The sequence below is a fragment of the Pantoea sp. LS15 genome, assembly GCF_012241585.1.
Lineage (GTDB): Bacteria > Pseudomonadota > Gammaproteobacteria > Enterobacterales > Enterobacteriaceae > Enterobacter.
Window position 1 is genome coordinate 410,346 of the sequence record NZ_JAAVXA010000001.1, and the last position, 330,175, is coordinate 740,520.

The following is a 330,175-nucleotide window of genomic DNA, read 5'->3' on the forward strand; positions in this document are numbered from 1 at the left end:
TTATTGCCTTTGGGGCGGTGCTGCTGATTGACGCGTTCCTGAAAGAGAACGGTATTCAGGGCATTGAACCGCTCCATATTGGCCTGTGGGCCATCCCGACCGCGATTGCGGCATTGATCATTCACATGACCCGGCTGCTGCGTCTGGATGCCAGCATCCGTCGCGATGTGATGGCATGGCGTGCAGAGCAAGGTACGCAGGAGGCCGCGCAATGATGACGCTTATTACCATTAACCGCGTGTACTACCTGATTGGCTTTGTCGTGATGCTGCTGGTTGTGATGACCCTGCGCGATCGCGCCAATCCTAAACGCTTTACCACTGCGCTGTTCTGGTTTTTATTCGGCGGGATCTTCCTGTTTGGTGACCTGATGGTGCAGGAGCTCGGTAAATCGCTGGCGTACCGGATCATTGGCGGCAGTGTCATCGTTATCGCGTTGCTGGCGGGTTTTGGGCTGGTCGGGAAAGGGCACTACAAAATGGCCTCTGATGAAGAACGGGTCGCCTCGTCAAACCGGCTCAAAAACTGGCTGTTCCTGCCCGCGCTGATGATCCCGGTGGTGACGGTTCTCGGGACGTTATTCCTGAAAGGGGTTTCTGTGGGCGGAGTGTTCCTGCTCGATCAGAAACAACTCACCCTGGCGGCACTTTGCGTGGCCTGTGTCGCGGCGATCCTCACCGGCTGGTGGCTTACTAAAGGCACGCCGCTGCATGCGGTTCGTCAGTCCCGTCGTCTTGTTGATACCATCGGCTGGGCGGTGATCCTGCCGCAAATGCTGGCCATGCTCGGCGGGGTATTTGTGGCGGCAAACACAGGCGATTCGGTACAGAAAGTGGTCAGCCTTTTTGTGAACCCGGACAGCCGTTTCATGCTGGTGGTCATCTACTGCGTGGGTATGGCGCTGTTCACCATGATCATGGGTAACGCGTTTGCGGCCTTCCCGGTGCTGAGTGCCGGCATCGCCTTACCGTTCCTGATCAATGTGCATCACGGCAACCCGGCGCCGCTGCTGGCGATTGGCATGTACGCGGGCTATTGCGGCACGTTAATGACGCCGATGGCGGCGAATTTCAATATCGTTCCCGCCGCGCTGCTGGAGCTGAAAGACAAATATCAGGTGATCAAGATCCAGATCCCGACCGCGTTAACCCTGCTGGTGGTGAACGTGTTCTTAATGTATTTCCTCGTGTTTCGCTAAGGAGCTGTTATGGAATTAACGCAACATCAGGCTGACGCGTTTGCCCGCATGCCATTGACCTATTTGCGCCAGGAATATCCTAACCACATCATGCACCTGCTGAATGATGATGGAGATGTTCTGCCACCTCGCGAGCTACATCCGATATTCTACGGCTGTTTTGACTGGCACTCGGCGGTGCATGGCTACTGGTTGTTGCTGCGCTGTGTGCGTCTCTATCCAGCATTGCCGTGCAGAGAGGAGATTGTCGCGCTCATCGATGAGCACCTGACCGAAGAGAATGTGGCAAAGGAGTTGGCCTATTTCACCGCCCCATTCCGCGCGTCGTTTGAGCGGCCGTATGGTTACGGCTGGCTGCTGGCGCTGGCCCAGGAACTGAAACAGTCGTCGTTGCCTCAGGCCGCAGGCTGGTATCAGACACTCCAACCCTTTACGCTGGACATTCGCGACAGGCTGGTAGATTACCTGAATAAGCTCACCTATCCGATCCGTGTCGGGACGCACTACAACACGGCCTTTGCGCTCGCACTGGCACTCGATTACGCCCGGGGAGTGGAAGATAGTGCGCTTGCGCAGTCTATTCTGACGGCGGCGGAGCGGTTTTATCTTGCCGACACGCGTTATCCTGCTCACTACGAACCCGGTGGTGATGAGTATATTTCCGGCGCGTTGACCGAAGCGTTACTGATGAGCAAGGTGTCAGAGGACTTCCCGGCGTGGTTTGACGCGTTTCTGCCGGAGGTGGGGTCGATTGCGGCACTGATGAACCCGGCGGAAGTGAGTGACCGAACTGATCCGAAAATTGCTCATCTGGACGGATTAAACCTCAGCCGTGCCTGGTGTATGAAACACATTGCCAAAGCATTGCCGGCAAACCATCCGGCACAGCAGGCATTGCGTGATGCCGTGTCAAAACATCTTGCTGCTAGCGTAGAGCATGTGGTGGGTAGCCACTACAGCGGCGGACACTGGCTGGCGAGCTTTGCACTGCTCGCCCTGGAGTAAATGAAGGTGCAGCGCCGTCAGGCGCTGCACCAGCTTTAGGCTGCCGCCCGGACAGCAGGGCGAAGCCTGCTCAGGCTAAACAGGACTGAACCCGTCGAGGCAATCACGGCGATCCACAGCGCCAGATGGACTGTTTGCTCATCAAGCGTTTGATGTTCTGGTGCTGCGGCGACAGTCAGCAGAACGCCCACCACGGCAGCGCCGAGACACTGACCAAATGTCCTGACAATAGACAACACTCCGGATGCATAACTGGCATTTTCCCTCGTCACATTCGAGAGCATTTCCCGGTTATTGGGGCTCTGGAAGCAACCAAACCCCACACCGCAAACCAGGCTACGCAGGCAGATATTCCATGCGGAAGGGCTGGAAGGTAACGTCGCCAGCAGAACCAACCCGACGACAAAAATAATCAGTCCGATGGTCGAGATCTGCGGTGCTGAAAGTGTATCCGCCCAACGCCCGGCATGCGGGGCAATCAGCACGATACCGATTGGCCACGGTGTGAAAAGCAGGGCGGAGACGACCGGGCTGTAGCCATAGACGCTCTGAAACAGGAACGGCAGCGCGACAAACGTGATGCCCTGACTCACAAACGAAGCCAGAGAGGTCAACGCGGCAAGTGTAAAGCGGCTATTTTTGAACATGACGGGGGGCAGTAATGGCGCCCGGCTGCGGCGAATATGCCAGATAAAGGCGATGGCACTGACCATGGCGAGAAACGCCCAGTACATGGCTTCCTGATTAAAGCTTTCCCACACGTGCTGAAAACTGTTGGCCGTCATGATCATCGAACCTAACAGTGCGGCAGAGAGCACCGCCCCCATCGTATCAAAGGGGGCACTATCAACAGCCGCTTTGCGCGGTAAAGCCTTCCAGGCCAGCAGCAATGCAATGCTTCCTGGAATAATGTTAATGGCGAACAACCATTGCCAGCTCAGCGTGTCCAGTATCGTTCCGCCCAGCACGGGCGCAATCGCGGTGCTGGAGGCGATAAGCAGGGCGTGTAACCCCAGAATGCGGCCAAGCAGTCGACCGGGGAACACAGATCGCAGTATCGCCGGGGCTATACTGAGGGTGGCCGCACCGCCGATGCCTTGCAAAATACGCATTCCGATCAACATCTCGGGTGTTTTCGCCAGTGCGCAACCGAGGGAGGTGAGCGTAAAGGTCGTAAGCCCAGCCAGAAAAACCTGCCGATACCCAATGCGAGCCGCCAGCGCAGCGAAAATGGCGAGTGTCATTGCCGCCGACAACAAATAACCATTCGCAAACCAGACAGCGACATTCGCGGACACCTGCATGGCATTCGCCATGGAGGGCAGCGCTATGTTGATCATGGTGCCATCAAAGACGCCCATCAGCGTGGTGGTCATCACTGCGGCCATGACCCGGGCGCGTTCATCTCCCGGCAGCCCTTCATCGCCGGGTTGATTTGAAAATAGCATCATCATCGTAACTCCAGATAAGAATGTTGATGACGAAACTATAACCATGAGGTATACAGGGCGGAAGACGCAGCATTTGCAACTTATCATTGCATTAAACGCCTTATATGAGGAACCACCGTGTCCGATCCCGATTTTAATCTGCTCGTCGCACTCGACATCTTGCTGGCTGAAGCCAGTGTGGCGGGCGCGGCGCGACGTTTAAACCTGAGTACTTCCGCCATGAGCCGTACGTTGAGCAGACTTCGCGAGGTGACTGGCGATCCGATCCTGGTGCGAGCCGGACGTCATATGGTACTGACACCCTGGGCCGAAGCCACACGGGACCGTGCCAGAAGTGCCGTGCATGAGGCAAGGGCGGTGCTGCAGCCTTCAGCGGACACACTAAAGGTGGAAAATCTGGAGCGGCTGTTCACCATCAGAGCCAACGACGGTTTTGTGGTGGCGTTTGGGCCCTTGCTGATTGCCGCAGTGGCGGACGTCGCGCCTGACGTGTGTATCCGTTTCACCCCGAAACCGGAGAAAACATCGCGCTATCTTCGCGAGGGGCTGGTTGACCTGGAAATTGGCGTGCAGAGCAATATGGGGCCTGAAATCCGTCTGCAAAGGTTATTTCAGGATCGGTTTGTTGGCGTGGTGCGCAAGGGGCATCCGCTGGCGTCACTCCCGACAGTGGGCCTGAATGATTATGTCTCCTGGGGGCATGTGGTCGCCTCGCCCGACGGATCGTTACACGGTTTTGTCGATGAGGCGCTGGCGGAATTGGGGATGAAACGTAAAGTCGCCAGCGTGGTGCCGGGTTTTCCGACGGCGCTATCCGTCGCGCTGACGTCTGATCTGATCGCGATGGTGCCGGCGTTGTATTTGCTGAATCAACCGATGACCGGGCATGCGCACGTCTTTGAACTGCCTTTCAGGGCCCGAACTATCACGGTCTCACAGATGTGGCACCCGCGAATGGAAAGGGACCCCGGCCACCAGTGGCTCAGAGAGAAAGTTCGCGACGTGTGTCGGGCGGTGCGCTGACGACTTATACACCTTTTCGCGGTACGGAGAGAATGAAGCGAGTCGATACCGCATCTGATTCCACACGGACTTTACCGTGATGCGCAGTGACGATGGACTTGACGATGGCAAGTCCAATGCCGCTCCCTTCACTTTTACGTTGTCTGGATGGATCAACCCGATAAAAACGATCAAACAACCTTGGCAGATGTTCTTCCGGGATGGGTGTTCCGGGGTTTTCAATCACCAGTTCAAAATCGTTTTCCTGTTCTCTTATCGAAACGGTGATTGCTTTCCCTTCCGGGGTATAGCGCAGTGCATTAGAGATCAGATTACTAATTGCTCTTCTGAACATCTGCGGATCGCCTTCCGTCAGGCAGGGCGTGCCGTTGAATTTCAGCGTGACGTTGCGTTCTTCCGCCCACGCCTCAAAGAAATCGAACACTTTTACGACCTCTGCACTCAAGTCGAACATGACCCTGTCAGGAATGAGCTGGTTATTATCCGCCTGAGCGAGGAAAAGCATATCGCTGACCATTCTGGTCATCCGGTTGTATTCTTCAAGGCTTGAGTAGAGAACATCTTCCAGCTCCTTCTGCGACCGGTTCTGGCTCAACGCGATTTCGGTTTGCGTCACCAGATTCGTGATGGGCGTTCTGATTTCGTGCGCGATATCGGCAGAAAAGTTAGCCTGGCGGGTAAAGACATCTTCAATCTTTTCAATCATATGGTTGAATGAGATCACCAGCTGTTCCAGTTCGACAGGCACGCGGGACGGCTCCAGCCGCGCATCGAGATTTTCAGAGGTGATGTTTTTAATGGCGGTGCTGACGTTACGCAGTGGCAGGTGCCCCTGGCGAACCGCGATACGAACGATAAGAATAATCAGCAGGCTGATCACCGTGGCGATCGCGAACAGATTCTTTTTCAGCGCCTCAAGGTAGTGCAGATGGAAATTAATGGAGAGCCCGATCAGCATGACATAGCGCTGTGTTTTGCCCTGCAGTGTCGCCGTTCCTGAAGAGGCGATAATCCGGTACGTTTCCATTTTCATATCAGACCCGGCGTGCATTGACCCGGCGGGTTCCTCTACCGACCAGAGAAATACGTCCTGTGCGCGACGGTGCGTGCTAAAGTCTGCCGAGTTCATCGCCGGGCGTAATGCCGCCCCTCGTGCCGAGCTGAACAGCTCATTTCCCTGCGGGTCAAGAAGCAGGACGGCAACGTTGCGGTAACTGGCAATCGACTCTTTGATTTTACTGACTTTCTTCTGATCGGGTTCTGACGGGGACTGCAATATGCGCTGCATCGCGGTGCTGATTTGCTGCAGATCGCTGATATCCTGCTCGGCAAAATGTTTTTCAACAGAATGCAGCATAAACCAGGCAAAGGCGAAAAAGGCCAGTATCGTGGACAGGCTGATAAAAAAGGTCAGCCGCAGGGCAAGAGAAAAAGGGCGCCTGAGGGCCTTACTGCGCATCCGGGACCTCCAGCATATAGCCCACGCCGCGCACCGTCTGGATAAGTTTAGGCTCATAATCGCTATCTATTTTCGCCCGCAGCCGCTTCACCGCAACGTCAATCGCGTTTGTGTCGCTGTCAAAGTTCATGTCCCAAACCTGGGAGGCTATCAGAGAGCGCGGGAGCACTTCTCCCTGATGACGCATGAAAAATTCCAGCAAGCTGAACTCTTTGCTGGTCAACAGAATGCGGTTTCCGGCACGACTCACTTTTCTCGAAACGAGATCAACCGTCAGGTCCGCCACCTGAAACTGGCTTTCTGTGATCACCGTATTTCCGCGTCTTAGCAGTGTTCTCACCCGGGCGAGAAGCTCAGCAAAAGCAAATGGCTTAATCAGATAATCATCTGCCCCCAGCTCCAGCCCTTTAACCCGGTGTTCGATGGTGCCGAGGGCAGTCAGTAACAGTATCGGCATTCCTTTTCCGGCAGAGCGAAGCATGCGGACAATATCCCAGCCGTTCACATCGGGAAGCATGATATCCAGAATCAGTAGATCATATTCGGCGGTCATGGCGAGATGGTACCCATTCAGCCCATTATCAGCGTGGTCGACAATAAACCCTGCTTCAGTAAGCCCCTTGCTGAGGTATTCACCGGTTTTAATTTCATCTTCAACGATCAATATTTTCATCTTGCTCCCCTGACTGGCTGCTGATGACATTCTAGTGAGCCTGCGACCGTTAACAATGACTTACGGTAAAAATGACAACATTGTCATTATCCTGTCACCCGTCAAACAGGATGCGTTCAGTAGAGTAGCCCTAAAAATACTCTGGACTTCATTTGAACCGTTATGTTCCTGTTAAAACGACTTAGCATCAGTACAGTATTTATCCTCGCAGGCTGCGTTTCGCTGGCACCTGACTACCAGCGACCGGTAGCGCCTGTACCTCAGCAGTTTTCGCTTTCACGCAACAGCCTCACACCCGCAGTGATGGGATACCAGGACACTGGCTGGCGTCACTTTTTTACCGACCCTCAGGTCGCCGGGTTGATTAACGAAGCCCTGGATAACAATCGCGATTTAAAAATGGCCGCGCTGAAGGTTGAGGAGGCCCGGGCACAGTTCAATGTAACGGACGCAGATCGTTATCCTCAGTTGAATGGATCATCTGGTATCACTTACAGCGGTGGTCTGAAAGGTGACAAACCTGGCACACAACAGTATGACGCAGGTATTGCGCTTAGCTACGATCTCGATTTCTTCGGCAAACTCAGAAACATGAGTGAGGCTGACCGACTAAATTATTTCGCCAGCGAAGAGGCGCGTCGTGCCGTGCATATTTTGCTCGTCTCGAATGTGTCGCAGAGCTATTTCAACCAACAACTGGCGTATAAACAACTGCGTATTGCACGGGATACGCTGAAAAATTACCAGCAGTCCATGGCGTTCGTTGAGCAACAGCTTATGACCGGCAGCACGAACGTCCTGGCGCTTGAACAAGCCCGGGGGCAAATTGAAAGTACCCGGGCAGAAATTGCCAAAAGAGAAGGGGAACTGTCGCAGGCCAACAATGCCCTGCAACTGGTACTCGGAACCTATCGCGCGCTACCATCCGAAAAAGAGATGAATGCCAGCGATATCGCACCAGTAAAACTACCGCCGCATCTTTCATCAGAAATACTGCTGCAGCGCCCGGATATTATGGAAGCGGAGTATCAACTTAAAGCGGCTGATGCCAGTATCGGCGCGGCACGTGCGGCCTTTTTCCCGTCCATATCGTTAACCAGTGGTCTTTCGACAAGCAGTACGGAATTATCCAGTCTCTTTACGCCAGGGAGTGGAATGTGGAATTTTATCCCTAAAATTGAGATCCCCATTTTTAATGCGGGCAGGAATAAAGCCAATCTGAAACTGGCTGAAATTCGCCAGCAGCAATCTGTTGTTAATTATGAACAGAAAATTCAGTCCGCTTTCAAACAGGTTGCTGACTCGCTCGCGTTGCGAGACAGCATCAACCAGCAGCTTGATGCACAACAGCGTTATCTTAATTCTCTGCAAATAACGCTGCAGCGTGCGCGAGGGTTATATTCCAGTGGTGCGGTCAGTTATTTAAATGTGCTTGATGCGGAACGTTCGCTGTTCTCCACGCAACAAAACATCCTCGACCTTATCTATTCCCGGCAGGTTAATGAAATTAATCTGTTCACCGCGCTGGGTGGCGGTTGGGTTGAGTAAACATATTTAATTAAACAGGAAAATAAAAATGCGTAATTCTCTTAAAGTCGTTGTAATCGGTGCGATCTCTGTGATGTTCTCTGCCAGCCTTCAGGCTGAAGTTCATCAGCATGCGGAGATGAGTGTCGCCAGTGATGCCGCCGCAGAGCAAATCATCAACGCCACAGGGGTCGTGAAAGACATTGACCTCACGAATAAAAAAGTCACGATTTCTCACGAGGCTATACCTGCAATCGGTTGGCCTGCAATGACCATGCGTTTCACTTTTATCAATGCTGACGAGAGCATCAACGCCTTAAAACCAGGTAGTCACGTTGATTTTTCATTTGTTCAGCAGGGCAATATCTCTTTACTTAAGAGCATTAAATAGAGAGGAATGGCATGACCTCTTTCAAAATAAAATATGCCGCCATGATTATCAGCAGTCTCCTGGCGGGAGGACTGGTATCCGTGACGGCATGGCAGGTACTTCATTCATCTGAAAAAACAGAAAATAACACGACTGAAAGAAAGGTACTTTTCTGGTATGACCCGATGAAACCAGACGTTAAATTCGATAAACCCGGTAAATCACCGTTTATGGATATGGACCTGGTGCCGAAATATGCGGATGAAAATAACGAAAAAAGCAGTGCCGGTATACGTATTGATCCGACTCAGGTTCAGAATCTGGGGTTAAAAACACAAAAAGTCACCCGTGGAGCACTGAATTACTCCCAGACGATCCCGGCTAACGTCAGTTATAACGAATATCAATTCGTCATTGTTCAGGCACGCTCGGAAGGCTTTGTTGAGAAAGTGTACCCCCTGACAATTGGCGACCATGTGAAGAAAGGGACACCCCTTATTGATATCACCATACCGGACTGGGTAGAGGCCCAGAGTGAGTTTCTGCTGTTATCCGGTACCGGCGGTACCCCCACGCAAATAAAAGGGGTTCTGGAACGGCTTCGGCTAGCCGGTATGCCGGACGATGACATTCAGAGGTTACGTACAACCCGGACTATCCAGACCCGGTTTACCATAAAGGCACCGATTGACGGGGTGATCACGGCTTTTGACCTGCGTACCGGTATGAATATTTCTAAAGAGAAAGTGGTCGCGCAAATTCAGGGAATGGATCCGGTCTGGATCAGCGCAGCAGTGCCTGAATCCATCGCTTATCTGCTGAAAAATTCGTCGCAATTTGATATTTCCGTACCCGCTTATCCGGATAAATCGTTCCCGGTCGAAAAATGGAACCTTCTGCCCAGCGTGGATCAAACGACCCGCACATTGCAGGTGCGGTTGCAGGTATCAAATAAAGATGAGCTCCTGAAACCGGGTATGAATGCGTTTCTGACACTGAATACCCAAAGCCCGGAAATGCTGCTGATCCCATCCCAGGCCGTGATAGATACCGGCAAAGAACAGCGTGTGATTACCGTCGATGCAGATGGCCGTTTTGTGCCCAAAAAGATCCACGTTCTGCACGAATCTCAGCAACAGTCCGCTATTGATACTGGACTGAACGAAGGGGATTCGGTGGTGGTCAGTGGTCTGTTCCTGATTGACTCCGAGGCCAATATTACCGGTGCGCTGGAACGTATGCGCCGTGCTGAAAAAACTGACGACACACATTCAGGTCATTAAGGAGACGATGATGATTGAATGGATTATCCGGCGGTCAGTCGCCAACCGTTTCCTGGTGATGATGGGGGCGCTGTTCCTCAGCGTGTGGGGTACCTGGACCATCATCAATACCCCGGTCGACGCCTTGCCCGATCTGTCTGATGTTCAGGTGATTATTAAAACCAGTTATCCAGGGCAGGCCCCGCAGATTGTTGAAAATCAGGTCACGTATCCGCTTACAACTACCATGTTGTCGGTGCCTGGCGCAAAGACCGTACGTGGTTTTTCTCAGTTCGGTGATTCGTATGTGTATGTCATTTTTGAAGATGGCACCGATCTGTACTGGGCCCGATCTCGCGTTCTGGAATATCTTAATCAGGTTCAGGGCAAACTGCCTGCAGGGGTGAGTTCTGAAATCGGCCCTGATGCCACGGGCGTGGGCTGGATATTTGAATATGCGCTGGTTGACCACAGTGGAAAACACGATCTTTCAGAACTGCGCTCATTGCAGGACTGGTTCCTGAAATTTGAACTCAAAACCATTCCGAACGTGGCTGAAGTCGCGTCCGTGGGCGGTGTGGTTAAACAGTATCAGATCCAGATCAATCCGTTAAAACTGGCCCAGTACGGCGTCAGTCTGCCGGAAGTTAAGCAGGCGCTTGAATCGTCAAATCAGGAAGCAGGGGGATCATCTGTTGAAATCGCGGAGGCGGAGTATATGGTCCGCGCCAGTGGTTATCTCCAGACCATTGATGATTTCAATAACATTGTCCTGAAAACCGGTGTAAACGGGGTACCGGTTTATCTGCGTGACGTTGCCCGCGTACAAACAGGCCCGGAAATGCGGCGTGGGATAGCAGAGTTTAACGGTCAGGGAGAGGTCGCTGGTGGCGTCGTGATCCTGCGTTCAGGCAAAAATGCGCGCGACGTCATTACGGCGGTGAAAGATAAACTGGAAACGCTAAAGGCGAGTTTGCCCGAAGGGGTCGAGATCGTGACTACTTACGATCGCAGCCAGTTAATTGACCGGGCCATAGATAACCTGAGCTCTAAACTCCTCGAAGAATTTATTGTGGTCGCCATCGTCTGTGCGCTGTTTCTTTGGCATGTACGCTCTGCGCTGGTGGCGATTATCTCACTGCCGCTTGGCCTGTGTATTGCCTTTATTGTCATGCACTTCCAGGGGCTGAATGCCAATATTATGTCACTGGGAGGCATTGCCATTGCCGTTGGCGCGATGGTGGATGCGGCCATCGTGATGATTGAAAACGCACACAAACGGCTGGAGGAGTGGGATCATCAACATCCAGGGGAGCAGATTGACAACCCCACGCGCTGGAAGGTTATCACTAACGCCTCCGTCGAAGTGGGCCCTGCGCTGTTTATTAGTTTGCTGATCATCACCTTATCGTTCATCCCCATCTTTACCCTTGAAGGGCAGGAAGGGCGGCTGTTTGGTCCGCTGGCGTTTACAAAAACGTATTCCATGGCGGGTGCGGCCGCGTTGGCTATCATCGTTATTCCTATCCTGATGGGATTCTGGATACGCGGGAAGATCCCTGCTGAAACCAGTAATCCACTGAACCGGTTGTTGATTAAGGCCTATCATCCGCTATTGATTAGGGTGCTCCACTGGCCGAAAAACACTTTGCTGGTCGCGGCGTTATCCATCTTCACGGTTATCTGGCCACTGAGTCAGGTTGGTGGTGAGTTTCTGCCGAAGATCAATGAGGGCGACCTGCTGTACATGCCGTCAACCTTGCCTGGCGTTTCGCCGGCTGAAGCCGCCGCGATCCTGCAGACCACGGATAAATTAATCAAAACCGTGCCTGAAGTCGCCTCTGTTTTTGGCAAAACCGGGAAAGCCGAAACGGCAACAGATTCCGCACCGCTCGAAATGGTAGAAACCACGATTCAGTTGAAACCGGAAGACCAGTGGCGGCCCGGCATGACCATTGAGAAGATCATTGATGAACTGGACAAAACGGTACGTTTGCCGGGCCTGGCTAACCTCTGGGTACCCCCCATTCGTAACCGAATTGATATGCTCTCCACCGGGATCAAAAGCCCGATAGGTATCAAAGTGTCTGGTACGGTTCTGTCTGACATTGATGCAACGGCGCAGAACATTGAGGCGGTCGCCAAAACCGTGCCGGGAGTGGTTTCGGCTCTGGCAGAACGCCTGGAAGGGGGGCGCTACATTGATGTAGACATCAACCGGGAAAAGGCCGCTCGCTACGGTATGACCGTAGGTGATGTGCAGCTGTTTGTCTCCTCAGCCATCGGCGGGGCGACGGTGGGTGAAACAGTAGAAGGTGTCGCTCGCTATCCAATAAATATCCGCTATCCCCAGGACTACCGGAACAGTGCAAATGCGCTGAAACAGATGCCGATCCTGACGCCGATGAAGCAGCAGATCACGTTGGGTGATGTCGCGGAGGTTAATGTGGTTTCCGGCCCAACCATGCTGAAAACGGAAAATGCCCGGCCAGCCAGCTGGATTTACATCGATGCGCGGGGCAGGGATATGGTATCGGTGGTAAATGACATTAAGACGGCAATCAGTCAGAACGTGAAGCTGCGGCCAGGTACCAGCGTGTCATTCTCTGGACAGTTTGAACTGCTCGAGCACGCGAACAAGAAACTGAAGCTGATGGTACCGATGACAGTGATGATCATTTTCATTCTGTTGTATCTGGCATTCCGACGCGTTGATGAAGCCTTATTAATCCTGATGAGCCTGCCGTTTGCCCTGGTCGGGGGGATATGGTTCTTGTACTGGCAGGGCTTCCATATGTCTGTGGCTACCGGGACCGGATTTATCGCCCTGGCCGGGGTTGCCGCTGAGTTTGGTGTGGTCATGCTGATGTACCTGCGACATGCCATTGAAGCGCATCCGGAGTTATCTCATCGGGAAACATTTACCGCAGAGGGGCTCGATGAAGCGCTTTATCATGGTGCCGTGCTGCGTGTTCGACCGAAGGCGATGACCGTTGCGGTGATCATTGCAGGTTTACTGCCTATTCTCTGGGGAACCGGGGCGGGTTCAGAAGTGATGAGCCGGATAGCAGCGCCAATGATTGGGGGGATGATCACGGCTCCGCTGTTATCGCTGTTTATTATTCCTGCGGCGTATAAGTTAATCTGGCTGCGCAGGCATAAAAAACCATAAAACAATCCCGCCCTAGTGGCGGGATTTTTACGAGATGAACGTTTAGCGTGTCTGGCTGATAAGCTTGCGCCAGGCTCTGTTATGCAGAGTAAACAGCAGCATCTTGTAAAAGGCGGTGGAAAGAATAGAGCTGCCGCTAAGCAGTAACATCACAATGCTCACTAGCGCTGCAGTCAGACTGACGCCTGGAGAAGTGCTACCGCTCAGCGTGGCCAGTAGATAGATTACCGTTAGCACCAGGCTTATTACTGCCAGCGTAAGATGTAAACGCACAGCGCGCATGCTGCCTTTGCCAATCATAAACATGGTCACGCCGTTTATGCCGGCGAACAGCAGGGCGATCAGCACAACCCACACGAATACGCGTTCGGCTGGCTGGCCGAGTACGGCGAGTACGCCATACCCCAGCCACAGCTGAGGAATAGCGAAACTGACAATCACCCCGAGAGTACTGATCGCCGCCGGAATGCCCATGGTATGTAGTCCTGGGGATTTACCCATTTCTTCGGCCAGCTGCGTCTTGAGCTGCTGCAGTTGTGTCGTGGTGGCATTGCTCACGCTGGCGGCCACCTCCTTACAGTGTTGCAGGCGACGGGTTAAAACTTTAAGCATTTGGATAAATCACCTGTTTTTAGCAAGCCGATTGCGTGGTCAAGTTGCTTGTAGAGTTTGTGCTTCAAAACGTCTAACTCGTCATTTTCGCGAATTAGAGGTATTCCTTTTTATGGAGAACAATATCGGTAAATGATTGCGATGTTAACCCAATAACCTTCGTTTCTGCGGTTACAGAATGCATTTTAGGGTATTTGACAGGTGTCCAGAATGAGCAACAATAGGCGCATAACGGTAGCGTAAAAGGGGCACCATGCTTCATCACAGTCAGATCATGTCACTGGACGACATCTACCTTGAGGACATTCCTCACATTATTCACCCGGGCACGGCGGCAGTAGACCTCGCAGATACTGCACTGCCAAACCGTATCATCCAGGAGTGGAATTTACCGCAGGGCTACACCCGATTTGTCAGCCGCTATCAGCCTTTCCACTGGCAGTATCCGTGGATGGCGTACCGTGACACGCTTGACGACATCAAATCCGGCAAGCTCGTTCTTCTAAGAAAAGACATAATTGGCCATCCCATTTCGGGTGTGCTGACGGCATCCGGTGACCTTCGCAATGACCTGCCTCTGTTCCTTCAAACCCGGCTCAACCACCTCCAGTCTCGGCAGTTGAAACGCCCGGGATATCACGCTCGCCCGGTGGCGCCGGTGCAACATGCTCAGGCCGCAAAAACTATCAACAGCAAAACTGCAGGTCGGCTACTGGCTGCGGGCGGGATCTATCACGGCAATATCGCGGGATTCCGTCAGACCGCGCAGCAGCTCGGTGGCGATGCGCCAGCGGGCTACAATCAGGTTATGGATAATAAGGGGTTGATTATTGCTGGTACTTCTGTTGCTGCGGGTCTTGGCCTGGGCAGGCTGGGGGCGGCGAGTGAGCTTAACAATCTCCATGTTCTGGGAAAAGTCGAGGGGGAATACTCGATGATAAAGCCCGGACCATTGAGTGAGCGTTTTGCCGAAACATTCTCAAGTGGAGTTTACAAGGAAATAACATTGACCCAAGACACCACATTTTTTAGAGGTGGTCAAAGTGGCACTGATTTGGGCCGATTTTTCAGTTACGAACGACCTTTAGGGGTACTACAAACGCGTGTCGATAAGGCTGTATTACCAAAATGGCCTGACGGCTCGGAATCCGTGATCGATAGTTTTTTGAGATAAAAATTCCTGCAGGGTCGAAGGTTTATGTCGGCGAAGTTGGCTACCAGTCTGATATTTTCCCGGGAGGTACTGAGCAGGTAGTAATCCCAGCGCCTTGGAATATTCCAGGCGTGGAGACGGTTAATTTTGGGGGATTGAAATGAAATCAGATATTCATGTGTTACTTAATGAAATCATTGAATTACTAGTTTCATGTAATGAAAGTGTTTGGTCGAAGAAACTCATTTACTTTCGCGAGAATCTTGATTCTGACTATGATCAGGCCTTGTTAAGCATCAGGTCTATTTTCGCAGGGGCAGGTTCTTTTAACGACTTAATATTGCAAAACAATGGCAAAATGCTGCGAGCAGAAAACAATGCTCTTAATAAGCTACAGGATGAGCTATACAGATTAACAAAAGCGGAGATCTCAGCACGTAATATTTAGCGTTCTCAGATCTTTTTTACGCCGGTAACGTAGCATCCTGCCAGTTATTGATCTTAACGAAACCGGTACGCGCTCACACAATTACAGTACATCCGATAAACGAGCTCCCATTCGCGCATGAAGGCCGGTTGGCTGTCGTCAGTGGCGTAACCGCACGCAGCCAGTCAAGGGCAGGGAAGTCATCATCCAATTCCTGACGGGTTGATGACTAAGCGCTTCGCCTGCATTAACAACCTGCCGATAGAGGCATCGGACCGCCTGTTCCATTGGCTGCAGATCATCGAGGGCTGCCGGACCTTGGCTTATGAAGAAAAAAAACCGCAGGTGACTTTGCGGTTTTTATATTTCAATCCAAAAAAATGTCGACAAATCAAAATTTAAAATATTTCAGCAATTAAGTTTTAATTAATAAATAGATTAACAATTAATGATTGCTTAATTGTTAATTTAAAACAAGAGCTATTTTTTTGTCTAATTTTGAATGAGATGACATTTATTCTGATAATAATTAACCACTTGAGATTTTTCTCTGGTTAAATTGGTTGTGTTTGTTATTGATGCTTTGTTTTCGTCATTAAGTGGTGTATTTCACTATGTAATTCATGGTGTGGCAAAATGAAATTCCGTATTATTAAAGTCAGTTGCGGGAAGTGATTGCACCACCCATATTTAAGAACGTTCTGATTGCCAGTTATTGCACTGGGCAAAATATAAAATATATCATAAGCAGCTTCTGCCAGATTGAAGTTGGCGGGGGTTTTGTTGACAAATCCGTATGGAAATAAATGGATCCCAGAAACCATTTCAAAATAGATGGGGCGAACTCCGAAAAGCCAAATGAGTAGGATGACTAATATCGAGGCAATATCATGTCGAATCAAGAGACTATTGTTGGTGGCTGGACCGCTTACCATACGTTGACCGAAAAAGATTGGCAGGTATTTAAAGAAGCCATGGCGGGATTTGTTGGTGTAACGTATGAGCCGCAGGCCGTCTCAACGCAGTTAGTGGCCGGGACAAATTATCGCTTCAAGTGCCTTGCTTCAATTCCGCCTGCTTTGGTGGTGTGGGAGTCTATTGTTGAAATCTTCCAGCCTTTGCAGGGTGCACCACATATTGTCGGAATCACCAGAATCTGAATTTTCAATTAATACTGTGTCAATGCGTGATTTAGGAAAACATTCCAGATCTTGACGGTCTTTTCTTAAATAAGTGTTTTTATTAATTTTGTTTTAATCCACTTATCGAAGGAAATCGTGAATTTAAAGCACGATTTCCTTGGTTTGAAATGACCTGATTGCTCACGGACAATATGTTTTATATTTAAAGAGTCCACTCCGATCTTAGTAACAGAAGGGGTATTTAATAATGCTAAATCATATTCTACAGGCTGGCACCAATCCGTCGATTAACAGTAATAACATGAAAGCGAGCGCTGATGCCTCAACCACGGCTGCCGTGATTATTCAAAACTATGTCGGCACCATTTTAACACAGGCCGATCTCTCTCTACCGGATATATTACCCGATCTACCGGAACATCAGGCAAAGGCAAGAGACCATGCCACATCCTGGCGTGATGTCATACAGCCGCAAATGATCTCAACCAATACGGATATTGTAAGCTTCTCTAACAATTTTGATTCCTACTATGATCCTTTGGTTAAGCTGGCGGTAAAAATACAGCAAAACCCTTCGGACACAGCATCAATTAATACTTTTAAACTGGGTGTTCAGCAACTTCAGGCGCTGGTCGCTCAAAAACAAAACGCTACGCATACCGTGGTTAATTCAGTGGGCGGTTTCCAGACCACGCTTGCCGAAGATGCCCGCAATTTCGCCAGTGATTTTACTACGGCAGAAGCGGCATTAGCCGGTAAAGACGGACAAATTGCCGCTCTGGGAAAACAAATCGACGCTATTAATTCCGCCATGAGTAAGGACTTAACTATGATTGCAGCGGGTTCAACCGCCGCAGTGGTAGGAGGATTAATGATTGCCGTGGGGGCACTGGCGGAAATTGCGACCGCAGGTGTCAGTACCGCACTGATTGTCGGTGGATTGGTGGTCGTCGGGGCCGGTGCTGGTGTTGCCATTGCAGGGGGGGTTGACTATGCCAAGCAAACCAGTGCGCTCAGCACGGCCATTACGACCAAAACAAAACTACAACAACAGTATTCTGCCACCAAAAACGTGAATACGATTGTTCAGAACCTTTCGGGCCAGGCATCCGCTGCGGTTCAGGCCGCGGGTTCTTTACTGGCAGGTTGGCAGACGCTTGAACAGGACTTTATTGTCTTCCAGTCGGCGCTGACCAGTGCGACCCCAGATTTAGGCTATTTCCTGATCGCACAACTCAATGCGGCGAAAGCGGACTGGGATGATGTTGGCAATCATGCCCGTAAGCTATTGGATTATGGTTCTTTACCGGTCAGCAACGCATCGGTCACCAGCAGTGGGATCCTGTTGCCTAACCCAACGGCGACGTTTGCACGGCTGGCTGCTGCATAGCGTTCATCAATCATCAATCAGACCCGTGAGGGTCTGATTGTTTCAACAGACAAACCGGACGCATCGTTTCACGATGATGCCAATAAGTGACCCGTGTCTAAGGTTCAGAGTATGCCAGCATTGAAAGTCAGCTTTACTCAGGCATTAACGGCTCAACAAAATGTGCGTCAACAGATGATGCAGGTCGCACAACAATTAGAACAGCTTCCGCCCATTAACGATCCGCAGATCTCCGATCTGAATGAAAATATCTTTTCCGTCCGCAATCACGCGAATTATTATCTGTCTGACATTGTGGTCAAAATGGATTCGTTGTATTCCGAGGTTATCAAGTTTGGAGGTGAGCTGGATTCTACGGTTGCCAACATCCGTTCTGAATTAAATGGTCCTGACGGACAGGAATATCTCACAAAAGCTCAGGGGCAAATTAAGCAGTTACTCGCCGACAGCGCGCCGCTATCCGCCTCTCTGAATGATTTCAATCAGGTTATTATTTCCTTTAATAATGACATTACGACGGACTCAAGGAACTTGCTAGCCGATCAGCAAAGGGCGCAACAGTTATTAGCTGCCGATCAGGCAAGGTTAGAGGCTCTTAACGCTCAGCTGAATGCGCTGAATGCTGAGCTTGAAAGTAAAAAGAGGATGGAAATTATCATCGGTATTTTTACTCTTGGGATTGGCGCCGCGATTATGGAATTGACAGGCTATGTGCAAAGCACGGAGCGGGCAATTGCGCAGGCGCAACAGGAAACGGGAATGCTTTATCAGGAAATAGGACAACTTGGTGCCACCAGTGATGCACTGAACGCATTGACCAAAGGAACCGCTATTTTGTGTGGCCTGACACAATCTCTTCAATATGGTTGGCAAACCGTGACGGCCGAGCTCTCGGAGGTCACTCAACAACAGGTGACTGCGGATTTTCTTATAGTCTCCGTTAATGCCGTGCAGGCGAACTGGCAGGAAGTGATGCGCACCGTTGAGCAATTGCAGTAAGCCAAAACCAATTAACGACTTTGAGGTTTTCATTATGATCATGCAAGCCATTGCAGCTGCGAAAAATGATACTGAATCATCATCAACCAATGCCTTAATGACAGGTATTCAGGGCATCGGTGCTTCATCGATTGCTCAACAGACTTATGCGAGCACTGTATTATGTCAACCCAACATTCATTTAGATATTTTACCTGATCTTCCTGCACAGCAGGCTATTGCGCGCGATCAGGCGCAGGAATGGTTGTCCTCGATTAATCCGGCGGCTATCTCTTCTCTGGTGAATGTGCGTAATTTTTCGAATCAGGTGGGGGCTTATGTCGATGCACTTCTTCCGGCGGCACAAAAATATGACATGGGGGATAAAAGCCAGCTTCCTTATATCCAGCAGGGCATCCAGCAACTGCTTTCTCTTGCTCAGAAAAACGTCACTTCCACGGGAGTGTTTGTCGATAACGTCCAGGTTTATGTGAATGGGATCAACAGCAGTCAGAGCACATTTAAAGCGGCTAAAGAAACCGTGCAGACGCAAATTACCGGTGATAAAGGGGAAATATCGGCACTCCGGCAGAAGCTAAACGATCTGAATAAACAGATGGATGCAGATATTGTGCAGATTTCGGCGGGAGCGGTGAGCGACATTATAGGGATTGGCATGATTGTCATTGCGGCCACAACAATTATCGAAACCGGTGGGGCAACACAGACGCTTCTGGCTGCGGGTATTACCCTGGTCGCGGGCGGAACGCTGGCGATGACCATAAGTTCTGCCGATATCGTCAAAGCGCAAAAAGAGTACAGCACAACGTTGACCAATCTCGTCGGGCTTGAATTGGAGGTGGCTGTTTTTGACACGGTTTATAACCAGTTGACGGCCAGTGAAAGACTTTCTCAGTCTGCCATTGATGCCGCTAAGTTGCTGGTCAACGGATGGCAGACCGTTGCTGATAACTACCAGCAAACGCTGGCCGACCTGCAGCAGAGTTCAAAAGGGTATCTGGCACTGAGGCTGAGCGCGATGAAACGCCAGTGGCAACAGCTAGGCGAGCAGGCGGGAAGCGTGATGCAGTTAGGGCCGCTGCCTTTCAATACTGTTCCCGCAAATGAACTGAAGTCGAGTGCATGACAAGCGAAGATTAATATTTGGTTGCTGCTGCCCGGTAACCGCCGGGCAGACAGGTGTTTTAGTGAACGAAATCGGGTTTTAATTATTCAATGTTTAACAGGCTCCCGTGCCCGGGAGTGGTGTAAAATTATGCTTACCGAAGCTAGGAAAGGGTAAAAGCATGGATATTACAATCGCATTCAGCCAGCATTGATCATGCGGCGATGCGCTTCGGCCATGGCCTCATGTGGGCCGGACTGACCGTTATTCATGAATTCATGGGCAACCGCTGCTCTTTTATGCTCATCCATCGCTGCGAAAGACGTTGACGAGATGGTCATGGATACAGTGTTATTTCCCATCATCTTCTGATGACTTTCCACCATTTTCTGGTGCGCATCCGCCGATCCGTTCGTCATGGTTTCATGAGCAATAATGGCCTGTTCATGCTGGTCCATACCGGTCATACGAGGAACAGTACCCTGGATCCCGACAGGAGCCGCGGCAGACTGCATCTGGTGAGCAGGAGCTTGCGCATTGTTGACGCGCTCATGGATATTCACGGTTTCAGTGGCCCAAGCCGAAGAAATTAAACCAAAGCCCAGCAAAGATGCTAATCCGATATTTTTCATGATAACTCTCCATTTCTAAATTAAGGATGTCCGGGGAAGTACAATCGGTGTCTTCAGTTCCATCACTGAAACATTATTTCTCCGGGAGAGGGCAGGATATTCATTTCCTGGCGTACTCTGATGCCAGGTGTTGATGAGGCAATCCAGCCTTCCTGATAAGTTGCACTAATTTTATCGAATGGCTTCTGTTTGCTGCATGACAGGCTAATGACATCTTTGTCATTTAAATCTTCATTCACAGTGTTGGGGATCCTGAATCATTTTCTCCAGTCTGGGTATGGATAAAATAAAACGCGTCGAGCGTACATCCGAATAGATTCTCCCGAATGTCAGGGTTTACATCGATAATATAGCAGAGCGTTCAGAAGTCATTATCGAGAAAATCTACCGGAACATGACCAGCTTCAGCATACCGCAGCGAAGACTGACTGAACCGTTCTGCCTGAAGCAGCCAGATAACGGAAATGCAAGCTGTCGTTTTTACCCATTTTCATCCCATGCTTTGAAAGATGAGAGGCAGAACAAACACGAGACAGGCGCTGAGGGCGTAAATGAACTGGCTTGTTGGATCACGTTGAGTGACTAAATCCTTCAGAAAGGAAACATGTTGATTTGTGGAGAAGCAGCTATCTAAGATGAAGTTATTGGGTGCTGTTGTGTATTTAACTTATGTTGGGTGAGTATCAAGTTTATAAGATGAATACACTATATCTATTTGTTTTAAATAACTTTTCCCAATATGTAGATCGATTCACTTCAAAATAACTTCATGAACTAACAGAAAATCCGCTTCTTATGGACATTTCCGGATTAAGGTAAAATCGGATCACATTATTTCAGGAATCGGAAAAACAGAATTCGCGTTCGTAGCAGGCGTCGCAACTTGGGGAACGGCAAATAAGCTCGCCAGCGGAATGCAGGCAGCGCTGACGATAAAAAAACTTTTTCCAGCGCATATTTTCACTGTTCATTTCTACCAGCAGAGGAAAACAGTCGCTCATTAATTCGCGTAACTCCTGACGCGAACTTAACCCCAAATCCTGCCACAGATGATTAAACGCCAGCGAAACACTGGCGATAATGTTGTGCATCGGTGCCGCACCCGGCGCCATATATCCCGCCAGCCACTGCGCCAGTTGTTGCTGTTCGTCGCTGCGGGTGGCATTAAGCTCGCTCATCAGCTTTTGCCGCAGTAAACAATCGGCGGGCATCGGCTGCGTAGGGGGATCGAATTGTGCCTGCAGGGCGTCCCATTCGGCTGCCCGCAAGCCCATCATCAGCGGATAACAGCCTTCGCCGTGTGCATAGAGCCACAGCAAACGCCGCAGCCAGTCGTGAACAGGCATCATGCCACCCCCCGTGACGCAGGATCGGGCTGCGCATTTTTTCGCCACTGCTGCCACCAGCCGGTCAGCGCCTCGTTAACTGGCTGCCAGGCGTGATCGACACAGGGTTGAATGCCGCGCGCTTCCAGCTTTTGCCACGGCGCGTAGCCGATACGGGCGCAAAATACTGCTTTCACATCGGCCAGCAGATCGAGAACTGCGGCCATCCGCGCCTCGCTGTCCTGCGGTTCACAATTGTCGCTTCCCTGACAAAATTTCGGCGTAAAACGCTCGTTCACCAGCACCGCGCCCGCTGCCGACAGGCTGTAAATGCGAAAGCGATCGGCATGACCAAAGTGGCAATCAATCGCATCGCCGCGCGTCGAGGCGACCGCCACCAGGCAGGCATCTGGCTCTTCCGATTCGCCGCGCGTGGCAATGCTGGCATGCAACTGAGCCCGGCGGTAAAGCGTTGGCAACCACGGCTGCGGCGACTCGTCAACCGGCGTCAGGGCAAACTGCTGGCTGCGATCTTCACCGAGCATGCCAATCGCGTCAGCGCGGCACTGCTGGCAGTGCGTCATCTGCGGCATCACCTCGCCGCAACGCTCGCGCACTTGGGCTACCATCTGCGCATCCGGCTCCGGCTGGCCGTTCAGGCCGAACACCGTACCGTGCTCCGGGCGGGCGATCAGCGGCATAATATTGTGAATAAAGGCGCCGCTGGCGCGCAGTTCACGGCTGACCTCGCTGAGGACGCCATCGTTGATGCCGGGGATCAATACCGAGTTGATCTTCACCAGCACGCCTTTCGCCGTCAGGCGACGCACGCCTTCAAGCTGGCGGGCAATCAGAATCTCACCGGCTTCACGCCCGCTGTAGCGTTCACCGTCGAGCCACAGCCAGGCGTAAATTTGCGCCGCGATATCGGCATCCAGCGTATTGATCGTCACCGTGACATGGTCAACGCCAACATTCACCAGCCGCTCTACCGCATCCGGTAACATCAGCCCGTTGGTTGAGAGGCAAAGTTTCAGGTCGGGGAGCTGTTCGCGCACCATTTCCAGGGTGGTGAATGTGCGTTGAATATTGGCCAGCGGGTCGCCAGGCCCGGCGATACCAACCACGGACAATTGCGGGATCGCCGCAGCCACATGGCGCACTTTGGCTACTGCCTGTTCCGGCGTCAGCAGAGATGACGAGACGCCGGGGCGTGATTCATTACTGCAATCAAATTTGCGGTTGCAATAGTTACATTGCAGGTTACAGGCAGGCGCGACCGGCAGATGCATACGGGCATAGCGGTGATGACCGTTTTGCGAGTAGCAGGGGTGCGACGCCACCTTACCGGCAACGACATCAGATAAAGGTTCGCGCTGCCCGGTGTGACAGCGTGAACCGCCAGCGGCGGATAAGCAGGAAGTCATGGGCGTACCTTGGTTGTGTGGTCATAACCTCCTGCTGCAAAACCTGTACCGCTTATCTTTACTGTAACTTGCTGAAAATTAATGTTTTAAATTCACCGTGTCGTCATCTGTTTGTCGAGTTTGTGGCGTTTGGCTGACAATGTGCCGAATGTCACAAAAACCTGCGCTACATTCTCGGCATGGTAATATCCATCGTCTGAATACGATAGGCCACCTGGCGCGGGGTCATTCCCAGCAGGCGTGCGGCTTTTGCCTGTACCCAACCGGCTTTCTCCAGTGCTGCGATCAATCTTTGTCGCTCATCGAGGTTCTGATCGAGCCAGCTCTCTTCGCGCGGTGCGCTGGGCTGCGGCGGTTTTGGCAGATTTTCCCTGTGGTGAAACAAAATCACGTCGCGATCGATGAGTCCGCTTTCCGACATCACCGCCGATCGCTCAAGGCAGTTTTCCAGTTCACGCACGTTTCCAGGCCAGCTATAGCTCATCAACAACCGGATCGCGCCATCGCTGATGCGCAGCGTGCGGTTCTGGTTTTGCGCGATTTTGCGCACCAGAAAATGCGCCAGCTCGGCAATGTCCTCCTGGCGCTCGCGGAGCGGGGGCAGGGAGATCGGCATCACATTGAGGCGGTAGTAGAGATCTTCGCGAAAATTCCCCAGCCGCACTTCCTCTTCCAGATTGCGGTTGGTGGCGGCAATGATCCGTACATTCACCTGCAGCGTTTCGTCGCCGCCGACGCGTTCCATTTCGCCTTCCTGCAAGATACGCAGCAATTTCGCCTGAAACGAGGCGCTACTTTCGCCGATCTCATCAAGAAATAGCGTACCGCCGTCCGCCAGTTCGAAGCGACCTTTGCGCTGACGCACCGCACCGGTAAACGCTCCTTTTTCATGGCCGAAGAGTTCACTCTCCAGCAGCGTATCGGGCAGCGCCGCGCAGTTGAATTTGACGAACGGCGCAGCGGCGCGCGGTGAATTGTGGTGGATAGCATTGGCTATCAGTTCTTTACCGGTTCCGCTTTCGCCACGCACCAGCACGGTGGTGTCCCAGCGCGAGACCTGGCGAATAATTTCCAGCGTCTGGCGCATGGCCGCGCTTTTACCGACCATGTTTTCAAAGCCAAACGCTCGCGACGGCGCACACCCGCGCTGGCTGGCGATCTGCGCGGCAGCAGCACGGGGTGAAGGCGCGACGCTGGGCGGCGTCATCAGGCGGACAGTTTGCGCCACCAGATTGGCGACAGTTTCGAGAAAACGCGTGCAGGCGGGCAGGCGTTCCTCGTAGCGGGCCATTGGCTGGGCGGCCAGCACGCCGATAGGCTGTGAGTTTGGTCCCATCAGCGGCACGGCGATAAATGGCAGGCTGTAATCATACAAGCCAAGGCGATCGAGAAAACGCTGATCGTCGGAGACACAGGGCAGCACCAGCGATTGTCCCTGCGACAGCACCGTGCCTACCAGCCCTTCACCCGGACGATAGCGAATCTGCGAACTGCCGGGAATAAGCTGCTGATCGGCCTCTTGCAAGGCTTCAATGTTAAGGATCGCTTGCTGGCTGTCGTACAGACAGATCATCCCGTGCTGCATAAAAGCATCGTTGTGCAGCACACACAGCACTTCCTGTAGCGTCTGCCCGACCTCTGTCGCCCGGCTTAACACCACGCTGATACGCTGCATGGCGGTAAACTGCTGGGAGAGGTCAAAGCGCCAGACGGTTGTACCCGACTCGGTTCGCTGAGTCATAGTGAGCCTCCGGTCAGTGAATGAAATAACGGGAAACGCAGGGTCAGGCAGGTGCCTCCCTGAGGACGGGAGGTCAGTTCTATTGCGCCGCGATGGTGGGCGACCAGCGTCTGGATCAGCCGCAGTTCCATGCCTTTACCGGGCGCATTGAGTGCATCGGGAGAATGGGTATAGCGCACCTGAATCAGCGGCACATTGTCATTTAAATAGAACGACAGCCAGCCGCTCTCTTCGCGGGCGTAAAGCTGAGTCTGAACCGTGAAATCACGTAGCTCAGCGGCAATATCCAGCGTTCTGTCGAGCCACAGGCTCAGGCAGGCAAGCAGTTGTGTTCGCTGGCCAAAGCCCACCAGATCGGGGGATTCCAGCTCAATTTGCAGGTTTTCGCCCTGGTTATAGCGGGTGTGATACAGGGCGCGCAGATCGTCAAGGAACGGCTGGAGCGGCCAGACCGCCGGGCTTTCCAGCTCTAGCGACGGACGACAGCGTTGCAGCCGCGCCATCGCTTCTTCACCTTCACGCCAGGCGGCATCCAGCGCCAGATTGCTGTGATCGTCGCCATTTAAACGACGCGCGGCGGCCAGCATATTGATCGGGCAATTGAGTTGCACCAGCGCGGCGTCCAGCGATTCGCGGATCGCCGCCAGCAATTTACCGCTGGTTATCTGCTGCTTCAGACGATCAAGGCGCCCCTGTTCCTGTTGTTGCTGCTGCTGGGTATTGTCGGTGATCACCACCAGCGTGCGCGGCACGGCGCTATCAATAAAGTAGCGGCCCGCTTCTTCACTGACGCCCGGCAGTGCCCAGCAAGTGACGGACAACCAGCGCACGGTGCCGCGCAGCGCTACCGGCAGCACCAGGCCCTGCGCCAGCTCCGCCTTATGGGCGGAAAAATTAAGTTCGGTGAGCAGCTCTTTACCGCCGCAATCGGCGCAAAAGGTTTTGTAGGCGAGGTTATCCATCACCACCCGATCGCGTTCATCCACCACCACAACCGCCGCCGGAATGTTATTCAAGACGGCTTCGGTCAGCGTCATATGATTGCGCAGCCGTTGTTCCAGCGCGTAGCTGGTGCTGATGTCGCGCTGCATGGCCAGGTAATGTTCGAGTTTGCCGAACGCATTAAACAGTGGGGTGATGTCGATTTCCACCAGAAACAGGCTGCCGTCGCGGCGACGGTTGATCAGTTGTCCGCGCCACGGACGGTGTTGCAGCAGGGTGTGCCACATATCCTGGTAGATTTCACGCGGGGTCTGCTTACTGGCAAGCAGGCGCGGGTTTTGCTGCAACAACTCTTCCAGTTCATACCCCGACTGGCGGCAAAACGCGGGGTTGGCGTAGAGAATGTGGGCATCGGCATCGGTCAGTGAAATCGCGACGGGAGCCTGTTCAACCATGGTGAAAAACAACCCGGGATGCTGTTGTGAGAGCGCCCCGGCGATCTCGGCGGGCGCGGCGGCGTCCATCATCATATTCAGGGTCATCACAAACTCCTGTGGTCAACATGGGAATGTCGCAGTTATGACAATTTGTGCCACCTGTCGACTTTCGTCCGAACATAAACGGACGCCTATTAACCATGCAAAGGGTGCGCCTTTGACCCTTGTTACTCGCCGTAAGATTGATCCAGATCCCTGTTTGCCGCCGATTTTTACCCTTTTGCCCTCTGGCTGTGCGCGGCGCCGTATAAACGGGTGGATAAAAAAGCGCCGCTCTGGTGCAGGACTGACCAATACGGTGCAGTTATTGCACGGCAAAAAAACTGGCACAGCCTTCGCAATATCTCCGGTGATAACCGCCTGTTCAGGGCGGATTCACACTTTTTCTCACAGGAGCACGCGATGGCTAACATTGGAATTTTTTTCGGTACCGATACGGGCAAAACCCGCAAGATTGCCAAAATGATCCACCAAAAACTGGGTGCGGCGGCCGATGCGCCGGTGAATATCAACCGTACCGATCTCGACACCTTTCTCTCTTATCCGGTTCTGCTGCTGGGAACGCCGACGCTTGGCGACGGGCAACTGCCGGGGCTGGATGCGGGCTGTGAGGAAGCGTCATGGGGAGAGTTTGTCGCTCAGCTTGATAGCAACAGCCTGAGCGGTAAAACCGTGGCGCTGTTTGGCCTTGGCGACCAGGTAGGCTACCCGGATAACTTCGTCAGCGGCCTGCGCCCGCTGTATGAGGCGCTGAAAAACAGCGGCGCACAGATTGTCGGCCACTGGCCGAATGAAGGTTATGAATTCAATGCTTCATCGGCGCTGGAAGCGGATAAATTTGTCGGCTTAGTGATCGATCAGGACAATCAGTATGACCTGACCGACGAGCGCCTGGATGCCTGGCTGGAAACGCTTAAACCGATATTTTTGTAAGTGATATAGCCGGGTAACGCGCTTTACCCGGCAACATCACCGGTTCGCCAGGTAGATCTGATAAGCGTTAGCGCCATCCGGCAACGATAACGATGAACGGTGAGCGCCGGATGGCGGCTGCACCTTATCCGGCTTGCGCGGGTACTAACAGGGGACAGGCCGGATAAACATCATCACCATCCGGCATTGCTGTACTAAAGGTGAAATTAATCTGCCATCACGCTGCGGGTTAACGCTGCCAGCCACTGGCGTTGGTACTGCTGCTGGTTTTTACGAACCAAATAGCTTCGTGCTTTTTCCAGCGCTTCCGCCTGCGGCATCGGCGCAGCGTCACGGATCGCTTCGCACCATAACAGATGCCAGCCGAGGCGGGTTTCGATAGGCGCGCTGAGGCCATTTTCCGCCAGCGCAAACAGCGCGGCGTCGAGTTCGGGATAGAGCAACCCCTGGCTTATCCAGCCCAGACGTCCGCCTTCCAGCGCGCTGGGGCAGTGGGAGTAGCGCTGCGTCAGCCGGGCAAAGTGCTGGCGCGAGACGCTAATATCCTGATGAAAACGGTGGATCTGGCGCTGCACTGCGGCATCGTCGTTATCGACCGTCAGCAGCAGGTGAGATGTCAGCCGCTGCGGCGGGCGCATAAACTGCGCCTGATGTTGTTGATACCAGGCCAGCACTTGCAAGTCGTCCGGCAGCGGGGCGCGCCCGGCAATCTCGGCGAACTGCCACTCCATGCGGGCATGATGGCGGATCACCATCTGCCGCTCATCAGCAGAAAAATGCCCCTCATCCAGCCAGCTTGCCAGCGAGGTTGCGACACTCTGCAACACGCTATCCGGCAGGGGGTCACCGGCAGTAACCTCTACCACCGCCTGTTCCAGTTGGCACTGGCGGGCGAAAGCGTCGTCGAATGCGGTTTGCTGATCGGCAGGAATGTGTTCCGGTTCGCACTGCCAGCGCGTTACCGCCAGCCGCCGCCGGGCGAAGCGTTGCCACGGTGTCATGCGTCGGCCTCCAGCAGGATCATGGCGCTGGCGGGAACCTGGAACCAGCGCCCGGAAAACGTGACGGTGTAACTCTCTCCGCCTTCGCCCTGGTCTGTTCCTTCAATACGGCCATGCTCTCCGGCGGCGATCACCACTTCGCCATTTACCGACAGCGCGTGGCGGCAGGCAACCCGATCGCCATACTGAAACTGCCCGGCGTGCCACGGCACGGAAAGCGGCAGCAGCTCCTGCTCGCGGCAGCCAACCACCAAATCATCATCGAGAAAATGTACCTGATAGATAATCTGATCCATCAAAATCGTGCCCCATTCGCGGACAAAACCGGTACTGCCGCGACGAACCAACAGGTCGCCGCGCGCAAAGCCGCGCATGGTGCCGTCATTGCGAATGGCGCGGGTAACGCGCACCTCTTCGCCAAAATCGAATTTTTGTCTCATGAGGTACGCTCCGGAAGGTAGTGCCGATAGCTCTCCGTCAGCAACCGGCGCGCCAGCAGCCACGGGGCGCGGGGCGCCTCTTCAAGCATATTGCGTAGCGGTACGTTTTGCCGCAGCCGCTGGTGAAACTCCCGCAGCACCGGCAAACAGCAGTGGCGCAGCACCCGTGGGTCATACGGCACGCTAAAGAATTCAAAAAAGGACTCGGCGGTATCGAGCTCATCCACGCCGGGGATTTGATAAAACCACTCCATCGTCAGCCCCTCGCAAAGTGTGCAGATTCCCCGCACAGCGCATCGTAAAGTGCCACCAGCTCATCCTCTTTCGGCGTGCGTTTCCAGCGCTCGGCAAAGCGGCGGATCGCCGGCAGCAGCAGATCGATTTGCAGAGTATCGAGGTGATACCCCATGCGGGCGAAGACGCCATCCACCGCCTGGCGACCGGAGTGTTTGCCCAGCACGAGCCGGTATTCTCGCCCCATCAGCGCCGGATCAATCGCCTGATAGCTTTCGCGATCGCGCAGCAGCGCGGCGACATGAACGCCGGATTCATGGGTGAACACCTGCGCACCGACCAGCGGTTGCTGCGGGTCAATGGCCCGTTGTGTCGCGTCGGCCACGGTCTGGCACAGGGACGGCAGGCGCGTAAAATCAACGCCGCAATCCCGTTGCAGGCAGCGGCTCAGGCTCAGCGCAACGGTTTCCAGCGCGGCATTGCCTGCGCGTTCGCCCAGCCCGAGCACGGTTGTGTTGACGCTGGTGGCTCCGGCGCGAACCGCCGCCAGCGTATTGGCGGTCGCCAGCCCCAAATCGTTGTGCGCGTGCATTTCGATTTCGCCCGGCCAGTATTCGCCAAGCGCCTGAATGCGGGTGGTGGTGGTAAAGGGATCGAGCAGGCCGAGGGTGTCGGCGAAACGCAGCCGTTTAGCGCCCGCTTCGCGGGCGATATCGGCAATCTGGTTCAGCGTCTGATCGCTGGCGCGCGAGGCATCTTCACAGCCGACACAAACCTGCATGCCCAGCGTCCGCGCTTGTGCAATCAGCGCGCCCAGTTTATCGAGCAACTGCGTCAGCGGTTCGCGAAGCTTATACTGGCGCAGCTTATCTGAAGCGGGCAGGGAGATATCCACCCAATCCATCCCGAGATCCGCGCTCTGGCGGATCTCGTCGCGGTTCATCCGGCACCAGGACATCAGCGTTGCGGTGGGCAAATGCTGGCGCACCTGCAAAATGCGCTGGCGCTCTTCGTCACCCATCGCGGGCGTGCCGACTTCAAGCGCGGTAATGCCCGCCGCAAACAGCGCCTCGGCGATGGCGATTTTCTCGCTGGCGAGAAACGCGACGCCCGGGCTCTGTTCGCCGTCGCGCAGGGTGGTGTCGTTGATAAGCACATTCATGCTCGCCGCCTTAGCCGTATAACGGCGCAAATGCCGATTCCGCCGCCCCGGGTTTTCCCTCCTGCCAGTAGGGCGAGAGCATCCGCAGGCGGGCAATAATCGTTGGCAGGGTATCGATCACATAGTCGATCTCTTTTTCACGCGTGTAGCGCGACAGCGAGAAACGAATACTGCCGTGCGCGGCGGTGTAAGGAATGTTCATCGCCCGCATAACATGCGAAGGTTCCAGCGAACCGGAGGTACAGGCGCTGCCGCTCGACGCTGCAATGCCCGCCTGGTTCAGCAGCAATAAAATGGCTTCCCCTTCGATAAACTCAAACGCCAGATTGGTGGTGCCCGGTACGCGTGGCTGGTTGCCGCCCATCACCATCACGGAAGGCACCTGCGCGATAAGCCCTTCCTGCAGTCGATCGCGCAGTTGCGCCAGCGAGGAGGCACCCGGCAGATGGATCTGCGCCAGTTCGCAGGCTGTGCCCATGCCGACGATCCCGGCGATATTTTCCGTCCCTGCGCGGCGTCCGCGCTCCTGATGGCCGCCGCGCAGCAGCGGACGAAAACGCGTTCCGCGCCGCAGATAGAGGCAGCCGACACCTTTCGGCCCGTGCAGTTTGTGCGCCGAGCAGGAGAGCATATCGATCTGCGTGCGGCCAATATCCAGCGGAATTTTGCCGACCACCTGTACCGCATCGCAGTGGAACAGCGCGCCGTACTCCTGCGCCATGGCCGCCATTTCAATCACCGGAAACAGCACGCCGGTTTCATTGTTCGCCCACATCACGCTGACCACCGCCACCCGAGAACTGAGCGCCTGGTGGTACTGCTCCATATCCAGCGCGCCGTCGCTATTCACACCAATGCGGTGGATCAGGTAACCCTGGCGCTCCAGGTGTTCGCAAACGGCGAGCGTGGCCGGGTGCTCCACCGCGGAGGTGATGATTTCCCGGCGCTCCGGCATCAATTCCACGCAGGCATGCAGCGCGGTTGACGTGGCTTCGGTCGCGCAGGAGGTGAAAATAATCTCGCTGGCATGATCGGCGCCAAGCAGGGTGGCAACCTGCTGGTGCGCGCGCTCAAGAGCCACACGGGAAGGTGTGCCGAAATCATGAATCGAAGAGGGGTTGCCATAATGCTCGGTCAGAAAGGGCATCATCGCTTCCAGCACCATCGGATCGATTCGCGTAGTGGCGTTGTTATCCAGATAAACCTGTTTCATCTTCTTCCCCCTCTGTTAATACGCTGCGGCTTCAGCGGCCACGACTTCCATAAAACAGCCGGTGCGTTCCATCAGTTTTTGCTGTAACCAGGCGAGCGTCATGTCGGTCATCATGCAGCCGCTACAACTGCCGGAGAGGCTGACCGTGACTTTGTGATTTGCCACGCTGAGCAGCGCCATATCGCCGCCATCGGCCTGAATATGCGGGCGCAGTTCGGTGATGGCATCAACCACTTCCTGCCAGTGCGGATCTTTGCTTGTCGCAACCGGCGCGGCGACCTGCGGGTGCTGCGCAAGAATATCGGCCAGCGCCAGTTCGATTTTTTCATGGCACGAAGTACAGCCGCCGCCCGCTTTGGTGTAGTTGATCACCTCTTCCAGCGTGGTCAGCCCGTTATTCAGCACCGCGCGGCGAATCTGTCCTTCATCCACGCCAAAGCACTTACAAATCAGCGCGCCTTCTTCGTGGTCATCTTCCAGCGTTTCGCCACGGTAGTTGGCGATGGCAGCGCGTAGAGCTTCCTGGCCCATAACCGAGCAGTGCATTTTTTGCGGTGGTAAGCCGTCAAGATAATCGGCAATCTGTTGGTTAGTGACCTGTTCGGCCTGCGCCAGCGTGCGGCCGATAATCAGTTCCGTTAAGGCGGAAGAAGAGGCAATCGCGCTGCCGCAGCCAAAGGTCTGAAACCCGGCCTCAAGAATGGTTTCATCTTGCGGATCCACTCGCAGCATCAGCCGTAACGCATCGCCACAGCTTAACGATCCCACATCACCCACGGCGTTGGCGTTTTCCACCACCCGGGCGTTACGGGGATTAAAAAAATGATCTTTCACTTTCTCGGAGTAATTCCACATGCTTTTGGCTCCCAGTATGTATGACGGAACGCGCCGGAGCGCATTACACCGCGTCAATCAACAGCGGGTAATATCGTTGAAGCAAAAGCAGTACCAGAAGATGAAATCGTTATATTTCAATGAGATGATTTTGATGCCTGACATAAAACCGCGAACTATGTCGCAGTTTTATGTTGGCTTTGTCACAGAGCTGACACAGAAAAGGCATCAGCGCTCATCCTCTTCCTGCCACTCATCTTCCGCCAGCAGCCCGGCAAAGCGATCGGGATTGCGGCTGCGCGCGCTTCTTCGCTGCTCTTTGTCGTACCAGTAGTGTTGGATTTCCTGCAACAGCCCGACAATCGTCGTCTCTGCCGGAACGCGCACCGCGCGCACGCCAACCTGCAAAAGCTGGCGAAACACCGCCTCGCCGATCGCCACGCAGTAGAGCGTTACGCAATCCTCCAGCGCGTTAATCCGGCTGGTCAGTTTCTCCTGCTGATGGCCGGGCAGTACCGAGAAATCCACCACCCGCAGCAGGGTGACGTCATCCTCTTTGACGCCGTACACCACCAGCCGCGGTGTCGCGCCGAAATGCTGATCGACATGGTGGTAATCGGAACTGGCAAAGGCCACTCTCATCGACCATTCACTGTCGCAGATGGTGCTGAATTGTCGGCTAACATGTTGCATAGTCACCTCCCGAAGATGCGGGTTCGTAAAAACGCTGGCGCAGCGGCGAGTGATAGGCGGCAAGATGATGGTGGCGATCGCGCAGCGCATTCGCCAGCTCAAACAAGGTGTCGCGCATCCCGGCGTAACCCTGGCGCACGCGGCGAAATTCGCCCAGACGGTCAAACAGGGGGAAACCGGCGCGCACCAGCGGAATGTTGAACTGGCTGGCCAAATCAACGGCATGAGAATTGGACACCAGCAGCGATGCAGGCGTATCGCACAACAGATCCTGCATATCCTCCAGATCGCCGATGATCACTTTTTCAACCGGCAGATCCTGCAACCCTTTCTGGCTCACCGGTGCCACCACCGGGCCGGGAACCATGCCCATATCGCGGGCGAAATCGCACCAGGCGGCGAGCAGATCGCCCTCGGCGGCCAGCGCGACAGGCGCGCCCTGCAACCACATATGACAATCGATCATCGCATCCTGCAATTGCCCGCGCTGGCGCTCGATCCACGCTGGCACATCGCGCCCGGAGAGGCGCTTCAGTTGGTGAATAAACGTATCGCACTGGCTCATGGTCATCAGGTGCGGCAACGTGACGACCTCTGCATGGCTGCGCTGCGCCAGCAACTGTGCGGCGCGGGAGAGGGAAACGCCAATGGCGAAGGTGCCGAGGCTCTGTCCCATCTGTTCAATCAGCCGCAGGCTGCTGCCGCCCTGGGTAATCGGCGAGAAATCCCCGCTGGCGAGATGGCCATCCAGCGATTGGGAGAGATCCGGCACAATCACCGGTTGCAGGCCAAATGCCTCGACATAGCTGCGCAACAACTCGACGTCGCCCGGCGTCAGCAAATGGCTGAGCAGCAGGTTCACGCGGCGATTGCGCACGCCCGGCTGCGGTTTTTCCGGCACCCATTGTTCAACCATGCTCTCCAGCACCGCGCTGTAGCCGTTTTCCAGGCTACCGTAAAAATCCGGTGTGTTAACGGTCAGCAGCGCCACCCCTTTATGGCGCGGGAATTCATCGCGGAACTGGCGCACCACGCGCGAAATATCGCTGCCCTGCGCCTCGGAAAGGCCGGTGCTCAGCAGAACAATCGCTTTCGGGTTGTTGCGTGAGCACAGCACATTCAGCGCGGTAAAGATGTTCTCATCGGCACCCATAATGGTGGATGTCGGGTCCATTGCCGTCGATTGCAGCGGGATCGGATCATGAAAATGCTGGATAAAAAAGACCTTCGCGAAGGCGCTGCACCCCTGAGCGCCATGAACCAGCGGAATGCTCTGTTCAAAGCCCATGCTCGCCAGAATCGCGCCCAGCGGCTGGCCGCTTTTTACCGGGCTGACGGCCAGCGGCTTTTTACTACGGATAATTTCTGCCATTGCGGGCTCCTTATTGCCACGGTGCACGGGAGTGGGTTTGCGGCCAGACCGGGCTCTCCATGGTCAGGCAAAGCTGTTCGGCCAGCGTGACAATGCCCCGGTAGCCAGCAAAGGCGTGCTCGCGCTCCTGATTGATATCAAGGAACGGCAGCCGCGCTTTGTAGGCGGTGTACATATTGCGTCCCCCGGCGATCATCATGTCCGCCTGGTAGCGGTAAACCACGTCCAGCAGCGAGCGGGCGTTGCCTTCATCAAGCATCAGCGCGTCGGCACCCATCAGTTCACGGATACGCTGTTTATCCTCTTCGGTGGATTTGCGCGTGCCGGTCGCCACCACTTCCATGCCCAGATCCTGAAGCGCCGAGACCACCGACCAGGATTTCACGCCGCCGGTGTAGAGCAGCGCTTTGCGCCCGCGCAGGCGCTCGCGCAGCGGGGCCAGCGCCTGTTCTGTTTGCTGTTCTTCGCGGGCAATGAGCTGTTCGGTGCGCTGCATCAGATCGCGATCTCCGGTCAGCGCCGCCAGTTGGCGCAGGGCGTCAGAGGTGGCGCGTACGCCATAAAAACTGCCTTCAAACCACGGCGTGCCGTAGCGTTGCTCCAGCGAGCGGGCAACGTTGATCAGCGCTCTGGAGCAGACCAGCATATTGACCTGCGCCCGGTGCAGCGTCTGGATTTCACTGAAGCGCCCGTCGCCGGAGAGGCTGCCGAGCACGCGAATACCCAGTTCATCGAGCAGCGGCTGAATGTGCCAGAACTCCCCGGCAATATTGAATTCGCCAATCAGCCCGATATCGTGGCGGTGCGCTGGGGCAAAAGGGGTATCTTCCGGCCACGGCGCGGGTTCACGCCCGCCAATCACCTTTTTCACCATCACTTCACCGGCCAGCCGGTTACCGAGATTTTTGCTGCCGTAAAATCCGGCGACATCAACGGCAATCACCGGTACACCGGTGGCGGTTTCTGCCGCCTGGCAGACGGCTTCGATATCGTCGCCCTCCATCGCGGGAACGCAGGTGTTATAGATAAAGACGGCGGCCGGATGGTAGCGGTTGACGATATGGCGCACGGCATGGAACAGGCGGCGCTCGCCGCGCCCCATGATCACATCCTGTTCGCTCAGATCGGTGGTAAAACCCAGCCGGTTGATCGTCGGGCCGGAACTGAAGCTGCCACGGTTATCCCATGAGCTACCGGTACAACCAATGGGGCCGTGCACCAGGTGAGCAACATCGGAGAGTGGCAGCAGGGTGATCTGCGCACCGTCAAAGGCGCAGCCGCCCGCCGTTGCGCCGGGTTTTGGCGCGCTGCAGCCGGATTTCTGTTTATGGTTGTGCTCGCAGGCAGGTTCATCGAGCAAAGCCAGGATCTCGTTCCCCTTCATCATCACCTCATCATCTGGTTGGGTTGTAGCAGAAGGTGCAATTCGCGAGCCAGTAATGAGTGATTGATTTTTAAGAGAAAAAAAGTGTCGGTTTTGCAACAATGCAGACAATTGGCGCAATGTTCACGCAAAAAAATCCCCCGAAGGGGATGAATTCAGAACACCCGTTCTTCCAGCGGGTTGGCGCGCTCAAGGCGTTTTGCCAGCCACGGCGGCAACTGCCCGTTGAGGAGCGTTTTGATGGCGTCGCACTGCGAGGTGATGGTCTGGCCGGGGGCGACTTTCATCGGATGGATATTGTGGCGGATCAGGCGGGCAGCGGCGGGGCCGCCAATCGCTTCGCAGAACAGCAGATGGCAATCGCCGAGCAGTTGCGCGCGGCTCTCGTTAGGTTCTTTGTCCTGCGGGCTGGCGGCGTAACGGCGTAAGTCATACAGCCAGCCGCCCTGGTCATCAAAGGCATAAATAAAAAACAGCCGCCCCTGGCCGAAATGGCCGTTAATTGCCAACCCATCCTGCGAGCAGAAGGCGGCAATCAACTGCGGGCGACGCGCCGCGTGGTCGATCACGCGCAAATGGGCGGGCAGATCGCCTTTCAGGCACGCTTTCACCCGCGCCCAGCGCCCGGCGGACATTAATGCGTCCTCATGAGGAAAGCGCTGCTCCAGATGGCGTTGATCCAGCGAGGCCAGCAGCTCTGGCGTCAGCGCCTCATCGCAGTCGCCGGTCAGCCACGCCATGATTTGCGCGGGTTGCAGTTCCGGCAGCGCCTGGAACAGCGCCAGCATCCGCCAGAAAAGAGTATCGTTGTCGGACATTGCGCATCTCCTTATACCAGGGCGTCGCGGGTGGCGCGCAGGCTAATGGGAAATGAGGGTCGTCCGGGTTGCAGATTGACGTAATAGCGGCGACCGCCCTCAAGAGAAATCGCACCGCCCCAGCGTTCCGGGGTGTCGTGCTCAACGTCCAGAATTTTCGCTTCCAGATCCTGTTTGGCGATATAGCAGTAGAGATCCGCGCCGCGCTGGCGAATAGTAACGACCGGCATAGTGCCTCCCTGAGCCCCGCGCAAGGCGGGGCTGTGATGGTTAACGGATAAGATCGAAGCTGTAGTCGGTTTTGCCGAGCTTGATGGTCTCTCTGTCGACTTTCTCCAGCACCGCATTAACCAGCGTGGTGAGGATACTTATGGCCCCTTCGTAACCCCAGGTGGTCTGGCGGTGCAGATGGTGGCGATCGAACAGTGGGAACCCAAGGCGGATCAGCGGCACTTCAAACTGTTCACCCTTCGCCAGCGTATCGCGCTGGATAAACTTGGCGTAGGAGTTACCGATCATAAAGTCCGGCTGACGGGTAAACATCAGCGAGCGGAAATGCCACAGATCGCAGTTGATAAAGACTTCGCTCTCTTTCCCGTACGGCGAGGCTTCAAGCATTTTCTTCATCGCTTTCTGCCAGCGCTTGGTGCCGTTATGGCACAGAATCACCGTCGGTTCGCAGCCCAGTTCCAGCAGGAAGCGGGTCAGCCCCATGACAAAATCCGGGTCGCCGAACAGGCCAAATTTCTTGCCGTGCAGCCAGGTGTGGGAGTCGAGCATCATGTCCACCAGCCGACCGCGCTCCAGCGCTAAGCTATCCGGAATGGCTTTGCCGGTTAACTGGCTTACCGCCATCAGCAGTTCGTCGGTTCCGGCCAGTCCCATCGGGATTTGCACCTCGGTCGCGGGCTGGTTCCAGCTTTCCTGCACCACTTTTTTGGTTTTCACCAGTTGCCAGGGTTGCAGCAGCAGGGTGTCGATAGCGTCAGGCGCTTCGCGCATCTCCTGCTGGGTCGTACCGCCGGCATACATGTGATAATGCCCGTCAGCCGGGTTATCCAGCACTTCGGAGGGATCGGAAAGCAGGCTGCACGGCACTTCCATTTGCTCCATCATGCGTTTCAGCACGCGGAAATTGCCGAGATAGGTTTCAAATCCGCTGACCAGGTTGATACGCGGTAACTTGCCCGGTTGCCCGCTGTAATCGGCGGTAAAGGTACGGGCAAAGCCCTCGAACATATTGTCCCAGCCGGTGATATGGCTGCCGATAAAGCTTGGCGTGTGCGCGTAAGGCACCGGGATCGCCGCGTCGATAAAGCCGTCTTTTTTGGCGTTAGCAATAAACGCCTGCAGATCGTCGCCGATGACCTCCGCCATACAGGTGGTGGAGACGGCAATGATTTCCGGCTTGTAAAGAGCGCTGGCGTTCTGCAACCCTGTGTTCAGGTTGTTGTTGCCGCCGAATACTGCCGCATCTTCCGTCATCGAGTCGGAAACACAGGCAATCGGCTCTTTAAAGTGACGGTTAAAATAGGTGCGGAAATAGGCCACGCACCCCTGGGAGCCGTGAACATACGGCAGGGTATTGGCAAAGCCCAGCGAGCACAGTACCGCGCCCAGCGGCTGGCAGGCTTTGGCCGGATCGATGGTCAGCGCTTCGCGTTGAAAGTTAAGCGCTTCATACTCTGCGGTGGTGGTCCATTGAAAGACCTCCTGCACGCGCACCGGATCGTGGGCCTCTTCCAGTTGCCGTTTATCTTTAAACAGCATCTGGTACGCATCCTGTTCAAACAGCGGATGACAGTTTTGAATTTTCTCAGCACTTTGGCTCATGGTGTTCTCCTCCCGCGCCACAAATCGGTGAACAGACGGGATAGCAGGATTAAAATCAGGCGGATTTCAGCCACGGCGCAGTCAACTGGCCCCACGCGGGGTTATTGAGCGTCATATCCATATCGCGGGCGAAGATGGCAAAGCCGTCATAACCGTGATAGGGGCCGGAGTAATCCCAGGAGTGCATCTGGCGAAACGGCACGCCCATTTTCTGGAAGATGTACTTCTCTTTAATACCGGAGCCGATCAGATCCGGCTTCAGCGCTTTGACAAAGGCTTCCAGTTCATAACTGCTGGCATCGTCGAACAGCAAGGTGCCTTCTTTCAGATCCGGCAGGGTGCGGTCATAGTCATCGTTGTGGGCGAATTCATAACCCGCAGCGATAATTTCCATCCCCAGATCTTCATAAGCGCCAATCACATGGCGAGGACGTAAACCGCCCATATACAGCAGCACTTTGCGGCCTTCCAGACGCGGACGGTATTTGGCGATGATGGCGTCGTTCTGCGCCTGATATTTGGCGATCACCGCTTCAGCGTTGGCGCGAATGGTGTCATCAAACATATCGGCGATTTTGCGCAACGATTCGGCGACTTTGGTCGGACCGAAGAAGTTGTACTCCATCCACGGAATACCGTGTTTCTCCTCCATATGGCGGGAGATGTAGTTCATTGAGCGGTAGCAGTGCACAAGGTTGAGTTTGACGAACGGCGTGTTCTCCATCTCAACCAGCGTGCCGTCGCCGGACCACTGCGCCACCACGCGCAGGCCCATCTCTTCGAGCAAAATGCGCGACGCCCAGGCATCGCCGCCGATGTTGTAATCGCCGATGATCGCCACATCATAAGGACCGGCCTCAAACGGCTTGCCTTCGCGGTTATCCAGTACCCAGTCGCGGATCACGTCGTTAGCAATGTGGTGGCCGAGCGACTGGGAAACGCCGCGAAAGCCTTCGCAGCGCACCGGAATGACCGGTTTATTGATGGCTTTGCGGCTGGCGTTGGCAACGGCTTCAATGTCGTCACCAATCAGGCCGACCGGGCATTCGGACTGAATGGAGATCCCTTTAGTCAGCGGGAACAGCGTCTCCATCTCTTCAATCAGTTTGGTCAGCTTTTTATCGCCGCCGAACACGATATCGCGCTCCTGAAAATCGGAGGTGAAGTTGAGCGTACCGAAGCTATCAACACCGCTGACGCCGGTGTAGTAGTTACGCCGTCCGGCGCGGGAGTACTGACCGCAGCCGATCGGGCCGTGGGAGATATGGGCCATATCTTTGATCGGCCCGAATACCACCCCTTTAGAACCGGCGTAAGAGCAACCGCGCACGGTCATCACGCCGGGCTGCGACTTACGGTTGGAGATGATGCATTTCCCGACGCTTTCCATCTCCGGGTCGCTCACCATCATGTGCTTTCTGCGTTCTTTGCGCGTTTTTTCCGGAAAGATCTCCAGTACTTCCTGGATGATCTCCAGATTACGTTCGCCTGTTGCATTGCTCATAGTCGTCTTCCTGTTGGCGGGCGTGCATCAAACCGCGTTTTCTTCTGCGGCGGTTTTACCGATAATGCTGGCGTCTTCCACATCCATAATGCCGAATTCCATCAACAGCTCTTCGAGTTCGTCCATAGTGATCGGCGTTGGCACCACCATTTTGGTGTTGTTGACGATCTTGTTCGCCAGCGAGCGGTATTCGTTGGCCTGGTTGCACTTCGGATCGTACTCAATCACCGTCATACGGCGGATTTCAGCGCGCTGTACAATGTTGTCGCGCGGCACGAAGTGGATCATCTGGGTGCCGAGTTTTTCCGCCAGCGCCATGATCAGCTCATCTTCGCGGTCGGTCTGACGGGAGTTACAGATCAGCCCGCCAAGGCGTACTTTGCCGGATTTGGCGTATTTCACGATGCCTTTAGAGATGTTGTTGGCGGCGTACATCGCCATCATTTCGCCGGAGCAGACGATGTAGATCTCCTGCGCTTTGTTTTCGCGAATTGGCATGGCGAACCCCCCGCACACCACGTCGCCCAGCACGTCATAAAAGACGAAATCGAGGTCGGGAACATAAGCGCCTTCTTCTTCCAGGAAGTTGATGGCGGTAATGACTCCGCGACCGGCACAGCCAACGCCGGGTTCCGGGCCGCCGGATTCTGCGCAACGCACATCGCCGTAACCAATTTGCAGCACATCTTCCAGTTCCAGGTCTTCCACGGAGCCGACTTCAGCCGCCATCTCCATAATGGTGTTCTGCGCTTTCGCATGCAGGATCAGACGGGTGGAGTCCGCTTTCGGGTCGCAGCCGACGATCATTACTTTCTTGCCCATCTCCGCCAGCGCGGCGACCAGGTTTTGCGTGGTAGTGGATTTACCGATTCCACCTTTGCCGTAAATGGCGCATTGACGCATGGTCATGGTGTTTCTCCTGTTGGTTGTGTGAGTGGCAATTGCCTCACTCTGTTGTGCAGGGAACATACCAGCCGTGCCATTTTATTTAATTTATTGATTTTAAAAGCATTGATGTTTTCGCTGTCGCAAGGGGAGGGACAAAGAGTAAACAATCGCCTTACCAATTGTGCGAAACAGAACAATTCCGCACACCGTTTCTGTACGTCGGGGTACAACTCACGGCGTGCGACACTTTGTCGGCAGTTCAACAGGATGTCGCGTCCACTGTCTTGTTTCATGCAACCGTTTTGTTGCAGTTGCCTTTAATACATTGTTTATAAAGGGATAAATGAGCTGGCACAGGCTGTGCAACGGCGACAGGGAGATGACCTCTTACAGTCGAGGAATGAGCAATGTCCGGAAAGATGAAAACAATGGATGGCAACGCGGCAGCGGCATGGATTTCGTATGCCTTTACTGATGTCGCCGCGATTTACCCCATTACCCCCTCAACGCCGATGGCGGAAAACGTCGATCAGTGGGCGGCAGACGGCAAGAAAAACCTGTTTGGCCAGCCGGTGCGTTTAATGGAGATGCAGTCAGAAGCGGGCGCGGCCGGTGCCGTACACGGCGCGTTGCAGGCCGGGGCGCTGACCACCACCTATACCGCTTCGCAGGGGCTGCTGTTAATGATCCCCAATCTGTACAAAATCGCCGGTGAGCTGCTGCCCGGCGTGTTTCACGTCAGCGCCCGCGCGCTGGCAACCAACTCGCTGAATATTTTCGGCGATCATCAGGATGTGATGGCAGTTCGCCAGAGCGGCTGCGCGATGCTGGCCGAGAGCAACGTTCAGCAGGTGATGGATCTCTCGGCGGTGGCGCACCTTTCTGCCATTAAAGGCCGCGTACCTTTTATTAACTTCTTTGATGGTTTTCGTACTTCTCACGAGATCCAGAAAATTGAAGTGCTGGAGTATGACGATCTGGCACCGTTGCTGGATACCGACGCGCTGAACCGCTTTCGCCGTAACGCCCTGAATCCGGATCATCCGGTGATTCGCGGTACCGCGCAAAACCCCGATATCTATTTTCAGGAACGGGAAGCTGCCAACCGCTACTACGATGCGCTGCCGGAGATCGTCGAAAACTATATGGCGGAGATCTATCGCCTGACCGGCCGCGAATACCACCTGTTTGATTACTACGGCGCAGACGATGCGGAACAGATCATCGTGGCGATGGGATCGGTATGCGACACCATTTCCGAAGTGGTGGACGCGCTGATCGACAGCGGTGAAAAAGTGGGCCTGGTGACGGTGCATCTGTTCCGGCCGTTTTCGCTGTCGCACTTCTTCGCCAAAATCCCGAAAAGCGTCAAACGCATCGCGGTGCTCGATCGCACTAAAGAGCCGGGCGCGCAGGCGGAACCGCTGTGCCTGGATGTGAAAAACGCGTTTTATCACCAGCATGACGCGCCGCTGATTGTAGGCGGGCGCTATGCGCTGGGCGGTAAAGATGTGCTGCCGGGGCATATTGTCTCGGTGTTTGAGAACCTGAAAAAACCGCTGCCGAAAGATGGTTTTACGGTGGGGATTTTCGACGACGTCACCCACACGTCGCTGCCGGTGCCTTCTCATGAGGTCCACGTTTCCCGCGAGGGGATCACCGCCTGTAAATTCTGGGGGCTGGGTTCCGACGGTACGGTCAGCGCCAACAAGAGCGCCATCAAGATCATCGGTGATAAAACGCCGATGTACGCACAAGCCTACTTTGCCTACGATTCGAAAAAATCTGGCGGCATTACCGTTTCGCACCTGCGTTTTGGCGAACGGCCAATTACCTCGCCGTATCTGATCCACCGTGCGGATTTTATCGCCTGCTCGCAGCAATCCTACGTCGATAAGTACGATCTGCTGGAAGGGCTGAACGCTGGCGGCACCTTCCTGCTGAACTGCACCTGGTTTGGCGAAGAGCTGGAGGCGCGGCTGCCAAACAGTATGAAGCGTTATATCGCCCGCGAAGGGATCCGTTTCTATACCCTCAACGCGGTGGATATCGCCCGCAAGCTGGGGCTGGGCGGGCGCTTTAACATGCTAATGCAGGCGGCATTCTTCAAACTGGCGGGGATTATTGATCCGCAAGCGGCATCTGATTACCTGAAGCAGGCGGTCGAGAAATCCTACGGCAGTAAAGGGCAAAAAGTGGTGGATATGAACAATGCCGCCATTGATCTGGGGATGGAAGCCATCCAGGAAGTGATGGTGCCGGAACGCTGGGCGACGCTGGAAGATGACGCGGCGGAAGAGACGCGGATGATGCCGGATTTTATCCGCGACATTCTCGAACCGATGAACCGGCAGAACGGCGACAAACTGCCGGTCAGCGCCTTTGTCGGTATGGAGGACGGGACATTCCCGACGGGAACCGCAGCGTGGGAGAAACGCGGCATTGCTTTACAGGTGCCGGTGTGGAACCCCGAAGGCTGTACTCAGTGCAATCAGTGCGCCTTTATCTGCCCGCATGCCGCCGTTCGCCCGGCGCTGCTGAATCAGGAAGAGCGCGATGCGGCGCCGATAGCGTTGCTGAGTAAAGCGGCGCAGGGGGCGAAGGATTACGACTATCATCTGGCCATTTCGCCGCTCGATTGTTCCGGCTGCGGCAACTGTGTCGATATCTGCCCGGCGAAGGGCAAAGCTCTTTCCATGCAGCCGCTGGAGAGCCAGTTAGCGATGCAACCCGTGTGGGATTATGCGCTGGCGCTGTCGCCGAAAAGCAATCCGTTCAACAAAACCACGGTCAAAGGCAGCCAGTTTGAAACCCCGCTGCTGGAGTTTTCCGGTGCCTGCGCGGGCTGCGGCGAAACCCCGTATGCGCGGCTGGTGACGCAGTTGTTTGGCGATCGCATGATGATCGCCAACGCCACGGGATGTTCGTCGATTTGGGGGGCCAGCGCGCCGTCAATTCCGTGGACCACCAACCATAAAGGGCAAGGCCCGGCGTGGGCTAACTCGTTGTTTGAAGATAACGCCGAGTTTGGCCTCGGGATGATGCTCGGCGGACGCGCGGTGCGTGAACAACTCGCCAGTGATGCGATGGATGCACTGGTCGCGCCGCACAGCGAGGCGTTACAGCAGGCGTTACGCCAGTGGCTGGAGAACAAAGATCGCGGTGAAGGTACGCGCGAGCGCGGTGAGCAACTGAGTGCGCTACTGGCGCAGGAGAAGGGCGACGATCCACTGCTGAACCGCATGTACCAGAACCGCGACTATTTCGCTAAACGCTCGCAGTGGATTTTTGGCGGTGACGGTTGGGCGTATGACATTGGTTTTGGCGGCCTCGATCATGTGCTGGCCTCCGGCGAGGATGTGAATATCCTGGTGTTTGATACCGAGGTGTACTCCAACACTGGCGGTCAGTCGTCGAAATCGACGCCGGTTGCGGCAATTGCCAAGTTTGCCGCCGAAGGCAAACGGACGCGCAAAAAGGATCTCGGCATGATGGCGGTGAGCTATGGCAATGTGTATGTCGCGCAGGTGGCGATGGGCGCGGATAAAGCCCAGACGCTGCGGGCCATTGCCGAAGCGGAGGCGTGGCCTGGCCCGTCGCTGGTCATCGCTTATGCGGCCTGTATCAACCACGGTCTGAAGGCCGGTATGGGATGCAGTATGCGCGAAGCAAAACGCGCGGTGGATTCCGGTTACTGGCATCTGTGGCGTTATAACCCGCAACTGATGGCGAAGGGCAAAAATCCGTTTATTCTCGACTCCGACGAACCCGAAGAGAGCTTCCGCGACTTCCTGATGGGCGAAGTGCGTTACGCCTCGCTGGGCCGCACTGCGCCGGAACTGGCGGATCAACTCTTCGAGCAAACCGAACAGGACGCGAAGCAGCGTTTCGCGCAGTATCAGCGAATGGCGGGGGAGTAAACGGTAAATTTTATCCGGTAATGCTGCGTTTACCGGGTATTCGGACAACGGAGAGACGCCATGTGTATTCGCGCATGGCTTTTGATTCAGCAAAAGAGGGAATATTGAAGGATGATGGTATTGTCCAGCGTCATGTGTTCCGTGATCCTCGAGGGTGGACTGACCCCGCCCCGGTAGACGCTCCTGCCCTATAGTTTGAGCATAGGAGGAGCGTATGGGCACACCACGATTTACACCTGAATTTAAGGAAGAAGCCGTCCGCCAGATAACGGAGCGCGGTTATTTTGTTGCCGAAGTATCAGACCGTCTGGGCGTTTCTGCGCACAACCTCTACAAGTGGCTACGGGCTATCAAGCCTGATAACAGCGAACATCTTACCTCGCCTCAATACCAATAACTCGCCGTACAGTTATTTAGGAAAACCTGTCGAGTACCGACAAATTCAACATTTATTAGTCTGCGTGGAGATGGTGGAGACGGTGGCGTTGAGGCATATTTCCGCTCACCGGACGGTGCCGTATTCGGTGTTCAGGCAAAATACTTTTTCCAGCTGTGAGAGCATGAGAGATAACAATGTCACGGCCACATCGGTTACAGATCTTTGCGTCGCTCTGTCATTCACCACAGCCGAAATAACGAATCTTAAGCGGAGCGATAGCCTTACGCAGCCGCTTAAGGAACAGAGTTACATCACGACGATCCAGAGTGGGAAAGCCATACTCAGTCCAGGGGAGATGTTCATCCGCATAGGTCAACGTCAACCAGCAGTTGGTTTCATGCATCTGGGCTTCATGAGTACAGCGAACAGCCCATTCACGAGAATGAGCCAGACGGCAAGAAATGCACTGGCCACAGGGAAGGGTTAGACGCTCAAACGTCCGTTCTTCACGCAGTGAGCAGTGAAAGACAATGTTACCAGAATGTGTACGCCAGGCTTTGAGAGGGCTTGTACACGGCATGAGAATAACTCTCCTAAAAAGAGAGAGTTACGCAACATCACCTATTTAACATAATATACATTATGCGCACCAGCGTGGATGCATGGTAAATCTGTGCTTTTACCATCCTCATTGCCCTGGACATTGATACCTCCGAAAGCACCTTATCAATCGCCGATTATGATTTTCCGCCATCAGGTGGCGTCGCTGGCGCGCTATACCAGTTCTCTTTTGGCACAACCACACTGTTTTCCGGTTGCAGTACAAAGTTTGGAGACATGATTTGCACGTTAAATTCATTGAAGACATCCTGAATATTGCTGTGCAGTTCGTTTCGGGCATCTGCCAGTGACACATTCGGAATCAGCCGTACCTGTAATTCGTAGGCAATATACCAATCCATCAGGCTCAACTGTCGCACCAAGGGTGGCTGTGCAAGATCGATTCCTTTGGCACGCTTGGCCGCCAGCTCTAACATTGCATGCACCTGACGCCATGGCGTGTCGTAACCAATGGTGACACTGACCGTCAGGTTAACGCCACCGTTCGTGCTTTGCGCACTCAAATTGGTAATTTTACCGCTTACTACGACGGCGTTCGGCACGGTAACCACGTAGTTTTCACGGGTGATAATTTTGGTCGCAAGCATACCAATTTCACTTACCAACCCTTCATTATCTGCCACCCGAATCATGTCTCCTTTGCGAAGAGCACGTGAATAAATCAAAACCAGACCACTCATTGCGTGATTCATCACCCCGGCAGAACCCAGCGTGAGCATCAGGCCAAAGAAGACACTGATGCCTTTAAAAGCCAGTGAATTTGCCCCGGGTAAGAAAGGATAAGCTGCCGAAAGTGCAAAGAGCCACACCACGACTGAAATCAGCTTGCGGGTTGCACCAACCGTTTCAGGATGGATGCCTGGCAGTTGCAAACGCCCTGCTTCCACTTGGTTGAGCACCATCTTTAACAATTTAAGAATAAAGGCGGTTATAAGGAAAATGATCAGGACAATCAACAGGCCAGGTAACGCTGAGACAATCGACAGCGCGATATCGCGTACCACGCGTACGGACCACTCTCCCAGAGACTCTCCCCAGACGCGCGTCCAGGGGAACAGACTGAAGGTCCAACTCAGCCAGACATAGAGTGCGACAATTCCCAATAAAATCATCAACAACGCATACAGGCGCGTTTCGATAGCACCGATAAACCGCCGCCAGCGCTGAGGTATCCAGCTTCGATTCTCAAAAATACGCCGGCGGAAAACACGTTTGATCCAGCGCCAGGAACGGTACGCGCCATACCAGAACAGCACCAGTCCCAGCAGTCCCGCCACGGTTTTCACCGCCGATAACGCCAGCATGGTGCTGTTATATTGAACGCTCAAGGCTGAACGTTGTGCTTCCATACGCGCCAGTACGCGTTGCGCCGCCTGGTCAAGGGTGAGATCGTCTCCCTCGTCGAGATCACCTGTTGTCAGGAGCATCACCGGTTTGCTGTTCATCACGATGAGCCTACCCGGCTGGTTATAACGGGTTACTGAAACAATCTTTAGCGGTTCGCGAACATCGGCTTCAGTGAAATTTCGCAGCGTATTGCGGATGCGTAACACCCGTTCTTCTGGCGTGGTAAGACCGAACTTTGCCTGTAGCATGACGATCGGTTGATGGAAAATATAAACCGTGCGGGCACGCTCCTTTTCAGTGGGCTCCTGGCGAGGTTCCGCTGCATGCGAATTAACAACCACAGAGAAGAGAAATCCCGTTAAAAGCGCGAGCACAATCCTGTTCATATTCGCCACCGAAAACGCGAGAATTATCGTTATTTTTCAAAATGCCCAATCAAGGCTGATCGCTTTTTTAGCATAGACCAGCCTTTCACTTACGCAATGACAGACACCCCTTTTTCCGATAATGCACGGATCCAGTCCTCATCTGTATTGCCATCGACAACGATGGTATTCGCCAGAGACACATCGCCAATCACAAACGATGACGCGGTGTTTATTTTTTCCGGTGAGGCCAGGACAATCGTCTCGGCGGCTCTGCCGGAAAATGCACGTTTGATGCACGCTTCTTCAAAATCACCGGTCGTCAGTCCCGCGTCAGGGTGAATGCCGGTCACTCCCATAAAGAACAGGTCTGCGTGAATATTTTCGATACCTTCAATGGCACCCGCGCCGACAGCAACAATGGAGTGTTTATACAGGCGGCCACCAATCAGAATCACTTCAACAGCAGGATGAGTTACCAGCCCCAGAGCGATACTCGGGCTGTGCGTTACCACGGTGATGTGTAAGTCAGGAGGTAAAAACGTAATCAGTTCGGCGGTTGTTGTCCCGCCGTCAATGATCACCACCTGCCCCGAAGAAATGAGCTGTGCGCCTTTTTGGGCCACCTTTTTTTTCGCATCCATCTTAACGAATTGACGCTCTGCAAACGGAGCAATAGCGGAAGATGACGGTAGTGCGCCACCATGAACGCGTTGCAAACGCCCTTCTGCCGCCAGCTCACGTAGATCACGCCGTATAGTATCTTCAGAGACATCAAAGAAAATGCTGAGTGCTTTAGACTGAACCTGCCCTTCGGTTTCGAGCTTTTCAATAATCAATTGTTTTCGCTGACTGGTGAGCATTAGGATTCCTGGTGTTGCATGTTTAATCTTGAAGTTGCACGATAATGCTGGTTATGATGATTACTCTACGTAAGGAGGAACAATCGTGCAATCAAAACGTGCAGATGTACGCATTATTGACAGTGAAACGCTGTCAAATAACTGGTATGTCCTTAAAAAATATACCTTTGACCTTCAGCGCCGTGATGGCGAATGGCAGCGGCAAAACCGCGAAGTTTATGACCGGGGTAACGGCGCGACAATCCTGCTCTACAATCGCGAGAAAAAGACGGTGATCCTGACTCGCCAGTTCCGTTTTCCTGTATTTATCAACGGCCATGAGAACGATTTGATCGAAGCCGCTGCCGGGTTGCTCGATAATATGGATCCGGAGAGCCGCATTAAAGCAGAAGCGGAAGAAGAAACCGGGTTTAGCGTTTCATGCGTGCAGAAAATCTTTGAAGCGTATATGAGCCCGGGCTCCGTTACGGAAAAACTCTATTTTTATCTTGCCGAGTACCATCCGAAAGACAAAACCAGCTCAGGCGGCGGGATCAAGGCTGAGGGCGAAGATATCGATGTACTCGAAATGACACTGAAAGAAGCATTACAGGGCATTGAAACGGGTAAGATCGTCGACGGGAAAACCATCATGCTGCTTTACCATATTGCACTGAAAGGCATTTTGTAATTTGCGTAACTCATGACACCTGCCACTGTGCAGGTGTCTGCCTGTGCTATTCTTGCAAAAACATGCAAAACGGAGATCTGACGATGGCTGACTGGAACCCTTCTCTTTACCTGCAATATGGTGCAGAACGAACGCGTCCTGCCGCTGAACTGCTCGCCAGAATTCCACTGGAAGAGGTCACCTCCATCGTTGATCTGGGCTGCGGGCCAGGCAACAGTACTGCCCTGTTAAAGCAACGCTGGCCCTCAGCACATATCACTGGAGTTGATAACTCACCTGCGATGCTGGAAGAAGCACGTAAGGCGTTACCTGATTGCCATTTTGTTGAGGCCGATATTCGCCAGTATAAGCCAGGGCAGCCGCTGAGTTTGATTTACGCAAACGCATCGCTGCAATGGATCCCCGACCATTACGATCTCCTGCCTCACCTTGCCTCTCTGCTTAAGTTAAATGGTGTGCTGGCGATCCAGATGCCTGACAACTGGCTCGAGCCCACTCATGTGGCGATGCGTGAAGTGGCGCTGGAGCAAGATTATCCTGATCGTGGTCGTGAACCGTTACCCGGCGTACATGCCTATTTTGATATTTTGTCAGAGGCTGGTTGCGATGTAGATATCTGGCGGACAACGTATTTTCATAAAATGAGCTCACACCAGGCCATTATTGACTGGGTCAGCGCCACAGGTTTACGCCCGTGGCTGCAGGAGCTAAATGAGAGCGAGCAGAAGCGTTTTCTGAAACGCTATCATGAACTACTGGAAGAGCAGTATCCGCTCCAGGAAAACGGGCAGATACTGCTGGCTTTTCCACGGTTGTTTATCGTTGCGAAACGTCAGCCCTGAAGGGTTATGATCTGGCTTCTTTGAGCAGCTGTTGAATGACCTTCTCTTGCTGTTCATAGTTGCCTTCGCCAAAAGAGGTGTAGCGTAACTGCCCTTTCGCATCAAAATAGTAATGTGCAGGCCAGTACTGGTTGCCGAAAGCATTCCAGATTTGATAGTTGTTATCCGTCACAACCCGATAGGGCAATTGCCACTTATTCACTGCATTTTTTACCGAGGAAAGCGGTTTTTCCCAGGGATACTCTGGCGTATGAACCCCAATCACCACCAGACCCTGTGACTGGTATTTTGTCGCCCAGTCACGAACATGCGGGAGCGTATGCTGGCAGTTGATACAGTCCCATGTCCAGAAATCGATCAGCACTACCTTACCGCGCAGCGACTCAGACGTGACGCTGTCACCATTTATCCACCCTGTTCCACCGCTTAACGAAGGTAACTGACTGCTGGGCTCAGTCAGCACGACTGGCTGGAGCTTCACAGGTGTAGTTGCCGGTTTTGCCAGATTCAGCAACGACGTTTCCAGATAGTCGGCGACGCCGTTAGCGCCTTTTAATATGGACGTTACGCCTGTTGCATTCAAAACCACAGCCGCAAGCATCACGCCCCCCGCGGCCTGGCGTAATCTCTCCATCAGCGCCGACTTTGCTCTCAGTGGTGCCACCAGTTTGCGTCCGCCGACAATAAGCAACCCCAGCATCAGCGCGCATCCGCTGCCATAGGCGGCCAGCAGAGCCCCCGTCGCAATGGCCGAATGTCCTGCAATGTTAATGCTGAAAATGGCGCCCAGAATCGGTCCGGCACAAGGAGACCAGAGCAACCCGACGGCTAGTCCAGCCAGAAAAGCCGATGCTATACCGCGCGTTTGCCCGCTTCGCGTGTTCAGGACATTTCCCACACTGACGGCAGGCCGTGCAATGCGCTGGGCGAAGGACGGGAAGATTAAGCTCAGTGCGGCGATAGCCAGAATGACAAGTGCGACCCAGCGCCCGATGAGGGTTGCCTCTGCAATCCACTCGCTGGCGACAGTGACGGCCATCGCTACCAGGGTGAACATCACGATCATCCCCACAAAGAGCGCCAGAATATGTCGTCGTTGCCCCTGAAAACCGGCGAACAGGAGTGGAATAACCGGGAGCGTACATGGACTGAGCAGGCTTATCATCCCGCCCAGGAAAGCAATTATCAGAAACATAGTGACCTCACATGACAGATGCTGCGACGCTGCAGTGAGGCTATTTCATCGTATCGATGTGTTCAGGATATGTGTAAAACAGGGGATTTTGTCTGGCTCTGTATCTGTCCGCCGGGAGATACAAAGCCGTACAATTAGCGACGAGGCAGTGCAATGGATACGTCAAGTCCACCCTCTGCGCGGTTCACCAGCTTCAGCTTTCCTTCGAGTTGCGCGGTGAGCTGCGCGGCAATAGCCAGACCAAGCCCGGTTCCGCCAGTGTCACGGTTACGTGATGTTTCAACCCGATAAAACGGCTGCAACACGGCCGTGAGCTCGGCCTCGGGTATTCCCGGCCCTGTGTCCATAATGTGAATGACAAGCTCCTGGGCAGATGAATCATCAATAGCGATGACGGCACATTCGCCAAATTTCAGCGCGTTATCCAGCAAATTAGTCATCACCCGGCGAAGCGCCTGCGGGCGCGTAACTATTGGTAAACGAGACTCGCTTGCCTGAAACTGCACGTTTTTACCAATGTCCTGATAATCGCAGGCTATGCTATTAACCCACGCGTTCAGCTCCAGTTTCAGCGACGTCTCTTCCAGTGATTCTGATGACCGGGCATATGCAATGCCCTCCCGCACCAGACGCGACATGTTATCAAGGTCATTTAATAGCTTGCCGCGAAGCTCAGGTTGTTCTGCCATTTCGACACGCAGTTTCATGCGTGTTATTGGGGTCTGGAGATCGTGAGAAATGGAGGCGAGGATTTGCGCGCGGTCCTTTATATAGGACTGGATGCGAGCCTGCATTGCATTGAAGGCATGCGCTGCTCGTTGTACTTCAACCGGTCCCTTCTCTTTCATGGGGGCATTTGCCGAAGGATCCAGCGTATCTACCGCATGGGTAAATTGTGAAAAAGGCCGTATCACCTGTCGCACCGCGATCCAGGAGCAGGCAGCAAGGAGCAACAGTTGCAGGATGAGAACAACAGGTAACCAGCTTGCGACCGGCGGCATTCGGGGGATCAGGTCAATGGTCAGCGGCGAGCCATCGCGCAATGTGAGATGCGCCTGAATATGGGAAACAGACCCCGGAACAGCGGTAAAACTGAGCGGATAGTGGGCCGCGAGGGTCTCTTTTAACGTACGGATGGCATCCTGCGAACGCTTATCCGTCGGCGCGGCGCCAGACTCACCTGCACCGAGGATATAACGATAGTTACCCCGTTCAAGTCGCGGAAGCCAGGCCGCGCGTTCACTGGCGGGTAACCGGTCTAAAATGGCCACGCTGGTTGCAACATCGTATTCCAGATTACCGAGCATCACCGTGCGGGCACTGTGCATTCGTTCAATCATGACCAGCGTCAGACTCAGGGCGTTGGCCAGCAAGAGACCCGCAAGCACAATGATCAGCAGTCGGGCAAGCAGTGAGCGTGGCCAAAGTGTCATTCATTAACCTCTTTGATTATCACGGGCATGGTAAAAACGTAGCCTTCACTGCGCACGGTTTTAATATAGGCAGGCGTGCGGGCGTCTTCATTTAAACGCTGGCGAACCCGGCTTACGAGCAAATCAATTGAACGTTCAAACAGTTCGGCGTCTCGCCCTTGCGTCAGGTTGAGCAACTGATCCCGGGTAAGAACGCGTTGAGGGTGGTCGAGGAATACGCGCAGCAGGCGATACTCCGCCCCGCTGAGCGCCACGATCACCCCTTCCGGGTCAATTAAGTGGCGGGCGACGGTATCCAGTTGCCATTCGCCAAACATCACCAGTCGTCCTGCCTCGGTCACCTGTAAATTAGGCGGCATTGTGCGAAACCGCCGTAAAATTGCTTTAATACGTGCCAATAGCTCACGGGCGACAAACGGCTTCACAACGTAATCGTCCGCCCCCATTTCCAGTCCCAGGATCCTGTCAGTCTCTTCGCTGCGCGCCGTCAGCATCAGAATGGGCAGATCTTTGTGTTTGCCGCTGCGAAGCTGTCGACACAGAGTGAGACCATCATCACCGGGCATCATGACATCCAGCACCACCAGGTCGATATGCTGTTTATCCAGCACGGCACGCATCTCTTTACCGTTTGCCGCACCGGTCGCGCGATAACCGGACTTAATGAGATAGTCGACAACCAGTTCACGAATATCCCTGTCGTCATCGACGACAAGGATGTGATCAATATGCTCCACCGAACTCTCCTGAATGAGGGGTAACGTATTGAAAATAGCACATATCACAGCTTATCCGCGTCGATAACCGCCTTGACGAAATCCTGCGGATCTTCCTGAGGCGGGTTGTGTCCCACGGTTGCCCCGAAGGTACGGTGCTCATATTTACCGGTAAATTTACCTGCATAGGCCTGTGGTGCCGGGTGTGGCGCGCCGTTGTTTCCGCCTTCAATGGTAATGGTCGGGACGGTAATATTCGGCAAAGCAGCCAGTTTTTGCTCGTAGCTGTCGTATTTACGCTCCCCTTTTTCCAGGCCTAAACGCCAGCGATAGTTGCTGAGGGTTACTGCAACATGATCCGGGTTATCAAGGGATTTGGCGCTGGCGTTAAAGGCTGCATCGCTAAATTTCCAGTCAGGCGATGCCTGTGACCAGATTAAGCGCGCGAAGTCATGCGTGTTTTTGGCATAACCTTCAGCACCACGCTCGGTAGCGAAATAGAATTGATACCACCACTGCTGTTCGGCTTTTGGTGGCAACGGTTGTTTGCCAATCTGCTGGCTGCTGATGAGATATCCACTCACCGATACCAGTGATTTCACGCGCTCAGGCCAAAGTGCCGCGACGATATCCGCCGTGCGGGCACCCCAGTCGTATCCCGCGAACACCGCCTGTTTGATATTCAAAGCGTCCATCAGGTTTACGATGTCTTTCGCCATCGCCGAAGGCTGGCCATTGCGCGGCGTTTCTGCTGACAGGAAACGCGTGGTGCCGTAGCCGCGCAGAGAAGGCACAATCACCCGGTAGCCTTTTGCCGCCAGCGCGGGTGCTACTTCGGCGTAGCTGTGAATATCGTATGGCCAGCCGTGTAATAGAATGACCGGTTGACCATTTTTGGGGCCGATGTCGATATAACCGACATTCAGATCGCCGGCGTTAATTTGCTGTGGATGATCGAAAGCTGACGCGAAGTTTGTGCCGGTGACTTCGGCCTGACAGGACATCACAGTGCCAAGAGAAACGGTCAGAGCGAGGGTTGAGTAAGCGAGTTTGCTGAACATGTTGGTATCTCCGGTTGAGTACATTTCACGGGGATATAACAACACCTCAATGTATAGCGGATATGTGCGAAAGCGGGTTTATTGCAAGCCTGTGTATGTATCCGGTGCGCTGATACAGTGTGATACAAACACAGGCGTTACAGATTTACAGGGAGAGGCGATAGCGGACGTAATCGTCAGCTTCACCATATTTATCATAGAGTTTACGCGCCGGATTGTTCTCCCGGGTGACCCAGTATAGTTTTGACCACCCTTCCCGCTTGCCTTCCCCTATCAGGGCATCAATGAGCGCTTTTCCAGCTCCCGCCCCGCGCTCGGTGGCATCAACAAACAGATCTTCCAGGTAACAAATGGGCGCTGTCGACCAGGTTCCTTCGTGCAGAATGCACATCGCGAAACCGATGACCTTTTCGTTCTTCTCTACCACGCGGCAGAACATCTGTGAACGATCTGATAACGCCCTTTCCCATGTCGATGCTGTGACGGATTCCTCTAGGTAGCAGTCATAAAAATGGGTATAGCCATCCCATAGCGGACGCCATTGAGAATAATCATCTGCGCGTAAAGCTCTTACCGTGACAGCCATGTATTTCCTCACATTACCAGGATATTGCCATTATCAAAAACCGACTTCGCTTTCCGTAACGTCATATCACCTATTTAACGGCTTTTTAGCCGAATTTCACGTGCCAGCCTGGCAAGACGCTGAGTACGACAATAGAGCGTAAACAGCACAAAACCAATGCTATTCATCACTACCCGACAAAGTAACAGTGCGGAGAATGCGATGACCAGTGGCCAAAGACTTCCGTCATGGGAAAGCAGACGATATAGCGTCTGAACGAGGGTTAGTACCAGCATAACTATGAACAGCGTCATAAACCCCAGTAATCCCGACGTTGCCCCTCGTGCCAGAAGCGCGCTTATAACAATAAGCGCGCCTGTCATTATTAATGATGGTACGAAAAAGCTCAGTGCATGATTTAATGGAGATAACCCCTGCATAGTATGGAGAAAAGGCAAAAGGTTAAACGCAAACACCACTAAAAACAGAGGGAACAACGTGGCTACCGGGTAAGGATTTTGACGCGGCAACTCGCTAAGGGGACGAGAAAAATACTGTTCCATCTCGGGAGTGGAATAGTTCAATAAACGGGGATCACGACGTGCAATAGACTCCTCTATCTCTTTGCCATGCTGCAGAAGATCGAGGAAAACCCGTCCGGTTAAAAGAGACAAAAATCCCATCAAAATTTCGCCATTAAAGAAATGTTGCCCATTTTTGGTAGTGAATAACCCCAGCATGGCTCAGAAGAATATGATAGACATGAAAATACCAGAACCCAAACAAAAGCATAACGCTTAAATATGGAGATCCGCGGATGACGATACCGACGCTCACGACAGAACGCCTATTGCTAAAACCGTTGGTTGCCGAAGATGCCGTCCAGATACAGAAGCTTTATCCGCGCTGGGAGATCGTCCGCTATATGGTCTCTTCTGTACCCTGGCCCTACCCGGAAAACGGCGCGGAAAACTATGTCAACAATGTGGCGCTGCCGGATATGGCGAAAGGGATTGCCTGGTTCTGGAGCATCCGCCATCGCGATGTTCCCGATGAACTGATGGGCATTATCTGTCTGTACGATGTGGAAGATAACAACCGAGGATTCTGGTTGGCCCCGGAGTTTCAGGGCCAGGGATATATGCGCGAGGCCAGCATTGCTGCGACGGATTATTGGTTTAATTCACTGAACAAGTCGGTATTGCGTGCGCCAAAAGCCGCTGCAAATAGCCGCTCCCGACGTATTTCGGACAGTAGCGGCATGCGGCTTATCAGGACAGAAAAGAAAGCGTACGTCAGCGGAATGCTGGACTCAGAACTGTGGGAGATCACCCGCGACGAGTGGAACGCCCGTCAGGTCAGCTGATAATATTTATCCGGCATCAGCCTGTCAGGAATAGTCTCTTCATCATTCATCTGCAGTAGATCGCGTTCCATCATGTTGCAGATGGCGTCCAGCGGAAGGTCATTATTTTCTGTACCAAACGGGTCTTCCAGCTCTTCCGCCAGAGCATCCAGCGAGATGAAGGTGTAAGAGATCAGCGCAGAGACAAATGGCGTCATGTAATGCAGGTCCACAACCAGCGCGAACGGCAGCATGATGCAAAACAGATATACGGTACGGTGAAGAATTAACGTGTACGCAAACGGCACTGGTGTCGTCGCAATACGTTCACAGCCAGACAGGACGATGGACATGTCGTTCAGACGGTTATTCAGACTGTGGAAAAGGATGTCTGATAGTTGTCCGTTACGACGCCGCACTGCCAGCCACTCCCCCATGATCAGTAAAATACGGTTCGCCGGCGAGTTGGCTTCCATCACTTTTTTTAAATCATCTGCGGCAAGATAGCGAGACAACTGCCCGGCGTTCATTTCCCGACGCAGGGTCATGCGCAAACAGTTGGCGAAGGCAATCTGCAGGCGGACAAATTCACCCAAATGCTTATCGTCAGGCAAGGTATTTTTTACCTCGCGAAACAGAGAGCGGGCCGCTATCATCAGTTGCCCCCAAAGCAGGCGAGCTTCAACGTAGCGCGAATAACAGGCGTTGTTTCTGAAACCTAAGAAGATAGCGATCGCCACGCCGAGAATGCTAAATGGCGCAACCGTAAATTTGATGCCGAGGGAGGTATACCACGGTAGCATCACGATCACGGTGATAGATAACAGGAAGTTGAGTAACAGTCGGGTGTAGATCTTAGGCAGTACTGAACCATGCCAGACAAAAATCATTTGCAGCCAGTGCTGCTTAGGACGAACAATCATAGTGAGTTTCAGAAAAGAAAAGAGCGTGGTTATTAAACGTGATCCCCCTCACGGTTGCAAGCATGTTAATAGAACATTGAATTTTTACACCTGTTTAGCTTTAACCGCACGGTGCTGCATCTGAATTTAAAACAAGAAATATAGTATGTTGTAACTAAAACGGATCGTTATTAAACCCGGCCGAAGCCGGGTAACGTCATTAGCAAAGCGGTTTTACCGCTGAGCGCATTCCCTTCAGCAAAATGGCGTCCAGATCCAGTGTCACCTGGTCTACGAGGCCGCTAATCTGAGTGAGATCCTGTTCCCAGTGCTCACTTAGGCTCAGAACAGCCTGTACCAGGTCACGAGTGCCAATCTGCTTATCATGGTGCTGTTCCCACAGCTGCTGATAACGTACGAGCCAGTGAGCGTCATCCTGCACCGGATAGCGCTCCCCGTTACGCTCAGCACGGTAGAAAGCAATCAGTGCGGCTAAGGCAAATGTCAGGCGTGCAGGTAATTTACCTTTCGCTTTCTGCCCTGCCAGCAGTTGCGGCAGTATACGAGTGCGATATTTGGTCATACCGTTGAGCGCAATAGAGAGCAACTGATGCCTGATGTAAGGATTACGGAACCGGCCTGTAACTGCACTGGCGAAAGATTCCAGTTCTTCACGTGGCAGGTCCAGAACAGGAATAATTTCCTGATAAATCGCTTTTTCGACGAAGGCGCACACATCGGTATCATTCATCGCCTCACCTACTGTATCCAGCCCCGCAAGGAATGCCACCGGCACCAGCGCCGTGTGTGCACCGTTCAGAATCGCGACTTTGCGCTCTTTGTAAGGCTTGATGTCATCAACAATCAGCACATTTAGCGGGTATTTATCCAGGCAAAGCTCACGGGCAAGGGATGTCGGTCCCTGAATGACAAACAGATAGAAATGCTCGGCCGTATCCAGGAACCCATCGTGATAACCCAGTTTGGCTTCCAGCGTAGCCACTTCCTCACGCGGATAACCGGTCACAATACGGTCGACCAGCGTCGAACAGAAGCTGTTGGCTTCGTTCAGCCACCGGGTAAAGGCAGCAGGCAGCGCCCACTCTTGTGCGTAGCGCAACACCAGCTCACGCAACGCATCACCGTTGTAGTCAATCAATTCACAGGGAATGATTATCCAGCCTTTGTCTGGTGCACCGTTGAAGTGACTGAAGCGCTCAAACAGCAGTCGCGTCAGCTTCGCCGGGTAACTCACTGCGGGGGTATCTTCAAATCTGTCACCGGCGTGATAACTAATACCGGCTTCGGTGGTATTTGAGAAAACAAAGCGCATATCCGGGTTGTGAGCCAGTTTCAGGAACTCATCATACTGGCTATAGACACTGATCTCGCGGTTAACGGAGCGGATAAGACGGGCATCACTCACCGCCTCACCCTGCGCATTCAGGCCACGAATGATCGTGGTATACAGGCCATCCTGAGTACTGAGCGACGGTGGGAAGTCGCTTTGAATAGGACGAACGATAACCACACCAGCGTTAAGATCGGTATGTTCGTTTAACAAATCGAGTTGCCAGTCGACGAACGCACGCAGGAAATTGCCTTCACCAAACTGAATGATACGTTCAGGATATTGCGCACCGGGAAAATCACGACGGTTGAGAGTGTCCACTTTGGGTTCCTTTATAATTAGTCATACAGCCTGATAAGATTGGTACGATAACTTATCAAAACCTAACGACCAGAAACCCTGTTTTGATCAATCCCCGGTGCGGTTGTGCAAAATAATTATAAGAATTTGTAGAACACAGACGTGGCCGTCATGGCGCCGTCCGGCATCAGAGCATAGCGCGGGATCTCGCCGACCTTTTGCCAGCCAGCGCGCTGGTAAAACGTCTCGGCACCGCTGCCTGTAGAGGTATCGAGCACCAGCACGGAAATCCCCCAGGCTCTGGCCTGAACTTCAAGCGCTTCCATGAGCGCCATCGCGGCTCCTTTCCGGCGCGCTTTCTCATGAACGAGCAGCTTTGCCACATCCGCTCGATGAGGCTGGTTTTCCGGCTGTTCGGTAATCAGTTGTACCGTGCCGATGACACCGTCGAGCGGATCGATACTGGCAAATACCAGCCGTTCATTACGACCTACGCTCTCAGCAATACCGCCCCAGTAAGAACGGGCTTTCTCAAGACTAAAGGGCAACATAAAACTGACAGATGCACCGCCGTTGACGCAGTTTTCGAGGATCCCGGCCAGGGCATCAAGATGGGTGAGAATGTCTTCACGGGTGAGGATTTTGATTTGCAGTGAGGTATTCATTGTTTTTCCTTAGGTTGAATACTCTCACTGTGCATTTAACATCTTGTTAACGCAAACAAAACCAACATAGGCTTTTGTTATGTCACCTTACATCTGACGCTTTTGTTTCATGGCATACATCTTTTCATCAGCATCTTTCAACCACTGTTGCGGGTCATTGCGGTTATGGTCGAATTCACTTAATCCCCAGGAGAACTGGAGCGACCAGGGGTGTAATTTGCGGGCGTTATAGTTTTCGACCTGCTCGACGAGATACTGCATAGCGATCCAGGCCCCCTGCTCATCCGTATCCGCGAACAACACAGCGAACTCATCTCCACCAAAACGCACCAGCAGATCCGCTTCACGGAAAGAAGCGCGCATCAGTTGTCCCATCACTTTCAGCGCCTTATCCCCTTCTTCATGACCAAAACGATCGTTAATCTCTTTAAAACGATCCAAATCCAGCCAGCCAAGGGTTAACGGCTCAGCTCTGCGTCGGGCAATGGAAAGGGTGAAACGCATAAGTTGATTAAAGCCCCGGCGGTTAAACAGCCCGGTCAATTCATCCGTCGTCGAAGCACTGATCGCGGCAAATTCATCTTCTGCCAAAGCGCCAAGATCACCCAGTACGGCGAGGTCCGCCGCTGAAAACTCGCGGGGCACGTAATCAACCAGACATAGCGAGCCTACGCTTGCGCCATCACGCAAACGCAGCGGGAAGCCCGCGTAGAAACGAACACCAGGTTCACCGGCCACCAGCGGATTATCCGCAAAACGATCGTCCTGAAGCATATCCCCCACCACCAGCGGAGCTTCGGTCAGGATCGTATGGCCACAAAATGAGATGTTACGTGGCACGGTGCCGGGTGCCTGCCCATCGGCTGACTTAACGATCAGCGCATGTTCATCAATAAGGTTGACCATCGCCAGCGGCACCTGGAAGAAGCGTTTTGCCAGTCGTGTTAAGCGGTCAAACGATGGGGAACTGTCAATCTCAAGCAAGCCAGACTCACGCAGTGAGTTAAGACGTTCCGTTTCATTTTCAGGGATTGCAGGTGCTTTCATAATGTCTCCTGACGTAAAGCGTTACTCAAAGCGTAGCTTAAACAGGAACGTTGTCAGTGTTCGAACATCCTGTTAAGTCGCTTACTATTCACGTCAATGCCTTATGACGATTAACGCAGCTATGTTTCACTTCCGGAGGTCGCGGCTATTTGCTCATCCGACACCCGGGCGCTGGTACGATTTCGACCCGCTTTTTTGGAACGATAGAGATGATCGTCCGCTTCGGCCATCAGTTTGTTGAAGACCTCAGTCAACTGCCATGACTCAGCCTTGCCACTCCCCAGGCCAATACTGACCGTTAGATAGAGCGTTTGCTGACGCCATGTAAAAGGGTGACTGGCAACGGTGGAGCGGATACACTCAGCCAGTTCAAAACCATTCTGCGCGTCGCCAGAGTTTACCACCACAGCAAACTCTTCTCCGCCCATTCGCGCCACCATCCCATCTTCACCAACAACCTCCTGAACCTGCCGGGCAAACGACGCCAGCACGCGGTCCCCGCACTCATGGCCGTAGTTATCATTAATGCTTTTGAAGTAATCAATATCCAGCAGCATGACGGTCAGAAAACGTGAATGGCGATACGTCTCTTCACGCTTCAACGCCTCATAAAGCCCGGAACGCGAGTAAACCTGCGTTAGAAAGTCATAATCCGCCCTGAGTGAAACCTGGTGAATCAGGGAATTAATCGCCGCCATACTGACGGATACCATCACCGGGCAAATCGCCATCGTGGCGATACCCAGCCGGGCTGAAAACATCATTGGCGTTGTAAACGGCGTCGCCACGGCAATATTAATAATCGAGTTGGCGACCAGAATGATTTCAGTAGCGCCCGTGATAAACGTCAGCAGACAGGTCGCAGGCAATGAGTAGCGAACCGCACACCAGATAAGCGCAGGCAGAGGAAATGAGAGACTCCCCGCCCCGCCAATCACTACCGACGCGACCACCGAGACGATCAAGGCAATTACCGGCAAGAGCTGTTCAAGACGTAACCTGAGATCACGCAGGGGCATACGTAACGTGAGCATACAAGGCACAACAAGCACACCGGTTGAGAACTGCTCGCTAAACCAGTCGGCAAACAGCGGCCAGAAGGTGTGGCTATCAATCCCCACCGACCCCACCGCACCGAGTAGCGCACAAAGCAGCGCGGCAATCAGGCAATAGTTAAACAGACGTAACGCGTTGAGCGGATCGGGGGTTTTCTTCATTAACCGTCTGTCGCGCTGAACCAACACGGCGACAACAACGATAAAGATCATGTTAGACAGATTAATCACCACTGAGGCCATTCCCCAGTTGGTGGTCACTGTGTCGTACGTCAGCATAGCAACATATGACACCGCGTAATAATGCAGGCGATTCAGATAGATATAACGGGCAAAGATCCCTGCCATGACGCCATTCAGCGGCCAAAACAGCGACAAAGCCTCAATCAGCCGTAATTCCGCCCCGACAAAATAGAACAAGGAGGTGAGAATAAAGATCGCCAACGCATTTCGCAGCGGCGTATCGGGTTGGAACAGCCTGAAAGCGGTAAGAGCAGAACGCATTAAATATCATTCCATATGTTGCTTATGGCAATTACTGCGGTCGTCAGCATGATCGGGACTAACTTAGGATGCATCTATAACACAATTACAACGGGATCATAACTCGTCAAATTTAGGTGTTCATCTGGAGTACCAGCCAGTGGTGGATCACGCTGACGATATAATGCTGTTGCTGCGCCGTAAGCTGAACACCCTGCGGAATGTTATGCCATTTTGCCAGACAACCCCGACAACAGGTGGCCGTAGCATGTTGGGCAATAAACACCGGGTGACCACGCATCGGTGTCTGTTTGCCATCATTTACCGGCAAGGCCGGAGCAAGGCGCTTTTCGACAAAATCAGCGGCATGCTGATCGATGGTTTCGGCGCCTTTGTCCCAGCAGTACTGTCTTTCCTTATCGCCTAAGCGAAAGCGCGAGCGAAAAGTCGATCGCGCCAGGCGGGAAAAGAGAGGCTCCAGGTCAGACATCAGTATACGGAACGCCCAAGACGCTGGGTCAGTTGCTCCAGAACCGCCACACCAGCAAGGGAGTTCCCCGTTTCATCCAGTTCCGGGCTCCAGACGGCAATCGCCATTTCATGAGGCACAATCGCCACCACACCGCCGCCAACGCCTGATTTGGCCGGGAGACCGACGCGCCAGGCAAACTCACCAGCGTTTTGATACATCCCGCTGGTTGCCATCAGCGCATTAACCTGACGCGCCTGCAGAGGTGAAACCACCTCCTGGTTAAGATGCGGAGCGTGCCCCTGGTGTGCCAGGAACAGGAACGTTTGAGCCAGCTCAACGCAGCTCATTTTAAGGGCGCAGTAATGGAAGTAATTTTGCAGAACGGTCGCCACGTCATTATGGAAATTGCCGAAGGATTTCATCAACCAGGCGATAGCGGCATTGCGTGCGGAGTGTTCAAATTCCGAGCGCGCCACCACTGGATCGTAGGCGATATCGTCTACGCCTGAAAGCTGGCGAACAATCTCAAGCATCCGCTGACGCGGCGCGCTGAGGCGACTTTGCAACATGTCGCAAACCACCAGCGCCCCGGCGTTGATAAAGGGATTTCGCGGTTTACCCTGTTCGATTTCAAGCTGAAGCAGTGAGTTAAAAGGCTGGCCGGAAGGATCTTTACCCACACGCTGCCAGATTTCGTTTTCTTCATACTGGCGCATGGCTGCAACCAGACTCAACACTTTTGAAATGGACTGAATGGAAAAACGTTCAGTTGCATCACCTGCCTGGTATCGCTGTCCGTCTATGGTACAGATAGCGACACCCAACTTATTCCCGCTGACCGAGGCAAGGGCCGGAATATAGTCGGCAACCTTCCCCTTTCCAATTAACGGACGAACCTGCGCCAGAATCTCGTCCAACATCTCATTATGGATGACCGCAGCCACACTTTGCTCCTTGCCCTCAGGCTAAAACGGGCTGCGAGTATAACAGAGGCTTATGTATTGCGTCAGGCGCTAAGACGAAAACGCGAAACCGCCTGCAATAAAAGATCGGATTGCTTCTGCAGCCGCAGAGAAGCATCCGAGGCGTCAGAGACCAGTAAATCCGTCTGACGAGAGACCTGATTAAGCGCCTGAAGTTGGCTTGTCATCTGATGAATACTCTCTCCCTGACTGAGCGTGGCGGCTGAGATCTCATTCAGCAAACTACTTAAATTCCCCACCAGACCGGTGACCTGCTGCAAGTTCTCCTCCATCAGGTTAACGGCGCGGGAACCGTCTTCAATCCCCTGTAATGAGCGATTGATAAGTTCCTGGATAGTCTGCGTCGAGTGGCTACTCTTTCTGGCCAGCAGTCCGACTTCCCTGGCGACAACGGCAAACCCGCGCCCCTGGTTCCCGGCATGAGCAGCCTCGATGGCGGCATTCAGCGCCAGGATATTGGTCTGAAACGCCACGCTGTCGATCATCGCCACGATCCCGCGCATCTCTGAGGATCGGTCGACGATCGCCTGCATCGAGGCATTAACGGTAGACATCATCTGGTCTCCGCCAACTGCCGCCTGCCTCGCTTCATCAGCACGTGAGCTGGCGAGTCTGGCGTAACCGGAGTTCCCTTCTACATGCGTTTCCAGTACCGCAATATGTGCCGTCACGTCCTCAAGCTCTTTCGCCTGACGTGCTGACTGCTGATACAACTTCTGGTTACCCTGCGCCAGAGAACCTATGTTCTCTACCATAGAGGTGGTGGCATTGCTGACCTGAGACACCAGTTGCTGTAACCCCTGTTGCATGGTGGTAATACTGTCGCTGAGCTGCCCTATTTCCCGGTTAAAACGCGTAACACCCGGTGGGGTGCCGGAGAGATCCCCGGCAGCCAGTCGGTTGATGTGCGTAATCAACTGACGCAACGGCGTAATCACCCATCTGGACATGCCAAACCAGACGGCAACGGCAATGGCGAGTAACAGAACCGGAGCAAAAAGGAACAACGTTTGCAGACCAGAAAGCTGTGCCATCAACGTCTGGCGGCCCTGAATGGCCTGCTTCTCGCTGGCTTGCTGATAGCGTGCGTAGTTGTCGTTAAAGTCTGTCTGAAATGCCTGAGCCGGTACGGTAAAAAACGCATCAATAGTGTTAGTTTTGACCAGAGCTTCAGCCTGCTCTTTGATCGCGCCGTAGAAAAGCTGATAGCTGTTCACCAGAGCATCATCTTTCGGCGGGTTAAGCGCCAGCCAGGCCTTCCACGCCTGCTGAGAAACCGTCAGCGCCTTTTGCGCGTCATCCATAAGACTGTGCCAGCTTCCGTCGGAGCCGGTCTCTTTATCCTGCATAAACCAGACGCCGGACCGGTTAAGCAGATCGCTTGCCGCCAGCAGGGAGACACGGGCCAGATCCAGCTTGCTCTGCTGCTGATACGCCAGCAGATTTTGCTGCTCGTTGCGCTGAGCTTCATTCAGGGAGGCGTTAAGCAGGAATGACGAGGAGAGCTGCAGCGCGGAGAACAGGCCAATAATGCAAAAGATACCCGTCAGCAGGCCAAAGTGACGAGGGGTGAGACGCTGCGCAATACGGCGAAAAATTTGCGTTAGGTTCATAATTATCTTCATTAACAATGCGTTAGACGCGTGCGAGTCTACGAAATGAAAATGACAGAACCATTGCAGAGAAATGACAACGGCCCTCGCGATGAGGGCCGAATACATTACACGCGATCCTTCCACACCGTCTGCACGTTGCAGAACTCGTGCAGCCCAAAGTGGGAAAGCTCGCGGCCAAAGCCACTCTTCTTCACGCCACCAAAGGCCACGCGCGCGTCGCTGGCGCTATAGCCATTGATAAACACCCCGCCGCATTCCAGCTCGCGAGAGAATGTATCCGCAAGCGCTTCGTCGGCGGTAAATACGGTGGCGGAGAGTCCAAAGTCACTGTCATTTGCCAGTTGCAGGGCATGTTCCGCGTCTTTAGCCACAATGATAGCCGCGACCGGACCAAACAGTTCCTGGCGGAACGCCGTCATCGATGGGGTAACGTTCGACAACACGGTTGGTGCGTAATAGTTACCCTCTCCGCTGATTTTCTCTCCCCCCAGCAGCAGCGTTGCCCCTTCAGCCAGGGTGGCCTGCACCTGCTGATGCAGTTCATCGCGCAGGTCATAACGCGCCATCGGGCCAATATAGTTCTCTTCCCGATCCGGAGCACCCACCTTCAGCGCAGAAACCGCATCGACAAAACGTTGGGTAAAGGTATCCGCAATACCCTCTTCCACAATGAAGCGTTTTGCCGCCGCACACACCTGTCCAGTGTTCTGGTAGCGACCCGCTACCGCCGCCTTCACGGCAAGATCCAGGTCAGCATCGTTGAGAACGATGAATGGGTCAGAGCCCCCCAGTTCAAGAACGCATTTTTTCAGCGCCGCCCCTGCCTGCGCGCCAATCGCCGCACCGGCACGCACGCTGCCGGTTACAGTAATCGCAGCAATGCGATGATCGTTAATCACCTGGCTCACACCATCATTAGTGGCATTCACCCAACCCAAAACACCTTCAGGAAACCCTGCGTCTGCAAAAATCTGCGCAATAAGATCGGCTGAACCGAGGACGTTTGGCGCATGCTTAAGCAGATAGCTGTTCCCGGCCAGCAGGATCGGTACCGCGCCACGCAGCACCTGCCAGAGCGGGAAGTTCCACGGCATCACCGCCAGAACCGGTCCCATTGGTCGGTATTCAATCACCGCCTTCTGGTTTTCCACCAGCGTGGGCTCCGTACGGAGCATCGCCGGGCCGTGCTCAGCATACCAGTCGCACAGGCCGGCAGATTTTGCCACTTCCGCCCGCGCCTGCAGAATGGGTTTTCCCATTTCCCGGGAGATCATCTGCGCCATCTCTTCCGCACGGTTGCGCAGTGCTGCGCCGAGATCGCGTAGTTTCTGCGCACGGTGTGAAACGCTTTCGCGTCGCCACTGACGAAAACCCGCGTCAGACTGTGAAATCGCGCGGTCCACCTCCTCCTGGGTTGCCCACGGCCAGGCTGCGAGCGTTTCCCCTGTCGTCGGGTTCACAGAGAGGGCATGTGTTGCAGGTGAATAAGTCATGATGTTCTCCACGTTAAAACGGTTGATTAATTGTGGCCCACTCTGCTATTTCTTAAAAATGAATAATACTAACCACCTTATTCACGAATCGAGAATGCTATGGATTTAACCCAGCTTGAAATGTTTAACGCCGTCGCACAGACGGGCAGTATCACCCAGGCGGCGCAGAAGGTGCATCGTGTTCCATCCAATCTGACGACCCGCATTCGCCAGCTGGAAGCTGACCTTGGCGTTGAGTTGTTTATTCGTGAGAACCAGCGTTTGCGTTTATCCCCCGCCGGGCATAACTTCCTGCGCTACAGCAAGCAGATCCTGGCGCTCGTGGATGAAGCGCGCATGGTCGTCGCGGGAGATGAACCCCAGGGGTTATTTGCCCTCGGGGCGCTGGAAAGTACCGCTGCGGTACGCATCCCTGAGACGCTGGCGCAGTTTAATCAGCGCTACCCACGTATCCAGTTTGCCCTTTCTACCGGGCCATCCGGGACGATGATTGATGGCGTACTGGAGGGAACCTTAAGCGCCGCCTTTGTCGACGGGCCACTTTCGCACCCTGAACTGGAGGGAATGCCCGTCTACCGCGAAGAAATGATGCTGGTCACCCCCGCCGGGCATGCGGAGGTCAAACGTGCCACGCAGGTGAGCGGTAGCGACGTCTACGCTTTTCGCGCGAACTGCTCGTACCGCCGACACCTGGAAAGCTGGTTTCATGCGGACAGAGCCACGCCTGGCCGCATTCATGAGATGGAGTCCTATCACGGCATGCTCGCCTGTGTTATCGCGGGTGCGGGCATTGCGCTGATGCCCCGCTCTATGCTGGAGAGTATGCCGGGGCACCATCAGATTGAAGCCTGGCCGCTGGCAGAAAACTGGCGCTGGCTGACCACCTGGCTGGTCTGGCGACGCGGCGCAATGACACGCCAACTGGAGGCCTTTATAGCGCTGCTAAACGAACGTCCACAACCAGCGCCGCACTGTTAGCGTAAATAGATACGCCCTTTCAGATACAAGGTCGCCTGACCGCCAATCAGCACCCGGTCACCCTTCAGTTCGCAGCGCAGATCCCCGCCACGGTACGACACCTGGCGGGCATTCAGTGAGGTTTTGCCTAACTTCTCGCTCCAGTAGGGGATCAGCATACTGTGAGCCGACCCGGTGACCGGATCTTCCGGCACCCCTTCACCCGGGCAGAAGAAGCGACTGACGAAGTCGTACTCATCACCCGGCGCCGTCACGCAAACCATTTTATCCAGCGGGAGCATCGCCGCGATGTCCGGCGTTAACGCTTCCACCGCCTGTTGGCTCTCCAGCACCACTATGTAATCTCGACCGACGCGCACCTCTTTCGCCTCTGTGATGCCCAGCGCACTAAACAGCCCCGCAGGTGGGTTGTCGACCACCTCCGTTGACCACGCAGGGAAATTCAGCGTCAGCCAGTCACCACTGCGCTTGACCGTCAGGTCACCGACAAAGCGTGTGGTGAAGGTAATTTCGGTATGCGGATAATCAAGGTATTCGAAAATAACGTGTGATGCCGCCAGCGTGGCATGGCCGCACAGGTTAATTTCATCCAGCGTGGTAAACCAGCGCAACTCAAACCCGCCGTCGGTTCGCACAAAAAAAGCTGTCTCAGACTGGTTATGCTGCTGCGCCATTTTGAGCAACGTCTCGTCCGGCAACCACTCTTCCAGAGGACACACTGCTGCGGCATTACCGCCAAACGTTTTGTCACTAAAGGCATCCACCAGATAAAATTCAATTTCCTGCATTGTCTCTTCCTCTCTTGTTATGGGTATTCAGCGCAGAAAAACTGTGCCTTTCAAATAGAGTGCTGCCTGGCCGCTCATCAGCACACGTGAATCTTTGAGTTCGCAACGGATATCCCCGCCACGCGCGGAAACCTGACGAGCAAGCATCGTCGTTTTACGCAGTTTTTCACCCCAGTAAGGAATGAGCATCGTGTGCGCAGAGCCGGTAACCGGATCTTCCGGGACGGACACGCCCGGCGAGAAGAAGCGGCTGACAAAATCATATTCACCGTCTCCCCGTGCCGTTACCGTCACTTTATGTTCGCCTGGCGTCATCGCCGGGATGTCTGGCGCGAGCGCTTCAACCTGCTGGCGATTTTCCAGCACGATGAGCCACGCCCGGCCTTTACGGGCTTCAACGTAGTGGCTGATACCCAGGGCCGAGAGCATCTCCGGCGTGGGCGTCTCTTCATGCGTTGGGCATGCCGGGAAATCCAGTGTCATCCAGTCACCTTCACGGCTTACCGTCAGACGGCCAGAAGCCGTATCAAAGTGGATCCGCGAGTCGGGATAATTCAGCTCATTAAACAGAACGTATGCGGCGGCCAGGGTAGCGTGACCGCAGAGATTGACTTCCGTAAGGGTGGTAAACCAGCGTAACTCAATGCCTCCTTTACTGCAGACGAAAAAAGCCGTTTCCGACTGATTATGCTCCTGCGCCATTCTCAGCAAAGTCTCATCGGGTAACCATGCTTTCAGCGGGCAAACCGCTGCCGGATTGCCGCCAAAAGTTTTGTCACTGAAGGCATCAACCAGATAAAAATCAATCTCCTGCATTGTCTTACCGCCTGTTTTTATTGTGTTGTTCTTTTATATTCAATGAAAAAGACGTTCCCGGCTACCGCTTTTATAAGGTAAATATTGAGATCTACATCACATAATGATTGAGTTTTCATCATTTAACGTTTTAAGATCGACCTCTCTTCTTTTCAGCAACGAATCTCCGACATCTCTATGACAACGAACACAGTTTCCCGCAGAGTTGCGTGGCTACGGGTGGTCACGCTGGCTATTGCCGCATTTATTTTTAACACCACAGAATTTGTTCCGGTTGGGCTGTTGTCTGATATCGCGGAAAGTTTCCAGATGGAAACGGCGCAAGTGGGCATTATGTTGACCATCTACGCCTGGGTGGTGGCGCTGATGTCCTTGCCGTTTATGCTCATGACCAGTCAGATGGAGCGGCGTAAGCTGTTAATCGGCCTGTTTGTGTTGTTCATAGCCAGCCACGTTTTGTCGTTTATGGCGTGGAGTTTTACCGTGCTGGTCATTAGCCGCGTCGGCATTGCCTTTGCCCACGCGGTGTTCTGGTCAATTACTGCGTCTCTGGCTATACGGCTGGCGCCGGCCGGTAAACGTGCCCAGGCGCTAAGCCTGATTGCAACCGGCACAGCACTGGCGATGGTATTGGGTCTGCCTATTGGCCGCATCGTGGGGCAATATTTCGGCTGGCGTACTACCTTCTTCGCCATCGGCATGGGTGCACTGATTACTCTGGTTTGCCTGATCAAACTGCTGCCGGCGCTACCTAGCGAACATTCCGGCTCCCTGAAAAGCCTGCCGCTGCTGATGCGTCGCCCTGCGTTACTGAGTATCTACCTGCTTACCGTCATTGTGGTAACGGCGCATTACACGGCGTATAGCTACATTGAGCCGTTTGTACAGGTTGTGGCGGGCTTTAGCGCCAACTTTGCCACCGTTTTACTGTTGATCCTCGGTGGAGCGGGCATTATTGGCAGCATTCTGTTTGGTAAGTTGGGTAACCAGCATGCCTCCTCTCTGGTGAGTAGTGCTATTGGCCTGCTGCTGGCCTGCCTGCTGTTACTGATGCCCGCTGCGGGAAGTGAAAACCATCTGGCGATCCTCAGTCTGTTCTGGGGCGTGGCGATCATGATTATCGGTCTGGGCATGCAGGTGAAAGTTCTGGCCCTGGCACCGGATGCGACGGACGTCGCAATGTCACTCTTCTCGGGGATTTTTAATCTGGGGATTGGCGCGGGCGCGCTGGTGGGAAATCAAATCAGCCTGCATGTGTCGATGTCAGCGATCGGCTATCTGGGTGCCATTCCTGCGCTGGTAGCGCTGATCTGGTCGGTGCTCATCTTCCGTAAATGGCCGGTGGCGCTGGAAGAACAGCGGCAACACGGGTGACGTTTGTTTGTGCCGGGTAGGCGAAGCCGCCACCCGGCAATGAACTTAATGGTACGTTTTAATAATTTCCAGCACGCCGTTAATAATAAACTGCACGCCCATACAAACCAGTAAGAAGCCCATCAGACGGGAAATCGCCTCGATACCGCCCTTGCCTACCCAGCGCATAATCGCACCAGAGCTGCGCAAAGACGCCCACACGATGATGCCGATCAACGCAAAAATCAGCGGCGGAGCAACGGCGACAACCCAGTCAGGAAACGTCGAGCCATCACGTACCGTGGAGGCAGAACTGATGATCATCGCAATCGTCCCCGGCCCCGCCGTACTCGGCATGGCTAAGGGCACAAAGGCGATATTCGCACTCGGTTCGGTTTCCAGCTCCTCGGATTTACTGGTCGCTTCCGGTGACTCATGCGCTTTTTGCGCCGGGAACAGCATACGGAAACCGATAAAGGCTACAATCAGCCCCCCGGCGATACGCAGGCCAGGGATAGAAATCCCAAAGGTGTTCATCACCAGTTGTCCGGCGTAGTAAGCCACCATCATGATGGCGAATACATACACGGAGGCCATCATCGACTGATGATTGCGCTCGGCGCTGTTCATGTTCCCCGCCAGCCCGAGGAAGAGCGCAACCGTCGTTAATGGGTTAGCCAACGGCAGCAATACCACCAGCCCAAGACCAATTGCTTTCATCAAATCCAACATAGTGCGTCGTTGTCCTTATCCATATTTAACACAGCAATTATAGGGGGAAAGTGTGACGTTCATCCATCTGCTCAACGTAACGATTATTTTCCTCCGTGAACAATTACTCCTGGTTATCTATCTGATTTGAAAGACCTCAAAAAACGTGTATGAAACGTTTTAGCAATTCGTGGCATCGGTTAATTCATTCAGTTGACTTATACTTGCCTGAGCAATAATATCTGCCGTGACTAAACTACTTGCCAGGGCAACCATTGTGAAAAGCACCAGTGATCTCTTCAACGACATTATTCCACTGGGTCGTCTTATTCATATGGTCAATCAGAAAAAAGATCGCCTGCTCAATGACTATCTGTCACCGCTGGATATCACCGCAACACAGTTCAAAGTGCTGTGTTCCATTCGCTGCGAAGTGTGTATCACGCCGGTTGAGCTGAAAAAGGTGCTCTCTGTCGATCTGGGCGCATTAACCCGCATGCTGGATCGTCTCGTCTGCAAAGGATGGATAGAACGAAGCCCTAACCCGAATGACAAACGCGGCGTACTGGTCAAACTGACCGACGATGGCGCAGCGATGTGCGAACAATGTCATCAATTAGTAGGACAAAAATTACATCAGGAACTCACAAAAAACTTAACGGCAGATGAAGTGGCAACCCTTGAGCTTTTGCTTAAGAAAATACTGCCGTAAACAGAATAAGAGGTATGACGATGTCCAGACGCAATACTGACGCTATCACCATTCATAGCATTTTGGACTGGATCGAGGATAACCTGGAATCACCGCTCTCCCTTGAAAAAGTGTCCGAGCGTTCAGGTTACTCCAAATGGCACCTGCAACGGATGTTCAAAAAAGAGACCGGCCATTCATTAGGTCAATATATTCGCAGCCGCAAGCTGACAGAAATTGCCCAGAAACTGAAAGAAAGCAATGAGCCGATCCTTTATCTGGCGGAGCGTTACGGATTTGAATCGCAACAAACCCTGACGCGTACGTTCAAGAACTACTTTGACGTGCCACCTCATAAGTACCGAATTACCAGCGTGCCGGGGGAATCCCGATACCTGTATCCATTAAAACATTGTAGTTAATCATCGCCTTTAAAGACGTAACCGAGGAAATCATGAAAGCTATCGCCTCCGCCGCCCTCGCCTTGCTGGTGCTGTTCTCCAGCCAGACCTTCGCGGAGCAAACCCCTCGTGCAACGCAGCAAAATAATCCTGATACGATGATTTTGCCGTCAGCACATGGCCAGTCACCTTATGATTTCAACCACATGGGTGCTGGTAGCGACAAGTCCGACGAATTAGGCGTGCCTTATTATAATCAGCACAGCCTCTGATTCGTTTTGCCCCGCAGATGCGGGGCTTTTTTTATGCCTTTCCACTGACCCGCGTCGTCCGACGCACGCGCAAACCAAAGACATTAATATACAACCCGGCCATGATCAGCACAGCGCCAAGCAGTTGCAGCGCGCTCAGCGTTTCATTCAGCAAGAGTGCTGCACTGGCAAGCCCCACCACCGGAACCAGCAGCGACAGCGGTGCGACGCGCCAGGTTTCATACTTGCCGAGCAGTGAGCCCCAGATCCCATAGCCGATAATGGTGGCCACAAAAGCCAGGTAGAGTAGCGACAAAATCGTGGTGAGATCGATTTCAACCAGGCTGTTCAGCATCACATCCGGACCATCCAGAATAAACGACGCCGCCAGAAACGGGATTATCGGGATCAGTGCACTCCAGACCACCAGCGACATAACCGCCGGGCGCGCCTCATGCTGCATGATCAATTTGTTGAAGATATTCCCGCAGGCCCAGCTCAGCCCCGCCGCCAGTGTCAGCATAAAGCCGAGTAGCGCCACATCCTGACCATTCAGACTGGCTTCAATCAGTACCAGCACGCCAAACACCGCGAGCGTGATCCCCGCCAGCTGCTTGCCCTGCAGACGCTCACCAAACACAAATGCGCCGAGAATAATGGTAAAGAACGCCTGCGCCTGTAACACCAGCGAAGCAAGACCGGCCGGCATTCCAAACTTGATGGCACAGAAGAGAAACGCGAACTGGCCAAAGCTGATGGTCAGGCCATAGCCCAGCAGCAGTTTCAACGGGATTTTAGGACGGGCGACGAAAAAGAGCGCCGGGAACGCCACCAGCATGAAACGTAAACCGGCCAGCATCAGCGGCGGCATGTTGTGCAACCCCAGCTTGATGACTACAAAATTGAGACCCCATACTACGACCACCAGCAACGCCAGCAGCCCGTCTTTACGCGTCATACCCTGCCCCTGAAATATTAATTATTTGTTAACACTTCAAGGTAACAGAAAAAAGCGCGCTGCGAGAAGATCATTAATTCTGGCAGTAAGACTAAGCACTTACGGATAAATTAGGTGCTATACAAGCCCCTTATGTCGTGATACTCCTTTTAGGACACCACAAAAAAAGCATAAGCAATTGTCGGGCAGGAATATGAAACCATCTCTCAGGCGCTCAACCGCAGCGCTGCTGGCATCATCATTGTTGTTAACAATCGGTCGGGGGGCAACGCTGCCGTTTATGACCATTTATCTCACGCGCGTCTATAGCATGAGCGTCGAGAATATTGGTTATGCCCTGACGATTGCACTGACTATCGGCGTGGTGTTCAGCCTGGGATTTGGCATTCTCGCCGATAAGTTTGATAAAAAACGCTACATGCTGATCGCGATCGTGGCCTTTATCGCAGGATTTATCGCGATCCCGCTGGTCAATAACGTCACGCTGGTGGTGCTGTTCTTTGCGCTGATCAACTGCGCCTATTCCGTCTTTTCGACGGTGCTGAAGGCCTGGTTCTCCGATGTGCTCACTGCAAGTCAGAAAGCGCGTGTCTTCTCGCTGAACTACAGCTTTCTGAATATTGGCTGGACGATCGGGCCGCCCATTGGCACCCTGCTGGTGATGTACAGCCTGCAGTTGCCGTTCTGGCTGGCCGCCTTCTGTGCCGCACTGCCGCTCGGATTTATCCATTTCTTCGTGCAAAAAAGCGTCGCGCTGGATACCACCGAGGAGAAAATGCCCTGGCAGCCTTCAGTGTTGCTGAAAGACCGCGCCCTGTTCTGGTACACACTTTCCGGCCTGCTCGCCTCCTACGTTGGCGGATCGTTCGCCAGCTGTATTTCGCAATATGTTCTGGCCGCGCATGCAGACAGTGATTTCGCTGAAAAAGTGGTCGCCGTGGTATTGCCCGTGAACGCCGCCGTGGTGGTGACGCTGCAATATGCGCTGGGCCGCAAGATCTCTGCCAGCAATATTCGTCCGCTGATGACCCTAGCGACCCTGTTTTTTATTGTGGGACTCGGCGGCTTCATGCTCTCCGGAGAGAACCTGATTTACTGGGGTATCGCTGCAGCCATCTTTACGCTCGGCGAAATCATCTATGCGCCGGGTGAATACATGTTGATCGACAATATCGCTCCACCCGGGATGAAAGCGAGCTACTTCTCCGCGCAGGCGTTGGGGTGGCTGGGGGCAGCAGCAAACCCGATGATCACCGGTATTATCCTGACCAACCTGCCGCACTGGTCGTTATTTGTGATTATGATGGTCGCCATTGTCATTGCCTGGCTGATGATCTTGCGCGGGATGAGCGTGAAGGCGTGGTGCGAAACACCCAACGTAGCGTAGCTCATGTAGGCCGGGTAAGGCGTAGCCACTACCCGGCCCTAAAGCATTAATGGTGTAACATCTCCTCCACCACCTGCTCTTTGTACATTTCATTCGGATAATAGGTCGGCCAGTTATCCATCTCTTTCAGCAGCGCCTCGTGAGAGGTACTACCCATAAAAATATGGAAATGCGAAGACGCTTTCGGCGCGATGATATGGTCGCTGAACTGGACAAACTTCGGTGCCTGACTGTTGGCATCTTTGCATTCAAACAGATAGCGAACCCCTTTTTTGCCGGATGTGTAGGTCAGGATTTTGTAGCCGCTGTAATCATAATGACAGCTGCTGACTTCTTTACCTTTATGGAATTCCATGACGTTATTTTCGATGCCGATGGCATCCACATCCGTCGCGTAACCCGTGCGGTAGTAGGCTTTCACCTCGTCGAAGGACTTGCTTTGATCCTTCTGGGCTTTTTGTTTAAAAACCGGATCCAGCGCGCCATCAAGCAGGAAAGGATATACGGACTGCCAGGTACCGTCCCAGTCGGACAACTTTCTGTCCCTGACGTCTTTATCTTCAAAGACGCCGTTCGCTGCCTTCTGTTCCGCTTCAGTCATCTGGTGTCCATGCGAGTGGGCAAACAGCTGGCCGTTGACCAGCATCGCCGCCAGAGTCATTGCAAATTTGCCAATATGTGTAGCCAAAACAAAACCCTCACTCCGTTTTATAAGAGCGAGAATGTTATAATATAACATCTCAAATCGCAACCAGGCCGCGCACGCCCTCCTGCTCCATGTTTTTTCCCCGTCCACGCTGAATGATGGTGCCGCGCGACATCAGCAGATAGCTGTCTGCCAGCTCGGCGGCAAAATCATAAAACTGCTCGACCAGCAGGATCGCCATATCTCCCCGGTCTGCCAGAGTGCGGATCACCTGGCCTATCTCTTTTATGACTGAAGGCTGTATACCTTCTGTGGGTTCATCGAGGATCAACAATTGCGGGCGGCTTGCCAGCGCTCGACCAATCGCCAGCTGTTGCTGTTGTCCTCCGGAGAGATCGCCCCCACGTCGCTGTTTCATCTCTTTAAGCACCGGGAACAACTGCCAGATCTCTTCCGGGACCTGCTTTGCATCGCGGGCAGAAAACCGCGACAGGCCCAGCAGCAGATTCTCTTCAACAGTTAAGCGCGGGAAAATTTCGCGCCCCTGCGGGACATACGCCACGCCTGATTGCACCCGCTGGTGCGGCTTGCTATGGGTGATCTTTTTCCCCTGCCAGATGACTTCTCCGGTTTTCGCCGGGATGAGACCCATGAGGCACTTCAGCAGCGTGGTTTTCCCGACGCCGTTACGCCCCAGCAAACAGGTGACTTCGCCAGTGATGGCTTCAAAGCTCACACCACGCAGAATATGGCTGCCGCCATAATATTGATTCAGTTCGTTAACCTGTAACATCACCGCTCCTTAGCGTCCCAGATAGACTTCAATCACCTGCTCATTGGCCTGAACCTCGCGAAGCGATCCCTCCGCCAGCACGCGCCCCTGGTGCAGTACCGTCACGTGATCGGCAATGGTTTCCACAAAGCCCATATCGTGCTCCACCACCATCAGAGAATGCTTGCCCGCAAGCGTTTTGAACAACTCAGCGGTATATTCGGTTTCTGCATCGGTCATCCCGGCCGCCGGCTCATCCAGCAGCAACAGATGCGGATCCTGGACCAGCAGCATGCCGATCTCGAGGAACTGTTTTTGCCCGTGCGAAAGTAGCCCGGCCAGGCGGTCACGTTCACTACTCAGCCGCAGCAAAACCAGCATCTCATCAATGCGATCGCGTTGCTCACCGTTGAGTTTTGCCCGCAGGCTCGCCCAGACGGATTTATCGGTTTTCATGGCAATCTCAAGGTTTTCCCACACCGTCAGCGCTTCAAATACCGTCGGTTTCTGGAATTTGCGCCCAATCCCCTGGCGGGCAATGGCGGCGGGCTCAAGCAGAGTCAGGTCAATGGACTGGTCGTAAATCGCTTTACCGCTTTTCGGCCGTGTTTTGCCAGTGATCACATCCATCAGCGTGGTTTTACCGGCGCCGTTCGGCCCAATTACGCAGCGTAACTCGCCCACGCCGATGTTCAACGTGAGATCCGTCAATGCCTGAAATCCATCAAAGTTAACGTTGATCTTATCCAGTTGCAGCACCGGGTCAGTCTGCTCGCGGTAGCGATCACCAGGTAACTGACGGGTGAATAATCCTTCGGCTGGCTGCATTATTTCTCTCCCTTACGAAACAGACCGTAGACGCCACGTGGCAAAAACAGGGTGACAGCGATAAAAATCATCCCGAGAAACAGTTGCCAGTATTCCGGCATCGCGACCGTGAAAACACTCTTTGCCCCATTCACCAGCGCAGCGCCTATCACCGGGCCCACCAACGTGCCACGTCCGCCGAGCGCTACCCAGATAGCCGCTTCTATCGAGTTTGTCGGCGACATCTCTCCTGGGTTGATAATGCCCACCTGCGGAACGTAGAGTGCCCCTGCCAGGCCACACAGCACCGCAGAAAGTGTCCACACCAGCAGCTTGAACCCGCGAGGATCGTACCCGCAAAACGTCAGGCGGTTTTCGGCATCCCGTACAGCAGTCAAAATGCGGCCAAACTTGCTCTTCGCCAGCGCAAATCCGGTGCCCAACGCCAGGAGTAGTAACAACACGGTTGCCAGAAACAGCGCAATACGCGTGGTCGTTTCCGTCACCGAAAACCCCAGCAACGTGGTGAAACCGGTAAAGCCGTTATTACCGCCAAAACCGGTTTCGTTGCGAAAGAACAGCAACATGCCCGCATAGGTCAGCGCCTGGGTCATAATCGAGAAGTAGACCCCTTTGATCTTCGAGCGGAAGGCAAACCAGCCAAACACCAGTGCCAGCAAGCCTGGCACCATGACAATCAGTACCAGCGTCCAGGCAAAGTACTGGGTTCCCCACCAGAACCACGGCATTTCGGTCCAGGAGAGAAACGACATAAACGCAGGCAAACCGTCACCTGCGGCCTGACGCATCAGGTACATGCCCATCGCATAGCCACCCAGCGCGAAGAAAATGCCGTGTCCCAGGGACAACATCCCGGCATAGCCCCACACCAGATCCAGCGCCACCGCAACGATGGCATAGCAGAGGATCTTACCGGTCAGCGTCAGCATCCAGGTCGAAAGCGCCAGCGGATGCGTCGCAGGCAGCAAGGCAAAAAACGGTAATATCAGCAGACACGCCACCAGCAGGCTGCCGACAATCTGAATGGTTCGTGGCGCTTTACGCGCCAGCGTTAAGGTGAGTGGCTGGCTCATCAGTCAATAACCCTCCCTTTCAGTGCAAACAACCCCTGCGGTCGTTTCTGAATAAACAGAATGATCGCCACCAGAATGAGAATCTTGCCCAGTACTGCCCCCATCTGCGGCTCAAGGATTTTATTAAAGATCCCAAGACCAAAGGCTGCGGCCACGCTGCCTGCCAGTTGGCCTACGCCACCGAGAACGACCACGAGGAAAGAGTCGATGATATAGCCCTGACCCAGCTCAGGCCCAACGTTCCCAAGCTGAGATAACGCCACGCCGCCTAACCCGGCAATGCCTGAACCAAGCCCGAACGCCAGCATATCAACACGCCCCGTCGGCACCCCACAACAGGCGGCCATGCTGCGGTTTTGTGTCACCGCACGCACGTTAAGTCCCAGACGGGTTTTATTCAGAATCAGCCAGGTGAAGAACAGCACCAGTAGCACGAACCCCAGCACCACTATGCGGTTCCACGGCAACGTCAGGTTAGCAAAGACCTGCACGCCGCCAGACAACCATGCCGGGTTTGCCACCTCCAGGTTCTGAGCGCCAAACGTCATGCGCACCAGCTGGATAAGCATCAGGCTGATCCCCCATGTCGCCAGCAGCGTTTCCAGTGGACGTCCGTACAAATGACGGATCACGGTACGCTCCAGCACCATCCCGATACCCGCCGTCAGGCAGAACGCCACCGGCAACGCGATAACCGGGTAGAGCGCCAGCCACTGGGGAGCAAACCCGGCCATCGCCTGCTGCACCATCCACGTGGCATACGCACCCAGCATCAGCATCTCGCCGTGGGCCATGTTAATAACACCCAGCAGGCCGTAGGTGATGGCGAGCCCAAGCGCCGCCAGCAGCAATACCGACCCCAGAGAGAGTCCCATAAACGCCTGACCCAGCAGATCGCCCCACATCAGGCGATGCTGGATCTGGCTAAGACTCTCTTCTGCGGCCGCGCGAACCCCGGCGTCAGGCTCGGTCTGCATCTGCGTAAACGGTGTTAGCCTGGACTGCACATCCGGATCGTCGGACTGACCTAACAGCTCGACGGCCTTGCGGCGCACCTCTGCCTGCGGGCTTGCCAACTGAAGATTCGCCACCGCCAGCAGCAGCGCCTGACGCGCCACATCATCGGTTTCACTCTCAACCCGCGTTTGCAGGAAACCGAGCATTCCGGGCTGAGCATCCCGCTGAAGCTGGCGAGCCGCAGCGCGCCTTTCCGTGACACTGTCACTCACAAGCTGATGTGTTGCAATGGCTGTTGCGGCAAGCACCCGCAGCCGGTTGGTCAGACGCACGGCTTTGGTTGGCCCCTCTGCAGTTTTGGTTTCCCCCAGCGGAATGATGTCGCCATTACGTTGTACAAACGCGTGCTTTTGACTGTCGGTGTAGAGGTTTTCATCTTGCAGAGCCTGAAGCAGCGGTAACCTTGCTGCATCCGGCGTTGCAGCCCACTGCGTCAACAGGTCAGCCTGCTGGCTGCGACTGGCGGCAACAAAACGATCGGCATCCGATGCCTGCGCCATCCCTGGCAGCAGACCGGCAAGCCACACAATAGCGATGATCGTGCGCATGACGTTCATGGATTATCTCCCTGCGGTAATGGCTTAGTTGCTGGCGGTTTTCATCGGCTGATCGGGCTTTTTGTCATTCCCGGCAATGAACGGACTCCACGGCTGGGCACGTACCGGCTGTTCAGTCTGCCACACCACGTTAAACTGACCGTTCCCTTCAATTTCACCGATCATGACCGGCTTATGCAGATGATGGTTGGTGGTATCCATGGTGAGCGTAAAGCCTGAAGGGGCTTTGAATGACTGGCCTGCCATCGCCGCACGCACTTTATCCACATCGGTGGTACCGGCTTTTTCCACCGCCTGTGCCCACATATGGATACCAACGTAAGTGGCTTCCATCGGATCATTCGTGACCACGGTGTCGGCATTCGGTAGTTTGTGTGCTTTCGCATAGGCTTTGTAGTCTGCTACGAATGCCTGGTTGGTTGGGTTATCCACGGACTCAAAGTAGTTCCACGCGGCCAGGTTGCCGACCAGCGGTTTGGTGTCGATCCCGCGCAGCTCTTCTTCGCCTACGGAGAATGCCACTACCGGCACGTCGGTCGCTTTCAGGCCCTGGTTGGCCAGCTCTTTGTAGAACGGTACGTTGGAGTCGCCGTTGATGGTCGATACCACGGCGGTTTTACCCCCTGCGGAGAATTTCTTGATGTTGGCGACAATGGTCTGGTAGTCGCTGTGACCAAACGGAGTGTAAACCTCTTCGATATCCTTATCCTCAACCCCTTTCGAATGCAGGAAGGCACGCAGGATCTTGTTGGTCGTACGGGGGTAAACGTAATCGGTACCTAACAGGAAGAAGCGTTTTGCCCCACCGCCGTCTTCACTCATCAGGTATTCCACCGCCGGGATCGCCTGCTGGTTCGGCGCCGCGCCGGTATAGAAGACATTCGGTGACATCTCCTCGCCTTCATATTGCACCGGATAGAACAGCAGGCCGTTCAGTTCTTCAAACACCGGCAGGACTGATTTACGCGACACCGATGTCCAGCAACCGAACACGACCGCGACTTTATCCTGGCTTAACAGCTGACGAGCTTTCTCAGCAAACAGCGGCCAGTTTGACGCCGGGTCAACCACTACCGGTTCCAGCTTTTTACCCAGTACGCCCCCTTTGGCGTTAATCTCATCAATCGTCATCAGCGCGACATCTTTCAGAGGCGTCTCGGAGATAGCCATCGTGCCGGACAGAGAATGCATAATGCCCACTTTGATGGTATCGGCCGCTTGCACGCCAAAACTCATTCCCATAGCAACAACAGAAGCTGACAACGCGAAGGCTTTCAATAAGGTACGACGATGCATATTTTCACTCCTGAAAAAGAACGCTGTGCGAAGACGTCCGTTACGGCGTGGACGCGGAAAAAAATGTGCCAGCTAACCAGGAGCAAAAAGGATGCCAGAATGGAAAAAGCGCGATTGCAGGGAAAGTGAAAGCAGGATGTAAAGAGAACGTCTCAGAATGATACAGCGCTGCACTTTTATAATGCAGCGCCGGGGATGAAGGGTTTACCAGACTTCGCAGGCGATCTGCGTCACCAGACGTGTCTTTATCCCTTCGGCAAACGAGACTCTTCCACGAAATTCATCTTCATAGCGCGGCAGCGGTTTCGCTGCTGGCAAAGGCGAACTTTTCATCTTCCCAGCCGGTGATCCCCCCGAGCATAATTTTGACCGGTAGCCCGAGTCGTGCCAGCTTAAGCGCCGCTCTGTCCGCGCCGTTACAGTGCGGCCCGGCGCAGTAAACAACGAAAAGCGTGCCTTCAGGCCATTGCGCCATGCGCTCAGCGGTAATCTGGCTACGCGGCAGATGTAATGCACCTGGCACATGACGGCGCGCAAACTGCTCCGGACTCCCTACTACGTGCAGCAGCACAAAGTCTTGTTCCTGGTTGACGATGGCATGATGCACATCAGCACAGTCGGTTTCGACGCTCAGGCGGCGCAGAAAATGGGTGACAGCTTCCTGCGGTTCCGCAGCCGGAAATTCAGTAACATAACTCATGATACTTCCTCATCTTTGGCGTTTGTGTTAACACTACTCTATCCACAAATTCAGCCCGTGAATGCCCACGCGTATGCCAGAAAACAGCAAAAAGATGACAAACTTAAGACAGATAACTCGGCCGCTGGTTGTTGTGCTGGCGTATGACGGTCTGTGTACCTTTGAGTTTGGCGTGGCGGTGGAGATCTTTGGTCTGCCCCGCCCTGAACTGGGGGAAGAATGGTATCGTTTTGCGGTGGCGGGTATTGATAGCGGTGAACTTCGGGCAACCGGTGGGATCCGTATCATAACCGATGGCGATTTAAGCCTGCTTGAATCTGCCGATCTGATCGTGGTTCCTGGCTGGAGAGGCCTGGATTCACCTGTCCCGGACACTCTTTGCGAGGCATTACGCCAGGCCAGCGCGCGAGGCTGCCAGCTGCTGTCCATCTGTTCGGGGGTCTTTGTGCTGGCAGCGTCGGGGTTGCTGAATGGACGTAAAGCCACGACGCACTGGCGCTATCTTGACGCGCTTAAAGCCCGTTACCCTGACATCCAGGTGGTCGAGGATGTACTCTATCAGGATGAGGGAGATATTCTTACCTCCGCAGGCAGTGCGGCAGGAATTGATCTCTGCCTGCACGTTGTACGACGGGATTATGGAATGGAAACGGCCAATAGCGTTGCGCGTCGGCTGGTCATTCCCCCTCACCGGGACGGGTCTTTACCGCAGCAACTGAGTCGCCCGGTAGCGCAGCTACGGGAGAGTCAGCGACTGGGCCAGTTATTCGATTTCCTGCACAATCACCTCACCGTTTCTCACAGCGTTGACTCGCTGGCGCGTCGCGTTGGTATGAGCCAGCGCACCTTTCTGCGCCGCTTTGAGGCAGCGACAGGCACCACACCTGCGCGTTGGCTGCTCAATGAACGACTCTTGCGGGCGAAAGATTATCTGGAAAGCAGCCGTTTAAGCATCGACAGCATTGCTGAGCAAACCGGATTTGGTCAGGCCGCCACCCTGCGCCACCATTTCCGTCAGCAGTTCGCGCTTTCCCCTGCCCAGTATCGTAAACAGTTTGCCCGGCCCGCGCGCTGACGGCCCGTTTACAGGCAAAAAAAACCGCCATTATCTGGCGGTAAATGCTTGCATGGATAGATTTGTATTTTCATGTCTACGTCCCGACACTCCATGGTCGGGCGGCGGATCAATGACAACCTAGCATGTCTGAACTCAACAAAAGCTAAACAGAGCCATTAACCCGCTTTGGTATTGATTTGCAAATAACGCATCAGCCCCTGTTCAGCACTCTCTTTTGCATCATCGTTGATTGCTTCCAGATAGAATGGGCGCGATACACCATAAGGCGCTCTGTCGGCTGAGAAAACAGCAAACTGGAATGTTTTACCTTTCGACGGATTGGTACACCCTAATTCCCAATGTTGGTCATCAATTTTCTTGCTATTACACGCTACGCGTCCGTAATCACTGGTTAAATATGAACCGACCCGTGCTTCTGCTGACTGGATATAATCCGGCTCGCCACTCCAGTTAACATTCATACCTACAACAGCCCCAACGGCAACGACCAGTAGCGCTATTGACATGACTTTTTTCATTGAATCAGATCCATTCCTTTGTCAGAGAAATCTTATTATATAAGATTAGTCCTTAAATCACTGCCATATTTTGATACCAAATTTTAGGATATGACAAAAATAATTCGCATTTTAGGATAAATCCGCACCACTACCCGGAAATAAATCCTGTCGAGGACGATGACATATTCTTTGCGCTAATTTGAAAAAGCCAATAATAACCCTACGAAACTACGTGCATGCTGGCGGGGAATATTTCTCTAAGGGTAAGTCAATGCTAAAAAAGGGGTTAACGCTCGTCATGCTGGTCTGCGCCCTTTTCTCCGGCCAGCTGATGGCGGGACATAAAGGCCATGAATATTTGTGGGTGAAAAATGTCGAACATCAACTTCGTCATGAGGCAGACAGTGATGAATTACGCAGTGCAGCAGAAGAATCAGCGGAAGGTTTGCGCGAACACCACCTGTGGCAGAAATCGCGCAAACCGGATACACACTTTCGTTAATTACCCTTGCGTTTAGGCAGGGTTTTCATAAGTTCGTCCGGGCTTACTGAGGCTACGACACTGCCCGGCGCTGGCATTTTGAAGATATGGTTTTTCATCTTGCCAATTACATGCATTTCACAAGGGCGGCAGTCAAATTTGAGGGTCAACACCTCGTCACCATTCACCAGTTGCATAGGTGTGGCCTTCCAGCTCTTGATGTTCCCTTTAGCCTGTTTTGGACACAGGTTAAAGGCAAAACGGAGGCAGTGCTTGGTGATCATCACCGGCACATCCCCCTTCTCTTCATGCGCTTCATAGGCCGCGTCGATCAACTGTACGCCATGACGATGATAGAATTCACGTGCTTTATGGTTGTAGACGTTAGCCAGGAACGATAAATGCGTATCCGGGTAAACAGGTGCAGGGACGGCTTCGGCTTTACGGCTACCACGCGGGTAGTGAGCCAGACGAGCCGCATCGAGCATTTCCGCCGTCTCACGACGGAACTGGTTAAGCAGACTGTTCGGCACGAAGAGTGCGTCCGGCAGATTTACCTCAATGTTACGCGCGTAGTAAATTGTCTGCCCCAGCTTCGCCACACCCTCTTTCAGATTGTTTAGCGCTTTTTCCGCATTGTTGGCGACCTCAAACTGGCCATCAAGTGTATGCGTCACGCTGATGCCGTCTTCACAGGTCATGGTTAAAATCAGCTGCTCTTCCCAGCCGCCCAGTTCAATATCCACCGCGATGCGACGCTCGCTGGATGTTTTCAGCAGTGCCTGCTGCCAGTTATGATCCAGGTTACGGTTAAGTGCTGCGTTCGGTCGCGCTTTATAGAGATCGGCTGGCATTTCATTCGGCCACACGCGATAGCGATTTTCTCCGGTTTTTTCGACCGTATTGGCACGGAAACCGACCACTTCGCGTTTGATCATTACGTTCAGACCATCGCCGTTCGCCAGCGGCTCCGTCACTTCCACGTCCAGATGATCCTTCGCCACTTTCAGTACTTCACCTACCGGCAAGCCGATAAATTTCGGCGAGTCAAACGCACCGATGTCACCTTTACGGGCATTCACGAAATAGTCGGTACTGCCACGGTGGAAGGTTTTATCCGTCGACGGAATAAAGAAATGCTCGGTACGACCGGCTGACGCGCGTGCCAGGTCGCCACGATCTTCAATAATGGCATCCAGCATCTGACGATAGTGCGCGGTGATGTTCTTCACGTAGCTCATATCTTTATACCGCCCTTCAATCTTGAAGGACCGCACGCCTGCATCAATCAGCGCACCAAGGTTGGCGGTCTGATCGTTATCCTTCATGGAAAGCAGGTGTTTTTCAAACGCCACCACGCGCCCCTGATCGTCTTTCAGAGTGTATGGCAGGCGACACGCCTGAGAGCAATCGCCACGGTTAGCGCTACGCCCGGTCTGGGCATGAGAAATGTTGCACTGGCCGGAATAGGCCACGCACAACGCGCCGTGGATAAAGAATTCAATCGTCGCGTCTGTCGCCTGGTGGATATCACGGATCTGGTTCAGGTTCAGTTCACGCGCCAGAACGATCTGCGAAAAGCCGACGTCGGAGAGGAATTTTGCCTTCTCAACGGTGCGGATATCACACTGGGTACTGGCGTGCAGTTCAATTGGTGGGATATCCAGCTCAAGAACGCCCATATCCTGAACAATCAGGGCATCAACCCCGGTCTGGTAGAGATCGGTGATCAGACGTTGCGCAGGTTCCAGCTCATCATCATGAAGAATGGTGTTCAGGGTAACGAACACTTTCGCCCCGAAACGGTGGGCGAACGGTACCAGTTCAGCAATATCGCGCAGACTGTTGCTGGCGTTATGGCGGGCACCGAAGCCAGGACCGCCAATGTAGACGGCATCTGCACCGTGAAGGATCGCTTCACGGGCAATGGCGGCGTCGCGGGCCGGGCTTAAAAGTTCAAGATGATGGGATTGCAGGCGCATACTTCGTCGTTATCCGTTATGGTCAAAATGGCGGCTATTGTAGTCAGAAGTATGCGACAGCGAAACAGTTTTGCGTAGTGTTAGCGGGGATAGTGGATCAGGGAGTGAAAATGCACCGCCCGGTCGCTGCTGTTACGGTACGCGTGGGGTTTGTCCCCGGCAAAACGGATGCCTGAATCGGCAGGAATTGTCTGCCACTCCCCCTCCAGTTGCATCTCCAGCTCGCCGCTTACCACCACCACATGTTCAATCACCCCCGCTTCATGCGGTGTGGACTCGCTCAGCGCGCCGGGAGCCAGGGTAATGGAGAAATGATCAAACTTCAGCGTCTCATCCCACGGGAACAGCGGTTTTACCACCATGGCCTGCTGCTGCGGGTCAAAAACAGCCTGCTTGTCCGCCTCTGGGGTGATAAAGGTGGAAAACGGTACGTTCAGTCCTGTGGCGATTTTCCACAATGTCGATACCGTCGGGCTGGATTCATTGCGCTCGATTTGCCCGAGCATCGCTTTTGAAACCCCTGTCTCTTCTGCCAGCTTCGACAAACTCCAGCCGCGATCCTGGCGCAGTGTTTTCAGTGTGGTTGCAAGATGTTGTGTGATGTCCATGTTCCCTCCTGGTGATGATGAGCATACCACTTGTACGCTATAACGCACAGTGTTACCTTATCTCAGACGTTATAACGCACAACGGAGTTTTCATGCGCGCCTCTTCAACACACTTTGTTCCAGCCGTTCTGGCGGGTTTTGTCGCCGTCCTGGTCGGCTACGCCAGTTCTGCTGCCATCATCTGGCAGGCCGCAGCGGCAGCCGGCGCAAATGCGCAACAGATTGCGGGCTGGATGACGGCACTCGGGATCGGCATGGGAGTCAGCACGCTGCTGCTTTCCTGGTGGTATAAAGCACCAGTGCTTACCGCCTGGTCAACGCCCGGTGCGGCGCTGCTCGCGACCAGCCTGCACGGTGTCACGCTGGCTGAAACAATCGGCGTGTTCATCTTTGCCAATGCGCTCATTTTACTTTGCGGCATCACCGGGTTATTCGCCCGGCTGATGAAGCTGATCCCCCATTCGCTTGCTGCTGCCATGCTGGCAGGGGTGCTTTTACAGTTTGGTCTGCATGCGTTTGCCCATCTGGAGGGGCACTTTCTGCTGTGCGGCAGCATGATTGCCGCGTGGCTAATGGCAAAAGCGCTGGCACCCCGCTATGCCATTGTGGTTACGCTTCTGGCAGGCGGCATCGTGGCCTGGGCGGGTGGTGACGTTGTCACGGATAAATTCACCCTTTCCCTCGTTATGCCAGAGTTTATTGCACCCTCCTTCACCTTCACTAGCCTGGTGAGCGTGGGTATCCCTTTCTTCCTGGTGACCATGGCCTCTCAAAATGCCCCCGGATTCGCCACGATGAAGGCCTCTGGCTACCCACTGGCGGTTTCGCCGCTCATTATCTTTACGGGCGGGCTGGCACTGCTGTTCTCGCCCTTTGGCGTCTTTTCCATCTGTATCGCGGCGATTACCGCCGCCATTTGTCAGAGCCCGGATGCGCACCCGGATGCCGCTAAACGCTGGCTGGCAGCCATCGCGGCCGGGGGATTTTATCTGTTAGCCGGTATTTTCGGTGGTTCTATTACTGCAATCATGACGGCGCTACCGCTCAGTTGGATCCAGACGCTGGCAGGTCTGGCGTTACTGGGGGCCATCAGCGGGAGTCTGTATCAGGCACTGAATCACGAAGCGGAACGTGACGCGGCGATAGTCACATTTCTGATGACTGCGAGCGGTGTGACACTCCTGGGCATTGGTTCGGCATTCTGGGGATTGGTTCTGGGAGGAGTATGCTACGCCCTGTTATCACGCACTCGCCGCACGTAGTTGTGAAGGCGTCATTCCCGTCACGCTGCGAAAGCGGTTACTGAAGTGGCTGGCGGAGTTAAACCCACAGGCGAGCGCAATGTCCGTCAGCGGCGTCGCAGTATGTTGTACCAGCGCTTTCGCCTTTTCCATTCTGCGCTGCATCACATACTGATGTGGCGCCAGCCCCGTCGACTGACGAAACATGCGGGCAAAATGGTATTCGCTGAGGGCGGCCTGCGCCGCCAGTTCTGCCAGCGTCAGGGGCTGCCCCAGGTTTTCTTCGATAAAGGCCAGCACATTGCGCAGAACGAACGGGGATAACCCGCCCGTGACGACCGGCAGTTTCCACTGAACATTAGAGTAATTTTGCAGCAAATGGGTTAACAGCAGCGTAGAGGCCGTGCTCAGAATAAGCTGGTTGGCGTGCTGCTGCCAGTCGCAGCCGAGTAAAAACTGGCGGTACAACGTAGTTATCTTCGGATCACTGCCGAATATACGCTCGTCCAGGGTCAGCGAAAGTGGCCGCTTGTCCCAGATTTTTTCCCCCACGTCGCGCAGATGTTCATCGGTGCAGTAGAGATGCACAAACGACAGGTCATCCCGGATATCCCACGTTGATTCGCTCTCTTTGGGCATCAAACAGAAACGATCCGGACCGCCACCGTTTTTCCAGCCGCCCGGCGTTTTTTGATAACTTTCGTAACCGTCAGCCACGTACAGACTAAGGGTATGATGATTGCTTTTTACCGTTATCGTATCGTGCTTGTTGTACCACGCGGCCAGTTGAATACCCGAGTTCAGCGAGACGGTTTCCCGCAGGACCGCATTCTGTTGGCACAGCGTTTCAAAGGTATCGTAAGCGTGAGACATAACCGTTAGCGCGTTATTGATCAGATAATCAGTCTAAGAATTGTTGCCGCCCGTTGCCAGTCCCCATAAAAGAAAAAAGCGCAAGATTTTGCAAGTCTACCGCAAGCCGGTGCAAGCCCCTTGCGGCTCAGCACACCATACTGCCCACTTCCGTGGTTTGAGAAGAGAAAAAGTATGAACGCATTATTATACGGACTGGTGGTAATTATCTGGGGAACTACCTGGATTGCAATTTTCCTGCAGCAAGGTCCTGTGGCATCGCCCGTATCCATTTTCTGGCGTTTCGCGGTTGCCAGCCTCACGATGATGGTGGTGTTACTCGTCCTGCGTCGACTGCGCAAACTGGCGCTGCGGGATCATCTGTTTTGCTTACTTCAGGGATGCTGCGTTTTTTGCTTTAACTTCTGGTGTTTTTATACCGCGGCCTCGCACATCAACACCGGGCTGGAATCTGTGATTTTCTCAATGGCGGTGCTCTATAACGCCATCAACAGCTTTATTTTCTTCGGGCAACGTCCGCCTGCGCGCTTCTGGACCGCAGCGGCTCTGGGGCTAATTGGTATTATCACCCTCTTCTGGGACGACCTTCTGGCCAGCGGCTGGAGCGCGTCACTCCTGACAGGTATTGGTCTTTCCGCACTCGGTACCTACGGCTTCTCGCTGGGCAATATGATCAGCATGCGTCATCAACGCAAAGGCCTTGAAACCATGACCACCAACGCCTGGGCGATGCTGTATGGCACACTGGTGATGGGCTGCATTGCCCTCTTCAGAGGCGACAGTTTCACCCCGGAATGGACGGTGAGCTACATTGGCGCGCTGCTCTATCTGGCCCTGTTTGGTTCGGTGATTGCTTTCGGCGCTTACTTTACGCTGGTAGGACGTATCGGCCCAGGTAAAGCGGCCTACAGTACGCTGCTCTTCCCACTGGTCGCCCTCTCCATCTCAACGGTTTATGAAGGTTACGTGTGGCATATAAACGGTATCGTCGGGTTATTGCTGATTCTGGGGGGGAATATGGTGATGTTTACTAAACCCGAAACCTGGTTCAGGCGCTTACGAACAGCGTAAATAAATAAGGCCTGCGCAATGCAGGCCTTTCCTGGTTATTTCATGGTCTTTTTCACATCAAACATGGTGGCATCGGTCGCCATGTCATCAACAACCTGTTTCAGAGTTGCAAAGCCCATTGGGGTATTTTCGTTAGCCAGCTCTTTGCCTTCGCCTTTACGAACGACTTTAATGACAGGCTTGCCGGTTTTCGCATCAATCAACTCACCTTCAAAATACAGGTGGGTATCCATGGTACGGTGACCGCTCGCCATTTGCGTACCTGCAACAACCAGTGCCACTGGCACCACTTCATAGAACTGCAAACCTTCTTGCTTAGAGGTTACACCGGTAATCGCACCACGGAAGATCAGGCTACGCGGCCCTGGTTTGGTAACGATCGGTTTACGCTGACCAATCGAGGTTTTCATTTTGTTATTGGTATAGCTCAGCAACTCATCCAGTGTTCTTTGACCAATCTGCGTGGTTGGTTTTGGAGCCGGATAATAAGTAATCGGGTTCCAGACAATATTGTCATAATTGGCTTCGTTATATGACGGATCAACCCAACGTAAGGTCGGTTTACCCGTTGCAGAAGTTGTTTCCTTTAAACCAGAATAGTCTTTTAAAAAGCCTGAGTATTGATCGGGAGCAGCCACTTTTGATGAACAACCCGCCAAAGCCAACAGACCAGTAAGCACTGCAACTTTTAAAAAAGTTTGAGTACGCATGATGGTTTTCCATGTTATCTGCAAGTATGCATTTGAAGTTATAGCAAAAGACTGGGGTGAGTGTTGTGACAAAAAATGATGTCGGGAGCACAAATTGCAAAAAGACTGCCCGGATGTGCACCGGGCAGTGAAAAATTACTGATGTATATCCAGTTGCCAGAACAGATGTTTACCAAACGGGTCAATTTCATAACCCGTCACCTCTTTGCGCACCGGTTCGAAAATCGTTGAATGCGCAATCATCACCGCTGGCATCTGGTCATGCATCATCTGCTGAGCCTCTTTATATAGCGCCACACGTTTATCGTGATCGGTTATTGATTTTGCCTCCGCAATAATTTTATCAAACGGCTTATAGCACCACTTCGCCGAATTCGAACCGCCATTTGCAGACGTGCAGGTAAATAGCGGACCAAAGAAGTTGTCCGGATCGCCCGTTGCGGTCGTCCAGCCCATCAGCGCAGCCTGATGTTCACCACCCTTCACGCGCTTGAGGTATTCCCCCCATTCATAGGTGACAATGTGAGTTTGTACGCCCACTTTCGCCCAGTCGGCCTGAATCATTTCGGCCATACGTTTCGCATTCGGGTTGTACGGACGTTGCACCGGCATTGCCCACAAATCAATGTTCACCCCGTTAGCAAAACCCGCTTCCTTCAGCAGCGCTTTTGCCTTTTCTGGATCGTAATCGTAATCCTTAAGTTCACTGTCGGCGCTCCATACGCCTGGCGGCAGCAGGTTCTTCGCGGCAGTCCCCGTGCCATGGAACACCGCGTCAATAATGGCTGATTTGTTGATGGCGATGGCCAGCGCCTGGCGAACCTTAACGTTATCCAGCGGTGGCTTTTGCGTATTAAACGCCAGAAAACCTGTGTTCAGGCCTGCCTTGCTCATCAGGTTGATGTCTTTGTTCGCCTTCATACGCGGTAAATCGGCTGGGTTCGGGAACGGCATCACCTGACATTCGTTCTTTTCGATTTTGGCAAAACGTACTGAAGCATCCGGCGTGATGGTAAACACCAGCCGATCGAGCTTCGATTTACCCTGCCAGTAGTCTGCAAACGCAGTGAAGAGAATGCGGGAGTCCTTCTGATACTGTGTGAGTTTAAACGGCCCGGTGCCAATCGGCTCCATATCCACCTTTTCAGGAGTCCCCGCTTTCAGCATCGCGTCGGCATACTCCGCAGAGAGGATCGAGGCAAAATACCAGGCCAGATCGGCGACAAATGGCGCTTCCGGGTGTGCCAGCGTAAAGCGCACGGTGTGGTCATCGACTTTATCAATGGCGGTGATCAGGCTGCCAAACTCCAGATTTTCAAAATTGGAATAGCTGCCATTAGAGACGTTATGGTAAGGATGATTCACATCTTTCTGCCGCATAAACGAGAAGATCACGTCATCAGCGTTAAAGTCCCGGGTCGGCGTGAACAATTTATTACTCTGGAATTTCACCCCCTTACGCAGATGGAAGGTATAGACTTTACCGTCGTCGCTCACCTCCCAACGCTCTGCCAGGCTGGGTACCAGCTCCGTGGTGCCAGGTTTGAAATCGACCAGCCGGTTATAAACAGGTACGGCACTGGCATCCACGCTGGTACCCGACGTGTATAACTGAGGATTGAAGTTTTCCGGTGATCCTTCGGAACAATACACCAGCGTTTTTGCGGCGACCGTGGAACTGACGGTGAGTGCAGCAAGAGCCAGCGTTAAGATTGTGAGTTTGCTTTTCATCATTTATTCCTGTCTTTTTAATTCGACGGCTAATTAATTCTTTTGCCATCTCATAAATAACATTAAAGTGAAGTGGCAAACACCTGAAAAATAAATAAGGAATAAATCACTATGGGCTCGTCACTTTCCAGACAATTAACGCACCGCTTTTTTCGCTATCTCTCCATCACCAGCCAGAGCGATGCCAAAGTAAAAACGCTGCCCTCTACGCCAGGCCAGCACGACATGGCGCGAGAACTGGCACAAGAGCTGGCGCAACTGGGGTTAGACGACATTGTGATTGATGAATTCGCCACGGTGACCGCGGTGAAAAAAGGCAACGTCGCCGGTGCGCCGCGCATTGGTTTTATTACCCATATTGATACCGTCGACGTGGGTTTATCGCCCGATATTCATCCGCAGATATTAACATTTACAGGTGAAGACCTCTGTCTGAATAAAGACAAAGACATCTGGTTACGCGTAAAAGAGCATCCTGAAATTCTGGCCTATCCGGATGAGGAGATTATTTTCAGCGACGGAACCAGCGTATTAGGCGCAGATAATAAATCAGCCGTTACCGTCGTTATGACCGTGCTGGAAAACCTGACGGCAGAGCATCAGCATGGCGACATTGTGGTTGCATTTGTCCCGGATGAAGAAATTGGCCTGTACGGCGCGAAGGCGCTCGATCTGAAACGCTTCGACGTTGATTTTGCCTGGACAATTGATTGCTGCGAGCTGGGGGAAATTGTCTATGAAAACTTTAACGCCGCGGCAGCGGAGATCCGCTTTACTGGCGTGACGGCACATCCCATGTCCGCCAAAGGCGTACTGGTGAACCCCCTGCTGATGGCGACCGACTACATCAACCATTTTGATCGTCAGCAAACCCCAGAGTGTACCGAAGGTCGTGAGGGGTATATCTGGTTTAACGGCATTCAGGCGGGACAAAACGAGGCCGTCCTCAAAGCGAATATCCGTGATTTTGATAAAACGCGTTTTGCCGCCCGTAAGCAGCAGATTGCCGACGTCGCAGCGCTGATTGCTGCTCAGTATCCAACGGCAAGCGTCGACTATCGCATTGAAGACACCTACAGCAATATCAGCAATGCGATTGGCGAAGACAGGCGTGCTATCGACCTGATGTTTGAGGCGATGGAATCACTCGGCATCACGCCTAAACCGACGCCAATGCGCGGCGGTACAGACGGCGCGGCACTCTCAGCAAAAGGACTGCTCACGCCGAACTTCTTCACCGGGGCGCATAACTTCCACTCGAGGTTTGAATTTCTGCCGCTGTCGTCGTTCGAGGCCTCTTACCAGACTGCCCTGCAACTCTGTCTGCTGGCCGCCCGTTAAGCAGGTTTGCGTGCCAGCAGGGTGGCAAAGCGCAACTTAATGCGGTTACCGTTTTCATCGGTGCGGTGCAGTTCGCCAACGTCTTCGTTGTATTTGAGCAACTCCCAGCCTTCATAGTAGTTGCTCAGTTCACCCGTTCTAAACGCAAACGGGAAGCCGACGGTACACGGATAATCAGTCGTATCCATGGCGGCGACAATCAGGTTGTGGCCGCCTGGTGTAGTGCAGCGCTGCATATTAGCGATAAGACCCGGGATGGTTTTTGCATCCAGGAACATCAGCACGACAGTGGACAAAATAAAATCATATTCACCGTCGAAACTCAGGGTGTTGAGATCTTTTATCGCCGTGTGGAGGTTGTCGATCCCTTCTTCAGCCTTGATGCGCTCGATATTATCAATGCTCATCGGGTTTTTATCCCAGGCTGTCACCTCGTGGCCGTTAGCGGCAAGGTAGAGACTGTTACGGCCATTGCCACAGCCCAGATCCAGGGTTTTACCCAGCTTAACGATATTAGCGCTGAACAGCACTTCTGAGTGCGTGCGGGTTAAGCCATATTTCCCTGTGAAGTAATTCTCATCGACGGTCATTATTTTTCCTGATCCTGCATAAGTTGAAAGTGCATTTTGAATGCCATTTTAAGTCGTTTACCGTCTGCTTGCCAACCGTTCGAAAATCGAAAAATTTGCTACGTTTAGTTAAGACGCCTATCAGAGACATCAAGATGAACAAATATCGCCTTAGCGATGATACACGCCTCTGGCAATGGAAAAACGGCGAGACAACACACTCGACCACGTTGCGACAGATTATCGCCACGACTGATTTTAACGACGTGACGGTCGGTACAAAAGGCGGATGGATTGACGATGAACGCGCCCTCGCACAAGACGGTGACTGTTGGATCTACGACGAAAACAGCGTGGTCTTTGCCGGTGCGATCGTGTCTGGCAACGCGCGGCTTACCCTGCCTTGCATCATCAGCCATGAAGCGCATATCGGCGACAATTGCTGGCTGGACGAGGCTGAAGTCAGCCATGGGGCTCGAATAAGTGACAACGTCACCATCCAACACTCCTGCGTGCGGGGTGAGTGTCATATTTATGGGGAGGCTCGCGTGCTTCATAACAGCGTGGTCATTGCCGCCAAAGGCCTGACTCCGGACAATGAACAGATCCTGCAAATCTACGATAACGCGACAGTCAGCCAGTCACGCATTGTGCATCAGGCGCAAATCTACGGTGATGCGATGGTGCATTATGCCTTTGTTGAGCACCGAGCCGAAATATTCGACAACGCTATCCTTGAAGGCAACGATGTGAATAACGTCTGGGTATGCGACTGCGCAAAGGTCTATGGCAACGCCCGCGTGATTGCCGGTTTTGGCGAGGATGCTATTCCTACCGTGCGCTACAGTTCTCAGGTCGCGGAGGATGCGGTGGTAGAAGGAAACTGCATCATTAAACACCACGTCCTGATTGGGGGTCAGGCATGGCTGCGCGGCGGGCCGATCATGCTGGATGATAAAGTGGTGATTCAGGGACGGGCGAGGATCAGCGGCGATGTGCTGATTGAGCATCGGGTTGAAATCACCGACGATGCGGTGATTGAAGCGTTTGCCGGTGAGAATATTCATCTGCGCGGCGAAAAGGTGATTAATGGCAACCAGCGCATTACCCGCACGCCCCTGCTGGGCGCGCTATAGCGTATAAATCTTGCCGTAGATGTTCACATCATCGAAATGACCATTCAGGAATTCCGCTTCACGCAGGCAACCTTCCAGCGTAAAACCGTTGCGCAGGGCAACTTTGTTGCTGTGCTGATTCGCGACCCGACACTTAATCACAAAACGACGGATTTCACCGCGTTCAGCGTAGTAACGCATAAAAGCCTGCAATGACTGAGAGAGGATCCCCTGCCCCTGATGCGCTTCATCCAGCCAGTAGCCGATGTACCCGGCTTTGTTGGCCGGTTCAATCGTGTTAAACGACAGCACGCCGATCAGCCCATCATCCTTAAAGATCAAAAACATTTTGGCGTAGCCGCGCTGGTGCAGCATCTGGTTACTCTGCACGTTACGGCGGGTATCTTCTTCGCTGCCCACGTGCTGCGCCCAGTCAAAGGCGGTTTGCAGAAAGGCTCTGTTTTTGACGACGAGGCTGTGCAGTTCGGCGGCATAACGCTCTTCGACGGCGCGAAGTTCGACAGTGTCAGACACCGGGATAATTTCGGATTGTGCTGCGGTCATGACCCCTCACCCTAACCCTCTCCCTTGGGGAGAGGGAATCGATCGTTAACGCATTACCCTGTCATCAACGTACTGACGTTTGTCCGGTGCTGGCGGGAAATACTGATACAGCCAGGTTTCACTGATCGCGTCGCCCTGGCAGCGAAGGAACAAACGCATGTCCACCGGATCTGTCGAATCGGATGTTGGATACCAGTCAAACAGAATGCGATAGCCGTCAAACGGTTCAACGTAAAGGATCTCAACCTGCTTCGCTTCACCGCTGGAGAGTGTAATGACCGGCTCGATGCCTTTTGGCGCAGCCGCTTTCAGGTCGCCACCGACGAAGTCGATAGCGAAGCGACGGGCCCACACTTTCGGGTAATTTTCGCCTGGTGCCCAGCCTTCCGGGAAGCCACCCATCCCGGTGCGGGTCGCGAAGACCGTTGCCAGCGGAGAACGCACTGGCGGCATGGCGCTCCAGTAAAGGCGATATTTGAAGTCCAGCTCGTCGCCTGCTTTGACGGCTTTTTCCGGCTGCCAGAAGCAAACCACGTTATCAAGCGTTTCACCCGTGGTCGGGATCTCCATCAGACCAACTGCACCTTTGCCCCAGTCATTGCGCGGTTCAACCCACAGGCTTGGGCGTTTGTTATACCAGCCCATCACGTCCTGATAGTGCGAGAAATCACGATCAAGTTGCAGCAGGCCGAACCCTTTCGGGTTTTTGTCCATATACGCATTGAACTGCAGCTTCTGCGGGTTGTTCAGCGGACGACAGATCCACTCCCCATTACCACGCCACATAGCCAGACGGTCGGAGTCATGAATTTGCGGGTGAATGGTGTCACACATGCGGCGTTCGTTATTACCACAGCTGAACATGCTGGTCATCGGCGCGATGCCGAGTTGCTTAATATCCTTACGCGCATAGAGATGGTTTTCCACCTCCATGATCACCTGGCTCTTTTCGCAGTGGATCACGAATTTATAAGCGCCGGTGATGCTTGGGCTGTCCAGCAGCGTGTAGACGGTAAAAGTGGTATCGCCCGGCTTAACGGTTTCAAACCAGAAGGAGGTGAAATCCGGGAACTCTTCCGGCGTGTCGGTGAAGGTATCCACCGCCAGACCACGAGCGGAAAGACCGTACTGGTAGGTGTCATCAACCGCACGGAAATAGCTCGCACCGAGGAAAGAGACGATATCGCGACGCGCCAGTTCAGGGGCTTTAAACGCACGGAAGCCCGCAAAGCCGAGATCGCTTTGACCTTCAAGCTGTTTGGTATCCACACCCGTTTCACCGTAGCTGAACAGCTCCGGACGGAAGTGGATCTCGCGCGCCATAGAAGTAGACTGGTCAAGCGAGAACATCCGCACGCGGCGACGGAATCCCATTCCCATATGGAAGAACTGTACGTCCAGTTGACGCCCTTCAATGTTATTCCACAGCGACTGTTTTTCATCGTAGCGGATGGCGTTGTACGCCTGCGGCGTCATGGTTGCCAGCGTGTCCGGCAGCGGGCGCGGCGCACCACCCCATGGGGTTTTCGCCAGGTCATGCGCCATGGATTGCAGTACGGAGAAGTCAAAACGACGGCTCTGACCGTCAGCAATGTCAGAGTCAGCAGCGTATGCCGCTTTGGAAAACAGGGAAGCAAGGCCAGATGTGCCGCTCAGGGCTGCCACTGCCAGCGAGCCTTTTAGAAAACGTCTGCGATTCATGCCTGGAAAAACGTCCTTATGGTCGTGTGAATGTGTTTCGCGCTCGGCGAAATGACGGCAAGAAAGAACGCACAGCCTAAACAAAAATGGTTAAGAATCCAATTGTTGGCCGGTGATTATATGAACAAAGTGTGAAATATTTTCTGTCGACCAGAACGGCCCGAAAGTGGTGTAAAGAAAACCAGGAAAATGTGTATAAAAATGCCCCGGTGCGACATCAATCACCGGGGCCAATGAGGCGGTTATTTTACGCTGACATCGATACCCGGGAAGTACTTATCAGCGAGTTTAGCGATCGTGCCGTCGGCACGTACTTTATCAATCGCGGTATCAAGTTGCTTTTTGGTGGCCTCATCCCCTTTACGCAACCCAAAACCGATCCCACTGCCGAGGATAGTGTCGTCAGACACCGGTTTGCCGATGAAGCCAAACCCTTTCCCCTGCGGCTTGCTGAGGAAACCTGCCTGCCCGGCCGCGGACATAACCAGCGAGGCGTCGATACGACCATTCAGCAGATCGCCCCATGCCATATTCTGATCTTTATAAGACACCACGGTGACACCCTGCTTTTCCCAGTGCTCTTTCGCATAGGTTTCCTGAATGGAGCCTTGCAGCACACCGATGGTTTTACCCTTCAGCCCTTCGGGTGTAGCCTCTACCGCTGTACCGGCCTTGCCGACCAACTGAGACGGAATGCGGTAGATCGGTTGGGTAAAATCAATGCTCTTGCGGCGCTGTTCGGTGATATTCATCGCCGAGTTGATCGCGTCGAATTTCTTCGCCACCAGCCCCGGAATCAACGCATCAAACGACGTTTCGACCCACGTGCACTTCAGCGCTGCGGCTTTACAAATAGCATTCCCCAGTTCAACGTCAAACCCTTCCAGTTCGCCCGACGCATTGCGGCTCTCAAACGGCGGATATTCCGCTTCCAGACCGTAACGCAGCTCGGTAGCCGCGAAGGAAGAAAAGGTACACAGCAATCCCATGCCGACAACTAACGCGCGTAATTTCATCCAATACTCCTCAGCGTGGTTTAACCCGACACAGGGCCTGGGCACCTGCCCGTAACGTCGCCTCATCTTTCGCAAAAGAGAGACGAATCAATTTATTATCCGTGCCGTCCGCATAAAACGCCGACAGCGGAATGGTGGCAACGCCATACTCAACGATGAGTCGTTTCACCAGCTCGCTGTCACGCTCTTCGCTAAACTGGCTGTAGTCCGCCAGCATGAAGAACGATCCGGCACTCGGCAACAAGGTAAATGGCGAATCTTCAAGCAGGCTCCGCAACAGATCGCGCTTACGCTGGTAAAACGCTGACAGCGACAGCCAGGTTTGCGGATCAACCATATGCTCAGCAAATGCGTGCTGCATTGGCGTATCGGCAGAGAACATTAAAAATTGATGGACTTTACAAATCTCGTCCATCAGTACCGCCGGGGCAACACAGTACCCCACTCGCCACCCGGTGACGTGATAGGTTTTTCCGAAAGATGAGATAATCACGCTACGCTCCGCCAGCTGCGGGTGGGTGGCCATCCCGTGGTGCGGTTCCCCATCAAAAACGACGTGTTCGTACACTTCGTCAGACAAAATAATGATATCGGTATTGCGCGTCAGCGCCGCCAGCTGCTGCAGGTCATTGGCTGAGAAAACCTGACCGCTCGGGTTGTGCGGGGTATTGATGATAATCATACGTGTACGCGGGGTGATCGCGGCACGCACTTCATCCCAGTTGACGGCAAAATCCGGCACCGTGAGTTTGATGGCGACTGGGGTTGCCCCCTGCAGCCGGACAATCGGGGCGTAACTGTCAAATGACGGTTCAAAGTAAATCACTTCATCGCCCGGGTGCACCAGCCCGCTGATTGCCGAATAAAGTCCTTCGCTGGCGCTGGCAGTGACCAGTACTTCGCTACCTGGGTCATACTGCGTGCCGTAGAGGGTGGCAATTTTATCCGCGATACGCTCTTTTAGCGGCTGCAGACCGGTCATCGCCGCATACTGGTTATGTCCCGCCTCCATCGCGCGGGTGACACCCGCAATCAGCTTCGGGTCGCAGGAAAAATTCGGTGCGCCCTGAGAAAGGTTAATCGCGTTATGCTGCGCCGAAAGCTGGCCAATAACGGTAAAAATGGTGGTACCCACATCAGGCAATTTAGAGCGTGTTTGCACCGGCGTTCGTAAAGTCATCCTCTTTCCCTTCTCATGGACATTGCATAACTATTCAAACAACAAGTGAGTTGTCGGGACAATCGAATTGTTGTCATAATAGCCATGAGAAAAATGCATAGCTGAGGTGTTTATATGTCGCGCCGTTCGCTCCCGCTCAATGCCATCGACGCATTTTTAGTCACCGCGCGTCACCTGAATCTCACCCACGCCGCCGCGGAGCTTTGCCTGACCCAGGGAGCCGTGAGCCGCAAAATCGCTTCCCTTGAAGCGTGGTTTGGCTTTCCGCTATTTGAGCGTCATGCGCGTGGGCTGCGGCTGTCACCGCAGGGAAGCGCCCTGCTTCCTGAACTGCAATCTTCTTTTGAGCAATTGCTGACGGTGGCAGATCAAGCCCGTAGCCAGCAAACCGTCATCCGCTTAAAAGCCCCCACCTGTGCAATGCGCTGGCTGGTACCCCGCCTGCTGGAAGTGGAGCGTGAACAGCCAGACCTGCAAATTGCATTGACTACCACCACCGATCACAACGTTAATTTCAAAACCGAATCTTACGACGCGGCCATTGTGTTCGGCACACACATGAGTGCTGGCGACCTGTTGTTTGAAGAGGCGTTAACCCCGGTGCTTAGCCCCATGCGTGCGAGCGCCGCACTGGGAACGCTGACATTTCTTCACCCGACGAGGGATAAGACAGACTGGTCATTGTGGCTGGCAAAACAGGAAGGCCCGGGTTTTGTTATGCACAAAAATCAACACTTCGACACAATGGATCTGGCTATTACGGCCGCCATTCAGGGGCTGGGTGTCGCCATTGCCGACGAAACACTGGTGGAAGAAGATGTCCGCGCCGGAAGGCTAACGCGGCCCTATGAGACAAGTATAAAAACCGGCGCGAGCTACCGACTGGTGCTGCGCGAAACGCCTGACGAGGGAAATGGGCTGGCGGCGTTTCGCGCTTGTTTGCTTAGTCGAGGCTGACGTGATGCTTCATCACCCGCTTGAAGAGACTCATGCGGGCGCGCATAAAGCGGTTTTCAAGCCTGAAACCTGCATGTTTATTCACTCCAATGCGTAACATAACGTCCCGCCCTTTGCGGCATGCGGGCCAGTGAGTGGGCCCTGGCAGGGTGTCGCGACGACCGGCGTCACGCGCGAAACTTACCCAGTAATCGGCAACGTGGGCAGCAAACTGGAGATCGCGTGTATTGACATACTGACGCGACGGTTCCACCTGACCAAGGGTATCAAACACATAGGGAACCTCGTTGCCATGCCATGCACCGTTGATATAGGTGGCATGTTCCGCTTCCGCAACGTAATCAAACCAGTAACGCCAGCACAATCCGCCGATGCGCTGCTGAGCCTGCATCACCACATATCCCATTGTCGTGAACGCCATGTCGCGGCACACCTGTCTGCCCAGCTCTTCGTCCCCTTTAACGCCCGGATAGAGCAATTTAATCAGCCCCAACCCAAAACGACGTTCGCGGCGCAGTTTCTGGATTTGCCCGGCGAGATCGATGCCAAACACTGCCATCACGCTGGCTTCATCGCTGTTTGAACCAATCATCACCGGCACAGGATGTTGTCGGGCGGCAAAGAAGACATCGAGCATCGCTTCCGGCAGAACGCAATCCCCGACGATGGGCGCCGGGGCGATGTTCAGCGGTGCGGTTAACGGCCAGAATGCATCGGGCGGGATAGCTCGTAGCTCCTCAGCTGTCGCATTCTCCAGGCCAAAATGGGCGGCCAGCGCTTCCCCTTTCTGCAATGCCTGCTCGCGCGGCGTGTCAGGTAAGGTATAACCGCTTTGTACAATCGCTTTATGGAACAACCCTTCTGCCAACGGAGAGGCCAGCAGTGAAAGCACACTGCGTGCGCCAGCAGATTCGCCAAACAGGGTCACATTGTTGGCATCGCCGCCAAACGCGGCAATGTTTTCTCGCACCCATTCGAGCGCAGCAATCTGGTCCAGCAGGGCAAAATTATGCACGACGCGATCTTCTTCGCCCTCCAGTGCAGGATGGGCGAAAAAGCCAAGATGACCGAGGCGGTAATTGATCGTCACCACTACCACACCGCGCGTTGCCAGCGCTTTACCGTTATAAGGCGGCAGACCACCAGCACCAATGGTAAACCCGCCGCCGTGCAGCCAGACCATCACCGGAAGCGGCTCCACGCGGTCAACGGGAGACCAGACATTGAGATAAAGACAATCTTCAGAGAACTGGCCCGGATCGCCGCCCCCTAACTCCTGACAATACTCGCTGCTTTGCCAGCTTGAGGCCGAAAAGGCGGTGGCTTCGCGAAGTCCATCCCACGATTCAGGCGGTCGCGGGGAGCGCCAGCGCCACTCGCCCACGGGCGGTGCGGCGTAGGGAATACCGCACCAGACATGGACATTTTCATCGGTTAAACCAGCCAGTGCGCCGCAGCGCGTTTCAACCACAGGGGCGGAAGGATTTTGCATAACGACCTTATATTTTCCATCACACCCCAGCAGAGTAACGATTTCAGAGCAAACCGCAACGCTGTTTGCTACGTACTTCAGCCTCCTGATAAAGCGTAAACTCGTCAAACACCGGGCAGCCCAGCGCCGCTTCAAAGGCATCACGGCTGGCATTACCGTGGCTGCGCGCCTGGGTTTCGTTCCCGAGATTGGACTGGAATATCCCTGCGGCGCTGACCGGCAGGAAATCTTCGTAAGTAATTGGCTGAGCGACCACCCACCCGCGTTCAATCAGCGGCTGCGGATCGTCTCCGGGACGAAACGCGTGGCGATGCGCTTCCCCCGCAGGCGTCAGACGGTAGCGGAAATAGGCCAGCTCCTGACGACGCATTAGCATTTCGCTGTCCGGGAAAGCGTTAAAGATCTCCCGCAAATGCAGCTGGTGGGTCAGGTTATCTTTACCGGTACCGGCCTGTGCGAGCAAGCTATCGTACAGTTCACGACCTTTCGGGGTCAGGGCTACGCCGCGCTGTTCAATCTCACCAAAGCGCGCGGTGTGGGTGCCTTTATGTTCACCGGCAAACAGCACCGGTTCTTCCAGCGCCTTAAAGCTGGTCTGACGCAATAAGACGGGAACCTCTCGACGAGGCGGACCTTCAATCAGAATTTTAGGTTCGATACCGTACTTCGGCATCAGCTCCTGCACCCGGTCGATATCCAGCGTGCGCGGCGTAAGGTGATTAATATGGCACCCCGGGAAGCAGACCACATCGGCAATAAGCCGGTGCTCGTTGTGCAGCGCCAAATAGGTTTCCTGATCGACCGTCGCATGACGATGCCAACGGAAGGTTTCCAGCGCTTCCTGCACAAATTCGTGCGCCTGTGCGTCAGTTAAGTGCCCTTCCGACTCATGGAGATCGATCAGTTCCAGACAGCGCGGGGTGAAGATGTTCCGATGTGACAGGATCTCCGCAGCACGTTCACGTAGCGCAACGTTTTCAATCAGTTCAAGACGCAGCAGTGAGGTAAAGATACGAAACGGATTACGGCACAGCGCCGCATCGTCTACCGGACGAAACGCTGTTGAGTGGACCGGCACCCCCGCCTGAGAGAGATCGTAATAGCTGACCGGGTACATACCCATAATGGCAAACATACGACGCAGGGTTGAAAGTTCTTGTGCCGTGCCGACGCGGATCGCCCCGTGGCGCTCCACGTTCAGGCGCGCCAGTTCATCGGCATTAGCCAGTTGTTCATGTAATAGCGGGTTATTTTCCAGAACCGCCAGGTTTACGTCCGCGACCAGTTCGAGCAAAGTGCCGTATTGCGGAACTTCCTGCTGGTACATCGCCGACATAGCCTGCGAAAAGCGTTCCCGAATGTCATCAGCCGTGATGGTGTTCGCCATGATGTCATGCCTCCAGTGAATATTACCTGGAGTGTAGAGAAACCCGTTCCTTCCGGGGGGAAGAATTTCTGAATTGTGATCTTAAGACGACAGTGGTCAAACCGTGTGCTATCAGGCCCCTGAACAGCGCCGAACGGAACCGCCCTTTCAAACTGAACGCTTTTATCCAGGATTTTCCTTATAATTATTTAGGGTTCCGCTTTCTATCTATAAAGGAGTATTTTTTGGCTGTCTCCTGAATGCAAATTAACCAATTCGAGTACGCCATTATTTTTATCCTCTCCTTTCAAATTTTTAGCTCGAAGTTAGGATTAATCTGAATGGTTGTTTACAAGTCCTTCCTGTCTATCCATATTTCATTTTTAAGCGAAGCGCAAATTTACAAACATTTAAAAATAACGCAACCGCAAATAGCAAAACGCATTTGACGGATGACGCACAGCGACTAGAGTTATTACTCGAACGACGAGTGATACGGAATATTTTCGTATCGTACTGACATAACCAATATATGACTATGAGGTTTAATATGGCAGAGCATCGTGGTGGTTCCGGTAATTTCGCTGAAGACCGTGAAAAAGCATCAGAAGCGGGCCGTAAAGGTGGCCAGCATAGCGGTGGGAACTTTAAAAACGATCCGCAACGGGCATCTGAAGCGGGTAAGAAAGGGGGACAGAACAGTCACGGCGGAGGCCGTAAATCTGATAACTCCTGATCTTATTTAATACTCTTTTAATAAACCCAGAGAGCATGCTGCGGGCTGAAAAGCTCGCAGTAACCTATATTTATTTTACTGGAGCATAATTATTATGAATATGAAAAGTGTCGAGGATGTCTTTATTCATCTTCTGTCGGATACCTACAGCGCAGAAAAGCAGCTTACCCGAGCGTTAAGCAAACTTGCCCGCGCCGCCTCCAGCGAGAAGCTGAGCGCCGCTTTTGCCACACACCTGGAAGAGACGCAGGGTCAGATCGAACGTATCGACCAGATCGTCGAGCAGGAAGACGGTATCAAGCTTAAGCGCATGAAATGCGTGGCGATGGAAGGCTTAATTGAAGAAGCTAACGAAGTCATCGAAAGTACGGAAAAAAATGAAGTACGTGATGCCGCACTTATTGCCGCCGCGCAAAAAGTCGAACATTACGAAATAGCCAGCTACGGTACCCTTGCAACACTAGCTGAACAACTGGGCTATAAAAAAGCCGTTAAGCTTCTTGCCGAAACGCTGGAAGAAGAAAAAGAGACCGACCTTAAACTCACCGACCTGGCCGTAGGAAATATTAACCAAAAAGCGCAGAAATGACGCAATAATACAGGTTAAATAAAATGAGCATCAGTCCCAGGACAATTAAACGGTGCCATTTAGCGGCAGCCATAATATGGTTCATTCTCGCTATCCCTTCCATAATATGGTGGAAGAACAGCGTGCTATGGGTTATTATCATCAGTATTTACGCCAATATTGTCGGCCATTTATCTGGCTACAGTGCCGCGCGTGCCGATCAGGCTGCTGAAAATGAGACCAAATAAGCGAACCACTAATGAGGATACAATGATGAATCACGTAGAACACTACCATGACTGGCTACGCGATGCCCATGCGATGGAAAAGCAAGCCGAATCTATGCTGGAATCCATGGCCAGCCGTATCGATAATTATCCTGATATTCGCGCCAGAATTGAGCAGCATATTAATGAGACAAAACGGCAAATTACATTGCTGGAAGAAATCCTCGACCGTAATGATATTTCTCGTTCGGTTTTAAAAGACTCGATGAGCAAAATGGCGGCGCTGGGGCAGTCCATCGGCGGCATGTTCCCTTCTGATGAGATCGTTAAGGGCTCAATCAGCGGCTATGTTTTCGAACAGTTTGAAATAGCCTGCTATACCTCCCTGCTCGCGGCGGCGAAAAAAGCGGGCGACACTGCCTCGATACCTGCTATTGAGACGATCCTCGCCGAAGAGCGCGAAATGGCCGACTGGCTGATTCGTCATATCCCGCAAACGACGGAACAGTTCCTGCTGCGTTCTGACGCGTCAGGGGTCGAAGCGAAAAAATAGCCCGGCGATGCGCGTGCCCCCATCGTTTCAGAGGTACGGACCATGTTCGCACTTGATGCATTCCATTTAGCAAGAATTCAGTTTGCTTTTACCGTCTCGTTCCACATCCTTTTTCCCGCGATCACCATCGGCCTCGCCAGCTATCTGGTGGTGCTGGAGGGGATGTGGCTGCGGACCAAAAAAGACGTCTGGCGTTCGCTGTACCATTTCTGGCTCAAGATATTTGCCGTTAACTTCGGGATGGGTGTCGTTTCCGGTCTGGTCATGGCGTACCAGTTTGGCACCAACTGGAGCGGGTTCTCACAGTTCGCGGGCAGTATTACCGGCCCACTCCTGACCTATGAGGTGTTAACCGCCTTCTTCCTGGAAGCCGGTTTCCTTGGCGTCATGATGTTCGGCTGGAATAAGGTCGGCCCGGGCCTGCACTTCTTTTCTACCTGCATGGTGGCGCTCGGCACGCTGATGTCGACCTTCTGGATCCTCGCCTCCAACAGCTGGATGCATACGCCGCAGGGCTTCACTATTGAAAACGGACAAGTTATTCCGCAGGACTGGCTGGCCATCGTCTTTAATCCCTCTTTCCCTTACCGCCTGATTCATATGGCTATCGCCGCGTTTCTGAGCAGCGCGCTGTTTGTCGGCGCGTCGGGCGCATGGCACCTGCTGCGCGGTAACGATACCCCCGCCGTCCGCACCATGTTTTCCATGGCGATGTGGATGGCGCTGCTGGTCGCCCCCATCCAGGCAGTGGTGGGAGATATGCACGGTCTGAACACGCTTGAGCATCAGCCTGCAAAAATCGCCGCCATTGAGGGGCACTGGGAAAATTCGCCCGGCGAGGCCACACCTCTGCTGCTGTTTGGTCTGCCGGATATGGACGAGGAGCGCACCAAATACGGTCTGGAGATCCCCGCTCTCGGGAGTCTTATCCTGACGCACAGTCTGGATAAGCAGGTTCCTGCGTTGAAAGATTTCCCGAAAGAAGATCGGCCAAACTCGACCATCGTTTTCTGGTCGTTCCGCGTCATGGTCGGGATGGGGCTACTGATGATTACTCTCGGTCTGCTCAGCGTCTGGCTGCGCTATCGTCATCGACTTTATCACTCTCGCCCGTTCCACTGGTTTGCCCTCTGTATGGGGCCTGCCGGGCTGCTGGCGCTGCTCGCCGGCTGGGTGACCACCGAAGTGGGCCGCCAACCGTGGGTGGTCTATGGCTATCTGCGTACTATCGACGCGGTATCGCTGCACAGCACCTTGCAGATGAGCATCAGCCTGCTGGCGTTCTTCGTCGTCTACTCGTCGGTGTTTGGGGTGGGCTATGTTTACCTCATCCGGCTGATTAAGAAAGGACCCCAGCCTGTCGGTACGCTGACGTCAAACACCTCGGGCACTCCCGCCCGTCCGCTGTCTGCCGCTGAGTCTGCTCCTGAACAGGAGAGAAACTGATGGGCGTCGATATCTCAGTTATCTGGTTTGCCATCATCGTCTTTGCCACGCTGATGTACATCATCATGGATGGTTTTGATTTGGGTATCGGCCTGCTGTTTAACTTTGTGGGTGATGCGAAAGAGCGCGATGTAATGGTCAACAGCGTGGCACCGGTCTGGGATGGAAACGAGACCTGGCTGGTTCTCGGCGGCGCGGGGCTCTTCGGTGCATTTCCGCTGGCCTATGCGGTCATTATTGATGCGCTCACCATTCCCCTCACCGCGATGCTGATCGGCCTCATCTTTCGCGGCGTCGCCTTTGAGTTCCGCTTCAAGGCCACACCGTCGCACCGCAAATTCTGGGACTACTCCTTTGCCAGCGGCTCTCTGCTCGCTACCTTCAGTCAGGGAGTGGTGGTGGGCGCTGTGATTAACGGCTTCGACGTTGAGGGGCGGCGTTTTGTCGGCTCCGCGCTTGACTGGCTCACCCCCTTTAACCTCTTCTGCGGTATCGGTCTGGTCGTCGCCTACACGCTGCTGGGCACCACCTGGCTCATTATGAAAAGTGAGGGCGCGCTTCAGGCCCGCATGCGCGAACTGACCCGTCACGTTCTGCTGGCGCTAGTGGTGGTTATCGCGGTAGTGAGCGTCTGGACGCCGCTCGGCTGGCAGTACGTCGCCGACCGCTGGTTTACCTTACCCAACTTCTTCTGGTTCCTGCCGGTTCCTCTGCTGGTTGGGATCTTCAGCGTGCTGATCTGGCGCCTGACCCGCAACCCGGCCAGCCACGCGCGCCCATTCCTGCTGACGCTGGGGCTTATTTTCCTCGGGTTTAGCGGGCTGGGTATCAGCCTGTGGCCGAATATCATTCCGCCGCACATCACCCTGTGGGAAGCCGCGGCACCGCCTGCCAGCCAGTTGTTTATGCTGGTAGGAACTTTACTGATTATTCCGGTGATCCTGGTGTACACCGCCTGGAGCTACTACGTCTTTCGGGGCAAAGTTTCGGATACTGAAGGCTATCACTGAGGAACGCTATGACGGACTGGCATACACGAGCCATTATTTATCAGATTGATACTGCGTTATTTTATGATTTGAACGGCGATGGCTGCGGAGACATCGCCGGGATAGCGGCCAAGCTGCGTTATATTCGCCGCATGGGGGCGACGGTCATCTGGATCACCCCGTTTTATCTGACCCCTTTTCTCGATGAAGGCTACGACGTCAGCGACCACCTCCAGGTGGATCCCCGCTTCGGGAAACTGGCCGATATCATCGCCTTTATCGAACAGGCCCGTGAGTTGGGTATGCAGGTCATTATCGAGCTACTGATCCAGCACACGTCGGACACGCATACGTGGTTCCAGCAGGCGCGCCGTAACCCGGCGTCTCCCTATCGTGATTACTACCTCTGGTCGGATAACGACGACGACGATACGCCCCCCATGTTTCCCGGCGTGGAAAAGAGCATCTGGAGCTGGGACGACGAGGCGGGACAATATTACCGGCACATGTTTTATCGCCACGAGCCGGATCTGAACCTCACCTCGCCCGCGGTGCTTAAAGAGATTGAGAACATCATCCTCTTCTGGCTCAAGCTGGGCGTGTCGGGATTTCGCCTCGATGCCGCGTCCCACCTCACCACCCAGGCAGGAAACGGTGATGAAAAAAAGGGTCTGTGGATCCTGGAACATATGCGGCGTCTTATCGAAGAGCGCAATCCGGACGCGATCCTGCTGGGTGAAGTTGACGTAGACGTTGAGGCCTATAGAGACTACTTCGGCAATAACGACCGCCTGAATCTGGTGCTGAATTTCTGGCTCAACAAGTATTTCTACGTCAGCCTGGCCAGGAAAAGCGCCCGCCCGCTGCGCAATGCGGTGAAGAAGATGATTGTCCCGCCTGATGCCTGCTGTTTTGCCAACTGGCTGCGCAACCACGACGAGTTAGATCTGGAAGGTATCAGTCAGAAAGACAAACAGTTTGTCCTCGACACGTTCGCCCCTGACGAAGAGATGAACGTCTATCAGCGCGGGATCCGCCGCCGCCTGGCCCCGATGCTCAACGGCGATCAAAAGCGGCTGGCGTTCTGCCACGCGGTGCTGTTTTCCCTGCCGGGTGTCCCGGTGATGCGCTACGGCGACGAGATCGGCATGGGTGACGACCTGGAGCTGGAGGAGCGCTACGCTGTCCGCACCCCGATGCAGTGGGCAGGATCGCAAGGAGGCGGTTTCTCTTCAGCCGACCCTGAACAATTTATCGCGCCGATTATCGATCGCGGTCCTTACCGCTATCAGAAGATCAACGTCGCCGATTCGCTGCTTCACCGCAACTCGCTCCTGCACCGAATCATTGATATTGCCAATACCCGCTCGGAATTCCCCGAAATTGCCGTTGCGCCCTTTCGCCTTATCACAATTGATGATGACGCGGTGCTGGGGATCTATTACGAGACCGATGAACGCAGTATCCTGACCTTCGTTAACTTTAGCGACCAGCCGGTGCAGTTCACCGCAAAAGGGATCCGCAACACCACCTGGACCGCCTGTCTCGCAGACAAACGCTACGATGACGCGCTGATTTGCGGCAAAACCGTTCAGCTCAGTCTTGGTGGCTACGGCTATCGCTGGTTCTGGACGCACCGTAGCGCGCTGCGCTGATTACGGTTTCCGCCGAGTTATCAGACGCGTCACCACTATCCCTGCCACCGCGAGAGCGCCTAACGCCACTTTACCAGGCATACCAGAGGTAACGGACGCTGCACGGTGTTTCGCTTCATCTGTAAAGCGGCCATGAATGTTGTGCAGGTCGCTAAGCGGTTGATCAAGATAATCCCGACGCTCAGGTGCATTCAAATCGTCGGTCATCTGACCTTCCCAGGCTTTTTTCACCATCAGCCGGTCAAGAAAACCGGGGAAGAAAAATTGCCCGACGATCGACTGAATGGTGCTGCTGCCTACCCACAGCTCCCGTACCGGTTTTTGCGCCACCCTGAAGATGGCGCTGGCGGCTACCTCAGGTTCAAAAACCGGTGGTACCGGACGCATCGCCCAGGCGAACTTATTTCTCGCCCATTCGAACTGTGGGGTATTCAGCCCCGGCATCTGGACCATCGAAAGTTGAACCCGGCTGTTCTCGTGCATCAGCTCGGTACGTACCGCATCGGTGAACCCGCGGATTGCCGCTTTGGCACCGCAGTAAGCTGACTGTAGCGGAATGGAACGGTAAGCCAGCGCGGAGCCCACCTGAATAATCACGCCCCTGTCGCGCGGAACCATGAGCTCGAGAGCGGCACGGGTGCCGTTCACGTAACCGAGATAAGTCACGTCATTCACGCGACGGAACTCATCTGGCGTGAGGGTACGAAACGGTGCCAGGACGGCCGCCATGGCGTTGTTTACCCAGACATCAATCGCACCGAGGCGATACTCAATCTCGTTAGCGGCATCCTCTACCGCCCGGGAGTCGGCGACATCCGCCTGCACGACGTGCGCATTTATACCAAAATGCTGTAGTTCTTCCTGGGTAGATTGCAAGCTTGCTTCATCGCGGGCGATGAGCCCAACATCGTAACCCGCCCTGGCAAAGTGCAGCGCCGTGGCTTTTCCCACGCCCGCCGTCCCGCCGGTAATCACTATGACAGCCATAGAACCTCCACGTGAGTTTAACCGTTATTCCCGTCAGACAATGTCGTCACCAGCTCGGCCAGCGCGTAATGCACCGCTTTTTCCACCACATCCTGGCAGTCACCGGAGAAAAGCACGGTGCGGGTCTTCGTTTCGCCCCGTATGTTCCACGCAAAGCAGACTGTTCCCGCCGCCGTACCATCGTCGCCCCCCTCCGGGCCTGCGTATCCGCTGATGGCGATGCTGATATCAGCCTGGGCAATGTCGCGGATACTGGTGGCCATCTCGCTTACCGTCTGTTCGCTCACAGCAGTAAACCGCGCTAGCGTCTCAGGACACACGCGGAGGATCCGCGCTTTGGCTTCATCGCTGAACACAACCAGGCCGACATCATAAAATTCGGCCGTGTTCTCTTCTGCGCAGAGCGCCACCGAGAGTTTTCCCCCCGTGCAGGATTCTGCCGTGGTTAAGCGAAGCCCGAGATCGGTTAATTTACTCGCCAGCTTCTTCGTCAGTTCACCCACTGTATTATTACTGTCGTGAAAAAGATTGCTCATTTTGCCGCCTCTTATTTCCCGAAAGGAATGATTGAAATATGTCCATTGCGCTCAAGTATGGCATATTTAATGTCGCTTATTTTTGTAATTCCATTATTTTGACGTGCTGACACCAGAATATCATCACAAGATACATCGACTTTTTCCAGTTTATCGATTAACGGCACACCGTTCTCGACCAGAATCACAGGCGTACCATCCAGAATATTCTCCACCGGGGAAAAATACTTCTTCATTAGACCAAATATAATATCCACCACCACCAGCGTAGTAATGGTAATCATCGCACCGGTGACGGAAAAATCCTGCCCGAGAAGCGCCTGCTGTGTGGCTTCGCTAATTATCAAGAGCAGAATGAGATCAAAGCTGGTCATCTGCAGCAGTGCGCGCCGCCCGGCCACTTTAAATACCACTACGAGGAACAGGTAAATAGCCAGCGCGCGAAAGACCATATCCATATCAGCCTCCTAGGGGTAAATAAATTGCCAGATGTTAATCTCCGGCTCGCTGTTTACGCGGATGACAGTGTTCCATTTACCGGCTCTGGTAGGCGTCGTGAAGAATAGCACAGAGAAGCGGTCTGACTTTTTCAGGTTGTTATAGACAAAAAAAAGGGTCCTGCCGTGGCTGAACATGGTGTCCGGCTGCGGCCAGATGCTGCCGGGTTCATAAACATCACTGGTATCGCTGGTCATGCTGAGGACATACTTCCCCTCGGTTTGCACCGGAAACACGAGCTGCATCCGCGTCTCTGTCTCCCGTCGGCCAAAGCGTTCATAATTTATGGTCAGTGACTTAGCGGAATTCGTTTTGACCTTGTCGCTGACCATCCCGCTTGAAAACAGACCGGCAATGGCCGCGACAATAACTCCCAAAAGAACAATAAAACCAACCTGACGAAACGCGTATTCAAACGTCAGCAAGCGATAATTCTCATCTATCCCGGGTAACTTTTCATTTTCACGCTTCATGGTCATCGTCACCGTTTCGCTTATTAACCGATAATTTTGATTTCTAACGCGAATGTTTTTAGGACTTATCACATTTGCCACATAAAGGAATAGCAACAATACTTAATAAGTCAAGAAATCAAAATAAAGGACATCCGATGAAATTATCACGTATTTCTGCTTTTTTGATATTTCTGGCTCCAGTCGCCTGGGCAGATAATAACGGCGGATTACAAAAAGGCGAAGCCCCGCCGCCACCGCATTCGCTTGATAGTGGATATCGAGGAACCGATGACGCGCGTATTATGACAATCACTCAGGCAAAACAAATGCATGATGGTGCGACAATTTCATTGCGCGGTAATCTTATTGATGGTAGCGGCGATAAGTTTGTATTTCAGGATAAAACCGGAAAAATCGACGTTATTATTCCCCAGGCAGTCTTCGACGGCAGAACGGTAAAACCCGACCAGATGATCAGTATCAACGGTTCGCTTGATAAAAAGTCATCGCCTGCCGTCGTCCGTGTTGATCGTTTGCAGAAATAATTCAGCGAAGCGTTAACGCTGCAGTTATCCATCAAATCTCACCCCTTGGCTTAAGGAGTCAGCTATGAGTGATACAAAACAACGTACGAACGCTTATCCGCAGCCCCCGTTCCCGGAACAGCCGCAAACGCCACCGGGACTGGCATCCGAAATGCAACCCGTCCCCGACCACGGGGAGAAAAGCTATAAAGGTCATGGTCGACTGGCCGGCAAAAAAGCACTGATTACTGGCGGAGACTCCGGTATTGGTCGCGCGGTGGCTATCGCCTATGCTCGTGAAGGGGCCGATGTTGCCATCAATTACCTGCCGGAAGAGAAGAAAGATGCAGTGGACGTTATCGAGCTGATTAAAGCTGAAGGTCGCACTGCCGTCGCGCTTCCGGGCGATATCCGGGACGAAACCTTCTGCCAGAATCTGGTCGATGAGGCCGTCGCCCAACTCGGTGGGTTGGACATTCTGGTGAATAACGCCGGTCGCCAACAGTTCCGGAAGTCGCTAGAAGAACTGACCACCGAAGATTTTGACGCCACATTTAAAACGAATGTGTATGCGCCTTTCTGGATCACAAAAGCCGCTCTGCGTCACTTGAAATCCCCAGGCGTCATTATTAATACCTCCTCCGTGCAGGCGGTGAAGCCCAGCCCCGTTCTGCTGGATTATGCCCAGACGAAAGCCTGTCTGGCGGTATTTACCAAAGCATTAGCCAAACAGCTGGGTCCGAAAGGCATTCGCGTCAACGCGGTCGCCCCTGGCCCTTACTGGACAGTACTGCAATCCAGCGGCGGGCAGCCGATGGAAAAAGTGAAGGAGTTCGGTGGCGACACCCCGCTGGGACGTCCGGGTCAACCCGTCGAGATTGCGCCGTTGTATGTCACGCTGGCATCGGATGAATGTTCATTTACATCCGGTCAGGTGTGGTGTTCTGACGGTGGTGACGGAGTGATTTAAACCGTTTAACGACCCTCCTTCAGAATGCGCAATAAAAGAACAAGGACGTTCGCTTTTGGGCACCTGCCGAAAAACATGTTGTAACTCAAACAGATCAGATGTTAAAAATATTTTGCTATCAAGTTATCAAAATTAAACAACTTAACTTGTCACCCGCATCGCTCTGTTTTTAACATCGCCTATGGAAAAAAATGGTCTGTTCAGTCAGCGCATACGCTTGCGCCATTTGCATACATTTGTGGCCGTCGCTCAACAGGGAACGCTGGGGCGTGCGGCTGAAACTCTTAACCTGAGCCAGCCTGCTCTCTCGAAAACGCTGAATGAGCTGGAACAACTTACCGGTACCCGTCTTTTTGACCGTGGTCGTCTGGGGGCGCAACTAACCCTGGTGGGCGAGCAATTCCTCACGCACGCCGTAAAAGTACTTGATGCCCTTAACACCGCGGGCCAGTCCCTGAATCGTAAAGAAGAACACTCCAGTGAAGTTGTGCGAGTGGGAGCCCTGCCTACTGCTGCGCTGGGTATTCTGCCCCCGGTCATTGGTCAGTTCCACAAACAGCAAAGACATACCACGATTCAGGTTGCCACCATGAATAACACCATGTTGCTCGCGGGGTTGAAATCAGGTGAACTGGATCTTGGCATCGGTCGAATGTCCGATCCTGAACTGATGGGTGGTCTGAATTACGAACTGTTGTTTCTGGAATCACTGAAGCTGGTGGTGCGTCCTGACCACCCTTTGTTGCAGGATACCGTGACCTTAAGCCGCGTCATGGAGTGGCCTGTTGTGGTTTGCCCTAAAGGGACAGTCCCGCGAGACACTGCCGAGACACTGCTGAAAATGCAGGGATGTTCGCTGCCTTCCGGTTGTATCGAAACGCTTTCGGCCTCGCTTTCACGCCAGCTTACCCTGGATTATGACTACGTCTGGTTCGTTCCCTCCGGCGCGGTAAAAGATGATTTACGCCAGGGTACGCTTACCGCACTGCCGGTGACGTCACCTGGAGCAGGTGAACCCATCGGTATTTTGACCAGGGTGGATTCCCCACTTTCCACAGGCGCACAAACATTGCTGAGCGCTATTCGCAAATCTATGCCGGTCTAGAAACTTTTCCCCTCACTCTAACCCTCTCACCAAAGGGGGCGAGGGGCAGTCCTGTGCTCTAATCAATTAATGCGAAATTATTCATTAACAATTGCGTAAAACAATTTAACAGTTTTATCATATCGCTGAATTCACCAAATGGTTCGTAAATAATTTTATAAACCCAAATTCACTCGCATTAATCATTATCTACCCTGCAATTATTACCCAACTGGTACATACCCGGCACAGCGGGGGGATCTAAAGGAGACAGAAATGGCATTTGGCAGCGCGCCGCGCGGGATACCTCGTATTCTGCAGTGGCTACTTGCCGGACTGATGATGCTCATCGGTCTGGCCGTCGGCGGGTTGGGCTTTAAGCTCGCCACCGTAGGTGGAAGTTGGTACTTCCTGATAATGGGCGTGGTGATGGTGATTGCCGCGATCCTGATTTTTACCAGTCGCACCAGTGGGATAGTGCTTTATAGCATAGCGTTTATCGCCTCACTGTTCTGGGCAGTAAGCGATGCGGGCTGGGATTTCTGGCCGCTCTTCTCGCGCCTCTTCACGTTTGCCGTACTGGCCTTCCTTTGCGCCATCGTGTGGCCTTTTCTGCGTGCAGCAAACCATAATGCCCCAAACAAAGCGTCCGCTTTCGGTATCGCGATCGTGCTTGCTGTGGCTATGCTGGTCAGCCTGGGCTGGATGTTTAAACCGCAAACCCTCGTGGCGGCTAACGAGCCCGTTCCGGTTAAACCCGTCGCCCCCGGTGAGCAACAAAAGAACTGGGAGCACTGGGGCAACACCACGCACGGCGACCGTTTCGCCGCGCTGGACCAGATTAACAAGCAGAATGTCAGTGACCTGAAAGTTGCCTGGGTTGCACACACGGGTGATATCCCGCAGAGCAATGGATCTGGCGCGGAAGATCAAAACACGCCATTGCAGATCGGCGACACGCTGTATGTCTGTACACCATACAGTAAAGTGCTGGCACTGGATGTCGACTCCGGTAAAGAGAAGTGGCGCTATGATTCCAAAGCCACGGCACCTAACTGGCAGCGTTGCCGTGGTCTGGGCTATTTTGCGGATCGCGCTTCAGTGACAACGTCACAGATTGAGACACAGCCTGCCGCGTGCCCTCGCCGCCTGTTCCTGCCCACTACCGATGCCCGCCTGATTGCCATCAACGCGGATACCGGTAAGGTCTGTGAAGACTTTGGCGACCATGGCACCGTTGACCTGAGCGTCGGTATGGGCGAGATCAAGCCCGGATATTATCAGCAGACATCCACGCCGCTGGTTGCCGGGAATGTCGTTGTCGTCGGCGGTCGCGTCGCGGATAACTACTCCACTGGCGAACCACCGGGCGTGGTGCGCGCGTATGACGTTCACACCGGTAAACTGGCGTGGGCGTGGGATCCGGGTAACCCGAACCTGACCGGCCTGCCGCCGGAAGGCCAGACCTACACGCGCGGTACGCCGAACGTCTGGTCGGCGATGTCTTACGACGCCAAACTGAACCTCATCTACCTGCCAACCGGTAATGCTACCCCTGATTTCTGGGCAGGTGAACGTACCGCGCTGGATGATAAATACAGCTCATCTATCGTGGCGGTTGATGCAGCCACCGGTCAGGTCCGCTGGCATTTCCAGACCACCCACCACGACCTGTGGGACTTTGACCTGCCTTCCCAGCCGCTGCTGTACGACCTTCCTGACGGCAAAGGTGGAACCACGCCTGTGCTGGTGCAAACCAGTAAGCAGGGCATGATCTTTATGCTCAACCGCGAAACCGGTAAGCCAGTGGCGAAGGTTGAGGAACGTCCTGTCCCGGCGGGTAACGTCGAAGGTGAGCGCTACTCTCCAACCCAGCCGTATTCCGTTGGCATGCCGATGATTGGCAACCAGACGCTGACCGAGTCCGACATGTGGGGGGCGACGCCTGTCGACCTGCTGCTGTGCCGTATTCAGTTCAAAGAGATGCGTCATCAGGGCGTCTTCACGCCACCAGGTCTCGACCGTTCCCTGCAGTTCCCTGGCTCGCTCGGCGGGATGAACTGGGGCAGCGTCTCTGTTGACCCAAACAACAGCCTGATGTTCGTCAACGATATGCGCCTGGGGCTGGCAAACTACATGGTGCCGCGTGCAAACGTGGCGAAAAACGCCAGCGGCATCGAGATGGGTATTGTACCGATGGACGGCACGCAGTTCGGCGCGATGCGCGAACGCTTCCTGTCGCCGCTGGGCATTCCATGCCAGAAGCCGCCGTTCGGAACCATGTCAGCTGTTGACCTGAAAACGGGCAAGCTGGTGTGGCAGGTCCCTGTCGGCACAGTGGAAGATACCGGCCCGCTGGGCATTCGCATGCACATGCCAATCCCAATCGGTATGCCAACACTGGGCGCGTCACTCTCTACTCAGTCTGGCCTGCTGTTCTTTGCCGGTACTCAGGATTTCTACCTGCGCGCGTTTGATACCGCCACCGGGAAAGAGATCTGGAAAGACCGTCTCCCCGTGGGCAGCCAGTCCGGCCCGATGACTTACGTGTCACCGAAAACCGGTAAACAGTACATCATCATTAACGCCGGGGGTGCCCGTCAGTCACCGGATCGTGGTGATTATGTTATCGCGTATGCGTTACCGGATAAGAAATAACAGATGAAAAAAGGGACCGAAAGGTCCCTTTTGTTGTCTGGTGGCGCAACTCAGAATGTTTCCCAGTTATCCCCGGAAACCGTCGCCGCAGGGCGTAGCGGCGTACTCTTCGTCACTGAGGCTGGTGTGGCCACTCGGCCTGGCTTCACGCTACTCAAACGAAACGCGCCAACCGCTTCGGTCAGGCGCGCGCCCTGTTCTTCCAGAGATGCCGCGGCTGCGGAGGCTTCTTCCACCAGCGAGGCGTTCTGCTGGGTGACTTTATCCATCTCAGAAATCGCCTGACTCACCTGCACAATGCCACGACTCTGCTCATCAGACGCTGCGGCAATCTCCAGCATGATGTCAGTCACACGTTTAACCGCTTCCACGATTTCATTCATGGTGTTACCCGCGGCGACAACTTCACCGGAACCCTGGTCGATCAGCGAGACCGACTCGTTGATCAGGCTTTCAATCTCTTTTGCGGCATTCGCACTACGGCTTGCCAGGGTACGTACTTCGCTTGCTACCACAGCAAAACCGCGGCCCTGCTCACCTGCACGCGCCGCTTCTACCGCTGCGTTAAGCGCCAGGATATTGGTCTGGAAGGCAATGCTGTTAATCACTGCGGTAATCTCAGAGATTTTTTTCGAACTGCTGGAGATGTTACCCATGGTTTTGACCACACCGGAAACCATCTGGCCGCCACGGCTGGCTTTACCGGAGGCATCTTCCGCCAGCTTACTGGCATGGTGAGCATTATCCGCGTTCTGTTTCACCGTTGCGGTCAGTTGTTCCATACTTGCGGCGGTCTGCTCAATGGCAGCAGCCTGCTGTTCAGTGCGCGAAGAGAGATCGGTGTTACCGGCAGAAATTTCACTGGTTCCACGGTAAATCTCCTCCGCCCCCTGGCGTACGGTGCCCACGGTGTTTTCAAGCGAGTGCTGCATGGTTTGCAGATCGCGTGTCAGGCGGCCAATTTCGCTTCGTCCAGCCACATCGTCCGGCATTGTCAGGTCGCCTTTGGCGATATTCTCGATACGTTTCGCTGCACGCTGCAGCGGATGGATCACCGTGCGGCGCAGCACAGTAAAGGTCAATGCCGTCAGCACCAGTGCGAGCGCGAACGCGCCGATCATAAACATAAGCCCCAGTTGTGTGCGGCTGTGTGCCTGTGCCGTCAGGGCATTGGCACGGTCGGTACGGATCTTAATCGCTTTCAGCAGTACGGTATTGTAAGCATCATCCAACGGACGCGCAGTTTCGTTTTCGTGGTTGATAATCGCTTCGAACATGCCGTTTTTGGCAAATTTGACCATTGGTTGCAGGCCCGCGATATAGGCGTCATAGCGTGCTTTCAGGTCAGCATCCAGCGCTTCGTCCGCTGAGGTACGCACAGAACGATTCATATAGGCAGTGAAGCTATCTTGAGACTGCTTGATACGTGTTTCTGCCTCGCTGATGTTCTGCTTCATCGCATCCATCTCCGCGATACGACTGGCGGCACCGGCATGGATCATATTGATACGTGCGGTTCGCAGATGGTTTGAGCTGTTCGACAGCCCCATACGCACCTGAATTTCGGATGTGACATCCTGCTGATCGTGATCAGCCTGTAGCAGGAAATAACCCGCCAGACCTGAGCTCAAGGCAAAAAGCAGAATAATGCCACCGAGAATGGAGGAAAACAGCGGAACCAGCCTGATGTGATGCAAGAAGCTCAGCTTGCGCTGTGCCGGCATCGAAGTAGTGTTGTCCATGACCGTCGACTCTCTTGTAGGTAAGATGCGTAAAAACACGCTTGTTAAATAGTCATCGGCACGGCAGAGATTTAGATTACGGCTAAAAACGCCGCACTGGTCACACTTTAGAGAAGATTATTAAAGAAATGCCAGCGGTGAAAAACCGCTGGCAGAAGAGTTACTTGTCGCCGAAATGAATAACGGTACGGATGGATTTCCCTTCGTGCATCAGATCGAACGCGTCGTTGATCTGCTCCAGTGGTAAACGATGGGTGATGAACGGATCGAGCTGGATTTTTCCGGCCATAGCATCTTCAACCATACCCGGGAGCTGAGTACGCCCTTTCACGCCGCCAAACGCGGACCCGCGCCATACGCGACCTGTCACCAGCTGGAATGGACGTGTTTTGATCTCCTGACCCGCGCCAGCCACACCGATGATGACGCTTTCGCCCCACCCTTTATGACAACATTCGAGCGCAGAACGCATTACATTCACGTTGCCAATACATTCGAAGCTGAAATCAACACCACCGTCAGTGAGTTCTACGATAACGTCCTGGACCGGCTTATCGTAATCTAGCGGGTTAACGAAATCGGTCGCGCCCATTTCACCCGCCAGTTTGAATTTCGCCGGATTGGTGTCGACTGCGATGATACGACCAGCCTTCGCCTGAACCGCACCCTGAATCACCGCCAGACCAATGCCACCGAGACCGAATACGGCCACGGTGTCGCCTTCTTTAACTTTTGCTGTGTTATGCACCGCGCCAATACCGGTGGTCACGCCGCAGCCCAGCAGGCAGACTTTATCCAGAGGTGCCTGTGGGTTCACTTTCGCCAGTGAGATCTCCGCACAAACGGTGTATTCGCTGAAAGTACTGGTACCCATGTAGTGATAGACAGGCTCGCCGTTATAAGAGAAACGGGTGGTACCGTCTGGCATCAACCCTTTCCCCTGAGTGGCGCGAACCGCCTGGCAGAGGTTGGTCTTACCGGATTTACAGAACTTACACTCGCCGCATTCCGCAGTGTACAGCGGGATCACGTGATCACCTGGCTTCAGGCTGGTCACGCCCTCGCCCACTTCCACCACAATCCCGCCACCTTCATGGCCCAGTACCGCCGGGAAGACGCCTTCCGGATCGTCCCCCGATAACGTAAATGCATCGGTATGACACACACCGGTGTGAGTGATTTTGATCAGCACTTCGCCTTTCTTTGGCGGTGCCACATCAATTTCAACGATTTTGAGCGGCTGGCCGGGGCCAAATGCAACTGCAGCGCGAGATTTCATCATGTCTTCCCTTTATGTCAGGTATGTGGGTTTATTTTAGATAAGAGCGCAGCAAATGGCCGACTTCTGCCATGCGTACAGCTCGCTGATCCGGCGTGGTTTCCCCCGCCACCAGCTCATCTTTGAGGTGAATTTCGACCATTTCGCCCATCAGGCCATTGGCAGCTCCGCGCACGGCGGCAATTTGCTGCAGGATGGCCAGACAGGGATCGCCCGACTCCAGCGCACGTTCAAGGGCATCAACCTGCCCACGAATGCGACGGACGCGGGTAAGGATACGTTTTTTGTCTTCGGGTGAATGCGGCATACGCCCTCCTGATACTATAGGGGGGTATGGTATTTCACTTATCTGGAGTTGTAAACCTTCCTGTCCTGGCGCAAGCGATACGCCGAGACTGCAGAACATTCTCTCCACTTAAAAACAGGAAATTACCGATAATTTATCAATTCCGGGCATTACCACAATAATCTGCCTGATACCCCCTGCTTCATTTGTCGGAAAATACTTTACCTGCGAAGCAGTTGCCATCAGCAGATTGATTGCCGTCATCGGTGACGACAATCACATAAAATGGTTTGTCCAGATGAATATTTGTGGGCATCTTTTTTCTTTATATTGCGATGTAAATTATGGATTTTAAACTAAAAAAACATAAAGAGATGGGAAAATAAAAATTTTGCAGACCGTTTTAAGCCAGGATAAGTATAGTGATGGAGTATCTTTCTGGTTTTTTTTGTATTGACGGTGTGCTTACTGGAGCATACCATCAAAATAAAAAACTGGTGATATATGAAATATTCAGGCTGTGATGTGTTTATTCTTGGCAGGGATGCTTTTATAAGGAATGGGCTCTATCATTTATGTCTTGATTGCTGCTTCTCTGATATTTTTATTTTCAACCGAATCAATGAAATGGAAGCTGCGATTTATCGTTCCTTGCTGGTGGATGACCACCACAAAAGACGAGTGATTATACTTTCTTTCGAATGTGGTGATGATGGACCAGTAGAGTCACCCTATCTTCTGGAACGGCTAGGCAGATGTAAAGACAGTATCGAGTTGTATTTATTGATACCACAACCAGCCTACCGGATTAAGCTTATTTATAAGTCTTGTAATAATCACGTTCGTTTTTTATGTAAAAAAGACAGTCTGGTAAATCTGAGGGGGAAGCTAAGTATCCCACCTCCTCCGGAGTTTACAGGCGATGTCGTTAAATTCTTTACGTTCAATGAAAAGGAGGTTTTTTTTAATTTTTTAAACAATCCACATCTTCCCTGTAATAACAGGGTGATGTATATGAGAGATTATGCCACGTTTTCCAGAATTGCGTGTAAGTTAGGGATGAAAAATCAAGAGCTAAGGGAATACCTTTGCCTGTTAAATCTTAAATACATATAAAAAGGCGATTGTATTTTATTTGCACTCAAACCATAACGCCAGCACCCTGTCTTTCACAACCTTTTGGGGAACGCATGAAATTTTTTTATGATAATAGATCATGTACCGTTCGTGTTTTTTATGAACCAGTTGTTTCAACATCAGGGAACCTGTATGCCATCGAATTGCTGAGTCGGATAATCTCCGAACCCGGCGGGGATACAATACCATCAGCGAATTTTTTCAAGGCTGCCAATAAAAAAACGGTCAGGGATATTTTTATCCTCCAGTTAAGAAAGTTAGCCGAAAACTTTACCTTCCTGGAGCATTCCGGGATAAGATGCTCAATCAATCTTACCTTTGATACGGCTGAGTATGTCCTGGCGAACCAGGGTGTTCAAAGGGTTATCGACTATCTGAAACCTTGCCTTTGCTTTGAAGTCTCTGAGATATTTTTTAAACATGCCGATACTGTTGTTATTGATAACATTTTATACAAACTGATGAGTCTGTGCCCTTTGTGGCTGGATGATTTTGGCTCAAAAGCATCAAATTATGATGCTTTAGGAACCGGATTCTTTTCGGCTGTAAAACTATCCGCAGAAACGTTTCATTCGTTAGCCAGCGATAGCGAGGGTCGGATTTTATTAAGTGCTCTCATTAGTTATATAGAATCCAGGGGAATGACCTCCATTATTGAAGGCATCGAAGATGAGTTGTTATTTTCTTTATTCATGAACACCAGGGCTACTGCAGCGCAGGGATACTTCTGGCCTGGAGATTATGAACTACATGATCTTGTTGAAAAATATACGCACAATAATTAGCTGACAGGTCACCTCCTCGTTTTCTGGCCTGCCTTCCCTCGTCAAGTGATGATTGCCAGAGAAATTGCGCAAGATCGGTCAGGATCTTCACTGTACGGTAAGGCAAAGTAAGTCATCAGGAGGATGCAATGAACGATACGATCACAACGGTGTACCGTGAGCGCTTCATGATGGTGTGCGACTATATCGCCCGCCATCTCGATGAGACGCTTACGCTGGAGAAACTCAGCGCCATGGCAAACTGTTCGCCTTATCATTTTCACCGGCAGTTTCTGGCGTTCAGCGGTCAGCCACTGTATCGCTATATCCAGTGGTTACGCCTTCGTCGTGCTTCCTGGCGACTGGCGTTTAATCCACAGGAAAAGGTGATTGATATTGCGCTCGACGCCGGATTTCAGAACCCCGAATCGTTCAGTCGCGCCTTCAGAGCCGCGTTTGGAAAAAGCCCACGTCAGTTCCGGCAGCAGCCGGACTGGTTGAACTGGCACCAGCGCGTACCGAAAATGGCCTTACAGGAGCAACAAACGATGGAAGTAAAGATAGTCGATTTCCCACAGACTAAAGTGGCGATACTGCATCACCGCGGCAGCCCCGATCTGGTGAATGAGAGCGCGGCGAAATTTATCGCCTGGCGCAAAAGTACGGGCTTATCGCCAGTACGCGAAAGCAGAACATTTGGCATCGCATGGGACGACCCTGCAACAACAGCAGCAGACGCCTTCCGCTTCGATATTTGTGGCAGCGTTTCTGAAGCCATTGCGGAGAATGAATTCGGTGTAACCAATGGTGAGATTGAAGGTGGACGATACGCCGTTGGGCGTCATACCGGAACGCTGGATAACATTTCCCAGACGGTCTGGGCGCTGTTCCGCAACTGGTTACCGGGCAGCGGCGAAACGCTACGCGATGCCCCGGTATTTTTCCACTACCTTAATTTAATTAATGAGGTGCCGGAATATGAGTTGCAAACGGATATCTATCTTCCACTGAAATAAATTCAGTCGAAACATTGTTGATGCATTTGTGCGTTCAGAGACAGTAAGTTGCACCACAAGTCTCTGGTTCACCACCAGCATGGAAATCATTAAAAGCCCTTCGGGGCTTTATTTTTATTTAACTAAAAATCCTAACCATGCGGTCTAATTCATCCTCTCTCACAGCGCGAGATAAATAATACCCCTGAAAGTTTTTGACGCCAATCGCAGCTAACTTCTCAAATTTTTCTTCGCTATCAACGCCCTCTGCGATGCAATCTGTTCCGGTCATATCGCTATAAAGTTGTATCGCTTTAATAAGGTGATAGTCATTGTCATTTGCTACGAAGTGCTCAACAATGTCCCTGTCCAGTTTGAGCCCATCAAAATGTACCTGTCGCACCGGGAACATGGTTTGATGGTTAGAGAAGCAGTCATCCAAAAACAATCGACACCCAGTGCTCCGTAAATGTCGCATGGTTTCAGGGATCCTGGTGTCCTTCGTGACATCAATATCCTCAGCGAATTCAAAGACTAAATTTTCGGCCCAACGCGGTTTGAGTAGCATATCGATAGCTTTCCTTGCCATATCAGGCAATGCATTCCCGGAAGCCAGACGAGGTGGAATATTAACTGAAAAATAATATTTACCGTTATATTTATTAATGCCTGACACTGCAGCATGGATGACTAGCGCCGTAATCTTTAGCCATATTTCATTATTTGAAATATCAGTCAAAAAACTGGCTGGCTTGACAATTTTACCATTTTTATTCCAGCGAATAAGAATTTCAAAACCGACACCTTTCTTGTCCCGATCGGTAATGATCTGGTACACAGGAAATATTTCCCGTTTAAGTAACGCATTATAAATCTCCGTCTCTTTAGCCGTAAACCCTGTTTTTTGACTTTTGCGCTTAATACTATCACCCACATTGAAATTATGCGGATCGTTTACCCATTGCTTGATCAAATGCAATTTCTGCATACCTTCCTTACGGTGGGTATAAACTGTTTTATTTGAAAGCCCCATTTTGTCGCACAATTCTTTAACAGACATACCTCGGTAGAAATTTAATAGAACATCAATTTCTCTTTTGGTTAGCCATTTTAAGTTCTCGTTAGAAGAAAAATCCAGATAGCGATCCCGTAATAAGCGTGAACCATCCTTAAATATATCATTGTGTATGTTGAAACAGGTCATTACATCAGAAATACGGGCGATGCGGATCAATGATAATTGACGGTTGCTATTTAAAAGGCTACCCAGGGTGCGATACAGCCAACTGTCCGGTATATCACCATACAGGGTGACACGTTGAATAACGGGTAGCGAATTAAGTACGGATGCCAGTCGTTTCAGACTCTCAAGGAGATTGACAATACCTTTCCCCAGGAACACCACAATGTGAGCACTCTGATTTATAAGAATATTTTTTCTGTCTCGTTGAGATATGTCATCCCCGTCAAAACGAATAAGCGATGCCTGTATACCGTATTTGTTCAGGATCAGACGATATCCCTGAAATGTGAAACCGCAGGCTGAGATGACAAATTTTTGTTCATCGCAAGCCCCATTTCTGAGAGGAATTTTGTGGGTCATAACCTGCTCCTGGGCACCAACGCGCCTTTTCCATATGTGAATGCATAAAATGTCATGCACCTGATGTGAATATTAATTTTACCGTACAACATCAAGGTAAGAAACAGTCCTTACTGGAACATCTTTGCGTTAATCACCTCACACCACACAACGTGCAAATATACTTTTCTTTTCAAATAACCACGGCAAATCCTTCATTCTCAGGGTATAATGAAAATTCCGAAAAAGAAGACTGGATACTTCATCTATCGGCTCATTCAAATACGAGAAATACGCTATGGATAATCACATCTCATCCAGGGCCTTGCTACATCGAAGGGATGTTATAAAGAACAATCCGCGATTCAGTGAGGCAATATTAGAGCACTACACAATTAATGACACCATCTACAAAAAACAACCTTTGTTCTACAAGACAATGCTCCAGGAATCACGATTCAACATTATTCTATCCATGTGTTGTTTCATTTTTGGAAATCAGGCCGAATCTGTTTCGGAAATAAAAGAGCTATGTTCTCGCTATAAAATAGCCAGCCCCAACAGCGTTATTGCGATCATCACGATACTCAGAACCACGGGGCGCATCAGCACCTGGCGCTGCACGGACGACAGACGCAAAACGCGAATTGCCCCAACCGAAAAGGGGTTGAATGAACTTAAGCGATACATGTCCGGTGCATTTTTACCGGTCAGCATTCTATATCCGACTTTTAATATTGATGTTAACCTGTTAGATAACGACATTCTGAGAAACAACTTTTTCCGTCGCGCGGCAGAATATCTCTTTCGGGGGTTAACGTTCAGAAAGGTTTTGCCTGAAGTGGGATTATTTATCGATAAAGATGGCGGTCGAATGATTATGCTCTATCTATACCTGCAGGCCATAAAAAACAAATCCGCCTATGGTGCGGTTATTGAATATTCAGCAAGCACACTCGCAAAAGAATTTTTTGTCTCACGTATTCACGTCAACCGAATTATCAAATCGGCACAAGAAGCAGGTTATCTGAAAGATCGGGGTGATGGGCGTATGTCGATATACCCGGCGTTTATCGAACTCGTCGAAAATTATGCCGGATTATATTTTGCATATGTCACCCATTACATCAACGTTGTTCCTAAAGATCGTCGCCACGCTCATCACTTGACATCAACTGTATAATTCAACAGGCGTTCGGTGTTCCGAACGCCATTCGCTTATCGTTCTCGCAGTGCCTCTTTTGCTTTATTCAATGGTTTCAACAGATAATCCACAATCGTTTTACTGCCCGTTTTAATGTCAACTGTGGCTATCATGCCCGGGAAGACCGGAAATTCTTTGCCTTGCTTGTTGGTCAGATGGTTATTGTCGGTACGGATGTAGACGCGGTAGTAGTAGACGTCTCTTTTCACCTCATCCTGTAAGGTATCCGGTGAAATCATGGTCACTTCCCCTTCCAGCCCACCATAAATGGAGTAGTCATAGGCCGTAATTTTTACCAGCGCTTTCTGGCCTGGATGGATAAACGCCACATCACGTGGTGAGATTTTCGCCTCAACCACCATCTGATCATCCAGCGGAACCAGGCTCATCAGTTTGCCGTTAGGGGGAATAACACCGCCAACGGTTGTGACGTCAATATCCTTAACGATCCCACGAACTGGCGCATTGAAGGTCAGCCTGGTCAGGGAATCCTCACGGCCCTTCATCACCGAACGCTGGGCTTCAATTTCCGCATTGGCTTTTGCCAGCTCTTCACGGGCGCGAACGTAGTACTGGTTTTTCATCTCGGTGATTTTATTCTCAAGCTCATTTTTTTGACGCTCAAGACGTAATACCTCAACCTTACTGGCCGCCCCCTGGGTCACCAGTGGTCGGGTTAACGACAGCTCTCGCTGCACCAGTTCAGCCCCCTGACGCAAACCCGCCAGCCCTTTTTCCAGACTCTCGCGACGGGACTGGTATAGCGCCGTTTCCTGTTTGACCAGCTCAACGTCGTCATCCAGTTCTTCAGGAAATGCGAGACCCGTATCGTTCACTTCGGCCTTCAGGCGTGCAGCCGTTGCCAGTGCGGCATTCAGGCGAGACTCACTCTCCAGGACGCTTGACTCGGTTTTGGTCCGGTCAAGCTGCGCAAGCTGCTGACCGCGTTCAACAATGTCACCTTCGCGTACCATCAGGCTGTGAATAATGCCTCCCTCCAGAGACTGAATCACCTGCTCATGCGATGAGGGTATAACTTTGCCGCTGCCGGTAGTGACTTCATCAAGCTGGAAAAGACTCGCCCAGATGATAAAAACCGCCAGCAGGGCGAACAGCGACCATGCCACCAGGGACGAACGCGGTAAGCGCGGCTCCTGCAGACGACTATTGAAACGTGAGAAATCATTCATGCCACGCTCTCCTCTGCCACCACCGCCGGTTTCATGGTCACGGTGCGCTGTGCCGCTTTTAGCGGTGCCATACCGTGCTGGTGCAGGATCGCGTCACGTGGACCGTCCATCACCACCTTACCGTTTTCCAGCACAATGATACGGTCGACCAGGTCCAGAATAGGCAAACGGTGAGTTGCCACAACCAACGTCCGGCGTTTACCCAGCCACTTGTGAAGATGTTGAATAAACTGCTTCTCACTCACTTCATCCAGCCAGGCGGTAGGCTCATCCAGCAGCAGAATATGCGGTGAGGTGATCAGGGCGCGCGCCAGCAACAACGCCTGGCGCTGGCCTCCCGATAGCCCCGTGCCTCCCTCGTTGATGATGGTGTTCAAACCCATTTTCTGTTTGCGCACAAACTCCAGCGCACCGCTGTTGACCAGCGCCTGATGAATTTCATCGTCAGTGGCGAGCGGGTTCCCCATCAGGATGTTGTCACGTACCGAGCCAAAGAACAGGCGCGCCTGCTGGCTGAGCAACTGCATATCACGACGCACGTCGGCCGGGTCAAGATGGTTCAGGGCAATATCGTCCAGCAAAATGCTCCCCTGTTGCGGCTCCTGCATACCCGCCAGAAGCTGTAACAGCGTGCTTTTACCGGAACCATTACGTCCCAGCACCGCAACCCGTTCTCCTGCACGGATCTGCAGTTTGTTGATATTCAGAACGGTGAGTTTCTCTTCTTCGTCGTAGTAAAACCCGACGTCCTCAAGCGTGTAGTCCCCGCGCAGGTGCGCTTTGTGCACCTTCTTACCGTGCTGCGGGTCGTCAATTGGGCGCTGCATCAGGTCATCCAGCCCCTTGCGGGCCACTTTGGCTGACTGCCAGCGCGAGAGCACGCCTGAAATCTGCGATAACGGCGCGATAGTGCGCGACGCCAGAATCGAGGTTCCCACCAATGCGCCGGTGGTCATGTCGCCGCTGATAACCAGGTAACAGCCCACCAGCAGCACCACCGCGTAGACTATCGACTGCACCTCCTGCGTCCAGGTCAACAGCAAGCCCGTAAGCCAGCGCTGTTTCATGCCGACGCTGGCAGCGACATCGTTGGTGTTATTCCACTGGTTCTGAAAACGCTGCTCGGCACGCATCAGCTTGATGTCTTCAATACCCTGCACCGCTTCCACCAGCGTGGCGTTACGAATGGCGGATTCACGCATCCCCTCGCTGGAGAGTTTCCCCAGCGGACGTTGCACCAGCAGGCCCGGAATGAGCAACAACGGTACGGCCAGAAGAACTACCAGTACCAGCGGACCACCAATCATCCACAGAATGAAAACGAACAGCAGGAAAAACGGTAGATCGGAGATAGCCGCAATGGTGGTGGAGGTGATCAGCTCGCGCACCGACTCCAGTTCGCGGATCTGAGCAATAAACGATCCGGTTGATTTAGAGCGCGCGCCGTTTTTAATCCGTAGCGCATGAGCAAAAACGCGTTCGGAGATGCGCAGATCGGCACGTTTCCCCACCACGTCAGAAATATGTACGCGCAGCATACGCATGATGAATTCGAACACGATGGCGATCATGACGCCACCAAACAGCACCCACAGCGTGGCTTCAGACTGCGACGGTACCACCCTGTCGTACACCTGCATGGAAAAGACCATCCCGGAGAGTGCCAGCACGTTGGCGACCAGTGCCACCAGCATGATGTCGCTGTAGCGTCGCCAGTCCTTTAGCGCCAGTTGCCAGAACCAGTTTTTTTCATACGGTTTGATGTAGTCATCCACGCGGGCATCCGGCGTGGATTCGAGCGGGCGCAGCACCATCAGTCCTGTTAACCGTGACCCGAGTTCTTCACGCGTTAGCGTTGTCTCCAGACCTCCGTCGCCACTGAACTGCAGACTGACATTGCCTTCACCGTCCATGCGAGTGATCACCGCGATTTGTCCGCCGGTGAATTCCGCCAGCAGTGGCAATCGCCACGGGTCAAGGGATACGGCATCTGCCGCGACCATACGCATCCCCAGCCCAAGCTGGCGCGCCATCTCCTCCAGCACCAGCTGACGCGGAGACTGACTTTCATGATTAATAGTGACCCGAACATGCTCCGCCGAAAAATCCAGCCGATAATGCTTCGCGATGATGAACATGCCCTGCAGCCAGGGTTCGTACTGTGGATGTGTCTTCATAATGCTACGTCCTGTCCAGTGCGATGATTACGCACTGAAATGATACCTTTGCGAGATGATTGAAAATCGAATCTTCTCTAAACGAGCCCGCAAAATAATCTTGTGAAATATAGGGTTATTGCTATTCCTGTAAAGAAACGCAAAAAGCCGCGAGGATCGCTCCCCGCGGCGTTGTTTTACGCAATTAACAGTTGATGATTCGCCAGCAGCGTCGCCAGATCCGTCTGTACGCCGTTGAGTGTCACCAGGGTGGTTGGCGTGAACTGACCGCCGGTACCGTCCAGATCCACCTGAATTTCGGTATTGCTGCCGTTCTGCACCACGCGGATGTAATCGGCGATATTACCCGCGCTGCTGTCCAGCGTGGCCACGCCGTTTACATAGCTCGCCGAGCCCGTGCCGGTATAGCCGCTGCCGGAAAGCAGATCGCGCAGGTCAATACGATCCGTGTCCGCGGTCCCTTCCCACGTCCCTACCGTAAAGCCGTTCACCACATCGTGACCGTTACCGCCCGTGGCATCCGACGCGTTGATCAACTTATAGAGCAACGTATCGTGACCGCCGCTGCCGATGTTGAAGGTGTCGTTTCCACCGCGGCCTTCGAACTGGTTATCACCGCTGTTACCGGTGATAACGTCGTCGTAGTCCGAGCCGTTAATCCCTTCAATATTGAGCAGTCGCGACGTACCGAACCCGGTGTCCTGGGCGGTTGAGAGGCGTAAGTCAACCGTAATCCCGGACGTTGCGTTGCGGTAATCCACCACGTCCATCCCGCCGGTATTGCTCCACGTGTCGTAGTCGGAATGGGTATTCCAGCCACCGGAACCGTTCCAGGTATAGGTACCATTCTCTGCAATAAAGGTGTCGTTATACCCGGTCCCGGTGATGGTCCCACTGTGGCCGCCGGTAGCGGCTTCGGCCGTCAGGACATAGCCCTCTTTGCCGTTGCCCGCTTCCAGGCCGCTCCAGGTGGCGTTGTCCGACACGCCGTTGGTGATCTTCACAATCTCCGCCGAGTAGGTCTCATTCGGATCCAGCCCGTAGAAGCTCACCAGTGCAGAGGTATCGTTCGAACCGATACCGGACTGGGCGTTGATGATCTGCGACGCCACCAGCACGCCCGCGGCGTTATACAGATTGACCGTGTTGCCGTAGTAGGCGTTGATGCCCTCGCTGTCGACAATGTGCAGATGCATCGCAGTGCCATCGGCAATGGTTTTGCTGTTTTGTACCAACACCACCTTGCCGTTCTGCTGGGACACCAGCAGATCCTGTGCGCCGTCCCAGTTGTAGTCCACAGCCGCCACGCCGGTGACGTTCGCCAGTCCTGACGCCAGCTGGCTTGAGGTCCAGGTTGAACCGTAACCGTTGTTGGTGAACAGAGTGGCTGTCTGTGACGCGCCATAGGTACTGAGCTTGATGATGTCCATCTGCCCATCGCCGTTCCAGTCCACCGCCACTGACAGATAACCTGCCGTGGCGTTAGAGGCTTCCACCGCGCTCTTAGTCGTGGAGAGCTTCCCGGTACCGTCGTTGTAGTAGATCACCCCACCGTTGTTGTTGTAGCTGCTGCCCAGGTACAGATCCATGTAGCCATCACCGTTGAAATCCGCCCACGTCATGGATGCCGCCGTGGTGGTATTCGAGGCGTTAGTCACAAACACGTTGGTCAGGTTCTGACCGATGGAGAGCGTGCCGTTACCGTTGTTGTTGATCACGGTTAACGAATTCGCGCCGCTGCGGTTGGTGTGCTGAACCACATCCACGGTGCCGTCATTGTTAATATCGACGCCGGAGATTTCACGCATGGTAGTGAATTGCCCCCAGAATCCCGCACCGCCGTAGGTACCATCTGGCGTGAGTACCCCATTGTTATTGATCAAATAGGTGATGGAGTCAGCTCCGGAGTCACCGTACGCCAGATCAAGATAGCCATCGCCGGTTTTGTCGTACGCAATCACACCGCCGTACCAGATGGTGGTCCCCACCGCCAGTTGGCTGGCGTTATAGGTGCTGCCATCGTAGGTCCACATCACCTGCGTAGAGCCTGAGTAGGTGTTCTCCGTCGCGAAAATATCCTGTGTGCCGTTACGGTCAAAGTCGGCGGCAGTCTGGCTCACCATGTAGTAATTCCGGGTGTTGGTCAGCGTATTTCCGGCATAGCTCGAATTATCACTGCTGGAATATGACTGTCCGTTAGCAATGATATTCCACAGCCCGCTGCTGTTCATGCCGAGGGTCATGGTCGAGTTGTTACTGTTCCCCGCCGTGGTCGCCCAGTCGGTATTCACCGAAGTGGTATCAATCACCAGGCTACCGGTCGCTGTACCCGTGGTATTGCCATTACCCGCGCTGCTCTTCACCTGCGCAGTCACGCTGTAGCTCGCCACGCTCAGGGCATCGCTGTCCGGGATCTGCAGATACCAGGTGTTGTGATCCGGGTCGACCACCACTGCGCCGCCGGTCTGGGAGGTGTAGGTTTTACCGTTCACCGTCACCACCAGGTATTCGCCGTTCACCAGGTCGGCAGAGACGGTACCGCTGACAATCGGCGTGGTATCCGATGTGGTCTGCGCGGTAATCGCCGCCGTGGTGGTCGGGATGCTGGTATCGACGTTCAGGATAACCCCGTCCGACTCCGTGTAGTTACCCGCTTTGTCGGTGACACGCACAATGTAAGTGTGGTTACCATCGCTCAGACCGTTGTCCTGGAAGGACCAACTGGCACTACCATTCATGGTCACCTGGCCGAGCAGAATACCATCGCGATAGAGCTGCACGATTTCACCGTCGTCCGGAGCGCGGTTAAGCGTCCCGTTGATCAACGGCGAGTTATCGTCAGTTGCCACAGCACTGCCAAAGGTGCCCTGACGCTCGCCTTCACCGTCGGTATAGCTCACTACCGTGCCTACCGTAGTTGGCGGTGTGGTGTCCACCGTCACCACCTGAGAGGCGGTGGAACCCACGTTGCCCGCCTGGTCAATAATCCGCACCTGGTAGGTATAGTCCCCGTCAGGCAGATCGCGGGTATCGGTGTAGCTCCAGCGCTGGTTGGTGACCGTGGTATCGAGCCAGGTATTTCCGCCGTCCAGACTGATCTGTACGCGCTCGTCATTTGCCAGCGCGCTGCCCAGCGAACCGTTGATCGTCAGCGTGGTGTCCATGGTGATGAAATCACTCCCGGACTGGCCGGTATCTTCGCTAATGCTGTCGATGGTGACGCCGTACTGCGGCGACTGCGTATCCACCGTCACGACCTGCGAGGTGGTTGCCCCAACGTTCCCCGCCTGGTCGACGACCCGCACCTGATAGTTATGGCTGCCGTCGGTCAGAGTACGCGTGTCGCTGTAGCTCCACTGCGTACCGCTTACGGTGGCGTACACCCAGGTATTGCCGCCGTCCATGCTCACCTGCACGAATTCACCCGCGCCAAGTTCTGCGCCGAGCGTTCCGTGCAGCGTGTACGAGGTCGAACTGGTCAGGAAGTCGTTATTGTCGAAGCCGGTATCCGCGGTGATGTTATCCACGGTCACCGTAATGGCCGCATCCGGGGCGACCGTATCGACAGTCACCTGCTGATGGGCGCTGGCCCCCACGTTACCGGCGGCATCTACCACGCGAACGTAGTAGTCATAGGTCTGGTTACCCAGCGTGCGGGCGTCCACGTAGTACCAGCTGTTGCCGGTGACAATCACGTTCTGCCAGGTCACACCGCCGTCGATGCTGATCTGGGCATACTCACCGTCCGCCAGCGTCGCGCCAAGCGAACCGTGCAACGTCAGGGACGTATCATTAGTGATAAAGTCGCTGCCGCTCAGGCCGGTATCGTCGCTGATGCTGTCGATGGCGATGGTTTTACTGGCGTCCGGTGCCACCGTATCAATCGTCACCACCTGGCTAGTGGTGGCGCTGATATTGCCCGCGTCGTCAATCACGCGCAGCTGGTAGTTGTAATCCCCGTCGGCCAGCGTACGGCCATCCACATAGGTCCAGCTCAGACCGCTGACGCTGACGTCGATCCAGGTAGCGCCACCATCAAGGCTGATCTGTGCGTGGTCGCCAGCGCCCAGCGCCGCGCCAAGCGTCCCTTTCAGGCTGATCTGGTTGTCGCTGGTGATAAAGTCGCTGCCGGACAGACCGGTATCCTGAGTGATGGAATCGACCGTGATCGTCGTGGCCACAGGCTTCGTCAGATCAATCACCACGTCCTGGCTGTCCGTAGCTCCCACGTTGCCCGCGTTATCAATCACGCGAACCTGATACTGATACGTACCGTCCGTCAGGGTGCGGCCATCGGTGTAGCGCCAGGTGGTGCCCGTCACCGTCAGGTCAATCCAGGTGGTGCCGCCGTCGAGGCTGATCTGCGCCTTCTCGTTATTGCCGAGCTGCGCGGTCAGCGAGCCATTCACCACTACCTGATTATCGTTAGTGATGAAATCACTCGCGCTCAGGCCGGTGTCGTTTTGCAGGGAATCAATGCTGATCCCCATCGACGGCGCGGTGAGATCCACCGTAACGGTATGATTGTCGCTGGCGCTGTTGCCGATGGTGTTGCTGACCTGCGCGTTAATCACGTACGAACCGCCGTCTGCCAGCGCGCTCACCTCTGCGCTGCCGATCGTGTAGCTCCAGGTGCCGTCATTCTGGACGGTTGCCGCGTAGCTTTTACCGTTCAGCGTGATGGTCACCGTCTGGCCTGCCGGGGCGTTGGTGGTGCCGCTAACAACCAGCGGCGTGCCGTGCTCGGCGGCGTTGACGATATCGTCCTGCGCAAAGGTGTTAATGGTGATGGTTGGGACGTCGCCGTTCAGCGTGACGTCGTGCGTGGTGCTGCCCGGGTTACCCGCCTTATCGTTCACCGAGGCGGTGATGATGTAATCTCCGTCGCTCAGGCCGAGGAAATCACGTCCCGGCACGAAGACCGACCACGATCCGTCCGCCCCGACGGTTGCCTGATAGCTGTGTCCGTTGAAGGAGACGGTCACCGTCTGACCCTGTTCCGCTGTGGTGGTGCCACGGATGGTCTGGCCAGCCAGCTGCTCTGCGTTGTTGACGATGTCGTCATCGGCCACGGTGCTGATGGTCACGGTTGGCGCGACGGTATCGACCGTTAACGTGTGCGTGGTCTGGCCGTGGTTACCGGCTTTGTCATTGACCGATGCGGTCAAGGTCAGAGCGCCCTGGCTCAACGCAGCCAGATCGGTTGCCGGCACGTCGAGCGTCCAGGTGCCATCGTTAGCTACGGTTGCAGTGTAGGTTTTCCCACCGAGCGTCACGGTGACGGTCTGACCCGCCTCTGCACTGGACGAACCGTGTACCGTCAGTGGCTGCTGCGCTTCTGCCGCGTTCAGCATGTCATCGCCCGACAGCGTCGCAATACTCACGACCGGCGCCGTGGTATCCACGCTGAGACTGTGCGTCGCCGACGCGCTGTTGCCCGCGCTGTCCTGCGCCGACACAGAGACCTGATAGGTTGTGCCATCGGCCAGTGCGCCCACGTCGGTGGCTGGTACGGTGGTGGTCCAACTGCCGTCGCTCTGGATGGTGGCCGTATAGACCTTACCGTTCAGAGTGACGGTGACTTCTGTCCCGCTGGCGAACTGAGCGCTGGAGCCGTTAATCACCAGTGACGAACCGGCTTCAGCCGCGTTGATCACATCATCCCCGCTGAGGGTGTTAACCGTCAGTGCCACAGACGCGGTGTTGACCACCACATCGTGTGTCTGGGTGCTGCTGTTGCCCGCGCTGTCGGTAATGGTCGCACTAAGAGTCACGGTGCCGTCGGTGAGCGCGGAAATCACGTTTGCCGGAACGCCCACGCTCCAGTTACCGCTGGCATCAACGGTGGTGGTGTACTGATTCGAACCGATGGTAATAACCAGCTTATCGCCAACGCTCGCACCGGTTGCCGTGCCGCTGACAATCTGTGCCTGTCCGTGCTCCACGCTGTTAATGACGTCATCGCCCGCGACAACGTTAAAGCTGACGGTTGGCGGCGTGGTATCAAGCGTAATCGCTTTACCCGCGCTGCCCGGGTTACCGGCAGCATCGTTCACGCTGACCTGCACGGTGTAGCCGTTATCCGCCAGGGCGGACAGGTCGGTGCCCGGCACGTTCACGCTCCAGATACCGCCCTGCTGCACCTGCGCGGTATAGCTCTTACCGCCCAGCGTCACGCTGACAGTCTGACCGACTTCCGCCGTGGTGGTGCCGGAAATGGCCACGCCCGCAGCCGCTTCGCTGCCGTTAATCACGTTATCGCCAGCGACCGTATCAATGGTCACGGTTGGCGCGGTGGCGTCCACGCTGTACTCGCGGCCCGCCGAGGCGCTGTTGCCGCGCGTGTTAGTGACGCTCACCTGCACGCTGGCATCGCCGTCTTTCAGGCCCGCAAGATCCGCGGAAGGCACGGTTGCCGTCCAGTTCCCATCTGCATCCACTTTCGCGGTGTACGTTTTACCCGCGAAGGTGATGGTGACGCTCTGGTTTTCCTCAACGTTTGAGGTACTACCGGCGAGCACCAGATCCGCGCCTTTCTCCGCCGCGTTAATCACGTCGTCGGTGGCAATTGCATCAATGCTGATAGCCACTGCCGCCAGATCGACAGTCACGTCATGACTGATCGTTACCGGGTTGCCCGCCGCGCTCTGGCCTGCAACGGTCACGGTGACCGTGCCTGCTGTCAGCGCCCCGACGTCTGCCGCCGGGATCGCCGCGCTCCAGCTGCCGTCTGCCAGCACCGAGGCCGCATAGGTTTTACCATTGACGGTCACGGTCAGCGTGGTGCCTGCCGCCAGCCCGTCGCTGGAGCCGGTGACGATCAGGTTCTGCCCGTGTTCGATGCTGTTGATCACGTCGTCGCCCGCCACGGTGTCCACGCGCAGACCCGGCAGGTTGGCGTCTATAACGATTTCGCGCTCGCCTGTGCCGGTGTTGCCGTGGCTGTTGGTGACGGTCGTCGACACGGTCAACTCGCCGTTGCCCAGTGCCGTCAGGACGGATTCCGGCACGTTAACGGACCAGGTGAGATCGCTCTGCACGGTTGTCGTGTACGTGTTGCCGCCAATGGATACGGTGACGGTATTGCCCGCTTCCGCGTTCGCTACCTTGCCGCTAATGGTCTGCCCCGCGGCCACTTCTGCCGCGTTGATGACGTTATCACCCGCAATGGTGTTGAGGGTGACGGTTGGCAACGCGGTGTCGACCAGCAGGTTCGCGGTGTTGCTCACGCTGTTGCCCACGGCGTTGGTCGCTACCGCGCTCAGGGTGTAGTTGGCTTCTCCCAGCGCGGCCAGATCCGCTGCCGGAACCGTGAGGCTCCAGCTGCCATCCGCCGCCGTGGTGGCGGTGTAGTTTTTACCGTTAAGGGTCACGGAAACCACGGTGCCTTCCGTCAGGTTGGCGCTGGTTCCATTGACGCTCAGATCCTGACTTTTCTCCAATGCGTTCAGAATGTTATCGCCGCTGATGGCGTTGAAGGCCACCGATGGCAGACCGGTATCGACGGTCACGTTGTGGCTGCCGGTACCGGTATTGCCCGCCGCGTCGGTGACTGACGCAGTAACGGTTACGGTGCCGTCGCTGAGGCCGGAAATGACGCTGGCCGGTACGCCCACGCTCCAGTTACCCGCCGCATCCAGCACGGTGGTGTAAGTCTGTCCGCCAATCGTGACGGTCACCTTATCACCCGCTGCCGCGCCGGTGGCGGAGCCGCTGATGATCTGCGCCTGAGCGTGCTCAGCCACATTAATCACGTCGTCGCCAGCAATAGTGTTGATGGTCACCGCGGGCACGGTCACGTCCACCGTCAGCGTATGATCAACCGACGCCGGGTTACCCGCCTTGTCGCTGACGCTCGCCGTCACCGTGATGCTGCCGTCGCCGAGCGCGGCCAGATCCGCCGCCGGAACGCTCAGCGTCCAGCTGCCGTCCGCGCCCACGGTTGTGGTGTACTCTTTACCGTTCAGGCTCACGGTCACCGTCTGACCCGCTTCAGCGGTGCTGGTGCCGGACACGGTCAGGTCAGCCTGAGCTTCAGCGGCATTCAGGATGTCGTCCGTTGCCAGTGTGTTGATGGTCACGGACGGCGCGGTGGCATCCACGCTGTACTCACGACCCGCCGAGGCGCTGTTGCCGTTCACATTGGTGACGCTCACCTGCACGCTGGCGTCGCCATCCTTGAGGTGTACCAGATCCGCAGACGGCACGGTGTAAGTCCAGTTACCGCTGTCGTCTACTGTCGCGGTATAGATTTTGCCGTTCAGGCTCAGGGTCACGGTTTGCCCCGCCTCAACGTTGGTCGTAGTGCCTGACAGCACCAGATCGGCCCCTTTCTCCGCCGCGTTAATCACATCATCGGTGGCGATGGCATTGATGCTGATGGCAACGGTCGCCAGATCCACCGTCACATCGTGACTGATGGTAATCGGGTTGCCCGCTGAACTGTCGCCGGTAACGCTAATTTTAACTGTGCCTTCCGGCCACGCGCTCACGTCAGAGGACGGGATCGCCGCACTCCAGGTGCCGTCCGCCAGCACCGTGGCCGCATAGGTTTTACCATTGACGGTCACGGTCAGCGCCGTACCTGCCGCCAGCCCGTCGCTGGAGCCGGTGACGATCAGGTTTTGCGTATGTTCAATGCTGTTGATGACATCGTCACCCGCGACGGTATCCACGCGCAGACCAGGCAGGTTAGCGTCTATAACGATTTCGCGCTCGCTGGTTCCGGTGTTGCCATGCCCGTTGGTGATGGTCGCCGTTACGCTCAGGCTACCGTTGCCCAGCGAGGTCAGCACGTCAGACGGCACGTTCATGGACCAGGTCAGATCGCTCTGCACCGTTGCGGTGTAGCGGTTGCCGCCAATGGTGACGCTGACGGTATTGCCCGCTTCGGCATTTGCCACCGAACCGCTCAGGGTTTGACCTGCAGCCACTTCCGCCGCGTTGATGACGTTATCACCCGCCACGGTATTGATCGTGACGGTCGGCAGCGCAGTGTCCACCAGCAGGTTGGCGGTATTACTCACGCTATTGCCCACGGCGTTGGTCGCTACCGCGCTCAGGGTGTAGTTGGCTTCGCCCAGACCCGCCAGATCCGCCGCCGGAACGGTCAGGCTCCAGGTACCGTCCGCCGCCGTCGTGGCCGTGTAGTTTTTGCCGTTCAGGGTCACGGTCACCACGGTGCCTTCCTTGAGGTTGGCGCTGGTGCCGCTGACGCTCAGGTCCTGACCTTTTTCAACCGCGTTCAGCACGTTATCGTCGCTGATGGCGTTGAAGTTGACCGATGGCAGACCGGTATCGACGGTCACGTTATGGGTGCCGCTGCCCGTGTTCCCCGCTGCGTCGGTAACTGACGCCGTGACGGTCACGGTGCCGTCGCTGAGGCCGGAAATTACATTCGCCGGTACACCCACGCTCCAGTTACCCGCCGCATCCAGCACGGTGGTGTAAGTCTGTCCGCCAATCGTGACGGTCACCTTATCACCTGCTGCCGCGCCGGTGGCGGAGCCGCTGATGATCTGCGCCTGTGCGTGCTCAGCCACGTTAATCACGTCGTCGCCAGCGATGGTGTTGATGGTCACTGCAGGGACGGTGACGTCCACCGTCAGGTTGTGATCAACCGACACCGGGTTACCCGCTTTGTCGCTTACCGATGCGGTCACGGTCACACTGCCGTCCGTCAGCGCCGCAATATCCGCCGCCGGGACGTTCAGCGTCCAGCCGCCGTCGGCGCCCACGGCTGTGGTGTAGTCTTTGCCGTTCAGTGACACCGTTATCGTCTGACCCGCTTCGGCGGTGCTGGTGCCGGACACGGTCAGGTCAGCCTGTGCCTCTGTCGCATTCAGAATGTCGTCAGCCGCAAGCGTATTGATGGTCACGGACGGCGCGGTGGCATCCACGCTGTACTCGCGACCCGCCGATGCACTATTGCCGTTCACGTTAGCCACGCTCACCTGCACGCTGGCATCACCGTCTTTCAGGTTGCTCAGATCGGCAGCGGGCACCGTGGTGGTCCATTTGCCGTCAGCGCCAACGGTCGCGGTGTAGCTCTTGCCGCCGAAGGTGATGGTGACGGTCTGGTTTTCCTCCACGTTCGAAGTCGCACCGGAGAGCACCAGATCCGCGCCCTTTTCAGCCGCGTTGATCACATCGTCTGAGGCGATGGCGTCAATGCTGATGGCGACGTTTGCCAGATCCACTGTCACATCGTGGCTGATGGAGACCGGGTTACCGGCGCTGCTCTGGCCTGCAACAGTCACCGTGACCGTGCCTGCAGGCAGTCCCCCCACGTCTGCCGCCGGGATCGCCGCACTCCATGTACCGTCAGCCAGTACGATAGCCGGGTAGGTTTTGCCATTAACGGTCACGGTCAGCGCCGCGCCAGCCGCCAGCCCGTCGCTGGTGCCGGTGATAATCAGGTTCTGCCCGTGTTCGATGCTGTTGATCACGTCGTCACCTGCCACGGTATCCACGCGCAGGCCCGGCAGGTTAGCGTCGATAGCAATATCGCGCTCGCCCGTTCCGCTATTACCCACGCCGTTTGTGACGCTAGCGGTCACAGTCAGATCGCCGTTACCCAGCGCGGTCAGAACGTCGGACGGCAGGTTAACAGACCAGCTCAGGTCGCTCTGCACCGTTGCGGTGTAGCTGTTACCGCCAATCATCACGGTCACGGTGTTGCCTGCTTCGGCATTCACCACTTTGCCGCTGATGGTCTGGCCGGCTGCCAGTTCAGCAGCGTTGATCACGTCGTCGCCCGCAACGGTGTTGATAATCACGCCCGGCAATACGGACTCCACGCTCACGGTGTGCGACGTGCTGGTGCTGTTGCCGACGCTGTCCGTTGCCGATGCGGTAACGGTGTAAAGCGCCTCGCCAAGTTGCCCCACCTCGTTAGCCGGAACGGTCGTGGTCCATTTTCCGTTGCTATCAACCGTAGCGCTGTACGCTTTGCCGTTGAGCATCACGGTCACGGCCGCGCCTGCAGCCAGCCCGGACGCCGTACCGGAAAGGGTCAGATCCTGCGTTTTCTCGGTGCTATTGATCACATCGTCACCGGAAACGGTGTCAATGGTCAGCGCCGGTGCGGTCAGGTTGACTTCCACGCTGTGCGTGGCGCTGTTGCTGTTGCCCGCTTTATCCGTCAGCTCCGCGGTAATGGTGTAACCCCCGGCGGCCAGAGCCGTAACATCGGCTGCCGGCACGCCCACACTCCAGTTGCCAGCGGCGTCGATCGTGGCGGTGTAAGATTTGTTATTGATGGTGACGGTGACCACATCACCCGCCGCCGCGCCGGTCACAGAGCCGGTAACAATCAATGCCTGCGCATGCTCGGCGCTGTTGATCACATCATCGTCAGAAACGGTGTTAATGGTCAGCTGCGGGACGGTGGTATCGACCAACACATCGCGATCCGCTGAGGCCGGGTTACCCGCTTTATCAGACACGGTGGCGCTGACGGTATAGTTGCCGTCGGCAATCGCCCCCAGATCCACAGACGGTACGGTCACACTCCAGCTGCCGTTTGCCTGCACGGTGGTGGTGTAATTCGCGCCGTTCAGCGTGACGGTAACGGTCTGGCCCGCTTCGGCGTTGGTCACACCGTTAATCACAAGATCCTGCTGCGCTTCGGCCGCATTGATGATGTTGTTATCGCTGACAATTTCAATAGACACCGTCGGTGCGGTGGCGTCCACGCTGTACTCGCGGCCCGCCGACGCGCTGTTACCGTTCACATTGGTGACGCTTACCTGCACGCTGGCGTCGCCGTCTTTCAGGTTGCCCAAATCGGCAGACGGTACGGTCGCCGTCCAGTTGCCGTCGGCATCCACCGTCGCGGTGTAAGACTTACCGCCAAAGGAGATAGTTACGGTCTGGTTTTCTTCCACGTTAGTGGTGCTGCCGGACAGCACCAGGTCCGCACCTTTCTCCGCCGCGTTAATCACGTCGTCGGTGGCAATCGAGTCAATGCTGATGGCGACTGCCGCCAGATCCACTTTCACGTCATGGCTGATAGAAACCGGGTTACCCGCTGCGCTCTGGCCTTCAACGGTCACAGTGAGCGTGCCAGCAGTCAGCGCGCTGACGTCTGCCGCCGGAATGGCTGCCGCCCAGGTACCGTCAGCGAGCACCGTCGCCGCGTAGGTTTTGCCGTTGACGGTCACGGTTAACACTGCACCCGTTGCCAGGCCCTCGCTGGAGCCGGTGATAATCAGGTTCTGAGCGTGCTCGATGCTGTTAATCACATCGTCGCCGGCCACGGTATCAACGCGCAGGCCCGGCAGGTTGGCATCAATGGTGATGTCGCGCTCGGCTGTTCCGGTGTTGCCGTGGCCGTTGGTGACGCTGGCTGAAACCGTCAGATCGCCGTTACCGATGGCGGTTAAGATCGTAGACGGCACGTTGACCGACCAGCTCAGATCGTCCTGAACGGTCGCGGTATAGGTTTTGCCGCCGATTGAAATAGTGACAGTGTCACCACTCACTGCACCGCTCACTTTGCCACTCAGTGTCTGCCCGGCAGCCACTTCCGCTGCGTTGATGACATCGTCCGTGGCGACAGGGTTGATGGTGACCTGCGGCAGCGCGCTGTCGACCAGTACGCTGTGGCTGGTGCTCGCGCTATTGCCTGCGGCGTCAGTTACACTCGCCGCCACGACGTAGCTTGCTTCTCCCAGCGCAGAGACGTTTGCCGCCGGAACGGTGATGCTCCAGTTACCGCTGGCATCAGTGATGGCGCTGTAATTGATACCGTTCAGCGTCACCGTAATGGTGATTCCGTCCGGCTGGTTGCTGGTACCGGAAAGAAGCAGATCTTCACCTTTCTCTGCCGCATTGATCACATCGTCACCCGCCAGGGTATTGATGGCGATAACCGGTGCGGTCAGGGAGACGTCAAAATCATGCGTGGCAGTGGTGCTGTTGCCCGCTTTATCGGTGAGGGTCGCCGAGAGTGTCTGGTCACCGTTAGTCAGCGCGCCCACGTCCGCCGCCGGAACACCGACGCTCCAGCTTCCGGACGCATCCAGCATCGCGGTGTAGTCTTTACCGTTCAGGGTCACGGTGATCACATCGCCCGCCTGTGCGCCCATGACCTTACCGGAAACAATCAGCGCCTGGCCGTGTTCGGCAATATTTACGATGTCGTCGCCCGCAATGATGTTGAATGAAATCTGCGGAACGGTGGTGTCGACCAGCACCGAGGAGCCTGCGCTCGCCGGGTTGCCTGCCTTATCGGACACCGTCGCCGTTACCGCCGCATTGCCGTCGGTGATGTCTGCCATGTCCGCCGCCGGGACGTCCAGCGTCCAGCTACCGTCCGCCTGCACCTGCGCGGTATAGGTGTTGCCGTTGAAGGTCACGGTCACCGTCTGGCCTGCTTCGGCAGTAGACGTGCCGCTCAGGGTCAGATCCTGAGCCGCCTCGGCCGCGTTCAGCATATTGTCCTGGCTGATGGTGTTGATGGTCACCGTCGGCGCGGTGGTATCGACGCTGAATTCCTGCGCCGAAGACGCCGCGTTGCCGTTCACATTGGTGACGTTGACCTGCACGCTGGCGTCACCATCTTTCAGGCCGCTCAAATCGGCTGCCGGTACGGTGTACGTCCAGTCCCCGTTGGCATCCACCGTGGTGGTATACGTTTTACCCGCGAAGGTGATGGTCACGGTCTGGCCCGCTTCAACGTTGGATGAGGTGCCGGACAGCACCAGGTCCTGGCCTTTTTCCGCTGCGTTGAGCACGTTGTCGTCGGTCACGCTATTGATGCTGATGGCTACAGGCGCGAGATCGACATCAACGAAAGTCCCAATAGTTACCGGGTTGCCGGAAGTGTCCTGCGCGCTTGCTGCGATCTCCAGCGAACCGTCCGCCCACTGGGATACATCCGCCGCCGGTACCGCCGCCTGCCAGGAACCGTCCGCCAGCACAGTTGCAGGGTAAGTGTTGCCGTTAATGGTTACGGTGACGATGCTGCCCGCGGCCAGATCGGTACTGGTGCCGGACACAATCAGGTTCTGAGCGTGTTCGATAATGTTGATAACGTCATCGCCCGCCACGGTATCAATACGCAGTCCCGGAAGCTGGGCGTCGATGGTGAACTCGAGAGAAGAAGAGCCGGTATTACCGTGCGCGTTGGTCACGCTGGCGGATACGGTGAGGTCGCCGTTACCGAGCGCGGTGAACTGACTCTCGGTTAACGGCAGGTGCCAGGTCAGATCGTCCTGCACGGTAGCGGTGTATGTCTGACCGCCAAGGATGATAGTGACAGTGTCACCTGACGCCGCGTTTGTCACCTTACCGGTCAGGGTTTGCCCTGCCGCCACTTCCGCTGCGTTAACGATGTTGTCGCCCGCCAGCGTATTGATCGTGACAACCGGTAGCGAGCTGTCCACCAGCACATCGTGTGAAGTTGAGGCGCTGTTACCCACGCTGTCAGTGACGTCCGCCGTCACGGTGTAATGGGCTTCACCCAGCGTGCTCACCGCGGAAGCAGGCACGGTGACGCTCCAGTTTCCGCTGGCGTCAGTAGTGGCTGTGTAGTGAATGCCGTTCAGGGTCAGCGTAACGGTAGTGCCTTCCGGCTGGTTGCTGGTGCCGGAGAGCAGCAGATCTTCACCTTTCTCTGTCGCATTGATTACATCGTCCGCCGCCAGTGTGTTGATACCGATGACAGGCGTCACGGTATTCACTACCACATCCAGTGAATGGCTTCCGGTATTACCGGACTGGTCAGTCACGGAGACGTTAATCGTCCAGGTACCGTCAGCCAGACCTTGCACTACTGACGCCGGCAGGCCAAGGCTCCAGTTACCCGCCGCATCGACCACGGTGGTGTAATCCACGTTATTAATGGAGATTGTTACCCTGTCGCCCGCTGCCGCACCGGTGACGGAGCCGCTCAGGATCTGCGCCTGTGAATGGGCGATTTGGTTAACGGTGTTGGTAGGGGTGACAAAGTCGTTAATCGTCACCTGCGGCACGGTCGCGTCCACCAGCCCAATGCGATCGGCGCTGCTGGTGTTCCCCGCCACATCACTCACGGTTACCGTCACGGTCACAATGCCATCTGCCAGCGCGCCGACGTCTGCCGCTGGTACACTCAACTGCCAGGTACCGTCCGTCTGGACTGTGGTCTGATAGGTTTTACCGTTCATCGTCACAGTGACCACCTGACCTGCTTCAGCATTGCTGCTGCCACTCAACGCCAGATCCTGCTGCGCTTCTGCCGCATTGATGATGTTGTCGGTGGTCAGGTTATCGATCGTTATTGTCGGCGGCTGTGTATCTACGGTGACCACGCGCGACGCGTCGGCACTGTTACCGTTGATGTTAGTGACGCTGACGCTCACCTGCGCGCGACCGTCGATCAGTGTTTCCATGGCGCTGACGGGTACGGTCAGGCTCCAGGAGCCATCCTGCTGCACCTGCGCGGTAAAGGTCTGGTCGGCGAATTTCACTACCACGGTCTGGCCTGCTTCAACGCCCTGCGTCTGGCCGGACAGGGTTAAATCACTGCCTTTTTCAGCCGCATTCAGCAGGTCATCGCTGGATACCGTATCAATGGTGATCGCCACGGCGTTCAGATCGAGTTCGATCGGGTGTTCAGCCGCAACGGTGTTGCCCCAGGTATCTTCAGCGCTGACGCTGACCGTCATGCCCCCCGCCGTCCAGGCCTGCAGGTCCGCCGCGGGTACGCCGATCTGCCAGTTACCGCTGGCGTTAACCGCGGTGACATACTCGACGTTGTTAATGGTGACGACAATCTGCGTCCCCGCTGCCAGATGCGTACTGGAGCCGGTGACGCTCAGGTCCTGCTGCTGCTCGATGGCGTTGATCACGTCATCGCCGGAAATGGTGTTCACGCGCAGGCCCGGCAGCTCCGCGTTGATATTGATATCACGCTCGCCGGTGCCGGTATTGCCGTGCCCGTTGGTCACCGACGCGGTGAAGGTTAAATCACCGTCGCCGAACGCCTGAAGATCCGCTGACGGGATTTTCACGCTCCAGGTCAGATCACTGCCAACCGTTGCGGTATAGCTCTTGCCGCCTGCGGTAATGGTGACGGTATCGCCCGCCGCCGCGCTGGTGACGCGACCGCTGAGGGTTTGATCGACGCCCGCTTCGGCGTTATTGACCAGGTTGTCGCCCGCAAACGTATTGATAATGACCTGCGGAAGGACGGTATCCACCAGCAGATTCGCTTCTGCAGAACCGCTGTTACCCACGCTGTCGGTACCGCTAACGCTGACGGTATAAAGCGTGTTCGCCAGATTCAACACGTCAGAAACCGGCACCTGGACCGCCCAGATACCGTTTTCAACGGTGGCCTGATAGTTGACGTTGTTCAGCGTCACCGTGATAGCGCTGCCGTTCGGCAAATTGCTGGTACCGGTCAGGCTCAGCGACTGCATCGCCTCCTGAGCATTCAGAACATTGTCCTGACTGATGGCGTCAATCGTAAATTCTGGCGGGTGTCCGCTCAGCGTAATGCCGTGCGTGGCGCTGCCGGTGTTGCCTGCCGCGTCAGTCACGGAAACCGAAATCGTGTGGCTACCTTCACCCAGCGCGCCCAGCACGGACGCCGGAACGCCGACGCTCCAGCTACCGTCCGCAAGCACCACACCGGTGAAAGTCTGGCCGCCAAGGGTCACGGAGACCACATCGCCCGCAGTTGCACCGTTCGCCAGACCGGAAATAATCTGTGCCTGACCCTGCTCGCTGGTATTGAGAACATCGTCGCCCGCCACGGTATTGATGGTGACAACCGGTGCGGTGATATCAACCATGAAATCTGCGGTAACTGACGAGCCGTTGCCCGCTTTATCGCTGACGTTCACGGTCAGGGTGTGATTGCCCTCGCCGAGCGCCTGCACGTCGTTCGCCGCCAGCGTGACGGTCCAGGTACCGTCACCCGCCACGGTGGCATTGTAGTTTTTACCGTTCAGCGTCACGGTGACTATCTGACCGGCTTCCGCATTCGTTTTACCGGTCAGCGTCAGCGGCTGGTTGTGCTCAGCCGCATTGATGATGTTGTCCTGCGCGAGGGTATCAACAGACAGCGTTGGCGCGGTGGTATCGACACCTATCGTCTGGCTTCCGCTCACGGTGTTCCCCGCAGCGTCTTTACCGCTGACGTTGACCGTCCAGGTGCCGTCGCCCAACGTCTGCGCGTCTGCCGCAGGCACGTTAACATGCCACGCGCCGTCTGCGCCCACTTCAGCCGTGTAGGTTTTGCCGTTCAGCGTTACGGTGAGTTCAGTACCCTGCGCCAGGTTTTTGCTGGCACCGGAAAGCGTAAAGCCCGCGGATTGCTCGCTGGCGTTAAGCACGTTATCGCCCGCCGTGGTGGCCAGCGTAATAGAGGCATCGGCGGTAGAAACCGTCACGGTAATACTGCCCGCAGCGGTGGTTTTGCTGCCGTCGATCTGCACGACCGACCAGGTATGCTCCCCGTCGGGCTGGGTCGGTAATTTTACCGTCCAGGTACCGTCTTTGGCGACCATTGCACTGGCGATGGTACTGCCGCTGCTGTCTTTGATCTGGATGGTTGCGCCCGGTTGGCCGGTACCACTAAAGGTTGGAGTGTTATCGTCCGTGATCTCTTTTGCACTCAGCATCCCCTGCTTATCACCCGCTTTATCTGTCAGCAAAAAGGTCGGCGTAGCGCTTTCAACTTCTTTGGTATTATCAACAACCCTTGTTTTGGTTTCGCCGTCTCCCCCGTGAGCCAGCAGTGCTCCGATGGCACTACCGCCTAACGCAGCGCCCGCAATCCAGCCCCACGGCGCGTCGCTCAAGACACTTCCCTGCTCGAGGAAAGGCTCAATACTGCTAATCGGTGTGGCCTGCGCGGTTAATTCAGTTACTGCAACGCCTGACGCATCCCCGGCATCGGCAAAAGAAATATGAGTGAGTTCCTGACGATCGTTGAACACCAGCTCTGACTGATTATGCGTTTCAGGATCTTCAACAAAATAGTTATTGCAACGAATAACGCTGCCATCTTTCATATAAATGAGGAGGTCATTACCCTGGCGGACATAACGCACTACATCCTGAGCAGAGCCCTGGATTTCAATCACACTCGGCGATGAAATAGAGACCGACAGATTTCCTTCGCCAGTTAATTTCGTTTTCTCCGCCGTTTTGCGAATGATGACATCAACAACCTTTATGTTACTCATTTTCTTCTCCTTGCAGGTGTACGGATTCCTGTGGATATGTCCACCAGATGGATGTAGCTATCCCTGGGAAAAATCACCCATTATTTTCAGACTTATTTTTCGCAACAATATGCGTCTATTTTTAACTCAAATCGGGTAGTTTTGCGGCGGCGTTTTTCTCTACTCCAATAAGCGGCATTAAATTATCAACCGCGGCAGCATAATTAATTGCCGAACTCCAGCCATCATACTCAGCGATTATTTTCGCTGACGTGGCCTGCCAGACATCCTGTTCAACGCTGAGCAGATCGTTAATGCTCCGCTTGCTCAGGGTGTATTCATTTTTGTAAACATCACGGGCGCGCAGTGCATTTTCCAGTTGTTGCTTCCCGGCTTCCATTCTTCCCCGTGCGCCGGTCCAGTCCGCCTGCGCTACGGAAGCTTTTTGCAGAACATCGAAACGCGCCTGATCGACCTGAGAGGAAGCCATGGCTCGTGCCCCTTCCGCCTGCCGAACGCGAGCGGAAACCGCGCCCCCCTGATACAGTGGGGCATCAATGTTGAGCTGTATCTGGTCGTCCCAGTAAGAACGGTTGTCCGATTCATAACGGGTGCGTCCCCCTTTCAGACTTAACGTCGGCCAGTGCTGGGACTTTGCCGTTTCCACGCCATACTGAGCAGACCGTTCCATGTTCTGCGCAGCCATCACCGCCGGTATCAGCGTATAATCGATGCGGTTGAGCGAATCTGGTTCCACAACAAGATTCGCAGGCACCGGTGAATAGGCCTCTGCCTGCATTCCGGTTAATACCGCAAGCCTGGCGCGTGCGCTGTTCAGAGCGGCGTGATACTGAGCCACCGTCGCCTGCATGCCGGCAATACGCGTGCGGGTCTGGAGCTCATCGGATGTGGAACTCACACCTGCATCAGCGCGCAGTTTTGCCAGTTGTTCGACGTTTTTGAGCGCCTGTACATTCTCTTTTGCTGCCTGCAAAAGATCGGAATAGCGTTTGACTTCTACATAGCTCAGCGCCGTTTTTTCCGCTACATCCGAAAGCGTGCCCATCAGTTGGTAACGGTAGCTATCCCGCTGGGCGGAAGACTGATTGATGCTGTTATTGGTTTTGCCAAAATCGTACAGCAGTTGTGTCAGGCTCAGCCCCCAGGCGGCGGAATTCTTCAGTGACCCGCTGGAGTCAGTGGTCTGACTGTGTCCCGTACTCCCGTTCAACGATATTTGTGGCATCCAACCGCTGCGCGCTTCATCTATTTGTGCCTGACCGATACCTAATTGCGCGGCCTGCTGACTAATTGACGGATCGCGATCGATAGCAAAAAGAATACTTTCTTTTAAAGTTGTTGTTGAAACCTGGGCAATGCCCACCTGACCACTATTGGCACAAGCGGTATTTATGGCCACTGAAAATAGTGCCATCGCGGCTGCATATCGAAGTAACTTAGGTTTTCTCAATACCGTCATTTTATCTCCCTGACTCTGAGCGACACTCAAACAAATACCCAAAAAGAGGTATAGATAATTAGACAAATATCTTATTTGGCTTCCTCTCTGAATTTTAGGTAATACCTCCCATGCCCATTTCCATTGGAGATGAGATCTTTCTGCAACTTATTTCAATTAAGAATTTACTTATTTCTTAAACTGGTTAGCAGCATAACAAAATGCGGTATAGGCAACTACACCCACAATGTTAATGTGGTGTTACAAGTAAGAAAAAACATGGGGTTTCTGGACAAAACCTTGAAAATAGACTTTCAAATGAAACATATAAACCCCCTGTTATTTAAGGAAAATTCCTAATTCGCACTGTGTACATTTTTGCGTTAATTTCCTCGCGGGTCAGACACAAAGATTTTCAAAGAAGTGTCAATTTAAGTAGTGATAGCCTTTATGGCGGAACAATAGGTTATTAATAAACTATTTTAAGTGATTTTATTTTGATAAATTTATATTTCTCAAGATATTACACCACACAAACACACTCAGATAGTTACATAATCCAAATCATTAAATAAAACATAACAATAACAATGTGATTAACATTTAAAACCGTTTACTTATAACCACTTAATAAAATTTTAATAATCACCCACCTGAACCATTACCCCATTAGCGCACCTTCATGACAACATTGTGCTTCTCTCTGCGTTCAAATGCTGTATTATGCGAACTATTGCAGTATTTTGCAGGATTACCTCATGCACAAAACCGCTCGTCAACGATATGTACTTGATATTATTAGTGAGCAAGGCCAGGCCAGTATCACTGAACTGGCAGAAAAGCTTCAGGTTTCAGCAGACACCATCCGGCGTGATCTGACTGACCTTGAAAACCAGGGCCTTGCGCAGAAGAATCATGGCGGGGCTATTGCACTTAATCTTTCCGCCATGAATCGTCAGGGCCGTAATACGTTGCTGCCTGAAGCCAAACAGCGTCTTGGGAAGCAGGTCGCGCAGGCAGTTCCACCGGGCTCCACCCTGTTTCTGGATGCCGGAAGCACGGTGATGGCTGTTGCCACCTTTCTTCAGGGGCCGCTCACCGTTATCACCACCTCGCTGGATATCGCCCAGCATTTTAGCGACCGGGAAAATATTGACCTTATCCTGCTCGGTGGGAAATGGGACCAAAAGCAACGCCTGTTTGCCGGAAGCGCCACCCTGTCGCTACTGTCCCGTTATCGTGCGGATATCGCGATTCTCGGGGCGTGCGCGATTCATGCCGAACTCGGTCTGAGTGCCAGTACAGAAGCGGATGCGGAGGTCAAGCGCGCGATGCTTGCCGCCAGCCACGCACACTGGATCGTCGCCGACCACCTGAAAGTCAATCGCTGCGAACCGTATCTGGTTTCCGGGTTATCCAACATCCAACAACTGTTTATAGATCGTCCCTGGCCTGAGCTTGGGGACCATAGCGCATTGCAGGTCACGGTTTGCGCGAATTAATGTGGAGAAGGTCATGAGTAAAGTGAAAACAATCAACATTGCACTGATCGGGTATGGATTTGTCGGCAAAACCTTCCATGCTCCGCTGATCCAGTCTGTCGATGGACTTAAGCTGGCGGTCGTCTCTTCTCGTGATGAAGAGAAAGTAAAACGCGATCTTCCGGATGTTCAGGTGGTAGCAACACCGGAAGAGGCCATTCAGCATCCGGATGTCGATCTGGTAGTCATTGCCTCCCCTAACGCCACGCATGCCCCACTGGCGACCCTGGCCCTGAACTCAGGGAAACATGTGGTCGTTGATAAGCCCTTCACGCTCGATATGCAGGAAGCCCGGGATCTGATCGCCCTGGCGGATGAAAAGCAGCGTCTGCTCTCTGTATTCCACAACCGCCGCTGGGACAGTGATTTTCTCGGCATTAAGCAGATTATTGAGCAAGGTACGCTCGGCAAAATTAAACATCTGGAGTCGCATATTGACCGCTTCCGTCCTGAAGTGCGCGTACGCTGGCGCGAGCAGAACGTACCCGGGAGCGGTCTGTGGTTTGACCTGGGTCCGCACCTGATCGACCAGACGCTACAGCTCTTTGGTCTGCCGCAGTCAGTACAGGGGAATATCGCGACACTGCGCGACGGTGCTGAGGTTAATGACTGGGCGCACGTGGTCTTAAATTATCCGGAACATAAAGTCATTCTGCATGCCAGCATGCTGGTTGCCGGCGGAACTGCACGCTTTACGGTCCACGGGGACAAGGGCAGCGTGGTAAAAGCCAGAATCGATCAGCAGGAAGCGCAGCTACTCTCAGGGGTGATCCCCGGCAGTGAAACCTGGGGCGAAGACAGCGACAGTATGGTGTTCTTTGGCGCAGACAGTGCTCAGCAGACTATTGCGACCCCGAAAGGTGATCAGCGCCAGTATTACATCAATGTACGCGATGCGATTCTTGGGGAAATCACCAATCCTGTTCATCCTGTCGAGGCATTAGCGGTAATGGCTGTACTGGAAGCCGCGGTGAAATCGTCTGAAACCGGATCAACGCAAGCGCTGGCGTTAACTACTGAAGAACGTGCTCAACTGCGCTAAAAAAAAGCCGGGTGACGCTGCGCTTACCCGGCCTGTTTTCGTATTTATTGACGCTTTTTCGGCATCATGCGCAGAAGGGTATTATCTTTCCAGAAATAGTGGTGCATCAGTGCCGCCAGTGCGTGCAGGCCAATCATAAAATAGCCCAGATTTGCCAGCGTCTCGTGCCACTCTTTCAGCACGTCTACCAGATCAAAATTAGATTCCGCCGCATGCGGCATCACCATGCCAAAAGCAAACCAGTCGCTGCCCCGGTTGTACATCATCACAATACCAATCAGCGGTAACGCAATGAACAGCATGTACACCACCAGGTGCCCCAGATGAGACATCCCCGTCACCATCGCTTTTGGCTTCGGTTGAATCGGTGGCGCGCGGAATTTGAGACGAACCAGCAGACGCGTCACCATCAGAACCAGAATGGTGATACCGCATGAGACGTGGATCATATTGATCAATGGCCGAGCGGTACGCGGGAAGAAACCTTTAAACTCCATCGCGCAATAAGCCACGATGATTAACAGAAACACCAGCCAGTGAATAGCGATTTGCAGGCTTGTATATTTAGTGCGCATGGGATTTCCTGAAAAAAACAGATATCGCGTCAACATAATCCCCTTTCCTTAAAAATTCATTAATTTTTCTGTATGGTTTTTCAAATACTTCCTCGCGCATGAAGCATCTTCAATTGCCGCCCTGCCCGTCATGGTCTAAGCCTGGATGAGTTCAAACTGTCGTATCGACACGTTCACAGGAGAACACTATGAGTAAAATTGGCATTAACGGATTTGGACGCATTGGACGCCTTGTACTGCGCCGCCTTCTTGAAACCCAGGACAGCAACACCGTCGTCGCCATCAACGACCTCACCTCTCCCAAAGTATTGGCCTATCTGCTCAGGCATGATTCCAACTACGGAGGTTTCCCGTGGAGCGTGGATTTCACCGAAGATGCGCTGATTGTTGACGGTAAAACCATTGCGGTATATGCCGAAAAAGAGGCGAAGCATATTCCATGGAAAGCCGCAGGTGTGGATATCGTTGTGGAGTGCACCGGCTTTTACACCTCCGAAGAAAAATCACGAGCGCATCTGGATGCAGGCGCGAAGAAAGTGCTTATCTCTGCCCCTGCCGGAGAGATGAAAACCATCGTTTATAATGTGAACGATGATACCATTGACGCCAGCGATACCATCATTTCCGTCGCCTCCTGCACCACCAACTGCCTCGCCCCACTGGCAAAAGCTCTGCATGATGCCTTTGAAATCAAAGTCGGTACCATGACGACTATTCACGCCTATACCGGTACCCAGGCGCTGGTAGATGGGCCACGCGGGAAAGATCTTCGAGCCTCACGCGCGGCGGCAGAAAATATCATTCCGCATACCACCGGTGCGGCGAAAGCCATCGGTCTGGTTATCCCCGCCTTAAGTGGCAAACTGAAAGGCCACGCGCAGCGCGTACCGGTTAAAACCGGCTCCGTCACCGAACTTGTCGCCATTCTGGGTAAAAAGGTCACGGTTGAGGAGATCAATACCGCGTTGAAAAAGGCGACACAGGGAAATAAATCGTTCGGTTATACCGATGAAGAGATTGTGTCGTCAGATGTGATCGGTTCGCACTTTGGTTCGGTATTTGATGCAACGCAGACCGAGGTAACGGAAGCGGGTGATCTGCAACTGGTGAAAGCCGTCGCCTGGTATGACAACGAATATGGTTTTGTGACGCAGCTGGTGCGCACCCTGGATAAGTACGCCGCACTGTAATGCCTTCCCCCTCTTCGCGGAGGGGGAAAAGCAGGATGCTCAGAGAAGCGAGCGCCGGGATAAGGCGTTTTTCAGAATCGGATCCTGCTGTAACAATGCCCATGCTTCAGTCACGGCATCAGGAAAATCAACGTGAGCGATAAAATCACGTCCGGCAGGACCATAGCCGTTAACGTCATCATACAGTCGCGGCAGTTCCCCCAGTACCAGTGACAGGTAGCGGTCAACGGGCCACAGTCCGGTGTTGCCCTCGCTAAATTCCACCCCATCTTTGCCGTTCTGCAGTGTCGGCGTAACACCCGGGTGGCTTATCCACTGAGGTGCAACGGGTTCATCCCGGCACACGCGGGCAAACGTCGCCATGGTACGTCGCTGCATCGTCGGATCCTGCACCACCAGCACCCGTCCGGTAGCTCGCTGATGTTGTTTCAGTATGTTCCAGCTAAAACGCGCGTTTTCACCACAGTTGGTGGATTGATCTTCGATCCACAGACGTCCCTCAGGGATCTGCCAGAACTCGCGTGCAATGTCGGCCAGAATACCGGCTTCCGCCCGCCCCGTGACCGGTATCGTGTGATAACGCGGGTGACTGCCAATGGCCGCATATAGAAACGCGGTCGAATGACCGATACCGCCGCTAATCAGCAACGGGATCTCGTTTTGCGCGGCGATACGGCAGGCCGCATCAATGGTCGGAATGACCGCGTTTCCTGCCAGAATCACCCTGTCGACATCCGGGTTCTGACGGGAACCGCTCAGATCATCCTGCGCCAGCCATGTGCCGAGAGTATTAATCGCCGCCAGCGTGGCATCAGGAAGAATGGGTAAATGATCCATGTTGAACTCTCCTCTGAGTCTCTTCAGGGTAACGGCTACGCCTTACCGGACACGGTTTTAACCGGAAATCTGCTCCATTGTCTGCAAAATACGTTTATCCGAAATCGGATACGGCGTACCGAGCTGCTGGGCAAAGAAGCTGACACGCAACTCTTCGATCATCCAGCGGACTGCCTGAACGTCTTCATCGTCGCGACGTGCCGGAGGAAGTTTGTTCAGCCACTGCTGCCACGCCTGCTGCACGCTCTCCACTTTCAACATCTGGGCACGATCACGGTGTGGATCGATAGCCATTTTCTCAAGCCGTTTTTCAATCGCCTGCAGATAACGCAACGTATCACCGAGTCGCTTAAAGCCGTTCCCGGTGACAAACCCACGGTACACCAGCCCGGCCATCTGTGCTTTTACATCTGATAGCCCCAGAGCCATGGTCATATCCACACGCCCTTTCAGACGTTTGTTGATATTGAAAACGGTGGTGAGGATTTGCTCGACCTGTTTGGCAATATCTACCACCGTGTCGTTCAGCTCCGCGCGCACCTTTTCATGAAGCTGAGCAAAACCTGCTTCGGTCCAGACCGGACCACCCGCCTCGTGGATCAGTTTGTCCACGCCGCAGGAGATACAGTCGTCGATCAGATCCAGCACTTTACCGTATGGGTTAAAGTAGAGTCCCAGTTTGGCTTTGTTCGGTAACTTCTCGTGCAGATACTTAATCGGCGACGGAATATTCAACAGCAGCAAGCGGCGCAGACCGCGCCACATCATCTGTTGCTGTTCCTGCGGGTTATCAAACAGCTTGATCGCCACACTGTCGCGCTCATCGACCAGCGCAGGCCAGGCCTTCACCTTATAGTTACCGCGCTTCTGCTCATAGCTTTCCGGAAGCTGACCAAAACTCCAGATGTGCAATCCGCTCTGCTCGATACCATCATCCGCAACCGCAGATAGCGTCTCCTGGACTTTGCCTTTCAACGCCTCTTTCAGTTCGGTCAGGGAACGTCCTTCCTGCAGCTTTTTGTTTTTATCGTCCACCACGCGGAAACTGATTTTCAGGTGATCGGGCACCTGATCCCAGTTCCAGTCATCACGGTCGATGGTCGTGCCGGTCATGCGTCTGAACTCTCGCTCCAGAGCATCCAGCAGCGGCAGTTCCAGCGGTGTGACGCGGGCTAAAAACGCTTCAGCATAGTTTGGTGCTGGCACAAAGTTGCGACGCACCGGTTTAGGTAACGATTTGATTAATGCAATGATCAGTTCGCGACGCAGGCCAGGAATTTGCCACTCGAACCCGCTCTCTTCCACCTGGTTTAACAGTGGTAGCGGAATGTGTACGGTCACCCCATCCGCGTCTGCACCTGGTTCAAACTGATAGGTCAAACGCAGCTTGAGGTTACCCTGATGCCAGAAGTTCGGGTAATCAAGTTTGCTGACTGACTCCGCCCCTTCCTTAATCAACATGCTCTTCTCAAAGTTGAGCAGGTCTGGCGTCTCTTTACTGGCCTTCTTCCACCAGCTGTCGAAGTGACGGGCAGAGATCACATCGTGGCTGATGCGCTGATCGTAAAATTCAAACAATGCGTCATCATCCACCAGTATGTCGCGGCGACGGGATTTGTGTTCAAGCTCTTCCACCTCGGCGCGCAGCTTAAGGTTTTCGCGGAAGAAGGCGTGGCGCGTCTGCCAGTCCCCCTCCACCAGCGCATGGCGGATAAACAGCTCGCGGCACAACGCCGGATCAATCTGGCTGTAGTTAACCTTACGTGCGGCAACAACTGGCAGACCGTAGACGGTCACCTTCTCCGTTGCCATTACCGCGCCCTGCGCACGCTCCCAGTGTGGCTCACTGTACGAGCGTTTCAGAAGATGTTGCGCCACAGGCTCAACCCATTCCGGATCGATACGCGCCGCAATGCGCCCCCACAGACGGCTGGTTTCCACCAGTTCCGCCACCATGGTCCATTTCGGCGGTTTTTTGAATAAGCCGGAACCGGGGAAGATGGAGAAGCGCGCATTACGTGCACCGGTATACTCCTGCTTCTCGGCGTCTTTCATCCCGATATGCGACAACAAACCGGTCAGCAGCGCGATATGCACCTCCCGGTATTCCGCCGGTTCGCTGTTGACCGGTATACCCAGCTCTTTCACTACCTGGCGGAGCTGGGTGTAGATATCCTGCCACTCGCGTACGCGCAGGTAGTTGAGGAAATCCACGCGACACTGGCGACGGAACTGGTTCGAGGAGAGTGCTTTCTGCTGCTCGCCGAGATAGTTCCACAGGTTCACAAAGGCGAGGAAATCAGACTCTTTATCGTGGAAGCGGCGGTGTTTTTCATCAGAAGCCTGCTGTTTGTCCATCGGACGTTCACGCGGATCCTGAATGGAGAGCGCCGAGGTGATGATCATCGCTTCACGCACGCAGCCGTGTTTTTGCGCTTCCAGCACCATACGCGCCAGACGCGGGTCGACCGGCAGTTGACTGAGCTGGCGGCCCAGCGGTGTCAGCTTATAGGCCGTTGCCTGTTCATCGGTGGTAATGGCACCAAGCTCTTCCAGCAGGCGTACGCCGTCCTGAATGTTGCGTTTGTCCGGTGCTTCCACGAACGGAAACGCCGCGATGTCACCCAACCCCAGGGCGGTCATCTGCAGGATAACGGACGCCAGGTTGGTACGCAGAATTTCCGGATCAGTAAATTCCGGACGCGACAGGAAATCGTCCTCAGAGTAAAGACGAATACAGATCCCTTCTGACACACGACCACAGCGGCCCTTACGTTGATTCGCCGAGGCCTGGGAAACCGGCTCAATCGGCAGGCGCTGAACTTTAGTACGGTAGCTATAACGACTGATACGCGCCGTGCCCGGGTCGATAACGTATTTGATCCCTGGTACGGTCAGCGAGGTTTCCGCCACGTTGGTCGCCAGCACGATACGTCGCCCGCTGTGCGCCTGGAACACGCGGTTCTGTTCGCTGTTTGACAGACGGGCGTAAAGCGGCAGGATCTCCGTGTGGCGCAGGTCGCGCTTGCTGAGCGCATCTGCCGTATCACGGATCTCACGCTCGCCGCTCATAAAGATCAGGATATCGCCCGCGCTTTCGTTACCCAGCTCGTCAACGGCATCAAAAATGGCCTGCAGCTGGTCACGCTCGGTATCATCCGCCTCTTCCACAATCGGACGATAGCGCACTTCTACCGGATAGGTGCGTCCTGATACCTCTATAATCGGCGCATTGTTGAAATGCTTCGAGAAGCGTTCCGGGTCGATAGTTGCGGAAGTGATGATGATTTTCAGATCCGGGCGACGCGGCAGCAGCTCTTTCAGATAGCCGAGCAGGAAGTCGATGTTCAGGCTGCGTTCGTGCGCTTCGTCAATAATGATGGTGTCGTACTGCATCAGCAGGCGATCCTGCTGGATTTCCGCCAGCAGAATACCGTCGGTCATCAGTTTGACCATGGTGTTATCGCTGACGTGGTCGCTGAATCGCACCTTGTAACCGATGCAGCCGCCCGGCTCCGTTTGCAGCTCCTCGGCAATACGGTTCGCGACGGTACGGGCCGCCAGACGACGCGGCTGGGTGTGGCCAATCAGCCCTTTTACTCCGCGCCCCAGCTCCATACAGATTTTCGGCAACTGGGTGGTTTTCCCCGAACCGGTTTCGCCGGCGACAATCACCACCTGGTGGTCACGGATGGCTTCGAGAATATCCTGTTTTTTCTGACTGACGGGCAGGTTATCCGGGTAATTGATCGCCGGACGCGCAGCTTCACGCAGCACAACTTTCCCTGCCGCCTGTTCAATCTCTTTTGCCATCTCCTGGTAAATGGCCTGTTGTGCATCAGGATTTTTAACCTTCTTCACGCCGTGCAGACGGCGGGCAAAGCGCTGTTTATCACGCAGAGTCAGCGAATCAAGCTGTTGCATGAGCATCGCGAAGGTGAGTTTTTGTTGTTCTGTCATAGCGTTAACGGGCAGTGCACTGCCAGGTAAAATCTCTTTTTAATGATTGCTATAGAGTACCACATTGGTGCTTTCAGCGCCTTATTCAAAAAATTCGAACATAGGCTTCGATATATTGCGCTATCTCTATGGCAGGATTGTGAATAGAGTGTCAACAAGCAACGGGGCAACCCCCTTCAATCAAATGCAATAACAGGAATCACCCATGAGCAAAGTATTAGTTTTGAAATCCAGTATTCTGGCAGGGTACTCTCAGTCTGGTCAGCTGTCTGATTACTTCGTTGAACAGTGGCGTGAACAGCATTCTGCTGACGAAATCACCGTGCGTGACCTGGCTGCAAACCCAATTCCTGTGCTGGATGGAGAACTGGTTGGCGCGCTGCGTCCAGGCGATGCACCACTGAGCCCACGTCAACAGGAAGCTCTGGCCCTGTCCGACGAACTGATTGCTGAGCTGCAGGCGCACGACGTTATCGTCATCAACGCCCCAATGTACAACTTCAACATCCCAACCCAGTTGAAAAACTACTTCGACCTGGTGGCGCGTGCTGGTGTAACCTTCCGTTACACTGAAAATGGCCCGGAAGGTCTGGTGAAAGGTAAGCGCGCGATCGTGCTGACCAGCCGTGGCGGTATCCACAAAGACACCCCAACCGACCTGGTTGCACCATACCTGACCGTTTTCCTGGGCTTCATCGGTATCACTGATGTGAACTTCGTGTTCGCTGAAGGTATTGCCTACGGTCCTGAAATGGCGACCAAAGCCCAGACCGATGCGAAATCCGCTATCGACAGTTTCGTAGCCGCTTAAGATATTCCCCTCTCACCGCCCGGTGGGAGGGTTTTTCTTTTCTCCGCATTTCGTTATCATCCGCTCCCACTCTCCAGCCGGGCGGCCTGATGTCTGCGATTATCGATTCTTTTATTGCCCCACCGTGTCACGACGACATCGAGATCCTCTGGCAGGATGAACATCTGCTGCTGATCAATAAGCCTTCCGGTCTGCTCAGCCTCTCAGGCAAAAATCCGCAAAACCTCGATTCAGTCCATTATCGTCTGGTCCAGACGTTTCCTGGCTGCACGCTGGTGCACCGTCTTGACTTCGGTACCTCCGGGTTGATGGTAATTGCGCGCAATAAAGCCATCAATGCGGCACTGTGCCAACAGTTCAGCCAGCGCAACGTAGAGAAAGTCTACAGCGCCCTGCTTTGCGGACATGTTGAAAATGACGAGGGAATAATAGACGCGCCAATTGCCAAAGACCCGGCGCTGTTTCCGCTGATGTCGATCTGCACCATCAACGGCAAGCCCGCACGTTCACGCTATCAGGTGGTGGCACGTTTTTATCAGGATTCAGGGCTGCCGTTAACGCGGGTGAAACTCACACCGGAAACCGGGCGAACCCATCAGCTGCGTATTCACTGCCAGCAACTGGGGCACCCTATTCTGGGCTGCGATCTGTATGGCGGTCTTGAAGTGCCGGGAGCTCAAGGAACATCCCGGCTGATGCTGCATGCAAGCGAACTGAATTTTATTCATCCTGTGAGCGGAGAGCCGGTTAACGCCCGTCACCCCGCCCCGTTCTGAATCTGATTTACCACATCAAGTCGTCAGGGATTTTGAAGTCCGCGTATGGATCGTCTTCATCCTGCTCTTCCTGACTCAGAGAGCTGTTTAAGACGATACTGTCGGCATCGCGCTGGGCAATTTTATCGGCCACCACTGCCGGGATTATCGCGTATTCGCAGTCACCATTAGCATTAATCACCAGACGCGCAATCGCCAGACGACCGTTGATCAGCTGAGTCTGGGTCTGCTTATCAACCTCGATTTTTTTGATCAGATTGCCATCGGTAAAGTTAAAGGTGATGTTGCCTTTCGCCACGGTGATGCGGTTCATCTCAATCAACTGTTTCACCTGGGCTTTAAACTCTTTCGCCAACACCGCCTGTTTTTGCTGCTCGCTCAGCAGCTTATCGCGCTCGATCTGTGCTTTCTTGTTCTCTTCTACCGCTTCCCGCGCTTCACGTGCCTGAACGCGTGATTTCTTTGCTGTGCGCTGCACTTTCGCCGCTTTCTTGCTGCTGACCAGGCCTGCTTTCAGCATCTGCTCTTGTAAGGTGAGTTTTGTCATGATTCTTTCTAAACCGATGGGAAATTTTGGGGATTATAACGGGAATTGCGGAGCGTGTGCCAGAGAAGTAGGCATGGCGTTTTGTTGCCTGAGCCTTGTTTATTATTTATTCAGTGTTTACTAACCTTACAGCCGCAAGAGTGATTAAAAAATGTCAGGTCATTTTCTTAAAAAGAAATCAGCAGCGCAGAAATATGATGTGAGTTGAATATCTGTACCCACAGCAGGCGTAGGCTGCTTTTCTCTTATTAAAATACTAAGGAGAAAATATGGCCTTAAAAGGAACAATGCTGCTTAACGGTGCTGACTATGCGCCTTTTAACCTGCACGGCGTTGGTGTGTTTATGGCGCATTCCGGGCAGGGAATTTACAGAAACAATGGACTATGTGGTGCAGTCAAAGGATCGGGTCCAATTCCCCCAGGTAAATACTGGATTGTTGACAGAGGGACTGGAGGTTTCTTTTCAGGATTAAAAGCGAAGGTTCAGGATCGGTGGAACAAGGTGAGATCTGGTGCAGAATTTGGCCGCGATGAGTGGTTTGCTTTATACAAGGATGACTGGGGAATCGATGATGGTACCTGGATTGATAACGTCTACCGGGGTTTGTTTCGGCTGCATCCGGGTACGGTATCTGAGGGATGTATCACGATTGCCCATAATTCTGATTACGCATTGATCCGGAATGCTCTCATGAGTACAGAGCTTATTGAAGTTCCCTGTATGCGTTCGCTGATGGCACGCGGCTGGGTTGAGGTGAGTGAAAGTGGCTATACCAGCACTTGCCCGTAAATGGGGTATCAGGCTATTGAAAACGGCCTGGTTTATATGCATCAGCATTATAGTAGGCCTCACATTGGGGCCCGCTGAACGCTATCTAAACCACGACGTCGCCTCATCTATTTGTGATTTTATTTATGGCGATGTGAATGCTGAAACAATATATGACACATATACCAATATCGATATTTTAATTGTACTGACCCTCACCACGGTTATTTATCGCTTAACAACTCTGCTATTCAATAAAATAAGGAAATAACGAATGCCAATTCCTCCCTACATGTGGCTAAAAGACGACGGTGGAGCACATATTAAAGGTTCCGTTGATGTTCAGGACCGTGAAGGCAGCATTGAGATCATAGGGCTGAGCCATGGCATCAACCTCCCGGTAGACAGCGCTAACGGCAAGATCACCGGCACGCGTCAACACTCATCCATGCGGATTGAAAAGGAAGTTGATAGCTCCACGCCCTATCTCTACAAAGCAGCATCTACCGGTCAGGCGCTTAAAAGCGCTGAAATCAAGTTCTATCATATTAATGATGCCGGACAGGAAGTCTGTTATTACTCCGTACTAATGGAGAACGTAAAGGTTACTGGTGTTAACTGCAGCGTGCCAAACGTGAAGATCGCTGCCAACGATAAAATGAACCACGTTGAAAGCGTAAGCCTGCAGTACGAAAAAATTACCTGGCGCATCGTCGATGGGAACATCATGCACAGCGACGCCTGGAACGAACGGCCTACAGCCTAACGCTAAGGGGCGCGATGCCCCTTCCTCTTCCACTTCACTCTCCAGCCTGTGCGCAATCCTGTTAATGAATTTCCCTCATGTTGCAGTGAAATTAAGTCACTTCCCCTGCGCCACGGGCTCAGGCATAAATTATGCATCGGTAACTTCTTGGCAACATGAACTTAGGATGCATAACCACAATGAGTAAAGCTTTTACATATACCCTTAAGCGCAGTTGCTTCGATGAGAATTACAACCCGTCAGAAAATACGCGTACCACCACCAATTTTGCCAATCTGGCGCGTGGGGAAAAACGTCAGGAAAACCTGCGAAACACGCTGGTGATGATCAATAACCGTTTTAACGCCCTGGCGCGCTGGGATAACCCAAACGCCGATCGCTATGCGGTCGAACTTGAAATCATTTCAGTTGAGATGAACATCGGTGCTGAGAAAGCATTCCCGGCCATTGAGATACTGCAGACCACTATTGTCGACAAGAAAAACAACCAGCGTATCCCTGGCATTGTCGGGAATAACTTCTCGTCGTATGTGCGGGATTATGATTTCAGCGTACTGCTGCTTGAGCACAACAAGAACCAACAACACTTCAGCATTCCAGAAAAGTTTGGCGAGCTGCATGGCAATATCTTCCGCCATTTTATGAGCTCCTCTGAGTACAGAGAGAACTTCAAAAAGGCACCTGTAATTTGCCTGAGCGTCTCCAGCAAAGATACCTACCGCCGTACGGGAAACGAGCACCCTGTGCTCGGCATCGAGTATCAGCCAGATGGCGAGTCTTTAACAGAACAGTACTTCGCGAAGATGGGCCTGAACGTACGCTATTTCATGCCTGAAAACAGCGTCGCACCTTTTGCGTTCTTTTTTACCGGCGATTTGCTGAGTGATTACACCGATCTGGAACTGATCGGCACCATCAGCACGATGGAAACGTTCCAGAAAATCTATCGACCGGAAATTTATAACGCTAACTCGGCGGCGGGACTTTTCTATCGACCGGACCTGAACCAGCAGGATCACTCATTAACAAAAATTGTTTATGACCGCGAAGAGCGAAGCCGTCTGGCGATTGAACAGGGGCGATTTACTGAAACGTACTTCATTAAGCCTTACCAACACATTCTTGAGCAGTGGTCTGATAACTACACGCTTTAATTCATCAAAAAAGGTCTTTTATTATGAAAACATTGCTCCCGACTTCTACGGCTGGCAGCCTGCCTAAGCCGACCTGGCTTGCTCAACCTGAAACACTGTGGTCACCCTGGAAATTACAGGATCAGGAATTGCTCGCGGGGAAACAGGACGCACTTCGTTTGTCTCTGGATGAGCAGATCCGCGCGGGTATTGATATTGTCAGCGACGGTGAACAAACCCGCCAGCACTTCGTCACCACCTTTATTGAACACCTGAGCGGCGTTGATTTTGAGAACCGCCAGACCGTGCGCATTCGTAACCGCTATGACGCCAGCGTGCCGACCGTGGTCTCTGCCGTTGCGCGCCAGAAACCGGTATTCGTGGACGATGCAAAATACTTACGCCAGCTGACGGACAAGCCGATCAAATGGGCCCTGCCCGGGCCGATGACTATGATTGATACCCTCTACGACGCGCACTATAAAAGCCGTGAAAAGCTGGCCTGGGAGTTCGCCAAAATCCTGAATCAGGAAGCGAGAGAATTAGAAGCAGCTGGCGTCGATATTATTCAGTTTGATGAGCCAGCGTTTAATGTGTTTTTTGATGAGGTGAACGACTGGGGCATCGCCGCGCTGGAACGCGCCATTGAAGGGCTGAAATGTGAAACGGCGGTACATATCTGCTACGGATACGGTATTAAAGCCAATACTGACTGGAAAAAGACGCTCGGATCGGAGTGGCGACAGTATGAAGAAGCGTTTCCGAAGCTGCAGACGTCAAACATCGACATTATCTCCCTGGAGTGCCACAACTCCCGCGTACCGATGGATCTGCTGGAGCTGATCCGCGGTAAAAAAGTGATGGTTGGTGCAATTGATGTCGCCACAAACAGTATCGAAACGCCAGAAGAAGTGGCCAATACGCTGCGTAAAGCGCTGCAGTTTGTTGATGCCGATAAGCTTTACCCGTCAACAAACTGCGGTATGGCTCCACTTTCCCGTCAGGTTGCCAACGGTAAGCTGAAAGCCCTGAGCGCCGGGGCGGATATTATTCGCAAAGAGCTCGCATAACGGCGCATCACTCGCCCTTCCGGGTAAAGAACAGCGTCACCGTGGCAACGGTGACGCCCAGTTTCTTCATCTCGGTTTTATTGAACAGATGTGTCTCATCCTGCAGGTACATCCAGTCGTCAAACTTGAGCAGCCAGGTACTGCCGTTCGCCTTCACATTCATGCTGTAATGCCAGTTAAAGGCGTTGCCTGCTGCCTGCCCGGTGGCGACCCCTTCAATGTCCCCTGCCGTTCCCTCGTAGCGATCGTTACCCACCCGGCGTATATGCCAGACCCGCTGCTGCTTTTCACCGTCGTCATAAACAAAGTGTTCATTGAGCGTTAGCGTATCGCCGATAACATCCCCGGCAATCTCAACGTGGAAACGACGGATCTGTTTGCCGCTGCGATCCTGCACCATCCCCCACGCTTCGGTTTTGCCCTGGAAGTAGTGGAAGATATCGAGCCGCGGCTGCTGCTGGCGATACTCGGTCACGTCTGTGCTACAGCCGGCCAGCAGCATCAAGAATGCCAGCGTCATCATCAGGATACGTTTCATTTTTGGCCTCCGATTAACTGCTGACGCAGGTCTGGATACTGCGTGCGTGGGCCAAGCCAGATCGCCAGAAAGCGAGTACTGAATGCTTCTGACTGGCGTGGTCCCAGGGGAATAAAACTTTTCTGGGGAGTGGGTTCGCGATACCAGAACTGCCCCTGCTTATCATTGAGGACAAACGCCAGTTGCGCGCCCGGTGTGACGTCTGGCCACAGCGACTGAAGCATACGAAGCCAGGCTTCGCTTTGAGGCTCCTGCGCCAGGATCCCCTGAGCCTTCCACTGGTCGCGGGTCGCTTCAACCAGCTCATCGCGATCGATATCGCGCGCATAGGTAATAATTAGCGCCTGATCCTGATTTTCCCGGCTGTATCGACCATCCGGAGTACACAGCTGTGAGGTATAGACGGTAAACGGTCCCCAGGTCAGCGTGGCATCCCCCACCTTATGCCAGGCCAGCCAGTCGGCCGCCTGGACAAGAGGGGGCATGGTCATCAGCCAGATCAGCAAAACGGCAGACCTCATTTTTGTCTCCCCAATAGCAGGTGAAAAAACAGCATCAACACCAGCCAGCCCGGCACCATCCAACTGACAACGATAAAGGTCGGCTCCAGAAACGTGATGGCACCTAGTCGCTCGCCAATCAGGTAGGCCACCGGCCCTCCTGCGGCTGCCAGCAGAGTCAGCAGCCAGCCGGGTAAGGTAGTAGTGAGCGTAAGCTGCGTCCAGACAGTGGCGAACATCAGCCACAATGCCACCATCCAGAGCGGTATCAGGGACTCGCTCGTGAAGGAAATCAGCCCCGTTAACGCCCAGAGCGCATCCAGCAGGCAACCCGCTGCGGCCAGACCGATTGCGTACAGACGGTATGCTGACGGCAACAACAGACAGGCAAGGATCGCCAGCACGAGCCAGATAATCAGGCCCTGTTCTCGAAAGAGCACCACCAGCGCCCAGTAAAGATCAAACGCGACGGCCAGCAGGAAGACCTGAAGGTATCGTTTCATACGCGCTCAGCGGTCAACTGCACCACGCTAATGGTGCGGGCGTTAAACCCGGCTTCGCAGTAGCCAAAGTAGTAAAGCCACATCCGGCGAAAACGCTCATCGAACCCGAGTTTTTCAATCTCCTGCCAGGTATGGATAAAGCGCTGCCGCCAGTGGGCCAGCGTGCGGGCGTAGTCAGGCCCCATGTCGAAGAGATTACGCACCACAAAATCGGTGTGGCGTGTCATCAGCTCATTCATCGCGGTAATGCTTGGCAAGAAGCCGCCGGGAAAAATATAGCGCTGGATAAAATCGACGCTTTTGCTGTAGTCACGATAGCGCTGGTCCTGAATGGTAATGGCCTGAATTGCCATGCGACCTCCCGGACGCAGCCGCGCCTGGCAGGTACGGAAGAACACTGGCAAGTAGCGCTGCCCTACGGCTTCAATCATCTCTATTGAGACCAGCTTGTCATACTGCCCGGTAAGGTCACGGTAATCGCAAAGCAGTACCTCGACGCGATCCTGTAATCCGGCGCGGGCGATACGCTCCGTCGCCCAGAGATATTGCTCTTTCGACAGCGTGGTAGTGGTTACCTGACAGCCGTAGTGACGAGCGGCGTATTCCGCCATCGCGCCCCATCCAGTGCCAATTTCCAGCAGGTGATCGGTCTTATTCAGAGCCAACTGTTCGCACAAACGCGCCATTTTTGCCTGCTGCGCTGCCGTAAGATCCTGCTCGTCCGCGGTAAACAGCGCGCTGGAATAGAGCAGTTCCTTATCCAGAAAATGGGCATAAAAGGTGTTGCCCAGATCGTAATGGGCGGCAATATTTTCACGTGCCTGCGCGCGGGAGTTACGCCGCGTCCAGTGACGGAGCCGCTCCAGCGGTCGGCCGAGCAGCCGAAACCCTTTTTCCAGACGGCCAAGTACCTCGCCGTTAAGCGCCAACAGCTCCAGAAGCGGCGTGAGTTGCGTGGTTTCCCATTCACCGTCCATCCAGGCTTCTGCCGCAGCAAGGCTGCCGCCCGTTAAGACACGCCAGTAGACGCCGGGAGAAAGGATTTGCACATCCGCATGCAGCGTGGAGGATGTCTCGCCAAAATGGAAAGTTTGTGCCCCTTCGCGCAGCGTGAGCGAGCCGCCGCGAATACCGCTTAGCAAACGAAAAAGCAGCCAGCGCGCGATACGGACGTTGCGCGGGATATCGGGTTCAAGCGCAAAGACAGGATCGGTCATGAGCGTTCACTCCTGCTGAGGGGATGGTTATACAGCGGCAGGCGCTTCAGCCACAGGTGCAGCGCCTGCCAGTAAATGGCGAAAACGGTTTTCAGGGTCATGAGCGGGATGCGCAGCAACAGCGAGCGCAGCGCGGGGGGCGTCAACGGCTCACGACGCAACGCGAGCGTGGCGTCAAAAACTTTCGTTTCCTGATGATTTTCAATGTGCATATGCAGCGTGTTATGCGGGTCGTTAAAGCGCCAGTGATAGACCATGTCCATCGGGTTGAAGGGGGAAACGTGAAACGCTTTTTCCGTGGGCTGCGCATTTTGTCCGTTAACGGCATAGTAATGACGTTCATTCCACGGCGTATTGCGGACTTCCGCCAGGATCCAGCGCAGCGTTTTGTCCCGGTCATAGCAGTAGTAGAAATTAACCGGGTTGAAATGAAAGCCGAAATAGCGCAGCTGAGTCAGAAGCATCACCCGCCCGTCAGGACGTTCTCCGGTCAAGCTCTCCAGCCTGCTCAGCACGTTCTCTTTGAGCGGCGAGCCGAGCGGATAGTCCGCGTCGTAAAACGAGGCGGCGGCAAAGCGATTGCGCCGCACGCCGACAGATGCCAGCAGCGGCAATTCATCCAGATCCAACCAGGCCATAAAGACGCTATAGCGAAACTCATGGGTTTTCGGCTGAAGGCGACGGTGGCGCAGTACGCCATGATAGAGGCAGCTGTTCATCTCAGTTCCTCTCTCCGGCCGCTATCGCATTGACCACGTCCAGCGCGCTGCGCACGCCATCCTCATGAAAACCGTTGTACCAGTAGGCCCCGCAAAACCAGCTTCTCTGGTGGCCGTTGATCTCGCCTCGCCGCGCCTGTGCCCGCCAACTTTTCGGGTTAAACAGCGGATGTTCATAAACAAAACGTTGCAGAACGAAGCGTTCATCCACCGGCGTATCCGGGTTCAGGGTGACGCAGAACAACGGGCTACCCACAGGCAACCCTTGCAAAATATTCATGTTGTAGGTAACACAGGCGCTGGCCTGCTCGTGTTCGCTCAGGCGGTAGTTCCAGCTGGCCCATGCCCGCTGCCGCAGCGGCAGCCAGCGCGGATCGCTGTGTAAAACGACCTCGTTGCGCTGCCAACCAATATCGCCCAGCACCTCGCGCTCTGCGGGCGTTGGGTCATCAAGCATCGCCAGGGCACTTTCGGAGTGGCAGGCAAAAATGACCTGGTCGAAGGTATGGCTGCCGTTTTCAAGCTGAAGCGTGACCCTGTGCTCCTGGCGGCTCACCCGCTGCACCGGTGCATTGAGGTGCAGCGTCAGACGCTCGCCCAATTTGTCCAGCATGGCGCGGATATACTCTCGCGAGCCGCCGGGTACCACGTACCACTGCGGGCGATGGGTGATATCCAGCAGGCCATGATGGTGAAAGAAGCGTAAAAATAGCAGCAGCGGGAAACGCTTCATTTCCTGCAGCGACGATGACCAGATGGCGGCCCCCATCGGCAGAATGTAGTGGCGCGCAAAAAATGGTGTGAAGCCATGCTGATCAAGAAACGTTTGTAGCGTGGCGTTCGGGTTCACCTCCCCAGCCAGCGTCTCTTTCGCCAGCCGATTGAAGCAGACGATCTCCCCGAGCAGCCGCCAGAACGTCGGATTCACCAGATTTCGACGCTGGGCAAACAGCGATGTCAGGGTGTTTCCGTTGTACTCCAGCCCCGTCGCGGGATTGTGCACCGAAAAGCTCATCTGCGTTTTTTGTCCGCTGATGCCCAGCTCGCTGAGTAGCCCCATAAACCGCGGGTAGGTGCGATCGTTGTAGACGATAAACCCGGTATCGATCGCGTATGTGCCCTGAGGTGTCGTAACATCAACCGTTGCGGTATGACCGCCGGGCGTGGCTCCCGCTTCAAACAGCGTCACCTGATGGTGCCCGGCCAGGCGCCAGGCGCAGGTCAGGCCGGCGATGCCGCTGCCGATAATCGCAATGTTCATGAGCGCACCATCCTGCGCAGCAGTGCGCGCTGAAGAAACGCAGGCAGTCCGGAGAGTAATCGCATAATCAGGCCGAAACCGTCAGGAAACGCGATATGCATTTTTCCTGCCGCCAGCCCGGTGCGGATCGCCTTAACCGCGTCGTCGACAGTCACCCGACCAGGCATGCCAAAATCATTTTTGCGCGTCAGAGGCGTGTCAACAAAACCTGGAGAAACAACCGTGACAGCAATCCCTTTTGGCTCCCAGTCAAGGCGCAAGCTCTCGGCAAACCAGCTCAGCGCCGCTTTGGACGCGCCGTAGGCCTCCGCGCGTGGAAATGGAAGCCAGTGGGCCATTGAGCTCACCAGCACCACACGGTTGCCGACAGCCAGCTGCGACTGCAGCACCTCAAGGCAATTCACCGGACCGAGGAAGTTTGTCGCCATAACGCGTTCCACCAGCGCCGCATCTACCTCGCCATGATCGAGGTATTCGCAGGTACCGGCGCAAAGAATAATCAAATCGGCATAGCTGCCGGCCAGGGCCTGGCGACAGGCGTCCCTGTCTGTCATATCGAACAGGCGAACGGTAAGATTGGGGCAACTCTGGTGCAGAGCCTCAAGACGCGCCGGGTCGCGCCCGCAGGCAATCACGTGGTAGCCATCAGCGGCAAATGATTTCGCCAACCCGGCACCAATACCCGAGCTTGCGCCAGTAATGAGTACCGTCTTCATGATTTCACCCTCCGCTTCACGCCGCGTACCGCCCAGCCAAGCAGAGGAAGGTGTTCGTAGAGCATCTCTCCCGCATCGTAGTAATCACGTTGACGCGTGATGAGATGGTTTTCCGTCTCCACTATCGAACACCCCGGCAGTTCGAGCGGCTCTCCACCCGCAATGCGCGGGTGCGACCAGTGCATTACCCAGGTGACAGCAAAGCGACTTTCGCTGCACAGCGGAGGATCGATAGTGAAACGGCAATCTTCGACATTGCCCAGCAGATGGGTGAAATAGCGCTGAAGCGCAAAAATCCCCTGATGTTCGCCGAACGGATCGATAAGCGTGGCATTTGAATGATAAAGCTCCGCCAGCGCAGAGGGTGGCTGGCTATCCAGTGCGGTGTAGTATTTCACAAAACGACTCACGACAGTGTGCAACGTGCTCATGGGTCACATCCCGGCTGTATATAACGTGGCGTAATCGCATAATTAAAACTTACACAAATCATGTTATTTGTCCAAGTTTGTGGTGAGGTATTTTTTATTTTAAATAAATATCAATTAGTTAATTACGGACAAAAAGTGACTTTTGTAGGTCGAATCAGGCTTCGCGTCCCGGCTTTCACTTTCAGGATATCCTTAAGGCAAATTCACCGTTCTTCTTCCAGGCTTATCCTTTTTATTCACAAGGATGCCCGCATGAAACGTCTCTTTCTCTCCCTATTCTCAAGCCCGGAATCTTTACTGCAGGTGATGAGCCAGCAGGAAATTATTGAAGCCGTCGAAGATGGCGACCGCATCATTATCGACCAGGACGGGAACGCCTCGGTGAACGACAAAAGCAACGAGGTGCGGCAGGATTTTATGCGTCACGTCAACGCCCTGAAGAGGGCCTGATATGGGAACGGCGATATTTATGGTGCTAATGGTATGCGGGTACTGGTACACCAGTCGCGATCTGTCGACCCGCTTTAAAATCAAGCGCTCCTTCGGCTGGGACGTCTATTTTCTTGTGGCGCTATACGGCTGCATTTTCGTTCTGCAGGGCGTGATTGCCACCGGTCTGCTCTGGCTGCTCCTGCTCGCCCTATCCGCCGCCAATAACGCTTTTCACTTTGCCTCACCGAAATACACCGACTGGCAAATCGACTTTATGAACTGGAGTTTTTTAGGCATTCAGGCACCGGTTGTCGTGATGCTGGCGTTTGCCATCCTGTTTTGCCTCTACCGCTCTAACTGGGCAGGAAGCGCCAGGCTGGACGGTGAAAGCCGGAAAACGCTCTACAAACGTCTGGCGCAGGCGAGCGGGATTGAACAACTTCTGTACCAGTGCATGGAGCAAGGCGAACTGGCACAGGTCACGCTCCGGTCGAAGCGGATCTACGTCGGCATGATCCACGCCGCAACGCTGGAATATGAAAAAACGGCCAATATCGTGCTGATCCCGATGTTGAGCGGGTACCGAGACGCGAAGACCATGAATCTACGCATCGAGAATAATTACAGCAGGTGGTATGCGGAGCATGACATTACGCTCGACTCTGAACCCCGCAGCGCCATGTCATTTCGCAAGGTGATTTTACTCAATCAGATTGAGAGCATCTCACTGTTCGACCCCGCAAGCGCAAGCGCGCTGTCGCTGGCACAGCATGACACGCTTTCTAAAGAGGCATCCCCATAATCCTGAGTATGCTCTGCTGTGAGGCGGTTTCGAAAAGGACGCTCTTAACGCAGAGCATGCCCTGCTTCTGGTAGAACCGGTACGCTCCCGCGTTCTGCTCAAGCACCTCCAGCCAGAGATAGTCTTTCCCCCTGCTCCGGGCCATGTCTGTGATGTTGTTGAACATCACCTGACCATAGTTCTTGCCGGTTTCGGCGGGATCAAGGTAGAACTTATTGAGGAGAACACCCTTCTTGTCCGTTTCTGGAAGCATGGCTTCCCAGGTCACTTTCATGAATCCCACTGGCCGATCGGTCTCTGCAACATACCAGGAAACCGCGTTTTCTTTCAGGCTCTGTTCAACTACAGGAAGCGCGTACTCTCCATGCAGAAAATCCTTCATCTCTGCCTCTGACACCCACAGATGCTGAAAATGGGCGGGATAGATGCGATATCCCAGCTCGCTTAACAGCGTTGAATCGGCCCCGGTGGCCTGTCGAATTCGAAGAGACATGGAGGGTATCCTTACTAACCGCTTTAGGTGTGATGCCGTGCGAAACGAGAAAGACAAAAACAGTTACATTCTTGCCGCATATATTATTGCGGTGAACGACGTTAAGTACAGCCCGCGTGTTATGGATCTCGCCCGATACACCAAAACGGGTGGGTGAAAACCCTCACCAGATCGCGCTAGTCTGCCTGTGTTGAATGGATGACCAGGACTAGCGATTAGAACGTATGGAAATTATTTTGATGCGGCATGGAGAACCCCATTATAGGGGGGCGCCAAGGGTCTCGTGCAGGGAAATGACCGAATGGATCGACAGCTATAACCGCTCTTCAACGGGCAGCGACAGACCTTCGGAAATGGCTCAAATACTCGCATACCGCGCGCTCACGTTTCTCAGCAGCCCTCTCCCGCGAGCCCTCTCATCGTTGAAAACGCTGGGGTGTGAACCTGGCTTAATTGATGAGGTTTTTCGGGAAGCAGAACTGCCGGTGTTCAGTATTCCTGGGTTACGGCTATCGCCTTTTTACTGGGCGACGCTGTTTCGCGTTCTTTGGCTCTGCGGCCTGTCGGGAGAGGTAGAGTGCGTAAGAATGGCAAAAAGTCGTGCTGTTAAGGCGGCAGAGTTCCTCGTGACGGCGGCTAAGGGCTCCGACGGACCCGTCTTACTCATGGGACACGGGATCATGAATAGGTTTATTGCAAAAGAACTGATCGCATCAGGCTGGAAAGAACAGACTCGCCCGGGTAAGGGATACTGGGGAGCCGGCGTTTACAGGTTTGAGTAAGGATAAATACTGAGCTTGCTGCGTGGAGAGCTAAGGGGCCCCCATTAGCCCCCGATTAAGCCTGCTAATGCCCTCTTCAACGGAGGGATGACATCATCCGTATCCATGCCCATTTGTGCATGAATAATTGCGCCGTCAATGAGCAACATGATTTCGTTGACGACGCGCTCATCCGCGATCTTCGTCAGCAATGCGATAATTTTCTTTGTTTCGATTTTATGATCGCGGCATATCTCTTTTATTTCGCTTTCAATATCTTCCGATTTTGCCTCTGCGCTGGCATTAATAAACGCACAGCCGTGGAACTCAGGCGAAATAAACCATTCATAAAGCGTTTCAGATATCGCATCAGAAGGTATTTTACCTTCGACGAGATGTCGACACAGCGTGGAATCAAACCAGCTAATCCATATTTCATGCCGATAGTGCAAATAGGCAAGAATTAGTAAACTTTTACTCGGAAAATGGCGATAGAAAGTCACCTTTGTCACTTTCGACGCTTTAATCAGCGTATCCACGCCCGTCGCTCTGAAGCCTGTAGAATAAAACAGATCATGCGCCGTCAGTAATATCTTATCCCTGACGCTGATTTTTTTATCGTTGCTTACGGGTTCTGTTTTCACTTTTCGGTAGCCTCAAAACGGATGTTGACAACGTTATTTCACAGGCATAGATTACCTCAAGTAGACAGATCTGTCTACATAATATAACCATGAGGTAATCGCCATGAACACACGTCCTCCTTTACCGCCCTTCACGCGTGAAAGTGCTATCGAAAAAGTCAGACTGGCTGAAGATGGCTGGAACAGTCGCGACCCGGCGAAAATCGCTCTGGCCTATTCACTTGATACCCAATGGCGCAACCGCGCCGAATTCGCTACCAATCGTGAAGAAGCCCAGGCGTTTCTGGAGCGGAAATGGAAAAAAGAGCTGGATTATCGTCTGATTAAAGAGCTCTGGGCATTTACGGAAAACCGGATCGCGGTTCGCTATGCCTATGAATGGCATGATGATTCAGGCAACTGGTTCCGTTCGTACGGCAACGAAAACTGGGAGTTTGAGCCAGATGGGCTCATGAAGCACCGTTTTGCCTGTATCAACGATATGCCGATCAAGGAATCAGAGCGACTGTTCCACTGGCCGCTGGGCAGACGCCCGGACGATCATCCCTCTTTAAGCGATCTGGGTTTATAGGTTTTCGTATCACTCCGGGCAGACCCCGGAGTGATGAATTTACAACGCACCCAGCTGTTTCATCAGCGTCAGGTTGTCCTCAATATGCCAGTTAGCCACAATTTTGCCGTCACTGATTTCATAAATATCCGTGGCGATAAAATCTATTTTCTGCCCCTTTCCTTTTAGCTTGCCAAATGTCCCGGTGAATGTGCCGTGAAAATGTAAATGAGATACGGCACGGTTACCCGAAATAATCATTTGCTCAACGTCACAGCGTAAATCAGGCACAGCGGTACGAAATGCCCGGGAGGCTAAAATCGCGCCTTCAGGACCTTGCTTACGACCCTCAGGGGGTGTTTTATCAATGAAATTAATCGCCAGGGCATTACGGGCCAGGGACTCTTCCCCCGTATTCCAGAACGTTGCATACTCTCTGGCAACATATTCATTCGCCGCTAATTGCGTCTGCGTCAGACTTTTATCGACAATAAGATGTTCCGGTTTCACCAGTTCAATCTGGGCCGAAAATGCGGTTCCCGTGGTACCAGCAAGAATAAGCGCCATTATGCCTGGGGCAAAAAATGTTGAATATTTCATAATCTCTCTCGACACGTTATTTAGATAACTGCAGATCATTCTCTTGCAGGTTGTATATTGGATAATCGGTATATCCCGTCGCATTGCCACCAAACAATGTGGCAGGGTCACGCACCTGAGCCAGAGGCAACTGGTGCGCCAGCCGGTGAGGTAAATCCGGGTTGGCGATAAACGGCCGTCCGAACGCAATCAAATCGGCATAACCAGCAGCAAGTATTTTTTCTGCTTTATCAAGGTCATAGTTTCCTGCGACGATAATTGTTCCGCTAAACGCCTCGCGAAGCGATTGACGGAAATGCTCAGGCACCTGAGGCGCATCGTCCCAGTCAGCTTCCGCCAGGTGGATGAACGCGATCCCTTTTTGTTCAGACCAGGCCGCGAGAGCGAGTATGGCTTCCGTCACCTGCGGATCGTTCATCCCACGTTGGGTAATAAACGGCGAAAGCCGGATGCCCGTACGCTCGGAACCAATAGCCTCCGCAATCGCGTTCAACACTTCCTGGGCAAAGCGGATCCGGTTAGCAAGCGTGCCGCCATACTCATCCGTGCGTTTGTTGGAAGTTTGGCGCAGGAACTGGTCAATTAAATAACCGTTTCCACCGTGGACTTCCACGCCGTCAAACCCGGCCTGAATGGCATTCAGTGCCGCCTGACGATAGTCCGCAATGATACTGTGAATGTCCTTTCGCGTGAGCGTTCTCGGCTGTGGGCAGTCAACCATTTGACCTTCCCCCTGTTCATTCACCACCCACACTTTGGCGTCCGGCGCCAGTGCTGAAGGGGCGACGGGCTGGCCATCCTGATGAAAGCTGGCGTGCGACATCCGGCCGACGTGCCAGAGTTGAGAAAAAATCACCCCGCCCGCCTGATGCACGGCGCCCGTCGTGAGTTGCCATCCTGAAACCTGCTCCGGCGAATGGATGCCGGGTGTCCATGAATATCCCTGGCCCTGAGGCGAGATCTGCGTGGCTTCCGTGATGATCAATCCCGCGCTGGCACGCTGTCGATAATACTCAGCCATCAGTGAGGTCGGAATATTTCCTGGCTGAAAGGAACGCGCACGGGTCATCGGCGCCATAACGATACGATTTTTGAGGTTTTGCTCACCTAACCTGTAACGTTCAAAAAGTGAAGTACGGTTCATGATTTCATCTCGAGTGGTTTGGATGAAATCACTTTACAGCTCACATCTTCTTTTGATAATTACAGCAAAAACAGATGCACTTTTCGGAAAATATGAATAATGGGCAAACTTGAAGACATGGCATTACTGGTTGAAGTTGCCGAGGCGGGTAGTCTTTCCGCCGCCGGACGACGCCTGTCACTTTCACCAGCTACTATGACGGCCAGGTTAAAAGCGATTGAAGAGCGTTACCAGACACGTCTGTTCCATCGTTCTACGCGCGCCATTACGCTAACCCGTGCAGGCGAAGAGTTTTACCATGCCGCGCTTCGTGTACTGGAAGAGATGCATCACGCCGAGTCGTTACTGACGCAAAAAGAAGGTGTACTCAGCGGCAACATTCGCCTTTCTGCACCCTCTGACTTTGGCAGACAGTATCTTAGCCCCGCCGTTCTTGAATTTTCGCGATGCCATCCTGAAGTGAAATTTTTCATCTACTTAAGAGAGCATGTTGAGGATCTTGTCGCTAGCCGGCTGGATATGAGCATTCGCTTCGGCAACCTGCCAGACAGCAGCCTTGTCGTCAGAAATATCCGTCCGAATCATCGGGTTCTGGTCGCCTCCGGGGCGTATCTTAGCGATCGTGGTACCCCCTCCACCTTTGCCGATTTAGCCCAGCACCGATGCCTGGCACTCGAGTCTCAGGGCGTGGTGATGAACGAATGGCGTTTTGAAAGTGAGGGAGAAGAAACCATCGTTCGTATAGAACCTGCCATGGTGTGCGACGACGGAGCATTGCTTCGTCAGTGGGCTCTGAGCGGGGCTGGCATCGCGGGGAAATCGTGGTGGGACGTCAAAGACGATGTTGAGAGCGGTAAACTTACGGTGCTATTTGCCGACAGTTTCACCGGATTTAGCCGTTACGACCGCAAAGACGTCGGGCTGCAGTTTGTTTACCCACAACGCAAATTACAGCCGCTTCAGGTCACGGCATTTAGTCAGTTTTTTCTCGACTGGCTAAAAAACCATTAACGTAATAAACAGTGATATACTCGCCCGTAACAACTCATTATCCCGTCTGAACGACTTATGACTTCAAATATCGCATTTTTTGACTTCGATGGAACGATAACGTTTTCCGACACCTTCACTCCGTTTATTTATCGGTCTGTTGATAAAAAAACGCTACGGTGCGGGAAACTGCGCCTTCTTCCCTACATCCTCGCCTATAAAATGGGTGCGTTATCGGGATCGGTTTTACGGAAAAAAGTGGTAAGAATCGCGTTATCAGGCAAGTCTGAAACTGAATTAAAAAAGGCCGGACTTTTCTACAGTAAAACAGAAATTCCTGCCCTGTTGCGGGAGGATGCCATGAAGAAAATCAGCTGGCATAAATCTCAAGGGGATACGGTGGTGGTGGTTTCAGCCTCGCTTGATTTATACCTTAAACCCTGGTGTGAGCAGAATGGGCTGGAACTCTTATGCAGTGAAGTGGCATTTTCAGGTGGAAAAGCAACCGGAAAATACAAGAAGGGTGACTGTAGCGCCCGCTTAAAAAAAACGAAGATAATTGATAATTATGATTTATCTACCTACAAAGACGTCTATGCCTATGGCGATACGAAGGAAGATTTAGACATGCTGTCTCTAGCCTCGAAAAAATTTTATCAGTGGAAAGAAATGGCGTGATCTCGCCATGACATAGCGTAAAAAATCAAAATTCATCGACACAAGGTTCGCCAACCTTATTAATGGCGTTAGTTATCCTGGCTCTGAGTTCAATTAACGCCGCTTCTTTCTCTTCCAGCTGCTGCAACTTGCGCTGTAAAGAGGCGCGTTTTTGCTCAGCGGTGAATTTGTCATCGACCCAGACAGCTAAAACGTCTGATATTTCGGCTAAGGTAAAGCCAAGCATTTTGGCATGCTTGATCATTTTCAATCGCTGTAAATCAACCGCGGAATACACTTTGTAGTTATTGCTACGATTAGGTTGCGGGATATTCTCTAACAACCCCTGCCTTTCATAATAACGCACTGTCTCTTTTGACAATCCCGTTTTCGCACACAGTTCACCAATTCGCATCACGCCGCCCTCACCTTATAAAAATCACGCTTGACCGTGTACCTAAGTGCACGGTTTATCCTGTGTTGCACCTATCAGGGATACGGGATTTAAAATATGAATTCTTTTGATTATACAGGAAAAACAGCGTTGATTACCGGGGCTTCATCGGGAATTGGTCGTGATTTCGCCCGGCAACTTGCGCACCGCGGCGTGTCATTGATTCTGATCGCCCGCTCCGAGAAAAAGCTACAGGCGCTTGCTACAGAGCTAGTCAAAACGCATGGGGTGTCAATCGCTATTATTGTCCAGGACTTAGTGGAACCCGATGCCATTTCTAACATTACAGAACGGCTGGAAAAATTAAGACGTTACCCCGACATTCTGATCAATTGCGCCGGGTTCGCCACCTATGGTTCCTTCGAAAAACTGTCCATCGATCGTCAGCGTGACGAGATAAACGTGAACTGCCTGGTCCCCGTGGAACTTACTCACGCGATACTACCAGGAATGCTCAAGAAAGGGTCTGGAGTGGTCATCAATGTGGCTTCAACCGCAGCCCTACAACCGGACCCCTATATGGCGATTTATGGCGCAACAAAAGCATTTTTGCTCTCCTTCTCAAGTGCGCTTTGGGCAGAATACCGCTCACAGGGTATACGCATTTTGGCGCTATGCCCCGGCGCAACGGACACGGCCTTTTTTGATGTGGTGAATGCCGAGGAAGCCTCGGTGGGTAAAAGGATGCCAGCGGATAAAGTCGTTACCCAGGCATTAAGGGCTGTCGATGCTAACCGTAGCTATCTGATTACCGGGTGTGGCAACTGGCTACTGGGGCAGTTACACCGATTCGTAACACGCAAACGTCTGTTGCTCATCGTTGAAAAAATATTACGTCCACGCTCTCCTTAAACAAAAGACTCTCGTTTCAGTGCAAGAGAATTGCACTGAAACCCTCACATATCGCCAAAGATAGATGCCATCGCGCGCAAAAAACAGTGATACACTTACCTCATCTGGTTGATCGTCCCGTCTGAATGGCTTATGACAAAACAGCAGGTAACCAAAGTATAAAATGGTCACTCGTTGTCAATCAAAGCCTGTCACGCTAAGCTTAAATAATGACTAAAAATATGAACGCCCCATCAACACGTGGTCCCCTTGACCACTCTGTCAGAGAGCAAATCGTCGAAGCGGCTTTTGAGCACTTCGGTCACTATGGCTATGAAAAAACCACCGTGGCCGAACTGGCTAAATCCATCGGCTTTTCAAAGTCCTACATTTATAAGTTTTTCGATTCCAAGCAGGCTATCGGCGAGGTGATTTGCGCTAACCGTCTGGAGTTGATTATGGCGGCAGTGCTTTCCGCCATCCATGATGCACCGTCAGCAAGCGAAAAATTACGCCGTCTTTTCAGGGCGCTTACCGAAGCGGGAAGCGAACTGTTTTTCCACGACCGTAAGCTTTACGACATTGCCGCCGTCGCCGCACGCGAGCAGTGGCCTTCGACAGAAAGGTACGCGGAAAGCCTGATGAAGCTGATCGAGAGCATCATTATTGAAGGCAGGCAGACCGGCGAGTTCGAAAGAAAAACACCACTGGATGAAGTCACCCATGCCATACACATGGTGATGTGCCCTTTCATTAACCCCATTCAGTTGCAGTACAACCTCGAAATGGCTCCCACTGCGGCGGTACTTCTCTCCTCACTGATTTTAAGAAGCCTGGCCCCCTGATTTGTGACCATTGACAATATTGGTCACTAGTCAGAGAATGCGGATACCGTCCTGTTATTTCAAAAAGGTTTCCCATGCTCAGGCTCACTTCTGCCCGTGTTGCCGTTTGTCTCCTGCCGTTTGCCCTTGTGGCGTGCGGCGATATTTCCGCGAGTGGCGACCCACGCACCAGGTCACCGCTTGTCAGATCGGCCTCCGTTGAGCTTGCGAACAAGTCTGTCCACGCTTTTACGGGTGTGGTGGTCGCAAGAACACAAAGCGATTTAGGTTTCAGGGTTCAGGGAAAAATCCTCGAGCGCCTGGTTGATACGGGGCAGACTGTCAAACAGGGCCAACCCTTACTGCGCCTGGATCCGGTTGACCTGAGATTACAGGCCCAGGCCCAACAACGCGTGGTAGACGCGGCCCAGGCACGTGCGAGAAAAGCGTCCAGCGATGAAGCGCGTTATCGCGGTCTGGTGGCCTCCGGTGCCGTGTCTGCCTCGGAGTATGACCAGATCAAAGCGGCGGCCGATACGGCCAGGGCTGATCTCAGCGCCGCCCGGGCACAAGCCAACGTAGCGCAAAACGCCACGGGCTATGCTGTCCTGCTGGCCGATTCAGACGGAGTGGTGATGGAGACGCTCGCCGAGCCGGGTCAGGTCGTCAGCGCCGGGCAGGTCGTGATCAGGCTCGCCAGGTCAGGACAGCGTGAAGCGCTCGTGCAGCTTCCGGAAACGTTGCGCCCTGCCGTCGGCAGCGCAGCGCAAGCCACACTTTATGGCAATGAAAAACACCCGGTCACCGCAACACTGCGCCTGTTGTCAGATTCAGCCGACGCCACAACCCGCACTTTTGAAGCACGGTACGTACTGGAAGGTGCAATGGCGAATGCCCCGCTGGGAGCTACTGTCTCGCTGAACATTCAGGATAATAAAGCGGAAGGTCAGATCATGCAGGTCCCGCTGGCATCCCTCTATGATGCAGGTAAAGGTCCCGGCGTCTGGCGCATTTCCACCCAACCGGCAAAGGTCGCATGGACGCCCGTCAGAGTACTGAGCGTGGGTGAAGATGCGGCGCAGGTTACAGGTGGTGTGAAACCCGGCGAGAAGATTGTTGCATTAGGTGCCCATCTTCTGCATGAAGGTGAAATCGTCAGGCTCGCCGTAGAGCGTAATGCGGCCCCGGCGGAGAGCACGCCATGAGCGAAAATCGCTTCAATCTGTCAGCGCTGGCCGTCCGCGAGCGCTCCATCACGCTGTTCCTGATCGTTCTTGTGACGATTGCCGGTATTTACGCCTTTTTTGGGCTCGGACGCGCGGAAGATCCGCCTTTCACGGTGAAACAAATGACGGTTATAGCCGTCTGGCCGGGTGCGACCGCACAAGAAATCCAGGATCAGGTTGCCGAACCGCTGGAAAAGCGGCTGCAGGAACTCAAGTGGTATGACCGTACGGAAACCTATACCCGTCCAGGCATGGCGTTTATCACGCTATCATTGCAGGACAAGACCCCGCCTCCTGAGGTGCAGGAGGAGTTCTATCAAGCGCGTAAGAAACTTGGGGATGAATCCCAACATCTCCCGACGGGTGTCCTTGGCCCGATGTTCAATGACGAATTCTCGGATGTCACCTTTGCCCTCTTTGCCCTGAAAGCGAAAGGCGAGCCACAGCGGCAACTGGTACGTGATGCCGAAGGCCTGCGCCAGCAGCTTCTGCACGTACCTGGCGTAAAGAAAGTGAACATTATTGGTGAACAGGCCGAACGGATTTATATCTCCTTCTCTCATGACCGTCTGGCGACAATGGGGCTCTCGCCACAGGATATTTTCAATGCACTCAACAGCCAGAACGCGTTAACCGCTGCGGGTTCCATTGAAACCCGAGGCGCACAGATTTTTATCCGCCTGGACGGGGCATTCAATGAGTTGCAGAAGATCCGCAATACACCTTTTGTGGCTCAGGGCAAAACGCTCAGGCTGTCCGATGTGGCAACGGTTGAACGCGGCTATGAAGATCCCCCAACGATGCTGATTCGTAATCAGCATGAACCCGCTCTTCTGCTGGGCATTGTGATGCGTGAAGGCTGGAACGGTCTGGCGCTGGGTAAAGCGCTGGATGCGGAAACGGTAAAAATAAATGATAGCCTGCCGCTTGGCATGTCCCTGAGCAAAGTCACCGACCAGTCCGTGAATATTCGCTCGTCGGTCGATGAATTCATGATCAAATTCTTCGTCGCCCTGCTTGTGGTCATGGTGGTCTGTTTTGTCAGCATGGGCTGGCGCGTGGGGGTGGTCGTTGCGGCGGCGGTACCGCTAACGCTGGCAGTCGTCTTCGTGGTGATGGAAGCCGCGGGAATAAACTTTGACCGCGTCACCCTGGGCTCCCTGATCCTCGCCCTCGGTCTGCTGGTTGACGATGCCATTATCGCCATCGAAATGATGGTTGTGAAGATGGAGGAAGGTTACGACAGAATCAAAGCTTCTGCCTACGCCTGGAGCCATACCGCCGCGCCGATGCTGGCCGGTACGCTGGTAACGGCCATTGGCTTTATGCCGAATGGTTTTGCCCAGTCGACAGCCGGGGAATACACCAGCAATATGTTCTGGATTGTTGGCCTTGCACTGATTGCGTCGTGGTTTGTCGCCGTGGTGTTCACACCGTATCTGGGTGTGAAGATCCTGCCAAATATCCCCAAAGTGGAAGGGGGTCATGCCGCCATCTATAACACGCCCCGCTATAACCGTTTTCGCCAGCTACTTGGCCGCGTTATCGCCAGAAAATGGCAGGTGGCCGGTTCTGTGGTCGCCATTTTCATGCTGGCCGTGCTCGGCATGGGGCTGGTAAAAAAACAGTTCTTCCCGACCTCCGATCGCCCGGAAGTGCTGGTTGAGGTACAGATGCCTTACGGCACCTCAATTGCGCAAACCAGCGCCGCAACGGCAAAAATTGAAGCGTGGCTCGGCCAGCAGCCGGAAGCCAAAATTGTCACTGCCTATATTGGTCAGGGCTCGCCCCGTTTTTATCTGGCGATGGCCCCCGAGTTGCCCGACCCTTCATTTGCGAAAATCGTGATCCTCACGGACGGTGAAACGTCGCGCGAGGCACTCAAGTTGCGGCTCAGGGACGCCGTCGCCAACGGACTTGCGCCCGAAGCGCGCGTGAGGGTGACGCAGCTGGTGTTTGGTCCGTACTCGCCCTTCCCGGTTGCCTGGCGAGTCTCAGGGCCGAACGTCGATAAAGTACGTGACATTGCTGATCAGGTGCAAGCCGTGCTCCAGGCCAGCCCAATGATGAGAACCGTCAATACCGACTGGGGGGCACGCGTGCCGGTGTTACATTTCACCCTCGATCAGAACCGCCTGCAGGCCACCGGTTTAACCTCCAGCGCCGTCGCTCAGCAGCTGCAGTTCCTGTTATCCGGTGTGCCGATTACTTCCGTGCGGGAAGATATTCGCTCGGTCGAGGTCATTGGCCGTGCCGCGGGTGATATCCGTCTTGACCCGGCAAAAATCGAGGGTTTCACTCTTGTCGGCAACGCGGGACAGCGCATTCCGCTGTCTCAAATCGGCAAAATTGAGATTGGCATGGAAGACCCAATACTGCGCCGACGCGATCGTACCCCCACGATTACCGTGCGGGGCGATATCGCCGACAATCTTCAGCCACCGGATGTGTCTGTCGCCATCATGAAACAGCTCAAGCCGATTGTTGACGCCCTACCGCCTGGATACGGTATCGAGATGGCAGGTTCAATTGAGGAATCGGGGAAAGCGACAAAAGCCATGCTACCGCTGTTCCCGATCATGATTGCCCTGACGCTTCTCATCATCATTCTCCAGGTGCGTTCACTCTCGGCCATGGTGATGGTGTTTTTAACCGCTCCGCTGGGGCTTATTGGTGTGGTACCTGTACTGCTGGTTTTCAATCAGCCGTTTGGCATCAATGCGCTGGTCGGATTGATCGCCCTTTCAGGCATTCTTATGCGCAATACGTTGATCCTGATTGGGCAAATCGACCATAACCAGAAAGAAGGTCTCGACCCGTTCCTGGCGGTAGTCGAGGCGACGGTCCAGAGGGCGCGACCGGTATTATTGACCGCAATGGCTGCTGTGCTGGCATTCATTCCCCTGACGCATTCGGTCTTCTGGGGGACGCTGGCCTATACGCTAATCGGCGGAACGTTAGGGGGAACCATCGTTACGCTCGTGTTCCTGCCTGCAATGTATGCGATCTGGTTCAGGATCCGCCCGGTTGAACAACGCGTGCCGCGTCTCACCGAAAACGTGTAAACTACCTTCAGTAGATAACTGACCCGAGGAAAGCATGGTAGTTAAGCGTTTAAGAAAAGAGGATCGCCGCGTGCAACTGCTGGAGGTTGCGCGTGGTATTGTCCGCCAGCAAGGCACGGAGGCACTGACGCTGGGTTATCTGGCTGAACGGGCCAATGTGACAAAACCTATCCCCTATGACCACTTTGGTGATCGTGAAGGGCTGCTGATGGCGTTGTACCAGGATTATAGCGATCGGCAACTGGCGAAATTCCGTGAGACGCTTGCGGTCGACAGCAAAACGCTGGAAAGGACGATCCGCTTTTTCAGCGCTGCCTATATCGACTGCGCCATTACCGCCGGGCCTGAAACCGGGCCGATCGCCGCGGCACTGTCCGGCTCCCGCGCGTTGCAAACGTTTCGGGAAGCCTGCGTGGCCGAATGTGCCGACTGTCTACGTACCGCGCTTTCCCCTTTTATCGTTCTGAAAGGTGTCCAGGGTGAAGCGGTACTGACGGCCATCATTGGTGCAGCAGATGCTCTCAGCACAGCCGCAGGTAACGGCTCACTCGCCCGAAATATTGCAGAAGATATGCTCAGCGGTGCCATGTCTGGCGTGCTGGAGACCTACGTGAATAGCACAAAATGATCGCTCGGGGTGGATTGACGCCTAAGTTACCAATGGTAACATGGGTGTCAATTCTCACCCATTCGAGGTCGCTATGTCTGCTACAAATGCCATTAATAACGCACTGATCGTGACGGCTCACCCTGTCGACAATTCGTTATCCCATTCGCTGGCAACCCATATTGCCGGGAAATTACGCGAGCAAGGTACGCAGGTTGAAATTGCCGATCTGCATGCCGAAGGGTTTAATCCGGCCATGTCTCGTCCCGATCTTGATTTGTACCACGGCGATCCCAGCGCCCTTCCCGACGATATTCTGCGCGAGCAGCAGCGTGTCGAGCGAGCGGATAGGCTGGTGTTTGTCTTCCCGGTGTACTGGTGGTCAGTCCCCGGTCTGTTAAAAGGCTGGTTTGATCGCGTTTTGACACTGGACTGGGCATATAAGGTGGCTGAAGATGGCCGGATTGTGGGGAATTTACGTGACGTTCCCGTTCACCTTGTGGCAACAGCGGGCACCGATCTCAGCGGATTCGACAAGCATGGTTACTCAACGGCGATTCAGACGCAGATAATCGAGGGTATTTTCGGTTTCTGCGGATTGAAGAACGTCACGCTCGATATTCTTTACCAGGCAGATACAGCGACACCTGCTCAGGTTGAAGATTTCCTGCAAGGACTCGAGAGTATTAAATAATAGAGCACAATGCTAACGGCACACCTACTCAAATTAGTGAATTGAAGGACATATTTCACCCGCGCTATAACTGAATGGACTTCTTCGCTGAGCGCGAAATAAATAACTCAAGGTCATTATATGTATCAGCCAGTTCAGCCAACATTCACGCTCACCACCACCGACACCCTCGGCGGTGTGAGCGTATCTGTAGTGAACTACTGACAAACAGATCCTCGTTCCCCGCCACACTGGACGGGGAAATCTCTCTCCGTTCATGACGTTATAAATGGAGAAAGAAAATGATTTCCTCTGACAATGCACTCTTAGTTATCGACATGCAGCAGGGCCTCTTCCGGGGCCCGGTTCCCCCCTGGTCCGCCAACGCCGTTCTGGCAAATATCCATTTGTTGATAGCTAAAGCGCGGCAAGCGCAGGTGCCCGTCTTTTTTGCCCGCCATGTCGGGCCTGATAACACACCGTTTTCTGAGGAGAGTCCGTTAACAAGCCTGCTGCCCGAACTGGAGGTGAAAGGTGAGCAGGATATTGTTTTCACAAAGCGCTATCCCAATTGTTTCCGGGATACAGGGTTGTTGCGTGAGCTTAATCAGAGAGGCATCAAACAGCTGGTCATCGCCGGAATGAAAACAGAGTTTTGTGTCGACACCACATGCCGGGCAGCACCAGAGCTGGGTTTCAGGACAATATTGATTTCAGATGCGCATACCACAATGGATAATGAACATTTATCTGCCAGTGACATTATTGCTCATCACAACAGCACGCTGTCGGGTCCGTTTGTAGCGCTCTCAACCGCAGAGAACTGGCATTTTGATCAGGTCAGATAAATCAGTTGAGATCCTGTACCGCCTACCCGGCTCTCCTTTCGGTGGGCCGGGGCTGAAGTTTTATATAAACCTTTGGGAGTGTAGTTAGCCTACGGCAACCTGATTGCCGCAGCACGTGATGGGTAAAATGTGATGATGAGTAAAACTCACATTGAGTCTTACTATTTGTCGTTTTTGAATTTAACCGTACTGAAATATCATCCTTTCAACCTGCTAGATTGCTAAGCGATGAAATAAACATCGAGATGCAACTATAAATAATAATGAGAGTTGATGAGGCACCTATGACGCTGGATATTTTGCATCATTTAATGAAAATAGTATCGCCACATAAAAGCACTACGACTGAAAATTTACATGCCTTTATAAAAGTACTTTCGGCTGAAAAAAACCAATCTGAAGCACTTTCGCAATTTATACATCGCCTGCATCTGCTCTCTTTCGCCCATAGCGATCCTGGCAAAGCCGAGGAATTGCTTTCTGCGTATTTACCCACAGACGACGCAACCCTCCCCCTGCCTGACTTCGCTGACTGGTCCCGGGTGCGTAACATCGCGTCAGATGAAATGCAGGCACCTGAAGCAGTGGACTATTTTCATAAAATGACAGCGGCTGCCAACGTATTACGCACTGCACTGATCGATGCCGAGCGGGCAAAGGGAACGCCTGCCCTCTACATTCTGGATAAATTACTTAACCTGAACAGTGCATTGCCGGAAAGATATAAGAAAATGGCTAACATCCCCTACGCATAAATAACACTGGCACGCAGGATATTCCGCAGGGAATATCCTTTTTCATTACGGACGTTTATCATTGTAATCAAGACACACAATATCCAGAGAGGGAACAACCGGAGTATTAAGGTTAAGCCAGTCCTGCAGACGTTCGATACTTTGCTTTCTGAGCGAATTTTTTGGCCAGACAATATAGTAGCCATCTCCTGTTGCGATAGCTTCCCGGAAGGGAGGGACGAGAAGGCCCCCCTTCAGAGCTTCTGCCGAGAGACGAAGATCGGCCATCGCGATACCATGACCACTCATGGCTGCAAGACTTCCCTGTTCAAGAGTGTCAAAGACGATCCCGCCACTTACATCGAGCCCGGGAAATTTCCCCGTCCTTTTTAGCCACCGTCTCCAGTCTCGTCTGTCGGGTGAGGGATGGATAAGATCGCACTGAGGAAGATGATCCCGGGCAGATTCCAGCAAAGAAGGAGCACACACGGGGATAAGCCATTCACTGAAAAGCAACCGGCTCTCTGTAGATTCGCCAAAATAGCCATTTCCGAGAAGGATCGCGCAATCATAGGGTTCACGAGTGAAATCAACGGTATCAATGTCCATCCAGACACTGGCTATTTCAACTTTGGGTTTCTCATGGTTCTCGCGAAAGGTTCTCAGGACATCGAGCAACCACCGCATGGTAAGCGAGCTGGGGGCTTTGAGGCGCAGGAGGTGATGTTCACTTCTGAATGCGCGACAGGCCCACTCCATGCTGGAGAAACTTTCGCTAAGTTGCCCGGCCAGAATACGCCCGGCCTCGCTCACCTCAACTCTTGGGCCTTGCCGTTTGAAAAGCTCACAGTCGAACCACAGCTCAAGCGTTCGGACATGCCTGCTGACCGCACCCGGTGTAATATTCAGCGTTTCAGCGGCTTTACTGAATGAGTTCAACCGCGCGGCGACTTCAAACGCGCGCAGGGCATACAGTGGTGGTAATGACATCTTTCCCCTTATTTTTTATTCCCGGTATACAGGCCAGTGTTCTGTCATTTACCACCTGACTCCTCCGGAGGAAATGTCAGCAGTAAATCCCTCAGCAGTGATTCAAGCTGCCTGTGTTGTTCGCCTGATAACGGTCTCAGTAGTGCATTCTGAGTTTCTGTATGAACGATCAACGCGCGTTCAATACACTCCTGCCCGTGAGGTGTCAGGCTGACGAGGGTACTGCGTTTGTCTTCCGGGTCAGCAATCCGCCTGATAAGCCCTTGTTGTTCCAGGTGATTGAGCCGGTTAGTCATCGCCCCTGAGGTGATCAACAGCGATTTATACAACTGTGTGGGCGAAAGGCAATAGGGCTCACCGGCGCGACGTAACGTGGCGAGCACATCAAATTCGCCCTCGCGAAAACCGAACGCCTCCATGGCCTGAGCACGCTTTTTTGCAAGATGCTTCATCAACCTGAGCATTCGGCCAAAAATTTTCATCGATGAGACATCCAGTTCCGGCATGGCACTGCCCCATTGATCAACAACAAAGTCTACGTGGTCTTTCATTTTCACCCCTGATAATGCGGGAATTTATCCTGTTGTGCGGTACACCTTACACAAAAAAGGATTTTATCTTAACGTTAAGATAAATGCTTGTGGTGTTTTGCCCTGGCTGCTTACTACCGAAAAGGATCTCATGTTGAAACGTACATCGCCTTTACTCTTCGCCGTTATCGCTTTTATCGTCGGGTTGAACCTGCGCCCTATTCTGGCTTCTGTCGGACCGTTGTTTTCAGTACTCCAGCGCGAAGTGGGGTTATCAGCCACGGAATTCAGTCTGCTAACCACGCTACCTGTCGCCATGATGGGGCTGGCGGCATTAAGCGGCCCGTGGCTTTTAGCCAGAGTGGGTGCCGTCCGGGGGATTATGATCGGACTTTTCATCCTGCTCCTGGCCTGTTTATTCCGCGGGGTTAGTGCTTCACTGACGGGCCTGATGACAACAGCATTAATGGGCGGGGCCAGTATAGGCATGATCCAGGCGTTAATGCCTGCGCTGATAAAAAGGGAGTATACGCAGACGGCCAGCACGGTGATGTCCCTGTTCAGCACGGGCATTATGGCCGGGGCCGCATTAGCTGCCGCCAGTGCTGAGCCGTTATTTTCGTGGCTGGAGCTGAAGCCCGCGCTGGCAATGGCAGGCGCGTTAACACTGCTTGCACTGGTACTGTGGCTGACATTGGTTAAGCATCATCACGGGGAAGCACCAGCGCAGGCAACCGTGACACTCTCCTCTTCCCGTACCGGGCTATTGCTGCTCTTTTTCGGTGTGGGGACGGGAGCCTACACGCTGGTTCTGGCGTGGCTGCCACCGCTCTATATTCAGGCGGGATGGAGCGCACGCAGCAGCGGTTATATGCTGGCCTGGCTAACTTTAACCGAAGTTGTCGCAGGGTTTGTTGTTTCTGCACTGATTGGTAAATTCCCCGACCGTCGCGTTCCGCTGATCACTGTTCTGTTGTTGCTGCTGTCGGGGTTAATGTGTCTGGTATTTTCGCCGGGAACCACGCCTGTATTATCAACGTTGCTGCTTGGCACAGGTATCGGCGCCCTGTTCCCGCTGTCGCTCATCGTCACATTCGATCACGCACGAACACCTGCCCAGGCCGGGAAATTGCTCTCTAAAGTGCAAGGTGGTGGGTATATGATTGCGGCACTCATGCCATTAATTGCGGGGATCGTTCGCGACAATGCGGTTTCACTGACCAGCGCCTGGCTGGTAATGAGTGCGGGGGTCGTGCTGTTGATCGTCATCGCCCTTAAATTTAAACCCCTGGCGGCGAGCCCGATACAGTGAAAGAGATACCAGAATTAAGGGGCGTGTTTGACCCAGCACAGTGCGTGGCAAAACCGGGAGCGTAGGATTTTTAAGCTTGCTCCTGAGCAATAAATCAGGGCTTCAGATGGGAGCCCTTGATAGTTTTGCTGCTGCGTTTTGCTACCAGCCTGGTGGATATGTTGATGGTTAAACATGCGAAAAATCAAATACACCTTTATAGAAAACCCACTTTATCTGGTCATTTTTATCTATAGACTATGAGAATAACAGGAATGTAGTCGCGCATTAAAAATGTGCTTTATTACAGAGTCGTCGATAAGAATACGGAGATAAAATGAATTTATTTTTTGCAATGTTTTTGTTCTCCCTCACCATGTCCATTTCACCAGGACCAGTCAATATGGTCATTATATCATCAGGCGCGAACCATGGCTTTAGAAGAACTATCCCATTCGTCTCAGGTGCAACAATAGGATTTACTCTATTACTGATAATAATGGGTTTTGGGCTCTATGCTGCCATTGATAAACACCCACTCTTTTTCAAATACCTCAACGTGGCTGGCTCAGTGTTTATAATATACGTAGGTTATAAGATAGCCTCATCCCAGCCTGAGTTATCATTAACAAAATCAGAGGCACCTGGCTTCATTCAGGGCTTTTTACTTCAATGGCTCAACCCTAAAGCCTGGATTGCCTGCGCATCTGGAGTAGTATTATTTTCTGAACCGTCAAACAATATCCCATTGATAGTTTTCATAACAATCTATTTTTTAGTATGTTACCTTTCATTAGCCGCATGGGCTGTTCTTGGGAAGAATATTTCAGCATTACTTAATAGCATTGGACGCATCCGCGCCTTTAATTTATGTATGGGCGGAACACTGATCATCACTGCCTCCTACATGCTTCTCGCCCAATGAAAAACTCTTTCACACACTGACTGCATTTAATCCACTAAGTTATCACACCTTTAAATCAATCATAATGACTGGGATTCAAAAGAGTTGTAAATATTATTAATCAACGTGTACGCGATACTGCTGGTAGATATATTTGAAGGCCAAACCGCATAGACTTTTAGTGGCTCAAGTGACCAGTCCGGGAGAACCAACTGCATGTCTTCTCGCTTAATATCCTCCTTGCTGAGATAGCAAGGAGGAGCAGCGATTCCAACCTGATGCTTTGCAAGAGTATAGGCAGCTTCGACATTATCAACGTAAACCGTTGGCGTATACTTTATTACAGCTACCTCGCCATTTTTGTGCCTGAACTCTCGACTGCTCTGCAGCATGCTCAGACCAATCCAGGGCATTTTTTCTAAATCATCAGGATGGTTAACAGGCGGGTAATTGCTCAGCAATTTCTTTGACGCAACAACGTGTCGGGGCAATACAAAAAGATGCCGTGCCTTGAGTGCGCTGTCTGGTAGTTCGCCAATTCGAAATGCAACATCAATACTATCGGCAATGATATCTTTGCGCGTGTCGCAATAAGAAATATTCAGGCAAACGTCCGGGTATTCCTTTATAAATTCTGCAAGATGGCGTGTGAATACACTATTTATAAAAACTGCAGGAATAGAAAGGTTCAGCTTATTGCTTGTTGAAATAGAACGTTGTTTAAACTCGATAAACCCCTTTTCATAGAGTTCCAACATAGCGTTAGCGGTTTCGAGCAAACTTGCACCATCATGTGTCAGGGATAATTTGCGCGTATTTCTGTATAGCAAAGCACTTCCCAGATTTTTCTCCAGCTTAGAAAGATGCGTGCTTGCTGTCGCGGTAGTAAGCCCTAAAGCGTCTGCGCCACCTGAAATCGATCCAGCTTGTACAATTTTTGCAAAAACTATCAGGTAACGGATATCATCGATCATTTATATTCCTGAGTTCACTCATTAACTTAAAGCGTGAGGGTTGTTCTATCAACCGTAAAGCTATCATGTTTTTATTCACCACCAAAAGTCATTTCTTTTTTATAGAAGGTTCTTGAGTGTACGTCAGGTAGCTTCCGTATCTGGATTAGCTTGTGTTACTCAGGATTTTTGCTCAATTTCTGCTGCATGAAATCAATGAGCGCTCGTGTTTTAGCGGGCAAAAAGCGTCGTTCTGAATAAAGTGCAAACAATTGCAATGGCGCTGGCGATTGTTCAAACTCAACTTCGATTAACTGTCCATTGTTAATGTATGGCTGACAGGCTTGTTTCGATAGAATGGCAAAACCGACACCTGCGACCGCCGCTCGCCCTGCCATTTCTCCGCTGTTTACCCGGTAATGACCTTTAACCTTAATGGTTTCAAATCCCCCTTTTTTATTAACAAACTGCCAGGGAGCACCTCTAAGTGCACTTACCGTTGTAATACAGGGTAACTCTTCAAATTGCTGTATCCGAGAAGGTGTACCATAACGCTGAATAACGGAGGGGGCTGCAACAATAGTGCAAGGGATAGTCACCAGATGACGGGCTATGTAGTCACAGTCATCCATTTGACCACGGCTAACGATAACAGCTAAATCAAGATCATCTCGCAGGGATTCAAAACCAGACAAATTTGTGACGCAGCTTATTTCCAACTCGGGATATTGGCAAGCGAAATCGGCAACAACAGAGCCCAGCAATGCAGGACCTATTTCATTCGGAATACAAATGCGTAATGGACCCTTGAGTTGCATTTGCCGTAACGTTAATTCTGTTTCAGTTTGCTCAAGCGCCTCCAGTAGTGGCTTAGCCCGGGCATAGAGTAAGTGCCCCGCCTGAGTAAGTTTCATATGTCGGGTGCTGCGCTCAATAAGCTGAAGATTCAGTTTGTCTTCTAACTGAGAAATACAACGACTTACATTAGATGTAGGCATTTCAAGGAACTTAGAGGCCCCAATAAAACTTTCTCTTTCAACCACAGCCGTGAACACTTTAAGGGTATTAAAATCAAGAGCCGAACGCATCAACTATCCCAAAAATGATAATAATAAGTGCCATTTTTACCATCTAATGAACTGCATTGATAGTAGTTAAACTCGGGTATCTTTCATCCACAGGTTGCTTGCTATGCCACTGATCACCACAATGTTTAATCATAAAGCCCTTATACGAATAGCGATTGTAATGGCTTTCATCCAGTTCACTAATGCACTGGAATATATGATGTTCAACCCTGTTTTTACTTTTATGGCCGCTGATTTCGCAGTCCCCGTATCATACTCTGGCTATGTATCCGGCATGTACACAGCTGGAGCCGTGCTGTCTGGAATTATCGCTTTTTACTGGATAGGTCACTTCAACAGGAAACGTTTTTTAATTGCCAATATGGCATTACTAGGCCTGGTGACACTTTTGACTACATTCACCTCCAATTTTAGCCTTCTGCTTATATTACGATTCTGCGCAGGATTAGTCGGAGGAACGACAATGGGAGTGGGTATCAGTATATTGATAAACCACGCACCAACTAACTTGCGGGGGAAAATGTTGGCGACGGTGATTGCATCATTTTCGATAGTCAGCATTGCAGGAATGCCCACGATATTATTTTTGTGTACCCATTATGGCTGGCATATCGCTTTGTGGTTAATCAGTACACTGTGTTTGTTGGCATTGCCGCTGATTGTTTCCATCATCCCTCAGGATCCCGTCTCTTTCGAGACACCCCACACACTCCCTCTCGACGTTGATACTTTACTGTTTGCTTCCAGTAATGCGCTTGTACAGTTTAGTTCGATGTTGGTCATTCCCGTTCTGGTACCGGTAATGACACAGCAATTGAGCGCTTCGCAGGATCTGTTACCCTGGCTGTTCTTCGTTGGAGGGGTGAGTGGGTATCTGTCTACAAAAATGACTGGTGCGTTAGCTTCCCGAATATCTGCTTTGATTTTGGCCTCAGGGTCAACCATCGTCTTTATCCTGAGTTTACTCATACCCATCCTGGGTTATCCGCATCCGGCACTGTTTATTACTTTATTCCTTGGCGCATCTTACAGCCGTCTGGTTTCGACTTCGGTGGTGACGATTCAGTTTCCTGATGACAAACAACGAGCCGGGTTCGCTTCATTACAGACATCAATAATGTATTTGACTACAACAGTCGCATTTTTCCTCTCTGCTTACCTGTTACCGGGGCACGTCATGGCACCACGAAATATCAACACGTTGCTGGCAGCATCTGCGATTTTCGCATCAGTTTCCCCAATTATTATTGTTATTCTGCAAAAGAAACTGGCTAAACGTCTTATCCAGGTTGACCACCCCATCACTGACTAGCATTTCATCCGTTTTTATCTGTGTACTGAAACTGGATGCAACATTTTGATTGGCTCTTAAGTAACTTGCATTTTGATAGTTACTATGTCAATTTGCTTGCGAAAGCCACCTATTCATCCAGGTCAGCCCATGAAAAATGAACTGCTTTGCCACGCTCCCTGCCCCATCGCCCGTAGTCTTGGTCGTATTGGTGACAGCTGGAGCATCATGATCCTGCGCGACGCCGCCTCGGGTTTTACCCGCTTTGACGAGTTCCAGAAAAGCAGTAACGTCGCGCCCAATATTCTTTCGCGCCGTCTTAAGTCGCTGGTAGATGACGGTTTGCTGGAGAAGATTTGCTACAGCAGTTCACCACCGCGCTACGAATATCACCTCACACAAAGCGGACGCGATTTTCGCATGGTTCTGCTGGCGATGGCGGAATGGGGTAGCCGCCACTTTTCACCCGAAGGCCGTCAGATGCAATTGGTGGAAAGTGAAACTCAGAGAACTGTGGAACCGATCCTGGTCGATAAAGCAACCGGTGAAGAGATTTTAACGGGTAAATACACCATGGTACCGGGACCCGCAGCCTCACCGATGATGAAATACCGCCACGAATATCTTCTGCGCAAACGCGAAGGCGATAGCGCGCAAAAATTCCAACCCGAACCTTACAGAGATGCCAGCCATGAATCCGACCTGATTTAGCGAGAGGAACGAAGCAAGGCATTTTCCGATGAAAATTACTTCATCATGATCGGTTTTTTGATTGTCGCGCTGCTGGTTTCATTGATGAAAAAGTCGCCGACACATTACTCATACAGGAGAGTTGTTTATGGGCGTTTCAGCTAAACGCATTGTTGTAACCGGGATGGGGATTGTCAGCCCCCTGGGCTGCGGTGTACAACACGTCTGGCAGTCGCTGCTGGCAGGAAAGTCAGGTATTACAAAACTTAGCGAGACGTTAGTCGAAGATATTCCCTGCAAAGTTGCCGGACAGGTTCCGTCCATTGAGAACGACCCGTTGCACGGCTTCGATCCGCTGGCAACCATCCCGGCCAAAGAACGTAAAAAGATGGATCGCTTTATCGAATTTGCGCTGGTCGCCGCGCGTGAAGCGCTGACCCAGGCCGGGTGGTCGCCTGCATCAACGACAGAACAAGATCGTACTGCAACCGTCATCGCCACTGGGATCGGCGGGTTCGGCGAGATCGCCAATGCGGTACATACGACGGATGAGCGCGGACCGCGTCGCCTGTCTCCGTTCACCATCCCCTCTTTTCTTGCCAATCTCGCCGCCGGACATGTGTCTATTGCCCATGGTTTTCGTGGGCCCATCGGTGCGCCAGTCACCGCTTGTGCGGCAGGTGCGCAGGCCATTGGCGATGCTGCGCGGATGATCCGCAGTGGCGAGGCCGATATCGCCCTCTGTGGCGGTTCAGAAGCGGCGATTCATCGCGTTAGCCTTGCCGGGTTTGCCGCAGCAAGAGCACTCTCCACCGCATCCAATGACCAGCCGGAAGCGGCCTCTCGCCCCTTTGACCGTGACCGCGATGGTTTTGTGATGGGGGAAGGTGCCGGGCTTATCGTGATTGAGTCGCTGGAGCATGCACTGGCGCGTGGTGCCACGCCGCTGGCAGAGTTGGTCGGCTACGGCACCAGTGCAGATGCGTATCACCTGACAGCTGGCCCGGAAGATGGTAACGGCGCACGTCGTGCCATGGAAATGGCCATTCGTCAGGCAGGAGTCTCAACTGAAGAGATTGACCATATCAATGCCCACGCCACCTCGACTCAGGTAGGAGACAAAGGTGAACTGGCAGCGATTAAAAGCCTGTTTGGCACGCATCCCGTTGCTATTACGTCGACGAAATCAGCAACCGGTCATCTGTTAGGTGCAGCCGGTGGAATTGAGGCCATCTTCACTATTCAGGCGTTGCGTGACCAGATAGTGCCGCCGACGCTGAACCTGTCTCACCCCGATGAAGACGCGGAAGGCATGAACCTGGTGGCGCGGGTGGCTCGTCCGCAGAAGATGAATTACGCGCTTTCTAACGGTTTTGGCTTTGGTGGCGTCAACGCTAGCCTGCTGTTGAAACGCTGGGAGTAAGGATTCAGTTCCCCCGCTGGCAAAGGCCGGCGGGTTTGACCCGATAACCGCCCCGCTGATTCCCCCCAACGCCATTTGCACAGAGTCGGACGTAGGTTTTACCTCCCGGTTCACGACTGAGACGAGCAAACATAATCTGCATTTAGCCCCTCATTTTGATTCTAATCAAAAGCTCACTCGATAATGCAATGAATTAACAAACAATTCTTGAATATTGCTAAAACGCTGGGATAGTAGCGCTGATTATTAGACGATCGGTCAATATTTTAATTATACTGCTGTTTACGGGTAGCCATACAACCAAACATACGAGGTAAAAATGTTTAACTCATTATTAATCAACAAGAAAGACGACCATTACTCTGCGCAATTTGTTGAGACAGCTGAAAGCGATCTGCCTGACGGGGATGTCACTGTCGAGATTGACTACTCTTCCATCAATTACAAAGATGCTCTGGCTATCACCGGGCGAGGCCCCATCGTCCGACAGTTCCCGATGGTGCCGGGCATCGATTTTGCTGGCACTGTATTTGCCAGTTCGCATCCGGAATATCAGGTCGGTGATAAGGTTCTCCTCACCGGCTGGGGTGTAGGGGAAAAACACTGGGGCGGGTTGTCCGAAAAGGCACGGGTAAAAGGCGACTGGCTGACGCCGCTTCCGGCTGGCGCAAACAGTAAACACGTCATGGCCATCGGAACTGCAGGCTTTACCGCGATGCTGTGTGTTGACGCCCTGCTGAACCATGGTGTTAAGCCTGAAGATGGGCCGGTACTTGTTACCGGCGCCAGCGGAGGCGTCGGAAGTATTGCGGCCATGATCCTTGCGTCAATGGGCTTTCAGGTCACCGCGTCTACCGGTCGCCCGCAAGAATCCGAGTGGCTTTATAAAACGGTCGGTGTGAATGAGATTATTAATCGCACTGAGCTTTCCAGCCCAGGTAAACCGTTACAGAAAGAACGCTGGGCTGCCGCTATTGATACGGTCGGCAGTCACACGCTCTGTAATGCCTGCGCCGGAGTGCGCTATGGCAGTATTGTTGCAGCCTGCGGTATGGCCCAGGGTATGGATATGATGGGTAATGTTGCCCCGTTTATTCTGCGTGGCGTTACGCTGAAAGGAATTGACAGTGTGATGTTCCCGAAAGAGAAAAGAGCGGCGATCTGGCAGCAAGCAATTAAGTATTTACCAGAATCCAGACTGGATAGCCTGACCAGCGAATATCCGCTCAGTGAGGCCATCTCGGTGGCTGAAGCACTTCTTAGTGGCGGCATTCGTGGCCGAGCAGTGATTAAATGTAGCTAAAGCGACAGGATTAACGTTCTCTTGAGGGGCTGCTGTCAGCCCCTCTCTTTTTACTGTTCAGGTGCCGCAACCTGCGATGGCTGATAGCGTACAGACGTTTTGAAGTAGCTCCAGAAGTCGTACACAGGTTGGGTGGAACAATAAAGTTTGGCACGCATTACAGCCCCCTCCCAACCACTCCAGAAAATAGCGGCCAGTTGTTTGTCATTCATATCAGAGCATATTTCACCGGAAGATAATGCATCGGACAAACAGGTCGCCACAAGCGCTTGCCAGTTTTCAAGAATATCCTGTAGCTGTTTAATAAAGGATGGAGGAAGCCCCGGGCTTTCCTGCATCATATTTCCAACCAGGCAGCCCCGGGTAAAATTGTACTTTTTAATCCCGTCGCAGGCATCGTGAATAAAATTTTCCAGACGTAACATTGGTGCGCAGGATGGCACATGCAGATGTTTTTTTAGTTTGTGCTCGAAGAAACTGTCGTAAGCACTCAGCACGGTCTGGGCGTATTCTTCTTTGCTCTTGAAGTAATAATAAAATGAGCCTTTTGGAACACTGGCATTTTTGACAATGGCATCGACTCCCGTCGCAAGAAATCCATTCTGCGTCAGGAGTTCAAGTCCGCTGCGGATCAGATCATTACGGGTATCTGCATAGGTGCTTTCTGTTTTTCGTGGTCTTCCCCGCCCGCGCGTTTCGCCGGTCATGACGCATCTCCTGCATGTTTAAACGGCAAAGAATAAGTGATTATACGCGACGGCTTCAATCAGTTTATCCCTGGTGGTTTTGAAGGCGCCCCCTGCCAATTGGCGGTCATACTACCTTCCGTTTGCTGAAAGTACGTGAAAAGTGAATGTTTCGAATAACAGAAACACTCAGATCTTGAGTGCAGCAAGGATAGCGGCTTCCATTTTCTCCGGCGTCGTGAACGGTGCAAAACGCTTAAGCGGTGTACCGTCGCGACCTATCAGGAACTTCGTGAAATTCCACTTGATCCGTCCCCCCAGCACGCCGGGCAATTCGTTTTTCAGGTAACGAAACACCGGGTGCGCGGCATTGCCGTTGACCTCTACTTTCTCGAATATCGGGAAGCTCACACCGTAGTTGATATGACAGGTCTGCTCGATTTCTTCAGCACCGCCGGGTTCCTGCTTACCAAACTGGTTGCAGGGGAAACCCAGCACCACAAACCCATGGCCAGCATACTTCTTGTAGAGCGCTTCAAGGCCAGAGTATTGTGGCGTGAATCCACACTGACTGGCAGTGTTCACCACCAAAACCAGTTTGCCAGCATAGTCAGCCATTGAGATAACCTGGCCGCGCAGACTGGTGGCAGAAAATTGATAAAAGGTGGTCATATCGGGCTCCTGAGAGTAACAACGATCAATGCCGGCACAGCCTGGAATCATTTTAAAGCAAAAATTTTATTTAGAAGCGTGCCATCATTACGTAGGTAAGATCAATATCCGGAGAATAACGTGTTCGGAAAATTTTTATTAAACTACATGCCAGGGCTACAAAATTTATTAGCCTACGATAAAAGCTGGCTAAAACATGATGTTAAAGCCGGGTTATCCGTTGCGGCTGTAGCACTACCCGTAGCGATTGCTTATGCTGAGTTGGCGGGGGTTGGGGCTATCGTCGGGCTGTATTCATGCGTTTTACCGATGATAGCTTATGCGCTGTTTGGTTCTTCACGTCAGCTTATTGTTGGTCCTGATGCCACGACCTGTGCGGTGATTGCCGCCGTCGTGTTTCCTCTTTCTGCCGGAAATCCCGAACTGCACTGGCAACTGACGATCGTCATGACATTGATGATGGGCGGATGGTGTCTGCTTGCCAGTAAATTTCGCCTGGGCGCCCTTGCTGATCTGCTTTCTCACCCTATTCTGACTGGTCTGCTTAATGGCGTAGCCGTGACGATTATTGTCGGGCAATTAGGTAAGGTTTTGGGGATCAAGCTTGATGAAGCGCAGGTTATTGAGAAAATTATTGCCTTGCCAGGCCGAATTTCAGACAGCCATTTATTAACCTTCGGAATATCCATTTTAACGTTAGCTATTTTAATGGCTATTAAAACGTTTCGCAGTCACTGGCCGACCCCTTTGATTGCCATAGTGATAACGACGTTTCTGGTATGGGGGACATCTGCACAACAATATGGTATTGCCACTATTGGGGGCGAAGGTTTCCAGCCTGGATTACCCGTCGTTAACTGGGGGGCGTTCCAGCCGGGTCCGATGCGTGATTTAGTCATCCCGGCGCTAAACCTGGCTTTGGTCAGTTTTGTCAGTCTGATGCTGACCGCTCGCAGTTTTGCCGCAAAAAATGGCTATGAAATCAATGCAGATGCAGAGTTCAGAGCGCTGGGTATTGCGAATATCATGTCGGGGTTATCTCAGGGGTTTGCTATCAGTGGGGCCGATTCCCGGACCGCGGTTAATGATTCCACTGGGGGAAAAAGTCAGCTGGTATCCATTGTTGCAGCCTTACTCATTGGAGTCGTACTACTCTTTTTCACTCAACCCTTACAATTTATTCCGGTATCTGCATTAGGTATTGTTCTAATGTATGCGTCGTGGTCATTGATTGATTTACGTGGACTATGGAGCCTCAGACGAAGAAATAAACAGGCATTTCGCCTGGCCTTTTTCACGTTTGGCTGTGTTTTAATTATCGGCGTTATTCAGGGTATCGGCCTTGCGGTGCTACTTGGCCTGTTACAGTTCCTGCGCACAGTCTTTCGTCCCTCTGAGCACTTACTGGGAACTGACGAAAATGGCATGATCCACTCATTAGGGAATACAACCGATATTAAAATGGTTCCGGGCGTGCTGATGTATCGTTTTAACTCGCCGTTGACCTATTTTAATGTGGCTTATTTTAAACGCCGCGTGTTGAACTTAGTTGAAGGTGCAGCAGTACAACCTAAATGGGTGGTCATTGATGCCGTGGCTTGTTTCACCTATTCAGATATCAGTGTCCTGGCAACCATTAATGAGCTAAAGCGTGACCTGAAGGGTCGACAGATTAAATTAATCCTGGCCGGCAGGAAAACGGAATTAACACGCTGGTTTAAAGAAAGTCGGCCAACAATGAATGATGATGACATGATTCTGGCGCCAGACCTCTATCTGGCACTCCGCTTCATTCAAAGCAAAGAGAGTGTGAGCGAGGATGAATCAGGTGATGTTGTATAAACCCCATCCTGGTTAAAGGCGAGTAAACTCCGCTTTTTACAGGGCTGCTGTTGCAGCCCTGACACCGACGGTCATTGTTCTGTGAATCGCTGGACTTCCAGAGCCATGAGTACGCCCCGAGTGGTTATCACAGATTTTACCTGTCTGCCCCGTCTACCGAATGAACGTCTTTTTAACCCGAACGGAGGTGCGGAAGTATGGGATCCAGATACAAGCGTATATCACATGCATAATAATAGGCATTATCTGAGCCATATTCAGGGAGATCTGCGGAAAGATGTAAGACGTGGCGACCCTGTCAATTAGCATCAGCGCGATACCCGAAACAAGCAACGCACAATAAGCCAGAGGTAACTCTTTCTTTTTCCGCAAAAACAGAGAAACAATATAAATGATAAAGAGCAGGAAAACTAAGTTAATCCCACTAGCAACAAAGAGATAGGTCGTCTGGGAGACCGGAAGACGCCCTACCGTTTCCATCCCTGCACTTAACGTTACTGCCATAGAGTTGAAGTAGGCGTAAGCGATAAGCAGCATATTGACAAATGGCAGATATAACAAACCACCTATTTTGCGATATCGTTTTTCTTCGCACTCAGAGCAATATTCAAGATGCTGCGGGATCTCTTTATCACATTTAATGCACGTCCATTGAAACGTTGAATTGGTCATTTTATGTCCTTATTTCATAATGGCTCGGTTAGGTCTGATTATTGATTATCGTGTCACACTCACATTTTCCAGCGTCACCAACCTTTCAGGCTTATCACCCAGTTGCTGAGCAACAGGGACGAAGATATTGAGGTCCTGCAGCCAGGCTAATTTGCTTCTGCTATCTGGTTGCCCCGCATTACTTTCATGACACTCAACTAACAAATATTTCCCAGTAAACTCAGGTGCAATACGCTGCGCATCCCCTTCCCCCGTCACTTCACAGCGTATCGCTGACGATGAGACTTTCTTATCCGCATCAATATTTTCCAGTTGCGCCTGATATTTTTGACCCTGTACTAATGGGAAATGCAGATCGGTCTGCAATGTGTTGAGCAACATGGCACCGCTACTGATGGACATAGCGAATTTCAGTTGCAACAGATTAGTCAGCGTTAAACGTTGAACCTTCCAGATGCCATAATCTTCAAGCTTACGTATATAACCATCCGATTGCGCGTCCAGCTGGATTTTAATCTTACCGAGCGCGCTGACCTCCGTATACCGAACCTGTTTAAAACGCGGCATCGCCCAGGATTTGATCAGTGCCTGCGCCTGGTGATCAATAGCAGCAGAAAGGGGGTATTTGCTCAACCATTGCGGATTATTATTGCTCAGATCGGGCATTGAGGGCCCCATCAACGTAGATGCTGACTTGTTCACCGCAGGTATAAAGCGCCCTTCAGCGGTGAATGTTTTGCCTGCAGGTAGCTGGCAGAGTTGCTCAAAGTGTTGAGCCTTTTGAGCATCAATCTTGAAGCTACTTTTGCGACGAACAATATCAGCCGTGATGAGTGAGTCCGTTACGTGACCCTGGCCATCGAAATTCATTGCAGCGACAGCGTCGCCCTGATGGGTTTTACAGTTATAGAAATAGTGCTCAATCTTCAATTCAAGCGGCGCGTCATAAGGCGGTTCCCAGATAATATCTGCAAAATCATATCCCATACGTACCGTTAAAATGTCGCCAACGCGATGAATGCTGTTAACATCGACAAGATCGGTAATGCCCGTTGCAGAGGTGGCAGATAATCTTTCCCACAGGGGTTCTTTTACCGGTAGCTGGCAGATCTTACGGATATCCTCTGCCGTCATCAGCTTATCATCCTGTGCAGGTGCATACCGCAGGTAGCTGTCGCCGTAAAAACGGACTTTGGTTAACCCTTCATCATCCAGTAAATCCTTGTACAGAAGCTGTGACTTGCCCTGTTTACAATCTACTGAACGCCATTGTTGCGCTGTTTTGCCGTTATTGAAGTTTAACGACACCATGTAACTCACACGATCGTGGATGCGGGTAACAGACAAGGGGTTAATACCGCCGCCAATAAGTTCAGGCTTTTCAGCGGCCTGCGCAAAAGAAAACGGCAACAGAGAAAGTAAAAACAGAGGGCGTATTAAAGGCCGTGCGTAATGCATACATGTTCCTTCATATATAACCAGAGAAAAACATTATCGGCAGCAGGGATTAAATAATTAGCCTCATTTAATTGCAACTGAACAGATAACCGCAGCATGGGTCGGTTCCATCCGCCCCTGCTTCAACACCTCACCTTACACCGCCGACTTCGGCCTTAAATTCTCATCAAACGTCAGCCGTTTCCGCCCAGGCTCTACTTCACGTAGCGGTTCTACCTGGTGCATAGTCAGCTTGCAGCGCTCCACCAGCACCTGATATTCCCTTGTACCTTGTTTTTTCCACGCCAGTTCTTGCTCGCTCAACTCGCGAATCGCTTTGGCCGGGCTGCCAATAATCAAATGCCCTGCTGGCATTTCCGCTTTCGCCTTCACGAATGCCGCCGCGCCGACGATGCTGTTTTCACCGATCACTGCGCCGTCCATCACCACAGCATTCATTCCCACCAGTGCGTTCCGGCGGATAACACAGCCATGCAGAATAGCGCTGTGGCCGATATGTCCGTCCTCTTCCACCACCGTGTCCTGTTCAGGGAAACCATGCATCACGCAGTTATCCTGAATGTTTGCACCATCTTTCACCACGATACGGCCAAAATCTCCGCGCAGGCTGGCATTCGGGCCGACATAAACACCTTTCCCCAGAATCACATCACCAATGAGTACCGCTGTCGGGTGAACATAGCTCTCGTCAGGCACGACCGGCGTCAGACCATCAATTTGATAAACAGGCATCCTCACTCCTTATGCGCTTGTAAGACCACCAAAGCGTTGATAGTAGAGCGTGCCAGGCACGGGCAATTCGCCGACGGAGGTTTCGCCTTTCTCACTGACAAAAGCCAGCGCCCCCGGTGCTACACGCTGATAGATATTGATGCAGAGCTGTCGGGCACTTTGCCCGGCCCAGTGCGCTGGCAGTAACTCTTCCGGCAGCAGCGGGTCTTTCAGCACCACGCGACGATAAAAATGGATCAGCAACAGTTGGATCTGGAAGCAACGTTCTGGCGTCAGTTCCTCTGGTGTCGCCTCTTTCAGCAGAGGAAGCAGCGGCCGGAACGAGCTAATAAACGTTTCGTACATCGTGTTTTGTTCGGTTAACTGCCAGCACTCTTCCACCCGCGAACGCAGCGCGGCGCGGGACAACGCCAGCGGCGAATGCGCTTCAAAGAAGATGACGTTTTCCGCCACGCCAGCATCATGAAGCAGGGACTGCACATCTGCCAGATGCTGCGATGGTGAAGCCATCAGGCTCGGCGCAAGCGTGCCAAACCCCTGCCAGATCAGCTGTTTTTTGACATCAGCAAGCGTAGTTTTGTCCAGACCTTCAGAGAGCAGCAATAACCATTTTCCGTCCCAGGCGGGCAACTCCGCGCGATAGATCTTATTTTCCGCGCGGCGGGTTAAACGTAGCCCTTTGTCGCTCAGGCGGTAAAAGCTGCGGCGTCCAATGCGCGAGACATCCAGCCAACCCTCTTTGTTGAGGCGGAACAACGCAGTGCGCACGAACCGTTCACCGAACCCCATTCCCTCCAGTAATGCCGCCAGGCTCCCAAGCCAAATCTCGCCCCCGCGATGGGAAAGCGCGTCACCGTATAACGAGGAGATAAGGGATGTCCCGCTGATCGGAACGGAGCTGACTGCGTGCTGGATAAAGGCGTCGAGTTTCATGTGATTCATTCTGTTGTAATTTTTGTCCCGGATGAATCATAGCATAGTTCTGCACTCCCTCTCTCCGAAGGAGAGAGGGAAGAAGAAACTCAGCTGTTGGCCGCGATTTTACGCAAATCAAACACCCGGCAGGCTTTCCCCTCTGAGCGCGGGATACTGCCGCAGTTAACGATCATCACGTCGGTTGAAATCCCGACCATGGATTTAATGCGGTGGCGCAACTGATGACACACCTGGCAACGCTGTTCGTGCGTCAGCGTCAGGCTGCTCTCTTTCAGCTCCACCTTCACGGAAAGTGAATCAAGATGTCCGCGACGGTTCACCTCCAGCTGGTAATGCGGCGAGAGATGTTCGAACTTCACAATTTCCTCTTCCAGCTGTGACGGGAAGACGTTAACGCCACGGATGATCAGCATATCGTCACTGCGACCGCTGATCCGGTCCATACGACGCATACTGCGCGCGGTTGCTGGCAGCAGGCGTGTCAGGTCGCGGGTACGGTAGCGGATCACCGGCAGCGCCTCTTTGGTCAGCGTGGTAAACAGCAGTTCGCCCTGCTCGCCGTCATTAAGCGGCGTACCGTCGTTCGGGTTGACGATCTCCGGATAGAAATGATCTTCCCAGATTGTCGGACCATCGGCGGTTTCGATACACTCCATCGCCACGCCGGGGCCCATCACTTCGGAGAGGCCATAAATATCCAGCGCCGTGATCCCTAAACGTTTTTCAATCTCGTGGCGCATGGCCTGCGTCCACGGCTCGGCACCGAACACGCCCACACGAAGAGAACAGGTACTGGCATCGCCGCCCATCTGGCGCTCCAGTTCTTCAATCAGGTTAAGGCAGTAGGATGGCGTCACCATGATCATATCTGGCTGGAAATCCCGGATAAGCTGCGCCTGTTTCTCCGTCTGACCACCCGACATCGGGATCACCGTTGCGCCTAAACGTTCCGCACCGTAATGCGCGCCCAGACCGCCGGTAAACAACCCGTAACCATAGGCCACGTGAATTTTGTCTTTTGCACTGCCGCCCGCGGCACGCAGGGAGCGTGCCACCAGATTGGCCCAGTTGTCGATGTCGCCTTGCGTGTAGCCGACGACGGTCGGTTTGCCGGTGGTGCCGGAGGATGCGTGAATACGTACCACCTGCTCCATTGGCACGGCAAAGGTATCAAATGGATAGTTATCCCGCAGGTCCTGCTTGGTCGTGCACGGGAATTTACGAATATCCGCCAGCTCTTTGAAATCGTCAGGGTGAACGCCCGCTGCATCGAACTTGCGTTTATACATCGGTACGTTGTTATAGGCATGGTGCAGCGTCCATTTCAGACGCTCGGTCTGCAACGCCTGTAATTCGTCAAGGGATGCTGTTTCGATCGGGTCAAGCTTTGTTGTATTTGTCATTGTAGGGTACTCACATTGTTATTCGCTCAAACACGCTCAAGGATCATGGCAATGCCCTGACCCACACCGATGCACATCGTACACAGCGCGTAGCGCCCGTTGCGTCGATGCAATTCATTGCTTGCAGCCAGCGCCAGTCTGGCACCACTCATCCCCAGCGGGTGGCCTATCGCGATGGCTCCCCCGTTTGGGTTCACGTGAGCGGCATCATCGGGTAACCCTAACTGACGCAGCACACCCAGTGCCTGCGAAGCAAAAGCTTCGTTAAGCTCGATGACGTCCATATCGTTGATACTAAGTCCGGCTCGCTCCAGCACTTTTCGGGTGGCAGGCACCGGGCCTAAGCCCATCAGACGGGGCTCCACGCCTGCCGTCGCCATCGCCACAATACGCGTGCGCGGGACTAATCCCTGCGCGAGTGCCATCTGTTCACTGGCGATGATCAGCGCCGCTGCGCCGTCATTCACGCCAGAGGCATTCCCAGCCGTAACCACCCCATTTTTACGAAACGGTGTTTTCAGTCCGGCAAGTTGTTCAAGTGTCGTATCCGCTCGTGGATGTTCATCCACGCTAAATTCCGTTACCGCGCCTTTTTTACCCGGCACCAGCACCGGCACAATCTCCTGCGCCAGAATACCGTTCTTCTGCGCCCCGGCGGTTCGCTGCTGACTGCGCAGCGCAAAAGCGTCCTGATCGGCACGGCTGATATTTAACAATTCAGCTACATTCTCTGCCGTTTCCGGCATACTGTCAGTTCCGAAGTGCTGATGCATGAGCGGATTCACAAAACGCCAGCCGATAGTGGTATCGAAAATCTCCGCCTGACGCTGAAACGCGGCAGTGGCTTTCCCCATCACAAATGGCGCGCGGGACATGGACTCCACACCGCCCGCCAGCAACAGATCGCCATCGCCTGCTTTAATAGCGCGGGCTGCAAAGCCAATTGCGTCCAGCCCCGAACCGCACAGGCGGTTAATGGTGGTTCCGGATACCGTCTGCGGCAATCCCGCCAGCAAGGCCGACATGCGCGCCACGTTGCGATTGTCTTCCCCCGCCTGGTTGGCGCAACCGAGGATCACATCATCAATCCGCTCCAGATCGAGCTGCGGGTAACGTGCCAGCAGCGCACGCAGCGGAACGGCCCCCAGATCGTCAGCGCGAACAGCGGAAAGTGCGCCGCCGTAACGCCCCACCGGGGTTCGTACGCCATCACAAATAAATGCATCACGCATCAGGCTTCTCCTGTCACACTGCCGCCAATGCGGTGCGATTTTCCGCGAAAAAGGGCGACGGTTTTCTGTTGTTGATTCTGAATTTCAATGTCATACACGCCGGTGAGTTTGCCCTGATGCTTTACCCGCGCGGTGGCGGTCAACGTATCCCCGGCAAAGCCCGGACGCAGAAACTCAATCGAGCAACCGGAGGCGAGCGCCGCCAGCCCCTGGCTGTTGCAGGCGTAAGCAAAGGCGGTGTCCGCCAGCGAGAAAAGTTGTCCACCGTGACAGGTTTTGTGGCCGTTAAGCATCTGTGGGGTGATGGTCATCGTCACCACCGCATAACCTTCGTCCATTTCAATGATGTCGATTCCCAGTGCCTGCGCGCAGGCATCCCGTTCGTACATCGTGCGGGCGTTATGCCAGGCGTTATGACTCATAGCTACTCTCCAGAAGCGCACGCTGGCGCAGCAGTGAACAGGGACGATAACGTTCTTCGCCGTAATGACGTTGCAGGTTCTCCAGTAGCGTCAGCAGACGTTGCCAGCCCAGACGCTCCCCCCAGGCAATCGGACCGCTCGGGTAGTTCACGCCGAGGCGCATGGCGGTATCGATATCCTTCTCGCTGGCCACCCCTTTTTGCAGAGCATCCAGCGCTTCGTTGGCGATCATTGCCAGCGTGCGCCAGATCAGCATTCCCGGATAATCGGCAATTTGTATTACCCGTTTGCCCTGCTGTTGCAGGTACCAGATGGCTTTCAGCGTCGCGGTCTGCGGGTTGCTGGCTGCCGCCGCAATCACCGCCACATCACGCTCAATACGGTCAACCATTACCACCGGACAGTTAAGACGCAAAGCCAGCGCCTGAGCGGTTTCACCCTGCGTTTCCATCAGATGCACACCGTCAATTTCCGTGACACCGTCACTTCTTTTCTCCATGTGCATCGGACGATAACTGTCATCCACGGGCTCAACCCACTGCACATCAGGTTTATCACCCTGCCAGTCGTAAACGCCCTTCCCGCTTTTTTTGCCCAGTCGCCCCGCCAGCACCAGCTCCTGCTGGACCAGAGAAGGCAGAAAACGGCGCTCCTGCCAAAAGGCATTAAAGACTGAGCAGGTCACGGCGAAGTTAACGTCCTGACCAATCAAGTCAGTGAGTTCCAGCGGCCCCATCGGAAAACCGCCACCTTCGCGCAGTGCGGCGTCAATCACCTCCGGCGCGGCCACCTGTTCTTCCAGTGCGCGCCAGGCTTCAGAGTAGAACGGACGCGCAACGCGGTTCACGATGAACCCCGGCGTTGACTGACAGCGAACGGGTTGTTTACCCCAGTTCAGCGCCAGCTCACACAGCGCATCAGCCACTTCCGGAGAGGTCGCCAGCCCGCTGACCACTTCTACCAGCTTCATCACCGGTGCCGGATTAAAGAAATGCAGCCCCGCCACGCGCTCCGGATGGTGCACGTCGGCCGCAATCGCGGTAACTGAAATAGACGAGGTGTTACTGGTCAGCACCGTCTGTGCCGGGCAGATCGCGGCCAGCTGTGCAAACAGCGCTTTTTTCACCTCAAGACGTTCTGAGGCCGCTTCAATCACAAGATCTGCCGCCGAGAGTGCCTCGATATCGGTCACCGGCAGCAGTCTGGCCAGGATTTGGCTACCAGCATCTGCGGAGAGTTTTCCTCGCGTCACCCGGGAAGCCAGACGCTGGCGAATGCCGTCAATGGCGCGCGAGATCGCATCTGCGGAGATGTCGTAGATCAGAACAGGGTGCCCATGGCTGGCCGCAACTTCGGCAATTCCGGCCCCCATCGTGCCGCTGCCAATCACGGCGACAGTACGTATGCTCAACATCTTATTTCCCCGTAAAGTTCGGCGTGCGCTTTGCCAGGAAGGCGCTGACGCCCTCGCGGTAGTCATCGCTGCGCCCAGCCAGGCGTTGATAGTCGCGCTCGAGATCAAGTTGCGCATCCAGGGTGTTGGTTTCCGCCGCGTTGATGGCCTGCTTGATCAGCCCCAAACCAAACGTCGGCTGTGAGGCAAAATGCAGCGCCATCTGTTGTGCCGTGGCGGAAAGCTGCTCGTCGTCCACCACCTGCCAGATCATCCCCCAGGCCTGCGCTTGTTCGGCGCTGAGTTTGTCCCCCAGCAGCGCCAGCCCCATGGCGCGAGCGCGTCCGGCAACGCGCGGCAGCAACCAGGTGCCACCGCAGTCCGGGACTAACCCGAGCTTACTGAAGGCCATCACAAAGTTGGCGGAACGCGCCGCTATGACCATATCGCACCCGAGCGCCAGCGTCGCCCCGGCACCAGCGGCCACGCCGTTGACCGCACAAATGACCGGCTTCGGCAGTTTTGCCAGTCGGCGCACCAGCGGGTTGTAAAACGTCTCAACGGACATGCCCAGATCCGGCGCCGGGCCGTTGGGGTCGACATTGCGGTCATTCAGATCCTGACCGGCACAGAAACCGCGTCCTGCCCCGGTAATCAACAGACAGCGGATGGTGTCATCACGCTCTGCCTGTTTCAGGCACTCCGAAAGCTGCTGATGCATCACGTCGTTAAAGCTGTTCAGACGCTCCGGGCGGTTCAGCGTAATGGTCATCACGCCTTGCTCTACGTTACTCAGAATAAATTCCACAATTAGCGTCCTTTAAAATCGGGGGTACGTTTCTGTAAGAAGGCGTTGATACCTTCCCGGCGGTCTTCGGTCGCGGAAAGCAGTGTAAAAAGCTGACGTTCCTGTGCCAACCCAGCCTGCAATGGCACTTCCTGAGACTGACGCAGCGCCTGTTTCGCGGCCTGCAATGCCAGCGGCGAATGACGCGCCATCAATGCCGCCTGCTTCAGGGCATACTCCAGCGTCAGGGAGGCCGGGAAGACATCGCTGACCAGACCAGCACTCAGCGCCTGTTGTGCGGAGAGACTTTCTCCGGTCAGCACCATTTTGCTGGCGAGGGATTTACCCACGCTGCGAATGAGACGCTGCGTGCCGCCCGCGCCTGGCATAATCCCGAGGGTGATTTCCGGCAGACCGAAACGCGCGTTATCCCCGGCAATCACCACGTCGCAGAGCAGTGCCAGCTCGCAGCCCGCTCCCAGGGCGAAACCGTTCACGGCGGCGATCAACGGTTTGTTAAATGCGTCTATCCGCTTCCACAACTGGGGACGGATATCGTTCAATGTGGCCGGTAAGTCTTTCTCTGCCATTTCGTTGAGATCTGCCCCGGCCGCGAAGCAGCGCTCGTTGCCATAAATGACGCAGACAGAAATGTCGCTATCACAGGCCGCCGCCTCAAGTTGCTCCGCAATCTGCGTCAGCAGCGCATTATTGAGAGCATTGCGTGCCGCCGGACGGTTCAGTGTCAGCTGCAACACGCGGCCATGGCGGGTGACAATCAGTTCGCTCATGCCATCCCCTTTGCGTCGAAATCGACGATCACGTCAGCGGTTAACGGCAGCGACTGACAGCTCAGCACATACCCGGCGGCCAGCTCGTCCGGCTCCAGGCTGTAGTTGGTCACCATGTCCACTTTGCCGCGCAGCACTTTACATTTACAGGTGGCGCACACACCGCCTTTACAGGCATACGGCAGATCCGCCCCCTGGCGCAGGGCGGCATCAAGAATACTTTCATCGTCCGCCGTCAGGGTGATTTCACGGTCACGGCCGTCCTGACGAACGGTGACTTTCTGCCCCTCCGCCTGCACGCTAACCGTGCGTTTAGCTGCTGAACCCGGCGTATTGAAACGTTCCAGATGGATGGCTTTTTCCGGCATCCCCAGCGCTTTTAATGTGCTTTCGGCATCATCCATCATCGCCGACGGACCGCAGATAAACGCTTCGTCGTACTGGCGGAAGTTGATCAGTGTTTTCGCCAGCGCCTGCAGTTTTTCCCCGTCAATACGACCATGGAGAAGATCGCTGTCCAGACGCTCCTGGCTGAAGATGGAAACCAGCTGCAGCCGCTGCGGGTATTTGTCTTTCAGGTCCGCCAGCGCCTGGCGGAACATCATGCTCTGGCTGCTGCGGTTGCCGTAAATCAGGGTGAAATGACTGTTCGGTTCGGTGGCAAGCGTTGCGGATAAAATCGCCAGCATCGGGGTGATCCCGGAGCCTGCGGCAATCGCCAGATAGTGTCCTTCACGTTCCGCCTGCGGCTGGTAGCCAAACTGGCCCTGAGGAACCATCACCTCCAGCGCCATACCCTGTTTAATCTCATCCCGGGCATAGCGGGAAAATCGTCCGCCCTCGATGGCTTTGACCGCCACGCTGATCTCACCCGGTGCGCTACTCCGGCAGATGGAGTAACAGCGGCGCAGTTCATCCCCGCCCAGTTTCGTTTTCAGGGTCAGGTGCTGACCCGGACGGAAGCGGTACGCGTCCTGTAATTCCTGCGGCACCGCGAAGGTGATCGTTACCGCATCACGGGTTTCGGGTTCCACTTTTGCCACTGTTAATGAATGAAACGTTGTCATGGCAGCCTCAAATACATTTGAAATAGTCGAAAGGCTCACGGCAGGTGTTGCAGCGATAGAGCGCTTTGCAGGCCGTTGAACCAAATTCACTGATAAGTGAGGTATCGGTGCTCGCACAGCGCGGACACGTCACCTCTGCGGGCGCATGGGCATGGCAGCTGTGGCCGACCGGCGGGCTGATGCCATATTCACGCAGACGCTCGCGGGCATCAGCAGTCATCCAGTCGGTGGTCCAGGCGGGTTCAAGCTGGAGCACAATATGAACCGGCGTAAACCCGTGTGCGGTCATCGTTTCGCGGATAGCGCCCAGCAGGTGTTCCGTCGCCGGGCAACCTGAGTAGGTCGGCGTGAAACCAATGACCCAGCCTTCACCTTGCGGTGCGACGCTGCGCACCATGCCCAGATCGGTGATGGTTAACACGGGCACTTCCGGGTCCGGGATCTGGCTTAACAGCGACCAGATCTGCGGGATCTCCGCAGGTGCAATCTCAGCAAAACGCTGCATCATGACCTCCGCTATTACCACTGTTGACCCGGGTACGCGCGCTGGAGATATTGCATTTCCGCCAGCATCGGGCCCAGATGTTCGGTATGTAGCCCTTTCTTGCCCCCGGTGCGATACGCCACTTCGTCGGGAACCTTCAGGTTGGCTTCTGCCAGACCGGCTAACACCTCACTTTCCCACGCCTGGCGCAAGGTGCGCGGGTCAACAGCCACGCCGGTGGCAATCAGTTCCAGCTCAACGTCATCGGCGTCAAACAGCTCCGCCGTAAAACGCCACAGGTTGTCGATGGCCTGCTGCATTTTTTGCGCGGAGGTTTCGGTGCCATCGCCCAGACGCACCAGCCAGCCGCGGCTAAAGCGCAGGTGATAGCGCACCTCTTTAATGGCTTTTGCGGCAATGGCGGCAAGCTGACTGTCGCTGCTGTGCGCCAGATGTTCATACAGCGCCACATTCCAGGCATCCATCAGGTACTGACGGGCAATCGTGTCGGCGAAGTTGCCGTTCGGCTGCTCCACCAGCAGTAAATTGCGGAACTGACGCTCATCACGCCCAAATGCCAGCGTGTCTTCATCGCCCTGGCCTTCCAGCTCCGCGGCATAGGTCAGGAAATTGCGCGCCTGGCCCAGCAGGTCGAGACCGATATTGGCCAGCGCGAGGTCGATCTCCAGCTCCGGCGCGTGACCGCACCAGGCACCGAGACGCTGCGAAAGCACCAGACCGTTGTCGCCCAGACGCAGGGCATATGCAGTGACTGTTTTCATCCCCAACCTCACATGTGCTCGATGCCATCAGGGATGGTGTAAAACGTCGGGTGGCGGTAGACCTTGCTTTCCGCCGGGTCGAAGAACTCACCACTCTCTTCCGGCTGGGAGGCGATAATCTCGCTCGCCTTGACCACCCAGATAGAGCAGCCTTCACTGCGGCGGGTATAAGCATCACGCGCATTTTCCAGCGCCATGCGATCGTCGGCGGCATGCAGGCTTCCCACATGACGGTGGGACAAACCTTGTTTGCTACGTACGAAGACTTCGTACAGCGGCCAGTAGACATTGCTCATCGTGATTCCTCTCAAGCCACTTTGCGGGCATGTTGTTTTTCTGCGTGCGCCAGTGCAGCTTCACGCACCCACGCCCCCTCTTCCCAGGCTTTGCGTTTGGCGGCCAGACGTTCGTGGTTACAGATGCCACGCCCGTTAATCACCTCGTCAAATTCCTGCCAGTCGATCTCGCCGAAACAGTAGTGACCGCTCTCGTCGTCAAAACGCAGGTCGGGATCGGGCACTGTCATGCCCAGCATCTCCACCTGAGGAATGGTGTTGTCGACAAAACGCTGGCGAAGTTCGTCATTACCGAAGCGTTTGATTTTCCAGGCCAGGCTACGGGCGCTGTTCGGCGAGTTGTCGTCGTTCGGCCCGAACATCATCAGCGCCGGCCACCAGAAACGGTTGATGGCGTCCTGCAACATGTGACGCTGAGCGTCACTTCCCTGCGCCAGCGCCATACAGGCTTCAAAGCCCTGACGCTGGTGGAAACTCTCTTCTTTACAGATTTTCACCATTGCCCTGGCATACGGCCCGTAAGAGGTACGGCACAGCGCCACCTGGTTAACGATGGCAGCACCGTCCACCAGCCAGCCGATCACGCCAATGTCGGCCCAGCTCAGGGTTGGGTAGTTGAAGATGGAGGAGTATTTCATTTTGCCGTCAAGCATCTTCTGATAGATGTCTTCCCGCGCGCAGCCCAGCGTTTCTGCCGCGCTATAGAGGTACAAACCGTGTCCGGCTTCGTCCTGTACTTTCGCCAGCAGGATCGCTTTACGACGCAACGTCGGTGCGCGGGTGATCCAGTTACCTTCGGGTAGCATGCCGACAATTTCGGAGTGCGCATGCTGACCAATCTGGCGGATCAACGTCTTGCGGTAGGCCTCAGGCATCCAGTCCTGGGGCTCTATCGCCGTCTCCTGCGCTATGCGCTGCTCAAACCGTTGTTCTTGCGTCACGTCATCACCTTTTATGATTCGTTAGTTTGCAATCTAAAGCGAAATGTTGAATCACTTTGTTTTTTAAAAGTTACACAAAGGTTAAATATAACCCCAAGAATTGTTTCCTTGTTTTGTGATGTCGCTCGCAAGGCTTTTGCAGCGCACCAGACATCCCGAGCGTTTGCCTACTGCACTTCATCAGACTGGATCACAATGTTAACAATTCATTAAAACTCAGCTTGATTTTTATGATTCATGATCAAACTATTAATAGTGATTTTTCGTAACATTTGGAGATAAGCGATGCAGCAGTTAGCCAGCTTCTTGTCCGGTACCTGGCAGTCTGGCCGGGGCCGCGAACGCACTATTCATCACGCCATCAGTGGCGAAGCGCTGTGGAGCGTGACCAGCGAAGGGCTGGATATGGCGGCCGCCCGTCGCTATGCCATTGAGCGTGGCGGCGAAGCACTTCACAACATGACCTTTATCGAACGTGCTGCCATGCTGAAGGCGGTGGCGAAACATCTGCTTAGTCAGAAAGAGACGTTTTATGTCCTGTCTGCCCAGACCGGGGCGACAAAGGCTGACAGTTGGGTGGATATTGAAGGCGGTATCGGTACCCTCTTCACCTATGCCAGTCTGGGCAGCCGCGAACTGCCGGATGACACATTGTGGCCTGAGGATGAGTTGATCCCTCTGTCGAAGGAAGGTGGTTTTGCCGCACGCCATGTCCTGACGTCAAAATCAGGCGTGGCGGTCCATATCAACGCTTTTAACTTCCCGTGCTGGGGCATGCTGGAAAAACTGGCACCCACCTGGCTCGCCGGGATGCCTGCCATCATCAAACCCGCTACCGCCACAGCGCAGGTAACCCAGGCGATGGTGAAATCCATCATTGACAGCGGCCTGGTGCCGGACGGTGCCATCAGTCTGATCTGCGGTGGCGCAGGGGATCTGCTGAATCATCTGGACAGCCAGGACGTGGTGACATTTACCGGCTCCGCCAGTACCGGTCAAAGCCTGCGTGTGCACCCGAATATTGTGGCGAATTCCATTCCGTTCACCATGGAAGCTGACTCACTGAACTGCTGCGTGCTGGGGGAAGACGTCACCCCGGAACAGCCAGAATTTGCCCTGTTCATTCGGGAAGTCGTCCGTGAAATGACCACCAAAGCCGGACAGAAATGTACGGCCATTCGCCGGATTATCGTCCCGCAAAGCCAGCTCGATGCCGTCAGTCAGGCACTGATTGCGCGTCTTGAAAAAGTCGTGGTGGGTGACCCGGCGCAGGAAGGGGTGAAAATGGGTGCGCTGGTGAACAGCGAACAACGTGCAGACGTTCAGGAGAAAGTGGATCAGCTGGTTGCCGCAGGCTGTGAGATCCGTCTGGGTGGCAAAGCGGATTTGCAGGCTGCTGGCGCCTTCTTCCCGCCGACCCTGCTGTTCTGTCCGCAGCCGGATGAAACACCGGCGGTCCACGCGACTGAAGCCTTTGGCCCGGTTGCGACGCTGATGCCGTATCGCAATGCAGACCACGCGATGCAGCTTGCCCGCGCAGGCGGTGGAAGCCTGGCCGGGACGCTGGTCACTGCGGATCTGGCAACCGCCCGTCAGTTTATTGCCGGCGCGGCACGCGCTCATGGACGTATTCAGGTCCTCAATGAGGAGTCCTCGAAAGAGTCCACCGGCCACGGTTCTCCGCTTCCTCAACTGGTCCACGGTGGCCCGGGTCGTGCTGGTGGCGGTGAAGAGCTGGGCGGTCTGCGCGCAGTGAAACACTATCTGCAGCGTACCGCTATTCAGGGCAGTCCATCCATGCTGGCTGCGATTGGCAAACAGTGGGTACGCGGTGCTGACGTGCAGGAAGATCGCGTTCATCCGTTCCGTAAATACTTCGAGGAGTTGCAGCCGGGCGACAGCCTGCTGACGCCGCGTCGTACACTCACAGAAGCAGATATCGTGAATTTTGCCTGCCTGAGCGGCGACCACTTCTACGCGCACATGGACAAGATCGGCGCGGCAGAGTCAATCTTTGGCGAACGCGTGGTCCACGGTTATTTCCTGATTTCCGCCGCAGCGGGATTGTTCGTTGATGCGGGGGTCGGGCCAGTGATTGCCAACTACGGCATGGAAAACCTGCGCTTTATCGAGCCGGTTAAACCGGGCGATACCATTCAGGTTCGTCTGACCTGCAAACGTAAAACGCTGAAGAAACAACGCACCGCCGAAGAAAAACCGACGGGCGTGGTGGAGTGGGCCGTTGAGATTTTTAACCAGCATCAACAGGCCGTGGCGCTCTACTCCATTCTGACGCTGGTGGCGCGCCAGCAGGGTGACGCCTGACACTTTCCTCTCTCGCACGTTGACCGGGGTGTGATGCCACCCCGGTCTTTTTTTAACCTGGCAAGACTGACAAATAATATGGCAGATGCAGGCAAACGCTTTTCTCAGGCGCCTGTCAGGATAAGGCTGTCACCACACAATAAACACAACAAGATGAGGTCTACGATGGGAAGCAATTCTTCTTTTTCTGCCCGTAGAACGGCACTGGCTATGGCTGTTGCGCTGTGTTGCGCCTGGCAATCCCCTGTTTTCGCCCACGGCAGTGAGGCGCATATGGTCCCGATGGACAAAACGCTGCAGGACTTTGGCGCGGATGTCCAGTGGGATGATTACGCACAAATGTTCACCATTGCGAAAGACGGTGCCTTTGTGAAGGTCAAACCGGGGGCGAAAACCGCTATCGTCAACGGTAAAAACCTCAAGTTGCAGGTACCGGTGGTGATGAAAGGCAAAAAGGCCTTTATCTCTGACACCTTCATCAACGACGTTTTCCAGTCAGGCCTCGACCAGACCTTCCAGGTTGAAAAACGCCCTCACCCGTTAAATGCGCTAACGGCTGACGAAATCAAACAAGCCGTAGAGATCGTCAAAACCTCTGCGGATTTCAAACCGAATACCCGTTTTACCCAGATAGCCCTTGCTGAGCCAGATAAGACCAAAGTGTGGGACTTTGTGCTTAATGGTACGGTAGTGGATTCTCCCCGCCAGGCGAACGTGGTTATGCTCGACGGGAAGCACGTCATCGAAAGCCGGGTGGATCTGAAGGACAAAAAGATCCTGAGCTGGGAACCGGTAAAAGACGCTCACGGCATGGTACTGCTGGATGACTTCACTGCGGTTCAGCAGATCATCAACGAGAGCACTGAGTTTGCAGAGGTGCTTAAAAAACACGGTATCACCGATACGAAGAAAGTGATTACCACGCCGCTGACTGTCGGCTATTTCGACGGGAAAGACGGCCTGAAGCAGGAAGATCGCCTGCTGAAAGTGGTCAGCTACCTGGACGTCGGTGACGGCAACTATTGGGCACACCCGATTGAGAACCTGGTGGCTGTGGTCGATCTTGAGAAGAAAAAAATTCAGAAAATTGAAGAAGGCGCTGTTATTCCTGTTCCCATGGCTCCGCGTCCGTATGACGGCCGTGACCGTATCGAAACACCGAAAAAGCCCCTCGAGATCATTGAGCCAGAAGGCAAGAACTACACCATTACCGGCGATATGGTGCACTGGCAGAACTGGGATTTCCACCTGAGCCTGGATTCCCGCGTTGGCCCGATGATTTCGACTGTGACGTACAACGATAACGGCAAAAAGCGCCAGGTTATGTATCAGGGCTCCTTAGGTGGCATGATCGTCCCTTACGGCGACCCGGACGTGGGCTGGTATTTCAAAGCCTATCTGGATTCCGGCGACTATGGCATGGGCACCCTGACCTCTCCGCTGGTGCGGGGTAAAGACGTGCCGTCTAACGCCGTGATGCTCAATGAAACGATCCCGGATTACACCGGTGCACCAATGGAGATCCCGCGCGCAATCGCCATTTTCGAACGCTACGCCGGGCCGGAATACAAGCATCAGGAAATGGGACAGCCAAACGTCAGCACCGAGCGTCGTGAACTGGTGGTGCGTTGGGTGAGTACTGTCGGTAACTACGATTACATCTTCGACTGGGTATTCCATGAAAATGGCACCATTGGGATTGATGCCGGTGCGACGGGTATTGAAGCAGTGAAAGGCGTACAGGCGAAAACCATGCATGACGCCACCGCCAAAGACGATACCAAATACGGCACTCTTATCGATCACAACATCGTGGGCACCACTCACCAGCATATCTATAACTTCCGTCTTGATATGGATGTGGATGGCATCAACAACAAACTGGTGGCGATGGATCCGGAAGTGAAACCGAATACCGCAGGTGGCCCGCGCACCAGTACCATGCAGATCAATCAGTACGATATTGATACCGAGCAGCAGGCGGCACAGAAATTCGACCCGGGCACCATTCGCTTGTTGAGCAATACCAGCAAAGAGAACCGCATGGGCAACCCGGTCTCGTACCAGATTATCCCGTACGCGGGCGGTACACACCCGGTAGCGACTGGTGCAAAATTTGCTCCGGACGAGTGGATTTACCACCGACTGAGCTTTATGGATAAACAGCTGTGGGTCACCCGTTATCACCCGGAAGAACTCTACCCGGAAGGCAAATTCCCTAACCGCTCAATCCACGATACGGGCCTGGGGCAATACAGCAAAGATAACGAGTCGCTGAACAACCAGGATGATGTCGTGTGGATGACCACCGGGACGACCCACGTCGCTCGCGCGGAAGAGTGGCCGATCATGCCGACGGAATGGGTACATACTCTGCTCAAACCGTGGAACTTCTTTGACGAGACGCCGACGCTTGGCAAGAAGAAAGACGAACAGAAATAATCACCACCCGGGCGTAATGCCCGGTTTTTTTTGCCTTTCATTTTGATGATTCATCCAGCCTGCTTATAGTTAATGATATCTCACCTTCACGCCCCCGGACGGGTAAACAACCTTTATGGAAAAAAGAAAAAATTACACACCCGAACTAGCCACCTGGCCAACACGTCAGGCCATGGTGCGCCACGGCCTGGCAATGAACCTGCCGTGGCTGGCTTTTGTGAACCTGAGCTTTGCGCTGATGATCCTGCTGCGCAACGTTTTGTTCGGAAACATCGATGGCCTGACAGGTACCTCAAAACAGCTTTCGCTGATGGTTGATGCGTCAATGTTGGGTGTCATTATCCTTTCATCAACGTTGATTATTATGGCCTGGCGGCGTATCGCAGGTATCAGTGTGGTGCTGTTCACCTGTAGCCTCCTCTGGTCGATGTGTGGCTACTGGCTCATAAGCGACGTGCAAATTCCGCACGCATGGCCAATTTTCGTTATTCTGATCCTGGCGGGAATGACCGCGCTCTATTTTCACCCGTCCGGGTTGTTATCTTTTGTGTCCCCTCTCTGGATAGCGCTTCCTGTATCCAGTTTTATACTCAATCAAGGAATTAACATTCGCTTCGCAGTGCTCTGGGCTGTCTTTACGCTGATCCTCATCTGCGGACGTTTTATCCTCCTGAGCTGGTTTGAAGAAGCCTGGCGACGTAACCAACAGAATCAGCGACTCATTCTGCGGCTGGACGCGCTGGCGCATCTGGATGCGTTAACCCAGACGGCAAACCGCCGGGCGATGGAGACCGTGCTGGAAAACGCGGTTGATCAGAAAAAAGCCTTCTCACTGATTATGCTGGATGTCGATTATTTCAAACTCTACAACGACACTTATGGCCACCAGGCGGGTGACGACTGTCTGGCGCAGGTGGCACAGGTGCTGAAAAAGTCAGTGCGTACACCTCACGACGTTGTTTCTCGCTACGGTGGTGAAGAGTTTGTGGTGATCCTGTTTGACTGCCCTGAGAACATGGCAGAACAGGTTGCTTTACGCATTCAGGAAGAGCTGCATTCCGCCGCGATACCGCACAGTGGCTCGAAGATTAGCGGGGTTGTCACCGCCAGTATGGGGATTGCGGGGATGGAAGACGGTCTGGCTGGTCCCGAGATCATCGCCCGGGCTGACGCGGCGTTGTATCGGGCGAAAGAGGCCGGGCGGGATCGATGGTCACGATAATAAAGCCGGGTGAGGCGTAGCCGCCACCCGGCTTGTTTTTTAATACCGCACACACACCGACTTCGTTTCGCACCAACCGTCCAGCCAGTCCGGGCCAAAGTCACGTCCGGTGCCGGACTGTTTCATCCCGCCAAACGGCAGGTTGGCGTCGATCAGGGTATGGCTGTTTACCCAGACAGTGCCTGCCTGCAGCCTGTCGGTATATTCCAGCGCCTTGCTGATATTCTGCGTCCAGACGCTGGCCGTCAGGCCATACTCAGTGTCGTTTGCCAGCTGTAGGGCTTCTTCTCCATCGGCCACTCGCACCAGGTTGACCACCGGGCCAAAGACCTCTTCACGGGTGAGCCGCAGCGCGGCATCCGGGTTCACCACCAGCGTTGGTGAAACATAATAGCCTTTACCTTCCGGGCCACGGTTACCGGTGATCAGTTCCGCATGACGGGACTTCGCTTCATCGAGGAAAGTCTGCACCTTATCGCAATGCGCACGCGAAACCAGCGGGTTAATAAAGGATTCCGGCGACATGCCCGGCCCCACGCTCAGTGATTTCACCGCCTGTTCAAACCCGCTGACCAGCGTGTCAAACAGCGGCGCTTCAATATAGATGCGGGAGCTCGCCGCACAGACCTGTCCCTGGTTCAGGAAGCTGCCAGTCATCAGGCCTTCGATCACCCATGCAGGGTCGGCATCTTTCAGCACGATGGCCGGGTTTTTCCCGCCGAGTTCCAGAGTCACCCCGGTTAACGTGTCCGCCGCTGTGCGGGCAATTTGCTTACCCGTTGCCGTTGAACCGGTAAAACTCACTTTCGCAATGTGCGGATGCGAGGTCAACGCTGCGCCACACACCGCGCCGCTCCCGGTAACCACGTTGAACACCCCGTCCGGGATGCCCGCTTCGCTGGCCAGTTCCGCCACACGCAGCATGGTCAGCGGCGTGGTTTCTGACGGTTTAATCACAATGGAACAGCCCGCTGCCAGCGCAGGCATCACTTTCCACATCCCGATCATCAGCGGGAAGTTCCACGGTACAATTCCGGCTACCACGCCAACGGGCTCTTTGCGTGTCCAGGCCTGATAGCGTGCCCCCTGTGGCAATGGGATGGAGAGGTCCAGCGTTTTGCCCGCGATTTTGGTGGTCAACCCTGCGGTATAGCGCATCCAGTTCAGGGTGCAGCCAACTTCAAAAGCGCGGGAAATGTTAATGGATTTGCCCTGCTCCAGCGTTTCAAGCTGAGCCAACTCCTCACTGTGTTGCTCAACCAGATCGGCAAAATGGAGCAGGATCCGCTCGCGTTCCGCCGGTAATTTTCCGGCCCAACTGCGGGCAACAAACGCACGCCAACCGGACATCACAGCCCGGTCAACATCGTCAACGCTGGCATCGGCAGTCGAGGCAATCACCTCGCCCGTAGCCGGGTTGTAGACATTCAGCCGCTTTTCACTGTCTGACGCGGCCTGACGCCCTTCAATCCACAGGCCATGATGTCGGTCTAAAAACTGCTGCACAGCAGGTTGGATTGCCACCAGTGATTCAGACATAGGGTACTCCTTCGTTATTATTCGTCGGGTGTTAATCCAGTCTAAGAGGGGTTTCGCATTCTCGCTTTTGTCTGTGTGACATTCGCTTTGCCACCTGTGACAGGCTCCGCAAATCGTGATAATTCCGCCTTATATCGCTGTTCCCGGTGAGTGTTCTTTCCTATAGTCAGCCTCATAGCTCTGACAAAATGCAACACAAATGCAACAATGCAAAAACGTTGACGGCGCAGTGAGAGAAACGATGGCGTGTGCAAGTGAGCAGGAACAGTATCAGCAGTGGCTGGCGCAAATTAACCAGGTTTGCGGACGCTTTAACGCGCGTCCTCTGGAGGGAAAATTCTTCGGGGAACTGGAAACCAGCTACGCGCGCAGCCTGAAGCTCAGTACCGTTACCGCAGGCGGCGTTAACCTGTTCCGCTCCCGCCATGAAATCACACAGAGTAATGATGCCTGGTTCTATACCGTGTTCCAGCTTGAAGGCAGCGCGGAAATCGAACAGGATGACCGGCGCTCTGTGCTTAAAACCGGTGATATCACGCTGCTTGACGCATCACGTCCCTGCTCAATCAACTGGCAGGAAAAATCCCGCCAGATTTCACTACTGGTACCCCGTCAGATTATTGAACAGCAGTGTCGGTTTCAGGAGATCAGCTGCGCGCTTACCCTTTCCCGTTCGTTGCCAACAGTACAGCTGAGTCATCGTCTGTTGATGGAAAGTATGAACAATGCTGATCTGAGTGACAGGGAAAGTGAAGCAGCACTCGAAGCGATGGTCTGCCTGTTGCGCCCCGCTTTCCAGCAGCGAGAGTTGATTCAGCCGCGTAAAGAACGTCAGTTCCAGCATGTGGTGGCGCTGATTGACGAGCATATTCAGTCTGAATCTCTGCGCCCGGAATGGATTGCCGCCGAAAGCGGTATGTCCGTGCGCAGCCTCTACCGCATGTTTGCCGAGAAAGGACTGGTGGTGGCACAGTACATTAAAAACCGTCGTCTGGATCTGTGCGCGCAGGTGCTACGCTCTACCAGTGATGACGAAAAGCTGGCGGGGATTGGCTACAGCTGGGGATTTACCGACCATAGCCATTTTTCCACGGCGTTTAAGCAGCGTTTTGGCGTCTCGCCAGGTGAATACCGCAAGCGCTACCGCTAACTATTTTTTCAGCCATTTTCCGTTAATGCCCTTCACATACTCGCCGGGTTGAGCACGGGCAACCAGTTTTTGTCCCGCCATTTTCGCCACTTCATCGACCGGTAAATTATTGCTGTCAGCCAGCTTCTGGTAGTTTTCCGTGCGCGCGGCATTGATACGGTTAACCAGCGCCAGCGTTTCCGCATCCTGTTGGATCGGGGCAAGATACCCGCTCAGGGTTTCCCCTACACGCCCCTGCGCCCGGGCATCATTTAAGGTGAGCGCAGCCGCCTGCACGTTCATCCCCAGTGCCAGTAAAATCAGAGCTAATCGTTTCATGGCGTCCTCAGAACAGATCGCTGCGCGATTTCAGCAGAGTTTCAACGTCTTTATCGACCTTAATGTGGATCTCATGTTCGATTTTGACATTCATATTGATGGTAATCGGCTCTTTCGGTGCCGCGACTTCAATGCGCGGCGTACAGCCACTCAGTAGCGCGGCAACGGCAACGGTGAGTACACCAGCCATCTTTTTCATTGTTGTTCCTCACTTTCCTTGCCAGTCGAACTGCGGGGACCGGGTATCGCCGCGTGCTGCTCAAACCAGGTTTGCAGGTTGTCTCCAAAACGCAGGCTGCGCCAGAGGGTAAAGAGATTCTCGTCATGGGTATAGTTCAGGTTGACGGTGCTGCTTTTGCCATCGACACGGCTGGTCCCCTTGATGGTGGCCTGCATGGTTAATTGCCCCAGGTTATCTAAATTGATTCTCGTCCACGAACGCGAAATTTCCATATAGCGGAGCCAGTTAATCGCGGCACCCGCGACCATATTATCGTTCACAATGGCATCAGCAGTATCTTTGTCGATACGCAGCGTCATGGGCCCTGGGTTGCTGAGCCAGCCATCTTTGATGATCCATTTTTCATTGTCCAGCCAGAACGGTAGCGCCCCGCTTACCGGGCCTGACATGGCAAACTGTTTCGGATTGACGGCGCTAATCAGTTCGCTGGAAGAGATATTGTCTACGCGCAGCAAGGCCGGATCGTGTTGCGGCATCCTCAGTTGCTGCATGGTGATTTTCCCGCCGAGGGTTTCCACCTTCACGTTGGTGAGCAGGAGTGGGTTTTCCTCGGTCCAGGGGTAGTCCCCCTGGAGATCCGCCGTGATATTTCGTGCGGTGACCAGGTTTTCCACTTCATCTATGCGCAACGTTACCGGACCGCGCGTGCCCAGGGACCAGGTCCCTTCGCTGAAACGAAATGGCAGCACAAAATCGACGCCATTGATCTGGTTATCCGGCATCCAGACACTACCAGACTTCAGCACGCCGTGCCCACCGGCTTCAAAACCCTGATCGGCCGCCGCTGAGAAAGCGACCTGCGCATAGAGTTCCCCGTCACGCAGCGTCATTTTCCAGTCTGGCGGGATCAGCGGCTGAAATACGGTAAGCGACTGTTTTGGCCACCAGGCCTGCCCGCGAAGACGCTGACCATCCCACCGACCATTCACCTGTACCGGGCCAATTTTGTCTGCATGGAGGTCGCCCTTGAACTGGAAAATCGTTGGGTCTGTCCCGTCGACGCTAAAGGTCAGTACCGACGGCGGTAACACGCTTCCACCGGAGAAACGGGTTTGCCCTGCGTTGAGCGATAGCGCGCCGCTGAAGGACGGTTTATCGGGGTCACGGTACCAGCGTACCGGATTATCCAATACCAGACGTGGTTTGCTGACCTCCATGGTGCCGTACTGAAGTTTGTCAAAACCGGTAGAGAGCGCCGTCAGCTCAATGAGTTTGTCACGCCATTCACCTTTCCCGGCGACATCCCAGCGCGCATTCATCGGCGTAAAACCCCCTTTCCCCCAGTAGCGCCACTGCCACAGACCGTTATCGGGTAAAAAGTCGTTAGCCTGACCATCCAGGTGAAGTTCGAAATCACCCATCTCGTTTTCATGCGCCCGCAGGATGGCCTGTAAACGTCCATCGACACCTTTTGGCGTGAGCTTGACGCCTGCCAGTGGCCAGCGGATTTCGTCGATATCCAGCGAATCAATGATGCGACCGCGCGAGCGCAGTAACGCTCCCGGCTCAAAGGCGAGTTGAGGATCGTTCAGGCCGCCGGTTAGTCTGGCCGGGAGTTTGGCGTAAAGCACCAGGTCGTCCTGTTTGGCTTCCCCGCTCAGATGAAGCGGCATGTCGCTGTTTTCCAGGCTGAGCCTGCCCGGTCCAAGATTTAGCACGGCGTTACCCTTCCCGGCATCACCGTGAGTCAGGACATTGAGGCGTCCGGTAAAGGTGGCTTTTTCCAGCCCCTGCTGCCAGTTATCCACGCGAAGACCGACGCGACCACTCATCGGCATACCGGAAAGGTTCCAGTTCCAGCGCCCGTCGCTGATGTTCAGCTGTTGTGCCGTGATTTGCCAGGGTAAATCAAGTAGCGGATCGGGGTTATCACGCGCCATTACCAGCAATTGCCCCTGATTTTCTTCCCAGTCCAGATCGGCATCGACCAGCGAGGTAAGCTGTGGCACGTTAAAGGTCGCGACCGCGTGGCCTTTCACTGGCACGCCATCGGGAACCAGCGGCAGAGTGAACTCGCCCACCAGTTTTATGGGTTGAGGCTGATCGGGAAGCTGCACATCGAACTGGCTGACTGAAAGCATCTGTCCACGTAGTTTCCCCTTAATACTGACCTGCTCGCCTTTATAGGTTATCTCCTGGATGGCTGGCGTCAGCGAGGCATGAAGCTCACCTTGCCATTGTTGCCAGGGCGATAGCGTCAGACGATGAACGGTGATCCAGGTCTTTGGCAAAACCGCCTGCCACTGGGCCAGCGTTTTGGGGGCAACCGTTGATGGCGCAGACTGAGGAATTTTGCTGAAACACACGGAATTAAGCTCAAGCGCGCTGATATCCAGTTTCCAGCGGCTTGGACGTGACAGCGTCACGTTATCGACCCGGGCGATCTCACAGTCTTCAACCAGATAGCTAACATCGGGAATGACCAGCGCGTGGCGGGTGATTTTGGGGCTTTGTTCAAAAGCGATACGTGTCCCGACAGGCAGCCAGATACCGGCAAGTGTCGGAACCCACTGGGCGAGCGTCATCAGCAGCGTCAGCGGCAAGAGAATGAATAGAAGTAAAAGCGCAATTGCGGCTTTGTATTTACCCTTCATGGGCAGTTAATATCCTGATTTAGCGAAAGAATTAAGCCGACATTGCCGATCATTGTCGCATGTTTCGCGCTTGAGTTGAAGTTAACGACAATTTAAGGATAGATGCTATAACGTTATGCTGTAGAATTTTTATTATGCGTAATCTAAAGAAGCTATTTGATATTCAACAGGTTACGCATAAATTCAGGTGTAAACAGGAAGTTGCGAAGCTAATACCTGTTCCGGGGCATCGCCAGCAGGTAAAGCATGGCAAAAACTAAGGATCCCCAATACACCAGGTCATATCGCCAGGGGTCAAAATCAATATGTAAAAAACCATTCACAAAATCATGACCGTTAGCAAAAATGTTAATCTGAATGGCCGCAATTGCTATCACGAACAATGAATATGCAATGAAGAGAGGGTATTTGCGTAACTTATTCACCTTTAACTTGCCCAGGTACAATAAGAAGAAAATCGCAATAGATACTGCAAAGTAGTAAATTGCGGGCCAAATGGGAGGGGTCAATGACAATTCAAACTGTTGCGACATAATCAATTCTCTTTAGCAATCTGGTACATCTGCCAACCCGTAACGCTTCCACTGGTCAAGTCCAGAGCCATTGCGGTTTTTGAGGCCTCTTGCCAGCCTCTAATATAATCGGATTCGATGTTGCGAAACAGACTCCATGATTTCTCTCTGGGCGTCAGAACTCGCCTACCCGCACCGTATGCCGATAATGAAATATCAACGACACCATAGGCCATATCAGCTTCATTATTTCCGTATCCAAGCTTTGCAGCCGCATAACGATACGCATCTCTTAGAGTCCCTGTTCGATCTTCACGATAAAGAAGATAGTATCCATTCTCGTACATGTTATTAAGCCCATGAGCAATCATAGGTGTACCATATGCAGCGCAAGCAAGACCCAAAGAACCGACACATAAACTGGCTCCTCCATAAACCTGAACTCCGCCGGCAACAAAACCTATTTGTTTAAGCGCTAAGGTCGTTGTTGTTGTCCGATTGTTTTCAACGATAATGAAAGCCTTAGCTCTATTGAAGGTAAGCAAATCATCTTGCTCTTTGAGATGATGGATCTGTTCTTCAAGAATTTGAGTGCCACCTGACCATGTAAGGCAACGCGATTCAATTTCCCTTCTGACTTGGCCAACAAGTTGTTGTATCTCAAAAAACATGCCAGCGGTGCCATAAAGTAAATGCTTTGTGGCAATTCGCTGTGCAAGATTATCAATCTCCTGCGCTTTCTTCTCGAACTGATTTTTATCCCGGTTATGGTTGTACACAAGACCTCCCTGCCTTTTTTAAACGATAATAATATTAACTTCGATACGGAGACATTCAAAGAACTCCATCATATCAACAGCTAAGCTGCCATCACATTTTCATGCCTTGTTAAACCGTTTACACAAACACAATCACTTTTGGTGACTTAAGCTCCGATCATCGCCCCCTACGTTAGGACTAACAGGCATACCCAAGGTAAAACGCCCACTTAATGAAGTGTTGAATATGAATATCATGGAGTTAGGGTGTGTGTATGTTCTAGAATAATTGATAGAACTTATTGAATTAAATAATATTTTATAAATTGTAAGATAATTTTAATCATGCTAACGTGAATGCAAAATCACTGGAGAAAGTCTTATGAAACTCGCGGTATATAGCACAAAGCAGTACGACAAAAAGTATCTGCAACATGTTAACGAGGCTTACGGGTTTGAGCTTGAATTTTTCGACTTTCTGCTGTCCGAAAAAACCGCTAAAACGGCGCACGGCTGTGAAGGCGTCTGCATTTTTGTAAATGATGACGGTAGTCGTCCGGTGCTGGAAGAGTTGAAAAAACAGGGTGTGAAATACATCGCCCTGCGCTGCGCGGGCTTCAACAATGTGGATCTCGACGCGGCGAAAGAGTTAGGGCTGAAGGTGGTACGCGTCCCGGCTTACTCTCCGGAAGCGGTCGCAGAGCATGCTATTGGCATGATGATGTCCCTGAACCGTCGTATTCATCGCGCTTATCAGCGTACCCGTGATGCCAACTTCTCGCTAGAAGGGCTGACTGGCTTTACCATGTATGGCAAAACCGCTGGCGTGATCGGAACAGGTAAAATTGGCGTGGCTGCCCTGCGTATTCTGAAAGGTTTTGGCATGCGTCTGCTGGCGTTTGATCCCTACCCAAGCGCTGCTGCGCTGGAACTGGGCGTCGAATATGTTGACCTGTCGACCCTGTTATCACAGTCTGACGTGATCTCCCTGCACTGCCCGCTGACACCGGAAAACTACCACCTGCTCAACCAGGCGGCATTTGACCAGATGAAAGATGGCGTGATGATCATCAACACCAGCCGCGGCGGGTTGATTGACTCTCAGGCCGCCATCGAAGCGCTAAAAACGCAGAAAATTGGTGCGCTGGGGATGGACGTGTATGAAAACGAACGCGATCTGTTCTTTGAAGACAAGTCTAATGATGTGATTCAGGACGACGTCTTCCGTCGCCTTTCCGCATGCCATAACGTTCTGTTCACTGGACACCAGGCGTTTCTGACTGCCGAAGCGTTGATCAGCATTTCGGAAACCACGCTGGGGAATTTGCAGCAGCTGGAAGAGGGTGAAGACTGCCCTAACGCGATAGTGTAAACCACCTGTGCCGGGTGGGCGACGCCCTGCCCGGCCAAAAACCTACACGCTGTCTGGTGCGCGGTCAGTTTCCCATGACCGATGAGCAAAGCGCCACCAGAGCAGGACGGCCATCAGTGCAATCGCGCTCAGTACGCTGAATGCCGTCGCAAAAGAGTAATGACCGGCAATCATGCCAGTTAACGCTGGACTCATGGATGCCCCAATCCCCTGCATCAGCATCACCACACTCTGTCCGGCATTGACGTGACCACTCCCGCGCAACAGCACCACAATAAACGACGGTACCGCGACACCCAGGATCCCGGCTGCCAGTCCGTCGAGAATTTGTACCGGGATCATCATTAACGGCGCATCGGTGGATGCCGCCAGCGCCGCGCGTACTGGCATAACCAGCAGCGCCAGCATAATTAAGCGCCAGTAACCGTAGCGCTCTGTTCGGTGTGCAACCCAGATGGCGACGGGAATCATCACGGCCTGAGAGATGATGACGGTGCCAGCCGCGAACAAACCGGGATTGATTGAGGCAGGTGCTGCGGCAACCCTCATACTCAGCATTGGCAGCAGTGCCGCGTTCGCCAGATGGAACAGCAGAAGCGTAAGCCCGGTAACAAAAAGCACTCGCTTTTTAAGCAGCACTGCAAAACCGGGAACCGGTTGCTTCACTGAAGATGGCAACCCCCGCGCGGCGTTGTTATCAATATCCTTATTGCGAATGATAAACAGCGCGCAGAGCGTGAGCAGCGTCGTGCAGGTCATCAGCAGGAAAATCCCGCCGACGCCCCAGTACCAGGCGATACCGCCAGCTATCAGGGCGGTCATAAAGTTACCCGCATGATTAAACGCCTCATTTTTGCCCATCTGCGCACTGAACCCGCTCTGGCCGGTCAACCCAAGCGTTATCCCGGCGATCAGCGGCCCCACAAACGCCGCACAGATACCGCTGACAATTTGCGAAACGGCAACAACCCCGCTCTGCTGGCTAAACCAGAGCAGGAGCGTACTGAGGGTGATGAGCAGGCACACCAGTGCCAGCACGGACCGCTTACTGCGCGAGGTATCGGTGATGAATCCCGCCGGCAACGTGGCCAGTAATCCAGCCAATCCTCCGGCCGTCATCAATATGCCGATATCATCGGGGGTCCAGTGGCGTTCGGTCAGAAAAATACCGAGAAAAGGGCCGAGTCCATCGCGGACATCTGCAATGAAAAAACTTGTCAGGCATAGCGCCCGCAGTGAACGAAGAGACATACTGCTTTCCTTTGCATGATACATGCCTGTTAAAATCACAATGGAGTATACCGGGTATCGGTGAAAATGAGATGACATCAAAAAAATCTTTTCCCCGAACTTAAACAATTCATAACGAACGTTGTTTTTTCGCTTTACTCATTATCAAGCCTTATTATACTGGCGATAAATTTACACAGGAGTCCTTCGTTGGAAAGTCACTTTATATATGATACGAAGGTAAGCTAGCGCGAATTCCCGCTGCTTGCCTGAACGGTGGGCAGCAATCTCTTCAACGCGATTGCATCCCGGCACATTAAGAACCGCTATAAATGTGGGTAATCGCTATGTTCATGTTTACACATTCACTCTTCCCGCCACCATCGCTCTGAAAATACGTAGTATTTAAATGACGTCATATTGTGCTTTAGCACTGACGTTTAGTATTTAATAACGTAAACAGGCGACAGGCTGATGTTCCCTTATATCTCACATCTGCTCGCAGCAATGCTGCTGGGCGCAATTATTGGCGCAGAAAGACAATGGCGCCAGCGTATGGCCGGGCTTCGTACCAATGCACTGGTTGCTACAGGCGCGGCAGTGTTTATTTTAAGTTCCGTATCGACGTCACCCGATAGCCCCGGGCGCATCGCGGCACAGATCGTCTCCGGGATTGGATTTCTCGGCGCGGGTGTCATTATGCGTGAAGGGATGAATATTCGGGGTCTGAATACCGCTGCAACGCTGTGGTGCTCTGCCGGCATTGGGGTGCTATGTGGATTAGGTCAATTCTGGAATGCCGCGATGGCAAGTTTAATTATCCTTTGCGCTAACATATTGCTTCGCGAAGCCGCACAGCGGATTAATCAACTCCCCGCGCTTCATGAAGGTGAAAAATGCTATGTTCTCAAAGTTACCTGCAATGATGAGCATGAAGATGCAGTACGGCAGAATGTCGTCAATATGGCGCAAGAGCTGACGTTAAGCCTGAAAGCCATTTATTCAACGACTGCGAAAACAGAAGGAACCACCGAAATTCGGGCTGAAGTAATTACACGGGAGGAATACCGGAAATTACTCGATTTGATTATGGGTAATATGGGTGGGAATAAAATTATCGCTTCCGTAAGCTGTCATGCAATATAAAACAAACCGGGCCGTGCGCCCGGTTATCATTTCACTTACTGGCTCAGACATCCAGACTGCGATGTTTCAGCATCGGCTCAATCTTTGGATCGTGCCCACGCCAGTTACGATATAGTTCAGCTAAATCCGTACTATTCCCACGAGATAAAATCGCATCACGGAATTTTTGCCCGTTTTCACGGGTTAAACTGATCTCCTCAGAGGACATAATCAGTATGTCGGAAGATCTCTAAAAGTGAATGGTTCGTTTTGCAGTGACATATCGGTTTTCATCCAGCACCAGAAAATCAAATGACGATTGACAACCCATGGAAATAATAACCCTGCGAGATATATCTCCCGCAGGGTAAGGTTTTATGGTGTAACGATATTGAACCAGAAATCAAATTTATCCATATACCCGAGCATAGCGTCGAGTTTCGCACCATCACCAGAAATTTTCACATCTCCGCTGTCCTGGGCTTGCTTGAGCGTAACCTCTTTCAGGATAATTTTGTTAAGCGTGTCGCGGTTGAGGGTAATGGTGGCGTCTGCATCTTTAGCTTCGGCGTTTGCGGTGTGGTTCAATACCCCGTTCTCCAGCTCAAGCTTGTACTTGCCACCGTCGCTGCCCAGATCGATGTTAAACACCGATTTAGCATCGCCTGCTTTTTGACCGTTGATATGTACAGCAAGATAGTCAAAGAACATCTCTGGCGTCATCGCGCGAACAGTATCCGGACTGGCGGTATTAGGTGTCGGCCCTTTTACCACACCATTACGCAACTCTTGCGCGCCAGTCAGGTAGAAGTTACGCCACGGGCCAGATTCAGCCTGATACCCAAGCTGTTCCAGCGCATCGGCTTCCAGATTTCGCGCGGTCTGGTTGTTCGGGTCAGCAAAGACCACTTTGCTCACCACCTGAGCTACCCAGCGATAGTTCCCCTGATCGAAATCGGTTTTTGCCTTGCTCAGGATTGCATCCGCACCGCCCATATACTCAACAAATTTCTTCGCACTTTCTTCTGGAGGCAGTTCATCCAGCGTTGCCGGGTTGCCGTCAAACCAGCCCAAATAAAGCACATATGTGGCTTTAACGTCGTGGCTCACAGAACCGTAGTAGCCACGGTTAGCCCATGTATGCGCCAGTGAGTCTGGGAGCTTGAAGTTAGCGGCGATTTCGTCACGCGTCAGCCCTTCGTTCGCCATACGTAGCGTCTGGTCGTTGATATAACGATAGAGGTCACGCTGGCTTTTCAGCAGTTTAACTACGTTTTCATTGCCCCAGGTCGGCCAGTGGTGCTGTGCCATGATAATTTCAGCTTTATCACCCCAGCACACAATCGCCTGGTTGATATATTTCGACCACGGCAGCGGCTCGCGGATTTTCGCACCACGCAGCGAATAGGTGTTGTGCAGAGTGTGAGTCACATCCTCAGCTGATTCGATGAGTTTTTTCTCTTCGATATACCAAAGCATTTCTGAGGGTGCTTCAGACCCCGGGGCGAGCATAAAGTCGTAGGTCAGGCCGTCTATAATTTCTTTCTGGCCATCTTTCTCAATGATATTGGTTGGAGTAATCAGCGTTACCGTTCCGGCGGAGGTAGTGGTACCAAGTCCCGCGCCTACCTGTCCTTTAGCATCTGGTTTCAGCAGGTTGCCATACATATAGCTGGCGCGGCGGCTCATTACGTTACCCGCCATGATATTCTCGGCAACGGCCGCTTCCATAAATCCAGCCGGAGCGTAGACTTTCACTTTACCGGATTTAACATCAGCTTCATCCACCACGCCACGTACGCCGCCGTAATGGTCAACATGGCTGTGGGTATAAATGATTGCTACGACAGGTTTCTTGCCACGATTTTTGAAATAAAGATCCATACCGACTTTCGCCGTTTCTGCCGAAACCAGCGGGTCAACAACGGTAATACCTTCTTTACCTTCGATGATGGTCATATTCGACAGGTCAAGATTTCGGATCTGATAAACACCTTCGGTGACTTCAAAAAGACCGCTAATATTAATCAACTGTGATTGACGCCACAAACTGGGGTTGACTGTATCGGGGGCTTTATCACCCTCTTTAATAAAAGAATATTGTTGCGGGTTCCAAATTACGTTTCCTTGTTCCCCCTTGATGACTTCTTGTGGAAGTGGGGCGATAAATCCTTTGTGAGCATTGGTGAAATCAGTGTTATCGGAGAAAGGAAGTTGATTATATAAGGCATTGTTAGCTTGTTGCGTAGGTGCTGTTGCGTCTTTCGATGCCTCAGCAGCCAAAAGAGGCATACTAACTGAGCCCAGAATACCTGCTAAGGCAAGGCTCCTCACTATCATGTTGAATTTCATCAAAACCTCTCGACGGTCTACTGTGTACGTTGGATTTGTAAAAAATATTTTAATGAATGAAGTCAGGAATAAATATAATCCGTGTAACATAATTAGCAAGTTTGATTTGCACAGAAAAAAATTGATTTTCTGTTGACATGAACTACGCGCAATCATTAAGCCATTGAACTATTCGCAAGCAACTGTTATTACTTGATGTACGTTCGGAAAAAACTGCGTAATACTCATCAGAGAAATATTTTAAAGTGTCACTTTCAACTACAACCACTAATTTAAAAAATGTTTTTTGATAATTGATATTGTGATTACAAACACATATTTAAAACCAATAAGAAATATCGAGAGAATGGAATACAACAATTGCTGCATGAAGGCGCACGGTGTCGACACCGACGACCTTGCCATTCTGTTTAGCATTACGCCCGCCAATCATGACGGTATCAATGTTGCTGCGTTCCGTGGCATATACCACCGTGCCGAAGGTGTTTCCGTTCGGATATCCTCCTGCAAATTTCGCAGAATTTAAGGATTCATTTTGGGGAGGAATTTTGGATGAGTTTTTTGGGAAAAAAAATCAGACAAGAAACCGGGCATCGGCCCGGTTCTGTTCTTGCACTACAAAAGACCTTAAGCGCTCAATCCACGGTTCTTCAGCATCGGCTCAATCTTTGGATCGTGCCCACGCCAGTTACGATAAAGTTCAGCTAAATCCGTACTATTCCCACGCGACAAAATCGCATCACGGAATTTTTGCCCGTTTTCACGGGTTAAACCGCCCTGCTCGACAAACCACTGATAGCCATCGTCCGCCAGCATTTGCGTCCACAGGTAAGCGTAATAGCCTGCCGCGTAGCCGCCGCCAAAGATATGCGCAAAGTAGCTGCTGCGATAACGCGGCGGTACGGCGGGCAGATCCAGCCCCTCTTTTTTCAACGCGGCGGATTCAAACGCTTCAACGCTCTCAGCAGGCTCACGAATACTGTGCCAGTTCATGTCCAGCAGCGCGGCACTGAGCGTCTCCGTCATGTCATAGCCTTTGTTAAACTGAGTCGCACTCAGCATGCTCCTCCGTAGCGCCTCCGGCATCGGTTCACCGGTTTCAAAATGACGGGCGTAATGGGCAAATACCTGAGGATGGCTGGCCCAGTGTTCGTTTATTTGCGACGGAAACTCAACGAAATCACGTGGGGTATTGGTACCCGCGAGTGTGGCGTAGCGCTGGCTGGCAAACAGCCCGTGTAGCGTATGACCGAACTCGTGGAACAGAGTAATCACGTCATCCCAGGAGAGTAGCGCCGGGCGTCCATTACCCGGTTTCTGATAGTTACAGACATTGTAGATAACCGGACGGGTGGCAAATTCATAGGATTGCATGACGAAACTGTCCATCCACGCCCCGCCATGCTTGGAGTCACGGGCAAAGAAATCACCGTAGAACAGCGCCATACCAACACCCGTGTGGTCGAAAATTTCCCACACGCGAACGTCCGGGTGATAAACCGGGATATCGAAGCGCTCTACAAAACGGATGCCAAACAGCTGGCTGGCCGTCCAGAATACGCCATCGTGCAGGACGTTATTGAGCGCAAAATACGGCCTGATTTGCGACTCATCTAGAGCATATTTTGCCTGACGTACGCGCTCCGCATAAAAGGCCCAGTCCCAGGGCTGTACGGTGAAACCACCCTGCTCGTCGTCAATGACTTTCTGAATATCGGCCTGCTCGCGTTCCGCGCGGGTACGTGCGGCAGGCACAATACCACGCATAAAGGCCAGCGCGGCGTCAGGCGTTTTCGCCATCTGGTCGGCAATGCTCCAGCTGGCGTAATCCTCAAAGCCCAGCAAGCGAGCTTGTCGCGCACGCAACGCGGTAAGACGAAGGATCAGCGCACGCGTATCGTTCTCATCCCCTTTCTGGGTACGTGTCCAGCCTGCGTTAAACAGATTTTCGCGCGTCTGACGATTGCGTAGCACCGAAAGCGCGGGTTGCTGGGTGGTGTTCAGGAGCGGGATCAACCAGCGGTCGTTGAGATCTCTCTCGGAGGCAGCCTGTGCGGCATCTGCGATCTCGTCAGCGCTAAGACCATCAAGCTGGTGCGCATAATCCACCACCAGCCCGCCCGCTTTATCAGCAGCCAGCAGACGCTGATTAAACTGGCTGGTCAAGGTAGCCGCCTCGGTATTCAGTGCCTTCAGCTCGGTTTTTTCTGTCTCATTCAGACGTGCGCCGGCCAGGATAAACCGCTGATATGTCTCCTCAACCAACCGACGGGATTCAGCGTCCAGCGCGGCACGGTCCTGCCAGACGCTTTCCACACGGGCGAAAAGCGTGTCGTTTAGCCAGATATCGTTCGCCAGCGCGGCAAGTTCGGTGGAGAACTGCTCTTCCAGTTCCTGCAGGTACGCATTAGTGTGCGCGGAGGTCATGGCGAAGAAAACACTGTTGACGCGTGTCAGCATGGCGCCGCTTTTCTCCAGCGCCAGTACGGTGTTGGTGAAGTCTGGCGCAGTGGTCTGGGAGACAATGGCGTCAATATCCGCCCGCTTCTGGCGAAGCGCTTCATCGAAAGCCGGGCGATAGTGGCTATCGTTGATTTCATCAAAACGGGGGGCCTGGTAAGGTAAAAGGCTAATTTCAAAAAAGGGATTCGTGGCCGTCATCTTTTGCTCCTGAGTACGGGTCTTCTCCCAGATTAGGCCAGGCCGCCATCCCCTGCAATGCTGTCATACAAATGTTGCCTTAACGCACCCTCTGCGGCCGTGCTATGTTAGTACAACACAAAAAGCGTTGAGGAACAGTGAGATGATTATTTTAGTTACCGGGGCGACAGCGGGTTTTGGTGAAAGCATCACGCGTCGCTTCGTCGCCAACGGGCACAAGGTGATTGCAACGGGTCGTCGTCAGGAGCGCCTGCAGGAACTGAAAGACGAACTGGGTGACAGCATCCTGACCGCGCAACTGGATGTGCGTAACCGCGCAGCCATTGAAGAGATGATTGCTAACCTGCCTGCCGAATGGCGCGCCATTGATGTGCTGGTCAACAATGCCGGTCTGGCGCTGGGCATGGAGCCTGCCCATAAAGCCAGTGTTGAAGACTGGGAAAACATGATCGACACCAACAACAAAGGGCTGGTCTATATGACCCGCGCGGTGTTGCCGGGAATGGTGGAACGCAATCGCGGCCACATCATCAATATCGGTTCCACCGCCGGAAGCTGGCCATATGCGGGCGGCAACGTCTATGGCGCGACCAAAGCGTTTGTACGCCAGTTCAGCCTGAACCTGCGTACCGATCTGCACGGCACGGCCATTCGCGTCACCGATATCGAGCCAGGTCTGGTGGGTGGAACTGAATTCTCCAACGTGCGTTTCAAAGGTGATGACGCGAAAGCGGACAAAACCTACGAAAACGCTAACGCGCTGACGCCGGAAGATGTCACCGAAACGGTCTGGTGGGTAGCGACACTGCCGAAGCACGTCAACATCAATACCGTAGAAATGATGCCAGTCAGCCAGAGTTTTGCCGGACTTAGTGTCCATCGTGGCTAACTGAGCCCTTCCCGGCCTGCGGGCCGGGTCTGTATCGGGTTATAAAAGAATGGTAGTATGTCCAGGCTAACTCTCTGAGAAATGACAACTCATGGCCGCTGAATCGCAACTCAATCCCACCCAGCCTGTAAACCAGCAAATCTATCGCATTTTGCGACGTGATATTGTCCATTGCCTGATCCCACCGGGTACACCGCTTTCTGAAAAAGAGGTGTCCGTGCGTTTTGATGTTTCCCGTCAGCCAGTGCGCGAAGCGTTTATTAAGCTCGCAGAAAACGGGCTGATTCAGATCCGTCCGCAGCGTGGCAGTTACGTGAATAAAATTTCACTCTCTCAGGTGCGCAACGGCTGTTTCGTTCGTCAGGCCATTGAATGTGCAGTAGTGCGCCGCGCTGCAACGCTTATCAACGACAACCTGTGCTACCTGCTGGAGCAAAACCTGCATCAGCAGCGCATTGCGATTGACCGCAAACAGCTCAACGATTTCTTCCTGCTGGATGACGAATTCCACCAGAAACTGGCGCAAATTGCCGATTGCCAACTCGCCTGGGACACCATCGAAAACATTAAGGCCACCATCGACCGCGTGCGCTATATGAGTCTTGATCACGTTTCCCCGCCGGAAATGTTACTCCGACAGCACCATGATATTTTTAATGCGCTTGAAAAGCGCGATGCAGACGGTGTGGAAAAAGCGATGACACTGCATTTGCAGGAAATTAGTGAATCTGTGCAGCTTATTCGCCAGGAAAATAGCGAGTGGTTTAGCGAAGAGTAAATTCTGCATTTAAACCCGGCAGATGAGCTTCACAAAGTTGGCTGCATAACGTGCAGTCTTTTCGCTTATTTCCATTTCCCTCATATCACCAGACATCAATATTTCCCCGCCAAAACTATCAATAAACAAACGGTTCACACGGTAAATTATCGCCGTGTTCCATTAGTGCCGACAATATTGAGAAAAAAGTGTGAGTTTGATCAAAAACAAAAACAAGAAAAGCTGACAGGCGTATTTATAGTGTCCCGTAAACGGTGAACGCTGAATTAGCGCCGTAAAGGATAAGTTAGAGAGGAGAATATACCATGATGACATACGACCGTAACCGTAATGCAATCACTACTGGCAGCCGCGTCATGATTAACGGCACTGGCCATACTGGCGTCATTAAAGCGATCCATAGCGACGGTCTTGATGCCGCGCAAGTGCGTCGTAGCAAAACGGTGGAAGTGGAAGGATGCGAAGGTAAGTTCGAACCGATTGAACTGATTCGCTTGGGTATGCACTAAATTGTACCCGTACATGCCGCCGCGAACGGCGGCATGAGATGAATTATCATTGTGCTGCGTACTGCGCCACTGTGGCTTTTGCCCCCTTCTGTAGCAACGTCTGATACGCGCTCATCACCGCATCCACAAAGCCAGCCTCTTCAGGTAGCTCTCTGCCAAAAATAGCCTCGATGCCAATCAGGGCTTTCACACGGCTTTCCCCCTCAGCACTTCCCTTCACTGCCGCCTGAATCACGGCCAGTTGCGGATCGCTCACCTCAATGGCATTACCCTGCTCATCCACACCGCCGACATAGCGCATCCAGCCAGCCACACCCAATGCCAGTAGCGGGAAGGGCTTTTGATGCACCAGGTGCCAGCGTACAGAATCCAGCATACGCTGCGGGAGCTTCTGGCTACCGTCCATCGCAATTTGCCAGGTTCGATGACGCAAGGCCGGGTTACTGTAGCGAGCAATCAGCAGATCGGCATAATGACCTAAATCGACGCCTTTCACTTTTAAGGTTGGTGCCTGCTCGTTGAGCATCAGCTTATGCGCGGCGAGGCGGTAATTCTCATCTTCCATGCAGTCGTTGATATGCTGGTAACCTGCCAGATAGCCAAGATACGCAAGGAATGAATGACTGCCATTGAGCATCCGCAGCTTCATCTCTTCAAACGGAATCACGTCTGACACGAGCTCAGCCCCGGCTTTTTCCCATTCAGGACGTCCGGCTACAAAGTTATCTTCAATTACCCACTGGCGGAACGGTTCGCAGGCCACGGCCGCCGGGTCGCGTACGCCAGTCAGTTGTTCGATTTTATTCAGTGTTTCTGCCGTTACTGCAGGCACGATACGATCCACCATCGTTGACGGGAAGGTGACGCTGGATTCAATCCAGTCCGCCAGTTCCCCATCGACAGCGCGAGCATAAGCACAGGTGACATTACGCATCACGTGGCCGTTCTCCGGCATGTTGTCGCAGGACATCACGCTGAAAGCAGGCAAACCCGCAGCTTTACGGCGTGCCAGCGCTTCAACTACTACCCCGGGTGCAGATGTCGGATGATGAGGGTTTTGCAGGTCAGCGGCAATTAACGGATGATCGAACATCAGTTGCCCGGTCGCGGGTGAGTGACAATACCCTTTCTCGGTGATCGTCAGCGAGACAATTGCCACCTGCGGTTCACACATCGCGGCCAGCACGGTCTCCAGCCCGTCAACCTGGGCATGGAGTGCTTTTTTGACCACTCCGACCACGCGAGATGTCCATGCATCGGCAGACATCTCCGCCACGGTATAGAGGTTATCCTGCGCGTTGAGGTCGGCAATCTGCTGCTCGCCGCCAATCAGGTTTACTTCACAATAACCCCAGTTGCTGCCGTGTTCCGCTGCGAGAATGTCGACATAAACCGCCTGATGTGCACGGTGAAATGCACCGAAGCCAAGATGAACAATGCGTGCCTTCAGGTCGTCGCGAGTGTACTGAGGAAGCGTGGCTTTCGCCTGTAATAACCGGTTTTCCATGATTAAGACTCGTTAAGTAGAACGCTGTGAACCACTGCCGCTCATTGACCAGAGCGGCAGTGCCTGCTGACTACACCAACTAGAATGGCAGTTGGGGTAAAAAAATAACTGCCATTAACCATACTGATACTTCAGTTTGAAATTTTGATTTATATTAACTTTTGTTCATGTGGTGTGACACACGCTGAAAGTTGTGTGACAAATTACTCAAGTTATAAACCATCAGCGCCGTGAGGAGACGGCTCCGTAGCTTACGGACTCTTCTGGCGCAACTTCCGCTGCATCTTGCGCCGCGCTCAGGTCGCGATCACGCACTTCCGGCATCAGGAAAGCAGAAACCAGCCCAATCACGGAATAAGCCACCAGCATGGCGACAATCGGCCACCAGGAACTGGTCATATTGCAGAAGATCCCGGCCAGCACCGGACCAAACCCTACCGCCACCAGTCCCCCTGCCTCTTTTGAAATAGCCATACGGGTAAAGCGATTACGTGAGCCAAACATTTCCGCCATAGTGATGTTTTCCAGTGCAAACAGCCCCAGAACAGCAAAATTATGGATAACGATGATCGAGAGCATAATCACGCCCGGTGCATAACTCTTATCAACGATGATCGACAGCATCGGGTACGCCAGAATAATGGCGGAGATATTCAGGATAATGTACGGCAGACGACGTCCCACTTTATCTGACAGCCAACCCAACAGTGGGATGGTGATAAACCCGAGAATTGAACTGATCATCAGCGCATCGGTGGGAATCGCTTTATTAAACAGCAATGTCTGGACCAGATAACCCGCAAGGAACGTCTGAATCAGACCTGAGTTACCCGCCTGACCAAAACGCAAACCTGTCGCCAGCCAGAAGGATTTGCTCTTAAACATGGCACCTAAAGATGTATCAGGAACCACGGTCTCTGTATCGCTGACTTTTTCAAATACCGGGCTCTCTTTGAGGTTCATCCGCAGCCAGATGGCGAAGATCATCACCACCACACTGGCAAGGAACGGTACGCGCCAGCCCCATGCGAGCAGCTGTTCACGATCGAGGGCAAAGAACATCACTGCCCAGATAGCCGTTGCGCTCAGCGTCCCGCAGTTGGTCCCCATCGCCACCAGCGAGGAGATAATGCCGCGTTTCCCTTTCGGGGCATATTCCGCCAGCATGGTCCCGGCTCCGGAAATCTCTGCCCCGGCCCCCAGCCCCTGAATAATGCGCAGTGTCACTAACAGAACAGGTGCAAAAATCCCGATTTGCGCATAGGTCGGCAGGACACCGATGAGGGTGGTACAGATCCCCATCATCGTGATGGTGATGAACAACACCTTTTTACGGCCAATGCTGTCCCCCATTCTGCCAAAGATAAAGGCACCGACGATGCGCGCAATATAACCTGCACCGTAGGTCCCCATCGCCAGGATCAGCGCCATCGCAGCAGACTGTTCCGGGAAGAAGATCTCATGAAATACCAGGGCAGCCCCCAGCGAGTAAAGCTGAAAATCCATGAACTCGAGAGCGGTGCCCAGCCAGCCGGAGACGGCGGCTTTCACCAGATCGGAGGTCGTTCTTTGAGGTTGTATTTGCGTCATAATGGCTATCTCTGAAAGGTAAGATGCGTACCACATAGAGCCTGTCTGCGCAGGCTCTTAACCGCGTGAATTATTATTTGTCGAATGTCAGCAAGACCTTGCAGCACTGCCGCTGATCTTTTTCAAACAGTTCGATGGCGTCTGTTACGTGGTGATAGTCAAAGGTGTGCGTAATCAATTTTTCAGGGTCGATAAGCCCCTTTTCCAGCCAGTCGATGACGACCGGGAATTTGTTGGCGTTCAGGCGTGAAGAGAAAATCGTCAGCTCTTTACCGGTAATGCCCTGCTGAGCAATCAGGCTTGGTTCGCTTGAGAAGCCCATCAGCACGATGCGCGCCGCAGGAGAGGCCAGCGTAATGGCCTCCTGCAAAATCGACGGATGACAGGCGGCATCAATGATTAACGTCGGTTTGATACCTTTTTCCTCCAGCGCAGCCTGTAAGGACTGTTCGCTGTTGTTAAATACCCAATCCGCACCACTGCGCTGGGCCATTGCCAGCCGCTCCTCAATACGGTCGACGACAATAACCTGTTTGACCTGATAGACCCCCTTCAGAGCCTGAACAGTGACCAGTCCCATTGGACCTGCGCCGTAGATCAGGGCTACATCGTGTTCCGTCGGCTTTGCCTGCCCCGTCACGTTGGCGGCAATGGTAAAGGGTTCAACCATGACAGCATGTTTATCCGGGATCGCATCCGGGATGGGCCAGGCATTTTTAGCAGGTACTGCCGCATAGTCGCTGAAGCCGCCGTCACGGTGAACGCCCAGCACCACCAGCGAGGTGCAGACGTTCGGTTTTCCCACCGAGCACGGATAACAATGTCCGCAACTGATCACCGGATCAACCGAGACGCGCTGGCCCAGACGCGAACTGTCGACGCCCTCGCCCACAGCATCAATGACGCCAAAAAACTCATGGCCAATCACACGCGGATACTTCGCAAACGGGTTATGGCCCCGGTAAATATGGCTGTCTGAGCCACAAATCCCGGCCAGTTTAATGCTGACACGCACTTCTCCGGCAGCAGGTTCCGGGCGTGGACGCTCTTCAATCACCAGTTGGTTCGGCTGCTGGATCACTATACTTTTCATCGTTCACTCCTCACTTACCAGTTCCACAGCGTGCCGTCTTCAAGACGGGCCACCGGCAGATAGGCAGGATCGTACGGATACTTCGCTGCCAGCTTTTCATCAAATTCAATGCCCAGGCCCGGCTTATCGCCCGGGTGCATATAACCATTATCAAAGCGCCAGCTGTGCGGGAAGACCTCCAGCATCTGTTCGGAATAGCCCATGTATTCCTGCACGCCAAAGTTCGGTACCCACAGGTCGAAATGCAGTGCGGCCGCATGGCATACGGGCGAGAGATCCGACGGGCCGTGTGAACCGGTACGCACCTGGTAGAGCGAGGCAAAATCCGCTATGCGGCGCATCCCGGTGATCCCCCCTGCATGGGTAATGGTGGTACGGATATAGTCGATAAGCTGCTCTTCAATGAGCTGTTTGCAGTCCCAGATGCTGTTAAACACTTCACCCACCGCAATTGGCGTAACGGTGTGCTGGCGGATCAGGCGGAAGCACGCCTGATTTTCCGCAGGTGTAGGATCTTCCATCCAGAACATACGGAATTCTTCAATGCTTTTGCCGAAACGCGCCGCTTCGATGGGCGTCAGACGATGGTGCATGTCGTGCAGAAGATGTTCATTGAAACCAAATTTACTGCGTACCGCGTCAAACAGTTTTGGGGTGAAATCGAGGTATTTTTCGGTGGACCAAAGCTGCTCTTCCGGCCAGTTCCCTTTCGTGGCAGGCTCGTACGCCAGCCCTTTCCCTTTTGACATGCCGTAGGTGGTTTTCATGCCCGGCACGCCGCACTGAACGCGGATCGCTTTAAAGCCCATCTCTTTGTGGCGGGCATAATCTTCCAGCACATCGTCAAGGGTATGCCCGGTAGTGTGGCAATAAACCATCACCCCTTCCCGGGAAGCTCCACCCAGCAACTGGTAGAGCGGCATGTTGGCGGCTTTGGCTTTGATGTCCCACAATGCCATATCCACGGCAGAGATGGCCGACATGGTAACCGGGCCACGACGCCAGTAAGCACCTTTATAGAAAAACTGCCAGATATCTTCGATGCGGTGGGCATCACGACCAATCAACTGCGGGCAGAGGTGATCCTTCAGATAAGACGCAACGGAAAGTTCGCGCCCGTTCAGCGTGGCGTCGCCAAGACCGATAATCCCCTCGTCGGTAGTAATTTTAAGGGTGACAAAGTTCCGCCCCGGGCAGGTAACAAACACGTCAGCCTCGACAATCTTCATAGTTCCTTTCCTTACATCGTTCGTTGTGATGCGGGAAATTTACTCAACTACACTACTACCATACAAGTATAATGATCATGAAGTCAGCGAGCGATCACAAAAACCGGGCGCTCAGGCGCGCCCCCATCCCGCAACAATAATCAGCATACCGCACAGGGCAATCAGCGCGCCGGCCCAGTCGTATGCGCTGAGTTTTACGCCATCCACCACGCGCAGCCACAGCAGGGCGGTACAGACATAGACCCCACCGTAAGCCGCATAGACACGACCACTGGCAGCCGGGTGTAACGTTAACAGCCAGACAAAAAGTACCAGCGCCACGCCCGCCGGGATGAGCAACAACACCGTCCCGCCCTTCTTCAGCCAGAGCCAGGGCAAGAAGCAACCGATGATTTCACAGAGCGCGGTGGCGAAAAAAAGGAGTGTGGTTTTGATCATATTTAACGTCGTTTGAGGATTTATTTAGACATCATACCTGATGATGTCCTTTACTTTTCCATACCCTGGCTACGGGTATGACGTAATTTTACTTTGGTGTAGAATCTGAACGGGATAACGTGATTATCTGCACTCACTTAAAAGGAAACGCGATGACTACATTAAGCAAACGCCTTTGTCTGACAGCCCTGCTGGCGCTGTCATCGTTCGCCTTTGCCGCCTCTGCAACAGCGGAAACCAGTAAACTCGTTATTGAGTCTGGTGATAGCGCGCAGAGCCGCCAGAACGCCGCCATGGACAAAGAACAATGGAATGACACCCGCAACCTTCGTCAGAAGGTTAACAAACGTGCGGAAAAAGAGTGGGACAAAGAAGATGTCGCTTTTGACGCGCGTGACAAATGCCAGCAAAGTGCAAACGTTAATGCTTACTGGGAGCCAAATACCCTGCGCTGCCTGGATCGCCGTACTGGCCGCACGGTAGCGCCTTAATGTCAGCGCCCTGTGATATAAAACTCCGTCCGCTGGAGCGTGAAGATTTGCGCTTTGTCCACCAGCTCGATAACAACGCCAGCGTAATGCGCTACTGGTTCGAAGAGCCTTACGAGGCTTTTGTCGAGCTGTCCGATCTTTACGATAAGCACATACACGATCAGAGCGAACGTCGTTTTGTGGTGGAGTGTGAGGGTGAAAAAGCCGGGCTTGTGGAGCTGGTTGAAATCAACCACGTTCACCGTCGGGCAGAGTTTCAGATTATTATTTCACCTGAACATCAGGGAAAAGGTCTTGCTTCCCGTGCGGCAAAGCTGGCGATGGATTACGGATTCAACGTTCTGAATCTCTACAAGCTTTACCTGATTGTCGATAAAGAGAATGAAAAAGCGATTCACATCTACCGTAAGCTGGGCTTTATGGTGGAAGGTGAGTTGATTCATGAATTCTTCATCAACGGTGAATACCGCAATACCATTCGCATGTGCATCTTCCAGCACCAGCACCTGGCCGGACATAAACCGTCAGGCGCCAGCCTGCTGAAACCTACCGCGCAGTAACCTGCGCGGCTTTATGCTCAATAGTACTCAATCGTGTTTTTGATCGTGTATTTGCGCTCAACGGCGGGTTTGACGCTGTCGTCCGTGATGGTTAGATCGCAGCTCACCGGATTATTGTGTCGATCGTAGTCGCAGCTCTGCTTCACGTTGCCCAGGGGCTTGTCATTCAGCATGCTCACTGCCGAGTAATCCATTCTTTTGCGAACATCCTTAGACGGTGTCGACTGTACGGATAAATGCTGATCCCCGGAGACGGTGGTTTTACCCAGCGGGTAACCGTCCGTGTCGTAGCGGTACTTCACCTCCATCTCTTTGCCGTGCGCCGCCACCACAAAACCGTTATCGTCGGTATCCCACGTCACCCCGGCTGACGGTAATTCCGCCAGCTGGCATTTCCCCTGCAGTTTCACTTTGCGCTGCTGAGTTTCCGCATCAAGGTAGTAGTTGGCATCCAGCACCAGCGCCACGCCGGTGTTAGCCTCGAGATCGTGCAGCTCCAGGGTATCGAAGCACCCTTCTGTCGACACGGTACCGGTGACCCGTTTAGACACTTCCCCTTTTTCGTTGAACAGCGTCTGGGTAAAGTCTTTGACCGGACCGCGCAGAGGGTCAAAATCAAACTCATTCGAAAAGCTCGCCATCTCGGGGGTAAACGACAGGGGCGCGGTGTTGTTATCACACCCCACCAGTGTCGCTGCCAGTAGCGTTATCGCTGCGTATTTATTCACATTCATTACCGTACAGAGAGATTATTCCCAATCATATTAGCAAATACAGTTGTTTACACGAAGCCTGCTAGAATTAATCTACACACAGAGAAAAGGAGCTACAGATGAAACGGTTACCCTGGATTACCGCCCTGCTGTTAATGAGTGCTTCAACGGCTGCCCTGGCAGCGCCTGATTCCTGCGAGCGCGTGAAAAGCGACATTCAGCAGAAAATCATCAACAACGGTGTGCCTGAATCAGGTTTTACCCTGAGCATTGTGCCGAACGACCAGGCCGACCAGCCGGGCACACAGGTGGTGGGTCATTGTGCCAACGACACCTTTAAAATTTTGTACACCCGTACAGGCAACGGGGCTGCGGAAGCTCAGTAATTTACCTTCAATCCCCTTTGATTTGATGAGGATTAATATTTAACACCCCCAAATAAGTAACACTCACCCCATCATTAGCCCGGTTGTAATCATGGGAAGAATAATACGCAATTATAATGATGGGGTGAGCCATGTCCGATACTGAACATCACGGCGGAATTAGCCGTCGAACACTCGTGAAATCTACTGCCTTAGGTTCTCTGGCGCTCGCCGCCGGTGGGTTATCGTTGCCCTTTGGCGTGAAAAGTGCCGCCGCTGCGGTGCAAAACGCCATAGGCTCCGTGGAAGATAAAGTGGTCTGGGGCGCCTGCTCGGTCAACTGCGGTAGCCGCTGCGCATTGCGTCTGCACGTCCGTGACGACGAAGTGTACTGGGTCGAAACCGATAACACCGGTGAGGATATTTACGGTAATCACCAGGTTCGCGCCTGTCTGCGCGGGCGTTCTATTCGGCGTCGCATCAATCACCCTGACCGTCTGAACTACCCGATGAAACGCGTGGGCAAACGCGGTGAAGGCAAATTCGAGCGTATTTCGTGGGATGAAGCGCTGGATACGATCGCCCGCAACCTGAAGGGGGTGGTGGAAAAATACGGTAACGAGGCGGTTTACATTAACTACTCCTCCGGCATTGTCGGCGGCAATATCACCCGCTCCTCCCCTTACGCTTCGCTGGTCGCGCGCCTGATGAACTGTTACGGCGGTTTTCTGAGTCATTACGGCACCTACAGTACCGCGCAAATCGCTTGCGCGATGCCCTACACCTACGGCAGCAATGATGGCAACAGCACGTCTGACATCGAAAACACCAAACTGGTGGTGATGTTCGGCAATAACCCGGCTGAAACCCGCATGAGCGGCGGCGGAATTACGTATTACCTCGAGCAGGCTCGCGAGCGTTCCAATGCGCGCATGATCGTCATCGACCCGCGCTACACCGACACCGCAGCAGGACGTGAAGATGAATGGATCCCGATCCGTCCAGGCACCGATGCCGCACTGGTGGCAGGTATCGCCTGGGTCTTGATCGACGAAAACCTGGTCGACCAACCTTTCCTGGACAAATACTGCGTTGGCTACGACGAAAAAACGCTCCCGGAAGGTGCTCCCGCTAACGGTCACTACAAAGCGTATATTCTCGGCCAGGGCGACGACCAAACAGCCAAGACCCCGGAGTGGGCTTCGCGCATTACGGGCATACCGGCAGACCGCATCATTAAGCTTGCACGCGAAATTGGCTCCGCAAAACCTGCCTGTATCTGTCAGGGCTGGGGGCCACAACGTCAGGCTAACGGCGAGCTGACAGCCCGCGCCATCGCCATGTTACCGATTTTAACCGGAAACGTGGGGATCAACGGCGGTAACAGCGGCGCGCGTGAGTCGACGTATACCATCACCATCGAACGTATGCCGTTGCCGGATAACCCGGTAAAAACGCAAATCTCCTGCTTTAGCTGGACGGATGCCATCGCCCGTGGGCCGGAAATGACCGCCCTGCGCGACGGCGTTCGCGGTAAAGATAAACTTGATGTGCCCATCAAATTTATCTGGAACTATGCGGGCAACACTATCATCAACCAGCACTCGGATATCAACAAAACCCACGACATCCTGCAGGACGAAACCAGGTGCGAAACCATCGTGGTGATCGACAACTTTATGACGTCGTCGGCGAAATACGCCGATATCCTGCTGCCGGATCTCATGACCGTCGAGCAGGAAGACATCATTCCCAATGATTACGCCGGGAACATGGGTTACCTGATTTTCCTTCAGCCCGTGACCGCACCGAAGTTTGAACGCAAGCCTATCTACTGGATCATGAGCGAAGTGGCGAAACGTCTTGGGCCTGATATTCACCAGAAATTCACCGAAGGCCGTACCCAGGAACAGTGGCTGCAGTATCTGTATGCCAAAATGCTCGAAAAAGATCCGCAACTGCCGTCGTATGACGAACTGAAACAAATGGGTATTTATAAGCGCAAAGATCCCAACGGGCACTTTGTGGCTTATAAAAAATTCCGCGATAACCCGGAGGCTAACCCGCTGAAAACCCCTTCGGGTAAGATTGAGATCTACTCCAGTAAACTTGCGGAGATTGCGGCAACCTGGGAGCTGGCCAAAGATGAAACCATCAGCCCTCTTCCGGTTTACGCTTCGACGTTTGACGGCTGGGATGCTCCCGAACGCACCCAGTTCCCGCTGCAGCTGTTCGGTTTCCATTTCAAAGCCCGTACCCATTCGAGCTATGGCAACGTCGACGTGCTGAAAGCGGCTTGCCGTCAGGAGGTCTGGATTAATCCTGTTGATGCTGAAAAACGTGGCATTAAAAATGGCGATACAGTGCGCGTCTTTAACGATCGCGGTGAGGTGAGAATTGAAGCGAAAGTCACACCACGCATCATGCCCGGCGTAAGTGCCATGGGCCAGGGAGCCTGGCACGACGCCAATATGAACGGCGACCGTATCGACCACGGCTCATGTATCAACACACTGACAACTCACCGCCCGTCACCACTGGCAAAAGGCAATCCTCAGCATACCAATCTGGTGCAGATCGAGAAGGTGTAGTCAGTAAAGTGAGTGACCGTGGTTTATTCTATGTTTTGTATTACCGGTTAACACAGTCGCGCGGGTAAACACCCGTGCGAGCAAGGAAGGTTTAATGAAAGACATATCGCATCGTGAATCGTTAGCGTTTAGCGCCCGGGTACTGGGCGCGCTGTTTTATTTTTCTCCTGACAGCGAGCAGGCTGCACCGTTGGTACAAGCCCTTTGCGCTGCTGAATGGGTTCAGGACTGGCCCCTGCCACCGGACACTCTGCAACCTGTTGCTAAAAGCTTCACCGCGTCTGCCGATGAGTCACTGACGGATGCCTGGCAACGATTATTTATTGGCCCTTACGCCCTGCCCGCTCCGCCGTGGGGTTCCGTCTGGCTGGATCGTGAATCCGTCCTGTTTGGCGACTCAACCCTCGCACTGCGCCAGTGGATGCGGGAAAACAATATCGCTTTTGAGATGCAGCAGAACGAACCGGAAGATCATTTCGGTACCGTGCTGCTACTGGCGGTGTGGCTGGCCGAGAATGGCCGTGAGGCGCAGTGCGATCAGCTTCTGGCATGGCATCTGTTGCCGTGGAGTACCCGCTTCCTGTCGGTGTTTGTCGACAACGCCGGGCATCCGTTTTATATCGCGCTGGGCAAGCTCGCACAGTTGACGCTTGCGGACTGGCAATCAAGATTGATTATTCCAGTCGCGGAAAAAACGCTCTACCGCTAAGGGCTATGGCTTGCTTATGGTTGAAGGGTTGGCTGCAGTTCGCGTAATACGCCCAAACTGCAGTAGACTCAAAACCAGTGCAACCCACTCATTCTTAAGAGATAGTGTATGTCTGCCACGGATTTATCAAAAATGGGCACTGCGCACGTGGCACTCAATGTAAGTGACTGCGGTCATACCGTTATTGAGAAATATCCAGTTGGCGAGGTGGAGTACCGTTTCTATCAAGACGTTGCAACGGAGCTTAATCAGGCAGGAATTGCGACCCCAAAGCTCTTTTCTGCTGATGCTTCCATGCGTATGTTAAGAATGGAATATATTCCTCACAAGGTTGAACAGAACGATGTCGCAGATGATGACGCCCTCATTATGCTGGGACGCTTGCACTGTTTCCCTGCGAATTCTGACTGGCGCTACCACACTCATTTATGGTCAGAACGCGCGCTCGAAAAAGCCCTCATGCTCCTGGCATTACCTGATAAAACTGCAAAGCATCTACGGCTTTTTCAGAAATGTAGTGATGTTTTGTTTGGTAATCAAAACCTGGTATCAGGTGATAGCAATGCCGGCAATTGGGGAAGAAGAGAAAACGGTGATTTAGTTCTTTTCGACTGGGAAAGATTTGGAAAAGGAAGTGCCGCTATCGACCTTGCGCCTCTGATAAAAGGCCTGGGAACGAAGCGAGCGTTTATTGATATTTCTAAACGCTATTGCCAGTTCTCTTTCCATTACGATGCTAATACGTTAGCGAGAGAAATTGCCATTGCCAAAGCATGGATTGTCACCGAAGTCATTGTGCTGCTCAATGAACGGCAAAAAGCAGCATTTCCCTTGTATCTCAACTGGTATAGAGAACATCTTCCAGACTGGTTGGATGATGTCGTCAAAGTGCTATGAATGAACAATGGCCTGGGTACAGACAAAGATGTCTGCTCTGTGCCAGAAGCGGACATTCGCAACTTATTTAAATGCACCGCACAGCAAAATTCTTTTACCAGAAAATTCATCCCTTACAAGAGTCATGACTGATAAGACGCGCGCGACAAACATCCAGAATTTCGTTAGCAAGAGCGGAATTATCTGGACAGGCACGAGACAACACCAGGGCGCCAACAAGATGCGCGATGGTATTTATTAAGTCAGCGCGCGTGCCATTTTCGGTTCCTAAAACTTCCAGTTGCCGCTCAATTCCGGCCGCAAACGTCTCTTTGATTGATTCAGATTGACGGGCTGCATCAGTACCCAGAGCCGACATCACGCAGCCTTTTCCCATGTCATCACGATGTTGTCGGGAGAGATAATATTCAATAAATTTTTCCCGATTAACACCCTCCGTTTTTTCTGCGGATCGCATAAAGCCGCAGCTCATGGCCTCAGACAGTAAATCTGCCTTGGAACCAAAATGCTTGTAAAAGCCACCGTGAGTTAACCCTGCCTCAGACATCAGTTCCGATATCCCGATACCATCGTAACCACGCTCACGAAAAAGTTCTGAGGCCGTTTCAACAACTCGCATCCTGTTCTCGCGAACCTGCTCTTTTGACACTTTCACGTTTCTACCCTCTTCAAATAGAGCCTGATTATACATTGATGATGATCATAATCAAACCGGTTGACTTTTTAGATTATGATCATCATCATTAAATCAGTACCTCAACCAATCATTTGCAGGCGGATAAACATGACGAACCAGGCATTATTTCAACCTTATGATCTTGGCCCCATAACACTTGCCAACCACATCGTGATGGCCCCCCTGACGCGTAACCGGGCTGGTGCCGGGCTGGTACCGGGCGAACTGGCAGCGACTTACTACGCCCAGCGAGCTTCAGCAGGATTATTGATTACCGAAGCCACGCAGATTTCGCCACAAGCGCAGGGATATCAGGATACACCGGGGATCTATACGCAAGCTCAAATAGAGGGTTGGCGCAAAGTGACTGACGCAGTCCATGCCAAAGGTGGGCGTATATTTGTACAGCTCTGGCACGTAGGGCGAATTTCGCATGTCGATTTACAGCCTGGTGGCGCTGCACCAGTCGCACCGTCCGCTATCCGCGCTGAGACGAAGACCTTTGTGAACAACGGTTTTGCTGATGTTTCTGAACCACGTGCGCTGGAAGTGGAGGAAATAAAGGGGATCATCGATGATTTCAGAAAGGCAGCTGCAAATGCCATTGCCGCCGGGTTTGACGGAGTCGAAATCCATGGTGCGAATGGTTATCTGCTGGAACAGTTCCTTAAAGATGGTGCTAATCAGCGTACAGATGAATACGGCGGCTCTGTCGAGAATCGTGCTCGCCTGCTGTTAGAAGTCACTGCTGCCGTAAAAGATGAGATTGGCGCTGAACGCACCGGCGTGCGCATTTCGCCGGTATCTCCTGCTAATGCAATTTCTTGCAGTGATCCGCAACCTCAATATGACTACCTCGCTGAGCAACTCAATGCATTAGGCATCGTGTATCTCCACGTGGTTGAAGGCGCTACGGGCGGCCCGCGCGATGTATCACCGTTCGACTACGACTCACTACGTCGACGCTTTAACAACACCTGGATCGGTAACAATGGCTATGACCTGGCGCTGGCGACCACTCAGCTTGAGCAAGGCAAAGCCGATCTGTTTGCCTTCGGTCGTCCGTTCATCTCCAACCCGGATTTGGTTGAAAGACTGAAGACGGGTGCGCCGCTGGCCTCACTTAATCCTGAAACGCTTTATGGCGGTGGTGCACAAGGGTACACCGATTATCCGTCGCTTACCGGAACCAGCAAGTAGATCTGTGAATATCACGGTTCGACCTGAATCGCACATTGCGGAATCAGTTTACACATTAATAAAGAAGAGCAACTTATGACTAACGCTTCAGTTCTCATTACGGGTGCATCCACAGGTATTGGTGCTGTTTACGCTGAACGATTTGCCCGTCGGGGACATGACCTGGTACTGGTCGCCCGCGACACAGCAAAGTTAGAGATACTGGCCGATCGTCTGCGACGGGAAAATGGCATTTCTGTCGATGTTCTTCCAGCCGACCTCACGCAAGCGGTCGATTTAGCGACTATCGAAGCGCGTCTGCGTGAAGACGAGCAGATCGGTATTCTTATCAATAACGCAGGTATCGCGCAGTACGGGAGTTTTACAGAGCAGACGCCTGAATCGATAGAACGCCTAATCGCGCTTAATGTCACGGCACTGACGAGACTGGCAAATGCAGTAGCACCACGCTTTGTAAAAGCGGGTGAAGGTTCTATCGTCAATATCAGTTCCATCGTTGGGCTCGCTCCGGAATTTGCAATGACGGTTTACGGTGCAACCAAAGCCTTTGTGCTTTTCCTGTCTCAGGGAATGAGTCTGGAGCTGTCATCTAAGGGTATTTATATCCAGGCGGTACTGCCTGCCGGGACGTACACGGAAATTTGGGATCGTGCGGGTATCGACATCAGTAACTTTGCCAAAATGATGGAAGTAGGTGAGTTAGTCGATGCAGCCCTGGTGGGTTTTGATCGTCGCGAACTCGTCACCATCCCGCCTTTACAGAATGCTGCACACTGGGAGACCCTCGATGCTTCCCGTCAGGCTCTGCTTTCAGACATCAAACAAGATGAAGCCGCAGAGCGATATAAAACACGTTAAGTAAAGAGTTGCCCTCTGCAGAACAATCTTTTAGGTGTTTTGCAGACGGGCAAATAAAACATAACGCCCTGATAGCAGGTTTTCTCATTCCCTATGAGAAACCTCAAACAAATCATAAAGGTCTCGTTCAGTATGACAACAAAACGTGTAGCGCTGGTTACAGGCGCTTCGTCAGGTATCGGCAAAGCGTCAGCGACTAAACTTTTAGCTGCGGGTTTTACGGTATACGGCACAAGTCGGCGTGGCGCGCTGGCGGGAACACATCCTTTTCCGTTATTGACGCTGGATGTGACGGACGACGCCTCTGTTGAGGCAGCCATTGATGAGTTGCTGCGCCTGGAGGGGCGGATCGATCTTCTTGTAAATAATGCGGGTTTCGGGGTCGCTCCGGCAGCTGCAGAGGAAAGCTCTCTCGATCAGGCCAGGCTTATTTTCGACACCAATTTTCTGGGCATCGTTAGGTTAACACGTGCTGTTGTCCCTCATATGCGCCGTCGGGGCAGCGGGCGTATCATTAACATTGGTTCGATACTCGGTATCGTTCCGTTGCCGTATGTGGCTCTTTATGCTGCCAGTAAGCATGCAGTCGAAGGATACACAGGAGCACTTGATCACGAGCTGCGCACGCAGGGTATCCGGGTTTCTGTCATTGAACCTGCTTACATAAAGACCGAGTTTGAAGCCAATAATATCGAACCGGATGCCAGGCTTGAAGAGTATGACCTTATCCGGGCTAAGCTGACGAAAGTGGTGAGCAAAGCAATGGCCGAAGCGGAAAGTCCGGAAGTTGTGGCGGACGTAGTGGTTAAAGCTGCTGAGGATTTACGACCAAAAGTGCGTTATACCGCGGGAACGCTGGCGGCTAAACTGAATTTTCTTCTCAAATTCGCGCCCTCAAAAATCCTGGATAAGGTAGTGAGAAATAGTCTTCAGCTTGATGCGAGAGAATAAAAATGAAATTTTCGCGACTGGCTATCCTGGCATCAGTGTTGTTTTTCATCCTCGCTACGGTATGGATGATTTTCCCGGAACAGCTCCTCGCCTTGTGGGGGATTGAAAGCACACCAGGTACCGATGTGCTCGGCCGACGTTCTGCTGCATTCTTCGCTGGAACAGGAGCAATGTGTGTTTTAGCGAGGAATGCTGAGCCTTCTCCAACCCGATATGCTCTGGCCACCGGCATTAGCACGATATCTTTCATGTTAGCCGTGTCTGGCCTGTTCGAATGGTACAAAGGACATGTTAACGGGCAAATTCTTTTTGCAGTATTTATCGAGCTGCTACTGGGAACCGCTTTTTTACTCAGCAATATTGGCATCCGGAAAATCGACAGGATAAACAACAAATGAATACGAAGACAATGAAAGCGTTTACGTTTAAACGCTATGGTAAATCTCCTGAGTTGGGACTTGATAACATAGATTATCCTTCCATCGGTCCTGACGAAATTCTGGTTAAGGTTTACGCTGTAGGCCTCAATCCCATTGACAACATGATCCCCACCGGAATTTTCAAACCGGTTTTGCATTTTAAGCTGCCCGCAACACTGGGTAGCGACCTCTCCGGGATTGTGATTGCAACAGGAAGCCGGGTGACGCGTTTCAAGCCAGGCGACGAAATCTTCGCGAGTATTTTCGATAGAGGTACAGGCTCTCTTGCCGAATTTGCCGTTGTTCCTGAAAGTCTCGCGGCCATTAAACCTGCAAATATCGATTTTGTGCAGGCAGCTTCACTCCCAATGGTAAGCCTCACCGCCTGGCAGGCGCTCACAGAAAGAGCCTGTTTGCAGTCTGGACAGAAGGTTTTCATCCCGGCTGGTTCAGGAGGAATTGGGAGTTTTGCCATCCAGTTGGCGAAGCACCTTGGCGCAAAAGTGGGAACGACAACAAGTTCAGTCAATGTCGAATGGGTGAGTCGTCTTGGTGCAGATGAAGTGGTTGATTACAAAAAGCAGGAGTTTGAAAATGTGCTGAGTGGCTATGATATTGTTTTGGGCACTGTGAGAGGAGATACGATAGAAAAGTCCACTCGAATTCTTAAGCCAGGCGGGAAGATTATTTCTCTCATCGGGCCGTTAGATGCTGCTTTTGCTCGGGATCGACAATTAAACCTCTTTCTTCGTTTTCTATTTGGCCTGATGAGCCGCAAAATCATACGTCTTGCAAAGAAGAGGAGCCTAAGCTATTCATTTCTCTTTGTAAGGCCAGATGGCGCTCAACTTACACAGATAAGTAAGCTCATAGAAGCGGAACATATCGTCCCGGTAATCGACAAAGTTTTCCCGTTTGCCGCAATCAAGGATGCTCTTGCCTATCTTGCTGGAGGACATGCGAAGGGTAAAGTTGTCGTTAAGATACAAGATTGAAAAAAACGGTGATTTTTATCAGCCTACTTTTAGAGTAAATGACAAGAGTCTATAGCCTCAGGGAAGAGCTGCTGAATGTCCGCTTTTCGCTCAAAGCAGACCTTTGGCTCAGTTAGATCGTCCGCTTCGTGCTGTGAGGCAACCCAGTCCCTGTAATGTCATACGAACAGCCTCATCAAGAGGAGTATGCGGCTCGGCACCTAAAAAAGTCGCGAGTTTGGTATTGTCCAGGCGGACTGATTGACGCCACAGATACCGCATTTCCAGAAGTTCGCGCAAGGTTGCGTTGAAAGGTGCTGCCAGGTACATAAACCACCACGGAAATGAGTGTATTTTGGCCACACCGCCATAGTGTGCGGTGATACGTTGTATAGCCCTGACCATTTGGCTGCCGTCGGGATCCCAATGTCCTTGCATATGGAATCGCGCAAATGGCTCAAGTTCTTCACGTCGCGCCAGCAATGCAGCAATAGTTTTTGCGATATCAGGTAAATAGGCCCACTGATGACCCGTTTCAGGCGTACCTGGATTAGAAATTACCTTTGGCAACGTGCCGGGTTTGATCAAACCTTGAGAAAACCAGCTATTACCAGCGTGTGGACCGAAAAAATCCCCCGCGCGGACGACCAGAACCCGTCCGCCACGCTGTGAATAGGCCTCAAGTTCTTTCTCCATTTGTACCCTGATCGCGCCTTTCCTTGTGACTGGTCTCTGCTGAGCATCTTCTCGTAACAGCGGGAAGGCATCAGGGCCATAGTTGTAAACGGTACCTGGAAGCACTATCAAGGATCCATTTCGTTCTGCTGCATTGATTGTGTTGCGCAGCATAGGCAACACAAGATGATGCCAGTTTCGGTAGCCGGGTGGGTTGACGGCGTGAACGATCACAGAGCAGTCTTTCGCCGCAGAGGCGACGTGTTCTCTGTCGAGAGCATCGCCCGCAATCCACTGGATTTCACCATTAGGTTCGCTTCCATGGGTTCCCCGTTTTAATGCACGTACCTCCCATTTATCCCGAATGAGCTGGCGAGCAGTTTCACCACCAATACCGCCTGTAGCGCCAAGTATTAAGACCTTCCCTCTGGTTTCCATCGTATTTGCCTCTTTGCTGATTTCAGATTGACAGCATAAGCACAGGCAGAGCTAAAATGGCTCGTCATGCACGAAGACCTGCGTAATAGTCGGTGCTGCAAATTAGTTTTCGATGTTCTGTCAAAGGGATTAGCGGAATATATCTACCCGAAGCGAACGTAAAAAAGCCATTATGGCTGCGAGATATGTACTATTACATCCTTCCGACGGCAACTTGGTGATGTTTTTTTCGTTGTGGAAGAGATGAGAATATCGCTAATGCCAGATGAAAGATTTTAATAATGAACCTATCTACTCAGTCCTGACGGTAGGCGATCAGCTATTGTGGGGAGCAGCAGAACCATTGCGTCGCATGCTGAATATTCTGCCTGGCAAAGTGTAAGTCATAATATTCCGACAAAACACCTACTTAGTAGGTGTTTGCGGAACTTACTTTATCGATTTCGTTTCACCTCGTATTGCAGGCACACTACCCCCGACGGGAAAATATGACTCTTCACCAGCATGAGTGAGGTTCTGTCTTGTATATTTTTGAACAACGGTATGCCTTGCCCCAATAGAATCGGATTAACAAATAGCCAATACTCATCGATGAGGTTTTCCGCCATTAGCGCGTGAGTCGCAGAGGGGCTACCAAACAATAAGATTTCGCTGCCCGCGTTTTGCTTGAGCTTGCTGATTTCGTCGCTTAAGTTGCTACTGATAATTTGCGTATCAGGGTGATCTTTTTCCAACAGGGTTTTCGACAACACCACTTTGTGGGCAGATTTATACCAACGCGAATGCGCAAGGTCATGCGGGCTGGCGTCAGGCTTATCGGCAGCAGTGGGCCAGTACGACTCCATCATCTGGTAGGTGGTGCGCCCATATAAGGCGGTGTCGGTCTGCTGGATCCGCTTCTCCACATATTCAAACAAATCGGGGCTTATGCTAATCCAGTCCAGACTCGCCTGCCCCTCAGCGTTAGATGCGACAAAACCATCCAGCGACACATGAACAAACGAAACGATTTTTCTCATGATTTTCTCTCTGATTAAGTGTTGCGAGACGCTCAGGGTTTGGTTCCCGCCTTCAATCGCACCAGTTTTCTCCAACACTATCCTGGCTTTTATCTGTAGGTATAGATATCAGGTCGGGTAATGGCCCAGGCGTAGTTTTTCTGATTCACTGGTTCATAGCCAAACTTTTCATAAAGCCAGGGCGCAGTGGTTGTAAATAACAAGATCCTGCGAAGCTTTTCAAATATCGGGTGACTATGAATACACTCCATAAGCCATCTTCCCAACCCGTAACCCTGATATTCTTCAAGTACATATACATCACAAAGGTACGCGAAAGTCGCATAATCCGTTATCAGACGTGCAAATCCTATCTGAGATTCATTGTGATAAATGCCAAAGTTAAGGCTATTTGCTGCTGAAGCAGTAACGGTTTCCAGATCAATACCTTTGGCCCATGTGGATCTCGTCAAATACTGATGCACAGCCTGTAGGTTCAGCTTTTCATTGTCTGTGCTAATCAGAAAATCATTCATATGCCATTCATGTTTCACCGAAATGCTCACGTTCACACCTGTTCAACTGATGGAGGGAGACTTAACCATATCATTGTCTGAAAGAAATCATCACAATTGAATCATTAGCGCCAGAGCACAAAGACGACTCATTGAAAGATGATGCTCAACGGCTTTTTGTGACGATAGACTTCCCGCATCGCGCGTTCGGTGAAAAAAATATGATGCTCGATCACGAATGCCGCAGATTGCTTCAAAAAAATTACCGTATTTGTTATATTGTTATTTATTGCTTATTCACCTCTGCAGTGCAAAAAAGAACAAGATTCACCGCAACCCAGGATTGAGAAATGTTAGATTACCGCTTCCCGACAGCTTTGCAGATGGTTCTCAGCGTAGCGATGGCGGAGCAATTGGGTGAACGTTCGACGAGTGCGATCCTGGCCTTCGGCCTGGAAGCGAATCCGAGCTTTATCCGCAAATTGATGGTTCCGCTCAAGCGTGATGGCATTATCGTCTCAACGCTTGGTCGCAACGGCTCTATTCATCTTGGTCGTCCGCCAGAAAAGATCACCCTTCGCGATATCTATCTTTCTGTCATCGAAGATAAAAAGCTGTGGGCGTCGCGCCCTGATGTACCCGCTCGCTGCGTAGTCAGTGCTAACGCGTGCTGGTATTTCAAGTCGATTTCCGAAGAAGCGGAGCAGGCTTCGTTAGAGGTATTAGCCCGCCATACCGTGGCAAGCGCCCTGGACGCGGTGAAAAATGCCGATGGCAGCAGATGGGATCCGCTCCCTGATATTATTGCCCAGTACCAAAAAACGTCTTAACGCTTTTCCTGTTGCGAAAAAAAACCGCCTTCACTATAAAGGCGGTTTTTTATTATCTGCAACGTCCCTACGCAGGCAGCACTTCCCTTTCCACTTTGCCGCGCGTCACGAATTTACGCAGCGTCACATAGAACACCGGTGTCAGGAACAGACCAAACAGCGTCACGCCCAGCATCCCGGAGAAGACGGTGATCCCGGTGACGCCGCGCACTTCCGCACCCGCACCGTGACCGAGTATCAGCGGAATTGTCCCGGCAATAAAGGCGATGGAGGTCATCACAATCGGGCGTAAACGCAGGCGGCAGGCCTCCAGCGCGGCTTCCATAATGCCTTTGCCCTGAATTTCCAGCTCGCGGGCAAATTCCACGATAAGAATCGCGTTTTTACAGGCCAGCCCCATCAGAACCACCAGCCCTACCTGTACGAAGACGTTGTTGTCACCCCCGGTCAGCCAGACGCCAAATAGCGCGGAGAGCATCGTCATCGGCACGATAAGGATCACCGCCAGTGGCAGCGTCCAGCTTTCATACAGCGCCGCCAGCACCAGGAACGCCAGCAACACCGCGACCGGGAAGACGATCAGCGCCGTGTTACCCTGCGTGGCCTGCTGGAAGCTCAGATCGGTCCATTCAATGTTCATCCCGTTCGGCAGGATCTGCTTAGACATCCCCTCCAGTTGCGTCATCGCCTGGGAAGACGAGAGCACGCGAGGGTCGGCATCACCAATCAGGTCCGCCGCCGGATAACCATTGTAGCGAATCACCGGGTCAGGCCCATAGGTGGTCGTGATTTTCACCATACTGCCAATCGGTACCATTTCACCCTGGTTATTACGGGTGCGTAAATTAGCGATATCTTCCACGCTGTCACGGAACTGCCCGTCTGCCTGCGCCATCACGCGCCAGGTGCGCCCAAACTGGTTGAAGTCATTCACGTACGACGAGCCCAGATAGGTTTGCAGCGTACCGAAAAGATCGGTCAGCAATACGCCCTGCGCTTTCGCCTTATCACGATCAACCTGAACATCCAGTTGAGGTACGTTAGCCTGGTACGTTGAGATCGGGAAATGCATCCCCGGCGTTTGCATAATCGCACCGGACATAGTGTTCACCGCGTTTTGCAGCGCGCCATAGCCCAGACCACCGCGATCCTGGATGTACAGCGAATAGCCCGACCCCTGACCCAGACCTAAAATCGGCGGTGGCAGGATGGAGAAGCCAAAACCCTCCTGAATTTGCGCGATTTTCGCGTTGATCTCCGCGTTAATTTCCGCAGCAGTGTGTTTGCGCTGGTCGAACGGCTTCAGACCAAAGAAGACCGTCCCGGTATTCGGCGTATTAGTGAACTGCAGCGCATTTAGCCCCGGAAAAGCCACTGCGTAATCCACACCTTCGGTCTTCATCCCGATTTCGCTGATTTTGCGGATCACCGCATCGGTACGCGCCAGCGAAGAACCTTCCGGCATTTTCACGCCGCCAATCAAATACAGCTTATCCTGCGTCGGAATAAACCCGCCGGGCACTGCTTTGAACATCACGCCCGCCGCACAGAGCAGCAGCAGATACACCGCAAATACCGCGCCGCGTCGTCCGAGCGTTTTGCCCACCAGCCCCTGATAGCCATTCGAGCTGCGGTGGAAAAAGCGGTTAAACGGACGGAAAATCCAGCCGAACAGACGGTCAATCAGTCTGGTAGGAATGTCTTTCGGTGCGCCGTGTGGCTTTAACAGCAGTGCAGCCAGTGCCGGAGAAAGCGTCAACGAGTTGATGGCGGAAATCACCGTCGAAATCGCGATCGTCACCGCAAACTGCTTATAGAACTGCCCGGTGACACCAGAGAGGAACGCCATCGGCACAAACACCGCACACAACACCAGTGCAATCGCGATAATCGGCCCCGAAACCTCACGCATCGCCTGATGCGCCGCCGCAAGCGGAGCAAGCCCCTCTTCGATATTTCGCTCGACGTTTTCCACCACCACGATGGCGTCGTCCACCACGATACCGATAGCCAGTACCAGCCCGAACAGACTCAGGGTGTTAAGTGAAAAGCCCAGCAGATAGAGAATGCTGAACGTCCCCACGACAGAGACCGGCACCGCGATCAACGGAATGATCGACGCACGCCAGGTTTGCAGGAACAGAATCACCACCAGCACCACCAGCACCACCGCTTCCAGCAGCGTTTGCACAACCGCACGGATCGAATCGCGCACAAACACGGTCGGATCGTAAGGTGCCGCCCACTTCATATCTTCCGGAAAACGGGTGGACAGTTCCTCCATTTTGGCGCGCACCGCGTTAGACAAATCAATAGCATTCGCCCCCGGAGACTGGAAGATACCAATCCCGACCGCGTCTTTATTGTTAAGCTGGGAACGCAGCGCATAGCTACCGGAACCCATTTCGATACGCGCCACGTCGCGAAGGCGGACAACCGTACCGTCCTGCGTCGTTTTCAGGACAATGTTGCCAAACTCTTCTTCGGTATGCAGACGCCCCTGGGCGTTAATGGAGATCAGGAAATCACTCTCTTTCGGCAGCGGTTCGGCGCCCAGTTGCCCGGCGGACACCTGGACGTTCTGCTCCTGCATCGCCGTGACCACATCCGAAGCGGTCAACCCGCGGGCCGCCACTTTGTTCGGATCCAGCCAGACACGCATCGCGTATTCACCTGAGCCGAAAATCTGAATCTGGCCGACGCCAGGCAGACGCGCCAGCTCGTCCTTCACCTTCAGCGTGGCGTAGTTACGCATATACAGGGAGTCGTATTTCCCGTTGGGCGAAAACAGATGCACCACCAGCGTGAGCGTTGGCGACTGTTTCTGGGTAGTAATCCCCAAACGCCGCACGTCTTCCGGCAGGCGCGCTTCGGCCTGCGCGACACGGTTTTGCACCTGAACCTGCGCCTGATCCGGGTCGGTTCCCGGACGGAAGGTGACGGTGGTCACCAGTACGCCGTCCGAGCCCGCAATGGATTTCATGTACATCATGTTTTCAACGCCGTTGATTGCCTCTTCCAGCGGCGTCGCCACAGTTTCGGCAATCACTTTCGGGTTGGCGCCCGGGTACTCCGCGCGTACCTGCACGCTTGGCGGCACGACGTCAGGATATTCGCTCACCGGCAGCAGCGGGATGGCGATCAATCCTGTGATAAAAATCAGAATCGACAGGACGGCGGCAAAAATGGGCCTGTCGATGAAAAAACGGGAAAAGTCCATGGGTCGGATTCTCAGGTAAGGGATCAGTTAAAGGCGGCGCTGGCGGTCATGGCAACGGTTTTCGCGTTAACCGGCATCCCCGGCATGAACACTTTTTGTAACCCCTCGACGATGACTTTATCGCCAGGGTTCAGTCCCTGCCGCACGATGCGTAAACCGTCTGCCAGACGTCCCGGCGTGATGTCGCGACGCTGTGCTTTCCCCTCTTTATCCACGATATACACGTATTTGCGATCCTGATCGGTCAGCACCGCTTTGTCGTCGATCAGCGTGGCTTTGAATTCCGCACTGCCCGGCAGACGTACGCGGGCAAAGAGCCCTGGCGTGAACTGACGCTGCGCGTTATCCAAAAGCGCACGCATACGGATGGTGCCGGTACTCGGCGTTAACTGATTATCCAGGAAGTCCACTTTGCCCTGATGGGGATAGCCCTCCTCGCCCGTCAGACCAATTTCCACCGGAAGCGCCATGTGATTGCTGGACGCCCCCTGCCCGCTGCGGGCCAGATTTTGGTAGTGAAGATAGGTCGACTCATCCACGTCAAAGTAAACGTAAACCGTTTTCTGCGAGACCAGCGTGGTGAGGACGCTGGCGGTGTCGCCCGCCGTCACCAGATTGCCGCTGGTGATCAGCGCCCGGCTGGCGCGGCCATCAATAGGCGCGGTGACTTTGGTGAAATCCAGGTTAAGTTGTGCGGCGTCAACCGCCGCCTGCGCGGCACGAATGTCGGCCTGTGCCTGGGTGGCAGCCGAACGACGCTGCTCCCATTCTTCACGGGAGACTACGTTAGTATTGACCAGCTTATCGGTACGGTTAGCCTCGCTTTGTGCCAGGCTGGCCTGCGTTTTGGCTCTCGCCAGGTTCGCCTGCGCCTGTTCCAGCGCTGCACGATAGGTTCGGTCATCAATGGTGAACAACACCTCGCCCTTTTTCACCTCCTGGCCATCGGTGTAATTCACTTTATCAATGTAACCGGAGACGCGCGGACGTAACTGAACGCTCTCCACCGCCTCAATCCGACCGTTAAAGCTATCCCACTGGCTAATGGATTTCACAACCACGTCAGCAGCGCTGACGGCGGGCGCAGGTGGCGCAGCGTTTTGCGCGACACTGTTATCGCATCCGACGAGCAGCACGGAGAGCAACATGACCCCCAGCGCGCTCAGATGAAAGTTACCCCAGGTTTTTTGCAGGCTCATTATTTTTATTCCGATAATTGTAGCCGCCGGACAAGACGCCGCGGGAGATGCCGCGCCACTTCCTTTGTCCGGTAGCTGGCTTAAGGCCATTTGTGTCGTTCATCGCCACAAAACTGTAACAGTAATGAATACACTATTCGCGGCGATTGTAGGAAGGCGCTTAACTAAGTGCAAGAATAATTGTTGCACTTTATGTGCTATTTGAGTCAAAGGGGAAAGAGCCGTTTCGCTCAAGGAATTAAATGCAACAATAAAACTTGCAATTAACGTAAAAACCAGCCAACCTTTAAATGCAACAGACAAAGATACTTTTAGACGAGCTGTATGAGGGTAACCAGATGAACACTGGCGCATTTATGCATGATCTACTCGACTGGATCGACAACAACCTTGATAGCCGCCTGGACATTGAGTCCGTCGCAAGGCGATCCGGTTACTCAAAATGGCACCTCCAGCGGCTCTTCAAAGAGCATACTGGCTCCCCTCTCGCTGAGTATATTCGCGCGCAAAAGCTGCAAAAATCGGTCGAACGGCTGGCTCAGAGTGATGAACCGATTTTGAACGTGGCGATCGCGCTGGGCTTTGACTCTCAGCAATCCTTTAACCGTAGCTTTAAGCGTCAGTATGGTCAGGTGCCTGGGGCATGGCGGCGGAGTTTGGGTGGCCCGGAAACGCAGCAGCTACGCTAGCAATGAAATTGTCACGGATGCCATCCTCTTTGCTTGCGTCCCAGGCGATGCCCACCTTCCAGCTTATTGACTCCCCCGTTAGCGGAATAATCACCAGTTCTGGCGGCGCGATATGGGTCACGCTGGTGGGCAGAATGGCCACACCGATCCCCGCAATCACCATCGCGACAATAGTTTGTATATCGTCAGTCAGTTGCGTCGACGAGATGAAATGACCGTTGTCGTGCAAAAAACGGTCAATCTGCGCATTTAAACCCCGTCCTCGCTCATCATATAACCGCAGCAGAGGGCGTTTCGTGAGCCACTCAGCCACAGACATTGTCGGCGATGTTGCGGGCACAACCAGCACCAGTTGATCGGTAAATAACGGCAGGTATTCAAGCGCCACGGGGGGCGGAACCCTGACAAAACCGACCTGCAGCTCATCATTTTGCAATTGCTCGTACTGCTGGAAGGAAGGCAGATCCGTCAAGGACATCTCGACTCCCGGGTAGTCGCGACGAAAGTCCGCGATACAGCGTGGTGCCAGATAAAAGCTTGAGAGTCCGAACCCTACGGAAATATGCCCCTCAACGCCTTTCGATATCTGCTCAGCATGTTGCATAAACAGTTGGGTTTGCCTGACCACTTTTTCGGCCTCTGGCAGCAAACGCCTGCCGCCGGCCGTCAGTACTGCGCCGTGACGTCCTCGTGAAAAAAGCGAGATATTCACCTGAGATTCGAGGAGATTAATCTGTTTGGTCAATGCCGGTTGCGAGATAAACAGCGCCCGCGCCGCATCGGCATAGTTCCCTTTTTCAGCCAGTACCACAAAGGCTTTAAGCAACCGGATGTTCAATTTTTCATTCCAGATAGTTATTAAAATCAGAAATGATTTGATTATACAGTTATCGGAAAGCGTTATGTAATTCAGTTTCGATGACAACTGGAGATACATCATGAACGAACATCAATCCTTAAAGGCGGCAACAGTACAGTTTCAGCATCAGGCAAATAATAAAAAATACAACCTGCTGATAATGGAGAAATTTATTGAACAGGCGGCGCTTGAGCAGGTGAAAATTCTCACCTTCCCTGAAATGTGTATCACCGGCTACTGGCATGTCCCCAAACTCACCTCAGCGGAGGTGTCTTCTCTGGCAGAGCCAATTGCTGAAAGTCCTTCCCTGACGTTAATTCGCTCTCTGGCAATCAAACATCAAATGCTTATTGGTGCTGGTCTTATTGAACGAGCCGACGATGGCCGCCTCTACAATGCGTATGTTGCCTGTATGCCAGATGGCTCAATGCATACGCACCGTAAGCTCCATGCTTTTGAACATCCGGCCATCAGCAGCGGGGACAGCTTTACCGTTTTTGATACGCCATGGGGAGTGAAAGTCGGCATCCTGATTTGCTGGGACAATAATCTGGTCGAAAATGTACGCGCGACGGCGTTGCTGGGTGCCGATATTCTTCTCGCACCACATCAAACAGGCGGTACGGATTCCCGCAGTCCTCACGGAATGAAGCCTATTCCGCTGTCGCTCTGGGAGGAGCGGGAAACGCGCAAGGAGGAAATTACGGCCGCATTCAAAGGGGCAAGCGGACGGGAATGGCTCATGCGCTGGCTGCCTGCCCGTGCACATGACAATGGATTATTTCTTCTCTTCAGCAACGGTGTAGGTGCAGATGATGACGAAGTGCGCACAGGGAATGCCATGATCCTCGACCCCTATGGCAGGATCGTGAATGAAACCTGGGCGGCTGAAAATGTGATGGTAAGCGCTGAACTGGATTTAAGCCTGCTTGCCATGAGCACCGGACGCCGCTGGATCCACGGTCGTCGTCCTGATTTATACCAGATACTGACGCAGCCGCAGGGTTATGAACGTGATGCGATCAGTGCACGATTTTCGAATGAGCCCCCTGCCCGCTAGAAATGTGAGCAATTTTTAGCTGCAACCTAAACCCGGAACTGTTATGCTGTATATAAATACAGTATGAGGTGCGCATAATGGCTGTTGAAACAAAATTTGTTGTCGTAAGAAAAGGTGTCGAGAAAATGACTTTTGCCAGTAAGAAAGAAGCTGACGCTCACGACAAGCTGCTTGATATGGCAGACGCGTTCACTGACTGGCTGTTGCAAAGCGGAATGCAGATGGATGAAACACAGGCTGAAGATCTTGGTCTGTATCTCGCCGAGCAGAAAGAGACCGTGCAGCATATTCTGCGTACCAGCAAGCTTCCCGATCTCAATGCCGCCGTTGTTGCAGATAAAACAGAAGCCGATGCGGTTGATGATAAAAAAATCAGAGCGGTGAAAGCGGCCTGATTGTCATAAAACATTGTTACCGTTCCTGGAGCCGTAAGCAGACATCTGCTTGCGGCTTTTTTACCAGAACATGAAAATAGTAAAGGAGATGACGTGCGACAAGGAATGAAGGAGAAAATCATCAGGATCTGTGATTCAAAAATTGCCTCTAAGGGAAGCCATGTTGGGCTTTCGTTTTATGCTTTTTTTGCTAATAAAAATGATGATCCTGAACTGCTTATGGAAGTTGCGCACTGGTGGATTATGGAAATGAAACTGGACCATTTTGAAAAGGCAGTAAAAATCAAAAAACTTTTGTCAGACTTATAATACCTGTGTTTAAAAGATCAATTAGCCTGCTAAACTGCAAAAATTCAGTCAGCAGGCTACTCAGATCACTCTTCATCAGCATGAAGCATTTTTATCTCTTCAGCATGTCTTTTATTAAGATTGATTTGACATTGATAAATATAAGGCCAGTAATCATAGGTATCTTCCCCGATTTGCGACCCAACACCTAAACAGAAGTTTTTACGATACTCTTTCCAGGAATTTTGTGAATCGAGGAAAAACTTGCTGAAGACATCACCAATAGTTTGCTGAGGGTCCTTACCTTTGTAAACGGGACCCGTATTATTTTCCTTTATTTGCATGACTGTTTTGTTAATTAACTCGTCCATGCTTTTATTACTTTTATCACTAAGTGCATGTAAACATTCAGATGCTTTTCCTCGATCAGCATTACTACGCCAACAACTATCAGTTTCTGGCCCTGCGATAATATCTGCTTTCTCAGCACTGTAGGCTGACGGAACTAAAGTCATAAAAACAATCGCTAGCACTGTCTTTTTCATTGTAAATACCTGATTCGGTGTCTTGTAGACTCATAACGCATAAGTGATGAGTCATCCCTGATGTGTCAAAATAGTTGTCACTATTATGCAAAAAAATGAAGTTTCTGGCGAAAAAAAGCCAGGTGTTGATACACGCAATAACGTCCGCAGATCGCTCATAAGGGGCAACCATACTCAAATCTCCCATAATGAGTATGAACACGTCACAGTGGAACAAAGACCGTATCATCGGCCAAAAAAGACCACTTCAGATATCTCATATCTGGGGTATCCGAATCCGGCTGGAACTGGAAGGTAAAACGCGTGATTTAGCTCTGTTCAATATGGCCCTGGACAGTAAGCTACGAGGCTATGATCTGGTCAGACTCAAAGTATCCGATATTGCATATGGCAGCACTGTTTCAAGCAGAGCAATGGTTTTACAACAAAAAACCGGTAGCCCTGTGCAATTTGAGATAACCAAAGAGACAAGAGAAGCTGTTACTGCATTGATAAAGCTTGGCAATTTGCGTAGTAAAGACTTCTTGTTTCGGTCTCGAGTCGGAACTAACCGGCACATATCAACCCGGCAATACAACTGAATATTTCATGGGTGGGTAGAAAAGCTCGGTCTCGAAGATTCGCTTTACAGCACACATTCCATGAGAAGAACAAAACCTTACCTAATCTACAAGAAAACCAAGAATCTCCGGGTGATCCAACTTCTGTTGGGCCATAAGAAACTGGAAAGCGCAGTCCATTATCTGGGCATTGAAGTCGATGATGCGTTAGAGATCTCTGAATCGATCGAAGTCTAAGGTTATCAGGGCTGCAACAGCAGCCCTGTGACAGGAGCAGATTTTAGAAAAATTCGCGCTGCAATTATAATTTGAGAGCAGATCACATTTGCACAGGCTGGACTCACCTCCCAGATATTTTCATGTGAAAGGTGCAATTTAATATAAATTGGGCTGGCCTTTTATGATGCAATCGTGTGTCGGTCGATATACACTTATTTGCATATACGGAGGTATAAATTATGACCACACGTCGCATGCCTAACCTGACAGCCGAGCAACTTCGAAACATAGCGAGTGAAGCGGTGGCAGACGTAGCACGCCAGAAAATCACCACATCAAAAAGCGCTGTGGGATTTTCGCACAATCTTCAGAGAATGAGCCCCGTCGAATCGAAGGGCAAAGAGGCTGCAATCAGTACGGTGGCTCGTAAGACACTCAATAACCCAAGCGCTTCAGGCATTCAGAAGTCGCTAGCTGGTTCCGTGCTATCTCAGGCAGAAGCCAAAAGGTATTTCAAAGAAGCTTTTAATAAAGTGCGTAAAGGCTAATAGTTACATGATTCAGCGCGCCTCTTAAGTGGGGGATTTTGGGTGGAAAAGGAACATGTCTCAACCAAAGAAATGGGTGTTTACTGAGCTCGTACAGGACTCAGACGAGCCGGAACAGTTGATCGCATATGCGATGTATAAAGCAGACAAAGATGATCTGGCAATACAATGCCGTGCGAGATTGCTTCCTGAGGCAGACATAGTAGTTGAACTCACTAGTTTCCATGACAGCATCGCTTATTCAGAAAGAAGGCTTCAGGACTATCGTGACAAGGCAAAACGGGCTGTAGATCAGCTGGTAAGCAGTGTAAGTGAGAGGGTCGCAGCCGCGTATGATCAGACAATCGCTACGATGACGGATGAGCATCAGATTGACCTGCAGGAAAAATGGAAAAAGTGGGGCGAAGATGCGGCGTTGTACAGTGCTCATCTTACAAAGCCAGTATGGTATACCCGGTTTGGGAAAGGCATTTTGTCGTGGCTCGGTGGCGGGGTATCTGGCCTACTTGCGACCGCGATTTCTACGCTCCTGATTGTCGGTGCAGTGTCCCTTTTCACTCCTTCAGTTAGGGATACAGCTCGAGATTCATTGAAAGGTGTAGTTGATACGTTGATCCCAGAAACACCCATTCCAGGCGTAACTGACACAGTCAAAACAAACAAGCAAAAAAAGCCCTGATTACAGTGCTTTTTTATGCGCACTCAGTACGCACACTTAAAACGGTGTCACGCCCACTTGCCGCAGCGACTATACGTCAGGTAGCCCATCAATACACATTCTTAGTAATGAATCCATCAAGCTGATAGGATAACTGCAGACTACGTTCTTCGCTCAAAGTAAACCCTAAGTGCCATGTTTTTCTCCGCTTTGTGCCATAAGCAGACATTTTGAGGCTCAAGATTTGTTAATCAATCGAGACAAATACTTATCTATATCAATCCACATGAAATATTGTGCAATACATCATTGAATTATTACTAGATAAGCGCTATTTTGGAAATAGTGGAAGTCATAGAATACATGCCGCTATTTGTTGGCCTTATAGGCTATATTTAGATTATCTTACCACTGCGGCCTCTGTTTACCTAACAGCTTGGATTTCTTTGCATGCAAGTCTGTAATATCGAGTGTAATCAAACGGAATGTATATTGCCCCCAAACTGCAGCGTATCGCGTTACGCTATCCAAAGTTATTCCAACATGAGTCCCCTTATATGGCACGAAAATTAATAATATTCGGTAACGGTCTCGGCATGGCTTTAGACCCTGCTCACTTCTCCTTAGACAGGGCGTTGGCAGAAATTTGGGATCGTCCAAATTTTTTAACCGATATCCACAAGCAACTTGTCGAGCGTTGTCTTCAACGGCAAGGTCCACCAGCAGGGGAACATGAGTTGGATACCCTTCACCAAGCTATTACATATTGTAAAGCTCTCGCTCAAATTGGAGAAGGCAACGTGCATTGGCTTTCTGAAGATGGCCTAAGTTTTCCCGAAATCACCGCCACTTATATCCACAAAGTTGCAACCAGGTTGCATAATTACGATGGAGGTTTGCCGGAAAGATTCGAAAATGCGCTTGTGGAATTTGTAAAAACTACACGTACTCATATTGCGACATTAAACTATGACAAATTATTATACAACTCATTCATAGATAATGATATATTCAGCGGATATGATGGGTATTTAGTTGATGGGATGTTAGGTCACGGATTTTCCTCTGCAGCGCTCGAACGGAAATATGATCGTAGGTTTGGTTATTATTTGCATTTGCATGGCTCACCACTATTTATTAATCATGGTGAAAATGTTTTAAAACTATCACGTTCTCAACTTACGGTTGACAGAGATGAACCTAGCGAACATATTGTATTAACTCATATAAAAAGAAAACCGTCAGTTATAGCAGCATCTAATGTTCTTTCTACGTACTGGGACTATTTGCAGTTTGCATTATTTGAATCAGAAGAAATAATACTATTTGGTTATTCTGGTCTCGACATTCACCTAAACATGCTTATTCGGCCTTACCTAACCTCTAAGCCTTTAAGAGTAGTCGAGTGGAGCGGTGCAGGTGAACAAAACGCCCGTGAGACACACTGGAGAAGTTTGTTGGGACGGGCAGTTACTGTAACAAGGTTGGATAACATTACTGATTTTATTAATTGGTAGCGCATTGCGAAGTTAGTATCGAGAATATACGGTTCTAACTTCACCGAGCTGAATTTATTCACTTTTTACTTATGGTGTATGTATATTCTGGTCATGGATTTTTACATGATTAGAAATATAACAAGTTAAACTTCAAGTCCTTGGCGTCTGAGTTGCGGATAAAGCAAGAGATAATGAGGAAGGATGAATGACCGTTAAAGGTAAAGAAAACATCCGCAGCGCGTTTATTGCCATTGCAGATTATTTTCAGGATCAGCTGGTTGTTGAACAAGGAGAGATGCAGGTGATAGAAGGTGGCGGCAATGCGCTTGTTATCATGGAAACCATTCTGCGTTTTCCTGATGGCCAGGGTGGAAGAACTGAAATATCACGTCGCGCCACCTATGTTTTTCGAGAGGAAGAAGACGGTCGCTGGCTTTGTACCATCGACAACTCCTACGGGACGTCACTGCTGGATACAGGGGACTGATTACTTTTATCACGACGTCAAAGGGGCGCTACCGCCCCTCCATACCAGCACCCTTAATGCGCAGTAATGCGCGGCTCCTTCACAAACTCCGCCAACAGCCACACCATATCGTGCAGCAAGCCTGTTAGCTCTTTCGCTACATTCGCAGGCAGCGTTCCGCCCTTAACCGCTTGTGTCAGCGCCAGAGCATAGTCCACCTGGGTCACGGTATCCTGCCAGCAGTCCGGCACGCAGGAATTCAGTTTCTCACCCATGATCAATTGCGCGATCAGGTCTGGCGGAAGATCGACATCGCAGAGTTCCCTTAGCTTACGCAGGGCGTGCAGCAGACGCTCGCAAAGCGCAGTAAACATCGTTGAATCCTCGATTTCGACCAGCACACTCACCAGCGCGGCGCAGTTGTCGGCAACGTCAAAAAGATCGGCATCAGCCGGAAGCGGTCGGGAGATAAGTTGCAGAATGACGCTTTCGTCAGACGGGAGATAAGTCAGGGTTGGGATAGTAGCCATACAAGGCATCCTTCTATATGTAGTTCAATTAACTACCCAATGAGTTCCTACGCCCGAGGGGTAGCGCTGACAGAGGTAGGAATACCGCCCATATAGAAAAACGGCCAGCCTTGCGGCTGCTCCGCCAGCGCCACCGCAATTGTAACGGGATCGGCACTGCCGCGACATACGAAATGTCACTATATGGTAGATACGGGTTCCTACGCCCGATTGCGGATGTACCGCAACGCAGGCACTTTACGACCCCGATCGGTTTAAGAAAAGACATAACCTTTAATTTCACAAGGTTACTTTGCGGTTTGCGAGGCGTCTTCCAGAAACGTTCCGTCTGGTCAGGAAAAGCACTCCCCACCAAATTTTGCCCCGACCTCCTCTGCTGAACTGATGTATTGTTTTCGCACAATGAACGCCTCTAAAGGACGCCTGCGCAATGATAAACATCCTCGGTAAAACCACCTCGATCAACGTTCGTAAAGTGCTCTGGACCTGCGAAGAAGCCGGTATCGCGTACCAGCAGGAAGATTACGGCAGCGGCTTTGCCTCCACCGAAACGGATGAATTTCGTGCGCTGAATCCTAACGCCATGGTGCCCGTGCTGATCGATGATAATTTCGTGCTGTGGGAATCCAACTCTATCTGCCGTTATCTGGCGCGCAAGGCCGGACGTTATGATCTGCTGCCGTCAGAACCGCAGGCCTGTGCCAATGTCGAACGCTGGATGGACTGGCAGGCAACCGAGTTCAATAACGCCTGGCGCTATGTCTTCCCGGCACTGGGGCGTAACAACCCGGACTATAACGATGCCGAAAGGATTGCAGCAGGGATAAAAGAGTGGAACGGGTGCATCACCCTCCTTGAGGGGCAACTCCAGCGCACCGGTGCCTTTGCCGCAGGCGAAGGTTTTACTCTTGCAGATGTTGTGCTCGGGCTGTCGGTGAATCGCTGGAGAATGACCCCTTTCGACAAACCTGATGTACCCGCCGTTGATGCCTGGTTTGAACGACTCAACCAGCGCCCGGCATTTTTGCGTCACGGTAATAACGGGATGGTGTAGAAATACGGCCGGGCGTCGCCCGGCTTTTTCGCACGCATACCTTTTGCTAACCCCGCGATTTCCCGCCACAATATTGTATCGTTCCTGTTTAATCGCGACTCATGCAACGTCTTCACACTTATCCCGATATCCGGGCAATGTTTCGTCGACTCCTGATAGCCACCATCACTGGCGTACTGGCCGCGCTGGCCGTTGCGGTGTTCCGCCACAGCATGTATCTGCTTGAGTGGCTGTTTCTCAGTAACGACAGCGGCAGCCTGGTGAATGCCGCCGCCGCGCTCTCTCCCTGGCGGCGCGCACTGACACCTGCCCTGGGTGGGCTGGCTGCCGGGTTACTGTTATGGGGATGGCAACGATTTACCGCGCAGCGTCCTCACGCCCCAACTGATTATATGGAAGCGCTGGAGACCGGTGACGGTCAGTTTGACTACGGCGCCAGTCTGGTGAAATCCCTTGCGTCACTGCTGGTCGTTGCCAGCGGGAGTGCCATTGGCCGCGAAGGGGCGATGATCCTGCTTGCCGCCCTCGCCGCCTCCTTTTTCGCCCGCCGCTTTACGCCGAAATCTGAGTGGAAACTCTGGATCGCCTGCGGCGCCGCGGCCGGGATGGCCAGCGCCTACCATGCTCCGTTAGCCGGTAGCCTGTTTATTGCGGAGATTCTGTTTGGCACGCTGATGCTGGCCTCGCTTGGCCCCGTGGTTATTGCTGCGGTGGTGGCGCTGCTCACGACGCATCTTTTAGCACCCGGAGCCCTCACGCTCTATGACGTGCATCTGAGTGGCATACTCACCGCGGCAGATTATGCCCTGTTGCTCGCTATGGGTCTGCTGGCGGGCCTCTGCGGCCCACTGCTGATGTGGCTGATGACGTTCAGTCATGGGCTATTCCTGCGTCTCAAACTTTCACCGCCGTGGCAACTGGCGCTCGGCGGTTTGATCGTCGGGCTGCTGTCCCTTTTGACGCCGAAGGTGTGGGGGAATGGCTACAGTGTGGTTCAGGCTTTTCTGCTCGCGCCCCCGTTGCTGTCAGTCATTGCCGGTGTGTTTATCTGTAAATTGCTGGCGGTACTGGCCAGCAGCGGCTCGGGTGCGCCGGGAGGAGTATTTACGCCTACGCTGTTTGTCGGCATGGCGACAGGGATGCTGTTTGCACAACTTTTCGCGCTGTGGCTGCCGGGTTCTGAGACGGCAATTTTGCTGGGGCTGGCAGGTATGGCAACGTTACTCGCCGCAACCACACATGCGCCCATTATGTCGGCGCTGATGGTCTGTGAAATGACCGGGCAGTATTTTTTGCTGCCCGGTTTGTTGGTCGCCTGTGTTGTGGCGTCCGTGCTGTCGAGGACGTTACGCCACGACTCTATCTACGGTCAACACGCCACCGAGGGCAGAGAGATCGATGTATTGCGCTAACTCGCGCTGCTCTGCGCGGGGCAGGTACGGCAACTCACCGACCAAAGGCCCAGGCAGTTTTGTGCTCAGCACGTCGATGATTTCAGCGTAGTGCGCAAGTCCTGGGTTGATACGGTTTGCCACCCAGCCAATCAACGGCAGACCGTCATTGGCAATGGCTTGTGCCGTCAGCAGCGCATGGTTAATGCACCCTTCCTGGATACCCACAACCATCACCACAGGAAGTTGTTCCTGCACCACCCATTCAGACAGCGGACGCAAATCATTCATCAGGCTGCGCCAGCCGCCCGTCCCTTCAACCACAACGTGATCAACCTTCCCGCTCAGGTTTGCCAGGCCATCAGACAGCAGGGGGTAATTAATCATACCGCTGTGCGCCACGCTGCTCTCCTCTTCGCTTAACGCAATTGGATTAACCGCGTGATAAGGCAGCTCCAGCGACGAGACGCTTTGCAGCACCAGAGCGTCTTTATTACGCAATCCCTCTGGCGTCTCTTTACTGCCTTTTGCGACCGGTTTGTACCCTGCAACGCGTTTACCGCTTGCAGCCAGTGCCTGCAGTAATGCGCGGGATACCACTGTCTTGCCGACAGAGGTATCTGTACCAGTAACAAAGAAACGCTTAAGCATGACTCGCTCCACCTCTTGGGTATGCTTCGAAATATAAACCAGGTAAATAATTCAGTGGGGGAAGTCTACGGGAAGCGTGCGCTACCCGGCTTGAGATAGCGCAATTTTTCTTACATCTGCGGAAAAGAGTTAACCCTGTAACAGGCGTATCAACAGCGAGCCGTTATACATGGCATCTTTGACCAGCGCCGCACCTGCCATCGTGCCCTGGTTGGAGAATTGGGTACTTTCTACCGCAATATTTTTGCTGTACGCGGGGAGCGACTGCTGATGAATGCAGGCCGAAATAGCCGGGAAGAGGATCTCCGCCGCCTGGCTGAGCGGCGAACCAATCAGGATTTTTTGCGGGTTGAAGAGATTCACCATAATAGCCAGAATGCGGCCAACGTTATTACCTACGCCGGTAATAATATCCTTCGCCAGGAGATCGCCCTGACGTGCGGCAGCGCAGAGGGAATCCACCGTTAAGGGTTGTCCGTGTAGCGAAGAGCTCATGGACTGGCCGAGCCTCGCCTGCGCCAGTTCCAGCACGCTTTCCACGCTGGCAATGGTCTCCAGACAGCCATGGTTCCCGCAATAACAACGTTTACCGTAAGGGTCGACCTGGGTGTGACCAATTTCCACCAGACTACTGCTTCCGGCATGCAGAAGGCGTCCGTCAGTGATAACACCTGCCCCAACGTTATGATCGATGACGACCTGAATTACGTCCCGCGCACCACGTGACGCGCCAAACAGTGCCTCGGCCATCGTCCAGGCACTGATGTCATGCTGAATATAGATCGGTACACCGGTATGGTTTTTCAGCACTTCACCCAACGGCATCTCTTTGACATCGTCGTAAAACGGCATACGGTGAACAATGCCATTTTCGGTATCAATAATGCCCGGCATGGTGATGGCTATCGCCGTTAAGCGTTCAAGCCGCTGTTGATGACGGATAAAGAAGTTATCGATATGCGAGACAATCGCATCGAGGAGTGGTTCCTTAGCATTGAGCGGCAGTTCAAGCCGGTCTTCCACCACCAGTTTGCTGCTCAGGTCGCGCAGCGCAAGGAAGATTTCTCCCCGACTGATACGCAGTGACAGGTAGTGCCACGCTTCAGTCTCAACCACCAGCCCGACCGCCGGACGGCCACGGCTGCCCGGCTCCTGGATCTCGGTCTCCTGAACCAGGTGGGCTTCCAGCATTTCGCGGACAATCTTGGTGATACTGGCAGGTGCCAGTTGTGCCAGGCGCGATAGATCAATACGCGAAACCGGACCAAGCTGATCAATCAGGCGATACACCGCGCCAGCGTTGGTCTGCTTAATCTGATCAATATGCCCTGGCTGACTATCAGCAACCACCTCGTACTCCCTTATTTTCGAGCTTCGAAATAAACTTTGGGCTATGGTGAAGCACTTCCATGGCCGTCGTCAAATATTTACTTAGCCATGTGATTTACTGCACATTTTTACCCGTATTTCCCTATAAATATCGCCCGGCAGAGGCGCTAATTAACTGCTGTTTAAAACGCTGTGCGGCATGACTCTGTTCATGATGCTTTGACCATACCAGCCACATCTCTGAAACGGCGTCCTCTTCAGCGATGGTAACCCAGCGCATTTCGCGCAATTGTACCCGTTTAAAGGAGGCCGGAAGAATAGACACGCCCAGCCCGGCAGCGACCAGACCAATAATGGTCATCGCTTCCCCAACTTCCTGAGTGATAACCGGGGCAAGATCGTAGCGGCGCATCAAACCCAGAATATCATCATACAGGCCCGTCCCAACCTGCGGGTCAAAAAAGACAAACGGCTCTTTTGCCAGTTCTGCCAGCGTGACAGACGGACGCGAAGCCAGTGGATGATCGTGAGGGATCATCGCCATCAGCGGTTCGCGCAGGATCACCTGCCACGACAGCGTGTCCGGCAGTTGAGTGTTTCGCATCAGCCCCAGATCCAGCGAACCTTCATTCAGTGGCGCAATCTGTTCGCGGGTATTAATTTCGCGCGTCTGAATATGAACATCCGGAAAATGCCGGCGGAATGAGGAGAGTGTCTCCGAGACGGCGCTGATAAACGGTGCGGACGAGGTAAACCCGATCCGCAGTTCTCCGGTTTCCCCGAGATACAACCGTTCTGCCCGGGCCGCGGCCTCCTCGACCATACTCAGGATTTGTCTGCTGTCGGCCAGAAACTGTTTTCCCGCCGCCGTCAGACTCACACTGCGGTTAGTACGGGCCAGAAGACGCGCCCCAACCTGCTGTTCCAGGATCTGAATCTGCTGGCTTAGCGGTGGCTGAGAGATATTCAGTCTTGCCGCCGCGCGGCCAAAATGCAGTTCTTCGGCAACGGCAACAAAGTAGCGGAGGTGACGCAGCTCAATATTCATATTTTTAAAGTATCATTTGAGATTATTAATATATTAGACAGAATATTTACATTTTCCTACTCTGATCATGTGGTCATACCCGTCACCAGAAATCACGGGGATGTTTAAGCAAGGAAACTGTGTGAGTCGTACAACTGCCATTGATATCGATCCGGCCAGAGATATCAATGATTTACCCGTAGCACCTCAGCCGGTTCAGTTCATTAAACGCGGTACACCTCAATTTATGCGCGTCACGCTGGCGCTCTTCTCTGCTGGTCTGGCAACGTTTGCACTGCTCTATTGCGTTCAACCGATCCTGCCCGTTCTCTCTCACGAGTTTGGCGTATCACCCGCCAGCAGTAGCGTTTCGCTCTCAATTTCCACCGGGATGCTGGCGATTGGCCTGCTCTTTACCGGCCCGCTCTCCGATGCCATCGGTCGCAAACCGGTGATGGTTACCGCGCTGATGCTGGCCTCGGTCTGTACATTACTCTCAACCATGATGACCAGCTGGCACGGTATTCTGGTGATGCGCGCGCTGATTGGTTTATCGCTCAGTGGGGTTGCCGCTGTAGGGATGACCTACCTCAGCGAAGAGATCCACCCGAGTTTTGTTGCCTTCTCAATGGGGTTGTACATCAGCGGGAACTCAATCGGCGGGATGAGTGGACGCCTGCTGAGTGGGGTATTTACGGACCTCTTTAACTGGCGTATTGCGCTGGCTGTCATTGGCTGCTTCGCCCTTGCCTCTGCACTGATGTTCTGGAAAATTCTGCCGGAATCGCGCCATTTCCGCCCCACCTCGTTGCGTCCTAAAACGCTGTTTATCAACTTCCGTCTGCACTGGCGTGATAAAGGGCTGCCGCGCCTGTTTCTGGTCGGCTTCCTGCTGATGGGCTCCTTCGTCACGCTGTTTAACTATATTGGCTACCGCCTGATGCTCTCACCGTGGCATCTGAGCCAGGCCGTTGTCGGTCTGCTTTCTGTCGCTTATCTGACCGGAACATGGAGCTCTCCAAAAGCCGGTGCGATGACAGCGCGTTTCGGGCGTGGACCGGTGATGCTGGTCTCGACGGCGGTGATGTTACTCGGCCTGCTAATGACCCTTTTCGCCTCGCTGTGGCTGATTTTTGCTGGAATGCTGCTCTTCTCTGCGGGATTCTTCGCCGCCCACTCTGTTGCCAGCAGTTGGATTGGCCCACGCGCCCGTCGGGCCAAAGGTCAGGCGTCGTCGCTTTACCTGTTCAGCTACTATCTCGGTTCCAGTATCGCCGGGACGCTCGGTGGTGTGTTCTGGCATAACTACGGCTGGAACGGTGTGGGTGGGTTTATTGCGTTGATGCTGTGCGCGGCGCTGCTGGTGGGAGCAAGTCTTCATAAACGTCTGAGATAGTAAGGGACTGATGCCCGGTAAGACGAGCGATCCCGATAAACGGCACCAGCGTACTGGTGCCGTTGCACGTTCAGGAATCCCAGGCCTGCTCTATCTTACCGGCTTCAAACTGCGGAGGCGGTTTTCGGAAACGGCGCGTTAGCCATGTCAGGTAAAGGATCCCCAGTGCCGCCCAGATGAGGCCAAGCGTCAGGGACGTCGCTTCGAGGTTTATCCACAGCACGCCGACCGTTACAGCACCAATGAGTGGCAGCAGGAGATAGTGGAACCGATCTTTCCACGTTTTGTTCATCCCCTTACGCCGCCAGAAATGGTTGTACACCGAGAGATTAACAAACGTAAACGCCACCAGTGCGCCGAAGTTGATCAGCGCCGTCGCGGTCACGAGATCAAAGTACAGGGCCGACAGTGCCACTATCCCAACCATAATGACGTTCAGGGCCGGCGTACGCCATTTCGGATGCACGTAGCCAAACACCCGCTCCGGAAACACGTTGTCACGCCCCATCACATACAATAAGCGTGAGACGCTGGCGTGCGAGGCCAGGCCTGAAGCGAGCGTGTTCACAAACGTGGTACACAGAAACACCGACTGGAAGAGCTTGCCGCCCACGTACAGCGCAATTTCCGGCAGCGCGGCGTCCGGGTTCTTGAAGCGCGCGATCGTCGGGAAAAAGAGCTGCATGAAAAACGAGGCAACAATGAATATCAGCCCGCCATAGAGTGCGGTGAGGAAAATGGCTTTAGGGATCACTCGCGCCGCGTTTGGCGTCTCTTCCGACAGTGTGGTGACCGCGTCAAAGCCGAGGAAAGAGAAGCAGACGATAGTCGCGCCGGTAATAATCGGGATCAGGTGAGCATTCTCGCTGATAAACGGCTGGAGCGACCAGACGGTGCCGACGCCCTCCCCCTTGTGCAGACCGTGCACCACGAGTATGACAAACACCACCATGATGGCGATCTGTACCAGCACAAACAGGGTGTTAAAGTTGGCGACCAGATTCACACTCTTGAGGTTCGCCAGCGTCAGGATCGTTACAAACCCCACCACCCAAACCCACGGCGGGACTTCAGGGAACAACGCGGAAAGGTAGATCTTCGCCAGCAGCACGTTGATCATCGGCAGGAAGAGATAATCCAGCAGCGATGACCAGCCGACCATAAAACCTAAGTGGGGTCCGATCGATTTCTGCGTGTAGGTATACGCAGAGCCTGCTTCCGGGAACTGTCGTACCAGTTTACCGTAGCTGATGGCGGTAAACATGACGCCAGCCAGCGCCAGGAGATACGAGGCGGGCACGTGGCCGTTGCTGATACCGGACACAATGCCGAAGGTATCAAATACGGTCATGGGGGTGAGATAAGCCAGCCCCATCATGACCACCTGCCAGAGCTTGAGGGAACTGCGCAGCCGGGTTCTTCCGGCCATGCCCGGCGAGTCAAGAGAGGTGTTAGTCGCCATAAACCGTCCCCCCCATGCTTACCGTGGTTTGCAATCGCGCTGTCCTTAACGCAAACCTGCTTAGCAAAGGGGGAAGTTGTAAAGAACACACGCGATCGTACCAGCGCAACGTCTCTGGCTCGCACTCACAGCAGGCGCCTGACTGGCCCCCTTCGCCCTGCGGATAGTTGAACATCTGCATCATTTCCTACCTCGTCACACAGTGTCGTTAAGAAAATCCCTGTGCCGCCTGCGCTCCATAACGCGACTCCCGGGAGATAGCTGGCGTGCCAGCAAACAGTTAGGCCAGGCTCCGCGCAGGCCGTTTGGTGATACGTATGAGATGAAACAAAGCGGCCCCTTACCGGGGCACGTCATCAGGCGTTTTTCAGCATCCACTCAATTTCCGTTTCGGTAATCAGGCGTTCAAACTGCAGTAATTCATCGTTTTTGCAGGCGTGATAGACGTGGCAGAAACGTTCGCCCAGCCGCTCGCGCAGGCTATCGTTTTGCATAAATTCCCACAGCGCATCGCTCTGACGGATCGGGAACGGCAGTCCGTCCTGCTCCAGACCATTGCCTTCCACTTCTTCCTGCAGGGGTAAATCGTTATCCAGGCCATGTAAAATGCCGGCAAAAATCGCCGCCATCACCAGATACGGATTCGCGTCAGCGCCCGCCACCCGGTACTCGACCCGATGGTTATGGCGATCGCCGCAGGGGATACGCAGGGCAACGGTGCGATTATTGTGTCCCCATGACGCCTGCGTCGGCACGTACATTCCCGGCTGGAAACGGCGGTAGGAGTTGACGTTCGGTGCCAGCAGCGCCATGGACGCAGGCATCAGGTCGATCATCCCGGCCAGCGCGCGTTTCAGCAGTGCGGAATCCTCGCCGTTGGCGTCTGCGAGCACGTTTTCGCCTCGGTTGTTTTGCATGCTGATGTGGATATGCATCCCACTGCCCGCATGCTCTTCATACGGCTTTGCCATAAAGGTGGCGTGCATCTTATGTTTTTCCGCCATTTGCCTGACGAGACGTTTTAGCGCCAGCGCATCATCGCAGGCATCGAGCACGTTTTCCGTATGGTGCAGGTTTATCTCAAACTGGCCCGGGGAGGCCTCGGCCACTGCCCCGTCGGCGGGGATGAGCTGCAGCTGCGCCAGTTCGTCAATGTCGTTCAGCACGTCAGCAAAGTGGTTCAGATTATCAACCGAGTAGACCTGACTCTGCGTGTTGCGCACGTCGGTGCCCGGCGCGCAGGGTGGCTGCAGATAGCCGTCGGCATCGCGTTTACGGTCAAGTAAATAGAACTCCAGCTCTACCGCTACCACGGGGAACAGACCGCGCTGGCGCAGCTGCTGCCAGAGTTGGTTGAGTACGTTCCGCGGCTCAACGTCAAAGGGAGCGCCATCTTCATCGACCATGGTGAGCTGCACCTGACCAATGTATTCCGGGTCGGCGGCAGACGGTGTCAGGGTGCCCGGTACCGGCACGCAGATGCAGTCCGGCTCGCCGAGTTCCTGCCCCAGGCCCGCCTCTTCCACGACGTTGCCCAAAATGTCCATGGCGAAAACCGATGCCGGGAAATAGCAGCCTTTTTCAAGCTTGCTCAGTCCGGCAACCGGGATGCGTTTGCCGCGAAAACAGCCGTTCAGGTCGGTCAGGAGGACATCAATAAACTGGGTGTCAGGATACTTTTCTAAATAGCGCTTCACTTCCTGCGTAAAGGCGCTGCCCCGCCTCTCATCCGTGTGCTGCACAAAGTTCTCAACTTCTACGATATTGGTTTCCATGATTTACCACCGTTTTTGGGATTTGCGTTCGCTGCTCTGGACTGTCAAATATAATGTCCACCCTATCGAATCTGTATGCAAACAAATTGTTTGTCAAATGTTAAATTAAGTTTGCAAAAGGCAGATCCCGTTGCTAGATTGAGAAAATATTGAACGAAAAGGCCGTTTTTCAGGCGAAAATGGCCTAAATTTAGTCCACTTTGTGAGGGCGATCATGGAAAATATAATGAACAAGCCAGTTATTGGCGTGGTGATGTGCAGAAACAGGCTTAAGGGTCATGAGACCCAGACCCTGCAAGAAAAGTACCTGAATGCCATTATTAACGCGGGGGGCTTACCGATTGCCTTACCGCATGCGCTGGCAGAGCCAGAGCTGCTCACCGCTCTGCTACCCACGCTTGACGGGATTTACCTGCCGGGCAGCCCAAGTAACGTGCAGCCGCACCTGTATGGTGAAAACGGCGATGAGCCTAACGCCGATCCCGGGCGAGATCTTCTGAGTATGGCGCTGATTGCCGCCGCGCTCGAAAGGCGCATCCCCATTTTCGCCATCTGCCGGGGGCTGCAGGAACTGGTTGTTGCGACGGGAGGGACGCTGTATCGCCGCCTGTTCGAGCAGAACGACCTGCTTGAGCACCGGGAAGATCCTGAACTGCCGGTTGAGCTACAATACGCCCCGTCTCATGAAGTTCAGGTTCAGGAGGGAGGACTGCTGTCTCAATTAATACCAGGCTGTAACACATTTTGGGTAAACTCGTTACACGGGCAAGGTGCACGGACGTTAGGACCACGGCTTCGCGTGGAGGCCCGCTCGACGGATGGGCTGGTCGAGGCGGTCAGCGTTCATGACCACCCTTTTGCCCTCGGCGTGCAATGGCACCCCGAATGGAACAGCAGCGAGTACGCCCTGTCCCGTATGTTGTTTGAAGGTTTTATCACCGCCTGTCAAAGCCACATTGCCGAGAAGCAGCGGCTTTGACCACTACCGTAAAGGAAATGCAACTATGAGCGATGACGGACTGGCGCCAGGGAAACGTCTGTCTGAGATCCGCCAACAGCTGGGTCTCTCGCAGCGGCGTGCCGCCGAACTGTCTGGGTTAACACACAGTGCCATCAGCACCATTGAGCAGGACAAAGTCAGTCCTGCTATCAGTACGCTGCAAAAGCTGCTGAAAGTTTATGGGCTGTCGCTCTCGGAATTCTTTTCAGAACCGGAAAAACCTGATGAACCGCAGGTGGTTATTAATCAGGAAGACCTTATCGAAATAGGCAGTCAGGGGGTTTCGATGAAGCTGGTTCACAACGGAAATCCGAACCGTACGCTGGCGATGATTTTTGAAACTTACCAGCCTGGAACCACGACCGGAGAGAGGATCAAACATCAGGGTGAGGAGATCGGTACGATACTGGAAGGTGAAATATTGCTGACCATTAATGGCCAGCAATATCACCTGGTTGCTGGGCAAAGCTATGCCATCAATACCGGCATACCGCACAGCTTCAGCAACACCTCGGCAGGCATCTGCCGCATTATCAGTGCCCACACCCCTACCACGTTCTAATTACCACTCAGTTCCGGTGTAAGCGCGCTTACGCCGGAACACATAAAAACGATCAATGTCGGCATTTAACGGGTTAATTCCCGGGATGCCCCACGGCTTCGTATTGCCTGAAACGGCCATGCCTTTATTTATCTGATTGCGAAAGAAAGGAGTGAATATGCATTTTCAGCACCTGACTTACTGGCAGGATAAAGCAAAAAACAGCGCTATTGAGACCCGGTTATTTATTAACGGTGCCTATTGTGACGCCGCCGATAATGCCACGTTTGAAACCGTCAATCCCGCGACCCAAAAGACGCTGGCGAACGTGGCCCGGGGCAAGCAGGCGGACGTGGACCGTGCGGTTCAGGCCGCGCGTGAAGTGTTTGAGCGCGGTGACTGGTCGCAAGCTTCTCCGGCGCAGCGCAAGGCTGTGCTAAATAAGCTCGCCGATTTGATGGAACGCCACGGCGAAGAGCTGGCCTTACTGGAAACGCTGGACACCGGTAAACCCATCCGCCATAGCCTGCGCGACGATATTCCCGGCGCGGCGCGCGCCATTCGCTGGTACGCCGAAGCGGCAGATAAAGTCTACGGCGAAGTGGCGCCTACGGGTCCGGGCGAGCTGGCGATGATCGTGCGCGAACCCATCGGGGTTGTCGCGGCCATCGTCCCCTGGAACTTCCCGCTGCTGCTGGCCTGCTGGAAGCTGGGCCCGGCGCTGATCGCGGGTAATAGCGTGGTACTGAAACCGTCGGAGAAATCGCCCCTCACCGCCCTGCGGCTGGCCGGGCTGGCGAAAGAGGCGGGCCTGCCGGATGGCGTGCTGAACGTGATAAGCGGTTACGGCCACGAAGCGGGCCAGGCGCTGGCATTGCATCCGGAGGTTGAGGTGCTGACGTTTACCGGCTCTACCCGTACCGGCAAGCAGCTGTTGAAGGACGCAGGAGAAAGTAACATGAAGCGCGTCTGGCTGGAGGCAGGCGGCAAGAGCGCCAACATTATCTTTGCCGACTGTCCGGACCTGGACAAGGCCGTGAGCGCGACCGCCGCCGGGATTTTTTATAACCAGGGGCAAGTCTGTATCGCCGGTACCCGCCTGCTGCTCGAAGACAGCATCGCCGATGAGTTCCTGGCAAGGCTGAAAGCTCAGGCCCGTCACTGGCAGCCTGGCGATCCGCTCGACCCTGACAGCACGATGGGCATGCTCATCGACGCTGCGCACGCCGATACCGTCCACACGTTCATTCGCGAGGGAACCCGGAAAGGCACGCTACTGCTGGACGGGCGGGAACAATCATGGCCTTCCGCAGTCGGTCCAACCATTTTTGTCGACCTCGACCCTGACTCCCCGCTGTGCCGGGAAGAGATTTTCGGGCCGGTGCTGGTCGTCACCCGATTTAAAACCGAAGAGGAAGCCCTAACGCTGGCCAACGACAGTGAATACGGGCTTGGCGCGGCGGTATGGACCCGCGATCTCTCCCGCGCGCACCGCATGAGCCGCCGCCTGAAAGCAGGCTCGGTCTTCGTCAATAACTATAACGACGGTGATATGACCGTTCCCTTTGGCGGCTATAAGCAGAGCGGTAACGGTCGCGATAAATCCCTGCACGCGCTGGAAAAATTTACCGAACTGAAAACCATCTGGATTGCCCTGGAGCCTCAATCATGACCGAACATACCACAAGCTACTACGCGGCCAGCGCGAACGCTTACGAACCTTTCCCGACGCTTAACGAGTCCATCAGCTGTGACGTGTGCGTGGTGGGCGGCGGCTATACCGGCCTCTCCTCCGCGCTGCATCTCGCCGAAATGGGCTACGACGTGGTGCTCCTTGAAGGGGCGCGCATCGGCTTCGGCGCCAGCGGACGCAACGGCGGCCAGCTGGTTAACTCCTACAGCCGCGATATCGACGTGATCGAGAAAAACTACGGACCCGATGCCGCCAGAGTCCTCGGGAGCATGATGTTTGAAGGCGGGGAAATCATCCGGGAGCGTATCCAGCGCTATCAGATCCAGTGCGATTATCGTCCCGGCGGGCTGTTTGTGGCGCTAAACCATAAGCAGTTGGAGACGCTGGAGGAGCAAAAAGCCAACTGGGAACGCTACGGCAACACGCAGTTGGAGTTGCTGGACGCCAGCGCCATCCGCCGGGAGGTCGACAGCGAACGCTATACCGGCGCGCTGCTGGACCACAGCGGGGGGCACATTCATCCGCTGAACCTGGCGATCGGCGAAGCGGACGCCATTCGCCTGAACGGCGGGCGGGTGTATGAGCAGTCCCCGGTGACCGCCATTCAGCACACCAGCCCGGCCGTGGTGAGCACGCAGCATGGGCAGGTGACGGCCCGCTACGTGATCGTCGCCGGGAATGCCTATCTGGGCGATAAGATCGAACCGGAACTGGCAAAACGCAGCATGCCCTGCGGCACCCAGGTGGTGACCACCGCCCCGCTGCCGGAAGAGGTCGTCCGCTCGCTGATCCCCAATAACTACTGCGTGGAGGATTGTAACTACCTGCTGGATTACTACCGTCTTACCGCCGACAACCGCCTGCTATACGGTGGGGGCGTCGTCTATGGCGCACGCGATCCGGATGATGTCGAGCGCCTGGTGATGCCAAAGCTGCTCAAAACCTTCCCTCAGCTGGCAGGCGTCAAAATCGACTACCGCTGGACAGGCAACTTCCTGCTGACCTTGTCGCGTATGCCGCAGTTTGGTCGTCTGGATAAAAATATCTATTACATGCAGGGCTACAGCGGCCACGGCGTGACCTGCACCCACCTGGCCGGAAGGCTGATCTCGGAACTGTTGCGCGGGGACGCTGAGCGCTTTGATGCGTTTGCCAACCTTCCGCACTACCCCTTCCCGGGCGGCCGCAGCCTGCGGATTCCATTCACGGCGATGGGCGCGGCTTATTACAGCCTGCGCGATCGTCTTGGCGTATGATCGTTTCGACAAAAGGGTATCTGACATGAGTAACCAGGAATTTCATCAGCGCAGACTTTCTGCCACCCCGCGCGGCGTAGGCGTAATGTGTGATTTCTTTGCCCGCACGGCGGAGAATGCCACGCTTACCGACGTGGAAGGCAACGACTATATTGATTTCGCCGCCGGGATCGCGGTACTGAATACCGGCCATCGTCATCCTGAACTGGTGGCTGCCGTGGAAAAACAGCTTCACCGATTCACCCACACGGCCTACCAGATTGTGCCGTATGAAAGCTACGTTTCATTAGCCGAAAAAATTAACGAGCTGGCCCCGGTGCAGAGCCCGGCCAAAACGGCGTTTTTCACAACGGGCGCGGAAGCGGTGGAAAATGCCATTAAAATCGCCCGGGCCCACACCGGCAGACCGGGTGTGATTGCCTTCGGGGGAGGTTTTCACGGCCGAACCTATATGACTATGGCGTTAACCGGCAAGGTCGCGCCCTACAAACTGGGATTTGGCCCCTTCCCGGGATCGGTTTATCACGTGCCGTATCCCTCCGAGCTGCACGGCGTCACGACGCAGGATGCCGTCACGGCGATAGAACGCCTGTTCAAAGCAGATATTGAGGCGAAACAGGTGGCGGCGATTATTTTTGAACCCATTCAGGGTGAAGGCGGATTCAACGTCGCCCCGCCAGAGCTGGTGGCCGCCATCCGCCGCATCTGTGACGAGCACGGGATCGTGATGATTGCCGACGAAGTGCAGAGCGGCTTCGCCCGTACGGGTAAACTGTTTGCCATGGAACACTACGCGGACAAGCCCGACCTGATGACGATGGCTAAAAGCCTGGCAGGCGGAATGCCGCTGTCCGGCGTGGTGGGCCGCGCCGGGATCATGGACGCGCCGGCTCCCGGCGGTCTGGGGGGGACCTATGCCGGCAACCCACTGGCGGTGGCCGCCGCGCACGCGGTGCTGAATATTATCGACAGCGAGTCACTGTGCGCGCGCGCCCGTCATCTGGGGGATCGACTGAAAGCCACGCTGGAGGAGATTCAGGGCACCTTCCCTGCGCTCGTGGCGATAAGGGGTAGAGGATCGATGATTGCGGCGGAGTTTTTTGATCCCGAGAGCCACGAACCTTCGGCCGCCATCGCGCAGGCGATCCAGCAAAAGGCGCTCGCCCAAGGCCTACTGTTATTGATCTGCGGCCAGTACGGCAACGTGATCCGCTTCCTTTATCCGCTGACCATTCTGGACGCCCAGTTCACCCAGGCGCTGGCGATCCTGCAGCAGGTTATGCGTGATAAGGCCTAAGCGCCCACCGAAAACCGTCTGCCGGAATGCCGGCGACGGTTTCAACGGAGGAGGTCTGCATAGATTTCCTCCGCGTGGGAAATGTTGGGGAATTTGGTCTGTTTCATTGTATGCTCCCTGAAACACATCCCTGGCAAGAGGAAATAAGAATTGCAAAAAACATCAGCCTATCAGTCACTTGTGAAAACCTTCCAGCGCCTCTCCCGCTTCTCGCACCTCTCCTCCATCGCCAGCTGGGACATGTTCACCATGATGCCGCCAGGCGGCAGCGCCGCGCGCGGTGAGGCGCTGGCGGAGATGAGCGTCCTGCAGCACCAGATCCTGACGGATAAAAAAGTCGGTGACCTGTTAGCGGCGGCGGAAGATGAAGATCTGAATGATATCGAACAAGCCAACCTGCGCGAAATGATGCGTCAATATCAGCAAGCTTCGCTGCTGCCAGAATCGCTGGTAGAAGCGAAGTCTTTGGCGGGCAGTAAATGTGAGCACGCCTGGCGCACGCAGCGCCCCGCTAACGACTGGCAGGGTTTTTCTGCCAACCTGAAAGAGGTGGTCAAACTCAGCCGCGAAGAGGCTCGCCTGCGGGCCGAAGCCAAAGGCTGTACGCCGTACGACGCGCTGCTGGATATTTTTGAGCCCGACATGACCAGCGCCCGCCTGGACGTCCTGTTCGGCGATATGAAATCCTGGCTGCCGGACCTGCTGGCAAACGTGGTGGAAAAACAGGCGCAGCGTTCGTTTGTTCCACCGCAAGGCCCCTTCCCGACAGCAACACAGCGTGAGCTGGGGCTGGAAGCTATGCAGATGCTGGGCTTCGATTTTAACGGCGGACGCCTGGACGTCAGTGCGCACCCGTTCTGCGGTGGCGTACCGGAAGATGTGCGAATTACCACGCGCTATGACGAGGATGAACTGCTCAGCGCGCTGTTTGGTGTGATTCATGAAACCGGGCACGCCCGCTACGAACAAAACCTGCCGCGCGCGTGGGCAGGACAGCCTATCGCTCTGGTGCGCTCCACCGCCATCCATGAATCTCAGAGCCTGTTCTTTGAGATGCAACTCGGCCGCAGTGAGGCCTTCCTCAAACATCTCCTCCCTGCAGTGCACGCCCGTTTTGGCAGCCAGGCGGCGTTCAGTGAAGAGAACTTTATTGCCTGGAACCAGCGCGTGAAGCCGGGCTATATTCGCGTCGATGCGGACGAAGTGAGTTACCCGGCACATGTCGTGCTGCGCTACGAGATTGAGCGTGCATTGATCAATGGCGAGATCGAAGTGGACGATATTCCCGCCCTGTGGGATGAGAAAATGCAGGCCTGGCTCGGATTATCCACCAAAGACAACTACCGCAACGGCTGTATGCAGGATATCCACTGGACCGACGGCGGTTTTGGTTACTTCCCGTCATACACGCTAGGCGCTATGTATGCTGCACAGCTTTTCCATGCAGCAAAGACCGCGCTTCCAGGTCTGGAGTCTGCCATCGCGAATGGCGATTTTTCCGCTCTGTTTGACTGGTTGCGTCAGAACATCTGGCAGCACGGTAGCCGCTTTACGACATCGCAACTCATTACGCAGGCAACGGGCGAAGACCTGAATATCCGTTACTTCCGGGAACACCTGACTTCGCGTTATTTGTAATCCTTCCAGCCGGAGCATGCTCCGGCTATCCCCTCGCCTTTTTTGTATAAGACGATGATTTAGCACATACCTTTTTGATCAGACCTGGTGTATTACTGCGTTTCCTTGTCAAATAATTAAACCGCTATCAGACAGGGATTAACAAAATAAAGGGATGAATGATGAAAGGCATAATGAAAACGATGTTAGCCATTCTGTGTGCGACGAGTTTAAGTACCTTCGCGGCCACGGATAACACACCACAAGATGCATTCAATGATATTACCCGCTCACTGACAGATCTCCAGCCCATCACGTTTCAGGCTCCCGTGGAGAGATACAAGCTGCTGGTGTTTATTGATAATCAGTGCATCTACTGCAGCAATGTGGTGAAAAACGTTAAGCAGTATACGGATGCCGGGTTGACGATGTCGTTTCTGACCGTTGCGCCCAAGGCCATTCGCGACTCGGTCATTGAAGATATGGGGCGCGTCTGGTGTTCAACCGATAAGGCCAAAAGCCTGCAAAAAGCGATGGCGGGTTTTTTACCTGACAACGACACCACCGCAGCCTGCTCCGAATTGATCACACGGCAATCAGCGCTGGCTGAACGGTTGGGCGTGAGCATTACGCCCGTTATGGTGGTGATCGAGCCTGAGTCACGCACCATCATTGGCAGTCAGTCTCCGGCCGCGATTCTGACCGCACTCAAGAAATAACGCTGGCCTGAACGGACAGCGGCGCTGGCCCTGTCCGTACACCCCATCCCTGCTTTGTACATTCCGTTACACAGCGATACCAATCACTCACGGAAACCTCGAATTTACAGGGATATAGTTATTTCAACGGCCCCGCAGTGGGGTTAAATGAAAAACCAAATTCGAGGGTATGAGAATGAATAAAGTATTAGCTCTGGTTGTTGCCGCTGCTATGGGTCTGTCTTCTGCTGCGTTTGCTGCTGAAACTACTGCAACCGCTGCACCGGCTGCCGCTCCAGCTGCAACCACTACTGCTGCTCCAGCAAAAGCGGTTCACCATAAGAAACATCATAAAGCTGCAGTGAAAAAAGAAGCCGCTGCACCTGCAACCGCAGCACCAACCGAGCAAAAAGCTCAGGCTGCCAAAAAGCACCACCACAAGAAAGCCGCTAAACCGGCTGTAGAGCAGAAAGCTCAGGCTGCTAAAAAGCACCACCACAAAAAAGCGACCAAACCAGCTGTAGAGCAGAAAGCTCAGGCCGCTAAAAAGCACCACAAAAAAGCAGTAAAACACGAAGCTGCTAAACCAGCTGCACAGCCAGCTGCGTAAGAGTACAAGCTTAATCGTGCCCTTCGGGGCACGTTGGTAAACCGGCGCTGAACCGGAACAGGTTCCGCGCCGTTTTTTTATCCGGAGGGCGTATGCTGCGACGCTATCGGTTTGAGCTGATCCTGATCCTGCTTATTTTATGCGCGCTCATCGCAAGCCATTTTTATCTTTCCTGATTGTAGCACGCTGATTTTACTCCCACTTTAGCGCTGTCCCGTCTATAGTATTTTCTTAGGGTTCACTTTTAATAATCATAATTACCCCCACCAGAGTGTGATATGCGTAAATCTGTTGTGTTGTTACTGGGAACGTTTGGTCTTTTTTCTGGATTTTCACATGCGGATGATGGCGGTGATGACACCATTAGCGCGAAAGATCTAAAAACGCTTTTTTTCGGTCATGATGACCGGACTCGCGTCACCGATCCGACCCAGTCGCCCTGGGATGCGATAGGGCAACTGGAAACCGCCAGCGGTAACTTGTGTACCGCGACGTTAATCACCCCGCAACTTGCCCTGACGGCCGGTCACTGTCTGTTGACTCCGCCAAACGGCAAGCCAGACAAAGCGGTTGCCTTGCGGTTTGTGTCGCAAAAAGGAATATGGCGCTATGAGATCCACGGCATCGAAGGCCGGGTAGATCCCTCTCTCGGCAAACGCCTGAAACCCGATGGTGATGGCTGGATAGTGCCACCGGCAGCCGCCTCATGGGATTTTGGCCTGATCATTTTGCGCTACCCGCCTTCAGGTATTACACCGTTGCCGTTATTTGACGGAGATAAAGCCGCACTTACCGCCGCGCTCAAAACCGCCGACCGCAAGGTGACGCAGTCAGGTTATCCCGTTGATCATCTGGATGCGCTTTACACTCACACCGACTGTGTTGTGACGGGCTGGGCACAAACCAGCGTGCTTTCGCATCAGTGCGATACGTTGCCGGGTGACAGTGGTTCGCCGTTAATGCTGAAAACGGATAACGGCTGGCAATTGATTGGCGTCCAGAGCTCCGCGCCTGCGGCGAAAGATCGCTGGCGCGCAGATAACCGGGCGTTGTCTGTTACCGGTTTTCGCGACAAGCTGGAAGCGCTGGCGCAACAGTAAATCAGCACTGCCTGATCTGATGTAATTCTCTGATTGACTCAATTGGCATCGGCTGGCTGAACCAAAAACCCTGCAGTTGATCGCAGCCAGCCAGCCGTAGCAGTTTCATTTGTTTCTCGGTTTCCACCCCTTCCGCCACCACCGCCATGCCCAGCGCATTGGCGATCCGCACTGTGCCGCTGACCAGCGCTGCCGCCTGTTCATCGTTGCCCACCAGCCCGGCCAGTGATTTATCAATCTTAATGGTGTCGAAGTTAAAACGCCGTAAATACCCAATACTGGAATAGCCCGTGCCAAAATCATCTAGCGCCACCGCGGTTCCAAGCGCTTTAAGATTGGCTATTGCCATGCGGGCACGCTCCGGGTTTTCCAGCACATAGGTCTCTGTTACTTCAAGCTGCAATCTGTTGGCCGGGAAACGCGTGGTCTCCAGCACACTGGCCACTTTGTCTTCAAATTCGGGATCGCGAAATTGTGCAGGAGAGATATTCACAGAGAGTTTTAACTCACTGAATGGCTCCAGATCCTGACAAGCCCGCTGCAAGACAAACTGGCCCAGTTTGTAAATCAAACCGCTGGTCTCTGCAATGGTGATAAAGGTGTCCGGGCCAAGTGGCCCGCCCGGTCGACGCGGCCAGCGAACCAGCGCTTCGACACTGCTCATTTTCTGGCTGTGAGCGTCAATAATTGGCTGGTACCAGACCTCAAACTCATCGCGCTCCAGGCCGCTTCTGATCTGATTCTCAATCGCCAGCTTACGTTCACGGGCACTGTTCAGCGCCGCGTCGTAGTGGGTGATGCGCCCTTTTCCACTCATTTTGGCGTGATACATGGCAATATCCGCACGGCGAAACAGCTCAGTACTGGTACATTCGATCAGGGTGCCGCTGGCAATACCTATGCTGGCGCCGATATGGATTGTGCGCTCCCCCAGCCGAATCGGGATGTTAAGAAAATCCAGCACCGAACGGGCAAACGCAGTGGCCTGCGCTTCCGCGCCATCACCGCCGATGGTCATGGCAAATTCATCGCCGCCCATGCGTGCCAGCATCCCTCCCGGTGGGACGCGTTCATTCAGCGTTTTCGCTATCACCACGATGAGATCGTCACCCACGCTATGGCCGTAGATGTCATTGACATCCTTAAAGCCATCCAGATCGATAAACACCACGCTTTTGACGTCAATATCGCCGCGTAAACTCACGCGATCCAGGTCTTCGATCAGCGCACGTCTGTTCGGCAGATGGCTTAACCAGTCCGTTCTCGCGACCAGACGCGCCTGATTTTCTCCACGCGCAAGTTTGTACAGCCCCACACTGCTCACCAGAATGAAGAGCAGGATCAACGCCGATGCCAGCACTACAATCTGCGTAATATCAGACGATGCAGCCTGAGCGGCTTGTGCCCCCGGAAGACGTGCCTGCCAGTTCAGATATCCCAGTAACTCGCCTGCTGAACTGTGCAAGGGCATACTCAGATTATTGATTTTTTCAGGGGTAAAGTTGAGGTTATCAATCTGAAAGGTCGCCCCCAGATCGGATAATATTTTCGCGTTCAGGTGACGCGTAATCACCAGATAGCGGCGTGTTCCATCGGTAGCCTGTAAATCTCCAACCATCGGGCGAATCAGCCCTATACCAACAAATGCAATGCCGTTACGCGTTCGGGTGATCCCCGCATAGATATTTTTATCACTGGACAGAGCTTGTCCGTACTGGTTAATAAGCCCTTTGAAGCCTTTGCCAAAAAAATCAAGGTTCGTCTCTTTGAACGGTTGGCTTTGAAACGATCCCCAGATGACATTGAAGTGTTCATCAAGCACGAAAGTGCCGTCATAGAGGTTGTTAATTTTAAAGCCAGCGCCCCAGGTGTTATACAGCCAGTTGGGATCCAGCGTTGGACGGTACGTCTCGTGTACCGCATCGTCCCAGACGGCGTTATCCAGGACCAGCGAGGAGACCCGGTTGACGGATGTCTGAATAGCACCCTGCACGGAAAGTGCCGAACGGTGTTCGTCAATTTCATTGGTTTTCGTGCTGATAAGGTGCAGAGATAAATAGAGCAGTGCGACAATGGAAATGATTAAGCCGATCCCCGCGATGAAGATCATGGCAAACAATGTTCTCGCAGTAGGAATATTGCGCCAGGTCAATGTGCGATACATCAGCCATCCTCTTCAATGTTATGCTTTTCTAAGAGTACTACAGGCAGCGAATTTCGCTGCCTGTAAATAATGGCTGTCAGTATATCAGGCGAGTTTTATCATGATCATACCAGCAAGCAGTAATATCAGTCCTACCCAGCCTTTGTTATTTAAACGCTGACCGAAGAGCACCCAGCCTGCTGCCAGCGTGGCGGCGATACCAAACCCTCCCCACAGCGCATAGGCAACAGAAAGGTCGATACCTTTTACCGCCTGGGACAGGGCACTGAATGCCCCCAGAACCGCAGCAATCGACATCAGTCCATATACTTTACGGCGAAAACCATCTGAGAATTTCAGCAGGACGTTAGCCAGAATTTCCAGCACGATGGCTAAACCCAACCAGGCCGCATGAACCCATTCAAACTGTTGCATGGTTCTGCTCCTTCTGCTGTTTTGTCGGTTTACGGGTACCCGATTTAATCAGCACAATACCCGCGACCAGCGTCGTTAACCCGGCAACCTTCATCGTGGAAAGTGTTTCGTCAAATATCATGACGCTGAACAGCGTAATCAGCAAAATACCGATCCCCTCCCACAGGGCATAGGCCACACCCAGCGCAATTTTTTTCACCGCAAATGAGAGGAAAATATAGGAAAGTGAAATCATCACCAGCATTAAAATAAAACCGGTGTTGCCATCGCTGACACTTGCCCATTTCATAGACAACGTGCCGGTAATTTCAGCGACAATAGCCAGAGCTAATAAAATCCAGTAAAACATGTTTTTCTCCTGCTTGAGAATATAATCCATTGTGGCCCGCCGCGAGCAGCAAACCAAAAAATATGAAATTAAATCAGACAGCTAAGCGCGTAGCGCCAGCTCAGGCAGAAGATGTGACTATAGTGCGGTGCGCCAGTGTTGCTCACCAGAAAGCAGGCAGAAGGAAGAGGAAAATACAACAGTATTGTTTGAAAAGTACGTCCTGAACAAATTGTCCATAAAATTACAATTATCCGCGGTGTTGCTTCTCGTCTTTGCGGATCAAAATTGTCCTCGGTAGTTAAACACGCCAGATTTGTACCATAAGCCAGGATTTTACTCAAAGCCTTTGCAATTCTTTACCCATCCCGTTTGATTTTGGTTAGTTTATTTCAACGGGGTTCGCATTTATTATAAATAAAAAGATTATTCCGGAGTCACCATGGCTAAACCCATCATTACCCTGAACGGGTTAAAAATTGTCATCATGCTGGGTATGCTGGTGATCATTCTGACAGGCGTTCGTTTTGCCGCCGACATCATTGTCCCCTTTATTCTGGCGCTGTTTATTGCGGTGATCCTTAACCCGCTGGTACAGCGCATGACACGGTTACGCATCCCGCGCGTGCTGGCGATCACTCTGCTTATCAGCATCATTATTTTTGCGATGGTCCTGCTCGTCGCTTACCTGGGGACCTCGCTCAATGAACTGGCGCGAACATTGCCGAAATACCGTTCGTCACTGGCGATACCGCTCCTGCAGATTGAACCCTGGCTGCAGCGTGCAGGCATAGAAGTCTCGGTTGAGGAACTCCTGAAATATATCGACCCCAATGCGGCCATGACGCTTGTCACCAGCCTGCTGGCGCAACTCTCCAATGCCATGACCTCTATTTTCCTGCTGTTCTTAACGGTGGTGTTCATGTTACTGGAGGTGCCGCAGCTTCCCACAAAGCTGCAGCAGATCATGGTCCGTCCGGTTGAAGGCATGGGGGCGATTCAACGCGCACTGGACAGCGTTTCCCGCTATCTGGTGTTGAAAACGGCCATTAGCCTGGTCACAGGAGGGGTGGTCTGGGGAATGCTCATGGCGCTGGATGTCCGCTTTGCATTTGTCTGGGGGTTACTGGCGTTTGCGCTTAACTACATCCCTAACATCGGCTCCGTGCTGGCAGCGATCCCCCCTATTCTTCAGATGCTGGTTTTCAGCGGGTTCTATGACGCGTTGATTCTGCTGGCCGGCTACCTGGCGATTAATCTGGTGTTCGGCAACATTCTTGAGCCACGGATGATGGGGCGCGGACTGGGGTTGTCCACACTGGTGGTCTTTTTATCCCTTATTTTCTGGGGCTGGCTGCTCGGTCCGGTTGGGATGCTGCTTTCCGTTCCGCTGACCATCATCGTGAAGATTGGTCTGGAACAGACAGCAGGTGGACAAAGCATCGCCGTGCTGCTGAGCGATATGAGCCATCAATAGCGGTCACGCCATCATCGACAGGATCGGCTTGCCGATCCTACCACCTTCACGGTACGCACTTAGCGCCCTCTGCCATTCCGTCAGAGGGTATACCGTGGCATGGCTGTACTGGCTACCACGCAACTGCGGCCAGATGCGTTCGAATTCGGCATGCCACGCCTCCACGCTGAGCGCATCGAGATAGTTACGGATATGAAACCATGCCACGCGCGGCATGGGGCGCTGCTGACGGAAGGTTTGCCCGGAGAGCAGTCCGTAGCAGACAAACACACCCTGCTCAGGCATCACGTTGAGGATTGCTTCCGCAAGCGCTCCTCCGGTCGCATCGTAAACAACGTCGGCACACGCAGCGATAGCACCGATTTTCTGCGTGTCCTGTTGTGCGACAGGTATGATCCCCATCGCATCCAACCTTTCAGCATGTACACGCGAGCGGTGAATACCGTATACCGCTTGCGCGCCCCTCTGGCGCGCCCACTGCCCGAGCAGAATGGCACAATCAGAACCGGCAGCCGTGAGCAACACTCGCTTTCCCTGTGGTGGGTAGTGAGCGAGCATCATCTGCGCCGCCAGCGGATTGATATAGGCCCGTGCGGCCAGGTGTGAGTCGATATTGTCCGGAACCGGGATCGCATACTCAGCCGGGCAATCAACATAGCGCTGCCAGGTTCCGTGCCCCCGTAATGGTAAGACGCGCTTGCCCACCAGCCCCGAGAAAGGGGCTGGCGCCTGGGTCACAATCCCGACGCCTTCATACCCCGCCACCGCTGGTAGCGGCGTCCGGTGGCGATAGGCTCCGGTAATGGGGATAAGATCGGACGCGTTCACCGGGGAAAACAGCATTTGCACACGAAGATGACCCGGTGCAAGCTCGCCCAATGGCGCTGTTTCCGGCTGCAGAACAGAATCTGGCTCGCCAAAACGTCGATACCAGAGGGCCAGGTTTTCCATTACGATCTCACGGCTAATTACAGAATGGCTACTCGCGCCAGCCCATTGCCGGTGCGACATGTTTGAGAATGGACTCAATCACATGCGCATTGTAATCCACACCAAGTTGATTCGGTACGGTCAATAATAACGTATCGGCTTCGGCAATCGCGTCGTCCTTTTTCAACTGTTCAATCAGCTTGTCAGGCTCTGCGGCATAGCTGCGTCCGAAGATCGCACGCGTTTTCTCATCAAGATAACCGACGCTATCGCTGTCGCTCCGGCTGGAGCCGAAGTACATCCGATCGCGATCGTCCATCAGCGCAAAAATACTGCGGCTCACCGAGACTCGTGGCTGACGCGTATGCCCCGCTTCCGCCCACGCCTGACGGTACGCGCGGATCTGTTTTGCCTGCTGAATATGGAACGGTTCACCGGTTTCATCGTCTTTTAAGGTAGAACTTTGCAGGTTCATTCCCAGTTTTGCCGCCCACACTGCCGTCGCATTCGAACCGGCGCCCCACCAGATACGCTCGCGCAAACCGGCGGAATAAGGTTCAAGGCGCAGCAACCCCGGCGGGTTCGGGAACATAGGTTGTGGATTCGGTTTTGCAAAACCTTCTCCACGCAATACCTCGAGCAGTACCTCGGTATGGCGGCGTGCCATATCAGATTCGTTTTCCCCTTCCTGCGGGACATAGCCAAAATGACGCCAGCCATCAATAACCTGCTCCGGGGAACCCCGGCTGATACCCAGCTGCAAACGTCCCCCAGAGATCAGATCCGCTGCGCCGGCATCCTCCGCCATGTACATCGGGTTTTCATAGCGCATATCAATAACGCCAGTACCGATTTCAATGGTTTTCGTTTTGGCGCCTATTGCGGCCAGCAGGGGGAACGGGGAGCTAAGCTGCCGGGCAAAGTGGTGCACACGGAAATACGCGCCGTCTGCACCCAGCTCTTCGGCCGCCACGGCCAAATCAATGGACTGAAGCAATGTATCCGCTGCTGAACGCGTGCCGGACTGCGGTGAAGGTGTCCAGTGACCAAACGACAGAAACCCGATCTTTTTCATAACGATTTATCCTGATGGGACTTTGCATCTCACCTACTTTACGCATTACCCGGTGAGAATAAATGCCGTTTATTTAACGGAATGATTCAAATAAATTGACTGAATTGAGGGGTTCGTCATTACGCTCCATAATGGGATATAATATCCCCCTCTCTTTTCATGGCAGGTAAAACCGGCAATGGCTTTGATCCCTAAAAATTACGCGCGACTGGAAAGCGGCTACCGCGAAAAAGCATTAAAAATCTATCCATGGGTGTGTGGACGCTGTTCGCGAGAGTTTGTTTATTCCAATCTGCGTGAACTCACGGTTCACCATATCGATCACGACCATACCAACAACCCGGAAGATGGCAGCAACTGGGAACTGTTGTGCCTGTTTTGCCATGACCATGAACACTCGAAATACACCGAAGCGGATCAGTACGGTACCACCGTGGTTGCAGGGGAAGACGCGCAAAAAGACGTGGGCGTCGCCACGTTTAACCCGTTTGCCGATTTAAAAGCGATGATGAATAAGAAGAAATAAGCTCGCACCGCCCATACCAGCTGTATGGGCGATTCACGGGGCAGAGTGACAGCAGACTGCCCTCCTGTTTTACGCCGTCGTCAGCGCAAAACGGTCTTTCAGCATACGGGAGATTTCTCCCTCCGCCAGTTGCTGTATTTCAACCCCATCCGTAGTGATCGTCTTCAGCACATCGCCCAGTAAAATCTCACGTCCTTCCGGGCGATGCTGCACCACAACCAGCTTCTGAACAAAGATGGCATCCGGATGCGTGGAGTTAAGGTAGTTGGCCGGAACGAAATCAATCCATTCCTGAGGCGTGAGATCAAAGCCGTATTGACGGGCCCATTCTCCCTCCACTTTTGCCTGAAGCAGATATTCGCCCTCAGCGCTACGGCTAAGCCGAAACGTGTCGAAATCCTGCATAATATCGACATCAAGCGTGTCCAGTGCCATCGGTGCACGGATGCCGTAGCTACCGAATCCGAGATCGCAAAGCCACTGTCGACTATCTACCTCAGCGATGAGCGCCATATGGGTTTTCGGCCGTCGCGCAGGGTAGAACATCGGGCGTGCCGCCACGAAACGGTAAGGAATACCTACCGCCTCCAGCGCCATGGCAAAAAGCCCGTTCACCTCATAGCAGTAACCGCCGCGTCCCTGGGTTAACACCTTATCGGCAATATCGTCTGGTGCCAGCGAGACAATTTTGCCCGCCTGCACGTCCAGATTTTCAAAGGGAACTGAAAATAGCTGATGGCGCATAAGTGCATGCAACGTGGCCGTATCAGCAGCCACCGGTCCGGTGTAGTTTATGCGTTTGAAATAAGTAGAGATGTTGAAATTATTGCTCTGCATAATGCCTCCTTGTCCTGAACATGTCGGACACTATAGATGGCGCGCATCATTGGCTGTATAGTCAGTTTTATCGAAAATCAGCCTGAACAGATGCCCATGTCTGCCCCATCTCCGTCGTCCCCACATTACCGCCGAATAGCTGAGATGCTCCGTCTAACACTGACTTCAGGTGCGTTGCGGGTCGGTGACCGGATGATCTCCGCGCGTAAACTGGCCGAACGCGAGCACGTTAGCCTTCCGACGGCGCTGGAAGCCCTTCGTTGTCTTGAAGCAGAGGGGCTGATAGTGGCGCGTCCACGTTCGGGCTACTTCATCTGCCAGACCAGTATCACTCCGCGTACGGAACCTTCGCACTCCGTACCAGGCCCGGTCCCTGTGACGATGTCCGCCGTGGCCCGCTCGCTGTTCAGCAGTGCAGAAGCCCGTCTGATACCGTTGGGCGCAGCCCTGCCTGACCCCGCATGGCTACCCGGCGATATGCTGCAACGGGCGTTGCACTCTGCCGTCCGCCGTCTGGACGCACACGGACAAAGCTATAGCCTGCCTCCGGGAAGGCGTGATTTACGAAGTAAGATTGCCGCGCGTTCTGCGCAATGGGGAGCTCGTTTCGGCGCGGATGACCTCATCATCACCGCGGGTGCAACGCAGGCGCTGCGCCTTGCCCTTCAGGCAGTGTGCCAGCCAGGTGATATCGTAGCGATTGAGCAGCCTGCCTACTTTGGTACACTCCTGCTGCTGGAAGATTTAGGCCTGAAAGCCTTAGCGATCCCGACCGATCCCGTTGAAGGCCTGTTACTGGAACCGCTGGCTGACGCCATTCGCTGCCACCGCCCCGCTGCCGTTTTGGCCTCACCCACCGTGCAAAACCCTTTGGGTGCCAGTATGCCCGTTGCACGCAAGCAAGAGCTTGTTGCTCTGCTTGAGCAGGCAGAGATCCCTTTAATTGAAGACGATGTCTATGGTGACCTCGTTGGCGAAGGGCAACGCCCTCCGGCCTGCAAAGCGTTCGACCAGAGCGGAAACGTGATTTACTGCAGTTCACTGTCTAAAACGCTTGCGCCAGGCTGGCGGATCGGCTGGATTGCCGCCGGGCGCTACCACGTGCAGGTATTGCAGACGCGTATGGCCGGAGAGTGGGCAGGTGCGCCAATGCTGGAAGCCGCAACGAGCGAGATCCTCGCAAGTGGCGACTACGATCGTCATCTGCGACGGCTAAAGCGCCGGATCGCAGAGGGAATAGACGCCGTCGTAGCGCGAGTCGAGGCAAGTTTCCCACCGGGTACACGTGTTAACGTGCCCACTGCCGGTTTCCTGTTGTGGGTAGAGCTTCCTGAGCAGATCAACGCGCTGGAGGTGCATCGTCGCGCGCTGGCGATGGGCATAGGCGTCAGCCCTGGCCCGCTGTTTTCCCCTGGCGCAGAATTAACGCACTTTCTGCGGCTAAACTGCGCAAACGAACCAACGCCCCGCCTGCTGAATGCCGTGGAACAGATTGGCGCGTTGTGTCACGAGCTGGCTGCCAGAGATAATTTCACAAATTGAAGAATAAGCGTTCTTTAATGACCGCTTCAGGATTGGCACTTTTTACCGCTGCCAGAAAAGTCGTAAAGTTACGGTTCCAGAGAGTAAGATTGTTATAAAATTGCACCTGCTTTTCATTAGCACCGTCACGGTAAATAACAGACCAGAGCCGTCTGCTATTTATCTCAGTACTCCCCGGCTCGATTTTAATGATATTAGCCAATGCAATCTTATGGGTGGTGGTGTTGTTTTTAACTTCATACAAAAACTGGTCATCATAAAACCACGTTTTACCTGCATTCCCACCAAAAATGGAGGGGTTGGCAGATATCTTTTTTAGACTCTCGTGCATATCCCTGCCCTGCCATAGCTTATTATCAGCGCGTGAGTATAACGCGCCGATCGTGACTGACAACACCCCTTACAGTCAGGGAATAATACGTGCCGCTCTCAGCTGCGCGAACAGGTTGAAAAACATCTCATCGGTTGCCTGCATTCGCGTGAAGCCAGACCGCCGAAGCTTGCTGCCATCACCGAACATGTCGTAATTCCAGCTAAAGACGAAATCGGCAAAATGTCCGTCATTCAGCTGCAAAATATCCGTTTCTACCAGCCGATCTCTGGCAAGCTCGCGCCATACCTCACGATAGTCCTTAAACAGCTGATGAAATGACAACCTCACTGGCGGAGCAGATTCCAGTTCAAACCAGCGTGCGATGCGTGGCCATAGCTCACTCCAGCGCCAGATATCACCGTTATTCACGTTGAAAGCCTGATTCTGCGCCGCAGATGTCGTGGCAGCCCACAGCGTTGCCTCTGCCAGCAACCCGGCGTCGGTATGATCAACGATACTGTGCCAGGTCTGCTCGGTACCGGGAAAGCGCAAAGGTAGCCCCTGAGCCTTACACAAAGACGCATACAGAGCGATGCTCAGCGCCAGATTCATCGTGTTGCCGGGCACGGTACTTCCCACCACGCCTGGTCTGATGGCATTCCAGTGCCAGCTTTTCCCGCGCTGAAAATCGCTGAGCCACGTAAGCTGAGCGGCGTTAAATTCTGCACCCGGTACGCCAGGATCGCTTTCGCGTGCCGGGGTTTTGAACGGCCCCAGATGTGCACCATAGACTTTGTATCCCTGCATCAGGCTGACCGTCTGCAGAGGTGCTGTTTTTTCGATATGACTGACCAGATGACGCAGCATCGTAACGTTCGGCTCGACCATGTCTGTCCAGTTAGCTGCGTTCGCCCAGGCGCTGTAAAAAATATGGGTGATATCACTCAGGGGTTGCAGTACCTCTGCGCTGTTCTGCGCATCCAGTAAATCGACGTTCACCATCGGAATAGCATCCGGATGGGTCGCTGCATGGCGACTAAGACCGATCACCTGCCATTTATTATGCAGGAGCGTTTTGACGAGCTGTCTGCCCACAATTCCGCTGGCACCAGCGACCAGAGCGATGTTTTGTTGCGGCATCTTATTCATGAAGTTTCTCCAGAAAGGGTGACAGGCGCAGTGTCATATATTATTTTTTTATTTGATACCCCCTTAAATCGATGGCACTTATCAGAAAAATCATTAAATGAATAATAAACTCAACGCCATTTCCACCTTTCTCAGCGTTGCAAAAGCAGGTTCCTTTTCTGCCGCCGCCCGCCAGAGCGGGATGAAGCAATCTGCAGTCAGCCAGCAGATTGCCGCCCTTGAACAAGAGCTTGGTGTCGTGTTGCTGCATCGTACAACGCGAACAATGAAGTTGACTGAACAGGGAGAGCGTTACAGCCGTGATATGCAGCTTGTGCTGGATGCCATGCGGGAAGCTGAGATGCGGCTGGATCCTGTCGATCAGCAATTTCAGGGGAGAGTGCATGTCCAGTTGCCGAGCGGGCTGGGCCAGATCTTTTTGCCACATTTGCTTTCGCTGCAACGCCTGCATCCAGAATTGCACCTGATGCTTTCCCTTGATGACCGCATTGCCGACCTGGTGACAGAAGGGGTAGATGTCGCAATACGACTAAGCAGTGAGCCTCCTCTGGCGCATGCGGCTCGCGTGCTGGCACGTGTTGAAACCGCGCTGTTTGCCGCCCCCGAATTTCAGGCGGTGCACAGCGTCAGCGAGCTGGCGACGCTGCCACATGTACGATTTAGTGGTATCCCGCTGGATGCCCCATTGCGGCTGCTTTCTCAGGAAGAAACCCTCGACGTGAAGGTGAATACCGTTTTTCGCGCCAATACTAGCGACGCGCTATTACAGGCGCTGGAGTCAGGCATCGGTATCGGAGGCATGCAGCTACCGCTTGCGGCCAGCGCGTTGCAAAATGGCACACTGGTACCGATCTTACCCGCCTGGCGGTTACCCGACCGATTCCTCTATGCCGTTTTCCCTGATGCCCGCTTTATTCCACAGCGCGTCCGACGTGTCGTCAGCGTGATTGAGCAATTACTGCCTGAGATCATGAAGAAAAACTGAACATTCCCCCCCGCAAATCACGTGCACTTTTTGACCATAAGGAATAGAGTATTTTCACCGTACCCTCTTCTTTATGGAGCACATATGCCCGATTACAGTTTCTTCAGGAAAGGCCCGGATCTCGTTGCGATCGAGAGCGCAAACATCGACGCAGCTTCTCAGCTGACCGCACAGGGGTTTGAAAAGCAGTTTGAGGAGATCAGCGCTGCGGATGAAAAAACGGCGCTTACCCGCTTTGCTGATATCCATAAAAATAATGACATCGATCGCCATAACTTCCTGGCAGGTGCGGGCCAAATGCCGTTGATCGGCGTGCTGACGGCGGCGGCAACCTGGTTGACGCAAAAGAAATAACGCAGGAGTTCTCTACCTCGCCACCGGCAAATCCGCGTACCGCGTGGTATAAGCCGGAGACAGCATCTCGCGTTTCATCGCCCAGGATTTCTCAATCCCCTGTCCGGCAAACCATATCTTCCCTTTGCCGGAGTGATTGACACTGTCGATCATCTCCATCAGTGCCGCACTGTTGGTGCGCAGACGGTTATCGTCAAACAAATTAAGCTGGGCGACACCCGTACTGAAAAAGTCCGCCAGCATGACCCCCGCTTTCATGTAGCGATACCCGTCAAGCCATATACGCCCCAGCGCCTCCGTGGCAGCCCGGATGATATCGCGTGAGTCATTGGTCGGCGTCATCAGGATGGTCGAAGCCTGATTTCCGTAATAAATTTCGTTGTCGGCATGGGGGCTGGTGCGCACAAACACGCTGATAAAGCGGCAATATTGATGCTCGCCGCGTAGTTTTTCTGCTGCACGTTCCGCGTAGGCGCAAATGGCCTGATGCATCTCTTCGTATTGCGTAATCCGGTGTCCAAACGAACGGCTACAGATAATTTGCTGCTTTGTGGGTGTAAACTCTTCCAGGTCAAGGCAGGGTTCGCCGCGAAGCTCTCGCACCGTGCGCTCCAGTACCACGTTAAAATGTTTACGAATGACCCAGGATGAGGCATCTGCCAGCGCCAGTGCCGTGGAGATCCCCATTGCATTGAGTTTTTTCGTGATGCGCCGTCCAACGCCCCACACCTCGTCTACCGGTACATTCGCCAGCAGTTTGCGCTGCCGCTCGCGATCCGATAAATCGACCACACCGCCAGTGCCCGACCACCGCTTGGCCGCATAGTTGGCCAGCTTCGCCAGCGTTTTTGTCGGAGCAATACCGACGCCCACAGTTAAGCCCGTATTTTTAAGTATCTGCGCGCGCATCTGACGACCAAATGCTTCCAGCGACATGCAGTGGCTGACACCTGACACATTCACGAACGCTTCATCAATGGAATAGATCTCTATTGCCGGGGCAAGATCGGTCAGGGTTTGCATTACCCGGCTGCTGAGATCGGCATAGAGTGCATAATTCGAACTAAAGACGTATACCCGGGAGGGGTAGCTCTTCTCTTTGAATTTGAAATAGGGCTCACCCATTTTTATACCGAGCTGCTTTGCCTCCCGCGACAGTGAAATAATGCAGCCGTCGTTATTCGAAACCACTACGATGGGCTTCCCCTCCAGATCGGGACGGAACACCTTCTCACAAGAGGCATAGAAACTATTTACATCAACCAGCGCGAACATGTTTATGCGTTTTGAGCGTGTGGGTGACGACACCGAAGATTTGCAGCTCCTCTTCGGACTGAAAGGTAATCGGCTGATAGCGGACATTATGTGGCAGGAGTCTCAGGACCGGACGGGTCTGCAACTCCTTCACGGTAAATTCACCGGCGACCGACGCCACCACAATATCGCCATGTTCAGCATTTAACGAGCGATCAACCACCAGCAGATCGCCGTCGCCGATCCCGACGCCAATCATCGAGTCTCCGCTCACCTTGACGAAATAGGTTGCACTCGGGTGTCTGACCGCCAGTCTGTTGAGATCGAGACGATCCTCCACATAATCCTGCGCAGGGCTTGGGAAACCACAGGCAACACGCTCCAAAAATAAAGGTAATTCAATGTATTGATTTGGATGATAAGAAAAGAGAGTGCTCATAAATGCCTTTCTCGCCACACACTGTATATACATACAGTATTACGGATACTGACCCAGGATCAAGGTCATTTCCGCAGACGATCCCAAACGCATTGAAGTTTGAGCGGATTTAATTCAGCAGCAGCGTCTGCAGATTACTCCACCACCACTTTCACCTTCGGCTTCGACAACAAAATTTGGATAAGCCTGGTAAAAGGAACCGGTTTAAAAAAGTAGTACCCCTGCTGAAAGACGATGTGATTACGATTGAGGTAGTCTAACTGTGCCTTCGTCTCTACGCCTTCCGCTACAATGCTGATGGAGAGTTTACGCGCCAGATCCAGCACACAATCAAGGATGCGGGTTGAGTCCGCGTGCTCGTTAACCCGGCTGACGAAGCTCTGGTCAATTTTGATATAATCAATATGCAGGTCATGAAGATAAGAGAGTCCGGAATAGCCGGTACCGAAATCATCCAGTGCAATGGCGAACCCTTTGTCATGGAGCACATTCAGGGTCTGGACAAGGTTCTCATCAATATCCAGCGGTTCCCGCTCCGTCACTTCGATCACCAGGTTCAGATCTTTTCTGACGAAACTATCCTTGTACTTCAGGCACTCATCCAGGAAGGTCGGCATCGCAATATGGGAAGCACTGAAATTCAACCCGACGTGAAACCCTTCCGGTAATTTCGTGGAAATCGCGTTCATTTGTGTCGCCACCTGCGCCATCAGGCTCTGCGTCAGCGGAACAATCAACCCCGATTTTTCGGCAATGGGAATGAATGTGGCCGGAGAAATATAACCCGCCTGCGGATGTTTCCATCTTGCCAGCACCTCTACGCCCCGCAACGTGCCTTCCCTGCCATTCACTACAGGCTGGTAAAACGGAACGATTTCTCCTCGGGCAATAGCGGTACGAAGTGACTCTTCAGGTAGCGTGTTTTTGTTCAGATACTTATACAAAACGTAAGCGGCAGTAGCGGACATCAGCAGTAAAAACAGCATGATGCCCGCCCCCTGTTCGATCAGCCTTTGTACGCTAAACAGAGGAGGAAGATTATATCTGACGCTATAGGGATAATTTCCCGACCGGACCTGCCCGGCCTGCGTTTCCTGGCGATGAATGATGGTGAAATTGCCGGAAGCATCAAGGGCGTAACCGCCCACCACTAACGCGTAATTGACATGCTTTAACGGTGTGCTCAGGGCATCACGAATATGGCTATCGCTCACGCTAACCATGATACGGTTCGTGGCAAAGTGGGTCTGAAATAACAAAACAGGTCGTCCATTTACCGTATCGCTCGCCGGAGTGAGCAGTAGTTCAGAAAAATGTATATTATTAATATTCAATAATAAAATACGATTTCCCGGCAGAGATGAACACCAGGGTTGCCCCTTTCTGAGGATGACAATGGTTCTGAGATGGGGTTGTAAAGCGGCCTCCGTGCCAAGTTGATACTGCCCTTCTGCATCGCATCCCTTCGCAATAATTTCCGTCGCGGTTCTGGCTGCAACCCGTGCTTCATCAAGAATGGCATTGATATGGTTAACGGCGTATCTGGCTCCCGACGAGCTATCAACCCGAGCTGAATACCAGAGCTGTATATTGAGGATAAAAACGCCAACAATAAAAATAGCCACTGCTGTTATGACAGGAATAAAGACATTGCGCATTGCCGTCTCTTTATACTTAGCGTTATCAGTACAAAGAGCATGGTCGACAACATTAAAAATAACCACTGAAAAAAGAGACCAATCTCAGGATGTTGCAAACAAAACCCGGAAGTTTTCCGGGTTTTGCTTAAATCAGGTTTAGTCCACCAGCGAATTTAGCGTTTTCACGACTTCAGGCGATAAGTGCAGTTCCCCCGCCGCGAGGTTTTGCCGCAGATGGGCCACGGAAGAGGTTCCGGGGATCAGCAAGATGTTCGGGGAACGTTGCAGCAACCATGCCAGCGCTACTTGCATTGCCGTTGCCCCCAGTGAATCAGCAACGGCTTGTAGCCCGGAAGATTGCAGAGGCGTAAAGCCTCCCAGCGGGAAGAACGGCACATACGCAATACCCTGCTGTGCCAGCCCATCCACCAGCGCGTCGTCCCCCCGGTTCACAATGTTGTACATGTTCTGCACGCACACCACCGGCACCATTTTCTGCGCTTCCGCAACCTGAGTGGCCGTCACATTGCTCAGACCAATATGGCGTACCAGACCTTGCTGTTGTAACTCTGCCAGGGTGGAAAGCGGTTCTGCAATCGACCCTTCCGCAGGCCCGTGGGTGCTAAACATAATTCGCAAATTCACCACGTCCAGCACGTCAAGCTGCAGATTACGCAGGTTGTCATGTACCGCCTGAGTCAGTTCCTGCGCGGAAAAAGCGGGTAGCCAGGCCCCCTTGTTGTCGCGACGGGCACCGATTTTGGTGACGATAGTCAGGTCGTCCCGGTAAGGATGAAGTGCTTCGCGGATCAGCTGATTGGTAATATGAGGGCCATAAAAATCACTGGTATCAATGTGGTTCACCCCCGCCGCGACGGCTTCACGTAGCACCTCCAGCGCGGTGTTTTTGTCCTTCGGTGGGCCAAATACGCCCGGCCCGGCAAGCTGCATCGCGCCATAGCCCAGTCGTTTAACCGTCCGCGTCCCGAGCGCGTACGTCCCGCTTTTATCAATGCTGCTCATGTTTGACTGCCTCATAAAAATGATCCGGATTTACAACAGGTTCCCTGAGAGAACCCTTGGTTAAGCGCGAGTTAAATTAAAGTTTAAATTCTCTACGACGATAGTATTGGAGTACCCCTGCATCTTCTCTAACGGACGACCGCTATGCTGAAAAATCTGCACGTGATTACCGGTATTATCTTTGCCCTCACCATATTCTGTCTGTTGCAAGTTGTCACGGGAGGGTTGTTCTACTCTGCTGTCAGCAACGATCGCCATAACTTCCAGAACTCCGGGGTGCTCAATGCCCAACAGGAGAGTCTGAGCGACAGCGTGAACACGCTGGTGAAAACCCGTGTCACCGTCACCCGCGTGGCGATCCGCTACCTGAAAAACCAGCGTGACCCGGCTTCCCTTGCGGCGATAAACAAACTGCTTGGCACCGCAAGCGACTCGCTGGCAAAAGCCGAGGCCTACAACAAAGAGTGGCAGAAATTGCCGCAGGTTAACGGTCAGGATGCGGCATTAACCGACGAGATGCAGAAGTCCTGGAACCAGATGCACGAAGTGATGCGTTTGTCGATTGAGTACCTGCGTGCCGATAACTACCAGGCCTATGGCGATCTGGACGCTCAACAGGCTCAGGACGATATGGAAGCGGTCTATAACCGCTGGCGTGCCGAAAACAACACCCTGCTGAAGGCCGCAACGGAAGAGAATCAGAGCAGCTTTACCCAGATGCAATGGACGCTGGCGGCTATTTTGCTGGCTGTTATCGCGGTACTGGTGGTGATCTGGCAAGGTTTACAACATCTGCTGTTAAAACCCCTCAACACCATTATGAACCATATTCGCGCGATTGCGGGGGGCGATCTGACGCAGGATATCGTCATCACGGGTCGCAATGAGATGGGTCAACTGGCCGCAGGTCTTCAGGAAATGCAGCAGTCGCTGGTGACCACCGTCAGTGCCGTACGTGGGAGCACTGACTCCATCTACACCGGTGCAGGTGAAATTGCCGCAGGAAGCAACGATCTCTCCGCCCGCACCGAACAGCAGGCCGCCTCGCTCGAAGAGACCGCCGCCAGCATGGAAGAGCTGACCGCAACGGTTAAACAGAACTCCGATAACGCTCGTCAGGCTACACTGCTGGCGAAAAACGCCTCTGAAACGGCAGCCCGCGGCGGTCATGTGGTGGATAACGTGGTTCGCACCATGACCGAAATTGCCGACAGTTCGCAGCAGATTGCACACATTACCGGCGTGATTGACAGCATCGCGTTCCAGACGAACATCCTGGCGCTTAACGCAGCGGTGGAAGCCGCACGCGCCGGGGAGCAGGGTCGTGGCTTTGCGGTGGTGGCAGGCGAAGTCCGTACGCTGGCGAGCCGCAGTGCGCAGGCGGCGAAAGAGATCAAAGGGCTTATCGAAAACTCCGTCAGCCGGGTGAATACCGGTTCTGAGCAGGTTAGTGAAGCAGGCACCACCATGAAAGAGATTGTCGCTGCCGTTACCCGCGTGACCGATATTATGGGTGAGATTTCATCGGCATCCGATGAACAGAGCCGTGGTATCGAACAGGTGAGCCTGGCCGTTTCGCAGATGGACAGCGTGACACAGCAAAACGCCGCGCTGGTACAGGAGTCCGCCACGGCGGCGGCGGCACTGGAAGATCAGTCTGAACAGCTGCGCCAGGCAGTGGCGGCGTTTCGTCTGAACGGCAAAGAAACAGCCGCAGCCCCACGCCCGGCCAATGTGAAGACACCGCAGTTGCTGCGTCCGGCAACGACAACCGCCTCTACCGACAGCAACTGGGAAACGTTCTAAGTCTATGGCGGGCGAGGCTATCGCCCGCTAGCGGCTGCGCTTGGCGTGCCGCTCCCAGTTTTCCTGTTTCGCTTCATCGGATTTTCGCAGCGAAACATAACATGCCCCGCTGCCGCCGTGATGCGGCAGCGCCACGCAGAAAGCCTGCACTTCCTCAAACTCGGTTAACCAGCGCGCCAGATAGCTGCGCACCACATTAGGATGGGAGTTCTGCTCGCGCCCTTTCCCATGAATGATAATCAGATTGCGTAACCCGTCACGTCCGGCCTGGCGAATAAAAGAATACAGCATCTGACGGCAGCGTTCGGCAGGCTGACGTAAGAGATTTAAGCTGGCCTGACGGGCATATTTACCCGAGCGCAACTTATCAATAACGCCCTGCTGTACCCCTTCGCGCTGGAACGCCAGCGCCTCTTCAAGGGGCAGAAGTTCCAGAAAGCCCAGGGTCAGGAAGTTATCCAGCTGTTCGGTATCCATCTCCTGGCGAGACCGCGTATTGCGGCTTGGCTGCCAGTGAATATCCGGGCTGCGCTTCAGGGGCTGGACATCCTCCATGGCGTCAAGAAAAAAGGATTTGTCGTCAGGGTTCATGGATATCCTCCGGCTACATCTGAGGACTGTACTATACCTGTGCCAGACAGGGGCCTCAATAACCGTTATACCGCGATGAACGGTATAAATATTAACCTGATGAATAGAGATAATAATAAACCCACAAATTTAAATCACACTTAACTAAAGTTTTAGCAAAAATAAAATAAGTGATTTGTGTTAAAAATTCGTGAAATCAATCACTCACCCAGCTTTCAATTTTCAGGAAAGGTGTTATAACTAAATTAACCTGCCCCATGGATATAACACTCAGGATCTGCGAAAGGACGCACTGCTGTGTGTACTGTAGGGTCTGCCTGATGTCGGGCAGACCCTGTTTTTTATTATATAAACTTCACTCTACGACTATTTTTCTCGCTTCTCTTCTGAATTGCGTTATTAACGATTCGGCAAGTGGAGTCTGGCGTGAATCACGGCGCTGAATTAAATAATATGCCGCTTTTGGAAGCGACTCGACAACCGGGAGCATGACCAGACGGTGCGCCAGCAGCGGGTCACAACCCAGTTCCTGTGGCAATATACTTAGAAAATCACTTTGCGCGACAAGGCTAATACAGGAAGTAAACGTTTCACAGACAACACCAATCCGCGGTATTTGCGAGCGATGGTTAAACACATCTTCTAATTGCTTATAATAACTTCCTCGTGGCGTTGGCATCGTCCAGTTATAATGCAGAAGTTCATTGATAGAGGTTGCCCCTGTCGCCGGATGCCCTTTCCGGCAAAATACCGCAAACGATTTTTCGAACAGCTTTTCAAATGTAAATTCATGATCGTAAGGTCCCTGATAATAGGTGTTGATGGTAAAGTCCAGCTCCCCCTGGCGTAATTCATTGATCATCGACACCAGTTGCCCTTCCATAATCCTTACTTTGACCTGCGGATGCTGCGCATGAAAACGGGTGATCACGGCAGGCATGAGGCTACGTGAAACACTGGCCCCCATCCCGATGTTGATCTGCCCGGCCAGTTCCCCCTGCCGCTGGCGAATATCATCCTGCGCCGCACGTAACTCTTCCAGAATCAGCCTGGCGCGCTGGTAAAAACCTTCACCACACTCGGTCAACGCCACGCCCTTACTCCTGCGCACAAAAAGCTGCGCCGCCATGCCCTCTTCCAGCTCTTTGATGGATTTGGTCAGCGCCGGTTGTGACAGATTGAGCGCCCTACTGGCACCACGAATACTGCCCTGGCGCGCGACTTCAACAAACGCCCGGATTTGATGAAATTTAATCTGAAATGACATAGCCCAACCGATAACCGTTGTTTATCAGAGTAAAGAAACTGTCATCTACTTTAATAGAAAGGGATGTGCGAGGGTAATTCCTGAACGGTTAAAACTGTGAAAAATCGGTTAGTGATAAGTAAAAACTATCACAGCGTGAAGCAGTTCACATATTTTAATGATGACAGGAACAGATATGGACACACTGGCGCAGTACATCCAGACATTAACGCCGCAGTTGAGGGCATGGCGTCGCGATTTTCACCATTTTGCGGAATCCGGCTGGGTGGAGTTTCGTACCGCCGCGAAGGTCGCGGAAATCCTAGATTCGCTGGGTTACGAACTGGCGATGGGCCGCGATGTGGTGGATGCCGAAAGCCGTATGGGGCTACCTGATGACACTACCCTGACGCGGGAGTTTGACCGCGCCCGAGCACAAGGCGCGCCTGAGAAATGGCTCGCGCCGTTTGAAGGCGGATTTACCGGGATTGTGGCGACCCTGAATACTGGCCGCCCAGGACCGACCCTGGCGTTTCGCGTGGACATGGATGCGCTTGATTTAAGCGAAGCGCTCGACGAAAGTCATCGCCCGTACCAAGACGGATTTGCCTCCTGCAATCCAGGGATGATGCACGCCTGCGCGCACGACGGCCATACCACCATTGGTCTGGGACTGGCACAGGTGCTTAAGCAGAATGAAGCCCGGCTGAACGGCACCATCAAGCTGATCTTCCAGCCTGCCGAAGAAGGGACGCGCGGCGCACGCGCCATGGTCGCTGCCGGAGCGCTGGACGACGTGGACTATTTCACGGCCATCCATATTGGTACTGGCGTGCCTGCCGGTACGGTTGTCTGCGGCAGCGATAACTTTATGGCGACGACCAAGTTCGACGTGAACTTTACCGGCGTTGCCGCACACGCAGGCGGTAAACCGGAGGATGGGCGTAACGCTCTGCTCGCAGCGGCGCAAGCCGCCATCGCCTTGCACAGCATTGCACCGCACAGCGAAGGCGCATCCCGGGTGAACGTCGGGGTAATGCAGGCGGGCAGCGGACGCAACGTGGTGCCCGCCAATGCGCTGATCAAGGTTGAAACACGCGGTGAAAGCGAAGCCATTAATCAGTATGTCTTTGAACGTGCGCAGTCAGTCATTACCGGCGCGGCGGCACTCTATGGCGTGACGGCGGAGATACGCCTGATGGGAGCCGCCACCTCCAGCGCCCCCACCCCCGCCTGGGTTGATTACCTGCGTGAGCAGGCTGGCAACGTGTCCGGCGTAGTGCACGCCATTGATAACGTTAAAGCCCCGGCAGGTTCCGAAGACGCCACGCTGATGATGGCCCGCGTGCAACAGAACGGCGGTATGGCGTCGTATATGGTGTTTGGCACGGATTTGAGCGCCGGACATCACAACGAAAAATTCGACTTTGATGAGCAGATAATGGCTGTTGCCATCGAAACGCTGGCGCGAACTGCGCTCAATTTCCCGTGGACACGAGGTGTGTGATGCAGGAGAACTACGCTTTTATTGCCGATGTGATCGACACGCGATGTCGGATGTTAACCGATATTGCCGACGAGATTTGGGATCATCCCGAAACGCGTTTTGAAGAGTTTTGGTCAGCTGAACGGCTCGCCAGTGCTCTGGAGGCCGAAGGCTTCACGCTAACCCGTGAAGCGGGTGGCATTCCGAATGCCTTTATCGCCAGCTTCGGCAGCGGGAAACCGGTTATCGCTCTGCTGGGCGAATACGACGCGCTGGCCGGCTTAAGCCAGCAAGCGCACTGTGCAACGGCGCAATCCGCCACGCCGGGAGCTAACGGCCACGGCTGCGGGCATAATCTCTTAGGTACCGCCGCATTTGCGGGGGCAATGGCGGTAAAAAGCTGGCTGGAACAACACGGTGGTAGCGGAACAGTGCGTTTTTACGGCTGCCCCGGTGAAGAAGGCGGTTCCGGAAAAACCTTTATGGTGCGTGAAGGTCTGTTTGATGACGTCGATGCCGCCGTCACCTGGCACCCGGAAGCGTTTGCTGGCATGTTTAACGTCAGTACGCTGGCCAATATTCAGGCCGCCTGGCGTTTTCACGGTGTGGCGGCGCATGCAGCCAACTCCCCCCATCTTGGACGCAGCGCGCTGGATGCCGTGACGTTAATGACCACCGGCACCAACTTCCTTAACGAACACATCATCGAGAAAGCGCGCGTCCATTACGCCATTACTGACACCGGGGGCATTTCACCTAACGTGGTGCAGGCGCAAGCCGAAGTGTTGTACCTGATCCGCGCTCCGGAGATGGCCGACGCACAACAAATCTATGAACGCATCGGGAAAATCGCCCAGGGCGCAGCAATGATGACCGAAACCACCGTCGAGTGTCGCTTTGATAAAGCCTGCTCCAGCTACCTGCCAAACCGCACACTCGAGGCGGCAATGTATCGCGCGATGCAGCACTACGGCACGCCCGAATGGACCACCGAAGAGCGCGATTTTGCCCGCGAGATCCGCGCTACGCTGACGCCCAACGATCTGCAGAACAGCCTGAAAAACATTGCCGCAACAGGTGGCGACGCGGGAAAAGCCTTTGCCCGTCGTCATCAGGAGACACTGCTGGTGGACGACGTCGCACCGTATGCCATTACTGACAACGTGCTGGCGGGTTCAACTGATGTGGGGGATGTCAGCTGGAAAATGCCCGTTGCACAGTGTTTCAGTCCCTGTTTTACCGTCGGTACGCCGCTGCATACCTGGCAACTGGTCGCTCAGGGTCGCACCTCCATTGCCCATAAAGGCATGCTGCTGGCCGGAAAAGTGATGGGAGCTACCGCGCTCAATCTGCTGCAGGATGCAGAACTGCTGAAAAAATGCCGGGAAGAGTTTGAACAGCAGATAGCAGAAAGACCGTACGTGTGTCCGATCCCACAAGGCGTGACACCGTCACCTTTAAAATAAAAAAACACAACACAACAACACAACAGTCCCGAGGAACGCCCATGAGTATGTCATCCATACCTTCGCATTCCCCATCCGGTAAGCTCTATGGCTGGGTTGAAAGGATCGGCAATAAAGTGCCACACCCTTTCCTGCTTTTTATCTGGTTGATCGTGGTTTTGATGGTCGCCACTGCTGTGCTCTCCGCCTTCGACGTCAGCGTACGAAGTCCGGCTGATGGCAGCCTGGTGGAGGTGAAAAACCTGCTCAGCGTGGAAGGGTTACACTGGTTTTTACCCAATGTGATTAAAAACTTCAGCGGTTTCGCCCCGCTGGGTGCCATTCTGGCGCTGGTTTTGGGTGCAGGGCTCGCGGAACGTGTGGGACTGTTACCAGCCCTGATGGTGAAAATGGCATCTCACGTCAGCGCACGTTACGCCAGCTATATGGTGCTGTTTATCGCCTTCTTCAGCCACATCTCTTCCGATGCTGCACTGGTCATTATGCCACCCATGGGCGCACTGATTTTCCTCGCGGTCGGACGTCACCCTGTAGCGGGTCTGCTGTCGGCGATTGCGGGTGTCGGGTGCGGTTTTACCGCCAATCTGCTGATTGTTACCACCGACGTCCTGCTCTCGGGCATTAGTACGGAGGCGGCGAAAACTATCGACACGGCGATGCACGTCAGCGTCATCGACAACTGGTACTTTATGGCCAGCTCCGTGGTGGTCCTGACTATCGTCGGCGGGCTGATAACCGATAAGATCATCGAACCGCGTCTGGGAAAATGGGAAGGTCGCAGCGATGAAAAGCTGGAGACACTGAGTAAAGAGCAGCGTTTTGGTCTGCGCGTGGCCGGGATTGTGTCACTGGCTTTTCTCGCCCTGGTGGCACTGATGGTGGTACCGGAAAACGGTATTCTGCGCGATCCGGTTAAACATACCGTCCTTCCCTCACCGTTTATTCAGGGCATTGTGCCACTGATTATTCTGTTCTTCTTTGTCGTGTCGCTCGCGTATGGCATCGCCACCGGTAAAATTCGCCGCCAGGCCGATCTGCCGCAGTTGATGATCGAGCCGATGAAAGAGATGGCGGGCTTTATTGTGATGGTCTTCCCGCTGGCTCAGTTCGTCGCCATGTTTAACTGGAGCAACATGGGCAAATTTATGGCCGTCGGACTGACCGACGCGCTGGAAGCCGCCGGGTTAAGCGGCGTCCCGGCGTTTGTCGGTCTGGCGCTACTGTCATCCCTGCTCTGCATGTTCATCGCCAGCGGATCGGCCATCTGGTCAATTCTGGCGCCGATCTTCGTGCCGATGTTTATGATGCTGGGATTCCACCCGGCATTTGCCCAGATCCTGTTCCGTATCGCTGACTCCTCCGTCATCCCGCTGGCACCGGTTTCGCCATTTGTTCCGCTGTTTTTAGGTTTCCTGCAGCGCTATAAACCGGAAGCCAAACTGGGTACCTACTATTCGCTGGTTTTGCCCTACCCACTTATCTTTTTAGGAGTATGGCTGGTCATGCTGGTGGCGTGGTATCTTGTCGGCCTGCCGATTGGACCGGGGATCTACCCGAGGCTGAACTAAAGGAATGAGGATGCTGAGATTACTCGAAGATAAGATTGCGACGCCGCTTGGGCCGCTGTGGGTGATCGCGGACGAGCAGTTTTGTCTGCGTGCCGTTGAGTGGGAAGAGCACAGCGATCGCATGGAAGAGCTGCTCAATATTCATTACCGCTCACAGGGGTATGAACGTATCAGTGCCACCAATCCTGGTGGGCTAAGCGACAAGCTTGCGGCGTACTTTGAGGGCGATCTCAGCATCATCGACACCCTACCCACCGCCACAGCCGGAACACCTTTCCAGCGCGAAGTGTGGCAGGCGCTGCGGACTATCCCGTGCGGTCAGGTGATGCATTACGGCCAGCTCGCGGAGCAGTTAGGCCGTGCCGGAGCGGCACGCGCAGTAGGTGCCGCGAATGGCTCCAACCCGGTCAGCATCGTGGTGCCCTGCCATCGGGTGATTGGGCGCAACGGCACCATGACGGGCTATGCCGGAGGCGTACAGCGCAAGGAGTGGTTACTGCGTCACGAAGGGTATCTTCTGCTGTAGATCCCAGGCTTTTTGTGCTTAATTTTCTACCGGTTAGGCTAAAATTCCATAATCAAGCTGTGGAATTTCAAGAAGATGGCAACACGTTGCCGTCACTTGTCCTTATTGATGGTTTGTCAGGCTTACGTACTTACCAAAAAGATGTTAAAATTGACCAATATCAATTAAGGCTTGAGCAAACCTATGATCCCGGAAAAGCGAATTATACGACGCATTCAGTCTGGCGGTTGTGCTATCCATTGCCAGGATTGCAGCATCAGCCAGCTCTGTATCCCGTTTACCCTGAATGAGCATGAACTTGATCAGCTTGATAATATCATCGAGCGCAAAAAGCCTATTCAGAAAGGGCAGACGCTGTTTAAAGCGGGAGACGAACTGAAATCGCTCTATGCTATCCGTTCTGGCACCATCAAGAGCTACACCATCACCGAACAGGGTGATGAGCAGATCACCGGCTTCCATCTGGCGGGTGATCTGGTTGGCTTTGATGCCATCGGCACTGGCCACCACCCGAGCTTTGCTCAGGCACTCGAAACCTCTATGGTTTGCGAAATCCCGTTTGAAACTCTGGATGACCTGTCCGGAAAAATGCCTAATCTGCGTCAGCAGATGATGCGTCTGATGAGCGGTGAGATCAAAGGCGATCAGGATATGATCCTGCTGCTTTCCAAAAAGAATGCAGAAGAACGCCTGGCTGCGTTTATCTACAACCTCTCCCGTCGCTTCGCTGAACGTGGTTTCTCTCCGCGTGAATTCCGTCTGACCATGACGCGTGGCGATATCGGCAACTACCTGGGTCTGACCGTGGAAACCATCAGCCGTCTGCTGGGCCGTTTCCAGAAAAGCGGTATGCTGGCCGTTAAAGGTAAATACATCACAATCGAAAACGGTGAAGCACTGGCCGTTCTTGCCGGGCACGCCCGCAACGTGGCATAAAGCCCATATGTATATTGCCAGGCCGATAAATTTTCTTGATTTATTGGTCTGGCATATTAACACTTCCGTCATCTGACATTTTCACCGTAGCACGTCCCCACACAGCGCCCGAAAGGTTCTCGTTGAGGTTATGAATTGAGAGAAAGTTTATTTTTCGTTTCAGTCGTGATTGCCTCAGTGACCTTTATCTTCATCTGGATCATGCTTGTCGGCCCGATGAAGGGGGAGGAAAAAACCTACGTTCAGGATTCCACGACCTTTGCAATAGCAGTGATGGTGTTGCTATTTATTGCGTTTATTGCGGTGACGACGACCGTTCTTTTCCTCTGATAATTTTTCATGAATTATTGAGTGCAAATCATAATTTCCGCACACTCAATAACTTAGATGAATATCAAAGACATATCCCCTACAGCATAAGGATAATGTCGGAGTATATCGGTTAATTTGTCGCCCCCATATTAGCCCCCAAGAGTAAACCGCCCCCAAATCCGCCCCCAAAATCCTCATCTTTTGCGTAGCTACTTCCAGTTTCGCAACACGCCGCTTTACGCATTACTTCCTCATGAGCATAATCGCCACCGATCCGTTTGTAAGACTTCAGGTGCGCACCTCTTCTTACATCGCCGGACAATCATCGAACTCGCCCGAACGCGCATCATTGATGATGTACGTGATCACCCCAAACACAGGACGCGATGTGTCCGATGCTTCGTTCTTATCAGGCAACCTCTCCCGCTTACCGTTCTCCAGATTTTCCAGATGCGGTTGCGGGTGTGTCCTGTACCGCTTAATCCTGAACTCGCCTTCATCCGTACATACCAGCAATGATCCGTCACATGGAGAAAGTGATGCATCTACGACGAGAAGAGCACCATTAAGTATGCCCTCTCTATAATGCGTCGCACCGGATCGCATGAAGTACGTAGCCGCTGGCCTGGTGATGATGCGCTTGTCGAGTGATATGCGTTCTTCAACGTAGTCTGCTGCTGGCGATGGAAACCCCATAATGCACCTCCGATAATTACTGTATGCATATACAGCATTATCTATTACCGTAGTCGATCAAGTAAAGATATAGTGCTATTATTGGAAACCTATCTAAATGTATGTTGTTACGATGATTTTAGTCACCTAACCATGGTCTGATAATGAACAATCATAAAATTCAATCAATTCATTACCTTCGAGGCATAGCTGCATTGATGGTTGTTGGATTTCACTTTCGCGCACCACTCAATGCGTTACCTTATGCACCAAATCTTGGTAACATTTTGTTTGGCAGCGGTGCTTTTGGAGTTGACCTGTTTTTCATAATTAGTGGTTTTATTATCGCAATGTCTACTGAACGCAACTCAGGAATACTGAGTTTTATGTCTAAAAGGTTCTTTAGAATATACCCTGCTTTCATTTTTGTTTTCCTGATAGGATCGCTTACCGTTTATAGCAATAACTCACTTTCATCACTAGCAAGGTCTGCACTTCTTATACATAAGGATTACAACCAAGTTTCACCTTCATTTGGGTATAACATCCTTGGTCCAGCATGGACATTGACATATGAGATATATTTTTACTCTATATTTCTGATTTCTATGTCTTTCTCTCATAAATATCGCTGTGTACTTGCTTCATTATTGATAGCTTTACCTATGGCTGCTGTACAACTGTGGTTCAATGGGAGTGTAAGCCTGTCAGGTGATGCTAGCGCTGTAATGCCATCAGGGTTAGTAATGCATGACTACTTAAGATTTGCCTCTTCTCCAATGATGATAGAATTCATTGTTGGTATGGCATTTTATGGCATGTGGAGAAACTCTAAAATACAGTTGCAAAAACATCATGCCATTCTTGTTTTTTCTGCATGCTCTGTAGTTTTTTTATACCTTTATCTTTTAAATATTAACGCTGGATTTGGGCTGCAAGGGTTTGGCTTCTGGTCTGTTATATTAGTACTCGGTTGTCTCTGCTATGAAAAGAGCAAGAAAATATCAAATTCAAGAGTTCTAATTTTCCTTGGAGATATATCATTTTCACTTTATATCTCTCACTATCTTGTAAAAGATATTCTTAATACTTATAACCCTGATTTTTGGTTCACTTCTCGGGGCATTGAAACTTTTGCAATTTCAATATCACTTACCTTTATATCAACACTTATAATTCATTACGGAATAGAGAAGCCTTTCCTTGCCATTGGCAGAAAGGTCGATATAGCAATAAAGTCAAGACATTTAAATGCATTTAAAGGGAGTGCACTGTAAATGGAATTTAGAAAAGACATTAACGGCATGAGAGCCATTGCTGTTATCTCTGTGTTACTTTTTCACTTCAATAACAATATTCTGACTGGAGGGTTCTCTGGTGTTGACGTTTTCTTTGTCATCTCTGGTTACCTAATGACAAAAATAATCCTTGGAAGAATTGAAAAATCTTCATTCAGCCTACAAGGATTTTATATATCACGAGCTAAACGCATAATACCATCTCTCACTGTTACATGTCTTGCTGTATTAGTGTTGGGATGGTTGTTTGTCAGGCCATCCGAGTTTTACGATTTATCGAATGATGTGCTATCCAGCATACTCTTTGTATCTAATTTCTTATATCTTTCAAGATCTGGGTACTTCGATGACTCATCAATTAATAACTTTCTTCTTCATACATGGTCTCTATCAGTAGAGTGGCAGTTTTATATTATATACCCACTTATTTTACTTGTAATTTGCAGGCACCTTGGGATTAGACATGCCAAAATATTGATCCTGCTGTCATTCATTTTGTCTTTTACACTATCGTTATATGGTACTTATAATCTTCCTGAATTTACATATTTCATGTTCCCTACAAGAGCATGGGCCATGCTTGCCGGAGGTGTAGTTTATGTTTTACCTCCTTGCAGAGTAAAGCTTAAGACTCTAAGCCTTTACGTTGGGTTTTGTTTAATAGCGATTGGTCTTCTTGTTGTAACGAAACAGACGCCTTGGCCTGGTGAAATGGCTTTACTTCCAGTTCTTGGGGCTAGTTTTATTATCTATTCATCTAAAAGTAACTTTATTTTGGATAATAAGGTATCTCAGTTCATTGGAACAATTTCTTATGAAATGTACCTTGTGCACTGGCCTATGCTTGTATTATTGCGCAAACTCAATATAGAGATATCTATTTTTTCTTTTATAACCTATGTAACGCTAATTTCTTTTGTGCTTAACATATTATGCAGTGGAAGCATTAAATCAAAATATAATAAACTTGCGTACATGTGCGCATGTGGCATATCTGTATTAATCATTGCCAATAATGGATATGCTGACAGGGTTCCTGAGCAGTACAGATTAACTAAAAAGGAATTTCACGAGAAATATTATGGTGGCGCAGGTTACCCTGCAAATGAGGTATTTTTATTAAACTCCTCAAATCGTGAAATCAGCACAATTGTCAGCGGCGATAGCTTTGGACTGCAATATGCCAAAGAATTTGATACTAGGGGAATTGCAACCGCTGCACTTTTCGATCATGCATGCCTGGTGTTTCCTGATTACTCAGTTTTCATTGGCAATAGAGAAGATACTGGATGTTCTGGAGAGTACAGAAAGCTTAAAGATTTAATGAATTCCAACAAAAAAGCAAGCCTTATATTGGCAAGTAAATGGGATGGCTATGAGGGGTTATTAATTAAAAAGGGAGCCAGCTCACCTGAAACCATAACAAAAGATGAATATAACAAAATAATTCTATCACAAGTTAAGAGGATTATTGCTGATGGTGGAAGTGAAAGGAGGTATTTCATTATCGGCAAACCACAGGGCACTAACATAGATGGGTTTAGCTGTCTTGCAGGAAGCAGTTTGCCAGGGTACAAACTAGTTTCAAACTGTCAAGTGACACAATCCAGAGTTGTTGTGCCAGTAAATGAAGCATTAAGGTCTGGCCTTAAAGACTACCATAATGTGCATTTTATTGACGCAAATGATGCATTATGTTCAGGGAAATCATGTGCAATCATTACGGATTCAGAGCCTGTTTACACAGATGGTGCTCACTTATCAATTTTTGGTGCTTCTAAAGTTATAAACTATTTAAGCAAGTCTCTATAAAGAAGCGGGTGGCTTTACCACCCGCCCCATCTTATAACGGTGTACCATCCGTATTTGATGATGGATCTGTTCCGCGCTTCCACATTAGTTTGCTACCATCATCCCAAATTCTAACAGCACCAACACGAACTAAACCACCATTCCAAGCCCCAGGAAATGCTGCACATTCAGTCCTTCCATAGTCTGCGTAGATGACTGTTTGAAGGCCAATAACATTACCTGTCGGTGCTGGGCCTGTGTATTTGAAGCCATACATACGAACTCTTGAAGTATTATCAGTAACAAGAGTAGAGTATGCAGTTCCAACTGCTGCGATAAACAAATCATTAATTGTAACCTGAGAGTTACCAGTTACTGATATTGCTGTAGCCCCTGACAGGTTAATATTAAATGACGCCTGAAGTCCGTTAAACGATACCTGGCTATCTACTATCACTGCTATCCGCCCATCACCTGATACAGCAGTGAGATTCTCAATACCATAAGTATTAAAGTTAATACCGTTACAACGACTTAATGAGAATGCATGCCTTGTCAGGCTTCCTTCGCTATAGCAACTCGTTGCAGTTGTATAGTTCATTTCATTCATGTACCACGAGAAGTTATAATTTGTGATACCGACTCGTACAAACGTTCCTGATGTTCCAGAACCCAATCCGTTTTGAATTGGTGTTACGTTTATGCCTACAGTTCCCATAACTCCGCTTGGCGGTTCAAAATAAGTAGAAACAAATGAATAAGCATATATATTTCGCCCATCAAATCCTACCATACCACCTTTAGACCACACACTTTCAATTTCAAAGTTATTAGCGAACGGACAATATATACCATATGCAGAGGATGCACTATCTGCATTTTTAATATAGCAATTCTTAATAGACCAATAGTTTGCATATTTATTAGCAGAATGAGCAACTACAACCTGAGCCTGCTTATCAGAGAAAGTAGACGTAAAGCCAACGCCGGTAGGTGTTGCCGCAGCCGGAGCATCAGTTTCTGATAACAACTGGCCACCGTATGTTATATCCAGACCAAATTTAGCGTCAAATTCAAGATGTCGACCTGATTTAAGCAGGATTGGCTTTGAAAAGTAATATGCTGTTTTGTAACCCTTAACTACACGATTTGTTCCTTGTTCTGCATTTTTAAAGCAAAGTTCAAGATGATACCAACAATCCGTAGTTCCATCACCTCTTGCGCCTATTGAGTCGATGTAGATATGCCCAGAGGAAATATCCAGATACCAAACCGCCCCAGTAGCATCAGAGACCGCAAGCTTATTAAGTTGAAGCGGTGTCTGGCTTGGAGTTGCCGTTTCGGCAGATCGCACCCAGATATCGCGCTTACCAAAAATATCGTAGTAACCAGATGTGCGCACTACCTTGATTTGGGTTGCAAGGCTTGAAGCCATAAGTGCTGTAACAGTGTTTAAATCGGCAGCAGTAAAATAATCCTGTGCCGTTGCGCCAGATGCAGAACCAATAGCCGCAGCACCTACTGAGCTTGCCAGCATGCTTCTGAGGGTTGAATCTCCAACACTGAGCCATGCACCAACGCCTACACCACCAGTTGAACCAGGAGTAGATCCGTTCGGCACAACCTTACCTGATGGAAGAAATGAACCATCCCAACGGTAGTATTCGCCGTCTGTTGTGTCTTTTAGAATCTGATTTGGCAGCGTTAAAGTTGCACCAGCCTGGAATGTGCCTACTGGGATCCATCCATACTGGGCAATCGCCTGCTGCGCAAGCCACCTCAGGCCTTCGATGGTGTAATGCTCATTCCCGAACCGGTCAACATAAGTGTTAACCAGCGAGGTAACAACCTCGTCGATTTTTCCTATGTTGAATTTGAAATCGAACGGAGATTCGCTCGGTACTGGCAGGTTAGTTGGTGTAGTAGCCATATTTATTCCATAAAAAAACCCGGCTCAGTGGCCGGGTTAGGTTGGTCTGGAGGGTTCTTATTGGTAGATGGCGTCGCTGTACTCTGCGACCGTCAAAGATACCGTGTTATCTGTGTTCGGTTTGATGCTGCTCACCTTCCATAGTTGGCTGTCCAGTTCCTCCACCGTCGCAATGAGGTAGCGAGAAGGAAGCTGTACAGTGTCTCCGTTCCATATGTTGAGCTGAATGTTAGGGATGGACGCGGTGAATCCGTACTTCGTGTCAGCGCGGGCGATGGCAGGATAGCGCAGTGTCGGGTTGCCCAGGCTGTCGGTCACCAGCACATACATCGAACCGGTGAAGGTGATCGGCTCACTGGTATCGAAGTTATTCCCGGCGCGGCCGGTGATATAACCCTGTTGCTGGTTGCTGTCGTAGATATCAGGCATCTGAATGACGCTGCCGACCTGAATAATGCCGTCCTCAAACACTTTGGCGTTCATCTTCACTCGGGAGTAGATCAGGCGTTTCGTTTCGCGCAGCGCGCGTTCCCGCGCCTGATACTCGTTACGGAAGCCGACGATCTCCAGTTTGTTCGGGTTTTCCGCTTCCTGTTCGACGATGGCGCCGTTCAGCACGCGGTAGTTGATGTACGTCTTGTTGTTCGTGGTCGGGTGAACGTAAGAGACCTGCACTCCGTCGTAGCCGCCAGGAAGAGTGGCCTCGTACGTCATTTTGTACTCGTCCGTCTTCATATTGGCCCGGTTGAATACGGCCGCCGGGTAGTCAACCTTCTGGTCACGGGTAAACGTCAGCACGCCGTCATCCCAGTACGCCACCACAGACGCCGCATTACAGATCGCCTGCACGCGGTCTCCGAGCGAGTCATTTTCGTCGTCAAAGGTGTAGTCGAAGTAACCAAGGCGTTCGTCAGGCAGGCTTTCGGCGATCGAGTACAGCCCGTAAAGGTCAATGCTGCTGACCGGCTGTTCACCCATAATCAGCCAGGTGTGCGCCACCGCGTCAGCGAACGAGCGAGACGGTCGCAGCGTGTAATCCACTGTCTGCGTGTCAAGGCTGTACGTGATGGTGTGGCGCGTCACCAGAGCGTTATATTTGCGTTCACGGCTTCCCAGGGCGTTTTCTGTCGCCCTCACCTTCACGCGCACCAGCGTGTCAGTAGGATGAACGACGTTGGTCCTGATATTGATAGCGTGGATCTCTTCAACCTTCAGGACTGACGCGTCGCTGGAGTTATCCGTGCGCTGGAAGCTGATCGCGTACTTTCCGTACCCGGCCGCAGGAGTCAGTTTATCGGTGCGGTAAAACACTTCGCTGGTATGGTCGTGCGGCGTTCCCTGGTAATAGGTAAACGTCTGCGTAGTGCCGGGGATCTGGTTGTAATCGTCGTCGATTTTCCAGATAACTACCTTCCAGTTAGTCTGTTTCTTCCCGCCAAGGCTCGACTGTGTGTGCAGCCAGAGCTGTGATGACTCAACAGGTGAGAAGAATGGACCCACGACCAGGGCTTCGTTGTCGTTCAGAATGAACTTCGTGGTGTTGATGGTCGCCGTAGCCGGGATGTCCTGCGGTCCCTGCAGGTCGCTCATCGTAAACGTGTACCAACGAACTGGGTTAATCACAGCGCCGTCGTTAGTTTCCACTGCGGAGATCAGCGTTCCGGAGAATGTCGCATCTGTCGTAACGCTGCCTGATGCAGTGTTGTACGTCACGTTAATGGTAAACGTAACAGCGTGCGGCAGTACCAGCCCCATAAAATAGTCGAACTCGGCCTGCTTAATGATTTTCATCGCAATCTGGCCGCCGGAATATGTACCGCTGACGACGGTGTTTGCCGTCGCGCTCTCTATAGGAAAATCGCCAGCCTCATTCTGCCCAGGCACTTCCTGACCATCTACATCATCGAAGCCATATCCCTCGATGATCTGGGGGATGACATCTCCAGGCTGGTAAAACTGGAATTCAGCACCGGCAAGAGATCCAAGGCTCGATTCAGAGTAGCGCACAGACTCATAGTCGTACTTGCCTATCCCGATGCACATCCATTCAGTGACATACTTCAGGCCGCCGTCAAAGGCATCCTGTCGAACGTATTCGAACACCGATTCCTGAATCAGATCCGGGAATGAACGGACCTGGCCGTAGATATCCGGCTTGGCTTTGTAAACGCGCGCGGTGTTTGTCTGACCGGTCAGGCTATTATTTGGGGAGTCGACGGTATTACCGCCGGTGTTGGCGATGGCCGGTTTCGGTGCCAGAAACGAAAACACCTGACCAACAACTTTAAAGATTGGGCTCAGGATATCGCCGACAATGCCCTTTGGCTGGTCGAATATCTGAATGGTGTCCAGCTCGCTCAGATCAAACGCCAGCTCGTCATCGTCGCCAAGCCTAACGCCATTGCGGACGATCAGCAGGTCACTGTGAAAGGTAGCGTCATTGGCCACCAGCCATTCATAAAAAAGGGTGCCGTTTGGCACCCTGCAACGCAGCTTAGGCGTTCCTGGAAAGTTCGATATCTCAACCAGCGCCATATTCGAAAAACTCCACTTTGGTAAATGCCCGCTGAATGACCAGCAACGAGTCCATGCGCACGCTTCCGTTCTCGCCGCGAGAGTGTAGCGCCTGACGGTTCAGCACCAGGCCAACGTGTGCTGGTTGCGTGCCGCGGTACCCGACAAATATCCCGCCCTCGACCGGCTTATCGACCGGGATCCAGAAAACGACGTCACCCTGATAGCAGGTGAAGAAGTCAGCCCCGGCTTCGTAGTCCGGAGTCTGGTGCAGTTCAATACCGATTACGTGACGGTAATACAGTACCACCAACCCCCAGCAGTCGACTTTCTCGAAAGAACAGGCACGGTTAGCCCACGGCACGCCGATAACCATCCTGACAAAATCAGAGGTACTGCAGGCCGGTGTATTCCGTTGGGTCATAGAGCCTTCCGATGTTGTTGTTCAGCGGGTTCGTAACAGAAAGTGTTACCGATGCTGAATCGGCGTCGATATCAATCGTCTTGACGTATAACTGCCACGATTTAATCGGTACCGACACGTCGCTACTGTCGAATATCTGCCGCTCGGCCGTGATAGCCGTTAGCCTGGCCGCCCCCTTCCACTGTTTCATCAGCGCTTTGATGTCCGACGACAGCCGCCCTAACTTCACAGTCGCGTCGATCACAGGCGTGCCGCTCTGCTGGCTTTCTTCGATTTCAAAACGCGCTGGCGTGTACGTCTGGCCGCCAAGCGTCTTGGGAAAGAATTGCTTATCGACCAGACGGACGTAGCCAAAGGATGGATGGTAGAACGTGATGGTGTCGTACAGTCCGCGCGTCGGGCGCTGCTGCTTATAAGCTCTGAAGGTAGGCATTAAAGCACTCTCGGTAAAGATTCCTGATCACGCCCGTCCGGATAACCCGTGACAACAATATCCAGCCACGAATCCCACGGCGGCGGAAGTTCAACAATGATGTCGTCGAACTCGTCGTCGGAGTTATAGAGATTATTTGCGATCACAGTTCCACTCCATGTCACTACTCCGCCATCAATACTGGTTTGCACTGGCATCTGCGTGAAGTGAAGCTCCTGCAACTGCAGGCCACTACCTCCCAGATTGATATTCATCCTGAACCAGTTAAGGCCACGGTTGAGATAGTTCGGACTGCGCAACGCCAAGGCGCTGGCCTGGGGAAAGCAGTATGAAGAAGACGCCCGCACCCTCTTCGAGTTCACCACCGACGTGAAAGTCACGGAGTCTCCGATCCTGTTCCGTGACGAGAGCATGCGCACCGCGTGCTCCCCTGACGGCCTGTGCAGTAACGGGTTCGGCCTTGAGCTTAAATGCCCTTTCACCTCCCGCGACTTCATGAAATTCCGCCTTGGCGGTTTCGAAGCAATCAAGTCTGCGTACATGGCCCAGGTACAGTACAGCATGTGGGTGACCGGGAAAGACGCCTGGTTCTTTGCCAACTACGACCCGCGCATGAAACGCGAAGGCATTCACCACGTCGTCGTTGAGCGGGATCCGCAATACATGTCCGACTTCAACGAAATGGTGCCGGAGTTCATTGAGAAGATGGACGAGGCGCTGGCGGAAATCGGCTTCACGTTCGGGGAGCAGTGGAAATGAAACGCACACCATTTTACCGCAGACCCGGGCGAACCGGGCAATTCTCAGGCCTCCGTGAGCGCGTTATCTGGATGATTCAGACGCGCGGACGCCCGGTCACCGGCAGCGAAATCGCCGAGAAGTTTGGCGTAACGCTCATCGAGTTTAATCGCGTCGCTAACGGCATTACCCGCGGCTCCGGACAGATAGCGCAGATCGTTGAGTCGGAAAAGTGGATCAACGAGGACGGCATCTGCGACCGGACATTCGACCTGGTCACGAAGCCAAAGGTCGTAACGCCGCAAGGTAAATCGCGCCTGTTCACCCGGCGCGCCATTGAGCAATCGCAGGAAGGTAGACGGCAGGAGTGCATAGCGCGTGCCGCCCGCCGTAGCCGCCTGATTGCTCAGGGCCTCTACATCGACGAAATGGAGTCCATCCTATGACTCACGCTCACGACGACATCAGAGTTGGCACACTGTGCCTTCCCTTCATTGGTAACGGCTGGCTAATGCCATGGGGTGAAGTGGTCAGCAATCCTTTAAAGGCGCAGCGGCTCGCTGAGGAATATCGGGAAAGGCAGGAGGCGGCATGACCTATCAACTACACGTCGGCCGTTGCGAGGAGGTCCTGAAAACGCTGCCGGATAACTCCGTTGACGCCATCGTGACGGATCCTCCGTATGGTCTGAGTTTCATGAACCACAAATGGGATTACGACGTCCCGACAGTCGAGCAGTGGCAGGAATGCCTGCGCGTTCTCAAGCCTGGCGGACATCTGCTGTCGTTCGGCGGATCACGTACCTATCACCGCCTTGTGGTTAATGCAGAGGATGCCGGTTTCGAAATACGCGATCAAATTCTCTGGATTTACGGCAGCGGCTTCCCCAAGTCGCATAACCTCGATGGTGATTTTGATGGCTGGGGAACGGCTCTGAAGCCTGCGCACGAACCGATCGTCATGGCTCGCAAGCCATTCAAAAAAACGGTGTCGGCGAACATGGCTGAGCATGGTACTGGGGCGATCAATATCGATGCTTGTCGCATCCATACCGACGAAGCGCTAAATGGCGGCGCTGGCGGTCTGCTTTCACACCAGCGAGACGGTACCGAACCTGTTGCTGATTACGAGCAGGCACCGGAGGGACGCTGGCCAGCAAACATCATTCACGACGGAAGTGATGTTGTCGTGTCAGCATTCCCGGATGCGAAAGGCCAGCAAGGAGCGCTTAACCTGTCTAAACCCCACTCGCTTTTATGGGTTGTAGCTATTCATACCGGTATGCGGCACGGTGAACTATGCGCCCTGGCATGGGATGATATCGACCTGATAAAAGGTGAGATTAATGTCTCACGGAACCTGACCAGGAAAGGCTTATTCGTTCCTCCTAAGACAGATGCAGGGATCAGGACAATTACCCTGCTCCAGCCTGCTCTGGATGCACTGAAAAAACAGTTCGAAATTACAGGCCATCTGCCGCAACACGAGATCGTCTATCACCATCGTGAGCATGGTAAAACTGAAATGCAGGTTATCAGGCCAGTATTTGTTCCATCTAGTCGATCAACAAGAAAGGTCGGTTACTATTCAAAAAATTCTATATCCTATGGATGGAAGAATGGCTTACGCCGTGCAGGCATTCGTAACCGTCATCCGTACCAGTCAAGACACACCTACGCATGCTGGTCGCTTTCTGCTGGGGCAAACCCTTCCTTTATTGCGACTCAGATGGGCCATGATGATTCAAGGATGGTTTATGAGGTTTATGCGAAGTGGATCGGTGATATGGACAAGGACCAGGTTGCCATCATCAACAAGCGAATTCTTGCCAATATGCCCCCGTCACGCCCCCATAACGATATGAAGTCAAAGAAAATTGTTTGAATTCAGTATGCAACAGCATTAAGTAATAATTTTTCATGAATTATTGATCTGGCAAAACCTCCCCCCTGTTTCATTCAGGATATATAGGTTACTCTTTTAATTACAGACTGTGGTGACAGTAGTAAGGAGACCTGTATGGCAAAGTATCAAAACATGCTGGTAGCTATCGATCCTAATCAGGACGATCAACCGGCATTACGGCGTGCTGTGTATTTACATCAACGGATTGGTGGCAAAATCAAAGCGTTTTTGCCGATCTATGACTTCTCGTATGAGATGACCACCCTTCTGTCGCCTGACGAGCGCACCGCTATGCGTCAGGGAGTGATCAGCCAGCGTACTGCGTGGATCCGCGAACAGGCGAAGTATTACCTGGAAGCGGGTGTTCCTATTGATATTAAAGTGGTCTGGCATAACCGACCTTTCGAAGCCATTATCCAGGAAGTCGTTGCCGGTGAGCACGACCTGTTACTGAAGATGGCGCACCAGCACGACAAGCTGGAATCCGTGATCTTTACCCCTACCGACTGGCATCTGCTGCGTAAATGCCCTTGCCCGGTCTGGATGGTGAAAGACCAGCCGTGGCCTGAAGGCGGTAAAGCCGTCGTGGCAGTCAATCTCGCCAGCGAAGAGGATTACCACAATGCGCTGAACGAGAAGCTGGTTAAGGAGACAATCCAGCTTGCGGAACAGGTCAACCACACCGAAGTGCATCTGGTTGGCGCGTATCCGGTGACGCCAATCAATATCGCTATTGAACTGCCTGAATTTGACCCGAGCGTGTATAACGACGCCATCCGTGGTCAGCATCTGTTGGCCATGAAAGCGCTACGCCAGAAATTCAGCATTGATGAGAAAATGACTCACGTGGAAAAAGGGTTGCCTGAAGAGGTCATCCCGGATTTAGCCGAACATTTACAAGCCGGGATTGTCGTGCTGGGCACCATTGGTCGAACCGGTATTTCTGCGGCATTCCTCGGCAATACCGCCGAGCAGGTGATTGACCATCTGCGCTGTGACCTGTTGGTCATTAAACCGGATGAGTACCAGACACCGGTTGAGCTGGACGACCCGGAAGACGATTAAACAGCGTTTAGGGATAAAAAAAGCCGCCAGAGTTTGAAGTGAACCCCATATATTGGACACTTTCTTAACTGGCGGCTGACATGGCCTGAGTTCGGTATTGTACCGGACTCAGGCCGTTTAGTTTTAGCTTGATTCGTTCGTTGTTGTAGTAGTGGATGTAC

At 53.2% G+C, this 330,175-nt stretch carries 303 protein-coding genes and 11 pseudogenes (1 of these 314 running past the window's edge); 143 read left to right on the top strand and 171 right to left on the bottom strand.

The genetic code is table 11. From position 1 onward, the window contains the following. The 3 genes in view from HED65_RS01930 to HED65_RS01940 are tightly spaced (at most 9 nt apart) and all read left to right on the top strand, a layout consistent with a single transcriptional unit that may run on beyond the window. Positions 1–215: the final stretch of a DUF969 domain-containing protein gene (locus tag HED65_RS01930; protein WP_008501655.1), read on the top strand. It extends 508 nt beyond the left edge of the window; only the last 215 of its 723 coding nucleotides appear in the window; its start codon lies off the left edge, out of view; the stop codon is at positions 213–215. Beyond that, on the top strand, positions 212–1,198 hold the full coding sequence (locus HED65_RS01935; RefSeq protein ID WP_114977198.1) for a DUF979 domain-containing protein: 987 nt from the start codon (positions 212–214) through the stop codon (positions 1,196–1,198). The genes HED65_RS01930 and HED65_RS01935 overlap by 4 nt, the downstream gene beginning before the upstream one ends. A gap of 9 nt (positions 1,199–1,207) precedes the next feature. Further along, positions 1,208–2,203, top strand: coding sequence for a DUF2891 domain-containing protein (locus tag HED65_RS01940; protein ID WP_114977199.1), 996 nt, complete (start codon positions 1,208–1,210; stop codon positions 2,201–2,203). 35 nt (positions 2,204–2,238) lie between these two features. On the opposite strand, the gene HED65_RS01945 is transcribed toward HED65_RS01940, so the two are convergent. Next, positions 2,239–3,654, bottom strand: coding sequence for an MFS transporter (locus HED65_RS01945; RefSeq protein WP_114977459.1), 1,416 nt, complete (start codon positions 3,652–3,654; stop codon positions 2,239–2,241). Between the two features lie 117 nt (positions 3,655–3,771). Between HED65_RS01945 and HED65_RS01950 the strand changes: the two genes are divergently transcribed. Further along, positions 3,772–4,677 carry a LysR family transcriptional regulator gene (locus tag HED65_RS01950; RefSeq protein ID WP_114977200.1) on the top strand — a complete coding sequence of 302 codons (906 nt, stop codon included), beginning with the start codon at positions 3,772–3,774 and terminating at the stop codon, positions 4,675–4,677. A gap of 4 nt (positions 4,678–4,681) precedes the next feature. Here the strand turns inward: HED65_RS01950 and HED65_RS01955 are convergent, their stop codons facing one another. Next, a complete protein-coding gene (locus HED65_RS01955) occupies positions 4,682–6,136 on the bottom strand; it encodes a Cu(+)/Ag(+) sensor histidine kinase (RefSeq protein ID WP_114977201.1) in 1,455 nt (484 codons plus the stop codon). Continuing rightward, positions 6,126–6,809 (bottom strand): copper/silver response regulator transcription factor, encoded by a 684-nt coding sequence (locus HED65_RS01960; RefSeq protein ID WP_028018970.1) that lies wholly within the window; start codon positions 6,807–6,809, stop codon positions 6,126–6,128. Before HED65_RS01960 ends, HED65_RS01955 begins: the two co-directional genes overlap by 11 nt. Before the next feature lie 162 nt (positions 6,810–6,971). On the opposite strand from HED65_RS01960, the gene HED65_RS01965 reads away from it, so the two are divergent. From HED65_RS01965 to silA, 4 genes are read left to right on the top strand one after another with little or no spacing between them, the layout of a single operon-like run. Further along, entirely contained in the window at positions 6,972–8,357 is a 1,386-nt protein-coding gene (locus HED65_RS01965; protein ID WP_114977202.1) for an efflux transporter outer membrane subunit, read from the top strand. Between the two features lie 28 nt (positions 8,358–8,385). Next, positions 8,386–8,727 (top strand): cation efflux system protein CusF, encoded by a 342-nt coding sequence (gene cusF / locus HED65_RS01970; protein WP_114977203.1) that lies wholly within the window; start codon positions 8,386–8,388, stop codon positions 8,725–8,727. Between the two features lie 11 nt (positions 8,728–8,738). Then, complete coding sequence (locus HED65_RS01975) at positions 8,739–9,989, top strand: efflux RND transporter periplasmic adaptor subunit (protein WP_114977204.1); 1,251 nt, start codon at positions 8,739–8,741, stop codon at positions 9,987–9,989. Between the two features lie 10 nt (positions 9,990–9,999). Beyond that, positions 10,000–13,140 carry a Cu(+)/Ag(+) efflux RND transporter permease subunit SilA gene (silA, locus tag HED65_RS01980; RefSeq protein ID WP_114977205.1) on the top strand — a complete coding sequence of 1,047 codons (3,141 nt, stop codon included), beginning with the start codon at positions 10,000–10,002 and terminating at the stop codon, positions 13,138–13,140. A 42-nt stretch (positions 13,141–13,182) separates the two neighbouring features. Here the strand turns inward: silA and HED65_RS01985 are convergent, their stop codons facing one another. Further along, the gene (locus HED65_RS01985; RefSeq protein ID WP_114977206.1) at positions 13,183–13,752 is read right to left on the bottom strand and encodes a hypothetical protein; all 570 of its coding nucleotides are present in this window, start codon (positions 13,750–13,752) and stop codon (positions 13,183–13,185) included. A 253-nt stretch (positions 13,753–14,005) separates the two neighbouring features. On the opposite strand from HED65_RS01985, the gene HED65_RS01990 reads away from it, so the two are divergent. The 7 genes and pseudogenes from HED65_RS01990 (at position 14,006) to HED65_RS02015 (ending at position 19,989) form a co-directional block, all read left to right on the top strand. Next, positions 14,006–14,926, top strand: coding sequence for a hypothetical protein (locus tag HED65_RS01990; RefSeq protein WP_223256798.1), 921 nt, complete (start codon positions 14,006–14,008; stop codon positions 14,924–14,926). Positions 14,927–15,065: 139 nt separating this feature from the next. Beyond that, positions 15,066–15,353: a DUF6966 domain-containing protein gene (locus HED65_RS01995; protein ID WP_114977207.1), complete on the top strand. Its 288-nt coding sequence runs from the start codon at positions 15,066–15,068 to the stop codon at positions 15,351–15,353. A 192-nt stretch (positions 15,354–15,545) separates the two neighbouring features. After that, positions 15,546–15,661 (top strand): annotated as a pseudogene (locus HED65_RS22995) (DUF1348 domain-containing protein); the annotation flags it as partial. A gap of 561 nt (positions 15,662–16,222) precedes the next feature. After that, on the top strand, positions 16,223–16,492 hold the full coding sequence (locus HED65_RS02000) for a hypothetical protein (RefSeq protein ID WP_024908520.1): 270 nt from the start codon (positions 16,223–16,225) through the stop codon (positions 16,490–16,492). 229 nt (positions 16,493–16,721) lie between these two features. Next, a complete protein-coding gene (locus HED65_RS02005; protein WP_114977208.1) occupies positions 16,722–17,864 on the top strand; it encodes an HBL/NHE enterotoxin family protein in 1,143 nt (380 codons plus the stop codon). 111 nt (positions 17,865–17,975) lie between these two features. Further along, complete coding sequence (locus HED65_RS02010) at positions 17,976–18,863, top strand: HBL/NHE enterotoxin family protein (RefSeq protein WP_114977209.1); 888 nt, start codon at positions 17,976–17,978, stop codon at positions 18,861–18,863. Positions 18,864–18,897: 34 nt separating this feature from the next. After that, on the top strand, positions 18,898–19,989 hold the full coding sequence (locus tag HED65_RS02015; RefSeq protein ID WP_114977210.1) for an HBL/NHE enterotoxin family protein: 1,092 nt from the start codon (positions 18,898–18,900) through the stop codon (positions 19,987–19,989). A 179-nt stretch (positions 19,990–20,168) separates the two neighbouring features. Here HED65_RS02015 and silE read toward each other — a convergent pair whose 3' ends face one another. From silE to nifL, 7 genes are all read right to left on the bottom strand, one after another. Further along, positions 20,169–20,600 carry a silver-binding protein SilE gene (silE, locus tag HED65_RS02020; RefSeq protein WP_114977211.1) on the bottom strand — a complete coding sequence of 144 codons (432 nt, stop codon included), beginning with the start codon at positions 20,598–20,600 and terminating at the stop codon, positions 20,169–20,171. A 62-nt stretch (positions 20,601–20,662) separates the two neighbouring features. After that, positions 20,663–20,839, bottom strand: coding sequence for a hypothetical protein (locus HED65_RS02025; protein WP_168112368.1), 177 nt, complete (start codon positions 20,837–20,839; stop codon positions 20,663–20,665). Between the two features lie 251 nt (positions 20,840–21,090). After that, positions 21,091–21,237 carry a SidA/IucD/PvdA family monooxygenase gene (locus tag HED65_RS23000; RefSeq protein ID WP_114977460.1) on the bottom strand — a complete coding sequence of 49 codons (147 nt, stop codon included), beginning with the start codon at positions 21,235–21,237 and terminating at the stop codon, positions 21,091–21,093. A gap of 199 nt (positions 21,238–21,436) precedes the next feature. Then, positions 21,437–21,949: a nitrogen fixation protein NifQ gene (locus tag HED65_RS02035; protein ID WP_411266770.1), complete on the bottom strand. Its 513-nt coding sequence runs from the start codon at positions 21,947–21,949 to the stop codon at positions 21,437–21,439. Continuing rightward, a complete protein-coding gene (nifB, locus tag HED65_RS02040; RefSeq protein ID WP_114977212.1) occupies positions 21,946–23,352 on the bottom strand; it encodes a nitrogenase cofactor biosynthesis protein NifB in 1,407 nt (468 codons plus the stop codon). Before nifB ends, HED65_RS02035 begins: the two co-directional genes overlap by 4 nt. Positions 23,353–23,518: 166 nt before the next feature. Further along, the gene (gene nifA / locus HED65_RS02045) at positions 23,519–25,093 is read right to left on the bottom strand and encodes a nif-specific transcriptional activator NifA (protein WP_064566574.1); all 1,575 of its coding nucleotides are present in this window, start codon (positions 25,091–25,093) and stop codon (positions 23,519–23,521) included. Next, positions 25,090–26,577: a nitrogen fixation negative regulator NifL gene (gene nifL, locus HED65_RS02050; protein WP_065807227.1), complete on the bottom strand. Its 1,488-nt coding sequence runs from the start codon at positions 26,575–26,577 to the stop codon at positions 25,090–25,092. The genes nifA and nifL overlap by 4 nt, the downstream gene beginning before the upstream one ends. Before the next feature lie 357 nt (positions 26,578–26,934). On the opposite strand from nifL, the gene HED65_RS02055 reads away from it, so the two are divergent. After that, positions 26,935–27,465 (top strand): flavodoxin, encoded by a 531-nt coding sequence (locus HED65_RS02055; protein WP_064566570.1) that lies wholly within the window; start codon positions 26,935–26,937, stop codon positions 27,463–27,465. Between the two features lie 206 nt (positions 27,466–27,671). Here the strand turns inward: HED65_RS02055 and nifM are convergent, their stop codons facing one another. The 14 genes from nifM to nifH form a co-directional block, all read right to left on the bottom strand. Beyond that, a complete protein-coding gene (nifM, locus tag HED65_RS02060; protein WP_114977213.1) occupies positions 27,672–28,466 on the bottom strand; it encodes a nitrogen fixation protein NifM in 795 nt (264 codons plus the stop codon). Further along, positions 28,463–28,906: a nitrogen fixation protein NifZ gene (locus HED65_RS02065; protein ID WP_114977214.1), complete on the bottom strand. Its 444-nt coding sequence runs from the start codon at positions 28,904–28,906 to the stop codon at positions 28,463–28,465. Before HED65_RS02065 ends, nifM begins: the two co-directional genes overlap by 4 nt. After that, positions 28,903–29,160, bottom strand: coding sequence for a nitrogenase-stabilizing/protective protein NifW (locus HED65_RS02070; RefSeq protein WP_114977215.1), 258 nt, complete (start codon positions 29,158–29,160; stop codon positions 28,903–28,905). Before HED65_RS02070 ends, HED65_RS02065 begins: the two co-directional genes overlap by 4 nt. 2 nt (positions 29,161–29,162) lie before the next feature. After that, on the bottom strand, positions 29,163–30,302 hold the full coding sequence (nifV, locus tag HED65_RS02075) for a homocitrate synthase (protein ID WP_114977216.1): 1,140 nt from the start codon (positions 30,300–30,302) through the stop codon (positions 29,163–29,165). 10 nt (positions 30,303–30,312) lie between these two features. Continuing rightward, positions 30,313–31,515: a cysteine desulfurase NifS gene (gene nifS, locus HED65_RS02080; RefSeq protein ID WP_114977217.1), complete on the bottom strand. Its 1,203-nt coding sequence runs from the start codon at positions 31,513–31,515 to the stop codon at positions 30,313–30,315. A 15-nt stretch (positions 31,516–31,530) separates the two neighbouring features. Further along, on the bottom strand, positions 31,531–32,370 hold the full coding sequence (gene nifU, locus HED65_RS02085; RefSeq protein WP_114977218.1) for a Fe-S cluster assembly protein NifU: 840 nt from the start codon (positions 32,368–32,370) through the stop codon (positions 31,531–31,533). Positions 32,371–32,577: 207 nt separating this feature from the next. Then, positions 32,578–33,042, bottom strand: a complete 465-nt coding sequence (locus HED65_RS02090) for a NifB/NifX family molybdenum-iron cluster-binding protein (protein WP_064566555.1) — start codon at positions 33,040–33,042, stop codon at positions 32,578–32,580. Then, positions 33,029–34,414 carry a nitrogenase iron-molybdenum cofactor biosynthesis protein NifN gene (gene nifN, locus HED65_RS02095; protein ID WP_064566553.1) on the bottom strand — a complete coding sequence of 462 codons (1,386 nt, stop codon included), beginning with the start codon at positions 34,412–34,414 and terminating at the stop codon, positions 33,029–33,031. Before nifN ends, HED65_RS02090 begins: the two co-directional genes overlap by 14 nt. Before the next feature lie 10 nt (positions 34,415–34,424). Next, positions 34,425–35,798, bottom strand: coding sequence for a nitrogenase iron-molybdenum cofactor biosynthesis protein NifE (gene nifE / locus HED65_RS02100; RefSeq protein ID WP_065807234.1), 1,374 nt, complete (start codon positions 35,796–35,798; stop codon positions 34,425–34,427). A 155-nt stretch (positions 35,799–35,953) separates the two neighbouring features. After that, the gene (locus tag HED65_RS02105) at positions 35,954–36,616 is read right to left on the bottom strand and encodes a NifB/NifX family molybdenum-iron cluster-binding protein (RefSeq protein ID WP_114977219.1); all 663 of its coding nucleotides are present in this window, start codon (positions 36,614–36,616) and stop codon (positions 35,954–35,956) included. Between the two features lie 11 nt (positions 36,617–36,627). Then, positions 36,628–36,846 (bottom strand): putative nitrogen fixation protein NifT, encoded by a 219-nt coding sequence (nifT, locus tag HED65_RS02110; protein WP_007374971.1) that lies wholly within the window; start codon positions 36,844–36,846, stop codon positions 36,628–36,630. Between the two features lie 40 nt (positions 36,847–36,886). Continuing rightward, complete coding sequence (nifK, locus tag HED65_RS02115; protein WP_114977220.1) at positions 36,887–38,449, bottom strand: nitrogenase molybdenum-iron protein subunit beta; 1,563 nt, start codon at positions 38,447–38,449, stop codon at positions 36,887–36,889. Positions 38,450–38,504: 55 nt separating this feature from the next. Further along, positions 38,505–39,953 carry a nitrogenase molybdenum-iron protein alpha chain gene (gene nifD, locus HED65_RS02120; protein WP_043953578.1) on the bottom strand — a complete coding sequence of 483 codons (1,449 nt, stop codon included), beginning with the start codon at positions 39,951–39,953 and terminating at the stop codon, positions 38,505–38,507. A 27-nt stretch (positions 39,954–39,980) separates the two neighbouring features. After that, on the bottom strand, positions 39,981–40,862 hold the full coding sequence (gene nifH / locus HED65_RS02125) for a nitrogenase iron protein (protein WP_035885754.1): 882 nt from the start codon (positions 40,860–40,862) through the stop codon (positions 39,981–39,983). A gap of 386 nt (positions 40,863–41,248) precedes the next feature. Here nifH and nifJ point away from each other — a divergent pair, with 386 nt between their 5' ends. Together nifJ and HED65_RS22505 are read left to right on the top strand one after the other, a co-directional pair. After that, positions 41,249–44,761 (top strand): pyruvate:ferredoxin (flavodoxin) oxidoreductase, encoded by a 3,513-nt coding sequence (nifJ, locus tag HED65_RS02130; protein ID WP_114977221.1) that lies wholly within the window; start codon positions 41,249–41,251, stop codon positions 44,759–44,761. Positions 44,762–44,975: 214 nt separating this feature from the next. Continuing rightward, a pseudogene (locus HED65_RS22505) lies at positions 44,976–45,131 on the top strand (transposase); the annotation flags it as partial. 244 nt (positions 45,132–45,375) lie between these two features. Here HED65_RS22505 and HED65_RS22510 read toward each other — a convergent pair. The 3 genes from HED65_RS22510 to HED65_RS02150 form a co-directional block, all read right to left on the bottom strand. Continuing rightward, complete coding sequence (locus tag HED65_RS22510) at positions 45,376–45,543, bottom strand: rolling circle replication-associated protein (RefSeq protein WP_209313267.1); 168 nt, start codon at positions 45,541–45,543, stop codon at positions 45,376–45,378. Between the two features lie 334 nt (positions 45,544–45,877). Then, positions 45,878–47,494 (bottom strand): mechanosensitive ion channel family protein, encoded by a 1,617-nt coding sequence (locus HED65_RS02145; RefSeq protein ID WP_114977222.1) that lies wholly within the window; start codon positions 47,492–47,494, stop codon positions 45,878–45,880. An 89-nt stretch (positions 47,495–47,583) separates the two neighbouring features. After that, positions 47,584–48,336 (bottom strand): DeoR/GlpR family DNA-binding transcription regulator, encoded by a 753-nt coding sequence (locus tag HED65_RS02150; RefSeq protein ID WP_114977223.1) that lies wholly within the window; start codon positions 48,334–48,336, stop codon positions 47,584–47,586. Between the two features lie 85 nt (positions 48,337–48,421). Between HED65_RS02150 and HED65_RS02155 the strand changes: the two genes are divergently transcribed. Both HED65_RS02155 and tam read left to right on the top strand, forming a co-directional pair. Next, entirely contained in the window at positions 48,422–49,006 is a 585-nt protein-coding gene (locus HED65_RS02155; protein ID WP_114977224.1) for an NUDIX hydrolase, read from the top strand. Between the two features lie 83 nt (positions 49,007–49,089). Then, on the top strand, positions 49,090–49,848 hold the full coding sequence (gene tam / locus HED65_RS02160) for a trans-aconitate 2-methyltransferase (protein WP_114977463.1): 759 nt from the start codon (positions 49,090–49,092) through the stop codon (positions 49,846–49,848). A 4-nt stretch (positions 49,849–49,852) separates the two neighbouring features. Here the strand turns inward: tam and HED65_RS02165 are convergent, their stop codons facing one another. The 6 genes from HED65_RS02165 to HED65_RS02190 all read right to left on the bottom strand — a co-directional run bounded on the left by HED65_RS02165 (position 49,853) and on the right by HED65_RS02190 (position 55,501). Continuing rightward, positions 49,853–51,043: a cytochrome c biogenesis protein/redoxin gene (locus tag HED65_RS02165; RefSeq protein WP_114977225.1), complete on the bottom strand. Its 1,191-nt coding sequence runs from the start codon at positions 51,041–51,043 to the stop codon at positions 49,853–49,855. A 134-nt stretch (positions 51,044–51,177) separates the two neighbouring features. Beyond that, positions 51,178–52,476 (bottom strand): ATP-binding protein, encoded by a 1,299-nt coding sequence (locus HED65_RS02170; RefSeq protein WP_114977226.1) that lies wholly within the window; start codon positions 52,474–52,476, stop codon positions 51,178–51,180. Continuing rightward, complete coding sequence (locus tag HED65_RS02175) at positions 52,473–53,213, bottom strand: response regulator (RefSeq protein WP_114977227.1); 741 nt, start codon at positions 53,211–53,213, stop codon at positions 52,473–52,475. Before HED65_RS02175 ends, HED65_RS02170 begins: the two co-directional genes overlap by 4 nt. 44 nt (positions 53,214–53,257) lie before the next feature. Beyond that, positions 53,258–54,253 carry an alpha/beta fold hydrolase gene (locus tag HED65_RS02180; protein WP_114977228.1) on the bottom strand — a complete coding sequence of 332 codons (996 nt, stop codon included), beginning with the start codon at positions 54,251–54,253 and terminating at the stop codon, positions 53,258–53,260. Positions 54,254–54,398: 145 nt separating this feature from the next. Further along, positions 54,399–54,839: a GNAT family N-acetyltransferase gene (locus HED65_RS02185; protein ID WP_114977229.1), complete on the bottom strand. Its 441-nt coding sequence runs from the start codon at positions 54,837–54,839 to the stop codon at positions 54,399–54,401. Positions 54,840–54,913: 74 nt separating this feature from the next. Continuing rightward, positions 54,914–55,501 carry a hypothetical protein gene (locus tag HED65_RS02190; protein ID WP_114977464.1) on the bottom strand — a complete coding sequence of 196 codons (588 nt, stop codon included), beginning with the start codon at positions 55,499–55,501 and terminating at the stop codon, positions 54,914–54,916. Between the two features lie 134 nt (positions 55,502–55,635). On the opposite strand from HED65_RS02190, the gene HED65_RS02195 reads away from it, so the two are divergent. Then, a complete protein-coding gene (locus tag HED65_RS02195; protein ID WP_114977230.1) occupies positions 55,636–56,184 on the top strand; it encodes a GNAT family N-acetyltransferase in 549 nt (182 codons plus the stop codon). Here the strand turns inward: HED65_RS02195 and HED65_RS02200 are convergent. The 9 genes from HED65_RS02200 to sad all read right to left on the bottom strand — a co-directional run bounded on the left by HED65_RS02200 (position 56,172) and on the right by sad (position 66,530). Then, on the bottom strand, positions 56,172–57,086 hold the full coding sequence (locus HED65_RS02200; protein ID WP_209313268.1) for a bestrophin family protein: 915 nt from the start codon (positions 57,084–57,086) through the stop codon (positions 56,172–56,174). The two genes, HED65_RS02195 and HED65_RS02200, sit on opposite strands and share 13 nt — an antisense overlap. A 199-nt stretch (positions 57,087–57,285) precedes the next feature. Beyond that, positions 57,286–58,737 carry a tagaturonate reductase gene (locus HED65_RS02205; RefSeq protein WP_114977232.1) on the bottom strand — a complete coding sequence of 484 codons (1,452 nt, stop codon included), beginning with the start codon at positions 58,735–58,737 and terminating at the stop codon, positions 57,286–57,288. A 116-nt stretch (positions 58,738–58,853) separates the two neighbouring features. Continuing rightward, positions 58,854–59,381: a GNAT family N-acetyltransferase gene (locus HED65_RS02210; protein ID WP_114977233.1), complete on the bottom strand. Its 528-nt coding sequence runs from the start codon at positions 59,379–59,381 to the stop codon at positions 58,854–58,856. Between the two features lie 87 nt (positions 59,382–59,468). Continuing rightward, positions 59,469–60,428: a sensor domain-containing diguanylate cyclase gene (locus HED65_RS02215; protein ID WP_114977234.1), complete on the bottom strand. Its 960-nt coding sequence runs from the start codon at positions 60,426–60,428 to the stop codon at positions 59,469–59,471. A gap of 119 nt (positions 60,429–60,547) precedes the next feature. After that, positions 60,548–61,987, bottom strand: a complete 1,440-nt coding sequence (locus HED65_RS02220; protein ID WP_114977235.1) for a GGDEF domain-containing protein — start codon at positions 61,985–61,987, stop codon at positions 60,548–60,550. 112 nt (positions 61,988–62,099) lie between these two features. Beyond that, positions 62,100–62,456: a DUF4186 domain-containing protein gene (locus HED65_RS02225; RefSeq protein WP_114977236.1), complete on the bottom strand. Its 357-nt coding sequence runs from the start codon at positions 62,454–62,456 to the stop codon at positions 62,100–62,102. Further along, the gene (gene glsB, locus HED65_RS02230) at positions 62,456–63,382 is read right to left on the bottom strand and encodes a glutaminase B (RefSeq protein WP_114977237.1); all 927 of its coding nucleotides are present in this window, start codon (positions 63,380–63,382) and stop codon (positions 62,456–62,458) included. Before glsB ends, HED65_RS02225 begins: the two co-directional genes overlap by 1 nt. A gap of 62 nt (positions 63,383–63,444) precedes the next feature. Then, the gene (locus HED65_RS02235) at positions 63,445–65,034 is read right to left on the bottom strand and encodes a methyl-accepting chemotaxis protein (RefSeq protein WP_114977238.1); all 1,590 of its coding nucleotides are present in this window, start codon (positions 65,032–65,034) and stop codon (positions 63,445–63,447) included. 107 nt (positions 65,035–65,141) lie between these two features. Continuing rightward, a complete protein-coding gene (gene sad / locus HED65_RS02240) occupies positions 65,142–66,530 on the bottom strand; it encodes a succinate-semialdehyde dehydrogenase (protein ID WP_114977239.1) in 1,389 nt (462 codons plus the stop codon). Positions 66,531–66,629: 99 nt separating this feature from the next. Between sad and ptrR the strand changes: the two genes are divergently transcribed. After that, positions 66,630–67,508 (top strand): putrescine utilization regulator PtrR, encoded by an 879-nt coding sequence (gene ptrR, locus HED65_RS02245; protein ID WP_114977240.1) that lies wholly within the window; start codon positions 66,630–66,632, stop codon positions 67,506–67,508. Here the strand turns inward: ptrR and HED65_RS02250 are convergent. Both HED65_RS02250 and HED65_RS02255 read right to left on the bottom strand, forming a co-directional pair. Beyond that, a complete protein-coding gene (locus HED65_RS02250; protein ID WP_114977241.1) occupies positions 67,505–68,296 on the bottom strand; it encodes a PhzF family phenazine biosynthesis protein in 792 nt (263 codons plus the stop codon). The two genes, ptrR and HED65_RS02250, sit on opposite strands and share 4 nt — an antisense overlap. Positions 68,297–68,323: 27 nt before the next feature. Beyond that, positions 68,324–69,112: a PhzF family phenazine biosynthesis protein gene (locus HED65_RS02255; RefSeq protein ID WP_114977242.1), complete on the bottom strand. Its 789-nt coding sequence runs from the start codon at positions 69,110–69,112 to the stop codon at positions 68,324–68,326. A gap of 177 nt (positions 69,113–69,289) precedes the next feature. On the opposite strand from HED65_RS02255, the gene HED65_RS02260 reads away from it, so the two are divergent. Continuing rightward, complete coding sequence (locus HED65_RS02260; RefSeq protein WP_114977243.1) at positions 69,290–70,486, top strand: sugar transporter; 1,197 nt, start codon at positions 69,290–69,292, stop codon at positions 70,484–70,486. Positions 70,487–70,531: 45 nt separating this feature from the next. Here the strand turns inward: HED65_RS02260 and HED65_RS02265 are convergent, their stop codons facing one another. Further along, positions 70,532–71,197 (bottom strand): MarC family NAAT transporter, encoded by a 666-nt coding sequence (locus HED65_RS02265; protein WP_114977244.1) that lies wholly within the window; start codon positions 71,195–71,197, stop codon positions 70,532–70,534. A gap of 256 nt (positions 71,198–71,453) precedes the next feature. Between HED65_RS02265 and marR the strand changes: the two genes are divergently transcribed. The 3 genes from marR to marB are packed head-to-tail and all read left to right on the top strand — an operon-like array spanning position 71,454 to position 72,540. Then, complete coding sequence (gene marR, locus HED65_RS02270) at positions 71,454–71,888, top strand: multiple antibiotic resistance transcriptional regulator MarR (protein ID WP_114977245.1); 435 nt, start codon at positions 71,454–71,456, stop codon at positions 71,886–71,888. Positions 71,889–71,908: 20 nt separating this feature from the next. Continuing rightward, complete coding sequence (gene marA / locus HED65_RS02275) at positions 71,909–72,289, top strand: MDR efflux pump AcrAB transcriptional activator MarA (RefSeq protein ID WP_008502237.1); 381 nt, start codon at positions 71,909–71,911, stop codon at positions 72,287–72,289. Positions 72,290–72,321: 32 nt separating this feature from the next. Beyond that, positions 72,322–72,540: a multiple antibiotic resistance protein MarB gene (marB, locus tag HED65_RS02280; RefSeq protein WP_114977246.1), complete on the top strand. Its 219-nt coding sequence runs from the start codon at positions 72,322–72,324 to the stop codon at positions 72,538–72,540. Positions 72,541–72,571: 31 nt separating this feature from the next. Here the strand turns inward: marB and eamA are convergent, their stop codons facing one another. Then, a complete protein-coding gene (gene eamA, locus HED65_RS02285; protein ID WP_114977247.1) occupies positions 72,572–73,477 on the bottom strand; it encodes an O-acetylserine/cysteine exporter in 906 nt (301 codons plus the stop codon). A gap of 193 nt (positions 73,478–73,670) precedes the next feature. On the opposite strand from eamA, the gene ydeE reads away from it, so the two are divergent. Further along, the gene (gene ydeE / locus HED65_RS02290) at positions 73,671–74,864 is read left to right on the top strand and encodes an efflux MFS transporter YdeE (RefSeq protein WP_262983608.1); all 1,194 of its coding nucleotides are present in this window, start codon (positions 73,671–73,673) and stop codon (positions 74,862–74,864) included. A gap of 46 nt (positions 74,865–74,910) precedes the next feature. On the opposite strand, the gene zinT is transcribed toward ydeE, so the two are convergent. The 7 genes from zinT to HED65_RS02325 all read right to left on the bottom strand — a co-directional run bounded on the left by zinT (position 74,911) and on the right by HED65_RS02325 (position 81,753). Next, positions 74,911–75,552: a metal-binding protein ZinT gene (zinT, locus tag HED65_RS02295; protein ID WP_114977465.1), complete on the bottom strand. Its 642-nt coding sequence runs from the start codon at positions 75,550–75,552 to the stop codon at positions 74,911–74,913. 52 nt (positions 75,553–75,604) lie between these two features. Beyond that, positions 75,605–76,303: an urea ABC transporter ATP-binding subunit UrtE gene (urtE, locus tag HED65_RS02300; RefSeq protein ID WP_114977249.1), complete on the bottom strand. Its 699-nt coding sequence runs from the start codon at positions 76,301–76,303 to the stop codon at positions 75,605–75,607. A 9-nt stretch (positions 76,304–76,312) separates the two neighbouring features. Further along, positions 76,313–77,110, bottom strand: coding sequence for an urea ABC transporter ATP-binding protein UrtD (urtD, locus tag HED65_RS02305; protein WP_114977250.1), 798 nt, complete (start codon positions 77,108–77,110; stop codon positions 76,313–76,315). Further along, complete coding sequence (gene urtC / locus HED65_RS02310; protein ID WP_114977251.1) at positions 77,110–78,183, bottom strand: urea ABC transporter permease subunit UrtC; 1,074 nt, start codon at positions 78,181–78,183, stop codon at positions 77,110–77,112. The genes urtD and urtC overlap by 1 nt, the downstream gene beginning before the upstream one ends. Further along, the gene (gene urtB / locus HED65_RS02315) at positions 78,183–79,757 is read right to left on the bottom strand and encodes an urea ABC transporter permease subunit UrtB (protein WP_114977252.1); all 1,575 of its coding nucleotides are present in this window, start codon (positions 79,755–79,757) and stop codon (positions 78,183–78,185) included. Before urtB ends, urtC begins: the two co-directional genes overlap by 1 nt. 24 nt (positions 79,758–79,781) lie before the next feature. Then, positions 79,782–81,053: an urea ABC transporter substrate-binding protein gene (urtA, locus tag HED65_RS02320; RefSeq protein ID WP_114977253.1), complete on the bottom strand. Its 1,272-nt coding sequence runs from the start codon at positions 81,051–81,053 to the stop codon at positions 79,782–79,784. Between the two features lie 286 nt (positions 81,054–81,339). Then, the gene (locus tag HED65_RS02325; protein ID WP_114977254.1) at positions 81,340–81,753 is read right to left on the bottom strand and encodes a rhodanese-like domain-containing protein; all 414 of its coding nucleotides are present in this window, start codon (positions 81,751–81,753) and stop codon (positions 81,340–81,342) included. A gap of 73 nt (positions 81,754–81,826) precedes the next feature. Here HED65_RS02325 and ftrA point away from each other — a divergent pair, with 73 nt between their 5' ends. Then, a complete protein-coding gene (gene ftrA, locus HED65_RS02330) occupies positions 81,827–82,828 on the top strand; it encodes a transcriptional regulator FtrA (protein WP_114977255.1) in 1,002 nt (333 codons plus the stop codon). A 158-nt stretch (positions 82,829–82,986) separates the two neighbouring features. Here ftrA and HED65_RS02335 read toward each other — a convergent pair whose 3' ends face one another. Continuing rightward, positions 82,987–83,349, bottom strand: coding sequence for a hypothetical protein (locus tag HED65_RS02335; protein ID WP_114977256.1), 363 nt, complete (start codon positions 83,347–83,349; stop codon positions 82,987–82,989). A 253-nt stretch (positions 83,350–83,602) separates the two neighbouring features. Here HED65_RS02335 and HED65_RS02340 point away from each other — a divergent pair, with 253 nt between their 5' ends. Then, a complete protein-coding gene (locus HED65_RS02340) occupies positions 83,603–83,833 on the top strand; it encodes a DUF2554 family protein (protein WP_114977257.1) in 231 nt (76 codons plus the stop codon). Here the strand turns inward: HED65_RS02340 and HED65_RS02345 are convergent. Continuing rightward, complete coding sequence (locus HED65_RS02345) at positions 83,830–85,794, bottom strand: peptidase U32 family protein (RefSeq protein ID WP_114977258.1); 1,965 nt, start codon at positions 85,792–85,794, stop codon at positions 83,830–83,832. The genes HED65_RS02340 and HED65_RS02345 overlap by 4 nt on opposite strands. Before the next feature lie 80 nt (positions 85,795–85,874). Then, positions 85,875–86,402, bottom strand: a complete 528-nt coding sequence (locus HED65_RS02350) for a helix-turn-helix domain-containing protein (protein ID WP_114977259.1) — start codon at positions 86,400–86,402, stop codon at positions 85,875–85,877. 92 nt (positions 86,403–86,494) lie between these two features. On the opposite strand from HED65_RS02350, the gene HED65_RS02355 reads away from it, so the two are divergent. Then, positions 86,495–87,664, top strand: a complete 1,170-nt coding sequence (locus tag HED65_RS02355; protein WP_114977260.1) for a benzoate/H(+) symporter BenE family transporter — start codon at positions 86,495–86,497, stop codon at positions 87,662–87,664. On the opposite strand, the gene HED65_RS02360 is transcribed toward HED65_RS02355, so the two are convergent. Next, positions 87,644–88,516, bottom strand: coding sequence for a helix-turn-helix transcriptional regulator (locus tag HED65_RS02360; RefSeq protein ID WP_114977261.1), 873 nt, complete (start codon positions 88,514–88,516; stop codon positions 87,644–87,646). The two genes, HED65_RS02355 and HED65_RS02360, sit on opposite strands and share 21 nt — an antisense overlap. A gap of 174 nt (positions 88,517–88,690) precedes the next feature. Between HED65_RS02360 and HED65_RS02365 the strand changes: the two genes are divergently transcribed. Beyond that, a complete protein-coding gene (locus HED65_RS02365) occupies positions 88,691–89,587 on the top strand; it encodes a DMT family transporter (RefSeq protein WP_114977262.1) in 897 nt (298 codons plus the stop codon). 35 nt (positions 89,588–89,622) lie between these two features. On the opposite strand, the gene HED65_RS02370 is transcribed toward HED65_RS02365, so the two are convergent. Both HED65_RS02370 and HED65_RS02375 read right to left on the bottom strand, forming a co-directional pair. Further along, positions 89,623–90,297, bottom strand: a complete 675-nt coding sequence (locus tag HED65_RS02370) for a DUF3313 domain-containing protein (protein WP_114977263.1) — start codon at positions 90,295–90,297, stop codon at positions 89,623–89,625. A 135-nt stretch (positions 90,298–90,432) separates the two neighbouring features. Next, the gene (locus HED65_RS02375; RefSeq protein WP_114977264.1) at positions 90,433–92,028 is read right to left on the bottom strand and encodes an ABC transporter substrate-binding protein; all 1,596 of its coding nucleotides are present in this window, start codon (positions 92,026–92,028) and stop codon (positions 90,433–90,435) included. Positions 92,029–92,139: 111 nt separating this feature from the next. On the opposite strand from HED65_RS02375, the gene pepT reads away from it, so the two are divergent. After that, positions 92,140–93,369 (top strand): peptidase T, encoded by a 1,230-nt coding sequence (pepT, locus tag HED65_RS02380; RefSeq protein ID WP_114977265.1) that lies wholly within the window; start codon positions 92,140–92,142, stop codon positions 93,367–93,369. On the opposite strand, the gene tehB is transcribed toward pepT, so the two are convergent. After that, positions 93,366–93,959: a tellurite resistance methyltransferase TehB gene (gene tehB / locus HED65_RS02385; protein WP_114977266.1), complete on the bottom strand. Its 594-nt coding sequence runs from the start codon at positions 93,957–93,959 to the stop codon at positions 93,366–93,368. The two genes, pepT and tehB, sit on opposite strands and share 4 nt — an antisense overlap. Before the next feature lie 134 nt (positions 93,960–94,093). On the opposite strand from tehB, the gene ydcK reads away from it, so the two are divergent. Further along, positions 94,094–95,074, top strand: coding sequence for a YdcK family protein (ydcK, locus tag HED65_RS02390; protein ID WP_114977267.1), 981 nt, complete (start codon positions 94,094–94,096; stop codon positions 95,072–95,074). Here the strand turns inward: ydcK and rimL are convergent. The 4 genes from rimL to HED65_RS02410 form a co-directional block, all read right to left on the bottom strand. After that, the gene (rimL, locus tag HED65_RS02395) at positions 95,069–95,617 is read right to left on the bottom strand and encodes a 50S ribosomal protein L7/L12-serine acetyltransferase (RefSeq protein WP_114977268.1); all 549 of its coding nucleotides are present in this window, start codon (positions 95,615–95,617) and stop codon (positions 95,069–95,071) included. The two genes, ydcK and rimL, sit on opposite strands and share 6 nt — an antisense overlap. A 45-nt stretch (positions 95,618–95,662) precedes the next feature. Then, complete coding sequence (locus tag HED65_RS02400) at positions 95,663–97,318, bottom strand: glucan biosynthesis protein D (protein ID WP_114977269.1); 1,656 nt, start codon at positions 97,316–97,318, stop codon at positions 95,663–95,665. Positions 97,319–97,560: 242 nt separating this feature from the next. Next, the gene (locus HED65_RS02405) at positions 97,561–98,334 is read right to left on the bottom strand and encodes a transporter substrate-binding domain-containing protein (RefSeq protein ID WP_114977270.1); all 774 of its coding nucleotides are present in this window, start codon (positions 98,332–98,334) and stop codon (positions 97,561–97,563) included. Between the two features lie 10 nt (positions 98,335–98,344). Next, the gene (locus HED65_RS02410; protein WP_114977271.1) at positions 98,345–99,514 is read right to left on the bottom strand and encodes a pyridoxal phosphate-dependent aminotransferase; all 1,170 of its coding nucleotides are present in this window, start codon (positions 99,512–99,514) and stop codon (positions 98,345–98,347) included. A 114-nt stretch (positions 99,515–99,628) separates the two neighbouring features. Between HED65_RS02410 and HED65_RS02415 the strand changes: the two genes are divergently transcribed. Next, the gene (locus HED65_RS02415) at positions 99,629–100,471 is read left to right on the top strand and encodes a LysR family transcriptional regulator (protein ID WP_114977272.1); all 843 of its coding nucleotides are present in this window, start codon (positions 99,629–99,631) and stop codon (positions 100,469–100,471) included. Here the strand turns inward: HED65_RS02415 and HED65_RS02420 are convergent. Next, positions 100,458–101,963: a carboxylesterase/lipase family protein gene (locus HED65_RS02420; RefSeq protein WP_114977273.1), complete on the bottom strand. Its 1,506-nt coding sequence runs from the start codon at positions 101,961–101,963 to the stop codon at positions 100,458–100,460. The two genes, HED65_RS02415 and HED65_RS02420, sit on opposite strands and share 14 nt — an antisense overlap. A gap of 43 nt (positions 101,964–102,006) precedes the next feature. Continuing rightward, entirely contained in the window at positions 102,007–103,350 is a 1,344-nt protein-coding gene (gene hglS, locus HED65_RS02425; protein WP_114977274.1) for a 2-oxoadipate dioxygenase/decarboxylase HglS, read from the bottom strand. 529 nt (positions 103,351–103,879) lie between these two features. Here hglS and HED65_RS02430 point away from each other — a divergent pair. From HED65_RS02430 to HED65_RS02460, 7 genes are all read left to right on the top strand, one after another. Then, positions 103,880–104,065, top strand: a complete 186-nt coding sequence (locus tag HED65_RS02430) for a con-10 family general stress protein (protein ID WP_004150795.1) — start codon at positions 103,880–103,882, stop codon at positions 104,063–104,065. 94 nt (positions 104,066–104,159) lie between these two features. Beyond that, positions 104,160–104,654, top strand: a complete 495-nt coding sequence (locus HED65_RS02435) for a YciE/YciF ferroxidase family protein (protein WP_114977275.1) — start codon at positions 104,160–104,162, stop codon at positions 104,652–104,654. 23 nt (positions 104,655–104,677) lie between these two features. Next, entirely contained in the window at positions 104,678–104,881 is a 204-nt protein-coding gene (locus HED65_RS02440) for a hypothetical protein (protein ID WP_114977276.1), read from the top strand. Positions 104,882–104,906: 25 nt separating this feature from the next. Further along, complete coding sequence (locus tag HED65_RS02445) at positions 104,907–105,413, top strand: ferritin-like domain-containing protein (RefSeq protein ID WP_114977277.1); 507 nt, start codon at positions 104,907–104,909, stop codon at positions 105,411–105,413. Positions 105,414–105,455: 42 nt separating this feature from the next. Next, positions 105,456–106,859, top strand: coding sequence for a cytochrome ubiquinol oxidase subunit I (locus HED65_RS02450; protein WP_114977278.1), 1,404 nt, complete (start codon positions 105,456–105,458; stop codon positions 106,857–106,859). Further along, complete coding sequence (gene cydB, locus HED65_RS02455) at positions 106,859–107,869, top strand: cytochrome d ubiquinol oxidase subunit II (RefSeq protein WP_114977279.1); 1,011 nt, start codon at positions 106,859–106,861, stop codon at positions 107,867–107,869. The genes HED65_RS02450 and cydB overlap by 1 nt, the downstream gene beginning before the upstream one ends. Positions 107,870–107,877: 8 nt before the next feature. Continuing rightward, the gene (locus HED65_RS02460; RefSeq protein ID WP_114977280.1) at positions 107,878–109,503 is read left to right on the top strand and encodes an alpha-amylase family protein; all 1,626 of its coding nucleotides are present in this window, start codon (positions 107,878–107,880) and stop codon (positions 109,501–109,503) included. Here the strand turns inward: HED65_RS02460 and HED65_RS02465 are convergent, their stop codons facing one another. Genes HED65_RS02465 through HED65_RS02480 form a run of 4 tightly spaced genes read right to left on the bottom strand, consistent with a single transcriptional unit; the run spans position 109,504 to position 111,997 of the window. Beyond that, positions 109,504–110,490 carry an SDR family oxidoreductase gene (locus HED65_RS02465; RefSeq protein ID WP_114977281.1) on the bottom strand — a complete coding sequence of 329 codons (987 nt, stop codon included), beginning with the start codon at positions 110,488–110,490 and terminating at the stop codon, positions 109,504–109,506. A gap of 17 nt (positions 110,491–110,507) precedes the next feature. After that, positions 110,508–111,026, bottom strand: coding sequence for a 2-oxo-tetronate isomerase (locus HED65_RS02470; protein ID WP_114977282.1), 519 nt, complete (start codon positions 111,024–111,026; stop codon positions 110,508–110,510). Between the two features lie 11 nt (positions 111,027–111,037). Beyond that, positions 111,038–111,484, bottom strand: coding sequence for a DUF421 domain-containing protein (locus HED65_RS02475; RefSeq protein ID WP_114977283.1), 447 nt, complete (start codon positions 111,482–111,484; stop codon positions 111,038–111,040). Positions 111,485–111,493: 9 nt separating this feature from the next. Next, the gene (locus HED65_RS02480) at positions 111,494–111,997 is read right to left on the bottom strand and encodes a hypothetical protein (protein WP_114977466.1); all 504 of its coding nucleotides are present in this window, start codon (positions 111,995–111,997) and stop codon (positions 111,494–111,496) included. Positions 111,998–112,134: 137 nt separating this feature from the next. Here HED65_RS02480 and HED65_RS02485 point away from each other — a divergent pair, with 137 nt between their 5' ends. From HED65_RS02485 to HED65_RS02500, 4 genes are all read left to right on the top strand, one after another. Beyond that, positions 112,135–112,524: a YdeI family stress tolerance OB fold protein gene (locus tag HED65_RS02485; RefSeq protein WP_114977284.1), complete on the top strand. Its 390-nt coding sequence runs from the start codon at positions 112,135–112,137 to the stop codon at positions 112,522–112,524. Between the two features lie 64 nt (positions 112,525–112,588). Then, a complete protein-coding gene (locus tag HED65_RS02490; RefSeq protein WP_114977285.1) occupies positions 112,589–113,473 on the top strand; it encodes an SDR family oxidoreductase in 885 nt (294 codons plus the stop codon). A gap of 181 nt (positions 113,474–113,654) precedes the next feature. Continuing rightward, complete coding sequence (locus HED65_RS02495) at positions 113,655–114,578, top strand: LysR substrate-binding domain-containing protein (RefSeq protein ID WP_114977286.1); 924 nt, start codon at positions 113,655–113,657, stop codon at positions 114,576–114,578. A 255-nt stretch (positions 114,579–114,833) separates the two neighbouring features. Further along, positions 114,834–117,215, top strand: coding sequence for a glucose/quinate/shikimate family membrane-bound PQQ-dependent dehydrogenase (locus HED65_RS02500; RefSeq protein ID WP_114977287.1), 2,382 nt, complete (start codon positions 114,834–114,836; stop codon positions 117,213–117,215). 50 nt (positions 117,216–117,265) lie between these two features. Here the strand turns inward: HED65_RS02500 and HED65_RS02505 are convergent, their stop codons facing one another. The 3 genes from HED65_RS02505 to HED65_RS02515 form a co-directional block, all read right to left on the bottom strand. Further along, entirely contained in the window at positions 117,266–118,957 is a 1,692-nt protein-coding gene (locus HED65_RS02505; RefSeq protein WP_114977288.1) for a methyl-accepting chemotaxis protein, read from the bottom strand. 160 nt (positions 118,958–119,117) lie between these two features. Beyond that, a complete protein-coding gene (locus HED65_RS02510) occupies positions 119,118–120,236 on the bottom strand; it encodes an S-(hydroxymethyl)glutathione dehydrogenase/class III alcohol dehydrogenase (RefSeq protein ID WP_114977289.1) in 1,119 nt (372 codons plus the stop codon). Between the two features lie 31 nt (positions 120,237–120,267). Further along, entirely contained in the window at positions 120,268–120,543 is a 276-nt protein-coding gene (locus HED65_RS02515) for a metal/formaldehyde-sensitive transcriptional repressor (protein ID WP_021242544.1), read from the bottom strand. 483 nt (positions 120,544–121,026) lie between these two features. Between HED65_RS02515 and HED65_RS02520 the strand changes: the two genes are divergently transcribed. The 3 genes from HED65_RS02520 to HED65_RS02530 all read left to right on the top strand — a co-directional run bounded on the left by HED65_RS02520 (position 121,027) and on the right by HED65_RS02530 (position 123,439). Further along, positions 121,027–121,638, top strand: coding sequence for a hypothetical protein (locus HED65_RS02520; protein WP_114977290.1), 612 nt, complete (start codon positions 121,027–121,029; stop codon positions 121,636–121,638). Positions 121,639–121,712: 74 nt separating this feature from the next. Continuing rightward, positions 121,713–122,444 carry an EAL domain-containing protein gene (locus tag HED65_RS02525; RefSeq protein WP_114977291.1) on the top strand — a complete coding sequence of 244 codons (732 nt, stop codon included), beginning with the start codon at positions 121,713–121,715 and terminating at the stop codon, positions 122,442–122,444. Positions 122,445–122,572: 128 nt separating this feature from the next. Beyond that, positions 122,573–123,439: an AraC family transcriptional regulator gene (locus HED65_RS02530; protein WP_114977292.1), complete on the top strand. Its 867-nt coding sequence runs from the start codon at positions 122,573–122,575 to the stop codon at positions 123,437–123,439. Positions 123,440–123,557: 118 nt separating this feature from the next. Here the strand turns inward: HED65_RS02530 and HED65_RS02535 are convergent, their stop codons facing one another. Continuing rightward, positions 123,558–125,021, bottom strand: coding sequence for an EAL domain-containing protein (locus HED65_RS02535; RefSeq protein ID WP_114977293.1), 1,464 nt, complete (start codon positions 125,019–125,021; stop codon positions 123,558–123,560). Between the two features lie 277 nt (positions 125,022–125,298). On the opposite strand from HED65_RS02535, the gene HED65_RS02540 reads away from it, so the two are divergent. Further along, positions 125,299–126,183, top strand: a complete 885-nt coding sequence (locus HED65_RS02540) for a MarR family transcriptional regulator (RefSeq protein WP_114977294.1) — start codon at positions 125,299–125,301, stop codon at positions 126,181–126,183. Between the two features lie 35 nt (positions 126,184–126,218). On the opposite strand, the gene HED65_RS02545 is transcribed toward HED65_RS02540, so the two are convergent. The 4 genes from HED65_RS02545 to HED65_RS02560 all read right to left on the bottom strand — a co-directional run bounded on the left by HED65_RS02545 (position 126,219) and on the right by HED65_RS02560 (position 149,167). Further along, positions 126,219–127,394, bottom strand: a complete 1,176-nt coding sequence (locus tag HED65_RS02545; RefSeq protein ID WP_114977295.1) for an HlyD family type I secretion periplasmic adaptor subunit — start codon at positions 127,392–127,394, stop codon at positions 126,219–126,221. Continuing rightward, positions 127,391–129,571 carry a type I secretion system permease/ATPase gene (locus tag HED65_RS02550; protein WP_114977296.1) on the bottom strand — a complete coding sequence of 727 codons (2,181 nt, stop codon included), beginning with the start codon at positions 129,569–129,571 and terminating at the stop codon, positions 127,391–127,393. Before HED65_RS02550 ends, HED65_RS02545 begins: the two co-directional genes overlap by 4 nt. Before the next feature lie 176 nt (positions 129,572–129,747). Beyond that, positions 129,748–147,753, bottom strand: coding sequence for an Ig-like domain-containing protein (locus HED65_RS02555; RefSeq protein ID WP_114977297.1), 18,006 nt, complete (start codon positions 147,751–147,753; stop codon positions 129,748–129,750). Positions 147,754–147,874: 121 nt separating this feature from the next. Then, positions 147,875–149,167, bottom strand: a complete 1,293-nt coding sequence (locus HED65_RS02560) for a TolC family outer membrane protein (protein WP_411266771.1) — start codon at positions 149,165–149,167, stop codon at positions 147,875–147,877. 782 nt (positions 149,168–149,949) lie between these two features. On the opposite strand from HED65_RS02560, the gene HED65_RS02565 reads away from it, so the two are divergent. Then, on the top strand, positions 149,950–150,693 hold the full coding sequence (locus HED65_RS02565; RefSeq protein ID WP_114977299.1) for a DeoR/GlpR family DNA-binding transcription regulator: 744 nt from the start codon (positions 149,950–149,952) through the stop codon (positions 150,691–150,693). Between the two features lie 13 nt (positions 150,694–150,706). Beyond that, entirely contained in the window at positions 150,707–151,774 is a 1,068-nt protein-coding gene (locus HED65_RS02570) for an oxidoreductase (protein ID WP_114977300.1), read from the top strand. Between the two features lie 44 nt (positions 151,775–151,818). Here HED65_RS02570 and cybB read toward each other — a convergent pair whose 3' ends face one another. After that, positions 151,819–152,349, bottom strand: a complete 531-nt coding sequence (cybB, locus tag HED65_RS02575) for a cytochrome b561 (RefSeq protein ID WP_114977301.1) — start codon at positions 152,347–152,349, stop codon at positions 151,819–151,821. Between the two features lie 188 nt (positions 152,350–152,537). On the opposite strand from cybB, the gene gap reads away from it, so the two are divergent. Further along, positions 152,538–153,539 (top strand): type I glyceraldehyde-3-phosphate dehydrogenase, encoded by a 1,002-nt coding sequence (gene gap / locus HED65_RS02580; protein ID WP_028017482.1) that lies wholly within the window; start codon positions 152,538–152,540, stop codon positions 153,537–153,539. A gap of 39 nt (positions 153,540–153,578) precedes the next feature. Here gap and HED65_RS02585 read toward each other — a convergent pair whose 3' ends face one another. After that, a complete protein-coding gene (locus HED65_RS02585) occupies positions 153,579–154,376 on the bottom strand; it encodes a YdcF family protein (RefSeq protein ID WP_114977302.1) in 798 nt (265 codons plus the stop codon). A gap of 57 nt (positions 154,377–154,433) precedes the next feature. Beyond that, on the bottom strand, positions 154,434–158,336 hold the full coding sequence (hrpA, locus tag HED65_RS02590) for an ATP-dependent RNA helicase HrpA (protein WP_114977303.1): 3,903 nt from the start codon (positions 158,334–158,336) through the stop codon (positions 154,434–154,436). Positions 158,337–158,541: 205 nt separating this feature from the next. Here hrpA and azoR point away from each other — a divergent pair, with 205 nt between their 5' ends. Continuing rightward, positions 158,542–159,147: an FMN-dependent NADH-azoreductase gene (azoR, locus tag HED65_RS02595; protein ID WP_114977304.1), complete on the top strand. Its 606-nt coding sequence runs from the start codon at positions 158,542–158,544 to the stop codon at positions 159,145–159,147. Between the two features lie 89 nt (positions 159,148–159,236). Then, positions 159,237–159,923, top strand: a complete 687-nt coding sequence (locus HED65_RS02600; RefSeq protein ID WP_114977305.1) for an RluA family pseudouridine synthase — start codon at positions 159,237–159,239, stop codon at positions 159,921–159,923. A gap of 7 nt (positions 159,924–159,930) precedes the next feature. Here HED65_RS02600 and HED65_RS02605 read toward each other — a convergent pair whose 3' ends face one another. Then, on the bottom strand, positions 159,931–160,470 hold the full coding sequence (locus HED65_RS02605) for a DUF2058 domain-containing protein (RefSeq protein WP_114977306.1): 540 nt from the start codon (positions 160,468–160,470) through the stop codon (positions 159,931–159,933). Between the two features lie 269 nt (positions 160,471–160,739). Here HED65_RS02605 and HED65_RS02610 point away from each other — a divergent pair, with 269 nt between their 5' ends. The 4 genes from HED65_RS02610 (at position 160,740) to HED65_RS02625 (ending at position 164,209) form a co-directional block, all read left to right on the top strand. Then, on the top strand, positions 160,740–161,261 hold the full coding sequence (locus HED65_RS02610; protein ID WP_108089964.1) for a DUF2778 domain-containing protein: 522 nt from the start codon (positions 160,740–160,742) through the stop codon (positions 161,259–161,261). A gap of 253 nt (positions 161,262–161,514) precedes the next feature. Continuing rightward, entirely contained in the window at positions 161,515–162,006 is a 492-nt protein-coding gene (locus HED65_RS02615; RefSeq protein ID WP_114977308.1) for an Hcp family type VI secretion system effector, read from the top strand. 179 nt (positions 162,007–162,185) lie between these two features. Then, positions 162,186–163,160: a DUF1852 domain-containing protein gene (locus HED65_RS02620; RefSeq protein WP_114977309.1), complete on the top strand. Its 975-nt coding sequence runs from the start codon at positions 162,186–162,188 to the stop codon at positions 163,158–163,160. A 23-nt stretch (positions 163,161–163,183) separates the two neighbouring features. Further along, on the top strand, positions 163,184–164,209 hold the full coding sequence (locus tag HED65_RS02625) for a methionine synthase (RefSeq protein ID WP_114977310.1): 1,026 nt from the start codon (positions 163,184–163,186) through the stop codon (positions 164,207–164,209). Positions 164,210–164,216: 7 nt separating this feature from the next. Here the strand turns inward: HED65_RS02625 and HED65_RS02630 are convergent, their stop codons facing one another. The 8 genes from HED65_RS02630 to HED65_RS02665 are packed head-to-tail and all read right to left on the bottom strand — an operon-like array spanning position 164,217 to position 170,094. Continuing rightward, positions 164,217–164,747 (bottom strand): DUF3833 domain-containing protein, encoded by a 531-nt coding sequence (locus HED65_RS02630; RefSeq protein WP_114977311.1) that lies wholly within the window; start codon positions 164,745–164,747, stop codon positions 164,217–164,219. Then, positions 164,744–165,268, bottom strand: a complete 525-nt coding sequence (locus tag HED65_RS02635; RefSeq protein WP_114977312.1) for a chalcone isomerase family protein — start codon at positions 165,266–165,268, stop codon at positions 164,744–164,746. Before HED65_RS02635 ends, HED65_RS02630 begins: the two co-directional genes overlap by 4 nt. After that, on the bottom strand, positions 165,265–165,750 hold the full coding sequence (locus HED65_RS02640; RefSeq protein ID WP_114977313.1) for a DUF2878 family protein: 486 nt from the start codon (positions 165,748–165,750) through the stop codon (positions 165,265–165,267). Before HED65_RS02640 ends, HED65_RS02635 begins: the two co-directional genes overlap by 4 nt. Continuing rightward, on the bottom strand, positions 165,747–166,967 hold the full coding sequence (locus tag HED65_RS02645) for an SAM-dependent methyltransferase (protein ID WP_114977314.1): 1,221 nt from the start codon (positions 166,965–166,967) through the stop codon (positions 165,747–165,749). The genes HED65_RS02640 and HED65_RS02645 overlap by 4 nt, the downstream gene beginning before the upstream one ends. Next, the gene (locus HED65_RS02650) at positions 166,964–167,686 is read right to left on the bottom strand and encodes a DUF1365 domain-containing protein (protein ID WP_114977315.1); all 723 of its coding nucleotides are present in this window, start codon (positions 167,684–167,686) and stop codon (positions 166,964–166,966) included. Before HED65_RS02650 ends, HED65_RS02645 begins: the two co-directional genes overlap by 4 nt. A 1-nt stretch (position 167,687) precedes the next feature. Beyond that, positions 167,688–168,947 carry an NAD(P)/FAD-dependent oxidoreductase gene (locus tag HED65_RS02655; RefSeq protein WP_114977316.1) on the bottom strand — a complete coding sequence of 420 codons (1,260 nt, stop codon included), beginning with the start codon at positions 168,945–168,947 and terminating at the stop codon, positions 167,688–167,690. Then, positions 168,944–169,663, bottom strand: a complete 720-nt coding sequence (locus tag HED65_RS02660) for an SDR family NAD(P)-dependent oxidoreductase (RefSeq protein WP_114977317.1) — start codon at positions 169,661–169,663, stop codon at positions 168,944–168,946. Before HED65_RS02660 ends, HED65_RS02655 begins: the two co-directional genes overlap by 4 nt. Continuing rightward, the gene (locus tag HED65_RS02665) at positions 169,660–170,094 is read right to left on the bottom strand and encodes a nuclear transport factor 2 family protein (RefSeq protein ID WP_114977318.1); all 435 of its coding nucleotides are present in this window, start codon (positions 170,092–170,094) and stop codon (positions 169,660–169,662) included. Before HED65_RS02665 ends, HED65_RS02660 begins: the two co-directional genes overlap by 4 nt. 252 nt (positions 170,095–170,346) lie before the next feature. Here HED65_RS02665 and HED65_RS02670 point away from each other — a divergent pair, with 252 nt between their 5' ends. After that, positions 170,347–170,544 carry a hypothetical protein gene (locus HED65_RS02670; protein ID WP_114977319.1) on the top strand — a complete coding sequence of 66 codons (198 nt, stop codon included), beginning with the start codon at positions 170,347–170,349 and terminating at the stop codon, positions 170,542–170,544. Position 170,545: 1 nt separating this feature from the next. Beyond that, positions 170,546–171,328 (top strand): hypothetical protein, encoded by a 783-nt coding sequence (locus HED65_RS02675; RefSeq protein WP_114977320.1) that lies wholly within the window; start codon positions 170,546–170,548, stop codon positions 171,326–171,328. Here HED65_RS02675 and HED65_RS02680 read toward each other — a convergent pair. After that, positions 171,309–171,821 (bottom strand): GNAT family N-acetyltransferase, encoded by a 513-nt coding sequence (locus HED65_RS02680; protein ID WP_114977321.1) that lies wholly within the window; start codon positions 171,819–171,821, stop codon positions 171,309–171,311. The genes HED65_RS02675 and HED65_RS02680 overlap by 20 nt on opposite strands. A 239-nt stretch (positions 171,822–172,060) precedes the next feature. Here HED65_RS02680 and HED65_RS02685 point away from each other — a divergent pair, with 239 nt between their 5' ends. After that, positions 172,061–172,603 carry a histidine phosphatase family protein gene (locus tag HED65_RS02685; RefSeq protein ID WP_114977467.1) on the top strand — a complete coding sequence of 181 codons (543 nt, stop codon included), beginning with the start codon at positions 172,061–172,063 and terminating at the stop codon, positions 172,601–172,603. A gap of 44 nt (positions 172,604–172,647) precedes the next feature. Here HED65_RS02685 and HED65_RS02690 read toward each other — a convergent pair whose 3' ends face one another. Next, complete coding sequence (locus tag HED65_RS02690) at positions 172,648–173,226, bottom strand: TetR/AcrR family transcriptional regulator (protein WP_114977322.1); 579 nt, start codon at positions 173,224–173,226, stop codon at positions 172,648–172,650. Positions 173,227–173,329: 103 nt separating this feature from the next. Here HED65_RS02690 and HED65_RS02695 point away from each other — a divergent pair, with 103 nt between their 5' ends. After that, on the top strand, positions 173,330–173,797 hold the full coding sequence (locus HED65_RS02695) for a nuclear transport factor 2 family protein (protein WP_114977323.1): 468 nt from the start codon (positions 173,330–173,332) through the stop codon (positions 173,795–173,797). A 39-nt stretch (positions 173,798–173,836) separates the two neighbouring features. Here the strand turns inward: HED65_RS02695 and HED65_RS02700 are convergent, their stop codons facing one another. Together HED65_RS02700 and HED65_RS02705 are read right to left on the bottom strand one after the other, a co-directional pair. Further along, positions 173,837–174,343: an ester cyclase gene (locus HED65_RS02700; protein ID WP_502707115.1), complete on the bottom strand. Its 507-nt coding sequence runs from the start codon at positions 174,341–174,343 to the stop codon at positions 173,837–173,839. A 49-nt stretch (positions 174,344–174,392) separates the two neighbouring features. Continuing rightward, positions 174,393–175,520: an alkene reductase gene (locus HED65_RS02705; protein WP_114977325.1), complete on the bottom strand. Its 1,128-nt coding sequence runs from the start codon at positions 175,518–175,520 to the stop codon at positions 174,393–174,395. 99 nt (positions 175,521–175,619) lie between these two features. On the opposite strand from HED65_RS02705, the gene HED65_RS02710 reads away from it, so the two are divergent. Together HED65_RS02710 and HED65_RS02715 are read left to right on the top strand one after the other, a co-directional pair. Next, positions 175,620–176,531 (top strand): LysR family transcriptional regulator, encoded by a 912-nt coding sequence (locus HED65_RS02710; protein WP_114977326.1) that lies wholly within the window; start codon positions 175,620–175,622, stop codon positions 176,529–176,531. Between the two features lie 57 nt (positions 176,532–176,588). Continuing rightward, positions 176,589–177,188 (top strand): HAD-IB family hydrolase, encoded by a 600-nt coding sequence (locus HED65_RS02715; protein WP_114977327.1) that lies wholly within the window; start codon positions 176,589–176,591, stop codon positions 177,186–177,188. A gap of 25 nt (positions 177,189–177,213) precedes the next feature. Here the strand turns inward: HED65_RS02715 and HED65_RS02720 are convergent, their stop codons facing one another. Then, positions 177,214–177,582 (bottom strand): MerR family transcriptional regulator, encoded by a 369-nt coding sequence (locus HED65_RS02720; protein WP_114977328.1) that lies wholly within the window; start codon positions 177,580–177,582, stop codon positions 177,214–177,216. Between the two features lie 96 nt (positions 177,583–177,678). On the opposite strand from HED65_RS02720, the gene HED65_RS02725 reads away from it, so the two are divergent. From HED65_RS02725 to HED65_RS02760, 8 genes are all read left to right on the top strand, one after another. After that, on the top strand, positions 177,679–178,473 hold the full coding sequence (locus HED65_RS02725) for an SDR family NAD(P)-dependent oxidoreductase (RefSeq protein WP_114977329.1): 795 nt from the start codon (positions 177,679–177,681) through the stop codon (positions 178,471–178,473). A 209-nt stretch (positions 178,474–178,682) separates the two neighbouring features. Beyond that, complete coding sequence (locus HED65_RS02730; RefSeq protein ID WP_114977330.1) at positions 178,683–179,297, top strand: TetR/AcrR family transcriptional regulator; 615 nt, start codon at positions 178,683–178,685, stop codon at positions 179,295–179,297. 74 nt (positions 179,298–179,371) lie between these two features. Beyond that, a complete protein-coding gene (locus HED65_RS02735; RefSeq protein ID WP_114977331.1) occupies positions 179,372–180,481 on the top strand; it encodes an efflux RND transporter periplasmic adaptor subunit in 1,110 nt (369 codons plus the stop codon). Next, on the top strand, positions 180,478–183,567 hold the full coding sequence (locus HED65_RS02740) for an efflux RND transporter permease subunit (RefSeq protein ID WP_114977332.1): 3,090 nt from the start codon (positions 180,478–180,480) through the stop codon (positions 183,565–183,567). The genes HED65_RS02735 and HED65_RS02740 overlap by 4 nt, the downstream gene beginning before the upstream one ends. Positions 183,568–183,601: 34 nt before the next feature. After that, a complete protein-coding gene (locus tag HED65_RS02745; RefSeq protein WP_114977333.1) occupies positions 183,602–184,195 on the top strand; it encodes a TetR/AcrR family transcriptional regulator in 594 nt (197 codons plus the stop codon). 73 nt (positions 184,196–184,268) lie between these two features. After that, positions 184,269–184,868: an NAD(P)H-dependent oxidoreductase gene (locus tag HED65_RS02750; protein ID WP_114977334.1), complete on the top strand. Its 600-nt coding sequence runs from the start codon at positions 184,269–184,271 to the stop codon at positions 184,866–184,868. A 281-nt stretch (positions 184,869–185,149) separates the two neighbouring features. Further along, positions 185,150–185,695: a cysteine hydrolase family protein gene (locus HED65_RS02755; RefSeq protein WP_114977335.1), complete on the top strand. Its 546-nt coding sequence runs from the start codon at positions 185,150–185,152 to the stop codon at positions 185,693–185,695. A 284-nt stretch (positions 185,696–185,979) separates the two neighbouring features. Next, a complete protein-coding gene (locus HED65_RS02760) occupies positions 185,980–186,450 on the top strand; it encodes a hypothetical protein (RefSeq protein WP_114977336.1) in 471 nt (156 codons plus the stop codon). Between the two features lie 45 nt (positions 186,451–186,495). Here HED65_RS02760 and HED65_RS02765 read toward each other — a convergent pair whose 3' ends face one another. Next, positions 186,496–187,419: a LysR substrate-binding domain-containing protein gene (locus HED65_RS02765; protein ID WP_114977337.1), complete on the bottom strand. Its 924-nt coding sequence runs from the start codon at positions 187,417–187,419 to the stop codon at positions 186,496–186,498. 44 nt (positions 187,420–187,463) lie between these two features. Further along, positions 187,464–187,970, bottom strand: a complete 507-nt coding sequence (locus HED65_RS02770; protein ID WP_114977338.1) for a MarR family winged helix-turn-helix transcriptional regulator — start codon at positions 187,968–187,970, stop codon at positions 187,464–187,466. Between the two features lie 130 nt (positions 187,971–188,100). Between HED65_RS02770 and HED65_RS02775 the strand changes: the two genes are divergently transcribed. After that, positions 188,101–189,261 (top strand): MFS transporter, encoded by a 1,161-nt coding sequence (locus HED65_RS02775; protein WP_114977339.1) that lies wholly within the window; start codon positions 188,101–188,103, stop codon positions 189,259–189,261. 316 nt (positions 189,262–189,577) lie between these two features. Beyond that, positions 189,578–190,165 (top strand): LysE family translocator, encoded by a 588-nt coding sequence (locus HED65_RS02780; RefSeq protein ID WP_114977340.1) that lies wholly within the window; start codon positions 189,578–189,580, stop codon positions 190,163–190,165. A gap of 59 nt (positions 190,166–190,224) precedes the next feature. Here the strand turns inward: HED65_RS02780 and HED65_RS02785 are convergent, their stop codons facing one another. Together HED65_RS02785 and HED65_RS02790 are read right to left on the bottom strand one after the other, a co-directional pair. Next, positions 190,225–191,118 (bottom strand): LysR family transcriptional regulator, encoded by an 894-nt coding sequence (locus HED65_RS02785; protein WP_114977341.1) that lies wholly within the window; start codon positions 191,116–191,118, stop codon positions 190,225–190,227. 155 nt (positions 191,119–191,273) lie between these two features. Then, positions 191,274–192,185 carry a LysR family transcriptional regulator gene (locus tag HED65_RS02790; RefSeq protein ID WP_114977342.1) on the bottom strand — a complete coding sequence of 304 codons (912 nt, stop codon included), beginning with the start codon at positions 192,183–192,185 and terminating at the stop codon, positions 191,274–191,276. Between the two features lie 103 nt (positions 192,186–192,288). On the opposite strand from HED65_RS02790, the gene HED65_RS02795 reads away from it, so the two are divergent. From HED65_RS02795 to acuI, 5 genes and pseudogenes are all read left to right on the top strand, one after another. Then, positions 192,289–193,497, top strand: coding sequence for an MFS transporter (locus HED65_RS02795; RefSeq protein ID WP_114977343.1), 1,209 nt, complete (start codon positions 192,289–192,291; stop codon positions 193,495–193,497). A gap of 59 nt (positions 193,498–193,556) precedes the next feature. Next, positions 193,557–193,637: pseudogene (locus HED65_RS23005) on the top strand (hypothetical protein); the annotation flags it as partial. After that, entirely contained in the window at positions 193,627–194,187 is a 561-nt protein-coding gene (locus HED65_RS02800) for a winged helix-turn-helix transcriptional regulator (RefSeq protein WP_114977344.1), read from the top strand. The pseudogene HED65_RS23005 and the gene HED65_RS02800, both read left to right, overlap by 11 nt. Before the next feature lie 127 nt (positions 194,188–194,314). After that, positions 194,315–195,589, top strand: a complete 1,275-nt coding sequence (gene fabF, locus HED65_RS02805) for a beta-ketoacyl-ACP synthase II (RefSeq protein ID WP_114977345.1) — start codon at positions 194,315–194,317, stop codon at positions 195,587–195,589. Positions 195,590–195,908: 319 nt separating this feature from the next. Further along, positions 195,909–196,892 carry an acrylyl-CoA reductase (NADPH) gene (acuI, locus tag HED65_RS02810; protein WP_114977346.1) on the top strand — a complete coding sequence of 328 codons (984 nt, stop codon included), beginning with the start codon at positions 195,909–195,911 and terminating at the stop codon, positions 196,890–196,892. A 50-nt stretch (positions 196,893–196,942) separates the two neighbouring features. Here the strand turns inward: acuI and acuR are convergent, their stop codons facing one another. Both acuR and HED65_RS02820 read right to left on the bottom strand, forming a co-directional pair. Then, entirely contained in the window at positions 196,943–197,599 is a 657-nt protein-coding gene (gene acuR / locus HED65_RS02815) for an acrylate utilization transcriptional regulator AcuR (RefSeq protein ID WP_114977347.1), read from the bottom strand. A 168-nt stretch (positions 197,600–197,767) separates the two neighbouring features. Beyond that, entirely contained in the window at positions 197,768–198,250 is a 483-nt protein-coding gene (locus tag HED65_RS02820; protein WP_114977348.1) for a glutathione peroxidase, read from the bottom strand. A gap of 120 nt (positions 198,251–198,370) precedes the next feature. Between HED65_RS02820 and HED65_RS02825 the strand changes: the two genes are divergently transcribed. Further along, positions 198,371–200,092 (top strand): SulP family inorganic anion transporter, encoded by a 1,722-nt coding sequence (locus HED65_RS02825; protein ID WP_114977349.1) that lies wholly within the window; start codon positions 198,371–198,373, stop codon positions 200,090–200,092. 153 nt (positions 200,093–200,245) lie between these two features. Here HED65_RS02825 and HED65_RS02830 read toward each other — a convergent pair whose 3' ends face one another. The 15 genes from HED65_RS02830 to paaA all read right to left on the bottom strand — a co-directional run bounded on the left by HED65_RS02830 (position 200,246) and on the right by paaA (position 213,488). Then, positions 200,246–200,764, bottom strand: a complete 519-nt coding sequence (locus tag HED65_RS02830; protein ID WP_114977350.1) for a DUF2569 domain-containing protein — start codon at positions 200,762–200,764, stop codon at positions 200,246–200,248. 45 nt (positions 200,765–200,809) lie between these two features. Beyond that, positions 200,810–202,222, bottom strand: a complete 1,413-nt coding sequence (locus tag HED65_RS02835; RefSeq protein ID WP_114977351.1) for a hypothetical protein — start codon at positions 202,220–202,222, stop codon at positions 200,810–200,812. 135 nt (positions 202,223–202,357) lie between these two features. Then, positions 202,358–202,954: a phenylacetic acid degradation protein PaaY gene (gene paaY, locus HED65_RS02840; RefSeq protein ID WP_028017538.1), complete on the bottom strand. Its 597-nt coding sequence runs from the start codon at positions 202,952–202,954 to the stop codon at positions 202,358–202,360. A 9-nt stretch (positions 202,955–202,963) separates the two neighbouring features. After that, positions 202,964–203,896, bottom strand: a complete 933-nt coding sequence (gene paaX, locus HED65_RS02845) for a phenylacetic acid degradation operon negative regulatory protein PaaX (RefSeq protein WP_114977352.1) — start codon at positions 203,894–203,896, stop codon at positions 202,964–202,966. A gap of 80 nt (positions 203,897–203,976) precedes the next feature. Next, positions 203,977–205,293: a phenylacetate--CoA ligase PaaK gene (gene paaK, locus HED65_RS02850; protein WP_114977353.1), complete on the bottom strand. Its 1,317-nt coding sequence runs from the start codon at positions 205,291–205,293 to the stop codon at positions 203,977–203,979. A 26-nt stretch (positions 205,294–205,319) separates the two neighbouring features. Beyond that, positions 205,320–206,525, bottom strand: a complete 1,206-nt coding sequence (gene pcaF, locus HED65_RS02855) for a 3-oxoadipyl-CoA thiolase (RefSeq protein ID WP_114977354.1) — start codon at positions 206,523–206,525, stop codon at positions 205,320–205,322. After that, a complete protein-coding gene (gene paaI, locus HED65_RS02860; protein WP_114977355.1) occupies positions 206,525–206,947 on the bottom strand; it encodes a hydroxyphenylacetyl-CoA thioesterase PaaI in 423 nt (140 codons plus the stop codon). Before paaI ends, pcaF begins: the two co-directional genes overlap by 1 nt. Beyond that, positions 206,937–208,361: a 3-hydroxyacyl-CoA dehydrogenase PaaH gene (gene paaH / locus HED65_RS02865; protein WP_114977356.1), complete on the bottom strand. Its 1,425-nt coding sequence runs from the start codon at positions 208,359–208,361 to the stop codon at positions 206,937–206,939. Before paaH ends, paaI begins: the two co-directional genes overlap by 11 nt. A gap of 1 nt (position 208,362) precedes the next feature. Beyond that, positions 208,363–209,151 carry a 2-(1,2-epoxy-1,2-dihydrophenyl)acetyl-CoA isomerase PaaG gene (paaG, locus tag HED65_RS02870; RefSeq protein ID WP_114977357.1) on the bottom strand — a complete coding sequence of 263 codons (789 nt, stop codon included), beginning with the start codon at positions 209,149–209,151 and terminating at the stop codon, positions 208,363–208,365. Continuing rightward, complete coding sequence (gene paaF / locus HED65_RS02875) at positions 209,151–209,918, bottom strand: 2,3-dehydroadipyl-CoA hydratase PaaF (protein WP_114977358.1); 768 nt, start codon at positions 209,916–209,918, stop codon at positions 209,151–209,153. The genes paaG and paaF overlap by 1 nt, the downstream gene beginning before the upstream one ends. Beyond that, positions 209,915–210,985 (bottom strand): 1,2-phenylacetyl-CoA epoxidase subunit PaaE, encoded by a 1,071-nt coding sequence (gene paaE, locus HED65_RS02880; protein ID WP_114977359.1) that lies wholly within the window; start codon positions 210,983–210,985, stop codon positions 209,915–209,917. Before paaE ends, paaF begins: the two co-directional genes overlap by 4 nt. 7 nt (positions 210,986–210,992) lie before the next feature. Continuing rightward, a complete protein-coding gene (gene paaD / locus HED65_RS02885) occupies positions 210,993–211,490 on the bottom strand; it encodes a 1,2-phenylacetyl-CoA epoxidase subunit PaaD (protein ID WP_028017547.1) in 498 nt (165 codons plus the stop codon). Positions 211,491–211,504: 14 nt separating this feature from the next. Further along, on the bottom strand, positions 211,505–212,251 hold the full coding sequence (gene paaC / locus HED65_RS02890; RefSeq protein ID WP_114977360.1) for a 1,2-phenylacetyl-CoA epoxidase subunit PaaC: 747 nt from the start codon (positions 212,249–212,251) through the stop codon (positions 211,505–211,507). An 8-nt stretch (positions 212,252–212,259) separates the two neighbouring features. Continuing rightward, a complete protein-coding gene (gene paaB / locus HED65_RS02895) occupies positions 212,260–212,547 on the bottom strand; it encodes a 1,2-phenylacetyl-CoA epoxidase subunit PaaB (RefSeq protein WP_006175064.1) in 288 nt (95 codons plus the stop codon). 11 nt (positions 212,548–212,558) lie between these two features. After that, positions 212,559–213,488 (bottom strand): 1,2-phenylacetyl-CoA epoxidase subunit PaaA, encoded by a 930-nt coding sequence (gene paaA, locus HED65_RS02900; RefSeq protein ID WP_114977361.1) that lies wholly within the window; start codon positions 213,486–213,488, stop codon positions 212,559–212,561. 285 nt (positions 213,489–213,773) lie between these two features. On the opposite strand from paaA, the gene paaZ reads away from it, so the two are divergent. The 3 genes from paaZ (at position 213,774) to HED65_RS02915 (ending at position 219,477) form a co-directional block, all read left to right on the top strand. Further along, positions 213,774–215,813 carry a phenylacetic acid degradation bifunctional protein PaaZ gene (gene paaZ, locus HED65_RS02905; protein ID WP_114977362.1) on the top strand — a complete coding sequence of 680 codons (2,040 nt, stop codon included), beginning with the start codon at positions 213,774–213,776 and terminating at the stop codon, positions 215,811–215,813. A gap of 165 nt (positions 215,814–215,978) precedes the next feature. Continuing rightward, on the top strand, positions 215,979–218,255 hold the full coding sequence (gene tynA, locus HED65_RS02910) for a primary-amine oxidase (protein ID WP_114977363.1): 2,277 nt from the start codon (positions 215,979–215,981) through the stop codon (positions 218,253–218,255). Positions 218,256–218,370: 115 nt separating this feature from the next. Beyond that, the gene (locus tag HED65_RS02915) at positions 218,371–219,477 is read left to right on the top strand and encodes a GGDEF domain-containing protein (protein ID WP_114977364.1); all 1,107 of its coding nucleotides are present in this window, start codon (positions 218,371–218,373) and stop codon (positions 219,475–219,477) included. Between the two features lie 39 nt (positions 219,478–219,516). Here the strand turns inward: HED65_RS02915 and HED65_RS02920 are convergent, their stop codons facing one another. Further along, the gene (locus HED65_RS02920) at positions 219,517–221,016 is read right to left on the bottom strand and encodes an aldehyde dehydrogenase family protein (protein ID WP_114977365.1); all 1,500 of its coding nucleotides are present in this window, start codon (positions 221,014–221,016) and stop codon (positions 219,517–219,519) included. 241 nt (positions 221,017–221,257) lie between these two features. On the opposite strand from HED65_RS02920, the gene feaR reads away from it, so the two are divergent. Beyond that, complete coding sequence (feaR, locus tag HED65_RS02925; RefSeq protein WP_114977468.1) at positions 221,258–222,166, top strand: transcriptional regulator FeaR; 909 nt, start codon at positions 221,258–221,260, stop codon at positions 222,164–222,166. On the opposite strand, the gene HED65_RS02930 is transcribed toward feaR, so the two are convergent. From HED65_RS02930 to HED65_RS02950, 5 genes are all read right to left on the bottom strand, one after another. Further along, entirely contained in the window at positions 222,167–222,484 is a 318-nt protein-coding gene (locus HED65_RS02930) for a YdbL family probable chaperone protein (RefSeq protein ID WP_028017556.1), read from the bottom strand. Between the two features lie 7 nt (positions 222,485–222,491). Then, positions 222,492–222,683 (bottom strand): YnbE family lipoprotein, encoded by a 192-nt coding sequence (locus HED65_RS02935; protein WP_114977366.1) that lies wholly within the window; start codon positions 222,681–222,683, stop codon positions 222,492–222,494. Further along, positions 222,680–225,319 carry a YdbH family protein gene (locus HED65_RS02940; protein ID WP_114977367.1) on the bottom strand — a complete coding sequence of 880 codons (2,640 nt, stop codon included), beginning with the start codon at positions 225,317–225,319 and terminating at the stop codon, positions 222,680–222,682. The genes HED65_RS02935 and HED65_RS02940 overlap by 4 nt, the downstream gene beginning before the upstream one ends. 209 nt (positions 225,320–225,528) lie before the next feature. Then, positions 225,529–225,852, bottom strand: coding sequence for a hypothetical protein (locus tag HED65_RS02945; RefSeq protein WP_114977368.1), 324 nt, complete (start codon positions 225,850–225,852; stop codon positions 225,529–225,531). Positions 225,853–225,854: 2 nt separating this feature from the next. Beyond that, the gene (locus HED65_RS02950; protein ID WP_114977369.1) at positions 225,855–226,610 is read right to left on the bottom strand and encodes a DUF4225 domain-containing protein; all 756 of its coding nucleotides are present in this window, start codon (positions 226,608–226,610) and stop codon (positions 225,855–225,857) included. 361 nt (positions 226,611–226,971) lie between these two features. Here HED65_RS02950 and HED65_RS02955 point away from each other — a divergent pair, with 361 nt between their 5' ends. Beyond that, positions 226,972–227,961, top strand: coding sequence for a 2-hydroxyacid dehydrogenase (locus HED65_RS02955; RefSeq protein WP_114977370.1), 990 nt, complete (start codon positions 226,972–226,974; stop codon positions 227,959–227,961). Positions 227,962–228,003: 42 nt separating this feature from the next. Here the strand turns inward: HED65_RS02955 and HED65_RS02960 are convergent, their stop codons facing one another. Next, entirely contained in the window at positions 228,004–229,212 is a 1,209-nt protein-coding gene (locus tag HED65_RS02960; RefSeq protein ID WP_114977371.1) for an MFS transporter, read from the bottom strand. A 453-nt stretch (positions 229,213–229,665) separates the two neighbouring features. Here HED65_RS02960 and HED65_RS02965 point away from each other — a divergent pair, with 453 nt between their 5' ends. Beyond that, positions 229,666–230,337 (top strand): MgtC family protein, encoded by a 672-nt coding sequence (locus HED65_RS02965; protein ID WP_114977372.1) that lies wholly within the window; start codon positions 229,666–229,668, stop codon positions 230,335–230,337. Positions 230,338–230,380: 43 nt separating this feature from the next. On the opposite strand, the pseudogene HED65_RS02970 reads toward HED65_RS02965, so the two are convergent. The 4 genes and pseudogenes from HED65_RS02970 to dcp form a co-directional block, all read right to left on the bottom strand. Further along, positions 230,381–230,536, bottom strand: a pseudogene (locus HED65_RS02970) (M3 family metallopeptidase); the annotation flags it as partial. A gap of 155 nt (positions 230,537–230,691) precedes the next feature. Beyond that, positions 230,692–232,668, bottom strand: coding sequence for an alkyl/aryl-sulfatase (locus tag HED65_RS02975; protein WP_114977373.1), 1,977 nt, complete (start codon positions 232,666–232,668; stop codon positions 230,692–230,694). A 358-nt stretch (positions 232,669–233,026) separates the two neighbouring features. Further along, positions 233,027–233,167, bottom strand: a pseudogene (locus HED65_RS22605) (amidohydrolase family protein); the annotation flags it as partial. 128 nt (positions 233,168–233,295) lie between these two features. Beyond that, complete coding sequence (gene dcp / locus HED65_RS02985) at positions 233,296–235,329, bottom strand: peptidyl-dipeptidase Dcp (RefSeq protein ID WP_114977374.1); 2,034 nt, start codon at positions 235,327–235,329, stop codon at positions 233,296–233,298. Between the two features lie 142 nt (positions 235,330–235,471). On the opposite strand from dcp, the gene ydfG reads away from it, so the two are divergent. The 3 genes from ydfG to ydfZ all read left to right on the top strand — a co-directional run bounded on the left by ydfG (position 235,472) and on the right by ydfZ (position 237,505). Further along, on the top strand, positions 235,472–236,218 hold the full coding sequence (gene ydfG, locus HED65_RS02990; RefSeq protein ID WP_023292548.1) for a bifunctional NADP-dependent 3-hydroxy acid dehydrogenase/3-hydroxypropionate dehydrogenase YdfG: 747 nt from the start codon (positions 235,472–235,474) through the stop codon (positions 236,216–236,218). Between the two features lie 91 nt (positions 236,219–236,309). Then, positions 236,310–236,996 (top strand): GntR family transcriptional regulator, encoded by a 687-nt coding sequence (locus HED65_RS02995; RefSeq protein WP_114977375.1) that lies wholly within the window; start codon positions 236,310–236,312, stop codon positions 236,994–236,996. Positions 236,997–237,301: 305 nt separating this feature from the next. Then, positions 237,302–237,505, top strand: a complete 204-nt coding sequence (ydfZ, locus tag HED65_RS03000; RefSeq protein WP_014831738.1) for a putative selenium delivery protein YdfZ — start codon at positions 237,302–237,304, stop codon at positions 237,503–237,505. Positions 237,506–237,551: 46 nt separating this feature from the next. Here ydfZ and HED65_RS03005 read toward each other — a convergent pair whose 3' ends face one another. The 5 genes from HED65_RS03005 to HED65_RS03025 form a co-directional block, all read right to left on the bottom strand. Further along, positions 237,552–239,012, bottom strand: a complete 1,461-nt coding sequence (locus tag HED65_RS03005) for a mannitol dehydrogenase family protein (protein ID WP_114977376.1) — start codon at positions 239,010–239,012, stop codon at positions 237,552–237,554. 222 nt (positions 239,013–239,234) lie between these two features. Further along, on the bottom strand, positions 239,235–240,602 hold the full coding sequence (locus HED65_RS03010) for an MFS transporter (protein WP_114977377.1): 1,368 nt from the start codon (positions 240,600–240,602) through the stop codon (positions 239,235–239,237). Between the two features lie 73 nt (positions 240,603–240,675). Beyond that, positions 240,676–241,695 (bottom strand): Zn-dependent oxidoreductase, encoded by a 1,020-nt coding sequence (locus HED65_RS03015; RefSeq protein ID WP_114977378.1) that lies wholly within the window; start codon positions 241,693–241,695, stop codon positions 240,676–240,678. Between the two features lie 14 nt (positions 241,696–241,709). Continuing rightward, positions 241,710–242,924 carry a D-mannonate dehydratase ManD gene (gene manD, locus HED65_RS03020; RefSeq protein WP_114977379.1) on the bottom strand — a complete coding sequence of 405 codons (1,215 nt, stop codon included), beginning with the start codon at positions 242,922–242,924 and terminating at the stop codon, positions 241,710–241,712. A gap of 111 nt (positions 242,925–243,035) precedes the next feature. After that, positions 243,036–243,362 (bottom strand): YnfA family protein, encoded by a 327-nt coding sequence (locus HED65_RS03025; RefSeq protein ID WP_114977380.1) that lies wholly within the window; start codon positions 243,360–243,362, stop codon positions 243,036–243,038. A 152-nt stretch (positions 243,363–243,514) separates the two neighbouring features. Between HED65_RS03025 and HED65_RS03030 the strand changes: the two genes are divergently transcribed. Next, complete coding sequence (locus tag HED65_RS03030; RefSeq protein ID WP_028017573.1) at positions 243,515–243,853, top strand: DUF1283 family protein; 339 nt, start codon at positions 243,515–243,517, stop codon at positions 243,851–243,853. Then, positions 243,853–244,413 carry a spermidine N1-acetyltransferase gene (speG, locus tag HED65_RS03035; protein WP_047348678.1) on the top strand — a complete coding sequence of 187 codons (561 nt, stop codon included), beginning with the start codon at positions 243,853–243,855 and terminating at the stop codon, positions 244,411–244,413. The genes HED65_RS03030 and speG overlap by 1 nt, the downstream gene beginning before the upstream one ends. A gap of 17 nt (positions 244,414–244,430) precedes the next feature. Here the strand turns inward: speG and HED65_RS03040 are convergent, their stop codons facing one another. Beyond that, positions 244,431–245,141 (bottom strand): YnfC family lipoprotein, encoded by a 711-nt coding sequence (locus tag HED65_RS03040; protein ID WP_189338737.1) that lies wholly within the window; start codon positions 245,139–245,141, stop codon positions 244,431–244,433. 104 nt (positions 245,142–245,245) lie between these two features. On the opposite strand from HED65_RS03040, the gene HED65_RS03045 reads away from it, so the two are divergent. From HED65_RS03045 to HED65_RS03060, 4 genes are all read left to right on the top strand, one after another. Next, on the top strand, positions 245,246–245,512 hold the full coding sequence (locus HED65_RS03045) for a DUF1161 domain-containing protein (protein WP_028017576.1): 267 nt from the start codon (positions 245,246–245,248) through the stop codon (positions 245,510–245,512). 131 nt (positions 245,513–245,643) lie between these two features. After that, the gene (ynfE, locus tag HED65_RS03050; RefSeq protein ID WP_114977382.1) at positions 245,644–248,082 is read left to right on the top strand and encodes a selenate/tellurate reductase subunit YnfE; all 2,439 of its coding nucleotides are present in this window, start codon (positions 245,644–245,646) and stop codon (positions 248,080–248,082) included. A gap of 94 nt (positions 248,083–248,176) precedes the next feature. Next, positions 248,177–248,791: a Tat proofreading chaperone DmsD gene (dmsD, locus tag HED65_RS03055; RefSeq protein ID WP_114977383.1), complete on the top strand. Its 615-nt coding sequence runs from the start codon at positions 248,177–248,179 to the stop codon at positions 248,789–248,791. A gap of 108 nt (positions 248,792–248,899) precedes the next feature. Next, positions 248,900–249,688, top strand: a complete 789-nt coding sequence (locus HED65_RS03060; protein WP_114977384.1) for a phosphotransferase family protein — start codon at positions 248,900–248,902, stop codon at positions 249,686–249,688. Between the two features lie 106 nt (positions 249,689–249,794). On the opposite strand, the gene HED65_RS03065 is transcribed toward HED65_RS03060, so the two are convergent. Next, entirely contained in the window at positions 249,795–250,343 is a 549-nt protein-coding gene (locus HED65_RS03065) for a TetR/AcrR family transcriptional regulator (RefSeq protein WP_065801688.1), read from the bottom strand. A 129-nt stretch (positions 250,344–250,472) separates the two neighbouring features. On the opposite strand from HED65_RS03065, the gene HED65_RS03070 reads away from it, so the two are divergent. From HED65_RS03070 to HED65_RS03090, 5 genes are all read left to right on the top strand, one after another. Continuing rightward, on the top strand, positions 250,473–251,564 hold the full coding sequence (locus HED65_RS03070; protein WP_065801640.1) for an alkene reductase: 1,092 nt from the start codon (positions 250,473–250,475) through the stop codon (positions 251,562–251,564). Positions 251,565–251,639: 75 nt separating this feature from the next. Then, positions 251,640–252,422, top strand: coding sequence for an SDR family NAD(P)-dependent oxidoreductase (locus HED65_RS03075; RefSeq protein WP_065801639.1), 783 nt, complete (start codon positions 251,640–251,642; stop codon positions 252,420–252,422). Positions 252,423–252,554: 132 nt separating this feature from the next. Beyond that, complete coding sequence (locus HED65_RS03080; protein ID WP_070550123.1) at positions 252,555–253,373, top strand: oxidoreductase; 819 nt, start codon at positions 252,555–252,557, stop codon at positions 253,371–253,373. A 2-nt stretch (positions 253,374–253,375) separates the two neighbouring features. Further along, entirely contained in the window at positions 253,376–253,771 is a 396-nt protein-coding gene (locus HED65_RS03085) for a hypothetical protein (protein WP_114977385.1), read from the top strand. Then, entirely contained in the window at positions 253,768–254,787 is a 1,020-nt protein-coding gene (locus HED65_RS03090) for an NADP-dependent oxidoreductase (RefSeq protein ID WP_114977386.1), read from the top strand. Before HED65_RS03085 ends, HED65_RS03090 begins: the two co-directional genes overlap by 4 nt. A gap of 108 nt (positions 254,788–254,895) precedes the next feature. On the opposite strand, the gene HED65_RS03095 is transcribed toward HED65_RS03090, so the two are convergent. Beyond that, complete coding sequence (locus HED65_RS03095) at positions 254,896–255,879, bottom strand: NAD-dependent epimerase/dehydratase family protein (RefSeq protein WP_114977387.1); 984 nt, start codon at positions 255,877–255,879, stop codon at positions 254,896–254,898. A 277-nt stretch (positions 255,880–256,156) separates the two neighbouring features. On the opposite strand from HED65_RS03095, the pseudogene HED65_RS22610 reads away from it, so the two are divergent. Then, positions 256,157–256,261, top strand: a pseudogene (locus HED65_RS22610) (hypothetical protein); the annotation flags it as partial. Positions 256,262–256,313: 52 nt separating this feature from the next. Here the strand turns inward: HED65_RS22610 and HED65_RS03100 are convergent. Both HED65_RS03100 and HED65_RS03105 read right to left on the bottom strand, forming a co-directional pair. Further along, on the bottom strand, positions 256,314–256,973 hold the full coding sequence (locus tag HED65_RS03100; protein ID WP_223256799.1) for a dihydrofolate reductase family protein: 660 nt from the start codon (positions 256,971–256,973) through the stop codon (positions 256,314–256,316). Between the two features lie 14 nt (positions 256,974–256,987). After that, the gene (locus HED65_RS03105) at positions 256,988–257,443 is read right to left on the bottom strand and encodes a GNAT family N-acetyltransferase (RefSeq protein WP_189338738.1); all 456 of its coding nucleotides are present in this window, start codon (positions 257,441–257,443) and stop codon (positions 256,988–256,990) included. Positions 257,444–257,742: 299 nt separating this feature from the next. Here HED65_RS03105 and oqxR point away from each other — a divergent pair, with 299 nt between their 5' ends. After that, a complete protein-coding gene (oqxR, locus tag HED65_RS03110; protein ID WP_114977389.1) occupies positions 257,743–258,222 on the top strand; it encodes an efflux pump transcriptional repressor OqxR in 480 nt (159 codons plus the stop codon). 67 nt (positions 258,223–258,289) lie between these two features. On the opposite strand, the gene oqxB is transcribed toward oqxR, so the two are convergent. After that, entirely contained in the window at positions 258,290–261,442 is a 3,153-nt protein-coding gene (gene oqxB / locus HED65_RS03115; protein WP_114977390.1) for a multidrug efflux RND transporter permease subunit OqxB, read from the bottom strand. Positions 261,443–261,465: 23 nt separating this feature from the next. Beyond that, positions 261,466–262,641: a multidrug efflux RND transporter periplasmic adaptor subunit OqxA gene (oqxA, locus tag HED65_RS03120; protein WP_114977391.1), complete on the bottom strand. Its 1,176-nt coding sequence runs from the start codon at positions 262,639–262,641 to the stop codon at positions 261,466–261,468. A 338-nt stretch (positions 262,642–262,979) separates the two neighbouring features. Here oqxA and HED65_RS03125 point away from each other — a divergent pair, with 338 nt between their 5' ends. Beyond that, the gene (locus HED65_RS03125) at positions 262,980–263,330 is read left to right on the top strand and encodes a helix-turn-helix domain-containing protein (protein WP_114977470.1); all 351 of its coding nucleotides are present in this window, start codon (positions 262,980–262,982) and stop codon (positions 263,328–263,330) included. Here HED65_RS03125 and HED65_RS03130 read toward each other — a convergent pair. Continuing rightward, positions 263,254–264,168: a LysR family transcriptional regulator gene (locus HED65_RS03130; protein WP_223256800.1), complete on the bottom strand. Its 915-nt coding sequence runs from the start codon at positions 264,166–264,168 to the stop codon at positions 263,254–263,256. The genes HED65_RS03125 and HED65_RS03130 overlap by 77 nt on opposite strands. A 100-nt stretch (positions 264,169–264,268) precedes the next feature. On the opposite strand from HED65_RS03130, the gene HED65_RS03135 reads away from it, so the two are divergent. The 3 genes from HED65_RS03135 (at position 264,269) to HED65_RS03145 (ending at position 265,953) form a co-directional block, all read left to right on the top strand. Beyond that, the gene (locus HED65_RS03135) at positions 264,269–265,249 is read left to right on the top strand and encodes a nitrilase family protein (RefSeq protein WP_114977392.1); all 981 of its coding nucleotides are present in this window, start codon (positions 264,269–264,271) and stop codon (positions 265,247–265,249) included. A 77-nt stretch (positions 265,250–265,326) separates the two neighbouring features. Further along, positions 265,327–265,644: a YebG family protein gene (locus HED65_RS03140; RefSeq protein ID WP_114977393.1), complete on the top strand. Its 318-nt coding sequence runs from the start codon at positions 265,327–265,329 to the stop codon at positions 265,642–265,644. Positions 265,645–265,737: 93 nt separating this feature from the next. Continuing rightward, entirely contained in the window at positions 265,738–265,953 is a 216-nt protein-coding gene (locus tag HED65_RS03145) for a DUF6500 family protein (protein WP_114977394.1), read from the top strand. A gap of 65 nt (positions 265,954–266,018) precedes the next feature. Here the strand turns inward: HED65_RS03145 and HED65_RS03150 are convergent, their stop codons facing one another. Beyond that, complete coding sequence (locus HED65_RS03150) at positions 266,019–266,477, bottom strand: lysozyme inhibitor LprI family protein (RefSeq protein WP_114977395.1); 459 nt, start codon at positions 266,475–266,477, stop codon at positions 266,019–266,021. Positions 266,478–266,671: 194 nt separating this feature from the next. Here HED65_RS03150 and HED65_RS03155 point away from each other — a divergent pair. The 5 genes and pseudogenes from HED65_RS03155 to HED65_RS03175 form a co-directional block, all read left to right on the top strand. After that, a pseudogene (locus HED65_RS03155) lies at positions 266,672–267,274 on the top strand (tyrosine-type recombinase/integrase). A 221-nt stretch (positions 267,275–267,495) separates the two neighbouring features. Then, entirely contained in the window at positions 267,496–267,804 is a 309-nt protein-coding gene (locus HED65_RS03160; RefSeq protein ID WP_114977396.1) for a hypothetical protein, read from the top strand. Between the two features lie 55 nt (positions 267,805–267,859). Beyond that, the gene (locus HED65_RS03165) at positions 267,860–268,483 is read left to right on the top strand and encodes a hypothetical protein (RefSeq protein ID WP_114977397.1); all 624 of its coding nucleotides are present in this window, start codon (positions 267,860–267,862) and stop codon (positions 268,481–268,483) included. Positions 268,484–269,019: 536 nt separating this feature from the next. Then, on the top strand, positions 269,020–269,979 hold the full coding sequence (locus HED65_RS03170) for a hypothetical protein (RefSeq protein ID WP_114977398.1): 960 nt from the start codon (positions 269,020–269,022) through the stop codon (positions 269,977–269,979). Between the two features lie 187 nt (positions 269,980–270,166). Then, a pseudogene (locus HED65_RS03175) lies at positions 270,167–270,448 on the top strand (YybH family protein); the annotation flags it as partial. A gap of 53 nt (positions 270,449–270,501) precedes the next feature. Here HED65_RS03175 and HED65_RS03180 read toward each other — a convergent pair. Beyond that, a complete protein-coding gene (locus HED65_RS03180; protein ID WP_114977399.1) occupies positions 270,502–270,957 on the bottom strand; it encodes a hypothetical protein in 456 nt (151 codons plus the stop codon). 430 nt (positions 270,958–271,387) lie between these two features. On the opposite strand from HED65_RS03180, the gene HED65_RS03185 reads away from it, so the two are divergent. Then, a complete protein-coding gene (locus HED65_RS03185) occupies positions 271,388–272,011 on the top strand; it encodes a glutathione S-transferase family protein (RefSeq protein ID WP_114977400.1) in 624 nt (207 codons plus the stop codon). A gap of 101 nt (positions 272,012–272,112) precedes the next feature. After that, complete coding sequence (gene clcB / locus HED65_RS03190; RefSeq protein WP_114977401.1) at positions 272,113–273,423, top strand: voltage-gated ClC-type chloride channel ClcB; 1,311 nt, start codon at positions 272,113–272,115, stop codon at positions 273,421–273,423. Here the strand turns inward: clcB and bioD are convergent. The 3 genes from bioD to ynfL form a co-directional block, all read right to left on the bottom strand. Next, positions 273,358–274,053 carry a dethiobiotin synthase gene (gene bioD, locus HED65_RS03195; RefSeq protein WP_114977402.1) on the bottom strand — a complete coding sequence of 232 codons (696 nt, stop codon included), beginning with the start codon at positions 274,051–274,053 and terminating at the stop codon, positions 273,358–273,360. The genes clcB and bioD overlap by 66 nt on opposite strands. Before the next feature lie 129 nt (positions 274,054–274,182). Then, a complete protein-coding gene (mlc, locus tag HED65_RS03200; RefSeq protein ID WP_114977403.1) occupies positions 274,183–275,403 on the bottom strand; it encodes a sugar metabolism global transcriptional regulator Mlc in 1,221 nt (406 codons plus the stop codon). 121 nt (positions 275,404–275,524) lie between these two features. Beyond that, positions 275,525–276,430, bottom strand: a complete 906-nt coding sequence (gene ynfL / locus HED65_RS03205; RefSeq protein ID WP_108090031.1) for a multidrug efflux transcriptional activator YnfL/SxtR(Kp) — start codon at positions 276,428–276,430, stop codon at positions 275,525–275,527. Positions 276,431–276,551: 121 nt separating this feature from the next. Here ynfL and ynfM point away from each other — a divergent pair, with 121 nt between their 5' ends. Further along, positions 276,552–277,805 (top strand): multidrug efflux MFS transporter YnfM/SxtP(Kp), encoded by a 1,254-nt coding sequence (ynfM, locus tag HED65_RS03210; protein WP_114977404.1) that lies wholly within the window; start codon positions 276,552–276,554, stop codon positions 277,803–277,805. Positions 277,806–277,875: 70 nt separating this feature from the next. On the opposite strand, the gene HED65_RS03215 is transcribed toward ynfM, so the two are convergent. The 3 genes from HED65_RS03215 to HED65_RS03220 all read right to left on the bottom strand — a co-directional run bounded on the left by HED65_RS03215 (position 277,876) and on the right by HED65_RS03220 (position 281,042). Continuing rightward, on the bottom strand, positions 277,876–279,267 hold the full coding sequence (locus HED65_RS03215) for an APC family permease (RefSeq protein WP_114977405.1): 1,392 nt from the start codon (positions 279,265–279,267) through the stop codon (positions 277,876–277,878). Beyond that, positions 279,257–279,451 (bottom strand): YmjE family protein, encoded by a 195-nt coding sequence (locus tag HED65_RS23010; protein WP_047746071.1) that lies wholly within the window; start codon positions 279,449–279,451, stop codon positions 279,257–279,259. The genes HED65_RS03215 and HED65_RS23010 overlap by 11 nt, the downstream gene beginning before the upstream one ends. Before the next feature lie 172 nt (positions 279,452–279,623). Continuing rightward, entirely contained in the window at positions 279,624–281,042 is a 1,419-nt protein-coding gene (locus HED65_RS03220; RefSeq protein ID WP_114977406.1) for a glutamine synthetase family protein, read from the bottom strand. 214 nt (positions 281,043–281,256) lie between these two features. On the opposite strand from HED65_RS03220, the gene puuD reads away from it, so the two are divergent. The 10 genes from puuD (at position 281,257) to HED65_RS03265 (ending at position 290,854) form a co-directional block, all read left to right on the top strand. After that, entirely contained in the window at positions 281,257–282,021 is a 765-nt protein-coding gene (puuD, locus tag HED65_RS03225; protein WP_045910614.1) for a gamma-glutamyl-gamma-aminobutyrate hydrolase, read from the top strand. Positions 282,022–282,046: 25 nt separating this feature from the next. After that, entirely contained in the window at positions 282,047–282,604 is a 558-nt protein-coding gene (puuR, locus tag HED65_RS03230; RefSeq protein ID WP_008502454.1) for an HTH-type transcriptional regulator PuuR, read from the top strand. Between the two features lie 157 nt (positions 282,605–282,761). Continuing rightward, positions 282,762–284,255, top strand: a complete 1,494-nt coding sequence (gene puuC, locus HED65_RS03235) for an aldehyde dehydrogenase PuuC (protein WP_114977407.1) — start codon at positions 282,762–282,764, stop codon at positions 284,253–284,255. After that, complete coding sequence (locus HED65_RS03240) at positions 284,252–285,532, top strand: NAD(P)/FAD-dependent oxidoreductase (protein WP_114977408.1); 1,281 nt, start codon at positions 284,252–284,254, stop codon at positions 285,530–285,532. Before puuC ends, HED65_RS03240 begins: the two co-directional genes overlap by 4 nt. A gap of 25 nt (positions 285,533–285,557) precedes the next feature. Further along, positions 285,558–286,829: a 4-aminobutyrate transaminase gene (gene puuE / locus HED65_RS03245; RefSeq protein ID WP_114977409.1), complete on the top strand. Its 1,272-nt coding sequence runs from the start codon at positions 285,558–285,560 to the stop codon at positions 286,827–286,829. A gap of 150 nt (positions 286,830–286,979) precedes the next feature. Next, on the top strand, positions 286,980–288,467 hold the full coding sequence (locus HED65_RS03250) for a carboxypeptidase M32 (RefSeq protein ID WP_114977410.1): 1,488 nt from the start codon (positions 286,980–286,982) through the stop codon (positions 288,465–288,467). A gap of 173 nt (positions 288,468–288,640) precedes the next feature. Then, positions 288,641–289,165 (top strand): thioredoxin fold domain-containing protein, encoded by a 525-nt coding sequence (locus HED65_RS03255; protein WP_411266772.1) that lies wholly within the window; start codon positions 288,641–288,643, stop codon positions 289,163–289,165. Between the two features lie 175 nt (positions 289,166–289,340). Beyond that, positions 289,341–289,754: an acid resistance repetitive basic protein Asr gene (gene asr / locus HED65_RS03260; protein ID WP_114977412.1), complete on the top strand. Its 414-nt coding sequence runs from the start codon at positions 289,341–289,343 to the stop codon at positions 289,752–289,754. 92 nt (positions 289,755–289,846) lie between these two features. Continuing rightward, on the top strand, positions 289,847–289,930 hold the full coding sequence (ydgU, locus tag HED65_RS23015) for a small membrane protein YdgU (RefSeq protein ID WP_021241182.1): 84 nt from the start codon (positions 289,847–289,849) through the stop codon (positions 289,928–289,930). A gap of 102 nt (positions 289,931–290,032) precedes the next feature. Then, complete coding sequence (locus HED65_RS03265) at positions 290,033–290,854, top strand: trypsin-like serine peptidase (RefSeq protein ID WP_114977413.1); 822 nt, start codon at positions 290,033–290,035, stop codon at positions 290,852–290,854. Between the two features lies 1 nt (position 290,855). Here the strand turns inward: HED65_RS03265 and HED65_RS03270 are convergent, their stop codons facing one another. The 4 genes and pseudogenes from HED65_RS03270 to HED65_RS23020 all read right to left on the bottom strand — a co-directional run bounded on the left by HED65_RS03270 (position 290,856) and on the right by HED65_RS23020 (position 294,069). After that, positions 290,856–293,018, bottom strand: a complete 2,163-nt coding sequence (locus tag HED65_RS03270; protein ID WP_114977414.1) for a bifunctional diguanylate cyclase/phosphodiesterase — start codon at positions 293,016–293,018, stop codon at positions 290,856–290,858. An 84-nt stretch (positions 293,019–293,102) separates the two neighbouring features. Next, positions 293,103–293,432: a multidrug/spermidine efflux SMR transporter subunit MdtI gene (mdtI, locus tag HED65_RS03275; protein ID WP_114977415.1), complete on the bottom strand. Its 330-nt coding sequence runs from the start codon at positions 293,430–293,432 to the stop codon at positions 293,103–293,105. Next, the gene (mdtJ, locus tag HED65_RS03280; protein ID WP_114977416.1) at positions 293,419–293,781 is read right to left on the bottom strand and encodes a multidrug/spermidine efflux SMR transporter subunit MdtJ; all 363 of its coding nucleotides are present in this window, start codon (positions 293,779–293,781) and stop codon (positions 293,419–293,421) included. Before mdtJ ends, mdtI begins: the two co-directional genes overlap by 14 nt. Before the next feature lie 117 nt (positions 293,782–293,898). After that, positions 293,899–294,069, bottom strand: a pseudogene (locus tag HED65_RS23020) (protein YdgV). Between the two features lie 133 nt (positions 294,070–294,202). On the opposite strand from HED65_RS23020, the gene HED65_RS03285 reads away from it, so the two are divergent. Then, positions 294,203–295,237, top strand: a complete 1,035-nt coding sequence (locus HED65_RS03285) for an AI-2E family transporter (RefSeq protein WP_114977417.1) — start codon at positions 294,203–294,205, stop codon at positions 295,235–295,237. Positions 295,238–295,240: 3 nt separating this feature from the next. Here the strand turns inward: HED65_RS03285 and HED65_RS03290 are convergent, their stop codons facing one another. Together HED65_RS03290 and HED65_RS03295 are read right to left on the bottom strand one after the other, a co-directional pair. Then, positions 295,241–296,188, bottom strand: a complete 948-nt coding sequence (locus HED65_RS03290) for a zinc-dependent alcohol dehydrogenase family protein (protein WP_114977418.1) — start codon at positions 296,186–296,188, stop codon at positions 295,241–295,243. A 28-nt stretch (positions 296,189–296,216) separates the two neighbouring features. After that, positions 296,217–297,242: an LLM class flavin-dependent oxidoreductase gene (locus HED65_RS03295; RefSeq protein WP_028017351.1), complete on the bottom strand. Its 1,026-nt coding sequence runs from the start codon at positions 297,240–297,242 to the stop codon at positions 296,217–296,219. Between the two features lie 178 nt (positions 297,243–297,420). On the opposite strand from HED65_RS03295, the gene yajD reads away from it, so the two are divergent. Next, entirely contained in the window at positions 297,421–297,768 is a 348-nt protein-coding gene (gene yajD / locus HED65_RS03300) for an HNH nuclease YajD (RefSeq protein WP_006808895.1), read from the top strand. Between the two features lie 69 nt (positions 297,769–297,837). Here yajD and HED65_RS03305 read toward each other — a convergent pair whose 3' ends face one another. Then, positions 297,838–298,605: an arylamine N-acetyltransferase family protein gene (locus HED65_RS03305; protein ID WP_114977419.1), complete on the bottom strand. Its 768-nt coding sequence runs from the start codon at positions 298,603–298,605 to the stop codon at positions 297,838–297,840. 36 nt (positions 298,606–298,641) lie between these two features. On the opposite strand from HED65_RS03305, the gene HED65_RS03310 reads away from it, so the two are divergent. Further along, the gene (locus tag HED65_RS03310; protein ID WP_114977420.1) at positions 298,642–300,147 is read left to right on the top strand and encodes an aminotransferase-like domain-containing protein; all 1,506 of its coding nucleotides are present in this window, start codon (positions 298,642–298,644) and stop codon (positions 300,145–300,147) included. Here HED65_RS03310 and HED65_RS03315 read toward each other — a convergent pair. Both HED65_RS03315 and HED65_RS03320 read right to left on the bottom strand, forming a co-directional pair. Further along, on the bottom strand, positions 300,137–300,478 hold the full coding sequence (locus tag HED65_RS03315) for a hypothetical protein (protein ID WP_114977421.1): 342 nt from the start codon (positions 300,476–300,478) through the stop codon (positions 300,137–300,139). The two genes, HED65_RS03310 and HED65_RS03315, sit on opposite strands and share 11 nt — an antisense overlap. Before the next feature lie 75 nt (positions 300,479–300,553). Beyond that, positions 300,554–301,609: an SDR family oxidoreductase gene (locus HED65_RS03320; protein WP_114977422.1), complete on the bottom strand. Its 1,056-nt coding sequence runs from the start codon at positions 301,607–301,609 to the stop codon at positions 300,554–300,556. Positions 301,610–301,706: 97 nt separating this feature from the next. Between HED65_RS03320 and HED65_RS03325 the strand changes: the two genes are divergently transcribed. Continuing rightward, positions 301,707–302,594 carry a LysR family transcriptional regulator gene (locus tag HED65_RS03325; RefSeq protein WP_114977423.1) on the top strand — a complete coding sequence of 296 codons (888 nt, stop codon included), beginning with the start codon at positions 301,707–301,709 and terminating at the stop codon, positions 302,592–302,594. Positions 302,595–302,678: 84 nt separating this feature from the next. Next, entirely contained in the window at positions 302,679–302,948 is a 270-nt protein-coding gene (locus HED65_RS03330) for a hypothetical protein (RefSeq protein ID WP_028017344.1), read from the top strand. Positions 302,949–302,960: 12 nt separating this feature from the next. On the opposite strand, the gene umuC is transcribed toward HED65_RS03330, so the two are convergent. From umuC to HED65_RS03350, 4 genes are all read right to left on the bottom strand, one after another. Next, the gene (gene umuC / locus HED65_RS03335; protein WP_114977424.1) at positions 302,961–304,223 is read right to left on the bottom strand and encodes a translesion error-prone DNA polymerase V subunit UmuC; all 1,263 of its coding nucleotides are present in this window, start codon (positions 304,221–304,223) and stop codon (positions 302,961–302,963) included. Continuing rightward, positions 304,207–304,641, bottom strand: coding sequence for a translesion error-prone DNA polymerase V autoproteolytic subunit (gene umuD / locus HED65_RS03340; RefSeq protein WP_114977425.1), 435 nt, complete (start codon positions 304,639–304,641; stop codon positions 304,207–304,209). Before umuD ends, umuC begins: the two co-directional genes overlap by 17 nt. Positions 304,642–304,775: 134 nt before the next feature. Continuing rightward, on the bottom strand, positions 304,776–306,299 hold the full coding sequence (gene pdeG, locus HED65_RS03345; RefSeq protein WP_114977426.1) for a cyclic di-3',5'-guanosine monophosphate phosphodiesterase PdeG: 1,524 nt from the start codon (positions 306,297–306,299) through the stop codon (positions 304,776–304,778). Between the two features lie 138 nt (positions 306,300–306,437). Continuing rightward, complete coding sequence (locus HED65_RS03350) at positions 306,438–307,304, bottom strand: aldo/keto reductase family oxidoreductase (protein WP_114977427.1); 867 nt, start codon at positions 307,302–307,304, stop codon at positions 306,438–306,440. 144 nt (positions 307,305–307,448) lie between these two features. On the opposite strand from HED65_RS03350, the gene tcp reads away from it, so the two are divergent. Continuing rightward, positions 307,449–309,110 carry a methyl-accepting chemotaxis citrate transducer gene (tcp, locus tag HED65_RS03355; protein WP_114977428.1) on the top strand — a complete coding sequence of 554 codons (1,662 nt, stop codon included), beginning with the start codon at positions 307,449–307,451 and terminating at the stop codon, positions 309,108–309,110. Between the two features lie 27 nt (positions 309,111–309,137). Here the strand turns inward: tcp and smrA are convergent, their stop codons facing one another. Both smrA and HED65_RS03365 read right to left on the bottom strand, forming a co-directional pair. Next, positions 309,138–309,701, bottom strand: coding sequence for a DNA endonuclease SmrA (gene smrA, locus HED65_RS03360; protein WP_114977429.1), 564 nt, complete (start codon positions 309,699–309,701; stop codon positions 309,138–309,140). A 355-nt stretch (positions 309,702–310,056) separates the two neighbouring features. Then, a complete protein-coding gene (locus tag HED65_RS03365) occupies positions 310,057–310,968 on the bottom strand; it encodes a LysR family transcriptional regulator (protein ID WP_114977430.1) in 912 nt (303 codons plus the stop codon). Positions 310,969–311,143: 175 nt separating this feature from the next. On the opposite strand from HED65_RS03365, the gene HED65_RS03370 reads away from it, so the two are divergent. The 6 genes from HED65_RS03370 (at position 311,144) to HED65_RS03395 (ending at position 317,259) form a co-directional block, all read left to right on the top strand. Then, a complete protein-coding gene (locus tag HED65_RS03370; protein ID WP_114977431.1) occupies positions 311,144–312,454 on the top strand; it encodes a M20 family metallo-hydrolase in 1,311 nt (436 codons plus the stop codon). Continuing rightward, complete coding sequence (locus HED65_RS03375; protein WP_114977432.1) at positions 312,454–313,899, top strand: M20 family metallopeptidase; 1,446 nt, start codon at positions 312,454–312,456, stop codon at positions 313,897–313,899. Before HED65_RS03370 ends, HED65_RS03375 begins: the two co-directional genes overlap by 1 nt. A gap of 41 nt (positions 313,900–313,940) precedes the next feature. Further along, complete coding sequence (abgT, locus tag HED65_RS03380; protein ID WP_114977433.1) at positions 313,941–315,467, top strand: p-aminobenzoyl-glutamate transporter; 1,527 nt, start codon at positions 313,941–313,943, stop codon at positions 315,465–315,467. A gap of 10 nt (positions 315,468–315,477) precedes the next feature. Then, the gene (gene ogt / locus HED65_RS03385) at positions 315,478–315,993 is read left to right on the top strand and encodes a methylated-DNA--[protein]-cysteine S-methyltransferase (protein WP_114977434.1); all 516 of its coding nucleotides are present in this window, start codon (positions 315,478–315,480) and stop codon (positions 315,991–315,993) included. 183 nt (positions 315,994–316,176) lie between these two features. After that, on the top strand, positions 316,177–316,929 hold the full coding sequence (fnr, locus tag HED65_RS03390) for a fumarate/nitrate reduction transcriptional regulator Fnr (protein WP_006174991.1): 753 nt from the start codon (positions 316,177–316,179) through the stop codon (positions 316,927–316,929). Positions 316,930–317,064: 135 nt separating this feature from the next. After that, a complete protein-coding gene (locus HED65_RS03395; RefSeq protein WP_008500541.1) occupies positions 317,065–317,259 on the top strand; it encodes a hypothetical protein in 195 nt (64 codons plus the stop codon). Between the two features lie 288 nt (positions 317,260–317,547). Here the strand turns inward: HED65_RS03395 and HED65_RS03400 are convergent, their stop codons facing one another. Next, positions 317,548–317,937, bottom strand: a complete 390-nt coding sequence (locus HED65_RS03400) for a HumD family translesion DNA polymerase (protein WP_114977435.1) — start codon at positions 317,935–317,937, stop codon at positions 317,548–317,550. A 143-nt stretch (positions 317,938–318,080) separates the two neighbouring features. On the opposite strand from HED65_RS03400, the gene HED65_RS03405 reads away from it, so the two are divergent. Both HED65_RS03405 and HED65_RS03410 read left to right on the top strand, forming a co-directional pair. After that, a complete protein-coding gene (locus HED65_RS03405; RefSeq protein WP_114977436.1) occupies positions 318,081–319,193 on the top strand; it encodes an acyltransferase family protein in 1,113 nt (370 codons plus the stop codon). After that, the gene (locus tag HED65_RS03410) at positions 319,194–321,026 is read left to right on the top strand and encodes an acyltransferase family protein (protein WP_114977437.1); all 1,833 of its coding nucleotides are present in this window, start codon (positions 319,194–319,196) and stop codon (positions 321,024–321,026) included. Positions 321,027–321,057: 31 nt separating this feature from the next. On the opposite strand, the gene HED65_RS22515 is transcribed toward HED65_RS03410, so the two are convergent. From HED65_RS22515 to HED65_RS03435, 5 genes and pseudogenes are all read right to left on the bottom strand, one after another. Then, entirely contained in the window at positions 321,058–322,935 is a 1,878-nt protein-coding gene (locus tag HED65_RS22515) for a tail fiber/spike domain-containing protein (RefSeq protein WP_209313271.1), read from the bottom strand. Between the two features lie 57 nt (positions 322,936–322,992). Then, entirely contained in the window at positions 322,993–325,470 is a 2,478-nt protein-coding gene (locus HED65_RS03420; protein WP_114977438.1) for a host specificity factor TipJ family phage tail protein, read from the bottom strand. Further along, a complete protein-coding gene (locus HED65_RS03425) occupies positions 325,457–325,873 on the bottom strand; it encodes an NlpC/P60 family protein (protein ID WP_114977439.1) in 417 nt (138 codons plus the stop codon). The genes HED65_RS03420 and HED65_RS03425 overlap by 14 nt, the downstream gene beginning before the upstream one ends. Beyond that, the gene (locus tag HED65_RS03430) at positions 325,836–326,306 is read right to left on the bottom strand and encodes a hypothetical protein (protein WP_114977440.1); all 471 of its coding nucleotides are present in this window, start codon (positions 326,304–326,306) and stop codon (positions 325,836–325,838) included. Before HED65_RS03430 ends, HED65_RS03425 begins: the two co-directional genes overlap by 38 nt. Beyond that, positions 326,306–326,605, bottom strand: a pseudogene (locus HED65_RS03435) (hypothetical protein); the annotation flags it as partial. The gene HED65_RS03430 and the pseudogene HED65_RS03435, both read right to left, overlap by 1 nt. On the opposite strand from HED65_RS03435, the pseudogene HED65_RS03440 reads away from it, so the two are divergent. The 5 genes and pseudogenes from HED65_RS03440 to uspE form a co-directional block, all read left to right on the top strand. Then, positions 326,604–327,065 (top strand): annotated as a pseudogene (locus tag HED65_RS03440) (lambda exonuclease family protein); the annotation flags it as partial. The pseudogenes HED65_RS03435 and HED65_RS03440 sit on opposite strands and share 2 nt — an antisense overlap. After that, entirely contained in the window at positions 327,062–327,490 is a 429-nt protein-coding gene (locus HED65_RS03445) for a regulator (RefSeq protein ID WP_114977441.1), read from the top strand. The pseudogene HED65_RS03440 and the gene HED65_RS03445, both read left to right, overlap by 4 nt. Next, positions 327,487–327,639, top strand: coding sequence for a DUF1317 family protein (locus HED65_RS03450; protein WP_006809793.1), 153 nt, complete (start codon positions 327,487–327,489; stop codon positions 327,637–327,639). Before HED65_RS03445 ends, HED65_RS03450 begins: the two co-directional genes overlap by 4 nt. Continuing rightward, a complete protein-coding gene (locus HED65_RS03455) occupies positions 327,636–328,928 on the top strand; it encodes a tyrosine-type recombinase/integrase (protein WP_114977442.1) in 1,293 nt (430 codons plus the stop codon). Before HED65_RS03450 ends, HED65_RS03455 begins: the two co-directional genes overlap by 4 nt. A gap of 135 nt (positions 328,929–329,063) precedes the next feature. After that, on the top strand, positions 329,064–330,014 hold the full coding sequence (uspE, locus tag HED65_RS03460) for a universal stress protein UspE (protein WP_114977443.1): 951 nt from the start codon (positions 329,064–329,066) through the stop codon (positions 330,012–330,014). Positions 330,015–330,078: 64 nt separating this feature from the next. On the opposite strand, the gene HED65_RS03465 is transcribed toward uspE, so the two are convergent. Then, positions 330,079–330,175 (bottom strand): IS3 family transposase (locus tag HED65_RS03465; RefSeq protein WP_147279780.1); only part of this gene is annotated, 97 nt, incomplete at its 5' end.

Excerpts from the sequence above, each read along its gene's own strand:
- HED65_RS03430 (WP_114977440.1), bottom strand. The coding sequence starts at position 326,306 with ATGCCTACCTTCAGAGCTTATAAGCAGCAGCGCCCGACGCGCGGACTG.
- acuR (WP_114977347.1), bottom strand. The coding sequence starts at position 197,599 with ATGACCGGCGAAACGCGCGGGCGGGGAAGACCACGAAAAACAGAAAGC.
- HED65_RS02500 (WP_114977287.1), top strand. The coding sequence starts at position 114,834 with ATGGCATTTGGCAGCGCGCCGCGCGGGATACCTCGTATTCTGCAGTGG.
- puuE (WP_114977409.1), top strand. The coding sequence starts at position 285,558 with ATGAGTAACCAGGAATTTCATCAGCGCAGACTTTCTGCCACCCCGCGC.
- pdeG (WP_114977426.1), bottom strand. The coding sequence starts at position 306,299 with ATGCGCAATGTCTTTATTCCTGTCATAACAGCAGTGGCTATTTTTATT.
- HED65_RS02960 (WP_114977371.1), bottom strand. The coding sequence starts at position 229,212 with ATGTCTCTTCGTTCACTGCGGGCGCTATGCCTGACAAGTTTTTTCATT.
- sad (WP_114977239.1), bottom strand. The coding sequence starts at position 66,530 with ATGACTTATTCACCTGCAACACATGCCCTCTCTGTGAACCCGACGACA.
- HED65_RS02545 (WP_114977295.1), bottom strand. The coding sequence starts at position 127,394 with ATGAATGATTTCTCACGTTTCAATAGTCGTCTGCAGGAGCCGCGCTTA.
- ynfE (WP_114977382.1), top strand. The coding sequence starts at position 245,644 with ATGTCCGATACTGAACATCACGGCGGAATTAGCCGTCGAACACTCGTG.
- ydeE (WP_262983608.1), top strand. The coding sequence starts at position 73,671 with ATGAAACCATCTCTCAGGCGCTCAACCGCAGCGCTGCTGGCATCATCA.
- HED65_RS03310 (WP_114977420.1), top strand. The coding sequence starts at position 298,642 with ATGGCGCGCATCATTGGCTGTATAGTCAGTTTTATCGAAAATCAGCCT.
- HED65_RS02180 (WP_114977228.1), bottom strand. The coding sequence starts at position 54,253 with ATGTTCAGCAAACTCGCTTACTCAACCCTCGCTCTGACCGTTTCTCTT.
- HED65_RS02685 (WP_114977467.1), top strand. The coding sequence starts at position 172,061 with ATGCGGCATGGAGAACCCCATTATAGGGGGGCGCCAAGGGTCTCGTGC.
- HED65_RS03075 (WP_065801639.1), top strand. The coding sequence starts at position 251,640 with ATGACTAACGCTTCAGTTCTCATTACGGGTGCATCCACAGGTATTGGT.
- HED65_RS03170 (WP_114977398.1), top strand. The coding sequence starts at position 269,020 with ATGGCACGAAAATTAATAATATTCGGTAACGGTCTCGGCATGGCTTTA.
- HED65_RS01995 (WP_114977207.1), top strand. The coding sequence starts at position 15,066 with ATGAAATCAGATATTCATGTGTTACTTAATGAAATCATTGAATTACTA.
- HED65_RS02510 (WP_114977289.1), bottom strand. The coding sequence starts at position 120,236 with ATGAAATCTCGCGCTGCAGTTGCATTTGGCCCCGGCCAGCCGCTCAAA.
- HED65_RS02400 (WP_114977269.1), bottom strand. The coding sequence starts at position 97,318 with ATGAATCGCAGACGTTTTCTAAAAGGCTCGCTGGCAGTGGCAGCCCTG.
- HED65_RS02940 (WP_114977367.1), bottom strand. The coding sequence starts at position 225,319 with ATGAAGGGTAAATACAAAGCCGCAATTGCGCTTTTACTTCTATTCATT.
- yajD (WP_006808895.1), top strand. The coding sequence starts at position 297,421 with ATGGCTTTGATCCCTAAAAATTACGCGCGACTGGAAAGCGGCTACCGC.
- oqxA (WP_114977391.1), bottom strand. The coding sequence starts at position 262,641 with ATGAGCCTGCAAAAAACCTGGGGTAACTTTCATCTGAGCGCGCTGGGG.
- pepT (WP_114977265.1), top strand. The coding sequence starts at position 92,140 with ATGGGCTCGTCACTTTCCAGACAATTAACGCACCGCTTTTTTCGCTAT.
- HED65_RS03425 (WP_114977439.1), bottom strand. The coding sequence starts at position 325,873 with ATGACCCAACGGAATACACCGGCCTGCAGTACCTCTGATTTTGTCAGG.
- HED65_RS03025 (WP_114977380.1), bottom strand. The coding sequence starts at position 243,362 with ATGATCAAAACCACACTCCTTTTTTTCGCCACCGCGCTCTGTGAAATC.
- HED65_RS02440 (WP_114977276.1), top strand. The coding sequence starts at position 104,678 with ATGAGCATCAGTCCCAGGACAATTAAACGGTGCCATTTAGCGGCAGCC.
- HED65_RS02570 (WP_114977300.1), top strand. The coding sequence starts at position 150,707 with ATGAGTAAAGTGAAAACAATCAACATTGCACTGATCGGGTATGGATTT.
- HED65_RS01975 (WP_114977204.1), top strand. The coding sequence starts at position 8,739 with ATGACCTCTTTCAAAATAAAATATGCCGCCATGATTATCAGCAGTCTC.
- HED65_RS03305 (WP_114977419.1), bottom strand. The coding sequence starts at position 298,605 with ATGCAGAGCAATAATTTCAACATCTCTACTTATTTCAAACGCATAAAC.
- HED65_RS02215 (WP_114977234.1), bottom strand. The coding sequence starts at position 60,428 with ATGAAAGCACCTGCAATCCCTGAAAATGAAACGGAACGTCTTAACTCA.
- HED65_RS02260 (WP_114977243.1), top strand. The coding sequence starts at position 69,290 with ATGACAACGAACACAGTTTCCCGCAGAGTTGCGTGGCTACGGGTGGTC.
- urtA (WP_114977253.1), bottom strand. The coding sequence starts at position 81,053 with ATGCATCGTCGTACCTTATTGAAAGCCTTCGCGTTGTCAGCTTCTGTT.
- paaX (WP_114977352.1), bottom strand. The coding sequence starts at position 203,896 with ATGAATCACATGAAACTCGACGCCTTTATCCAGCACGCAGTCAGCTCC.
- cydB (WP_114977279.1), top strand. The coding sequence starts at position 106,859 with ATGGGCGTCGATATCTCAGTTATCTGGTTTGCCATCATCGTCTTTGCC.
- nifL (WP_065807227.1), bottom strand. The coding sequence starts at position 26,577 with ATGACCCTGAATATGATGATGGACGCCGCCGCGCCCGCCGAGATCGCC.
- HED65_RS03215 (WP_114977405.1), bottom strand. The coding sequence starts at position 279,267 with ATGGCGACTAACACCTCTCTTGACTCGCCGGGCATGGCCGGAAGAACC.
- HED65_RS02835 (WP_114977351.1), bottom strand. The coding sequence starts at position 202,222 with ATGCATTACGCACGGCCTTTAATACGCCCTCTGTTTTTACTTTCTCTG.
- HED65_RS01945 (WP_114977459.1), bottom strand. The coding sequence starts at position 3,654 with ATGATGCTATTTTCAAATCAACCCGGCGATGAAGGGCTGCCGGGAGAT.
- HED65_RS03255 (WP_411266772.1), top strand. The coding sequence starts at position 288,641 with ATGAAAACGATGTTAGCCATTCTGTGTGCGACGAGTTTAAGTACCTTC.
- HED65_RS02670 (WP_114977319.1), top strand. The coding sequence starts at position 170,347 with ATGAAACGTCTCTTTCTCTCCCTATTCTCAAGCCCGGAATCTTTACTG.
- HED65_RS02640 (WP_114977313.1), bottom strand. The coding sequence starts at position 165,750 with ATGAAACGATACCTTCAGGTCTTCCTGCTGGCCGTCGCGTTTGATCTT.
- HED65_RS01965 (WP_114977202.1), top strand. The coding sequence starts at position 6,972 with ATGTTCCTGTTAAAACGACTTAGCATCAGTACAGTATTTATCCTCGCA.
- umuC (WP_114977424.1), bottom strand. The coding sequence starts at position 304,223 with ATGTTCGCGCTGGTTGATGTAAATAGTTTCTATGCCTCTTGTGAGAAG.
- HED65_RS03350 (WP_114977427.1), bottom strand. The coding sequence starts at position 307,304 with ATGAGCAGCATTGATAAAAGCGGGACGTACGCGCTCGGGACGCGGACG.
- HED65_RS03060 (WP_114977384.1), top strand. The coding sequence starts at position 248,900 with ATGTCTGCCACGGATTTATCAAAAATGGGCACTGCGCACGTGGCACTC.
- HED65_RS02555 (WP_114977297.1), bottom strand. The coding sequence starts at position 147,753 with ATGAGTAACATAAAGGTTGTTGATGTCATCATTCGCAAAACGGCGGAG.
- paaC (WP_114977360.1), bottom strand. The coding sequence starts at position 212,251 with ATGAAAACAGTCACTGCATATGCCCTGCGTCTGGGCGACAACGGTCTG.
- HED65_RS03370 (WP_114977431.1), top strand. The coding sequence starts at position 311,144 with ATGGACACACTGGCGCAGTACATCCAGACATTAACGCCGCAGTTGAGG.
- HED65_RS02460 (WP_114977280.1), top strand. The coding sequence starts at position 107,878 with ATGACGGACTGGCATACACGAGCCATTATTTATCAGATTGATACTGCG.
- nifD (WP_043953578.1), bottom strand. The coding sequence starts at position 39,953 with ATGAGCAATGCAACAGGCGAACGTAATCTGGAGATCATCCAGGAAGTA.
- HED65_RS02600 (WP_114977305.1), top strand. The coding sequence starts at position 159,237 with ATGTCTGCGATTATCGATTCTTTTATTGCCCCACCGTGTCACGACGAC.
- HED65_RS02920 (WP_114977365.1), bottom strand. The coding sequence starts at position 221,016 with ATGTCTGAATCACTGGTGGCAATCCAACCTGCTGTGCAGCAGTTTTTA.
- HED65_RS03085 (WP_114977385.1), top strand. The coding sequence starts at position 253,376 with ATGAAATTTTCGCGACTGGCTATCCTGGCATCAGTGTTGTTTTTCATC.
- paaD (WP_028017547.1), bottom strand. The coding sequence starts at position 211,490 with ATGCAGCGTTTTGCTGAGATTGCACCTGCGGAGATCCCGCAGATCTGG.
- dcp (WP_114977374.1), bottom strand. The coding sequence starts at position 235,329 with ATGACGGCCACGAATCCCTTTTTTGAAATTAGCCTTTTACCTTACCAG.
- paaE (WP_114977359.1), bottom strand. The coding sequence starts at position 210,985 with ATGACAACGTTTCATTCATTAACAGTGGCAAAAGTGGAACCCGAAACC.
- oqxR (WP_114977389.1), top strand. The coding sequence starts at position 257,743 with ATGTTAGATTACCGCTTCCCGACAGCTTTGCAGATGGTTCTCAGCGTA.
- HED65_RS03410 (WP_114977437.1), top strand. The coding sequence starts at position 319,194 with ATGGAATTTAGAAAAGACATTAACGGCATGAGAGCCATTGCTGTTATC.
- HED65_RS03375 (WP_114977432.1), top strand. The coding sequence starts at position 312,454 with ATGCAGGAGAACTACGCTTTTATTGCCGATGTGATCGACACGCGATGT.
- HED65_RS02475 (WP_114977283.1), bottom strand. The coding sequence starts at position 111,484 with ATGGATATGGTCTTTCGCGCGCTGGCTATTTACCTGTTCCTCGTAGTG.
- nifJ (WP_114977221.1), top strand. The coding sequence starts at position 41,249 with ATGTCCGGAAAGATGAAAACAATGGATGGCAACGCGGCAGCGGCATGG.
- HED65_RS02930 (WP_028017556.1), bottom strand. The coding sequence starts at position 222,484 with ATGAAACGATTAGCTCTGATTTTACTGGCACTGGGGATGAACGTGCAG.
- HED65_RS02700 (WP_502707115.1), bottom strand. The coding sequence starts at position 174,343 with ATGGCGCTTATTCTTGCTGGTACCACGGGAACCGCATTTTCGGCCCAG.
- HED65_RS03010 (WP_114977377.1), bottom strand. The coding sequence starts at position 240,602 with ATGACGCAAATACAACCTCAAAGAACGACCTCCGATCTGGTGAAAGCC.
- HED65_RS03455 (WP_114977442.1), top strand. The coding sequence starts at position 327,636 with ATGACCTATCAACTACACGTCGGCCGTTGCGAGGAGGTCCTGAAAACG.
- urtD (WP_114977250.1), bottom strand. The coding sequence starts at position 77,110 with ATGCAGCCAGCCGAAGGATTATTCACCCGTCAGTTACCTGGTGATCGC.
- ydgU (WP_021241182.1), top strand. The coding sequence starts at position 289,847 with ATGCTGCGACGCTATCGGTTTGAGCTGATCCTGATCCTGCTTATTTTA.
- asr (WP_114977412.1), top strand. The coding sequence starts at position 289,341 with ATGAATAAAGTATTAGCTCTGGTTGTTGCCGCTGCTATGGGTCTGTCT.
- HED65_RS02610 (WP_108089964.1), top strand. The coding sequence starts at position 160,740 with ATGGCCTTAAAAGGAACAATGCTGCTTAACGGTGCTGACTATGCGCCT.
- ftrA (WP_114977255.1), top strand. The coding sequence starts at position 81,827 with ATGCCAGAAAACAGCAAAAAGATGACAAACTTAAGACAGATAACTCGG.
- uspE (WP_114977443.1), top strand. The coding sequence starts at position 329,064 with ATGGCAAAGTATCAAAACATGCTGGTAGCTATCGATCCTAATCAGGAC.
- puuR (WP_008502454.1), top strand. The coding sequence starts at position 282,047 with ATGAGCGATGACGGACTGGCGCCAGGGAAACGTCTGTCTGAGATCCGC.
- HED65_RS03270 (WP_114977414.1), bottom strand. The coding sequence starts at position 293,018 with ATGTATCGCACATTGACCTGGCGCAATATTCCTACTGCGAGAACATTG.
- HED65_RS02350 (WP_114977259.1), bottom strand. The coding sequence starts at position 86,402 with ATGGACATCACACAACATCTTGCAACCACACTGAAAACACTGCGCCAG.
- HED65_RS02465 (WP_114977281.1), bottom strand. The coding sequence starts at position 110,490 with ATGGCTGTCATAGTGATTACCGGCGGGACGGCGGGCGTGGGAAAAGCC.
- HED65_RS02955 (WP_114977370.1), top strand. The coding sequence starts at position 226,972 with ATGAAACTCGCGGTATATAGCACAAAGCAGTACGACAAAAAGTATCTG.
- HED65_RS02495 (WP_114977286.1), top strand. The coding sequence starts at position 113,655 with ATGGAAAAAAATGGTCTGTTCAGTCAGCGCATACGCTTGCGCCATTTG.
- HED65_RS02655 (WP_114977316.1), bottom strand. The coding sequence starts at position 168,947 with ATGAACATTGCGATTATCGGCAGCGGCATCGCCGGCCTGACCTGCGCC.
- HED65_RS02265 (WP_114977244.1), bottom strand. The coding sequence starts at position 71,197 with ATGTTGGATTTGATGAAAGCAATTGGTCTTGGGCTGGTGGTATTGCTG.
- HED65_RS02005 (WP_114977208.1), top strand. The coding sequence starts at position 16,722 with ATGCTAAATCATATTCTACAGGCTGGCACCAATCCGTCGATTAACAGT.
- nifU (WP_114977218.1), bottom strand. The coding sequence starts at position 32,370 with ATGTGGAATTACTCCGAGAAAGTGAAAGATCATTTTTTTAATCCCCGT.
- HED65_RS02015 (WP_114977210.1), top strand. The coding sequence starts at position 18,898 with ATGATCATGCAAGCCATTGCAGCTGCGAAAAATGATACTGAATCATCA.
- HED65_RS02645 (WP_114977314.1), bottom strand. The coding sequence starts at position 166,967 with ATGACCGATCCTGTCTTTGCGCTTGAACCCGATATCCCGCGCAACGTC.
- puuC (WP_114977407.1), top strand. The coding sequence starts at position 282,762 with ATGCATTTTCAGCACCTGACTTACTGGCAGGATAAAGCAAAAAACAGC.
- HED65_RS02340 (WP_114977257.1), top strand. The coding sequence starts at position 83,603 with ATGCTAAAAAAGGGGTTAACGCTCGTCATGCTGGTCTGCGCCCTTTTC.
- HED65_RS01960 (WP_028018970.1), bottom strand. The coding sequence starts at position 6,809 with ATGAAAATATTGATCGTTGAAGATGAAATTAAAACCGGTGAATACCTC.
- clcB (WP_114977401.1), top strand. The coding sequence starts at position 272,113 with ATGCAACGTCTTCACACTTATCCCGATATCCGGGCAATGTTTCGTCGA.
- HED65_RS03315 (WP_114977421.1), bottom strand. The coding sequence starts at position 300,478 with ATGCACGAGAGTCTAAAAAAGATATCTGCCAACCCCTCCATTTTTGGT.
- HED65_RS02935 (WP_114977366.1), bottom strand. The coding sequence starts at position 222,683 with ATGAAAAAGATGGCTGGTGTACTCACCGTTGCCGTTGCCGCGCTACTG.
- HED65_RS03150 (WP_114977395.1), bottom strand. The coding sequence starts at position 266,477 with ATGAAAAAGACAGTGCTAGCGATTGTTTTTATGACTTTAGTTCCGTCA.
- HED65_RS02775 (WP_114977339.1), top strand. The coding sequence starts at position 188,101 with ATGTTGAAACGTACATCGCCTTTACTCTTCGCCGTTATCGCTTTTATC.
- HED65_RS02405 (WP_114977270.1), bottom strand. The coding sequence starts at position 98,334 with ATGAAATTACGCGCGTTAGTTGTCGGCATGGGATTGCTGTGTACCTTT.
- HED65_RS02370 (WP_114977263.1), bottom strand. The coding sequence starts at position 90,297 with ATGCGTACTCAAACTTTTTTAAAAGTTGCAGTGCTTACTGGTCTGTTG.
- HED65_RS02830 (WP_114977350.1), bottom strand. The coding sequence starts at position 200,764 with ATGACCAATTCAACGTTTCAATGGACGTGCATTAAATGTGATAAAGAG.
- HED65_RS03185 (WP_114977400.1), top strand. The coding sequence starts at position 271,388 with ATGATAAACATCCTCGGTAAAACCACCTCGATCAACGTTCGTAAAGTG.
- fabF (WP_114977345.1), top strand. The coding sequence starts at position 194,315 with ATGGGCGTTTCAGCTAAACGCATTGTTGTAACCGGGATGGGGATTGTC.
- HED65_RS03290 (WP_114977418.1), bottom strand. The coding sequence starts at position 296,188 with ATGGAAAACCTGGCCCTCTGGTATCGACGTTTTGGCGAGCCAGATTCT.
- HED65_RS02975 (WP_114977373.1), bottom strand. The coding sequence starts at position 232,668 with ATGAAATTCAACATGATAGTGAGGAGCCTTGCCTTAGCAGGTATTCTG.
- HED65_RS03295 (WP_028017351.1), bottom strand. The coding sequence starts at position 297,242 with ATGAAAAAGATCGGGTTTCTGTCGTTTGGTCACTGGACACCTTCACCG.
- nifM (WP_114977213.1), bottom strand. The coding sequence starts at position 28,466 with ATGACACCGTGGCAACGCTTCGCCCGGCGGCGGCTGGCGGTAACGCGC.
- HED65_RS02740 (WP_114977332.1), top strand. The coding sequence starts at position 180,478 with ATGAGCGAAAATCGCTTCAATCTGTCAGCGCTGGCCGTCCGCGAGCGC.
- nifN (WP_064566553.1), bottom strand. The coding sequence starts at position 34,414 with ATGGCAGAAATTATCCGTAGTAAAAAGCCGCTGGCCGTCAGCCCGGTA.
- HED65_RS02235 (WP_114977238.1), bottom strand. The coding sequence starts at position 65,034 with ATGAACCTAACGCAAATTTTTCGCCGTATTGCGCAGCGTCTCACCCCT.
- mdtI (WP_114977415.1), bottom strand. The coding sequence starts at position 293,432 with ATGCAACAGTTTGAATGGGTTCATGCGGCCTGGTTGGGTTTAGCCATC.
- HED65_RS02800 (WP_114977344.1), top strand. The coding sequence starts at position 193,627 with ATGAAAAATGAACTGCTTTGCCACGCTCCCTGCCCCATCGCCCGTAGT.
- HED65_RS02750 (WP_114977334.1), top strand. The coding sequence starts at position 184,269 with ATGTCTGCTACAAATGCCATTAATAACGCACTGATCGTGACGGCTCAC.
- HED65_RS02760 (WP_114977336.1), top strand. The coding sequence starts at position 185,980 with ATGACGCTGGATATTTTGCATCATTTAATGAAAATAGTATCGCCACAT.
- HED65_RS03045 (WP_028017576.1), top strand. The coding sequence starts at position 245,246 with ATGAAACGGTTACCCTGGATTACCGCCCTGCTGTTAATGAGTGCTTCA.
- mdtJ (WP_114977416.1), bottom strand. The coding sequence starts at position 293,781 with ATGTTTTACTGGATTTTATTAGCTCTGGCTATTGTCGCTGAAATTACC.
- HED65_RS02560 (WP_411266771.1), bottom strand. The coding sequence starts at position 149,167 with ATGGCACTATTTTCAGTGGCCATAAATACCGCTTGTGCCAATAGTGGT.
- HED65_RS02430 (WP_004150795.1), top strand. The coding sequence starts at position 103,880 with ATGGCAGAGCATCGTGGTGGTTCCGGTAATTTCGCTGAAGACCGTGAA.
- HED65_RS02665 (WP_114977318.1), bottom strand. The coding sequence starts at position 170,094 with ATGAGCACGTTGCACACTGTCGTGAGTCGTTTTGTGAAATACTACACC.
- hglS (WP_114977274.1), bottom strand. The coding sequence starts at position 103,350 with ATGGCGAACACCATCACGGCTGATGACATTCGGGAACGCTTTTCGCAG.
- urtB (WP_114977252.1), bottom strand. The coding sequence starts at position 79,757 with ATGAACGTCATGCGCACGATCATCGCTATTGTGTGGCTTGCCGGTCTG.
- HED65_RS02255 (WP_114977242.1), bottom strand. The coding sequence starts at position 69,112 with ATGCAGGAGATTGATTTTTATCTGGTTGATGCCTTCAGTGACAAAACT.
- nifA (WP_064566574.1), bottom strand. The coding sequence starts at position 25,093 with ATGACTCAGCGAACCGAGTCGGGTACAACCGTCTGGCGCTTTGACCTC.
- nifV (WP_114977216.1), bottom strand. The coding sequence starts at position 30,302 with ATGAATGTGCTTATCAACGACACCACCCTGCGCGACGGCGAACAGAGC.
- eamA (WP_114977247.1), bottom strand. The coding sequence starts at position 73,477 with ATGACGCGTAAAGACGGGCTGCTGGCGTTGCTGGTGGTCGTAGTATGG.
- HED65_RS02770 (WP_114977338.1), bottom strand. The coding sequence starts at position 187,970 with ATGAAAGACCACGTAGACTTTGTTGTTGATCAATGGGGCAGTGCCATG.
- cybB (WP_114977301.1), bottom strand. The coding sequence starts at position 152,349 with ATGCGCACTAAATATACAAGCCTGCAAATCGCTATTCACTGGCTGGTG.
- marA (WP_008502237.1), top strand. The coding sequence starts at position 71,909 with ATGTCCAGACGCAATACTGACGCTATCACCATTCATAGCATTTTGGAC.
- ydcK (WP_114977267.1), top strand. The coding sequence starts at position 94,094 with ATGAACAAATATCGCCTTAGCGATGATACACGCCTCTGGCAATGGAAA.
- HED65_RS02625 (WP_114977310.1), top strand. The coding sequence starts at position 163,184 with ATGAAAACATTGCTCCCGACTTCTACGGCTGGCAGCCTGCCTAAGCCG.
- paaI (WP_114977355.1), bottom strand. The coding sequence starts at position 206,947 with ATGAGTCATAACGCCTGGCATAACGCCCGCACGATGTACGAACGGGAT.
- HED65_RS02525 (WP_114977291.1), top strand. The coding sequence starts at position 121,713 with ATGAAATTTTTTTATGATAATAGATCATGTACCGTTCGTGTTTTTTAT.
- HED65_RS03285 (WP_114977417.1), top strand. The coding sequence starts at position 294,203 with ATGGCTAAACCCATCATTACCCTGAACGGGTTAAAAATTGTCATCATG.
- HED65_RS02105 (WP_114977219.1), bottom strand. The coding sequence starts at position 36,616 with ATGTCCGACAACGATACTCTTTTCTGGCGGATGCTGGCGCTGTTCCAG.
- HED65_RS02675 (WP_114977320.1), top strand. The coding sequence starts at position 170,546 with ATGGGAACGGCGATATTTATGGTGCTAATGGTATGCGGGTACTGGTAC.
- HED65_RS03140 (WP_114977393.1), top strand. The coding sequence starts at position 265,327 with ATGGCTGTTGAAACAAAATTTGTTGTCGTAAGAAAAGGTGTCGAGAAA.
- pcaF (WP_114977354.1), bottom strand. The coding sequence starts at position 206,525 with ATGCGTGATGCATTTATTTGTGATGGCGTACGAACCCCGGTGGGGCGT.
- HED65_RS03400 (WP_114977435.1), bottom strand. The coding sequence starts at position 317,937 with ATGGGGTTTCCATCGCCAGCAGCAGACTACGTTGAAGAACGCATATCA.
- HED65_RS02945 (WP_114977368.1), bottom strand. The coding sequence starts at position 225,852 with ATGTCGCAACAGTTTGAATTGTCATTGACCCCTCCCATTTGGCCCGCA.
- dmsD (WP_114977383.1), top strand. The coding sequence starts at position 248,177 with ATGAAAGACATATCGCATCGTGAATCGTTAGCGTTTAGCGCCCGGGTA.
- HED65_RS02410 (WP_114977271.1), bottom strand. The coding sequence starts at position 99,514 with ATGACTTTACGAACGCCGGTGCAAACACGCTCTAAATTGCCTGATGTG.
- HED65_RS02470 (WP_114977282.1), bottom strand. The coding sequence starts at position 111,026 with ATGAGCAATCTTTTTCACGACAGTAATAATACAGTGGGTGAACTGACG.
- HED65_RS03420 (WP_114977438.1), bottom strand. The coding sequence starts at position 325,470 with ATGGCGCTGGTTGAGATATCGAACTTTCCAGGAACGCCTAAGCTGCGT.
- HED65_RS02035 (WP_411266770.1), bottom strand. The coding sequence starts at position 21,949 with ATGATGCCTGTTCACGACTGGCTGCGGCGTTTGCTGTGGCTCTATGCA.
- HED65_RS02635 (WP_114977312.1), bottom strand. The coding sequence starts at position 165,268 with ATGAGGTCTGCCGTTTTGCTGATCTGGCTGATGACCATGCCCCCTCTT.
- HED65_RS02660 (WP_114977317.1), bottom strand. The coding sequence starts at position 169,663 with ATGAAGACGGTACTCATTACTGGCGCAAGCTCGGGTATTGGTGCCGGG.
- HED65_RS02550 (WP_114977296.1), bottom strand. The coding sequence starts at position 129,571 with ATGAAGACACATCCACAGTACGAACCCTGGCTGCAGGGCATGTTCATC.
- HED65_RS03095 (WP_114977387.1), bottom strand. The coding sequence starts at position 255,879 with ATGGAAACCAGAGGGAAGGTCTTAATACTTGGCGCTACAGGCGGTATT.
- HED65_RS02785 (WP_114977341.1), bottom strand. The coding sequence starts at position 191,118 with ATGATCGATGATATCCGTTACCTGATAGTTTTTGCAAAAATTGTACAA.
- HED65_RS02620 (WP_114977309.1), top strand. The coding sequence starts at position 162,186 with ATGAGTAAAGCTTTTACATATACCCTTAAGCGCAGTTGCTTCGATGAG.
- HED65_RS02795 (WP_114977343.1), top strand. The coding sequence starts at position 192,289 with ATGCCACTGATCACCACAATGTTTAATCATAAAGCCCTTATACGAATA.
- HED65_RS02995 (WP_114977375.1), top strand. The coding sequence starts at position 236,310 with ATGGCCGCTGAATCGCAACTCAATCCCACCCAGCCTGTAAACCAGCAA.
- HED65_RS02650 (WP_114977315.1), bottom strand. The coding sequence starts at position 167,686 with ATGAACAGCTGCCTCTATCATGGCGTACTGCGCCACCGTCGCCTTCAG.
- HED65_RS02585 (WP_114977302.1), bottom strand. The coding sequence starts at position 154,376 with ATGGATCATTTACCCATTCTTCCTGATGCCACGCTGGCGGCGATTAAT.
- oqxB (WP_114977390.1), bottom strand. The coding sequence starts at position 261,442 with ATGGACTTTTCCCGTTTTTTCATCGACAGGCCCATTTTTGCCGCCGTC.
- HED65_RS03180 (WP_114977399.1), bottom strand. The coding sequence starts at position 270,957 with ATGGCTACTATCCCAACCCTGACTTATCTCCCGTCTGACGAAAGCGTC.
- tehB (WP_114977266.1), bottom strand. The coding sequence starts at position 93,959 with ATGACCGTCGATGAGAATTACTTCACAGGGAAATATGGCTTAACCCGC.
- HED65_RS02515 (WP_021242544.1), bottom strand. The coding sequence starts at position 120,543 with ATGCCGCATTCACCCGAAGACAAAAAACGTATCCTTACCCGCGTCCGT.
- HED65_RS02715 (WP_114977327.1), top strand. The coding sequence starts at position 176,589 with ATGACTTCAAATATCGCATTTTTTGACTTCGATGGAACGATAACGTTT.
- HED65_RS02325 (WP_114977254.1), bottom strand. The coding sequence starts at position 81,753 with ATGAGTTATGTTACTGAATTTCCGGCTGCGGAACCGCAGGAAGCTGTC.
- HED65_RS02190 (WP_114977464.1), bottom strand. The coding sequence starts at position 55,501 with ATGGGATTTTTGTCTCTTTTAACCGGACGGGTTTTCCTCGATCTTCTG.
- HED65_RS02445 (WP_114977277.1), top strand. The coding sequence starts at position 104,907 with ATGAATCACGTAGAACACTACCATGACTGGCTACGCGATGCCCATGCG.
- HED65_RS02765 (WP_114977337.1), bottom strand. The coding sequence starts at position 187,419 with ATGTCATTACCACCACTGTATGCCCTGCGCGCGTTTGAAGTCGCCGCG.
- speG (WP_047348678.1), top strand. The coding sequence starts at position 243,853 with ATGTCAGCGCCCTGTGATATAAAACTCCGTCCGCTGGAGCGTGAAGAT.
- HED65_RS02435 (WP_114977275.1), top strand. The coding sequence starts at position 104,160 with ATGAATATGAAAAGTGTCGAGGATGTCTTTATTCATCTTCTGTCGGAT.
- silE (WP_114977211.1), bottom strand. The coding sequence starts at position 20,600 with ATGAAAAATATCGGATTAGCATCTTTGCTGGGCTTTGGTTTAATTTCT.
- HED65_RS02605 (WP_114977306.1), bottom strand. The coding sequence starts at position 160,470 with ATGACAAAACTCACCTTACAAGAGCAGATGCTGAAAGCAGGCCTGGTC.
- HED65_RS03445 (WP_114977441.1), top strand. The coding sequence starts at position 327,062 with ATGAAACGCACACCATTTTACCGCAGACCCGGGCGAACCGGGCAATTC.
- marB (WP_114977246.1), top strand. The coding sequence starts at position 72,322 with ATGAAAGCTATCGCCTCCGCCGCCCTCGCCTTGCTGGTGCTGTTCTCC.
- HED65_RS03320 (WP_114977422.1), bottom strand. The coding sequence starts at position 301,609 with ATGAATAAGATGCCGCAACAAAACATCGCTCTGGTCGCTGGTGCCAGC.
- HED65_RS02150 (WP_114977223.1), bottom strand. The coding sequence starts at position 48,336 with ATGCTCACCAGTCAGCGAAAACAATTGATTATTGAAAAGCTCGAAACC.
- HED65_RS01955 (WP_114977201.1), bottom strand. The coding sequence starts at position 6,136 with ATGCGCAGTAAGGCCCTCAGGCGCCCTTTTTCTCTTGCCCTGCGGCTG.
- smrA (WP_114977429.1), bottom strand. The coding sequence starts at position 309,701 with ATGAACCCTGACGACAAATCCTTTTTTCTTGACGCCATGGAGGATGTC.
- HED65_RS03080 (WP_070550123.1), top strand. The coding sequence starts at position 252,555 with ATGACAACAAAACGTGTAGCGCTGGTTACAGGCGCTTCGTCAGGTATC.
- tcp (WP_114977428.1), top strand. The coding sequence starts at position 307,449 with ATGCTGAAAAATCTGCACGTGATTACCGGTATTATCTTTGCCCTCACC.
- ydfG (WP_023292548.1), top strand. The coding sequence starts at position 235,472 with ATGATTATTTTAGTTACCGGGGCGACAGCGGGTTTTGGTGAAAGCATC.
- HED65_RS02365 (WP_114977262.1), top strand. The coding sequence starts at position 88,691 with ATGAACGCATTATTATACGGACTGGTGGTAATTATCTGGGGAACTACC.
- abgT (WP_114977433.1), top strand. The coding sequence starts at position 313,941 with ATGAGTATGTCATCCATACCTTCGCATTCCCCATCCGGTAAGCTCTAT.
- HED65_RS02780 (WP_114977340.1), top strand. The coding sequence starts at position 189,578 with ATGAATTTATTTTTTGCAATGTTTTTGTTCTCCCTCACCATGTCCATT.
- paaZ (WP_114977362.1), top strand. The coding sequence starts at position 213,774 with ATGCAGCAGTTAGCCAGCTTCTTGTCCGGTACCTGGCAGTCTGGCCGG.
- nifT (WP_007374971.1), bottom strand. The coding sequence starts at position 36,846 with ATGCCGGTCGTTACTATTCGCCAGCGCGGCGCGGATCTCTACTGCTAT.
- HED65_RS02200 (WP_209313268.1), bottom strand. The coding sequence starts at position 57,086 with ATGATTGTTCGTCCTAAGCAGCACTGGCTGCAAATGATTTTTGTCTGG.
- HED65_RS03220 (WP_114977406.1), bottom strand. The coding sequence starts at position 281,042 with ATGGAAACCAATATCGTAGAAGTTGAGAACTTTGTGCAGCACACGGAT.
- HED65_RS02490 (WP_114977285.1), top strand. The coding sequence starts at position 112,589 with ATGAGTGATACAAAACAACGTACGAACGCTTATCCGCAGCCCCCGTTC.
- HED65_RS02565 (WP_114977299.1), top strand. The coding sequence starts at position 149,950 with ATGCACAAAACCGCTCGTCAACGATATGTACTTGATATTATTAGTGAG.
- tam (WP_114977463.1), top strand. The coding sequence starts at position 49,090 with ATGGCTGACTGGAACCCTTCTCTTTACCTGCAATATGGTGCAGAACGA.
- HED65_RS02010 (WP_114977209.1), top strand. The coding sequence starts at position 17,976 with ATGCCAGCATTGAAAGTCAGCTTTACTCAGGCATTAACGGCTCAACAA.
- paaH (WP_114977356.1), bottom strand. The coding sequence starts at position 208,361 with ATGTTGAGCATACGTACTGTCGCCGTGATTGGCAGCGGCACGATGGGG.
- HED65_RS02220 (WP_114977235.1), bottom strand. The coding sequence starts at position 61,987 with ATGCGTTCTGCTCTTACCGCTTTCAGGCTGTTCCAACCCGATACGCCG.
- HED65_RS02415 (WP_114977272.1), top strand. The coding sequence starts at position 99,629 with ATGTCGCGCCGTTCGCTCCCGCTCAATGCCATCGACGCATTTTTAGTC.
- nifK (WP_114977220.1), bottom strand. The coding sequence starts at position 38,449 with ATGAGCCAAAGTGCTGAGAAAATTCAAAACTGTCATCCGCTGTTTGAA.
- HED65_RS02915 (WP_114977364.1), top strand. The coding sequence starts at position 218,371 with ATGGAAAAAAGAAAAAATTACACACCCGAACTAGCCACCTGGCCAACA.
- HED65_RS03325 (WP_114977423.1), top strand. The coding sequence starts at position 301,707 with ATGAATAATAAACTCAACGCCATTTCCACCTTTCTCAGCGTTGCAAAA.
- paaY (WP_028017538.1), bottom strand. The coding sequence starts at position 202,954 with ATGCCTGTTTATCAAATTGATGGTCTGACGCCGGTCGTGCCTGACGAG.
- puuD (WP_045910614.1), top strand. The coding sequence starts at position 281,257 with ATGGAAAATATAATGAACAAGCCAGTTATTGGCGTGGTGATGTGCAGA.
- HED65_RS02345 (WP_114977258.1), bottom strand. The coding sequence starts at position 85,794 with ATGCGCCTGCAATCCCATCATCTTGAACTTTTAAGCCCGGCCCGCGAC.
- HED65_RS02375 (WP_114977264.1), bottom strand. The coding sequence starts at position 92,028 with ATGAAAAGCAAACTCACAATCTTAACGCTGGCTCTTGCTGCACTCACC.
- manD (WP_114977379.1), bottom strand. The coding sequence starts at position 242,924 with ATGAAGATTGTCGAGGCTGACGTGTTTGTTACCTGCCCGGGGCGGAAC.
- HED65_RS03135 (WP_114977392.1), top strand. The coding sequence starts at position 264,269 with ATGAACGAACATCAATCCTTAAAGGCGGCAACAGTACAGTTTCAGCAT.
- HED65_RS02335 (WP_114977256.1), bottom strand. The coding sequence starts at position 83,349 with ATGAAAAAAGTCATGTCAATAGCGCTACTGGTCGTTGCCGTTGGGGCT.
- HED65_RS03005 (WP_114977376.1), bottom strand. The coding sequence starts at position 239,012 with ATGGAAAACCGGTTATTACAGGCGAAAGCCACGCTTCCTCAGTACACT.
- HED65_RS03015 (WP_114977378.1), bottom strand. The coding sequence starts at position 241,695 with ATGAAAAGTATAGTGATCCAGCAGCCGAACCAACTGGTGATTGAAGAG.
- tynA (WP_114977363.1), top strand. The coding sequence starts at position 215,979 with ATGGGAAGCAATTCTTCTTTTTCTGCCCGTAGAACGGCACTGGCTATG.
- HED65_RS01935 (WP_114977198.1), top strand. The coding sequence starts at position 212 with ATGATGACGCTTATTACCATTAACCGCGTGTACTACCTGATTGGCTTT.
- HED65_RS03330 (WP_028017344.1), top strand. The coding sequence starts at position 302,679 with ATGCCCGATTACAGTTTCTTCAGGAAAGGCCCGGATCTCGTTGCGATC.
- HED65_RS02170 (WP_114977226.1), bottom strand. The coding sequence starts at position 52,476 with ATGACACTTTGGCCACGCTCACTGCTTGCCCGACTGCTGATCATTGTG.
- HED65_RS23010 (WP_047746071.1), bottom strand. The coding sequence starts at position 279,451 with ATGATGCAGATGTTCAACTATCCGCAGGGCGAAGGGGGCCAGTCAGGC.
- umuD (WP_114977425.1), bottom strand. The coding sequence starts at position 304,641 with ATGAGCACTCTCTTTTCTTATCATCCAAATCAATACATTGAATTACCT.
- HED65_RS02420 (WP_114977273.1), bottom strand. The coding sequence starts at position 101,963 with ATGCAAAATCCTTCCGCCCCTGTGGTTGAAACGCGCTGCGGCGCACTG.
- HED65_RS02195 (WP_114977230.1), top strand. The coding sequence starts at position 55,636 with ATGACGATACCGACGCTCACGACAGAACGCCTATTGCTAAAACCGTTG.
- nifH (WP_035885754.1), bottom strand. The coding sequence starts at position 40,862 with ATGACCATGCGTCAATGCGCCATTTACGGCAAAGGTGGAATCGGTAAA.
- ynfL (WP_108090031.1), bottom strand. The coding sequence starts at position 276,430 with ATGAATATTGAGCTGCGTCACCTCCGCTACTTTGTTGCCGTTGCCGAA.
- hrpA (WP_114977303.1), bottom strand. The coding sequence starts at position 158,336 with ATGACAGAACAACAAAAACTCACCTTCGCGATGCTCATGCAACAGCTT.
- HED65_RS02485 (WP_114977284.1), top strand. The coding sequence starts at position 112,135 with ATGAAATTATCACGTATTTCTGCTTTTTTGATATTTCTGGCTCCAGTC.
- acuI (WP_114977346.1), top strand. The coding sequence starts at position 195,909 with ATGTTTAACTCATTATTAATCAACAAGAAAGACGACCATTACTCTGCG.
- paaF (WP_114977358.1), bottom strand. The coding sequence starts at position 209,918 with ATGAGCGAACTGATTGTCACCCGCCATGGCCGCGTGTTGCAGCTGACA.
- HED65_RS02090 (WP_064566555.1), bottom strand. The coding sequence starts at position 33,042 with ATGCAACATGTTAGCCGACAATTCAGCACCATCTGCGACAGTGAATGG.
- HED65_RS01990 (WP_223256798.1), top strand. The coding sequence starts at position 14,006 with ATGCTTCATCACAGTCAGATCATGTCACTGGACGACATCTACCTTGAG.
- cusF (WP_114977203.1), top strand. The coding sequence starts at position 8,386 with ATGCGTAATTCTCTTAAAGTCGTTGTAATCGGTGCGATCTCTGTGATG.
- ydfZ (WP_014831738.1), top strand. The coding sequence starts at position 237,302 with ATGATGACATACGACCGTAACCGTAATGCAATCACTACTGGCAGCCGC.
- HED65_RS02210 (WP_114977233.1), bottom strand. The coding sequence starts at position 59,381 with ATGAATACCTCACTGCAAATCAAAATCCTCACCCGTGAAGACATTCTC.
- urtC (WP_114977251.1), bottom strand. The coding sequence starts at position 78,183 with ATGAGCCAGCCACTCACCTTAACGCTGGCGCGTAAAGCGCCACGAACC.
- HED65_RS02070 (WP_114977215.1), bottom strand. The coding sequence starts at position 29,160 with ATGGAGTGGTTTTATCAAATCCCCGGCGTGGATGAGCTCGATACCGCC.
- HED65_RS02725 (WP_114977329.1), top strand. The coding sequence starts at position 177,679 with ATGAATTCTTTTGATTATACAGGAAAAACAGCGTTGATTACCGGGGCT.
- HED65_RS02705 (WP_114977325.1), bottom strand. The coding sequence starts at position 175,520 with ATGAACCGTACTTCACTTTTTGAACGTTACAGGTTAGGTGAGCAAAAC.
- HED65_RS22515 (WP_209313271.1), bottom strand. The coding sequence starts at position 322,935 with ATGGCTACTACACCAACTAACCTGCCAGTACCGAGCGAATCTCCGTTC.
- HED65_RS03365 (WP_114977430.1), bottom strand. The coding sequence starts at position 310,968 with ATGTCATTTCAGATTAAATTTCATCAAATCCGGGCGTTTGTTGAAGTC.
- HED65_RS03125 (WP_114977470.1), top strand. The coding sequence starts at position 262,980 with ATGAACACTGGCGCATTTATGCATGATCTACTCGACTGGATCGACAAC.
- HED65_RS02735 (WP_114977331.1), top strand. The coding sequence starts at position 179,372 with ATGCTCAGGCTCACTTCTGCCCGTGTTGCCGTTTGTCTCCTGCCGTTT.
- HED65_RS02755 (WP_114977335.1), top strand. The coding sequence starts at position 185,150 with ATGATTTCCTCTGACAATGCACTCTTAGTTATCGACATGCAGCAGGGC.
- HED65_RS02360 (WP_114977261.1), bottom strand. The coding sequence starts at position 88,516 with ATGTCTCACGCTTACGATACCTTTGAAACGCTGTGCCAACAGAATGCG.
- nifS (WP_114977217.1), bottom strand. The coding sequence starts at position 31,515 with ATGAAACAGGTTTATCTGGATAACAACGCCACTACGCGAATCGATCCG.
- HED65_RS02630 (WP_114977311.1), bottom strand. The coding sequence starts at position 164,747 with ATGAAACGTATCCTGATGATGACGCTGGCATTCTTGATGCTGCTGGCC.
- HED65_RS02055 (WP_064566570.1), top strand. The coding sequence starts at position 26,935 with ATGGCTAACATTGGAATTTTTTTCGGTACCGATACGGGCAAAACCCGC.
- HED65_RS02000 (WP_024908520.1), top strand. The coding sequence starts at position 16,223 with ATGTCGAATCAAGAGACTATTGTTGGTGGCTGGACCGCTTACCATACG.
- HED65_RS02185 (WP_114977229.1), bottom strand. The coding sequence starts at position 54,839 with ATGGCTGTCACGGTAAGAGCTTTACGCGCAGATGATTATTCTCAATGG.
- fnr (WP_006174991.1), top strand. The coding sequence starts at position 316,177 with ATGATCCCGGAAAAGCGAATTATACGACGCATTCAGTCTGGCGGTTGT.
- HED65_RS22510 (WP_209313267.1), bottom strand. The coding sequence starts at position 45,543 with ATGCATGAAACCAACTGCTGGTTGACGTTGACCTATGCGGATGAACAT.
- HED65_RS02250 (WP_114977241.1), bottom strand. The coding sequence starts at position 68,296 with ATGCAGGAAATTGAATTTTATCTGGTGGATGCCTTTAGTGACAAAACG.
- HED65_RS02820 (WP_114977348.1), bottom strand. The coding sequence starts at position 198,250 with ATGACCACCTTTTATCAATTTTCTGCCACCAGTCTGCGCGGCCAGGTT.
- bioD (WP_114977402.1), bottom strand. The coding sequence starts at position 274,053 with ATGCTTAAGCGTTTCTTTGTTACTGGTACAGATACCTCTGTCGGCAAG.
- HED65_RS02065 (WP_114977214.1), bottom strand. The coding sequence starts at position 28,906 with ATGAGACAAAAATTCGATTTTGGCGAAGAGGTGCGCGTTACCCGCGCC.
- HED65_RS02145 (WP_114977222.1), bottom strand. The coding sequence starts at position 47,494 with ATGAACAGGATTGTGCTCGCGCTTTTAACGGGATTTCTCTTCTCTGTG.
- feaR (WP_114977468.1), top strand. The coding sequence starts at position 221,258 with ATGGCGTGTGCAAGTGAGCAGGAACAGTATCAGCAGTGGCTGGCGCAA.
- urtE (WP_114977249.1), bottom strand. The coding sequence starts at position 76,303 with ATGTTACAGGTTAACGAACTGAATCAATATTATGGCGGCAGCCATATT.
- gap (WP_028017482.1), top strand. The coding sequence starts at position 152,538 with ATGAGTAAAATTGGCATTAACGGATTTGGACGCATTGGACGCCTTGTA.
- HED65_RS03160 (WP_114977396.1), top strand. The coding sequence starts at position 267,496 with ATGACCACACGTCGCATGCCTAACCTGACAGCCGAGCAACTTCGAAAC.
- HED65_RS02540 (WP_114977294.1), top strand. The coding sequence starts at position 125,299 with ATGGATAATCACATCTCATCCAGGGCCTTGCTACATCGAAGGGATGTT.
- azoR (WP_114977304.1), top strand. The coding sequence starts at position 158,542 with ATGAGCAAAGTATTAGTTTTGAAATCCAGTATTCTGGCAGGGTACTCT.
- rimL (WP_114977268.1), bottom strand. The coding sequence starts at position 95,617 with ATGACCGCAGCACAATCCGAAATTATCCCGGTGTCTGACACTGTCGAA.
- HED65_RS02790 (WP_114977342.1), bottom strand. The coding sequence starts at position 192,185 with ATGCGTTCGGCTCTTGATTTTAATACCCTTAAAGTGTTCACGGCTGTG.
- ptrR (WP_114977240.1), top strand. The coding sequence starts at position 66,630 with ATGGATTTAACCCAGCTTGAAATGTTTAACGCCGTCGCACAGACGGGC.
- HED65_RS02165 (WP_114977225.1), bottom strand. The coding sequence starts at position 51,043 with ATGTTTCTGATAATTGCTTTCCTGGGCGGGATGATAAGCCTGCTCAGT.
- nifB (WP_114977212.1), bottom strand. The coding sequence starts at position 23,352 with ATGACTTCCTGCTTATCCGCCGCTGGCGGTTCACGCTGTCACACCGGG.
- HED65_RS02505 (WP_114977288.1), bottom strand. The coding sequence starts at position 118,957 with ATGGACAACACTACTTCGATGCCGGCACAGCGCAAGCTGAGCTTCTTG.
- HED65_RS03450 (WP_006809793.1), top strand. The coding sequence starts at position 327,487 with ATGACTCACGCTCACGACGACATCAGAGTTGGCACACTGTGCCTTCCC.
- HED65_RS03265 (WP_114977413.1), top strand. The coding sequence starts at position 290,033 with ATGCGTAAATCTGTTGTGTTGTTACTGGGAACGTTTGGTCTTTTTTCT.
- HED65_RS02535 (WP_114977293.1), bottom strand. The coding sequence starts at position 125,021 with ATGACCCACAAAATTCCTCTCAGAAATGGGGCTTGCGATGAACAAAAA.
- HED65_RS02615 (WP_114977308.1), top strand. The coding sequence starts at position 161,515 with ATGCCAATTCCTCCCTACATGTGGCTAAAAGACGACGGTGGAGCACAT.
- paaK (WP_114977353.1), bottom strand. The coding sequence starts at position 205,293 with ATGACAAATACAACAAAGCTTGACCCGATCGAAACAGCATCCCTTGAC.
- HED65_RS03405 (WP_114977436.1), top strand. The coding sequence starts at position 318,081 with ATGAACAATCATAAAATTCAATCAATTCATTACCTTCGAGGCATAGCT.
- HED65_RS02450 (WP_114977278.1), top strand. The coding sequence starts at position 105,456 with ATGTTCGCACTTGATGCATTCCATTTAGCAAGAATTCAGTTTGCTTTT.
- HED65_RS02480 (WP_114977466.1), bottom strand. The coding sequence starts at position 111,997 with ATGAAGCGTGAAAATGAAAAGTTACCCGGGATAGATGAGAATTATCGC.
- HED65_RS02355 (WP_114977260.1), top strand. The coding sequence starts at position 86,495 with ATGCGCGCCTCTTCAACACACTTTGTTCCAGCCGTTCTGGCGGGTTTT.
- HED65_RS03030 (WP_028017573.1), top strand. The coding sequence starts at position 243,515 with ATGACTACATTAAGCAAACGCCTTTGTCTGACAGCCCTGCTGGCGCTG.
- HED65_RS03165 (WP_114977397.1), top strand. The coding sequence starts at position 267,860 with ATGTCTCAACCAAAGAAATGGGTGTTTACTGAGCTCGTACAGGACTCA.
- HED65_RS02720 (WP_114977328.1), bottom strand. The coding sequence starts at position 177,582 with ATGCGAATTGGTGAACTGTGTGCGAAAACGGGATTGTCAAAAGAGACA.
- nifE (WP_065807234.1), bottom strand. The coding sequence starts at position 35,798 with ATGAAGGGGAACGAGATCCTGGCTTTGCTCGATGAACCTGCCTGCGAG.
- HED65_RS02530 (WP_114977292.1), top strand. The coding sequence starts at position 122,573 with ATGAACGATACGATCACAACGGTGTACCGTGAGCGCTTCATGATGGTG.
- HED65_RS02695 (WP_114977323.1), top strand. The coding sequence starts at position 173,330 with ATGAACACACGTCCTCCTTTACCGCCCTTCACGCGTGAAAGTGCTATC.
- ogt (WP_114977434.1), top strand. The coding sequence starts at position 315,478 with ATGCTGAGATTACTCGAAGATAAGATTGCGACGCCGCTTGGGCCGCTG.
- HED65_RS03070 (WP_065801640.1), top strand. The coding sequence starts at position 250,473 with ATGACGAACCAGGCATTATTTCAACCTTATGATCTTGGCCCCATAACA.
- HED65_RS02680 (WP_114977321.1), bottom strand. The coding sequence starts at position 171,821 with ATGTCTCTTCGAATTCGACAGGCCACCGGGGCCGATTCAACGCTGTTA.
- HED65_RS02520 (WP_114977290.1), top strand. The coding sequence starts at position 121,027 with ATGAAATATTCAGGCTGTGATGTGTTTATTCTTGGCAGGGATGCTTTT.
- HED65_RS02965 (WP_114977372.1), top strand. The coding sequence starts at position 229,666 with ATGTTCCCTTATATCTCACATCTGCTCGCAGCAATGCTGCTGGGCGCA.
- HED65_RS02225 (WP_114977236.1), bottom strand. The coding sequence starts at position 62,456 with ATGTCTGACCTGGAGCCTCTCTTTTCCCGCCTGGCGCGATCGACTTTT.
- HED65_RS01985 (WP_114977206.1), bottom strand. The coding sequence starts at position 13,752 with ATGCTTAAAGTTTTAACCCGTCGCCTGCAACACTGTAAGGAGGTGGCC.
- HED65_RS02745 (WP_114977333.1), top strand. The coding sequence starts at position 183,602 with ATGGTAGTTAAGCGTTTAAGAAAAGAGGATCGCCGCGTGCAACTGCTG.
- HED65_RS03090 (WP_114977386.1), top strand. The coding sequence starts at position 253,768 with ATGAATACGAAGACAATGAAAGCGTTTACGTTTAAACGCTATGGTAAA.
- silA (WP_114977205.1), top strand. The coding sequence starts at position 10,000 with ATGATTGAATGGATTATCCGGCGGTCAGTCGCCAACCGTTTCCTGGTG.
- HED65_RS01940 (WP_114977199.1), top strand. The coding sequence starts at position 1,208 with ATGGAATTAACGCAACATCAGGCTGACGCGTTTGCCCGCATGCCATTG.
- paaB (WP_006175064.1), bottom strand. The coding sequence starts at position 212,547 with ATGAGCAATGTCTACTGGCCGCTGTACGAAGTCTTCGTACGTAGCAAA.
- HED65_RS02730 (WP_114977330.1), top strand. The coding sequence starts at position 178,683 with ATGACTAAAAATATGAACGCCCCATCAACACGTGGTCCCCTTGACCAC.
- HED65_RS03240 (WP_114977408.1), top strand. The coding sequence starts at position 284,252 with ATGACCGAACATACCACAAGCTACTACGCGGCCAGCGCGAACGCTTAC.
- HED65_RS02710 (WP_114977326.1), top strand. The coding sequence starts at position 175,620 with ATGGGCAAACTTGAAGACATGGCATTACTGGTTGAAGTTGCCGAGGCG.